This is a genomic window from Roseburia sp. AM51-8 (assembly GCF_003478275.1).
Classification (GTDB): Bacteria; Bacillota; Clostridia; order Lachnospirales; family Lachnospiraceae; genus Pararoseburia; species Pararoseburia lenta.
Window position 1 is genome coordinate 57,672 of record NZ_QUEY01000003.1, and the last position, 461,373, is coordinate 519,044.

Here is a 461,373-nt window from a genome sequence, read left to right on the forward strand (position 1 = left end):
AGATCGATCACGACCATAAGCACCGTGTCCTTGCCCTGTAAAGATTGCCGCTTCTGCTTGTCAACGGAAGCAATCTCGTAGCCATTCTTGGTCACATAATCATACAGCACCTCAATGCCGTCTGATTTATCCACTTCCAGATACAACTTAATCTTGGTGTTATGCTCATCCACATAATGGCTTAAAGCTGTCAGCACAGTCATAACGAAAGCGATGAAAAAGAAAGCCAGCAGGCTTCCTGCGATATATCCCGCGCCGATCGCTATGCCAAGACAGGCGGTCGTCCACAGACTTGCCGCCGTCGTCAATCCCTTGACGTAATTCTTTCCGGTTACAATGATCGTACCTACGCCGAGAAAACCAATGCCGCTGATGACCTGTGCCGCCAGTCGGGCAGGATCTCCCGTGCCATATGTCACAACCAGATATTCATCTGTGATCATGGCAATGGTGGCTCCCAGACAGACCAGCGCAAAGGTGCGCAGACCTGCGGGCTGCCCATGCGATCCACGCTCCAAGCCGATCAATCCCCCCAAGACCGTCGCAAGCGCCAGACGCACAAATACAGAGAGCAAATTAAACTGCTCTAAATATTGTAACATTTCCATGTCGTCCCCTTATTGTATATTGTCTTAGCCGACTACCTCTTTTGCGATATCCGGGTAGTTAGTGATGATAGCATCCACGCCGTACTGACAGCACATTTCCATATATGGTCTCTCGTTGACTGTCCATACGTTGAGTTTGAGTCCTTTTTCCTTGCACTCTTTGACAAATCCGTCATATTGCAGATTGTAAAGTGCAGGATGGAGTGCGTTGACACCGTGCTTTACGCCGTAAGACGGCATATCGATCGGACCGTCTGCATATAAAAATCCAACCTCTGCATCCGGCTTCAACTCGTGGATACGTGTCACTGTGTAATGATTGAAGGAAGAATAGCAAACGCGATCTTCCATGCCCATTTCCTTGGTCAGGGCTAAGATCTTTTCCTCGATCTTTTCATAAAATACCACACCGGTCTTGATCTCAATGTTGATGAAAAGCCCGGTTGGCTTTAAGAGTTCAAACACTTCTCGCATGGTAGGGATATCAGCATGCTTATACTCCGGTTTGGTGCGGTTGTAATTGAATGCCCGCAATTCTTCCAAAGTATAATCCTTGACCCATCCCTTGCCATCGCTGGTACGGTCGATCGTCTCATCATGGATGACGACAATCTGGTCGTCCTTTGTCAACTGGATATCCAGTTCTACTCCGTCAGCGCCTAAATCTACCGCCTTCTGAAAAGCGGCAAGTGTGTTTTCCGGTGCATATCCGCTGGCTCCTCTATGCGCCCATACAAGTGGTTTTGTGCTCATTATGTATTACTTCCTCTCTCTTAATCTTCAAAATCAAATGCATCAATCCCCTGCTTGATACCTTCTCTGCTGTCGCCGTGTTTTACAAACTGCATGGTAATAAATGCGATCACCATAAAGACTGCGGCATATGGGAACAGCGCCTTGTAGCCGACATGCTCCATCAAAAAACCTGCTACGATCGGTGTAACGATCTGTGCTGACATACTAAAGGTATAGTAATAGCCGGTGAACTTACCGATGTCACTTCCCTTACACATTTCCAGAACCATAGGCAGACTGTTGACATTGATGCCTGCCCAGCCAAATCCTACTAACAAGAAGAGAACATAGAGAACCGGGCTGAAGGTGTCACTCATAAGTGAAAATGCAAGTGCCACGATAAAACTGATCAGCATCAGGATGATACCACTCAAAATGGTCTTCTTACGCCCAATCTTGGCTGCGATAGAGCCGACCGGAACATAGGCTAAGATGGCGCCACCGGTTGCAACGGTAAGGCAAAGGGATGCCTGACCGGTCGTCATTTCCCATACGCTCTTTGCGTAAGTGGTAAACCATGTCTCCAAAGCATTGTATGCGAAGAACCAGAAAGCTACGGAAAGGAGTAAGAAGATCAGACTTCTCTTGACATCCTTTGGCAGTTCTGCATTACCGGACTCATCCTGTACTTCCAGATTCTCTTCCGGATGTGCAGCCTCATATTCGCGCATCTGCTTATTTAAGTCTACTTCATCTACCGTGATCATAACGATCATGACGGCTACGACCATGATACCTGCTACGATCAGAAAGATCGGGAAGTAGTTCTCATGCTCGCTCTTGGAATTCAAAGTCACACTGGCGATCACCAGATACATGATACCGCCCAGTGCTCCCATCAGATTGATGATGGCGTTGGCTCGGCTTCGCAGTGGCTTTGGTGTGATGTCCGGCATCAAAGCAACCGCCGGGCTGCGGTAGGTTCCCATGGCAACCAAAAGTGCTCCCAATACCCCGATAAAGAGTGCCAATTTGGCTGTCGACGGGTTCTCATAGTAAGAATTATCGATGAATGGGATCAAAAGCATCAGGATGACTGCTGCGATCGTTCCAAACAGGATAAATGGCTTACGCTTGCCCCATTTGCACTTGCACCGGTCGGAAATACCACCAAAGAGCGGCAGTAAGAACAAGGCAAGTACATTGTCCGCTGCCATGATGGCACCGGAGATCGTCTCATTCATATGGAATGTGTAGGTCAGGATGATCGGAATGATGGCATTATACATCTGCCAGAATGCACAGATGGATAAAAACGCGAATCCGACCTGGACCGTCTTTTTTACGTTTAGTTTCATTTGTAAAAAACCCCCTTATTTTTTAATAATACACAAAGATTATACCATTTCGCCCCATGTGGGTAAAGTAAAAAGAACGTTAAATAATAGCCATAGTTTCCATCCCGGAGTTGTAACTTTTTTCCCATCATGCTAGAATTTAGATAGAAATTTTCAGATGCGGGGTTTTACTATGTATATTCAACTAAACGGACAGATATTATCTTATGAAAAAGAGGGAGAAGGCAGCCCCATCATTTTTTTGCACGGCAATGGAGAAACACACGCGATCTGGGATCGCATGATCGCAGAAATGTCCATGGATCATACGGTTTATGCCATCGACAGCCGCGGACAGGGTGAAAGTGCCACCCCAAAAGAATATCATTATAAAGATATGGCAGCAGACGTCATCTGCTTTATCGAGTCCTTACATATTGAAAAGCCGGTCTTGTGCGGCTTTAGTGACGGCGCCATCATCACACTGCTCGTAGCCTTAAAACGCCAGGATCTTCTTTCCGCCATTGTTCTGTGCGGAGCCAACCTGAGCCCTAAGGGTCTGACCGGCTCTGCCAGACGCGAGATCAAATCTCTTTACAAAAAGACAAACAGTCCACTGGTGGAAATGATGCTGTTAGAGCCGGACATTGCGCCGGACAAATTGCGTTCCATCAACCTTCCTGCTCTCGTCTGTGCTGGCAGCAAGGATATGATAAAGCCCAAGGAGACCCAGACGATCGCAGATCACCTGCCACAGGCGACCCTGCATATCTTTGAGGGCGAGACACACGGCTCTTATGTCGAGCACACCGATAAACTCGCTCCGGTCTTACGCAAGTTTTTGTAGGGTTTTCATTTAAGACAAAAGGGAAAATCCCATAACGGCAATGCCCAGGACAACCAGAATGATCCCGGTTACTCGGTTTAAAGTCTTTGGCTTTGCCTTATTTGCAAAAGTGGCAGCGATCCGCGCCAGATCAGGGTAAAGACAATGCAGAGGATCCACACGGTCACGTCCGGCAAGCCACCGATCGCAAAATGTGATACTGCCCCGGTCAGTGCCGTAAATGTCATAATGAACACACTGGTGCCTACGGCGGTCTTTAATTCATAACCCAAGACAGATGTCAGGATCAGAAGCATCATCATGCCGCCTCCTGCGCCGACAAATCCACAGATAAAACCGATCAAAACGCCACAGATGATCGACTGGATCACACGTTTTTTCGGTGAAACACTCTCCATAGATTCTTTTGTCGTCATGACCGGTCGGACAATAAATTTTATTCCCAGTAAAAATGTCATAAAGACAGAGAAATTTCCCATGGTTTTCGATGGTACCAAACTGGAAATGTAACTTCCCACGACCGTAAAGAGCAGAACGCTTGCCATCATGATCAAGCCATTTTTTATGTCCAGATTCTTGTGTTTTCCGTAGGTGTAGGCAGAAATTGCACTCGCCAAGACATCAGACGATAAAGCAATGCCGACTGCCATATAGGGGTCTATCCCCAAAAATGTGATCAGCATGGGCTGATGACCGCGGCTGCACTCATCCCCGCAAATCCGGTTCCGAGCCCCGCTCCCATTCCCGCAAAAAAAGTAACTAAGATCGTAAGCAACAAATTCATCTTTACGCTTCCTCCTCAAGTATATAATCAAGATTTTCTTCCATTTTTGTCATACTGCCTAAAAGGATATCCCTTGTCTCTTCATCAATCCCCGCAAATAAAAGTGCAACAAAATCCTGCTGCAATTTTCTTCCCTGTGTGATGATCTCATCGGCTTTGGATGTGCATAAAAGTTTCGTCTTGCGACGATCCTCTGCCACTTCCTGTCGCACCAGATAGCCTTCCCTCACCAGTCGGTCTACATTGACCGATACCAGATTTGCTTTCAATTTTCGGATCTCAACAATATCACGGGCAGTTGTAAACTCCGGGTTATTTGCCAGAAACATAAGAATATCCAGGGCTGTCTGCGTCAAATGCCACTTCTTGCACAAAGGTTTGCAAAGTGCCATATAAGCAGTGTCCACTTTTCTGCTGAATTCAAGTCCTGTTTTCATATGCATTTCCTTTCAAAATTGAATTGTTCATTCTTGAAGTATTTTAAGAAAATTACCTCCTTTTGTCAAGATGCATATTTTCATTGTCTCATAAAAAAGGTACTCTGCATCCTACAGAGTACCTCAAATAAAAACCTATATTATTATGTAGGGAAGATAACTTCCCGCTCCTACTTGGCTGCAATGACATCCTTCATATCATAATGGCCTGCCAATTTGCCTGCTAAGAACTTGGCTGCCTCTACAGCACCTTTGGCAAATACGCTCTTGGAATATGCCGTATGCTTGAAGGTGATGACCTCGTCCATACCGGCAAAGATGACCTCATGCTCGCCCACAATGGAACCGCCACGCACAGCAGAAATACCGATCTCTTTCTTTTCACGCTTCTTGCGCTCCTGAGAACGGTCAAACTTGTAAACATAGGAGTTGTCCAACTCCTCGTTGATAGCATCTGCAAGTGCCAGCGCCGTACCGCTCGGTGCGTCCAGTTTCTGGTTGTGGTGCTTTTCTACGATCTCGATATCAAATCCAGCCTCCGCAAACACATCGGTTGCCTTTTTCAAAAGATCCATCAAGGTATTGATACCCAGTGACATATTAGCAGACTTTAAGACTGCTACGTTTTTCGATACTTCCTCTACACGGGCAAGCTGCTCGTCCGAAAGTCCGGTCGTGCAAAGTACCACCGGTGTCCCTGTCGTCTCACAATAATCTAAGAGTGCATCAACTGCCTTGGCATTGCAGAAATCAATGACAACATCTGCTTTGACATCACACTCTGCCAGGCTCTTATAGACCGGATAGTCGTTTGGCAGGCTATCATTTAAGTCAATGCCTGCTACGATCTCAATATTTTCATCTTCTTTGCAAATGGCTGTAATGACCTGACCCATATGACCATTACAGCCATGCATAATCGCTTTTACCATGCTTAAAATCTCCTCTTCCGTTATCTAGTCTGCCCGATTACAGCAGTCCGTATTCTACCATTGCCTGCTTTAAGACAGCCGCATTAGCATCTGACATTTCGCAAAGTGGCGCACGCAGAGAACCAACTTCCATGCCAAGCAGGTTCAGAGCACGTTTTACAGGGATCGGGTTGACCTCGCTAAAGAGTGCATCAACGAGCGGCAAAGACTTCATCTGTAATTCTAAAGCCTTTTCACGGTCGCCAGCCATATAACTTGCACACATATCATGTGTCTGCTGTGGTGCAATGTTGGCAATAACGGAGATCACACCGATACCGCCGATCGCCATCAACGGTACAACAAGTCCGTCCTCGCCGGAATAAAGGTCCAACTTGCCGTCACACAGGTACATAGTCTTGGATGCCTGTGCCATATTGCCGGTTGCTTCCTTTAAGCCTACGATATTTTCATTCTCGCGAACCAGCGTTGCCACGGTCTCCGGCTGGATATTGCATCCGGTACGTCCCGGTACATTGTAAAGAATGATCGGCAGTTTTGTCTCTGATGCGATCTGGCTGTAATGCTTGATCAAGCCTGTCTGTGTTGCTTTATTGTAATACGGTGTCACAATCAGTGCACCGTCTGCACCGTCTTCCTCTGCTTCCTGGGTAAGCTGGATCGCTGTCTTTGTGCAATTAGAACCGGTCCCTGCCACCACCGGAATACGATGTCTGGTAAACTCCACTGCCGCGCGGATCACGTTTCTGTGTTCTTCCATGGATAAGGTCGCGCCCTCGCCTGTCGTTCCGGCGATGACGATACAGTCCGTGCCACCTTTTACATGAAAGTCAATGAGTTCTTCCAGTTTATCGTAGTTTACCTCTAAATTATCCTTCATCGGTGTAACGATTGCAACTCCTGAGCCTGTAAAAATAGCCATATTCTTCTCCTCCTTTATACAGTATATGCGACCTGTTTGCCTCGTGAAACAATGCATATATGTTTTATCTCTATCTTGTCATAAGGTCTTGCACATAAAAGACCAGCTCTAAGGAGCTGGTCAATACATACGCATCCATGATAGCTCCCCATCTCTTACGAGATGACAGTCACAAGCCTATTAAACTTGCGCCCAAGAAAACATCCGCAGAAGACGTATCCTTTCGGCGTGCCTCCCTTTCCTTCACACTCCACTGTGCCTGCCACATCCTGTGAATTACTAATGAATTACGCAACCTCTACCTTTTTATATAATACTTTTAAACTATAGCATTACGCTATTACCTTGTCAATAAATATCGACGGTTCGGACTTTCTCCGGTACGATATTTAAAATGTTGTCTGCCATATCAAATACACGCGGTAATGAATCCCTGCCTGTCAGTATCACATCTGTGTATAAGGACTTTGCCTGCAAGACCTCTAAGATCTGATCTTCCGTTGCCATGCCTTCCTTTACCAGTCCTAAGACCTCATCCAGAACCAGCATATCGCACTGTCCGGTCACAAGGGCTTTTTTTGCAAAATTCAAGCCATTTTGGATGTTCTGCTTCTGCTCCTGCTTTTCTGCCTCATCCAGCGCATCAAATCCCTCGCTGCAACGTTCAAAGCGAAAGACCTTGACCTCCGGCTCCAGCCTTGTCAGATATTCCGTATCCAGTTGTCCTTTCATGAACTGCACCACATAGGCACTCTGTCCGTTACTTGCCTTGCGGATGGCATTGCCAAGTGCTGCAGATGTCTTTCCTTGTCCCTCTCCGTAATAAATCTGAATAATACCCTTATCCATAATTCCTCCTACGACGGTTGAAATTTAAAAATACATCACCAAGTGCACTCAGTTTACCACAGATTGTAAAATATGGCAATTATGTGAATTTTTAGTCCAATTCTTCAATCTTGCATACAGATACCTCATATGCAATTCTGCGTTCTGCCTCGTCCTCCGATAATTTCTTTACATATTCCCGGCTTTGGATACGACCGATCACGCTGACATGACTGCCGATCTCAAATGTCGTGGCATAACGGGCATTTCTGCCCCAACAGATGCATGGAATGTAATCTGATTTTCCATAAGAGCGGTTAACTGCCACCAGAAGATCTGCGATCTCCCGTCCCAGCGGCGTTTTACGATAAACCGGGGCTTTGCACACATAGCCATCCAGTGTGATGTAATTGCTCTTTCTTTCCTCATCCTCGTTTTCCATATATTCATCTACAAATTCAAGTTCCCTGACAAAGACAGATAAGATCAATCTGTTCTTTGTTTCTTCATGGCGATTATACGAGCGAAATTGTCCCGTCACATGGATCTTTTCACCAATATAAGACTGTGTTGTGTCAATTAATCTTTCAGATACCATGAGTGGAATGTAATCTGCATAATTGCTCAGACGGTTCACGGCTACTTCCACCACAAAAAAACCTTCCCCATACACCTCATGACTGTAAGAAAAATCCGAAACAATTTCTCCCACGATTGATACCTGATTGTTTTCTAACACTTTATCTGCCATTTGATTAGCCTCTCCCTTCTTTTGGATCTTTCAATCTTTTCTCCATTATGGTTTACCATGTGCAAGGTAAAAAGTGACAGGCATTTTGTCGATAAACTTGTAAATCCCTAAATTTGTGGTAAACTAGTACAGTATGTGTAAATTTGTATTATATTAAGGAAAGACCTTATAGAAAGAAGGATGACATGAAGCAATCAAGAGATGACATTCGTAACATTGCCATTATCGCTCACGTCGATCATGGTAAGACGACACTTGTAGATGAATTATTAAAGCAAAGCGGTGTGTTCCGTGCCAACCAGGAAGTTGCGGAACGCGTGATGGATTCTAACGATATCGAGCGTGAGCGTGGTATCACCATTTTATCCAAAAACACAGCCGTTTATTATAAGGATACCAAGATCAACATCATTGACACACCGGGACATGCAGATTTCGGTGGCGAGGTAGAACGTGTCCTTAAAATGGTAGACGGCGTTGTCCTAGTCGTTGATGCCTTTGAAGGTGCTATGCCACAGACCAAGTTCGTGCTCATGAAGGCACTGGATCTGGATCTGCCGGTTATCGTATGTATCAACAAGATCGACCGACCGGAGGCAAGACCGGACGAAGTTATTGATGAGGTATTGGAACTTTTCATGGATCTAGATGCCTCTGACGAACAACTGGACTGTCCATTCGTTTATGCTTCCGCAAAGGAAGGCTTTGCTGTCTTAAATCTGGACGACGATAGAAAAGACATGGTTCCTTTGTTTGAGACCATTTTAGATTATATCCCGGCACCAACCGGTGATCCTGACCTTGGTACACAGGTTCTGATCAGCACGATCGACTACAATGAATATGTGGGACGTATCGGTATCGGAAAGGTCGACAATGGTTCCTTGCGTATCAACCAGGAAGTTGCCGTTGTCAACCATCATGAGCCGGACAAGTTAAAGAAAGTCCGCATCAATAAGTTATATGAATTTGACGGTCTGGAAAAGGTTGACGTCGAGGAAGCCCGCATCGGTTCTATCGTTGCCGTATCCGGTATCGCGGACATTCACATCGGAGATACCATCTGCAACCCTGACGATCCAAAGCCGATCCCATTCCAGAAGATCTCTGAGCCGACGATCTCTATGAACTTTATCGTCAATGACAGCCCGCTCGCCGGACAGGAAGGTAAATACGTTACCTCCCGTCATATCCGCGATCGTCTGTTCAAGGAATTAAACACGGACGTTTCCCTGCGTGTAGAAGAGACCGATTCTCCGGATTCTTACAAGGTTTCCGGACGTGGAGAACTGCATTTGTCCGTTCTGATCGAAAATATGCGCCGTGAAGGTTTTGAATTTGCCGTATCTAAGGCAGAGGTACTTTATCACACCGATGAGAACGGCAAGAAATTAGAGCCAATGGAGCGCGCTTATGTCGATGTACCGGACGAATTTACCGGTGCCGTTATCGAAAAACTCAGCCAGCGCAAGGGTGAATTGCAGAACATGACCCCGATCACCGGCGGCTACACACGAATCGAATTTTTGATTCCTGCAAGAGGTCTGATCGGTTATCGTGGCGAGTTCATGACCGACACCAAGGGAAATGGTATCATCAATACGATCTTTGAAGGCTACGCACCATACAAGGGCGACATTGCTTACCGTAAGCAGGGATCTCTGATCGCCTTTGAGTCCGGCGAATCCGTAACTTATGGTCTGTTCTCTGCCCAGGATCGTGGAACCCTCTTTATCGGACCTGGCGAAAGAGTCTATGCCGGTATGGTCATCGGATCTTCTTCCCGTGCGGAAGACATCGAGTTGAATGTCTGCAAAAAGAAGCATCTAACCAATACCCGATCTTCTTCTGCGGATGAAGCACTGACACTGGTTCCACCAAAAGTCCTTAGTCTGGAACAGGCGCTGGACTTCATCGATACGGATGAACTGCTTGAAGTAACACCGGAAAGCCTGCGTATCCGCAAGCGTATCCTGGATCCTACTTTAAGAAAGAGAGCCAACTTTAATAGAAAATAACAGACAAAAAACGCTTATCGCTAGATTCTTCTAACGACAAGCGTTTTTTATGCTTTTCACATTACTTATGAAAAATACTTTTCTTTTATGATGTCCACCGGCATTTCCTGTCCTGTCCACAGTTCAAAAGATGCTGCTCCCTGGTACAAAAGCATATACATACCATTGGATGTTTTACATCCTGCTGCCTTTGCTTCGCGCAGAAGTCTCGTCTCCTTTGGATTGTAGATGACATCAAATACGAAAAGATCCGGTTGGAACATTGTCGTATCTGTAATAATGGTTGCATCCGTCTTTGGAGCCATGCCAACCGATGTGCCGTTGACAAGAATCGCACTGTCCGCAATGGCTGCGCGAAGCACCTCTGGGTCTTCATAATCATGCAGCGTCACTTTACACGCAGTACGCTCATTCAACTGGTTCACAATATCCTGCGCACGCTCCCAAAAAGCATCCTTAATATTAAATACCTGAATCTCAGCCACGCCATCAAGCGCAGCCTGCACCAAAATAGCAGTTGCAGCTCCGCCAGCGCCAAGAAGTGTCATCTTTTTTCCAATGATATCTACACCCTTGTCCTTAACAGCACGCATAAAACCTACGCCATCCGTCGTATATGCAGTCAGTACACCATCCTCATTAACAATGGTGTTGCATGCACCGGAAATCTCAGATGCAGGCGAAAGCTTATCTGCTAATTTGCACATAATATTCTTTCCCGGCATCGTAATATTCCAACCTCGCGCTCCCATGGTACGAAGTCCCTCTACCGCCTGCGGCATCTTCTCTTCCGGCACATCAAACGCTAAGTACGCGTAATCCAATCCCAACTGCTTACATGCTTCATTGTGCATTGCCGGCGATATACTGTGTGCCACCGGGCTTCCAAGCAAACATAAAAGCCCTGTATGTCCTGTAATCTCTTTTCCCATCTTTTTTCCTCTTTTCTATATGTTGTAGTTTATTCTCGTATCAACAACATTATGCGCTACTGATTGACCTTTGTAATGATTTCCTCACAAATATCATAGACGCTCTTACCATCGGTAGCAATGACGATATCAGCAGCTGCTTCATAAGCTTCCCGGCGCTTTTCCATCAGTTCTGCAATATAATCTACGTTCTTATTATTTTCCAGAAGTGGCCTGTCATGGCTATGCTTGACATGTTCTAAAATCGTCTCCGGGTTGGCTGTAAGAAGCACTACCTTACCACTCTTTTTCATCTCATCCACATTCACCTGGCGCATCGGTACACCACCGCCGCACGACACGATCATGTTCTTTTTTTCACGACTTTCTCGCAAAAACGCAGTCTCTTCGTTACGGAAATATTCCTCTCCGTGTAGCTCAAAAATCTCTGATATACTCATGCCATTGCGTTTTGCAATAATCTCATCCATTTCCACCACATCCATGGCGAACATACGCTGTAAAGCCTTTGAAACTGTACTTTTTCCAACGCCCATAAAGCCAATCAGAAAAATATTAAAATCTAACTTCTCCAAATCTTTCATTTTTCAAGTCCTCTGCCTTCTTTTATGTAAAATCACAGATATCTATATGACTTCACGAATTTCTTCCATCATAACGTATGGCAGGTCTGAATTCAAGTACTCTTTGACTTTAAAGTGATAAAGTCATTTTTTATCAAAAGGCAGTTGCATTTATGCAAAACAACGAGTACATTCATTATAGTTAGGTTTTACATGCATATTATAGTAGGAGAATACATTATGAATCCTGTAAAAGTAAAAAATATCGAAATCGGTACTGGAATGCCAAAGATTATCGTTCCCATCGTTGGTGTGACAAAGGAAGAAATTCTTACTACAGCACGTTCCTTTAATGCCATTCCACTTGATGTAGTAGAATGGCGTGCTGATTGGTTTGAGGGTGTCTTTGATTTTACGCAAGTAGAAGATGTATTAAAAGAACTTCGTAACATCCTTGGTGAAACACCACTGCTCATGACTTTCCGGACTTCCGCAGAAGGTGGCGAAAAATCTATTTCCGTTGATGCCTATAAAGAATTAAATATTCATGCGTCCCAAACCGGTAATGTCGATCTTATTGATGTTGAGATTTTTATTGGTGATGATACAGTATCCGAAATCATTGCCGGTGCGCACGCTGCTGGTGTAAAAGTCATTGCTTCTAATCATGATTTTTACAAAACACCTTCCAAAGAGGACATCCTCCAGCGTCTATGTAAAATGCAGGACATGGGGGCTGATATCCCCAAAATCGCTGTCATGCCACAAAGCAAAAAAGATGTTTTGACACTCCTCTCCGCAACAGAAGAAATGACACGCTGTCATGCCACAAGTCCAATTATAACCATGTCTATGGCAGATACCGGTGTCCTCAGTCGTCTCTGCGGTGAGGTATTCGGTTCCTCCATGACATTTGCCGCTGTTGGCAAAATTTCTGCCCCTGGTCAAATGAATGTGGATGACGTAAATACAGTGCTTACTCTGCTGCATAATGCTATACAATAAAAAATATCTAAGGCACATATAAGCATATAAAAAAGAAGCCTTGCGGCTTCTTTTTTTATTCTCCCGGATGACTGGAAATTACTTTTCCGGTATTCCACAAGTCTGCAGCGCGCTGTGCTGCATCTTCACGTTTTGCTTCTTCTTTGTAATCAATATTTACAGAACGGCTGCCACAATCCATACATGCCACATAAAAGCTGTTGCCATTCTCCTCTTCCAACAGTCCTGCGCCTCCGCAGATTGGGCAATCCTGTAATTCAATCTTATCAAAAATATCCATTTTGATGCTCCATTCCTTATTTATTCTCTGTGAGTTCATCAATCAGTTCGATGGACTCCTTAATCATATTATCACAATGTACCTTTTTCTCGCCACCTTTTCTGGCATTTTCCTGCAATAACGCCGCACAGTCTGTCAATCCATCATGCATACCTGCCATACGTTTGCGATATTCTCCAACAACTTTTGGCGAATCTATGCCCATAGCGCCTAACACCATCAGTCCACTTGTGATTGCTCCACAAGTACCACCGCATTTCATGCCACCGCCAAAATTGCAGCCAATGGCTGCCGCCTGTTCCTCATTCATGCCAAGTTCATCTGCGTAGACACGCATGATGGTCTGTGCACAGTTATTTACCATTGGCATCTCGTTTCTTAACTCCATTGCTTTATCTACATGTTGATTCATATTTTATCCTCCATTTAGTATAGATGCACTTTTCGATTTTATACAAGTATAACACGAGCAAAACGCTTTCCCTTGTTCAAAATCAGAAACCTCACAACACCTCTACCATGAAAGCGAAAAATGCTGAGCCACCATAAAAATGGCGGCTCAGCTATATAAGTGAGATTATGAAATTTTAGTTTTCAGCAACAATCTTCTTGTAATGTGCTGTTTCTGTATAAAGTTCATCCTTAAGTGGGTTCTTCTTATTCTTGCGAATAACGTATACCTGATAGATGAAAAGACCTGCGTTACTTGCAAGTGCAAGGAAACTTACGACAAAGAATGCTGTTGGATTGTGTGTTGTAGGTACTGGTGCTACACGATCTGCGAAGGTAGGTACTGTCATGATAAACATAATCCAAAGTGCCAATGTCTGTGCTCTGTGCTGTAACCAACATCCTCTCTTGATGAAGAATGAAGGAATAGTACAAGACAAAAGAAGCAACATTCCACAGTATACAGAATGGTCTGAAATACAGTTGTATGTATATGCAAAGTTCCACAAATCATAGGTCAAAATGTAGATCCAGTCCATATCTGGCCACATCATATCACGAGATTTTTCTTTTGATACGAAGATTCCTGACCAACCACAGATCAATAAGATATTGAAGATACCTGCAATACCATTCATTACGTTCCAAGGTCCGGAAATAGTCCATAAGTTGTCAACGTATCCGCCTTCTGTCAATCCCCATGAGAATACCTGGAAATCACGCATAACTGCTTCGCAGATATTTGCTGCCAAAATAATTGGTGGGAAGTACATAGCAAACTTGCTGTGCTCAATCTTTGGACAGAAACGAATCAACATAAAGCCGACACAACCTGCCAGTGCAGAGTAAGTCTTAACCCAGTTAAACCAGTTACCTGTTCCATATTCATTACCCGGTGCAGCTGTTGTAGGCCAGATTGCAATGGTAAGCACCAATGGTACAATAACAAATAATAAGATTCCTCCCCATTTTTTTGTTCTGCCCAGTTCATTAAAAGCAATCAGTGCTAATAAAACAAACGCCATAAAGCCCCAGGTCTTTAAATCCGGTACATTGTACAAAATACCCATACCAAACCCCTCCTTAATAATTTCTGCACACTTTGTGCATTTTTATGTTATTATTATATAGACATATGGGCGAATAAAACAATCGCCAACCATCATACAAATGAGTAGAAATGCACAGCCTGTACCATTTCTGTGCATTAACTTTGGGGGAGTTTTTATCATGGAAGGAAAAAAAGCACGAAAAACAGACAGACGCATCGAAAAAACAAAACAAGCAATGCGCCATGCTTTCGTAGAATTACTCAAAAAAAAGCCTTACAATGCAATCACAATCTCAGAATTGACACGTGAAGCAGATATTGACCGGCGGACTTTCTATTTGCATTATGAATGTATTGAAGACCTCGTTTCAGAAATGCAGCAACTTGCACGTAACATGATTGCAGAACAGTTAAAGAATTGTGAAAACGTACAGCTCGATACATTATTTGATGGGCTGACCAATGTCGTGCGGGACAAAATGGATTTTTACCGCGTGATCTTTACAGAGCCAAGCTGCTCTGCCTTTTTCGAGGATGGTGTCGCTGCCATCAAATACTGTATCCTCGCATCCAATCCGGACAGTACACTTTCGGATCAGCAAAAGGAGTATTATACCGAATACATAGCCAATGGCATCATGGGACTGTACGCCTACTGGTTCCGCCAGAACAACCCGGAATTGTCCTTAGATGCGTTTACCGAAATGGCAAAATCATCCATGGCAGAGAGCATACGCCTGATCCGCCATGGATGACTTGAGCATCCTAATTACTCTGTTACTTTATATAATTCCACATAGTCTACATTTGGCACCGAATACCCAATCACTGTCCAAGTGATCGTATTCGTCCCTGCCTGCAGATCTACCTGCAATGGGCCATAGCTAGCGAACTGATTATATTTCAAAACGCCACTGCCCAAAATCTCTATCTCCGATACATCCGTATCCACGCCGTTGACCTGCATATTGATCTGCTTACTTAACGCCACATCTTTCCCGATCAGATTTGTACTTGCCAATGCCATAGTCAAATCATAGGTTCCTGCTTCCGCTACATCAAATGTCCATGTTGCCACATTGCCTTTCTTGGACAGATTGCAGAGCACATATCCCTGACTTGCACCATCTGCTTTTTCCGTAAACCCGGCATTCTTGACAGACTTACCCTTGACCTTTGCCGTCTCACCTTCAATGTGTATGCTTTCCGATGTGCCCACCTGCCTAGAGAATGCACTGGATGCCATTTTCATATGGATAATGTCTCTTACACACGCCCGCATGGCTGTACCAAAGGCTACCGGATTTTCTTTATACTCCTGCTTCATCGCTTTTTTGATAGATAAAAACTGGACTGCATAAATACCTGTCAGATTTGCATCATTCTGCGCATATGTCGCCTGTAAAGGATTCATATAACTTCCATACAGACCATGTACGGAAAAGTCTGAGATCACATAATCGGAATAGCCCCACTCTGTACGCAAAAGATCCTTTAACAGTACATCATTTCCGCCGCACCAGGTCTTTCCCAAACGGCTGTAAGCAGACATGACACCTCTTGCTCCGCCTTCCTTGATCGCTATCTCAAAAGGCTTTAGGTATATCTCCCGTATCGTCTGTTCATCCGCCCAGGTCAAAATCCCCCAGCGGTTTTTCTCCTGCTCATTTAAGACCAGATGTTTTACTGTAACTGTCAGGTTTTGCGACTGTGCCCCCTGCACAATGGCGCTTGCCATCTTTCCGCAAACGATCGGATCTTCGGAAAAATATTCGAAATTGCGTCCACCCTTTGGGTTTCTATGAATATTTGCCGTCGGTGCATACCAGATATTTGTACCTATATTTTTTGCCTCGATACCACAGCGCACGCCATGTGCATAGGCAAGATCTACATTCCATGTGCAGGCAAGACATACCCCTGCCGGCCATGCCACACCGGAGTCCCGATACAAAAGACCGCCTGCTCCTTTTACGGAAGCCGGTCCGTCATTATCATTTGTCTTTGGAATTCCCAGACGATCTACGCCCGGTGTCTTATAGCCGCAGTTACAGATCAGATCGATCATCTCATCCAAAGTCAACTGATCTAAAAATGCCTCCTCTAATGATGGATCCACAGCCACTTCCTGCAGCATGATCTTATCCTCATAAATCGCTCCAATCGTCGGTGCCACGGCATCCGCATCCGTTTCCGGTGCTACAGCAGCATCCATATCACTGATATCAACCGGACAGGTCTCATTGACAGGTGTGGTCGGATATGTCCCCACCGGATCCATTCTTGACAGAACCGTCATCTGATCACAGAAAGCATCCGAAAATAAATTCTTGATCTCTGCACCGGATACTTCATCCGTTTTCTTTACCAGTTTTTCCCCAAGTGCATAAGAGAAATCACACTCACTATCTTTTACATCATGTGCCACACGCACCGTATAATCACCGGCATCTAAAATATATGCCTGTTCGCCGTCAGCATCATAAGAAGAACAATCCCATATGTCAAAGGTTGCCGTATAGCGTGCACTTGCTCCCGGCTCCAGAAGATCCGTTTTGACAAAAGCCACCAACTGTGTCGCCGCTTTTTCCACACCTCCTGCCTGATATGGCAGGCTGACATAGATCTGGACCACATCTTTACCGGCACGTTCTCCGCAATTCGTCACCGTCACTGCCACCTGACAGTCCCTTCCGTTTTTATCAAAGCTGATATCGCTCCATGCAAATTCTGTATAAGAAAGTCCAAAGCCAAACGGATACTGGACCGGAACCCCAAAGGTCTCAAAATAGCGATAGCCGACATAAATGCCTTCCTCATACTCCACAAAGTTGGCTTTCTGATCCGCATAAGTATAATCGCCAAAATTTGCTGTAGATGGATGATCCGATACATGATATGCGATCGTATCCTGTAGTTTTCCGGATGGATTTATTTGCCCTGCCAACATCTGTGCGACCGATTCCATGCCCGCTTCACCGGGTGTCCATATGATCGCAGCCCCCTGGATCGATGGGTAATTTTCTAAAAATCCCATCTCCATCATATTTGCAATATTAAACAATACGATCACATGATCAAAAGTCTTTGCCACTGTATCGATCAGACTGCTTTCATCCGCGCTCAACTGCAATTCTTCCAGGGTAAGGTCATTTCCTTCGCTCCCGGATCTTCCGATCATAAGGATCGCTGTATCGGCATATTCCCTTGCCTGGGTCATATCCAACTCGCTGACGGGCATTTCTTTATGATTGCCGTTCTTTCCATACCAAGTCCGGTAAGATTGATAAAGGGTATCATTATATGTAATACCTGCTGCAGAAAGCGCATCATAAAATCCGATCATGGTATCCGACTTGATCGATCCGGAACCGGAACTGCCATAATACGGATCGATCGCTGCGCTTCCAAAGACACTGACAGCCTGCTCTGCTGCAAGTGGCAGCACCCCGTCTTCATTTTTCAAAAGAACGATGCCCTCTGCTTCGACCTGCTTTGCCACCTGTAATGATTCCGCTACGATTGCGGCATCAATGTCCCCTGTAGACGCCTCGACCAAAGATGTTCCCAAAGTCGTCACTGTAAGAATAAGGGTCAATAAACCAGCCAGACATCTGCTTGCTATTCTTCTTTTCATAAAAAACCTCTTAACTTTCTTTTACATTTCCATCTGCTCCTTAATCTCTTTTTCTGTGCAAAGTTCTTGACAGGTCTTTGCCATTTTCTCTAATTCGTCTATCCTGTGCCTTGCCAATTCTGCTTTTACTGCAGCCAGCATGGCAGCATTCATACTGAGTTTTCTCGCGCCAAGTCCGACCAGAAGTGCCGCCCCCTTGGGATTTCCCGCCATCTCACCACATACAGAGATCGGCTTGTTTGCCTTCTGAAAACTTTCAAAAACAAAGCCCAAGAGCCGAACCATCGCCGGTGCATAAGTCTGATAGTAAGGCTCCATGGCAGCGTTCATGCGGTCTGCCGCACATACATACTGGGTCAGATCATTCGATCCGATACTGGCAAAATCCACCTCCTGCGCAACAAGATCTGCCTGCAAAGCCAGACTTGGGACTTCGATCATGACACCGATCTTAACCTTTGGATCATAGGCAATCCCCTCCTGCTCCAGTGCATCCATGACCTTTCTTACCGCTTCCTTTGCCTTGCGGATATCCTCCATACTGCCTACCATGGGAAACATGATCTGTAAATTTCCATAGACAGATGCCCTGAGTGCCGCACGCATTTGCGTCTCAAAGATCTCCATGTGGGAAAAACATAAACGCAGCGCCCGCTCTCCCAGAAATGGATTATCCTCTTTTGGCAGGGAAAAATACGGCAGGGTCTTATCCCCTCCGATATCCAGCGTCCGCAGGGTCACCGGCTTGCCTTTTGCACCTTCTAAGATACGACGGTAGACACTGAATTGTTCTTCTTCCGTCGGCATATGGTCGTTTTCCATATACAGAAATTCCGTCCGGAAAAGACCGATAAAATCATATGCCGCCCCTGCTGTATCGTACGCATCCGATCCTACATTGATCCCCAGCGCGATCTTTACCTCATCTTTGGTTGCTCCCGGACGAAGCAAATAGGTCTGCTCCTCCTCTATCTGTTTTTTCCACAACTGTCGCTTTTGTTCATACTGCTCTTTTTCTTCTTGGGAAAAATCCAGCCATATCTGACCGGTCAGACCATCCAGAATCAGGTCTTGTCCGTCCTGGATCTGCGTCATGGCATCTTCTGCTCCCAGTATCGCCGGAAGTGAAAAACTTCTGGCTAAGATCGCGCAGTGCGAATTGGAACCACCCACTTCCGTGATCAGACCTTTGACATGGTCGCGATCCAGATTGGCAGTGTCGCTCGGCAAAAGGTCATGCGCCACCACGATCACATCCTCGGCAAAATGATCCAGTCTTTTTTCCTCTTTTCCCAGTAAAAGGCGAAGCACTCTTGCCTTAACATCCAAAAAATCTGCCGCCCTGCCTGCGATCAGTGGATCCTCTACCTGCTTTAGGAGATCGGCATACTGGTTGAATATTGTATCAACTGCACTTTCAGCCGTCAAGCAATCCTCTTTTATGACATTCTCCGTCTCCTCGGTCATTTCTTCATCTTCCAGAACTTCCTGATGCGCCACAAAGATCTTCGCCTGATCCGGGTGTTCTTTCTCCAAAGCAGCATAAAGAACCTGCAATTCCTCCTTTGCCTGCTCCCTTGCCAACTGAAAGCGCCGACACTCGGCTTCTGTCTTCTCCTTGTCGCACTTGCTTTTGCTGACCTTCAGATCCAATGGTTCATATCTATATGCTTTTGCGATCGCAATCCCTTTGGATACGGCATTACCACATAAAAACTTCTGTCTCTCGCCCATAGTCGCTGTCCCCTTATTCTCCAAATCCGCTGGCAACCAGATCTACCAAAGCCTCGATCGCTTCTGCCTCATCCGGACCTTCTGCTGCAAGTTCCGCTTTTGTTCCCTGCCCGATTCCTTCTGCCAAAAGACGCACGACCGACTTGGCATTGACCGGCTCTCCACCTTCCTTACAGATCGTGATCTTAGACTCATATTTTTTTGCCAGCATGACAAAATCCGATGCCGGTCTTGCATGAAGTCCTGTCTTATTGATAAATTCCACTTGTTTTGTAACCATATGATCCACCCTCTTATATCTATAATTCCTCGCCATGGCTGGCAATACACTTCTGATACCAGTAAAAGGAATCCTTCTTTATACGTTTTCCGGATCCTTTGCCCTCATTATCCAGATCTACATAGATAAAACCATAACGTTTTTTCATCTCTCCTGTGCTGGCACTGACCAGATCGATACAGCCCCATGGCGTATAACCAATCAGGTCCACCCCGTCTTTCATGGCTTCCTTCATCTGTTCAATGTGTGCCTTGAGATATGCGATGCGGTAATCATCATGGATACATCCGTCCTCCGTCAACTGATCGACCGCGCCCAAGCCATTTTCTACCAGCATGACCGGAATCTGATACCTGTCATAAATCGCATTGAGCAGATAGCGCAGCCCCTTGGGGTCGATGATCCATCCCCATTCGCTGGCCTTTAAATACGGATTTTGCACGCCCAGCATCATATTGCCGGCAGTCTTTTGTACCTCGGCATTTCTTGTCACACAACGCGAAGTATAATAACTGAAACTGAAAAAATCCACACAGCCCTTTTTTAAAATGTCAGCATCCTCTGTCTTGCTGACAATGGCAATAGCATTTTCTTCAAAAAAACGCTCCATATAATAAGGATATGCCCCGCGGATGCAGACATCCCCACAGAACCAGTTGCTTTTTTTCATCTGCACTGTGCTTCTAACATATCATCCGGTGAACAGGTATATGGATAGACTCCTGCCGCCGACAACATACAGCCCACCCGGTTTTTCGGATTGATCTCATGGGCTAAGGCTACCGCCTTTGCGCTTGCCACAAACTGATGATGGAGTGCCTGAAAACGCGCCTGCATTTCTTCCTTTGTCTCCGGCGTCTGCATACGACCAAGCCCAAACATATCTGCTCCATCTTCCGGCAAAATTCCTGCTCCCAGCAGGGTTCCAAAACGACTGACTAAAGTATTCATCTCATTAAAGGTCAGCCACAGATCGACCTCATCCTGATACTCTGTAAAAACCGTCCGGCAATAACGCAGGAAAAAGTCTATAACTTTACGATTTTGCCAACCGCCATATGCCTGACACAGATGGTAAGGCATTTCATAATGTGACAGTGTCACCAGCGGACGGATGTTCCATTTTTTACACTCAGCAAATACGGCGTGGTAAAAATCCAATCCCTTTTGGTTTGGCTTTTCCTCATCCCCCATAGGAAAGATGCGTGTCCACGCAATAGACAGACGCAGTACCTGAAATCCCATCTGCCCAAACAGGGCAATATCCTCTTTATAATGATGGTAAAAGTCTATGGCATGATGGCTGGGATAGTGTTCGCCTTCCCTCACTTCTTTGGTAAATCGCCGCGGAGACATTTTTGTCCCCGCGGTGATATGGTCTGAGATCGACTCTCCCTTCCCATCATCCTTCCATGCACCTTCTACCTGGTTGGCAGCGATCGCGCCACCCCATAAAAAGTCTGCATTCATTAAGCCACCTCTTTTGCTTCCTGCTCCTTTGCGATCAGATCGCGCTCATATACCTTAAAGAATGGACGATATACCACCCATGCCACGATAAAGGCAATGACCGGAATCAGGATATTGGTCCAGGATAAGGTACACAGGTATGGTGATACGCCGACCGGTAAGGTCGCTGTAATCATGGTAAACGCCGGTTTAAAGAAGCCGACCATATAACCAAAGTAGCAAATGATCATGGTAATCAATGGGTTGATCACAAATGGAATAGCAAGTGTCGGATTATACATGATCGGATAACCGAAAGTTGCCGGTTCATTGATATTAAAGATACCCGGTACAACAGCCGCCTTGCTGACTGCTTTGATCTGCTCAGACTTGGAGAAGAGACCCATGACGCAAAGTGCCAAGGTATTTCCCGTTCCGCCACAGCAGTTCATGATACCAAACAAAGCAACCGGTACAAAGACGAGTGCTTCACCCTTGGATACATGCTCAGCATTGTTGGCTATGTACTCCATGAGCGGTGCCATAATGGCGATATAAACAACCATGGTTCCATGGATACCAAAAGTCCAGAGGACATTTGCAACCAATACGACAATGATGATACCCGGTACGCTGGTCAGTGCGCCAAGCGGTGCAGATAAGAGATAAGAGATCGCGTATGGCAGAGAGATCGTCATGACATTCAAGCAGATGCTTCCGATCGTATGCCAGATCGCGATGTTGATAACCAGTGGAATCAAAGATGCAAAGGTGTCCTGCAAAAATTTCGGCACGACATCCGGCATCTTGATCATCAGATGATGCTTTTCACAAAAATGCGCCATCTTGACGGTACAGAGCGAAATGATGATGGCTGTGAACATACCCACAGCACCCAAGCAGGAGTTGTCAATACCGGTAAAACTGCTTCCGTCCGCCAGTTCTACCGTCTTGATCGGTCCTGCAACGATCAAAAAGATCAACATGGCATTTAATGCGTTGGTCAGTGCCTGCATCTTAAGCGACTTGGCATAAGAATAGGCAATGGTAAATGCCATATAAACAGAGATCAGCCCCATAGACAGATCATATGGTACCAATAAGATGTTATAGATCGCATCGTCCGTCGTCCACGCCCCAAAGAAAGTCGGGATGATCGCGATCAACTGGAAAATAGCGCCGATCAGGATGATGCCCATTGCCATCATCATACCGGCAGATACTGCTGCGATCGCTTTGTTACCCGCACATTTTTCGCCTATGGATTTTACTTTTTGCATGAATTTGCTTTCATATAAATTACTCATATCCTTCTCCTTTTCCTTTCCCTAAAAACCCTTACCGGATATTACTGTGGATAGATCTCATCCACTTGTTTCATGATGTTGTCTACATTACCGATAGCGTAATCATAGGCTGCGATCACGGCGATCGGCATCTGCGTTACCTGTGCGATCTCCTCCTTTTTGTAAGACACCTGCGGTCCTAAAAGGATCACATCATAATTTTTGTAGGAATCTTCGTATGCGGACATCCCCACTGCGTCGATCTTGAGCTCAATGCCTTTGTCCTCTGCATACTTTTCCATTTTCTTCATCAGAATCCCGGTTGACATGCCCCCAGCGCATATCAATAACACTTTCCTTTCCATATGCCCCTCCTTATTTTTCCTTGTATAAAAGGATCATTTCCTTGATGAGATCCCCCGCTAATGCACTTCCCATCAGATGATCCTGTGCATGGCAAAGCAGAATGCTGACGCTGTCCACTTGACCTTTTGCATCCATCTGCAAGAGTTTCCGGTGCGCCTCATGGGCTGTCTGTAAACTCTTTTCCGCGCTTTCCATCAGTTGATCCGCCTGTGCAAAATCCTTCTTTTTGGCAGCCTGTAAGGCTTCAAATGCCGCCGATCTGGCTGCTCCGGAATTAGCAATGATCAACATGGAAATCTCTTCCAATGCTTCCTGTAATTCTTCGCTCATAGTAACCTCCTTTGTTTTATATCTGATATATGATCATCAGCATATTTGCCACCTCGTCGTCGCTAAAGATAATGTGAAAGGCTTTTTCCATCGGTCTTAGCATCCGAAGCAGCTGCTGAAATTCTTTGTGATATTGATGCAGAATTGCCTTGCGCTTTGGATTTTCGGGTGAAGTCTCCCCGGATGCCAAACGCTCAATACAACAGGCAGTATGAACCAATAGTCCCATCTGTGCATCCTGCGTCATATGTTTTAATTTCTGATCGACCTCCTGTAAAAATGCTTCTACCGATGACTCTACCTTTTTTATCTCCGCATGGCTAAACTGCCCGGCAAGATAATGAAAGACTTCCTGATGATCGACCTCATAATCCTTGGACTCGGTCTTTCGCAAAAGTTCCGGCAAACGTTCTTTGGGTGTCGTAAAAACCTCCGTGATCGAGCAGAAAGGAATGGAATATAACTTTGGATCAAAGGTTCCTACCACACAAAGTATGGTTCCACGCCGCATCAGGTCACGAAATGCCTCCTGCAAAGCCTTGGGATTACTCATGGATAAAGGAATGATCTGCACATCCTCCATGTGACCGTAGCGCTCAATATAGGTCTTTAATTCCTCCGCGCCACCCTTGCCCGTAGTACATAAAGTGATGAGATACTTCTCATGGCTGGTGGCAAAATCACCGACACTTTTCATGGCATCCCGATAAACGGCATCCAGGTTGGATGAGATCATTGCCTTTCTCGCCAGTTCGATCCCCAGGGTCGTCACCGGTGCCGGGAAAAGACGGATCATAATACCTGTCTCCGCAGAGATCTCCTCTGCCACTTTGGACACCAGATCACTGTCATAGACTATGAACACACCTTGTTTTTGCTCAATCTCCAAAATACATTTTTTCAAAGACTCATAGATCTGCGTCTCGCTTTGACGGTGCGATACCTCAAAGGAAAAAATATGGTTAAATCCTGTGATCTCGGTGATCGTACGCACAATGGATGCTGCAATGTCCTTGCCATAAAAGGCGTAGAGGATAACCGTCTGTCCCTTGTCCGTCTGCTTTGGCGGTTCGTAGCACAAAAACATGGTGATCAAAATAACCTCGTCTATGGTCAGTTGTCTGCCATAGACTTCCTGTATCTCCTCCGCAAAGGCAAGGCTTAGCATATATTCCTGCTTGTATTTGGTAACGACCTCAGATATTTCCAGCCGATCCATGGACTCTGTCGTCTTTGTACCATTCACTACATTTTTCATATGCAGACAAAGTCCAAAAAATACGGCATCGTCGGTCTTTTTGTTCCTTGCGTTCTCCACTTTTGCCAGAAATCTCTCCACCATGTCGATCAGTTCCTCATCTACAATGAGTTCCAATTCTTTCCGGCTGCGGACTTCATGGATCAGTTTTTGCTGATATTTGCCAAAGGCTCTTTCCACTTCGGTGCTGAGCAGCATCTTGATATCCTCATCCTCAATGCCCTCCGACTCCAGTTGCTTTGCCTTTTGCCGCAATTCCTTGTAAATATTTTTGGTCTCTGTCTCACTGACACGCATCCGACTGCCGTCAAAGGTAAAGGTGCTGTTTTCCGGGATCAGTCTTTCGATCTCCTCCCTCATCTGTCCGAAACGGGACATTCCCTGACGTATGGTCGGTTCAAAGTCGCTGACATAGAGGGTGATCCTCCGGTCATTTGCCAGTTCCCTCACATAAGCATTGGCACAACCAATCTTGATATCCCGCTTCAACTGTTGAAAATTTTCAGGACATTCATATAAGAGCAGGCAGCGCATCAATTCTTCCTTTACGACCAGTTCCCTGCCTACCCGCGAGGCTTCTGTCGAAAAAAGTGTCTGGATCATTTCCATACGTTCTTCGATCGGTCGTTCTGTGATCCTCGGCATTGTAATAACGATTGGAAATTCACTCTGAAACTCCTCCTGTGCCGGCTGTGCGTTCGGTGTGCAACTGGCGATCAAAAGCCCTTTCCTTCCGGGCTTTCCGCTGTAGGAGGCGATCTCCCGCAAGAGTCCACCGTCCAGATACTGCACATTATCCATGTATAAGATACCGCTCTCCGCATCCTTTAACATGCCACTCTGCCGCTCGCCCATGAGTTTTTCCCTGGCATCTTTGGCACTGCCCTGATAGTCCCTGCAATTCATCTGTAAGAAAGGACTCTCCGCTGAAAAAATTTGTTTTACCAGACAATATTCGTAGATCAGGTGTGCAAACTCTTTCTTTCCGGTTCCCTTTTCTCCCACGATCAGGATATTCAGGCTTCTGCCCGGATATAAGACTGCTGCTTTGGCTAACTGGATCGGATGCTGTAAACTGCCCTGCCATCCTGTCATCTTGCAAAAACATTCTTCCTCATCCCCCCGGCTGACACCGGCAATGGAATAAAGAACTGGTCTGCCATTGGATTTATGTATCCTTCCCTCTTCCACGAGAGCATTCAAAAGACTGCTGACATTGGTTCGCTGTAAAGATAGCGCCTGTGCGATATATGTCGTTGACACACCTCCCTCTTTTTCTGCCGTATCATGCATCTGAATAAAGTCATAGATCTTTTCTTTGTTTGATTTCATAAGCGGATCTCCTCTGCCGGTTTTGTTACTGTATATACAAGAAGAACTATACACTTTATACAATAAGAAATCTACCACGACCTGTTTTTATCGTCAAAACGCTTAGTGTATGGTATTTCCCATGTAATTTATATACATAAATATAGTAAATTTGCATAAGTCTTTGTACTTTTTGCATATTTTCTTTTATCTCTATGCTTAGTGTATATGTTTTATGTCAGTAGAGCATCTAGTGTATAAAAAAAACGGATACGTCTGGGTTTCCAAACGTATCCGTCGTATGAATTTATTTTTTCTGTTTATTTTCTCAATTTGATGACTTCCTTTAAGACTGTCATGGCATTCTGTTGCAATTCTGCCTTGGTCAGGGCATATGCATGCTCCTTATTGGTCAATGCGTCCAGGATGTCCGCAAGATCACTCGATCCGCCCGGCATGGTGATATTGTTGCCAGCCTTGACACAGCCTGCGGCAGATCCTGTCTCATACTTGTTATCACGGTGTTCTGCACCATTGCCCATTCCACCGGTCACAAACCAGTCTGTCATGACAATGCCCTCATGTCCCCATTCATTCCTAAGTACGTGGGTCTGGATATCCTTGCTGTTGCAGGTATGCTCGCCATTTACCAGGTTATAGGATGACATGATAGCCTCCGGCTTTGCACTTCTGACGCAGATCTCAAATCCCTTGAGATAGATCTCACGTAGGGCACGTTCACTGACAACAGAGTTGGACAAGAAGCGGTTGGTCTCCTGATTGTTGCATGCAAAATGCTTGATGGTAACCCCGCAGCCCGGATGCTTCTGCACACCGCGCGTCACGGCAGCGGAGGTACGTCCGCTGACGATCGGTTCCTCAGAATAGTACTCAAAGTTTCGTCCGCAAAGCGGGGAACGCTGGATATTCTGTGCCGGTGCCAGCCACAGATGCACACCGAACATTTCCATTTCCTGTCCGACCATATCGCCACAGATCTCCGCGACATCATCATTCCAAGCCTGTGCCAAAGCCGTGCCGATCGGGATTGCGATACAGTACTGGTAGTTTTCCGGTGCTGCAAGTTCCGCTTCCGATGGCTTTGGTGCCATAGACGCCATCATCTCGAGTTCTTCCTCGCCCATAAATTCCATAAAGTTGGCAAAAGCATTGGCATTGCCCTTGATTTCGCCATCCACGATCTTGTAGGAAGTAGCAAGACGCAGTCCTGCCGGACCATCCGCCATGTAAAGTCCGCCAACGCCAAGATCTTCCAGACGGCTGGTAGATTCGCCTGCGGCACCTGCCACATGGGATCCTGCTGCACCGATGACTGATTCTGCCCCCGCGCCTTCCGGTACATCCTTATAATTGCCAATGGCAAGATAAGCCAGTTGCTTATCCGAAAGTCCTGCGACAAATTCCTCCAAAGTCTTTTTACCGGAAAGCACTTCTGCAAAATCAAAAGTCTGTCCCTCCGGGATCTCCGCTGCCACTTCCGGGTAAGTATAAGTCGCGGTCTCAAACTTGGCTGCGGATAATGCAATATGTTTTGCAGCCTCTTTCTGTTCTTCCTCGCCATCTGGGTTGAAAGCAACTTTTTCCGGCACAAGATCATCAAAGCCCCAGCCTTCACAGATGTGCTTGGTCTTTTCCAGGACTGCCTTGTCATCTAAGGTCAGGATGCCTGCTACCATGGTATCTCTGGAATGACTTCCCAGACGGATGACATATTCACCTGCCTCCATGATATAGGCGCTGTCCTTCTCACTAAAGGAAGCAAGGGTCTGGGTTGCAAAAGTGACAGAAACTTCTGTGCTCTCTCCGGCTGCCACTTCCTTGGTCTTGGCATAGCCGACCAGTTTCTGATAAGGCTGGTCAAGGTCTCCTTCCGGCAGGCTGGCATAGACCTGTACCACTTCTTTGCCTGCGCATTTTCCTGTATTTATCACCTGGGCTGTGACTGTGACTTGCTTTTCATCTGCGACAATATCCTTTGTCTCAACAGCAAATGTCGTGTAAGAAAGTCCGTAACCAAATGGATAGGTCACTTCTTTTCCGACAGTATCAAAATAACGATAGCCCACATAGATACCCTCACGATAGTAGGTATCATCCGGATCGCCAAAGCCCTCGGTTGATGGATATTCTGCGATCGGCGCCCATGTCATAGCCAGTTTACCGGATGGGTAAGACTTGCCAAGGACAAGGTCTGCCAAAACATCGCCGGTCGGTGTTCCCAACTGTCCTAAGAGCAGGATATTTTCTACGGTATTTACCGGTGTCAGATCTACCATGCCACCAACATTTAATACCAAAAGGAACTTGTCATACTGCTTCTGTAATGCCAGAATATCGCGGATCTCGGTCTCGGTCAGATTGATATCGCCCGCTACCATGGTACGGTCAGCGCCTTCACCCGAATTTCTTGCCAGTACATAGATGGCGATGTCCGCATCGCTTTCCAATGAAAATTCATAGGCAGTTTCCGGCATGACCTTTCCCATGCAATACATAACACCATTGATGCCTGCGGCTGCCGCCTCTGCCTTCATGGCGGTGATCCATTCTTTTCTTGTCTTTGTCATATGTTCTTCGTAAGCATCCAGCCAAGCCTTGCTCACCACCTCAAAGCCAGCATTCTCCAATCCCTGCTCTACGGTCGTATAGGCTCTGACATTGACATCCCCGGATCCGGTTCCGCCCTTGATCGTCCTTCTGGCGCCACTGCCAAAGAGCGCGATCTTGCCTGCTGCATCCAAAGGAAAATCTCCATTGCTCTTTAAGAGTATCGCACATTCCGGTGCAACCTCGCGCACCTTTGCGATATGCTCTTTTTCAAATTTCTGCATACTTGCATCTGTAATATGCACCATCTTCTTGTCTCCTTTTCTTTTATTCTCATACAAGGCTGCTTGCAGTTTGAATTTTCTACACCAGATATTTTCGGAAGAATGCACATTCATCCTGATTGATCTCTTTTGCCTCTTCCAGATTCATATTGACATGGCAGACATGCGCCATATATTTTTTATCCTCTGATCCATAGCATTTCCATGCACAAGGGATGCCCTTGCCTTTTAAAAATTCATACATAGGCTGGGCGTTTTCCTTCAAAAAGTCATAATAGGATGTCATGACATAAGTCGGCGGATAATCGGCGGTGATATGCCCCAGCACATCTATTTTTTCATTGGAAAAATCAAAATCTTTGCCCAGATAATCGCCATATAATTCCTTGTTCATCTTGTTGACCTTGCCATCCTTACCCAGAATGGTCAGGGTGTACATACCACAATTCAGACCAAGGGCACGTATCTTGATTTCCTCCGGCACCGTAAAGGGGAATAATTTTGCGTAATCTGCATTGGTCGCGATGGCTGCGTACTGGCTTGTCATCTGGGATCCGGCAGAATCGCCCACCAAAATGACATTATTTAGATCCAGATGATACTCATCAGCATGATCGCACATCCACTCCATCACCATATTCGTTTCCGTCAACTGGGTCGGAAATTTGGCTTCCGGTGCCAGATGGTAATTGAAATTGACAAAAGTAAATCCCTGCTGGGCTAAATACATACCGTAATATTTGTAGATTTCTTTGGTCCCATAGACATAGCCGCCCCCATGGATGCTGACGATGACCGGCAAAAGATGATCGGTGTCCTTTGGATAATACACATCCAGTAAGTTATAAGCATCCGCATTCCCGGCGTAATTGATATCATAGACTGCGGTTACATCCTCCGGTACGACTAAGTTTGCGTCACGCTTGGCATCTGCCTTTCCGGATACCATGCGAAACATCTTTGCTGTAAATGACATAAACCTCTCCTATCTCTGCGCTTTTTATATTTCAAAAAGTACAGTCTCTGCTATTTGTTACATGCATTCTAACAGACACTGCACTTTTGACTTATTAAATTTTTACGTTTTTTTTAAAATTATTCGCTTTCTTCTTACTGTGCCTCATGCTTTTTTGCAAGGTCAGCCTTGATCTGTGGAAGTTCTTTATCCAACTTGTATGCAATACCAAGGATCAAAAGTACAACCATCAGAACCATAGGTACATAGTTAAAGAGTACCTGGATAGAGGTCAGAGCGGATGCTGACTGGGTTGCAAGACTTCCATCATATCCGGCAAGTCCCATAATCAGTCCTACCATGCCAGATGCGATACCACTTCCCAACTTAGAAGCAAAAGAGTTGACAGAAGCAAGCATACCTTCTACTCTGGTTCCGGTCTTCCACTCGCCATAGTCCATGGTATCGATCAGATAAATAGAGATCATCATGGTAACCGGTAAAATCGCAACACCACCAATAACAGAACCAAGTGTCAGAGTAACCAGATTAGTTCCACCAAGAATACGGATGCCATAACCAACAACGCCTAAAACAGCACCTGCACGCAGGATCGGAACGGTTCCGAACTTTCTGGAAAGTACCGGGAAGATCAGCAGGATGACCGGTGTCAGCATACTACCGATAGAAACCAGTGTTGCCAGACCGATATTACCCATGATGTACTTGAAATAATATGTATTTACGGCTGTACCGATATTGGTTGCCAACTGTACGACTAAGGTCATACCAGCCAGAATAAAGATGTATTTGTTAGAGAATACACACTTTAAACTCTGCTTGAGCGGGAACTTCTGTACCTCCTCTTTCTGCTGGTCGGATGGCTGATTGTCATCTACCACTTCCTTGACAAAGATGAAACGGAACATACCGATAATAGCACACGGAATGGCAAAGATCAGTGCCATGGTCGTCCAGCCTTCCTTGGTAGATCCCATGCCTGCGATCAACTGTGGCAAAAGCATGCTGATTACGATAGAAAACAGCATGATGATACCACCATTAAAGGACATAACGGATACACGATTCTTCTCGCTTCGGATACTTCTTGCCAGATATACGGCATCGCCACCATTTAAGAAAGTAGCGCAGACGGAATTGATCAGTGTATAAAGTACAAATACAAAGATTGCTTTTCCGGTCGTACTCATCTCCGGTGCAGAGAAAAGAAGTACGGTGAGTCCCCATACAAAGACGATAAAGATCTCATACGGTCTTGCCTTGCCCCATTTGGTATGCGTCGCATCGATGATAAAACCAACAAACAAATCTGTCACACCGTCAAAGATCTTGGATGCCAGAAGCAAGGTTCCGACCAGTGTTGCCCCCATGCCCAGCATGTCGGTACAATAATAGGTCAGTTGCATGATCAAGAGAACATTGAGTGCCAGAGACAGTCCTCTGGATGTCCATGCCCACTTCAGATAGCCCGGCAGGACTTCATTTTCGGCTGTTGTACTCGGATCCAGCCAATTTGCTTTTTTCTTCATAAGTAATATCCTCCTTGTAAGATCATGTGCTTTCACATGACCATTCCTTGTATTTATCATACCAATTCCTTGTGTTTTACCCTGTTAAAATTTCGATATTTCTAACAATATTTCATTAAACATTATAGAAAATTTAACAAAAACGTGCTAGGATATGGATAATACAAGATGAGAAAGAAAGGACTTAGCATGTATCAGACACAAAAACTTACTTATTTATTCGACTCTTTATATGCAGTAAATAATATCTGCTTCTGGCACTATACAAAGGATTGGGAACTCCTGGATACCAACTGTCCCTGGATCAACGAAGTCCGCAACTTCTTTTTTGACTCCAAGGATGATGCCTTAAAGACCTATGCTTCCAACTCCACCATGCCCATCCTCTACCCGGACCGCCTCTGCCTGACCTGGGCGATCCAGCCTTATATTGTAGATGACAATTTAGACTCTTTCTACGTCTTAGGTCCCTTTTTAAACTCCTCCGTATCGGAGATCAATTTCAAGCGCCTGCTGGACGACTGGCATATGTCCATATCCTCTCAGCACCGCATGATGGAAGTGCAGAAGGAGATTCCGGTCATTCCCTATAGCCTCTTTTTGCAGAGCGTGCGCATGCTCTACTACACTCTTTATGGAAAAGCACCGGGAAATCTGACCACCACCTCTTTTCCCACCCTCAATCCACTCAGTTCCAAAAATACCTTGGCTCCAACCAAGAAAAATGGCAGCACAGCACACGATATTACCATCACCGAACACAGTAGTTATGCCATGGAATGTGCTATGCTAAAACATGTCGAGACCGGCAACATCCATTATCAGGACGAACTGCAAAATACGGAATTATCTGCAGACAACTACCTGGTAGGACTTATGAGCCCGGGCGATATCGTCAGACAGGAAAAGGATGAGATCATTGTCTTTGTGGCACTCATTACCCGCGCCGCCATCCGTGGCGGTATGGATCCGGACGAAGCCTACTCTCTCAGTGACTACTATATCCAGCAGATCGAATCCCCTGACTGCACAGACCTCAACAATATCATGGATATCCATTTTCTTGCCTATGATACCTTTATCCACCGCGTGCATGAGATCCAGTTACAGGGAAAGGAATACTCTCCTTTTGTCAATGACTGCATCGCACTGATCCACCGCAACATCTATGAAAAGATCACTCTGGAGGATCTGGCAGAAGCCCTAGGCTATTCCACCTATTACCTGTCCTCCCAGTTTAAAAAACAGACCGGGCAGTCCATCGGCGATACATGACAGATCTGCGCATAGAAAAAGCCAAGGAAATGTTGACCTATAACAACATTTCCCTGACTGATCTGAGTGCCAAATTACATTTTTCCACGCCGTCTTATTTTTCTTCTGTCTTTAAGAAGCGCACCGGGCTGCCCCCATCCGCATATGTGCAGAGCCTTTCTAAGCCTGCTTCTTCATCGCAACCGTGATCTTAAAGAGATCACCGTCAATATCGATGGTCAGTTGTCCGTCCATGAGTGCGGTCAGGCTGGATGCGATGGAAAGTCCCAAGCCGTGACCTTCGGTATTTCTCGATGCATCACCTCTGACAAAACGTTCCATCAACTCGTCACTGCTGATGTTGAGCGGATACTTGGAAATATTCTTAAAGATCATGCGCACCTGGTCACCTGCATCTTCCACATTGACATAGACTCTGGTATGGTCCTGTGTATATTTGCAAATATTGCTCATGATATTATCAAATACCCGCCACAGATGTCTGCCGTCTGCCATGATGTTGGCAGGATTCTTTGCTTCATTTACCACAATCTCAATATCCTGTGCTTGCAGTTTATCCTGATACTCTCCGACCACCTGCGAGATCATCACAGCGGCATCACAGGCTTCCATATGCATCTCTACATTACCGGTGGATGCCTTGGATGCTTCTAAGAGATCTTCAATAAGTTTTTTCAAACGAGCTGACTGGCGATCCAAGACCTCGACATACTCTCTTACTTTTTCCTCAGAAATACCCTCCTTTTTGATCAGATCTACATAGTTGATAATAGAGGTCAGCGGTGTTTTGATATCATGCGACACATTCGTGATGAGTTCTGTCTTGAAGCGTTCACTCTTCATCTGTTCTGCCACTGCAATAGCGATCCCCTCGCCCACATGGTTGATATCTTCGCCGTGTTCTCTCATAGGAGCAATCATATGTGTGGTATCGATCGGCTCATTATAATTGCCACTGGCGACACGCTTTCCACCATCTTTTAATTTCTTTGCCATCAAGACCAGATAGAAGATCAAGGCTGTCTCGGCTATCTTATATAAAAAGAAAAGGAAAACGCCTGCGCCATAAATACCGGTTGCCAGTAAGGCCATCAGTTCCACCAAGGCTAAAATGGCAAGCCCTAGGCCTAAACGCGTGCTTAGTTTTGTATTTTCATGTATTGCACGATGCAGCCGTCTGATAGGATTGATCAGCCATTTTCTATAAAAGGCTGCAATATAATGCCAAAGTGTATGTTTCCAGAATTGACCTGACTTGATACGCGTTGCCGTACTCATGCAAAATGCCAGTGCAAGCAATGTCCAAAGGATTGCAAGCACAATGGACAAAGTAACGAACTCTGCCAATGCCAGAACCCCACTATAATAGGCCATCCACAATCCTATATTCCCTATCACGCCTAAGCATACACCTGTTGCAACTACAATGCCGTAAATACCATAAGGTACGCGATCCGCCCATCGTAGGTAAATCGCATCATCTTCCTTGCGATGTCCGGACATGGTCATCAGAAAAACAAAGGAAACGATAAACAAGAGCAACGATACCAGAAGGATCGGCAGATAAACCTTCTGCAGCATAGTCAGTATGGCAGTAAGTATATACGGAATCCACAGATAATCACTCATGCCATTGGCAAAGACCAGATCATCTTCATATTTTTGCAGACGATTGATGACTTCAAAGAAATTGCCTGGATCCAAAGCACTTTTTCCATAAGAAAAAGATCCCATAATGGTGATTGCCGCATCGCGGTAATTCTCTTTGACTACTTCCTGCTGTTCATCCGTCAATTGCGCTGTATCATTTGCCTCCAGAAATACATCTTCCAGATTTGGAATCATATAAATACGGTAGAATGTATACGTTCCTTCCGGCGGCAGTTCTCCTGCAAGAAGGTCTCCTGCATTATTCCCTTCATTTTCGACATCATCCGACATATTGTCTTCATCTGTCAGATTTTCTTCTATATTATCTGCATCTTCACTGTCTACGTCATAATCATAATACTCCAACCGATCTCCATTTTTGCTTTCATCCAGATAGACTTCATCATTTCCAACATATCCATAGACATTGGTCTGCATGGCTCCCAACCAGGTATCCGTGTTATAATGGTATTCATTTTTATCGAAAAATACATTTTCATACACGCCATCCATTTCCCGATGGTTTTTATCCTGCAGCCACTGGATCAGATAAGGTGATCCATAGACAAAATTGTTGTTCCGCACAACATTGAGTTTGTCGCCATCTCCTGTTACCTGAAAATCAATCTGCTCTACTGCGTAGGTCAGCAAAGAGCCATCCAAAGCATCCCAGGAGCCGCCCTCTTCGGTTGCACTCTCCTTCAAATAGGCTGCATAGTTGGAAACCATATGTTCCTGCATGAGTTCTGCGATCGTATCATTTTGATTCCCATATTCGGCACGTAAACCGATACTGAAGATCATCATGATAGCGGCAAGCAGGGTAGTTATTCCGGTTATACAAGCAATCAAAAGCGCAAAAGCCTTATACGCCGTTTGTCCTTTCCAATTTTTTTTCATATCAAATTCCTCACATTTCTTCCTGTTTTATTTCATCGTGGCAGTTTGTACGGACGGGCTCTATTTGTCTTCAACCTTGTACCCTCTTCCCCACACAACCTTAACATACCTTGGTTCTGCCGGATCATACTCCAGTTTTTCACGCAGATGACGGATATGGACAGCAACGGTATTTTCTGTGCCAAAGGCATCTTCCTTCCAGACCTGTTCATAGATTTGTGCCGGGGAAAATACTTTTCCCGGGTTTTCCATCAAAAGATGCAGGATATCATATTCTGTCCTTGTCAGATTGACCAGTTCTCCATCTAACGTCACTTCTTTCGCCCGATCATTTAATACGATCGGACCGATCGCGATGATGCCATCATCACCGGAAGCGCTTGCATGGTTTCCCCCCAGTTGCATGTAGCGGCGCAACTGTGATTTGACCCTGGCCTGCAATTCTACCGGATTGAAAGGTTTTGTCACATAATCATCTGCGCCGACATTGAGTCCTAAAACCTTATCCGTATCCTCACTCTTTGCTGTCAAAAGTATGATCGGAACATTAGATGTCTCGCGAATCTTTGCCATGGTCTGGATCCCATCCAGCCGTGGCATCATCACATCCAGGAGCACCAAATGTATTTCTTTTGTTTCCAGCACTTCCAGCGCTTCTATACCGTCATATGCCGTATAGACCTGATAGCCCTCACTTTCCAGATAAATCCGCAGTGCAGAAACAATATCTTTTTCATCATCACAAACCAGTACGTTTACCATTTTATCCTCCAGAGAATTTTGTTGTGTTTTTTAAGATGATATCTGATGCCTTGCAAAATTATGCATCCGACACACAAAAACCGCCACAACATGTATTGATTAATCATATACATATTGTAGCGGTTCATCATTTAATTTCCAAGTAGGGAAGTCTTTAAGACTTTCTTAAGTTATCCCTTATTTTCAACTTCATATTTCAGGAATTCGTAGGAATACTCTGCCTCCCCTCCTGTAATAGAGTGAAGTGTTGTCCCGATACCATAGAGTGTTGCATAGGGAATCTCTGCCTCAATCCTTTGCCTGCCATTCTCCTGCTCCGGATTCATGCCCATGATCCTGGCACGGCGCTTGCTGAGTTCTCCCATAACATCGCCAACTTTATCCTCCGGTACACGCACCTGAAGCGATGCGATTGGCTCCAAAAGGACAGGATCGGCTTTCATGAGGCATCCTTTAAAGCCATGGTGGCTGCTGTCTTAAAGGCTGCCTCTGACGAATCCACCGAATGAGATGAGCCGTCGTAAAGATTGACATGGATGCCGACCACCGGATATCCTGCGAGCGGTCCTGCCTGCGTTCCCTCGGCAATACCCTTTTCCACTGCCGGAAAGAAATTCTTCGGTATGGCTCCGCCAACAACAGTCTCTTCAAATTCATATGCGCTGGTCAGATCTTCTGACGGAGATACTTTAATTTTGACATGTCCATACTGTCCATGTCCACCGGATTGCTTCTTGTGCTTGTATTCGACATCCGCACTGCCCCGGATAGTCTCACGGTATGCTACTTTCGGTGCTTCTAATTGCATCTCGACGTTATATTTGGCTCTTAGTCGGTCTGCGACCGCCTGCAAATGTTGTTCACTGATGCCATATACAAGCGTCTGACGGTTTTCACTGTCATTTTCCACCCGAAGTGTCCGGTCTTCTTCTGCCAGTTTTAAAAGCGACTGCGTCAGTTTGTCATCCTCCTTGGCATCGGCCGCAAAATAGCGCATTGCACAATATGGCGTGGAAATTGCGGTCGCCGGATAAAGAACCGGCGTTGCCTTGGTCGAAAGTGTCGTGGAGGTCTGCAAGCCCGACACCTTGCTGAGGGCACCCACATCGCCCGCGTGCAGTTCCTCTACTTCTTCTGCCTTGCTTCCCTTCATGACATACAACTTACTGATGCGGATCTCCTGTCCTTTGACTGGGTCGTATAGGTTATCGTCTGACTTGATAACACCGGACATGACCTTAAAGAGGGAATACTTTCCAATAAAAGGATCCATGATAGTCTTAAATACATAGGCTGTCTTTGCCTTAGCAAAATTATAATTAGCCTCGAAAAGTTCCTGGGTCAGAACATTCATACCGGTTGCACTGCGCTGATCCGGTGACGGCAGATATTTGATGATGTCTGCCAATAGTGTATACATACCTCTTTCCATGGTATTGGATCCCATCATGACCGGTACGATTGTTCCCTCGGATACATTGACGCGGAGTGCCTGTCGGATCTCGTTCTCCGAGAAAGTCTCGCCTGCAAAATAGCGGTCCAGAAATTCTTCACTGGTCTCTGCTACCGCCTCCATCAGGGCTTCCCGATAGATAGAGAGATTTTCCATAGAATATTCCGGCACTTCTGACTTTACAACCGTTCCATCGGATTGCCAACGCTTTGCCCGCTCTTGGATCACATTGACATAACCCACAAATTCCTCATTTTCACGCAGTGGAAAATGAAAAGGTGCAATACACTTGCCATACAATTCCTGTAAACCCAGTACAACATTTTTAAAAGAGACATCATCAATATCCATGTCGCTTACATAAACGATACGCGGTAAATGGTATTTTTCGCACATAGCCCATGCCTTGCGCGTTCCGTTCTCCACACCATTCTTACCGGAAATAACGATGATGGCAGCATCTGCAACGCCTACGGCTTCTTCAATCTCCCCCACGAAATCGAATGCTCCCGGCACATCCAGAATGTTGATCTTGTGATCGTCCCACAAAATCGGCTGCACAAGCATCTGCGTTGTTGCCGCCGGTTCTGTCATGCGTTGCTTGGATGCGGTTGCAATACCATTCATCGCGGACACCAGACTGGTTTTGCCTGCCCCACTGTGCCCCAGAACAACCACATTACGAATTTTGTCCGTTGTAAAAACCTTCATGTCACATGTCCTCCTCGCTTCGTTTTCTCTTACTGCTATTGTAGCAAGGTGGATGGCATATTACCACTCTTTTTTCAGAATTTTCTGTTTTTTTATCGCTTGTACATTAGTTGGCAGATATTTTGTTTATTCCAAGTATTTCTTTTCTATCCACGCTCCCACACGGGGAGCGACGGCCGGAAGTGAGAGCAGGCTCCTTGGTCACTTGATTTCAATCCACGCTCCCACACGGGGAGCGACCGCTGTCTAAAGTAGGAATTTACCAATTTACGCTATTTCAATCCACGCTCCCACACGGGGAGCGACAGAACAGGCAAATGTGACGGCAGTCTTTGACCTTATTTCAATCCACGCTCCCACACGGGGAGCGACAAAGTAAAACGCCCATAGGATGACAAGTTCCAAATTTCAATCCACGCTCCCACACGGGGAGCGACAAAGATGCAGGAAAGCACGTTACAGGAAGATAAGATTTCAATCCACGCTCCCACACGGGGAGCGACACGGGTCGAAGTGCGGTTTGTCGTACTGGCATGTATTTCAATCCACGCTCCCACACGGGGAGCGACGGTTCCGTGGCAAACATACTAATCTGATATGTATATTTCAATCCACGCTCCCACACGGGGAGCGACACTGATAAACTGTGCAAATTCTGATTCACTTCTATTTCAATCCACGCTCCCACACGGGGAGCGACGTACTGCGTTATAACTTGCAATAGCGTACTTATCATTCAATCCACGCTCCCACACGGGGAGCGACGTAATCGCTGTGTATCTATCACCACTACATTCAATTTCAATCCACGCTCCCACACGGGGAGCGACACGATACTCCCTGTACTCGTCCACGGTTAATAATATTTCAATCCACGCTCCCACACGGGGAGCGACCGACATGTACCTGCAAAGGGTCAAGCCTTATGTATTTCAATCCACGCTCCCACACGGGGAGCGACGAGCGAGAGGACACAGCACTGTTGCCCTTTTATAAATTTCAATCCACGCTCCCACACGGGGAGCGACTAATCCATTTAGGCAACATACATTTCCATATAGATTTCAATCCACGCTCCCACACGGGGAGCGACAGCAATATTATACAAAAATTTCGCATATTTTCATTCATATGTGACAATTATAAATATACATTGCATTTCTATGCATCCTTTTGCGGATGCATAATACCACATAATAAAAAATATGCGGCATATATCTGGTGCGAATCACACAGGTATTTTATGTGTGCATGTCATTCGCACTCTACATGTTACAAAACCAGGGGCTGATCAACCGGTATTCCTCGTTCAACGCCAATATGTTCTACTCTGGTTTGATATTTATTTCCTAGATAATAGAAGCGCAAACTATCGACGCTTTCATCTATAATATCACTGAGTACTGCCTTTAATTTCACGCATTGCGCTTGATCAAGGATACACTCAAATACAGAATTTTGAACTCGCCTTCCGTAATTTTCGCACTGTTTTGCCACTTTCCGAAGTCGACTTTTTCCCATTGCGCTTTCTGTATTTACATCATATGTAATCAACACGAGCATTCTTTACCACCTCATTTCCACAGAAAAACCGGGTACCCATCTAAATCTCCTCGCAAATATCTTGCAAGTAGCATAGCCTGAACATAAGGAACCATCCCCCACTCAACTTTTTCCTTCAAAAAAGGATGTGTAATCATTTCTTTTTTCTTATTTTGCCATTCTGTCAAAATTTTTTTCCTGATTTCATCATCCATGATAACTGCACCATTTTCTTTTCTCTTAAAATTCTTTTTATTTACTATTTTTTTGTTAATCAATGACAAAACAAAACGATCTGCACACACAGCCCTAAACTCCTCAATCAAATCCAGCGCTAATGAAACTCTTCCCGGTCTATCTGTATGAAGGAATCCAACATATGGATCTAACCCAACAACCTCCAACGCAGAGGCTATTTGATTTGTCAATAAAGTATATACAAAAGAAAGCATTGCATTTACATTATCTAATGGCGGTCTTTTATTTCTGCCCTGAAACACAAAATCGTTTTTCTGTTGCAAAATAAGTTCATTAAAAACTCCAAAATAAATACTGGCTGCCTCCCCTTCATACCCTCTTAATTGGTCCAGCGAATTAGCATCCTGTATCAATTCCAATGAATTTTTTAACTGCTGTGATGCATGTTTTACACGTTCCTGGTCAATCTGCATTGCATGATCTCGGATTGCACGCTCCAACACCCATCTTGCATTATACACTTTTCCTAAAATACAATTCTTTGCAAGTTCCAAACTAATTGTTTCGTCTTTACAACTGATATATTGTTGTTCACGTAAAACTACATTTCCCTTCGTTTTCCTATAACACGCGCCAAAAATTTCCCCTGCGGTGTTAAATAACAAAGTGAAATATTACGCTCCATACAAGCCCCCATAAGCGCTGGACTTGTCCCCCTGTATCCGAAAGATACGATACCTTCCAGATTATGTAAGGGCACCCGTCCCACTTCTTTTTGCTCATCATATACAACAATATTTTCTCCATCTAAACTCAGATAACTACTTTCAGATGTTACATATAAAGTATTTAACAACTTCTTCACTCTGTTCCCTCCTCAAGCATCTGTTTTATATAATTTTTGACAGACGACGTTTGTTCCAACCTTGGAAGGCATATATCTTTCAGAGAACATGCATTACAAGCTTTGCTTTGTTTTACTTTTGGCGTATAGTTCCTCTTATAATACTCGTGCATTTCCTGAAACATATCTTTCACTTCTTTTCGAAGTGCATCTGAAAATTCCACTCGCTCTCTTTTTCTTGTTTCTCCGTAAAAAATAGCACCTTCTTGTATATTTGTAGAGAACATTTCTTCCAAGCACATTGCCTGAGCAACCAATTGTAATTTATCTTCATCTGTCTTTTTGGGTTTTCCCTTTTTATATTCAACTGGATACACCGAATACGTTCCACGATGACCACACAAAGTAATACCATCGTCGCATTTATGAAACTCTACAATATCACATTCTCCACTTGCTCCAAGTTGTCTTGACGCAACCGGAAGTGCCCGAACAACAAGCGTATCTTTCCGCTTCTCGTCAAAATATGGATCATGTGCTCTTTTGTGCATCAATTCTCCGACTACCGTGTGAACATTTTCCGCCCATTGCTGTTCAACATGAATCAACGCCCATTGTCTTCTACAAAATTTAAAGTGCTGTATCCCCGATATCATTAAATACTCTTCTTCTGTATACTCCATTAAATCATCCTTTTCACTTCGACAGTATTCGGAATATCTTCTTCGTGTACTTGAACAATATAATCCTGATATTTTCTTGGATATTCAACTTCCTCCTTCTTTTTCACTTCGACTGCATCAAACAACTTATATGCCGGACAATCTCCTAATTCTTTACTGTGCTTAAAAACAATCAACTCACGAACCGCCATTTTTCCTCTTGCTGCAGAATGATCGTTTTCAAACATATTGATAATTGCTTCCCACAGTAAATCAAGATCCTCCTCCGAAAAACCGGTAACTTTTCTTGCAAGATTTGCTGATACATATCCCTCTACACGATATAAACCATATGGTACAATGCTCTTTCTACCCATTTCCGTATTTTTATTTTCAGCATCTTTTTCTGTAGTAATTGCTACCCTAGTTATTGTCACTTCCTGACTAATAATTGGGTCAATACTTCTTGCAAACCCCAACTGTACCGGTCCCCTCACCTGACCACAATTTAAAGAAGCCTTTACAAATGTTGTCATGACAGCCCCAAAAGTACGAATATCATAAAAATTATCACACATGTAATCTCTTAATTTCACATCTACATCTGGATCAGTTTTTTTCAATTTTTTCAGAGAGTCCGTTATCTTTTTATCATCTTTTTCTTCAATTTCCAAACTTTCACATGCCTTACGATCGCTTCTGTTTAATGGAACATCTTCTTTTATATAAATCTGGTATCCCTTTGCATCCTCTTTCACCATTTCAACATAATTGCGAATTTTACGTTTTAAACATACGTCTGTAACTAATCCCAATCCACTTTCCGGATCAATTCTTGGCATATTACCGGCATCCGGATCTCCGTTTGGATTTCCATTCTCTACATCAAATAACACAACAAATTCGTATCTGTTTTTAATCGCCTCTCCCATTTATTTTTCCTCCTTTTTTTCATACATTTTCTGGGTTTGATGATAATAACCTAACATAAATTTTCCTTGCTCATCCAATGACAAACGCTTTGGAAATCCGCTTGCTCCCTCGGTCATTTCTATTCTTACAATAAGTTCTGTCAACAAATTTTCAAAATGTATTTTCTTACCTACCGATTCTCGCTCTAACTTCTTTATATGACTGTTTTTCAACTTCATCAAAACCGGAAAAACAGATGCTGGCGTTGCGCATGCAGAATTAAAATAACGGTCTCGAATCGTTGTATTAATTCCCGGATTTGCATCTTTTTGAATGAATTCCAGTACCGCAAATATTCTGCCCAATACATATGCAGTTTCTTGACATTCTTCGTTCAATCCCATATAACTCTCTCCTTCTCTCCATTGATAATTTTGAATTAAAAAAGCTTTTAGAATAGCAGCACGACCATAGGTGATTTTCCCCTGTTCCGCACGAATTCGAATCAACGTATCCGTATAAAGACTCTCTGGATACCTGTCGTCCTCTAATATTGCTTTTAAAACCATTGTTGCCATATTGGGAATAGGCATTTTATCTTTTGCATTCTGGTTTACTGTTGCTGACAGCATCTTACGAATTCCTAAATAATCCTGATTTTCCCAAGATGGTTTTACTATTTCCATTCGTCTATAATGTTTTTCAATATTTTTCATTATATTTCCAAATGAATTCTGATAAAAGCAACGAACCGACAATCTTGCTGCATTCGGTGCCAAACATAAAATATAAAATTTCTGCTCTGGATCTATCTTGACATCCTCAGTATCAACCCATATATTTTTTCTCAAATTTCCAAAAACTTTTTTTAACTGTTCCTGGTTATCCGGTTGTGGATCTAATGACAGGAAAAACATTTTTTGATATTCCTGCTTTGCCGATTCCGCCCAGAAGACCACCAAGGAATCCCCTAGTTGAAATGTATATTCTTTTTGATTTAATAGATAATTTAAAGCAGTTGTATAAGCAAATTCTGCATACTTTCCAACCGGAGCATTGTAACTTTGTTCTTTGCCATATGACTCGAATGCAGGCGCATTAAAGGAAACCAATGCCGCGCCACTTGACTGAGCACCCGGAACCCCTTTTATCCCTCTATGAATACGTGCAATCTCTGTTTTTTCTCCTGTTACAAGACAAATACCCTTTGTTTCTTCCTGCAGATTTTCCTTCCGATTTTCCCACGCCATTCTAATTGACGCATCATCCTGTGCGTATAACTGACTCATGGTAAAAATCAGATTACCACCTTCATTCAATTCTTCCCAACGTTCTTGCACCAATGGATCATGCAATGCATTTGATGGATTCCAAGTTTCAAAATATTTACAGATTGCCTCCGCCATTACACCATCTGTTTCCTTTAAGATTGACAAATGCCGGTTCTTCGCTGCCTGAAAGCATTCCATCGTTCTTTCACTTGTCCCATCTATATCAATCCCCAAAAAATATTTTGCATTGTCACATAAAAAATTTGCTGACACCCCAGAGGATCTAGTCACCATCTCCGGCACCTGCATATCACTTGAAATCCATACACTTTTCTTTCCACGTTCTTCTTCATGTTTCAATGATATAATCGCTTTGATGCTTCCATCTTTATTCAGATCAATTGCAAATGAAACCTTTGCGAAACACCAGCCTGGTTTTGGCACCTTATCTTCCTTGGCAAGATTTTCATAATGTTGAACCAATGCCTGCAAAATCATCGAATCACCTCACAGTCTCTCAAGTCCAGCACGCCTCTTCTCATAACTGCTCGAAAAAACATCGGCTGTATATTATCTCTGTCACTATAGTCCATATCATATAACATAAACCCAAGATCTTTTTCTGGCACTTCATCGTATATCGTATGTATCTCTTTTTCTTCGCATAAACAAAACTGAGCAGGAAATTCTCTACACCCAAAATACGGCATATGGTAGCATTCGCCTCTTTTTAGTCGTCGCATCATAATATCCTTAAACTTTCCGGGATTATCAGATGCATTTGCCTGATCTGTCATTTCAAAATGTGCCTCGATCACATAAGAGACATTACATAAAATCAAGGATGCTCTCTGTACAATCTCTTCCTTTGTGCTAATATAAATAGACTTATCTGATCCATTATATGCCTGTAAAGCATTGCTTGCAGAAACTTTGCTTTTCACCTCATTACGTCTTACACTGGTAAATCGAATTGGATTTTGAACATAAATTTTATCAATCACCCAGCGAAGTCCGGGATGCCAGTATATTGCTTCCAAAATTCCTCTCGCAGCTGACGGTGTCATCACATCATAGGAACAACGTTCCACTTTCATTTCCGGACGCGAAAACAATGCATAATCGCCCCATACTTGAACCTTTACCCCCATTGCCATTTTATAGTACCTCTCCTTTCTTATAGCAGGCCGCTATATAATCTCGTGGTTGAAAATAAAAATCTGTATTATAATTAGAAATCCATTCATCCACCCAAGAATGATATACCTCCCATATGCCCATTAAAATCTGTTCATCTGTATAACAATCTTCAATCAATCTTTCATATACCTCTCCAATATCCCAATAATCCGGTATTCGATATCTGCATTCCCCAACATTATCAAAATTCCCCTCTGGTATGTGAGATGCATCAATAAACTCATTTGAAACTTTTTCAATTGGCTCACAGTGAAACACGTCAGCATATTCATAGATTCTTTGTATTTCCTTTTTCCCTAAATATTCCGTCACATCCTGTCTGGATCTTTTTTTACGCGTCCTATATATTCAATCAAACTGCAAGTATAAAACAGTGCATTATTATTTTTTGTTCCCATATACAACCTCATTTCCTACATATTCTACTATTTGTTTGCTTCCATGGTATAAAATCATGCTCTTTCTCCTTTTTCAACCATACTTCGCTCGATTTCAAACTCTATAAATTGACTATACTACACAGTTTATTTTTTATCAAGTTTTTATTTTATTTAAAATACTATTGAAATTTATTTTGTTGTTTTAAAAATATATTGCTCTTTTTTAGAAAATCATTTATACTGACACAAGTCTGGTAATCCAGTGGATTGAAATAATAGTATTTTGAATAACTAAACTATGGCGGTGTGAAGACAACCTTCGCACCGCTATTATTTTACATATATAAAGCCATTCCATCATCTATTGAAAAATCAATTCCACAGTCTTCTGAATATTGCTCTAACGATACCAATTGGTAAAAATCCTGCATATCCTCCGAAACAGGCTGAATCATACCTGCCCCATATAATTTTTCAAAAAAATTACTGTTCACCTGGATACAAAACTGCCCCGCCTTTCGTACTCTATCTTTTGATATGCCTTTTATTTTAATCTCTTGCAATATTTCATGGGATTCCGGCTCAATTCCAATAAAAACAGTTTTTGTATCCTGCTCGATTAATTTAAATTCTTTCCCGACTTTTGCAAAATTATAGTCCTTGTTTCGGAATTCATCCATAATATGTTTTTTATCCAGATTCTCTCCTCGGAATTTATATAAACGTGCAAAATATGCCGTAATACTCTCCATATCTGCAATATTTGGGTAATCACACAAGGCTGCTTTTGCAACATCAATCTGCTGTTTCTGGCTTGGCGCCACCTTCTGACCCTCTAATTCAAAAATATAAACTTTACTCTCTTCTACTGTCCGTTTTCCTTCCCTATTACATCGCCCTGCTGCCTGAATCATAGAATCGATACCGGCAATCTCACGATATACACAAGAAAAATCCAAATCCACACCTGCTTCTACAAGACTTGTCGATATTAGAATACATTTTTTCTTCGTGGACAATCGTTCCTTAACACACTTAAGTACCCGCTTTCGATGTTTCGGATACATGCTTGTAGACAAATGATATACCCCTCCCCCTTGAAGCGAATGATAAAGTTCTTGTGCATCTTTTCTCGTATTTACAATGCACAAAACACTCTGCTCTTTTGCAAGAAGTTCTGTTATGCCCTCTTGGGAAATAGATCCAATATTCTGATATGTCACGCGCTCAAAAAAACGAAATTGTTCTCCCAGCCTTGGACATAATTCCACAATTTGTTCTTTAGAAACAAAAAAGTCATCCAATGCCGGCTGTGTTGCCGTACATAATACAACACTGGTTCCATAATTTTCTACCAATTCCTGTATCATTGATAGGCAAGGTGTCAAATAATCTATTGGAAGCATCTGTGCTTCATCAAAAATAATGACGCTGTTTGCAATATTGTGAAGTTTTCTGCACTTAGAGGATTTGTTTGAAAATAAGGATTCGAAAAATTGTACATTTGTAGTTACAACAACCGGCTTATCCCAATTTTCACTTGCAAGTTGCATTGGTCTAAATTCTTCCGTTCCTTCATAATCTACATTACAATGATTTTCTAACACATTATCATCACCGAGAATCTCACGAAAAATGTGTGCATTCTGTTCAATAATACTGGTGTATGGTATAACATAAATAACACGATCCATATTATGCTCTACCGCATGTTTTAGAGCAAACGCAAGTGATGCCACTGTTTTCCCACCCCCAGTAGGCACTGTCAAGCGGAAAACACCTTTTGGTTTCTTTCCCTCATCCAAACAGTGTTTCAGTATCTCCGTTCGCCTTCCATCAACACTATTTAAGTCATCGTTCAACAACCATGTAGAAATGTATTTTTCCAATTTATCCAAAAGGACATCCATGGACTGTCCTGGGGCGCGCTCCGTTTGTCCATTCTTCATGAATGCCTCTGTGTCTAAAAAATCAGCATCCACAAGGCATGAATAAATCATTCTTATAAAAACGCTCAAAGAAAAATCATTGTTTCGACCTTTGGCTATTTTCATTGGCAGTGTTGATATTGGAGGGATGCAGATTTCTTTTTTGTATGCTTCATAATCAGCAATTTTCTTTTCGCGTCTTCCGCATAAACTGGTCGCGATTGCTGAATTTCCATAATCGGGTATCCCTGCATGATGCCCTGCGATACAATAACTTAAGAAAGAATAATAACCTCCAAGTTTCATACAAAGTTGCGCACCTGCAGTAGAATGATCAACCATATTGTTGTTATTCTCTATAATCTTGTTTTGGAAATCATCGGAATATTTCCCTATATCATGCAACAATCCACAGCAATATCCCCAATCTTCTTTTCCAAATCTTGCCGCAAATTGTCCTGCTAGTCTGGCTGTTTCTTCCAGATGCTGTTTTAATGTCTGCTCCCGTTCTCCCTCTTTATGAGCAATGTATCCGCCATCTATCATTATCGCACACTTGCCTCTTTCCACTCTACCAACACGTCTTCACTTATTTTGCGTTCCTTAATGGCAGCATCCACCACATCCACTGCCACAGGCTCCATCACTTCCTCCGCAACATCCGCCTGTGCTATGGTCACAATCACAATTCAGAGCATCTGCGATCAGAAGACTTCCCTGCATAAAGGCTTCTATGGCATCATCAGCCAGTCCTTCCACATTCGGACATACTGCTATCCCATAAGCAGACAAGGCCTGCAGGGCGCCATCGCCGATATTCTGGCAGATAACAAGTGATACAGAATAGTCCTCCATTGTGCTTGCCACTGCTTCATGCCCCTGTCCAAATGGTGACACAACCGCAGAATCCATAATCTTTCCGTTCTCATTTTCATAGAGTTTAAAAAAATCAGCATGTCCAAAGTGCTGACCTACATTTCCTGTTTCCTTGTCATAAGTTACTGCTACTACCATAATTCCTTCTACCTCTCTTTATATTTTTGATTTATCTGAATATATGCTACCCCAAAATATGCCTGTCTTTTGTATGATTACAAACTTCCTGCTATAAGAAGAAGCACAGCGATTGGCTCACTGTGCTTCGATATGTTTCTTTTTGACACACTAATGCTTTGGAACAAGCACTGTCTTACCGCCCATGTATGGCTGTAAAGCCACTGGAATATTAACAGAACCATCTGCATTTAAGTTGTTCTCTAAGAATGCGATCAACATTCTTGGTGGTGCAACAACCGTGTTATTCAAGGTATGGGCAAAATACTTACCATCCTTACCCTTCACACGGATCTTTAAACGGCGAGCCTGTGCATCCCCAAGATTTGAGCAGGAGCCTACCTCGAAATATTTCTTCTGTCTAGGTGACCATGCCTCTACATCACATGATTTTACTTTCAGATCTGCAAGATCTCCGGAACAGCACTCCAGGGTACGAACCGGGATATCCAGACTGCGGAAGAGATCAACGGTGTTCTGCCACAACTTGTCATACCAAGCCTTGGAATCTTCCGGATTACATACAACGACCATCTCCTGCTTTTCAAACTGATGGATACGATAAACACCACGTTCCTCGATGCCATGGGCACCTTTTTCCTTACGGAAGCAAGGAGAATAAGAAGTCAGGGTATATGGTAATTTTTCTTCATCATTCAAAGTATCAATGAACTTACCGATCATAGAATGCTCGGATGTACCGATCAGATAGAGGTCTTCACCCTCGATCTTATACATCATGGCATCCATTTCTTCAAAACTCATAACACCGGTAACCACGTTAGAACGGATCATAAACGGTGGTACACAGTAGGTAAATCCACGGTCAATCATGAAGTCTCTTGCATAAGAGATCACTGCAGAATGCAGTCTTGCAATGTCTCCCATCAGATAGTAGAAGCCGTTTCCAGCAACCTTTCCAGCGCTCTCAAGATCAATGCCGTCAAAGCGTTCCATGATATCTGTATGATATGGAACCTCAAAATCAGGAACGACCGGCTCGCCAAACTTCTCGATCTCGACATTGCAGGAATCGTCCTTGCCGATCGGTACGGATGGATCAATGATGTTTGGAATGTTCATCATGATCTGTGTAACCTTTTCCTGTAATGCTTTTTCTTCCGGCTCTAACTCCGCAAGTCTCGCAGAAATACCGGCAACCTCAGCCTTGACTGCTTCTGCCTCTTCCTTCTTGCCCTGTCCCATCAAAGCACCGATCTGCTTAGCGATCTTGTTCTTCTTGGAACGGAGTTCATCTGCTTCCTGCTGTGCAGCTCTCGCCTGCGCATCTAACTCGATAACCTCATCTACCAGATGAAGTTTGTGCTCCTGAAACTTATTCTTGATGTTCTGTTTTACAATTTCAGGATTTTCTCTTAAAAACTTAATATCGATCATTTTGTTTTCCTTCCATTATCAAAAATCTATTGGTAATCCCACTGCTTCGCAGCAAAGTTATTACTTCAACGGATATTTATCTGTGAGTTCGTCCACAATCTTGCGCGCCTTTGCCACGCCATCTTCGCCTTCCCTGATCACGCTGGCGATTGCCTCTGCAACACGATCAAAGTCGTCTTCCTTCAAGCCTCTGCTTGTAGCTGCCGGTGTACCAAGACGGATACCGCTTGTAACAAATGGGCTCTTCGGATCGTTCGGAATGGTATTTTTATTGGCGGTGATGTGTGCATCATCCAGCCACTTTTCAACTGCCTTTCCTGTCAGATCATATGGGGTCAGATCGACAAGCATCAAGTGATTGTCAGTACCACCGGATACGATCTTGATATCTCTATCCTGCAAGCCTTTGGCAAGTGCCTGTGCATTGTCAGCCACCTGTTTCATGTAGACCTTAAACTCCGGCTGCAAAGCTTCCTGGAAGCAGACTGCCTTGGCTGCGATCACATGCATGAGCGGACCGCCCTGTGTTCCAGGGAATACAGCCTTATTGAAGTTATATTTTTCATTCGCCTCTGCGGTAGCCATGATCATACCACCACGCGGACCACGTAAAGTCTTATGGGTTGTTGTCGTAACAACATCCGCATAAGGAACCGGACTTTCATGCAAACCTGCTGCAACAAGACCGGCAATATGTGCCATATCAACCATGAGCACCGCATCTACCATATCGGCGATCTGACGGAAACGCTTGAAATCAATGGCTCTTGCATAAGCAGATGCACCTGCAATGATCATCTTAGGATGACATTCTTTTGCAAGGCGCTCCACCTCATCATAATCAATAAATCCCTCATCATTCACACCATAAGGAACAATATGGAAATAAGTACCTGAGAAGTTGACTGGTGATCCATGGGTCAGATGACCGCCGTGATCCAAATTCATACCCATCACAGTATCTCCCGGCTTTAGTACGGCAAACTGCACTGCCATGTTTGCCTGAGCCCCGGAATGTGGCTGTACATTGACATAGTCGCATCCAAATAATTTTTTAGCACGCTCTCTTGCCAATTCTTCTACCACATCAACACACTCACATCCGCCATAGTACCGCTTTCCGGGATAACCCTCTGCGTACTTGTTGGTCAGTACACTGCCCATTGCCGACATCACGGCCGGACTCACCCAGTTTTCCGAAGCGATCAGTTCGATATGGCTGGACTGTCTGCCAAACTCTGCCGTAATGGCATCTGCAATCTGTGGATCTACTGCTTTGATATCTTCTAATGTGTACATCCTTTCCTCCTTATGATGTGCATGTTTACAAGTAACCTATCTTAGTTTGCCTTCTTTTTTCCCTTAATATGTACCTTCATCACATACCATAATTCTGTAGCGATGCAGATAGAAGAATAAGTACCGCATACAATACCAACCAAAAGTGGCAATGCAAATTCGCGGATACTTGTTACACCAAGAATCAGAAGCATAAGTACCATAACAACTGTCGTAAAGGAGGTACTGATGGATCTGGAAAGTGTCTGCGTGATACTCTCATTTGCCAGTGTCTGCAGACTCTCCGGTGTCTCATCACGAAGTACTTTTTTATTTTCACGGATACGGTCAAAGATAACGATCGTATCATTGACAGAATAACCGATAACCGTAAGCATACATGCAATAAATGCGCTGCCCACAGAAATACGTGCAACTGCATAAAGTGCCAGTACCACAAGCACATCATGGATCAGGGCAATGATGGCACTACTTGCAAACCGGATATCTTTAAAGCGGAACCAGATGTAAAGAAGCATAAAGAATGCTGCTACGATAACAGCAATCAAAGACTGTGAACGCATCTCTCCACTGATGGTAGAACCAATATTGGAAGAAGTGATCGCGCTCTCGTCTACACCATAATCATTTTCTAACATGGTATTGAGTGCTTCTCTCTGCTCCAGATCCAGACTTCTGGTCTTAAAGATGATCTGATTGGTATTATCAACAACCTGTGTCTGGACGTCATTATTGCCGATGACCTCAGCGATCTTTGGCACGATTTCATCATCTGCCTGTGCCAAAGTGTAGGCTTCGTTAAATTCTACGGTTGTTGAAGTACCGCCCAAAAATTCCAGACTATAATTTAATGCCTTATCTCCCTTTGCACCATGTACGCCCATGCCGACAAAGCCGACACAGATCACCAGGATAGAGCAGGCAAAGAAGACTGCCTTCTTGCTCATGAAGTTGATATTCTTCATTGCCTTTGCCTTGCCATAGAACTTCTGATCACGGAGTCCTACTGCATACAGAGCGTTCATCAAAATTCTTGTGATGACCAAGGCGGTAAACATAGAAAGAACAACACCAAGCGCTAAGGTAATGGCAAATCCCTTTACCGTACCGGAACCTAAAACACCAAGAACCGCTGCTGCGATCAATGTTGTCACATTACCATCAACAATGGCAGAAAGTGCTTTCTTAAATCCAATCTCAATGGCTGCGATCACACTCTTGCCTGCCGCAATCTCTTCACGGATGCGGGCAAAAATGATAACGTTGGCATCCACCGCCATACCGATGGAAAGGATGATACCGGCGATACCCGGCAATGTAAGGGTAATATCAAATGCCCACAGGATAAATAACATAAGTCCTGTGTAAAGTGCTAAAGCAAGGGACGCTGCCACACCCGGCACACGGTACATGATCATAAGGAAGATCATGACAATGATCAGACCGATGGCTGCTGCAAGCAAACTGGTAGATAATGCGCTGCTTCCCAGTTGTGCGCCTACGACTTCTGACTGCAACTCTTCCAGTTCCAGATTCAGACCACCAATACGGATATAAGAAGCAAGGCTGTCTGCCTCATCAAAATCACTCATACCCTCGATAACACACTTGCCATCTGTGATGGCTGCATTTACCTTTGGTACACTGACAAACTGTCCGTCATAGTAGATACCGATAGATTCACCTCTTGCGTAAGCCGTTGTGGTTGCATCCGCAAATGCCTTTGTTCCGGCATCTGTCAAGCTAATAGATACCACCGGCTCTGTTGCTCCTGTTGTCTGGTTCTGCTGATTGGTAGCCGTAGCATTTTTTACATCAGACCCCTGCAAAATAACGGAACCATTTGCGATCAGATCATTCAGGTCATAATTCAACTTATAACCACCGGTCGTGCTGTCATAAGAATAGTTCTGGTTTCCATCAGCATCTGTCTGCGCGATGAAATAAATAGAGCCCGGCGTTCCCAGTTCTGCTAAAAGTGCATTAGCATCCTTAACACCTGGAATCTCAACAGTGATTCTGTCATCACCGACCGGATAAACACTCGCCTCTGTTGTAGAGGAGTCGGATCCCAGTTCATTTTCGATACGCTTCTGTAACTTGGTGACCGTATCGTTTAAGTCTTCGCTGGACGGGGTATCTCCCACAACCTGATAAGTAATGCTGACACCACCTGCAAGGTCAAGACCCAGACGGATGTCAAAATCATCTTTGCCGGAAACGGTCGCTGTCACAATATTCCATGCCAGATAACCAAATCCGACAATGCAGGCAAGCAGGACTACAAGCCACGCTACTCCCTGCCCTTTCTTTAATCGTTTCATACTTCTTCTCCTTCTTTTGCAGCCAATGCCGCTTTTATCATAATGGCACATTCAACACGTTTTTTCTGAAGTGCACATCCTATATCGTATGCATTATGGATATCGCCATGGAAGTTGTAAGAATTGGCTGCACATCCACCACTACAATAAAATCTTGCAAAACATTCCCTGCACTTGTCCTTGGCATAGACATTGCAGGACTTGAACTCGTCACGCAGGTCTGTATTGACCACGCCATCATCCACATTTCCCATCAAAAAGTCGGTATTTCCAACAAACTGATGGCAAGGATAAAGATCACCCGTCGGTGTTACTGCTAAATATTCCGTTCCTGATCCACAACCTGACAAACGTTTTGCCACACAAGGACCGCCTTCTAAATCGATCATAAAGTGGAAGAAGTTGAAGTCATTTTCTTTTCCATGACGTTTTACCATCTCCAATGCCAGATTTTCGTATTCTTCCATCAACTGTGGCAAGTCCTCCTCGCGGATCGCATAGGAATCTGTCTCCTGTGCAACGACCGGCTCTACCGAGATCTGCTTGAAACCAAGGTCTGCTAAATGCAGGACATCCTTAGAGAAATCCAGATTGTTATGGGTAAAGGTTCCACGCACATAGTATTTTTCCTGATGGCGGCTGTCCGCGAACTTCTGGAACTTCGGTACGATCAGATCATAAGATCCTGCCCCCTTGCGGAAAGGTCTCATGCGGTCATGGACTTCTTTTCTGCCGTCGATACTCAAGACCACGTTGCCCATCTCTTTGTTGGCAAATTCCATGATGTCATCATTTAAAAGCACGCCATTGGTCGTAAGCGTAAAGCGGAACTTTTTGTCATGTGTTTCCTCCAGACTCCTGCCGTATGCGACCAGATCCTTAACAACCTGAAAATTCATCAGCGGCTCTCCGCCAAAGAAATCCACCTCTAAGTTGCGGCGATTGCCAGAATTGGCAACCAGAAAATCCAATGCCTTTCTGCCGACTTCGTAAGACATGAGTTCACGTTTGCCGTGATACTCGCCCTCCTCTGCAAAGCAATACTGGCATGCCAGGTTGCAATCGTGGGCAATATGTAAACACAGTGCCTTGACAACCGTAGGCTCTTGGCAAAATCTGTGATATAAGGCTCGTATGAGTCCTTTGTAAATAATTCCTCTGCGGCGATCAGTTCTGCGATCTCGTCCCAGACTTCTGCGATCTCATCCTTGTGATCCGGGTAGCGTTTTGCCATCTCTGCAAAAATGCTGTCCTTATCGGATGACTCATACATCTCGATCATATCGTAGGTCATGTCATCCACCACATGAATGGCTCCGCTGTTGACATCGATCACGATATTGTAACCGCCCATTTTGTATTGATGAACCAAAATAGTCCTCCTTCTATAAACGCACAAATGACCGAACGCTATCAAGCGTACGGTCGCGTGTACTTTTTCTTGTTTTAACTACAGAATGGAGCCTCCCACGAAAAGTAGGACGCTCCGCATTGTACAAATATGATGATTAGCGATTGTTCTCGCAAGACTGGTTACCTACAGTACAAGATGTCTTGCATGCAGACTGGCAAGATGTCTGGCACTCGCCGCATCCACCCTTCTTTACTGTGTTCTGTAACTTCTTTGTATTTAATGTCTGTACATGTTTCATTGTAAATATCTCTCCTTTACTGCTTGATTACGCTATATTATAGCATACAAGTGCCTAAAGGAAAAGCATTTTTTCTGCTTCCTCAACTCAGCATACCGCCCAGCATTGCCGATCCGATGCAGATGGCAGATGCAGTTCCCATATAGGGGATGGGCGGCAGGCTTCCTTTCTGGATCCAGAGGGCTGCCCCAAGCAGGGTTGCCACATATAAGATCCCAACCAAAAGCCCCCACAAAAACTTCTGCCTTTTCTTCCATTTTCCCAGGACAAAGCCCCCGATACCGCAGGAAAGCACATAGATGACGATCACGCCGACCTGGGCGACTGCATCCTCTTTTTCCACACGTGACACGATAAGGGCTAAAAGTACCAACAATAATCCACTGATAATATACATGACAAGCAGGCTGCGCACAACGCATCCCCTTCGTACCTTTGTCTCTTTCATTTTTCCATCCTTTCTCCACACTGGGATCGGATCCGTCCCATCATCCACTATGAATTTATGTAAATTCCATCTACAATATGACACATCCATTGCTTTTTTAGGGGAATAATGCTACAATGGACTCCGATATTTTTAGGAGGATAACGGAATGAGTACTGGTTGGATTGTATTGATTGTTGTATTGGTCATTCTCGTTGCGCTGATCATTGGATTGTATTTCCTTGGCAAGCGTGCCGAAAAGAAACAGGAAGAGCAAAACGCACAGGTGGAGGCAACCGCCCAGAATGTGACAATGCTTATCATCGACAAGAAAAAGTTACGGATCAAAGATTCCGGTCTGCCGGAGCAAGTGATCGCACAGACACCTTTCTATGCAAAGTTGTCCAAGTTGCCGATCGTTAAGGCCAAGGTTGGTCCAAAGGTCATGTCACTGATCTGTGATGCGACGATCTTTGATGAGATTCCTGTAAAGAAGGAAGTCAAGGCAAGAGTCAGCGGACTTTACATCACAAGTGTTCGCGGATTGCACGGAAAAACAGAATCCGAAGATGGCAAAAAGAAGAAAAAGGGGCTTCGTGCTTGGGCACTGCGCAAGCAGAAAGAACTCAATGCCAGCAAATAAGACATATCAAAAAGGCTTGTCCGATACGGACAAGCCTTTTTCTTTGCTCTCTTTATGCCGGTTGCACACGGACTTCCAGCCGGTTCTCTGCCAGTGTATTTCCACCGACATAGAGATCATAGACCAGTAAGATCTGCATGTGTGGTTCTTTTTCCTTGACGACATCCAATTCATAGACATGCGTGACAATATCCATATCCATGCATCCCATAGGGGTCCGCATCTGCGTACTTGTGCGCTGCCCCGGAAGAAATTCCATGACCCGTCCCATATCTCCTGTCGTCGTCATGCGGCAGCCGCCGTCCCAGACTTCCAATTTATTGCGGGTACGCCCCATCTCATCCACCTGCATATATTGAAGGATTGCTTTTCCATCCGTTTCCTGATATCTGCCGTGGTAGGTAAGCCGATTGGTATCCGCCTGCCCATCCACGGTCTGTATACTTGTCATTTCTATAAGAATACGATTATCCATTGGTATATCCTTTGTCTTTCTGTCTTAGTCTGTCAGCCCCGGTGCTTCCCGGATGGCTCATATAGGATTATACCCTATTCCTATCTTCTCTTCCATGGCATTTTTATCTGCACATTTTACGGACATCAGAGATAACGGAAACGGATCTGCTTGTCCTCGGACTCGATGAGTTTTTTATACTGATATAAGGTAAAGACCTGGTACATCTGCTCTTTTTCATCCTCTCCCACGACCTCATATGTATTGTCCCGAAAACACATATTGGGATACATGACGCACCACCAGTTTTTGCCCTGTGCCTGACCGATCCGCACCTGTAGGGAAGTATAATTACCTGCAGGCAAATGATAAATGCCGTAAAACTTCTCCGGGAAATCCACATCCTCGATCGCCGCCGTAACCGGATAGGTATAACCTTCTTTTGCGATCTCCTGCCCCGCGACCTTCTCAATCTCTTTCAGATGCGCACGGATGATGCTCTCTGTCTCCTTTTTATCGCTTGCTGTCGCAAGCAATCCCGAAACATAAGCCCCCACCTGATCCCGCACCTGCAATTTGAGTGCCTGATCTTCCTCAGTATCACTGTTGGCGATCACATGAAAACGAAAGACTTCACTGGCGTAATCCTCCTGCAAATGCCGGCTCTGCCCTATGAGGACAAGTAGTCCTACGATCAAAAGTCCTGCCACGATCCTTATACTTTTCCTTTTTGCATACATATCTGCTTCCTGCTCTTTCTGTCTTAAGATTAGAAACACCGGACATCCATCCGATGTTTCTAACCAAAGTATGCAACCAAATTTTTCTTTTATACAATCCTTATTCCACGACACGGAATTTACAGATTGTTTCCAGATGCAGATCTTTCCGATAAGCCCCTGCCCGCCCCTGGTATTTTTCATAAAGATCCAGATCATGGCAGCGCAAATGTCCATAGGAGTTGGCAAGATCCAGCCCCTTTTGCTCGTATGCATTTTGGATCATGCCCGCCAGATAGGCAGCGGCAGCCTCCTGCAATTTCTGGGCAGAAAGATCAATGCTGTCCTTTTGTATGATGTCTCCGCGAAAGGTCAACTGACAGCCGACACCGGAGTTTGTCGCCGTATATTCATAAGAGACTTTGACATTTTCCAGATGGATCTGCCCGCCGTCCACGTCCATATCCACCATGCCAATAGCACCACTGCACAGTCCTGCCACATAGCCTTCTTCTGCGGTCACTTTTCGCAAGATCTGGTCGTCTCCACTGATGTCGGTCTGCATGAGATAGTAGCCCTCCACGACCGGCAGATCGTCCTGCACGCCAAGACTCGGCAGGATAGTACTGCTGCCCCCATTGTACCAGTCACAGATCAGGCTCTTAAAAGTCGCTCCGCTGGTATCCTCGTAATTGGGATTGCCCTCCAGCATCTCTGCCAGATAATTGCCCAGATCTTCGTCCATTTCTTCTTGCAGATTGCTGATGGCATCCACATCCTCCGCCACAAAAACGATCATGTTGCCCGGCAGATCCACACCGCTGTTTCCGATCTCCACCAGTTCCTGCATAAAATCCTTTTCTTCCAGAAATTCTGCCTCCAACAAAAGGACTTTGACATGGTTGAGGTCTAGGATCTTTCCGTTTTTCTCATCCATACGGCGGATGACGCCTCTCACGGAGGATGACCGTACAGTCAGTTCATCACTGCCCTGCTTGGTCTTTTCTTTTTCGGACACCCGGGACAGATCCATATATTTATAGGTAAGCACGCAGTCGCCGTCCTCCGCGCGCAGGGTCATGACCATAGGGAAACTCTTATTTTCCAGTTCCTGCACACTACAGCCACATCCAAACAAGACCATTTCCAGACAAAGGACCGCCAGTGCCATCCCTCTTTTTCGCTTTTTCCTTTCCATCAGGAAAAAAGGAAAACACAGGGCAAGGGCTGACAGCCAAGCCAGAAGCACCACCAGTCCGCCGCTTTTTCTACCGTAATAATACTGTCCCAGACTGATCAGAAGCATGGCAAGGGCTGACAGCCAGACAACTGCCTTTTCCCCTTTCTTGTGTGCTTTTTTTTCCAGTTCCAGCCCTCGCTTGATGCAGCAGATCCCATAATGCAGACCACTGCCGCAAAAAGCGATCAGCCCCGCGAAACACACGCCTGCCACCAGGGCTTCCTGCCGCCGCAAAAAACCGCCGGGAATGACAATGTTGCTGGTAAAGATCATGATCGGTGTCTCCGCCGCCGCCAATGCCTGGCTGCCAAAAGAGCCAAGCAGCATCTCATAAGTCAGGAAGAGGACAAGGGCTGACAGCCAGATCATCTCACAGGTTCCTTTCCACTGGGCTTTCTGATCCACGCCGTCTTCCAGACCATCCCCCATAAAAAAGACAAACTGGCAGGAGGAAAAGACCAAAAAAGCAGGATACCAGCCCAGAAAGGCAAAGCCCTTTTTGGAAAGCTGCAGTGGGAAAAGATTCATGCCACGCAGGCTGCTTGCCCCCAGTGCCAATAGGATGATCAAAAGCAGGAGCATAGGCCAGAACAAGACCTCAAAGGTCCGTCCCCGCCCTTCCAGACCGGCGCGCCTGCTATAGAGCACCAGAAGCAGGATCAGGACTGTGAGCAGGAGAAAGGACTCCTCCGGCAGCAGGAAGGTATGCACCAGGTCTGCCAGAAGGTATAGCCCAAAGGCTCCCACGAAAAGCAGATAGATCCCATAGGAAGATAGAGCCAGGACCGATCACGAACCCCGCCCCGCATACAGGCAAGCAAAAGCCCGCCATACAGGCTGGCGAGCAGGGCTCCCAGGAAAATAGAACATCCGCCTGCACGCTCTGCGTGTCTTGCCAGAAGATCCGGCAGGATGACCAGTCCCAGACCGACCATGTCAAAAAAGAGCAGTCTTTTATACTGGCGCAGGGAAATTTTTCCGTTTTGCATCTGCATGGCTATTCGTCTCCTTTCCGACGGAATTTTCTTTTCTGATCCCATTTTGCATGTACCGACCGGTAGAAGATTTTTCCCAGTGGAAAGCGGATCAGTGAGTCCTTACGTCTGGTCTCCTCATCCCCTTTGGCCCCGATAAAAGGTAACAGATAAGGCTGACCGAAACTTTTCAAAAGTGCCAGATGAATGAGGATGGCAAACATGGACCATAGGAAGCCAAAGAAGCCAGCCACGCGCTCATAAGGATGACAAAAAACTTAAGCATCCTAAAGGCTCCTGCGAATTCCTCATTGGGGATGGAGAAGGAACACAGGGCAGTAAACGCCACCACAATCACAACGATAGGACTGACAATATTGGCATCCACTGCCGCCTGCCCGATGATGAGTCCGCCCACGATACCGATGGTATTACCCATGGCTCCCGGCAAACGCACGCCCGCCTCCCGAAGAAGTTCAAAGGATAGTTCCATCAAAAGGACTTCTACGACAGCAGGAAAAGGCACGCCAAGACGAGCCGCCGCAAAGGACATCAGCAGGGTCGTCGGCAGGATGCCGGTCTGAAAATTAGTAACCGCCAGATACAGCCCCGGCATAGCGACTGCCAGAAAGGACGCCACATAGCGGAGCATCCTGCCAAAGGAAGCCACGATCGGACGCTGATAGTAGTCATCGGCGGTCTGGATAAAGGAGTTGTAGTCTGACGGCACGATCAGCGCCGCCGGAGAGTTATTGCAGAGGATGAGGACTTTTCCATCCAAGACTGCCATGACCGCCCGATCCGGGCGCAGGGTCGACTGGATCTGCGGGAATGGGGACAGCCAGGTTTCTTCCGTCAACTGCTCTGCCATCCCGCTGTCTAGGATCCCATCAATGACAAAATCAGATAGTCTTGCCTTGACATGCTCCAGTAGTCCTTTTTTCACGATCCCATCCATATACACCAGGTTGACCAGGGTGTTAGTGCGCACGCCCAGACTCATATTTTCCACTTTCAGATCTGTGGATTGCAGGCGTTTGCGTAGAAGGGCTGTGTTGATCTTGACATTTTCATTGAATCCCTCGTTAGAGCCACGCAGGACTTTCTCTGAGTCTGTGTCCCGCACGGTCGCCCCCGGATAGCCCTTGTCCGGGATCTTCATGGCATGGGCAAAGCCGTCGATCACCAAGATAGCATCCCCGGTCAAAAGACCGGCGGCTGCCTCCTCTGCCGTGTCATATAAGACCATGTCCGAAAGTCCCTGCCCATTTTCTGCCAACTGCCGCCGAATCTCATTTTCCGGCATGACAGATAACCGGGTCAAAAACTGCCCGATGGCTGTGGTTTCAAACATAACGGACGACATGGTGATCTCAATGTAAAGTAAAAAGCAGTCAATGCCGTGCTCTGCTCCCAGCGTCATATCCCGCTGTAGGATGTCGTCGCAATTTGCGAAGATCTTTTGCATTGCGCCTTTGTCTTCTGCGATCTTTCCTGTGAATTTATATCCTTGCTCCATCCTAACTACCTCTCAAACATTAAAAGAGACAGGCTCTCGCCTGTCTCTTAGTATGGTCTGATAATTTGAAATTTATTCCTGCTCACGGATAACCACGCGCACAGCCTCGATCTGATTTTCCAGATGCGTATGCATGATCGCCTTGACATACTCGCTGTCCTTTTTCTCAAAGCCCGCTATGATCTTGGCATGCTCATCGATCAACTGATTGTAAGTGCTATTGCCCTTGACATATTCATAGCGATAACGATAGGTCTGCTCACGCATATTGTTGACGATAGTCTCCAACTTTGGATTGTCCGCCATGCGATAAATGACATTGTGAAATGCCTCATCTGCCTCCACGATCTTTCGCACATCCCCGGATCTCGTTGCGATCTCAAAATCCTTCATAGACTCTTTGAGTTCCAATAACAATTCCAGTGTCATACGCTGGCATGCCATGCTGACCGCCAGTTCATCCAAAGCATCCCGGATCTCTAAGACATCCTGCAGATCCTTTTCCGTCATCTTAGCAACCTGAGCTCCCTTGCGCGGAATCGTCACGGCAAGTCCTTCCTGCTCCAGCATACGAATCGCCTCACGGATCGGTGTTCTGCTGACTCCCAATTTATTTGCCAAATGCATTTCCATCAAACGCTCGCCCGGCTTGAGATCCCCTCGCAGGATCGCATTACGCAGGGTATTGAATACCACGTCTCGCAGGGGCAAATAGGAATCCATGTCCAACTGTAATTCTTCACTCATTCTCTATTATCTCCTATTATTATATATGGTCGTGCATTGTACGCGATTGGCAAGTCCCGATGCCTCTACTGCACGCTTTGCTCTCTGTAAAGTCTCCTCATCATCAAAAAAACCAAAGACGGTCGGACCACTGCCGCTCATCATGGAAACCACGGCTCCATTCTGCCGCATCAACTCCTTGATCTGTGCGATCACCGGATATTTCTGAATAGTCACATCCTCTAAGATATTTCCCATATGGGATCCCAACGCATGCAGGTCTCCCGCTGTAATATCTGCGATCATGGCATCTATGTCCGGGTGCACCGGATCCTCGATCGCATCCAGATGCTCGTAAACATACTTGGTAGAAACAGAGATGGGCGGTTTTGCGATCAAAACCGGACAACGCATCATCTGGGGAAGTTCTGTCAACTCCTCACCGATCCCTTCTGCCAAAGCCGTCCCCCGCATCAGGCAATAAGGTACATCTGCACCGATCTTTACGCCTCGCTCCATCAGTTCTTTTTTGGTAAGTCCCAGTCCATGGATCCGGTTCATACCATATAAAACGGCTGCCGCATCTGAACTGCCTCCAGCCATGCCTGCCGCAACCGGAATCCTCTTGCTGAGTCGGATCTGTGTACCATCCGTAATGGAAAATTCATCTGCCAGCAACTTGGCAGCCTTAATACAAAGATTATCCTCATTGGTCGGCAGATACTTGGCATTGCTCGTCATGGAAATGCCTGTCTCTGCACTCTTAGACACCGTCACCAGATCATACATATGCACCGTCTGCATGATCATGCGCACCAGATGATATCCATCCTCCCGCACGCCAGTCACATCCAGACCGATATTGATCTTGGCGAGTGCCTTCACTGTCATCTCGTCCATATAAACTCCTCATCGCTTTAGCGATGTATTTATTTTAGTACAATCCCTATTGTATCATTCTCTTTCCAACAGTTCAACCTATTTTTGTATTCAAAAAACAACAATATGCAATGCTACAGACAAGAAAAATCCCAGTCAACCTTCCTTGTTGACTGGGTAAACAATTCTACTTTTCTTCTGCTTCTTTTTTCTCCTGCTCCTCTTTTGCCTTTAAGATCGCCTCATTTAACATGAGCATCTTTTCGTCAAGTTCGGATACGATCTTGGAACACTCCTGTAAGTCATGGCTGATATACGCCGGTGCATGCCCCTCGAATTTATAATAGATCTTATGCTCCAGACTCGCCCAGAAATCCATGGCGATCGTACGGATCTGGATCTCCACCTTGGTATCTACCATGCGATCGGACAAGAAGATCGGGATCGTAACGATCATATGATAACTCTTATAGCCGCTCGGCTTTGGATTTTTGATATAATCCTTGATGGATAAAACGGTGATATCACTCTGTCTACCAATCATATCCGCCAGACGATAGATATCGGATGTAAAGGAACAGACAATACGCACACCTGCGATATCGTTACAGTATTCGATCATATTCTGAATGGAATCCTCGTATCCATAGCGCTTCAATTTCTTGACAATACTCTCCGGCGATTTCAATCTGGTCTTGACGTATTCAATCGGATTGTACTGATGCACATGCTGGAATTCATCATTTAAGATCTCAATCTTGGTTCCCATTTCTTTCAGTGCTGAATTGTATAAAAGCATTGCCGTATTCCACGACAAAACCGAATCGTCCTGCATCATTATGCTTTCCATTTCTAACTACCCCCTGCTTTTCGACCCATCCTAGTCTTCCTCAATGACATCGATCTCTAAATAATCAAACGGAACTTCTTCCATAAAACAATCTTTGGTAAATCTGGCTTTTGCCTGGCGTTTAAAATCACGCACCGTAACATCCAGCCATAAAGGTCTGCCCAGATCCATATCATAACACGCCTGATCCAGTGCGCCAAATACCTTGTGCGTTCTCGTCTCATCCGAATTGTCCTCAATGACCAGATCCCGCACCATACGGCTGTCTTTCCACTGTTTGAACCATATACGCAACTTCTTACGTCCTCCTACTTTTGTCTTCTCTGCCTGTTGACCTCATACATGAGTATGCCTGCCGCCATTGCCGCATTCAGAGATTCTACCGATCCCTCCATCGGAATACGCAGATAAGCGTCCGCCATCGCTGCCGTCGCATCCGTCAGACCATTACCCTCGTTTCCGATTAGGAATCCGCAATCAGACCTATAATCAAACATATCATACATTTGCTTTCCTTGCAAATGCGCTGCATATAAAGATATGCCTGCCTCCGAGATCCTATGCAGGTCTTTTTCCCAGTCTTCTGCCACATAAAAAGGCACCCGGTAAAGGCTTCCCATGGTCGAGCGCACGGTCTTTGGATGAAAAAGATCTACCGTCGTCTTGTGCATGATCACACCGGTAACGCCTGCGCCTTCCCCGGTGCGAAACATGGTCCCCAGATTTCCCGGATCCTGAATTCCTTCCACCAAAAGCAGATGTGCCGGGCGCCTGGCAAGAATATCCTCCAGATCATAGGAAGGTCTTTTTACCACAGCAAGCACTCCCTGTGGGGTCTGTGTATCCGACATAGCTTCATCACCGCGTCACTGACGATCTCATCTACCGGTCCATCCCAGGTATCTTCAAAAGACTCTGCCACATAGATCTCTTCCAGCATTTCTTTTGGCGTCTCAATGACCATGCGCGGGCCCTCTGCGATAAAGACATTTTCCTCGCGACGAAGCCGCGCTTTTTTCTGTAATTGTATAATGTGTTTTACCTGCTTATTTGCGGTGCTTGTGATCATACTTCCTGCCTTTCTGTATGGTAGAAAACCAAAAAAGGGATGATGCACGCGGCATCACCCCTCATATCATTCCTGTTATGAATTGCAAAGCGTATTGCAGATCTCGAACTGATATTCATCAATTCCCTTTGTCATTGCAAGTGCCTCATCAATATCAAAATCAACGAACTCGCCATGACGATAACCTACAACGCGGTTAGATGCTCCCTTGCAAAGCAGGTCAACTGCCAATGCACCCATGGTAGATGCATAAACACGATCCTTACATGTCGGGCTTCCGCCACGCTGCATGTGTCCTAAGATCGTTGCTCTTGTCTCAATACCGGTAGCAGCCTCGATACGTTTTGCCATAGAAGCAGAATGTCCGATACCCTCGGCATTGATGATGATGTGATGCTGCTTGCCCTTTTTCTTGCCCTCGATGATATGGTTGACAAGTGCCTGCTCGTCATAATCATATCTCTCCGGAAGCAATACATCCTCGGCACCGTTGGCAATACCGCACCAGAGTGCTATGTAACCGGCACCACGTCCCATAACCTCGATGATAGAACATCTCTCATGGGAAGTAGAAGTATCACGTACCTTGTCAATGGCTTCCATTGCTGTATTTACGGCTGTATCAAATCCGATCGTGTACTCTGTACATGCGATATCCAGATCGATCGTGCCCGGCAGACCAATCGTATTGATCCCCAGTGCTGCCAACTTCTGCGCTCCCTTGAAGGAACCGTCACCACCGATAACGACCAATCCATCTATTCCATGCTTCTTGCAGATGTCTGCTGCTTTTTTCTGTACTTCTGGTTCAATGAACTCCAAGCATCTGGCTGTCTGCAAGATCGTACCGCCTCGCTGGATGATCTCAGATACACTATGCGCATCCATATCTATGATCTCTTCCTGCAAAAGTCCGGCATATCCACGCTTAATTCCCTTGACCTTTTTACCTCTGGCAATCGCCTGTCGCACGACTGCACGGATGGCTGCATTCATTCCCGGTGCGTCTCCACCACTTGTTAAGACGCCAATTGTCTGTACTTCTTTTGCCATCGTAACTTCCTCCTATAATTTAATCCATTCACTCGACTTATATTCTAATATCTTTTTCTTTGAAATTCAACATTCTTTTCCACAACTTTTACATTTTGTCTGCCAAAAATCTGTGATATTTTCTCCATCGCATCCTCATTTATGGAAATATTCCAATTTGTCGGCATGCGCTTCATCGCCTTGATAGCAGAAATATATACCACAATGTTATCTTCCCCATCCATATCGGCAATGGCATCGAAGAGAGTCTGCTGTTTTGCTTCAAACTCCTCCTTGGTCGCAAACTGGATCCAGAGTTCCTTGCGCACTTCGTCAAATCCATGCATTTCCGTACAGATCAGTTTTGCATTCTTTTCTTCCTCTGCCTGGGCACGTCCCTTGATCAGGACCTTGTTGTCCACTTCCAGAAGATTTCGGTATTTTTCGTATTCTCTGGCAAAGACGATCACTTCCACACTGCCCAAGAGGTCTTCTATGGTGATAAAAGCCATGGTCTGGTTGTTTCTGGTATATTTGATGGTCTTGTCCGTGATCATGCCGCCGATAATGACCATTGCCCCGTCTGCCACAGTCACCTTATGAGTCTCCTCATCCAGCATAAAATCTCGACAGCCTGCAGTCACGTTCTTTTTTAAAAGTTCTGTATATTTCTCTAAAGGATGCCCGCTGATATAGACACCCAGCACCTCTTTTTCCAATGCCAGAAATTCTTCCTTATCGTATTCTTCCAGATCCGGCATCTTGATCTCAAATTCTTCTTTGATATCATCCGATGCGATGTCAAAGAGAGTCATCTGCCCTGCCATGGAAGATTTTTTATCACTGCTAATCCGATCCATGATGGATGGGAATACCGTGATCATCTGGTGGCGGTTGCCGTCCAGTCCATCCATGGCTCCCGCCTTGATGAGGTTTTCCACCGCACGCTTGTTGACTTCCTTGCCACTGACACGCTTTAAGAAATCCTCGATAGTCTTGTAATCGCCGTTCTGCTGACGCTCTGCCACAATGAAATCCACGACCGGACGTCCAATACTCTTGATCGCATACATGCCATAGCGGATCTTTCCGTCCGATACGGCAAACTTGCCCTCTCCCACATTGATATCCGGTGGTAGGACGTCAATGCCCATCTCCCGGCAGACCATGATGTACTCAGCAACCTTGCCTGCATTATCCAGCACCGAAGTCATGAGAGCCGCCATGAATTCAACCGGATAATAATATTTCAAAAAGGCTGTCTGATATGCCACAACCGCGTATGCTGCCGCATGGGACTTGTTGAAAGCATACTTGGCAAAATCGATCATATCGTCGTAGATCTTATTTGCCACTGCCTCACTGATCCCGTTGGCAATGCAACCCTTGACGCCCTCTTCCTCATTTCCGTAAACAAAGTTCTGGCGTTCCTTTTCCATGACCTGGGTCTTTTTCTTGGACATGGCACGACGCACCAGATCGCTCCGACCCATGGAATAGCCCGCCAGATCACGCACGATCTGCATAACCTGTTCCTGATATACGATGCAGCCATAGGTCGGGGCTAAGATAGGTTCCAGTTGCGGACAGTCATAGGTGATGGATGACTTGTCGTTCTTGCCCTTGATATAGGCAGGGATAAAGTCCATTGGTCCCGGACGATACAAAGAGATTCCCGCGATGACATCCTCTAAACTCTCCGGGCGCAGTTCCTTCATGAAATTCTTCATGCCGGCACTTTCCAACTGGAAAATCCCTTCCGTCTTACCGGATGAGATCAGGTCTAAGACCTTTTTATCATCATAATCAATATGATCCATATCCAGCGATACGCCATAATTTTTCTTGACCAACTGGACAGCATCATCAATGACGGTCAAGGTACGAAGTCCCAGGAAATCCATCTTCAAAAGTCCCAGTTCCTCGATCGTCGTCATGACGAACTGGGTTGTGATCGTACCGTCTCCGCCACGCGATAACGGCACATATTCATCCATTGGTTTTTGGGAGATAACGACACCTGCCGCATGCATTCCCGTATGCCTCGGCAGACCTTCCAGACGTTTTGCCGTATCGATCAGCCGCTTGACCTCCGGGTCATCCTCGTACATCTTGCGCAGATCCGGGCTCATTTTCAAAGCCAGATCCAATGTCATGCCAAGATCATCCGGCACTGCCTTTGCGATGGAATCCACATAATTGTATGGCATATCCATGACGCGTCCAACGTCCCGGATGACGCCCTTTGCCTTGAGGGTTCCAAAGGTGACGATCTGGGTCACACAGTCCTTGCCATATTTTTCAATGACATAATCAATGACCTCACCTCGGCGGTTAAAGCAGAAGTCGATATCAATATCCGGCATGGATACACGTTCCGGGTTCAGAAATCGCTCAAACAAAAGATTGTAACGGATCGGATCGATATTGGTGATACCGGTCGTATAGGACACCAGACTTCCGGCTGCACTGCCTCGCCCCGGTCCTACCGGGATATGATGGGTTCTGGCATAATTGATAAAATCCCAGACGATCAAAAAATAATCCACATATCCCATCTTGTGGATGGTCTCTAATTCATAAGTCAGACGCGGTTTCAATTCCTCGGCCCGGTCTCCGTAGCGTTCCTGCAAGCCTTCAAAACAGAGTTTGTTGAGGTAGGTCCAGGAGTCGTAGCCCTCCGGCACCTGATAATGCGGCAGTTTTGTCACGCCAAATTCAATCTCTACATTACAGCGGTCAGCGATCTTTTGCGTATTGGCAAGCGCCTGTGTGCATAAGGAAAAAGTGCCGCCATCTGTTCTTCGGATTTGACAAAATATTGTCCACCCTCGTAACGCATACGGTCGGTGTCGGTCAGTTTCTTGCCGGTCTGGATACACAAAAGGACATCATGCGGCGCCGCATCATCTGCATAAGTGTAATGGATATCGTTGGTGCAGACCAGTTCAATGCCGGTCTCCTTGCTCATGCGCACCAACTGCTGGTTGACCAGTTCCTGCGCCTCGATCCCATGGCTCTGCAATTCCAGAAAATAATTGTTTTCTCCAAAGATGGCACGGTGCTTAAGAGCGATCTCCTTTGCCTCCTCATACATGCCACGCTGCAGATAACGGGGTACCACGCCTGCTAAGCAGGCACTCAGGGCGATGATGCCTTCATGGTATTTTTCCAGTGTCTCCATATCCACACGCGGTTTGTAGTAGTAGCCATCCACAAAACCAATGGAAACGATCTTGATCAGGTTTTGATAGCCGACATTATTTTCTGCCAAAAGCACCAGATGATAATAGCGGTCGTCCCCATGCGACAACTCACGGTCAAAGCGGGAACCCGGTGCCACATAGACCTCACAGCCTAAGATCGGCCGGATGCCCTGTTTTTTACATTCTTTATAGAAATCAATGACACCATACATGACACCATGATCCGTAATGGCAGCCGCATTCATGCCAAGTTCTTTCACGCGCGCCACATATTCAGTTATCTTGTTGGAGCCGTCCAAAAGACTGTACTCCGTATGTGTGTGTAAATGTACAAATGCCATGTCTTTCCCTTTCGTAGTTATGATAAATTACGCCATATTTTTGGCATTCTTGTTCAAGAGCAAAATGCCAAGATAAGTAGCCACCATAGAGCCAAATAAAATACAGAAGAACTGCATCGGTCCATTGCCGCCTAAGGCCAGACCACCGCTCAAAACGCCCACAGCATTAAAACTCATATGCAAGCAGATGCCCATGGAAAGATTGCCTGCCTTTTCCACAAAATATCCAAGCACTAAGCCAAATAAAAAGGTATATACTGCCTGCAACGGATTCATATGCATACCGGCAAAAAGCAGTGCCTGTACCACATTGGCTGCCCAAAACGGCATAACACGTCTGGCATAAGAAAAGGTCAGTCCGCGGAAAGTCAGTTCTTCACAGATCGGTCCGATCACGACCGTGTAGAGTACCAACGGCAGGGTCAGTGACTCTGACAAGCCCATGCCGTCCATCAAGGTCTCATACTGGGTCAGCCAGTTGGGAAAAAGAACGGAAACTACATTCATCAGATAAGTACACAGATACTGCATCCCAAAAGAAAGCAGGATCACGCCCACAATACAGGTCGCCGGATTTGCCTTTAAAAGCGCAAAGGCTCCCTTTTTTGCACTCTTATCACACACTTTTTTGTAGTACCAGAAGAAAAACAATACGGCTGCAATAGCGGCATATACCAACATAACGCCCACGTTAAAGTCCGTTGATGTCACCGCGTTATAGTAACCCTGAAAGAAGTCCGAAAAACTTCCACTGGTATAAGTGTGTGCCTTATAACAAAAGACAAAAAACATCCCCACAAAAGAAATCGCCATCTGTAAAACAAAGATACAAACGCTCGGCAGAAAGCACTTCCAAATATTTGACAATTTATTTTCCATTTAAAAATTCCTTTATCTGACTCATCTGTTTTTGGGCATCCGCGATCCCGTTATCATACAACTGCATCATTACCGCCGGGTCGGTGGTGTAGGTGCCGATCTTGATGTCTGCGGACGGACAGAAAGTCATAACCTTTCCTTCTTTTTCTAATGTGTCTACCATATCCATCTGCCGGTTATAGACTTCGTGGCGATGGTTGAGATCCTCTACGATCTTTGGGTATTTATGCTTGAGCCCAAGCGTATAGGCGATCTTGCCGCCCTGCGGCTTCATGCGAAAGCCCCGCGGCTTGGAAAAGATCACGATCAAACGGTCGCAGCCATGCTCTAGGGCATGCTCGATCGGCATGGAATCCGATACCCCGCCGTCATAATAGACATGTCCCTCATAAGAAATCGGACGGCATGCCACCGGAAGGGCACAGGTCGCCATGATCGGCTGGTATTCGTTGCGCCGGATCTCATTTTTATTAAAATAGTGAGGCAGCCCTGTCTCGGCATCCGTTGCCGGCAGATAAGCCTCCGTCGGATTGTTATGATAAGCATCATAATCCAGCGGATCGCCGCCTCCCTCATTTGTCATCGTTCCATAAATGTATTGCAATCCAAATAAGGATCCTGTTGTCAGCAGACTGCGCAGACTGATATAGCGCGGATCCTTGACATGTTTGGTGTAATAGCGCATGTTTCGCTCACGCTGCCCTGCCAGAAAAGACGCACTGTTTGCCGCGCCCGCAGATACACCGATGCAGTAATCAAACTGAATCCCCTCGTCTAAAAAGATGTCCAAAACTCCTGCGCTGTATGCGCATTTCATGCCTCCCCCTTCAACGATCAATCCCGTTTCATCTCTTTGCTCCTTGTGATAGCGTACGCCATAAGCACACGTTTATAAGACGCAATATAACAGCGAGCCGCAGGAAAGCGACCGCTGTCATATGTGCGTAAAAATATTTATTATTTGTTTACTGTGATCTTATCCAAATGCCAGATATCATCCACATAGTCCTGAATGGTGCGGTCAGATGAGAACTTACCAACATTGGCAACATTTAAAAGTGCCTTCTTTGCCCATCCGGTCTCATCCATATAGGCTTCCATGACACGCTGCTGTGCCTCTGCATAAGAACGGAAGTCTGCAAGTACAAAATAGGTGTCCGCGTACTGCGTACACTGTGTATTCAAGAGTGAATTGTAAAGGTCACGGAAGAGTTCAGAATCGCTGCCACTGTAAAATCCGTTGACTAACTGGGTCAGGACTTTACGGATATCCTGATCATTGTTGAATATATCCATTGGGTTGTAATCACGGTTCTTCTCATGTGCAATGACTTCCTCTGCACTCATACCGAAGATAAAGGCATTTTCCTCGCCCATTTCCTCAACCATTTCCACATTGGCTCCATCCATGGTACCGATGGTCAGCGCGCCGTTTAACATGAACTTCATGTTGCCGGTGCCGGATGCCTCCTTACTGGCGGTAGAGATCTGTTCAGATACATCCGCCGCTGCAAAGATCCACTCTGCGTTGGATACGCGATAGTCCTCGATAAAGACAACTTTGATCTTGCCTTCGATACTCTTATCGTTATTGATGACCTCTGCCACATTGTTGATCAGTTTGATCGTCAGTTTGGCATTCTTATAGCCTGCTGCTGCCTTTGCGCCAAAGATAAAGGTGCGTGGATAAAATTCTTTTTCCGGGTGCTCCTTGATCTGGTTGTAAAGATACATGACATGCAAAATATTGAGCAACTGTCTCTTATACTCATGCAGACGCTTTACCTGCACATCAAAGATAGATCTCGGATCGACCTCGATGCCATTGTGCTCTTTGATATATTCTGCCAGACGCAGTTTGTTCTGGTATTTGATGTTCATGAACTCATGCTGTGCCTTTTTATCATCCGCATAGAGTTCTAATTTCTTCATCTGGGACAGATTGGTAATCCATTCCTTGCCAATGTGATCTGTCACCCAGTCTGCCAAAAGGCGGTTTCCATGTAAGAGGAAACGGCGCTGTGTGATACCATTGGTCTTATTGTTGAATTTCTCCGGGTACATATCATAGAAATCTTTTAAAGACTGGGTCTTTAAGATCTCTGTATGGAGTTTTGCCACACCGTTGACAGAATAGCCTGCCGCAATGGCAAGATGCGCCATCTTGACCTGTCCGTCACGGATAATACCCATGCGGGCTACCTTACCCTCGTCTCCCGGGAAGCGGTTGCGGATCTCGATCTCAAAACGACGGTTGATCTCCTCAACGATCTGGTAAACTCTCGGCAGTAAGCGGGAGAAGATCTCGATCGGCCATTTTTCCAGAGCCTCTGACATGATGGTGTGGTTGGTATAGGCACAGGTCTTGGTCGTCACTTCCCAAGCCTGATCCCAACTCAAGCCCTCCTCATCCAAAAGCAGGCGCATGAGTTCTGCAACTGCCAAGGTCGGATGGGTATCGTTCATCTGGATTGTGACTTTTTCGTATAATTTACGAATGTCGTCATGATGCTTTTTGTAGCGGCAGAGAATACGCTGCAAACTTGCAGATACAAAGAAGTACTGCTGCTTTAGGCGGAGTTCCTTGCCATAGATATGATTGTCGTTCGGATAGAGAACCTCGACAAGATTGCGTGCCAGATTTTCTTCCTCGACTGCCTTATCATATTCCCCTTTGTCAAAGGAATCCAGACGAAAGACTTCCTTTGGCTCTGCATCCCAAATCATCAGGGTGTTGACCATATTGTTGTCGTAGCCGACGATCGGCATATCATAAGGAACTGCGATCACAGAAGAATATCCCTCGTGGATAAAGTGCAGGTTGCCGTCCTCGCCCTGCTCGGTTCTGACATAGCCGCCAAAACGGACTTCATGTGCATATTCCGGTCGCTTGATCTCAAACGGATAACCGTTCTTTAACCAGTTGTCCGGCACTTCTTTCTGGTATCCGTCCTCGATCTTCTGCTTGAACATACCATAGCGGTAGCGGATGCCACAGCCATATGCCGGATATCCCAAAGTAGAGAGGGAATCCATAAAGCAGGCTGCCAGTCTTCCCAGACCGCCATTTCCAAGTGCAGGATCCGGTTCCTGATCCTCGATCGCATTGATATCAAATCCCAATTCATCCAGACATTCTGAAATCTCATCATAGCAGCAGAGATTGAGCATATTGTTGCCCAATGCCCTGCCCATTAAGAATTCCATAGACATATAATATACGGTCTTTGGATCCTTTTTCTCCATGGTCTTCTGGGTCGCCAGCCAGTTGTCAATGACTTCGTCTTTGACTGCCAGCGCAACTGCCTGATAGACTTCCTGATCATTTGCCTCCTCAAACTCCTTGCGATATAAGAGTTTGACATTTTCCTTGATCTGTTTCTTAAACGCTTTCTTGTCAAAAGTATGAACCATCTGCTCAGGCTCCTTTCTTCTCAGCAATCTCATTATTGTTTTGAAACTCCCAGAGTAACTTTCTCGCCATTGATGTTCCATTCTTTATTGTATTCGCCCTGGTCGCCTGCTGTGATCTCTGTTGCTAAAACTTCTTTCTTGATTGTATCACAGTTCTCGGCAAAGATGTGACCGACTTTTTCGGCTCCCTGATAGAATACCTTGATCTGATCCATAACTTCAAAGTCTGCTTCCTTACGCATGGTCTGGATCTTGCTGATCAACTCTCTTACAAATCCTTCTTCCAGTAATTCTTCGGTCAGGTTGGTATCCAATACCACCGTCATATCTGCATCGTTTTCTGTCACATAGCCCTCTTTCTGGGTCATGGTGATCAAAAGGTCTTCCTCAGAAAGTTCGATCGATGCATCTACCTCCGGCAGTCTGAGCACGCCATCAGCCTTTAATCCTGCCATGGCAGCGTTGCCGTCCAGATCTGCAAGTGCCTGTTGGATGTCCTTTAAGAACTTGCCGTATTTTGGTCCTACGGTACGAAGCTGCGGCTTGAAGGTATAGGTAGTAAAGTCTGCCACGTCACCTGTAAATGTCACTTTCTTGACATTTAACTCATCTGCAATGATATCCATATAGAATGCCGGCAGATCCTTTTCTGCCTTGACATACATCTGACCGATCGGCTGACGGTTCTTGATGTTGGCTGTATTTCTGCAGGCACGTCCCATAACGACGATCTTCAAAAGTTCGTCCATGTTGCTCTCCAGTTCCTTGTCGATCCATGCCTCATTAACAACCGGATAGTCGCACAGATGGATACTTTCCGGTGCTGCTGCATCAATGCTTCTGACAAGGTTCTGATAGATTTCCTCTGTCATGAATGGGATCATTGGTGCTGCTGCCTTACAGATGGTAACCAGACAGGTGTAAAGTGTCATGTATGCATTGATCTTATCCTGCTCCATGCCCTTTGCCCAGAAACGTTCACGGCTGCGGCGTACATACCAGTTGCTCATGTCATCAACAAAAGCATCCAATCCCTTTGCTGCCTCCGGAATACGGTAGTTTGCCAGATTGTCATCCACATCCTTTACAGCCGAATTGAGGCGGGAAAGAATCCACTTATCCATAATGGATAATTTGTCATATTCCAGTGTATATTTTGTTGCATCAAATTCATCGATATTAGCATATAGTACAAAGAATGCGTAGGTGTTCCACAGGGTTCCCATGAACTTTCTCTGACCTTCCTGTACCAGTTTGCCGGAAAATCTCTTCGGGATCCATGGTGCACTTGCTGTATAGAAGTACCAGCGGATCGCATCTGCGCCGTAGGTCTCCAATGCATCAAACGGATCTACCGCATTGCCCTTGGACTTGGACATCTTCTGTCCGTTTTCGTCCTGTACGTGTCCAAGTACGATAACATTTTCATAAGGTGCCTTATTGAAAAGCAGGGTGGACTCTGCCATCAGGGAATGGAACCATCCACGGGTCTGATCCACTGCCTCAGAGATAAACTGTGCAGGGAACTGCTGTTCAAATAAGTCTTTATTTTCAAATGGATAATGGTGCTGTGCAAATGGCATTGCTCCGGAGTCGAACCAGCAGTCGATAACTTCCGGTACACGGTGCATGGTCTTTCCACAATCCGGGCAGGTGAAGGTCACGGCATCGATATATGGACGATGGAGTTCTACTTCTGCTGCCTTTGGATCACCAGCACGCTCTGCCAATTCTGCACGGCTTCCGATACATTCCTGGTGTCCGCACTCACATTCCCAGATGTTGAGTGGTGTTCCCCAATAACGGTTACGGGAGATCGCCCAGTCCTGAATGTTTTCCAGCCAGTTGCCGAAACGTCCGCTGCCGATGGATTCCGGGATCCAGTTTACGGTGTTATTGTTGCGGATCAGATCATCCTTTACGGCTGTTTCCTTGATATACCAGGATTCTCTTGCATAGTAGATCAGCGGTGTATCACAGCGCCAGCAGTGTGGATAATCATGTTCAAACTTCGGTGCGGCAAATAACTTGCCCTCTTTATCCAGATCGACCAATACATCCTTGTCTGCATCTTTGACAAACTTTCCGGCATAAGGTGTCTCTGCCGTCATCTCGCCCTTGCCGTCAACAAACTGTACGAAAGGCAGGTCGTAGTTGCGTCCGACATTGGCATCGTCCTCACCAAAAGCAGGAGCAATATGAACGATACCGGTACCATCACTCATGGTAACGTAGGTATCACAGGTCACGAAATGTCCCTTTTTGTTCTGCTTTGCAGCGGCTTCTGCTGCACATGCATAGAGGGCTTCGTATTCCTTGTACTCCAGATCCTTACCCTTCATGCTCTCAAGGATTTCATAGGCCTTCTGACCTTCTTCTGACAAAGGACCAAGCACCTTATCCAAGAGTGCTTCTGCCATGTAATAGGTATAACCGTCTGCTGCCTTGACCTTGCAGTAAGTCTCATTCGGGTTGACACAAAGTGCAACGTTGGATGGCAATGTCCAAGGGGTCGTTGTCCATGCCAGGAAATAAGCATCTTCGCCTACGACCTTGAAACGAACGATGGCAGAACGCTCCTTAACCAACTTGTAGCCCTGTGCAACTTCCTGAGAGGAAAGCGGCGTGCCGCAACGAGGGCAGTAAGGCACGATCTTGAAGCCCTTGTAAAGTAACTTTTTGTTCCAGATCTCTTTTAATGCCCACCATTCGGACTCGATAAAATTATCATCATAGGTAACATATGGGTTGTCCATGTCTGCCCAGAAACCAACCGTGCCAGAGAAATCTTCCCACATGCCCTTGTATTTCCAAACAGATTCCTTACACTGCTTTATGAAAGGCTCCATACCGTATTCTTCGATCTGCTCCTTGCCGTCCAGACCCAGTTTCTTTTCTACTTCGATCTCGACCGGAAGACCATGGGTATCCCATCCAGCCTTACGAGGAACATACTTGCCCTTCATGGTCTGATAACGAGGGATCATATCTTTGATGGTACGTGTCTCTACATGACCGATATGCGGCTTGCCGTTGGCTGTTGGCGGTCCATCATAAAAGGTGTAAGTCTCTCCCTCTTTTCTATTCTCCATGGATTTCTTGAAAATGTCATTGTCACGCCAGAATTTCTCTGTGGCTTTTTCTCTCTCAACAAAGTTGAGTTCCGTGTTGACTTTCTTGTACATAGTCGACTTCCTTTCTATCATTTCTTATTCTGAACAAATGCAGTGCATAAAAGAAAAAAACTTCCGTCCGTATAGGACGAAAGTTTCGTATACCACCTATAACGCTGTACTTAAAAGTGCCCCGCACCTTTGCATACATGTTCTCTGTAACGTAGAGACTCACGGCTTTCCTACCAGATAAACTCCTTCAGTCCGCTGCTAAGAAGTGATCTTCCACAGATAGATACTAATATCGGCTCACACCATACCCGACTCGCTCGACGTTCTCACCTCTGCGTACTGTCTTCCTCAACGCATTTGTCAAATCATATTTCGTTAAAAATTATACTTAGTGTAGATGCGTTTGTCAAGGATTGCCGGCGAATTACAGCGTATCGTCTTCTCCGTTCATATCAATGCCATACTGCTCAAAGAACTGCTGCATGTCCTCGTCATCTTCAAAATCATTCTGCATTTCTTCCTGCATCATATCCATAAATGCTGCATTACTGAACAAAAGCCCCCATGTGATAACTAAAAGTACCACTGATATGGCAGCCGTCACGATACCACCGATTGCCATGCCCTTTTTCTCACAGGTAACAATCTGGATCACACCAAAGACGATCGCCAGGATGGCTAAGATCACATTGACGCCACTGCAAAAACAAAGCAGGGATATAATACCAAGGACTAAGGATGCCACACCAAAGCCTACACCCAGTTTCTTGCCATTTGGTCCCACCTGCGGTCCGGTCTGCCCGTTGGTATATGGATTGCTATTGTAGGAATACTGGTTATTCTGTCCACTGCCTCCATAAGGGTTTCCGTTATTCTGACCGGCATTTCCGTAAGGATTTCCATATGGATTGCCATTGACACTTCCCTGATTGCTTCCGTATGGATTGCTTTGCCTATAGTCCTGCTGTCCCCCATATGGGTTACCGCTGTTTCCTGCTGTATTCTGCTCTGTCTCGTCTTCAAACATATGCTCGTTATTATCCATGATGCTCCTCCAAATCTATTTGTGTAAGTCGATGATGTTATAATATATGCCCATGGTCCCGACAAGTAAAATAAAAAATGCCAGATACACGCCTGCACATATATAAGCCGTCACGACCATACCATTTTTACCAAAATGTTTTTGCACATAAATCCCAAGAACGATCGCAGCCACTGCAAAGACCATCCCCACATACCAATAACAGACCAGACATGGTGCCAATATGCCACATATCATGCTGATGACCGATAAAATTGTAGATAATTTCTGATCTTTCATATGCTTCTTATGCCCTCTGGAATTTGCTTTTAATCTTACCACTTAATCTTTCAAAATGCCATCCCTCATTTTTTCTTCCTTATTTTTATAAATTGGATTATAATGTAAGACAATTATACCATTTGTAAAAGAAGAAAAGGGGATATTTCATGAGCACATTGAATTTGACCCTGCTGACAGATCTGTATGAAATGACCATGATGCAGGGATATTTCAAAAACAACAACAATCACACCGTTGTGTTTGACGCTTTCTACCGCACCAATCCTTCGGGTGGTGGCTATGCCATCTGCGCCGGAGTGGAACAGGTCATTGAATATATTGAGAACCTGCATTTTGATGCGGATGACATCAACTACCTGCGCGGACTGCACATCTTTGATGAGGACTTTCTCGCCTATCTGGCAGACTTTCATTTTTCCGGTGACATCTATGCCGTGCCGGAGGGTTCTGTCATTTTCCCGCGCGAGTCTTTGATCAAGGTCATCGCGCCGATCATGGAAGCGCAATTAGTTGAAACCGCCATTTTAAATATCATGAACCACCAGTGCCTGATCGCGACCAAGGCTGCCCGCGTCTGCTATGCGGCTGAGGGGGACGGCGTCATGGAATTTGGTCTGCGCCGTGCACAGGGCCCGGACAGCGGTACTTATGGTGCCAGAGCCGCCATCATCGGCGGTTGCAAGGGGACTTCCAACGTACTTGCCGGACAGATGTTTGACGTGCCGGTGCTTGGCACCCACGCCCATTCCTGGATCATGAGTTTTCCGAATGAATATACGGCATTCAAGGAATACGCAAGACTATATCCAAATGCCTGCACACTTTTGGTAGACACCTACGACACCCTTGGTTCCGGCATTCCAAATGCCATCCGCGTTTTCACGGAAATGCGCGAAGCAGGCATCAACCTGACCAATTACGGCATCCGTATGGATAGCGGCGATCTCGCCTATCTTTCAAAAAAAGTGCGCAAGATGTTAGATGATGCCGGATTTACCGATGCCATCATTTCCGCTTCCAATGACCTGGACGAGTATCTGATCCAGAGTTTGAAAAGTCAGGGGGCTACCATTACTTCCTGGGGTGTTGGGACAAACCTCATCACCTCCAAGGATTGCCCTGCTTTCGGCGGGGTCTACAAGTTAGCAGCCATTGCTGATGATCAGGGAGGCTTTATCCCTAAGATCAAATTATCTGAAAACACCGAAAAAGTGACCAATCCGGGAAATAAGACCTTCTTCCGTATCTATGATAAGGAAAGTGGCAAGATCAAAGCCGATCTGATCTGTCTTCACGATGAAACCTTTGACACCGATCAGGATATGAAACTCTTTGATCCAAACGAGCCTTGGAAAAAGACGACCCTGCCCGGTGGATCTTATACCATGAAAGAAATGCTCGTTCCTGTGATCTGCCAGGGCAAGCGTGTCTATGATACCCCGCCTGTTATGGAGATCCAGAAGATCTGCAATCAGGAAAAAGAGACCCTATGGGAAGAAAACAAGCGTTTTACCAACCCGTCCAAGATCCATGTGGATCTGTCACAGAAATTATATGATATGAAGCAGTCCCTTCTCTCTGAGATGAGCCGCTAAAAGGAGCAAAAAGCAGTAGTGAAAAATCCTTCACTACTGCTTTTTCTTAATTAAATCCCATAAAACGCTGTGAGATCTTGTATGCTTTTACAGATAAGTAACGACCAAATCTGCCCGGCAGATTCATGGCATGCCCCAGTGCACCCCAGCGCAGATGATGATAAGTGCGCGGATCCTTATCCTTGATGTATTTCCAAAGATCTTTGACCTTTTTCAAATTGACCGGATCATTGGATACATAGCCGATACAGGTAGAAACAACCGTGATCGTCTCCAGATAGGAAAGCATATACTCACGCAGATGTTCTTCCTCGATCTGCCACAGGTCATAAGCATCCACCATACGCTTGTTGACATACAACTGCTGGTCGATACGTTTGATCATGTTCTTTTCGTTGACCGACTGTCCGTCACGTCCTATGTAATAACGATAAAAATCTACATTCAGATAATACAGTGTCTTTACAAACGGCAATGGCTCATACACAAAGAGGTTATCAACATAAAAGGTATGTTTTGGCAGTTCCAAGTGACAATCACGAAGCAACTGCGTGCGATAGGTCACGGAATGCATCAAAATAGAAAATCCCTTGATGTTATGCTTCATATCATGCCAGCCCATGATCCTCTCCTGCGGGAAAAGCAGGGTGTAAAACATGGTGCGCTGATGATGATAATCGCCCTCGATCTTTTCATAGACATAATTGGTCAAGAGCATATCCACAAGCGTATCGTCTGCAACGAATTTCTTCAAAGTCTCCAAGACCCTCATGTAGGCATCCACATCCACCCAGTCATCACTGTCAACGACCTTAAAATAAATACCGCTGGCATTGGCAAGTCCGGTATTGACTGCGCAGCCGTGTCCACCGTTTTCCTGATGAATTGCTTTGATGATGGTCGGATATTTCTCGGCATAAGCATCCGCAATCTCCGCCGTGCGATCACTGGATCCGTCATCTACAATAATAATCTCAACATCTTCTCCACCCGGGAGCAATGATTCTATACATTTTGACATATAGCCTTCCGAATTATAACACGGAATGGCAAAGGAAACTATCTTCATGTTTCTTCCTCCTAACAACCGTCTCTTATTATATACACAAAACTTTTGTAAAATAAAGTATTTCTTTTAGTCCATCCGGTGCAAAGCAATAAATTCCGCATATTTATCAAAGGCTGACGGGATCGCATACTCCTTTCGGGTCTTATCGATATCAACCAGCAAGTAGTCCTGTGGCCCCTTGGAAAGATCCTCATCCTGCTGGAAACTGTCGACATCTGCCACCTGTATCAGGAAGCCCTGCATAAGCCATTCAATATGAGAAAAAATATGTTTTGCCTCCGGCAGTTTCTTGATCTGCAAGGGAGCCAGATTTTGTCCGCGCACAAAGGCAAGCGCTTCTTCCTCCGTCAAATATCCCTCGATATTAGGCAGTTCGTACAGTCCTGCCAAAAGTCCCTTGGAAGGGCGTTTCCGCAGAACGATCTTTTGCCCATCCTGTATCAGAAGGACGGTTTTCTCCTCGATCCGTCTGGGTTTTGCCTTGGTCTTGACCGGCAGACGGTCGTAAGTATCGTTTTTATATGCCAGACAAAAAGGCTGCCAGGGACAAAGATCACATTTTGGCTGTCCATTGGGTATGCAGACCAAGGCTCCGATCTCCATCAATGCCTGATTAAAGGCTCCTGCCTCCTTGGGCATAATCTGGGAAAGCTGCGCCGTCATGCGCTTTTTTGTTGCATCTTTTAAAATGTCGCTGTCATCCTGACTGACGCGCGATAAGATACGGAGTACGTTGCCATCCACCGCCGGCACCCGCTCATCAAAGGCGATGGAAGCGATTGCCCCCGCTGTATAGGGTCCGATGCCGGAAAGCGCCACGATTCCATCATAGGTCTGCGGCATCTGACCACCATATTCTGCACAAATGGTCTGCGCCGCCTTTTGCATATTGCGGACGCGATTGTAATAGCCCAAGCCTTCCCACAGTTTCAAAAGTGGGTCCTCCTGACACTTTGCCAGTGCCTCGATGGTCGGCAGGGCTGTCATAAAGCGCTCGTAATAGGGGATCACGGCTTCCACACGGGTTTGCTGTAACATGATCTCCGAAACCCAGATATGATAGGGATCTTTATCTTTTCGCCACGGAAGGTCGCGCTTATTTGCCTCATACCAGGTCAGGGTCGGCTCTACCAAAACCGACAAATCTGTATTTTCTATCATCTTCTATCCTATTATAACAGGACTGGTCTGCCTGTTATACTTTCTGTCATAAATTGCACATTCTGTCTCTTGATCTGATTTCTTGTACCTAGTATAGCATATCCCCGCCTACCTTGGTCGGACTTCCATAATTTTTCAAACAATCTTAAGAAATTTTAAGAGTTGGCGGAATAATAGACACGTCAAATAAAATGTGTAATACTATACTTATAGTTTTTAGATAGCACACGGAGGACAAACATATGAATACAGAGACCCGCAGACATTTTTCCCGCATCGGCATAGCCTACTTTATCGGTGCACTTCTTTTTGCCGGTGTCCGCACCTTGACACCGCTCGCCCTTACACATCTGGCGCCCACGCTCGCCGCAGACCAGACCCTGAGTTTTCTGATCTCTATGCTGACAACCTATATCATCGCCGTGCCGCTCATGATGCTTGTCATCAAGCGCGTTCCAAAAGAAGGCAGCATCCAGCCTTGTACCATGACCGGCAAACAGTGGATCGTCACCTTTCTCATCTGCTATGCCGGCATGTACCTGGCAAACATCGCCGGAAATATCATCACCAATATAGTCGGCAATCTCAAGGGTTCCACCGTCACGAATGAGATCGTGGAGACAGCCCTTGCAAATGCAGCCTGGGTCAATGTCCTTGTTATGGTGCTGCTTGCGCCTGTCTTAGAGGAGTTGCTTTTCCGCAAGATGCTTATTGACCGCACCATCAAATACGGCGAGGGCATTTCCGTTTTGATCTCCGCCCTCTTCTTCGGACTTTTCCACGGCAATCTCAACCAGTTTGCCTATGCCTTTGTGATCGGCGGCGTTTTTGCCTTTGTATATGTCAAGACTGGCAATGTCAAATACACCATCTATATGCATATGCTGGTCAACTTCCTCGGTTCCGCCGTCAGCATGGGACTTCTAAAACTGTCTGGTATGGATCAGTTGGCGCTTGCCGCCACAGATCCCGAAAAGATGGCTGATGTCTCTTACCTGACCAATATCTTTATGTCGCATCTGAGCGGTATGTTACTGCTCTGCCTCTATGCACTTGTGCTGATCATTCTGGTGATCGTAGGCATCGTATTATTCTTTAAAAATATCAAAAAGATCCACCTGCTGACCTCGCCGAACAGCGTTGCTCCCGGCGCACGCTTCCGGACCTATTTTCTCAATGGCGGCATGATCCTTTTTATCGTATGGTGGCTGGTCCAGATCATCTTGCAATTACTGATGTAAAAGATATGTCAGAGATATGTCAAAAAGACCATGGTACTTTACAAAGCACCATGGTCTTTTTTCATGTCATTTTATGTATCGTTTGTCAATTTGCTTTTTAGAAGTCTGTCAGATCTGCTGCGCGTCTTTCCAAAAATGCAGTCATGCCTTCTGTCTTATCATGTGTAGAACATGCCACACCAAAGAGGTTTGCCTCCATCTCTACAGCATTCTTGATGTCCATGTCATAGCCGTTGTTGATCGCAGCCTTGGCAACAGATACTGCATAACTTCCCTTGCTGCAGATCTTCTTAGCCATTGCTTTTGCGGTATCCATGAGTTCTTCCTTGGCAACAACCTTATTTACCAGACCGATGCGGTATGCTTCCTGTGCATCAACAGAGTCACAGGTAAAGATCATTTCCTTTGCACGTCCCATACCAACCAGACGAGCCAGACGCTGGGTTCCGCCAAATCCAGGAATGATACCAAGGCCTGTCTCCGGCTGACCGAAACTAGCGTTTTCAGATGCGATACGGATATCACATGCCATGGAAATCTCGCATCCACCGCCAAGAGCAAAACCATTGACAGCAGCGATCGTAACCTGACGCATATTCATCAACTTGAAGAATGGAACAGATGCTCTCATACCAAAGGCTCTTGCTTCTGCTGCGCTAAAGTTGACCATCTCTGCGATATCAGCCCCTGCTACAAAGGACTTGAACTCATTGCCCTTTTTATCAGGACCACCGGTCAGGATCAGAACCTTGACATCATCTCTAGCCTCGATCTCTGTCAGTGCTACATTTAATTCGTCCAATGTCTCACTATTTAAGGCATTGAGGGCTGCCGGACGGCTGATGGTCAGGACAGCGATTTCATCTTCTACGTCTAATTTTAAATTTTTGAATTCTCCCATGTTTCTTTCCTCCTCGATTGACGACAGATCAAATTATCTGTCAATTATCACTTATCCTCACTATACTACTTTGATAATTTTTTGTCAATCTTATTTAGAGGTTATTTGGGATATTTCTGATATGCCCATGTCAGCACCGATAAAGATGGTTTCGTGATACCAAGTTTTTCAAAGAAAGCGTGCATGCCGCCATTGAGCAAGACCAAAGGAATTGGCAAGAGGGCTATGAATTGTGTTGCTGATACTCCATGACTAGTTCATCTGCCAAATACGCATCACTCATGCAATGCATAAAAGAAGCGCGTTCTGCTGACGAACGCGCTCGTTTTGATGCTCTTTTACTCTTACAAAGTCACAAAGATTGACTCTTAATCCCCATCAATTTTGCATTTTGATTGAGTGACATTCTTGGTTCCGTAGCATTGATCGTTGCGATAGCAACGCCAGCATACTTTAGCCATCGAAAACTGCTTTCCAGTAAATCTTATTCCTTACTCATATCCCTTGACTTCTGCACGCATGCCCGCTGTGCCTCGATCACAGAGGAACGCAGTCCCGATTTTTCCAACTCTGCTACTGCTGCAATCGTCGTGCCGTCCGGTGAACAAACAGCATCTTTCAGAACTCCCGGATGCTCTCCTGTTTCCAATACCATCTTTGCTGCACCAAGGACAGACTGCGCTGCAAATTTATAAGCCTGCTTTCTTGGCATTCCATCAGCCACTGCTGCATCCGCCATTGCCTCGATAAACATATAGACATAGGCAGGGGAAGATCCGCTCACGCCAACAACGGCATCCATCATAGTCTCCGGCACAATCTCTGCTTTTCCAAAGCTTTCAAAAATTGCCATCACTTCCTGCAATTCTTCCGGGCTGATCTTTTCATTCGGTGTCACGGCACTCATTGCCTCGCCCACCAGTGCCGGTGTGTTTGGCATAGAACGCACCAGCTTGATCTGCCGTCCAAACAGATCTGTAATGGACGCCAGTGTCTGTCCGGCTGCGATCGATACGACCACCTGACCCTCTTTACAGACATCCCGGATCTGTGGAATCACCGTGGCAAATACCCCCGGCTTTACGGCAAGGAATAAAATATCTGCCTTTCTTGCCACCTCAGTATTGTCCGTCGTTGCAACAATGCCAAGTTCCTTTTCTATTTTTTCAACCGTTTCCTTGGTCTTTGCAGATGCCAGGATCTGCGACGGCGCATAAAGCCCTGCCGCGATCATGCCGCCCATGATGCTCTGCCCATGTTTCCACTACCGATCACTCCAACTGTCTTTGCCATGATCTTTCCTCCTAGAATCCCATCTTAACTACTCTATTCTACAAGCACTCACATCTGATAACAATGCCGTTTTAGTTCTCCAGTAGTTTCTCAATCGTTGCCACTTTTACACATACACAGAAGATTTCAGCAGCCTGTTTTAAGTCTTCCATCGTAGGATAAGATGGTGCAATTCTGATGACAGAATCTTTCGGATCCTTTCCATATGGGAATGGCGCACCTGCCGGTGTCAGCACAACACCAGCCTCTTTTGCCAGTGCAACGACACGCTTGGCGCAGCCCTCATTTGTCTCATATGTGATGAAATAACCGCCCATCGGCTTGATCCATGATCCTGCTCCCAGACCGGAAAGTTGGCTTTCCAAAGTTTCCAGTACCAGTTCAAATCTAGGTCTTAAAAATTCTGCATGTTTTTCCATATGTTTTGCAATGCCATCGGCATCTTTAAAGAAACGGACATGACGCAACTGGTTGACCTTGTCAAAACCGATCGTCTGAATAGTCAGTGACTTCTTGATATCCGCAAGGTTTGCCTCAGATGCTGCAATGGCTGCAATGCCACCTCCGGCAAAGGAGATCTTGGAGGTAGAGCAGAACTCAAATACCATATCCGGGTTGCCTGCCTTCTCACATTCATCCAAAATATTTAAGATCTTTCCCTTTTCTGCGCCATACAGATGATGTACGGCATAAGCGTTATCCCAAAAGATACGGAAATCTTTTGCTGCCGGCTTTAATGCTGCCATACGTCTCACCGTCTCATCAGAGTAGATCACGCCCTGTGGATTGGAGTACTTCGGTACACACCAGATACCCTTGATGGCATCATCCTCTGCTACCAATTTTTCCACCATATCCATATCCGGTCCTTCTTCTGTCATTGGCACATTGATCATTTCCACGCCGAAATGCTCGGTCACTGCAAAATGACGATCATAGCCAGGCACCGGACATAAGAATTTTACTTTATCTAATTTACACCAAGGGGTCTGGCCCAAATAACCCAAAAGCATTCCACGAGCCACCATGTCATACATGGTATTTAAACTGGAATTGCCACAAACAATGACCTGTTCCGGTCTGACTTCCATAATACCTGCCATAAGACGCTTTGCCTCAGGGATGCCGTCCAGTCCGCCGTAATTACGTGTATCCAGACCGTTTTCTGCCTGCATCAAAGACTCTGCATCCACTGCATTGAGCAGCCCCATGCCCAGATCCAACTGCCCGCTGGATGGTTTACCACGGGACATATCGAGTTTCAGACCCTTGTCCTGATACTCTTTGTAGATCTGACGTACCTTTGTCAGTTCTTCCTGCAACTGTTCCTTTGTCATGTCTGCATATGTTTGCATGCTATTTGTTCCTCCTGTTGCTTGTTCCTTTATTAAATAAACTTTGCCGACCGCTGTCATCGCCCGCAAAGGTCATTTCCTCTTACTCCGCTTCTCTGCGGATCTTTTCCAGATGATCCCGGATCTGTTTTTCGTAGCCCATATCTGTCGGCTCATAAAAACGTGTGCCTGCTAAAGCATCCGGCAGATATTGCTGTGCGACATAATGGTTTTTAAAATCATGTGCGTATTGATAACCAATGCCATGTCCCAGTTTACCGGCAGATTTGTAATGCGAATCCTGCAAATGTACCGGGATCGGTGGTGTCTGTCCGCTTGCCACCATATGCATGGCTGCATCAATGGACAGATAAGAGGCATTACTCTTGGGTGCACATGCCACATAGTTGGTAGCCTCAGCCAGGATGATCTGGCTCTCCGGCATGCCGATGCGTTCCACTGCCTGTGCTGCTGCCACGGCAACCTGCAAAGCCTGCGGGTCTGCATTTCCCACATCCTCTGCTGCACAGATCATGATGCGTCGTGCGATGAATTTGACATCCTCTCCGGCATAGAGCATCCGCGCCAGATAATAGATAGCTGCGTCCGGGTCAGATCCCCGCATACTCTTGATAAAAGCCGAGATTGTGTCGTAGTGGTTGTCCCCACTCTTATCATACTTCACAACACGCCTTTGGATACATTCACTCGCCACGGATAAAGTAATGTGGATCTTCCCATCCGCAGAAGGCTCTGTCGTAAGAACGCCAAGTTCAATGGCTGTCAGTGCACTTCTGGCATCTCCATTTGCCATATCGCTCAGAAAATCAAGCGCATCATCATCAATGACCGCTCCATAAGAGCCAAGTCCTTTTGCACTGTCGGTCAGTGCGCGCCGGATCAAAGTCTTGATGTCCTCCTGGGATAATGGCTTTAGTTCAAAGATGATGGATCTGGATAAAAGCGCGCCGTTGACCTCAAAATATGGGTTTTCCGTCGTTGCTCCGATCAGAATGACCGTTCCATCTTCCACAAAAGGCAAGAGGTAATCCTGCTGTCCCTTGTTAAAACGGTGGATCTCATCAATGAAAAGAATGGTCTTTTTGCCATACATGCCCCGCATGTTCTTGGCATTTTCCACGACCTGCTCCATGTCTTTCTTGCCTGCCGCCGTCGCATTAATGGATGTAAATTCCGCGCTGGTCGTATTGGCAATGACCTTGGCAAGGGTCGTCTTTCCGGTTCCCGGCGGTCCATAGAAAATAATGGATGATATCTTGTCCGCCATGATGGCACGATACAAGAGTTTGTCCTTTCCTATGATATGCTGCTGTCCGACGACTTCATCCAGACTCGTCGGCCGCATACGGGATGCCAAAGGAGATTCCTTTTTTCCATTTTCCTGTCGCATGTAATCAAATAAATCCATGTTTCCTCCGAAATTGCATTTTAAAATATAAAATCTTGCATATTTACTTGCATATTTCCTATTTCTTCTTGCATTTTCGTTTTAAAATGCAGGATTTCGTATCTGATTATGCATCACACCTAATAAGATACTAAATAATGGGAAAAAGTACAAGTCTTTTGTCATATATATTTTCTATCACTTGTATGTCATAAACCTATCACGGTTCCACAAGGCGGTCGACTGTCACAAAGGTATAGCCCATTTCCTGCAAAGCCGGAATGAGTTCCCGGACTGCCTCCACAGTGGACGGATAAGCGTCGTGCATTAAAATAATATCATTTTCTCCCACATTTTTCACTACCTTACAATAAACCTGCTCCGCGTTCTGTAGGCTCCAATCCAGAGTATCCACATCCCAGAAGATCCAGAACATGCCTGTCTGCTTTTCCAAGGTCTCATTTTTGCAACCAAACGGCGGGCGGAAAAATTGCGGACGTTTTCCGGTCAGACCTTCTAAAATATCATTCGTCTTTGTTATCTCCTCTGTTGTCTCATCCGCGGAGATCTGGCAGACATTGGCGTGCGTATAAGTGTGATTTCCGATCAGATGCCCGGCATCGCTTACCTTTTTTACAACATCCGGATAGAGTTCTGCTTCTTTTCCCATCATAAAAAAACTCGCCTTTATACCTGCCTGATCCAAGACATCAAGGATCTCCTCTGTATAGACCGGATGGGGACCGTCATCAAAAGTCAGGGCTACGAGTTTTTCCGCCGGGTCTGCCCAGTCTGCATTGCTTATGACTGTCGCAGTCTTTCGCACCGGGTCCGATCCTTCATAGACCGCATACTGCCAGAAAAGTCCGCCACACGTCACAAGCAGTCCAAAAAGTCCAGTCAGGATATACTTCTTTTTCATAAAAAAAGCCAGCCCTGACTTTTTGCCAAGACTGGCTCTGCTCTTATTCTTCATACTATAGTATATGAAAAATGTGCTCTTTTATGCCTGATGCTTTACGACAGCGGTCAATTCTGTACCCGCTACATCAATATAAATGGTATCGCCCATATCCACTTCATCTGCCAAAATGCATTTGGCTGCCATGGTCTCTACATACTTTTGCAGATACCGCTTGAGTGGTCTTGCACCATAGATCGGATCATAACCATGATCGACAATGTAGGTCTCTGCCTCCGGTGACAATTCCACACGGATCTCACGGTCTGCCAGACGTCCGTTCAACTCCTCCATGAGAAGCGTCACGATATGACCGATATTATCCTTGGTAAGCGGCTTGAACAAAATGGTCTCATCCAGACGGTTCAAAAATTCCGGTCTGAAATGCTGACGCAGTTCGTTCATCACGGCATCTTCGGCTTCCGGTCGGATATTGCCATTTTCATCAATGCCCTCCAACAGATAGGAAGACCCCAAATTACTGGTCATGATGATAATGGTATTTTTAAAGTCAACCGTCCTGCCCTGTGAATCTGTGATACGTCCATCGTCTAAGACCTGCAAGAGGACATTGAAGACATCCGGGTGCGCCTTTTCCACCTCGTCAAAGAGGACAACGGAATAAGGTTTTCTGCGGACTGCCTCTGTCAGTTGTCCGCCCTCATCATAGCCGACATATCCAGGAGGCGCTCCGATCAGACGGGAAACGGAATACTTCTCCATGTACTCGCTCATATCCAGACGTACCATGTTGTTCTCATCGTCAAACAGGCTTGCCGCCAATGTCTTTGCCAGTTCCGTCTTACCTACACCGGTAGGTCCTAAGAAAAGGAAGGATCCGATCGGTTTGTCCGGGTCTTTGATACCCGCTTTGGAACGGATGATGGCTTCACTGACCTTGGTCACGCCCTCATCCTGACCGATGACCCGCTTGTGGAGTTCCTCTGCTAAGTGCAGGGTCTTATTGCGCTCGCTCTCATTTAATTTTGCCACCGGAATACCGGTCCAGCGGGAGATGATACGGGCGATCTCCTCCTCGGTCACGCTCTCGTGGACAAGACTCATATCCTTATTCTTGATCAGTTCTTCTTCCTGCTCCAACTGCTTTTCCAACTGTGGCAGTTTGCCGTATTGGAGTTCTGCCGCCTTTTCCAGATCATAATTCTGCTGGGCGATCTTAATCTCATTGCGCAGGCTCTCCAGTTCCTCTCGTAACTGGGAAACCTTTTCTACTGCGTGCTTTTCATTATCCCACTGGGCTTTCTGTCCGGAGAATTTCTCCCGCAGTTCGGAAAGTTCTTTTTGCAGATTTTCCAGACGCTCCTGACTCAAATGATCGTCCTCTTTTTTCAGCGCAGTCTCCTCGATCTGAAGCTGCATGATACGACGGTTGAGTTCGTCCAACTCTGTCGGCATGGAATCCAATTCCGTCTTGATCAGGCACACGCCTCATCGACCAGATCGATCGCCTTATCCGGCAGGAAACGGTCTGAGATATAACGGTTGGATAAAGTTGCCGCAGAAACCAACGCACCATCTGTGATCTTAACGCCATGGAATACTTCATAACGTTCTTTCAGACCACGCAGGATGGAAATGGTGTCTTCGACCGATGGTTCATCCACCATAACCGGCTGAAAACGTCGCTCCAGCGCCGGATCTTTTTCAATGTATTCCCTGTATTCATCCAGAGTCGTTGCACCGATACAATGCAATTCTCCACGCGCAAGCATTGGTTTTAACATATTGCCCGCATCCATGGCACCGTCTGTCTTTCCGGCACCAACGATGGTATGCAGTTCATCGATAAAGAGGATGATCTCGCCATCGGAATTCTTAATCTCATCCAAAACAGCTTTCAGACGTTCCTCAAACTCACCACGATATTTTGCACCGGCGACCAGTGCACCCATATCCAGGGCAAACAACTTCTTGTCCTTCAGTCCTTCCGGTACATCCCCGCGGACAATTCGCTGTGCCAGACCCTCTACAGCTGCCGTTTTGCCGACACCCGGCTCACCGATCAGTACCGGGTTATTCTTGGTCTTACGGGATAGGATACGAATCACATTGCGGATCTCTGCGTCTCGTCCGATGACCGGATCAAGTTTCTGGTCTCTGGCACGTTCGACCATATCATAACCGTATTTCTCCAAGGTATCATAGGTTGCTTCCGGATTGTCCGTCATCACCCTCTGGTTGCCCCGCACGGTAGAAAGTGCCTGTAAAAAGCGGTCTCTGGTAATGCCATACTCCTTAAAGATTTCCTTGATGGCACGATTCGGGTAACGGATCATGGCAAGGAAAAGGTGCTCGACGGAGACATACTCGTCCCCCATCGCCTTTGCCTCATCCTCTGCATGGATGAGTACCTGATTTAAGTCCTTACCGACATAGACCTGCCCCCCGGAGACTTTTGTCCTTGCCTCCAGATGCCGGATGGCATTATCCTTAAAATGTTCTAACTGTATCTCCATCTTTTCGATCATCTGCGGGATCAGTCCATTTTCCTGCTGCAAAAGAGCGACCAAAAGATGTTCCTGTTCGATCTCCTGATTTCCATATTCATATGCCAATTTCTCACAGTCCTGCACTGCTTCCATTGACTTTTGTGTAAATTTCTGGATGTTCATATGCTTCACCTCCTAAATCTTATCTTATCACGCAGACGCTCTTTCTGCACCTGCATATTCTCTTAATTTTTGTTTTGCCATCGCATTCAGATGTCTCGGCACATCGACCTCCACGGTCACGTACTGATCGCCGTGGAATTGCGCATTCCGCATGGAGACGATACCCTTATTTTTCAGACGGATCTTGCTGCCGGACTGGGTGCCCTCTTTGATCTGACACTCGACATCGCCGTACAAGGTGTGGACTCTGGCAGATCCGCCCAGGGCTGCCGTTACAAATGGCACACGGATGGTCGAATAGACATCCATGCCTTCCCTACGGAAAGCCTTACTGTCAAGCACATGGACTGCCAGCATCAGATCACCATTCTTGCCACCATTTATGCCCGGCTGACCTTTTCCTGCAAGTCGTACAGTCTTCCCCTCATCGATTCCTGCCGGAATATGCACCGACAAAGTCTGCGGCTGTCTGCCGGATGGATCAGAGATCGTGATCTGCTTGTCACAGCCAAAGGCTGCATCTTCAAAGGATATGGTGATCTCTGCATGCAGATCTTTTCCTTTCATTGCACGGTTGCCAAAGCCCTGAGATCTGCCGCCAAAACCGGAGCCACCACCACCAAAAGCACCTCCAAAGATGGAATCAAAGATATCTCCCATATCATCCATATTGCCGCCTTCAAAATGAAACTCCATGCCATCACCATTGCGATAGAACTTGGTTCCCCCGAAGCCGGAGCCGCCAAAACCACTTGCCTGGTTCGGATCAAAGCCTTCTGTAAAGGCAGCGTGTCCAAACTGGTCGTACAACTTTCTTTTTTCTTTATCACTCAAGACATCATAGGCTTCTGTGATCTCTTTAAACTTTTCTTCCGCCTTTGCATCCCCCGCATTGGTATCGGGATGGTATTTCTTTGCCAATCGCCGAAACGCTTTCTTTATCGTACTCTCATCTGCTTTCTTGTCGACACCCAAGACTTCATAATAATCTCTCTTGGCAGACATCCCAACTCACCTACTTTCTTATTTAAAAGAAAACTGGCTACGGATTGTAGCCAGCCTCTTTTGTTCCTATCATCGATCACTCAATGGCGATCGTCTTTTTCTGCTCTACCTTCGGCTGGGCTTCCTTCTTTGGAATATCCAACTTCAAAGTACCGTTTTCAAATTTCGCCTTGATGTCCTCATGGGTGATATCTTCACCTACATAAAAACTTCTCTGGCAGGAACCACTGTAACGCTCCTTGCGAATGTACTTGCCATCTTCGGATTTCTCCTCGTCATTCGTGCTCGTTGTAGCACTGATGATCAGATAGCCATCCTTCAATTCCGCGTTTACATTTTCCTTACTATATCCCGGAAGATCAATCACCACTTCGTAACCTGTCTCTGTTTCTTTGACATCCGTCTGCATCAGGTTTGCCTTAGCAGTCGGTGTGGTCTTTCTCTCCTGTGGGAATACAAAGAAATCATCCATAAAATCATTTCCAAAAATACTAGGCATTAACATAAGTCATCGCTCCTTCCATATCATCAAAACTATTTGTTTTCTTATCTCATTGTTTTAATGTCTTTTCTTTTGACAATTATGTTATAGCACCTTTATTAGCACTCGTCAATAGTGAGTGCTAATAATTTTTGAAAATTCACAAAATCGTCACAAAAATCCCCAGACGGATCTTTTCCATCTGGGGATTGCTGTTTACTCTTTCTTTATTTTATGCGACTACCATATGTTCTTCGATAAAGTTCTCCACCTGATTGCGGGGGATCTCCAGCACCGCGGAAATCTCCGAGTACAACTGCATCTCCGCCATCTTCATGTAACGCTCATCTAAGGCAGTCATCTTCTTGCCCTTTTCCATGCGTCCGCGTCCACGCTCCCGTACGGTCTTTAATAGACGAACCCATTCCTTGCCGTCCAGACTACGGATGCACTCCTTGTATTCGTTCTCACGCTGCTTGTCATTGGTCACGTTTAACATATCGATCTGCGGCATCGCCTTGATCAGTGACATGACATCATCCTTGGTCATAACCCGGCGAATGGAAAGTTTGGGATTGTCCACCGGTGCATACATGATGCTGGTGCCATCTGTCGTCGGCGACAAATAATAATACTGCCGGTCTTTTGGCACATTCGGCATATCCAGGGTGTCGATCTTTACAATCTCGCATACACCATGATGACCATACACTACTCGTTCGCCCACTTCAAACATCTTGACACATCCTTTCACCAATTTCGACAACTCCATCGAGTCCACGACAATTTACACACATTTTACCTATATACATATATATTTTATCAACTTTTGGCAAAAAATGTAAGGGCGAATTTTCACAAAGTATATCTGAAACGCAAATGGATATTTTTCACAAACAAAAGGCACCTATCAAAAGGTGCCTTAAAAGATCCATATATCTAGATCTGTGTCATCACAAAGATATCGTAAATAGCCTTAATTGCATTGTCAAAATCATTGTTGCTGACACCGATGATGATGTTCAACTCGGAAGATCCCTGATCGATCATCTTAACATTGATGTTGGCATGTGCCAGTGCAGAGAAGATCCTTCCTGCTGTACCACGGGTAGACTTCATGCCACGGCCAACGACAGCGATCAGTGCCAGATCCGCTTCCAGATCAATGATGTCCGGATTTACGAGACGACGGATGGAAGAAATAACCTGCTGCTCCTTGCCCTCGAATTCTTCCTGATGAACAAAGACCGTCATGGTATCAATACCGGATGGCATATGCTCAATGGAAATACCATTCTCTTCAAATGCCTCCAGTGCTTTACGACAGAAGCCCACTTCTGAGTTCATCATATCTTTATCAATATTGACTGCTACAAAGCCCCTCTTACCGGCGATACCGGTAATGGTATAATCTGCCTTTTGACAGGTGCTTTCTACAATCATAGTTCCCGGTTCTTCCGGCGCATTGGTATTCTTAATATTGATCGGGATGCCCGCTTTGCGTACCGGGAAGATTGCATCTTCATGCAGCACGGAGGCTCCCATGTAAGAAAGCTCGCGCAATTCTCTGTAAGTAATCACTCTGATTGGCTGCGCGTCCTCTACAATTCTAGGATCTGCAACCAGACATCCGGAAACATCCGTCCAGTTCTCATATACGCTGGCATGTACGGCCTTCGATACAATCGATCCTGTAATATCAGATCCACCTCTGGAGAATGTCTTTACATTGCCATTGCTATCACTTCCGTAAAAGCCTGGAATCACGGCCTTTTCTACATGCGAGAGACGTTCTGCCATCACCTTATCTGTCTTATAATCATCAAAGTTTCCATTCTCGTCAAAGAAGATCACTTCTGCCGCATCAATAAACTCATAGCCTAAGTAGTTTGCCATAATGATACCATTTAAATATTCACCACGGCTGGCTGCATAATCTTCTCCGGCTTTATCTGCAAAGTTTTTTTCGATTATTCTGAATTCGTCTTCCAGAGAAAGTGTCAGATTCAGTCCATTGATAATGGAATTGTAACGTTCCTTAATTTTTTTCAGTGCACCCTTAAAGTCTTCCTCTGCTTCTGCTAATGCATAACAGGAATAAAGCATATCTGTTACTTTCGTATCCTTTGCATTACGTTTTCCCGGCGCACTCGGCACAACATAACGACGTGTCTCATCCGCGCGGATAATATCTCCTACCTTGGCAAACTGTGCTGCACTTGCCAGGGAACTTCCACCAAATTTTACTACTTTGACCATTGTTTTACTCCTTAACACTTGTGTATATATAAAAACCGTCCAATCAAATCAGATGCTTTCTATATCTTATACTGTTTCATCCATCGTTGCTACAATATATCCGTTCTCGATTATAGCATATTCTGTCAAGTGCACGCAATGGAAAAGCTTTTCGGTTATTCCTGTACGATACGATTGTATGTCCGGGCAGTCATCAGATACACCAGCACATAGATGATACCAAATACCACAAAGCATCCAACCATACATGCGACTAAAAGCGTTGTATTACGCATATTAAAGAGCGACAACATGCGACAGATAATCGGAAAAGCAAAACAGGTATGAATGCAGGCAGTCACAAGCGGCAGGAAAAATACAGTTAATACCTGGGAACGAATGGCAGAGGATACTTCCTCATGCGTCATACCAACCTGCTGCATAATATGAAATCGTTTCCGATCATCATAGCCTTCCGATAGCTGTTTATAATAAATGATCAAAACCGTTGCTATCAAAAAGAGTACACCGAGAAATGCACCCGTAAAGAACAAGCCACCATAAAGAGCATTTATTGCTTTCTCATTCACTTTTCGGTTTTCCACAGAAAAGCTGCTCATGTTTGCGGATGGATACGTTTGTATTTTCTTATAAAGTTCCCATTGCTGATCAGCATTTCCATCAATATCAATGCCATAATATGATCGCAACTCGTTAAAACTGTCATCATACTGATATGGTATGTGCTCTGCTATTTGCTCTACCGCTGCTTCATCCGGGAAAACAATGTAATATTCACTTGACATATAAGATGCCAATATGCCATTGCAAGGTGCCTTTTTCACTTCTTTTGCGCGATAATCCTGTCCCATAATCTCAATCGTATCTTTTCCATAGTGTTCATGAGCCGCATATACCAAAACCTCTCCCGGTTCCAACGTTTCCTTTGTATGCATGCTCTTATTATAATCCTCCAGATTTATGCAAAACAAGATTTTAGCAGACATCCCCATGGCAGTCGCATCCGCTTCAAATGCATTTCCCTGTCTTCGGGTATAAATAATACAACCGCGTGCATATATTTCATCCTTGACATCACAACCGGTTTCCTTTGCCATCTGATGAATGGCTTCTATCATCTTTTGATCGTCACTGCGACTTGTACCGGAAACATAACACATGTTCTGCATCGGATAACGCGTATATAAAATATCGTGCATACTAAATATCATGGAAGATGTCGTCGAAATCATCACAAGCACCATGGTGGAAAGTACGCAAATGTGAGCCAACCCTACGGCATTTTGCTTCATTCGGTACATCATACCGGAAACACTCACAAAATGGTTTGTCTTATAATAGAAGCTTTTCTTCTTTTTCAACAATTTTAGTAACGCAATACTCCCCGCTGTAAATAGCAGATATGTGCCAAAAATGACGCAGAGAACGGCTACGAAAAACATAGCAGTTGCAGACACCGGATCTTCTATTTTCAGCGAAATAGTATAGCCTGTCGCCAAAAGTATAAATCCAAGAATGGCAAGCAGCCATTTTGCACGTGGTTCCTTTTCTCCCATATCAGTGCCATGCAAAAGTTCGATCGGCGATGTCGCATGAATTTGCGCGATATCATAAAAATAATTTAGTGCCATTATGACAACAAATAGGAGCACCGTACGTCCAATCGCAAGTGGCGATACAAAAAAGCCAAGCGGAACCGAAAAACCTAACATGCGTATCAGAACGGCATACAAAAGTTTATCCAAAAGCATGCCAAAAAGGATTCCTGCGAAAAGTCCTATCGCAAGTACACCTAAGCTCTCCCAGAACAAGGTAATTGCCAGATGTTTTTTCTCTAAGCCAAGCATATGATAAACACCAAACTCTTTTCTTCTCTGCTTGATTAAAAAGCTGTTCGTATATAGCAAGAAAATCACAAGAAAAATCCGAACAACCCAGCAGGCAAATGTCAAAATAGAATTCATCGTATTAAAACCGAGCATGTTCTCAAATCCCGGATTGAGTGCCAGCGATTGTATAATGTAAAACATTGCCACCGCAGCGATCACGCTGAGAATATAGGGTGCATATATTTTTCCATTCTTTTTCATATTCGTTTTTGCCAGCTGGCGGTAAAATCCTTTACTCATTTTCATCACCGCCTGTCGTCAAGAGTGTCAGTGTATTGGCAATCTTTTGATACATTTCCTCATTCGTACTGTTGCCACGATACAACTGATGAAACACTTCGCCATCTTTAATAAACAAGACACGACTTGCATGCGATGCTGCTTTTGTCGAATGGGTTACCATCAAGATCGTCTGCCCTGCCGCATGCAGCTCTGAGAATACCTGTAATAATTCATCTGTTGCCTTCGAATCCAAAGCTCCTGTCGGTTCATCTGCGAGAAGCAGTTCTGGATCCATCATGAGTGCACGTGTCACTGCCGCACGCTGTTTCTGTCCACCAGACACTTCATATGGAAATTTATCTAAAACATCCTCTATGCCCAGTCTTTTTGCCAGAGGCTCTGCTTTTGCCTTCATCTCTTCTGGTTTTTTCCCTGCGAGCACCATTGGTAAATAAATGTTATCTCTCAAAGAAAAGGTATCCAACAAATTAAAATCCTGAAATACAAATCCCAAATGGTCACGACGGAATTTGGAAATTTCTTTTTCCGGTAAATCGGTAACATCACATCCATCTAAAAGAACACTGCCGCTCGTTGGTCGGTCGAGTGCTGCTAAAATATTCAAAAGTGTTGTCTTACCACTTCCGGATTCTCCCATAATTGCCACGTATTCTCCCTGCTCCACAGAAAAAGAAACATCCCATAATGCTTGCACCTGATTTCCGCCCAGACGCGTTTTATATATCTTTTCCAGACAATTTACTTCTAACATAGCCATATTTTCCTCCTGTCCTACACGCATCCCCTGCGTGCGCACTATCTTTTTTCATTACAAGCATACTTTAACAAAAGCCCTATAAGTCAACCATCGAATCGTGTGACATATAAGGCTTCTTATGTGACATTTTTGTAAGATAGCAAAAATTATTCTATTACCCGCTCTTCTCTGCGAAGATCCAGCGTAACGGTTGTCCCCTCGCCCACAGTTGATGTCAATAAAATACCATGATGCAGTCGGTCCATTGTCCGTTTACATAAATATAATCCCAGACCGGTGGATTTGTGGTCTGCTCTGCCATTATACCCCGTATATCCTTTTTCAAAAACGCGTGGCACATCTTCAGGTGCGATCCCAATTCCTGTGTCACGAATAGTAAGAAGTCCCGGCGTTTCCATGGCAATGGTTACACTTCCATGATTTGTATATTTGAGTGCATTGGAAAGCACCTGCTCTAACACAAAACAAAACCATTTTTCATCGGTAAGCACATGTGCTGCGACGGTATCATAACAGATAGCAATCTTTTTTTGCACAAAAACAGACGCGTATTTACGGATGGTCTTTCGTATCATCTCATCCAAATCATACGCATCAAAAACAAAGTCCGTTCCCGATTCCTCTAATCTTGTAAAATGAAGAATCATCTCTACATATTCTTCCATACGGAAAAGCTGCAGCTGCAGTTGTCTGCTTTCTGGCGTGTCTTCCTTTTGCAACAGCATATTCATCGCTGCCATCGGCGTCTTCACCTGATGCACCCACGTCGTATAATACTCCTGTCTTTCCTTTGTGGCGTTCTGCATTTGTTCTGCCTGTTTACAGTAGCGTTCCGTAAGCTCACTTAGCAAATCAAGATACTCTTTTTCTACCGGATTTTTTGTATCAAACAAGCATAATTCCCTGCTTCCCATATTCTGCGCAATCTGTTTTCTTTTTTCCTCTTTCTCACGAAATTGCGAAAAATCATGCACCATAAAGAGCAATACCAAAACAGTTGCCAGACCGCTTCCATACAAAACGCTCTCCAGTGCCTGACCATAAAGCATCTGAATCAAGATAGGAACAATGCAAAGAAGCAGCCATATACATATATATCCACGGCGATATTGTAAATATTTTTTCATATGACCTCCTATTCCAATGGCAAAAGATAGCCGGCGCCAACCTTTGTCACAATATAGTCATGAAGGCCAATGCCGTCTAATTTTTTACGCAGGCGATTCACATTGACGGTCAGCGTGTTTTCCTCTACATAATCATCCATCTGCCACAGACGCATCATAAGCGTATCACGACTGACGATTTCACCTTTGTGCTCCATCAATGTCTGCAAAATGCGAAATTCATTCTTTGTCAGTTTGATTTTCTGTCCATCATAGGTAATGGTAGAATCCATCAATCCCAGCATCAGACCCCGATGCTCCAACATAGGAAGCTGGTTTCCCATGTCATATGTCCGCCGAAGCATTGCTGTGATTTTTGCCATCATCACATCCAGATCGATGGGCTTTGCCAGGAAATCATCTCCCCCCATATTCATTGCCATAACAATATTCATATTATCAGAAGCTGACGATAAGAATATGACCAGCACTTGCGAAACCTGGCGGATCTGCGTACACCAGTGATATCCATTAAAAAACGGAAGCATGATATCCATCAAAACAAGATGTGGGTCGTACGCCGTAAATTCTGTCATAACATTTTGAAAATGCTCTACAATCCTGGCTTCGTTGCCCCAGGACTCTATCTTTTCTTTCATGGCGTTTGCCATGGTCGGGTCGTCTTCTACGATAAATATGCGGTACATGTGGTCTCCTTCTACATTTCAGACACTATTTCCTATCATTCTATCACTTTACGGCAAAAAGAAAAATCCCCGCAGGGAAAAGTCCCTGCGGGGTGACATAGTATTTATGTTGTATTTTAAGATATGGAAGTTCGTTCTCATTAAGTTGCTTTCGGCCTATCTCTGCACACGAGCTCCAGCACCACCCATGATTGCTTCTACTTCCTTCTTGCTAGCCATAGTAGTATCGCCAGGTGTTGTCATAGCAAGTGCACCATGTGCTGCACCGTAGTTAACTGCAAGTTCAGCATCGCCGGTTGTCATAAGACCGTAGATCAGTCCGGATGCGAAGGAATCTCCACCACCTACACGGTCCATGATCTCAAGTCCCTTGTAATCCTTAGCCTTGTGGATCTCACCATCTGCCCAGCAGATTGCGCTCCAGTCATTTACAGTTGCTGTCTTAACTTCACGAAGGGTTGTAGCAACAGCCTTGAAGTTAGGATATGTCTTAGCAGCCTCGTTGATCATCTTCTTGTATCCGTCAAGGTTGAGTTCCTTTAAGTTCTCATCATTTCCTTCGATCTCGAATCCAAGACATGCGGTAAAGTCTTCTTCGTTACCGATCATAACGTCAACATACTTAGCGATCTCCTTGTTGACTTCCTGAGCCTTAGCCTGTCCGCCAATAGCGCTCCACATAGATGGACGGTAGTTCAGATCGTAAGATACGATCGTGCCGTACTTCTTAGCAGCCTTGATCGCAGCGATAACAGTCTCGCATGACTGCTCTGAAAGTGCTGCATAGATACCGCCTGTATGCAACCAACGAGCACCAAGTTCACCAAAGATATAATCAAAGTCGAAATCTTCCGGCCTTGCCTTAGAGATTGCTGTGTTTGCTCTGTCAGAACATCCTACAGCACCACGGATACCAAATCCACGCTCCGTAAAGTTGATACCGTTACGGCAGATTCTTCCGATTCCGTCTGTATCCATCCACTTGATCAGAGAGGTATCAACGCCACCCTGAAGGATGAAATCTTCCATCAACTTACCTACTTCGTTATCAGCAAATGCTGTGATAACACCGGTATTCATGCCAAAGCATCTGCGAAGACCACGAACTACGTTGTATTCTCCGCCGCCTTCCCATGCACGGAACTGTCTTGCGGTGCGAATTCTGCCTTCGCCCGGATCCAGACGTAACATAACTTCACCCAATGAAACTGCGTCAAACTTGCACTCACTTGCTGGTCTTAAATTCAAATCCATTTCTCTTCTCCTTTTATTTAAAATATTACGATGCCCACCTAGACATCTTTTTCTACATAACTTACAAGTTGGAGTATAGCACGAAACAAATTTCTTGTTTTACTTTTTTACCAACACCACAACTTGTGCAATGTTTTCCACAAAATTTGCAATCCGCACCTCGCAAAATCTTCGATGTTTCTGGATTGCAAAATTTGTAAAAAAAGAGCTGTCCAAGTTGTGGACAGCTCTTTGAAAAATTTTATAAATTTCCTACGGATTACTCAGTAATGTCAGCGTACATGAAGTACCAGTATCCGTTAGATGCATGCCATGCACCTGTAACCTTGTCGCTCATGAGATAGAAATCATTGTAGTATGCAACTGGGATACATGCAGCATCATCCATAAGCATATCTTCTGCTTCGTGAAGTGCTGCAGAACGCTCTGCTGCGTCTGTAGTTGTTCTAGACTTCTCGATTACTGCATCGAATTCAGGGTTGCTGTATTTACCATCGTTGTTACCATTGTCTGTTGTGAACAGTTCAAGGATATTAGATGGATCAGAGTAGTCACCTACCCAACCATTACGAGATGACATGTAATCACCATTACGACGCATTGGTGTGAAGGAAGCCCATTCTACGACTTCTACATCAACATCAATACCAAGTTCGCCCCAAGCCTTCTGTAAGTACTCAGCAACTACCTTATGATATCCTGCATCATTTGTAGAATATGTGATCTTTGGAATTCCCTTTCCATCAGCATATCCAGCTTCTTTCAAGAGATCCTTTGCCTTCTGAGGTTTGCATCATAATCTGTTGTGCTGATATATTCCTTACCGCCATTAGCGTTCTCAGAGAAATCAGAACCATCTGTATCTTTCCATCCTGGTCCTACAAGATTACCAGCTGGAGAATATGTTCCCTGCATCAAAGTGTTTGCAACATAGTCACGATCGATAGCAAGTGAAAGTGCCTGACGAACCTGCTTGTTGTTAAATGGCTCTTTCTGAAGGTTCAAGCTTAAGTAGTATGTTCCGATGATTGGCTCTACATGGAAGTCATCAGAATCCTTAAGTGAAGGAATCTCTTCTGTAGGAACATCCTTGATCATCTGACATTCACCTGTCTGGTATGCGCTGTATGCAGCGTTTGCATCTTCGATCAAGTTGAACTTGATTCCGTCTAACTTAATAGAATCAGCATCCCAGTAATTAGGATTCTTCTTCATTAATACATAAGATCCTGGAACCCATTCAGTTACATAGAAAGGTCCGTTAGAAATATATGTATCTGCTGCTGTTGCCCAAGCATCACCATTTGCATCGATTGTTGCCTTCTGAACAGGATTCAATGTAGCAAATGCTGCAATAGATTCGAAGTATGGGCATGGATTTGCAAGATGTACAACAAATGTCTTGTCATCCTTTGCTTCAACGCCAAGCTTTTCGATGTCTCCAGCTGCTGCCTCATCAAATCCTTCAACCATTCCAAGAACAGTTGATGCATATGGAGCTGCTACGTTAGGATCGCAGACACGCTGCCAACTGTAAACGAAATCTTCTGCTGTCAAATCAGAACCATCTGACCACTTAAGACCATCTCTTAAATGGAATGTGTAGGTAAGTCCATCATCAGATACTTCCCACTTTTCAGCCTGTCCAGCTTCTGGATCGCCATTCTCATCGAGTTTCAAAAGACCCTCGAATGCGTGTAAGATCATCTCACCACCGTCGATTGCGGAGTTAAGTGCTGGATCAACTGTCTCTGGATCTGGACCAGTCTCAACAGATAAAATCTTTTCATCTGATGAAGCACTAGACTTCTTACCATCTCCTGAAGATGATCCACATGCTACAAGACCTACTGTCATTGCAGCAACGAGTAATAAGGAAATCACTCTCTTTTTCATATTTTTTCCTCCTTAAATATGGGCAGTTTCTTTTATACTGCCAGGTTTATATAAACACTGCGAGGGGAAAAACCTCGCAAGGTTTACCATAAATTACTGTACCTTATCCAGGTTGTGGCATGCTGCATAATGTCCCGGAGAAATCTCCCTGAATTCAGGAACTTCCTGCGCACACTGTTCTGTGGCATATGGGCATCTGGTACGGAAACGACATCCGGAAGGTGGATTTAAAGGACTTGGTACATCCCCTTCCAAAACAATACGTTTACTCTGTCTTGCAATCTTTGGATCTGCGATCGGGATCGCAGAAATCAGACTCTTTGTATATGGATGAACCGGGTGTGTTGTCAATTCATAACTGTCTGCCAGTTCTACCATTCTTCCTAAATACATAACACCGATACGATCTGAGATATGCTTTACTACAGATAAATCATGTGCAATGAAAAGATAGGTCAGACCCATTTCTTCCTGCAAGTCTTCAAACATGTTGATGACCTGTGCCTGAATGGATACATCCAGTGCGGAGATCGGCTCATCACAGACAATAAATTCTGGATTGACTGCAAGTGCTCTTGCAATACCAACACGCTGTCTCTGTCCACCGGAAAATTCATGTGGATAACGGTTCGCATGTTCAGAGTTTAATCCAACTTTACGAAGCATGTCAATAATTAATTCATATCTTTCTTGTTTATTTGCAGCAAGATTATGTGTATCGATCGCTTCACCAACGATATCTCCAACTGTCATACGTGGATCCAAACTAGCATATGGATCCTGGAACACAATCTGCATCTTCTTACGATATGGAAGCATCTGTGCCCACTGATTCTTTTCTACATCAAATACAACGTCTCCGTCATATGTAAAACGCCCGCCTGTTGGCTGATACAAACGCAACAGTGCACGACCTGTGGTAGTCTTACCGCATCCAGACTCACCTACAAGACCAAGTGTCTCGCCACGATTGATGCTAAAAGAAACATCATCTACCGCCTGAATGTACTTTTTATTCTTACCATGGCCTCCTGCTGGAAAGTACTGACGCAAATGTTCTACTTCGATAAATTTATCACTCATTTGCTTCTCCCTTCTCCATGGCTTCTTTCTGATTGAGCCAACATTGTGTATAGTGAACATCATCAAACTGGGTTACCGGTGGCATCTCGCGCAGGCAAATCTTCATACATGCTTCGCAACGAGGTGCAAAAGGACAACCTGCCGGAGGGTTCAAAAGATCCACTGGAGTTCCTTCGATCGGAACCAGTCTCTCATGTTCCTTGGTATCCAGTCTAGGGATAGAACGGATCAATCCCTTGGTATACATATGGTGTGGACGATAGAAAATATCATCTGTTGTACCATACTCGACGATTCTTCCTGCATACATAACCGCAATGCGGTCACACATGGAAGCAACAACACCCAGATCATGTGTGATCATGATGATCGCCATGCCGAGTTTGTCCTTGAGTTCCATCATCAGTTCCAGGATCTGTGCCTGAATGGTAACGTCCAATGCGGTTGTAGGCTCATCTGCGATCAATAACTTTGGTTCGCAGGCAAGTGCGATAGCGATCATAACACGCTGTCTCATACCACCGGACAACTCATGCGGATACTGCTTTAATCTCTTTTCCGGCTCGTTGATACCAACGAGTTCCAGCAATTCTTTTGCACGGGCATATGCCTGTTTTTTATCTTTGTCGGTATGCAGACGGATAACCTCCGTGATCTGATTACCGATGGTGTAAACCGGATTCAAACTGGTCATTGGATCCTGGAAAATGATAGAGATTTCTTTACCGCGGATCTTGCGCATCTCTTTTTCACCCATTTCCTCAATCTCGTGACCGTTAAACTGTAATGTACCACCTATCAATTTACCAGGATGAGCCGTCAGTCCCATCAGAGAATATGCCGTAACGGATTTACCGGAACCTGACTCTCCAACGATACCAAGGACTTCTCCCTCTTTTAAATGAATGGATACATCGTTAAGCGCTTTAACCTCTCCTGCCGGAGTAAAGAAGGAAAGACGCTCGTTCTTTATATCTACTAAGTATTCTTCTGCCATGACGCGTCCCCTTTCTAATTCTTTAACTTCGGATCGAATGCATCGCGAAGTCCATCACCTAACAGGTTAAAACTCAAAATGATCAAACTGATCGCAACAGCAGGGATGAACAAAAGGTATGGATAAGTTCCGATACCATTGATTGCATCACTTGCCAAACTTCCCAGTGAAGGAAGCGGAACTGCAACACCCATTCCCAAGAAACTCAGGAAAGACTCTGTAAAAATAGAGGATGGGATCTGCAAGGTTGTTGTAACGATCAATGTACCGATACAGTTGGTAAGCAGATGGTTCTTGATGATCTTACCATTGCTGACACCAAGTGCACGAGCTGCGGTAACATACTCGCTTTCCTTTAACATGAGGATCTGGCTTCGTACCATACGTGCCATACCTACCCAGTACAAAAGTGCGAATACGATGAAAATACTGATCAGGTTGGTTCCGACTGTCTGTACCCACTTAAATCCAGGTGCATTTGCCAGATTGTTCAGTGGATCTTTCAAAGCGAAAGATAAAAGTACGATCAAAAGCACGTCAGGAACCGTATATATGATATCTACGATTCTCATCATGATCAGATCGACCCAGCCGCCAAAGAAGGCTGCGATAGATCCGTAAATAGATCCGATCACCAGGATGATCGCTGTAGCGATCAAACCTACCAGAAGTGAGATACGGCTGCCCATCATAACACGGATGGCGTAGTCACGTCCCATCTTATCTGTACCGAAGACATGTGGGAATACGGATTCCCCGGCATCGATTCTTGCCTGCTCGTCTGCGGAATATGTAAACGGTGCAAGGTTGTTGGCACCCTTGATCTGCTCATCGTATGTATATGGATAGAACGATGGAACAATAAATGAGAAAATCATGACCAAAATGATAACAACGATAGATACCATTGCCACTTTGTTCTTTCTCAATCTGCGGAAACCGTCTTTCCAGAAACTAACGCTTTCCCGCATGATGACCTGACTCTGTTTTTCCTCCTCAGATGCAGGGAGAAAATCATCAGGATTCAAATCTAACTGAAAACTTAATGGATTCTTCTTCATCTCATTTCTCCTTACTTGAGTGTAATACGTGGGTCGATCAATTTATACACGATATCTACAACCACATTCATGACAATGATAAGGGTTGCAAGGAAGATTGTTGTTCCCATGATCAGTGTATAGTCACGTCCCTGAATGGCTCCGATAAATTCGCCGCCTAGTCCCGGGATCGTGAAGATCTTCTCAACTACGAAACTACCGGTTACTGTGTAAGCAAGCATAGGTCCTACATAGGTAACTACCGGTAAGATAGCATTACGAAGCGCATGCTTAAACAACTGTACTTTACCTGAAAGACCCTTTGCCTTTGCTGTACGCATGTAATCCTGTCCTAATACATCAAGCATAGAAGAACGCATCAGTCTCATGATATATGCTGTCGGGTAAAATGCCAATGCTGCGACCGGCATAATGTAGCTCTGCCATGAAGAAAGTCCCATGGTAGGAAGTATCTTGAACTTCACACCAAAGAAATACATCAGCACGGTACAGATAACGAAACTTGGCACCGCAATACCCATGGTCGATATGACGCTGATCAGACTATCGAGGAACTTGCCACGCTTCAAAGCAGCGATACTTCCAAGCAGTACCCCAAGTATCAGGGAAACCAATACAGAAATCCCACCAATCTTTGCAGATACCGGGAACTTCGCCTGAATGATACCTGCGACGGTACGCCCTCTCTGTTTTAAACTGTCACCAAAATCTCCGTGAGCCACCCCTGAAATATAAGTGACATACTGCTCACCTAATGGCTTGTCCAAGCCATATTTTGCCTCAAGCGCTGCCGTTGCCTGCGGGCTGATCGCTTTCTCTGAAAGGAATGGTCCACCAGGAACCATGTTCATCAGGAAGAAAGTAAGTGTGGCTACTGCCAGATCGTTACAATTGCAAGCGCTATTCTCTTTACAATGTACTTTAACATCTTGTTAATTTTCTCCTTCCAAGGTAAATCTTAATACCTAAAAAGAACGCAAAAACAGCGTTTCGCTTCCGCCCCATTGCGTTCAATCGAGAGTTATTATAGCACAGTGTTGTGCTAAAGTCTACACCAATTTTTCATGCCTATCACATTTTCAACACATTTGTTTTTTCGCGTATTTACGGCGTTTGCGGGGCTTTTTGCCCCGCAGGATTTCCATAATATTCACAAACTGTATATCTATTCATTTATTACCAGTTTCTTCTTATTAAACGGTATATTTATACACTTTTTACGATATTGCATACAATATCTGTGCAGACATCCATCCCCTCAACGGTAATGTGTTCATAAGGACCGTGAAATCCATAACCGCCGGTACCCAGATTCGGACATGGCAAGCCCATAAAGGAAAGTCTGGCGCCGTCTGTGCCTCCGCGGATGGCAACCGTCTTTGGTGTCAGACCAGCCATTCTGGTGGCCTCCTTTGCCCAGTCAATGATCTCCATACATCCTTCGATCTGGCTGCGCATGTTCCGATAAGACTCCTTAATCTCCAGTTCCACTGTTCCCTGTCCGTATTTTTCATTTAATTTTCTGGCAATACGGCGCATATTTTCTTCCTTGGCGTGAAATTTATCCAGATCATGATCACGAATGATATATAAAAGTTCCGTTTTTTCCACATCTCCCTGCATATCGGTCAGATGATAAAAACCTTCGTATCCGCTTGTCTTTTCCGGTACCTCCTCCTTCGGAAGCATACTGTGAAATTCCATGGCAAGAGTCTGGGAATTGACCATGATATCTTTCGCACTGCCCGGATGCACATTATTGCCATGCACGGTTACCTTGGCACCGGAAGCATTAAAGTTCTCATATTCAATGTTGCCTTCCAGATCACCATCCAGGGTATAGGCATAGTCTGCGCCAAAATGCGCCACATCGAAAGCATCTGCCCCTCGCCAATCTCCTCATCCGGGGTAAAGCCGATACAGATCTTGCCGTGCGGGATCTTGTCTGCCACAATGCACTCCATTGCCGTCATGATTTCTGCAATGCCCGCCTTGTCGTCTGCGCCAAGTAAAGTTGTGCCATCGGTCGTGATGAGGGTTCTGCCCACATAATTTTTCAGATGTGGAAAATCCTTGACGGACAAAGTCCTGCCGCTCTTGCCAAGCACGACATCCCCACCGTCATAATTTTCATGTAAGACAGGCTTAACTCCCTGTCCGCAGAAATCCGGTGCCGTGTCCATATGCGCAATAAAGCCGATCACCGGCTTATCCTCCATGCCCTGCGTCGCCGGAAGGGTACCATAGACATAGCACTTATCGTCTACATGGGCATCTGCAATGCCGATCTCCTTCATCTCCGCCACCAGTTTGTGCGCAAGATCAAACTCTCTTTCTGCTGACGGCACAGTCTGGCTCTTTTCGTCACTTGTCGTATATACCACGACATAGTCTAACAATCTTTCATAGGCTCTTTTCATCTTTTTATCCTCCACTCGTTTATGCTATCTGATTTTATCTATTTTTTCTATCAAAAAACTAAGCCATCCAGTTTTCTGCCAAGTGTACCTTGGCTGCCCGGACACTTCCCTGGATCATCTGCGTTCCGCCACCGCCTCTGGCATCGAAAGTCTCCCGCAGATGCGCGGCTTCCTGCCTGCAGTCTTTCGTCCGGCTTCCCACGATGAACTGATATCCCTGCTCATCACCGCCCGCAAAGATCGCACAGTAGCCCGCATGGTCTTTTACCATGTCATTGACGATGCTGCGCATTGCCTTACTATCACAGGCATCCGCAAAAAGGACCACATCCTCTGCATCCGCATCCAGACCTTTTGCCTCCTGCGCCAGGATCTTCTCCTGTGCCTGCCTGAGGGCATACGCCAGATTCTGGTTTTCTGTCTGTAAACGCTTGATATGACTTCTCAGTTCTTCTTCCGATGAACTGAGCAATCCCATCATTTCATCCACAGTCTTTGTCTTCTGCCGAAAAGCATCCAACGCACGGAAGCCACATAAGATACTGATCCGCACACCGCCCTTATAATTCTGCACATGCATGACCTTGAGTCCGCCGACCTCTCCGGTACGTCTGACATGCGGCGCACAGCAGGCACAGACATCAACTCCCGGGATCGTAACGATCCGCACCTGACCTTCCAATTCCTTTTTGCTGCGGTATTCCATGCTCTCTAGCATCTGGGGTGTCGGGAAAGCGATCTCCAAGACCAGATCATCCGCGATCACCTGGTTGACCCGCGTTTCGATCGCCGTCACATCCTCCGGGGACAAGACGCCGTCAAAGTCCATGGTCACCACAGAATCACTCAGATGAAATCCCACATTTTCATAGCCAAAGGTAGAATGCACGATACCGGAAAAAATATGTTCTCCCGTGTGCTGCTGCATGTTGGAAAAGCGATAATCCCAATCGATCTGTCCATGCACCTGATCTCCCGGCTCCAACTTCTGTTCTATGACATGCACGATCACACCGTCCCGAATCTGCACATCCTGGACCTTGCACCGGATCGCCGGGCGCAGTCCGTGTCCAACAGACAACCATCCCTGATCCGGTGTCTGTCCCCCCTGTTCCGGGAAAAAGAGGGTCTGATCCAGAATCACTTCGTAACGATCCTGTTCCTCTTTCAATGCCTTTACCGCAAGGACATTGGCATCAAACTCCGTTTCATATGGGAATTTATCATACAAACATTTTGTTTTTTCCATTCGATCACCTCACAGATATCCGGCTTTTACGCCACATAATATCCTATCATAGCACAAGCATGGGATTTATGGTATGATAAAAGACACAAAAAAGAAATGAGAACACAAAACATGAACGAAGAAAAAGATAGAGCCATTCTCGTTGGCTTACAATTAAATGACGGATCTTCTTTTGAACACAACTTAGAAGAACTGGAAAGTCTTTGTCAGGCTTGTGATATTGCGCCGGTCTTTACCATCACACAATCCCTGGATGCCCCGCACCAGGCGCTCTATATCGGTTCCGGTAAGGTGCACGAGGTCAAGGAGGCTGCTGCCAATTTGGATGCAGACCTTATCATCTTTGACAATGCCTTATCCCCATCGCAGGCACGCAACTTAAACCTCGAGATCGGACTTCCCATCTTGGATCGCACAGCACTCATCCTTGAGATCTTCCAGTCCAGAGCGCGCAGCCGCGAAGCCAAATTACAGGTAGAACTGGCAAGACTCCAATATCTTCTGCCTCGTTTATCCGGTATGGGAACCGCCATGTCAAGGCAGGGCGGCGGCAGTGGATCACGCTCCAACAAGGGTGCCGGGGAGAAGAAACTGGAACTGGATCGCAGACATATCAGCCACCGCATTACTGAGTGTAAAAAAGAACTCCAGACGATCAAAAAGCAAAGGGTGACCCAGCGCAAGAGCCGCAACGCTTCCCAGACCCCATCCGTGGCACTGGTCGGATACACCAATGCAGGCAAATCCACCCTTTTAAACGCCATGCTGTCGCACTACGGCAATGATGAGATCACAGACATCTCCCACAAAAAAGTCTTGCAGGAAGATATGCTCTTTGCCACCTTGGATACTACGGTGCGCAAGATCACCATTCCCGGCAAGCCTGCCTTTTACCTATCCGATACCGTGGGATTTATTGATAAACTTCCCCATCATCTGATCGATGCCTTCCGCTCCACCTTGGAGGAGGCGATCGGTGCCGATCTTTTGCTGCAGGTGGTGGATGTATCAGATCCTTACTACCGCGAGCATATGTGCGTGACCCAGGATACCTTAAATGATCTGGGTGCCGGCGATATTCCTATGCTCATCGTCTACAACAAGGCAGACCGCCTGCCTCAGTTTGCTCATGATCTTCCGATCGTTACCGGAAACCATATCCATATGGCAGCCGGTGCAGACCTTGGCATGGATGCCCTTGCCGACTTGATCTTATCCAACCTCTTTGGCAAGCCTGTGACCATGGAACTTTTGATCCCTTACAGCCAGGGTTCGCTTGTGCACAGGATCTCGGAAGCCGGCGAAGTCGCCAAGACGGAATACCAAAATGACGGCACTTATATGCAGGTCACCTTCACACCATCCGTCAAAGACCATGCCCTTATGCAGGAGGTCGCGTCCTACCGCATCGGATAAGCAGCATTTTCTGTCATACAAACAAAGACCCGACAACCTGTCAGCGCCATAGCGCTTAGCAGATTGTCGGGTCTTTTATTTTCATCCTATGCCGGAATGTCTACCTCATCAGACTCAATATAAATCTTGTGCCATACTAAGAATACATAGATTGCCCAGATCTTGCGGCTGTTATCAGCCTTGCCATCTCTGTGGTCAGCCAGCAACTTCGTCAAAAGGGTCTGATCGAAATACTGTGCCGCTACATCCGAAGAAAATACCTCCTCAACCCTGTGCAGATACTTCGGTTCTCTCAACCACACACGGATTGGAACCGGGAATCCCAGTTTCTTTTTATTTGCCGTCGACTCCGGCAAATGGCGTTTTGCCGCAATACGAAAGGCTCTCTTGGTTGCCTCATCTGTCACACGATAATCGATCGGCAGATTCTTTATGTATTCAAATACCTTGATGTCAAGATACGGAACACGTGCCTCCAAAGAATGTGCCATACTCATCTTGTCCGCTTTCAGAAGGATGTCCCCCTGCAGCCAGAAGTTCATGTCAATGTACTGCATCTTTGCAATGTCATTCAAGCCCTTGCACTTTTCATAGTAAGGTGCCGTCAACTCCTGTGGTGTCACATGGGTCAGTTTGGTCTGTAAGATCTCCTCACGCTCCTCCACAGAGAAAAGATTGGCATTGCCGATAAAGCGTTCTTCCACGCTCTTGCTTCCACGAATGATAAAGTTCTTGCCCTTGAAATTAGGCAGTTTCTTGACAATGGATGCCAAGCCCTTGCGGAGTCCCAATGGCAGTTTCTGATAACCAGCCAAAGACAAAGGCTCATGATAGATATTGTAGCCTCCGAAAAATTCGTCTGCGCCCTCACCGGACAAGACAACCTTGATGTCCTTTGCTGCCAGTTCATCTACAAAATAAAGTGCGATACAGGACGGATCTGCCAAAGGCTCATCCATGTAATACATAACCTTTGGAATGCTGTCAAAATACTCATCCGCACTGATGGTCTTATTGATGTTCTTTTTGCCGAGTTCTGCCGTCAGGCTCTCTGCGTAACGGATCTCGTTGTACTTACTCTCTTTATCCAAAAATCCAACGGTATAGGTCTTTTCTCCCGGGAACTCAGCCACCAGATAAGAGGAATCCACACCACTGGAAAGCGAAGCGCCGACCTCTACGTCTGCAATCATATGCGCCATAGTAGACTCGTGTACGATCTCCTCGATCTCGTTTACTGTCTTTTCCAGAGACTCCGGTTCTTTTGCCGGCTGCATGAGCGGATCGTAATACTGATGGATCTCGATCTCGCCGTTTTGCATGAGCATATAATGTCCTGCCGGCAACTTGAAAATCCCCTTGAAGAAGGTCTCCGGCAATACGGAATACTGGAAAGACATATACTGCTCTAAGGCTGCCTCATTGACCTCGCGCTTGATGTTTGGGTATGCCAGAATACTCTTGATCTCAGATGAAAATACCAGATTTCCATCCTGCTGTGTATAATAAAACGGCTTGATGCCGAAGAAATCCCTAGCGGCAAATACCAGATCCTTTTTCATATCATAGATCACAAAAGCGAACATACCACGCACCTTGGAAAGCAGGTCTACACCGTACTCCTCATAGCCGTGGATCAGGCTCTCTGTGTCTGCATTGTTAGCAAAGACATGCCCCTTGGCAATCAGATCCTCACGCAATTCCAGATGATTGTAGATCTCGCCATTAAATACGATAACGACATCCCCTGTCTCATTAAACATCGGCTGCATACCGTGATCCAGATCAATGATACTCAACCGGCGAAAGCCCAGCGCCACCTGATCATTGACATACATGCCCTCCTGATCCGGTCCACGATGGATGATCTTGTCCATCATCTTCTTTAAGACGGCTTCTCGATCCCAATCCTCTTTGCTTCTTCCAATAAATCCACTTATTCCACACATATCATAATCTTCCTTTGGTCTTGTATTTGCTGTCAATATAGTATGCACGTTTTCTGCTTGTCTATGCGCATCTATCCATACGATTATAATGGTTTCCTAAGATGAAATCAAGGATAAGAAATCCCCCTTAGCCACCGGCTTGGAATAGTAATAACCTTGATAATAGGTTGGATGATACTGCTGCAGATACAACTCCAGCGCCTGATCTTCAATACCCTCAATACAGAGATCTGCATGAATCGTCCCTGCCCCATCAGCAATTGCCGATACAATGATCTGATTCATAGGCTGATTCTGTATATTCTGCACAAAAGACCGGTCGATCTTGATCTCATCCAAAGGCAGTTCCAAGACCAGTTGCAAAGAAGCATTGCCCGTGCCGAAATCATCCATGGCAACCCGGATGCCCTGACTGCGGAAAAATTCGATCTCTCCTCGCAGGAAGTCAGTATCCAGTTCTCGGCAGCGTTCCGTCAGTTCCAGACAGAGATTTTCCGGCGGATATGCCGTATCATGCAGGGCATTTAAGACCTCCTGCCGAAATTCCTTGCGCTCCAACTGGGGAGCCGCAATATTGACATTGATAATAAAATCAGGAATGATCTGACGCATCTCTGTTGCATCCTGCAAAGCCTGCCATATAACCCAGTTACCCAGTTCAAAAATACAGGCGTTCTGCTCAATAAAAGGAATAAAACGGTCTGGCGATACAAATCCATACTTGTCATCCTGCCAGCGTATCAAAGCCTCTGCACCTATGATCCGATTATTTCTGGCATCTACGATCGGCTGGTAGTAGAGGGAAAATCCGGAAAAATCAGTCATAATCTGCTGGTAGATCGTGCCGATCATATCCCGATCGCCAAATTCATGCTTATGTTTTTCCATATTGTAAAAAACAATATCTCCATGATAGATGGTCATGGACTGTCCGATCGCATAACCCAGATTCGCTGTAATACGATCTACCTCTCCATGTGCATTGCCAAAAATAGCAGCGCTCCCCAGCACACGACAGGTTACATGCTTGTCACCGATGTCAAACCCCCGATATGCCATGGCTCGAATTGCATCATAGAGCAGTTTGGTCTGTGCCCGATCCATATCATGCATGCAGACCCCATACATGGACGTATCCATGTGATAGACCGTTCCTCGTTCACCAACAATCTTCTGCAGTTCTGCCCCGAAAAACCGCAGCACCTCGTCTCCAAAGCGGTAGCCATACAAGGTATTGATACTGCTCAATTTGTCAATGACCAGCATCATGACCGTAGTTGACCTATCTTCCTCTGTCATTTCTTCCAAGCGCTCTAAAAAGGCGGATTTGCTGGAAAGATGTGTCACATTGTCAATCTCATCCATGATACCATAATTAGTAATGGTACCGGCAAAATAATCTATCTCCCCGTCCTTGCTCTTGAAGACAGAACTCTCACATGAGCACATGACGTATTTGCCCTCAGTGTTTTTTGCACGATACATAAGGTTCTGACTCATGCTTGTACCATCAAAAATACGCTTCATGCTCTCCTGATACATGGCAAGATCGTCCGGATGTATCCGTTTTTCCCAGATAGCGCCGGCATCATACATATATTCTCCCGGCATATCAAAATCCGCCATAGCACGTCTGGACCAGCGTGACGCATTGGTTTTCATATTGCAGAGGAAGAGATATCCTCTCTTGGCCGTCGCTGCAAACACATCAAAGACACGATCGGACAGACCAGTCGTGTCTATGGCATGCATTGTATTATCTTTTACCTGCTCTGCAGATCTTCCTATATCCCCCATAGATCTTCTCCATCTACTCTTTATCAATAAACTTGTCCATGAAATCGTCGATTGGACAAGGCTTACTGTAATAATAGCCCTGAATATAATCCGGTCCCATCGCCGTAATACGGTCTAACTCGTCCTTTTCCTCGATACCCTCGACCACTTCTTTGATATTGAGGCTATGAACCATCTCAATGATCTGCTTTAGAAGTTGGTGTTCGTAATCACTATTCAGTGCCTTGCAGGTGAACTCACGGTCGATCTTTAAGATATCCGGCTGCATCTGGGATAAGTTGATCAGGTTGGAATAGCCCGTACCGAAATCATCCAGTGCCATCTGCACACCATATTCTTTTAATCTTCTCCAGAGTTTTGTCACAATAGAGTTGCGCGCCAGATATCCGCTTTCTGTCAATTCCACAATGACGCTCTCCGGCTTCAAATGATATTTTTCTATTGCGCTTGTCAGATCCTCATAAACAGAACTCTTTAAAATCTGTACATAAGAGAAATTGATGCTGACCTTAAAATCAGGCCGTATCTTCTGGCATTCCACACATGCCCGCAATGCGGTATCAATGATCCATCTGCCAACCGGCACGATCAGACCGCTTTCCTCCAATTGATCAATAAAACGGTATGGTGGAATAAGTGTTCCCTCGGCATCACGATAGCGAAGCAAGGCTTCTGCCGCGAAGATCTCCTCGGATCCCACACGCATAATCGGCTGAAAATACAACTCAAATCCCTGGTATTCCTTTGAAACCGCCTTTCGCAGATTGCGCGTCATCTGCCGGTTGGCAACAAAGGTATCATAATCCTCTCGATCAAAGAATACCAGCTGATTCTTACCACGCTCCTTGGCGCGACTGAGGGCGAACTGCGATAACTTGGTAATCTGTTCGTAGTCCAGCGTTTCTAAATCTGCGTCAGAAATCACCCCACAAGACAAGGTATATAAAGCCTCATATTCGTGCTCCTTGATATGTTGTGCCACATGATATCGGATATTGCTATACAAAGCCTTGGCATCTTCTTTGGTCTTACTGATAAGATCAAAGACCACAAACTCATCCGATGTCATCCGATAAACGGCCTGCCCCGGTTCCAGACAATCCTTGATACAGGTAGCAACATCAAAAAGAACGTGATCGCCATAACCTATGCCCAGCGTTTCATTGATATTTTTAAAATCATCAATCCCCAAACGTAAAATATAGCATCGCGGCATTTTATGGAACTGCTTTATCTGCTCCTGAAAGGTCACTTCACCCAGAAGTCCGCTGACATTGTCAGCCTTTTTCTTCTCACCGATCTCATTGATACAGCCGATCATAAGAAAGACTTTGCCATCCTCCGAACGGATCGTACGCCCCTGACAGTTGATCCAGACCGGTTCCTGATTGACACTCATCCAGCGATAACGCAGATTGTGCCAGGACTTACGCCCACTGCGCATCTCGCTCATATCTGTAAGTAGCAGATTATAATCATCTGGGTGAACCACACGTTTGTGCACCTCATCTACATTCTGGAAAATATTAGAGGGCAGGTCAAAACGTGCCACTGCCCTCTCTGTAATATAATAAACGTCATGTTCCAGATCCCAAACATATAGATAATCATTCATGCAGGTAGAAAACAATTCTGCTGCGCGCTCAAAGAAGAGGAAAACTTCCTTTTCCCCTTCATTGTCCGATGTATGCTCATGTGTGATTGCTTCTTGGGGTTCTCCCAATATCTCCAATAATTCCTGAGAAATCATCTTATCTTTCATGTAATATCCTCCTGTGCTTCATCCTTTGTTATGCCTCCTGCGCAGCACAAAGGATTTTCAGCCTCTGCTGTCCTACTCAAAGGTCTTGTAACCCATGAAAATATTACCATTTATTGTCAGATATTTCAACAAGCGTTTTTAAATTTTATGGTATAGTTTTACCCCCCCCCGAGAATTTTCACACGATTTGAGTTTTTCAGAATTTTCTTGCTTTTTCGTAAAATTCTGTTTACTTCTTTTCCCGGGATTTACGCAGTCTTGATCTTGCCTTCCTGCTGTAACCACTGTACTTCATCACGAACGGTCTCGGTATATGGGCGGGTATGGTAGCCTAATACTTTCTTCGCCTTACTGTAGTCAAACGTATTGTTTCTCTCCAAATTATATACGGCAAAGGCGGTCATAACCGGTTTCTTTCCGGATATACCGGCTGTCTTTTCTGCAATCTTCGCAATTCCCTTTGCTACCGGTAATGGCAGAAAATGCTTGATCGGTGTGCAGCCTGTCTCGGACGCGATCATGTCACTGAGCTGGCGCATGGTCACTTCCTCGTTTCCAAGGATATAACACTCGCCTGCCATCCCCTTATCTGCAGCAGCGATCACACCGTCTGCCAAGTCTCTGACGTCGCACAGGTTAAAGGATCCCTCCATACCCATCGGCATATCTCCGTTGATGATACGGATGATGGTTCCGGTCGTCTCGCTGATGGAGAAATCATTTGGTCCAAGGATTCCGCTTGGATGAACGACGCAGGCATTTAAACCTTTTTCCGTGACTGCGTCCAAAACCGCCTGTGTTGCCATTGCCTTGGTTCTGGAATACCAGCCTACGACCTGATCCGGATCGAATTTCTTTACTTCACGGATTTTTCTTCCCTTTGGTGCTTCCGGGATGGCTCCAGTGCTGCTGACATAGACAAGTTTGTCACATTCTTTATGCTCTAAGCACTTTGCAATGATATTCTTGGTGCCGCCCACATTAACGTCAACCAATTTCTTGCTGTAATCTGCATTGGTCGTTACCATGCTTGCCACATGAAGGACTACCGTGTGCACGCCCTCCTCTACGGCAAAGAATGGCTCCAAGGATTTCTTGTCACACAGATCTCCTTCTACGACTTCCACGGACTCCGGGATATATTTTGCTGCCGGATCGTTTGGCAGAACAAAGGCTCTCACGTCAGCCCCTTCTTCCACCAACTGCCTGCATACCGTGCTTCCCAAAAATCCTGCTGCTCCTGTTACTAAATATTTTCTACTCATGATCTTTCTGCTCCTTTTCTATTTTTAAATTTTTCTTTCTTTGTTTGTTACAGGTAGTATCATAGAGCGTCAGTATTGCATAAATATTTTACTTTTGTTAAGGTTTTATTAAAGAGGGAAACATGTTATAATTTCTTCATATTAAAATGATCGATATTAGTAGATAAAGCGAGGAAACTTGCCATGGTTACCTATCCACTGAACGAATTACAACCCGGCATGATCGTTGCGGCTGATGTCTTTACGCCCCGTGGACAGTTGATCGTTCTCAGAGGCTCCATTTTAAGTCAGCAGATGATCCAGCACATGAAATACTACCATGTACCGTCCGTTACGATCCTGCCAAATGAAATTGATCCAATGTCCTTTGAAAAGGCAGACCGTAGCGAACCGACTTACGCCAAACGTATCCGCCAGAGCGAATCTTTCAAAGAATTCAGGGAGCATTATACGCAGAGTGCCAGCATTTTTCAGGAACAGTTGAGTCGTTTTGTTGCCGGCGATGCGCATCTGGATACGTCTGCCCTTTTACAGGACACGCTGGAACTTTTCGACCACAATCGTGCTTCCTTTTCCTTACTGGATATGCTGCACAATATGCGTGATCTGGACGACTCCACCTATGTGCACAGCATCAATGTCGCCGTCATTTCACGCCTGATCGGTATGTGGTCAGATCTGGATGAAGCCAATCTGGATGTTTTGACCCTGTGTGGGCTTTTACATGATGTGGGAAAAGTACAGATCCCGGATGAGATCTTGGAAAAACCTGACCGGCTGACACCGGAAGAATATGAGATCATGAAGACACATACGGTTTTAGGCTACCGCATGATGGAACAGGAGCGCATCGACAAGCGGATCAAGAATGCCGCTCTCATGCACCACGAACGTTTTGACGGCAAGGGCTATCCTTTCGGTCTTACCGGGGACCGTATTGACACCTTTGCTTCCATCGTAGCCATTGCGGATGTCTACGACGCACTGACTTCGGATCGCTGCTACCGTTCGGCAGTCTGTCCTTTTGAAGTGATCGCCCTCTTTGAAAGCAATGGACTAACCGAATACAACCCCAAATTCATCCTGACCTTTTTGGAACATATCGCCCAGACCTATGTTGGCAACTCTGTCCGTCTGAGCGATGGCAGTCAGGGCAAGATCAGCATGATCGACACAAAAAAACTTCTCCGCCCTCTCATCCAATTAGAAAGCGGAGAATTTGTAGATCTGTCCAAACGTCTGGATCTCTATGTCGAAGAGATCATTTAATCAAATAATTTTGCCTTTTGGCGTTCAAAGAAAGCATCGACTTCCGCGATGATCCTTGCCGGCTCCATGGTCTTGAGCAGATAGCCTTCCGGCTTGAGTGCCATGACCTGCATCACACTTTCCCTATCATCCTTACCTGTCAAAAAAATGACCGGAACATCGGAAAATTCTGTCTCTGTACGGATCATTTCCAGCACCTGTCTGCCATCTACGACCGGCATTTCATAATCTAACAGTACCAGATCCGGGCGGTTGGTCGCTAAATACTTGATCGCCATGGCACCGGAATTTGCTAAGATGACCTGATAGCGGTCTTCCAGCCAGCCTTTGACATTGCGCAGCATTGCCCCGGAATCATCTACGACCAGAACCTTTTTCTTGTGCTGTGCGCCAAACTTTGCGATATAGGTATCGATAACTTCCACCAATTCATTGACATTGACCGGGCGCTCAAAAAACTGACGGATGAGGTGGCCTGAGATCACACGTCCGATAGCGTCATTTTCTTCCCTGCTTCCCACCGTAAAGATGGGAATGTCGCGCTCGGCTGACTGGTCTTTGAGATAGATCAGAGCCTGCTGCATATCTCCGATCCCGTCCGATCCATAGATCAGATAGGCGCCGATGGTATCACGCTCGGCTGAGATCTGTGCCACATCCGGATCGACCACGCTTACCTGATAGCCCGCCTCTTTTATCTTATCCTTGAGAGACATGATAATATATCCCTGTACCTCTGATATGATCAAAATCTTATACGTTTCCTTCATCATTTTCTCCACTTACTTTTCTTTTTTACCCCAACTTATCCACCATGGCATGACAAAGATCCATGACTTCTTCCATGGCGACATCCGCAACCGCTGCCCGCAGTGCGTCCATATCCTCTGCCAGATCTTCCGGCATACGATATCCTTCCAATTCTGCCATGGCAGCATCTACGCCGTCCAGATCAAAGTCATCCATAGCATCTGCCATCTGACCTAAGATACGGCTCAGTTCTTCCTTTGAGGTCTCCTGTAAATTTGCCTCGTCCAGACTTCCGTAAGAACGCAGGACTTCTTTATAACTTGTATATAATTCTAATACTTCCGGCAGTCTTTCTTCAAGTCCTTTTCGGTCATTGGCATTGCCCAGGTCTTCCATTTCCTTGAAGAGGGCAGACAGACGGTCTGCACCGATCATGCGGGAGGTATTCTTGAGGGCATGGACTTCGATGGTCAGATCCCGGATCATACCATCTGCCAGACACTGCTGCATCTTTTTCGTCTTGGTATCGATCAGTTTGTAGTAGTCTCCCAAGAGGCTCAAGAAAAGTTTCTTGCCTCCCGAGTAATGCACGCCTTCTTCTACATTAAGTCCTTCAATGACAGGCAGTTCTTCCTCCTCCTCCTCTGCTGCCACATCCTCTGTCTTGATGATCTTATCCTCAGGCAGATATTGTTTTAACTTGCCGCAGATCTCCTTGATCTCAATCGGCTTTGCCACAAAATCATCCATGCCTGCCGCTACAAACTCCTCCTTGGCGCCGTTCATGGCATCTGCCGTGAGGGCGATCACGATCTCATGCTCCTGACTGCCCTTTTCCCACTCACGGATCCGACGGGTGGCTTCCACACCATCCATGACCGGCATCATGTGATCCATAAAGACCAGATCATAGGTATGCGCCTCCAGCATTTCCAGCGCCTGTTTCCCGTTTTCTGCCGTGTCGATCTGCATCTGCAAAGGTGCCAGCAAACCAATCGCAACCTTTAAGTTCAGCTTATTGTCATCGACCAGAAGGATCTTTGCCTCCGGTGCCTTGAAATTCAAGACCGCAGAAGTGCCCGCGTAGGTCACCTGTCTCTCTCTGCGGATCGCCTGACAGAAGTTGAGCGAATAGAGCGGCTTGTTCATGACCATGACCTTGGCATCCCGCAAAGCCTCCTGTACCGGATTTTGCAGAACGCAGATCTGCTTATCTCCCAACAAAGAACCATGGATGGCATCCTTGTGCTCCTCGTAGACCAGGGTATCCGTAAAGAGGAAGTCTACATGCGGGCGGTCTTTTGCCATGACATCCGGCGCGATCGGTTCTATGCCGTAGGCACGCACCAGACGCTCGAAGTTCTCCTGCAAATAGGTATTGGAAAAAGCACCACCGATCTGCAGGGTCTTTTTCTCCTCCGGCAGACTGGCAACCGGACTCTCCTCTGAGATCTTCTGGCGGATGGTAAAGTAGAACTCACTGCTCTGTCCGTAAGTGCTTCTGACACCAATCTGTCCCCCCATCATTTCAACCAACTGACGGCAAATGGCAAGCCCCAGACCGGTTCCCTCTTTGGAATGATTTTTCCGGCTGTCAACCTGAGAGAAGGACTGGAAAAGTTTCTTCTGGTCTTCCTCGCGGATGCCGGATCCGCTATCCTTGATACTCACGGCAAGGACAAGATCCTGCTCCGTCTTATCCTCCACCTTGATCGAAAGTTTCACATAGCCTCTTTCTGTAAATTTGACGGCATTGTTTAAGATATTGATGATGATCTGGCGCACGCGCAGACCATCCCCATGTAAAGTCTTTGGCAGGGTCGGGTCAATATCGTAAAGGAGTTCCACATTTTTCTCACCGATTCTGGTCAAAAACATAATGCCCAGATCACTGATCATAGACATGGGTGCATAGTCTTCTTCTACCAGTCCATCTTGCCGGACTCGATCTTGGAAAAATCCAGAATGTCATTGATGATATTTAAAAGGCTTCCCCGGATACTTTGATATTGGATAGGTACTCCTCCTGCTCCTCCGTCACATCCCCACGCAGCATGATCTCGGTCATGCCGACAATGGCATTCATCGGGGTACGGATCTCATGTGACATATTGGAAAGAAAGGCAGACTTGGCTTCGTTGGCAGCCTCTGCCTCCTGCACCAGTTGTAACTGCTTTGTCACATCCACTAAGATCAGGCTATAACCCGCGATCTTTTTCTTGTGCTTTTCATTCTGATATAAGGTCGCCAGACGGCGCTCGTAAAATCTGCCATCCAGTTCCACCTCATCCTCTGTCGTCTGAAAGAGTTGCAAAACTTCCTCCGGAAGTTCCTGATTTTTGTGAAAACGGCGTAAGACCGGAAAAAGTTTCTTGGCATAACGGTTGGCATCCAGATAACCGTAGGCATCATCTGCGATCAAAAAGACATCGTTAGTATGCTCGAATACCCAGTCACGCCCCTGGTCAGTCACCGTGAAAAATTCACCCACCATGACACTCAAGGTCATGACGCAGATCACGACGGAGGATGCGATCGGCATGATATCGAAAGGAATATCTGCAAACTGGGAAAAGATGAGCATGACCAATAGGAAGCCCTGTGCCAGCATCAGATGAAAAAGGTTGTGTCGCTCGGTTTTATTCTTCATTTTGATAAAACGGCAAAGCGTATAGACAAAGAGGAATAAGAGCATGGATGCGATCAAGCCGTAACGTACATAGTAGAGAACACCGCCATCCATATTGACCTGATACATGCCAAGGCGCTCATCCAGAGAGATATGCACATTTCCCATCCACTCCTTGCCCATTTCACCGATCATACGCTGCCCGTTTTGAACTGCATCGGATGTGTTGCCATTTGCACCCGCAATATTGCCAACTGCCTCTGACACTTTCTGCGCCGCCTGGTCTAACTCCTGTCCTTCCTCATTTAAAATGATATGAGTCGAAGACCGCATCCACATCTGTGGTACCTCGATCAGTTCAAACAGAGGCCACCCGATCGAAACGACGCGGGAAAAGCGCATATGCTGGTATTCCATCATAAAGAGGATAAAGAAGAAAAAGAAAAGTGAGATGCCGACATACTCCATGCGGTACGCCGTCGTCAACGCCTGAGAATTGTCCGTTTCCAGGATCATCAGATAAGCACAGTTGACAATGGAACAGGCGGCATTGGCAAGCATGAGATAGGTTGCCCCCTTACTCTGCTCCTTTTGTAAGATCACAACGATACTGACCACCGGAATAAAGATGCCCGCCAGTTGCAAAGTCTTTAGACAGGTCATCAACTGCTCTGCTGTCAGTGTAAAAAAATAAAAGTCAAATGTCTCCATCTTCCCACCTCTTTTTGTCCCAACAAATTCTATCTCTAATATACAAAAAGCCCCCCTGCCAAGACAAGGGGGTATTTGTGAAATTTATTTGTATTTTTCCATTGCTTCTTCTAAGCTCATGCCTTCTGCGATGGCTTCCTTACGCTTGGCATTTACTTCCTGAATCTCTTTCATGCGATCTCCGGTCAGAGAATAGCCCTTCATAGCAATCAGGGTCACTGCCCACGCGATCATTGGGATCAGGCAGAAGAGAACGATAACAACCCAGTTCATGCCCGGTGCATATGGCGTATCTGCGGTCGGCAGATTGGAAAGTCCGATCACACCTACGGCGATACCTACGACCGTTGCAGCCAGGGAAGATACCAGTTTATCTACCAGCGAAAACAGAGTTCCCATGATTCCTGGGATGTATTTGCCGGAACGATATGTCTCGTAGTCGGAACAATCCGCTACCATCGGGATCGGCATATCGGCGGTTGCATAGTAAGCACCATAACCCACACCAAAGCAGATGATAAAGAGGATCGTATATACGTTGACGCTCGGGAATACCAGATTCATGCCATTTGACGGATTCCACAATAAGAGGAGTGCCAGTACGCCCACATAGCAGACAAGTGCTACGGATACATAACGGACTAAGGATGCTTTCTGTCCCTTCTTCTGGGAAGTACGGACGGTCAAAAGGAAGAATGGTACACTCGCTGCATAGCCTAAGATCATCATCGGCAGATAGAGGCTGTCATAATTGCCCATCATACAACCATAAAGCATACACAGAACCGTTGTATTTGTCGCGATAGAAAGCGCAAGTTTGCATCCGGCTCCGGCGATCATCAGACGCTGCATCGGCTTGTTGTTCTTGATGATCTCGATGTACTCGGAAACTTTGACTTTTTTCTGTTTTTCTCCACCGACACCAAAGTACTTCGGCTGATCCTTTTCCCAGATACCGATCACGGCAAGCAGGGTCAAAACGATTGAGATAACAACACCAATTGGTGTTAATACACGGTAAAAGTCTGCACTTGAGTAATCCGCAACGTTGGCACGCAGGATCGGCGCAACGAACTGCATCACACCCATACCGACTAAAGATCCCACCGTATTGAAGATGGTAAAGAGCGGACGCTGCTTTGGATCGTTAGTAAGTACGGTCTGTCCGGATCTGGTACAGGAAGTCTGGAAAGTGTATCCGATAACCCATACAAAATACAAAAGTACAAAGACTACATAACGCAGCGGCATCATATCTGCCGGAATATACGGCGTTACGATATAAAGTAAGATGATGCTGACTGCCATGATCAGATTTCCGATCACCATAAATGGACGGAACTTTCCGAACTTGCCATTAGTGCGGTCGATCAATGCACCAATGATCGGATCGGTGATAGCATCGCAAAGACGCATGGCTGTTACCATAATAGATGCAAACATCAGTCCAAGTGCAAGTACGTTAGAACCGAATGTCGCAATGTAGGAAAGTACCAATACATAGTAGACATTGGTAGCACCATTGTTCAGAGGAAACAGTACCAACTGATACGGCTTTGCGCGGTTCAGTCCACTTGCTTCCACATTTTGTTTTTCACTCATGAATAAACCTCCTTAAATAAATATCTGTTCTATACCCAGTTCGCGCTCTTAGAACGCTTCTTTGAAAGTTTGTAATTTGCCGGCGTGTCTGTGCGTACAAAAGTTGCCGTATCTTCCAGATCTCCTGCTACCACGCGGATCTCGTTTTCTCCGTCTTTCAAATCGATCTTGCAGGTAAAGACATGATCTGCCTCTTTTGTCGCAACCAGTTCTCCGTTGCAGTAGAATTGCAGACTCGGCTGGTTGGAGTAGACTTTGACCGTGATACGGTTCTTTTTACGGTCTACAAAGCGCTTGCTGCAAATGTGGACCATAGGCTCTGCATTCCAGTATGCCTTGTAAAGGTAGAAGGAATCCTTCTTGGTCTGGCGGTCAAAGGTCACCAGTCCCTTGTGGTTCATGCCCGGCTCACCGCCCTGATCTCTGGCATCTGCCGCGAAATCAAACATATTCCACACATGGGTTGCCCAAAGCCATGGAAATCTGGCAAAGCAGCGTACCATGTATTCATGATATCTTGCCTGATATTCCTCCGTGTGATCTCCTCTGTGCGGATGCTCACTGTGGAGGTTTGGCATACCCTCTGCACCATACTCAGAATAGCCCAGCACGCGCTTCGGATATCTGGTATGGAAGATGGCAAAGAAAATATCATTCAAGAACAAGCCCGGCACATACCATCCCAGATAGAGATTGTAACTTACAATATCGGAGATATGTACGACCTTGCCAAACGGATTGCACATAGCATAGCAGGCAAGTACGGTCTTTCTTGTCGCATCCATGTTATGGCAAAGATCATTCAAAACATGATGGTTGTCTAACATGTCCTTTTTATTCTTGGTAGAGATCGTGATCTCATTGGAAAGTCCCCAGGTCACAATACAGGTATGATTGTAATTCTGTAAGATCAGTTCACGCATCTGTGTGATCGTATTGGCACGGGCTGACGGGATATGCTCGGAAATATATGGGATTTCTGCCCATACAACCATACCTTCCTCATCGCACAGATCATAGAAATACTGATCATGCTGATAATGTGCCAGACGCACGGTGTTGGCTCCGATCTCCTTGATCAGTTCCATGTCACGCTTGTGCTGCTCTTTGGGAATGGCATTTCCGATGCCCTTGAAATCCTGATGGCGGGAAACGCCATGAAGCGGATATGGCTTTCCGTTCAGGTAAAATCCTTTATCCGGATATACTGCAAAAGAACGAACGCCAAAACGCTGGCTGATTTCATCTAGAACTTGCCCGTGAAATAGCAGGCTTGCCTTAGCGGTATATAAATACGGGTCAACCACGCCCTTCCACAAATGCGGCTGGTCCATGTGGAATACATGGGATGCTGCCTGCCTGGCTGTATGGGAAAGATCCACGCTGACATCCGCCACAAGGTCAGCGGCACGCCCCTTGCCCTTGAGCCAGTTTTCGTCTGTGATAGCGCCAAAGCGAGGCTGGTCAAAGGTAAAATCAGCAAGCGATACTTCTTCTTTTAAAACGACCTGTCCTTCATGGTCTAAAATGGAAAGTTCTACAGTGTAAACAGAGGCATCTGCGCCCTCCTCCAGATACACATAGGATTCCATGTTGATGTCTGCGGCATCGCCCTTTACCTCCGGCGTGATCTGCATACCAGACATACCGTAATAATCTAATTCAAAATGATTCTTGGATACCACCAGCAGATTGACATCACGATAGATACCACCATAAAAGGTGAAATCTGCTTTCTGTGGATAGACTCTCGTGTTGACTGTGTTGTCCACTGCAATGCGAAGATCATTTTCTTCCTGCAAAAGCGCTGTCACATTGGCACGAAAAGTAGAATAGCCGCCGTCATGAGAAGCGACTTTTTGACCGTTCAATAAGACTGTAGCCGTCGCATTGACACCACAGAATTCCAAATAAACATCCTGTGTATTGGCATCAAAGTCAGGCTTTGCAAAAGTCTTTTCGTAAGTGCCGATACCACGGTAATAATCGTTGCCACCATCCTGTCCATCTATGGCATTCCAAGTATGTGGAATGTTGACCTCAATAGCAGGCTGATCTTTTATAGAAAATTTCCAATTTGGGTTCAGGGAAATGCTATTTCTCATACTTCCTCCTTTATAAAACATGCTTGTATATGTGCATTTTAAACGCTCCTAAAACAAATAACAACATACTTATCGTAAGTGGTAGTCAGACTTCCCTAAGTGGTCTGCCCACCTTTTACGGCAAAGGCAGGAGCATTTTCAGTTCAAAGGTATGGTCAGATACGTTCACGCTCATCGTGCCGTCATAGCGTCCCAAACTATGCCGGATACTGCGCAGCCCATAGCCGTGATAGCCATTGTGAGGCTTGGTAGAGACCGGCAGTCCATTCTTTAATTTCACCTGACCGGTCATAGGATTGGTGATATTGATAACCAGAAAACGGTCTCTGGTAAAGATGGCAATATCAATCAGACGCATTCTGGCATCCGAGATCTTTTCCACCGCCTCCATGGCATTATCCACGGCATTGCCAAGAATACCATAGAGATCGACCGGATCAACAAATTCCAGTTTGCTACCGTCCGCGATACAATTGATCTTGATGCCCTTTGCCTGACAAGAAAGGCTCTTTTCCGTTAGAATCGTATCCAATACATCGTTTCCGGTCTTGACGATCGCACCATAGATCTCGACCGACTGCTCCAATTCTTTCAGATAACGTTCCTTGCTCTCATCATCGGCAAGTCCCCGCAAAGCTCGAACCTGATGCTTGAGGTCATGGCATTTCTGATTGATCATGTCGATGTTATCGCGCGTGATCTCATACTGTTCTTCCTGCTGCTTCATCAGCATATTCATGGTAAAAAGTTCCTTTTCCAAGGCAGACTTTTTGAAAAGTTCCGACTGGATAAAAAGCAGGGACACACAATAAAGTTGTACGACCAGCAGTACCACATAATACATGAGATTATATCTGCCAAAATGCACGATGCGCATCATCTGATCCAGCATTTCAAAAACTGCTAAGAACAAAACTGCGGATGTCATCTGGCGCGGTCCAATATGGTACTTTCCCTTTTCCGGCATACACTTCGCCGTTGTCAGCCCAACAATCGCCAGCCCCACGGCATAGAATCCAAGCACGCCCCAGAGCAAGGCAGCCAGACTGCCATTATTGCGAAAAGGAGACAACTGATAAAGAACATGCCATAAATTCATAAAAAACTGCGAAGTCACAAGGGACCAGATCGCAACATAAAAAGCCGCACTCTTTTTTATGGTGGCACAATAATAGACGACAAAAGACATAACGACCAGATCTAAGGCCACAAGCAAAAAGTTTGTTGAACCATTCTGCGGCAAGACCACCGCTGGTCCAACCATGAGGGCGCCCCCATGATGAGTCCCGATAAAAAACGAACTTCGATCGGTTCACGTTTCTGCAAGGTATAAGATAGACCAGACCGGACAGTACCACAAAGACCTGCTCTAATAGATTGGCATAGGGTAAAAAATTCATGTTAAAAGCCTCCTCCGATGTAGTCTGTCACTTCCTTCAAAAAGTGCGCCCGGTTTCGTCTGCTGATCTCCAGTTGCGCACCGGCAACATGTACCACATTATCTTCAATCTCGGTCACATATTTGAGATTGACCAGATACCAATGATTACATTTGACAAAATGATAATCCTTAAACATTTCTTCCGCACTCTGCAAAGTACCACGCTGGGCGAACTCTCCCTCTGCTGTATGATAATGTAAAAATCGATTTTCTATCTCTATATAGTAAATATCGTTAGAATTGAGTTTTTTCATACCGCCCTGCGTATTGATGGCAAACTCTAAGTTATCACGCTTGCCTTGCACACGGCCGATAGCACGTTCCAATCGAAAGGCAAAGCCATAATAGTCAATCGGTTTCAAGACAAAATCCAATGCGCCCACTTCGTAGCCTTCGATGGCGTACTGTGCCATATTCGTGATAAATACCATGACCACATCTGCATCGCGCCCACGGATCACTTTGGCTGCATCCATGCCATTTAACTGCGCCATTTCGATGTCGAAAAAGATAATGTCATAGCGCGCCTCTGTATCATCCACGATCTCCTGTCCGTCCGCATAGGTCGTGACCAAAAACTCCAGTTTATGCTCTTCTTCGTATTTTTGAATATACTGACACACTTCATCCCTGTACTGTTCTTCATCTTCGACTACTGCAATCCGATACATGTCTTTTTCCTTTCTCTCCTGATTTCATCTTTATATAATGCACGATTTTTCCTAATTTCGCAAGGCTTGGAAAAGAATGTGCCAAGGATTTCCCCATAAAAAACGGCAACCGGACAAATATGGTAAAAGATCCGAAGCCTTTTGACCTCGGATCTTTTTCTACATCATTTTATAGGATTGTATTTATTTTTGCTTGCGCGCTTTCTTTGCTTCCTGAAAGTCAGCGTAAGCCTGACTCTTTTTAAATTCCTTTTTCTTCTTGATAAAGAGTAACAAAGATACCACAAACAAGAGGATAAAGACGATCATAACAATTCTTACGATTCTTACCAGATTCAGTTCCACTGCCTTGACCAGAGTGTTCTCTCCCACGCCGTTCATGGCAACGGAATTGGCAATCGCATATAAGTCATGGTGGCAGGCCTCGCGCATAGCACTGACCACAACCGGATCATTTTCATATTCCGGCAACTGGTTGGTGATGTATGGAAGCATGGCATCAAAGGTAGAGATACCGCCTGCCATCAGACCATCCACACCATTGACATACTTAGTCAATACATTATCGGTGATGGTAAGTCCCTGGCTGCCCCACTCGTTACGCAGGATACCGGTCATCAAGCCCTTGTTGCCGCCTGACCAGATCGCACCCCAACGTGTGTAAGCAACCATGACACCACCGCCATTTCCTTCTTCGATCGGTGCCTGGAAGGCTTTCAGATAGATCTCTCTGGCTGCCTGTTCCGGAAGCCATACACCAAGTCCCAGACGATCCTGCTCACAGTCATTTAAGGCAAAGTGCTTCATAACGACATGCACGCCCTTAGACTCAATGGCTGCCACTTCATAAAGTGACATCTCACCGGACAAAAATCCATCTTCGGAATAATACTCAAAGTTACGTCCGCCATATGGGGAACGATGGATGTTGTTTCCAGGGCCGTATAAAATGGCTACATTTGCAGACAGGCAGTCGTTACCGATTACCTTCCCGATCTCCGTCATAAGGTCACGGTTAAAGGTTGCAGCCATGATATCTTCGGAGGTAAAGGCTGTTGCAGCCATCTTTGAAGAATCTGCATTAAAGAGGGAGGCTGTCAGTCCCTGCGGTCCATTCTCATCACGGGATCCCGGTGCCTGTACAGACTCTACCGGCATGGTCCAATGGAAGGAATCGCCGATCAGGGAAACCATCTCATCGAAAGTCAACTGGTCAAGCAAAGCATCCCACTGTGGATCCTCATAATCCAGACCGATCATATCGTAAAGGGTCAGTTCCTGTGCTGCCCCCATGGTAGGCATTTCCACCTCGTCATAATCTGAGGCATCATACTGTACCAGTTGCAGATCCTCGATCAACTGATCTGTCAGGGCGATCTTTACGGTATCTGTCGGCCAGGTTCCTTCCCAGTCACTACGGCTGAGGTAAGTCACATTCTGTTCTGTACCTTCATAGAGGTTAAGATCTGAATCAGACAACTGGTTGGTGATCTCTGTACCGTTGGCAGAAACCGCATAGGTCGTGGTATCCAATGTCGGATTGTTCCATGAGCCTACAAGGGCTGCATTTCCCTGTCCGTCCATACCGTTTTCTGCACTGTAGCCCTTGGCTGCCAGAATATTGTTTACGGCATTATGGGCATCGGTTGCTGCTGTAAAATAATATGTACCTGCATCTAAGATATAAGTCTCTGCGCCATAAGCATCATAAGATGCGATGTCTGCGCCGTCTACGACCATCTCAAGTTCCTGAGATTCGCCCGGCTCCAACTCCTGTGTCTTATCAAAGCCGACCAGAGATACGGATGCCTTTTCCACTTTATTCTCGACATCATAAGTGGTATATGGAGACTGCACATAAAGTTGTACGGTTTCCTTGCCAGCCACTTTACCGGTATTAGTCACGGTAACCTTGGCATGGTACTGATGATTTGCCTCATCATAAGAAAGGCTATAGTTGCTATAGTCAAAAGTCGTGTAAGAAAGACCGTAACCAAATGGGAATGCCACATTGTCACCGTAAACATAATCGCCTGCGGAACCGGTCTGCATAATCCCATCCTCATAGCGGGTCTCATAATACTTGTAACCGACATAGATACCTTCCTGATAGATCATATAGGTATCCGCACTGTCCGGGATCACGCCTTCTTCGTAGCCTTCATACTGTACCGGTGTGAAGTTTGCCATTGCCGGTGATGAATAATTGTCATAGCAGTAGGTGTCTACCAGACTACCGGATGGATTGACCTTACCTGCCAAAATTTCTGCAACAGCGTTGATACCGCTGATACCGACATCGCCGATCCAAAGTACTGCGTCAATGTCATAGGTGTTATCCTTTAAAAAATCTACCTGTAAAGCATTAGCGGAGTTGATCAAAAGAACGACCTTTTTGATCTGTCCGTCTTTTTTCATCTGTGCCAGATTGGAAAGCATATCTTTTTCATTGTCATCCAATGCCAGATAATTGCTCTTATCATAGGTTGCATCAGCGCCTTCACCACCCACACGGGAGATCATAACAAGGGCTGCATCACCATATTTTTCTACGGATTTCTTGACATCATCCGTGTATACCTTCCAAGGTACCTCCGATGTCGTTGCACCTGCGGTCGTTACCGTACCGCCACGGTCGGATGCATACTCGGCACCGTCGCCAGACTCATAGAAATCCCACAATTTCTTATTTACCGAAAATCCCGCACTCTCCAAGGCATCTTTCCAGGTATCTGCGGAAGATGCGTCAATATTTCCTGATCCGGTTCCACCATAAACGATATTTACGCTGGAATTGGAGAAAGTACTGACCTTGGCTCCCTCCTTCAGAGGAAGTGCGTCATTTTCATTCATGAGAAGGGCTGCCCCTTCTGCTTCCACACGCTGGCATAAGTCTGTGCCGTATGCCACATTGTCCTCCACCTTGTCAAAATCTGATGTGAAGTATTGTGCATCCGCATCCTCATTTTCCAGTTTCCAGAAAGTACCGCTGGTAAAGGCTGCTAAGGTATTGTCAAATGTGGAGCAAATGACAAAGACTGCGATAAAGACAACCGCAAAGATAGCAGAAAAAATGCTCATGCCTTTCCAAGGACGGATTGCACGGTGTTTTGCCTTTTTGTAGGCTTTTTTTGCCTGTTTCCATTCTTTTTTGTCCATAATGTTTCCTTTCTTAACCCAATTTAGCAGGTTTCATCTGCCTAAGTTGCTTTCGATATAGTACATAACCTGTGATCGTCGTAATTATTTCTGTCAGAGGATAGGTCAGCCAAAATGCATTTAAGCCAAAGTGTGCAAACACCCAGCCCAAAGGCACAAAGAGGACTACCGTTCTGACGATCGTAAGAACGGAACTCTTGATGGGTGCGCCGATCGCCTGAAAATAAACAGGATGTGCATGATCCCATCTTGCCCAAAATCAATGCTGTTTTTTCCTACTGTCTTTTGCACTTTAACTCCTTCTATCCTCCTCTGTTCTATATAAAGCCTACCCATTATAACAAAGAAGTCCGAACATGACTAGCATTTTCGGACTTCTTTTTTTCTTCTATATTCTACCTATCTTATATACGATCTTATTTTTCATATAAGAATTCTTCCGGGAGGGTTACCCCGAAATCTTTTGCCAGATGACGGAAATCATCCGGTGTGATAGTCTGACGTTTGTTAGGCTGCATAGACAGCATCTTGACTAAGATCTCAGCAGACTTTCAGCCGTATGCATAAGGCCAAAGGTCAGATCAAAGTCTTCGCCTGCTGCAAAAGTACCATGATGTGCCCAGATGGCAAGATCATATTTCTTCATCAGTTCACTGGTCGCCACAGCGATCTCCCTGCCGCCCGGAACCATCCAAGGTACAACGCCGATACCATCCGGAAATACGACCGGACACTCGGTTGCCATTTCCCACAACTCTCTTGTAAAGACCTTGTCCTCCAATGGAAGAACAAAGGTAAGGGCAATGATATTGGTCGTATGTGCATGATAAACAACACGATACTTCGGATCCTGTAACTTCTTTACTTCCAGGTTCATCAAATGGCTTGGAAGTTCAGAGGTTGGTCTGCCGCCATTGACAAGCCCCCAGACGATACGGTAATTCTCGCCTGCCTCGTCCAACTCGATCATGCAGATGGAATCTTCCGGCTTAATGATGACATTGCGGAAATATTTGCCGCTGCCTGTTACAAGGAAATACTCTCCTGCAAGGTTTGGCACACTTGTGCCGATCGGCTGCCACTCCTTTGGCTCAAAGTTCTCTTTGACAGACTCTACTTCTTCCGGCTTTACACGGTAAGAAAGGTTACCGCCATTTCTCTCATGCCAGCCCTGTTCCCAGCCATCGTTGGCCATACGGATAAATCCCTGTACAAATTCTGCGTCTAAAAATTTCATTTTTATTTCCTCTCTCTTCATAAATATATTTTATCTACAAACAACCTCTACCGGAATGTCTAAGATCTTTCCAACCTTTTCAATGACATCGATATGTCTGCCAATGGCTGCTGCCATATGATGTGTCGGACCAGCCTCGCTCCAGCGATTGCAGAACTCTCTGGCACCAATAGAGAAGCGGGTTCTCATATTGGTATCTCCAAACGTAAAGATCGGTCCTTTCTCATTGACACCCTCTGCCACAACAAACTTGAAATGTCCGTCCTTATCCTGTGTGATGGCAAGATAAGTGACATCGCCTGCCGGTGGATAGAACTGGGTCAGATAACCGCCGCCTGTCTTGCCATGGAATACCGGTACGATCTTCATGGTCGGCTTTCTGTCTACGGAAATATCGGCATCACCTGAGCCCGAATGTCCGATAATGCAGATGTCCTCGTTAAAGTCGATAGAGTACATCTCGGACAACTGACCGGTTCCGGCAATGGTCTTTAAGATGCTCATCGCCATAGCAACCTTGATGTCACCCTCTACAGCACATGCCGTCCCCTGCTTGATCAGCATAGAAAATGCAGGGATCAGCATAGAATCCAGTTTTCCGGCAACGCCTGTGCAAAACCGTCATAATGGGAAGCAACCAGTGCTAACTGCTCGTCCTTGACCCATTTTTCAAAAGCCACTACATATTTTGCCATTTCCCAGACCGTCTCAACTGTCGCACCGCCTTCGATGTCAAAGGTATCTAAGATGTCTTCTGCCTTGGCACGGATAGCATCTTCATCTGTGATGTCGTCGGCGATCGCCCACATTTTTTCCCAGTCAAACTGCTTGGTATATAAGCCCATACGGTTGTAAAGATTGGTCTCATCGATATAAAGATCCATCATACCCGGATATGGACGACCGATCTGGGCGATATTGGTATTGCGGAATCTACGTCTTACCTGTGCTGCGGTACACCACTCAGCAATCTGCTTTTCCACCTCAGGATCGCCGCCCTCAACAACACCTGTGATAACGGCATGTCTCTTTCCTGCACGCTCCAAGTCTGCAACCATTTCACCAACAGCGCCGCAGGCGTAAAGTTCGCCCAGCCAGGTGGCTGTATCTGTATTGGCATAGTCCGGTGCTTTTTTCTTCTGCACATTGACCAGTACGACCGGCACATTCAGATCACGAATCGCCGGAAGCATATTGTAGCTGGTCGCATAGGTAAGCATCTGTAAGATAACAAGGTCAACATCTGCTGCGCGGAACTTGTCTCCGGCTACCATGGCTGCCTCTTTTGTTGTGACAATGCCGCCGTCTACCAGTTCGACACTGTCCGGTATGGTCTTTTTAAAATCTGCAAACTGTCCTTCAAATTCAGGAACCAGTGATGGGAACTGTGGTAAATAGGCTCCCAATGCGATGGCAAATACACCAACTCTTGCTTTTGTTTCAACTAACATCCTTTTTCCTCCTTTATTTCAAATGAATGGAATACACATTTTCTTGCTTCTGCCAAGTCCTGCAGTTCGCCTGCGGCGATCATCTGCGCCATGATATTGCCGATGGCTGTCGCCTCCGTTGGACCGGCATAGACCGTTTTTCCGGTAGCCTTTGCCGTAAGTTCATTCAGATAAGCAGCATTGGCACCACCACCTACAATGTTGATGCAAGGATAGGTCACATGCTCAATCTTCTCGATTTCCCTAACCGTATCGGCATAACATTTGGCAAGACTGTTGTAGATCACGGCTGCCACCTGATAGATGCCCTCCGGTACTTTCTGTCCGGACTCCCTGCAAGCCGCCTGTACTTCTGCTGTCATATTCTGCGGTGCTAAAAAACGGTCGTCATTGGCATCCACGATCGATGTGATTGTCTCAGTTGCCGCATGTTCGCAGATAGAACCGAATCCCTCGTCCGGGGATAACTCCTTGCGTACCGACTGGATCATCCAAAGTCCCATGATATTTTTCAGATAACGATAGCGATGGTCATAGCCACCCTCGTTTGTAAAATTGCATGCCATACTGTCCGGGCTGCAATTTGCTGTCTTTAATTCCGTTCCCATCAAAGACCATGTGCCGGAACTGATATAGAGCGTATCGTCCGACAGGCTCGGCACTGCCATGACCGCCGCCCCCGTATCATGTGTTGCCGGAAGTACCACGCTGCAATCAAAGCCCACTTGATCCTGTATCGTCCGGCTCAAATGTCCGACCTCTGTACCCGGCGTTTCGATCGGCAAAAAGATGTCTCTCGGATAACCCAGTTTTGCGATCAGATCATAGTCCCAATCATTGGTCTTGGCATTGACCAGTTGAGTCGTGGATGCATTGGTATATTCCTGCTTCTTTACACCTGTGAGCAGGAAGTGGAAATAATCCGGGATCATAAGGAAAGTCTTGGCTTTTCCAAGCAGTTCTGCCTCCTGTGTCTTGTGTGCCATCAACTGATAGATGGAATTAAAGATCTGCTTCTGGATACCGGTCCTGGCATACAGATCTTCCTGCGGGATCTTTTCATAGACTAGGGCATCCATGCCATCCGTCCGACTGTCGCGGTAGGCATAGGTATTTCCCAGTACCTGATCCTTGTCATCCAAAAGCACATAGTCAACTGCCCAGGTATCGATCCCCATAGAGGTCGGGATCTTGCCGATCTTTTTACACTCTTTCATACCGGCGACAATCTCGGCAAAAAGACGTCCCACATCCCAGCAAAGATGTCCGTCCACCTGATCCATGCCATTATAAAAACGGTAGACTTCCTGCAAGCGCATCTTGCCGTCTTCTATCCAACTTAACATATGGCGTCCACTGGATGCGCCAATATCAATCGCTAAATAATACTTCATTTGCTACCCCCATTTTTGATTTCTACTTGTATTCTACTGCCTGTCAGGGCACAAAAAAAGGACACCTTTTAACTAGAAAAAGTGTCCTGTGTTGCAAATTACTGTGATAACTCCCCTACCCTTTTGTAATCCTTTCTGGATATAAGTATTCTTACGCACTTATTGCTTTCATTATTTTCGCCAAAACGTCCTACCGCTCCACCACGATTTATATCCAGAACATGATGTTCTTCCATTGCTCTTACCTCATATTTAATTTTCTTCTCATCCAATATCCGTAAGATGCTATCATATCTTTCATTTTTCAAGCCAATATATATTTCTTTTTTCCCTATCATGGTATTCCCCCTAAGATTAATAAGAATATAGTCTAAATCATTGACACTGTCAACTTCTCCCCTTATAATAAACTCCTAAAACCTACATACTCTTTGTAGGATGTGGACTTTTCAGGCATAGTCTTTTTTCGCCACAGTAGAATGTGCATTGCATTTTACTTGTGGCGATTTTTTATGCTTTAAAATATTTATTTTTGAAAGGATGCGCGAAAATGAATCAAACGTTTATGAAAGAAAAGAAAATACTTCCCTTAGTACTTTCCATGGCACTTCCCATGGTCGTTTCCATGGCAGTCAATTCTCTCTACAACATCATTGACAGCTATTTCATCGCAAAGCTGAGTGAGGATGCCATGACAGCCCTCTCTCTTGTATTTCCCGCACAAAATATCATCACCTCAGTCGCCGTTGGCTTTGGTGTCGGTATCAATGCTGCCATTGCCTTTTTCCTCGGTGCAAAGGAGCAAAAGACAGCAGATCTCGCTGCAAGTCAGGGCGTATTTTTCAACCTCATCCACGGTATTCTTTTAACCATTTTAGGGCTTCTTGGCATGAAGAGCTTTTTGTCCATGTACACAAACAATACCAATGTGCTCTCTCTTGCTTTGACGTATGCCAATCTGGTCTTTTTATTTGCGCCTGTCGTCACCGTTGGTATTACCTATGAGAAAATTTTCCAGGCAATCGGCTGGATGAAAGAAACGATGGTCTGCATGTTGGTAGGCTTTGTAACAAATATTATTTTGGATCCACTTCTCATTTTTGGCATTGGACCTTTTCCAAAATGGGGCATCTGGGGTGCTGCCTTCGCAACCGGATCCGGTCAGGTGCTGACGCTGGTTGCTTATTTCATTTTTTACTATCGCAAGCCCCGCGTTGTTCATATTACTGTTGCTGACTGCAAACCAGATGCTTCGATTCTGAAAAGGCTCTACGGCGTAGGAATCCCGGCAACACTCAACATGGCGCTGCCGTCCTTCTTAATCTCTGTGTTAAATGCTATTTTAGCCGGTTTTTCAGAGACGTATGTCATGGTACTTGGGGTGTATTACAAATTACAGACATTTATCTATCTGTCTGCCACCGGTATTGTTCAGGGTATTCGTCCTCTCGTCGGATACAATTACGGCGCAGGCGAAGGCAAACGTGTACGCAAAATCTATGCAACCGGTCTTGTACTTACCGTATTTCTCATGGTATTAGGAACAACGCTCTCCTGGATTATGCCGGAGCGCTTATTTGGACTTTTTACCACAAATGCCACAACGCTATCGCTTGGCGTAGAAGCCCTACACATCATCAGTATTGGCTTTATCATTTCTGCGATATCCGTGACCACCTGCGGCGCGCTCGAAGGTATAGGCATGGGACTTCCATCCTTAATGATTTCCTTGTTGCGCTACTCTATTGTTATCATGCCTGCTGCATTTGTTCTCAGCCGTATTTTTGGTGCCACAGGTGTATGGATGGCATTTCCGATTGCGGAGACCATCACCGGCATCGCCTCATATATTATCTGGTGTAAAAAGAGAAAATCATTTATAATGGTATCTTAGTAAATGATTGATAGATACAAGGAGGATTTTTCATGAATACAGAAGTATTGACCTTAAATGAAGAAAGAAATGTCACACTGACAACTTACATACAAGATTGCGGGGAAGGATTCGGCTGTGTTGCTAAGCGCCCGGCTGTACTGATTCTTCCGGGTGGGGCTTATCAGATGTGTTCTGACCGCGAAGCTGACCCTGTCGCCTTTGCTTATGCAAAAGCCGGATATCACGCTTTTGTTCTACGCTACTCTGTTATGGATGATTGCACATGGCCAAATCCACTCAATGATTACGAGCAGGCGATGACATTGATCCGCTCCCATGCAGATACATGGCACATCTACGAAGATAAAATTGCAGTCATCGGATTTTCTGCCGGTGGACATCTGGCAACCGCTGCCGCAACACTTGCACAGAACCGCCCAAATGCTGCTATTTTAGGCTATGCCGTAACCAGTCAGCATGTACAGGCCTGCAATCCAAATGCACCGGAGACTATCTCCGCTGTAGACCGGAAAACACCACCTTGCTTTGTCTTTGCAACACGTACAGACAGCATGGTTCCAATCAACAATTCCATTGATTTTATGCGCGCTTTATCAGACAATGGCGTTGCCTTTGAAAGTCATATTTATGCTTATGGACCACATGGTTTTTCCACATGCGAAAGCAGTATTCAGGACACACGTCCACAAACCATCTGCTCGCGTGTACCACACTGGGTGGAAGACAGTATTGGCTGGTTAAAAGACATTTTTGGTGAATGCACACTCGAAGGCATGACAGATCCACTCTGCCCTGCCCATATCAATGACAATTACCTGGATTATCTGACCGTTGACTGTACTTTTGCACACGTGATGGCTATTCCAGAAGCTGCTACACTCTTAGCACCAATGATTGATGCTTTGATTGCCGGTCTATCCGAGCAGGCAAAAGGTATGAGTGCTGCTTTCGATGACAGCAACGGAACTTCTATGGTCAGCGATATGAAACTGCGCGACTTACTTGCCTATGGTAAGATTTCAGATGATGAACTAAAAGCCTTAGACAACCAGTTACGACAGATTTCTGTAATCTAAGCAAGCGAAAAGACTACAGAGGATGTATTTTCCACATTCCCTGTAGTCTTTTCATTTGTCTTACTTTTCTTATTTATTCCAGAGATATACCTTACCGCAAAGACCGGACTTTGATGTCGGCTTGCTCTCGCCCATCATCTTGGCACGCATGCCACTGGCATTCTCACGCCAGAGCGTTGTGGCAACCTCAATGACGATCTCATGCTCACCCGCTTTCAAATATCCACTCAAGTCATACAGATACTCCGGTACGATCTGCAAGCCAAGGCTCTGACCGTCCACAAAGACTTCCAGGCCTTCTGCGGCGTCTGTGATCTCTAAGATCTTATCACCGCCATCGCTTGTGATCTTGGTCTCATAACGCACAAAACCACAGAATTTCGGCTTTTCTTCTTCCAGATGATCCGGCAGGCTGACATCTTTTGCATCCGCAAACTTTGGATGGTCTAAGGCAGAGCAGATACTGCGCTTCCATGTCTTTATTTCTGTCGGTTGCTCCTGCTTTTCTTTCTTTTCATACATGCAGTCTGACAAACGCTTGCCAACCGTCTTTTCTTCCAAAGATGGTGTATCGGCTTCCTCATCAAATACCATGATCAGACTCTTTCTTGGTTCCAAAACAAAGGACACCTGACAACCGATATCCGTCATCTGCTGATCTATATCTGCAATGGAATTATCCCACGCATCATAAACATAGCCTTTCTTTTTCATTGGAAGGCTTACCTTTCCCCGATAGGTCTGCGCCGACTCATTGATCAGCATATACATATGACAGTCGGTCTGATAATGCATGATATGAATATATGGATTTTCCGGTGCGATCACAGCATCTTTGATATCCTCTTTTTCAAGATATGCCACGAGATCACCAAGGGCTAGCACCTTGGCATCCCCGGCTAAATCATCCGCCTTTTTCGCCTTGTTTTCTGCCTCTTTTTGCATGGCATCTTCTCCCATGGTATAGGCATCCGGCAGGGCATCCACATAGATGACATTGGATAGACCGGCGGTCTCGATCGGCTGGTACTTTGCATAAGGCACGATCACATAGATAAACTTGTCTGCCTGATCCAGATGATCCAGAGGTAGGAAAGAGAAATCGATCTGTGCATCATAAAGAGGTCTTGCCACCTGATCCAGACGCATACACTGACCGGACCACTCGCCTTCGGCATTGTAAAGAACTGCCACCTTTTGTACGATCTTTCCTCCACTGATCAGGCTTGCCACACGGTTCATATATGCGCACAAGTGACCGAAATGGCGATACTGCGGATTGTGTCCGTGCGCATAGAAATGTGGCGGACAATCCGGGTCCGGGTATGCTTTCGGTGAAAAAGCATGCGGCACAAAATTGTTGACACCACGCACCAGAAAATGATCTGCCAGATATTTCATATCGGTAACGCCTGTCTTCCAACCGTAATTTCCAAATATCTCACACATAGTACGTCCCTGCTTGCTTTCTTGTAAATAGGCAGCAGACACACCGAGTTTTCCCAAAGTATAATGATAAAAGGCACCATTACGCGGTCCAAACATACCGGTCGTCGGTTCTTCTTCGCCCTGCGGCATAACCTGACCACCGATATCGTCAATGCCTGCCATATCCTGTCCGTAAAGTCCACGGAAATAATGTCCCAAACCGCTTCCGGTGCAGGCATGAGTATCATCATCCTCGATGGAATGACCGATATACATGACGCCCTTTTCCCGGCACCAGCCGCCGATCTGCTCCGAAAAATCCTTTTTCACCAAATTAGATACTGCATCCATATAAGTTCTTCTCACCTGTGCCGTAAGAAGCGGATCTCCATCATTTTTCCAAAGAAGCGGTAAATTCTTGCGATAGTCTACGCCCAAGGTTTTTTGCAGGCGTTCCTCCAATTCCTTACTCCAAGGCAGATCCTGCTCGGTTCCCAGCACATTGTGCTTTGCATACAAAATACCATTTCCCAGTTCCGGCTCATCCGAGAAAAATCCCGCGATCGTATTGCCAAAAAGATCTCCATAATGTGCAAAGTGCGGTTCGTAAACTGCCTCGATCAACTTATGACAACTGACCTCATTCATCATATTGATATAAGCACGATGTGGTCCTAAGTTTCGCGACAGACCACAGACTGCCACCTGCCAGGTGCCTGCCGGCTTTTTCCATGTGGTACTGCCGGAAAGATCGATCTCCTCACCCTTTGGTCCATAGGCGGTAATGCTATAGACCTGATCGTCATCATACTTTCTGGCATCCTTGGTAGAGCCTGACATCATCATCTTCCGGATAAAGCTCAGTTTATATTTTGGTGGCTTTGCCAGTTTCTCTGTACGGAAGGTCACCTCTCTGGCATCCCCTTCATAGGAAAGGAATTTACAGAAAATGCTCTGTCGGCACACTTCCTGCGGTGCATCCTTTAAGGCACCGTTAGCAAAACCTGTCGGGAAATGACTGTCATCTAGTATCCAGACTTTCATTCCCAATTTTTTGCCTCATCTAAAATGACATCCATATCCTGCCACCACTTTGGTCCACAGAAATCCGGGTGCGGACGGCTTTCCACGCAAAATGCCATACAGTTTGCATCATGGATGGCGTTTACATATTCCCGTAAGGTGGCTTCATCTTCCCCATGCTGCCAGAAAAATGGGAGCATATGGTTGGTGACTTGTCCTGTGAGTAACTGTTCTACTACTTTTCCCATACTTGATCTTCTCCTTTTGTTCTTCGCTTATCTTACCTGTATTATACTTACTTTTTCCAACAAATAAAATCTCATTTTTACGTCTTTCTTTACATCTCTGCCAAATTTTCCAACACGATTCAGGCATCCAAGCAGGATCGTTTTGCCCCGGTCGGCAAACACCGGCAAGACCTTTAAGCAGATCATCCAGACAGAAAAACTCTCCCGGGCAGATCATCTGCCCCAGTTTTTCGTCCAGTGACATATCCTTTAAGGTATTGTGTTTATTATTATTTTATTGTTTATTTAACTCAGAAAGAATGTACCTTTTATACAAAAACGGATGCCGTTCTTGGCATCCGTCCTTTCCTCGCAGGAGCATCCTATAAGGTTCCCAATATGTAATTGATAAACTGCTGGGCAGTTCTTCCAGAGATACCACCATGGCTCAGTTCCCACTTATTTGCCTCTGCACGCAGCTGCTCGTCGCTCATCTGTTCCTCGGTCACACCATTCTTTCTTGCCAGTTCCACAACGATATGGAAGTACTCTTTCTGGCTCGGTTTCGAGTAATTGATCGTAACACCAAAGCGGTTGACGAGAGATAATTTTTCTTCCATGGTATCAGATCTATGCATACCATTCTGCGTCTCAACATCATTACGGTCGTTCCAGGTCTCCTTGATCAGGTGTCTGCGGTTGGATGTGGCATAGATCAGGATATTGTCCGGTCTTGTCTCCACACCGCCCTCGATAACAGCCTTTAAGAATTTGTACTCTATCTCAAATTCCTCAAAGGAAAGATCATCCATATAGATGATAAATTTGTAATTGCGATTCTTGATGCTGGCAATGACATTGGACAGATCTTTGAACTGATGCTTGTAGATCTCGATCATGCGCAAGCCATCCGGGTAAAATTCGTTGACGATCGCCTTGATGCTCGTCGACTTTCCGGTACCACTATCACCAAAGAGCAGGACATTGTTGGCGGCTCTGCCTTCCACGAACGCCTTGGTATTGTCGACCAATTTCTTTTTCTGGATCTCATAACCGATCAGATCATCCAGCATAACTTTATCCATGTTGTTGATGGCAACAAACTCAACATCGCCTCCATCCTTTTCCTTGATACGGAAGGCCTTATTCAGTCCAAACATGCCAACACCATAGTCTTTATAAAATCCGGTCACGGCAGCAAAGAAAGCGTCCACATCCTCTGCGGCTTCCAACTGGGCAGAAAGTGCAATGATCTTTTCGCTCACATTTTTATTATACATGAGTTCCTTTTTCTGGATGGCATGATAATCGGATAACTGCGAAAAACAATCAATGCCAAGGTCTTCCTCAATTTTTGAAAAATCATAATCAAAGAGATTCTTAATCACAGCAAAATCGTTCTTTGCAAAGTGATTCACACTGCCATCGTTGGCTCCCACCTTTTCACAGGTGATGGAAAATGGGTTTTCATTGGTCACCAGATAAAATGCCAGATAATTGTGCCAAAGGTTATGGTCAAATCCATAATCTGTCGCAACCACCAGAAGTCTCTTGACCTGCGTGTAAATGTCCTGGATCAACTGCGCCTGATCCTTTGTCTTATTTTCATAGTGACGGAAGATCTCACCGAACTGGTATAAAATACAGTCCTTATCCATGTCACCATACATGATTAACTTTGAAATCTCACGATACATCTTCTAATACCTCACTTCTTTTATCCGGTGTTACACCTTATTGTAGCACAGACAAATTCGGAAACCAATGTTTTTACGATCATTATCCTTACTCATATCTAAGTGCGTCGATCGGGTTGAGTTTGGCTGCCTTATTTGCCGGATAATAACCGAAAAAGACACCGATTGCCATGGAAAATCCAAGCGAGATCAGGATACTCTTGACAGACGGTACCGCACTGGCTCCGATATAATTAGCGGCTGCAATACCGCCAACGCAACCGACTACAATACCGATCGCGCCCCCGATCAGGCAGATCACAATGGACTCAATGATAAACTGCAGGCGGATGGAGGAATTCGGCGCGCCGAGTGCTTTTCGGGTACCAATTTCCCTCGTTCGCTCCGTAATGGATACCAGCATGATATTCATGACCCCGATACCGCCCACGACAAGAGCAATACCACCAATCAAAGCAATCGCCGTTGTGATCGTACTCATCATGGTTTCCATGATAGATACCATAGATGCCATACTGGTCGCCGACACGATAAAATCGCGGTTATTACGGTAGAGGTTGTCAAAATAGGACTCAATATCTGCCGCCAGTTGATCCGGATTCTGATTTGGATCTACAACCACGGTCAACGTCTGATAACCACTGGCATGATTGATATCCTGTGCCGTCTTTAGCGGAATATAGAGATTGGTTGCATCACTGTTCATAAACATGGAATACATGCTCATAGTCTCATCTTCGTCCTTGGCATAAACGCCCTCTATGATGAGATTGTAATACTTATCGTTGACAGAAACTGTCATGGTAGAGCCGACAGCCGCATCCGCATCTCCATGGAAAAGATCATCCAGCGCCTCTTCCGAAAGCAGGGCTACCATAGCACCATTTTCCAACTCTTCCTCGCTAAAATAAGATCCCTGTACCAACTGCACATCATTCGCCAGAAAATAGCCAAGACTTGTTCCCATAACGGATACATTGGCTTTTCCACTCTCTGCATTCTGCTGGATAGAACCGCTTCCCACCTGTTCCGTGATGGAATAGGCAGTGATCGAATCTCCAAAGGCTTCCTTCATCTGGCGAAGCATATCCGTCGTTATATAATCCTTTTGTGTCGGCTGCTTGGCATTGTCATCCTGCGAAGATCCCCAGTTCATGCCAAACATAGCATCGGATGCCTCTTCATCATCTTTTCGCTCTTCCAGTGTTACAGTGATATTGTTAGCCCCCAGCGAACTCATGGAATCTGCGACTGTACTGGTAACGGAGTCTCCTACCGTCATAATGGCAATAACAGAACCAATACCAATAATGATGCCTAACATAGTCAGAAGCGCCCGCATCTTATTGGCTTTGAGGCTAAAAAGCGCCAGACGGATATTTTCGTAAATCATCATCATCTTGCCGTACCCTTCCTCTCTCCAAGGACATTTCCATCCTTGATCGTAATGATACGCTCGGTCTCCTCTGCCAGTTCCGGTGAATGGGTAATGAGCACGATGGTCTTGCCCTCCTCCTCATGCAGTTTGTGAAAAAGATCCATGACCATACGTCCCGTCGTAGAATCCAAGGCACCGGTCGGCTCATCCGCCAGAATGATCGCCGGATCATTTGCCATGGCACGGGCTATGGCGACACGCTGCTTTTGTCCGCCGGATAATTCCTCCGGCAAATGTTTCATACGTTCCTCCATACCGACCAGTTCCAGCAATTCCTTGGCACGGGCAATGCGCTGTTTGCCGGGAATCCCCGCATATAACATAGGCATCTCCACGTTTTTGATCGCATTGGTTTTAGAGATCAGATTGTATGTCTGGAAAACAAAACCGATCTTGCGGTTGCGGATCTTGGAAAGTTCTGCATCCTTTGCCGCAATCATGTCCACACCATCCAAAATGTATTTGCCTTCTGTCGGTCGGTCTAGCGCACCGATAATGTTCATCAGTGTTGACTTTCCGGAGCCGGATGCACCCACGATGGCAACGAATTCACCTTCCATAACCTTTAAAGATATGCCGTGCAAGACCTCGAGTTCATTTGGTGTTCCGATATAAAAACGCTTAAAGATATCTTCCAGTTCTATGATCGTGCGGCTCATTATACACCTCCCATAGAACTTGACTGGTTGATCATATCCTCTAAACTATTCTGCTTCTCTGCTGCCGGAACGATCACTTGATCCCCTTCTTCTAAACCGGAATTGATGATCTCCGTATAATAGTCACTCTCGATTCCCTTGTCTACCTTGATCTTCTTGGTCTTGTAAGTGCCGTCTTCGTTTGTACCTGTTACTTTTTGCACATAATAACTAGTTCCCTCATCATCTGTCTGCACTGCATTATATGGTACAGAAAGAACATCTGCATTTTTCTGTAAAACGATATTCAATTTTGCGGTCATACCAATACGGAGTTTATCACTCGGTGTGTTTAAAGCTATGGTAACCGTAAAGGTAACGTCATCATTGCTGCTTCCTGTGCTAAAAGATGACGAGCCACTACCGCCCATGATACTTCCTAAATCGAGTCCTCCAAGACTGCCGGAAAGATCGCCACTGGAACTTCCGGTTGCGATTGGTGATACCTTTTTGACCGTACCGGAAAGTTCTTCGTCTCCGGTTGCATTGGTCTTGATGACGACTTCCTGCCCTACCGCAATGCTGTTAATGTCGTACTCATCGATCTCGGTCGTGATATCAAAGGAATCCACATTGTCGATCACTGCGATCACACTGCCATTATAGGTGTCGCCCACCTCCACATTGACCGCCGTTACCAGTCCACTTGCCGTTGCTTTTACTACAGTTCCGTCAATCTGCTCCTGTAAGTCATCAATACGTTCCTGCTGGGTCTTGCCGGAATCCTCGGTAGAATCCATGGTATTGTTGTAAGTATCCACCTGATCCTGATAGGTGTCGTTGATCCGCTTGATCGTATCCTCACGCTGAGAGACCAGACGATCGTAGGCGGACTTTCTGCTGTCTGCCGTCCTGCGGTCCGTATCCATCTGACGCTTTAAAGTATTGACCTGTGAATTGGCATTGGTATATGCAGTGCTTGTCTTATCCATAATGCTGTTTGCCATCGCCACCGCCTCATTGTAGGCTGCTACCGATTCATTGTAATTGTTTTCCGCACTCTGCCACTCATCATAGGCATCCTGGATATTGGTATCAACATCTGCCAGATCCTCATCCCTGGTCTTTCCTGCCTGTTCCAGATTGCGTTTAGCACTATCCTTGGTGCGCTGCGTCTGCTCATTGGTATCCGCCAAACTCTCCTTGGCATCAGCGAGATTGTCCTGAAGGTCTGCACCGTCAAGAACGGCTATGACATCTCCGGCGCTAACCCTATCTCCCACCTCGACATTGACGGCTAAAACCTCCACGCCGGTCGTATCGGAAGTGATCTTTTCCTCATCTGCCGCCACAAAAGTACCTGTCGCCGAAACACTTTCCATCAGTGTACGCTTCTCGACAGTCGCCGTCTCCTCATTGCTATCCATCTGCTTCTTACCACCGGAAACAACACCGATGATGATCGCGATGACAACGACCACCACAATCGCGATAATGATGCATACTTTCTTATGCTCCTTGATCCATTTCATCTTTTTCTTTCTCCTTCTTTTCCTATGTAAAAAACTTCCATAATCAAACGAATTTGCATATGCTTAATTCTATGTGTTCAAACTAGAATATTCAAGAAGGCAATCAGAAATTTTTTATTAAAAAAGTATAAACTCCCGCATTTTCTGTAAGATCTTCTTTTCCCTGCGAGAAACCTGTACCTGGGTCATGCCCAGCCTGCCCGCGATCTCTGTCTGTGTCATATTCTCAAAAAAGCGCATTTGTATCAGATTTTTTTCCTCCGCGGATAATGCCTGCATGGCCAAGGCAAGGATCTGTTCTTCCAAGACTTCCTCCTCCATCGGCTTTTCCTTTCCCTCCAACTGGTCCACCAAAAGCACCTGACTTTCCCCCGAATCATAGGCAGTCTCATAGATGGAGGTGACCGGTCTGGCACTTGCCATGGCAAGGACAACATCTTCTCTGGTCAATCCCGTTTTTTCTACGATCTGATCCACAGAAATATCTTCCTGCCCCTGCTGCAAGGTCTGGATCTGCTTTCTGTGTTCTGCGATAGTCCGAGACACCTTGATGGGGTTGTCATCCCGCAAAAAACGGCGGATTTCCCCTAAGATCAGGGGAACCGCATAGGTGGAAAAGCGTACGTCATATGTAGTGTCAAAACGATCGATCGCCTGCATGAGTCCGATCATGCCAATTTGAAACAATTCCTCCTTATCCTTACCGGAAGATGAAAAGCGCCCCACCATGCTCCATACCAGGGGCATATTATCCACAACCAGCCTGTCTCTTTCTCCCTTATCTCCTCTTTGCGCACGTTCGATTCTTTCCGTGATTCCATCCATACTAGACCTGATCCTGCAAGCATTTCGTCATCGTAACCGTCGTACCGACTCCCAGAACCGACATCACATCCACGCTATCCATAAAGGTTTCCATGAAAGCAAAACCCATGCCCGACCGCTCCAGTTCCGGTTTGGTCGTATAAAAGGGTTCCCTTGCCTTTTTGATATCCAAGATCCCCTTACCAAAATCCTGCACACAGATGGTCAGCAGATTTTCCTTCATGCTACAACGCATCATGACATTACCTGTTTTCTTGTCATAGCCATGGATCACGGCATTCGTCACTGCCTCGGATACCGCTGTCTTTACATCATCCATCTCCCCCACAGTCGGATTTGCCCCCACCATAAAAGCAGAAACTACCATGCGTGCGAACGCCTCATTTTCTGAGATTGCATCAAAGGTTACTGTCATATGATTTTCCATGCCTACACCTCACTTTTTTGATTTTCCTGATCTGACGGCACAACAGTGATCAGCCGTTGCAGACCGGAAATGCGAAAGATCTGCTCCACACGCGGCTCAAATTGGTCGCCACCACCTGTCCACCGGAAAAACTCAGATTCCGGCTCCTGCCGATCAAAACGCCAATCCCGGAACTGTCCATAAACTCCGTATTGGTAAAATCAAAGATCAGGGTCTTCACATGATAAGTCTCGATCAAAAGGTCCGCCTCCTCTTTGAGTTGGGTTGCCAGATGATGGTCAAGTTCCTTTGGCACGACCACACGCAATTTTCCCTGCCCCATTTCAAATTTGTATTCCATCTGCTTGTCCTCCTATTTTTCCTGTTTATGAAATAGAAAAAGACGTAGGGAAATATTTTCCTTACGTCTTTTGTATGCTTTCTTATATGAAATTCTCTCTTAGTTATTGGTAGTATTGTCATCCCCGCCATTAGATTGTGCATAGGAATCTATGCGTTCCTGTGCCGTTCTTGCATGGGATGTATCCGGGTATTGCTCAATGACCTTCTGGTAATTTTCTATGGCACTGTCAAACTCCCAGGTATTCCACTGACACTCTGCCAGATAAAAAAGCGCATCACCGTTATGATAGGTCTGGTCGATAAATACCACCTGACCGAAACTATCCTTGGCAGTCTGATAATCCTGTCTCTGGTATGCCTGATAAGCCGTATTATAGGCATCTTCCAAAACCTTGGCATAGACTGCCGTATGGATCAGATCATACATCGCCTGCCCTTTTTCTTCAAGCAGATCCCGATTGACGGAAGAAAGTGCCTCCCCTGCCTGATCCAGATTGGATGCGTCGTAAGCCTCCTTTGCCTCCATGAGTTTTTCATAGGAGCCTACCGCATCTGACTTTCCGGTATATTGTTCCAGTTCTTTGTTGAGGTCTTCCACCTGCTTTTTCAGGCTGCTGACATTGGATGCACTGTTGGTCAACTGTTCATTGGTATCGACCAAAGATGCCGCCGCATTCTCAGAAGCCCGCTGGCGAATGGTCGGGATGACCAAAAAGAAACAGATCAAAAGTCCTATGACCAGTCCTACCAGAATATTGACCACACTGGCTCTGGTGCTGTCGATCATATCCCGGAAGGAATTGCTCGGCATAACGATGGTATCATTGCCATCCTGAAAAGAAACCAGATCATCCTTCTTACGCTTCTTTTTGTTCTGGTTGAGTTCTTTTAATTTCTCGCGCACCTCTCTGGAATAACGCAGTGTGATGGTATTTCGCACATCGATCTTGTTAGTTGCATTTAACTCCTTGCGCGCCTCATTATACTTGCCATCCTGAATATACAAAAGAGCCAGCAACTGATGTCCGGCAACAAATTTAGGATTTAGGTTCAATACCTTGCGCAACTGGATAGTCGCCAGATCGCGGCTGCCCTGTCTGCAATACAAAAGTGCCTGGTTGTATTTCTTGGTTGTCTGGTTTAACTTATCAAGCATGCCAGGTGTATTCTGGATCTCGTCGAGATAGCGGTCTGCCAATGGATTGTCCGGCTCTAAGTTCTTACTGATGACCCACTCGCTCAGCGCCATGACAGTCTCGCCCAACTCAAAATATACCAGTCCCAGGAGATTTCTCGCCTGGGTATTGTATTTGTTGTATTTTAAACTCTTTTTCAAAGAAACGATCGCACCGGACAGATCGCGTACCTGCGCCTGCTCCAGACCGGTATTATACAAGGTATTGGACGATGCCAGAATGGTGCGATAGATCTTCAAATCACTGCCACAATGAGGGCATACGTTTTCATGATCCACAAGGGTGCCACACATATAACATTTCATGTCTGCTTCTATCTCCCTCTCTTTTGCTCTGTCATCTGCCGAAGGATATCCGTCATATCCGTCAGATCTCGCTTCTGGATCTCTTCTTCCGCTTCTTCTACTTCCATACTTGGCTCAAACTTTTTCAGTTCTTCTTCAAAATCTATCATTTCAGCCTCCAAACTACTGCTTTCTTCTATCTATCATAATGATTCTTTGTGAACATTCCGTCAAAATCTGTCAGCAGATGCTCTATTCATCCGGAACCGGATCCAAGAGCGGATCCATGCGGATACCGGTCATGGTCTTGACAAATTCCACACGCTTCTGAAAATCCGTCAGTTGTGCATACTGATCCATGATCCGCACCGTCACGCCGGAATATACGGTATCATAGGCACGCACCGTTGCTCCTCGTCCTGCCTCCATCAAGGCTTTCAGTTCATCAAAACGCACGCGGGCTTCCGCAACCACCGCTTCATCGCGGATACGGATACGCAGCAACTGCATACGCCTCGGATCTTCCTTGTAGGAAATTCCCTTCTTTTGTGCCAGAAGTTCAAAATCCTCGATCCCCTGTTTGATCTTGGCAATATTGGCATCCAAAGACCGGATCTTGTCTGCAAGATCTGACATTTCCTTGATGCGCTCCTCGTCAATCCCAACCATAACATGGGTCACGGTCCCAAACTTATTGCCGATCACCAGGGAAGATACGCCCTGCACCGCCGTCACATAGCCGCCGATGATAGCAGAACGCTTGCCTGCGGTCGTGATGATCTTGGAATCACAATTCACCAGACAGTTGAAAAGCACATCCGCGTGCAACATTCCCTTACAGGAGACAATGGCATACTCAATAAACTCTGCCGTAATCGCACCCTCTGCATGGATCGTGGTACGTTCTCCACCCTTGACACCGCTCAAAAGATAAATATCTTGTCCGGCGCGCAGATCGCACAATTCCACCAGACCATCCACTGTGATCGATCCTGTCGCATGAATACGGATACCGTTTTTGACACCGCCATGAATCACCACATCACCCTTGAAATCAATGTTGCCAATGCTCATATCCGCATCCTGGTCGATCTCATAGACAGGAGAAATATTGATCCGATTGTTCTTTAGGACGATCTTACCATCCATATCCGCATAATAGTACAGATTGTCATCCGAACGATGAAAACCACGTCCACCGATCGGTGGCATATCACGCATCATGCGCGGCTCGATCTCTTTGCCACGCACATTCATGCCCGGCATACCCATGACCGCAGGATGGTAAGTGGCGATCAGGTCACCCTCATGCACGACCTCGATCACCTTGATACTAAGGAAATCCGCAGATCCATCCGGTCGGATGGTCGGCTTCTTGGAGAAATCCTGACTAAAATGATATTCGTAGTAGCCATTGATCCCTTCCATGGGCTCTTTTCCCACAGCAACGATGAGTTCAGTATCAAAAAGAATCTCCTGGCACAAAGAGGAAAGCATATTCCTATCAATTCCATAGACTATCCCCTCTTGTGCAAGCATGTTCTCCAGTGTATCCACATCATACTGAGGCGCACTTTCCCCCTCAGCCGGAGCCGGAAAACGGATCGTCGCAAACATAGCCTTATTGTCAACACGAATGACCGGTTTCTTGGCATATGGATTCATCGGAGTTGTCATTTACGACTCCCTTCTTTGACCGCCGCTACCACGCGGCTGGTACCAAGTCTGCTTGCTCCCAGTGCAATAAAATCTGCTGCATCCTCCAAGGATGCGATACCACCTGCCGCCTTGACCAGTGTGCCATCTGTTACATGCGATGCCATCAGAGATACAGCTTCTCTTGTTGCTCCTGCTTTTGAAAAGCCGGTAGAGGTCTTGATATATTCTGCCTTGGACTTGGACACCACCTGACACATGGAAATGATCTCCTGGTCTGTCAAAAGGCAGGTCTCGATGATGACCTTTAAGAGTCTTCCCTGGCACGCTGCCTTGACCTGATCGATCTCATCTAAGATGTCATCAAAACGTCCTTCCTTGACCCAACCGACATTGACGACCATATCAATCTCGCTTGCGCCCTTTGCCACAGCATCGGATGCCTCAAAGCACTTGGTAGCCGTCGTAGCGTAGCCATTTGGAAATCCTATGACCGTACAGATTGGAAGTCTGCCATCCACATAGGCTTCTGCTCTTTCTACAAAAGAAGGAGGTATGCAGGCGGAAGCAGTCTCATAACGCATTGCATCATCCAAAACCTCTTGTATCTCCTCCCACCTACTGTCTACACGCAGTAATGTGTGATCTACCTTTGTAAGAATCTGCTTTACTTGTGCTGCATCCATTGCATATCCTCCTTAAAATAATGTGCCTTACTTCATCTGTGCCAGACGTGCGAGCACATCATCCATCATCTGCTGGTATTTATCCATCTTCGCGCGCTCCTCAGCCACCTTTTCTGCCGGAGCCTTATTCAGGAACTTCTCATTGGAAAGCATGCCCTTGCTTCGCGCAAGTTCCTTTTCCAGTTTTTCTTTTTCCTTGGTCAGTCTTTCCTTTTCCTTCTCAAAATCTACCAAATCCTCGAGTGGAATATACATGACCGCATCCGGGATAACAACCGAAACGGCATCTTCCGGTACGCCCTCTGTACCTGCCTGTACGCATACCTCACTGGCACCGGCAAGTGTCTGATAAGACTCTGTGATCTCGGTAAAGATTCCCCGCACTGCCGCATCATCCGATGTGATGATGATCTTTGCCTTGCGACTTGGCGGTACCTCCATATCGGTACGGAGATTTCGCATACCACGAACGACATCTTTGGCTCTGTCGATCATAGCCTCTTCCTTTGGATAATGACGGTTCTCATCATATACCGGCCAGTCGGTCAGCATAATGGTCTCCTCCTCCGGATGCAAGGTGCAGAAGATCTCTTCTGTGATAAACGGCATGAACGGATGCAAAAGTTTCAGAGCATCGGTAAGGACGGTCTTTAAAGTCCAAAGTGCAGCATTTGCAGATACCATATCCTGATCCTTGCGATACATACGAGGCTTAACGATCTCAATGTACCAGTCACAGAACTCATCCCAGATAAAGTTGTAGACCTTTTGTACCGCAATACCAAGTTCGTACTTGTCCATATTCTCGGTCACATCTTTTGCCAGTGTATTGACCTGTGAAAGGATCCACTTATCTGCAACGGCAAGATCTGCTTCCTCTGGCTGGGTCAGTTCTACACCTTCTAAGTTCATCAGGATGAAACGTGATGCATTCCATACCTTATTTGCAAAATTGCGGCTCTGCTCTACACGCTCCCAATAGAAACGCATATCATTGCCCGGTGCATTACCGGTGATCAAGGTCAGACGCAGGGCGTCTGCGCCGTATTTATCAATGACTTCCAGCGGATCGATACCATTGCCCAAAGACTTGCTCATCTTGCGTCCCTGTGAGTCGCGCACGAGTCCATGGATCAATACCGTATGGAAAGGTGACTTGCCTGTGTGTGCGTAACCGGAAAATACCATGCGGACAACCCAGAAGAAGATAATGTCATATCCGGTCACAAGTACATCGGTCGGATAGAAATAATCCAGATCTTCGGTCTTATCCGGCCAGCCCAGAGTTGAAAATGGCCATAGAGCAGATGAGAACCAGGTATCCAGCGTGTCTTCGTCCTGTTTCATGTGTACGCCGCCACACTTCGGACACTTGGTCGGTGCTTCGGATGCGCGTGCAACCACAGTCTCTCCACAATCCTGGCAGTAGTATGCCGGGATACGATGTCCCCACCACAACTGTCTGGAAATACACCAGTCGCGGATATTCTCCAACCAGTGCAAATAAGTCTTATCATAATTCTTTGGCACGAACTGCAATTCGCCTGTCTTGATCGCCTCAACCGCCGGCTTTGCCAATTCTTCCATGGCAACGAACCACTGCGGCTTTACCATAGGCTCAACCGTCGTCTTACATCTGTCATGGGTACCGACATTGTGGACATGATCTTCAATACCAACCAGCAGTCCCATCTCGTCCATCTTCTGAACGATGACTTTACGTGCCTCATAGCGATCCATGCCTTCAAATTCGCCACCATTGCTATTGATGGTCGCATCATCATTTAAGATATTGATGACCGGAAGATCATGACGCTTGCCAACCTCAAAGTCATTCGGGTCGTGGGCCGGTGTGATCTTAACGACACCGGTTCCAAATTCCATATCTACATACTCGTCTGCAATAACCGGAATCTCACGGTTCATAAACGGAAGCATAACGGTCTTGCCGACGATATCCTTGTAACGATCATCTGCCGGATTGACAGCCACTGCGGTATCTCCCAGCATGGTCTCCGGACGGGTCGTAGCAAATTCTACATATCTGCCCGGCTCTCCAACGATCTCGTATTTCATATGCCAGAAATGTCCTGCCTGCTCTACGTGCTCTACCTCTGCATCAGAAATAGAGGTCTGGCAGACCGGACACCAGTTGATGATACGGTTGCCCTTATAGATATAGCCCTCATTATATAATTTAACAAAGACTTCCTCGACTGCCTTAGAACAGCCTTCATCCATGGTAAAACGTTCTCTCTGCCAGTCAGCAGAAGATCCCATACGCTTGAGCTGACGGATGATACGTCCGCCGTACTCCTCGCGCCACTTCCAACATTCGTCTAAAAATCCGTCACGTCCCAGGTCATCCTTGTTGATGCCCTGCTTTTTCAGATGCTCGATGACCTTGACCTCTGTAGCGATGGCTGCATGGTCTGTCCCCGGCTGCCAGAGGGCATTGTATCCCTGCATTCTCTTGTAACGGATCAAAATGTCCTGCATGGTATTATCTAAAGCATGTCCCATGTGGAGCTGACCTGTGATATTTGGAGGTGGCATCACGATGGTAAATGGTTTCTTGCTGCGATCTACCTCAGCGTGAAAATAGCCATTATCCTCCCATTTTTTGTAAAGTCTGTCTTCCAACCCACTCGGGTCATACGTCTTTGCTAATTCTTTACTCATTTTATCTATTATTCCTTTCCGCATAGGCGGATCTACTCCTTGCCTATGTTACCATCTTATCTATAATATCTTATAAGGAACAGGGGAAAAATCAACTGCCTTTTTCTCATTCCCGGTTAAATCCATAGGGTGTTTTGCTCCGCCATTTAAAAATCAGATTTGGCAGGAAAATATCCAGATTGCGCAGGGTAGAAAACGCCTTTGTCCCGGCGCTGCCACCTCGAAACTTATCTTTATAGGAGATCGTCCGCCGCAAAAGCCGGATATCTTTGGGATCCATGACCTTTTCTTCTTCCAGAACATGAATAAACTCATAGGTGGAGTCATCCATCTTCTTGGCGTCCGCAGACAAATTCTGTGCCGTATAACCATGCACATAAAGCGGCTGGTCTACAAAAGAAAACGGTGTCCGCTGGCAAAGCAGAAGCAACCAGAGGAAATAATCGTCCGATCCGTTCTTTTTTCCTATATGCTGTGTCCAGACAGCAGGGATCATAGCCTTTGGGATCAAGCACTGTCCCGGTGAAACGATCTGGTTGCCAATGCGAAGATAGGTCTTGTAATCACCGACCAACTTTTTATGGTAATCCGTGCGATACCATAAGACCTCTCCGTCCTTTTGCTCCATAAGAGCATTGGAGACCAGTACCGGATAATGCATGATCTGCGCGATCTTTGTCCGGGAAAATTCCTGCCCCAGCGTCGCATGCACCTTATCTGCCTCCGTCTGGTATTTTTTCATAGTCGCAATAAAGGTAGCGACTGCATCCTCCCGCAAGCGGTCGTCCTGATCCAGAAAGATCACATAGTCACCGGTGCAGAGAGAAAGCCCGCGTACGCGCGCCGCATGGATCCCGCCGTTTTGCTTCTGGTCGTAGATCCAGATATTGCAATCGCCACCGTCTTCCGGCAGGACAACGCTCTCCTCCGGACTGTCATTTATGATCACGGCTTCCAGTTCATCCGCACTCTCCAGATTTTTCTGGTTTGCGCGGATCATTTTTTTGTAATCTGCCATATAAGCATTCCCCTTATAAAAGGCAGTGATAATACTTACTTTCATCAAAAACTTGCTCCATATTTTCTGCCAAAGAACTTTGCTTTGAGAAAAGCGCCGCCCTTTTTCAGCCAGTTGACCGGTTCCATGTGCATGGTCGCCACTTCCTTGACGCGCGGTGCATCTTTGCTCTCTTGCTCTTTTAACAACCAGACATTAAAAAGGATCTCACTGACACGTCCAAAGAGTCTCGCCTCAAAGGCGCTCATGCTTTTCAGATCATCCTGCATGGCATCCTCTAAGTCTGCCAGGATCGGGAAAAGCCATTTGCAGTAGGCATCCAGATAGGTCCGCCGCATAATGCACATATTAAACATATATCCCCAGGTTGATGCGTAGACCTTTTTGCATGCTGCGTCATATTCCGGGCATTTGCTGTGAATGATCTCCTGTGCCAGATCCAGGTGCTTGGCATCCAGCGTGTGTGCATAGTGTGAATACAGGGATTCAATATAATACTTACGTTTTGTCGGCACGACGATGTCATAAGCCTCCATAAGATCCCCGGCTTCTGCTGTCGTCAATACGCAATCCATCAGGTCGTTTGCATGCGCCTTCCGATAAGAGCGGCTCTTTCCTGTAAAGTATCTACGGTAATGTACCAGACCGATGGCATCTGCATCCAGATTTTTCCAAGCCCAGTAGAGACCGGTCAGTTCGCAGTAAGTTGGATTTTTTGCTGATATATTCTCGCCTGTATTGTCACACACAAGTCCTAGGATGCTGTCCTTTCCCTCTGCGCCCACTTGTAGGGGCAGATAGACGGATTCTGCCGGTGTCTTGTATGGCTTATGCATGGCAATGATGATCTTTGTTTGCATAATTTTCTCCAAATCATAGTTTTTTACATTATAGCATACTATGCAGGTGAATTGTTCAAGGGGATATGAAATAGCCGTCATTACTGCAAATAATGACGGCTGTTCCTAAAACACTTATTTAATTTTTCCGATCTTCATGCCATCACGCATCGCCATCGTCGTCATCTGCGATCGTATTGGCAACCGCTGCGCTCGCGCCTGCCACTGCCGATACCACCACAACCACTGCAACGATAACAACAAACAAGATCAGTATGGCAAAAAAAATCAAAAACCCCATCTCTGTCATTTTACCTACCTCCAAAAACAACTAAGCACAGTATAACACACCGGGATGGAAATTACACATGTTTGTTTTATTTTCTGTAATAAATAGAATTCCAGTTCATTTCATTCTTAAACTGACGGATGTTGGTGTCCTTATCAATATAAACTGCCTCAATGCCCATATTGGCAGCCCAATCCCCCATCTGCTCTGCGCTCAGATCATAGGAGAAGGCAGTATGATGTGCACCTCCTGCCAGAATCCAGGCCTCGGTGCCAACTTTGAGATTTGGCTGCGGTGTCCAGAATGCAGTTGCAACCGGAAGTTTTGGCATTGGTTTTTCTGTCTTTTTGCAATCCACATCGTTGATGATCAGACGGAAGCGGTCGCCAAGATCAACCAGTGATGTTGCAATAGCAGGTCCGGTCTTTGATGTAAATACCAGTCTTGCCGGATCCTCACGCTCGCCCATACTCAGTGGCTGCTCCTTGATTGCGATCCTGCCGTCCGCGATCGTTGGACAAACCTCCAGCATATGTGCTTCCAGAACGCCTTCCTTACCCGGTACCAGATTGTATGTGTAGTCCTCCATAAAAGATGTTCCCTTGGCATCTTTGACTCCCTGGGTCATGATCTTCATGACACGCACCATAGCCGCGGTCTTCCAGTCACCCTCAGCACCAAATCCATAGCCTTTTTCCATCAGACGCTGGATGGCAAGTCCCGGCAACTGTTTGAGTCCGCCAGATCTCCGAAGTGTGTAACGATGGCCTGATAGTTTCTCTCCTCCAGAAAACGCTCAAAACCGATCTCTATGCCCGCCTGCACTGCTACATGCTGACGGAATTCTTTTTCGTCTCTGCCCTCAAGCAGGATGTCATACTTGCTGTAATATTCCTCTACCAAAGTATCAATATCTGCCTGTGATACGGCATTCACGGCTTCTACGATCTCATTGACCGGATAGGCATCTACTTCCCAGCCGAACTTGATCTGTGCCTCGACCTTGTCGCCCTCGGTAACAGCAACATTTCGCATATTATCAGCCACACGCATCACGCGGACATGGCTGCTCTCGATCACGCCCACTGCCGTACACATCCATGCGCCGATCTCCTTCTGGACATCCGCATCTTCCCAATAGCCGGCGATGACCTTGCGCTCCATGCCAAGACGGCTGAAGATATGACCATATTCACGATCACCGTGCGCGGATTGGTTCTCATTCATAAAGTCCATATCGATGGTGTCATATGGGATCTCCCGGTTGAACTGGGTATGTAAATGCAAAAGTGGTTTGCGCAATTCCTGTAAGCCCAGGATCCATGATTTTGCCGGAGAAAACGTATGCATCCAGGTAATGATACCTGCGCAATTCGCATCCGTATTTGCTTCGTTAAAAGTTCTGCGGATCACTTCATTTGTGATCATGGTCGGCTTCCAGATGACCTCGTATGGCAGGTTGCCGGATCTGTTCAAAGCCTCAACGATGATCTTTGAATGTTCTGCCACATGTGCCAGGCACTCCTCTCCGTACAGATCCTGTGATCCGGTGCAAAACCAAAACTGATAATTCTTCTTTTCTAACATGTCTGCTCCTTTCCTATATCTCGCTATTTTAGCGTAATCATTACTCTCTTACTGATTATCTTATGTCAAAGTCCAGATCCTGTCTTTTCATTTTTTTATGAAGATAGGGTAATATTTTCAATTTCGTTGACACTGCTTTTTTGCATGTTGTATGATGATGCCAGAAAGCCTGCCAAAGTACATATCCTTTGGCAAATACAGACAAAAGGAGCCGCCGTTTATGAAAGTAATGAATATTGAAAACCCGGAAGAATTTTTAAAAGTCATTGATGCCTGTGAAGGACAGGTAGAACTCGTCACCGCAGATGGCGACCGTTTGAACTTAAAGTCAAAATTGTGTCAACTTATTTCCCTGACGACCATTTTTTCTTCCAGTTCCGCTATCCCGGAAATGGAGATCATCGCCCATGAAGCAGATGACTCCAAGCGCATCATGGATTATCTGATGCGTGGCAAAATATAACGCAACTTTTTTTCATACTCCTTACAAAAAGAAACTGACCGGAAAGTAAGTATTCCGCGTCAGTTTCTTTCTTTTTACCGATTCTGTTTTAACTTTACATACTCCGCCATATGTTCTTTTGCCCAGGTCGATCTCCTTGGCTCTGCGATAGGCTCCGCTGATATCTCCCCGCACCAATGGGGCATAGAGGATCTTGGCCACGCGCCCATCCTCCGATAAGTGGCGGCGCAGTCTGCCATACAAAGGACCTTCCAGTTCAGCCCTTGCCCTTGCCATGACCTCGCGCTTGCTGTCGCCGTGCTGTATGCCTCTGACCATGGATGACTGGAAAGACCGGAAATATACCCCAGCCATGACTTCATGCAGGCGCATGCGCCATGCTCCAACGTCCAGATTTTCCAAACCGCCTGTCTCTCCTTTGGTCATGCCCTCGGTCACCGTCTGGATCTTTCGCATCTGCATATTAAGGAATGCCTGTACTCTGGTCTTTTGCAGGGCAAAATATTCCGGCAGATACTTGTCCGTCAGGCGGCTCTGTCCGCGATTGGCATAATGGTACAAGACATCCGGCAACGTCAAAAGACTTTGCAATGCTCCTGCTGCCTGCACATTAAATAAAATATCCTCAATATGGACGATATTCTGAAACTGCAACTTCTGTTCCTGTAAGAAAGAAAGCCGGTATGCCTTATTCCATGCATAGCCAAACATAGTCTCATGCTCCAGTTCTATGATATAAGGATAGGCATAGGCAAGCGGTCTTTTCCACCCCTGTGCGCCATCATGGATATGATCTGAAAAATAATATAATTCCGGCGTCTTCTGCACCTGATAGGACAAGGCATTTTTTTGATAGTAGTCCTCGGTGTAGCCAAAGACGACCATATCCGCCGGCTGCTCGTCCAAAGCATGATAGAGCCTTTCCAAAAGGGTCTTTTCCACGCCATCATCCGCATCCAGAAACAGGATATAGTCTCCGGCAGCATGAGAGATCCCGGTATTGCGCGCCATACTAAGCCCCTCGTTCTCCGGCTTATGGATCACGACATAGTCTGCCTGCTTGCCGCGAAATGCCTGTAAATAAGATTCCGCGACCGCTCCCGTCTGATCTGTAGCACAGTCATCTACCAGGATCACCTCAAAGTTGTTATAGGTCTGTTCCAAAAGATCCTGCAACAATCCCGGCAGATATTCTTCTACATTGTACGCCGAAACCACTACAGAAAATTTGATCTGTCCTGTCATCTTTTTGCTCCTTATCTTTGCTACTTCTTATCATAATGCATAGGATGCGCTTTCGTCTACTGCTTTCTTTCCGTTATGTACTGGGGCGAGCCGGAAGCAGGTAGAAGTGGGCAGGACCGAAGGGGCGGGGAAGAATGTATTGGAGTGTAAATTCGTCGTATTTCTGAAAGAGGCTGCTTGTTTGAAATTGAACTGTCTTTGCACAGCTTCGACAGGCGGCGGGATATGTCCATCGGTGGCAGATATTCAGGGGCGCCGCGCATAAGAGGTGCTAAGAACTTGTCATTAGACCTACAAAAAATTGTGGTAACCGGAGCAAACAAACGTCCTGTTTGGTTGCTCCTTTCGGGTACATCCGTGTACCCTCATTACCTGGTAATAACAAGTTCAAAGCACCTCTAATACGCTTTGCATTCATATCTGCCACAGACGAACACTATCCCAGAGCCTGTTTAACTTTGCAAAGACAGTTCTTATAAATAAAAACAAACAGCCTCTTTCTAGAGATACAGAATTTCACGACGCGTTCTTCCCCGCCCCTTCGGTCCTGCCCACTTCTGCTTGCTTCCGGCTCGACCCTATTTCCAACAACGAAAAATGCCAGCAGGCAAAACCCTCTGGCATTTTCACACATTTTATTTATATTTCTTTTCCGGTGGAGCACAAGAACTACAACCGCCGCACGATCCACAGTCACCGGAGCATAAGCCTTTCCCGGATTTTTTCTTTTTGATCAAACTGTGTAAGATTGCTGAAACAATAGCGATCAATACAAGTAATACAATGATTGTTCCCATATCATTCACCTCGAAACCGGCTCAAAAGAGCCACATTTTTATTTATTGATTGCTGCATATTTATCCTTGCGGAAGAGCAGATAGATAAAGCCGATCACAAAGATAAATGCTACAACGGTTCCAAATCCAAAGACACCTGCGGTAAAGAGTGTTCCGATCTGGTAGATGCACATTGCTACAATGTAAGCAAGTATACACTGATATCCGATTGCAAACCAGAACCACTTTGGATTGTTCATCTCTCTCTTGATAGCACCCATTGCTGCGAAACATGGTGCACAGAGAAGGTTGAATACCAGATAGCCGTAAGCGGCGATCGGTGTCATCACCTGCGCCAGATTGCCCCATACTTCGGAACCATCTTCTGCAACTTCTGCAAATCCATAAAGCATACCAAAGGTAGCAACAACGTTTTCTTTTGCGATCAAACCAGATACGGCTGCAACTGCCATCTTCCAGCCCTGACCTGCCTGTGTCCATCCAAGCGGTGCAAAGATCCATGCAATCGCAGTGCCGATCTTAGCAAGAATACTTGCATCCAACTGCTCTGCCTCGAGCATTCCGAAGGAACCATTTGCCCATCCGAAACTCATCAGGAACCAGAGTACGATGGTGGATAAGAGGATGATGGTACCAGCCTTCTTGATGAAGGACCAGCCACGCTCCCACATACTACGAAGTACACTGCCAACGGTTGGCCAGTGGTAAGCAGGAAGTTCCATAACGAATGGAGCAGGATCGCCGGAGAACATCTTTGTCTTCTTCAAGATGATACCGGAACAAATAATTGCTGCCATACCTACGAAATATGCACTCCATGAAACCCATCCTGCGTTATCGAAGAAAGCACCTGCGATCAAAGCGATGATCGGCAACTTTGCTCCACATGGGATAAAGGTTGTTGTCATGATAGTCATCTTACGGTCACGGTCATTTTCGATCGTTCTACTAGCCATGATTCCAGGAACACCACATCCGGTACCGATCAGCATCGGAATGAAGGACTTTCCGGAGAGACCAAACTTACGGAAGATTCTGTCCATAACGAAAGCAACACGCGCCATGTATCCACATCCCTCCAGGAATCCCAGGAAGATGAAGAGAACTAACATCTGCGGAACGAATCCAAGGACTGCACCAACACCGGCAACAATACCGTCCAAGATCAATCCCTGCAACCAGTCAGCACAATTGATAGAAACTAAGAAGTTCTCAATTGCCGGAGGAATGATCTCGCCAAAGAGTACATCATTGGTCCAGTCAGTCAGGAATCCACCAACGGTTGTGATAGATACATAATAAACAAGCCACATAACTGCTGCAAAGATCGGCAGACCAAGAATACGGTTGGTCACGATACGGTCGATCTTATCTGAAGTGGTAAGGGCGCCCGCATGTGCCTTCTTGATACAATCGTTGATAATCGTTCCGATGTAGTTGTATCTCTCACCTGTGATGATGGATTCTGCATCATCATCCAGTTCTTCTTCACAGGAAACAATATCTTTTTCGATATGTGCGATGATATCCTGTGATAATCCTAACTTTTCCTGTACCTTGGTATCACGCTCAAATAACTTGATCGCATACCAACGCTGCAGATTCTCATCATCAATGTTATGTAAGCAAAGTTCTTCGATATGAGCAAATGCATGCTCTACAGAACCATTGAAAGAATGCTTAGCCTTCTGAGACTTCTTAGAAGTAGCGGCGATGGCTCTTGCTGCTGCATCCTCTACACCGGTACCCTTTAATGCGGAGATCTCTACAACCTCAACACCCAGTTCTTCGGCAAGTCTCTTGGAATTGATCTGGTCGCCATTCTTGGCAACAACGTCGATCATGTTGATCGCAACAACAACTGGGATTCCAAGTTCTACCAACTGTGTTGTCAGGTAGAGGTTTCTTTCCAAGTTGGTACCATCAACGATATTTAAAATGGCATCCGGATGCTCGTCGATCAGATAATTTCTTGCAACGACTTCCTCCAATGTATAAGGGGACAAAGAATAAATACCCGGTAAGTCAGTGATGGTAACTTCCTTATCTCCTTTGTATTTTCCTTCTTTCTTTTCTACCGTAACGCCCGGCCAGTTTCCTACAAACTGGTTGGCTCCGGTCAGGGCATTGAACAATGTGGTCTTACCACAGTTCGGATTACCTGCTAATGCAATACGTACTCCCACCTTTTAGTCCTCCTTCACATCAATCATGGCTGCATCTTCTTTGCGAAGAGACAGTTCGTATCCTCTTACAGTAACTTCAATCGGATCACCAAGTGGTGCGACCTTGCGCACATATACTTCTACGCCCTTTGTGATACCCATATCCATAATTCTTCTCTTGGTAGCGCCCTCTCCGTTTAATTTTGTAACGACTGCGGACTGGCCTACCTTCACATCACGTAATGTTTTCATCTTGTGACTTCCTTTCCTTTGCCATTCTTTTTCCTTTATTTAAAAAGCACGTCTTACGCGTACCATTTAAACCATGATCTTAAGTGCCATTTCTTTTCCGATCGCCACACGCGAATCTTTAACATTGATGATCACATTGCCATCTGCCTCCGAAACGACGCTGACTTTGGATCCCGGCACAAATCCTAATTTTTCCAGAAACAATCTCGTTTCTTCTTTGCCACCAACCTTTTTGATCAGTTGCTCTTCTCCGTTGTTTGCCATAGCCAAAGGCATCATCTTACTCACCTTCCTCATTTTGTGCACAAATAAAACTTTTGTTAGTATCCGCTAACTCACGGTCAAAAAAGAAAATGCCTGTTCCATGTGAGCAACAATGGTTAGCACTTTCTAACTACAGTGATATGTTAGCATAATCTAACTACAGTGTCAATCGCCTCACTTTAGAAAATTTCATAAATTTTCCGGCCCAGTAAGCGGTTTCCTGTATGATTTTTCCATTTTCTATTGCACTTCTTGGAAAAATGCTTATAATTATTTATACAGTTGTTTAACTAATAGGAGGTTTTTACATGAAGAAAGAACAAAGACTCAATCCGGACATTTTTGCAAAGGAATCTATCTGGAAACTCATGGTCAAAATGTGTCTGCCAGCGGTTATCACCATTCTGATCATGGTCATCTATAACATGGCAGACATCTACTTTATCGGACAGTTAAAGGACCCCTACAAGGTCACAGGGCTTTCCCTTTGCATGCCGATCACCACACTCTTATCTGCACTTGGCAGTATGATCGGCACCGGTGCTTCTTCCTGCATTTCCGTTGCCATGGGACGCGGAGATGACTCCAAGGTAGCACACTACTCCAGTTTTTCTTTTTATTTTTCCATCTTCATCGGCGCTGTTTTTACCGCCATCGTTCTCATATTCCAGACCCCCATTCTGGATCTGATCGGCACCAGTGCTAATACCAGAGGCTACGCAGCCTCCTACCTTAGTCTGATCATGCTGGGTGCACCGCTTACCATGCTAAATACTGCGACCGGTCAGATCATCCGTTGTGAAGGTGCCTCTGTATCTGCTATGGTCGGAAACCTTTTGGGAACCATATTAAACATCATTTTGGATCCTATCTTTATTCTTGTGCTTGGCATGGGAGTTCCGGGTGCTGCCATCGCAACCTTGATCGGCACCGCCAGCAGTAGTATTTACTATATCGTTTTCATCATAAGAAAATGTAAACACGTAACCATTCATCTGCACGATTTTACACTGGGGCAAGGCGTTGCGACCGGTGTGCTTGCCATCGGTCTTCCCTCCGGTGTCAGTACGCTGCTCAACAGTATCTCCGGCATTTTTGAAAACAATCTTCTGGTCGCACACGGCGATCATTATGTAGCCGCCTTATCCGTTGCCGGACGTGCCACCATGATCATTGGCATGCTGCAAATCGGCGTTGCTATGGGTGTCCAGCCGATCATCGCCTACAGTTACGGTGCAAGAAATTGGAAACGTATGCGCGAGACGATCTTAAAAACTTCCCTTGTAACCGTTATTCTCGGTCTTGCGCTCACGCTTTTGTGCCGTGGTTTTTCCACTACTCTTGTCAAGGCATTTTTGGATGATACGACGATCATTCCGCTTGGTGTCTACGTGATCAGCATTGGCACACTTTCCGGACCTTTTATCGGTCTCTACCAACTTTGTACCACCTTTTTGCAATCAACCGAGAAGCCATCCTATGCGCTTTTTGTATCTCTTCTGCGGCAGGGCGTGATCTTTATCCCGGCACTTTACCTTCTGGATTCCCTTTACGGATTCCATGGTATCGTGTGGGCGCAGCCGCTTGCGACCTTTATTGCCCTTGGGCTGGCGCTGATTTTCGCCTTGCATCACTACAAAAAACTTCGCACACTTTCCGAAATTTAATGCCATTTTTGCAAAATCCGTGCTATGATGTCATCATAAGTTTATGGCTATCTCCTTGCGAGATAGCAGATTGATCAAATTTAAGATAAGAGGATTATAGATGAACACGAAAAACAACAGAAAATTTCAGGAAACAGATGCTCACATCTGCGCTACTTTTTTAGACTTGTTAGAAACGCATGATTTTGACAACATCTCCATTTCCCTGCTCTGTCAGAAAGCCGGCATTACACGCGCCACTTTTTATTCTCATTTTGGCGATATGAATCATTTTTTTGATGCTGTAGCCCAACGGCTTTTTCTCGAATTGCGGGATGAGGACTGTGCAAACTTCCGAAAGATGGACTCACAGGGCGAACTCCACCATGCTTCCATACTATCGCTCTTTGAACATATTTTGAAGTACCGCTCCTTTTATCAGGTCTATATCACACGGGTATCACAGTTACCATTTCTGTCTGTTGTTGCCACCTTCGAACATGCAGATGGCATTCACCAATACGCCGTCCGCCATGGTATCACCTCTGCGCGTCAGGCGAATTATTGTGCTATCTTTTACTACACCGGGCTAACTGCCATGATCCGCATGTGGCTGGAAGACGGATGTCCGGAGACACCGGAAGAGATGTATCAACTTATGCTCTTTCAAGCCAAAGCAAATAAAAATATTTTTTAACAAAACTGTTTTATTTTTCCGTCTGCTCGCTAATCTGCCTTCCCTCGTGATCCATATGGTAATTGTCGCGGTGGATGAGTTCCGAGATCGGCACGATCTCATAGCCCTGGTCGCGCAAGGAATTGATGACCGTTTCGAGTGCATCTGCAGTATAGGTCGCACCATTGTGCATCAGAATAATGGATCCATTTCCCAGATGCTTGTGCTCTGTGACTGTCTGCACGATGGAAGATACCCCGTAATTTTTCCAATCCAGACTGTCAACATCCCATTGGATGGGGTAATAGCCCATCTCACGCGCCGTCGTGATGACCTCATTGTCATAATCGCCATAAGGCGGACGGAACAAAAACATATCATAGCCGGTGATCTCTTTGACCTTGTCATGCACCTGCTGCAATTCCGATTTACATTCTTCCACAGACAGTTGTGACATATTCTTATGATTTTCACTATGGTTTCCCAGATCATGCCCCGCTTCATAGATGGCTTTTACATCATCCGGGTAGGACTCGACCCAGCCTCCGGTCATAAAAAAGGTCACATGCACATCATTCTTTTTCAAAATCTCTAGTATCCGCGCCGTATCCTCATTTCCCCATGCCGCATCAAAGGACAATGCCACCTTCTTTTCGTCCGTATCGACACAGTAGATGGGCAGTTCCCTGCCGCCAACGCTCGCCGATGTTGTCAGCGCATTGGTCTGATATTGTCCGATCAGCCCTATACTAAGACAGAGCAGACCCAGTACGACCAGGCCTGCTCTGATTTTATTGTTTTTATGTTTTTGATAATCAGCCATATGTTTCCCCAAGACCTTACTTGGTTTATCTTATGACCTGACTTTTGCTTTTATGCATCCGATCTGGAATAGGCATTTTTCATCTGATTGCTCAGTTCATAAAGAACCTTATCCAGTGTGTCTGCCGTTTCTTTCTGCAGCATATCCGCGATCGCCTGATTTGCTTCATGGCGCAACTGACGACGTTTTGCCGCATCCTGCTCTTTTTCGATCAAGGCATCGTATCTGCCAATCAACTCATGTCCCTTTGCTGCCACTTTTTCCTGATATCTTTCGATATGGAAAATAGACTTTCCATAAGAAGCATCTGCCATGGCTGCGATCATGCGGCTGTTCCAATAGAAGTTGTCGGTCGAAACCTCCTTGGTCGTATTGGACATATATGCCGGTGTTTCTGTCACATCTGCGTAGAACGGCACCAGTACATTAAAGGCATTGGAAGCAAAGGCAATCCACTGGATGACGCGCTGATCCTCCGTCGCATATGGGCGCATCTGTACGACAGATAAAAAGTCATTGCGGTTGATGCCGATAGAACGATACGCACCAGCCAGGGATTTGTCGCCGTAGGCTGCATAAGGATCATAAGGTGTCCCCTGGAAATGCGCAGAAAGCACATATTTGACATCCTCTACCGTGACCTTTTTCTCCGGTACCACGCACCATGGGATATCATCTGAAAACGGTGTAAAGTCTGCATCCGGTCCATCCCACTTGGCAGAATTTGGATTCAGATAACGCTCCATATACCATGCACGAGGCGTATTATACACATGGTCAGAATCATCATGGCTGCCAAAAGCATCTCTTGGATTAAAATCGCCGTCCAGAGAAAGATCCAGATGATTTTTCTCGATAAATTCTGCCAGATCCGCAGAACACATAAAATCTTTCTGCTGACCCAAACCATCCTCAATATCAAAATAATCAATGCCTAACTGATTTGGCATAACGACATAAGCATCATCCGGCACACGTCTGGCGATCCAATGATGTCCGCCGATCGTCTCCAGCCACCAGATCTCATCCAGATCCTGGAAAGCGATGCCGTTCATCTCATAGGTGCCGTACTGCTCCAGCAAAGAGCCAAGACGTTTGACACCTTCTCTGGCACTACGGATATAAGGAAGTACAATGTAGACGATATCTTCTTCGCCGATACCTCCGACAATCTCCTCGGTATCCTCAGTCTTTTCCTGATAAACGACCAGAGGATCTGCTCCCAGGACACGCGGGTTGGAAGTGATCGTCTCTGTTGCCGTCATGGCAACATGTGCCTCATTGACACCGCAGGCTGCCCAGATACCCTCGCCCTTCAAGGCATTTGGTACGGCAGTATAGCGCATCGGATCTTCCGGAAGTTGAATCTTTACATGGGAAAGTTCCGAAGTATATACCTTTGGCTGTTTTGCCGGATCCATGGCAATAAATTTCTTTGGAGTAAAATGACCGGAACCGGAATCGTCGTTGCGGGCGATCATGGTCGAGCCATCATATGATGCATTTTTCCAACTAAAATTGTAGTACAAGGCATAATTTTGTTCCTCCTGATAAATATAGTTTAGGTTAAAAATATGTGCAGTTGCACAAGATGCTAGTCTATGCCAACTGCACATTTTATATTAGTTACACAATATGAGCCTTTAACAGGTTCGTCGTACCTGCGATTCCCAGTGGCACACCAGCGGTAAGAACCACGGTATCTCCTTCCTGGATTAAACCAGCCTCCTTAGAGCGCTCAAGTGCATGATCGAAAAGTTCATCTGCATCCTGCTTTTCCTCGACTTTCAGAGGAATGACGCCCCAGGAAAGATTTAACTGGCGGCAGACCTTATCTGACATACAGCCACCGATGATCGGGCTCTGCGGACGATACTTGGAGATCATGCGGGCAGTTCGCCCGGACTTGGTGACCGTCACGATACTGGTCGCATTCAAGTCGCCAGCCATCAGACAAGCAGTATGCGAGATCGCATCGGTAATGCTTGGCTTTTCATTGGTCTTGCGGGCACGCAGTCTTGAAATATAATTGATGTCCGCCTCTGTACGCAGTGCGATACGCACCATAGTCTCGACTGCCTCCACCGGATAATCACCGGCAGCAGTCTCACCGGAAAGCATGATGGCACTTGTACCGTCATAGATCGCATTGGCAACATCGGTCGCCTCTGCTCTGGTTGGTCTTGGATGGCTCATCATAGAGTCAAGCATCTGTGTCGCTGTAACAACCACTTTACCGGCATGATATGCCTTTTTAATGATCATCTTCTGGATGATCGGCACTTCCTCAATCGGAATCTCAACACCCATGTCACCACGGGCAACCATGATACCATCGGCTGCTTCAATGATCTCGTCGATATTCTGGATTCCCTGATGGTTCTCGATCTTGGCAATGATCTTGATGTCGTCGCCGCCATGCTCATGTAAAATATCACGTAATTCCTTGACATCTGCTGCGGTTCTAACAAAGGAAGCAGCGATAAAATCAAAGTCTTCCTTTACTGCAAATACGATATCCTTGTAGTCCTTCGGGCTGACATAATCCATAGACAGTTCCACATTTGGTACATTGACACCCTTTTTATTGGACACCTTACCACCGTTGATGACCTTACAGATAATATCGGTATCGGTAACATCCGTAACTGTCATTTCGATCAGACCATCATCGATCAAAATATGTGTCCCCGGTGCTACATCCTTTGGCAGATCTTTGTAACTGACAGAGACACGGTTCTCATCACCCATGATCTCATCTGTCGTCAGCGTAAAGGTCTGTCCTGCCTCTAACATAACCTTGCCTTCTGCGAACTCGCGGAGACGGATCTCCGGTCCCTTGGTATCCAAAAGTGCCGCTACCGGCAAGCCTAATTTCTCTCGTGTTGCACGCAGTTGGGTCAAACGTCCCATCTGTTCCTCGTGATCTCCGTGTGAAAAGTTAAAACGGGCAACGTTCATACCTGCCAACATCAACTTTTCCAGTACGCCTTCCTTTTCTGTGGAAGGACCCATTGTACAAATAATCTTTGTCTTTCTGACCTGTTCCATTTCCTTTTCCTATCCCTATTCTCAATTCTTATTTGCCGATCATGGTGCCATTCTCGCCACCAATCGCAGCATCTTCTGCGGAGAGTTTTGTGATCAGCACCTTGCGGATCGCAGAATCTCCAATGTAATCTACTGCCGCCTGGATCTTTGGAAGCATTGTGCCTTCCTCAAACTCACCGGCTGCCATGTAGTTTTTCGCATCCTGAATGCTCATATAGTCCAGAGGTTTCTCATGATCTGTGCCAAAGCCCAGACACACCTTATCTACACCGGTCAAGATAACAAGCATATCAGCATCCAACTGATCTGCCAGTTGTCCGGCGATTGTATCTTTTTCAATGACTGCGCTTGCGCCCTTTAAGTGGTTATCTTGCTGCAATACCGGGATACCGCCACCACCGCAGGCGATCACGACCTGTCCTGCATCGCAAAGTGCCTTGATCGCATCGATCTCCACGATATCCATTGGCTTTGGTGTTGCCACGATACGTCGATAGCCGTCTTCAACAGCAACAACATGGTTGCCTTTCTTTTCTTCTTCCGCAGCCTCTGCCTCGCTCATCACACGCCCGATCACCTTGCTCGGTTTGTAAAAAGCTTCATCATAAGGATCTACCATGACCTGCGTCAGAACGGTAGAAACCGTCTTGTATATTCCATGGGTCAGAAGTTCACTACGAATCGCATTCTGTAAGTCATATCCGATATATCCCTGACTCATCGCAGAACATACCGACATCGGTGTCGCGGTGTATTCCGGGTATAATCTGCAAAACTCAGACATAGCCGTATGTATCATACTGACCTGTGGGCCATTGCTATGGGTGATAACCACCTGATAATCCTGTTTGATAAATTCAGCCACTGCCTTTGCAGTCTTGACCAATGCCTTCTGCTGCTCCGGAAGTGTTGTCCCTAAAGCATCATGACCTAATGCAATTACGATTCTTTTCTTCTCCATCTGCTAGACCTCCATCCTACTGTTCGTAAAGAAAATAACACTTCTTTACCAAGTTAAATATTATCATAATAGCCTGCCTGCAACAAGCAAAAAAAGAGCGAAAATCTCTTTATCAGAAATTTTCGCCCCTCCCATATTCTTCCTGCCTTATTTTTTCTTGGTAAGCGTGACTTCCATGGTCTTTTCTTCATAGTTGTTGGATGCCTGTGCCACAACAACGTCCACCTTGGTACCTGCCTTCAAATACTGCATCACATTGGATATCTCATCCATAGAACTTACTTCTCTGCCATTGAAAGATACGATGATGTCGCCTTTCTGGATGCCAGCCTTGCTTGCTGCGCTGTTGGCCGCTACCTTTGTGACATACACACCGGTCGGCATATCATACTGCTTTGATACATCGCTGGCAACGTCCACACCTGAAATGCCAAAGTAAGATGCTTCATCATCGGAAACTACTTCCTGGTTGATGATGGTCTCGATGATATCCTTTGCAGTAGAGATTGGAATGGCATAGCCCATGCCCTCAACCTTGGTATCTGAATATTTTGCAGAAACAATGCCGATGACCTCGCCTTTCATATTCAGAAGTGCTCCACCACTGTTACCAGGGTTTACGGCTGCGTCGGTCTGCATCAGGGTACTGGTGACCGTGTTGCCGGACTCATCCTCTAACTGAACTTCACGGCTGAGTGCACTGATAACACCGGTAGTAACAGACTGTCCATAGCCAAGTGCATTACCGATAACAACAGAGGATTCACCAACCTGTACCTGATCGGAATTGCCAAGTGTTGCCACCTTGATCGCATCCATAGTGCTGTCTTCCACATCAGAAAGCGCAACTGCTACGACTGCAAGGTCTAGAGAAGAATCTGTTCCCTTTATGGTTGCCGGGGCTGCACTGCCATCGTTGAAGGTGATCGTCAGTGATTCTGCACCGGATACTACATGATTGTTGGTTGCAATGTAAAGATAATCATTATCCTGACTGACAATGATACCGGATCCTGCGGATTCACTCTCGTAGGTCTTGGTCTGCCCAAACATGCTGCGATATTCCGTATAGGAAATATTGGTAACTGCCACAATCGCCGGCATAACATTTTCTACAATGTCGGAAACATCGGATACCGTCGTTGCCGTAGAAACTGCGGTACTGTCCACACTGTCATTGGTCGTCAGTGTCTTTGCTGTTGCCGCTGTCAGATCTACACCAGTCTTCTTGCTGACTGCGTAGGTCACACCGCTAAAGGTGCCGCCTGCTACCAAACCAAAGACAAGGGCTATTGCAACGACCTTCAGCAACTTATTGCCAAAGTTGCCCTTGGAAAAGAATTGTTTGATCTTGCCATTGCCATTTCTATGATGCTTCTCATGACCACCTGCATTCTGTCCGCCATAGGGATTGTAATTGTAGGTATTCTGGTCTTGATAAGCATTCTGCTGATAGCCGGTCCCTGCACCGCTCGTATAGGTCTGCCGGTTCTGCTGATCTGCTGTAGCATTTTCTCCCTGATTGATGTCAGAGTAGCTATAAGAATAAACGGAACTCGCCTGTTCTCCATTATTATTCTGCGTGTTCTCGCCTTGTGTATTCTGATCGAACTCGCTCATTTGTATCGTCTCCTTTCGGTTCCTTGCTTATGTCACTTAGTGTAGGGGTTAAATGTGATAACTTTGTGATGAAAGATAGGACATTTTTTGAAGTCTTGTGAAGCGGCGGATTGGATGGGCGCGTGTACAGCTGGGGCTGAACCAAGGGGGAGGCAGGGGAGGATGTGTCATAAAATTCTGTATCTCTAGAAAGAGACTATTTGTTTTTATCTTTTAGAACTGTCTTTGCAAAGTTAGACAGGCTTCGGGATAGTGTTCGCCAGTGGCAGATATGAATGCAAAGCGTATTAGAGATGCTTAGGACTTGATATCACTAGGTAATGAGGGTACATGGACGTACCCGAAAGGAGCAACCGAACAGGACGTTCGTTTGCTCCGGTTACCACAATTTTCTATAGGTTGGATCGCAAGTCCTTAGCATCTCTTATGCGCGGCGCCCCCTGAATATCTGTCACTGGCGGACACATCCCAGCGCCTGTCGAAGTTGTGCAAGAGACAGTTCATTTTCAAACAAACAGTCTCTTTCAGAGATACGACGAATTTTTACTCAAATACATCCTCCCCTGCCTCCCCCTTGGTTCAGCCCCAACTGTACACGCGCCCATCCAATCCGCATTCTTTAGGAACGCAAAAATCCGAGGGCAATTCCCTCGGATTTTTTTCTATAGATTTAGAAGCCGTAATCCAACGCATCATCCTGCGTGTAACCGGTGAAGTTTACGATATCATCACTGATCTTGACCAGTTCATCAGACAACTGTGCATCCTCATTTCCAAACAGATATGCATGCAGATATTTTACATTGGATTCCAGTGTACACGGTACGACCAGACTTCCCTGCGAACCAAAGTTACCTGTTCGCTTAGCAAATGGGAATCCTGCGGTTCCTGCCAACTGATAATCTTTCATGGATGTTGCCATGGAAATGATCTGCGTCATGGTAAAGTTGGTGCCGATATCATCAAATACGGCATCTACCAGATTGTTCAGTTCACTCAGGCTTGCGCCATCTAATTTTGCCACCATCTGCTCTAAGACGGTTCTCTGCCTCTCCGCACGACCGAAGTCACCGCCTGCGGTATAACGGATACGGCAATAGGCAACTGCCTGCACACCATTGACCGTCTGATGACCAACGGATACATTGCCGCCCTTTCGTCCGGTGATCTCAGCGGTCATTGCGATGTAGCCGCCGACACCATTCATATAAGATGCTTCTTCATCCGTAATGTCCAATTCAATGCCGCCCAAGGCATCTACCGCCTCAGCCAGTGCATAGAAGTCAACGGATACATATTTTTGAATGTTCAGATCCAGGTTGCGGTTGAGCATCTCAATGGCTTCCTGCGGTCCGCCATGATTGTATGCATAATTACATTTACGGAATGTCTCATCACCATCCACATCCAGACAGGTATCACGGTAAACAGATACCAGTTTTACTTCCTTGGTGTTGTTGTTAATGCTGCAGATCATGATGCTGTCACTGTTACCGGAATCATAATTACCGTTCGCACGGTTGTCCACACCAAACAGGGCAATCGTCGTATAGTCATCCAAAAGATCCTGTGTTTCTTCATCCAGATTATTTGTCTTTAAGTTCTTCAGATCATCCCAGTTGATCAGACCGACCTTTAACCAAAGGAAAAGACCTGCCAAGAGCAAAAGTAAAACAATTACCTCAATGATGAGGATTGTCTTTCTTCTCTTTCTCCGTTTCTGGCTGCGGGTCATTTTTTTACCCTTCTTGCCTTTGCCACGCACCTCTTCCTCATGGTCGCGGCGTGAGCCACCACGGCTGCCACTACTGCGCCTTCTGTCGGATGTCTCCTGCGGCATTTCTATATTGTATATCTCTTTTTTTGCCATTTTATTCTCCCTTGTGGAATCCTCTTTACAAAATTGCACATATCAAACTAGAATTTTATACCATAACAAGTTTGTCGTCAAGAAATACCACTCATTATTCACAGATGCTATGCCAGTCTCTCCTCTTCGGATCCGATCGCATCCAGGCGATAATTGAGTAATCCCATCGGCAGATTTGGATTATAGTAAGGATCTCCCTCTGCCAGCAGATCTGCCCATTTTTCCAGCATTGCTTCATGCGAAACCCGACTGCTCTCATCCTGTTTGCCGGGACTTTTGACAATGATCCCCGGATCTACGATCGTACGATAGCCTGCTTTTTTTGCACGCAGGCAGAAATCCAGCATCTGGTCTCTGCCGGAAAGTTTTGGATCCAGTCCTCCCAGTTTTCGATAAACCTTGGCATCGATCATGCAATAGCGGAAATCGACCATACTGACCTCCCGCGGAATGCCTGCCAGATTATCGTATGTCGTCTGATAGATCTTCGTATCGTAAAATGCAGGGTAGATATCTCCCTGCGCATCAAATAAAAAGCCACAGTTTTCCATGGCAAATCCGCCTTTTAAAAAGCGTACTCCCACAACAGCAACATCCTTCCGGCACAAATGCCCGTACATTTTCTGCAAATTCGACCGTGTCAGGGCACGCACCGATGGCTCATGCAAAAACATATAGTCCCGCTGCTGTGTCGCCACACCCTTGCCATCGTAAGGAATCTGCCACCATGCTCCACCGGCTGCCGGCGTGATCGAACCGTCCAGCAGGATACCCTGCCGTCGCAAAGATGCTTCTACCGCAAGGATGTGTTCTGCCGCAAAACGTTTCTGCCAGACTTTTTCCTCTTTCCGCAGTAGTTTTTCCCGCATTCTCTCATGATATAAAAGCATAGGAATCCGAAGACTTGCTCCCCCCATTTCCACCAGCCGGAGCAGATATTCGTAGACACAGGCATAAGACAATTGCTGGCGAAACTCGCCCAAGGCATATGCCGCCGAACAGGAAACCAGGAAATGCTGCCCAATATAATTGCAATGCCGCAAAAGTTCCATGTTCAGTTCCGGTTTAAAATGCGGTTCCATGCGATCCTGTCCTACCAGCATATCGTGATCCATATAGATCAGCTCCGGTGCTTTCTCCTGCTTTTGCATAAAGCGGTTGTATGCGCCGGCGATCTGCAAAAGAGCATCCGGCTGTAGTCTATCGTGCTGTCCTACAAAGAAAATGTAGTTACCTTCCAGGTCACGTCCTTTTTTGCCAAAGTCTGCCATCACATAATGAGAGCCTATGTTATACGCATAGGCTCTCCCCTTAGAATTCTTTAATTGTCTGTAATGTGCCCGGTCATCTTCTGGGAAAAATTCGGCTACCATGGAAGAAAAACCATAGGCCGGATTCTGATCCAACACATAAAGTTCCCATCTGTCATAGGTCTGGGAAACCAGTGATTCCAACAGATCACGAAAATATGCTTCTTTCGTTTCATGCAGCCAAACAATGACTGAAATTCCCGGCATCTCCATTATTTTGATCCCTTTCCCGTAAGTACAACACCAATGGTCTTAAATAACAACATGATATCCAGTCCCAAGGACCAGTTGGAAATATACTGGGTGTCCAATGCGACCACATCTTCAAAATCCGTAATGTCGCTTCGTCCGCTGACCTGCCACATACCGGTCAGCCCCGGTTTGATCCCCAGTCTTGCCTTGTGATGATATTCATAGTTTAAAAATTCATCCTCTGTCGGCGGACGCGTACCCACCAGACTCATATCGCCTTTTAGGACATTCCAGAACTGCGGCAGTTCATCGATGGAATACTTTCGCATAAAATGACCGATCGGTATGATACGCGGATCATTTTCCATCTTGAACATATTGCCGCTCATCTCGTTATCTTTCATCAATTCTGCCTTGCGCTCCTCTGCATCTACATACATGGAACGGAACTTGTAGAAATTGAAGCGTCTGCCATTCTTGCCGATCCTCACCTGTTTGAAAAAGACCGGTCCCGGTGACTGGATCTTGATAATAGGTGCAAAGATAACAAAAGCGATCGCCGTCAGTGCCAGACCCACAATACCGCCTGCAATATCCATCAGGCGTTTTACAAATAATTGTCTGGCATTGGCAATGTGCATGCTGGATGTCAGGACAATGAAGCTTCCATAATTTTCAATACGACGGTTTGGAACCATCTGCTTGGTATTGATCAGGCTGATGTGTGCCGTGATGCCAAGTTCCACCATCTCTGCCGCAAGTGCCTCAGACGAAGATCTGGTATTGCTGTTGATAAAGACCTCGTCCACCACATTGGTCCGCAGATACTCCATAAAAGTATCCGCACTGGCAACGACCGGGATCCCCTGTATCGTCTGCCCCCGCATATCTTTATCAATAACAACGACACCTGACACCTTAAAATCCGTGTACTTGTCGTGTGCGATCTCATTTAAGCACTGTTCTACCGTATGCATATCTGCCACAACCAGCATCCATGCCTTATTCTGATCTTCCAACTTGCGCTTGCGGATGACTCTTTTTAAGACCACCCTGCTAAAATAGGACAGGATGATAAAAAGACCCAAAAAGACAAAGAGCATCTGTCTGGAATACTCCACAGAGGTCTTTGTCGCATACATATATACCAGAACACCGCCCCAGACCACGGCGCAATGCGTCACAGTCGAGCGTAATTCCTGATACTTGTTTCGCCGCAGGATACCCGTGTATGCCTCTGAAAAAAAGACCACACACACATCAATCAAAAGCGCGATCACCGCAATACGCACATATAATTCGTGATTAAAAAGCCATGCATGCTCAAAGCGCCAGCCATACGCCAAAATGAGCGCCAACTCCATCATGAGCATATCTAAGATCGTAAAATCCAGATGCTTCATCCAACTACGTTTTTCGTCTCGGTACATTCATGCCTCCTGTACGCCCATAACTCCCTACAAGGATGCTTTCATGCTCCCTGCGTGTTTTCTCTGTCGTGTAAAAATCTCTTATGCCTTTGCCTTGCCGTGGATAAACAACCAAGACTGCGCGTAATCTTCGCGCTGTTCGTCGCTCATCTGTGAGTATTCTACAAAGGTCAGACGGGATGGCAGCATCTGCACGCCACTGCATTTGTGACATTCAACTTCTTTTCTGCGTGATACTGTGCGAATCCATCCACATTCCGGACAGATGAAAACTTTCATCATAACTCTACTCCATTCCTCTCCAATAATTCTCTTGCCGAATCCAAAGAGTCCACACCATGTAAATTCTTGATCGGTGCGAATTCCTTTTCTCTGACGACCTCATAAGGCAGATTATCATCCATCATACGGATCATATCTACAACCAGTGTTTCAAACTTGTAGCCATTTGGTGACTCCGGTTTGATCAGATTCCCCGCCTCGTCAATATATGGGATCTTTTTCTCCACCACATGTACCGGAAGATGGCGTCCCACGATCTCTTCCAACTTATCTACACGGAAAATGTAATTTAAGATCACTCCAAAAGCATAGAGCAAATCTCCCTTTTCATCGATGCTCTCTGCCATTTCCTTGCTCATTTCATAGTATTCCACAACAGATGGCTTTCCATCCTCCAGACAGAGAACTCCCATCTTCTCATAAGCGTCTACCTTGCGGACCACCTTGCTGCCGCTGACCTTGCCACTGAGAATGGTTGCTCCGACAAAAGCAGGATCACAGATGCGCTGCAAGACATTATCTACCGCGAAAATGTTGATCCATGCTACCCCACGCTTATGTACATCTTCCAGCAATCCAGCCTTTTTCAAAGATGAGAACCAGCCGCCATTACCGTTTGGTGATGTTGCCAGACGTCCCGGCTCCTCTAATAACAACTTGCCATCATAGTCGACAGCCGCTGCCATCTCCTGTACGAAGAAGGCGACATCCTCTTTCGGATAACCGAAATAGTCGTGTTCCTCGAAAAAGCGGATCGTCTCGTCATTGTTCTTCTCACTGGTCATGATGTAAAGCGGAATACTCTTACCGGCAACACTTGTCACATCCATCAGATTGTGGATGAGGCTTTCAAATAAGTACAAAGTACGGTTGATGCCCACATTTAACTCGCCCTTTGGCTTGTCCAGCCCCAGACGCGTTCCCATACCGCCTGCCAGTAAAAGCGCTGCAACCTTGCCTGCCCGGATTGCCTCATAACCTGCTTCCTCGAACTCTGCACGGCGCGCATTGATCTCATCAATATCCACGGCACTGAGCGGAGAAATCTCTCCTACCGGAACCTTTTCCTGCACACCTGCCAGTGCCAGATCGTCCCAATTCACCTCGGAGATCTGGGTCAGAAGTCCCTCCTGTGCCTCCGCGGATAAGTCATCAAAATGTCTGAGGACATGTTCTTGTCCGTGTTCTTTTAAAATCTCTTCTGCTTCATTTCTTGTCATTACGATACCTCTCCTATCTCATATCTGGTATAGATCGTATCTATTCTACCGTCCCACCATACATGACCGGCAAATGCGTAGGATCCTTTAACTTGTAGAGCGTATAGCCCAGATTCGGATACTCCGCCACCTGCGTCATAGCATCGGTTTCCTCTATGGTATAGGCATTATTTGACACCAAAATATAATCCAGCGTCTGCGGTGCCTCGTAGCCGGCATACTTGGCTACTTCGCCCTCACTCCACAAACCATACTTTTGGATATTCCCCTGCGTCAGGGCAAAATACCAGCCCCCGGCAATACCGATATTGCGCACATTATCACAATCGATCAGAAATGTGTCGAGCAATTCTTCATGGGTAACCGGCTCTATGACCCCAATACCGACATCCGCATGTTCCCGCACAAAATCACATACCTGCTCCGCCTCGGTCGTTTCCGCCTGCGTATGCGTATGTGTTTTATACTGGACATATGTGGATAATATATTATTGCCAAGTGATACGATCAAAATTCCCGACAATAATAATGTGATAAAAAACTTGCTCTTATTATAAAACAGATAGGTAAAAATTGCCACTATTACTATCAAAAGCAGCACGCAAAGCCTTGCCTTGTATGGCAAAAAAGTATGTCCGTCCTGCGAAAATACCTGAACGAAAAAGAGCATGGTATGGTCGATCGTCTGTCCGTTAAAGCCGACAAAGGAGACCAGACATAGGCCAAGGGCTGCCGCTAACGCCAAAACATGGCGAAAAGCAAAGACCGGTCTTTTTTGTTCCAGCAGATGAAAAAGAAGGATCAAAAACGGCACAAAAAGATACTCCACATAGCGGATATGCGCACGTGGGGTCAGGCTTGGATAATCCTCATAGATATAGATCGTATAGGACACAACTGCCGCTGTAACCACGATCACATAGACCAGAAAGAGACATAACTTTCTGGCATTTTTCTCCATCGTTCTGCCAAAGATGACCGGATAAAGTACCGGCAAGAACAAAAAGGCGATCAGTGTGCTCACGATAAAAAAGAGGGTTCCGTATAAAAGATACCAGAATCGTTCCTGTAAAAGCGTCAAATCAAATCCCAGTTGATAATACTGTGTTCCCGCATTGGAAAACAGGTAGATCCCGATACAGGCGACCGCCATCAAAAGCAGTGCCAGAAGAAATTTCCAGGTCTGCTTTTTGCCCGGTGCCACGTCGTCCTTTTCCATCCCTTTCCGTTGTCTCCAGCCCAGCAGGCGGTCTGTCACAAAATATAAGACCAATGCCACCGGTATCACAAGTACCAGTTCCTTGACCAGATATGCCAGCAGCCAGACCAGCACCGTCACAACCAGCATGAGTATCTTCTTTTTCCCATGCCAGGCATCTGTCAGCAACTGATAGATCAAATAGATCAAAAGTACCATGACCGGTATAAAGAGGACTTCACTGGCATAGGTCATAGAATAGGTCATGGTCGCAGACAGGGCATAAAAAAGCAGACTCCATCTGCGAAATCTTTCCTCTTTCAGAAGTTTCTTTGCCAGAGCATTAACCGGAAAAAGTCCCAAGGACATGACCAGCGCACTGATAAAGCCTATGACCAGAGTCCGCACCCTGAGATTTGAAAAGGCAAATGCCGGTGCGATCAGAAGCGAATAACCGATCTTTCCAAAGTCTGTCGGCAGATTGAATGCCAAAACCTTGTGCTGGTTCCACAGACTGGCTGCTGCCGACAAATATAAAGCCTCGTCCGGATAACAATTAACGGTACGGGGATAGTAACATCCCAGCACCGTTCGAACGATCACGCTGATCCAAAAGACCGCCCATACAAAGCGGTTCTCCTTTTTGTGTATCAATGTCATATCTGACTCTCCTACTTTTTCCCACGGAATACGATCAACTTGCTGAACACATAATTGAGTGCGATCACAATGATCTGCGCCAACATCTTGATCAACATGTTTGGCAAATGATAAACCTCGATGCAGAAATATAGCATCATCTCCTCGATGCCAAGTGTCAGCAGACGTCCTAAGCAAAATCCGCCCAACTGCACAAAAAAGGCATACACGCCCTTGGGGTGAAAAATAAATACCCAGCGGCGGTTCGTATAAAACGCAAACAAAGTGGCAAAGATCCAAGCGATCGCATTTGCCACTAATACACCAAGATCTATCGTCTCAGTAAATAAGGAATATACAAATAAATTGATGAGTACTGTACCTAATCCAAATAAGGCATAAAGCCACATCTCCCGATATTTGTAATAAATCGGACGAAACCAGCCAAGCCATGATACGGATACAACCCGATCAAATATATCTTCTTTTCTCATCCATTCCCTCCTACAGGGAGTATTTATCTACAGAATGAATGCATTTTACCACTTTTGTAAGAGAGTGTCAAAAACCTTGCCTGACCTCTTATGCCGACTTGCAATAGCCCATGCGGATGTGATCCGCCAGCATGGCAATAAACTCCGAATTGGTTGGTTTCCCCTTGCAGTCATCCACCGTATAACCGAAAATGTAATCGATCATCTCCACACTTCCGCGCGCCCAGGATGTCTCGATCGCATGACGGATCGCACGCTCGACGCTAGCAGCCGTCACACCGAACTGGTCTGCCAGACTCGGATACAAGCGCTTTGTGACAGATGATATATACTCAACACTCTGCAAAGTCATAAAAATGGCTTCGCGCAGATACTGATAACCATTCAACTGTGCCGGAACACCGACTGCCAGCAGGAGTCTGGTGATCTCCCTGCGGATACATGCCGCCTCATCCGTCTGCGGATTACTGTAGACACGCGTTAAGACATTCTGTTTTTGCCCCTGCATCCGGTCTTCGACACTCCGCTTGATCTCGCGCAGAATCAGATCCGCGTGGAAAGGTTTGACAATATAATATTCTGCCCCTTTGGCAAAAGCATCAGCCGCCACACGCTCGTCCCCAAGTGCGCTGACCATAATGAACTTGGTCGGAATATCTTCCTCCTCTTTTACCTGACTCAAAACCTCTAAACCATCCCCTAAGGGCATGACAACATCCAATAACATGACATCCGGCTTCTGGCTCTTTACCAAAGCCAGGGCTTCCACACCGCTCATCGCTTCGCCAACGATCTCCAGATCTGTGTCCATTTCTGCGATCGCACGAAGCATCTGCCGCGAAAGTTCGTTATCGTCTGCTATACCAACCCTGATCTTCTTCATTTTTCATGTTCTCCTTTTTCCCACCGTTTACGAAAAAGCAGACCTATATCCACAGATACATCCATCCGGTTCCCTGATTTCTCGTAAAACCATATTTTTTGTAGAATTTTATACGCTGCCATTTGGACAATTTTCCGATCTCGGAAAATTCTTCCAATATTTTCTTTTGTTTTTCCGGAAGGACATCAACCAAATACATCTGCCCTGCCAGATCCCTTCCCTTTTGCAAAAAGCACGCTTCTGCTGCATAAAACGACCGCTGCATAAATCTATCAGATTGCGCTTGATCTTATCTGCCTTGCTCTCCGTCCTGGCTCCCATCTCATTGTTGGCATGCTGCCTGTAATATGCACAGGCCTCATCCACTACTCCGACATGTTCTGTGCCATATGCCGCCGCCAAAGCCAAGATCCATACATCATGCATCTCAATCTTGGTCGGGTCCTGCAACTCTAACGCCGCATCACGCAGCGGGCGGTTAAACAGCATGGTACATCCTGCCGCCGGGTTATCCATGATGATCTCTGCCATAGACGTACGGTAAGGATCCCGTCCGATATAGCGGATGAAAGACGGGGCAATCTCATGCAAATTCTCATCGACCACCTGCATATCCGTGAAAACACAGAATGCCTGGTATTTGTCCTGACAAAGCATCTCTGTCTGTTTCATCTTTTTGAAACTTTTCTCGACCTTGTCCGGCATCCATACATCATCCTGATCAGCGAACATATAGTAGTCGGATTCCACCTGCGCAAGCATCCAAAAAAAATTATCCTTTGCAGATCCCTGTGCTTGACCCTCAAGGATCATAAAGTGATACGGATGATCTTCCACCCACTTTTTGAGAATATGCATCGTCTGATCTGTCGAACCGTCGTCATGGATATAACAGATAAAATCATCTTCTGTCTGTTTTTCCAGCGACCGTAACATCTCTTCTACATATTTTTCACCATTGTAGGTTGCCATTAAGATTGCAATCGTTTTTGCATTATTTTTTATCATTTATGCCACCTCGTCTTTTCGTGCTACCATTTTAACACCCTATCCATACTGACTCAAGTAACATTCCATGATTCCATCTTCCCTATGGACTTTTTCACATCTGTGTATTATATCAGACCCAAAAGTCGAAAATCTCACCTAGATTTTTGTACTTTACTCAATTATAATGGTAACGTAAGTAGAAATTTTAGACTTCGGGGAGATAAAAGTCGATGACAAATATTGAAATTACACAAAATTTTATCGAAAATCTGGAAAAAGCAAGAGAAGAACTCGGATGGACACAAGCACAGATGGCGGAAAAGTTACAGATGTCCCTTTCTTCTTATAAGTATATGATATCCGGCAAATCTGCCAAAATCCCTATTTATGTTGCCTATCTGGTCTATCAGACGACAGGGAAATTTTTCTTTGAACTCTGTGGCGACATTGTACCCGAGATGAGTCTTCTCATGGATTACCGTCAACTGTCCAAAGAGCGTCAGCAGGCGATTCGTACCTCTATTGCAATGGAACGCGCGATCGCTGCCCAGTCACCAGAGGCCATCGCCCAAGCAAAGGACACGCCGGAGGAACTCCTGCCTCTTTACACCATCCTTGGCAATATGGAAGATGGCATGTATTACGATACCTCCAATGTGGAATATTTTAATGTAGCACCTTACCGCGCCTTTTATGGGGATGAGATTACCTGTGGTGTGCGCGTCACGACCAACCATTTGCATCCTGCATATCATGCAGGCGATATTTTGTTGGTCTGCCAGCGTCCTCCAAGAGATGGTGACACCGGACTTTTTCTCAACAAGAAAAATCGCCGTTTGTATATCCGGCGATTTCGTCAAACAGAACCCTGCCGTCTGGAACCGATCACCGCGTATGGTGAGACGATCACAGTCGACAGTTATGATTACAATGATATGTACCAGTGGGTCAAATTCGGTTATGTGGTTGCCAAGATCAGATAATCCGCAACGGCAGCAATGTACTCCGTATTGGTCGGTCTTCCTTTGGATGCCTGTACGGTATAGCCGAAGATCCGATCCATGGTATCCATATCCCCCCTGCTCCAGGCTATCTCAATAGCATGACGTATCGCCCGTTCTACTGTGTAGTTCGACACGTCATGCTTTTTTGCTATCTGTCCATAGACGATCTTTGCCATCTGATGCCTGGTATCCGGTCTGGTCGCCACCATAAAGATGGCCTCTCGTAAATATTGGTATCCACGCAAATGCGCCGGCACCCCCAAGAGGAGCATCAATTCCGTAATGCGATGCTCCAAGGGCTTGCCCGGTGTGTTTTCTTTCGTGCCTGCATTTTCCGAACTCTCCAAGATCAATTCCCGACCCAATGCCGCACGAATGCTTTGAATGATCGTCTCCGAATCAAAAGGCTTGATAATATAATAAAGAGCCCCCAGCGCAAACATTTCTTCTGCTAATGCCCGCCTGTCTGCCGCGGTAACGACGATCACTTTGGTGTCTGGTGATATAGTTTCATCCGATTGCAATTGCCGCATTACTTCTTTTCCGTCCACCAGCGGCATGATCATATCTAGCAATAAGATCTGCGGTTTGCACCGGCGCACCAAGACCAATGCTTCCTCTCCATTTCCGGCAGTTCCTGCCAAAACGAAATCATCCTGCGATGCCACGATATTGGATAGCATCTCCACTGTGATCTCTTGGTCATCCGCGATAGCAATCGTAATTTTGTCCATAACGCCCAGTCTCCTTATATCAACTTCATAACCCACGGAAACCTTATCATTTTTTCTCGTTTCCCTCCAGTCTGCATGCGCGAAACCTGTCGTTTTCTGCGTCAATCTCTGCAATCACATCTTATCCGTTTGCCATTTCAAATTTGCGTGCCAACAGTTTTTCTTTAAATTCGGATTGTTTATCCTTGCTCAGATATGCCTTGGTTCCATCACTCATGATGATATTCATACCCTCGTAATTGATGGTCTCATCTAAATTGATCAGATAGGAACGGTGACTCCGGTAAAAGCCGCAGCCCTTTACCAGATCCTCCATCTCGTGCATGGTACAAGAACTGATGAAGTCCCCTTTTCGCGTGTGGATCAGGATATTTCTGCGGTTCATATTGACATAGATAATGTCCTTTATCAGAATCGGCATGGTTCCGAGTCCTACGATATTAACCTCAATACACCGCTCCTTTTCTTTGGCTTTGCGCACTGCACTCAGCGCCTCCGTGATCTCCGCCTCCATGCAGGCTTTGTCAATGTATCGAAAAGCATTGACCACATAGCCTCTGCGGCTCAACTCGGTATGGGATGTCAGCATGGCTATCTTTGCATATTCATATTGCTTCTGGTAACGTTTTGCTGTCTCAAAACCATCCAGCCCCTCCATTTCGATATCCATAAACAGAATATCGTAATAGGTGTTCCGGTCTAAAAGTTCCCTGCCGCTGGAATAGCGGTCGATATGTGGTGCATCCAGACCATATTTCTTCTCGATCACATCTACTGTCTTCTGTTGCCATAGTGGTTCATCGTCCACTACCGCAATCTTTAAGAATTCTGCTTCATATTGCATAAACTTAACCGAACGACGAACCGGGCATCTGCCGTATCATAAAAGATGTGTCCGTTATTCTTACGGACCACCTCATTGATATTGGCAATCCCAAACCCTTGATGTCGTAAATCTCCTTTCGTTGATACAAACCGATTGTCAGTCCTTTTGATCGGATTGACATAATCATTCTTCACTACAATTAAAATCTGTGTCTCATCATAACGTACGCCGCAGTATATGGTCTTACCGCCCGCTTCTTTCTCTGCATCTATAGCATTGCTCAAAAGATTGGATAAGACGGTACAAAGATCGTAAGCAGACACATAACATTCTCCCGGGAAGTGACCTTCCACCTCCATGGTAATGCCTGCCAGTGCCGCTTCATCATAGTAGCGGTTGATGATGGCGTCCGCTATATCGTTGTTGACGGTCACACGATTGCCAATGGCGGCGATCTGCTCTGTCATCTTGTGGAAATAGGCTTCAAACTCTTCCCGCTTGCCTTCCTCATATAACTGTTTCGCCATAGCCATATGCGACTTGAAGTCATGACGGAAGCGCTTGGTATTCTGCTCGCGCTCACTCAGATACTGATAATGTGCCACTTGTTCTTCCAGATACTTTGTCGCCAGCGCCTGCTGGGTACGGTAGGCGTTGCGCGAAAAATAGAGAGCGATGAGAAGTCCGAGTTGGACGAAGACACCGAGACTCATGAGGATATATGCCACTTCCGCTATCCAACCATGTTCTAAACGAATGTCATCCAGAATATACTCCCCAAAGAAGGTTATACTGATACAATCTGCCATCAAGACAACCATAAAAATAATCATATATTTCAAGGGTATATTTTTCAGTTCTGCTGGATAATTATTCACTATATATAAATAGACTACGATAACAAATACCCACAGAATAAGGCGAGCAAGCAGTTTTTCGCTCTGCGATGAAATTTGTAGATTTAATCCTGCTACTCCTACTGACACCATATTGCGTAATAATTGTGAAGAGATACTAATCAACAATGCTGCTAAAACCACACTCAAAAAGAGATTTTTATTCCTTTTAAGCAATAACAATTTTATCATAATGATAATGAGCACTATATATAACGCAAGTTGTATATTTGCATTTTTAATATCATATGACATCAGTGTAAATAGCAATAAAAGTGTTCCTGCTATACCCCAATTTCTTCTAATTGTTTGAATTTGTGCATCTGAAATCAACGCAATTAAAACAACTAGCAGTCCTATATATTCTACATTACTTACAAATAAGAAAAATATACCCATAAATCATCCACCCTTTTTTCATATTTAACTATATTATAGCAACTGACTGAAAAAAGGGGTACCTTTATTCGCCTAGTGTCTTCCCAGGCTTTTAATCCAATTTTCGATAACTTCAAATAAATCCATAAGTCACTGTCCTCCTTTCAAAAATTTCAAGAGGACAATAACCCGTCTTATTCAGTTACCAATATTTTCCGCGTCAATGCCTTAATTTTTCGCGCAAAAAAAGCCAGCCCCATCGGGCTGGCTTATCATCTCATCATATTCACGATGCTTTTATTTACCTACAACATAATCCTTATATGAGGAATTTACCTTATCCTTATCAGACAGGATCAGATCATCTGCTGTCATACCTTCCGGCATCGGCCATTCTACACCAATATCCGGATCATTCCACATCAGACCACCTTCATCATTTGGATGATAGAAATCGGTTACTTTGTAGCAGAACTCTGCGTGATCGGAGAGAACGATAAATCCATGTGCAAATCCCTTTGGAATGAAGAACTGCTTTTTGTTCTCAGCTGTCAAAGTCACGCCAAACCACTTGCCAAATGTCTCGGAACCCTCGCGGAGATCCACTGCAACATCAAATACTTCTCCGCTGATCACACGCACCAACTTATCCTGTGGATAATTGATCTGAAAATGAAGTCCGCGAAGAACGCCTTTTTTGGATGCTGACTGATTATCCTGCACAAACTGACAATCGATCCCTGCTGCTGCGAAATCATTGTAGTTGTAAGTCTCCATGAAATATCCTCTGTCATCACCGAAAACGGTCGGTTCAATGACCTTCAATCCTTTGATTCCATTGCAATCATCTGTTACTGTTATTTTTCCCATGATTAACACCTTCCTGTGATTCTAGTCTTATCTGCTATCTATTATACAGACACATAAAACGTTCGTCTAGTCTACTTTTCCAAATGTTCGTACTCATAATGCACATGTTGCAGTTCCATCTCAAAATCCTGCCGGTTCTTTCGCGTGATCGTCTGGAGTTGCAGTCCCGCAAAAAAGGAAACCATCGCCGCTAAAATAACAAAGCAGCATACGATCAAAGTCGGAAAACGTTCCACCAGACCTGTATGATTGAACTCAACCAAAACAGGTATCATAAACCCAACGCCTAATACCGCCAAAATCAATGCAATCACGCCAAAGAATGCCATTGGTTTATACGTACGAAACAGGCTTGCAATGGTACGAAGCACTTTAAATCCGTCACTGTATGTATTTAGCTTTGACTCACTGCCTTCAGGTCTGTCTCGATATTCAATAATCACATTCTCTACAAACATATTCTTATCTGCTGCATGAATGCTCATTTCCGTCTCGATCTCAAAGCCCTGGGAGAGAACCGGAAAGGTCTTTACAAATTGATAACTGAATGCCCGATAGCCTGTCATAATATCCTTGATATTGGTGTGGAAAAGGCTATTGATGGAAGATCGCACAATGGAATTCCCAAAATTGTGGAAAGGTCTCTTATTTTCCTCAAAATATGTGGAAGAAAGACGGTCTCCCACCACCATATCTGCATGATGATTTAACACACAGTCCACCATCTCTCTGGCACTCTCTGCCGGATAGGTGTCATCCCCATCGGTCATCACATAACATTCTGCATCAATCTCGCGGAACATACGGCGGATAACATTACCTTTGCCCTGCTGGTATTCATACTTAACAACCGCCCCTGCCTTTCTGGCAATCTCATCCGTACCATCAGAGGAATTGTTGTCAAATACATAAATGGTTGCCTCCGGTAAGGCTTTCTTAAAATCTGTAACAACCTTTTCGATCGTCTTGCTTTCATTGTAGCAAGGTATTAAAACTGCAATTTTGTCCATTTTGGTGTTCTCCTTCTCGTAGAAATATCATTACTATAAATAATGGTAACAGTAATTGTTGGGCAAGTCCATAGCGCGGCCAGTAAGATATTGGCGAAGCTAATATAAGTGTAGCCATAAGTCCAAGCGCCGGTGCAAGCACAGTAAGCCGGCGAAAATCCAAGCGCAACAAGGCAAAAAGAGCCACTCCAATCAATAACCAATGAATATATCCAATTGGTATACATCGTGCTGTATATGGGAACATTTTTGTCAAGAATGAATTATTATCTACCAATTTAGTTTCAATTCCCTCTACCCCCATTCCATACTCAGGATAGATATTTCTTGGCACACCATTCAAGATATTTCCTGTAAATCCATTGACCCACTTCTGATTCACCGACCAAAATCCAAAGGTCTGTAATTCCCACGCTTCAAAACAAATACGCGGATTCTTTCTCAGAATGGATAGATATGTACGAAAAAATCCATCCTCCAGCACTTCTTTTTGAAAATTGGGGTTCCACTTCAGATTATCTACCAAACATGGTGTATAAGCTGACTGATATTCCTCCATAGGTAACAAACGCCCCATATAATCACTGTCTTCTGCAGAAAGTTCTCCGTTCTCAACAACAACGCGTGCCATCTGTGCCAGAAAGATTCCATAACTTTCCGCTTTTTCATCATCCTTTACAATACCATATGCATCATAAACCGGTCCAGTAATAAACTTGGAAGCAATCATTACTATCAAGCATATTACCAATATCTGTATGCCTTTTTGCCTGGTCATTTTTCTAAACAGCAAGAACACTGACAAACATACTATCGCTATTGCAATATAAAAGCCATTATTCCGGCTAAAGATCATAGCCAATACCGAAATTAGTAATAAGATATTTCTTATAATATTTTGTTTTTTGTCTGTTTCTACATATAGTATATCAAATAACAAGATTGTGACGCAAACAATTGTAACTGAGAAAATCGGGTCTTTCCAGATAGCAATCGAATACTGAGCAATATATGGCGAACATCCAAAGACTACAAGCATCAGCCAAGTAAGCCATCGGTTCAATCGAAATCGCGTCCGTATCCATTGAACCATCAATCCAATTCCCAGAGCCATAATTCCCATCTGTATCACAGAATAAATTGCAAGGCCCATTGTCAATCCGCCTAGATGTTGCCCCAAACGAAGGCATACTCGAATGAACAACACATATGCAACCGGATGATGATTGGTAAGCGGTTGCTGTCCCAAGGCTTGCGCAATATTTGCTGTACTGTCGCCAAAGATAAATCCAGGATAATAAACATATAAATATGGTGACCATAGAAGCATCAGGACGATACTACTTACTGTGATTTTCCCCAGTGGAATGCGCTCTCCCGAAACTCCTTTTATTTCAATAGGTCTTTTCTTAATCATTCGTTCACACAATAAGATACCAATGTAAATACAACATGCAAATAATAATCCTTCTGCCAGATCATATCTATGATAACTATCAATTGTGTTCCCTGTACCCTGGTAAACCTGATCAGTAAGATGTATGTGTTTTCCAAGTATAATCACAGCCGACAAGCCAATGGAGAATAGTATTGTTGCAAATTTATCTCGTAATCCAACTACTGATTTTTTGAAATCCATGTATGATTTGTCCCCTCTCTATTTATTTTAGTTGTTGCTTCTTTGTATGTCTGTATGCATCTGATTCTATTAAATAGTATACATATTTATAACCAATTTCTCATAGACAACATTCATCTCATCATGTAAACTACCCTTATACAATATATGAATAGAGGTATTATCATGAACATTCTAATTGCTGGTGCCGCTGGTTTTATAGGAACAAACCTTACATTAGCACTGATGAAAAATCCTGCAAATCACATTACAATTACCGACACAGACACTTCATATTTCACTAATGAGACAATTATTGCTGCCAATAATGTCTCTTGCCTTGCGCTCCACACACAGACACACAACTTCGAGAATATTCTGGAAAATATAGATCTTGTATTTCATCTCGTCAGTACGACAAATCCGTCTTCTTCTAATAATGATATTGAAGCCGAATTAAACGAAAATATTACTTTTTCCACTCGCTTACTAGAAGCCAGTGTAAAGCATCATGTTTCCAAAATTATTTTTATTTCCTCTGGTGGAACCGTATATGGAAATGTCGCATGTCCAATCACAGAAAATGCCCCTACAAATCCCATTACCGCATATGGCATCCAGAAATTGACAATCGAGAAGATATGTCATCTCTACCATTGTATGCATGGGATTGACTATAGTATTTTGCGTCTAGCAAACCCATACGGACCATATCAGCGTCCAAACGGAAAACTTGGTGCCCTCACCACCTTCACTTACAAGGCTCTTCACCAAGAGACACTTCATGTCTATGGAGATGGATCTGTTGTTCGCGATTATATCTATATTGATGATGCCATTGACGCAATGTTAAAAATCGCCTTTGGATCCCCCCAATATCATATCTATAATATTGGTAGTGGCACCGGAACAAGTCTCAACGACTTAATTGATCATCTTCGTTCTGTGCTTGATATCAGAATAGACGTAAATTATGAAAAAAAGCGCAGTGTCGATCTCCCCGCAAATTATCTGGACATCACACGATACGAAACGGAATTTGGTACACTAGTTCACACTCCAATCGATGATGGCATCCGGCGTACTGCTGATTTTCTTAAGGCTCATTCCTAATTTATAAGATTCCTTATACTGCCCAGTAGTTTTCCAATGCCCCAGAAAAGCCACCTACGAGCCATATCAATCAATAAACATCCAAAGAAAACTACTAACATCTTCTCTGCAAACTGACCATATGGTTCAACTGTCTGCAATGCATTCGGTTTCCATATGGTCCAGACCACAGGTCGCAAGAAGTCATTCTCATGTATCATATAAATACCAAAAACTGAGCCCGCAATATATGTCACAAGTTTCGAATAGAAATTGACATTGGCAAAAAAGGCAAACCAGGATAGTGCCCAAATCACGCCAACAAAAGAATACAAAGGCATCAGATACTGTGCGCATCCCAAAATTGAATTATTCTGCCACTTAATCCCCACATAATTGCAAAGTGCTACAGAACCTATGGCTATGCCAAAACAGATCATTCCCACAAGGGCATTCCATACGTTTGCATACTTTTTCTTTCCATATATATGTAAACGATAGTAACCTCCAAACGCATACATGACAAAGAAAAAGTCCACATTGCTAAATTCCCATGATTTATCCAACTGTGTCAGCGTTGGTACAACAGACCAACAAAGGAATAAGATGAGCAGGAGCCTTCTATACTCCTTTTGCGACAACTGATTTAATAAAGGATTGATGTATGGCACCAAAAGATAGAACAGCAAATATGCTATGATATACCAATTTCCCCACAAGGTCGGGAAAACGACCCGCAGCATATTGAAAAAAGAAAATGCCGCCAATCCCTTGTAGGCTAATATTGCAAAGATTACAATCGCATAGAAATATATTTCCACTACTAATTGTAAGATCTTTTTCAAACGTTTCTTTCCGTCATTCCGAGATCCGATCATATAAAAGCCCGTGATCAGCGCAAAAAGATCACAACTCCATGATCCGTACATAGAGACTTGTTCCAAAAAGATGCGTCCCTTGTTGATATTATCCACGCTGACCGGTGCAAATCCTCCATGCACATAATAATGATGTGCAATGATAAGGAACATACCAATGATCTTTAACAAGTCCAAACTGGAATTTCGTTTTTCCCCTTTACTTATCATACTTAACCCCTTTATCTCTTAAGATATTGTTTTGCCATAGAAGCCAATGCCATGAACTCCTCGTTGCGCGTTATCACGGAGAGCAGAACATAAATAACAATACCCACCAGAATTTCTACAAACAGTAATGCTATCGTCCCAAGTCCCAATGGTAAATGGGCTACCAACAGCACGCCTGCTCCCATAAAGACTGACATAATGGTTGCCGGCAGGCAATCCCATAACTGCTCTCTGATCGAATAATCGACGGTCTTATGCGCCATTACACCATTGATCACAAATTCCAACAAGGTATTTAAAGGAAGCGTCAACGCAATCGCCATCACGCCATATTGCATGGCAATGATGATCGAAAGGATCAGAATTGGCTTCTTGAAGATCTCTGCCTTCAGCATTTTATCACTGTAGCCCATTGCCTTAACTGACTGTAGGGTAATCGTTCCGGGCACTGAAAAAATTGCCTCAATACATACGACCCAGACAAACGGAACCATAGCGATCCATTTCTCCGTATACAAAAAGATCGTCAATGGCTCTGCCACTACTAACAGCCCTGTCATCAAGGGATAAATGATATAGGTCAAAACACGGATGCTCTTTCGTGATAAAGCCTTCACTTTTTCGCCCTCGTCATTAATCTTTGACATTCCCGGAAACAGAACACTGATCAAGGAGGTGTAAATATTACTCTTGATCAATGTTGGCAGCTGTTTTCCCTTCGTATAATACGCCAGATCCGCTGACGTGTATTTGGCTCCGATGATGAAATCTCCCAAATTGTTGCATACCGTCCCAAGCAGGTCTGTCATCATAACCTTTCCGCCGTAGCGGATCATAGGCTTTGCCGCTTTCCATGAGAACATCAGGCGCGGATGCCAGCGAACCGTAACTGCTAAAAACAGGGTGTCAATGATCGTGTTTGTCAGATACTGCGCGATCAATGCCCATACCCCATATCCTTGCAGCGCCATAGCAATGCCAACGACAGCAGACACCAAAGTACCTATGATCGTAGAAAAGAAAAAGCGTTTAAAATCCATACGTCTGGAAATGTATGCCGTCTGTATGGATTGATAGGCGGAAATCGGTAGGCGCAATGCAAATACACGCACGGCAGATGTCAATATCGGCATATGGTATGCTTTTGCCATCCAAGGTGCCGCCACAAACAAAATGGCATATAATAAAATTCCCAGACCTAAATTACAATAAAAGATTGTTGAAAAATCCAGTTCATCCGCATCCTGTTTTTGGATCAGGCTGTATTTAAGCCACTCGTCAAGAAAACATCTGCCACTGTAATAAAGACATTAATGATAGACACAACACCATAATCATCCGGCATCAATATGCGCGCCAATACCAGCGATACGATAAAGGAAACTCCCTGTGCGATAAAACGCTCTGCAAATTTCCATACCATACCTGACATGATCTGTTTTTTCAATGATGGTTCTGCCATACTCTCTTAGATCTCCTGCTCATCTTCTGCTGACACCGGCTGCTGCCCTTGTGCCATTGCATGTTTTAGTTTAACCAAATATCTGTACGCAGCATAATCTGTCGCTTCACACCATTTTTCATGGTTATAAAAGTATTCTTCGTCATGAGGATTTACTTTAAAATATACATCCCCCTTTGCCCTTTTCCATGCATACTCCTGATATGATTTTGTAAAATAGTGATTGATCTGTATCGGAAACTCCGCTGTCGGGATCACATTGACATCCCCAAAACATACTTTGCCAAAAATATTGACCGGAGGAAGATTACGTCTGCCATTGTTGGTCCATAAATTGTGATGCAAATAATCATTCTTCGGCGATTTTTCGTCAAATCCGAATGCCGTATTATAAAAACATTTTCCTACGTCATAATACTTGGACCAGCACACCGTAAAATCTTCTGTGACAAGCCCCTTCACATCACGCGCCATATGCCTGATGTCCCATACATACGCCAGTATAATTTGACCGCGCCATATTTATTTTCAAATGCCTGTAAGAAATCGTAAATATTATCTGTCTTTCGTGGCACGACAAACTCATCAATATCCACAAATCCCATCCAGCGCGTTTCTTTTGCATACTTATGGATGCAGTCTTTGTATGCCTCTATCTGCGCCTGGTTTTTCGGCCAGTCTACCAGAGTCACGATATTTCTTTTGATATACGGCTCTAAGACTTCGCGGTAGTTATCATCAGAATTGTTATTGTAAAGATAAAAATGCTCCACCCCCACAATGCGGTGAAACTCAATCCATTCCTTGAGATAAAGGGCTTCATTCTTAAAAATTGCCCCTATAGAGACCTTGTATTGTCTCTCCGCCATATCGCGCTTCTTAGGACTGATCCTCCACGCCCATTGATACAGCATTGCCATCCCCTTATATGCCAGATGCATCCATCTGCCTTGTTTTCCATCCGCCGGCTGATCTAACATCAAATACCGTGTCTGCTTCATTTCTTTTTGCATGATATTCTCCTAAAGCCTGCTCACTTGATGATATGCAATATCCGTCCCGCAGCTTTGAAACATTCTTTTACAATATAGCGCACAGCACTCCAAAATGCTGCACCCTTTTTATAATAAACAACAATAGAATCACTAAAATTACTAAGATCATAAGAACATGGTCGTTTTATCATAACAAACGAAACATAGAATGACATCACCAGATCCAGATTTTCTTTTTTGACCTTTTCAAAAGTCTCCAGTGTAATATCGCCATCCTTATATAATCTTTCAATGATCTTGACATACTCTACTGCAAAAGTATCAAACAGATCGTACTTTCCTTTTTGTGACGCGTTCGGCTCCAGATCCGTAAGCAGTGCTGTATTATCAATAATATACATATCTTTCTTTCTTGCCGAAAAGATCACATCTGTATGCGGAAACATCTTATTGAATGTCTGTGTAAAGTCCAATTCCTCTAAGTCTTTTTTCCAGATCGTCGTACCCGCCGACCAGGAGGACCAATACGATAATGCCCCCACATACGCGTCAAAATTTTCATAAACCGCCTGCGTCTCTTTTCGTTTTTCCGCCTGATTTAAAAAATAAATGCCCGGACATTTGTCTGTATATTTCTCTGAGAAATCAATAAGATATTGCAAAGCACCTTCTTTTAACGCATACCTGTGATTGATAAATTTGATCATGTTGCCACGCGCTAATTTGAATGCCTCGATCTGGTTCAAAAACTGAACTGCATCTGTTTTTTTATAGATCAGATTCTGATATCTTGCCGCATATTGTTCCATCATGGACTGAAATTCCGGATCGTTGCCATTATCCGTAACGATCACTTCATATTCCGATTCCCGACACCGGCTGGCGTAGATACTATCCAAAACAGGTCTGACCCACTTTACGATACCATTGGTCGGTATACATAAGGAAACTTTGATTTGCTCTGTCATTTAATCTTCTCCATCCTTACCAACTTGTTTTAATACCCGCGCCGGCACACCGCCCACGATAGCATATGCCGGAACATCTTTTGTCACGATCGCTCCTGCTGCGACAAGGGCATTATGACCGATCGTCACGCCATCCATGATAACCGCATTATCTCCAATCCACACCTTATCGCCAATGATCACCGGTCCCTTGCTTGACAGTTCCCGCGCCTCCGGTGCCAGAGACATATCCTCATAAGAAGTGCTTCCATGCTGATGATCGGTAATATAGATCTTGGAACCAAGTAAAACATCGTCACCGATCTCTACCCGGTTCATGGCTCCGATATGCACATAATTTCCCGCCGAGAAATTCTTTCCTATGATGATCTGTGGCTCGTAATGATGGCCTAAATGCTGTTCTACTGCTTCTATACGAAAGCCATCTCCCACAAAAAAGTTTCCATAGGCAGTAATATGCCTGCCGCCAATGATCGAAACCCTGCCATTCGTCCAAAACCTGCCATGCAGTTGACCTATTTTCTTTGCCTGTATAGCGCTATACAGCACATTACGCACACTACTCAGTAATGACATCTCATCCATTTCCTTTCAGGAGACTATCCAGTTTTATCATCATTTTGCTCTTTAGCACTTTGTCCAATGCAAAAACTAATATCCGCGCGACAAAATAACTCCGATATGTATGATGCTTTGCCAGCGAATGTAGGATATACCGCTGCATAGGAAACTTTTTCTGCGCATAACCTGCCACCTGCATTGCATCCTCAAAATCATAGCAATAGATATTCTGTGCATAATATTGAGGGATATCGGAAAATGTTTCCCTGCGGTAAGGGCTGCACAGATTGAGTATGGCATCTACAAACACCTTGCAGTTGGTAACCTGACGGGTGTAATTTTTTATCTCCGGTGACGCATCTGTCAGTGCGACAGACGCACAGATATCATCTACCCACTTTCGCTGCTTTTGTCCCATATCGTCAATATATTTTCTGGCATGAGACTCCGATGCCATATTGATATACCAAAGATATCCTCTATACTTTACCGTACATACTTTTTTTGCGACGGATAACAGGTGAACGATCATGAGGAGATCATCTTCATAACTCACATATGCATGAAAACGTAAGTGATACTGCTCATAAAAAGATCTCCGTATCAGGGCTTTCCAAATACTCGGATGACGGTTTACACTACTCATTGCAACCGGTATATCATAGCCTTCAAAAATAACCGGATATAAAAGTTGCGTTCGGATCTCATCCTCTGTAAATGTCGCATCCTCAAAACTTTCAAATGGAACTACACTGCCATTGACCATCTGTCCTGTACTGCAAAAACACAGATCCGCCTTTTCTGCATCCAGACGATCTACCATCTGTTCATACATCTCCGGTTGCACCATATCATCTTGATCGCAGACACAGATGTACTCACCACCGGCTCTTTCTATCCCATAATTACGTGCATCGGGAATTCCGCCATTTTCCTTATAAAAAGTCTTTACCCTGGCATCTTCCTGACTCAGTTTCTGGCAGACCGCCAGACTATTATCCGGGCTTCCATCAACAACCGCTATGATCTCAAGATCCTGATATGTGCTATTTAAAATTGTATGAATCGTTTTTTCTATATACTTTGCCCCATTATAAACAGGGATCACTACACTAACCATATTCCACCTATATCAATGAAACCAGCCAACACAAGGCACCATCCAGATGCAATCTGATACTTCCCATAAATACTGCAACACCTATCTTGTTCATCAGGCTTGGTCCTTCCAATCCCCGGATCCTAAAATATGGATTGCTCTTTATATCCGGGAATTTTTCGTACATATCCCGTAAAACAAAGGCATGCATTTTCTTCATCAATGCCGGCTTTGCCCCACGTCCATAATGAAAGAGTGCATCCGTCATCGTGGACACATAGGCGTACTGTACCAGATAGCCTTGTTCTTGTTCCAACGACTCCATAGGATATCTGTCCAGCAAGCGGGCGAACATATCCGCAGCCACTCTCTCAAAATGTCTGTTATAACTCAATGCTCCCGTTGTAGACTTTGGATTATACAGATAATTGTATCCAAAATAATGAATAAATTTTGTCCTTGCCTTGCAGCAATAAAAAGACAGGGTAAAGAATATATCCTCACCTATACGTTGATCCGTAAAATCTATCCGGTGCTGTAATATAAAGTCTTTTCGGTACATCTTACAACAGGCTACCGTGTAGCACACGCGCGTAAATTCACTCTCTATAATATCGTGGTCTACCGTTTTATCCGGCATAATACGTTTAAAGCCGGCAACCACCACATCGTAGTCTTCCTCCTGCACCTCGCGCATAAAAGTTTCCAGATAATCCTGATCCAGATAATCATCACTATCAAGGAAAAAGATATACTCGCCCTTTGCCATAGCGATGGCACGCATCCGGCTCTGGCCCTGTCCAATATTTTCTTCATTGCAGATGTAATGCAGTTTTTCCGAGTATTTCTTCCCGTATTCTTCCAAAATACGCTGACTGTCATCCGGGCTTTGATCATTCACGCATATGATCTCATAATTGTCATAGGTCTGCTGTAAGGCACTGTCTAAACACTTTTCCAGATACGCCTGTGCATTATAAACAGGAATGATAATGGTTGCCATCGGCTTACGATCCATTATACTTTTCTCCTCTCGCATAAAACTTGTTGATCAAATGTGCGATCCCACTTGGCCAGAACTTCAAGAACATTTCCAGATCTTCTCCACCACGTTTATGCTCATTGATCAACTGCGAAGTCGTCGATTCTTCATGCAGTCTGTGCAACATCAGCGGCTCCGGAATGTATAAGAACTCACCGCGTTCCCGCGATATGCGCTCCCAGGTCTCCCAGTCCAGATTGCTTTTCAAGCCCACTTGAAATACCGGCATTTGCAAATTATCCATCGCATAAGTGACTGCCGGACAGCAAATAGAATTGCCCAATGACATACAACGCCGCCGGATAAACTTACTGCCGGAAAATTCTTTGATCCGCATTGGTAATAACATGGTCTTCTTTATGTTGATCAAGGGTGACGCCCATATTTTCTGACCATTTCGCAATTCGCCATATCCCGAAAAAGCGATCAAGGGACGCTCTGCCTGCTCCAACCGATCTATGATCTTCTCTGCATATGCCGGTTCATAAATATCATCCTGATGTGCGATCGTTACATATTTCGCATTGCACTGGGACATAGCAAAATTCCAATCCTGTGCAATTCCTCCCTCGCCCTCATTCACATATAAAGGGATCTTGTATTTTTCCGCCATCGTTTTGATATACTCACACGGTGTTGATGTCACCATCCTGATCGGCGATTGTATCGTCTGGTTTTTCAAAGACCGGATACATTCTTCTAAATACGGGCTTTCCTGATAGGCACAAATCACAAAATTATGTTTGTCCATTACTTTTCCTCATCCTCTTCCTGATGCGTTCGAATCGCAATTTCCCCGGCTAATGTCGTGCACTTGTCCTCAAGCATGGAAACACGGAGTGCCAAAGAAAAAATGCACAATAACAAAATAGCGATAAAGATCAAAAATACCATATTGGCTGCGGAGTCAATACCTAAGATGCCCGCGATCCACATCGGAACGCTCGGGAAAATCCCAAATATCGCGATCAAGAGTGCGATCAGCATCCATACCAGAGCATCTTTCATTTGAATACGCGACTTGCGGATAGACTTCACAACGAACAGGAGCATTGCAAGCGCGCCAATAAGCAATAAAATTCTAAGAGCAACTGACATTACAAGACCTCCTTTTTACGAACCCATTGCAATACGATAATATTCATTACAACTGTCGCCATATATTTGATGGAATTCCACAAATTGAGATAACTTGTACCAAACATACGCTCGTCCATCTCCACCTGGACTTCCTCTACCTTTGCCCCACATCCGATCAGGTATGCCAAAGTATCCGGTTCCGGTGTATATGCCACATCATATCCCACCAACTTGATCATGCGCTTATTGTACATACGAAGACCTGATGTCGGATCTGTGATCGTCTGATGCGTACGCATTCGGATTAAGGACGTGATCAGACGGCTTCCCATCATACGCGCACTGTGATCCTTTCTCTGCTCGCAAAAGCGCGAACCTATGACAATGTCTGCATCCGTTTCCTGCATTTTAGCCAGCATTTTGTCAACAGATTCCGGTCTATGCTGACCATCGCCGTCAAACTGCACGACATAATCGTATCCTTTCGCATTCGCATAGCGGACACCACACCGAAAGGCTCCTGCGAGTCCGGTATTGACCGGAAGATCCAGATAATTGTAACCTCTGTTATACAAGATCTTACGCGTATCATCACGACTGCCGTCATTGATAACCACATAGTCAAACTGCGGATAATTCTCTATTAAATTGTCCACGACACGTTCAATATTCTCTGCCTCGTTATAGGCAGGAATAATCAGCAATGTGCTGTTCATCTTTAACACTTGTCTCCTTTTCCACACTTCTTACTTTACTAATAAAGAGCAACACTTAATGTATTCAAATTCCATATCATTGGCAGGCTCATCAATAGCACAAGTGCAACCATCCAATTTTCTTTCTTGCCTGTAATCCGTACCTTATCTGGGGCGATTGCATACAATAACGGGGCCAATAATGGATAGGCATATCTGGACTGCACGCCCAAAATGGTATCACTTCCTACTTCTGTAAATGCCAGATACATCGCCGTTGCCGCCAATGCATAAGCCCCGATTGCACCAACGATCACCGCAATACGTGCTCCTACTGTCATTTTATGTTCTTCGTCTCGATCCAAAAAGGCTGCCATAACGAGAATCACCAATGAAATCCCCCAGCATTTGCCCTGACCGACATAATAGAAGAATTGCAATTTTGTCCCCAGAACAGATGCAGAAAAATACTCAAAGCCAAAAATAAACAGTAACTTAATATACCGCAATGGATCCGACATAATATAACTGATCTGTGCGCTGGTACTGATCACACCCTCGCCTCGCGTATCTGCATATGCCTGCGAATTCGTAACAATCGGTGCCAGCAAGGCTGCACATATGCCCAAAACTACCACGATCGCACATACGCGGATCACAGCCTTCTGCCGCTTATTTAAACGCTCTTTGGGCAAGAACAATAGCGGAAACAGCAATGGAAAATAGACAATCTTTGGCAATATTCCTATGATGATCGTAACAATAATATCCGCCAACTGCCTTGTGGTGATCGGCTCATCGTTTTCATACAAAGCAAGGTATTTTGCAAATCCCAGCAAAGTCCATCCTACGATCCAATAATCGTAGTTATAGGCGCTCGCCAAAAAGACCATGGATGGAATCATGCCAACCGCCGCAAATACTGCCTTTCCCCTTCTTACCCTTCGCATTGCCGCCCCGACTAAGAGAGCATAGCATAGGCAGGTAAACCATTTGCCCATCATAAAGGTATATGCATAAGGTAAGCCCAGGGCTCGTCCCAGCATAATTCCGCACGCCGGAACAATATAAGCAATGTGATAGTAGGATAATCTGGTGACACCGTATGGAATCACTTCGCCCTTCTTATAAGAGTCGTTGAGGCTTTTCAGATACGCTCCTGACGATGCCTCATCATAATATAAATGCCCCTGCACGTTTCCCACATATTCGCGTAAGGTCTGCTCTTCTGCCTCATAAATACTTCCGGTAAAAAAGCCGATCACTTCCGTCGTACGGCGATAATGGGTCTCATCGTCCGGTACAGTTCCAGGAATACGCGGTGTCACGAAAATGGAACAAGTCCCCATGATCATAATCGCCAAAAAAACCAAGAGATCAGCACGTGCATAAGCAATACGATGCATCGCAAAACAAATAAGAAGCGTGCCATATATGGCAAGCGCGATCAAATAGCGGTGGTTATTCATTGCCGCCCCTGACATATGGCATATAGCATAAGTGAGCGGATATAGAAGAATGGCGCCAAGCAAGGTACCCACCATTCCCCAAAGAACCGTCTTTTTATTCTGCCGCACCTTGGATCCTAATGCGCAAAAGCGACCTATCACATGTGTAAGCCACCGGTTCAGACCTGTTATCCTGATCATCAAAACCGGCACCAAGACCACAAGAACTACCAAACCTACATATAATGCGATGCGACGCTTGACGAACATATTCTCAGGAAAATAAAACGCCCGATAGCACAGTATCGCCATAACCACCATGCTTACTAATGCAACACAGTAGTTTCTTTTTGTCTCTTTCATTCCGAAACTCCATTTCTGATTTCTTACTGTGTCTCATTATAACAAAAGCCGTCTCATAATACAATGAGACGCTTTTGCCACGTTAACCCCAATTTTTCTCACTCTCCCATGACTACCTTGCAATCTTTTTTGTAGCAGGCAATCCCATAATTGTTCAGACCAGTAAACACACTTTCCTTAGATATTCGCAAACACCCTGTCAGTATAATAAAAGCCACTCTCTCGAATTTCTGCGAAATTCTCAATGTGTTGTTTACCACTATTCTGTATTTGCAATTGATGTGGCAGTCTGTCACTTCTTGCCTTTCCAGATTCTCGTCAGCCATCCTTCATATCCCGGATTCACCAAAGTACCACTAACATTTTTATACACCGCATCGTCTCTACCGATTGCCTTATTATCTCTTGCGATTTCACAGAAATGATGTGCCGCATCTTTGCCTTCAAAGCCTTTTATCTTCCGGAAATATGCCACTTGTGTAGCATTATCATAACTTGTCACATAATCCATCAGTGCCACCGTTTGTTTGGCATCAGCGTACATAGCAATGTCCTCTTCATCCAGGAACTCATACTCCTTTTGTTCTACCAGACGATGCAGAAACTCTTGATTTTCCCGCATATAGATCTTAGTTTGTGACCAACCGTCCCTTGTGTGAAAGATTTCAACATAAACCTTCCAGAGAAGTTCCAGTTTATCCCTCTCCATTGTAAACTGTTTCTCACGCATCGTTTTCGACACCACATACAATTTATAGTATCTGTTATTCCAAAGCCGACTGATAATGACATTGCTATAAATATAAACTGTATTCAGTTTCACAATATTAGTCAAAGTATAACCCGGAATCTGATGCAGGCAGTTGACATATTCCACATATAATTTTCTTAGATTTTCATTCTGATTCAGATCCTGCCATAGATTTTTCTCAATATATTCTATCGGTGTTTCCGTGAAATGCAAAAACTGTACTTTTTCCTCTGCATTATCCTCCATCTCAAAGATCTCATATAACTTCCGGTTCATCGCTTTTCGTCGATCCCGCCTCATTTTCTTATATGCTACCTTCTCCAGATGCAATTGATAAAACATTTCATGTGCGATCTCTGCCGTTTGTCCCACAATAAACTGCATAATATCATAGGCGATTGCAGGATTTCTATATTTGGCATTAAAGTACTCTGACACATATTTTGCCTGTACTTCCGTTAAGATGCGGTTTTGTAACAGTTTCAATGCATCTGCCATATCATCAACTAATGCCAGTTCATCCTTATCCGGCATTGCATATGGGGCTTCATATAAGAAAATATATTTTTCCAACAGTTCAGGCTCACACAGGACTTCTTTTCGGATGCGCATAAAAACAGTGTTGGCATGCGCCTGTATCCACTCTGCATTCCACTGTATCGTGCCATAGACATTTTGATCCTCGTAATCTATTTTTGCATCCTCTTGCAGCAAATAATTGCAGACATATTCCAAATAAAATCCATTCTCATATAAAAGTTGACATAAACGTTCGGATAGTCCGTTCACCCACAGGTAATCCCGCAAAAGCAGCAACTGCGTTTTTCCCAATTCCTTCACTTGTTCCATGCAGGATACATAATCTGCAATTCCCAATTTTCCCGATGCAATCTGCTGTTTATACACAGCAACCATCTGCTCGGGTATGCAGCCAAAACATTGACATGCTTGAGCAAGTGCTTCAAACCACTGCTCTATTCCCTGACGCGCAATCACCTGCTGATAAAATTCTATATATTCCGGTTTCCAATCTTTCTGCTTTATGATTCTCCTATGTATGCTTTCCGGGCTTTCGTCATCCTGATCCAGTGCATCTAAATTAGTGACCGCAAAAACATCCGAAATGTTATCTATCGCCTCCACTTCTTCCTTACTCCAGAATGGATTATCTCCCACGAAAAGGCAACGGTACAATCTCACTTTGTCCGGGATCGTCTGACACATTCTTTTGCGGATCGTCCACAATATATTCTTATCCTCAACGTTTTCATTTAACTGGTTAGATATTTCATAGATCAAGCCATCCCGGTCATAATCACCTTTTCTTGGTCTGATACATTTTTCAATCGTCTCACATGCTCGTGCTTCATTCTGCTCGTCAAAGTGTAGTGATGCTATCATTTCATAGATCTTATCCTTTGCATTTTCACACAAAAGAACAAACAATTTGTCATAATCCAGTATAAATGAAGGTATTCGAACACCTAGAGAACCGACTTTTTTATAGGCATCCTGTATAACTTTCTCAGAAGCCCGCTCCAGATATTCCTCATATTCTTCGCTGTTCTTGGGTGCTTCCTGATAAACAATGCTGTTATATACGCGCATCTCTGCCAGTGAAAACAATATACTGTTTGCAGGATAGTTATAGAAGTATAGCCGATAGTTTGCATCAACCAATTTGCTCTTTATGAGTTTTTCTATTTCATATTTAAAACGCTCGCTGAACTGCTCCCATTGTTCTGGCTGATTTTCTTCTTCCATTACTTCCATGCCACGCATACCGTATTGTGAAACCAACACATCTAAGGTATTATCTTCTAGCAGATAGAAATCGTTCTCATATTCTCTTCTCAAATAGGTAGCAACTGCACATTTTTCAAAGGTGATCACCTCATCACCTGCACGCCCTGGAAATCTATTCAGAAGACTTTCATACAAAGTCAGGGATTCATTGAGCCGGCTCTTAATTTCCCGGATATCAATATTCCGCCCATGCATCATCCAATCCATACCAGGGGTTTCAATCTCCGCCTGCAGATCTAATGAGGCTAACCAGTCCTTCTTTTCAGACAATAAACCTTTTAGGATTGTATCGTAATTCTCTATATTAATTTTTTGGAGATTTATCACATAATCAAAGATCTTCTTGTACTCCGGAATCTGCTCCTCTCTGCCATCTACCAACATGACCTCCGGTTTGATACACACAACAAAGGTAATCTTGTGCCTGCCACCATCCGTAAGATAGTACTTTCTCAATTCGCGTAAGAACTGTAGTACACTTTGCTTGTCATCAATGCGATCCAAATCCTCGATCACAACAATATAATGTTGTCTTCCTCTATGATTCAACACTTCCTGCTTGAACAGATCAATCAAAATGTTCTCATCCAGCGTCCGCTTTCCTTCCGATTTTGTTGAACTAAAAATAATTTCAGAATCTGTAACTGCCAATACGAAGCACGCTAAAGAAACGATAAACACTACAATAGTCAGCATAAAGAAAGTCTCATTCTTTAACTGCCAAAATGCCTGTATATACTTTTGAAATTTATATAGAAGCCCAGATAAAAAGAAGCCAACAAGAGAACACATTGCCAAAAATGACCACATTGCGTTCTTCCCGTTGACTGCCCATATGCCAAAATCCTTGCTTAATCTACGGCTGATATAATGACTTTTTCTTCTATCGTGCGGATTGATCCTGCTGACCAATTGATAAATAAATGCCTTATGCAATTCTGTTGGCATAACTTCTTTTTCATGTCCCCAATCTCCCTGTTTATCTGCAGGGATCTCCTCCTGTTGCGCATAAGTCCCCCACATATTGATACTGAGTACCTTTTTCCCAAATCCGAAACAGGCACACAGCGGATGCTCCACACGTTTTTTATACAGGGATATCAAACTGGATTTCCCTGTACCAAAATCAGATGTCACGGCAACGATTCTTGCATCTGCATCCACCGCCGCATCCAACTTATCCACATATGTAGATATACCGATCCAGTCCTCGTCTTCGTTCTGGATCGGGCGATTCAGATAGATAGTGTTATTGCTATTTTTCTTCTGTTTCCCCATGCGTAGGCTCCTTCTGATCTCCATCAATTATTCGCTTCAAAACATCAGTACATCACCCGATTATACTCCACCAACTCCATCTTTCCGTGTGTAACCTTTATTACGGTCACACCCAAGTTAGTTATTTCCTGACCTTCCAATTCCGGGAATTGCTTTTCCAGCCAAAACTGCATCGAGGAATGTGCCACAACCAAGACATTCTCCCCGGGATTGATATCGTCTATGATCTGCTGCATTCCTTTATCAAAACGCTGATAGAAATGATACTTGGTTTCCGCGTGGATTGGAGAAACATAATCCGCATCGTCTACCGAGCCAAACGCATCCGGGAAGATGTCTAATTGTTTTTTCTCCATAAACTCCTGCTTGGTATATCCTTCTGCATCTCCCCAAGAAATATCGTCCAAGGCTTCCATCTGTTGCCGGTCTACATTTTCCTGCCCTGCCCCCTCCAACAGATAACTAGCCGTATCAATGGTTCTCCCCAAGGTGCTGGTATAAACTTTTCCAAAGGAAACATCTGATAAAGCCTGTCCCACTGCCTTGGCTTGGTCAACAGCCTCCTGTGTCAGCTCCGCATTTCCTTCTCCACCCATAAGCAACCCCTGCTCGTTTGCATAGGTTCTCCCATGGCGTACCATATAAATATAACTTGGTCGCTGCAACATGCCAAAGAGTGACACGGCAATCCCCAACACGCAGACCGCTCCTACCAGTCCGATCCAGAATTTCTTTTTCAATCTATTCTCCTCAAATATCCCTTTAGTGTACCAGTTCCAGACACAATGGTATGATACCCCATAGCACAAAAGACAACATGCCTGCACCGACGATCAATGTCTGCGAAACAAGATATGTCTTTTTACTCCATACATGGCTATCTGACAAAATATAAACCTCACCTAAAATACAAGGCAACATGTATCTTCCCTGTGCCTGATAATCCTGCGTCCACATCTGGTATACGGTTCCTACACACAAGAAAGAGATTGTTACCACGATGGCGACAATGTGTTTTCTTTCTTTGCAGGCTCTCCATGTCGATACTATATTCACAATATATAAAACCAACATGATATACACATAGATATTTGCGCTATACAAAGACATCCAACCATAGCGTCCCACGAAAGAGTTAAACATGGTCGGGAACAATCCATCATCAATTGCCGTCAAAGTCTGCAAATAAGTGTAGCCCTGCTGCTTCAAGGATTGCATTTCGACGATTTCCTGTGACTGATGTTTTAGGTGTTCTGCTCGATACAAATAGCCCTTTCCCTCCGGATATCTCCACAGGTCAATTCCCGCTCGTATCGCATAAAAGCCAAAGACCATTCCCAAAATCATCATATACTTTAAGAATAACTGCTTCTTGTTCTCCGCATCCCACAATTTAAACAATAAAACCACAAAGGCAAACAGAAGGATGATCAGATAATTTTTCTTTCCCATTAAGGTTTGCGCACAGAGGAAGGCATACAAAAACATCCCGCCAAATTGTCTCCACGAAAAACCTTCTTTCCACACACCGGCGATCAGACCGTCTTCGCGAATGGCTTCTGTCACAACAAAAAATCCGATAAAAATATCCCAGGCATCCGACGTGGCATAGGAAAACAGATACCATAACTGCGGCGTTGCAAACAAGAATGCAAACATCCATTTGTCTTTGCGCCCTTTTATAAGAATCCAGGCAACCAAAAGAACCAGCAGCAACACATTAAACATCCGATAGTAGGCTGAAATATGAAAAATATTTTTACCAATCCATCCAAACTTCCCGGCTAAAATATAATAAAAACTCCGTTCCGCCAATCGGATTGTGCCATAATTGGAATAAGCATTTTGTAGAGATATATCATCAAAATCCGGTAATCCCCAATGGGTCAGATAGTAGTCAATACTACCTCTCGTCTCATCTTCATCCGGATGTCCATAGGTGATGCTAAATAAGGACATGACAAAAACAGCAATAACAATAGCAATGCTAAGCCAAGAAAAGAGTTTATAGACACGGTCACTCTTTTCTGGCTTTAACCAAATCTCCAGACCTGCCAATAAGAAAAGACTAACAATAAATAGTGCCAACAGACCTATTTTACACCAGCGGTCAGATTGTAAACGTGCCATAAAATCAGGTGCATTATTCTGATCCAACACCAGATAAGGATCACCCGAGGTCGGTGTGATCCAGACATGATCGTCCTCTACCTGTAGGCTACAATTCTGCCAGAGGGCACTTCTTGCCAAATCTGCCCCAGAGATTGTATAAGTCGCAAACATCCCACTGCGCACCTGGATCCTTGCAATGCCAATCTCTTCATCGCTGGCTGAAAAATCCACGCGCACGCTCTGCAATCCTTGTCCTTCATTTTTGTAAGGGAACACCGCTAAACGTTTGAATACAGAATAAAAGGAGGATTTTTCCTCGCTGTAACCACTCCCGGTGTCCCAAAAGGTCTGCGCCATCTCACCCTGATAACTGCTACTATTGTTGCCATAATAATAGACTTCCAATTGGTTTGAAAAATCCATGCACTTTAGAAAGCCAGCAAAAATAAGAATCAGCATAAGCAAAATGCATATGTTTTTTGCCAATATTCGGTTTTGTATTTTCTTATCTGTTACATTACATGCATCCATATCATGAAATCGTCTCCTATATTGACATTGTCTATCGGCTGATCAACGTTCCAGCCCGCCGGCAGGTACATATATTGTAAAGCGGTATCAACGTATACGCACCATCGATCACAACTAAATTCTTATCTGCGATCAAGCCTTCATCATAACGGCAGAAAGCAGAATAGGATTTCAAATACTCATTCAAGCAAACAGCATGCCACGGTTGTCCTAATCCTTCCACTGTCCGTGTCAAATCTTCGTTGATATTTTCCTTATTTGTTACTGTTATAATACTGCTTCCCATACCCTGATATAAAACGATTGTTCCCAGTACCAGATAGATCAAGGCGCTGCGTCTTTCTTCCTTGGTCGCCTGCATATCATTGCCATTCATCAATGCGCATATTCCCACCGGTAATAAAATCAGGAAATGAACCATGGATGTACTGCAAGATGCTAAAATAAACATAATGAGATAGCCTAAACCTGTGACAATAACGGTTGCTGCCAACATGACCTTCTCTCTATCCATATGTGAAAAAAAGAGCAACAACCACAATACGAACATCCCATAGAACATACTGACCTGAATCAAACTCACCGGAACGGTTCGCATAAAACGCAAAATATTCTTTCCTGACAGATCATGCCCCGCTTGGGTCAACTCTTCCAATTTTTCAAAGGCGCTCCATTCAGAAGTAATATAATGACCATCTACCAGTATATTATATTGATATTCCTGTAATTCTAATTTTTCCCCCAGATCTGCCCGATAGGTCGGTGCTCTAAACATTCCCACCTGTTCCACAGCACTTCTGTACTGGTTTACCTGCGCCCAATCATCCGTTTTCTGATATTCCCTATAGTCCAGTGCCTGCAAAATGACAAGCAGAACCAATGCACTGACAAATGGCATCCATAATTCTTTGCCCAGTTCTTTATCAATTTTCACCTTTCTAACAAGCATATACAGAATAATATATACGATCGTCAGGCTTCCGCTTAATAACAAGGCTTTCCAACTGATTAAGCCTGCCAACAATAATGCCACCCCAATATAAAAATGCTGCAGCCAGCGTTTCTGAGTAAATTCTCCTACAAGTATTCCCCAGCACACATATAAAGCACTCACACTTAATATTGCAGCCGTTTTCATGTAACTTGGGCAAATATAACATTCATACCCTATAAACAAAGCAAAGATCAGAAAGGTCAGGTTTGCAATTCGTGAAAAATTCCTTTTCAAAAATAGTTGCCCTATTTTCCAGAGTGCCATGAATGTCAGCACATACTGAAATACGGTATACCAATTTACACCTGTCATAAACTCGCAAAGCAACTTCAAGAAACGCCCCACATATATATTGCTAAATACGATCATTCCCGTAGACCAAGCCCCACTAATATTAAATAGTTGTGCCTGCATCATCACATCCATATCATATTCATAATGTGGTGCCCCAATCAATAACACGACAACAAGGGCAAGCACATTTAGTAACAATGATCTTGCCTGCGGCTTGCTGTATAATTGTTTTGCTTTATTTATTATTAACTCTTTTTTCATAATATTTCTCACAATATCCCGTATCGTGTTATTCAACACGTACTATTTCCGATTTTATAGAACTACAGTCTTGATGTAATAAACCTGATTATGATATTTATAGTAATAATTTACAGTCATACCATTTATATAGTCTGCATCTAAAAGGTATTTTGAGTATCTATATTTTGAATTTTTATCATATTCATCGTTTGTATACTGCGTCATCTGATATATCCGGCTTGTCCCATCAGCATATTGTATCTCTGCATATCCTTCGCCCAAATAGGAATTTTCTCCTTGTAAGTATGCCTCTAACACCAGTTTACAGGTCTGATTGTTTATCTCATATGACTCCTTACTTTTCAATTCTTCTGAGTTATAAATCATATTCTCGATATTTAAATCAAATTGGTCTGTCCTAATTTTATAAACTGCCCGTCCATCTATTTTTTTTACCAAACAAGCGTATGCCCCCATATTATAATGCCTTTGTATGTATGCTACTGTTGCATCTATCATATTTTCTCCAACAATATACACTTGTTCATTATCTATACATTGCTCATACGGATTTACAATAGAAAAATTGTTCATTGCTTCCGCATCCCACGGAATATAGGTTGTCGTTCCTCCCATCGCCATCGTATGCTTTTTCTTTGCTAATTTTCCTGAACGATACCATATGTCGTTTATGATTTCATCTTTTGATCCATTAACCAAGTTGCAATATAAATGTTCATCATCCTCCATCATCCCTGCGGAATAATCACTGTCTTCATTGTCATATTGAATATATTCATACGAATTCGCGATATAAGTTGTAATAAGCACACTGCAGATTGTTATGAGACCAATACATTTCTCTTTTGAACAATTTCCACAATTTTTTATAATCACCCAAAGATTGACACATACTATTGCAAATGCAACTGATATATCCACCCTCTGTTGCAAGTAGCGATTCAAAATAGCATAAAGATACCACTGGATGAGAATAAAATTTAATATTTGTGCTCCCAGAAAATACTTTTCTTTTCCTTTAATAAAGGCCAGCATCAAAAAAGAAATTAGGAACAATGGCATCCATCCATATTTGGTATATCCTGTAGTAAGTACTCGGACAAAATCTTTTTTGTCTACCATTTGCTCTTTGGTATCCTGCTGCAAAGCAACCAACTTACTTATAGATTCCACATTGAAGATCTGCGGGTCTGCAAAATTCCAGTTACTATAGTATTGCACATCCTCCTTTTGCATGCCTAACTGCTTATATACCTCTTGATTTTCTTCATAGTCAGGAAATCCATGATCCAACAACTGCCCTCGCACAGAATTATATTCTGTATAATCTTGCCATTCCGGAGTTGAATAACTATGAGTGTCTATCTGCTTTAATCCCCAAAACAAAAAAAGTGCTGTTATACCCAAACAACAAGCGCCAATAATTTTTTTGATATTTTTTTGTGTCAGCAGATAAATGAAACATATACAGATCAAAGGTAGCATCGCCCAAATAATCATAAAAAAACATGATCTTCTATACATAATGCCCATAGTCAATTGCATGAATGCAACTGCAATCTCTATTATGTTGATTTCATTGCTCATCAGGTTATCCACAACCAGTAAAATTCCCGCTACCAAAAGTATGCCAGCTACTTTTGTAAATTGTAGTTGTGTATAGAAAAAGTAGGAAAAACCTGCACCAACAAAAAGAACTATGATTTTTTTAATGACGTTCTTATTTATGTTTCGTAATAATACATACTCGATAAAAACATTGGCAAAAAAAATGCTCACGACTTCTAAAAGTGGATACCACGGAATTACCGCAGATATGTTCCATAAAAATTTCAACAAATAACCTATAACAATATTGATATAAATTAAATGTTCCTCTCCCATATTAGCAATGGTTGCCATTGACAAATCATCATTTGTTTCATATCGAATCTGAAGACACAAGAGGATAATACTTAGAAAGCAGACATTATATAGTAACGACACAATGAGATTTTTTCTATTTTCTTCTGGGCAATTCTTTCTTCCTTGTTTCTCCCAAACAGAATTATTGATGGTGAAACCACTTGCTATTATCTTTCTATTTAAACATTTTCCCATATACTTAAGACCTTTTTATTGCACTGCACCGATTTGTCAATACACCTGCATATCTTTGATAAAAGTTTTATCGTCCCACATCATATATCTCTGTAATCAGTTTTTCCCATATACCAGCCTCATTTAAAAAGTGTTCAATAATATCTCGTACTGCACCTTCCCCACCTTTAACAGGGCTAACATAATCCGCTATATTTTTAATCTCCTGGCAACTATTACATGGACAAGCAATAAATCCACACAATTGCATTGGTGCCAGATCATTTAAATCATCCCCTATATATCCAATATTTTCTCCGTTAAGATGATGTTTTTCTATAAATTCTGTTAGAAACTCCTTTTTGTTTCTAACATTCTGATACAGATAATCAACCTTCAACTCCTCCATTCGCCGCTGGGTTGCCGCACACTCTCTCCCCGTCAAAACCATTATTTCTATTCCCGATTTTTTGCTGCAAAAAATCCAGCTGCATCCTTGGTGCAGAACTTTTTCAGTTCATTTCCGTTTTGATCATAATAAATCCCCGCATCAGTCATCGTTCCATCAACATCTATGACTAATAATTGGATTTTTCCTCCTTTACTCATAAAGCGACCTCGTTATAAAATTAACTTTCATTCCAATTCGGTGAATGGCATTGTGTACTGCCACGTTATAATTTCCTGATCTCTCTGCTGTACTTCTCAAAGATGTCTTGTAGTAATTGCGTTCTCCTTCTACATAGCCATCTGCTCCCGCTACGGCAATTTCTGATACTCCTATATCCTTTAACAATTTGATTAACATAACCATACTATTACATCCTTGATCAAACGAACTCGAAAGGACATTATAATTTAATTTAATCGCCTTTTTATCCGTTTCAATATTAGATGTTATGATAAGGTTTGCCGCAGTATCTGCTGCCTGTGAAAAACGTTTTGAATTACTAAAGAAAATATAATCCGCTTCAAAATCTTCCGGCACAAAGTTGACTGCTATCGTTACCACTTGTTCCTTTGCAATATAATCGCTTATATAATTCTTTTCAGAACGAATAGAACTTCCCGGTGCCAATACCAAAATCTTTTTTTCCCTCAAAATATGCTGTAAATATTGGAAATCCTCTTTATCATCAATTACTTGATTTTTATATTCATTATATTTTAACTCAGCATACTCTTCATCAAATGCGGTTGCCTTACTTCTATCATAGCCAGCAAGAATGTGATCCATATCTCTATGCGTCAAGTCTCCCTTTTGTAAGTAGTATTCTGCATAATTACGATGAACATTAAATCTCGCTGACAAAAAATAGGCCGGTGTATAGCCCCACTCTGTCTTACCTTTTATCGGTGCAATATACTCTTGTATGGCATCTAGTAAAAAGTCAATATCATATACCTTATCCATATACTCATTACAATAATCTGCAATCAGTTCTATCGGCAGATTTCCCGGTATTCTTCCCATCCCCATCAAACTTCCATCAATGGCAACCGGTCTTGCCAAATGCTTATCAACAAATTTTTGCGCCAAACTACAACTAAGTGCCATATTTTCATGTAAATGAAGTGCTACACGAATATTTTTGTTCAGATTATTATCGACCAAACTTACTATTCTATCTAAGTCTCTTCTTTTCATGCTTCCAAACGTATCAACGATTGAAAACTGATAAGGCTGGATTTTATTAACCTGTTCAATAATCCATAATATCTTTTCATCTGTATATCCCATAATATTAATTGGATTGATTGACAGTTTATACCCCTTGTCTTTGACCGTTTGTGCAAATCCCATGCCTTCTACGATATCATAATCATGAGCCGTCACACGAATCATTTCAATTCCCGTTCCAGAATATTCACTCAGTTTATTAATGTCGTAATTACTTTGCATCGCCATGGCTGTATATACAGTATTACCCGGATTTTTAGGCAACAGCCTATTTAATTCTTCAATAGTATTGCACACTGTAACATCTTCATCATAATTGTCCACATTTCGTAAGAAGCCAACCTCCACGAAGTCCATCTTCGCCTTTGTCAAAAAACGAATGATTGCCCTTGCCTGATGATATCCCCAGTGCCAATCATTAATATACCCTCCATCCCGGAGCGTACAATCTAATAACTTTAAATCATTATGCATCATATGCTTCTCTCTCACTAATTATTGTTCTAACTAATTCCAAATCTTTCGGGGTGTCTACTGATACAGTTTTATATGTTGATTGTATTGCCTTTACTGTGATTCCATTTTCTACAAACCGCATCAGATCATTTTCTTCTGCAATTTCCAAAACCGATTTGGCAGTTTCGTCATAAAATTGTAATGCTTTCTTTGAAAAAAGTTGTATACCAGTCACTTTTTCATAATCAAAATCTAATGTTCCCTTTGGATATGGGATTGGACTACGAGAGATCATTAAAACTTCTCGCTTAGCATTTGTAACACATTTTTGGTTACTAAAATCAATGACTTCAGATGGTTTATCAATTATGTTAGTCAATACCGCCACATAATACTCCTTTAACTTCTCAGGAATAATTAATGAGAAACTTTCATAATTGATCAATGGCTCATCCCCCATCAACATCAAATATAGATCCGCATCAATCATCGTTGATACTTCATATAAACGTGATGTCGGTGTATCATGATCATTTCTCGTCATGACTACATTGATATGCCACTTTTCGCATTCTTTATATATCCTCTCGTCATCTGTAGCAACAACAACGTCGTAAAGATCCTTACTCTTGATGGCAGCCTGATATACCCACCAAATCATTGGTTTTCCGCAAATATCAGCCAATGGTTTCCCCGGCATTCTTCCTGATGCATATCGTGCCGGAATTACTCCTAATACTTTCATATTTATCCTCCTTACCTCTATAAATTAATGACCTCATAGAAATTTTGTGCAAACGTCTCTCCAAATTCCACTACTTCGTTATCAGTAAGTGGTTTATAATTTGAATTGCTACTCAAACTGTCCTCATATAACCCTGCAAACGTAATAATCTTGCATTTCAAATTATACGCTTTCATATACATGATAATCGCACTTGGCGTTACCATTAAAATATCTTTCCCCTTCAAATACGATAATAATGCCTCCGCCGGGATTGCATTATCAATTTCCTGCACATTGATCTTTTCTGAGAATTCATATTTGCCGCACTCGCGTGGATGCTTCTTTAAGATAATATTGCTATATTTCTTGTTAATATAATCCTCTAATTTTTTTTGATATTTGTCCGTCTCCGGCACATAATCTTCTAATGGTCGGGTAAATAACACAGCATCAGCCGCATCTAAATCATAATTTTCAAGCGCCGGATACATCCTTCTTAAGATTTCTTGAAACAGTTCCCAATCTGTTCCCTGTTCTGCATATAATTGCCGCATTTCTTTATATTTTCTATATTTCATTTTATCTGGCTGGCTGCAATATTTAGTGCAGAACCTATCTGCATCAAAAGCAAACCATCCCGGACTACAATATCCCATCCTAGCCAAAATGAAGCCCTGCCACATATATGTCGAAAATAATTTTGTTTTAGGTATCCATCTAGGACGGATGCTATAGTCATTTATACCATCTTCCAATATAACGACTTCCTTCTCCTCGCCCAGTACAACACACGCCCCAGATATGATGCCCACATCTGCAATGACAACAATTTCATCATATTCCGACAAATCCACGTATTGGTTTAGCATTTTTTTACAAAAATCCTTTTGTTTTCCCAATATACAATTCACAAACATCTGAGCAACGATTACACATTTTTTCTTTGCTTCCATGACCGAAAAATCATTATCGCTCCGATAAACATGTTCAAAGATTCCAGTGTCTTCACAGAATGAATGCATATATTCCCCTCTTCCTCCATTGGGTAAACTTAATGCATCCCACTTTTTCTGTTTTCCATGATTACAATAATACCACACAAATTGATATAAATTATGCGGGTCATATATTACCGCCAAGCCCTTACTCATTTTATGCCTCTCTATTGCCCAAAAAACTTTTCCACTCTCTTTTGTAGCGCAACATATATATTACGAACATAACAAATAATACGATTAAAACAACATAACGTCCCAGTATATGATTTACCAACAATGAATAAATCGTTGCAATAACAATCAAGTACGCTATAAAACTAGCAAAAAATCTGTTCGCATACAATCTTTTTGCCTGCATATTTGCAATCATTTTCGTTATAGCAAAAATCACTCCATATGCAACAACGGTTGTATAACATGCCGCCACTGCACCAAATCGCGGGATTAACAGTACATTTAATATAATATTAATGATCGCCCCACCCAACACACTTGCTGACAACCATAGATTTTTTTTATAAAATAACAATATTTCTGTGTAAAATCGATACAGCACCATCATACAGGCGCTTAATACAAACGGAACAATATATTCATATTTCCAATAGTCTCTCGGGGCAATGATTCTTACTATTTCTGGTCCTGCCAAAATCAAGACACTTGCCAGAATAGCAATTATGACCAAATACCATTTTTGCAAAATGTACGTCTCAGATGTATCTTTCTTGTCTAATTTTCTAAATATCCATGCCTGACGCACTGGTGCTACCGCTTGGTCAACAGCCATCAAAGCGTACCCCAAATAGTAAATAACCGAATAAACCGCCGTTTCCTCTGCACCACAAAGATTGGTAATCATTACCTTATCACATTGTTGCATCAACATATATGATATTGACATGATAATTGTGGGCAATGCAATTCCTAAAGCATACTTCCAATAATCTAGGACTATAAGTTTGCCTTCACACTTCATGATTTCGATATATGCTATGGCTGCTATTACTCCAACGCCCAACACACTTCCAATAATCCTTGCTTCATATGACATATCAGGAAACACTAAAACAAAAATTAAGGCTACTAAAAATTGCAATGCATACGGTAATGCCAAAAGCCATTTTTTAGTCTTATAGTCGTTTTCCATATTGGCAGAATACATCCGATAATTAATCAGGAAAAAACCATAAGAATGCAACGCCCCCATGATGACCGTAAAACTTGAGAATTGGTGCGTTACTGCACAGCCAACTATCAAGGCGATCAGCAACATAATAACCATAATAATGGTAGATAAAATCAATACCGATTTTCGAAATTCCTTAATTTCATTCTTTTTATCTATATACGCATTATTTAAGGCATAGAAAAGGTTTGCTCCTATCAGCACCGTAAAAATTGAAACATATGCATAATAGGTACTGTAATTCCCGTAATCAGCCTGACTCATCAAGCGAGTAAAAACAATAATCCCCAGAAATGTCATGCCTTGACCAATAACAGTCGCTATAAAATACACCACAGATGCCTTTACGAATGGATTGATCTTTTTTTCTCTCAATATCTAAACCTTTCTATTACTTCAAACACTGTATTAGTCGATGTATCGACTCGAAAAATACTCTCTAAACGTATATGGGTTATCCTCTAAATCCTCTGGCAATTTTTCAGCAATATCGCACAGTTTCTTATAATCCATATCTCGTTGATCCACCTCACTATATGCTAAAATAAGTCGCAGTGGGTCTACATTCTTCTCATTACAACACTTGTAAATATCCTTAATATAACTGGAATGAAAGCCTGCGTATCCACAAATCAAATCCAGCGGATTTTGTACCTTGCCATCCGTAATATCTCGCAGTGAAACATAACCATATTCCAATAAGCGCGGGATATCTACGTCAAGATCATATCCTTTTTTCTTCAATGCCATTATCGTCATTTCTGTAGATGCATTTCCCAAACTCCGTCCCAGTCCCTGCATAGACGTATCGATCATATCGAATCCAAGATCTGCACAATATATACTATTTGAGACAGCAAGCCCTAAATTATTATGCCCGTGAAATCCCAATTTCACATTTGTTAATTTTCTTGTTTCCTCATAATAGCGTCTCAATTCATCCGGCAGCATACTGCCCGCCGAATCTACGATATACACACATTCAGCCCCTTGCTCGTGTGCCCACAATGCATTTTTTGCAAATTCTTCCGGCGATACAATATATGTCTTCATATAATTGACCATTATTATCAAGCCCAGGTTTTTTGCATGCTTGATAAATTCGCCTGCTTGTTCCGGCATATTTGCATTAACACCGATACGTACGAAATCGCACCCACCTTGCCTTGCCATATCCAAATCTTCCAGACGCGCTATACCCGGAATACAGAAAAATCCTATTTTTGATTGTCCTACAACTGACTTTGCTGCTTTTAAATACTCTTCATCCGAATGCAAAGCATAGCCATGTTCCTGAGAACTTGCATTCAGTCCCTGTCCATGCCCTATTTCTATATATTCAATATTTAATTTTTCTAATCTTGAACAAATATGCTCAACATCTTTACACGTAAATCGAAAATCAACTGCATAACTGCCATCGCGGATTGTTGTATCAAGTATTTTCATAATTTCTAAATTAATGACTCCACTACAGAAATAATATAGCGGATATCCTCCTCATCATATCTTTGATCTACAGGAAGAAATATTGTATTCTTCGTCAGATCATACTCCCATGTTTCTTTATATTTTTCATCGCCGCATTGATCCCATAAAGTTGGCACAAAAATTTTATTCTCAATCAATTCCTTTTTTATGTTTTTTCCTATGTTTAATGGATAAATATAGGGTATACTCTCTGGCTCAACGGAAATACGATTGATTTTTCTAAATCTCTCCTCATATACCTGTGCATTCATTCGCCGTCGTTGCTTTACACTTTCATAATCAATACTCTGCATGATTGCATCCGCCAAAAGAGACATTCCTTCATATCGTTCTGCAATATATTGATCCATCTTCTTTTTTCCCTGATAACAGGCATTGGTTCCTTCTTCCAGACAAGTCAATAAATATCCCGCTTGCTTGGCATTACACACAAGGCGTGGCTGACTAGCAATAACAGCGTTTGTTATAAGATAAGCCCCATCCGGAACACCAAAAAACTTTCTACATGAATATATATAATTGCCTCCTACATTGGGTTTGTGATAAAAGGAATGACAATTATCAACAATATAATGCTGCTCTGGATGCTCACTGATATACTTATCTACCTTGGTATCCATTACTCCAAAATAATCAACAATGTAAATCCAGTCTTCTTCCTCGGCTCGTTCTATGATCGGAAGTAGATTATCATCTATTGAGTAATACTCAACCTCCAAGTCATGCCTTTCAATTTCCCTACATACATTTGGGCATAAGTAAAAAGGAACGAATATTTTCTGTATATGTTCCTTTTCTATCAATATATCGATTCCTACTTTTGCCGAGTTATATTTCAGCAAATTATATTTATCTTCCGAATAATACGCTTGTCCTTGTTTTAATTCTAATGGTTGAAATCCACCATATGAACTATGCTTTCTTTTCACCATCTACTTCCTCTTCGAAATTAATCTTATCTCTGATAACATATTGTGGTGCCTGATTAAGCGCTATATATGTCTGCCCTATATACTCGCCAAATATTCCCAGCATGACAAACAAAATACCAAATAGTATTAAAATCACAGCCATCATTGAACTATAACCAGCACTTATCGCCGGATCAATTACTTTGCGAACAATCGTCACTATGCCGCAAATCAGCCCCATAAATCCTACAAATAAACCCAAAAACATCGTAACTCGTAATGGTTTCGCCGAAAAAGTTGTAAAGCCATTTAAGAAAAGTTCTACCATCTTTTTTAGGTTATATCCTGATTTGCCTCGAAGGCGTTCATTTTTCTTCACATCAACATTGCATACATTTCTTGTACTTCTCAGGATTAAACCGCCCAAATAAGGATGTGAGTTAGGATACTTGCACATCTCATCAACTACAAATCTCTTTACCAGCCAAAAGGTTGTTAAAACAACCCCCTTCGGTTTATCAATAAGCCAGGATTGCATACTTTCATTCATGAACGTTCCAAATTTTCTGAACCAAGAACGCTTTTCATGTTCAATAAACCTTGCTTCGACCGCATCATATCCTTCATCAATTTTTTCAAACAAACGCGGTAATTCTGAAAATGGCGTCTGCCCATCATCATCACCGCACACCACGTAGTCACCTTTAGCGTGATTTAATGCTGCCATTACAGCCGACGGTTGTCCAAAATTGCGTGCAAGATTGATGCCTTTAACATGTGTATTTCCAGTAGCAATCTCACATATTTTTTGGTAGGTTGTCCCATTCGGCGAGCAATCATTTACCAGAATAATCTCATATTCATATTGTGATAATTTCTGGCACATAACATCTTCTATTTGAGATACAACATCCTCTAAGGTATTTGTAGAATTGTAACACGGGATCACAAAACTCACTAATTCTCTTTTCACCCTTTTTGCTCCTCAAAAGTCACATATACATTATTCAAAATGTCTTGTGCTAATTTCTGTGCTTCATCATAGGAATCTGCCCCTACAATGAAATGCCCCGGTCTCAATCGTCCATACTTTGGATTCTCTAATCGATCTCCTTCATGGATCTCCAACTGATAATCAAGGACGTTCGCATGTTGTGCTAAATATTCTTTCCCATGTACTTTCTGTACAATTCCCTCTCCAAAATCAAAGAAACGCATAACAACACATCGCTGTTCTGGCAAATGTAACTGATCCAGTGCCTTCTGATCAACACTCTGTCCCAATGCTTCTTTTATCAGATACTCATAATTATCAACGCCTGACATATATGGTACGATTTTCCCTGAAAGGTTGCTTCCGCCTCCCCTTGCGCCAGCCTCTATCAAATAAAACTTACCTTTATAAAATTTGTATTCTGAATGAGTCAATCCCATCGGCAGACCAGTGCTTTCAACCAGTGCCTTATTCGTGTTCCGTAATAATTCATAATCATATACCGGATGACTATATGTATATGTCTGTACTTTAGAAACATTAGGATTTTCTTTATACATTTCCTTTATTGAAATACATAAAGGATAATGTGTTCCATTCACTACAAGTCCATCAATGGTAAACTCATCTCCGCCAATATATTCCTCAGCAAGAATTTCTTTTCGTCGATTTGAATATGACATTGTATCATCAAATTTATCTCTCAATTTTTTTTCGTCTGTAATTGTATAGACACCTCGACTAGATTGGCTATCAATTGGCTTTATGATAATTTTCTTGTGTTTGTTCAGCATTTCTAATGCATCATCCAGCGTTTTACAAATTTTAAAATCCGGCACTGGCAGACCTGCTTCTTTGCATCTCTGACGCATCAGTGTTTTATCTGTAAAAATATCTGCCTTGTCTGTACCGATGCCTTGTAAGCCCATTTTTTCATTTACATAAGCAACGGTTGGTACTGCTATATCACTCTGATCAGAGATCACCGCATCCGGCTGATATTTCTGCGCAATTTGAAGATTTTTTTCCTTATCTAACACATTTGCCACTTCACATGCATCCGCATAAGGAAAGGCTGGTGAATCCTCGTATAAATTAGAGCAAATAACATAATGCCCCATCTGTTTTGCCTTTTTGATAAGTTCAATTTGCCAATCTCCACCGGCTATAACCATAATTTTACTCATATAATTCCTCTCAGTTCTGATAAAATGCAGATATTAACTCAATCACTTTATCTATTTCATTCTCTTTCAAGCCATAATACATTGGTAACCTCATAAGTCTTTCACTTTCCTTGGTCGTGTACTTATCTTGTCCCACAAATTGACCAAACTTTCTGCCTGCCGGTGCACTGTGCAGCGGAATATAATGGAACACTGCTCCAACGCCATGGTTTTTTAAATACTCGATCAGTTTTGTTCTCTCTTCCAAGTCCTTCGCCTTAATATAAAACATATGTGCATTATGTATACATTCCTCCGGAACATATGGTAACTCAATATATCCCGCCTCTGCCAACGGCTTCAGCATTTCATAATACTGATTCCAACTGTTCATGCGATCATCATAAATTTCCTGCGCCTTCTCCAACTGCGCCCAGAGATATGCTGCATTGAGTTCACTTGGCAGATAAGACGAGCCTGCATCTACCCATGTATATTTATCAATCTGTCCACGGAAGAACTTGCTTCGGTTCGTTCCTTTTTCACGGACAATTTCTGCTCGGTCTATATAATCTGGATTTTTGATTAATAAAAGTCCACCTTCACCCATGCTATAATTCTTTGTTTCATGGAAACTATAACATCCAAAATCACCAATCGTCCCAAGAGCTTTCCCTTTATATGTACTCATGACACCTTGCGCTGCATCTTCTATAACCAACAAATTATGTCTACGCGCGATATCCATGATCGTATCCATCTCACAGGAAACTCCCGCATAATGAACCGGCACAATTGCCCTTGTCTTTTTGGTAATCGCATCCTCGATCAATTTTTCATCTATATTCATTGTATCCGGTCGGATATCTACAAATTTCACTCTAGCGCCACGCAAAACAAAGGCGTCTGCTGTCGATACAAAAGTATACGACGGCATGATGACTTCATCCCCCGGCTGAATATCTGCCAGAATCGCTGCCATCTCCGTCGCATGTGTACAAGAAGTCGTCAGTAACGCCTTTTCTGTTCCTGTAGTATCTTCAAACCACTTTGCACATCTTTTGCAAAAAGGTCCATCACCGCATATTTTATGATTGCCAATCGCCTCGGCAATATATTTTTCTTCGTCTCCCACATGAGGCGGTACATTAAAATTAATCATAATTTTCTCTCTTTCAGGGTAAACTGACCTCATTGAAAACCAATAAGGTCATATCTACTATACTATTATTGTCGTATTTTGTCTAGTTTGAAAAAATCAGCTAACAATGGAGTTTCCATGATGTCTGATTTCCCTTTTCTAATGTAATATTCACAAAAAATAAGGAGTGCCATATCATTATGGACACACCCTATAAAAACTATCGCTTTTCAATTGTGCTTATATTATAGCATTCTCTTTCAAATTATCAACAATTTTTCGTATAAAATCATATTGTTTGTGAATTACATAGCATTTCCACAATTTCTCTTTTCTGCTCCATTCTGGGATGTACGTAGCGATCCATGGTGATTTTGATAGAACTATGCCCAAGTATTTCACTGACGCATTTATAATCACCGCCATTTTCAACACACCTTGTAGCAAATGTGTGTCTGAGGCAGTGGAAATTACGGTAGGGAATTTCTAGCCTATTCAAAATCTTTTCATATATAGAAGGTACTCTTATCTACACAGACCCAATTGATGAACTGTTTCATTGTGATATTAGGGAACTACCATACCGTTCCTTACGTTTCAAATGGCTACTTTCGCTATCTTGCATCACACTTCTTTTTCTCATAATTTATCACCAATATATTTTTGGTGATAAATTATTTATGTTTACAGACATAGGATTTGATACGATTTCCATTATTCATCCCTTTGCATCCGCAGCCGCAGATAGCCATATCGGAAGCCTGAATGACTATTCCTTTCAATCGGGACTGGGTGGTGGTTTATACACTCTGCTGATTTCCTATCTCAATCCAGCGCAAATATTGACCTATATTGTGCCATCAGCCCTGCTTCCCTATACATATATACTGAGTATGTATATTTCCACTATGCTTGCAGGTATTTACGGTTATCGCATTGGTAACGATTATACTGGGGCATACAATTACTATGAAGGTACAATCCTCTGGTGCTCCCTTCTGTCGATCATGATGCTGATTTTCTGTCTGTTCTTTCGGGGGACCCCTAAAAAACGCATCATTTTTTGCTATGCACTTTAACGCTGCTCTTTCCGATCGTCACAAAACTCTTTACGTTTGATGCAACCAAGCAGCGCTGGACTTTTGTCTATATCATAGTGCTAATCTGCCTATGTATTTATACATTAGATGATATTACAGAACATACCGACCATATTCCTCTCAAGCGCTGGCTGCTCATCAGCGATGTGATTATTTTACTTTTACTTACACTTGTATTTGGATTTGCCGTGACCGGACAGATAGAGATTAGCAAACATGCCTTTGTAAAGGTAATCTTTATCCTGTTTTTATACAATATGGTTTTTATCGCAATGGTCAAGAAAAGCCGGCAATTTGCAGCCCTCAGTTTATTGCTCGTGGTCTGCCTTGATATTGCACTAGAGACTTATCCGATTGCTAATACCAGAACCGCCATTATCAAGGAGAACTATGAAACATCTCTGTATAATGACGGGACAAAAGAGGCTGCTGCTGACATCCAAAGTAAAGACCTCGGGCTCTACCGTATCACCATGCACTTTCCCATGACGGTTACGATAAGCTGGGTCCTGAGCAGAAAGCATATGCTATGACTTCCGGCTTTTATCTGACAAAGTCTGAAAATGAGTCTGAGTTGCTCTCACAATATGCTACCATTGACACGTCTTCCCTTTGTGTAGAACAAGCTAATCTCGCATTGGAACAACTGCAAAAAGAATCCTTATATGATATATCCTATGTCGACCATGAACTAAGCGGAAAGATTAATAATACCGAGATAGCCGATGTCATGTTATGCCTCCCTATCTTTTATGATAATCGTTGGTCTACCTATATCGATGGGCAAAAAGTCACAGCATACAATATTAACGGTGGTTTGACAGGCATAAGCATCAGCCCCGGTGAGCATGATGTACGTTTGGCCTACAGTGACCCTATGATATATGTCAGCATCTGCATCAGCGAGCTTGCGCTCATGGGCATGGCTCTTTATCTTCTGCTATACCGCAAACGCAATTTTTCACGCAACGAACGCCAAAAACAGTACCGCTGCACAGCCGTTATTCTTATCCCTTGTATGATACTGGTGATTCTGCTTTATGAGCGACATACCGGGGAAGATAACAGTATTCGAAAGCGTCTTGCTTCCGGAGAAACGATCATCACACAATATGGCTATGACAGCACCACTGCAACGCAATTTAGTTTTTGGACGGTTGAAACAGCAGACTCCTTTTCCATCATTGACGGCGGTATACCAGCTATGGCTGACCTTGTTCGCACAGTTATAAAGGAACATAATAACCATGTGGATAATTGGATGATAATTGGATTATTACGCACCCACACACAGATCATATGGGAGCCTTTAATCGTATCATGCAGGATGACGCCGTCTCGATCACAATCGACCATCTGTATACAGTGGAATTTCCATTAGAAGTTTATGAACAGATTGCACGTGATGTTGACGATATTGACACCTACTATACTTTTTTAGATACCACGCAAACACTGGAGGATAAGAATATATTATCTGTCGAATATCTACACGAGGGAGACACCCTGCATCTGGGAGACAGCCAGTTGAAGGTATATAGCGAATACACGCCTGAGATTATAGAACGAAATCTTGATTTGCCGAACAGTAGTTCTCTCATTTTCAAAATATCCGGAAAAAAACAAAGTATGTTATTTTTTGCTGATTTTGAAGATGCCGAATTGGCTGACAAACTGTATGAAAAATACGGACACGAACTGGACGCCACCTATATTCAATTAGGACATCGCGGTAACAATGCACTTGCCCCATCCTACTATTTGAATTTGCATCCATCCGCCGTTTACGCAGATGCGCCTTATTTTTTATACACTGGGGAACAATATAAATGTAAGAATACATTAGCATATCTGAAAGATCACGATGTTGCTTGTTATACCTTCCACGGAGCACCACACCGGGTGTATGTGAGGTAACAGTATTCTTCACAAGAAGGGAAATAAAAAGTAAACTTGTTATTTCCCTTCTGTTATAATCACTATACAAATTTTCGTATTACGGGTATTCTTTTTAAAACAAATACTGTAATCCAACTCAGTGTCAATACAATTATTGAAATTACGGGCACAGATATTACTGCATTAAATGAAAACGTTGTAAAATTATGTTTCCATAATTCCAAAATCCAAAACATATGTACTAAATATATTCCCATAGAGCAATTTGCCATATTTTTAATCAGACGTGATGGTTCGGTAACCTCGAGATTGCGGAAACATGCATAAACAGCTACTGCATTCGCTGCTACAAAAATTGATGTATAGCGCATCCAATTTTCATTTGGTATCATATTAACCCTCGATAGAGTAACCGTAATATATATTTCTAATCCTAAAGCAATAACCCCTACTATATTCAAAATACGACAAGGTCTTTTAGGGAGATATATTTATCAATATAATGTCCCACAAGAAAATAAAAGACATATTTTCCAGATGACAACGTCATTTTTGAAATGTTATTACTCACAATTACAGGTATTGTGCCGGTAAGCATTGACAATGTGTCTATCCCTATTGTTATCATACCTATTATCAATAGTGTGTATACCATACTATTTTTCGAAGCAGAATTGGTATACACTTTTATAATTGGAACCAACAAATAAAAACCTATCGTCACATATAAAAACCACAAATGTGTCTGTGTTTCCCCTAGTAAAACATTTTTTATAGCAACTCTAATTGTAAATACATTGATATTTCCATCCAATGCATATACTTGATAAAACATAGCCCATACAAACAACACAATTATCATTTTGATAATATGGTTTTTAGCAAACTTCATGTACTCTAATTTTTTACTATCGTCTAAAAATAATGCTCCTGAGATCATAAAGAAACAAGGCACTGCCACACGACAAATTGCACTATATATTGTAAAAACTATCCAGCGGTTCGTTTCCACATAGCCATACCAATTATTGGCTGACACATGCAGAATAATAACTCCTATCATTAAAACCACTCTTAAATAATCAATATAATATTTTCTCATTTATACTCCTCTTCGTCCCTCTCGCACACCGTAATTGATATAATGCATATAATACGCTTTCCAGTCATTTCCATAAGCTCTCTGCAAATCTGCATAATTCGTGCAATAAGTCTGCACGGAAAATCCTGCGCAGGCTCTTCGTCCTTCCTGCATTCCATGGTTTACAAAATGCTGTAATACTGCTACATCATCATTGCCGTATGCTCTATATACATCCGGATTGTTAGCAACATAATAAGAAAAATCATAGACCGCGGCATAATTGACACTTCTATAGACGGTTGTCCCTCCCTGTAAAGTCGTACAGCCAGTAGCCACACGCCCTTCTTTTCTTCCATAATTGATGTAGTGCGTATAGTAGGATTTCAAATCGTTTCCATAAGCTCCTCGCAGATCCGCATATTGCAAACGGTAAGAATTTACGTCAAAACTGCTTTTCGCCTGTCGTCCCTCTTTCATCCCATAGTTTACAAAATGCTGCAAGACAGCCAGATCGTCATAGCCGTATGCCGTCTTGATGTCTGCATACTTGTTCACATAATACTGATAATCATAGACCGCACTATAATCTACACCGCCCAAGACCGTCACGGCACCTTGCAAAGTCGTGCATCCGATGCCGCTTCGTCCTTCTTTTGCTCCATAATTGACATAATGCATATAATAAGATTTCAGATCCGCTCCATAGGCTCTGCGCAGATCTGCATACTGCAAACGATATGATGTCACATTAAAACCACTCTTTGCCTGTCGTCCCTCTGCCATGCCATAATTGATAAAATGCTGCAACAGGCTATTACAGTCATAACCATATGCCTGCTTCAGATCGCCATAAGTATCTGCATAGTAATATGGATCAAAGATTCTACTATAATCAGTGCCATTATGCACCGCCGTATAGGCGCGATTTTGTGCGCCACTATTACTTGTGCCGCCCGATGATGAACCACCGCTCGTTGTTCCATTATCTGACGAGGTATCTTCCTTACCATAGTCATACTTACACTCCGGACGATTGACCGTACTCCAGAAAGTCTCCGGTACATGTGACCGGTTATTTTTCCGCAAAGTCTCATCACTTACATTGTAATATGCCAAAGTGCCGGATGTATCCGCCCACGTCGGATCTACAGCATACCAATAATTTCCTATATGGATCTGATTCCATTCGTGCGTTGCGCTTGTCACAATGATCGTTTCAATTCCTGCTCCATTGCACAATAATTCAAATGCTTCTGCATAGCCGGCGCATACACTCTGTCCTCTCATAAAAACGCTATAACAAGACTGATTATAGGATGCACCATCCTTATATATCGTATTGGTTATCACCAATTCATGTGCCTTATACTCCTTGTCCAAAACGCTTGCCTGCGCATTGACCTGACTCATCCAGTTACCGATCACACTCTGAAACTGGTCGGTATAATTCTGGCGCGTTGCACCATCTACAAATTCGTCATAGACATCAACATAGATCGTTCCTGCATTCTCCACACCGGCATAATATTCCCTGACATAATCCTCACCATCCAGGAAATAAAATTGCGGATTAGAATTAACAAAGGCAATCGTTGTATTGATTGCCTCTGTGTCTGTCAAGCCGCTATATGACACCCCTTGTGTATATTCACGGCTTGCGTTCATGACAGCAGTCTTTCCATTGATATCCCCTGTCCCTGTCAGATATGCCATACACATCTGATAGAGACCATCATAAAGTTTCTTCTGACTCGCTGTCATTTGGTTGTAATAATAATCTGAGCCATACTTTGCCCAGTAACTGCTGCCTGCATTTCTGGTATAACTCGGCTCATATACATCGGTGTACTCTGAAACGATCTGTTCTGTGACTTGCGGTGCATGGTATCCCTCTGCATTTGCTATTTCATTCGCCGCATAAACCGGCAATGTCTCCAGCGCTGACACGGTCACAAATACCGCACTACATAATACCAGTAACAGTTTCTTCATTCGTTTCATAGGTTTTCTCCTCACTTACTATCGCACACCGCTTCTTCCTTCATTCTGTCCATAAGATATGTAATGCATATAATATGCCGGTAAATTATCACCGTACGCAGACTGCAAGTCCGCATATCTGCTTCGATAAGACTGCACTGCAAACGTTTCCTTTGCGCATCTGCCTTCTTTCATTCCATAATTAAGAAAATGCTGCAAAACTGCCACATCGTCATTGCCAAAGGCTTTTTTCACATCCGCATTATTTGCCACATAATAGTAATAATCATACACCGCGGAATAATCTACACCATTATGTATTGTTGTGGCTCCCTGTACCGTCGTGCAGCCCGTTGCAACACGACCTTCCTTTTTGCCGTATCTCATATAATGCTCATAATAGGACTTCAACTGTCCGCCATAAGCATTGCGCAGGTCCACATATTGCAGGCGATAGGATGTCGCGTTAAAGTTGCTGCTTGCCTGCCGTCCCTCATTCATGCCATAGTTGACAAAATGTTGCAGAACTGCAATATCATCATTTGATCCATAGGCATTTTTCACATCTGCATTATTTGCAAGGTAATAATCACAATTATAAACGGATGCATAATCCACGCCATTGTACTGTGTCACATATCCCTGTCGGGAAGTACAGCCGGTTCCTTTTCTATTTTCACGATATCCATATTTCAGATAATGTTCATAGTATTTCGATAGGTCATTGCCATACGCCTGACGCAAATCTGCATATTGCAGTTTATAAGAGTTGACATTAAACGTTGCACAGCCCTGCCGTCCTTCATTCATACCATAAACCGCAAAATGCGTACAATACTTCTTTAAATCATCGCCATATACCGCAGCCAGATCCGGATTGTTCTTCTTATAATATGTAATATCAAAGATCGGGCTTGCGATACGCCCCTCTGCCAGACCATAATTCAGGAAATGGTCAAGCAATGCCTTTTCATCATATCCATAGACCGCTTGCAGATCGGCATAATTATTGTAGTAATATGACGCATCAAAAGCCGCAGAATAATCCTCCTTGGACAAGCCATAATAATTCGCAATACCTGCGGCATCTGCCAGACCAAGTTGCTGCAATCCACTTTCATTTCCCAGGAAACGCTGGATATCTCCGGCATTTGTCAGATAAGCATGCTCTACGATGATACCCAGAAATCCCAACAATTTACTGTTGTGGTTCACACTATAATAGTCCGTCACACTTCCATCCGGATAGGTGCTTCCATCGTTTGAATTGCGGATCTTGACTCCCGCGTTTGACAGACCGATCCACTGTAATACATTGGCTATGCTCTGTGACAGTGAATGGCTCTCCGCACTCAGATCCGGTCGGTAGCCGCTATTTTGTGCATACACTTCCACACCGGATGTCGCCGCTGACTGTGAGACATTCAGATGCAGGCTGATATAAACATCTGCCCCCATATTAGAAGCCCACACCATACGATAGTAATTATCCATGGTAGATGAAGTTCCGGGATTCGGACATGCATTTGATGATCTGGTCAAATACACATCCACGCCTTGATATTGCTCCAACTCCGCTTTACAATACTGGGCAATCTTTAATGTCAGTTCTTCCTCTTTCAAACCGGAACGGGATGCCCCATGATGTGTACTATCATGTCCCGCATCCAAGACAACTGTCAGTCGTCCCGTATTTGCATATTTTTTGATAGCTGCCTTTTGCAACGCCCAGTCAGCATCACCAAATGCTTCTTCCAACTCCTTGCGCATCTGCGCTGTCGTAGAGTCATCACCCTCTTTTGCATAGACCACGCTTCCTGTCGGCACATACAAGCAAGTGCACATAACAAGAGCAAGCAGTATCGTTATTAGTCTTTTTAAGAATTTATCTTTCATTGTCTCTTCTTTTCTAGTCCTTAAATTCCGCTTCTGCCTTCTTTTTTACCGAAGTTCATATAATGCAGATAGTAACTTTTCAGATCATTTCCATATGCGCTTTGTAAATCCGCATAGTTTCCACGATATGCCCCTACATTGAAATCTGCTTTCGCCTGACGCCCCTCTTTCATTCCATAATTAACAAAATGAGCAAGTACTGCCTGGTCATCATTTCCATAAGCATTCTTTATATCGCTGCTATTTGATACATAGTAGTAGTAATCATACACAGCAGAATAATCTACGCCATTATAGACGGTCGTAGCTCCCTGCACAGTGGTACAACCGGTCCCTTTTCGTCCCTCTTTTGCTCCATAATTCATATAATGCAAATAGTAGTTCTTAAGGTTGCTGCCATATGCATTTCGTAGATCCACATACTGTAAGCGATAAGAGCTTGCATTGAAAGTGGATTTTGCCTGTCTGCCTTCTTTCATACCATAATTGACAAAGTGTGCAAGCACTGCGTTTTCATCATCTCCATAGGCTTTTTTTACATCGACATTATTATTTACATAATAGTTGTAATCATAAACACTGGCGTAATTAATGCCATTATAGACCGTTGTTGCATTTTGCAGCGCCGTACAACCGGTTCCCTTTCGTCCCTCTTTCTGCCCATATTTGACGTAATGCAAATAGTAATTCTTCCAGTTCTTACCATATGCACTACGAAGATCCGCATACTGTAAGCGATAAGACGATACATTGAATGAGGCAATCGCCTGACGTCCTTCGGCCATACCATAATTCACAAAATGCTTCAAAATTGTTGCATCATCCGTACCTAATGCATTTTTCACGTCGACATTGTGCTCCAAGTAGTAGTAATAGTTATATACGCCGGAATAATCAATGCCATTATAGACCGTTGTCGGTCCCTGCATCGTAGTACAACCGGTTCCCTTACGTCCTTCTGCCTTTCCATAAAGCATGTAGTGCTGATAATATAGTGGCCAGTTCGTACCATAAGCATATCGAAGATCTCCATATTGCAGATAATAAGATTTTGGATCAAAGGTTGCGCAACCCTGTCTACCCTCTGCCATGCCATAATTTTTAAAGTGACTCAAAAGAGCCCCTGCATCACTTCCTACTGCACTTACGACATCTGCATTGTGTTCTGCATAATATGTAGCATCAAAGACAGCCGAATAGTCCTGCCCGCTGATGGTTCCATCATCATACCAATAGTCTAAATCTACATAGCCAGTGATGCCTGGTACCGTTCCTTGTGAAGAGAATTGGAAGAAATCATATGGCTGTGCATAAGAAGAAGAAACCCACCATGCATAGTCTGTAACCTGCGGTCTCATATAGTTTGCTAACCAGACACGTCCGTTCACTGCTAGTGATGCTCCATCAAAATAATTTTCTAAAGTTGATTTATTGGCATATAAAGCTCCGGTATAACCATTCACTGCGCATTGATTCATAAATGCATTTGCTACAGCGGTTCTTTGTGCTGCATTCTGTCCTGAATTATATAGGCGACATTCACCTCGATATCGTGACGGGCACCATTCATAATCCATGCAGATTGGAAGTGTAATATTATACATATAGATCAGTCCGGCTACATAGTTAGCCTCTTCTCTCGCCTCAGCCTCTGTAACAGCCTCCGACCAGAAATAAACGCCTACACGAAGTCCTGCCGCAAGCGCTCCCTCGATATTCTTCTTGTAACATTTGTCTGTATAAAAAGAGCCATCGTTATAACGTCCACCAACTTTAACAATAACAAATTCGACCCCGGAATTCTTTACTGCACTCCAGTCAATCGTACCCCGATCGTTCTGCCAATGTGACACATCAATTCCTTTACGAATGGCAGTATATCCTTCACGAGGATTCCCTTTTGTATAACCCATGACACTTGAGGACTCATCATCATAAAATCCCTCATCTACCTGTCCTGACATACGGTAGTCGTTACCGTCAAAATGTGCCACGGCTGCCTTGGTTTCCAAAGTGCCAGCCTGTCCCAGGAGTGTTGTCATAACCATTGCGCATAACAATACTGCTGCCATGATCCTTTTTCTTATTGCTTTTTTCATTTCTTCCTCTTTTCTATGCATTGTTTAACAAAGTATCTAATGCTGCCTCTGCTGATATTTCCGGAATTATAATTCCCTTATCATACTTCTTCAATCTTTCCGCAGGTGCTCCCAGATCAAACGCCGCTACTTTCATCCCCATCTTGATAGCCTCCTCTGTAGTATAGGAGAATGTTTCCGGCCATATCGACGCAATGAAAACAATATCCACTTGATATTCTTTCATCAGTTCTGGTAATTCATCTCGGGAATATTTTCCATGGATAAGCAAATGCTCATTAGCAGAAGTACTCAAATTCGGACCTATCACAACAATTCTTGCATTTAATCCCTGTTCTTCTATCAGTTCCGCCATCCGAATAAGTATCTCAGAGCCCTTGCTAGGCATCATATTCCCAACATATCCTATCGTAATGAGATCTGATGTCTTATCTATCTTCTCCACAGGTTCTATATAGTCCACTTGATGCGGAACCACTTCATAATGTATATCCGGATAACATTGTTCATAGTAAGATTTTGTATTTTCTGAGAAAGTGATCACATGATCACACTGGGATAAAAATTCCGCCCAGATACTTCTCCAAGAAGCAATGGAATCGTATTCCAAATTCATTTTATTCGTGTTGTTGTGATAACACTTCTCACATTCTTCCAAATTGGCTGGTAGGAAACAATGTTTTTGTTGGTCATTTAACAAATAAATACTCGGGCACACCGGATAGAAATCATGGCACAACATGGTAATTTCTGTTTTAAAATTCTTCTTTAAACCAATAATAAATTGCTGAACTTGAGCAATATGCTCATATGCCACTAATTCATTTATCATTACCTGTTGGACTTGATGTCCCGTCAAAATGGAACATGTATCCTCCAACTGATCTACACGGAATGTTGCCTCATATTCATCATAATAAACAACCATTTGCAAACCTACATCTGCATTATCCACAATGCGCATAACAGCAGTGTTATGATCCAACATTGACTGGATGCGATTTTCCATATACTTGCCTGCGCCACCGCCCCAATCATGGTCTAGCACAACAATGAACTGTTCAACGTTATCTTGAATCATACGCATTTTAACATATTCTCGCACCTGACAATTCGGATCCATCGCACAATAAATATCTACATCCTTTTTGTATGTAGGATAACGTTTTTCCAAAATAGCTGAGTTTCTTTCAATATAACGTTTCTTATCCTCACTCAGAAAACTTCCTCCGTGTTTATGCCACACGAATAAGTTTTCCACTTGAACATTATGATACCCTGCACGGATTGCTCTCTGGCACCAATCGTTTTCCTCCCCATATCCCTTATAAAAAGTATCCGCATCTAAGTTGCCAATTTCATCAATCACTTTACGGTTCATTCCCATGCAAAATCCTACACCTGTTGGCATTTCAACATAGTGCGGCTGAACCATCCGAAAATATCGATCTATCTCGCTCTCACTTTTGTCCATAAAAATATGGTTATTTTCACAGAAATTTGGAAATGAACAAATTGTTCCACTATTGGTAAAAGGTGTTGTAGATGCCACTTCATCACTATTCCAAATTGGCAGCATCAATCTTTCCAACCATTGATCCGGCAGCATCACATCTGTATTTACAAGAACAACATGATGGGATGTCTGTGCCAAGGCACGATTAACACTTTGCACGAATCCCAGATTTTCCTCATTTTCCAGCAATACGACATTTTCTCTGCTCTTGGCATACTCACTTAAATACGGCAATACACGTTCATCCGGACTACAATCGTTGACCACATATAATTTGTATGGCACCGCCGTCTTCTCAATTCCGGCAAACATATTTTCCAAAAACTCATATCCGTTATAAACAGGAACAATCAAGTCAACAAACGCATCCTGTGGTATACATATATTTTCTGTATATGTCTCCACAAATTTCTCTACAAATTTATTGTAAGAATAATCTTTTCTCTTTTGTATACAAATTCCTGCTTCTTTTGTATTAGCATTGACATCCGTTATAAATACGCGATTTTTCTGTTCTCCCTGTGTATACTCCAAGAACACGCAGGCATACTCGTTCGTAGAAAATTCTACCTCCTGTGAAAATCCACAATAAGGATCCGACAGATTATGCGAATTAGCAACATCTGTTCGCTGTACTAACTTTAATCCCACACTATCTTCATAATGGAGGGAATTCACTACCAATCGGACTTTATCTATTGACTGTTTATGCGAAAAAATCCAGCCACGAATATAAAGTCTATTCCCCACTTGGGAAATAGTATCCACATTATACTCTACTCCATCCTCCTCATAGGATTGCCCTACCCGAGGATAAAACCAGGTTTCTTTACATTGTTCCTGTTTTGATAAGGTACAAAGTAACTTTCTTTCCTTGCCTGCCTCCTTAGCATATTGTAAAAATACATCCGTTGTGTCCGCAGATTCATATGCTAGGGTAAATTCAAAGGCTGTCTTTGTTCCTACAGATAACGAAAAAACATCTACAATATCTTTTCGAAACGTTAGTGGCACTTCAATCACTTGTTCCCTCTGCGGCTGACTCAGTATAATCTGGATCTGCTTTAAATCCATCTGCGTAGAAAAGATCCATCCCTTTACCGACATTTTTCCGTCATCATTCACCAATGAATCAATATGATATATCACCGCATCTTGTTTTTCTGTTGTATTGAATTTGCTTTTGATGTTTGTCCAAAAACTCATTTTACCTTCTCCACTTTAACCTGTGAATTCATGTCATAAAAACCAACTGTATTTTTTTCGGAAATGACCGTAATATTGATCAAATCGTACAATCGATGATATACCACAAACTCTCCCTCTCGATACCCGGTACAACTGATGGATAATAAATATTCTCCTCCTTGTAAATTCATCTCCTGCGTAAAGGTACAAGTATATATATCCCCCGGATAAACTACATCTACATTCTTGTTTTCGTACATGGTATTAGTTCCCGTAATGGCTGTTCCATGCACATTTTTGAATGTAAATGTAAAAATCGGATTCTGTATCTTTTCCTCAAATTTCACTTTTGAAGTAATAGAAAAAGTCGTACCTTTTTCTATCGCGTCCGTTATGAGACCACTCTCATCTCGCACTGCAAAGTCAATAATATGTGCCATGCCATTACCATATTCATCCAATGACGGATTGATTTCATAATGGCTTTTCCATGAGGCACTATTATCCGTTTGTTCATTTGTAATACTATAATCCTGCGATTCCGAAACAGATTCTGTAATCGTCTCATTGACAGTCTGCTGTACTTGCTCATCCAGTTGATTCACCAACAATTTTTTATACAGACCTATCATTTCTTTCGGACTACCTTCAGCCTGCTTCTGCCCATGGTTTAATAAGATAACACGATCACAATACTTTGCCACACTTCCCAAATCATGACTTACAAATAAAATCGTCTTACCCATCTTTTTAAACTCCTCAAACTTGTGATAACATTTTGCCTGAAAGAAAACATCACCGACAGATAATGCCTCATCTACTATAAGGATTTCCGGCTCAATATTGATTGCTACCGCAAATGCTAATCTGACAAACATACCACTGGAATATGTCTTAACTGGCTGATATACAAAATCACCAATGTCTGCAAATGCCAAAATATCATCCATTTTCTTATCGATTTCTTCTCGCGAGAACCCAATCATAGTTCCATTGAGATATATGTTTTCTATGCCGGTGTACTCCATGTTAAAACCTGCACCCAGTTCAAGAAGGGCAGAGATACGCCCATTGATCTCCACTTCACCTTCTGTTGGATTTAATACACCTGTGATAATCTTTAATATGGTTGATTTTCCTGCACCATTCGTACCAATAATGCCGACACATTCTCCCGTCTTTACATCGATATTCAGATTATGAAGGCATAATGCTCATGGTATCTAGGCGTTTTTGATAAGCCAAATGCATCAATCAATCGATCCTTGTTGCGATCATATAGTTTATACATTTTGCTTACATTCTTTACTCGAATTGCATACTCTTCCATTTTTTCAACCTCATCTATTCGACTCTTATAAAACATCTGCAAAGTGAACTTGCAGTTTTTTAAATATCACGGATCCAATCATAAATAGTACAACTGTCACACCCCAAAAATACAATGTTGTCTCCGGTCTGGTCCAAAACCAAATATGATTGATAACCGAATCTCTATACCCGGAAACAATATAGTACATTGGGTTCATCTTTAAAATCGTTAGGACAACCGGCGAAATTCTATTCTGCATAGCATCCATATTCCACATGATCGGAGTCATCCACATCAAAACCTGCAAAAGAATATTGATCAACTGTGTTAAATCTCGGAAAAATACAGTCATTGCACTGGTGGCATATACAATACCAATACACAAACACATCATCGCAAATGAGTAGTAGATTACCTGTAATGTATATACAGACGGATAAAATCCATAGCATGCAGATAGAATAATCATAAACACTACAAAGAATACATGAACAAAAATACTTGATAAAACCTTTACAAACGGCAAAGCACTAATCTTAAAAACAACCTTTTTGACCAAGTAGTTATACTCAACCAAAGCATTACTTCCTGCACTAAGCACCTCTGAAAAATAAAACCAAGGAACCATACCCGCGGTAAGCCATAATGCAAATGGAGCTTCTATTCCCTCTTTTGTAATCTGCGTCCCAGAATTTAGCGCTTTATCAAAAACAAACCAATACACAACGATCGTCACAACCGGCTGTACAAAAGCCCAAATAATTCCAAAATATGATCCTGCAAACTTCGCCTTAAAATCGTTTTTTGCCAAAGATATGATCAATTTCCTATTTTCTACGATTTCCTTCGGAATGGCAAATAAAATCCTGCGTTTCCACCAGATTACCATGAGTAATAAATCAATGATAATACATAAAAGAATCTCCACTGCCAACATTTTAGGTGCCATAACCTTTGCTACATCAGCCAACACCTGCTCTGTCGGAATTGACCATACAATGTAAGGGTCAGAATCTCCCTTACATGTCTGATACAAGCCTGCTTTTTGTTTCATATTGTTCAATTTTGTCATCTGCATTTCATCTGTCGAAAGCAATACTTGTTTTTTATATGAAACAGATACTTCGGATATAGAAACATCGGCTGTACCCTCGCCCGGATCAATACGTATGGATTGAACCGCTGCAGGTAGTACAACAGAACTTGTCTTCTCACCTGATCCCTTGTAATTTATAGTAACACTCTTTGTCTCGCTGAAGTCTTCTTTAGATGCCTGTCCCTTTTCTGTGTAATATACCTTAATATCAACCGCATCCTTCGAGTCTACAGAGAATTCTACATTTATTTTTTCACCTGTTGGTTTTTTTTCATATGTTGCGATTGCAAAATTACTTATGATCATTAATGCTAAAATCAAGCATAATGACAACATCTTTTTTTTCTTCATGCATAGTACCTCTTATTTTTTTACCAATTTTTTTAATTTTTGAATGCCTTGATACCCCCGAGAACTTTTGCTCTCACTCAACTTTTTCTGCCATTCTCGATCTTCCTGTTCCATTTGATTGTGCATTGACAATTCATTTCTTAACCGGTCGCACTCCTCACGGACACGCTGATTTTCGTTCGTGACCGTCTGCAATTGATTTATTAAATAATTTCTTGTTTCGTGTTCACAGTCTATAAGTTCATATTCTACATATATCTCATCTGCATCCTCATCCATTTCTATCATGTATGATGAATCTGTAGATAAGAAATATGCGAATTCTCCCTCTCGTTTATATACATTTTGTGGAAATATACCTTTTATTCCCTTTGTGGATATAATTCTACATTTACAAAACGTTCCTTTCTGGACATCCAATCGTACTTCCGCTCTGCCCTTGAGTTCTTGTTTATAAAATGTTATCGCGTAATGATAATCTCCTTGATCTTCCGCTTCGCGATAAACAGCATTTTCCTCACAAAATTCATCTTCCTTATTTATTTTCCAATACGCAGTAACTAGGATGCGTCTTCCCGGTTGCTGCTTCCACCGTATCTCATTGAGTGACAACAGGTCTGTTTTTTTCTGATTTTGGTTGGCCTGCCCTGCCCCAACATAATCTAATGTAAAATATTGGTTCCACTGCTGGAACTTGTTGCATTTTGCCTCATCCAGTCCATATTTTTCACATATCATCTTGAAGGGTATTACCCCCTCCATCATAGGATGTTTTCCATAGAACTCGTTTAAGGCTCTCCAAAATATCAAGTCTACCGGCACAGCACAATCAAAAATCCATTCTCCATCGATAACACGAATATTTGTCATCTTGTGTGTATCATCCAAAAAATAAATATTATCAAAGATGAGATCTATATTAGCCGGTTGCACACATAATACTTCGGGTTCACTTTGCTTCTCTCCAAAAATCTTTGTGAACAATTCTGAACGATATGACATTACCTGTGCATTTTCAGTCAATAAGGTATAATACTCATGCAACAACATAAATAACCGTTCTGTATCTCTTTTATTAAGCGCTTTCAGCATGACCGATTCGTAATTTTCGCCCTGTAAAAAATCATAACAGACTGTGTTCTCGCCTTTCAACTTTGCGGACAACAAATGCAAGTTCGTCTGTTTTGTATTCTGCCACATATGATAAATATGACTATTAGCACTGTCATCTGTAGCACTTTTTTCTACCCATTTCTCATTTCCATCTGATATTATGCATGTTTTAATACTATATTGTTTCTTCCTGTCCGTCGAGAATTTTGTATATTCTATATATTCTTTCTTTGCATTTAACTCGATAAGAAACGCATGTGCAAACTCCTGCATGATACGCGCATCTGAGAAAGCCTGTGCTACCTTCTGCTCATTATATAACTCATATCGCCGACCAACCAGATTCGGATATGTCTCCCATATCCATATTGATTGATCGACATATCGCTAAAGATTTCCTCCGGATAATGATGTTCCGGATATGGATAATAAAACCGATAGGAATAGTGTGTGCCCTCCAGCACATCAACCCATTCCTGACGACCAAAGGTATTATAAGTATTCGATGCATTATAATTTGATATGCCCAGAAAATACTCTCCGGTAAAAGGTTCCGGTGCTCCATTAAAAAAACGAAGTCCCAACCTATTATATGTTGCTATCAAAATATTTCCATCATCAGTCATGACCTGTTGCAACGCTTCTAAAATCCTTATCACTTGCTGTGGGTCATTGGGGAAAATGATATCTTCTAAAACAATAACATCATAAATTTTCTTTTCCGATGCCAGGAGATCGTTCAATTCATCCATATTATGGACGGTAACCATCTGTCCTTTATTTGCATACCACTTTTCCAACCATTTCATGCCTACAATCCTCTATCTAAGAATCCATCTCTCCGTCCACTGCACGAACCAATCCTGGCGCTTATCTCCGGAGATCATAACACCTATCTGATACTTCTGATCTTTCGGATCCAATTTATTCTTGTCTATCAAGATCTCAAATCCTACATTACCGTATCTGCTGTCATAAGTCCGTCTGGATTCCTCGGAAACAAAGCGTTCCACATCCACCCGGTAACACTTACCCGACTCACCTCGCAAGACCAGATACAGATCACGTTTGCCATCCACCTTCAGACTACCTGTATAGAACCAACCAACAACACGCACAAGTGAATTCAGATATTCCACACTATTAATGCGCGCCATAAAATTGATAGACTCTGTATCAAAATCAATGACAAAATCTTCCATGCTACTCTCTGTCTGTAGCGGCTCATGATCGCCAGCCCCCTGCATCTGGATACTAAAGGAGATATTATATCCCCCCAGATTGCGATTATAGAAGGGATCATAACCCTCAAATGCAGGATGATTTTTATACAATTTGCTGCGTTCCATCGCAAGTCGAAGCATCTTTTCATCATCCTGATTGTCAAGCCCACGGCTCACAGACTCATAATGATACAAGGTGACGTCATTACGACATACATTATAATAACCAGCCTCTGCCAGTTTAAAACACAGGTCAATATCATTGTAGGCAACCGGAAATTCTTCATCAAAGCCGCCAACCTCATAGAACTTTGCCCTATCAACCATCAAACAGGCGCCGGTCACTGCCAGCCAGTCATATTCCACACGATTTCTCGCGAAATAATAAGACTGTGCATCATCCATATGACTAAATGCATGAGACGGTCCGCAAGTCAGGTTTAACACACCATCATGCTGGATATCTGTCGAATCCGGATATAAAAGTTTTGCACCAACAGCACCCACATGCTCTTGTGCGGCATGTCCTGCCAAGCGGTCAAGCCATCCCTGATGCAGGATTCCAATATCATCATTCAAGAACAAGAAATATTTTCCGGATGCATGCTCTGCTCCAAGATTACACATATGCGAAAAGTTAAAAGACTGCTTCTCGTAAATGTAGTGTATATTTTTGCCGTCAATATAAGCATTAATCTTATCCTGTACATCCTGCGCACTGCCATTATCCACAACAATGACCTCATAGTTCGGATAATCCGTAAATTCTATAATGGTATCCAGACAATGCTTTAAAATATCAAAATTGTCTTTAGACGGAATGATGATACTTACCTTCTCACCGGTGTCATTGTGATAGACCAAGCGATATTGATACTCGCCTTCTACATATTCCACATCCGCATGCAGTCCGCGTCGTTCGATCATTTCTTCCTTTAATTTCTTTGCCACTTCCAGTGCATATGGCTTGGAATTCGGATCATACGCCACCGATTCTTTGCGTTCGCGCCAATGGTAAAGAATTTTGTCTACATGTCCCACGCGCCGATTTGTTGTATGTTCCATGAAACGCAAAGCAAAATCGTAATCCTGACTGCCATTGTACTTTGTGCGCAGACCGCCTACTTCTTTGACGATCTCGGTTCGATACACAGACAGATGATTGGTATAGTTCAGACACATAAAGGCATCCGGTGACCAATCCGGTTTAAAGAAAGGTGTATGACGATCTTTTACAGGTATTGCAAACGTGCCTTCCCTGTTTGCCTGACACTCCTCGGTAATTTTATCCTCATCACTATAGACAAAGTCCAATTCCTGGTTTTCATTCAAAAGATATGCCACCTCATATAATGCCTGCGGAGCCAGAACGTCATCACAATCCATAAAGGCAATGAACTCCCCTTGCACTTGTGCAAGTCCTGTATTGGTCGCCTCTGAAATATTGCCGTTTTCTTCCCGATAGATCACACGGATCTTCGGCATGTCACTGTACTCAGACAGCACCTGTCGGACATTCTCCCATGAAGAATGATCGTCCACCAGGATGATTTCCCAGTTTTCATAGGTCTGTTCCCTGACAGAATCGATGCAGTCGCGCAGCATCTGGCTTGAAACATTATAAACCGGTACTACAACAGAAATCAGAGGGGCATATGACAAGACCCCCTGATTCCAGACCGTCGGCTCTACTTCTTCTATCCACTGTCGGAATACATCAATATTCTGATAGTTACCAATGCGCAATATTCGTTTTATAATACGTTTTGCTTTTCTCGCTGCTCGTCTAACCATGCCGTAAAACTATAACCCTTCTGCAATCTCCATCAGATACTTTCCGTAATCTGTTTTTAAAAGCGGCTGTGCCAGTTTTACCAGCTGCTCCTTATCAATAAATCCTCTCTTGTATGCAATCTCTTCAATACAAGAAATGTAAAGTCCCTGTCGCTTCTGAAAAGCAGATACAAAGTCTGCTGCTGCAAGAAGCATGTCATGGTTTCCTGTATCAAGCCATGCAAATCCACGTCCCAATGTCTCTACGTGCAAATCTCCACGCTCTAAATAAGCGTTGTTTACTGCTGTGATCTCAAGTTCTCCTCTGGCAGACGGCTTGATTGTCTTTGCAATCTCAACGACCGAATTATCATAGAAATACAGACCCGGAACCGCGTAATTTGACTTTGGATTTTCCGGCTTTTCCTCGATCGAAATAGCCTTACCATTTTCGTCAAACTCAACCACGCCATACTCTCTCGGATCTCTGACATAGTAGCCGAAGATGGTAGCCCCAGGTTCGTTCTCAGTTCTATCTGCTGCACGTCTTAATACCTGTGAAAAACTCTGACCATAGAAGATATTATCGCCAAGTACCAACGCCACTGCATCTTTTCCTATAAAGTCTGCACCGATAATAAACGCTTCTGCAAGTCCATTCGGCTGCTCCTGAATGGCATACTGGATATCCATGCCTAACTGACTACCATCTCCAAGAAGATCCTCAAAGACAACCACATCCCTTGGTGTAGAGATAATTAACACTTCACGAATACCTGCCAACATCAGTGTTGACAGCGGATAGTAAATCATCGGCTTATCATATACCGGCATGATCTGCTTGCTGATCGCCTTGGTCAATGGATATAATCTGGTTCCTGAACCACCTGCTAAAATGATACCTTTCATCTTAAAATTCCTCCTTTACACACTCCAGCGCTGCCATGAGCACCTTGTCCATATCGTAATACTTGTACTGTCCCAAACGTCCGCCAAAGATCACATTGCCTTCCTTGGCAGCAAGTTCTGCATATTTCTCATACAAAGCATTGTTCTTCTCGTTGTTGACCGGATAGTATGGCTCTACGCCCGGCTTCCACTCAGAAGAATATTCTCTTGAAATGATGGTTGTCGGCTGCTTGCCAAACTCAAAATGCTTGTGCTCAATGATACGGGTATATGGAACTTCGCGCTCTGTGTAGTTGACTACAGCGTTGCCCTGGTAGTTTTCCATATCCAGTTTCTCTGTCTCAAAGCGGACAGAACGATACTCCAGTGGTCCAAACTTAGAATCAAAGTATTCATCGATCTGACCGGTAAAGAGTATCCGATCATAAGAGACTTCAGTGCCGTCAGATAACTTTCCGGACTTTTTCAGATCAAAGAAATCCTCTCCGGTAACGACATCGATGCCATCCAGCATCTTCTCAACGATCTGTGTATAACCGCCCATTGGGATACCCTGAAAACGGTCGTTAAAGTAGTTGTTGTCATAAGTAAAGCGCATCGGCAGTCTCTTGATGATAAATGCCGGAAGTTCCGTACAATCTCTTCCCCACTGCTTCTCGGTATAACCCTTGACCAGTTTGTCATAGACATCTTTACCGGCAAGAGACAATGCCTGCTCCTCCAAATTCTTTGGCTCGTCTATATCATACTCTGCCTTCTGCTTCTCGATAATATCCTTAGCCTCCTGCGGTGTACGGATGCCCCACATCTTGCTAAAGGTATTCATGTTGAATGGCAGGTTATAAAGTTCGTCCTTGTAAACTGCGATCGGAGAGTTGATATAATTGTTAAATTCTGCAAACTGATTGATGTATTCCCAGATAGCCTTGTCCGAGGTATGGAAGATATGCGCACCGTAAACATGTACGTTGATACCGTCTACTTCCTTGGTATAAATGTTACCCGCGATGTGATCGCGCTTATCGATAACAAGTACTTCCTTTCCTCTCTTTTTTGCTTCGTATGCAAATGTGGCTCCGAAAAGTCCAGCACCTACTACGAGATAGTCATAATGCTTCATGATCTCTGTCTTCCTTTCTTATTTAAATCCGAACATAGTTAATTGTATTGTAGCAATTTTGTAACATTTTGACAACCTTATGCTAGCAATTAGACAGGATAAAGCCTCCTCACCCATATAGAAAAGGCAGAAGTCATCCTTTGACTTCTGCCCTCTGTAAGTTAGTTTCCTTTGCGTCCTTCCTTGTATCCCCAGTTTATATAGTGATTATAATACATGGCTGTATTGTTCCCATATGCCTGGCGTAAATCCGCGTAGCGCGCTTTATAATTATTTACAACGAAAGATGCTTTCGCGATACGACCTTCTTTCATACCATAATTTACAAAATGAGCCAGTACTGCCTGATCATCATAGCCATATGCACGGAATACATCCGGGTTTTTATCTATATAGTATTGATAATCATAAACCTTTCCGTAATCAGTACCATTAAGTGTTGTTATCGCCCCCTGCAGGCGTATGCAGCCACTGCCCTTGCGTCCTTCCTGTCTTCCCCACTGCAGATAGTGCAAATAATAAGATTTCAGATTGTTCCCGTAAGCACGACGCAGATCGCTATACTGCAGGCGATATGAGGTCACATCAAAAGACGCTTTCGCAATGCGTCCCTCATTCATTCCATAATGGATGAAATGAAGAAGTACCTCCTGATCATCGTAGCCATATGCCCGAAATACATCCGAATACCGGCTCACATAAGTATTATAATCATAAACTGCTGCATAATCGATGCCATCATACCTTGTCAGTCCGTTTTGCAGCACATTACATCCTGTTCCCTGACGCCCTTCGCTTCTTCCCCACTGAAGATAATGCATATAATAAGGCTTCAGATCATTTCCATAAGCGCGACGCAGATCACTGTACTGCAGACGATATGAGGTCGCATTAAAACTTGCCTTGGCCTGACGTCCTTCACTCATGCCATAATTGATAAAGTGCTGTAACAGTTGACTGCAATCATAACCATATGCCTGTTTCAAGTCAGCATACTGATCCGCATAATAGTATGGATCAAAAACACTACTGTAATCCACTCCATTATATACCGCATTGTAGGTTCGCTCCACCGGTGTTGGTGTCGGCTCAGGATTTGGCTTCGGTGTCGGTTCCGGCTCTGGCTCTGGCTCAGGCGTTGGTTCCGGTGTAGATGGTATCTCATCATCCAGAGCCTGATAACGCCTTACATCCATCGTCCCATCACTCTGTGGTGTCGATGCACAGTATAGAATTCCATCCATTCTTCCCAGCGCAGTTCCAAACGCCGGAGAATAAACCGTACTTCCCAGCATTGTCGTGTCGGTCGGATCTGCCACAGTAGAACTATATACATTTACTTTCCCATCTGCAGTTACAATGGCATAGTAAAGATTGTGTTTTCCTGCTGTCAGACCGATATCCAGAAGGTTACTGCCCAGTGAAGACATAACCGTTTCTGTAACGCCTCCTGACATATCCATTGTGGTTAATTTGGCACTACCTGTGCTTTCATTACTCAAAAGATATACATGATCCCCTGTTGTTTTGACCACGATCTTCTTCGCATACGCATCGGTATTCTTATGCGTAGAAGTCCATTGATCATTTTTATATACCATCACACTCGTTGTCCGCTCTGTAAAATCACCATATGCCAGAGCAGGAAATCCATTATACGAAAACAATACCGGACTTACCAGATAAGAAACATTTAGCTGCGGTCCCACAGCCTTCCAGGAATCATTCTCTAAAAGATATAACTGTGGATTTTTATTGTCCTTAGCGACGATCGTAGCCAGTTTATCTCCGATCACCCCCAGCACGGGATGATTAGTAGCATATGCATTCATAGTCGTTATTTCCTTCCAGGCATTCCCGCTATATTTTTTCAAGACGCTGCAGTTATTGCGATAATCAGAAATCAACGCATACAAACTACCATTGCAACTCTCTATGCTCACAGATGATGACACATTATCTATAGGCTTGCCTAGATTCGTCCAATTCGCTCCATCATACTGTAAAACAGTCGAAGAATTTGTATTCTGTGCCAAAACATAAATAGCGTTTCCATCTGTAGCCAACTGTGTAGCACTGGCATTCATCGTGGACAATGGTGTCGTCCCATCCTGACTCGTCACCGTCTCCCACAGATTCATATTTGCATAATCTGGAAATGTCACATCGAATGTGATTGAGTCATCCGTCTGCGCAGTCACACTGATTGTCATGCCGGAATTGCGCCCGTCACTGTAACAGATGGCATTATCAACAATCGTTTTTGACAAATCCTCCGATCCGATAGACTGTCTGCCGGATATGTAGGTCGGCATCCCTGCCGCAGCCTTTGTAATATCGCCCGCGGATGCATTCCCCCCGGTATCATCCGGTCGAAATACATAGATATAGTCATTACCACGCAGATTTCCATCCGTAGCATATGCCGGATTCACACGATATACGATAAGCCCGGCTCCTGACATGTTCTGATCCAAGTCCGCTGAATACTTTTTGCCCGGTCTACGGTATTCCACCACAAAATATTCACTGGATGAAAATGGTGTATAAAACTTATAAGCCTGACTCTTTCCGCCATTCGCATATGCACTATCCATATCATACAATGTGTAGGTTGAGCTTGTCGCTGTCTTTTGGGCAATCTTTGCCCAGCCTATATTCTCTCTTGTCGTTGCCAAAAGTGATGGTCTGCCCAGTGATCCTGCCATAAGATCCCACATTCCAACCGGTGTTCCATTCATTCCCGATGTACGGTAATAATCCGGCACACCAAATGTGTGCACATACTCATGCGCTGCAGTTGCAATATCAAAAGAATCCCAAAATGTGCCCGACGAAAGTGTCGTTGTACAAGTTTCAAGTATATTATAATAACCTATGGTCTTGCCGGCAAAAGTATAGTTATTTCCGGCATTGGTTGTGTGCGGTGTAAACTGCCCTGTCTTTGGTACAGATGCCAGAATCATCAGGTTGTCGATTGCCCCATCACCGTCCCGATCCAGAAGTGTCCCATCATAAGTTGGATACTTTTCCGTCAGTTTTTGAGCGACCTCAGCAACCAGAGAAATCTCATTTGATCCCTGGTATTCCGCCAGTGTCTTGTCCAACGTGATATATTCCACTCTTTCACCTGACACAGTCTGCGGGAAAAGTGACTCCACCTGATGTGCCCCACCGGAAAGCCTCGACAGATATTCCCGAAATGATCCGATCGCAAAGGTGTCATTCTCTCCATTGAAACGCCTTTGCAACAAGCCCCAATAAGTTGTCGGGGCTCCCGAAATCTGTGAGGTATATGGTGTATTATAACCCGTATCGTCGTCTCCCACAGTATCTCCCTGATAACGTACAATGACAACCAGGTTCGCTGCCCGGCCTGTCGATGGTGCTGCCTGAATCGTCATCATCCCTGCATCCCCCAATAGCATGATCGCACACAGCAGAAAAACTGACATTACACGACCCGATCTTATTTTTTTCCTTCGTCTTACCATATACATCTCCCTTCGTTTATCAAATTCATGTTCACTTTTCTTCGCTTTAACCTATGCAACCAGGCTTTTATAACATCAATCAAAGAAATATATACACACTATAGTCACAACCCCAGATACTTCTCCCAGTATCCAAGGCTCGTGATCTCTTTTTTCGCCTCTGCCCACTGCTGCATCATGACATCGTGGTTCTTTCTGATTTTCTTTGTCATCTTCAGATAGTCACAAAAATCTTTCCAGCCTCTTGCATAACTCTTCTCTGTCATATAGCCTTTGCGCTTTTCTTCATCATAGTGGAAGATCTTCTTAGCACCAAAAGCAATGCCACTATCGCGCAGTCCGGCGACCTTGAGTGCCCTTGTGCTCGGAAGAATCCAGCGTATGATCGCCCAGACACTCCATGCCAGATAATGGCTGTGGAATCCATTTTCTTCTACCATATCCTCGGTCAGATCATAGGCAGACAATTCCTCGTATTTATAATTATACTTGGTCAGTGCTGCGTGCTTCTCAAGCGGATCCAATGTCTTAAAGAAGTCCGGTCCCTTGTAAAAATCATCGATAGCCTCATAGATGATCTCTGCATCTTCATAACGATAACGGTTCAAGGCACCGACAATACGGTTTGATAAATGATGGATCACATCGCCTGCTGTTGCACAGGTTTCGGACCCTGCCATGCCGATCAGCATATTGCGGATATCGTAATAGGTCATACGCGTTGCCGCCTTGTTGATCCCCTGTGGATGCCATACACAGATACCGTTCAGAAGAATTGTGCCATTTTTCTCATTTCGCACCCCATATTCCATATCATCATAATGGATAAACAAAGGTATCGGCAGATTATCTTCCGTAATAATAGAGGTCGGGATAACACTGTACCACCAGCCACTGTAATTGATCGGATTTTCACATTCATTGGTGGCAACACATTCCTGTCTGCGCAGATCCCACATCTTATTGTAAAAAGTCACCTGCGTGCCACGCCATCTTGCCCCAGCCTCAAACTGCTTATAGCGAAGATTTAACATGAACATTTCACCGCCAACCATCATATCATGATGCTCTTCATCAACGAATTGCAGGAAATGATAGGTTCTCTCCAACACATCTGTAGAAAGAATAATATCGTCATCCATCAATATGATATGGGTAAATGGCGAGTCCTGGCGATGGAAAAGAGACTCGATCATGGTTCTTGTAAAACCGCCTGCTCCACCGGCATTTTTATTCGGGAAAAGATGCACCTTGTCACTCTGGAAGGTATCCTGCGGCACCGTCTGTCCGTTATCTGATATATAAATTTCTACATGATCGCACAATGGCGACATGGCATTATTGATGACCTTATCCAGTACCAGATTCACATTTTTCTTTAAAAATTCTTCTCTCTGGAAAGTGCAGATGCCAAGTACCAGTTCCACCGGATTGACATCCTCTTTCTCTACGTCTGTGGTATATGCTCCCGACAAAAGAGAAACTGCATCCTCGCACGGCGCCATCGTAATATAGTAAATGCCCTCATCGGCTAATTCGGAGAATGAATGATCGTCCTGATCGCCTGCTGTCCCTGGTCCGTTACAAATGCTTCTGCTTCCTGTGGGCAGTCCATTTCCCGTCTTTTGTTGTGCAAGAAACTGTACATGGTCTCCTCATCCGGGAACTCATGCCACATATGCTCTGTTTCTACCATGCCAACCGTCTGATAGGCTCTGACCTCTACCGGACCACTGGTCACGATCTCCAATGCCAGATTCGACAACTTGGTGTATTTCTTCCATTTTCCAATGGAAAAAGCATTGAAATACGTATCCAGGGATAATATCTCTCCCTGCTTGATCTCAAGTGGGAAAGATTCTGCTGCCACTTCCGATGCTTTCACGCCATCGATCAGTTTATGGAACATGACATTCCCATCATCATATGGATAGGTCGTAATATCATTTCCCTCTTTATCCACTTTTCTAAAATACATCCCCCACTCATTGCATACTTCCTTGCTTGGTCCGATCAATTTTTGAATAATCACTGTTTCCATCCTCCTATCTCCGGTGCAAAACGCATCCCAGCCGTCATTCCTTTCCACATCGTAGCAATGCGCATTTTCTTTCCATCCCTACTCTTAAACAGGATGCGCAGCATATTTAGGAAAAATGCCGCAAAGTAAATACAGACTTCTTTTGTCCCATGCCTTTTTGCCGTGCACAGATCATTACGAAATGCATAAAAATATCTTGGCACACGTTCTATATCATCAATCACAATATTACTTCCGGCATTGGTCTTCATTTTGTGGATAGCCACGCTTTCTTTGACATGATAGCATGGATAAGTCTCCGAAATCCGAAGCGTGTATTCCTTATCATCGCCCCAGATGAAATACTCTTTGACCGGCAGCCCTTTGTTTTCCACTGCCACTCTTGTAAAGAGAAGTGAAACAAAGGTTGCACTATCCACCGCCTGCAGGGTCAAGGCACTTTCTTCTGCACCCTTGCCGGACACAGTCACTTCCTGTCCCACATAATGCTGACGGTTCATCTGGCAAGGACTTCCATCTGTCCAAAGGACCGTTGATGAGACAAAACCAATCTCGTCCTGCGGTGCGACCTCATTTCCAGCGCACATCATGCCATCCAATAATTTTTGCAAGGCATCTGCCTGCGGTATCGTATCATCATCCATGATCCAGATCGCATCTGCCCCATGTTCATACGCCCATTTCATACCGGTATAAAATCCACCGGCTCCACCCGTATTCTCTGCCAGATGGGTCGCATAGATCCGCCTGTCTTCGGCATCGCCTGCCGATACCATGCCATCTATCCACTCTTTTGTGCCATCCGTACTGGCATTATCCACGAGAAAAATATCTAATTGTGTATCCCGGTCTACTTTCTGCTCTCGAAGAGCCTGTAGACACTCTTTCAACAAATCTATCCGATTGTATGTGACTACCACTGCTGTTACATGTTGCATCCTGCTCTCACACTCTTACCTTTCCATCCATTTTCTGCCCTTTTACAAATATGAAATATATAGCGTGTAATAATCCAGCAAAAACACAAGAGATATCAAACCCAGGGCAGCCATGACCATATGGTTTTTATCAAACTTAATGCTTATGCCATCAATTCCCAGAGAGTAAGCCAATGGGAACAACACCGGCAATAAATACCTTCCCTGACACCCTTGTAAGACTTGTCCTCCTACCGGTGTATAAACAAGATAAAACACGGTTACAATCACCGCCACCAGGATAAGGAACGTTGCCCACTGACTGATCCTAAGCCATGTAACTTTTCGCTTTTCCTCACCACGATCCAGATACAGAATCACCGCAATAAGGATCAGGAGAAGAATTCCATAATCTCCCTGCCCTAAGTATCCCATATTCGTTGTGTAAAGCGGTGCTACATTAAATCCCAGATAACCTGCCATAAAACCGATCAACTTTTGCAGATAACTGCCCGGAAGTTGTAAGATCCACCATAATTGTTCGCTGGCATTGATCCCCTCCCCGCCTCTTGTGTCTCCCATTCCGAGCCCATGATGCAGAACCGGAAGTACAAACAGGAAAAATATGATTGCCATACCGCCGATCAGAAAAGCGTACCATACCCCTCTCTGCCGCTTATCTTTAAATTTTTCCTTTGGGAAGAAAAACAGTGGCAATAGCATCACACAGTAAACCCACTTGGGCATGATGCCAAGCGCAAAACAGGCGACCATCATAAAGAGATCCCGATATTGCAAGGTCTCCTCCGGTCTTTGCAGATTTCCGATATAGTAGGAGGTTCCCGCCAATGTCAACGCAATCACCCACCAATCATAACTATAGGATGATGCAAGTACCATGGAAGTCGGTAAAAGAGCGATCACAGACATTAGGATCTTCCCATAACGCAAGCGCTTGATCGCATAATAAATGATCATTGTATATGCCAGTAAGATACTTATTTTCCCTAGTAAAAAAACATGGGCGAAACTCAGATGCAGGCCTTTTCCAATAATGATCGCGATCGCCGGCACAATATATGCAATGGAATAAATTCCACCCAGACTTTTATAGCCAATCGTTGCTTCATCATAGGGACGTAAGACTTCCTGATTGTCTGCATGTGCTCTGTCATAAAGCCCATCCAATGTCTGACTGTATTCCCGCAATGACTCATAGGAATATGTTTTATCCGTAATCTGCTGGTTCAACTGCGGAAAATCCTCAACCAACTTGTTCTCTGCTTCATACTTTACAGAATCAAACATACTGACAATAGAGATTGTCCGTACAAAATGTGTTTCGTCATCCCAACACACACCCACAATCCTTGGCGACGACAGGATAAAAGTCAGCCCCAGGATCAGTGCCGTTACAGCAAATGCCCCTTCCGTCTTTTCCGCCATCTGCCTGCGCATGAGCCAGAATGTCAGGATCAGACTGGCACACCCTGCAAAAAAATAGTATTTCCACCATGGGAAAACTGTCCCATGCGTTGCGATCCGGACAATAACTCCCAGCCCAAGCCACAAACCAACATAATAGGCTGCATATTTGATAATCTTTTGATGATCCTTCCTGATCTTCTGCCAGCCTTGTTCCAAATCTGCCAAGCTTTTTCCACGGCATCGCGTGTCCATGCAAAATGCAGCAAAAGCCATGGAAAGATTATGATCCCCACAACATTAACCAGCACTACCAACACCTTATGGTATGCCAGCATACCGTCCATCCAACACAGGGACAGATCCAATAACCCCACTAAGACAATACAGCATACCTCAACGATCAGTGCTGTACGATCCCATTTTACTTCCTTCTTCAAAACGTTCTTCCCAATCTTACTTTATTTATCTAATAGTGATACTCCGGATGTTTCCCCAGTTTTCCCGCTTTGCAATCCTTTATCACATCATGCAGGATCTTTTGGTTGCTCCTGCCCTGTTCTCTCGTCTCTTTCTTCCAGGTCATAAAAAAACTGAGAAGCCAAAAGACCCGATACTGCCACAAGATCACCCAGGCAGACAGGCTTCCCAAATGCCGTTTTGCCGTATCATAACGATTGCGATAACCATAATACTGCCGCCAGCCGATCCGATGTAAGACCCCTTTGGTCACCATGCCCTCCTTGGAAAGCACTGTTTTATGATGAAGCACCGCTGCCGGCACCACCGTCACACCACCGCACTCCTGCAAGCGCAGGCAATATTCAATATCATCGTACCAAAGAAAATATCCCTTTTGGGGCAGACCAATCTCCCGCATCTTCTGTCCCTGTAGCAAAAGTCCGCAAAAAGTCGCAGCATCGCAGGAGAAACTCTCCTTTTGATATTCCTCGCTAGCAACATTGCTCTCCACATAAAGCAAGCGATTGATAATTCGCCTTCTATGGCTGACATCAATATGTCCCTCGGTCACAACCTTTCCCGCAAGACCATAAATACCTGTATGCGCATTTGCATAGTCCAGAAGTTTTTCCATGTAGTCCGGTGCGATCATTGCATCATCATCAATGATCAGCACCCAGTCATATTCCACCTGACTTGCACGCTGCAGACCATCATAAAATCCACCTGCGCCACCAAGATTCTCCGGCTCCCATATCACGTCCAGATCCTCCCGGGCAGCAAGGAATTCTGCTGTTCCATCCGTACTGTGATTATCCACCACAATAACACGCGAAAAAGGAATGGTTTGCCCACATACGCAGGCAAGACATTCCTTTAATAATTCTACGCGATTATAAGTTACAATAACGACTGCATTATTCATTCTTATACATTTCCTGATAATACTTCTGATAATCACCGGAAGTAACGTTCTTCATCCAATCTTCATGCTCAAAGAACCAGGCGATCGTCTTTTTTATGCCATCCTTAAACATAGTCTCCGGTTCCCAGCCTACTTCCTTCTTGATCTTGTCAGGAGCAATGGCATATCTTCTGTCATGTCCCTTACGATCTTCCACATATGTGATCAGGTCTGTGCTGACATTGGCACGTCTCGGATCATCTGCCGGAAGCATTTCCTGCAACGTCTCGATAATGATATTGATGATCTCAATGTTCTGCTTTTCATTGTGGCCACCGATATTGTAAGTCTCGAAAAGTTTACCTTTTTCCTGGACCATATCGATCCCCTTTGCATGATCATCTACATACAACCAGTCACGTACATTTTTGCCATCCCCATATACCGGCAACTTCTTGCCCTGTAATGCATTGTTGATGATAAGCGGAATCAACTTCTCCGGGAACTGATAAGGACCATAGTTGTTGGAGCAGTTTGTAATATTTGCAGGGAACTTGTAGGTATCCATATAAGCCTTTACAAGCATATCAGAAGATGCCTTACTTGCTGAGTATGGGCTATGTGGGTCGTATGGTGTTGTCTCGTAGAAATATGCGTTTGGATCATCATCCAAAGAGCCATATACTTCATCTGTAGACACATGTAAGAATTTCTTACCTTCCTTGAAAGTGCCATCCGGCAACTCCCAAGCAGCCTTAGCACAATTTAACATAACGGCTGTACCAAGGACATTCGTCTGTACAAAAACCTCTGGATTCTTGATGGAACGGTCTACGTGAGACTCGGCTGCGAAATGAACCACACGGTCAATATCATTTTCTGCAAAGATCTTGCTGATCGCTTCCTTATCGCAGATATCAGCCTTGACGAAGGTGTAATTGTCCCTGTCCTCAATATCTTTTAAATTTTCCAGATTTCCTGCGTAGGTCAACTTGTCCACGTTGATAATACGGATCTCATTGTCATATTTGCGGAACATATAATGAATATAATTGCTTCCAATAAATCCTGCTCCACCTGTTACTAAGTATGTTCTCATAATCTTCTCCTTTTTACGAACCTTATTTTATCTCAACCGGATTTTGCGTTTTCCCCGGCTTTTTGCACTCTCTGTCTGAAACTGCCCTTTCTTCGTGTGCCGTTTCTTCCAAAACCTCTACTTTCTTATACAACAAGCCTACCTCTTGTGTCAAGCGTTTACACTTTCTGGTCAGATTGGAAATGACGATTGTCTGACTGAAAATGATCATCAGTACAAACAAAAGTCCCAAAAATGTCAGCATGTTGATTGGAAGTGTGATCCCCAGTGTCTGCGACATGATCGTCAAAAGTCCCGGAAACAGATCAAAGATCAAAAGCAAAAGACCGACAAAAAACCAGATCAGAGCGTACTTTAATTCCAGCCGCCGGATGCGAACCAGATTTCCAATATATAAAATAGCGATCAGCGCACCAATAGCAATGACCACTTGTAATCTCAGACTCATATAGCCTCCTCTTAATCACCTATGGCAGCCATAATACACGCCAATGGCACCTTAATCATATAGTAAATCGACTTTTTAAAGGATATGGATGACTTGCCGGACTCTCTAGCCTTCATCTCGACCGGGATCTCCTTTACCACAAAGCCTCGCTTCAACACAGTCACAGCAGTCTCCGGCTCCGGATAGTCCTTAGGATAATCGTTGGCAAACATATGCATGACTTCCTTATCCACCATGCGCATACCGCTGGTCGGATCTGTAATGGTCTTCCCCGTCAAAAGGCGGATCAGCCATGTAAAAAAATGGATGCCTACGCGACGAAGTCCTGTCGACTGGAAACCTTCTCCCTCAATAAAACGGGAACCGATCAGCATATTGATCTCCTCAGCCTCCATGACATCTGCCATCTTTTCCAGGAACTTGGCATCGTGCTGCCCATCTCCATCAATCTGGATCGCATAATCATAGCCAAACCGGTGTCCGTACAAGTATCCTGTCTGTACGGCGGCACCAATACCGGAATTGATACTGAGAGTTACCATATTATAGCCCAGCCGATCGCATAGTTCCTTGGTACCATCCATGGAATGATCGTTGATGATGACATAATCAAAACTCGGCGCATTTTTTTTGATATCTTCTACTGTCCTCTCGATCGAACCGACCTCATTAAATGCCGGTATGATCACCAGTCGTTTCTTCATTGTTACCTCACAAAAATCTTTAGATAAATGCCTCCGAGAAAACTCATCAGCCGGCGTATCATAACACTCAGATTCACCTGCCATCTAGACAGGTGTAGTTCCTTGGCATATCGCTCTACCAATCTTTTATGTTCTTCCAGATAGACATCTTTTTTGTCGCCATTCATAACCTGACTGGTATTCGAATCGTTTCGGATACGGAAGGAATTGAGCGGCTCATGTAATATATAGATCTTTCCCTTACAGCAAATGCGCATAAAGAAATCATAATCAATGATATAGACAAAGGAGGGATCAAAGCCGCCCCATGCCTCATAGGCGCTTCTACGGATCAGATTGGCAAGCGGCGCCCCCAGATAATCTCTGGTAAAAGCGGAGAAGCGACAGGCTTTCCTGCCCTCCACAAGACCACTTGCGTGATAGCGCTTATAATAGCCGGTGGTCTTGCCATGCATGTCCACAAAGCGCGTATCCGTCTGCACCAGATTTGCCTCCGGATACCTCTCCATGATCTCCACTTCTCTTGCCAGCAGAGTTTCATGGATCAGATCATCCGCGCATAAGAGTTTGATAAAGTCCCCCTTGCAAAGTTCCATGCAATGGTTCCAGTTGCCTGCCATACCAAGATTTTTTTCATTCTGATAAAGATGCAGGCGATCGTCCCCTGCCTGCTTTGCAAAAGTCTTCACCACCTGATAGGTATCGTCCGTTGACCGATCATCCACAACGATCAATTCGAGATTCTGATAAGTCTGTGTCAGAACGGATTGTATGGTTTCCAGGATCGTATCCGCATTGTTATATGCCGGGATACAAACACTGACGAGTGGCGATTCCATTAGCAATTCTCCATGTCAAAATCTTTTAAATAGACATCTAATGCATCTTCCCAATTTGCCATGGCAAACTGATCTGTTGTCAGACGCAGCATGTAGTTATCCAGATTTGAATATGCCGGACGTTTTGCTGCATCCGGGTTCATATTGGCATACTCCTGACTGGTAATGTGATTGACCTTAGTCTTGATTCCCAGTTTCTTATAGAATGCCTCGGTGAAATCTGCCCAGTTTGTCTCACCTTCACAGGTCGCATGGAAGATACCATAGTTGTCTGTTCCTTCCAGGAAATGGATCATCTTGGCAAGTTCTACTGCTGAAGTCGGAGAACCAAACTGATCGCATACCACAGACACCTCGTCATGTGTCTTAGATGCACGTACCATAGTCTTAACAAAATTCTTGCCATCGCCATACAGCCATGCGGTACGAAGAATAAAGAACTTCTCTGCAAACTGACGTACAAAATGCTCGCCCTCTAACTTGGTCTTGCCATAGGCACTGATCGGATTCGGCTCATCAAACTCTGTACGTGGCGCACGCTCTGTTCCGGCAAAGACATAGTCGGTAGAAACATGTACCAGTTTTGCCCCTACTGTCGTTGCAGCGATCGCAAGATTACGCGGTCCGATCGCATTAATCTTGTAAGCAAGATCCCACATTTTTTCACAGCCGTCTACATTGGTCAGAGCTGCGCAGTTGATGATGACATCCGGCTTTTTATCCAAAGCCAAGGTCATGACTGCATCAATATCTGTAATATCCAAAGAAGTGATATTCTCTCCCTCTGCTACGTCTGTCAGGATAAATTCCACCTGACCTGCATATTCCTTTTGAATTGCTCGTCCAAGCTGTCCGTTACAGCCCGTCACAAGTACCTTTTTCATATCATCTACCCTTTCTGTCTATACATAATCATTTGCCTTTTTTGCAAGCCGGTTCATGGCAGAGAACATACCGCGAATGGATGCTCTCGTAATGTTTGAACTAACGCCCACGCCAAAGGTGATATTTCCGCTGCGGTTGTCACGCATCTCAATGTAGGCTGCTGCCTTTGCACCTGAGCCCTTGCCCAGAGAATGTTCGCTATAATCCAGCACAGAGAAATCAACCTGCGGTACACACTGCTTGACTGCAAGTTTTACCGCATCGATCGGTCCGTTACCATCTGCCTCGGAATGGATTGCCTTGCCATTGTACTTAAAATCGAGAGATACATGTGTCTCATCATTTGCCATATTGTCATCGATATCCACAAAGACGAGTTCAAACGGCATCTTGTTCTCAAAGTATTCTTTTTTGAAGGCTTCCATCATCTTCTGCGGCTCAACCTCGCCGCCTTCCTGCTCGGAAATATACTGGATGACATCTGCAAATTCTCTCTGCATCTTCTTTGGCAGTTTGTAGCCATAGACGGTATCCATCACAAAGGCAACGCCGCCCTTGCCGGACTGGCTGTTGATACGGACCACCGGCTCATATTTTCTGCCAATGTCTGCCGGATCGATCGGAAGATACGGGACTTCCCAATATTCATTTCCGCGCTCCTGCATCGCATGTACGCCCTTATTGATGGCATCCTGATGGGATCCGGAAAAAGCGGTAAATACCAGTTTGCCGGCATAAGGATGACGCATATCTACATGCATCTTGCAGCATCTCTCATAGATCTCAACGATCTCCTTGACATCCTCGATCTCCAATTCCGGATTGATACCCTGGGAGAACATATTGTAAGCAACCGTCAGAATATCCACATTACCGGTACGCTCGCCATTGCCGAGCAAAGTACCCTCAACACGGTCTGCACCGGCAAGCAGTGCTAATTCCGTGATGGCAACACCGGTACCACGGTCGTTGTGCGGATGCACACTTAAGATGATATTATCACGATCCTCAAAATGGGTACTCATCCATTCGATCTGATCGGCATATACGTTCGGTGTATTCATTTCCACTGTTGCAGGCAGGTTAAAGATGATCGGTGCATCCGTCGCATGATCCCATTCTTTCTGCACAGCCGTACAGATGCGAAGGGCAAAATCTACCTCTGTACCGGTAAAACTCTCAGGTGAGTATTCCAGTTGCACATTACCGTCAAAATCTGCCAGATGCTCTTTGACCATACGTGTTCCTGCGATGGCAATGTCAATGATCTCATCCTGACTCTTGTTGAATACCACATCTCTTTGCAGAGTAGATGTGGAGTTGTAGATATGAACCACAACATTCTTGATTCCCTGGATAGCTTCAAAGGTTCGGTCCACCAGTTCCTGACGGCACTGGGTCAGCACCTGTACTTTGACATCATCCGGGATCTTATTCTCTGCTACTAACTTGCGTAAGAAATCATATTCGATCTGTGATGCAGCCGGGAAACCGATCTCGATCTCCTTAAAACCTAAACGAAGCAAAAGATCGAACATTTCCATCTTTTCATCTACATTCATCGGCTCGATCAGCGCCTGGTTACCGTCACGCAGATCAACGCTACACCAGATCGGTGCCTTTTCAATCTGCTTATCCGGCCAGGTACGCTCCGGGAAATTTAAAACCGGGTTTCTCTTATATCTCTTATAATTTAACATTTCTAAATTCCTTCTTTCTTATACTTGCGGCAAGAAATCAGCCTTTTTACCCTTATTCTCCAAATCCGTTTTCTACCAATGCCACCAATGCCTTCAGGGCTTCTTCTTCATCTTCGCCCTCACAGACGATCTCGATCTCATCACCGGATTTGATGCAGGCGCCAAGCACGCTCAAGACACTCTTAGCGTTGGCGGTGCCACTTGCTCCATAATGAAATGTGATACTGGATGTGTATTTCATTGCCTCCTGGCAAAAGATTCCCGCTGGTCTTAAATGAAGGCCTGTGGGATTGATAATCTGTACCTTCTGCGTAACCATGACAACCTCCTATAACATTGTATTCATGATCAGTTCTGCTAATTTCTTGGCTTCTTCTTCAATCTGCTTTTGATCCTTGCCCTCGATCATAACGCGGACAAGCGGTTCGGTTCCGGATGGACGGATCAAGACGCGTCCCTCTCTGGCAAACTTATCCTCCAGTTCTTTCACGGCACTGGCAATCTCCGGATACTCCATAAAACTTTCTTTCTTATGGTTAGGCACCTTGGCGTTCACCAGTGCCTGTGGTAGGACTTCCATCACCTTGGCAAGTTCCGATAATGGCTTGCCGGTATCCACCATGACCTGCAACAGATGAAGTGCACTCAAGAGCCCGTCACCTGTTGTATTGTCATCCAGAAAAATCACATGACCGGATTGCTCGCCACCTAAATTATAACCGTTTGCAAGCATATTTTCCAAAACATAGCGATCGCCTACTTTTGTCTTTTCGATGTGAAGATTCTTCTCCTGCCCCATCAGGGTAAATCCCAGATTTGACATGACCGTAACAACGACCGTATCCTGTTTTAAACTTCCTTTTTCCTTCATATAGTTGGCACAGATCGCCATAATCTCATCGCCATCTACCATCTTGCCATTTTCATCTACGGCAAGCATACGATCTGCGTCCCCGTCAAAAGCCAGACCCAGAGCTGCCTTTTCATAGACAACTCTCGCCTGCAATTCTTCCATATGGGTCGATCCGCAATTGGAATTGATGTTGGTTCCATCCGGGTTTGTATGGATGGCTACCAGATCCGCTCCCAGTTCACGCAGGGTCTCCACGGAGGTCTTATAAGACGCGCCCTCTGCACAGTCGATCACGATCTTCATGCCGGAAAGATCGACCGGAACTGTCTTTTTCATAAAGTCCACATACTCGCGAATCATATCGAAGCGGTATTCGATCTTGCCAATACCGGATCCGGTCGGCAGATTGATATCCTTCATATCGTTGGCGATCAGAGCCTCGATCTCATCCTCCAGAGCGTCGGACAACTTATAGCCCTCGCCATTGAAAAATTTGATACCGTTAAATTCCATTGGATTATGAGACGCAGAGATAACAACACCTGCATCCACCTTGTGTTTTCTTGTCAGATACGCGATCGCAGGTGTCGGCATAACACCGGCGAAAATCGCATCTGCACCGACAGAACAGATGCCTGCCATCAGAGCACTTGCCAGCATACCACCGGATATTCTCGTATCACAGCCTACGATGATCGTTGGCTTGTGTGCCTGCTCCTTGGTAAGGACATATGCTCCCGCCTGCCCCAGTTTCGTAGCCAGTCCGATCGTAAGTTCTGAACCGGCAACTCCTCTTACGCCATCGGTTCCAAATAATCTTCCCATGTTTAACTCCTTCTTACTCCGTTGTGATTGTTATATTCGTCGTTGCTGCCGTCGCTGAAATCCCGCTGTCCAGATCCAACGTGACAGACACCGTATGCTTACCGGCTCCCAGACCACTGACATCCACCGACCCTGTGATATTCTCTGCGACAAGGTCTGCCAGATCCGATGCCTTTCCGGTAATCTTTACTTCTACTGTTGTAGCATCAAATACTGCCTTGCTGCCATCTTCCAGATTTTTGATCGTCAGATTGGCAGTCGGCACACGATAAGTCTTTGTCTCATCCCCGGATACGTTGACCTTGACCGTCGCCTGCGCAGCATTACTGTCTGCGACCTTGGCTCCGCTCGGCAGATAAGTATTCAGATCCACGGTAGTCGTCAGACTCGATGTGAGTTTGGACAGATCCAGTGCACTGCCACTGATCGTGATCTCCGTGATCTCATTAAGCACATCTGCCTCTCCGGTGATCTCGATTGTGTCCGGATCCACACTGACAGACTCCAGATACAATCCCTGTGGCAGACTTCCTGTCGTCTGCACCTGTACCGCTACTGTCTTGATATGGGAGATCGTAAGACTGACCTTAACCGTCTCATGGTTTACATTCAGTCGGCTCTGATCGATCTCATTACCGTTTTTATCCAGAAAATGCAAGGATGCATCCGTATCAAAATCTTCATTGACACCGTCAACATCAACATATGCAACCACTTTCGCAATGGTGCTGACCACATCTTCCGGTCCCGATACGGTCACGCTGGATGGATCCACTTCCGTCTTGTCGATCACGCAGCCCTCCGCCGGATTGCCGTTGGTCTCGACTTCCACATCATGCTTAGTCGTCATTTTATTACCGATGATGACTTGCAGATACAGTCTCTTGGCTGAGACCGTAATACTGCTGTTGTTATTGTTGACCGTGATCGTCACAGGAACACGGGAATCATCCTCTAAATAGTTCATGTCAGCCGTTGCCGTAAAATCAGATCCCGACAACCGTTCCATCACAGAACGTTTTGCCGTCACACGGAAACTGACGGTATTGCCACCCTCCGGGATCTCATAGTAGCGTCCGGCATCGGTCAGAACATCCGCATTGACCACATTTACACTCGTCGTAAAAGTCTTGGTCTGGGTCGGATCGTCCACATTGACAACGATCAGCCACAATAGGATGGAAAAGAAAAGTGCTAACAGTTTCAGTCCCCAGTTATTTAAAAACATTCGTTTGATCTTAGGAGTTATGCTCTGCTTCATCTTTTACCCTCCTTCCCAAACGCGGTTTGTTATTCTCGTCTACATCTTTTACCGGATTCTGCAACTCGATCAATTTTTCTTTTAACTGATCGTCAGTCACTTTCTCCGTCAGATGTCCGTTCTGCGCTATGGATACCCTGCCAGTCTCCTCGGAAACCACGATCGTCAGCGCATCACAGACCTCGCTGATGCCCAGCGCCGCACGATGCCTTGTACCGAGTGCCTTGCTTAAATTCATATTCTCGGACAACGGCAGATAACAGGTCGCAGCCACGATACGATCGCCTCGTACAATGATCGCGCCGTCATGCAGGGGTGTATTTTTCTCGAAGATATTGATCAGAAGCTGCCTGGTCAGAACGGCATCCAGTGTGATACCGGTTCTTTCCACCTCATCCAGACGCATCTGGTTTTCTACCACGATCAAGGCTCCCGTCTTGACGGCTCCCATCTCAAAGCATGCCATGACCGTGTCATTGATGGTCTTATCCTCAAAACGCTTGGAAATACTCTTGCCAACACCCAGATTGGCAAGGAAAGTAAACAGCCGTCGTCGCCCCAGGTCTTCCAGAGCCTTACGGAGTTCCGGCTGGAACACAACGATCACCATGATCAGTGCCACATTCAGGAGTTTTTCGCCCAGCCAGAGGATCGTACTCATCTGGAACAGGGCTGCCAAAATAAAGAATGCTACAACAACCAGCAGACCTCGAAAGAGCATCCAAGTCCTTGTGTTCTGCACCCAGATCAAAAGTTGATAAATGAAAAAAGCAATGATGATAATTTCCACGATATCCGTGATCTGCACATTCGGAAAATTGATTCCAAAATAATCTCCAAAGAATGCATCCAGACTATTTATGATGTTGTCCATATCATCTCACCCCTTTCTTAATTGTCCTGCGTCTCTTCTGTTTCTTCCAGATCATCCACCGGGAGCGGTAATGTCTCGGAAGTAATACGCTTGATCTCTTTTTCCTGCTCCGGTATGTGCATCTTTGGCACTGCCGTCACATAGTAATAATATTCATCATCTTCAAACTGTACATGCTCGGTACGTGTATAATCAAATCCTCTGGCAAAAAATACCATGCCAAGTCCCACGATCAGGGTCACAACATTGCCGATCACCAGAAGCGGAATGTTTTCCTTTTCTCCGGTAAAGAGGATGCCTGCCAGCATCAGCACAAATTCAACGACTACACCGGAAAGTACGCCCACCAGCCATGCATGCTCTATGCCCTTAGTCCGCACGGTGTAGACCACCAGAAACATTGCCGTCATCGCCACCAAATAGATGTAAAACATGCTGTTGTTTAGGATCTGTCCCTGTAATAACTCTGCCGCGCTCAGATCCGTATTGGGATCCAGAAAAGATGAGGCATTTTCCACGACCGTCTTCAGATAGTATGATAATACACTTCCGCATATGATCGTAGGCAGTTCATGTATGCTGCGCATCAGACCCGCTTCCATGGGTACGACAAAGGGGATATTGAGATAACGGCAAGCCGGTATGACCATCATATTATAAGTATCATCTGACCGAAAATATGCAGATACCGCATAACTGATCGCCAGCAGAACCAAGGCTATGACCGCTGCATCTGTCGACAAGGTCATCAGATGCATGAGTCCCACAAAAATCACAATAAAAGTAGACCCTGCCAGCGGAAGCAGCATACTGATACCCGCGATCACCACAGAGACCCACCAATGATTCAATATCTTTTGATAACCAAAGCACCGATTCATGACCAAGAGCACAGCCAGCACGATCGCAAAGCGGAGCAAGCGTACCACCCATTCTTCTCTTGTTATGATAAAATGCCTGATCTTCGTTCGTATCTGTATTAAAAATGTCATATTAGTCCCATCCCTCAGGTATTTTCGACAGGTCCTCTTCCTGATACATCTCGCGCAGTTCCCGATAGTCCTTGCGCAAGTGGCGCAAAAGCGTCACACCCTCGTCATATCGCTTGGCTGCGTGTCTGCGCACCATACGAAGATAATAGTACATATATAATATATAGAGAACCAATCCCAATAAAATGCCAAGTATCAATCCGACCAGATGGATATTGACTACCAAAGTGCTGGCCAGCAGGACAATAAGACCTGCATAAAGTGCCGCATAGATCAAAGTACCCAGAAAGACACCGCCCAAGGTACAAAGAGAAAGATAATCACGTTTGCGATAATGTATTGCCGGACCAAGTTTGCGGCCTTGTTTGTCTTCGATCATCGCCATCTTTGTCATATGCATGACACGCTGTTCGCTTAGCATCTGGCTTCCTCCTGCATTTTCCTTGCTCGTGCGCATACAAACACTACTCACCACTACATCACATTATAACATAATCAAATCTCGGCGCAACCTCGCAGGGGGAATACACAAGAAAAACACAAAAATACCCCTTATCCAACCGAGTGAAAAGGGGTATGATCCTGCTCATATTTATTTTTTTAAGAAACGCATCTTGTCTGCATCACGCAGAGCCTTGTTCTTGGATAGATCTTCTTTTGGCTCCGGTTTCTGGATCGCGTTGCTAAAATCCCCACGCATACGGCTCTTGCACGCCTCACAAAAACGTCCAGTACGAATAGAAGCACCACAGCCCTCACATTCGATTCCCACCTGTGAGTCTGCTGAAAACTCCAGGCGTTCTTCACGGATCCACTGACGGATCTGCTGTACCGTGACATCATTATCCTCGGCTACCATCTGGATGTTGGAACCCGGATTATTGCGCACATATTCCTTGACCTGCTGGAACTTCTCCTCTACAGCCTCTCTGCATGCCTGACAAATTGGCGGTCCTCCCAGATAGTTAAATAATCTGCCACATTGTCTGCAATTTCGTACGTCCATATTTTCCTCCTCCCGGTCACACATGTTTTTCCCTGCCGGCGCAGACCGTCAGGCAATAGACCTGACGCACGCCCGATGCCAAAAGAGCCTCGGTCACGCCATCCAATGTGCTCCCTGTCGTATAGATATCATCAATTAACAGAATTTTGTTTAATTTTACACCATTTTTTCTGATTTTAAAAGCATTTTCCAAATTCTTTTTTCTTCTCTGATCATTCAGGTTCTTAAGGGGTGCCGTATTCTTGGTCCGCACAGCCAGTGACCTTTCCATCCTGCAATCCATCAGAGTTGCGATCTCCCCTGCAAAAACCTCTGCCTGATTGTAGCCGCGCCGCCGCTCTTTTCCCGCATACATAGGCACCGGAACGACCGCATCCACCTCCAAATTTCTGAGCCAGTCACCGTAGATACGCCAGGCATCCTTTGCAAAAATACGCCGATATGCACGGCAATTACTATATTTAAAGCGATACATAGCCTCTTTCATAGGACCGTCATAGGCATAGACCGCCCTGTTCTGCACAAATGCATGCGCTTTTTTCCCGCAATCCCCGCACAGATCCTGCGTAAGATCTGTCAGGGCTTTCCCGCATTTGACGCAGCCCCCGTCTCCTATATAAATGATTTTCCCGGCACATGCCTGGCAAAATCCCTTTTCTTTCTCCTTGGCAAACAGGATCTCATTGCATCCCGGACAGCGTTCCGGGAAGATTTCCTGTCGGATCCCCTCCAGCAATTTGCCTGGCAGTGTGTATTTTCTATGACCCCTCATTGACTTTTTTCTCCCCTCTCTTTAAAATGTAATTTCAGAGTTATTTAAAAATGCTGTATAACAGTTTCATATGGAGGTTTTTCTAACTATGCTAAATATAAAACGTTTTGCCTGCACCGGCTCGCCGCCATTCTGGTAGTATCACTTCCGGCTTGCGGCAAGGACAAGTCCTCCGGCTATACCCCCCTGCCGGAAGAAGATGACACAGTATATAATATCAGTCTCTGTCAGGATGAAGACAGCGACTATTACAACAATATCTCACAGGGCTTTAACGATGCCCTGACAGATCTTTTCGGATCTGCTCATGTCAATGTCACGACCATGGTCGCCAACGATACGATCGGCACGGACAGCATCTGCGCAGATTATGTCACCGGCGGCACAGATCTGATCTTTGCCAATGGCAAAAAGAGCCTGTCTTCCGCTGCCACGGCAACCGAGGACATTCCGATCGTCGGCGCTGCTGTTATGGACTACCAGAGTGTCCTTCACTTAGCCACCGCCTCTGATTCCTCCTGGAACAAAAAAACAGGTACCAATGTGACCGGTATTTCATCCAAGCCAAATCTGGAGGAGCAATTATCACTCCTGATCGAGGCAACACCGGATCTGCAGTCTGTCGGGCTTTTGTATAACCCGGAAGATACGGACGGCATTTACCAGAATGTTCTTTTAGAAAAATATCTGGATCAGGCAGGTATCCCTTGGAAAGAATACGCACTTCCTTCGGATGATATCGACAGCAGCATCAGTGATGAACTGACCGATGCGACCGCCATTGCTCCAACCAAGCAGATCGCTTCTTCTGTCACAGAAGGCAGCAATAATGACGTAGTTTCCTTCGCAGGGAATGATCTTTTGAGTGGTATCTTTTCTCCAAGCAGTGCTCACGTTGCCAGCACTTCTGCTACCTGGACGCCGGACTTATCCATAGCCAACGCAGAACCGCTTGCAGCGGATGCTTCCTTAGAAGACATAGTACAATACGCCTGCAACGAGTGCAGCGTTCTCTTCCTTCCTGCCGAAAGCCAGTTGACCAGCGAAGTCCAGACGATCGTTGATATCGCCACGGCATCCGGTACCAGAACCGTCGGTGGTGATGCCTCACTCGGACAAGAGACGCTGGTATCTATGTATAAAGACCCTTATGCTATGGGCTATGCCGCAGGCAAGATGGTCTACCGCATTTTAGTCGACGGGGCAGATCCGGGTGATATCAAGATCACCAATTCTCCTGCCGAGAACGTCAAACTCTACAACGCATCTCGTGCCGAAAGTCTTGGAATGACATTTCCAAAATCTTTCCACGAGATCAATGATTATTTTGCAAATTACGAAATTGGATCCACCACTACAAGAATCAGTAGTGATGATACAGCAGAATAAAAGATATTTTTCAGAGGCTTCGCTTATATGAGCGAGGCCTCTTTTAATCTTTCTTTCAAGCCAGAATACCGACGCTGTTGCGTCGTATTATCGATCATCCGGTAAAATACATTTTCATCCCCCACAATGGTAATACACTTGCGTGCCCTGGTCACAGCCGTATATAAAAGATTCCGGTTCATAAGCATACGCGGTCCCGGCAGCAAAGGCATGACCACCGCCGGATACTCGCTTCCCTGCGATTTATGAATGGTGATCGCATAGGCTAATTCCAGTTCGTCCAATCCCTTAAAAGGATATATCACCAATTTATTTTCATCATAGAGTACACTGACCGTGCTGCTGTAGTCATTGATCTCCTGAATGATCCCAACATCCCCATTGAATACGCCCAGTCCTTTGTCGATTGCCAGTCCATAACGGCTGCGGATCTCCCATTCTAACTGGTAATTGTTGCGGATCTGCATGACCTTGTCACCCTCACGGAAGATCCGCTCACCCACCTGATGCTCTTTCTTTCCCTTTCCCGGTGGATTTAAATATTGCTGCAAAATGCCATTGAGACGTTCTACCCCCAGTAACCCCTTGCGGGTCGGTGTCAGCACCTGAACATCATACGGTGTCGCGTCTACGTATTTTGGCATTTTTTGTTTGACCAACTGTAGCATAACACTGATGATGACATCTGCATCATAACGTTTCAGCAGAAAGAAGTCCCGGCTCTTATTATCCAGTACGATATGCTGGCCGTCGTTGATCTTATGCGCATTGACAACAATATCGCTCTGACTCGCCTGACGAAAGATCTTTTGCAGGGTCACGACCGGAAAGCACTCTGACGCTATGATGTCCCGCAGAACATTGCCCGGTCCAACACTCGGCAACTGGTTGATGTCCCCCACCAGAATCAGACGCGTTCCATGCCCGATCGCCTTTAACAGAGCATACAGGAGAGTGATATCCACCATAGACATCTCATCAATGATTATGACATCCGCCTCCAGAGGATTGGACTCGTTGCGTTCAAACAAACCGCCGACCGCCTTGGCATCATCTTTCGCCTCGCTCATCGCCCCATTGACTTCCAGTAAACGGTGGATGGTCTTTGCCTCATATCCGGTAGTCTCACTCATCCGCTTTGCCGCGCGCCCTGTCGGTGCTGCCAGAAAAATATCATAGCCCTCGCCCACGAAATAAGAGATCATGGCTCGGATCGTCGTCGTCTTTCCCGTTCCCGGTCCACCGGTCAGGATAAAGAGACCATGCGTCGCCGCCTGTCTGACCGCCTCTGCCTGCCACTCATCCAATTCCATATCTTCTTCTTTCTGGATCCTCGCGATCGCCTGGGTCAGTTTGGCAGGTGTCACATCATAGGTCTCATTCAAAGCGTGTAAAAGTCCTGCCGACACCTGTTCCATACGGTAAAAGTTCTTGGCATACACGCCCTCATCCTTTAATTCCACCTTCCATCCATGGCAAGATTCATAACATGTTCCTCAATGTGCTCCGGTGCAACACCCAGTAACTGATTGGCATAACGGAGCAATTCTTCCCGCGGCAGATAGGTATGCCCTAGCGTCGATGCCCCTGTCAGGCAATAGAGGATCCCGCACCGGATACGAAAATCCGAATCGGTACGAATACCCACACGCTCAGCGATCTCATCTGCTATCTTAAAGCCGATCCCCGGCACTTCCTCTGCCATGCGGTAGGGGTTTTCACGAATAACACTGTAAATTTCCTGTCCATATGCCTGATAGATCCTGACCGCCAGATTGCTCGTGATGCCATATTTTTCTAAAAAGATCATAGCATCCCGCAGGTCTTTCTTTTCTACCATCTGACTGGAAATCTCCATCGCCATACGCTCGCTGATCCCCTTGATCTCCGCAAGCCGTTCCGGTTCTTCTTCCATGATGCGGAAGGTGTCCTTTTTGAAACGTCGCACGATACGGGATGCCAGTGCCACACCGATTCCCTTGATGGCACCGGATGCCAGGTAACGCTCCATAGAAAGGACATCTTCCGGCGCCTTTGTTTCATAGGATTTCATCTGAAACTGTTCGCCATAGGTCGGATGTGATGTATATTCCCCATGTAATAAAAGAATCTCCCCCTCCGTGACGACAGGGAAGATTCCTACACATGTAATTTCATCTTCTTCGCTTATTAAATTGAGAACGGTATAACCGTTATCCGCATTGCGGAACACGATGTGTTCCACATAGCCTTGTAAATCTTCCATCGATTATGTAGTCCTATCCTACTCTATTCCGTAATTGCGCTTCATCTGATCGACCAGTTGGTCTGTCAGACTACCGCCATATTCTGATACCATCTCGCCTGCAAGCTGCTGGATCGTCGCATCCATATACATATCGGTATACTGGCTCATGGTCGAATCCTGATCATCATCCGAAGTCACACTGTCCTTCATCTGCTTGATGACCTGTTCTAACATATAGGATTCAAAAGACTCTACGGCATTTACCAGATCCTCCTCTGAGGAATCAGAAGAAAGCCCGGAAAGTGCGCTGGTTGCCTTGTCCGACCTGCTGGACGACTGTGCATTTGAAGAAACCGTATCGTAATAAAAAGATAAACCATCTACCGAAAAACTCATACCCTATCTCCTCCTATCGCTTGAGATTGTTTGCCTGTTCCAACATGGTATCGGAGGTCGTGATCGCCTTGGAGTTCATCTCATAGGCTCTCTGTGCCACGATCAGATTGACCATCTCATCTGCCACATTGACATTGGATGCTTCCAAATATCCCTGTGCGATCGTACTTCTGGTCACGCCGGCGGTCGCAATCTCACTCAGCGGTACACCCGAAGCCTGGGTTGCCTCAAAAAGGCTGTCCCCGGTCTTTTCCAATCCTTTTGGATTGTTGACTGGTACAATGCCACCTGCTGCCCGGTCGGTATATAGGTGCCGTCTGCTGCCTTATATGCCACAGAACCATCCGTTCCAAAGGAAACCGCATCGCCCGAAGCGCCATCCGGCAACATGATCGGATTGCCCTGATAATCCAAGACTTCCTGTCCCTTAGATGTAGCCAGAACACGATTGCCCATATTATCCAGTGCCCATGTAAAATCACCGCTTCTGGTATAATAGGTTCCATTGTCTGCACCACGCACTGCGAAAAAGCCGGAACCGGAAATGCACAATGCCGTCTTGCTGGCATTCGCCTGCATGGTTCCCTGTGTATAGTCTGTATTGGTAGATGCCACTCTTGCACCCAAACCCACCTGTGCTGTCGTAGGTTTATTTTCTCCGTTTGCTGTTGTCGTCTCTGTACGAAGGGTTTGGTATAAAAGTGACTTGAACTGCGTAGATTGGGACTTATATCCCACGGTATTGACATTGGCGAGATTGTTGGCGATCGTGTCAACGTTCGTCTGCTGCGCCTTCATCCCCGACGCACCTGTCCATAATGCTCTCATCATAATGAATGCATCTCCTTTCCAAATTCTCTGTCAGCATGACCGGATATTGTCATGCAGTCTCATCGGCATTGTCAATTTAGGACTTTTACACCTGTCCTACGCTATTGACTGCCTTGTCCAGTGTAGAATCCTCGGTCTGAATCACCTTTTGCCCAGCCTCATAGGCTCTGGCAACCGTGATCATGTCGACCATTTCATCTATCACATTGACATTGGAAGCTTCGAGGCATCCTTGCTCAACGGAAGCATCGCTGGCGATGACCTGTCCGCCCGGAACCAGATCATATAGATTCTCGCCATATTTTGAAACAAAATTATTATCTGCAAACTGCACCACACCGATACGGTCTACAACCTGACCATTTTGATAAATAAATCCCTGTTCATCAATCTCGTAAGACTGATCCGGGTCAATCCGTACATAATTGGCAAGTGCATCATCGGAATTCAGCGCACCGATCCGATTCAGGACATAATCTCCGTCTGATGTGCGCAGATATCCTTGATTATCTACAGAAAAAGCACCATCCCTGGTATATTTGATAGAAGTCTCTCCGTCCTTGGATGTAAAAGCGATGGCAAAAAATCCCTCACCGGAAAGTGCCAGATCAGACATATTGTCTGTGATCTGAAAACTGCCCTGATCCCAGTTTGTAAAGGTCTCTCCCACTTTCACACCCAGACTAATCGAACCGATACGCTGCGGCATATCATAATTCGATGTATCCTTGATCTTGATCGCCAGTTGATGATCAAAAGACTGATTTACCATACCTTCTTTTTTGTACCCGGTCGTCGCGGAATTTGCCAGATTATTGGCAATCACATCCAAGCGTTTCTGTTCGTTGACCATGCCGGTATATCCGGTGTACAGCCCTTTTACCATAATTCCTCCTAAGCAAGCAAAACTAGATATTGACTTCTATCTATATATCGGATAGATCTGTCGTATTTTTTATATAAGATCTGAAATTTAATCTTCAGAACGATCGCTGGAAAGGAACTCAACGAACTTACCGGTTCCGATAGCAACACAAGTCATTGCCTCTTCTGCCGTCATCGTATTGATGCCGGTACGCTCTTCGATCAATTCCTCCAAGCCGCGAAGCAATGCTCCACCACCGGTCAGAACGATACCACGGTCAGCAACATCCGCCGCCAACTCAGGTGGTGTCTTTTCCAGTACAGAGTGGATGGCTTCTACGATCTGTAAGGTTGGCTCACGCAGTGCCTCCTCGGTCTCCTCAGAAGAAACCTCGATGGTCTTTGGCAAACCTGTGACCAGATTACGTCCTCTGACATCCATGGTCTCCGGTGTCGGGAGTGGATAACAGGTACCGATCTTGATCTTGATGTCTTCTGCGGTACGCTCACCGATCAGAAGATTGTGTTTCTTACGCATATAACGGACAATGGCTTCATCAAAGTCATCCCCTGCGATCTTGATGGAAGTGCTGACAACAGAACCACCCAAAGAGATCACAGCGATATCTGCCGTACCACCACCGATATCTACTATCATATTTCCGCATGGTCTGGAAATATCGATTCCGGCTCCGATTGCTGCTGCGATCGGCTCCTCAATGATGGAAACCTCTCTGGCACCTGCTGCATAGGTTGCATCCTCTACCGCTCTCTTTTCTACCTCGGTAGCACCACTCGGGATGCAGACACTGATACGAGGCTTGCGATAACTCTTCTTGCCCATTGCCTTCTGAATGAAGTATTTGATCATTTTTTCTGTTACTGTATAATCTGAAATAACTCCCTGACGCAGTGGTCGAACGGCTACGATATTGCCCGGTGTTCTACCTAACATCAGACGTGCTTCTTCACCGATCGCCTTGATCTTGTTGGTATCTCTATCGAAAGCCACCACGGACGGCTCCTTTAATACGACACCTTTTCCTCTAACGTAAACCAGGATGCTTGCTGTACCCAAATCAATTCCGATATCACTTGAAACCATACTGTTTCTCCTTTCAGTTTGTATATGAAACGTGAACCTAGTCCACCTAATGATAGTTTTGCATTCTAATTTCAATTATATACAAATGTTACCATTTTTCAATGAATTTTTTCTGAAGATAACCTTAAACAAATCTTTATATTTATTTTTTATTTTTTTATTCTTTTTTCACATAATGGACACATTTCTTGGATATTATAATAATCGTACTAGCAAATAGTGCTAATATATTTTTCATAACTCAGCTCCGGAGGCTTTGCTTCCGGAGCACTCCCCAAAAATAACGGAATCGCTTTTGCGGTTCCTTTTTTATTGCATCTTGCAGAAAGAACATGGGCAATCCCGGAGTATTTCTTAGGGATTGCCCTTGTTTTGCCCTTATAAGCGCTTCTTATCTGCTTCCAGATAACGTTTTACATATTGTCCTGTATATGAAGTCGGATGCTGTGCCACCTCCTCAGGTGTGCCGCAGGCTACGACCCTGCCTCCGCGGTCTCCGCCATCCGGTCCCATATCAATAATATAATCTGCCGTCTTGATCACATCCAGATTGTGCTCGATCACGACCACCGTATTGCCACCCTCGGATAATTTCCGCAGAATGGTAACGAGTTTATTTACATCATCAAAATGGAGCCCCGTGGTCGGCTCATCTAATACATAGATGGTACGTCCTGTACTCCTGCGGCTGAGTTCGGTCGCCAGTTTGATACGCTGCGCCTCTCCGCCGGAAAGTGTCGTAGACGGCTGTCCCAATTTTACATAGGATAAACCTACATCATAAAGGGTCTGGATCTTACGATGGATAGATGGCACATGTTCAAAGAAATGTAAGGCTTCTTCCACCGTCATATCCAAAACATCATAGATAGACTTGCCCTTGTACTTGACCTCCAGGGTTTCGCGATTGTAGCGCTTGCCACCGCATACCTCGCACGGCACATAGACATCCGGCAGGAAATGCATTTCGATCTTGATAATACCGTCTCCGGAACATGCCTCACAGCGTCCGCCCTTGACATTAAAACTGAAACGTCCCTTGCTGTAACCGCGTGCCTTGGCATCTGCTGTCGCCGCAAAAAGATCACGGATCATATCAAACACACCGGTATAAGTTGCCGGATTGGATCGTGGGGTACGCCCGATCGGCGACTGGTCAATATCAATGATCTTATCCAACTGGTCGATCCCCTCGATATCATCATGCTTGCCCGGCACCTTATGGGCACGGTTTAGTTCTTTTGCCAGACGCTTATATAGGATCTCATTGGTCAGCGAACTCTTTCCCGAACCGGACACACCGGTAATACAGGTCATCGCGCCAAGCGGTATCTGCACATCAATATTCTTGAGGTTGTTTTCTTTTGCCCCACGGATGGTCAGATATCCTGTCGGCTGCCGCCTCTCCTTTGGCACCGGAATTGTCTTTTTGCCACTCAGATATGCCCCGGTGATTGAATTCGGATTTGCCATGACTTCCTCCGGCGTACCGATCGCTACGACCTCGCCGCCATGCTTGCCTGCCCCCGGTCCGATATCCACCAGACAGTCTGCCGCCAGCATGGTATCCTCGTCATGTTCGACCACGATCAGGGTATTGCCCAAATCACGCAGACCTTTCAAAGATGCCAGAAGTTTGTCATTATCCTTTTGATGCAGACCGATACTCGGTTCGTCCAAAATATAGGCAACACCTACCAGACCGGAACCGATCTGGGTCGCCAGACGGATACGCTGTGCCTCTCCTCCGGAAAGTGTCCCGGTCGCTCTGGACAAGGACAGGTAATCCAGACCTACGTCCACCAAAAAACCAACGCGTCCCCGGATCTCCTTTAAGATCTGGTGCCCGATCTTTTCCTGCTGATCACTCAACTGCATGTCCTGCAAAAATACCTGCAGGTCGCGGATCGGCAGCTCCGTCATTTCAAAGATATTCTTATCTGCTACAGTGACCGCCAGAGAGGACTTTTTCAGACGTTGTCCCTTACACAGCGGGCACTTACAGATATACATGAATTCCTCATATTCCTTTTTCATGGTCTCCGAATGAGTCTCACGATAGCGGCGGTTCACATTGGCGATCAATCCCTCAAAACAGATATCATAAACGCCTTCACCGCGCTGCCCCTTATAATGCACCGGCACAGTGCGGTCAAATCCATAGATGAACTGATGGCGTATCTCCTCCGGCAGGTCCTTGTAAGGCGTATCCAAAGAAAATCCGTATTCCTTTGCCAGTGCAACCAGGATCGCATGCGTGAAACTCTTTTTGTCGGATGCTGACTGCCATCCCATGACCGTGACACAGCCCTCATTAAAACTCAGGCGCTTGTCCGGGATCATCAGATCCTCATCAAACTCCATCTTAAAGCCAAGTCCGAAGCATTCCGGGCAGGCTCCAAAAGGATTGTTGAAAGAGAAACTACGCGGCTCCACCTCATCTACACTGATACCGCAATCCGGGCAGGCAAAGCCTCGGACATCATGAAGTTCTCACCGTCGATGACATCCACCTCGACTAATCCCGAGGTCACGTGCAGGATATTTTCGATCGAATCGGTCAGACGCTTCTCAATGCCCTCTTTGACAACCAGACGGTCGACAACGATCTGGATATTGTGCTTGATATTCTTTTCCAGAACGATATCCTCAGACAGATCATATAAATCGCCATCCACGATCACACGCACATAGCCACTCTTTTTTGCCTTGGTAAAGAGTTTTTCATGGGTTCCCTTTCGCCCGCGCACAACCGGTGCCAATAACTGAATCTTGGTACGTTCCGGCAGTGCCATGATACGATCGACCATCTGATCAACGGTCTGCTTGCGGATCTCCCGTCCACACTTCGGGCAGTGAGGAATACCGATACGCGCATAGAGCAGACGGAAATAATCATAGATCTCCGTCACCGTCCCTACCGTAGAACGCGGGTTGTGGTTTGTCGATTTCTGGTCGATGGATATCGCCGGCGGCAATCCCTCGATCTTCTCCACATCCGGCTTTTCCATCTGTCCCAGAAACTGTCTGGAGTAAGAAGACAAAGACTCCATATATCGTCTCTGTCCTTCTGCAAAGATGGTATCAAAAGCCAAAGATGACTTTCCCGATCCGCTGAGCCCGGTCAATACCGTAAAGGAATCTCTGGGAATATCCAGACTGATATTTTTGAGATTATGCACATTGGCTCCTCTGATCTTGATGTATTTTCTTGTGTCCTTCATGATTCTAAACCTCTATCTTATCTCTATCTTAATATTTATCTGCTACATATCCCGCAGCATATTTTTCAGTTCGATCAGGCGGTCACGATATTCTGCCGCAGCCTCAAAGTTAAGTTCTGCCGCAGCCTTTTCCATCTTCTTCTTGATCTGACCGATATGTTTTTCCAGTTCCCCGCGATCCATCTCTTCCGCATCACGCTCAAACTGCATCTCTTCCTTGGCAACTTCTTTGGAAATACTGATCAGATCACGTACCGATTTCTGGATGGTCTGCGGTGTGATGCCATGCTCCTCATTGTATGCCTGCTGGATCTGCCTACGTCTGGCGGTCTCATCCAATGCCAGCCGCATAGAGTCTGTGATCTTGTCCGCATACATGATAACATGGCCGGATGCATTTCGCGCTGCACGACCGATGGTCTGGATCAGAGAACGTTCGGAACGTAAGAAGCCTTCCTTGTCCGCATCCAGGATCGCCACAAGCGTGATCTCCGGGATATCCAGTCCCTCACGGAGCAGATTGATGCCAACCAGAACATCAAAGACATCCAGTCGCAGATCTCGTATGATCTCCGCGCGCTCCATGGTATCAATGTCGGAATGCATATATTTGACACGGATACCGAGTTCTGCCATATAATCGGTCAGATCCTCCGCCATCCGCTTGGTCAGCGTAGTAATGAGCACCTTGTTGCGCTGTGCCGTTTCCTTGCGGATCTCGCCGATCAGGTCATCGATCTGTCCCTCGATCGGACGCACCTCTACCTCCGGATCCAAAAGACCGGTCGGACGGATAACCTGCTCCGCACGCAACATCTCATGTTCTTCCTCATACTCTGCCGGTGTTGCCGACACAAATAAGATCTGGTCGATCTTGGACTCAAACTCCGAAAAATTCAGAGGGCGGTTGTCCAGCGCCGACGGCAGACGGAAGCCATAATCTACCAGGGTCGTCTTCCGCGCCCGGTCTCCGGCATACATACCGCGCACCTGTGGCAGGGTGATATGGGACTCATCCACAATGATCAGAAAATCATCCTTAAAATAGTCCAAAAGGCACTGTGGCGGCTCTCCCGGCTTCTGATTGGTCAGATGACGGGAATAATTCTCAATGCCACTACAAAAGCCTGTCTCACGCAGCATTTCCACATCAAAATTGGTACGCTCCGCGATACGCTGCGCTTCGATCAATTTGTCCTCTCCCTTGAAAAAGCGCACGCGCTCCTCCAACTCTTCCTCAATCTCGACACAGGCTTTGTTGATCTTGTCCTGTGGTACGACGTAATGGGAGGCAGGAAAAATAGCGACATGATTCATCTCACACCGTACTTCCATCGTAAGAGCATCCAGTTCCGTGATACGATCGATCTCATCCCCGAAAAATTCCACACGATAGGCATAATCCGAGGTATCCGCCGGAATGATCTCCAGCACATCACCACGCACCCGAAAAGTACCACGGGTAAAATCCATGTCGTTGCGCATATACTGCATATCTACCAGTTGTCGGATCACCTCATCCCGATCCTTCTCATCCCCCGGCCGCAGGGAAACCATCATATTCTGGTAGTCATCCGGGCTACCAATACCATAGATGCAGGATACCGAAGATATGATAATGACATCGCGCCGCTCTGTCAGGGCTGCCGTAGCCGACAGACGCAACTTGTCGATCTCATCATTGATGGAGGAATCCTTGGCAATATAGGTATCGGTCGAAGGAACATATGCCTCCGGCTGATAGTAATCATAATAGGATACAAAATATTCCACCGCATTATTGGGAAAAAATTCTTTAAACTCTCCATATAACTGCGTTGCCAGCGTCTTATTATGCGCAATGATCAGTGTCGGTTTATTCAATTCCTGTATGACATTCGCCATGGTGAAGGTCTTTCCTGAGCCAGTCACACCAAGCAGGGTCTGACACTGGTTGCCCTCACGAAAGCCCGCGACCAGTTCTGCGATCGCCTGCGGCTGATCTCCGGTCGGTTCAAATTGGGAATGCAGTTCAAAATGATCCATATCCTTCATACTCCTGACTATCTAGTTTGCACATATTCTTCCTATAATATAACATCAAGACTGGCAAAAGTACAGGAAAAATCGAATGTTTGTTCTACTATTGTTATTTTGTACCCATTTGTCATATAATAGCAAACGTGTGGGAAACCATAGCATTCTTTCACATATAGTATAGAAAGGGACGTAACATGAATAGGAAATCTAAAGAATTGCTTCGATTACTCATGATCCTGATAGGAAATATCTTAGACGCAGCCGGCTTTGTTTTGTTTGTTTCCGGTTCCGGTCTAATCACCGGCGGCACTTCCGGTATCGGACTGTTTTTGAGCCGGCAGACCGGCATACCGACTTCCGTCTATGTCTTTATCATCAACGCTGTCATGCTGGTTGTAGGGCTCATTTTTCTGGGCAAACGCTTTGCCCTCTCAACGATCCTCAGCACCTTCTGCTATCCGCTGGCAATGGCAATTATGGAACAGGCGCTGCACGGGCATGCAGTTACCAATGATATTTTCTTATGCACCATCATGGGCGGTATCCTGATCGGCGCCGGTGTCGGTCTTGTCCTGCGTGCGGGAGCATCTTCCGGTGGTATGGATATCCCCTCTCTTTTGATGAACAAATACCTGCGCATTCCACTCTCGGTCGGCGTCTATATCGTCGATGTCATCATCCTCGCCTTACAGGCTTTGCAGACCCCGGGTGACAATGTCCTATATGGTGTCGTACTGGTTATCGTATATTCCGTTCTCATTGATAAGATCAGTCTGATCGGAAAGAACCGTGTGGAAGTCCAGATCGTTTCCGACAAGAGCGACGAGATCCGCCAGTTCATCTTACAAGATCTTGACCGCGGTGTTACCATGATGAAAGGCCGCTCCGGCTATCTGGGCAAGGATGTGGAAGTTGTCATGTCCGTTATTTCCAGCCGTCAGTTGAGCCGCGTTGAGCGTATCGTGCATCAAATGGACCCAACCGCTTTTATGGTCGTCAACCGTGTCAGTGCTGTTGTGGGCGAAGGCTTCACCTATCCGCCAAAGCCGGATCCAGTCGTCGAGGAGACCAGTGCTCCGTAAACATGCAAACATTCCTGCATCTTGCGGATGACCTGCATGCAAAATATCTTGGCTTATGTCAAAAAAGGAACTACACCCCACAGTGGAAATGTAGTTCCTCTTTTTTTGACTCCAATCGTCATTTTCTTCATTCATGGGCTTCACGACTTGCAGGAAGCCCTGCATCTATCCTATGCCTTGCGTCCGCAGCACTGCTTGTACTTCAGACCACTGCCACAAGGACACGGATCATTCGGATATACCTTGACATTTGCCCGCTTCTTTGGTGCCTTTGTTGCTGATTCATCCTTATTGGTACCGGTAACCTTGGCAACTTCCTCGCGCTCTACCTTTTTCTCAATGCGGATGCGGTACAGCATCTGTACCGTCTCGGTACGGATAGCATCATTCATGGCATCCAGCATATCATAACTTGCCATCTTATATTCATCGATCGGATTACGCTGGGCAAAAGCCTGCATACCGATACCCTGGCGCAACTGCTCCATATCGTCAATCTCTTCCATCCACTTGCGGTCGATCACACGCAAAAGAATGACACGCTCGATCTCACGGAAGGCATCCGGCTCCGGGAACTCCGCTTCTTTGGCTGCATATAAGGCATTTGCCTCATCCGTCAGTTTCTCGATCAACTGCCTGGTATTCTTAATACCCTCTAAGGTCTCAGAAGTGATCGGCTGTAATGGGATGATCTGACGGATCACACGGTTTAATTCTGTAAGATCCCAATCCTCGGTTGCAACCTCATCTGTGCAGCACATATTAACACTCTCGCTGACCTTGTCTGCGATCATGGAAAGGATCTGATCCTTCATATTCTCGCCTTCCAGCACACGACGGCGCTGTGCGTAGATCAGTTCTCTCTGCTCGTTCATGACCTGATCGTATTCCAAGAGGTTCTTACGGATACCAAAGTTGTTGCTCTCGATCTTCTTTTGTGCCTTTTCGATGGCATCGCTGAGCATCTTGTGCTGGATCTGTTCGTTCTCAGGAACACCCAGAGAATTGAACATATTTATCAACTTCTCAGATCCAAACAGACGCATCAGATCATCTTCCAGAGAGATAAAGAACTGAGACTGTCCCGGATCTCCCTGTCGACCGGCACGACCGCGCAACTGGTTGTCAATACGGCGAGATTCATGACGCTCTGTTCCGACGATCTTCAGACCACCGGCTGCCTTCGCCTCATCATCCAACTTGATATCCGTACCACGACCCGCCATATTGGTTGCAATGGTAACTGCCCCGTGACGACCTGCCTCTGCGACGATCTGGGCTTCTTTTTCATGGAACTTGGCATTCAATACATTGTGCGGAATGCCCTCTTTGCTGAGGAGCCGGCTGATCTCCTCTGAAATATCAATGGTAATGGTACCAACCAGTACCGGCTGCCCCTTGGCATAAGCCTCTTTGACTTCCTCTACGACTGCATGGTACTTTTCTTTCTTGGTCTTATAAACGGCATCATCCAGATCCTTACGCGCGATCGGCTTGTTGGTCGGGATCTCCACAACGTCCATGCCGTAAATATCACGGAACTCCTGCTCCTCGGTAAGCGCCGTACCGGTCATACCGCTCTTTTTATCATATTTATTAAAGAAATTCTGGAAGGTAATGTTGGCAAGAGTCATACTCTCTCTCTTGACCTGCACATGTTCCTTTGCCTCGATCGCCTGATGCAGACCATCAGAATAACGACGCCCCGGCATGATACGTCCGGTAAAACTGTCTACGATCAAAACCTGATCGTCGGATACGACATAATCCTGATCGCGGAACATAAGGTTGTTGGCGCGCAGTGCCAAAATGACGTTGTGCTGCAATTCCAGATTTTCCGGGTCAGATAAGTTGTCAATATGGAAGAACTCCTCGACCTTCTTGGTTCCTTCCTGGGTCAGGCTGACAACCTTGTCCTTTTCATTGACAATAAAGTCTCCGGTCTCTTCCTGCTCGATTCCCATGATGGCATCCATCTTGGAAAATTCCGGCAGGTCTTCGCCACGCTGTAACTGCTTGGCAAGCATATCGCACAGTTCATATAACTTGGTGGACTTGTTGCTCTGTCCGGAAATGATAAGCGGTGTTCGCGCTTCATCAATCAATACGGAATCGACCTCATCGATGATGGCATAATGCAGACCGCGCTGTACCAGTTGGTTCTCGCGGACTACCATATTGTCACGCAGGTAATCAAATCCCAGTTCATTATTGGTAATGTAGGTAATGTCGCAGTTGTAGGCAGCCTGTCTTTCTTCTCTTGACATATCATTCAAGACAACGCCGACCGTCAATCCTAAAAACTCATGTACCTTTCCCATCCACTCCGCATCACGCTTTGCCAGATAGTCGTTGACCGTGACGATATGCACGCCCTTTCCTTCCAAGGCATTCAGATATGCAGGCAGGGTAGAAACCAAAGTCTTTCCTTCACCTGTCTTCATCTCAGCAATACGTCCCTGGTGCAGGATGACACCACCGATCAACTGCACACGGAAATGTTCCATGCCAAGCACACGGCGCGCTGCTTCACGCACGGTCGCAAAAGCCTCCGGCAAAAGATCATCCAGTGTCTCGCCATCTGCCAGACGCTTTTTGTATTCATCTGTCTTGGCACGCAATTCCTCGTCGCTCAATGCGACCATATCCTCTCGCATCCCCTCGATCTTGTCCACGATCGGATAGATGCGCTTTAACTCATGTTCGCTATGTGTTCCAAATATCTTGTCAAACAGTCCCATGTTCTTCTCCTTAAACACTCATTACTTGCTTGGGGCAGGATTGCACCCATATGGCGTTATTGTAACACTCTTTTTCTATGGAAACAATAAAAAGCCTTGATTTTTACATCTTGCCAATCTCATTCGTCGGCCGTATAATCAGATACATGTATTAAGAAAGAGAGGAAGATCATATGAGTTACTTATATAAGACCAAGGGCACCTGCTCTTCTCAGATCGAAGTCACATTAGATGGCGACATTGTAAAAGATGTCAAATTTACCGGCGGCTGCAACGGCAATCTGCAAGCCATTCCAAAATTGGTAGAGGGCATGACCGTTGACGAAGTCGTACGACGCATCAGCGGAATTTCCTGCAATGGGCGTGGCACTTCCTGCGGCGATCAGTTAGCCAAAGCCGTAACAGAAGCCTACGCTGCATCACAGCAGGCATAATCCTGCATTTTTTCCGGCAATCTCTCATATATTATTCCAGTAATTTTTTATTGGAGGAACTATGAGTAGTATTGCCGGATTTTTTCGCCTGAATTCAGGCAGGGGCAGCGTCTGGGCGCACTGGAACAGACCGCTGAGAAGATACTAAAGAGCCTGTCCCACCGTGGACCGGATCAGGCATATCGCATGACCACCAGCGATGGCGTGCTCATGTATAATGCCCTATACACCAATCAAATGAGCCGGAAAAATGTCCCAACACAGGGCAAGGGAGGGCTTGGACATCTGCATATCGTCTGCGATGACGGCATCTACAATTATGATGAACTGGCATCCCAGTTGGAGAGTCAGAATATTTCCGCTAGAAATATGAGCCGGCCGGATATCCTGCTTACGCTCTATCATCTTTACGGCGAACGCTTTGCAACACTCTTGCGGGGCGGCTATGCCATTGCCATCGCGGATGTACGGCTCCACAAGGTCGTCCTCTTCCGAGACCCCATGGGGGTAAAACCTTTATTTTATCACCAGCAGAAAGATCTCTTTTTGTTTGCATCCGAGATCAAGGGCATCTTTGCCCATCCGAGCGTGCATGCCAGCATGGATCTGCGCGGTATGCATCAGGTATTTTCTCTGGGACCTGCACACCTTCCGGGTGCAACCGTCTATCAGGATATCCATGAAGTCCGCCCCGGAAAGACCATCATCTACAGCCAGGGGCGGATCATCGAAAATACCTTCTGGCATTTGCAGGCAAGCCGCCATGAGGAATCCTATGAGGAAACCGTAGACCATGCTTCCCATCTCTTATCCGAAGCCCTGCATCGTCAGTGGAACGAAGATGCTTCCCAATGCTGCCTGCTCTCCGGCGGTCTGGACTCCTCGGTAGTCACCGCCCTTGCCAATCGAGAAAATATGAACAGCGGCGTGCCACTGACCACCTATTCCTTTGACTTTACGGACAGCAGCAAATATTTTTCTGCCAATGACTTCCAGCCAAGTCTGGATCGTCCTTATGTCATTGCCATGGCAGAGCACTTCCATACCAACCACACCTTTTTAGAATGTAACGCCAAGGGGCAGGCATCCCTTCTGGGACAGTCAGTATTGGCGCACGATGGTCCCTGCATGGCTGATATTTCTTCTTCCCTGCTCTATTTCTGCAAGCAGATCGCCCCGCGCTCCAAAGTGGCTTTCACCGGGGAATGCGCGGACGAGATCTTCTGTGGCTACCCTTGGTACCATAAGGAGCCCATGCGGTCTGCTAACACATTTCCCTGGACCATGGATCTGCAGCCAAGACAGATGCTTTTGCGCGACCACTTCTTAGAACATCTGGGCATGGAGGAATACGTTGCCCAGGTCTATGACGCCTCCTGTTCCCAGGTCTCTTACCTGCCGGATGATACGCCGGAGAACCGCCGCCACCGCCGTCTCTTTGCCCTGACGACACAATATTTCATGCAGACACTCCTAGACCGCATGGATCGTGTTGCTGCGCTGGCGGGCATGGAAGCCATCTGCCCATTTGCAGACATCCGTCTGGCAGAATATCTCTACAATGTGCCGTGGGAAATGAAGGCAAAGGACGGCGAGGTCAAGCACCTCTTGCGTCAGATCGCCGCCCCACTTTTGCCGAAGGAGGTCGCCGAGCGGAAAAAGAGTCCATATCCTAAGAATTATCACCCGGAATATGAACAGATGCTGTGTAAGGAAATGAAAAAACTGATCGCACAGGGCAATCATCCGATCCTGGATTTCATTGACCCGGATAAGGTCCTGGTCTTCTGCAATGCGCCAAAAGATTACGGCAAGCCTTGGTTCGGTCAACTTATGGCAGGACCGCAACTGCTCGCCTACTATCTGCAGATCGACTTCTGGCTGCGGGAATATCAGGTTTCCTATCAATTACCTTCATAATTTTAAAACAGACAAATCCCATCAGGTCAATCTTTCCTGATGGGATTTTTTCATCGCAGTACCGGCTGGATCTGCCTTCCCCGCAGTGCCTCCTCGATCGTCTCCGGCAGCCATTTGGTCTTTGCCACCATGGAGGACGGCTTCTTGGCATAATCATCCTGTCCGAAAGGCACAAAATATATATTTTTCATGTACATGAGTTTTCCGATATTTTTAAAGTTCATCCCCAAGGCATCATTTGTCGAGATGGAAATGACAAGCGGACGGTTGTTCCGCAAATGCGCCTTTGCCGCCATGAGCACCGGCGTATCCGTGATCCCCGCCTCCAGTTTTGCCAAGGAATTTCCCGTGCATGGCGCAATGACCATGACATCCAAAAGTCCTTTGGGTCCGATGGGTTCTGCCTCCGTAATGGTACGCAGCCCCTTGTTTCCGGTCAGCTCGGCGACCTCCTGCATAAAATCAGCCGCCTTTCCGAAACGGGTATCCAAGGACTGTGTCTGATAGGAAAAGACAGGAATGACCGTCGCCCCCAGATCCACCAGCCTCTGTATTTCTTTTTTGATCTTCTCATGCGTACAAAAAGAACCTGTAATACCAAATCCAATGGTGTATTTTGAAAAATCCATTTCTCTTCCTCTCATTTATGACTTCCATTTCTCCCGGTCCGGCTTATAGCCAAAAGGCATGGCTTCTAACAGTATCATGGCGCTGGTCTTAGGGCAATACAGTCCCGGCAGTCCCAATGCCAGTTTGTAAGGCACATGCTTTTCCTTGCAATAGGCACTGTCACATCCTCCCGGCGCTGATGCAATGTCTAACACGACCGCATCCTCATGTAAAAGATCGATCTCCTTTTTTGTGATAACAAGTGCCGGGATCGTATTGATGATGGCATCTGCCTCTGTGTATGGAATGGCTGCATCCATGGGATAATCCATAAAGCCAAAGTAATGCGCCATGGATAAGGCTTTTTCACTCCGTGCCACCACAGAAACATGCGCCCCCATGCAATAAAGTTTCTCCGCGATCGGTTTGCCGCAATTTCCAAAGCCCATGACAATAATGTTGGCATCTTCAATATTGACCGGCATGAGACGGCTGAGTTCAGCAATGCATCCTTCCGCCGTAGCGATCGCATTCTTCATCGCCACCCCAGAATCCGTCAGAACATCCATCCATGGGATCTCATATTGATCCAAAAGTTCTTTCAACTCCTGCGGAAATGCCCCGCCAATACACATTTTTATGTCGTATCTGTGCATGATCAGGCATTGTTCCAGACGCGCCAAATCCTGCACACGACTGACCGGGACCGGCAGGATCAGGACTCCCGCGCACCAGATAGGATCTTTGCCCCGCGGCATCTGACCTTCGCGCAGATCCCATGTGATCAGACGATAGCCTCTTTCTTCCAGTAATTTTGCCATGTAGACCTGCCTTTGGTCCACGATCAGGATACCTACTCCTGTACTTTTGTCGATGACCTTTTCTTCTGCCACAATCTCCTTTTGCTCCATATGCCACCTCCGTAATCTATCATATGCAATCCCCTTCTTATGGTTCACTCGTAGTTTTCTGAATATTGCGACATCTTAATATTTATTTTAATATTTTCTAATTTATTATTGACAATATGATAATTATGAGATATTATATAGTCACAAACAAAGAACGAGCACAACGAATAGAACGTTTCTCGTATCAGCGATAAAATTTAAGCAAAGGAGGTACAGACCACCAGAATTTTCATCCTTATCTTAACCACTCTGATTGGTATAGATCAGAATCTTATTTAACAAGGTAGTAGCACTTTCAGGCGCGGACAGTCTTAGTCCTTAATAAAATTATTAGAAATTGAGAAGCATATGCAATTACAGGGCTTGTTAGATAGGAGATACATATTAACGAGTGCAATAGATAATTGAAAAGAAAGAGAGGTATCGTCCATTGGACAATACGACAACAGAACATTACTAAAGGCGGGTGCCCATCACAGATGTATGGTTGCCCGCCTTTTGTATGTTTTCCTTTATGGTCTGATCTGCATCAGGTCTAAAAGTTTCTTTGCATGTGCCTGCCAAGAATAATGGTCTACGGCATAGGTCTTTGCCCGCCCAGCCATTTCTTCCTGCTGCCCCAGTGGCATTCCGGTCAGGGCATAACCCAGCGGATCCAGATTCCAGTTACTGTAATGACAGAAATGTCTGCCGTCCCCCATGGCGGGATCCGCAGTCACGGACATGTCGCTGCAGCACAGACAGCCGTTTATCATGGCAGAGGTCACACGATCGTGCACGCCGTCGGCAAAAAGCGGATTGACATCCAGCACCTGTCTGGCATCTGCCAGCAGATCATAGGTCTCCTCGATCCGCTTCGCCCCTAGAAGCCTTACCTGTGCCTGCCCTGCCAGCGGCACTTTTTCCCAGCCCTCCCCGACAAGAGTCAGCGGCACTTTCAGGTCTGCCACATAAGAAAGTACCTTGTGTCTTCTGGCATTGCGCACATATTTATCGATCAGGTAAAGATAATTCATAAGAACCGCAAAATCCCTGGTGCCATAAGCCCCTGCCTGCAATTTTTCCTGATCCACAATGCCCGCCAGGGCTTCTTCCATTGGTATCTCTACCCGCTCTCCATTTGCCGATTCCTTGCCCGCCAGCATGACTTCCAAAAGCGCCATGCCAAGATCATAAAATTCCTGCCGGATCTTTGGGTCTGCAAAGGTCTTCCTGCACAAAGCCCTGAACTTTTCCAGCATGCCATCTTTCGATTCATAAGTTCCCAGAAATAAAAGGGGAATCTGCCGTTTTTCGTAAGGGATGACATCTGCAAGTCTGCTCTGCGTCGCCCCGATCGGTAAAAAAGCCACCTGCTGCAAATGCGGATAATACTTTTCCATGTAAGACTTGTGGCAATGATCAATAGCAATGGCATGATAATCTTTCAAAGGAAAAATCAGCCCCGGATGATGATAGAGGGGATGATCCACAATATAATTATAAAAAGGTGCATCCAGAACGTCCAAAAAACGCCGGTCATCCTCCAATACAAAATAGGGTAGTTTGGAATTGATATCCACTACCCCATCATAATGCCTGCCCAGAATCCCCTCCAAAGAGGAAGGATCCTGTCCCAGGCTAAAATATTGGCTTTCTATGCCGAGTTTTGCGACCTCTTTCTGCATCTGCTGCAAAAAGTAAGACCCGGAATAATAACAGAGTTCTCTGGTATGCACAAACAAAATACGCTTGTTCATCTAGTAAGAAAGCACCTCCACGCCGTCTTCTGTCACAGCAACCTGATATTCCCATTGTGCAGACGGCTCTCCGTCTAAAGTGTAGACTTCCCAGCCGTTCTCCTGATCCGTATAAATACGCTCTGTTCCGGCATTAACCATAGGCTCAATGGTAAAGGTCATACCCGGTACGATCAGCATTTCCGTTCCCGGCTTGGTATGATAGCCAATCCATGGTTCCTCATGGAATTCCAGACCACAACCATGTCCACCGATCTCACGCACAACGGTATAACCGTTTTCTGCTGCATGCTGACAAACAACGGCTCCGACATCTCCCATAAATGACCATGGTTTGATCTCTTTTAGCCCCAGTTCCACACACTCCTTTGTAACCTCGACCAGTTTGCGTTTCTCCGGGCTGACATCGCCGATCATAAACATACGGGAAGAATCTGAAAAATAGCCGTTCAAAATAGTAGAACAATCTACATTGATGATATCCCCATCCTGTAAGATCACATCCTCCGACGGAATGCCATGGCATACCTGATCATTGATGGATGTGCAGACACTCTTTGGAAATCCTTCATAGTTCAAAGGTGCCGGGATGCCTCCCATCTCTGTCGTCACGCGATAGACAATATCATCGATTTCCTGTGTACTCATACCGGCATGGATCTGCTTTGCCACCTCATCCAAGCAGGCAATATTGATCTTGGCACTCTCCTTGATCCCCGCGATCTGCTCCGGTGTCTTGATAATCTCATGCGGTGGCACGATATGTCCCGCTCTCTCAAAGGACGCGATCTTATGATCGAACGCCTCATGACACTGTTTGTACTTTCTTCCGCTTCCACACCAGCATGGATCATTTCTTCCGATTTTCATTTTCATCACTATCCTTTTCATCCTGACCGTTTACATAATTTACTTTGTCGTGTTTTAAGGTGATATTCCCAACCGACACACGGTCCCATATCTTATCATTGATCTCTACATCCTGCTTTGCCAGCCATTTCTTATAGTAGCCGCCATTCCAGGAATAAGAGGTGTATGACCTGTCTTTTTTTGCAGCCAGGGCTGCCTGATATTTTTCTGCCAGCGCAATCCTTTGCATAGTCTCGACGATATACTCATCTGTCACCGGAAGGTTGTCCACCTGATCATCTAAAAGATCCATCCAGAAATCCGAGATCGTATTCTCCAGACTGCGTTGTTCGGAGGCATCCAACGTCATCCCTTCTTCCTGTGCCTTCTGATAATAAATATAATCATGGATCGCCATCTGCATGATCGTGTCCTTGGCATCCTGCCGGATAAAATGACCATCCACATGGAGATTCCAGTAATCGGCTGTATTGTCGGCATGATAGATCTGCGCCTGCTTTTCTACCTCGCGCTCCTCATAGACAACATAAAATCCCAGCCATTTCATCTGCACCGCCTGACCATCTACCGTAAATGCCGTTTCTTCCAGACAATCCCGATAGTCCAACTGCTGACGGCTCTGCCAGGAATATACCAGACCGCAGATGACAGCCACTATAATGATCGCAATGATAATATTTCTCGCCATCCGTTTCATCTTATGCGCCTTTCTCCCCATATCCTGCCTTTGTATTATAACACACGTCGAACGGTAATGATATTATGGCAATAGACAGACCGGTTATTGGTGATACCGGCAGAGGTACTCTGTGCCTCAACGATACGACCGCCGCCGGCATAGATCGCCACATGTCCTGCATAACATACAATGTCTCCCGGCTGCATATTGTTGACACTGACTTCTTGTCCGACACTACGCCATCCGTAAGAGGTCAGACGTCCGTAATTGATACCGAAATTTTTGAGAACATAATATACAAATCCACTACAGTCTGCCCCTGTATTCGGGTCTGTTCCGCCCCATACATAAGGATAACCGACATACTGATTGGCAAAGGCTACCACAGCGCTTCCGCTGACACCCGTTGTATTTGACGGATTCAGATTGCCGCCGCTGTTGGTGCTGCCCCCTGTATTGCCTCCCGTATTTCCACTGCCTCCATTATTGGAGTTGTTGGTATTGTTGGTCAGTGCCGCCAACTGACGCTGGCGTTCCAGTTCTGCCTGTCTGGCTGCCAGAGCCTTGGCATCGGCAAGTTCTGACTTGATGTCTGCCATCTCTCCCTGCTTCTCTGAGATCATGGCATTTAACTGTGCCTGCTGGTTGGCAAGTTGTGTCTTATTTGCCTCTAAGGAAGCCTTTTCTTCCTCCAGAGAAGCCTTAAGATCTTCCACCTCATCCTTTGCCGCCTGATAGTTTCCAAGGACCGTACGGTCATAGGTATAGACCGCATTGATATTTTCCAGACGGTTCAAAAAGTCCGAAATACTGCCGGACTCCAGAAGAACCGTCATGATATTTTCGTCACTGTTCTCATACATATACTGGATACGGACTTTCATGGAAGCATATTGCTGATCTACGGCTGCCTGCGCCTCGGCAAGGGTAGCCTCGGCATCTGCGATCTCCTGTGTTTTGCTGGAGATCTGGGATTCCAGATCGGTCATGTCTGTAACCAGGGAAACCATGTCTGCATCCAGTCCGTTCAATTCTGACTGGATACTGCTTTGCTCTTCCTCGATCTCGGAGATACTGCGGACAGCGCTCACCTGCATTGGACGTGTGAAAAGCATGGATCCTGCCAGACATACCGCCAGCACTCCCCGTCCCCCTTTATGTAAAGTAATTTTTTTCATATGCACCTCATTTGTTCTTATGCTTGCGCCTCTTTCCCTTCTTTTACAGACGCAGTGTTCCTTATATTATAATAGAAAAAAGCGCAAGCATTTGCAACCGGAAAATACTAGAAAACCATCTTAAGACATCAGATAAATATGTTTCATCACCAGCAGTTTTTGTCCTTTCTGCAAGGTCTCCTGCGTCAGATCGTTGGTTTCCATCAATTCCTGTCTGGTCGTGTGAAAATGTTTGGCAATCGACCACAGATCATCCCCCTCCTGCACGACATAACCGATCATGCCCGGCTCTTTCTGTAATTTTTCCAGATCCAGAGGTTCTTCCACCAGATCATCCGGGATCTGCAAGCGGTTGCGCTCAAACGCCATGATGGTCACCTGGATCTCCACCCGGCATTGCAGTGCCATGGCATCAGCCATGGAAGACTGGGTGCGGTAAACCCGGGCCTCGGCATCTATATAATCTCCCTCACGGACATTTCCGGCTTCGATCTCTCCGGCAAAAGGGATCGTCATGCGCTCATTGGCAAAAGGCTGGGTCTCACCTGCTGTCGCATATAGGACTTCCACCTCACAGACTCCCTTGATTGCAATGTTGCCTCCTTGCAGATGCACTTCCTGCAAATGCACCTGGCTCTGCGTATCACACAGATAAAGAACTTCCTTTCCGGCGCTGATCGTCTGCCGCCCCTCGGCTGTGAAAAGTGCCTCATTTTTCATTGCCACCTGCCAGAGTTCTTCCTCATGCCGGTGCACATGTAACTCTCTCGCCATACAATAGGCATCCTGTAAAAGGGCGATCTCCTCCTCCTGCCAGATAAAGAGTTCCACCTCCATACTGCACTCTGCCGCCAGATTGCGCAGTTCACCGTCCAGATCCTCTCTCGGTTCCAGCATGGTCTGGGTCCGCACCTGTTTTACCAGAAAGAAGCCATCCGTCAGCGGAATGTCACACTCCATCTGCGCAGAGACCGGCAGGCTGGTCTCATACCAGGCATACTTTTCCTCCTGCCCTGTCTCATACAGGGCAAAAAGATATAACATACCGGCGATCTCCACCCCCTCATTATTCTGTCGTATGCTCATCTGCTCCAAACGGACATCCTGCCACAAAAGCATATGGATATCCGGTTTTTCCTTGGGCAGGGTCACTTCCTGTTTAAAGCGCAGACGATCGCCCCGTCCTTCCACGTATTTTAAGATACGTCTTTCTTCTTTTTGCACCTGGTACTCTGCCGGACACTCACAATAAAGCGGTAGTTCCAGTTCCACGCCCTCGCAGATGCAGACAGTCACATTTGCCAGTCCCCGCAGAGACAACTTGCGTGAATTGATCACAACCACGCCCAGATCTTCCATCTGTGTTCTCACGGTCACGTTTTCCGACCGCATAGCCCCCTCGACATGCAGGCGCTCCGTAAAAGAGATGGATCCGTTTACCTGGTCTACCAGGCTCTCCCCACCTTCTCCCTGATACAAAATGGCAAACTGCATCTTGCCTTTGACGCTGACGTATTCCTCCTCCGGCACGACCTCCTCTACCACGATATTTCCATGGCTCTTGATCACATACTTGATGTCCGGCTTATACTCCGGCAGATTGTAATCCTCCTCTGCGATCAACTGCGACATGACCTCGATTGGCATTTTATTTTTATGTATTACCTTTGTCTCTAACTCCATACCATTCCCACCATTTTTCGTATTTGTATATAAGATATGAGACAAAACAGACGGATATGATTATTTTCTTATTGATAAAAAAGAACCGGACAGATCTGCCCGGTTCCCTGCTCTTATGAAATTAACATAGCTTCATGCGAATCTCTTTTGTAATGATGTCCGTATAACTGAAAGATAACAACTGAGAAGGCTTCTCCTCGGTATCATCTGTCAGGATCGTAAACACGCTTGGATAGGCTTCCTGAATAATGCCTTCCTGAATGTCTACCTTGTTGCGTCCCTTATCCAGCTGAATCACGACCTTGTTGCCACACTGCTGCTTAACAGAAGCGCGTACTTTATCAAAATCTGAATGTTCCATGAACAATGTACCTCCTAACATGGTCTCGTCTTGCGAAACGCATCTGTGGTATTATATCACTTCTCAGCGTAAAAGTCAAAGACTTCCTCGTAATACGGTAACATGATGTCATAGGTCGCCGTAAAAAGTTCATGCTTGGAGTCCGGAAAACGCACGATCCGGGTATTTCCGCTATTTTTTGCAAAATACTCCTGTCCTTCCGCTCTTACCATGGTGTCCCTGCCTGCCTGACAGAGTAATACCGGGATCTGTACCTTTCCTGCATCCCGTGCGATCTGCTTGGTCGCCTTGATGGACGCCCTGGTCCAGGCATAGGTACCGCCATAACTCGTATATTGCGGCACTTGCTCACGCTGGTTGAAAATATAGGCATAGCGCGGTTCCGAAGTCGAACTGCTGGTTGCGAACACATATACATGGTCAAAGCCCTTTTGGCCCGGCACATATTTTAAGTCCCAGCGCAGGATCTTGGAAAGCACCATCAGCACCTTGACCAGCCAGGTCGGGTTTTTGCCAAAATTCACCTGTAACATTGGGCTGGACAATACTGCCCTCTCAAAGACCTCCGGGTATTTTTCCAAAAACAGGGTTCCAATGGCACCGCCCATGGAATGTGCATACAGATAATACTTATGTGTCAGGCTGTGCTTTTTTACCACCTGTTCCATAAATTCATGCATGTCCTGCACATATTCCCCATAGTCCTTGACATAGACGCGATCCCACTCATGGATGCAGTCCGCACGGTCTGAAAATCCATGTCCCCGGTGCTCGATGAAAAAGACGGAATAGCCCATTTCATACATATAATACATGACCTCGTGAAATTTCCCTGCGAATTCACAAAATCCATGTGAGATCACGATGGATGCCTTTTCCTTTGGATGGATGGCATAATGCGTATGTATGCGCGTACCATCAAAACTGGTAAAGTATTCCTCTTGCAGATGTTCTGCCACCCATGGCTTGATCGTATCTTCCAGTCTTGCTGCAAAATCCTCATCCGAGATCAGCAACGCCTTCACGGCTGCTTTTGTTTCTTCTCTTGTCATCCCTTATCCTCCCTTGTACGTCTCCCTCTATTGCCCTTATCTTATCACGAACGATTTATCTTTACAAATAACTTTACCCTCTTATGGAAAGACCACCTGACCGTCTAAGATCTCCGTCTTTACCACGATATACGGCGTTGTTTCCCTCCGGCTGACATCCTCCCCTTCCGTCGGGCCGCTGATCTGCGTTTCAAAGACAATGGTATGTTCCGTCAGATATAAATCTTTTACGCTGATATTATAACCGCTGCTCTCGCGCGTACCATACCCCTTCGCCAGATACAGATACTGTCCGTCATCATAGGTCAGTTGAAATTCCTCCGTCTTGACCTGATCGATCTTTTCCCGCAATTCCTGTGGGATATGGTCGGTTCCCAGAACCGTATATTCCACATCCCGCAGTTTCTTTTCCTTGGTCTGTAAACTGCATCCGCTTGCCATCAGCAAGAGACAAAGGCAGCAAAAAATGAGTAAGCATCTTCGCTTCATAAATTACCCCATGGTTTTTTTCAAATTATATGCGGTGACTTTTTGAATATGAAGATTGTAATTTTGGAATATATGATTTATGATTAAGAAAAAGTTTTTGACACGGAGGGTGGTTACTATGTTACGAGCCATTATGGCATTATTATTTGCCTTTCTCTTTTTAGTCGTTGGCATTCCTGTGCTTGGCATCGAATGGCTTTATGGCAAGATCAATAAAAAAGGAGCCGAGTTGAGCAGTCTGCGCATTGTGCAGTGGGCCTTTTCCACGATCATCGGCATCTGCGGCACTGATGTCATCGTCAAGGGCGCAGAAAATATCCCTGCCGAGGAAGCCGTCGTCTATGTTGGCAACCACCGTAGCATCTTTGATGTCGTGATCGGTTATACACACTGTCCGGGGCTGACCGGATTTATCGCCAAGGATAATCTTGAGAAAATCCCACTCCTGCGCGTATGGATGCGCAGGCTTCACTGCCTTTTTCTGGATCGTACCAATCCCAGAGACGGTCTGCGTGTGATCCTCGCAGCCATCGATGATATCAAGCGTGGTATCTCCATCTTTGTATTCCCGGAGGAACGCGTACCAAAACCGGTCAGATGGCACCTTTCAAGGAGGGTACTTTCAAGATCTCCACCAAGACCGGTTGTGCCATTATCCCGGTTGCCATCACAGGCACCGATGAGATCCTGCGCAACCATATGCCATTTGTCAAAAAGACGACCGTTGTCTTTCACTATGGCAAGCCGATCTATCCGGATCAGTTAGAAGCGGATCAAAAAAAGCACATCGGCGCTTACACACAAAGTGTTATCGCAGATATGCTTTCTGAAGATAAAGATCTTATTCTGTAATTACTTTTACGATTTCCGTAAAGTTCATAAAGTGAGACGCCTTGATCAAAATGGTGTCTCCTTTTTTTATGTGCTGATCCAGGTCTGCCAAGAGGGCTTCCTTGTCAGCATAGGCGATCGCCTGCGTTTTGTCTCCATGTTCCTGCACATAGCGTACAATCTGTCCGGCAAGTTTTCCTGCTGTCAAAAGCAGGTCAATGCCATTTTCCACAACAACCTGCCCTACCTGATAATGGAGCATCTCTTGGTTCTCACCGAGTTCTCCCATGTCGCCTAAGATAGCGACCTTGCGTCCTGCCGCATGTCCCAGCACCTCTAAGGAAGCGCGCATGGACACCGGGTTGGCATTGTAGCAGTCATCGATCACAGTCATGCCATGTGCCTCGATAAAGTGGTTGCGTCCGGCTATGGTCTCCACCTGCTCTATCCCCGCAAGGATCTCCTGCTCGGACAAGCCCAGAAGTGTGCCTGCTGCGGTCGCCGCCAGTGCATTATAGACATTGTGCTCTCCCGGGATCGGAATGCTGACAGCATGTTCCCACTGCGGTGTATGAAGCAAGGCATCCACATGATCCACATGTCCTGCGATCGCAGATCCAAAAAACTCCTGCCCCTGCAAACCAAAGAAATGCTTCTCCATGCCCAAGGTATCTGCCTGCTGCAATTTGTCGTCATCCCCATTTAAAATGACTCGCCCGCTTGCCGGCATATGGGCAAAAACTTCTGTCTTTGCCTTGAGGATACCATCCCTGGTTTTCAGATTTTCCAGATGGCACTGTCCGATATTGGTCATAATGACCATATCCGGTCTTGCCATGGCACCCAATCGATCCATCTCGCCAAAATCGGAAATTCCCATCTCAACGACTGCAACCTGATGGGATGGGCGGATACAAAAGAGGGTCAGCGGTAGACCGATCTCGTTATTAAAATTGCCTTGGGTCTTTAAGACCGAAAAGTGCTGTCCTAAGACGGAAGCAACCATTTCCTTGGTACTGGTCTTGCCCACACTGCCGATAATGCCAATGACATAGGTATCGATCTGTTCCCGGTAATATGCCGCCAGATCTTTCAGTGCCTGCTCGGTATCTTTTACTACAATATAAGGTCCTGCTGCATCTTCTAAGACATGGTCTGATAAGACGCCAAGCACCCCCTTGGCAAAGGCATCCCCAATAAAGGAATGTCCATCCACACGCGCCCCACGGATCGGTATAAAGAGATAATCTTTCTCGACCTGACGGTTATCAATGACAACGCCTTGCACCTCTCGATCGGATAGATCAGATCCTTCTGCGCCGTAAAGCCTGCCGCCCAATGCCTGTGCAATCTTTTCTAATGTCATATTTCTCATGCTATGTCTACCTCTACTTTTCAAATCTCTTGAGCGAGATATCAATGATCTGCTGACAGAGTGCCGGGAAGTCTACGCCTATAACGGCTGCCTCCTGCGGTAAAAGGCTGGTCGGTGTCATGCCTGGCAGTGTATTTGCCTCCAGACAGAAGATCTGATCCTTCTCATTGAGTAAAAAGTCCATACGGGAATAGGTCTCCAAGCCCAGTGCTTCCACGACCATTTCGGCATAGCGCTGCATCTGTGCCGTAATATCCGCCGGTAAATCTGCCGGACAGGTTTCTACCGCACTGCCTGCTGCATACTTGTTCTTATAATCATAAAATCCCTGGATCGGTGCAATCTCAATGACCGGGAGTGCCTTACCCTCGATAACACCGACAGAGAACTCGCGCCCCTGGATATAATCCTCTATGACAACCTGATCTTCCCAGACAAAAGCATCCGCTAATGCCTTTTTGTACTCCGTCTCATTGTGCACGATAGAAACACCGATGGAAGATCCGCCACAAGCCGGCTTTACCACACACGGATAAGCCAGTGGCTGTCTCGGTGCGTCTGCCTCCTCCACGCTCAGGGAAAATCCCTGTGGACAAGGAACACCGTAAGACTTAAAAAATTCTTTGGAAATTCCCTTATCCATAGCGATCGCACTGCTCAAATAGCCATTTCCCGTATAACGGATGCCAAACAGGTCAAAGGCTGCCTGCACCTTACCATTTTCACCGTTCTCGCCGTGCAATGCCATAAAGACCACATCCGCTTTACGGCAGATCGCGATCACATTCGGTCCAAAGAAGCAGTCTGACTGGTCTGCTCTGGAAGCCTTGACCGCCGCGATGTCCGGTGCCGTATCCGGAATATCTGACACCTCCACACTTGCTTCCTCTGTATGTTCAAAAATATCACTAATATCTTCCTCTGTATCATGGTAACCCAGAAATACATCCAACAGCAAAACCTTGTGTCCCAGACTCCGCAAAGCCTTGCAAACCATATCTCCTGATTTAAAGGATACATCTCTCTCAGTACTCAGTCCGCCTGCCAAAACTACGATATTCATATCTTAACTCCTTGCTTTCTTAAAATGATGCCCTTATTATAGCATTTCAAAAAATCACAAACAAGGTTCTTCTATCCCATAGTCTTTTTTCGATCTGTGCCCGGCTTCCCTTTTCCTTGACCAGATGACAGTTCAGGTGATGCAGCAAGGTCTGCGCCCGATAATAAGCATCCATATCCTGCAACATCCGGTAGGCTTCCATCTGCAGGCGGAGCACATATAATACGGAAGAAAGTCCGCCTTCCTTTTGCAGGATGGCAATCGCCTGGTCGCAAAAATACAGAGCCTCCTTGGGCTTTTCCATCTCCAGCAGACAGACCGCCATATTATGGCAGAGCGCTGCCCGCACACTCCAGGACAAGCGCACATCCCCTGCAGACTTCTGCCCATAGCGGCAAAGACGCAGCAAGATGGATGCACTTTCCCGGTATTCCCCACGCCACATATGTCCGATGGCAAGATTGTTGAGGATCCAGAGCTGCACTTCCGACATTTCCGCAAATTCTATCTTATCCATCCCCTGTCGCCTTCTGGCCTTTCCCTGCGCATCACTCTCCCAGATGGTGCGGCAGCAGCCAGGTAATCTTCCTGTGGGATCGCTTCATTCATATAAAGCCAGATCACATGTGCCATGCCATAGAACTGGCGCTCCCGGATGTCCTGTGCCCCTTTCATTTTTTGTAATTTCAGAAGTTTCTCATCCACATGCTCTTTCTGCCATGTCTGTAAAGCGTGCAAAAGTTCGCGGCAGGTCTGCTCTTTTTCCTCCTCTTCCTGCCAATAGGCATAAGAATAGCCAGACTCCCCCAGACGCTCCATCAATAACTGATAGATCTGTCTGGACGGAATCTGGCTTCCATTTTCTACGCGTGATAAATAACCGGCGGTACAAATACCCTCCACCAATGCTTCCTGTGTCATCCCCTGTTCTATGCGGATCCTGCGTAGAATCCGTCCCATAGACTGTTCTTTCATATGCTCATCCTCCCCCTGATGGGGATATTATAGCATCCCGGGAATCTGCAGACCTAATGGCATTTTGCAAAAGCAGACGGCTATCCGCAAGATTTTAAAATTCCGGTTCGATCAAGCCGTATGTATTGCCCTTTCTCTTATAAACAACATTTACTTCCTCTGTCTCTGCGTTCAAGAATACAAAGAAGTCGTGTCCCAATAATTCCATCTGCACGCAGGCATCTTCCGGATACATTGGCTTAATACCAAATCTTTTGGTTCTGATGATACGGATCTCATCATCGTCATCCGTATCTTTTTCCAGATATTCCTGTGCAAAGAACTTCTCAGCACTCTGCTGCTTTGTCACGATCTTGTTACGGTATTTCTTTAACTGGCGTTCGATCGTCTCCACAACAACCTCAATGGAAACGTACATATCATTGCTAACCTGCTCTGCACGGATAACGCTGCCCTTGACCGGTATGGTTACCTCTATCTTCTGGCGTTCCTTCTCTACGCTCAATGTCACATGCGCCTCAGTCTCCGGTGCAAAATATTTCTCCAGTTTGGAGAGTCTCTCTGTCACTGCCTCCTTCAGTCCATCGGTAAGTTCAATGTTTTTCCCTGTGATTGTAATTCTCATGATGTCCATCCCCTTTTCACATTATATTTGATACCGTGTGAATATCATGGTTCAATTATAACATATTACGTTTTTAGGACAAGTAGTTTTCAGAAAAATAAAATTTATTTTATAAATTGTTCATACAGTTAGTTGCAACATATCCCCATATTTGCGCTTTATTCCGCTCTTTGTTATAGTGAAAATAAATTTAGATAGTATCAAAAGGAGAACGATCATGTATAAAGTTGCATTTGTATCCGGTGCCTCCCGCGGGATCGGACGCGCCATAGCCACAAGCCTTGCCAAAGAGGGCTATCATCTGGACTGGTCTGCCGGAAAAATCAAAAGATGCTGGAAGATCTGGCGGAGGATCTGCGCTCCGTCTATCATATCGAAGTCCTGACCTTTACCGGGGATGTCGGTGATCCCTCTTTTGTAAAGGCTCTTGCTGAAGAAATGCTTGCTCATTTTTCGCAGATCGATGTGCTTGTCAATAATGCAGGTATCTCCCATATCGGACTCCTGACCGATATGTCGGTCGAGGAATGGGATCAGATCCTATCCGTCAATCTGTCCTCCTGCTTCTACACTGCCAAGGCATTTGTGCCCACCATGGTGCAGAAGCAGAGCGGTCGGATCATAAATATTTCTTCCATGTGGGGCAATGTCGGGGCTTCCTGTGAAATCGCTTACTCCGCTTCCAAGGGTGGTATCCATGCTTTTACAAAGGCTCTGGCAAAAGAACTGGCGCCATCCCGGATCGCCGTCAATGCCATTGCCTGCGGTGTCATCGATACCGACATGAACAGTTTCCTAAGCGTAGAAGAACGTACCGACCTGGAGGCAGAAATTCCAGCCGGCCGCTTTGCCCAGCCGGAAGAAGTCGCCGAGGCTGTACTGCAAGTGATAAAGATGCCGACCTATCTGACCGGGCAGGTCATTTCCATGGATGGAGGATATATCTAAATCGCTCGTGGCGTTTTGCGTTCCCCTTATGCGTTATGTGAAATCCGGGCAAATTCAAATTCTCCTGTTCTATCATTTATTTAGTTACTAATGATAAATGATAGGAGAGGCACTTATGTCATCAATGCTTTTAGGGGAACGTATCACCAATCTCATGGAACTGCAAAATACCAGTAAAAAACAGGTTTGTGAATCGCTACATATCCATCCGTCAACTTTCAGCGGATATCTTTCGGGCAAACGTCAGCCAAGTTACGATATTCTTATGCGTATGGCAGCCTATTTCAACACGACCTGCGACTATCTGCTCGGTTACACACCACCACAAAATTCTATGCCGGACCTGTCTGATGATGCCGTTGCCATCTTGCAGGCTTGCGGCAATCTTTCACCGGAGGGACAGGACATCCTAAAGGATGAGATCAAACTGATCCTGCATCACTACCAAAAGCAGCCCAAGTAGTTTGATCCAGAGGCGCATATATAAGGTTGGAACAAGTAATTCAGGCTGCATCCGGTTGTGATGCAGCCTGTTTGTTTTGCCCTATTATGATAGATCGTGATATTTTCCCAAAAATTCCCTCGTCCTTTGATTTTCCGATTTAAAGAGTAATTCCGGTGTCGTTTCCTCAACGATAAGTCCCTTATCCATAAAGATCATCCGGTCAGAGACATCTTTGGCGAAATTCATCTCATGTGTCACAATGACCATAGTCATCTTCTCCGCCGCCAATTCCTTGATGACTTTTAAGATCTCCAGCGTCAGTTCCAGATCCAGTGCACTGGTCGGTTCATCAAAAAAGAGGATCGCCGGTTTGAGTGCCAGCGCACGCGCAATGGAAACGCGCTGTTGCTGCCCGCCGGACAACTGGCAGGGATATGCATCTGCGCGATCCGCAAGCCCCATCTTTTTCAGCAGTTCCCGTGCCTCTGCCTCCACCTGCTCTTTTGGACGCTTTTGCACACGGATCGGTGCATCCGTGATATTTTTTAAGACCGAAAAATGCGGAAAAAGGTTGAAATTCTGGAAAACCAACCCAAAACTTCCCATTGCCTGTTTGATCTGTGCCTTGTTCCCATAGACCGCCCTGCCATTTTCTGAGTGCACGACTTCCTGCCCCTGATAAGACAGACTACCGTCGTCCAGCGTCTCCAGAAAAGTCACACAGCGAAGCAGGGTGGATTTGCCGGAACCGGAAGGTCCTATGATAGAAACCACCTGTCCCTCGGATACCGACAGATCAATGTCTTTTAAAACTTCCACGCCGTCAAAAGACTTTTTTGCGTGTTTTAATTCTAATATATTCATCCAGATATCCTTCCTATCCTATTGGTAATATGCCATCTTCTTCTCGAAGAATTCCATGATCGCCGCCACAACAAAATTGAAAATGTAATAAAAAACGGCTGCAGCCACAAACGGCACCATGCTCTTTTGCGATGCCGCCAGTGCCTTTGCCTGCGTAAACATTTCCGCATAGGCAATGGAAAATGCCAGTGACGTATCCTTTACCAAGGTGATCACTTCATTGGTCACAGATGGCAGGATGCGCTTGATCACCTGTGGCAGGATGATGGTAAAAAAGGTCTGCGTCCTGCTATAGCCCAGCACCTTGGCTGCCTCGTACTGACCTTTTGGCATAGAGGCAATGCCACTGCGGTAGATCTCCGCAAAATAGGCTGCATAATTTAGGGCAAATGCAATGATGACCGCATACGCCCGGTAGGAGGACGAAATACTGATGCCAAAGATATAGTAGGGTCCAAAATAGACCACCAGAAGTTGCAGCATCAGCGGTGTCCCTCGCATGATCGATATGTAGATCCTTGTAATATTGCGCAGGATGACATTGCGTGACATCCGTCCAAACGCGATCACAAGCCCCAAAGGAAGGGAAAAAAGCAGTGTCAGCACGAAGATCCAGATGGTCGATAACATGCCCTCTGACAACTGCAATAGTATCAACTGTAAACTCATTTCATCACCTGATTATTTCAAAATACAAACATCGGAGTCAAACCATTTCTTGGAGATCTCGGCAAAAGTGCCGTCTGCGACCATTTCTTCCAGAGTCTTTTGCACCTGGTCGCGCAACTCTGTATTGCCCTTCAAAAATCCAACCGCATATTTTTCAGATGAGATCTGCTCATCCAGGATCACAAGTTCGTCTCCTTTGTCTGCCAACTGATCCTTGGCAACAAAAATATCCATGGCGATCGCATCCACTGCCCCACTTTCCAGATCCATAATGGCTGTATTATACTCGCCACTGTCAAAAGTTGTGCAAAGGAACCGGACAAGTCTGTATTTTCTTCCAGGGCTGACTGTGCGCTGGACTCTTTTTGCACTTCCACGATCTTGCCTGCCAGATCATCCAGACCGGAAATACCGGAGTCCTTGCGGACAACGACAACCTGTGAATTATCCATATAAGGATCTGTCCATGTGTATTTGTCCTCACGTCCATCCATGGTAAAGCCATTCCAGATGCAGTCGATCGTTCCCGACTCCAGTTCCATATCCTTGGCGTCCCAATCGATCGGCTGGTAAACGATCTCCTGTCCCATACGCTTTGCGCACTCCGCTGCCAGTTCCAGATCAAAACCTGTATATTCGCCGTCATCGCCTACATATCCAAAAGGCGGGAAATCCTGATCAAAACCGACAACAAACTTTCCATCATTGTTGGTGTCCTTTGCATCTGTTTTTTCTGCACTTGCAGACTTATTGCCACATGCCACCATAGAAAATGCCATCAAACCTGCCAAAAGTCCTGCCATAACCTTTTTCATCTTCATACCTGCGTCCTCTTTCTTCCTATACTTATTCCTAGCAGCCTATATACTTTAGCGTGCTAATATGTTAAAAGAGTATCATAAGCAAGTATTGATGTAAAGGATAACTTATTTATAAGCAGAAAGAATTTGTTCCAGATGCTCCTGATAAGACCTGCGCACTGTCTCCGGTCCCAGAATCTGAACCCCCGGTCCCAGACCTGTGATCCAGCCGAAAAACTGCGGACTGACCTCCACCTCGGTACGCACCAGGATATCCTCGTCCTCTCTGCGCATCCTTACCTCTGTGCCAAAGCGGTCGATCATAACGCCTGCCATGTATTTTGGCGCACGCAGGGTCACGATCTCCGCTGCTCCGGCAAACATACTAAAACGCTTCTTGGCATAGTCTGCTTTCTGGTCTTCGATCGCCAGGACTTCTTTGCTGCGTTTATCTTCCATCTCTTTTGCGCCCAGGATCTTGTCTGCACGGTAATGACGTACCGCAGATGCCTCCTCATCCCATGCCACAAGATAATAATATTCATTGTCCCACAGCAAAAAAGCCGGGCTGACCTCATACCATTTTCCTCCATGGCGCAGAGTCTGTTCTTTTTTATCATTCCATTCCAGATACTGAAAGGTCATTTTATGGTTGTTATCAATACACTGATAGATCTCGTCGATCGTGTAGTAGATACGCTCGTTTGCCATTTTGACACGATCCGACACAACGACCTGACGGTGAAGGTGTCTGCCCTGATAGGCGCTTCCCAGATGTTCGATCTTTTGCACCAGTTCGCGCGACTTTTTCTCTGTGATGAACTTTGACGCCGCCACCGCATCTACCAGCAGTTTTAATTCTGCCAGTTCAAAGGTCCGCTCCGCCAGATAAAAGCCATTCTGCTCCGGGGCTTTTTCAATATCCATCCCATAATCCTGTAAGGCACGGATATCGCGATAAATACTTTTCCGCTCTGCCACGATCTCCCTTGCCTCTAATTTCTCAATGATCTGCGCCGCCGTGATCGGATGTTCCTCATCCGTCTCCCGCAGAAAAATCTCCATTATATAAAGAAGTTTTTGCTTCTGATTTCCTACATTTGCCATCTGACACCTCGTTAAAAAAATAACTTTTAGATATGACCCATTTTTTTCCATTTGGGTATTGTAGCCGCCATTTTTACGTGCTATAATCATATCACAAAATAAATAAATTACCAGAGATGAGAGCAAGGTAGATAGGCGAATAGAATTCGCTTTATTTATCTTGCTTTTTTTATGCAAAGAAAGGAGTCGTTACATATGTATGATGTAGCAATTGTTGGTGCTGGCGTAGTCGGCAGTGCCATCGCAAGAGAATTATCCAAGTACAAAGTAAACGCATGTGTCATTGAAAGAGACGAAGACGTTTGCAACGGAACATCAAAAGCCAATAGTGCTATCGTTCACGCAGGTTTTGATGCTACCCCGGGAACCTTAAAGGCAAAACTCAATGTCAGAGGAAACGAGATGATGGATCAGTTGTCCAAGGATCTGGATTTCCCATTTAAGAGAAACGGTTCTCTCGTTGTTTGTACCAAGGATCAGGATCCAGCTCTTCTTGACGAATTATTAGAAAAAGGAAAGAAAAACGGTGTTCCGGATCTTCGCATCTTAGACCGTGACGAACTCATCCAGATGGAGCCAAATCTTGCTGATGATGTTGTCAAAGCACTTTTCGCTCCTACCGGTGCCATTGTTTGTCCGTTCCATCTGACCATGGCATTTGCAGAAAATGCAGCCGACAACGGCGTAGAATTTTTCCTAAATACAGAAGTAACAGACATCACAAAGTCTGATGATCATTACCTGATCAAGACCGACAAAGACACGATCGAGGCTAAGGTCGTTGTCAACGCAGCCGGTGTTTACGCTGACAAATTCAACAATATGGTAAGCGAACACAAGTTACAGATCATCGCCCGCCGCGGTCAGTACATGCTGCTTGACAAGAGCGCAGGCAACCATGTCAGCCACACCATCTTCCAGTTGCCTAGCAAGATGGGCAAGGGTGTCCTGGTTACACCTACCGTACACGGCAACCTTTTAGTCGGACCTACCGCAGAAGATGTAGACAATAAAGAAGGTATCAACACGACAGCAGAAGGACTTGGTTCTTTGGGAGCAACCAGTGCACAGTCTGTCAAGAACGTCCCTCTCCGTCAGGTCATCACATCCTTTGCCGGACTTCGTGCTCATGAAATTGGCGGTGATTTCGTTATTGGCGAAGCAGAAGATGCAGAAGGCTTCTTCAACGCAGCCGGTATTGAGTCTCCTGGTCTTTCTTCCGCACCAGCCATCGGCGAAATGGTAGCCACACAGGTTGCAGAAAAGTTGGGATTAGAAAAGAATCCTTCTTTCAACGGACACCGCAAGGGCATCCTCAATCCGGCAACCCTTTCTATCGAAGAAAGAAATGAACTCATCAAAAAGCAGCCGGCATACGGAAACATCATCTGCCGCTGCGAAATGATCACAGAAGGTGAGATCTTAGATGCGATCCACAGAACCTTAGGTGCCAGATCCTTAGACGCTGTAAAGCGTAGAACAAGAGCCGGCATGGGACGTTGTCAGGCAGGCTTCTGCTCACCGAAAACAATGGAGATTTTGGAGCGCGAAGTTCCAATGAGCATGTTTGATGTAACTAAGAATGGTAAAGATGCCAAGATCGTATTTGGTTACAACAAGAAGATATAAGGAGGAGCACGAAAATGAAATATGATTTAGTCATTGTTGGTGGTGGTCCTGCAGGTCTTGCTGCTGCTATCGCTGCAAAAGATAATGGAATTGACAGTATTTTAATTATTGAAAGAGATCGTGAATTAGGTGGTATCTTAAACCAGTGTATCCATAATGGTTTCGGTCTTCACACTTTTAAAGAAGAATTGACCGGTCCGGAGTACGCATCACGTTTCATTGCCCAGGTAGAGGAACGTGGCATCGAGTACAAGTTGAACACCATGGTCATGGATATCTCAAATGACAAGGTTGTTACCGCCATGAATTCTACCGATGGTATGTTTACCGTAGAGGCAAAGGCTGTTGTACTTGCTATGGGATGCCGCGAGCGTTCCCGTGGTGCGCTCAATATCCCGGGCTATCGTCCGGCAGGTATTTTCTCAGCAGGTACCGCTCAGCGTCTTGTTAATATCGAGGCTATATGCCTGGCCGCCGCGTTGTCATCTTAGGCTCCGGTGATATCGGTCTGATCATGGCACGTCGTATGACTTTAGAGGGAGCAAAGGTTCTCGCTGTTGCCGAACTGATGCCTTATTCCGGTGGTCTGAAGAGAAATATCGTACAGTGCTTAAATGACTTCGATATTCCACTTTACTTATCTCACACCGTTGTTGACATTCAGGGTAAAGAACGTGTAGAAGGCATTACCATCGCCGAGGTCGGACCGGACCGCAAGCCGATCCCTGGCACAGAGATCCACTACGATTGCGATACCCTGCTTCTGTCTTGTGGACTTTTACCGGAAAACGAACTTTCCAAGACCGCAGGTGTAGACCTCAGTCCTATCACTTCCGGTCCTGTTGTAAATGACAGTTTAGAGACCAACATTCCGGGCGTATTCGCCTGTGGTAACGTACTTCATGTACATGATCTGGTTGACTTTGTTTCACAGGAAGCAACCAATGCCGGAAAGAATGCTGCAAAATACATCAAGGAAGGCGAAGTTACTTCTGCAAAGCAGATCGAGATCCTGCCGGTTGACGGTGTCCGCTATACCGTTCCAAAATATGTACGTCCGGAAGTAATGGATGACACTTTGACGGTTCGTTTCCGTGTAGGTCAGGTCTTCAAGGGCTGCGCGATCGCTACCTACTTTGGAGATACCTTGATCTCCAAGAGAAAACGTCCGGTTATGGCACCGGGTGAAATGGAGCAGGTTGTTCTGAAGAAATCACAGTTGGCAGAGTACCCTGACATTGAGAACATTACAATCAAGATTGAGGAGGCATAAGGATGGAAACAAGAGAATTGATTTGTATCGGCTGTCCTATGGGATGCAGCCTTAAGGTTACATTAGAAAATGGTCAAGTTACAGAAGTGACCGGAAACACTTGTCCAAACGGCGATAAATATGCCAGAAAAGAATGTACGAATCCTACCAGAATCGTAACATCTTCTGTCCGCGTCAAAGGTGGTAAGATCAACATGGTTTCCTGCAAGACCAAAGAAGATATTCCAAAAGGCATGATCTTTGATATCTGCAAGGCTCTGGAAAATGTAGTTGTTCCTGCACCGGTTGCCATTGGTGATGTTGTTCTTGCCAATGTCTGTGACACAGGTGTTGATGTCGTAGCAACAAAGAATGTAGACGTAAAGTAAGAAGTCTTTTTTGAGAAGATACGGAGTAAAATGTAAGGGGTTTTAATAAGGGAGATAAAAGAGAAGCCGTTGGGGGACGGCTTCTCCTTTTTTTATCTAAATACTGTCCAAATCCGGTAAAAAATGTAGGTGTCGTCCTGTGTATCTATGCTATAATAAGATTTATGCGTTTATGGATTTATACAGGAAAGGATAAACACTATGAATCAGGATAAAGAATTTTTAGGAACCCAGCCTATCGGTAAATTGTTATTTAAACTGGCTATCCCAACCGTCATTGCCCAGTTGGTAAATATGCTCTACAACATCGTTGACCGCATTTATATCGGTCACATCCCGGGTGAAGGCAGTCTTGCCCTGACCGGCGTAGGTGTCTGCATGCCTATCATCATGATCGTATCTGCCTTTGCATGCCTTGTCTCTGCCGGCGCTGCACCGCGTGCATCCATCGCCATGGGAAAAGGCGATCACGAATCTGCAGAAAAGATCCTCGGCGGTTGTGTTACACTACAGATCATGATCTCACTGGCACTTACCATCGTCATCCTCATCTGGAACCGTGATCTTCTCCTACTCTTTGGAGCCAGCGAGAACACAATTTCTTATGCGACTTCTTATATGAGCCTTTATGCGCTCGGCACTATCTTTGTCCAGATGACTCTGGGCTTAAATGCCTTTATCACAGCACAGGGCTTTGCCAAAGACGGCATGATGACTGTCCTGATCGGTGCCGTCATCAATATCATATTGGATCCGATCTTTATTTTTGCCCTGCATATGGGTGTTCGCGGTGCTGCCCTTGCTACCATTCTTTCCCAGGCATGCTCCTGTATCTGGTGCATTTATTTTCTGCTCGGTAAAAAGACCTTACTGCGTATCCGCAAGGCAAACTTGCGCAGCGGACTTCCCCTCATGCCGGCTTGTGTTGCCTTAGGGCTTTCTGCCTTTATCATGCAGTCTACAGAGAGTATCATATCCATGTGCTTTAACTCTTCTCTGCTCAAATACGGCGGTGACGTTGCAGTCGGTGCCATGACCATCCTGACCAGTGTCATGCAGTTTGCCATGCTGCCATTGCAGGGTGTCGCACAGGGTGCCCAGCCGATCACCAGTTACAATTTCGGTGCCAAGAACAGTGCCCGTGTCAAAAAGAGTTTCCAACTCCTGCTGATCACCAGCCTGACCTACTCTGTCATCCTCTGGATCTGCGTGCAGGCATTTCCGCAGATTTTTGCCGGTATGTTTACAAACGATGCCAGCCTTTTAGCCTTCTCCGCTAAGGCTCTGCGCATTTACTGTGGTGCACTCTTTATGATGGGTATCCAGATCGCCTGCCAGATGACCTTTGTTTCCACCGGCAATGCAGTCTGCTCCATCATTGTTGCTATCATGCGTAAATTTGTGCTCCTGATCCCGCTCATTTACATTCTGCCACATTTTCTTGCCGACAAGACCAGGGCTGTTTACACTGCGGAACCGATTGCTGACATCTTAGCCGTCACCTTTACGATCATCCTCTTTACCGTCCAATTCAAAAAGGCATTGAAAAATTTAGGGCAGGCATAGATACATGAAACGAACGATTGACTATCAGATCACAAGAGCAGATGAAGGTATACGCATCGAGCAATTTTTAAGGCGGCAGGGCTTCTCCGGTCAGAATCTGACACTCATCAAGCGCATGCCTCAAAACATCCTGCTCAACGGTCAATTTGTCTATATGAAGGACAATGTCCATGCCGGCGACCACTTGCGCGTCCAGATCAATGAGGAGGCTTCTTCTGAAAAGATCCCTCCCGTAGACCTGCCACTGGATATTATCTATGAGGATGAGGATATCATTGTTCTCAACAAGGCAGCCGGCATGCCCATTCATCCTTCCATGGCAAATTACGAGAATTCACTTGCAAACGCTTTGGCATATTACTATGAGAAACAGGGCAAGCCTTTTATTTTCCGATGTACCAACCGTCTGGATCGCGACACATCCGGTCTTACCATCGTTGCAAAGCATTTAGTAGCATCCAGTATCCTGTCCGATGCTGTGGCAAAAAAGGAGGTGCGACGGGAATATCTTGCCATTTGCAGTGGCATCCCGGATCCCACCACCGGCACCATTGATGCTCCCCTTGCCCGGGTAGACGGAACCATCCTTGCAAGAGAGGTCGATTTTTCGTGTGGCGATCGTGCCATCACCCATTATAAAGTCGAAAAGGCACTAAACGATCACGCCCTTGTCTCCCTGCAACTGGAAACCGGTCGCACACACCAGATCCGCGTACATATGAAATACATCGGGTATCCTCTGATCGGCGATTATCTCTACAATCCCGATATGCGCTATATGAAGCGGCAGGCACTCCATTCCTATCGCATGTCCTTTATTCATCCGATCACAAAGGAACCTATGACCTTTACCGCAGCTCTGCCACAGGATATGGAGGATGCACTTATTTGTCTTTGTCCAGACAGGTTATAACGCTTTTCTACTTGTTTTGTGCTACAATCATGACAATAGTAGGTTGATTTTACAAGGAGTATTCACATGAAAAAAGAATTTAAAGAGGCATTGGAGGACTCTCCCATCATTGCAGCCATCAAAGATGATGCAGGACTTACCCGCTGTCTGGACTGTGACAGCCAGATCATCTTCATTCTTTACGGCGATATCATTACCATCCCTTCCATCGTAGAAAAGGTAAAAGGCAGTGGCAAACTGGCATTTGTACACATGGATCTGATTCAGGGGCTGAGTTCCAAAGAAGCAGCCGTTGACTATATCTCCAAATTTACCAAAGCTGACGGCATCATTTCCACGAAAGCCCCCCTGATTTCCAGAGCCAAGGATTTGGGCTTGTGTACCATTATGCGTTTCTTTTTTATCGATTCCATGGCATATGACAGCATTGAGAAACAATTAAAAAACACAAAGCCTGACGTTATAGAGGTCTTGCCCGGGCCAATGCCAAGTGTCGTCCGCCGCATCCGCAAAATGAACCACCAGCCGCTGATCTCCAGCGGTCTGATCAGTGAAAAGGAAGACGTCTACGCACTTATCGATGCCGGTGCAACTGCTATTTCAACCACCAATCAAGATGTATGGTTTTATAGATATAAGATAGGAGAATCATATGAAAAGAATCAAACAATTTGAGCGCACCGACCGGGATATTACCAATGCTCTCTTACTTCTGCTGGAAAAGAACCGTTTTGAAAAAATCACTGTGGCTCAGATTATTGAAGAAGCCGGGATCAACCGCTCTACCTTTTATCAGCACTTCAGCGATAAATACGAGATCGTTGAGCGTCTGCAGACCAAGTACCTGGATGAATTTGTCGCTGTGGCACAGTCTGTCGGCGCCATGGATAATCCGGATCTCAATGATTATGCTATCGCACTGCAGGCCTATTTTCAAAAAAACCGCTCCATTTTGAAAAAGATTTTTTCCATACAGTCTAGTTCTCTTCCGCTCAAAGACCGGATCCGTCAATATCTGGAAGAGATGTTGGGGAAAAATCTTCATCAGATTTCACCTTTAGAAGCCAGTCTCTTCGCCGGAATGACCATAGATTATATGCTCTACTATCTGAATCTGGATTCCTGCCTTGACACAGATTTTATCAATCTCTTTTTCCAGACTTTTTATAATATGGCAAAAAACTTCTTCCGCCTGGAGTCACCCGAGTCAGAAGAAGCCTTTCAAAATCTTTTACAGAACTATTCATCCCGTCACTTTTCTGTAGCTGACAAACCTGTCTAAGCCTGTGTTTTGTATTTTTCAAAAAAAGCTATGGTATCGCGCAGAACTTCACGGCTTTCTTCCGTGCCACGTCCTGCTGTTGCAAAGGCATGAAAGCAGTCCGGATAAGACTTATACTGACAAGGGCTGCCCTGTTTTTCCAACTTGTCCACAATTATCTTCTGATCCACTGCCAAAGACTCCGATTCATCCCAGGCTAAGAGCACCGGACAAAAGCCATGCAAATCATCCAGATACGGGTTGGCATACACATTATCCAGATCCTTTTCTTCCAAAAGCATATCTTTCAGTGTTTCCAAGCCGTCCGGCGTCACTGTAAAGTCTTTATTGCCCTCAAAATGACGATCAATGCGCCCAGCGAAATCAATCGGTGCAGAATATGGTACAATGCCTGCCGGTTTCTTAACCTCCTCATCACGACACTTCATCATGGTTGTAATACATAGGTAGGCACCTCCTGATTCCCCGATCAGGAAAATCGGTGTATTCTTGTGTTCCTCCAAAACTCCCTGATAAAAAGCAAAGGCATCATCCACAGCCGCCGGGAATCTATTTTCCGGAGCCAGCCGGTAATCCAGTGTATAGACATCCCGCTTCGTTTCTGCCGCCAGCATAGAGGCATAACCTCTGGACGAAAAGGCATTACCACAGATCAACCCGCCGCCATGGATATAGATAATGATATAGTCATCTTTCTTTTGCTCCGGTCGATTGATCTCTCCGGTCACTCCACCGTAGGTAACCGGAAGGAACTCTATGCCTGGTTCTGCCGGCATGCGTTTTTGCGCTGCGAAGACCACTTCACGCAAATTCAAAGGATCCATCTTTCCGTCAAATTTTGGTGCAAAGCCTTTCTCCATCATCATCTTCATTCCTGTTTTTAATGTTTCCATTTCTTGACTTGCCATCATTGACCTCCTAAAAATTATTTTTTCTAGGATTAATATAATAGGTTCTATGACATCTTCTCACCATTAAAAAAGCATTTATGTGTGTTTATCATACACTTTGTTGTTTTTGTATGTTTAAATACATAGAAAAAATGTGCCTTTTATACAAAAAATCCGACAGCCGGGCAATATCACATGCCACATCTGTCGGATTCCATTTCATATTTATTTCCCAGACTTATGCTTTCTCTACTGCACTTTCTGCCGGCTCATCACCCTTGAACACTACCTTCAAAAGGATTGGGGTGATCAGCGTGGTGACAATAACGACCAGAATGATCGGTGCAAACAGATCTTCGCTGATCAGTCCGACCTGACGTCCTTTTTCTGCAACGATCAGGCAACCTCACCTCGGGAAATCATACCAACACCTGTCTGCAAAGACTCTTTCCATGTAAACTTGCAGACCTTTGCGCCAAGTCCGCATCCTACCATCTTGGAAATGATAGCGATAAGTGTCAGGATCACTGCAAACAGCCATATCTTTAAGGTCATACCACCAAGGGTAACCTTTAAACCTACACTGGCAAAGAAGATACATGAGAAGAATACAGTTGATACATCGTGGATCTTGACATCAACATAATCTCTGATCTTTGACTGGCATAACATAACACCGGCAAAGTATGCACCGGTAATATCCGCGATACCAAAACCGATCTCTGATACATAGGCTAAGATAAAGCAGAATGCAATGGCAAAGATCGCCACACGTCTCTTGTGGTCATTTTTTTCGATCGCAAACTCCAGACGGCTGGTAACCATAAAGAGGATCAGGATCAATACAAAGTATAATACAATCTTGATCAATACGGTTGTTGGCTTTACGGAAGTATCCTTCATGCTGGAAACAACAGCCAGAACGACCATACCCAGGATATCATCGATAATGGCTGCACCCAAGATCGTCATACCGACCTTGCCGGACAATCTGCCCATTTCTCGCAGAGTTTCTACCGTGATACTAACGGAAGTCGCCGTCAGTACAACACCGACAAACAGACTCTGTAACATCTGATCGTAATTGCTCAGATCCTCGCCAAAGTAAAGTGCATAACCGATCATACCACCGATCAGAGGTACAATAACACCGATCAATGCCGTAACAAAAGAGGCTCCGATATTGGCCTTTAATTCCTTTAAGTCTGTATCCAGACCTGCGGAGAACATAAGGAAAATAACGCCCATCTCTGCCACATATGTAAGCAGTGTACCGGTATCGCCCTCCATAGACATAAGTCCCAGTGCAGAAGGTCCTAAGATCACACCTGCCAAGAGTGCTCCTACAACCTCCGGCAAATGTACTGCCTTACACAGCAGTCCCAATACTTTTGTCGAAATTAAAATCAAAGCAATCCAAAGTAAAAATTCGTAATTCATAACGCTCACCTTTTCTTTCTTTCATTTTATATATTTGTAAAACCATATGGTTTCCTTTGAACCGCAATTATTTTACTCCTATCATATTCCTAATGCAAGCGTTTATGGGTTTTTCCACACCTTGATGAATTCGCCTCTTATTCCCATAATCTTACTGCCTAGTAGTGCAATAATTTTTCAAATAAATCTTCTCTTTCTTTGGTAAGATCACTGTTGTGAAATTCGATTTTTCCTTGTCTTCCGGTCGCTTCCCGCAAAAGGCCGTCCACAGCAAGCCGTCTGCGCATTTCCCGCGCTGTCCCGGCACCGCCGTCAAAGATCTCCACCTGATCGCCAACGATCCGTTCGATGACCTTGCGCACAAAAGGATAGTGGGTGCATCCCAAAACGACCGCATCCAGATTCTTTTGATAGGGTTCCAACAGATCGCGCAGGAAACCATAGAGTTCCGGGCTGTCAATATTGCCCGCTTCCACAAAATCCATAAGTCCCGGACAGGCAAGCGGCATCACGTTAGCATGACCGCCAAATTTTTCAATCAAATGATGCAGTTTTTCTTCCCGGATCGTGATCGGTGTCGCCATCACAAGGATATTGCCCTGAGGATACTTTTCTGCTGCCGGTTTGACTGCCGGCTCGATCCCTACCAGCGGCAGTTCCGGGTACATGAGGCGCAAGACGCGCACCGCCGCACTGGTAGCCGTATTGCAGGCGATCACAACGCCCTTGGCTCCCATTTTCATAAAATCTTCTGTATGTGCAATGGTGAGTTCGCGCACTTTTTCTGTACTCTTTGTCCCATACGGTGCATTCTTAGAATCACCAAAATAATAAAAATCTTCTTCCGGCATCGTTTTGATCAGTTCACGCAAAACACTGACTCCACCCATGCCAGAGTCAAACACCGCGATCGGTGCTTCTCTTTTATCCATCATCTGCCCCTTTTCTGTCTGCTTTTCCCAGACTACAAGATATAAATGTAAAAAGCCTTGATCCATATCGAATCAAGGCTTTTCTTAAGAGCGGGTGATGGGAATCGAACCCACGTATTCAGCTTGGAAGGCTGATGTTCTACCATTGAACTACACCCGCAGATGCCCAGTTCCGGAATCGAACCAGAGACACGAGGATTTTCAGTCCTCTGCTCTACCAACTGAGCTAACTGGGCTCGTCGTTTCACAACAACAAGTTGATTTTATCGAAAATCCCCCTGCCTGTCAAGAACTTTTTCGATATCTGACAGGCGGGAAAATCATCATCCCAGACTAAGATGGCATGCGGCTTTCGTGACAGGTAAAGTAAACGATCTGCCGCTCCTTTGCTATGTCAGCAAGAAGTTTTAAGGCATGCGTAATCTTTTGCTGGTCTAAATTGGTAAAAGGATCATCCAGTACGATCACCGGCTGTTCCTTATGATACAAGACATCCACCAGGGCAAATCTGGCACAAAGCCTACCAGATCCTGATAGCCATGGCTCAAATAATCACTGGAATGGGTGCTTCCCTGACTCAGCACCTGCACGGACAGATCCATGGTAATATCAAAATCCATATCCTTGACGGAGTCCTTATATTTATCATCCAGAATCGCCATATAGTGTTCCATGCCCTGACGCAAAGGCCGCATATAAGTAGACAGGAATTGCTCCTTGGCGATCTTTAAATATTCTTCGGTCTTGGTAAGCAGGTCTACCTTGCGGTCGCACTCTGCCTTTTCCTCCAGAAGTACATCACGACGGTTCTCCGCATCTTCAATGCCGTCCAACTCGACTGACAACTGGTGCAGCGACTCTCGATCCTGTGTGATGCCCTTTTGCATATCCTTGATCTCCTCATCGATCTGTACCTGTTTCTCCTGTAACTGCTCGACAGAAAGCGCGATCTCCTCTACCTGATTATCCTCGGCAAATGCCTGGATCTTTTCCTGCAAACTAGCGATCTCTTCCTGTAACTGACCATAACGCTGCCGTTTGCTCCAGATCAGATGCAGTTGTTCCTGCAGGGAAGTTCCTTCTTCCAACGGAAATCTGCCCAGATATTTTTCCAAAAGCCGCTTCTGTTCCTCCATGGTCAGACGGATCAATTCCAACTGCTTACGGCAGTGAATGTATTCCTCATAGGCATTTTTATCTTTCTTCAACTGTTCTAAAAGGTCTGCCTCATTGCCCTCATGGTAAAGATCCATGTGATATACCTGGGCATATCGGTCTAATATAGTATAAAGTTCCATGCGCAGATCAGCCATTTCCTCTACGGCATCTGTTGTCTGCGCTGTCGCCTGATGCTCCTCATCCCGCAGGCGCACATAATGATCCAGATTAACACGTATCTCATAAACCATCTGCTGCATGCTGTCTGCCGGTGTCAGTTTAAAATCGGCCAAAAATGCTTTACAACGGATTGCTAAGACTTCTCTTGTTTCCCGGCTCTGTGCCAGTGCCTCCGCAGCCTCTGCGAGTTGTCCCTGCAAGTCTTCCTGCTTGTTGCGATGTAAAGATCGTATTCTGCCGATCTGCATAATAGCGGCTACTCCTGTCGCTGCTGCGCCGACAAAGCAAAGAATCTGATAGATCGTACTGCCGTCTGCTTCCGGGGCAAGGATCCGGAAAGAAAATCCTCCCAGGAGTAAGGCTGCAAATAAAATAAAAAGCACTAGAACCCCTGCCGTCTTGCCCGCTGTCCTGCCGGTCTTTTGTGCCATATCCACACGTGCCTTGATGTTTCGATAATTCTCATCCTGCTCCACGATACGACCATCCAGACGCGACAGTTCCACAACGTCCTTTTCTATCTGGGATAATTCTTCCTCCGTCGGAACCTTATTGGCAAAGAAGTATTTTAACTGATCTAACTGTGCCGTTGCCTCCTCAGACAACTTGGAGTGTTCTCCCTGCATCCGCAATTCCTGCACGCGGACAGACATATCCTTCCACTTGGAAAGATCCTCCTCATCCGGTACTTGGTCCCCAAAGAGGTCTTCCCACTTCTTGATCTGCTGCTCCGGCGGCAATTTGATCGCTAGGTCTTTCTCTGTCCGCCGGCTCATGTCATACTGACGCTCCACATCTTCCAGTTTTGCGTGTTCTTCCTCACTTGGCAATCCGGTCGCAAAGAAATCATCCAGGACATTCATTTCTTCCTGCTGTTTTTCCAAAAATTCTTTTTGCTGGCGATATGCCCCCATATCCTGCTCGCGCTTGCTCTGCGTGCGGATGGCTTCCGTGATACGGTTCTTTTCTGCCTCCATCCAATTTAAGGACTTTTTCTTTTCCTCTAACTTGTCAAACTGCTTGCGGTAGCCGTCTAAGATCGCCGCCTTCTTATCGATCACTTCACTGCATCTGCTGATCTCTTCCTTGATGACATTGATCTTGCCGTTGTTGACCTTGCTCCGCCTGGTATAATTTTTACGCACTTCACTGACACGGTTCAAAGCCTCATCAAAATTGTTGATATCGTCCTTTGCCGATGCCAGATTTCCCATCTTGGCATTCAGACTGTCCGTCATCGCCGTCGATACCGATGCCTGCGGGATAAAGATACTTTTTTCAAAAGAATCCCGATCTACCTGAAAGAGTTCCTCACCCAAATTCTGTGAAAAATCGTCACAGGCTGCCCCGGTATTGGTATCGATCAGAGTAAAGGTGTCATCCTTATCCGTCTTGCCAAAACTACGCTCGACCCGATAGCGCTTGCCTTCTGCCTCAAAGATCAGATAACCGCCACAGACACCGCCATCCCAAGGCATATAATGCTTGCGCTCGGTCAGCATCTTGGTGCGTGCCGAATAGTCCATGCCGTAGAACATGGCTTTCAAAAACACACTAAAGGTCGTCTTTCCCCAGCCATTTTCCTGACACAGGGCATTCATGCCGTCAGAAAAATCGTAAGACCATTCTTTGATTGTCCCAAATCCGGTAATATAACAGGAAATTAACTTCATACTTCTATGTCCTCGCCCATAATTGCTTTCATGCCCAACTCAATAATGGCTGCTCTCTCATCTTCCGACATATGCTGTCTTTCCATCAGACGGACAAACTCTCCTTTGAGAGACTTGTCATTACGGAAACTTTCATAATCGATCTGTACCGATGTGCGATCATATACCTTGATAAAAAAGAAGTCCTGATCCAGACTGCGGCGCAGGCGCTCGCAATCAATATCCGTATCTATATTTGTCTCACCGGTCACGATGATCTTGATCAGATCCTCCGATGAGATATCTTTCACACATTCCTTGGCAGCACGGATGATCGCCGCCATATCCATCGTCGGATCGACCTCTACTTTGACTTCATGCAGCATCCTTTTTGCGATCGGCACAAATTCCGTATGGATCTTGCCCTCGGTGATATCCAAAAGGACAAAGCCCTTCTCTCCGCACTCATCAAAGCCGCGCCCTTCCAGACAACCACTGTAACAATAAACGCCGCGGTCATCCAGCCTTTCCTTTTTGTAGGAATGGATATGTCCCAAAGCAAGATAATCGATATACTTGCCCCGCAGCATGGATAGGTTTACGACCTCTGTCCGGTCATTGCCTGATAGTCCGATTCCTGCCCATGCAAAGCGACAATATTGACACGGTTCTGGTCCAGCACCAGATTCATGCCCAAGGTCTGACTGTTTTCCTTGACCAGTTCCATGCCGGTAATGACCACATCCCCATAATCATAGGATGTCCATTCGTCCGTACCAAAGAGTTTTAAGTTGGTGATATCCTCCTGCTCGGATAATTCTTCCACAAAATCCAATTGATCGTGGTTGCCCCTGATATAGCAAAAATCGATCTGCGGATGCCCCTTGATCTGCTCGATCACACGGGTCTTTGCCGTCTTTCGTACATTGGGCTTATCAAACAGATCTCCGGCGATCAGGATCACACGCACGTCCTGCTCTGCTGCATACGCCACCATACGCTCAAAAGTATCCAGCAATTCATCCCGTCGCATGCCGGCGGCTTCCCGATCCAGATTGCTTTCCATCTTGGAATCCAGATGCAGATCTGCACAATGAATTATTTTCATATTGCTACCTCATTTATAAACGTCTCATACCATGTAGATTAGTATACCACATACTCCTATGGCTTGTCTGTCAAAAATTGTCTCATTCCAGCGGTTTGAATGCTTCCATAGCCTCCCGATTGACGCGTTCTACTTCCTTTTCCAGATCCCTTGCCGAAAATCGCCTTGCCCCTTCGCCAATGACGATCATCTGCTCTCGGCGATCCGATGTTGCCACCGTCACCTCGTATTTATCCGCCATATCATGGGTCGTGCGCTCAATATAGGCATCTGCCGTCTCCGCCTCCCTGGTGTAGACTACATGGATATTATGATAATCCACCACTTCTTCCACATGACCACGCACCCGATAGGCATCGAAAACAACGATCACTTCCTGTCCCACATGTCCCTGATAATTGCACATGATATCCAGCAGTCTGCCTCTGGCTCCGTCAATGCTGGTCTTGGCGATCTCATCCAACTCTTTCCATGCAAAAATGACATTATATCCATCGACCAGAAGATATTTCTTTCTGATCGCAACCTTCTTGTCCCTGGCGTGTGCCTTTTGATAGGCTTCGCGTGCTTCCTGCATCCGGTCTTTTTTGTCTGCATCGATCACACGCTTCTCTGCGCCCGGCAATCGCCGCTTGATCTCCCCAAATTCACGGACAAAGATCTCTTCCAGATCCGACTCCAGTCCGCCGTAACCGTCATAGCCCTGGGGCTGTCCCTGCCGCATGGCTTCCGCCCTCGCCTTGGCTGCCGCAATGACCTGATCCATGCTCGCTTCCTGCTTTTTCTCATACAGATAGGACGCCATCGGCATATGCATCTTGTCCTCGACCTCGTACCAAGGCACCAGATAGCCTGCCCCGTGACCACAAAATACCGAATCACAGGTATTGCGCAGATCCTTATCCGGGTCATAGGCAATCTCTGCTACCACCTCATCCTGATTGTGGCACGGAAAATAGCCTTCCAAAGCAAGTGTCATCTGCCCTAGACCACCGGTTACCTGCGCCAGCACTGCACCGTAGTCCCGCATGAGGGCTACCGGCGCGATTCCCTGCAAGACGGCTGTCTCATTTTCTAAGATTGGTGCGTCGAACTTGCCATACATCCTGCTCATATCCGTCATAACACGTCCCAGCGCCTGCTGCGGCATCTCGATCCGCACCCGGTAATATGGCTCTAAGAGCACGCTCTGCGCCTTGCGCAGTCCCTGTCGAACTGCCCGATAGGTTGCCTGTCTAAAATCTCCGCCCTCCGTGTGTTTTTTGTGTGCCTTGCCACTCACAACAGTCAGGCGCACATCTGTAAGAGGAGATCCGGTCAAAACGCCCCGGTGTGTTCGCTCCGCAAGGTGTGTATAGATCAGGCGCTGCCAGTTCAGATCCAGGACATCCGGTGGGCAGTCCATGGCGTATTCCATGCCGCTTCCCTGCGGCAGTTCCTCGATCAGTATATGCGCCTCCGCATAATGACGCAGGGGTTCAAAATGCCCCACACCCTCTACCGCACCGCGTATCGTCTCCTTATAACGCACTTTTCCTGCACCAAAGGTAACCAGAATACCGTATCTCTTTTTCAACTGCTGCTGCAGGACTTCCGTCTGAACCGGTCCCATAAGATGCACATGCACCTGTCTTGCCCTCTCCTGCCAGGTCACACGAAGGGTCGGATCTTCCTCCTCCAACTGCCGCATATAAGATAGCAGGACATGAGGCGCACAACCTTCCGGCGGAATCACTTCATAGGAAAGTACCGGTTCTATGATCGCATGTTCTTCCCGCGCGCAGTCACCCAGTGTCATACCTGCATAAGACCGGCTCAAGCCTAAAATAACGCAAACCTCGCCTGCCTCCACCCGATCTACACACTCGTAACATTCCCCGGAATACAGGCGGATCTGGTTTACCTTTTCCAAACAGTTCTCCTCTGCTCCTTCTTCCTCGGTATCTCCGTCTGTCCCCGCAAAAGGATGGTATATGACAGGTTATCTTTGATATGCATTGCCCCGCCCAGGATCTTGAGATAAGTCAGACGGTTGCCCTTTTCGTCCCGTCCAATCTTAAAGCATCTGGCAGCAAAATCCTGCCCCCAGGACGGCTGACGCATATAGTCCTGCATGAGGCGCAAAAGTTCCTTTACTCCCTGCACTTTGAGGGCAGACCCAAATAAAACCGGAAAGATCTGTCTTTTTGCGATCGCCTCCACCAGGAGTTTCTGATCTAGGTCACCGGTATTTAAAAAAGCATCCAAGAGCGGTTCACTGCACAGGGCGATAGGTTCCTTGTCTCGATCGCTCATAGGCGCATTCCCATAAAAAGCCCCAAAGTCCATGCAGGCATCCGCTAATTTTTCCTGCAAATGAGAAAGTAATTCTTCCTTGCCTCTGTGACTCACATCCATTTTATTGATAAAAAGGATGCATGGAACATTATAATTTTGCAAAAGTTTCCACAGGGTACGCGTATGTCCCTGCACACCATCAATCCCACTGATCACGAGAATGGCATAGTCCAGTACCGACAGGGTACGCTCCATCTCCGCTGTAAAATCCGCATGTCCCGGTGTATCTAAAAGTACATATTCCGCATCTCCATACGCAAAGCGTGCCATTTTTGAAAAATGGTGATTCCACGCGCTTTCTCCATGGCATCGGTATCCAGATGGGCATCCCCATGATCTACCCGTCCCATGCTACGGATCGCCCCCGTCTCATACAAAAGGGCTTCCGATAAGGTTGTCTTTCCGGCATCCACATGTGCCAGAATACCTATGGTCAATCGTTTCATTCGCTACATTTCCTTTTCAAAATGTTGATAATCTTTTGTTCCCTTCCAATCGCCGCCCCAGGTAAAACCATGCCTTGTAAAAATCTGATAGCAGATATCCTCATGCGTGATCATGTGCGGACGAAGATTGCTTCGATCCTTATAAAGATCATACTGCAAGTAAGGGCTGGCTCCCGCCGCCGTCACATCATTTGCAGGCACATAAGGATTTTCCAGAGGGTTGATATCGATCGCCATGCCATATGCATGCTCAGATGTGACATTTGTCCCTGCGATCTTACGATAATGAAAAGCGGAGGTATTATCCTGATTGATAGAGTCGATATCAGCCTGCTCGGCATCACGCGTCGTATCGTCTCCGTAAAACCGATCGATCCGATACATGGAATGGATCTCATATCCCTCCTGAAAAAGTTCTAAAAAGATCTGTCGGCAATCCTCTGCGACCTTTGTATTCACAACGATCTCTCCCACCTGTATCTCATGCTCATAATTATAATGTAAGACCTTAAGGCAAGACAGGTCGTCGTAAGAAATATCCGGGTTATCTATATAAGATTTTCCCTTCATATCTTCTTTTTGTTCCTCAGTAAGCTGACTTGAAGTAAAATATTTGTCCGGATCATTCAGATCAAGGCTTGCCGCATCTAGAATCTGCCCTGCTTTCAGATCCTCGATGCTCTCTAAGATGGTCGTCTCCTGCCCCGCTCCGGGCGTTTCACTCTGACTTGCCGGTGCTTTTTCTTCCGACCTTTGCACCATTCCGTGCAGATATACGATGCCCAAAATCAGTACCGCCAGCATGACGATAAGGCTTCCGTAGCGTATCCGATGGGAAGTTTTTTCTTTCCGATTGTCTGCGCCTTTTTCTGCCATGCGCCGATCCCTCCTATTGCTATAAATTGCCTATTATACAAAAGAGGACCTCTTTCTATTCAGAAAGAAGTCCTCCTTACAGAAACTGCCGCAGACCGGAATCGAACCGGTACGATGTCACCACCACAGGATTTTAAGTCCTGCGCGTCTGCCAGTTCCGCCACTGCGGCCTGTTAGAGCACTTAGATGACAACAAGTGAAACGCCGTTGGCATCTTACGTGCGATACGTACTTGACCCTTAGTGAGAACGAACGCAAGTGAAGTTCGAACTTAGTAGTCAAGTGTTGTTACGAGCACTTAGATGACAACAAGTGAAACGCCGTTGGCATCTTATGTGCAATGGGTGGTGGTGGATTCGAACCACCGAAGCAAGATGCAGCAGATTTACAGTCTGTCCCCTTTGGCCACTCGGGAAACCACCCATTTCAAAACAAATTCATGTCCTGACAAAATAAGATTATAGCACAGGCTTTTTACGCACGCAAGAATTTTTTTATTCGTCGTGTGGGTCTTTCATACCATATTTTTCCAGATCGACTCTGCCATTTTCTACCACAATACCATCCGCCCGAAGTCTCCTTGCCTGCTCCTCTGGTCCATCAAAAGCAAATGCACCGGAGAGTTGTCCTTTGGCATTGACAACACGAAAACAGGGAATATGGTCCGGATCCGGGTTCTTGTGCAGGGCATTTCCGACCGCCCGGCACATTTTCTCATTGCCAGCCATCTTTGCCACCTGTGCATAAGTTGCCACATGCCCCTTTGGGATCCGCTTGACGGCTTCATATATACGCTTGGTCGGACTGTCCGTCACCAGATCATAACTTTCAGCGATCATTCGCTTGATATCGTCATCTGGTATGGTTCCATCCAGCCGTATGGTATTCCAGTGCTCTTTATTCTGATGATAGCCGGGCAGGACAGCCTCGTAAGCATCCCGCCAGAAATCCCGCCACTGGGGATCCACCTTGACATTCAAATGGATGAGTCCATCCATTTCATAAGTCCATAGAAACGCCTTTTTACTGCCCTGCACCCGCACCAACTGCCAATTCGGATCATGGAAGGGTGCTTCCTGATAAGTTCCCGGAAATGACAGCCCATAGGCTAAGGCTTCTTCTCTTGTCCTCACTTCGCCACCTGCACTTTCTTCTCTATACTTCCTGCTTAAAGACCATACCGCTATTTGCCGTTAGACTAACATGCATCATACCGTCCTTGACGGCATACTTGGTTGGCATGATCGAATATCCTTTTTCGTTGGTGAGCATCGCCTGTACCATAAAACCATCTGCCACCTCAGCCAGATAGACCGGTACATCTGCCTCTAGGGTCTCCGCGCCTACATTGACAGCCACCACATAGCGCTCCTGCTCGTTAAAACGTCCATAGGAGATAAAGTTCTTCATCCGCTTTAGGAATTTAAAGGAGCCGCGCCGCAAGGCACTGCTGCACTTATGCACCATGATCATATCCCGATGATAATCAACCAGAGGATAATCCGCCTTTCCCCACGGATAGGTACGACGGTTATCCGGGTCGGTGAAACCACACACGCCCGCCTCATCCCCATAGTATAAGGTCGGTGCTCCAGGCCAGGTCATCTGCATCAGGACTGCCACCTTATAAAGCGGTATATTGATGCCCTCGGATGCTGCCGCCACCCCCAGCGCAGAGGCTCTGCCCACCTTATGATTGGTTCTGGTCAAAAAGCGAGAATGGTCGTGATTTGACAACTGGTTCATGGCTGTATAAAGAGAGGAACCTGTAAATTTGGTCATATAATAACGCATGGCATTTTCAAACCGCTCACTGTCGCCCTGTGCTCCCGGCTCATAGGCATCACTGTGTTTCTCCATTCCAGTCACAAAATAAGAGATCGGCTCCATAAAAGCATCATAATTCATGACCGTATCCCAGGCATCGCCCCGTAACCAGGAAGACGCATCCCCATAATGCTCTGCCAAGATGATGGCATCCGGGTTTGCACTCTTGACTGCTTTACGGAAATCCCGCCAGAACTGATGGTTAAATTCCGGACTGTGCCCTAAGTCTGCCGCCACATCCAGACGCCAGCCATCCGCATTATAAGGCGGAGAAACCCATTTTTTCCCGATCTCCAAGATATAGCGGTAGAGATCCTCCGAGCCCTCGTAATTGAGTTTCGGCAGGGTATCATGCCCCCACCAGCCTCATACGTGCCATTGTCCGGCCACTGGTTTTCATCATAAAAATGAAAATAATCGTGATATGGGCTGTCTGCTGCTTCATAGGCTCCCGATGCATAGCCCTTGTCAGGGCGATAGATCTTTTCCCGGTTGAGCCATTTGTTAAAGGAACCACAATGATTAAAGACACCATCCAGAATCACACGGATGCCTCTGGCGTGTGCCTCTGCGATAAAATCCGCAAAGAACTGATTGGAGGCCTCCAGATTTTCCTTTGCCGTCACACGATTGATAAAACGACTTGCCCCGGCATTGTCCCTTGCACCTTCCGGCAGGGTCTGCCCTTGGTCTAAGACAATCTTGCCATAATGGGGATCGATATGGTCATAATCTGCAATATCATATTTGTGGTTGGAAGGAGAGACAAACAACGGGTTGAAGTAGATAACCTCTACTCCCAGACTTTTCAGATAGTATAATTTCTGCCGCACCCCTTCCAGATCTCCGCCATAGAACTCAGCCACACCAAAATCGGCATTTGGCAGCTGGTTCCAATCCCTGATCTGTCGGCTCATAGTCTTAATGTAATGGTACTCATTGTCCAGCACATCATTGGTCGGATCTCCGTTGGCAAAACGGTCGACCAGAATCTGATACATGATAGCGCCCTTTGCCCAATCCGGCGTCGCAAAGCCCGGCAGGATGCGAAAGGCATACTCCGGTCGGATCTCCTGACTCACGCCGTATTTATCAAAATAGCATTGCTCCTGCTCATTCTCCCGAATTGAAAAACAATAGGAAAACGACTGGTCTCCCAACTGCACCTGTGTCTCATAGTAATCAAAACGCTCGCCTGCCTGTGCCGGGCGCATCAGGTAATGCGTATCCTGCGCCAGCAGATAGATCTCCCTTGCATGCCCATGTGCGACACGCAGACGAATGGTGACCCGGTCGCCCGGATTTGCCTCCATAGGGATCACATACTGTCCTGTCTCATCGCTGTAAATTGCTTCTGTATTCATACTCTTATCCTCTTATCTCGCATGTTATCTTCTTTTATCATACTCAGTTTATCTTGTCTTTTCTAGGGATTTTTGTAGATTTTTCTCAAATACAGAAAAAATAAAATAGAAAGTAAAAAAGACAGCTATCAAACGCTGTCTTTTTAGGAGAAGGTATTTTTACTATGGGGTTAGCAAAAATATTTATATAATGTATTGGGGGGTTTTTACGATTGTTATTATATAATGCGTCCACCCATAAGTGTTCACAAAGTTACTAATTTTGCATAGATGTTTTTATGCAACATGTACAAAAATGTCTTTCAAATAACAATCATAAGCCCTTTTCCCAACTTAAATTCCTTCCACAACCACGCCTTCTTCTTCCGGCTGCGGGATCGGATCACCGCCAAAGAGAGCCTCAAACTCTGCACGTCCGATCTTTTCTTTTTCCAGAAGGAGTTCTGCACACTTGTGTAAAACATCCTCATGCTCTTTGATCAGTCCAGTTGCCTTGGCATAACATTCCTGAATGATGCGCTTGACTTCGCCATCAATGGTCGATGCAACCTGCTCACCATAGCCTCTGGTATGTGCCAAGTCCCTGCCGATAAAAACTTCATCCTCATCATTATCGTAGTTGATCGGTCCGACTTCTGCGGAGAAACCATACTTGGTGACCATATCCTTGGCTGTCTGGGTCGCCTTCTTGATATCCGAAGATGCCCCTGTCGTGATGTCGTCAAAAATGATCTCCTCCGCCACACGACCGCCCAGAGAAACGATGATATCCTGTAACATCTTACCCTTGGTGTTGAACATTTCATCCTTTTCCGGCAGCGGCATAGTATAACCCGCTGCTCCCTGTCCGGTCGGAATGATGGATACCGAATAGACCGGTCCGACATCCGGGAGGACATGGAAGAGAATGGCATGTCCAGCCTCGTGGTATGCCGTGATCTTCTTCTCTTTTTCGGAAATGATACGGCTCTTTTTCTCCGTACCCAGACCTACTTTGACAAAAGATCTCTTGATATCATTCTGGCAGATATAAACTCTGCCCTCTTTTGCCGCTAAGATTGCCGCCTCATTTAAGAGATTTTCCAGATCGGCTCCGGTAAAGCCTGCGGTCGTCTGTGCAATCTGCTTGAGATCCACATCATCCCCCAAAGGCTTATTCTTGGCATGCACATGCAGGATCTCCTCACGTCCGCCAACATCCGGTCGTCCAACAAAGACTTTGCGGTCAAATCGTCCCGGACGCATGATCGCCGGATCCAGAATATCAACACGGTTGGTCGCTGCCATCACGATAATACCCTCGTTGACACCAAAACCATCCATCTCGACCAGCATCTGGTTCAAGGTCTGCTCACGCTCGTCATGTCCGCCGCCCATACCGGTTCCGCGTCGTCTTGCCACGGCATCGATCTCGTCGATAAAGACGATACAAGGCGCATTCTTCTTTGCCTCTGCAAAAAGGTCACGCACACGGGATGCACCGACACCTACAAACATTTCAACAAAATCAGATCCCGAAATACTGAAAAACGGCACGCCTGCCTCTCCGGCAACTGCCTTGGCAAGCAAAGTCTTACCGGTTCCCGGAGGTCCGACTAAGATCAATCCCTTAGGAATACGGGCACCCACCTTGGTGTATTTTGCCGGATCTTTCAGAAAATCTACAATCTCTTCTAACTCTTCTTTTTCTTCTCTCAGACCTGCTACCTGTGCAAAACGCACCGGCATCTTGTCCTGCGTTGTCATCGTAGCACGGCTCTTGCCAAAATTCATCATCTTGGTATTGGCTCCGCCACCCACCTGTGCCTGTGCATTCATCATCATCATAAAGAGGATGAATACGACCGCAACAACGATCAGCATTGGGAGCAGGCTCTCCATGAAGCCGCTGTTGGGAACATCATTTAAACTGTAGTCAACGCCTGCCTCATCCAGGGTATCCTGCAACTCGCCTACATCAGACACATAGACGGTAAATTTCCCACCGGCAGTCGTCGTGATCGTCACCGATCCGGTCGGCACCTGTTCATTCTGGTGAATGACTGCGGATGCCACTTCGCCCTTTGCCAATGCCTTGTCAAACTAGCTGGAAGTATAAGTTGCCGTCTGTGGATTGGAAATGGAATACCAGATAAATACCACGATCAGGATCAGCACAACATATAAGCCCAGACCCACTCTATTCTTTTTCAATGATTGCCTCCTTTATAACTCTACAACCCCGATGTATGGCAGATTACGATACTTCTGGTCATAATCCAGACCATAGCCTACAACAAACTCATCCGGAATCGTGAATCCGACATAATCAACGTCCACATCTACCTCACGGCGATCCGGCTTATCTAACATGGTGCACAGACGAACGCTCTTGGCATTGCGCTCCTTAAATACATCCTGTAAAAAGTGCAGAGTGTTGCCGCTGTCGATGATATCCTCCACGATCAGGACATTGCGTCCATCTACCGGAATCTCGACATCATTCTTGATCTTGACCTCACCGGTAGATACGGTACCGGAACCATAACTGGAAGTTGTCATAAAATCGATCGTTACCGGAACGGTGATCCTTTTTGCCAGTTCGCAGGCAAAGAAAGATGCGCCGCGCAGAATACAGATCACATATACGCTCTCTCCTTCATAGTCTTTGCTGATCTGTGCTCCTAACTCTGCAATTCTTGCTGCCAGATCCGCCTCAGGGATCATCTCTCTGATTGTCTCACTCATTTTCATTTTCCTCCAAAATCTGTATTTTTAATATTCTTTTTGTATGATCGTCTACTTTATAATACGTACTGATCCGATAACCAACCGCCCAGATCACATGGTCGCCATCGCATAAAAGCGGAACCCGATCACGTTCCCACCTGGATACCTTTTCGTTGACAAAATAATCCTGTAATGACTTGCGACCACCGGACGCCGTCACGGTCAGATAGTCTCCCTTACGCCTATAGCGTAATTGAATAGCATTCTTTATCTTATCATAATCGAACCATTTCGTATAGAATTTTCTAGGAATTTCCATCTTGGGATCATAGGAAAAACTCGATACCTCTATATATTTTCCTGTCTCCGGCAAAGGGATACGGATTCCTTCTTGGATCTCCTCCGCCGAAAAAGTATGGCAAAGATCCTCTTTTTCAAGGCCACTGTCCCCACATCGCATTTCCAAGCCTTCGTATGTGCGGGCAACGCTCAAGCCATAAGGCAGTTCCACTCTGCGCCCCGTCTGCGCCGAAAAGAGTTGATCCAAGGCTTCCAAATGTGCCGTGCTGATGTCCCGCAGACCGGCTACATAAGCCGCCAGCCACAGGTATAGGACCTGACACCGCAAAAAGGAAGGCTGGTCTTTCAAAGGTTCTGCCAAGAGCAGATCTCCCTGCCTAGACTGGGCAAGCAGGTCTTTTGCCACCTGTCGGATATAATCTGCCACCTGCCCCAGATATAAGGCTTCCCTGCCCAGATGATCGCCTGCCTGAGCATTGATCTTTTGCAGTTCCGGCATGACCTGATGACGCAGGCGGTTCCTGTCATAATGGATATCCGTATTCGTGCTGTCCTGGCAGTAGGTCTGCCCCAGACCCGCCAGATAGGCTTCCACTTGTGCCCGGCTTGAGGATAGGAAAGGACGGATGATACGTCCCCTTTTGACCGGCATGCCCCGCATGCCCTCCAGTCCCGTACCCCGCACCAGATGAAAAAGCATGGTCTCTCCGTTGTCTCCGGCATGATGGGCTAAGGCAATGCGCACCGGGTGCCCCAGTTCTTTTTCCCAAGCCTCGGCTTCCTGCGTAAGAACCGCATAACGCGCCTCCCGCGCTGCTTCCTCCACAGCCGTCTGCGCTAAAACCGCATCCTGCAGGCGGTCTTTGACCGATATGGTCCGCTCCTCTATTCCCAGATCCCGGCACAGTTCTTCTACGAAATATTGATCCCGCAGGCTCTCCTGTCCCCGGATGCCATGTTCTACATGAATACAGCGCAGACAGATCCCCAGACGGTCACGCATCTGCCATAGAAAGCGTAAGAGCGCCACAGAATCTGCCCCACCCGACACGCCGACCAAGACACCGTCACCCGGATGTATGAGGTCTTCCTGCTCTATGAATCTGCAAACACTTTCTTCCCATTTTGCCTGCTGCATTTCTTACCTTTCCAACGCCTTCAAGACCAGCACGGTCATATCATCCGCCGCTGTCCCTCCGGTAAAGAGCAGGACACGCTCTATGATCTTTCGTGCAAATGTCACGGCATCTGTATCTGCCAGTTCTTCGATCAACTGACGCAGCATCTCTACCGCGTCCTCAACCTGCAAATATTCTAACACACCATCCGTAACGAGTACAAGATAGTCCCCTGCTTCCAGATAGGACCGAAAAGGCAGTGCCTCCAGGGAAGCACTGGCTCCCATAGGCAGGCTGTCCGCCTCGATCACTTCCGTCCGCCTTTTATGGCGCACAAAGGAGACATGTGCCCCCACCTTATAACAATCCACGATCCCGGTATATTCGTCCACCAGACAGGCATCCAGCGTCGAAAATCGTTCTGCCTCCGCGCCAAAGATCATTGCCGCATTCATCAGGCGCAATGCCATATCTATGGTAAAACCGGCTTCGGCAAACTGCAAAAAAAGGCTGACGACCGTATCACTCTCCTCGTGTGCCTGTCTTCCGCTGCCCATCCCATCGGATAGTGCCATAACAAAGACTCCCTGCTCCAAGCGTCTGGTGCCGAAACTGTCCCCGGAGATCGTCTGCCCCCGCTGTAACATCTTGGCAACGCCATAGGTGCACTCCAGTTTCGGTCTTGTCACAAAGACATAGTCTGCCCGCTCGCGCCCCACAATACTGCGGTTCTGTTCAACCATCATAAGAGTTTGTCCGGTACAGGTCTCTATGATCGCCAGCACCTCCTTGCTGGTCATGCAGACACCGGCGCGCGCCGCCAGTTCCATAAGGATCCGACAGGTTCCGTTTTTCCGCCGGTAAAAATGCAGATTCCATACCCTAAGCCCGACCTCGCGCAAATGGAAACGGATCTTTGCCAAAAGCCAGCGTTCTTTGTCATCGCAAAGCCTGTCCGCCTCCATACAGTCTTCCATCACATATGCCATGGCATCGATCTGTCCGGCAATCATTTCCCTATGCTCACACAGGCGGCGATACCATGCCAGATTTAACTCGGTACGCTCAAAGATTCCCAGTGCTTCCCGGATCAAAAGTTCCGCCCGCTCGCACTGCCGCCCGATCTTCTCCTGTAAGACCGGATCGATCTTTTGTCCTTTTTCTGCCTGGGCAAACAACTGCTCCATGGCAAGTGACATGGCACTCCCCTGTGCCAGACATGTCTCGTAGCGTCCACAATCTCCGCAGATCCGTCCCCGCAACTCCTGCTGCATGGCGACAAATCCCATGCCTGCTTCCCCTTCTTTCGGTCTTACCAGCGCCTCCATGCTCTGTGCCAGCCCACTCATGGCTCTGGAATATTCTCTTGCCTGGAGGGGAAGGACACGGGTACCGGTCTTTTTTTGCATACTGTGCCAGACCTCCTCCAAAAGATCCATCCCCCGACAGGTAAAATAGGCTCCACCAGCCACCAAAAGCCCCTCCAGCACTGGCAGGATCCCATAGGGAAAGGTCATGGTCTGTGTCGCCGTCATCACGCGTCCGCCATAGGTGATCGCCACCAGAATCATGCCCAAAAGGCTTGTCTGCCCCATGCGACGCACCAATATATGCATATGCCAGAAGATCGCAAGTACCACCATCCAGACTAAAAATGTCACGCCGTAGCGAAAGAGGGATGCGATCGGCAAAAAGAGTACCATCCACAAATAGGAAAACGGCACACACAATCGCCTGTTCTCCTCGTTCAGATAACACGCCCCAAATATGACTGCCACAAAAGGATAGCATCCCAGCATCTTAATATGGCAGGCCAACAGCCCCAGAAGCAGATAAATCAAAGTTCTTGCAATCTTGTCTTTCATAATGTGCCTCCTATTTCACTTGCAGAGGCTATTATAAAAGGACTTCCCTGCATTATTTGTCAAAGGAAGTCCTGCTTATCTTTTTTCTATCATCTTTATGTTCTATTTTTCGCGAAAAATCGTCTCATTATCATAAACCAAGCCCAATTTATCCTTGGCAACTTTTTCTTTGTATTCATCCGACTGGATATACTGTTCCTGTTCCTCCAGTTCCTTTTGCTTGTCCTCTTGCTCGCTCAGTTCATTCTGCTTGGTCTGCTCCGTCTGCACCAAGGCCTCATTCTTCTGGTATAGGCGCACCATCTGCACGGAGAGCACCAGCACTAAGAATATACCAATGCAGAGAAAAGAGATCCTTCCTGCGCTATTTCTATTTTTCTTTTTCTTTCTCGGTCTTCTACTCATATATCGTCCCTTTTTTCTTTTTGTTCTGTCCATTTTGCCAGAAAGGCAAACAGACGATCACAGCCTTTCCCCATATAGCGGTAAAGGCTTGAAAAAAATTTACAGATGACAGCAAGTGGGACATACAATATCCGTCTTACCAACTTACTACCTATAGCATAATACAAAATCATCCCGGCTGCACCTATAAATAATTGACAAAAACGTAAAATCCCCTCCGTTTCTGCATTTTGTACCTGCCAAATAACAAGACCTGCAACGATCCAATAGAAAAAATCGCCCAGAGCCGCCCCCTCTTTGGTAATTTTGCTGATGCGTCGCAGGGTGCGGATCAGATCGTATCCCAATCCCAGACCTATGCCCAGAAGAAACATGACCCAGAGGATATGTCCCTGTTCCGTCACAAAAGAATACAAATGCATTATTTAAACATCCGTCCTAAAAAGCTCTCGCCCATCGCCTTAGCGGAGACAACTTCGGAATAGAGCAAGGCGTCTACCCTGCCTTCTACTTCCAGATCGCCTTTTTCCACAGACAGGCGGTTGATATGGAGATCATTGCCCTTGATGGTAAGCATCCCCTCCGAGGTTTCCAATAAGATCTCCCGCAGATCAAAGGAGATCACATCTAAAATCCCGGTAAGGCTGATTCCTTTCCGGTTCGTCATCAATAATTTGTGGTTGGTCATGACCTGTTTTTCTTCCATAGGATCTCCTCCTGATACATTCTTATATCTCTATCCTATGTCAGAAATCCAACTTTATGACAGCAATTCCTATAGGTAACGGAACATGTCCTTTGCCTCTTCCTTTTTGGTCGTATCTAAGAGTGCCAGCACCTCGACCTTGACCGGCTTGTTGCCAAAGGCGATCTCAATGATGTCTCCTACCTTGACCTTGACCGAAGCCTTTGCCTCTTTGCCATTGACCATGACACGCCCTGCATCACACGCCTCGTTTGCCACAGTGCGGCGTTTGATCAGACGGGACACCTTCAAAAACTTATCTAAGCGCATTGTCCTTACTTCCTTCCTGCTTATACAAAAAAGGCTCAAAACCGAAGTTTTGAGCCAGATGTTCATAAAACAATATGAATTAGTTCATCATATCCTTTAAAGCCTTACCAGCCTTGAACTTAGGAGCCTTAGAAGCCGGGATCTTCATCTCAGCGCCAGTCTGAGGATTTCTTCCTGTTCTAGCAGCTCTCTCAGATACTTCAAAAGTACCGAATCCAACTAACTGGATCTTCTCACCCTTCTTGAGTTCTTCTGCAACAACATCTGTAAATGCCTTTAATGCTGCTTCTGCATCCTTTTTTGAAAGATCTGCCTTGCTAGCCATAGCTGCAACTAATTCTGTTTTGTTCATATTAACTTCCTCCTATGGAATATAAAATAAAATATTATGTCAGAGGTCTGCCTCCAAAATAACTACAAAAATATTTATAAAGGTTTTACCTATTTTTGTCAAGGCAAAGCCCTTATATTTTCAAGGTTTCCCGACGTTTTGCCATATTATACAAAATAATAAATAATCTTTGTGTAAGAATACTACAACATCTTTTCTACCAAGGCATTGACAGCCGCTTTCATAGCCTCTGCCTTAGCATCTGCATCCGCCAGGGAACTTCCCTTGATACCAAAATAGAATTTAACCTTTGGCTCTGTACCGGAAGGACGGACGCATACCCATGCATCATCCGTCAGTTCATAATAAAGCACATTGGAACTTGGAAGTCCGGTCGGGCGTACGGCACCGGTAGCAATATCAGTGATCGTATCGTTCTTATAATCGCGGACGGCTGTCACCTGATAAGCACCGATCTCCTTTGGTGCCTCTGCACGCAGGGTATTCATGATCTGTCCGATCTTTTCCAAGCCCTCGATGCCCTTTAAGGTAATGGCTGTAATGCCATCCTGATAATAACCATAACGCTCATACATAGCGATCATAGCATCCCAGAGGGTCATATTCTTGGTCTTGTAATATGCGGCAGCCTCACAAAGAGCCATAGAAGCCACAACCGCATCCTTATCTCTTGCATAGGTGCCTGTCAGACAGCCGTAACTTTCTTCCATACCAAAGAGGTAAGTTCCCTTGCCTGTCTTTTCCATTTCTAAGATCTTCTGACCGATGAACTTAAATCCGGTCAAAACTTCAACCAATTCGATGCCGTAGTAGTCTGCGATCGCATCTGCCATGTTGGTAGAGACGATTGAACGCACAAAGACACCATCTTCCGGCAGTCCCTGTAACTCTTTCTTTTGTCCGATCAGATAATCGCCGATCAGACAGCCTGACATATTACCGGTCAGAGGATGATACTCGCCGGTCTTGGCATCCTTGACATATACGCCAAGTCGGTCAGCATCCGGGTCTGTCGCAAGAACAAGATCAGCATCCACTTTCTTTGCCAATGCCAGTCCCAAAGTGAAGGCTTCCTTTGCCTCCGGGTTCGGATAGGAAACGGTAGGGAAATCTCCATCCGGCAATTCCTGCTCCGGTACCACATAGACATTGGTAAAGCCAAGTTCTTTTAAGACACGTCGCACCGGGATGTTTCCGGTACCATGCAGTGGTGTGTAAACGACCTTGATCTGAGATCCCACTGCATCAATGGCATCCTGATGTACGACTAATTTCTTTAACTCTTCGATATAAGGATCGTCGATATCCGCACCGATCGTCTGATACAGACCTGCTGCAATGGCTGCATCCTTGTCCATCTTCTTGCATACAGCGTAGTCTGAGATCGCCTTAACCTCGTTCATGATGCCGCTGTCATGTGGCGGTGTGATCTGCGCACCATCTTCCCAATATACTTTGTAGCCATTGTACTCTGGTGGATTATGACTTGCAGTAATATTAATACCAGCAATTGTATGTAATTTACGTACAGCATAAGATAATTCCGGTGTTGGACGAAGGGATTCAAACACATATGCCTTAATGCCGTTTGCTGCTAAGCAAAGTGCTGCTACATCTGCGAATTCCGGTGACATATGTCTGGAATCGTAGGCGATCGCTACGCCGCGGTCCTGACCGCCGACCTTTAAGATGTAGTTGGCAAGCCCCTGTGTTGCCTTGCGCACGGTATATTCATTCATACGATTACAGCCTGCACCGATAATACCACGGAGACCCGCGGTGCCAAATTCCAATTCCGTGTAGAATCTCTCCTCGATCTCCTTCTCATCTCCTGCGATCTGACGCAGTTCTTCCTTTGTAGCCTCATCCATGTAGTCGCTTTCCAGCCACTGCATATACTGCTCTTTGTAACCCATAGTATCCTCCTTATATGTGTTCTGTTTTTATGATAATTGCCAGACTAATTTTCGTCAAGCAATGTAGATAACATCTTTGAAATGGTCGTCAGGTAGTCCGTATCCGTAAGACTGGAAGAACTGCTGTCCGAAGTCTTGGACGAACTGCTCTTACTTGATGAACTCTTGCTGGTCGATCCGGTAGACTTGTTACTATTGGTACTGCTGTTTGATGAACCGCTGCTCTTACCGGTATCGGAAGATGTTGATGTATCTTCTTCACTCTGCTTATCCCCTGTCGTGCTCTCACTTTCTTCCAGATCCAGTGAGATCGTCGCACTTTCGGAATTGACGATCAGTGTCTTTTGCCAGTCATCATATCCCTCTGCCACAACCTTTAGGGTATGAGATCCATAGGTAACCGGCACTGCCTGTCCGACCGTGATCTGCTGTCCGTCAATGTAGACCGATGCACCTGCCACTTCAGATGTAACCGTCAACTGACATACTTTTGGTCCACTGCCTTTTAACTGATCAAGATCAACTAACGTTGTCTCTCCGCGTGCCACGGTATATGTCCCGGTTCCGCCATAGCCCTTGTTGGCAACCGTGATGGCATAGGTTCCTTCCGGCACCTCCAGAAGCATATCCCCAGTGATCTTAGTAAAGATCCGGTTGCCGATACAGATCATACTATCCACAAAGATGGAAGAATTCTGCAATTGGATATACCCATGCCCAGTCGTCACAATGACGGACCAGACCTCTTTGTCCTTGCCGATAACCTGCAAGGTGTCATCCGTCCCGATCATATCCAAACTAATGCTTGCATCCTGAGAAAAAGCCATAGTATTGGAAGTGATCCGGTACTGGGTCTGCCCGATCGTAAAGATCCCTTTTTCCATGTCGATCTTGTAATTGGTGACATCTGTCTGATTCCAGACCTGATCAGACATCTTCACGCTGCTCAGGCAGATGCCGCCGTAATGTCCCCGATTTGTACAACCTGCCCTGGTGTAAAATGGATCGAACTATAAGAATCCCCATACTTATCCATAAAACGGGTTCCCAGCGTATAAGCATAGCGCACCTGACGTTCAGACTCCGGCGCATACAGGGTCATCGTCTCTCCCACCATATCCATTTGTTCAATAACAAAATCCTGCGTATCTTCTTCCGTGTCTGCCTTCTCCTCCTCTTGCTTTGCGGCAGGCGCACGATAGGTAAAAGGTTCGTTCGATTCCTCTTTCCCACAGGCACTCAGAGCGCCAAGACAAGCAAGCAGACACAGCAGAATACCGCTTGTTTTTCTTATGTTTTTCATAGGTCGATTATAAACTATTCCGCCAGATTATACAATAAGACCAGAAATTCCTGACGTGCCTTCTCCTGCGCCAGGATCTGCCGCAATTTGTCACCGTCACGCTTGGACGACCATGTCTTTTTGTTGTTATTGTAATGATTGGCGATCTTCCAGAATTTTTCCGGATACAAAAGGCGCAGATAGAGTTGCTGCAATTCCCCCGTGCGGAAAGGGCGGACTCTCTGGTAGGTCATGAGCATCTGCCTGCCCAGTTCCGCGTTCCAGCGGTTCTTTTCCAGGGCTTTTCTCGTATATTTTGCCAGATCGCTCATGGCGCTGTCCATGCGCATGCTCTCAAAATGCTGTATGTGCGAAGTTCCGCTGCAATCCAAGACATTGTGATGGTGATAATCGCCATGGCATAACTGTAATTCTTCCTTTAGGGAAAGTATCTCTTCTTCCACTTGCTCCCCCTGTCCGTAAAAAGTCCCGTATGCCTGCTCGTACAAGTCTTCAAATCCCGTCTTCTTTTTCTTCTTGCGGATATAATTCCGCAGGTTCTTAAGTTCCCGGTTATGCCGTCTGACTTCCTCCGCCAGCAGATGCTGCGGCGCAAAAAAGACCTCCTTTTTGTCTGTCTCTATCGTTTCCAACTGCAAGTGCAGGTCTGCCAGTTTTCTTGCCCCCTCCAAGACCTCAAAGGCATTTTTGACGTCACACTCCCGCCCGGGCTGGTAAGACTTTAAAACATAGGTCGGTCCGCCTTCTTCCCGGACCGCATATGCCCCCTCCTGTGTCGGCAGGATCTGCTCCACCGCAGGATCCCAGGCCTTTAGTTCTGCCAGCACCTGCGCCAGTCCTTGTGCTTTTTCCATGGATCCGGTAAAAGACTTTAACATATAGACCGCCCCTGCCGTATGTATAAAAAGACTCCCCCTTCCTTTTGTCACGCCCGTAACTTCCAGAGCATAGGCTCCCAGCAAATTTTCTCCCTGTCCCAGACGCGGAATAACAACCTGTGTTTTCTCTATATTTTCACACATAAAAAAATCCTCCATAAGACGAACATGATGCTTCGATATCTGTTCATCTTATGAAGGAATCCTTCAGATTATACCTATCTATCCCTGCTGTTCCAACTCTTTTCTTGCCTCTGCAAGCAGGATCTCTTTGGTATTACATGCCGGGTCTTCGACCACCTTGGCAAAAAGTTTATCCAGGACCTGACCGATCTGTTTTCCCTGTGGCAGACCCAATGCCAAAAGTTCCTTGCCGTTGATAGCTAGATCCTTTTTCTGTATGCAGGCATGGTCTGCTAAGATCTCCTCGTAGAGTTCTTCAAAACGGTCGATCGCCTCTAATTTTTCCGCCCGCATATAGGTACTCTGCGCCAGAGCGTCTGCACGCTTGACCGTAAAAATCTGTGGGAAACATTCCAGCCCCATCTTTACCATACTGCGCCGGATGCTCTTTTTGGTCAGCGCCGGACGCAGATCATGAAAACGGACCAGGCGCTTGACCGCGCGGATCGTATCATTATCAAACTTGAGTCGGTGCAAAATCTGCCCTGTCATCTCCGCCCCCACTTCCGGGTGTCCGTGGAAATGATCGATGCCATCCGCATCGGTCGTACGGCACTGGGGCTTTCCGATATCATGAAAAAGCATGGTCAGTCGTAAGATACGGTCTGGCGGAACCCCCATGATGGCATGTATGGTATGTTCTCCCACCGAATACTGATGGTGGATGGTATGCTGGGGTGTCTGCATCATTGCATCAAACTCCGGCAGAAATACGCGGCTGAGTCCACTCTCATAGACAGCCCGCATCTCCTCCGGGTGGTCTGATGTTAATAGTTTGACCAGTTCTACCATAATGCGCTCTGTACTCACCTTGGCAATGGTCGATGCCAGAGTGCAGATCGCTTCGTAGGTCTGTCGCTCGATCGTAAATCCCAACTGTGCTGCAAAACGCACGGCACGGAGCATCCGCAGGGCATCCTCAGAAAATCGCTCACTCGCACATCCCACACAGCGTATAAGACCACGTTTCAGATCGCCCACGCCGTCAAAGAGATCTACCAAGCCCTGACTGTCATTGTAAGCCATGGCATTGATGGTAAAATCGCGCCGCTTGAGATCTTCGGATAAGAGATTGGTAAAGGCGACACTCTCTGGGTGTCTGCCGTCCTTGTATTCGCCGTCAATGCGATAGGTCGTCACCTCATAGCCGGTCTTTCCACACATGATCGTCACAGTCCCGTGTGCAATACCGGTATCGATGGTATGGGAAAACAAGTCCTTGACTTCCTGGGGGGATGCCGAGGTCGTGATATCCCAATCCGCCGGTTCTTTCCCTAAAATGCTGTCGCGGACACAGCCACCTACCGCGTAGGCTTCGTGTCCGCAACTTTCCAAACGATCTATAATTGTGATTACGTCCTGTGGTAATACGATCTTCATTAATATGCTTTGCCCCAATAAACTAACTTCTTAGCCGGTTTTCCACAACATACACAGACATCTGAAATCTTTTCCTGTGTAAATGGCATACATCTGCTGGTCGCTGTTGTCTCTTCTTTGATCTTGTCTTCACAAGCCTGCTCACCACACCACATTCCGCGGATAAATCCCGGCTTGTTGGCTACGATGTCCTTGAACTCCTCGTAGTTGTGTGCGTCGTAGGTATGCGCATCTCTGTGTGCTCTTGCACGCTCTAACATCTCTGTTTGCATGGTATCCAAGATCTCTGTGATCTTTTCTGCCAATGTATCCAGAGATACCGTAATCTTTTCTCTGGTATCACGCCGAACAAGGATCGCCTGATTTGCCTCGATATCACGAGGTCCCATCTCTACTCTTACCGGAATACCGCGCATCTCCTGCTCAGAGAACTTCCATCCCGGAGACTTGTCCGTATCATCTAACTTGGCACGGAGTCCTGCTGCACGCAAGGTATCCAATACTTCGTGTGCCTTATCCAGCACGCCTTCTTTATTCTGCATGATTGGAATGACATCCACCTGAACCGGAGCAATCCTTGGTGGCAGTACCAGACCGGAATCATCCCCATGTACCATGATGATAGCACCGATCAGACGGGTGGTCATACCCCAGGAAGTCTGATGTACATACTTTAACTGGTTGTCCTTATCGGTATATTGGATCTCAAATGCCTTGGCAAAACCATCCCCAAAGTTGTGGCTGGTACCGGACTGTAAAGCCTTGCCGTCATGCATGAGTGCCTCGATCGTATAAGTTGCCTCTGCACCTGCGAACTTTTCCTTGTCTGTCTTACGTCCGCGGATGACCGGCATAGCCAGAACTTCTTCACAGAAGTCTGCATAGAGGTTCAGCATCTGCTGTGTACGCTCCTCAGCCTCCTCTGCTGTTGCATGTGCTGTGTGACCTTCCTGCCACAAGAACTCTCTGGAACGAAGGAAAGGTCTGGTCTCCTTTTCCCAACGGACAACAGAGCACCACTGGTTATATACCTTTGGCAGGTCTCTGTATGACTGGATCTCATCCTTATAGAAATCGCAGAACAAAGTCTCTGAGGTCGGTCTGACACAAAGTCTTTCCTGTAATGGATTGAGTCCTCCATAGGTGACCCATGCAACTTCCGGTGCAAATCCCTCGACATGATCCTTTTCTCTCTCTAACAGACTCTCCGGGATGAACATTGGCATGTAGACATTCTCTACACCCGTCTCCTTAAATCTACGATCCAGTTCATGCTGGATATTCTCCCAGATCGCATAACCGGCAGGTTTGAAGATCATACATCCCTTGACACTGGAATAGCCCATCAATTCTGCTTTTTTTACAACATCCGTATACCACTGTGCGAAGTCAACATCCATAGATGTAATGGCTTCTACTAATTTTTTATCCTTTGCCATCATGGCCTCCTTCATCTTTCATCAATACCATTTATTCTAAAAAAATCCACAAGTCTTGTCAAGGCTTGACATCAGCGGACTTTGCCTTATTTTTTAGGTAAAACGGTAAATCTCCCAGATCAAAAATGCACTTGCCGGTCCTAAGATCACACCCCAGATCCCATAGATCTCCAGTCCCAGATAAATACATGCCAGAACAATGAGAGGATCAGCACCGACGCTCCTGCCGATGAGTTTTGGTTCCAGATACTGACGGAGCAGGCTGGTGCCCCCTGCCAAAAAAAGATAATAGATGCCAAGCCCGATCTTCTTTTGCAGGAACATGACGACCGCCCAGGGCAAAAAGATCAGTGATGTTCCGATAAAAGGCAGGGCATCACAAAAACCGATAAAAACGCCCACCAAAACCGCATAGGGGTTGCCCGTCAAGAGCAGGGCAACAATACAGATCGCCGTGATGATCAGCATGATGATCCCCTGGGCGCGCAGATAATCGCCGCCTACCACGGACAGATCTTTTGCCAGAGACACAACCACCTGCCCGAAGGTATTCTTTTTAATCTGCTCCTGTAAAAGGGCATAATCCTTGGTCATAAGGATGGTCGCCACCAAGGTCACCGCCAGAGCCACCATGCCGCCCAAGGTATCCTGCATGCCGCCGAAAGGTGACGCCACGTTGTCTACAAAATGGTCAAGCATCTGTTCTGTGTTAAATTTTGCCATGAGTTTTTCGTAGGCTTCCCCGAACAGACCGGACTCCTTTGCCCCCTCCCAATACAAGAGTTCTTCCCGCCGCCCCCACAGATCCATAAATTCCTTTACCAGATACCAGAGCAGCAGGCAGACACCGCCCACGATCAAGAGATTGCGCAGGATCAGAAGAGTCTTATGCTCTTTTTTCCTGCATGCCGACCGCCGAAAAGCGCCCGCCAGATAAAAGGCTACAAAAAAGGGAAGCACCATCGGCAGCAGCCACTTCATAAAGGCATATACCAAGAGGGTGATTCCCAGTAGTTTAATTGTATTTCTGATAAAATGATAATTCTGCTCCATAGGATCAGTATGTAGCAAATTCTTCCTTTTTATGCAAAAAAGTCACCGAACTCTCTGCCACGAGGCTTGATGGAAAAATCCATGCCCTCCTCGCTGACCGGATGCGTAAACTGCAGGCGGTAGGAGCAGAGACAAAGCGGTTCTCCGGTACGGCTGCCACCGTATTTGACATCGCCTAAGATCGGTGCCGTACGGCTTGCCAGTTGTACGCGGATCTGGTGGAAACGACCGGTATCCAGATGGATATCCAAGAGGCTGCGATCATCCAGACGCTTGACCACTTCATAGGAAAGGCGCGCTTTCTTTGCCCTTGGGTTACTTTCCGTAACCACCATGGCACGGTTCTTTCTCCCATCTTTTACAACATAATCTTCCAAAACGCCTGTCTCCGGTATATTCTCTCTGGTCACGATGGCGTAATAATATTTGGCAAACTGCCTTGCCTTTAATTCTTTGCCAAGAATGGCTGCCGCCGCCGCATTTTTTGCAAAGACCAATACTCCCTCGACCGGCTGATCCAGACGGTGGATCACCCCTACATAGTCGCTCTCGCCCTTTGCCACACGATAATTGCGGATCATGCTGACCATATCCGGCTCTGTCATCTTGGCGGTCTGCGTTGCGACCCCTGCCGGCTTATAGCAGACCAGCACATCCTCATCCTCAAATAATACCTCTAACTCCATACTTTCTCCTTCCGCGCCAAGCCGCTATGCCCCCATAGGCGGCTGCGCTTTCTTTATACCTTGAACCGATATCCCACGCCCCAGATCGTCTCGATGTATTGTGGTTTATTGGTATTCAATTCTATCTTTTCACGGATCTTCTTGATATGAACGGTGACCGTCGCGATGTCTCCGACCGAATCCATATCCCAGATCTCCTTGAACAATTCCTGCTTGCTAAAGACATGATTTGGATGCTCTGCCAGAAATGCCAGAAGTTCGAACTCCTTGGTCGTAAACTGTGTTTCCTCGCCCCGGATCCATACACGTCTTGCCGACTTGTCGATCTTGATATCACGGATCTGGAAGGTATCGCCCTGGGTCTGCTGATTGCTGCCCACCAGACGGTCATAGCGTGCCAGATGAGCCTTTACCCTTGCAACTAATTCGCTCGGTGAAAACGGCTTGGTGATATAGTCATCCGCTCCAAGTCCCAATCCACGGATCTTGTCGATATCCTCTTTCTTGGCAGAAACCATAAGGATCGGCGTATTCTTGACCTGACGGATCCTGCGGCAGATCTCAAAGCCATCCATATCCGGCAGCATGAGATCCAGCACAAAGATATCAAAATCTTCTGCTAGGGCACGCTCGCATCCCTTGACGCCATTCTCCTCGATCACGACCTCAAAATCCGATAACTCCAGATAGTCCTTTTCCAGTTCCGCGATCGCTAGTTCATCCTCGATAATAAGTACTCTACTCATTTGGTACCTCCTGATATTTTCGTAAAACAAAGTACATGACTGTACCTACATTCTCTTTGCTGGTTGCCCAGATTTTTCCACCATGATCCTCAATGATCTTTTTGACAATGGAAAGTCCGATACCGCTTCCGCCTGCCGCAGAATTGCGCGAAGCATCTGCCCGGTAAAAGCGGTCAAAAATATATGGCAGGTCTTTGTTGGAAATACCCTTGCCGTTGTCCTCGATCTCGACCTGGATAAAGTCGCCCACATCCTTGATCCGCATACTGATAAAGGACGGCTCCTCTGCCCGCATATACTTGATGGCATTGCCGATGATATTGTGGATGACCCTGCCAAGCTGCTCCGGGTCAGCGATCATCAGGGTATCTTCATCTACATAATTAAAGAAAGTCAGCTGCATGTGCTGATTTTCCAGATCCATTTCCAACTCTTCCATACAGTCGGTGAAGTAGTCCTTGACGTTTAGTTTGTGGAAATTGTATGGGATCTTATTGGTATCGATATTGCTGTATAAGGTCAGTTCATTGATGAGGGTGTTCATCTCATTTGCCTTGTTGTAGATGGTCTTTAGATAGCGTTCCTGCTTCTCCGGTGTGTCCGCCACCCCATCTAAAATCCCCTCCGAATAACCCTTGATCGCCGTGATCGGCGTCTTTAGGTCATGGGCGATATTTGAGATCAGCATACGGTGTTCCTGCTCCGCATCCAGTTTCTCCTGCGCATTCATCTGCAAGCGCTTGCGCATGGCCTCAAAACTCTCACTGAGTTCACTGATCTCATCATGTCCCTTGGTATCAATGGAAAAATCCAGATTGCCGTCCCGGATATTCTCTGCCGCCTTATTGAGTTGGCGCAGACGGGAAATGATACCGCTGTATGTCCAGATCACTAAGATCGCCGCTGTAAAAAAGAGGATCAGGATCACAGAGATCATAACATCGACCACCAGATTCTTAAAATCCGGCAAATGGGCGATATACTCATAACTGGTACTGGACCATTGGATGTTCAGCGTTGGCAAGATCGTGTTGATGGCATATAGCCCTATGGCTGCCATGATAATCGGTACAAATATGATAATGCAAAAGGATATGACAAGTCGCGTCCGTAACTTCATAAACCATTCCATCCTTTATATAGAAAAAAGTCGTGGGATGTCTCATTCATCCCACGACTTCATTATATCACTTCATCCCCTCAAAAAAAGCATTCCATCAAAGTTTTATACTTTTTTTAGAATCTTAAAGATATTTTTTCAAATCCTCAACTTTGTCTAAAGCTTCCCAAGGAAGGTTCAGATCATTACGTCCAAAGTGACCGTATGCTGCTGTCTGCTTGTAGATCGGTCTTCTCAGATCCAGCATCTTGATGATACCAGCCGGACGAAGATCGAAATGATTACGAACGATCTCAACTAACTTCTCATCAGATAACTTGCCTGTACCGAAAGTATCTACCATGATAGATGTAGGCTGTGCAACACCGATCGCATAAGACAACTGGATCTCGCACCTGTCAGCCAGACCTGCTGCAACGATGTTCTTTGCAACGTAACGTGCTGCATATGCTGCGGAACGGTCAACCTTTGTGCAGTCCTTTCCGGAGAAAGCACCGCCGCCGTGACGAGCCATTCCACCGTAGGTATCTACGATGATCTTACGTCCGGTAAGACCTGCATCACCGTGAGGTCCACCGATAACGAAACGTCCGGTCGGGTTGATAAAGAACTTTGTCTCATCATCTACCAGTTCAGCCGGCAGGATCGGGTCAAAGACATATTTCTTGATGTCTTCATGGATCTGTTCTTGTGTTACATCTTCGTCATGCTGTGTAGAAAGAACAACAGCCTCAAGTCTCTTTGGCTTACCTGCCTCATCATATTCTACAGAAACCTGTGTCTTTCCGTCTGGTCTTAAGTAAGAAAGTGTACCATCTTTACGTACCTTAGTAAGTTGAAGTGCCAACTTATGAGCCAAAGAAATCGGATAAGGCATGTAATCTTCTGTCTCGTTGGTAGCATAACCAAACATCATACCCTGATCTCCGGCACCGGTATCCAGATCATCTGTCAAAGAACCCTTCTTTGCCTCTAAAGCCTTATCAACACCCATAGCAATATCTGCTGACTGCTGGTCTAATGCAACCATAACAGCACAGGAATTGCCATCGATACCCTTCTTACCATCATCATAACCGATATCAAGAACCGTCTTACGAACGATTGCAGGAATATCAAGTTGTGCCTTTGTGGTTATCTCGCCTGTTACAAGTACAAATCCGGTACATGCTGCTGTCTCGCAGGCAACACGGCTCATCGGATCCTGTTCCATACAAGCATCTAAGATTGCATCTGATACAGCATCACAGACCTTGTCCGGATGTCCTTCTGTAACAGACTCTGAAGTAAATAATAATTTTTCCATTTTCTTCTTCCTTTCTGTATTACCCTTTGGTTCCTTTTTAACGCCTTAAAAGAAGCATTAAAAAAATCCGCCATAAGCGGATTTAATTGTCTAAGATAATCAAATCCCTTATTGTTCGAGTTACTCGCTCAGGTAGGCACCTTCCATCTTCCGGGGTTGCCGTGGTTTCATCGATCCTATGTATCTCCGCCACTCTGAATAAGAGAAAATACGATATGGAATTTTCAAATCTGTGACTTTCATCAGTGATGACTTTACACCCCATATGGGTATTTGTCAAGAAATCCCCCTATACAATTCCTGCATTTTGTAGTCGTCCCCTAGTCTTACCCCGCAATCTGTATATATTTGCCCATTTTGGCATTTTTCTTTGGCTTTCGACGCAAATCGTCAGAAAACTATTGCCAGATGGGAGATATTACATATATAATATTTCTGTGTGTATAATTTTCTTTCATTTACGAAGCAATTACACACCTTTGGGGGAAGAACATAATATGATAAAAGTAAGCGTAAACCGATTACAAGCCGGCATGGTCGTTGCCAAGCCGATCGTTACAAAAAGAGGACAGACCATCGCATCTGCCGGGGCCAGTCTGACATCACAGTTGATCGCCAAGTTATCCTTTTACCGGATCCAGACCGTTATGATCGATGAAAATTCGATCCCACAGGAGATCCGCGAACAGGCAGTCACACTGGAAGTTGCCGAGCCAAAGCCGGAGGCTCCTGCCCAAAAGCCGGTCGCAAAACCGGTCACAGAGCAAAAGACAGAGACTCCGCACCCGCAGGTCCATCCGCTCGAGACAACGTCGCATAGACAGCGCATACAGTCTACGCCGCAGTTTCAGGCATTTCAGACCTCTTATACACGCAATATGATCTCTCTGAAAGAGGATTTTGATCTCATCATTGCAGGACAGGTTGACGGTGCATGTGACCATCTTCTGTCCGAGGCAGCATCCTTATTTGCTTCCAAGACTTCCTTGGAACTTTTTGACATGATACATACCATGCGTTCTGTCGATGATTCCGTCTACGCCCATTCTTTGAATGTCGCTTTGATCTCCAGAGCCATCGGTAAATGGATGCAGTTCTCCAAGGAAGATTTGAACACCCTGACCTTGGCAGGGCTTTTACATGATATCGGCAAGACCCAGATCCCTTCTGAGATCTTAAATAAACAGGGCAAACTGACCGATGAGGAATTTGACATCATCCGTTCCCATGCCAAACTGGGACACAAGATCTTAAAGGACACCGACCTGGATCTTCGTATCAAGTTGGCAGCCTTACAACATCACGAACGTTATGACGGATCCGGTTATCCACGCGGTCTGGAATCCGATGAAATCGATACTTTTGCTTCCATCGTTGCCATCGCTGATGTATATGATGCCATGACGGCAGCACGCTCTTACCGTGCTCCCAAATGTGCTTTTCAGGTCATTGCCGCTTTTGAAGATGACGGTTTCCAGAAGTACAACCCAAAAGTCATCTTTACCTTTTTGCAGCGTGTGGCAGCCTGCTACAACAACAGCCGTGTCCTTCTAAGTGACGGCACCGCCGGACAGATCGTGTATCTCAACAAAAATACCTTATCCCGTCCGATCGTCGACACTGTCGAGCATGGCTTGATTGACTTATCCCAGTCTGCCAACAAGGATCTGTTCATCAAGGCAATCCTTTAACATTTCTTATAAAATCAAAAACGGCTATCTTTATCACATACATGACAAAGATAGCCGTCTTTTTATCTTTTGATCTAGGAAACCCGAAGCATAAACTTCTGGATCTCTTTTTCGCAATTTGTCCGTTCGATCTGTGCGCCCAGACTGCGCAACTTGATCTCGAAATCCTCATAACCGCGCTGGATGAAATGAATATCTTCCACGATGGTAATGCCATCTGCTGCAAGCCCGGCGATCACAAGGGCTGCACCTGCACGCAGATCCGGTGCACTCACGCGCGCACCTGTGTATTCCTTAATGCCACGGATAATGGCAATATTGCTCTCCACCTTGATATCTGCTCCCATGCGGGAAAGTTCATCCACGTACTTGAAGCGGTTCTCAAAAATGCTCTCGGTAACGGTAGACGTACCATCCGCCATACCAAGCACAACCGTCATCTGCGGCTGCATATCTGTCGGAAATCCCGGATACGGAAGCGTCGTGATCTGGGTATGAGTCAAGCCCTTGTTGGCAACAATACGAACAGCATCATCAAATTCCTCGATCATACAGCCTGCCTCGATCAACTTGGCAGATGTAGCTTCCAAATGCTTTGGAATAACATTTTTGATCAGGACATCACCCTTGGTCGCTGCTGCCGCGCACATAAAGGTTCCCGCCTCGATCTGATCCGGAATGACAGAATAAGATGTCTTGTGTAACTTTTCCACACCTACGATACGGATCACATCCGTACCTGCACCACGTATATTGGCACCCATGCTGTTTAAGAAGTTGGCAACATCTACGACATGCGGCTCCTTAGCGGCATTTTCGATCACGGTCTTGCCCTCGGCAAGTGCCGCTGCCATAAGTACATTGATCGTAGCACCGACAGATACCTTATCCATGTAGATATGGCTGCCTACCAGATGGTCTGCCTTTGCAGAGATCAAGCCATAACTGATGTCCACATCAGCGCCCAGTGCCTTGAATCCTTTGACATGCAGGTCGATCGGTCGGCTGCCGATCACGCAGCCACCCGGCAATGCTACTTCTGCTCTTTTGTATTTTCCAAGTAAGGCTCCCAGAAGATAATAGGAAGCACGGATCTTTTTGATGTATTCATAATCTACGTTCAACTGTCCGATGGTTGATCCGTTGATGCGCGCTGTGTGTCGGTCTACGCGCTCTACCACTGCGCCGATATCGCTCAAAGCATCCAGCATGATGTTGATATCCCGCACATCCGGCAGATTATCTATGGTCACTGTCTCATCCGTCATAATGGACGCTGCAAGAATTGCGAGCGCTGCATTCTTGGCACCACCGATCTCTACTTCCCCTACGATCGGATTTCCCCCCTTGATTACGAATTGTTCCATATAACACCTCGTTACTCATTTATTCCAAAGGCTCTCGCCTATATTTACCCATTGATAAAAGACATTATAGCACATACTACATCATATGCACCAGTAAATCTTGCGTCACTTGAAAAAGTCAATCTATTTGCCACATACAAACTGACTGCGATACAATTTCGCATAATATCCGTTCTTCTCCAACAATTCCTGATGATTTCCCTGTTCTAAGACCTTACCGTCCTGCATATAGAGGATCACATCTGCTTCGCGGATCGTGGAAAGTCTGTGTGCTACGACAAAGGTTGTTCTGCCTTCCATCATGGTCTGGAAAGCCTCCTGTATCTTCATCTCCGTACGCGTATCAATGGAAGATGTCGCCTCATCCAAGATCAGCATAGGCGGCAATGCCAGCATCAGGCGGGCAATACAAAGAAGTTGCTTTTCTCCCTGCGAAAGACTGCCGTCATCGCCCTTGATATAAGTATCATACCCATTTGGCAAACGTTTGATAAATTCATGCGCATGGGAAGTTCTGGCTGCCTGCACCATCTCTTCTTCTGTCGCATCCGGGTTGGCAAACAAAAGGTTTTCCCGGATAGTGCCCTCTTTCAGCCAGGTCTCCTGTAAAACCATGCCGAATTTTTCACGCAGGTTGGCACGCGAGATAGACCGGATATCGACACCATCAATGGTGATCTTGCCATGTGTCGTATCATAGAAGCGCATAAGCAGGTTGATAAGCGTCGTCTTACCGCTTCCGGTCGGTCCGACAATGGCAATACGCTGTCCCGGCTCTACGGTCAGATTTAAGTGCTCAATGAGCGGTTTGCTCGGATCATAGGAAAACGCCACATCCTCAAATACGATCTTTCCTTCCACATCCGACAGATGATTTTCCCGGCTCTCCTCCACTGCCGGTGCATCAATGATCTCAAAAATACGCGCTGCGCAGGCAATGGCGTTCTGTAATTCCGTGACAACGCCGGAGATTTCATTGAAAGGCTTGGCATACTGGCTTGCATAGCCTAAGAAACTGGTCAGTCCACCGACCGTGATGCCGCCGAAGATCGCAAGAATGGCACCTGCGACACCCACACCACTGTAGATCAGACTGTTGACAAAACGTGTTGTCGGGTTGGTGATGGAAGAATAAAAAGTCGCCTTTAAGGAACTGTCTGCCAGGCGGTCATTCAAGACATCAAATTCCTCTTTTGCCTTCTCATTATAAGAAAAAGCAGATACAACCGACTGGTTTTCGATCATTTCATCTGCATATGCAGTCTGTTCGCCGCGGTGCTTCGCCTGCAACTGGAACATAGCATAAGTCCTGCTTGCGACAAACTTTGCCACCAGAAGGGATACCGGAGTCAGGACAATAACTACCAATGCGATCGGCAGGCTGACACGCACCATAAAAAAGATCGTTCCCAGAATGGTCAGTACACCGGTAAACAACTGGGTAAATCCCATCAAAAGACCATCGGAAAAGACATCCGCATCCGTAGCGATACGACTCATATAATCACCATGGGAATGGGAATCAATATTTTTGATCGGCATGACTAACATCTTCTCGAAAGCCTTTTGCCGCATGTTTTTCGTAATGTCATAGGTAATGTAATTATTGATACGGTTCATAAGCCACTGGAAAAAGCAAGTACCCACGATCGCCAGTGCCATCTTTTCTAAAATCTGATACAGTCCATCCCATTGGATCTGCCCGCTGCCGATCATACAATCGACCGCCTTTCCCGTAAGTACCGGAACCAGCAGGGTGAAGATGACTGTCAGTATCGCACAGATCAGGCTGAGAACGATCTGTAAACGGTAGGTCTTTAATTCCACCAGAACACGTTTGATTACTTGAGATTGTTTGATTTCATTTTTTGTACTCATGATTGCTGACCCTTCCTCTTACGAGTTTTGCTCTTTTTCGTCTTTTGGAAACTGTGAATAGTATATTTCCTGATAAATGGCATTGTCCCGCAACAGGTCTTCGTGTTTGCCCTTGCCTACGATACAGCCATCTTCCATGACTAAGATCTGATCCGCTTCCATCACAGAGGAAGCACGCTGCGATACGATAAAGGTCGTCGGATGCCAAGGCAGCCCGCGGATCGCCTTGCGCAGTGCTGCGTCCGTTGCCACATCCAGTGCAGAAGCCGAATCGTCCAGGACCAGGATCTTCGGCTGTCCCGCCAGGGCTCTGGCAATCGTCAGTCTCTGTCTCTGTCCGCCGGAAAGATTTCTGGCATCCTGTAGGATCTCCTCATCCAGACCATGCTCTTTGCTTTCGATGACGTTGTCTGCCTGGGCTGCATGGACGGCTGTCGCGATCATATCATCTGTAATATCCTCCCGTCCGAAACGGATATTGTCCCGGATGCTTCCATGGAAAAGCACACCGCGCTGCGGTACCAAACCTACGATCTTTGTCAGTTCTTTTTCCTTGTAACTGCGTACATCCTTGCCGTAGATCAATACTTTTCCCTTGCTGGCATCATACATATGGTTGAGCAGGTGCAAAACGGTAGACTTACCGGAGCCGGTGCCGCCGATGATACCAACGGTTCCATGATCCGGCACCTTAAAATCAATATCCCGGATCGCCATCTCGCCCGCCTGTGGATAAGCAAAGGATACCTGCTCATAAGATACTGCATCCGCCTCTGATGCCTTTTGTGTCTCTGTCACATAAGTCCGCTCATCATATGGCATTTCCATGATCTGCTCCACTCTGGTAACCGAAGCGTAGGCACGCATAAGTACCACGATCAGGTTTGCCAGTTTGATCAGTTCTACCAAAATCTGTGACATGTAGTTGACAAGTGCTACGACCTGTCCCTTGGCAAGGATCCCCATATCGACCTGGGTAGAGCCAAACCAGATGACTGCCACAACACCAAGATTGACGATCACATAGGTGATCGGGTTCAGAAGTGCAGAAACCTTGCTGGCACGCATCTGGTCGGCATACAGGTCTTCTGTCTGCGTCCCAAATGCCTGCTTCTGCTGTTCCTGATTACCAAAGGCACGGATCACACGGGCTCCCTCTAAGTTTTCACCGACTGCCAAAAAGACGCGTTCCATCTTCTTTTGGATCCGGCTAAAGATCGGCAGGGTCGACTTGGTGATACCATAGACGACCAGCCTAAGAGGGCGATCACGATCACAAAGATCAGGGTCGACTTGACATCAACGATCAGTGCCATGATCATCGCACCAAACACGATAAACGGAGAGCGCAGGAAAAGACGCAGGAACATATTGATACCACTCTGTATCTGGTTGATATCCGATGTGATACGTGTTGTAAGTGCCGATGTTCCCACACGGCCATGGCTTGCCGCTGACATATCCATGATGCGGTGAAAAAGATCTGCACGCATCTTAGAAGCCGTGTAGATGGCTGCTTTTGCCGCAAAATACTGTGCCGTGATGGCAAATGCCAGGCCCAAGATGGCAAACAAGATCAAAAGCAGGCACATATGGATCACATAGTCCCTATCCCGGTTTGCGATTCCTACGTCGATAATGGATGCCATTACCAGCGGAACCAGGAGTTCAAAAATTGCCTCCAGCATCTTAAAGAGCGGTGCAAATATACTTTCTTTTTTATAATCTTTTAAATATTTTCCCAAGAACTTCATTTTCTATCCCTTACTTCAAAAAAAGCAAAAAGCAAGGACTGCGCCTTGCTTTTGCCTGTCATTATTCTGCCGTTGTGTCTGCTGCCGTTACCTTTTCAAAGAAAGTATCGAACTGTACTTTCTTCCATTGCTTCTTATCGGTCGTCCAGGTAATTTCCTTTTTCCAGCCCTTCAAGACAGACTCTAAATAGTCACTGCGCTTTTTCTCCTCAAGCGTTGTCATCGCTTTTTGGGTTGCTTCTTCATCATACGCGCTATCTAAGCGGATGACATAGTAACCATCGTTTCCTACATCTACAACAGATGAGATCTGTCCCTCGGAAAGAGCATCTGCGGCTGCGATCACGGCTTCATCCAAAGAAGTGTCATCCTTTCCGTAGGATGCTGTCTTGATGGTCGCGCCCGCTGCCTCACCGTCTGTCTCCAGATCGGTTGAAGTCGTAAGGGCTTCTGCCTTTGCCTTTAATTCCTTTTTCTGGTCATCGGTATAATATCCGGTATTGCCAGAGGAATCTTTATAAGTCACGGATCCGAAATAAGCATAAGTGATCGTGCGCTGTGCAGCCTCCTCCTCGGTCACTGTCACATCTGCCGACTCCTTGATGGCTTCGGATACCTTGGATGCGATCGTCTGATTAGTCAGATACTTTTCTACGATCTCCTCGGTCGCCGTCATAGCGTCCAGTGTATCTTCCGAATTGTTCTTGATAAATGCCTTAGCTGCCTTTTTGATGGACTTTTTCTCATCATCGGAAAGGGTCACATCATAATCAGAGGCATGCTGTTCCAAGAGGTAATCTTCCTTCATGGACTTCATGACATTTTTCTTGACGTTATCCTCAAGCGTCGTGCCATCATCTTCCTTTGTCCACATATCCGTACCCATATACTGTAAATATGTGGCATCATACAAGGACTGTGTATATCTGGCAACGAAATTGCCGTAACCCAGTGATATGCTGTCCTCTCCTTTATTGATATTTACAAGTGTTGCATCTGCATTCAGACCGCATCCGGAAAGCAGGGTCGCTCCCGCAAGCGTCAACGTCATTGCAGCAACAAGAATATTTCTTTTTTTCATACTGACTTTATCTCCTTGTTTTCGGCTTACCTTGCTATTATAGCCATTTTGCAGGTAAGGGGCAACCTCTAAACCTTTGAATATTTTGTGTCGCCTAATTCTCCGATTTTTGATTTAATGCCAAGCCCTGCAATTCTTTTACAAATGTCATGACCAGATCCGGCAGATCCTTGGGCTTGATCCTTGAATTTTTCTTGTAAAAATAATGGAAAGCCGGATGTTTGGCATCCGCCGTAAAGGTCACATAAGGTTTATTCTTCTCAATGACTGCCGGGATCCCGCTGGCATCGATCGCCGCGCGTTCAAAGAGGGTAAAAACAATCTCCTCCGGTCTTTGTACAATGTCTGTGACAAATGCCTTGTGAGCCTCCATACGGAGCATGGCAATAAACAAAAGGTTTTGCACAGACCGGGATGGTTCTCCGAAACGGTCGATCAACTCATCTAACATCTCATCGCGTCCTTCCTCGGAATCGATGAGTGCGATCCTCTTATAAAGATCCAGGCGCTGTTCCTCACTGACAACATAAGTCTCCGGCAGATAGGCATCGATATCCAGATCGATCGTCGTGTCAAAGTGCTCCTCCACCATGCCGCCTTTTTCTTTTTTCACAGCCTCGCCCAGCATCTTACAGTAGAGGTCATAGCCGACCGCCGCCATGTGTCCGTGCTGTTCCTGTCCCAGAAGGTTGCCTGCCCCGCGGATCTCCAGATCCCGCATAGCGATCTTGAAGCCGCTTCCCAGATCCGTAAATTCCTTGATGGCAGCCAGACGTTTCTCTGCCACTTCTTTTAACATTTTGTCCCTTTTATACATCAAAAATGCATAGGCACTGCGATTACTTCTTCCCACACGACCGCGCAGCTGATACAACTGGGACAGTCCCAACTGGTCTGCATCATGGATGATAATAGTATTGACATTGGAAATATCCAACCCGATCTCTATGATAGTCGTTGATACCAGAACATCGATCTCCTGATTGATAAAGCCATACATGATCTTTTCCAGACGGCTCTCCGTCATCTTGCCATGCGCATATGCCACATTGGCTTCCGGCACCAGTTCTTCGATCTTTGCCGCAACATCCGCGATCTGCTTTACCCGGTTAAAGACATAGTAGACCTGCCCGCCACGCGCCATTTCACGGACGATGGCTTCCCGGATCATTTCTTCATTGTATTCAAAAACAAAAGTCTGGATGGGCTGGCGCTCCATAGGTGCCTCTTCCAAGACACTCATATCCCGGATGCCGATCAGGCTCATATGCAAGGTTCGCGGTATCGGTGTCGCTGATAAGGAGAGCACGTCGACCGTCTTTTTCATCTGCTTGATCTGCTCTTTGTGGTTGACACCAAAACGCTGTTCCTCGTCAATGATCAAAAGTCCCAGATCCTTATAGGAAACATCTTTGGAGAGCAGGCGGTGGGTTCCGATGACAATATCGATCTGTCCGGTCTTTAGACCTTCGATCGTCTTTTTCTGTTCTGCTGCACCGACAAAACGGCAAAGCAGTCCAATATTGACCGGATAGTGGGACATACGCTTTAAAAAGGTATTGTAATGCTGCTGCGCCAGGATGGTCGTCGGCACCAGATAAACGACCTGCTTGCCGTCCTGCACTGCCTTAAAGGCTGCACGGATAGCGATCTCCGTCTTGCCATAGCCGACGTCCCCACAGATCAGGCGGTCCATGATCTTGCTGCTCATCATGTCCTGCTTGACTGCCGCGATCGCCTCCAACTGTCCGTCAGTCTCCTCGTAAGGGAAAGTTTCCTCAAATTCCTGCTGCCAGACGGTATCCGGTCCATAGACATAGCCCTGATTCTGCTCGCGCAGGGCATAAAGATCCACCAATTCCTTGGCAACCACGCCGACTGCGGCACGCACACGATTTTTGGTGTTGACCCAGTCCTGGGTTCCCAGTGTATTTAATTTTGGCTTTTTGCCATCCTGGCTGCCGTATTTTTGAATAGCATCCAACTGGGTCGCCGGAATATAGAGATTGCCGCCCTTGGCATAAGAAATCTTGATATAATCCTTGACGACCTTATCCACTTCGATCTTTTCAAATCCCTGATAGATACCCAAGCCATGATTTTCATGAACAACATAGTCCCCAATCGTCAGACTGACAGACCGGCGATCTGTTCACCCTCATATTTGCGGGTTTTCTTCTTTTTCCGCCGTGCCCTGCTGCCAAAAATGTCCTGCTCCGACAAAATGACAAAAGATGACTCCGGGAACTCATAGCCCCGCGCCAGATTTCCCACAGATACCATAATCTCACCCGGATAGATTTCATGGTCGTAGTCTTCCGAGAAAAAGGCATTCAGATCCTGATCCATGAGGTTTTCTGCCAGATGATTACCACGGGTCCGCGATGGGCTGAGCAAAAGGATACGGTATTTGCGGTCTTTAAATCTTTTCAGGTCTTTGACCAGAAGTTCAAACTGATTGTTGTAGGCGCCCACAGAGACCGCACGCACGCCGGTGTGCCCTGCAATGGAAAGCAGTCCCTCGCGGCTATCCAAAGTTGACAAGACCACACCCGGATGTTTTTGCAGCATAGCAAAGACGCTCTTGGTAGTCAGCAGCATTTCCAGTTGTCCCGGCAGGCAGTAGCCCTTTTCCAGACGGCTGGTCATACTGTCCGAAAACTCCTGTTCAATAACCTTTCCCTTTTCGTCCAGATGCACCAGTTCATCTAAAAAGACCAGAGTCTCCGGCGGAAAATAGGAAAGCAGACTTTCCGTCTGGCTGACAAAGTAATTCAGATGTGTCTCCAGACCAAGCCCCAGTCCCCATTCTCTGGTCTCGGTCGCCAGTTGTTCCACACCGGTCTTGATCCGGTGTGCTTCTTCCGTGCGCATCAGACTGCGATACTTCTGATACAGTTCTTCCGCATCCGCCTCCATATGCTTTAGACCGGTCTCGATCTCCTCCTGGGTCAGCACAAGTTCCATCGCCGGATAGACCGTCACATGTTCTACAGAGTCGATGGACTTTTGCGTTGCGACATCAAAATAACGGAGCGAATCGATCTCATCGCCCCACAACTCCATACGGATGGGATGTTCTTCTGTCAAAGGAAAGATATCCACGATCCCTCCACGCACGGCAAACTCTCCCGGATGTTCCACCTGGGTCACATTTTCATAGCCCAGCATGACCAGTTTCTTTCGCATTTCATCCAGATCCACCGTCTCTTCCAGATCAATGGTAAAAATGCCCCGTTCATAAGAGGAAAGGGGCGGCACACGGTTCATCAGGGCATCCATAGTCGTTACGACCGTGACCGGTCTATGCTCAATGAGTGCCTGTACGACAGAAAGACGCTCTCTGGTAAGAGCGTTGCTGTGAATGTCCGACTGATAAAAGAGCAGATCTCTTGCCGGATAATACAGAGTGTTTTCATCAAAAAACTGATAACCCTCATAGATCTGCTTTGCCCGCATCTCGTCAAAGGTAACGATCAGTTTGATCGGCACATCATAACCGATGCCATAGATCAGATGCGGTTTCAGACTGTCGATCAGCCCCGATACCTCGTAGATGCGTTTATCTTTTTTTAGATGTTCCCGCAGTTCCTCGATCTGCGGCATCTCCTCAAAAGGTTTTAAAAATGTTTTCATGATACTTCCACTTTTCCATTATAGCGGCTCATCGCCTTATCCACGTCTTCCGACAAGATACAGTCGATCGCCTGCGCCGCGCGCTCATAGGACAATTCCACCAGACGTCTGTCCTCCGGTGCAAAACGTCCCAGCACATGTGCGATCATATCTCCGTTTGGCGGCAATTTGCCTACACCGATGCGCACGCGCATAAATTCCTCGGTATGACAGTGGGCGATGATATTCTTCAAACCGTTGTGACCGCCCGCACTTCCTTTTTTGCGGATACGCAAGGTTCCCGGATCCAGTGCCACATCATCTGAGATCACGATCAGATCCTGTGCCGGATCCAACTTGTAAAAATGCAGGATATCGCCCACACTCTCGCCACTTAAATTCATAAAGGTCTGCGGTTTGACCAGAATGACCGCCTGTCCTGCGATCCTGCCCTTTCCGATCAGGGCTTTGTGTTTTCGTTCCGTCACAGAAATACCATTCTGTTCTGCCAATAAGTCTATGACATCAAAGCCGACATTATGTCTGGTTCTTGCATATTTATCTCCCGGATTTCCCAATCCAACTATTACATACATACGATCATCCTCATTTCCTGCCTGATAACGTGATTTCTACTGATATACAATTTAGCCGACCGTGCCAAAAATTGCAAGATGACAAAAATACAAAAACGCAGGTCAAGGCTGCCCTCGACCTGCGTTCATCCCCATATACATTCCTATGCGGATCTTCTATACTGCTTCGCTATGTAACAACTCCTCGTTGTACTTTTGCAAGATCAGATTCTGGATCAGTTCTCTCGTAGAGGACTTGATCGGATGGGCAATGTCTTTGTACTCGCCCTCAGCTGTCTTGCGGCTTGGCATAGCGATAAACATGCCTTTTTCGCCCTCAATGATCTTGATATCATGGATCACAAATTCCTCGTCGATCGTAATGGATACCACAGCCTTCATCTTGCCTTCTTTTTCAATCTTACGAATTCGTACATCTGTAATCTGCATATCTTACCCCTCCCCATTTGCCTGGTGTGCTTCGTAACGTTTTTTCTTTTCGGAAACGATCCTGATCTGACCTTCACCGACATACTTGCTGCCACTCAGCAGGGTCTCCGAACTCTCCACAATACAATTCTCAATATATACATTGTCACCGATATAGGCTCCATTCATAATGATGGAGTTCTTGATGACACTGTTGTTGCCCACAAAGACTTTCTTGAACAGTACGGAATCCTCCACTGTACTGTTAATGATACAGCCACTCGCGATCAGACTGTTGCTGACCTTGGAGCCTGCATTGTATTTGGCTGGCGGCAGATCATATGCCTTAGAGTAGATCTGCGGTTCCTGATGGAAGAAGTAATCGCGGATATCCTTTTTCAAAAAGTCCATATTGGTGCGATAGTAACTCTCCACAGATGCGATATTGCTCCAATAACCGTCCAGCATGTATCCATAGATCTTTTTCAAGCCCTTCTGGCGGATCAAGACATCGGTAACGAAATTGTAACGTCCCTCCTCATTGCTCTGCTCTAACAACTCGATCAGGGTTCTACGACGGATCACATAAACACCGGTAGATACGATATCGGAGTCTGCAACCATAGGCTTTTCGTCAAACTCCATGATCCTGCCTTCCATATCCAGCTTGACCAGGCCGAAACGCTTTGGATCTTCCCACTCCGGCAGTTTTGCACAGACAACGGTAATGTCTGACTGCTTTGCGATGTGATATTCCAGGATCTCATTGAAATCCATCTTGGATACACAATCACCGCTGGCGATGACTACATATGGCTCATGGCGTTTCTTGAGGAAATCAATATTCTGCCACATAGCATCTGCCGTGCCGCGATACCACCAAGAGTTGTCTGAGGTGACGGTCGGTGTAAAGAGGAAAAGCCCTCCCTGTTTTCTACCAAAATTCCACCACTTAGAGGAATTGAGATGCTCATTCAAAGACTGGGCATTATACTGGCTCAGGACTGCCACCGTCTGAATGTTGGAATTGGTCATGTTACTGAGTACAAAATCAATACAGCGATAACTGCATGCTACCGACATTGCAGAAATGGCTCTCTTTTCTGAAAGGTTCTGCATTCTGCTGCTATTGCCGCCCGCTAAAATAATTCCTAATGCTTTCATGATGTTTCACCTGCCTTAATGATGTATCCGCCGCTTGGAAGTGTTGCGTCCGGATAATCGTCCATTGTTGTCTTACCCTTGAGGGCTGTATTCTTTCCGATCTTTACATGCGGCGGAATCACAGAATGCTCCCCGATCGTCGCCAGTCCAAAGGCATAGATCTTTGCATTTAACTTGCTCTCGGCTTCTTCTCCCACACCGATCTCATCGCCCTCACCGATCGTACAGTTCTCTGCGATGATCGCCTTTTCCACATAGGCGTCCTTACCGATATAGGTATTTTTCATGATGATGGAATCCTTTAACACGGCTCCCTCTTCTACGGTAACGCCGGCACCAAGCACACAGTTGGATACCTGTCCGTAAATCTGCGCTCCTGCACCGATGATCGAGCGTTCCACCACTGCATCCTTTGCAATGTACTGTGGCTCGATGATGTCCTGCTTGGTGTAGATTTTCCAATATTCTTCATATAAGTTGAACTCCGGGATCAGATCGATCAATTCCATATTGGCTTCCCAATAAGATCCAAGTGTTCCGACATCTTTCCAATAATCATTAAATTCATATGCAAACAGTCGCTTGCCGCCCTCATGACAATAAGGAATGATGTGCTTGCCAAAATCACAGTTGCACTGATCTTTCATGGCGATCAAAGAATCCCGTAAGACCGGCCAACTAAATATGTAGATACCCATAGATGCCAGATTGCTTCTCGGATGCTCCGGCTTTTCCTCAAACTCTGTGATCTGCTTATCCTCGTCCGTCAAGACAACACCAAAGCGGCTTGCCTCCTCCATAGGAACCGGTATGGCTGCGATCGTCACATCCGCATTCTTTTGCTTGTGGAAATCCAGCATAGCCTCATAATCCATCTTGTAAATATGATCGCCGGATAAGATCAGAACATATTCCGGATTGTAACGCTCCATGTATTTGAGGTTCTGGTAAATGGCGTTTGCCGTTCCTGTGTACCATTCACTCGTATCGCTCCTCTCATATGGCGGCAGCACTGCCACGCCACCATTGTTACGATCCAGATCCCACGGAATACCGATACCGATATGTGAATTCAGCACCAACGGCTGGTACTGGGTCAAAACACCAACGGTATCAATCCCCGAATTGATACAATTACTCAGCGGAAAATCAATTATGCGGTACTTCCCCCCAAAGGACACCGCAGGTTTTGCCACGTCAGAAGTCAGCACTCCTAATCTGCTTCCTTGTCCACCTGCCAGAAGCATGGCAATCATCTCTTTGCGAATCATAGTCTGTCACCTCACGTCTTTCCTCATGTCTGTCAGCTCACTTTATAGCCTTCCCTAAACTACAGGTGTAATTTGTATATAAAGTATAGCATATTGACTATTTTTTCTGCAACAATATTCCTAAATTCTTGTAATTTTCTGAAATTTTTTGGATAATTTATACAATTACAGGAACATCATTCCATATATCTCTCCTAAAATATGTTGATCCTGTCAAAAAAATGATAGGTTGTTGCAAATTAAAGAGAGAAAGTTATAATATAAGAGCAATATAAATAAGAAATCAAAGAAAACGGACGGTCAAAATTATGTATACAATAGATTTTTCAAAACCAACTTCAGTACACTTTATCGGTATCGGCGGTATCAGCATGAGCGGACTTGCAGAGATCCTTTTAAAAGAGGGCTTTCGTGTATCCGGTTCTGACAGCAAGGAGTCTCCTCTAACTCAGCATCTGACAGAACTGGGCGCACAGATCGCTTATCCGCAGGCGGCTGCCAATATCCCGGACGATACCAAGATCATCGTCTACACGGCTGCCATCCATCCGGACAATCCGGAGTTTATCCGCGCCAAGGAATTAGACGTGCCTATGCTGACACGCGCGCAGTTACTCGGACAGATCATGGCTCACTATGCCCGCTCGATCGCGGTTGCCGGAACCCATGGCAAGACAACAACGACCTCTATGATCAGTCAGGTACTCCTGTGTGGACAGGAAGATCCTACGATCTCTGTCGGCGGTATCCTAAAGGCGATCGGCAGCAACATCCATGTTGGCAACTCTGACCTCTTTATCACAGAGGCATGCGAGTACACCAACAGTTACCACTCTTTCTTCCCGAAATACAGCATTATTTTAAATATAGAAGCAGAACATCTGGATTTCTTCAAAGATCTGGCAGATGTGCGTTCCTCTTTCCACAAGTTTGCAGGCAATACCAAGGCAGACGGTGCTTTGATCATCAACGGTGAGATCCCGGACTATCAGGAGATCACAGAAGGTCTTTCCTGCCAGGTCATCACCTTTGGCTTTACCGATGCCTGTGATTATTATCCAAAGGACATTACTTATAATGAACTGGGTTGTGCCACTTTTACACCGGTACACAAGGGCGAGGATCTTCCTCGCGTGGTCCTTTCCGTTCCGGGTCTGCACAATGTCGGCAATGCCCTTTCCTGCATCGCGCTTTGTCAGGATATGGATCTTCCTTGGGAGCAGATTGCAGAAGGACTGCATCGTTTCGGTGGTGCTGACCGTCGTTTCCAGTACAAAGGCAAATTCCATGGAGCGACCGTCATTGACGACTATGCACATCATCCGACAGAGATCCGCGCATCTTTGAGTGCAGCGCAGAACTATCCGCACGAGCGTATCATCTGCGTATTCCAGCCGCATACCTATACACGTACCAAGCATTCTTATCTGATTTTGCAGATGCACTTTCCCTTGCAGATGTAGTCGTACTGGCTGATATCTATGCTGCAAGAGAGCAGGACATTTACGGCGTAAGTTCCAAGGATATCCTGCGCCTGCTGGAAGAAAAACAGGTAGAAGCCTATTACTTCCCTTCTTTTGCGGAGATCGAGGACTTTTTAAGAGAAAAATGTATGAACGGCGATTTGTTGATAACTATGGGTGCCGGAAACGTTGTAAATATTGGAGAAGACCTCTTAAAATAAGAGTTATCCACATAATCCACAATTTTTGTGGGTAAGTTATCCCCACAGAATTGTGGATTATTTATGCCCTTAAGCCCGCTCTTTTTTGTACTTATCCACAAAAGTCAAGTTCCCGCCAACCCTTGATTTTACTGGATTTGTGGATTACTTTTTTCTTCTCAACCCATATTTTATATGCTATAATTCTGATTGCTAATGAAGAGAGGTTATGATATGACAGACATACAGATACATGTTGCCACAAGTCATCAATCCACTTGTGTGTCAAATACATTTATAGATTGTTTTATGCCGGATGCCAGCGGCGAGTTCGTAAAGATCTATCTTTACCTGCTTCGGGTACTTTCCTCAGGTGACAGACACTTTAATCCTTCTGCCATGGCGGACAAGTTCCACTACACGGAAAATGACATCCGCCGCGGACTTTCCTATTGGGAACAGATGCATTTATTGCAATTAGAATACAACGATGCCAATCAACTGACAGGCATCTGTCTTTTAGAACCGGGACAGGATGAGCATAAGGCTCCTGCGCCTACAGAGTCCTCTGCCACCATCAAGATGATGCTGCTTCCTTCTGACAGACAGGACAAGTCTGCGGCAGACCTAAATGTGCATCAGCCTAAGACAGAGGAAAAGGCTTTGCAGATCCCACCGGACGAGCCACGCCACTATTCGCCACGTCAGATCGCCGCTTTCAAAAAGCAGGATGATGTTGCCGAACTCCTCTATATCTCAGAGCGTTATGTCGGACATCCGCTCAACCTGACCGAAGTAGAAAAAATCCTCTTTTGGGCAGAAGAATTGCATTTTCCGGTTGATATGATCGAGTATCTTGTGGAATGCTGTGTAGAGAAGGGACACCCAAACTTCCATTATATGAACAAGGTTGCCCTGAATTGGAAGGAAAGTGGGATCTCCTCTTTGCAGGAAGCCAAGGATTCCACCAATATCCATTCACAGTCTTACTATGCGATCATGAAAGCTTTTGGTATTTCCGGTCGTAATCTGACCGAGCGCGAGACTGCTTTTATCAACAAATGGACAAGTTCTTACGGCTTTTCGCTGGATATCATCCGCGAAGCCTGTGAGCGCACGATCCGCAACACCGGCAAAGTCAATTTTGAATACGCCGACTCCATTCTGGGCAGTTGGAGCAAAAAGGGCATCCGCCAGTTGGATGACATCGCCCGCTTAGACGAGGCATTCGCTTCCGCCAAGCAGGCAAAGGTGCTCCCGCTCCGGTCGCACGCACCAAGACCAACCGCTTCCACAATTTTGAACAGCGTCAATATGATGACGACTATTACGAAGCATTAGAACAACAATTACTGCGAAAGTAGAAGGATGATCCATGGCACTGACCAATGCACAATACGACTCGCTCATGCGGGAATACAACAATAAACAAATGCGCAATCACCAGATCGTGATACAGCGTGAAGAAGAACTCTACCGGGCAGTTCCGGAATTGTCCCGATTGGATGATGATGTCAGCCGCTTATCGGTTGAGAGCATAGACAGGCTTTTAAATGGCGATGCTGCCGGCTCTGCCGCCCTCAAAGAGAAGTTAGGCGATATCCGCAAGCAGCGTGAAACTCTTATCCAAGAGCATGGATATCCTCTGGATTATCTGACACCGCCATATGATTGTCCGCTTTGTCAGGATACCGGCTTTGTGGATGGCAAACGCTGTCGCTGTTTTGTGCAGGCATCCATTGATCTGGTCTACTCCCAGTCTCATTTAGACGACATTTTAGACCAGGAGAACTTCGACGTTTTCTCTTTCGACTACTACTCCAAAGACATCGTAGATGCCAAGTCCGGGCGGTCTTCTTTGGATTTTGCTAAGGATGCCTATGAAACAGCACAAAATTTTGTGCAGAATTTTTCTACAGAAGGTGGTAGTCTACTTCTGTATGGCGATACGGGGACAGGCAAGACCTTTCTTTCCAACTGTATCGCTAAGTCTCTGTTAGATCAGGGACATTCTGTGATTTATTTTACAGCCTTCCAGTTTTTCGATATCTTTGAAAAAGATGTCTTCCAGAAAGATGAAGACGCAATGGAGGCTCATGAGCAAATATTCCAATGTGACTTGCTGATCATTGACGATCTGGGTACGGAATTTTCCAATTCCTTTACGACATCCCAGTTATTCCTATGTTTAAATGAGAGACTATTGCGTGGCAAATCTACTGTGATCTCCACCAATCTTTCCATGAAACAACTGCGTGAGATCTACTCAGAACGTACATCTTCCCGCATTTTCAGCAATTATCAACCTTGTAAACTTTTTGGTGACGATATTCGCATCAAGAAAAAATTATCCAATAAATCATAACAAACAAAGGAGTAAAAGATTCATGCCAAACGAAGAAATCTGCTTAAAAGAAAGCACACCTGTAGGTACTTTGGGTATCATCCCACTGGAGAGTTGTAAGGAACTCGGTGCCAAAGTCAACAATTACCTGGTGAATTGGAGACAGGATCGCGATGCTGAGCATTACGATCACATCACACTTGCCGGATACAAGAGTGATTCTTACATTGTAAAGGCTGCTGTTCCGAGATTCGGTTCCGGCGAAGCCAAGGGTTCCATCTTACAGTCTGTCCGTGGACTGGACATCTTTTTGATCGTTGATGTAACCAACTACAGCCTGACCTATTCTCTCTGTGGTCAGACCAATCACATGTCACCGGATGATCACTATTCTGACTTAAAGCGTATCATCGCTGCTATCGAAGGAAAGGCAAAGAGAATTACCGTTATCATGCCATTCCTCTATGAGAGCCGTCAGCATAAGCGTTCTTCCCGTGAGTCCCTCGACTGTGCTATCGCATTGCAGGAACTGATCAACATGGGTGTTGACAATATCATTACCTTTGATGCACATGATCCTCGTGTGCAGAACGCTATCCCGCTTCATGGATTTGAGACAGTACAGCCTGCATACCAGTTTATCAAGAACATCTTAAAGAACGTCAAGGATATCCAGATCGACAACGACCACCTAATGATCATCAGCCCGGATGAAGGTGGTACCAACCGTGCCGTTTACATGGCTGGCGTGCTTGGTGTGGATATGGGCATGTTCTACAAGAGACGTGATTACAGCATGATCGTAGACGGACGTAACCCAATCGTTGCTCATGAATTCCTGGGATCTTCCGTAGAAGGAAAGGACGTCATCATCGTTGATGATATGATCTCTTCCGGCGAGAGTATGATCGATGTAGCAACCGAATTAAAGAAGCGTAAAGCAAAGAGAATCTTCGTTGTGGCAACCTTTGGTCTTTTCACCAATGGTCTGGAGAAATTCGATGAAGCCGTAGAAAAAGGCATCATCTATCGTGTTGTAACTACAAACCTGACCTATCAGACACCGGAACTTTTGAGCCGTCCTTACTATATCAACTGCGATATGAGCAAGTACATCGCTTATATCATTGATACTTTGAACCATGACTGCTCTATCTCCGGATTGTTAGATCCATACGAGCGTATCCACAAGGTCGTAAACAAATACAACAATGGCGAACTGTAAGATTCGTCCTTATAAGGCAAATAAAGAAGGCATCCCGGATATGGGATGCCTTCTTTTTGTCTGCATTTATATTCTTTAATTCTGTGAAGATTCATCGTCTGCTTCCAGATCATCCTCATCCGGCTGCTCTGCGCTTCCCGGCGTATCGGATACATAATTCGGATCTACGACCGTGAACTCATTGGATTCACGGAAGATTGTATTGCTGGATCCTACCTGGCATACCGTGATGGTATCGCCATTTTGTACCGCAGATGCCTTGATCGTCAGGCACTGCCCACTCTCGTAATTGGTCGTAACCTTTTCTCCATTGACATAGACTTTACTCCACTTGGTAAAGTTGGAACCATAAATGTGCAACTTGCCGTCAAAGAAGTATGCACGGTCGATCACAACATCAGATACACCCATTTCCAGATCGGTGGCAGGATATTTATCCTCGCCGTTATAAGCGTAGCGCTTTCCGTATAAGATATCATACTGCAGGGCTTCCAGATCTGTCATATATTCCGGTGTTCCGGCTTTGACACCTGCTGCTATCTTGCTCTGATGATAATTGGTCATGGTACCTTCATGGATACCCAGACGATTGAGATATTCAGAAACCAACTGATAAGCAGTCAGATCCTGATCCTCTTTTGACATGCCAAAGTTGTTCCAGGTGAAATATTTGGTCTGGAAAAGATCTCCGGTAGCCACTTCACTCTCAGTCAATCCCATGGTCGGCAGATGATCGCCAAACATGATGACCAATGTATCTTCATCACGTTTACTCAGTTCCTCGATATAGGACTGGATAAATTCATCTACGTTGTGAATCTGGTTGATGTAATATTCCCAAGCATAGGTCTGTTCCTGGGTTTTACCCTCGCAGGTAACACCGATGGCAGGATTTTCAATGACCTTGTAGGTCGGATAATCACCATGCGCCTCTACGGTAATGGTATAGACGAAATCCGGTCCCTCGGTAGAGTCCATTGCCTCTGTGGTGGCAGGTGTTAAGATATCATCGGTCGGCCAGGAGCCCAGCGGTGTATAATCGGTAATATCCAACATTTCCTTACTCTGGAAAGTGTCAAAGCCCATCATGGAAAAGGCATTGGCACGGCTGTAGAAATTACCACCGTTATTGTGTACGACATGGCTGCTGTAACCAAGGTTGCGCAGATCGCCTGCAAAACTTTCACAGTCTGTCTTCTTTAAGATCGTCTTTTGCGGATATTCACCAGGTCCAAAGAAGCGGCAGGACATACCGGTCAGAACTTCAAACTCGGAATTGCAGGTGCCGGCACCGACAACTGGCACTGTCAGATGCCCGGTCGAGAAATTCTGTTCCAGATAATGCACATATGGGATCGGGTCCTCGGAAGTCTCGATAAAGTTTGCCTCACTGACATCAAAGAAAGACTCCAGAAGGATAACGACGATATTCGGTCGGTCTTCTTCCTTGATCGTGGATGCGCCCTGATTGGTCTCGTCTACGATCGCAGAAATGGACTCCTGATCATAATTCTTAGGCTCGGACATACCACGATTGAAGATACTGGTAGAAAATCCATACAGATATCCATAATCCAGATAGCCCTGTGCTAAGTTACCAAAATAACAGGAAAGTACGCCCTGTCCCTGCAAAGTAGAAGTCGTCACCGGAACACTGGCAAAACATCCCACGATAAAGAGCAATTTGACCCAATACGGAAAACGCGGCTTTAACTTTTTGCCTTTGATAAAGATGCGGACCATCCAAAGTGTATATAATAAAAGTGCTACTACCGAAATGGCTGCCTGCTGCGAGGTAAAATAATTGGTATTCTGCATGGTAAGCAGATCACCGATCATGGAAATATCCGTAAATCCAAATGGTGTTACACGGTTGAGCAGGATAATGCAGTTGGTGATACCCAGTGCAACAAATACGGCACTGATACACATACGCATAAAGGTCTGTCTGCTGATAAGGTAACATAGAGAATAACACACAAAGATCAGATAGGAGTTATACAGATAGGCTCCGGTATGATTGGTGACAAATCCCCACGCTTCTATAAAAGAGTGACGAGACAACCATTCCATGACAAAACACATGATCAAAGATAATGGGATGTGCTCGATCAGAGAATAGCGGTTCAACCAATCGTTTATCTTTTGCAACCGCTCGTTTTCACGGATCTTTTGTACGAATTTCGGTGTCGGTATCCTGGACTTGACTGCCGACCACTTATTGCCAAGAGATTTAAAGAAACCTCCGATTTTTGAAAATACTGCTTTCATATTGCCTCCAAACAAAAATACTCTTTTGCGTCACATCTTTTAAGTATAGTTAAAAATGTGACAAAAATGTGAAAGTCCAAAATCGAACAAGACACATTTCGCAAAGAGTGATAAAATTATAGCATGTTGGCTTGTCATTTGCAAGGAAGCCAGCGAAACTAGAACATTGGCCCCCGGGTCATAGAGCATAAATAGGGATAAGGAATTATGAAATTAAATTTTAGAGAAAAAGGTATACCAAAATGGATTCGTCATAGATTGTTGGTATTATTTCTTATATTTACAGGAGCACTGGTCGTTTTCCAGATCCTCCTGAATTTGGGCGAGGAAGAAAAAAAGGTCACGATGGCAGAAGCTACACTTCCTCTTGTTGGTGTGCAGACTTACGATCACACCATGGGGGAACTGCATGGCTACCGTACCCAGATGGACGCCTGCTATATGCGTGATGCCCTGATTCCGCTTGACTCCAAGCGAAAAATGGATCTGACCATCAACACCTATGGCTATGATGTGGACAGCGTCTCCTATGAAGTGCGCAGTCTGGATACCCAGCGCAAGATCGCAGACACCAAGGTTTCCGATTGGAACAAGGATGGCAATACCTGGACCAAATCTTTACGGATTGAAAATCTGGTGGATGAGGGGCAGGAATACCTCTTTATCCTAAAATTACACTGTAAGAGTGATGATCTTTACTATTATACCCGTATCACGCTGCCTGAGGAGACCTACGCCAAGAAGTGTCTGGAATTTACCGATAGTTTCCATAACGTGTCCATGAGCGACCAATACGAACTCCTGGCATCTTATATAGAGCCAGCAGACTATACAGACAAAAACGATCTGGGTAACGTCAATATCAATTCTTCCATCGATCAGATCGGCTGGCGTGGATTTGCAGGCAAACAGGTGGGCGATCCGCTGGTATCCTTTACCGACATCAACGACACCTACGCTTCCCTTGTCTATACCTACCAGATGGCTGAGGAGGCTGACGGCGCGACCAATTATTATAATGTAGAAGAATATTATAAAGTCCGCTATACCGACCAGCAGATCTACCTGCTGGATTATCAGCGCAGCATGGAGCAGATCATCGATACGGCATCTGTGAACGTGAGCGGCAATATCTTATCGGTCGGCGTGACCAGTGATACTACCGGGTACCTGTCCAATGAGACCGGCACGATCGTTAGTTTTGTGCAGTCCGGTCAACTCTTTGAATACAACCAGAACAAGCAGACCTTTACCAAAGTCTATGGCTTTATTGATGATCCGACAGATGCCAGACAAAGTTACGGACAGCACAATATCCGCATCTTAAATATTGATGAGACCGGAAATATGGACTTTGTTGTTTACGGCTATATGAACCGCGGTCAACACGAAGGCGAAAGCGGCATTGATCTCTACCATTATGACAGCATCAAGCAGGAAGCCATTGAACAGGTATTTATTGCGACCACACATTCTTATCAGATCTTAAACGCAGATTTCAGTGATCTGCTTTACGAAAATGCTGATGGTGACTTTTATATCATGATGGGCGGCACCCTTGCCAAAGTCGGTCTGGATGACCTGTCCACCAAGGAACTGATCACAAACCTGAAATCCGACCAGTATGCCGTGTCTTCCTCCGGCCGTTATGTAGCATGGATGACAGAAGATGATGTAGCAGACCAGATCTCCATCATGGATCTGGAAACAGAAAAAGTACGCACGATCGATGCTGCCAAGGGAACCAAGATCAAGCCACTGGCATTTATGACAGAAGACTTTGTATACGGGATTGCAAACGAAAGCGATATTTCAACAGATGCAGCCGGAAGTGCCGTCTATCCAATGGAAAAAGTCGAGATCATCGATACGTCCAGTGACAATTTCACACAGTTAAAAGAATATGCCAAGGACGGTATCTATGTGACCGGTGCGACCAAGTCCTCCTATACCCTTTATCTGGATCGCGTAACAAAACAGGATGGCACATATGTGACAACCACCCAGGATACTATAAAAGATACTGCAGGCGAGCAGAATAAGACGGTATCCCTGGTAAAGACTGCCAGCGATACGCAGGGGCTGGCTACAACCTATGTCATGGCAGATCTGGAAGATGGACAGTCTATCCATAGTCTGGCAGCCGGGGATGCAAGCCTGGCGACCATCAACGACACCAAGAGCATTTCTATTTCTACGACCGAGGAACAGGAAACCTACTTTGTGTATGTCGGCAACCGTGTTACTCTGACAACGCAGAACCTGAACAAAGCCATTATGGCTGCAGATGCGGATATGGGACTGGTCGTTGACAACCAGCAGCGCTATATCTGGAACCGTGGCAAGAAATCCTACGTCAACGCTTTCAACGACATTGAAGCCAGCGCATCCGACCGAAAGGCAAGCACATCCGCCGGCTGTATCAGCGCCATCCTGCAAAGCGAAGGCATCAGCGGCGAAGTACACGCTCTTTTAGACCGAGGCGAAACACCAATGTCCGTATTGCAGACTTCCCTCAAGGATAAACTGGTCTTAGACCTGACCGGATGTACCTTGAGCCAAGCATTGTATTATGTCAGTCAGGGAACGCCGGTCTATGCGAGAACCGGGGATGACGCCGCCCTGCTGATCATTGGCTATGATGCCGCCAATATCATCGTTTATCATTCCGATACCGATCAATACACCAAGATGTCGACAGACAATGCATCTCAGGTCTTTGAAAGCGCAGGAAATGTATTTATTAGTTATGTAGATTAAAAGAGAAGGTTTGGCAAATAAAAACTTTGTCAAACCTTCTTTGTATTTTATATATATTTACGATCGATATTGATTGCTATAAAGTACTCTTTGCCGATTTGCTCCGAGACTCTCTTTTGCAGTTGCACTGTGATCTCATGTTCTGTCATCTTGACCTGATAAGGCACGACCACATCAAAGACCAGATTCGTATGCGTATGTCCGAAAACAACTCGAAAATCGTGAATAGAAGCCTTTTCATTCCAGTCCTCCACGATCTTTTTTACCGACTCGCGTAACTGATCCAAACGAGGATCATCGGTCACTACCGGATCCATATGGATAACTGCCTCGCAATGCAATTCTTCTTTCAAAATGTGTTCTGTCCGATCGATCACATCATGCGAGATCATAACATCTACGCTTGCCGGAACTTCTGCATGTAGAGAGATCATAAGGCGTCCCGGTCCGTAATCATGTACCACAAGGTCATGCACACCTATGATTCCATCTTGCGCCATTACAATCTCCTCTATGCGATCAACAAAGCCTGCTTCCGGCGCCTGCCCTAAAAGTGGGTCTACGGTCTCCTTCCCGGCAGATAAACCTGCCCAGATAACGATCAGGCAACAATCAAGCCGCAATAACCATCAATATGTAAGGAACTGAATTCACAAAAGATCGTAGATACCAGGACAATAAAAGTTGCCAGAGTATCACTCATACTGTCAGTTGCCGTTGCTCTCATGGCAGCAGAATCCAATTTATCTGCCAAGGATCGATTATAATACGCCATATAGAGTTTTACAGCAATGGACACAAGCAGGATAATGATCACCAGCGGTGAAAAATCCATGTCTTGTGGATGGATAATCTTCTCTACAGAATCCCTCAAAAGTTCAAAGCCCATGATCACAATAATGGCTGATACCAATAGGCCTGACAGATATTCGAGTCTGCCATGTCCAAAAGGATGCTCGGGATCCGGATCCGCAGACGATAATTTAAAGCCAAGCAGAGTGATCACGGAAGACCCGGCATCAGATAAGTTATTAAAGGCATCTGCTGTGATCGCAATCGAATGGCTCATCAATCCTGCAAAAAATTTAATCCCAAAGAGCATGGCATTGAGCAGGATACCTACACAGCCACTCAGTATGCCATAACGTTCCCGCACATTTATATCTTCGTAGTTTTTATAATCTTTGATAAACATCTTTGCCAATAGTCTGACCATATATTTTCCTCTTTTCTATAGGATATGCCTGTTTATCCATCCTGCATCTCCTATTGCGTCGGTTGACTTTCTAATGAACTACTGCTATACTAACAAACGACAAAAAACAAATCAATACAAACTCTATGCTAGGGGTGCCTTTGGGGCTGAGAGATGTCTTGACATCGACCCTTATTACTTGAACCGGGTAATACCGGCGTAAGGAAGCTTAGTTCTTAACTGATCTCCTAGCATGTACAAATGAAGGGAGATTTTTTTATGAGTTTTTTTGTAACAGCAAACGCAGATGGTGCTTATGATCTCACCACTGCCGGCTACACCGCACTGATCTTAGTATTCATCGCACTTCTTCTTGTAGGTGCTGCTGTCTTTGGCACCAAGAAGAAGATGAGCACCAAGCAGTTGGTATTTTCCGCTATGGCGATCGCACTTGCCGTAGTTACCTCTATGATCAAATTATTTGACCTGCCTATGGGCGGCTCTGTCACACTCTTTTCCATGCTCTTTATCGTCCTGATCGGTTACTGGTATGGATTTGGCGGCGGTCTTACAGCAGCCCTGGCTTACGGTGTATTACAACTTCTGATCGATCCCTATATCCTGAGTTTCCCACAGATGCTGGTTGATTACATCTTAGCCTTTGGTGCTCTTGGTCTTGCAGGTCTTTTCCACAATTCCAAGCACGGGCTCATCAAGGGTTATATCGTCGCCGTATTAGGACGTTACTTCTTCGCTTTCCTGTCCGGCTGGATCTTCTTTGGCATGTATGCACCGGATACCTTCCCAAATGCCGTTGTTTACTCACTGGTTTACAATGGTTCTTATCTGGGAGCAGAGGCAATCATCACTTTGATCGTGATCGCTATCCCACCGGTTGCAAAGGCATTGGAAACCGTGAAAAAACAAGCCATTTCCTAATATGTTTTCTATAAAGACTCTGAAAAAAGAACTTCCCACAATATGGGAAGTTCTTTTGCTTGTGTTCTATTCTCTTAAAAGGCTGCAAAATATAAAATGCTGATATCAAATGCCAAAATACCATAATAATAAGTTGCCAGATTTAAATAGTGGATCTTGCCACGATTTTCCGGCTTACGGAACTTGTAAAAGTACAAAAAGATGATCGTAAAATCGGAGATAAAAAAGGCGATACCTCCAAAGCCGATCCAGCCGGAAGCAAGTCCCGGGCAGAGTGCCATATATTGTGTGCTCTTGGATAGCATGAGCGACAGAAAGACGCAATATATCGCTGCCGGAATCGCCAGTCTTCCCATGTGCAGATGCATCAGACGCTTCACAAAGAAGAAGGCTGCCAGCGATACGACCGGCAGGAAGATGTTCCACCATGTGAGCCTTGCATCTATACGGAAGAAGCAGATCAAAAATCCCATATGTGCCAGAAGAAAGACAATCATGCCTGCTAGCATATGCTTGCGCCTGCTCCTGATCTGGTATAGCCCCATAAAGAGATCTCCGACCGCACACAGAACCAATGGCACCAGCATCATATAAAAATACTGCATATGGTCGCTGACAAAGGCAAACATGACTGCGATCACAACAAAGGATACACTACACAACATCTTGACCGGTACATAGTATTTCTGCTTGTAGCGCGGCAAAGCCGCTACCAAAAGCCCGGCAAATTCCAGCGTATAGATTATTGTCACAATCCCTTGTGCCATCATTCTTGTAAACATGTTTATGATCTATCCTTATGATTCTGGCTTAAATATTTCATCTTGTTGAAACGGCTGTAAAGAATAACCCCAATACCACCGGCAAAGATTGCAATGCAAAGGAAGTATCTCGGATCAATACCATCTGCGGTCGTTGGTGTCGCATCTTTTGTATGGGATGCAGTGCCCCCGTTTGTCGCGCTCTTGATCACTCTGCCGTCTGCGGTTGTCACAGAACCGTCTGCGTGGGTAATGGATCCGTCCGGGTTCACAACATCGCCGTCGGAAGTACCATTATTGCTGCCGTTGTCTCCATTATTGGCACCATTGTTGTTGCCATTATTATCGCCGTTGGTGTTACCACCGTTATTATTGTTATTATTATCGTCATTATTGTCATCGTTGTTATCATCATCCTGGTTATCTCCCAAGACAACAAAGACAATATTGTTATCCTTAGCATACTTTTCTGCTGCGGAACCGGAAACACCATAAATAGTAGATGGTGTCCACGAACTCTGCGCCGCGATCGATGTCACGGATGCAGGGATGGTGATAGTCTCAACACCACTGTCAGTAAAAGCATTGGCTTCGATCGTGGTCACACTATTTGGAAGGGACACGGTAGAAATACCGGTGCAGTCCTGAAGCGCGCCTGTGCCGATCGTTGTCGTGCCTGCTGCTATCGCCAAAGAAGTCTTGCCTTCCGGAACTAACAAAAGGCGGGTCTTTGACGCATTGTATAAACATCCATCCGAAGATGCATAAGCACCATTGCCGGATGCCACTGAGATATTGGAAAGATTGCCGCATCCGCTGAAAGCATCCGTAGAAATACTGCTGACACTTGCCGGAATGCTGACAGAACTAAGCGATGCACATCCGTAAAAAGCATTGCTGCCGATCGAGGTTGCACTATCCGGGATCGTAACAGATCCAAGGGATAAGCACTCACGGAAGGTCTCTTCCGGGATCCCATTCAAAGAAGAACTGAGGGATACTGACGCAAGAGAAGTACATCCGCTAAATACACCTGTTCCCATACTGGTCACCGAACTCGGCATAACAACCGATGTAATGTCTTTTGATGCAAAGACTCCGGCATTGATTGTAGTCACACCATCCGGGATCGTAACGGCTCCGCCATTTCCCGTGTAATCTTCCAGAACTGTGCCATCATCACTCAGCACCAATCCGGATTCTGTCGCCTGGCTTGCATCTGAACTCTGACTGACGATCACCCAAACGGATAAGATCACAGACAGTGCGATCAGAAACCATCCAATTTTTGTACCTCTTTTCATTCTCTTATCTCCGTATAACTCTATTTCGAAATAAAAATCTACAACATCTAGTATATTATACACCTATTGTACTTGTTTGGCTACTACAAATAATCGTCCATCCTCGGTATAACTGTTACAGGTCGACAAGGTCAAAAGTTTATCCTGTAGTGTCAGACCATCCGCATTTCCATATACGGCAAGGGAATCTACATTTTGGATAAAATCTTCCAGATCCTGTGCGGAAGTCGAGGTGATGAAATCATAATAACGGTAAGCATCTTCATCCTGGTACTGGACTTTGGACAGCCCTACCGCAACGATCTCATAGGTTCTTTTCTCGTAGATGGTATTAAAATTGATGTATTTATGAGCATCCAGATAACCCTCTTGCAGATAATTTTTCAGCCCACCAAACATCATCCCGCTTTTCATGTTATGCCCATAGATAATGGTATTGATCGTCGGTTTTAAGATACTGCACCGCTCGTCCATGAAAATACTGCCGTTGGAGTTGGTCGCCTGGTCAAATCCATGGGTCAGATAGTAGGTGTTATCCTTCTGTACGACCGGATAATTGATCTCGGTATCGTCAATGGAGAGCCAGCCTACCATTTCCGGGTTCTGCTGTAAGAGTTCCGCATATTCTGGCAAAACACTTAAATTCTGCGTCTGATCTTCCTGATCGGATGACGTATCTCCATTTTCTATAGAAGTATCTTCCTTCTTGGCATCGTCATTTTTGGAAGCATTATCCTGACTCTTTGGTGTTTCCACCTGATCTGCCAGTTTCTGCATCTGCCTTGTCGTCACAATGTCCCGGATCTCAGCAATTCCAAACACAGCAAAAGAGACAAGTGCCAAGATAATAAATGCAACACCAAGTATCTTCTGGTATTTTACCTTGCCCTCTGCCTCTTCTACAACGGCTTTGTCCTCCAACAGATCTACGGACTTATCCGCAACGATATCTGCCAAATGCGCAAAAAACTGATCGCCGATCGGTGACTTGAATACGATCTTGCCGCTTCGAATGTCATTGTAAAGACGCACTGCCACCTCGGGATCCTGTATATTTAATTCTTTGTTGATACATTCGATCTTGCGAACATCTTCCTGACCATCACGATATTCGTGAAAGGTCTGGAAGGTGTATTCGCCGATCTTATATTTTCCTTGTTCCTGCATGAAATATTCCTACTTTATAGTGATCGCTATTGTCTTTGAGTAATCTCCATAAACATAAGAACCATCCACCGGCTTGTATGCACGTACCTTGTAATAGTAAGTCCTGTTGCTGCCTACCTTGGTATCGGTATAGGCACCCTTGCCATTTGGTACAACGGCGATCTTCTTGTAAGTACCGTCTGCACTTGAACTACGATAGATCTCATAACCTGCTACCGTGTTGCTGCGGTTCCATGTAAGCGTCGCACTTCTCTTTGCCGTTGATGTGCCGACAAGATCATTGGTAGACGCCACCTTGGTATAAGCCGTTACCGACTGCATTTCGCCATAGGTCGTATTTCCACCTGCGGTCACATAAGATCTCACATGGAAGGTATAGGTTGTTGAGTTCTTCAAGCCATTTGCCACAAAGGATGTAGCCGATGTTGAGCCGTACTTGGTACGATTGTCCTCACTGTAGATCTCATAACCGGTAGCCTTTCCGTTTTTCAACCATGAGATCTGAATACCTGTCTCACTGGCTGCCTGAGCCTTTAATCCTACCATGACCGGGGCGATGATATTGAATTTCAATACGCTGGTTCCTGTGTAGTTGCCAAGTCCCTGTACGGTTGCTGTAGCAACGCCAGGATTTACATTGTTGTTGTAAGTAACACTGTATTCTTTTCCCTGGATCAACTCTTTACCATCATACAACAAGGTTGCTTTTGGTTCAATGGCTTTTCCGGTGTAGGTATTCTTGTTCAACTGAATGATATTGCATGCGTTGATATTCTTTGGAATGATCTCATAAGTTGCCTGTAAGACTTCTTTATTGCCGGCAAGTTCTACCGGAATAAAGGCTGTGATCGTTCCGACCGCAATGCAATCATCATTTGTAACATCCGCAATATCGGTCGTCTCCGCCTCTTCTGCACTCATACGTCCATAGACGATCTGGTCTGCATCATAAGCCACCTGGTTGCCGCTCGGATCCTCGATGACAAAGTCCGGTCGGATCGCTTTTCCGGTGTAGGTGTACTGGTTTGCATAACCTTTGACACGAAGCAGTGACATATCTGCGCTGATGGTGTAAGCACATCTTGCACTATCACTATAGTAAGATACCAGCGGTGTGATAATGACATAACCGCCTGTCGTGTAATTGTCATCAGAATAGTAGTCTACCTTGTAATCTACATCCTGCTCCAATACGTTGCCGCCACATTCTACGGTAACCGGTGGCTCTACTGCCTTTCCGGTGTAAAACTGCGGTTCAATGGTGACAATGGCATCTTTTAAGGATGCTACAATGTCAAATTCCTCGGTCACCTGACCTGTGTAATTGCCCTTTGCTACGGCTGTTACCGTCGCATGACCAGCCTTGGTATTATCTGTCAGTTTCAGATCATAATCGACGCCTGCCACCAAGGTCCATACCGGATCCACACCATTGTCATAGATCACGGATACGTCCGGTGTGATAGCACTTCCGGTGTAGGTAACGCGTTTATCATTTAATACCAGTTTAAAGTCTGAAATATCTTTTGCCCCAATGATGAATGCCTGGCTCTTGGTCTCAGATCCCAATGCATAGTTGCCTTTCAGAGAAACCACAACAAATGCCGGACTGTTGATATTTCCGATATTCTCATTGTTGACATAAGTAATACTATAGTTGACCGGATCAATCTCTGTCTTTGTGGAGATCGCGGTATCATATACCTTTACGCCCGGTGTGATGGCACTACCGGTGTAAGTCGTCACATAATTGCCATCCTCGTCCTGTGGCAGGTCTAATACCACATTGATCTCGGATGCCTTTGCAACCTTTTGGTTGATGCGGTAATAAGTAAACGGCTTGCCATAGTAATTGCCAATTCCCTTGACCGCCAAGGTCTTTGTACCGGCGTTGACACTATCCTCAATGTCGATCATTTCATAATCGGTACCTTCCTGTAATAAAGTGCCGTCTGAAAGATAGACTGCATAGGTCGGTACGTGAGACTTACCGTCATAGGTAAATTCCTGCTGATCCTGTGCAATACGCACCTGTGCATCTGCGAGAGATTTTCCTATATTAAAGGTTGCTTCTCGGCTTTCTCCATAATTACCTTTACCAGTAATTTTCACAGTTGGTGCCGCATCTGCATCATCCTTTGACGCAGAGTTTGTATTATTTTTAAAGGTCACATCATAATCTGTTCCCTTCGTAAGTTCAACACCTCTTGTTGTATCTGTAACAACTAACTTCGGTTCTACTGCAGATCCGGTATAATCCATATCCGGAACGGATACCGTAATATCCTCTGCAGCAATGGATTTTGGTTCTACCGTAAAGGTAGGGTTCAAAGAGCCATAGAAGTTATCTTTTCCAACAATTGAAATATTGTACTTTCCTGCATCTCTGATGCCGTTGCCATAATTGATTGTATAGTCGATATCTTTCTGCAGGATATAAGTGGTACCATCACCAATTGGACAACTCACTTCTACTTCCGGTGTGATTACTTCACCTGTATAAATGACAGATGTCTTATCTAATTTTACGGTTCCACCGGCAAGATTTACCTTTGTTACTTCAAATTCGGCACTTCTTGTTCCCATGTAATTGCCCATACCGGTAAATGTCGCAGATGCTTTGCTGTCAACAGAAACCTGCTCATTGTTGGAAAGTGTATAAGTGTAATCCACGCCTTCCTGCAAGGTATGTCCGTTATAAGTCAGGCTCATCTGCGGAACTACCGGATGTCCCCCGGCATAACCGGTGTCTGAAACCTTAACATTAATGTCACTTGCAGAAAGATCTTTCTGTGTGATCGTAAAGTATTTTGTCACGGCACCATAATAACTTCCTGCACCACTGATGGTCACAGATGCGGTTCCTACATTGAGGTTCTCTGCATAACTTACATTATAGTCCTTGGTCAGTGTCAGTGTCTTGCCACCATAGGTCACAACTACATTTGGCTGGATGTAATCTCCGGTGTAAGTCGTAGTCAGACCGGACAACTGACCGTCTAAGGTAATGTTCATGCCCGGATCTGCCAGATTGATACCCTTGATCTCGAAGTTTACAACCTGATTGCCGATAGATGCGCCATCCATGCTATTGATAACCACGGATGCTGTACCCGCGTCGATATTATTGGTATAGGTAAGACTATAGTCAACGCCTTCCTGCAAGACTTTTCCTGCACATGTTACCTGTGGTATCGGCTTGACCTCGCTGCCGGTATAAGAATAGGTATCATTCAAACCGGTAACCGTCGCCTTGGACAGATTATAATAAATATTAAAACGTGCTGTCTTGGAGCCGGTATAGTAAGTATCTGTACCGGAAACCTGGCGGATCACAATACTACCACTATTCGTACCAACATCTACATTGTTGCCGTACTCTATGGTATAATCTTCGCCCTCTTCCAATACCTGTGAACCAAACTGGACGATCGGTGTCGGCTTGATCTGCTTTCCGGTATAGTCATACTGATCATTGACATTGATCACTTCCACATTTTTCAGATCTCCAACAACCCTGATCGGGATCGTCTGACTTCCGATGCAGTAGTTCTTTCCGACAAAGATCAGTTGTCCCTCACCCGGTCTGTCACAGTTATACTGCTGGATCTCATAATTGGAAGAATCCAGATACATGGTATTCATATTTCCCGAACTGTCTACATTAGACTGGTTCTGATAGGTAATGCTGATACCGGCATCGGAGAACTGTAAGGTTCCGTTTGCCTGTAAACTATAGGTGGTCTGATATCCGCCAATGGTAAACTGACTGGTATTGCTCAAATTACCAATGATATTAAATCGCGCCGTCAGGGTTCCGCTGTAAGCACCTATTCCTTCAATCGCAATGGTCGCTCTACCCGGATTGACATTGTTACTATAAGTCAATGTATAATCTGTATTTTCTTTTAATACCACATCCCCATACATAAGGGAAAGGCTTGGCGTGATCTTATCTCCGGTATACATCTGATCCGGGATCGCCTCTACTGTCACATTATCAGAAATACTCTTGGTAACAATAGAGAACTTCAAGTTGATCGTTCCGCTGTAGTTACCAATACCCACAATCATAACGGTAGGTGCATCTGCATCGCTCTTATCTGCAATGTTGATATTGTTCTTGTAGCCCTGTACCTTGTAATCCACATCCTGTTTCAAGACAGTTCCTGCGGTATTTGTGATTGTAATGCCACTGATATCCGGCTTGATCTCTTTTCCGGTGTATGTATAATCCGGCAGGGTGGTTGCGGACGGTGTACATGCGCTCAGGTCACTTGCCACGATCGTATAGGTCTGGCTCAGGGTTCCGCTGTAATGTCCGATACCCTTTGCCTGTACGGTATATGTACCAACATTTGGTCCTACCTCCGTCGCCGTGAACTGATAATCGGTCCCCTCAACCAACTGAATGGTCTTGCCGGATGCATTGTAGGTCACCTGGATCTGTGGTGTGATCTTATTTCCATCATAGACATACTCAAAGCCTGCCTCCGGATGGTTCGGATCAATGTTTGTAACGGTTACGGAAGACTCATTATCCAAAACAACCATGGTCACATAGTAGCGCTTGGTAATGGTTCCATAGTAATCGCCCTTACCTGTATAAGTAATAACAACGCATTCGGTAGATCCCATACCACCGGCCTCGGTCGTATAGGTGACGGTGTAATCGGTATCTTCTTCCAGATCTGTTTCCTTGCCGTCTGCATCCGTGTAGGTCAGTTTCGATACCGGTTTGATGCTGTTGCCATCTGTATCTCTGCCCCAATATGGTACATAGTAGTCCCCGGAAGATGCCGGTTTTAGGGTAGAGTCATCATAAGGGTTATGCAGTTCTACTGCTCCGTCCAGTGCCAGATTGCTTCCGATCGTATAGGTGATATTTCTGCTTCCGGTATAATTGCCAATACCTGTGATGGTTGCAATCTTTCCCTCGCCGGAAGTCTTACTGTCCTCACCTACGGATACAGTGTAATCGGTATCCTGTGTCAGAACCTTATTATTTAAGTTGGTGTTTACTACATTTACAACCGGCAGGCGATAGTCACCATTCTTAACCAGTTTCTGTGTATCTGTGATCGTAACACCGCTTGCTTCGGATGTAATGTCCTTTGGTGCGATCGTGTAGTAAATGGTCACGGTAGAGCCACCATAATTTCCTTTTCCGGTCACCACGATTGCCGGTGTCTTGGATGTGTTATTCTCATCATAACCTGCCGCGTTGATCGCATTCACGGAACTTGTCTTATAGTTTCCGCTCTTAGCGACTGTAGCGTCCCCATCCTTAACGGTCAGACTTGGCGAGATCGTTCTTCCTGTATATTCTGCAACATAGGTTGCCAGATAAGTATTCTCTGCAATCTGCTTGACCTCCTGTCCGCCCAGGATAAAGGTCAGATTTGAAAGCGACTTGGCAACAATGGAGAAATACTCGTCTCGTTCCTCCGTCAGGTTCTTCTCACCTGTGATGGTGATGGTTGCCTGACCAATGTTCTTATTATTACTGTAAGACAAGGAATAGTTTGCGTTTGAAATTTCACGCTTCGTTCCATCATCATCCTGATAATATAAGGTAATATCCGGTTTGATCTGATTTCCGGTATAAATCTGATCTGCGATCTTTTCCGGTTCTACAACCACATGACTATCTGTCAGACTCAGTTTTTGGATGGTAAAGGTAGCCTTTACACTACCGGTATAATTGCCAATACCATTTGCATAAACAGTTGCTGTTCCGGCATTGGTGTTATCCTCGTAGGAAAGTTCAAAATCCTGTCCTTCGACATAGGTCTTACCTATCTTGGTCAGAGTATATTCACCGGAAGATAAGGTAATCTCTTTTCCTGTATAGGTCTTCTTTGTAGAAACATTCAAAGTACCACTGATAGTCTGTGGCTTGATGGTAAAGGTCACGCGGATCTCTTTACCACTGTAATTGCCTGCACCCTTAATGACGGCAACCGCCTTCTGGTCATCTGTGCTTGCATTGATATTATTCTCATAGGAAACGGTATAGTCTGTTTTTGCTTTTAGCCAACTGCTGCCCATTTTTACGGAGACCGTTGGCTGGATCTCAGAACCTGTGTAGGTTGCTGTATAATCACTGGCATAACCATCATCATATGTGACGCTGTTATTTCCAATGCTGACAACCGCAGCCGTCTCAAAATCACCAAGGATCTGATACTGCTTTGTCACAGTACCCTGGAAGTTATTTCCGGCACCTGAGATTTCCACACTCATGGTACCAATGGCTGTATTCTTGCTATAGGTTACTGTATAATCCTGATCCTGAACCAGGGTATAAACAGAGTTGTCACGTGTTAAAGTAACTGTCATGACCGGCTCGATCTTCTTACCGGTATAGGCAAATGTAGTAGCAGCCACGCCATCGATGCTTGCCGTAATATCCAGTTTATCATCATCCTGTGCCTGCTCCAGATCACAACGGTTGATGTCAAAGCCTAAAACGATCGTTCCGGTATAGCCGTTTGCTTCCTTACCGGTGATGGTCACAGTTGCCCTGCCAACTTCTACATTGTTGGTATATTCAATATTACAATTATCGCCAAAGCCTTCGATCGCTTCGTTTGTTGTGGCATTCTTAAAGGTAACCGCCGGTTCCTTTGTCAAGCCGTCATAAGTATAAGAAGTCTGTGACAACTCAGCGCTTACGATCTGGCTGATATCAAACTTATTGTCAGATCCTGCCTTAATCTCATAATTATTGTAAATCTGTGCTCCTGTATAATTGCCAATACCGGTTACGGTAATATCGTACAGATAAACCAGTTGTCCGCTTTCTACCTGATTTCCTTTTAATACTGCTTCTGCTGTATAGTCCGTTCCAAAAGTAAGAGTCTTGCCCTCATCGGAATAGATACCGTTAGTGACCGTGTTGGATGCAATATCTACACTAAACTGTGCACCCGCATCCTTGGGCAGAGCCTTTGTACCGATCGTATAGGTCAGTTCCTTGCTATAGCCTGCATAATCACCAATACCTGTGATCTTTGCGACTGCTTCCCCTGCGCTGGTACTGCCATTATAGGTCACATTATACTGACTTCCCTGTGTTAAAACTGTACTACCGCATTTTACAGTAACTGCCGGTTCTACCGCTTCTCCTGTATAAGTATAAGTTCCTTCTGCGATGGATGCCTCTAAGATATTAACTTTGATACTTGCAGTACTGCTTGTTCCGACTGCTGATACTGTCACATTTCCGCTGCCACTGGTCACATCGGCATTAAGAGAAATCGTTCCATCTGCATTTACCGTAAATGGCGCACCTGCATCTACCGTATAGATAAGTGTACGTTTCAAGGCTGGTGAAAGGCTTGCCTGAACCGCTGTCTGTGTGTCCGTTGCGTCTATGGCGATGGTAGATTGACCGGCAGTGACAGTGGTGTTATCTGAAACTGCATCCGCGCCTACATCAGAAAGCCCGGTCTCTATCATACCGTCACGTCCATCCCAGGCGCTTTCATAATAATAGCCGCTACCGGATGCCGTATAGTAATAGATAGCATCGCTGACACTGGTGAAGTTAAAGACAACCGCATAGGTCTCACCGGAAGATAAATAAATTCCCGCTCCGCTCAGATCCAGAGAAAGTTCTCTTGCAGATGCGCTCTCCGATGTTCCATCCATATGCTGCTGGGCACTGGTATAGCGTAAGACTCCACTGGTCGGATCACTGGCATCTGCCAGATTTTGATAGACCGAAACGGTATAATCTACGCTCTGCGCCACATCCATGTCCACTTTCATGGCTGCACGATCCAGCCTCTGATAATCTTTTGTCGCGCTGCCAATCTGTGCATATTGTCCTTCTTCCAGCAATGTTTCGCCAATATTTGACGTGTAGTCCGCGAACAGATTGCTTCCGATCGACAGTGTCGAGACAACCATCAGCGCCGCCAGCACTCCTGCTAAAATTCTTTTCTTTACATCCTTGTACATACTCATAGAGCCCCTTTCACCAAGTTCTTCTCTATTTTTCACGCCCATCCAAGGGCATAGTTAGACTTATTCTATTTCCATATCGACCTATCCTATTCAAAACTTTACCTTTTTCTGTAAAATTATCTTCCACAGCAAATAAAAACCATGCCGGGAGCACAAAGCCCCTGACATGGTTCCTATGGTCATTTCTATTATGCGTTCACGATCTTTCCGGTATATAACTGGTAGTATTTACCGCCCTCGGCGATCAATTCGTCGTGGTTGCCGCGCTCAATGATACGTCCCTGGTCTAAGACCATGATACAATCACTGTTTCGGATCGTTGACAGACGATGGGCAATGACAAAGGTCGTTCTGCCTGCCATCAATTTATCCATACCATCCTGTACGATCTTCTCTGTTCTCGTATCGATCGAACTTGTCGCCTCATCAAGGATCAGTACCGGCGGATCTGCAATGGCTGCTCTAGCGATCGCCAAAAGCTGTCTCTGCCCCTGACTCAAGTTAGCACCGTCACCGGTCAGTACCGTATCATAGCCATTCGGCAGTTTGCGAATAAAACTGTCTGCATTGGCAAGTTTTGCTGCTGCATGCACTTCCTCATCCGTTGCATCCAGTTTACCGTAGCGGATATTATCCGCCACCGTACCGGTAAAGAGGTGGGTATCCTGCAATACGATACCAAGTGAATGACGCAGATCATCTTTTTTGATCTTATTGATATTGATACCATCGTAGCGAATCTTGCCGTCTGCAATATCGTAGAAACGGTTGATCAGATTGGTGATCGTCGTCTTTCCGGCACCGGTCGCACCGACAAAGGCGATCTTCTGTCCCGGTGTCGCAAACATCTTGATATTGTGCAATACCGTCTTGCCCGGTTCATAGGCAAAATCAACATCATCAAAGACCACATCGCCTTCCAATTTTACATAAGATGTCGTGCCGTCTGCCTGATGGTAATGTTTCCAAGCCCACATACCGGTACGCTCGCTTGTCTCAACGATCTGTCCGTTTTCTTCCTTGGCATTGACCAGAGTAACATAACCTTCGTCATCTTCCGGCTTTTCATCCAAAAGTCCAAAGACACGTTCTGCACCCGCCATAGCCATAACGATAAAGTTCAACTGCTGGCTGACCTGCATGATCGGCATATTCAGACTCTTATTAAAGGTAAGGAAACTTGCCAGACCACCCAGGGTAAAGCCGCCAAATCCACCGATAGCAAGGATACCGCCGACAACGGCAACGATCACATAACTGACATTACCAATCTGTGCATTGGCAGGTCCCAACATATTAGAATACATATTTGCCTGATAAGCACTGTCAAAAAGTTCATCATTCAAGGCATTAAATTCTTCGATTGCTTCTTCCTCGTGGCAGAATACCTTGACAACCTTCTGGCCGTTCATCATTTCCTCGATGTTACCATTGACACGTCCCAGGTTTCTCTGCTGCTTGCCAAAATATTTGCCGGAATTTCCTGCCAAGAACTTTGTCACCAAAAGCATGATGGCTACCATACCAAGTGTGACCAGGGTCAGCGGGATACTCAGTCTGATCATGCAGACGATAACACCGATAATGGTGACGCCGGAGTTGACCATCTGCGGAATACTCTGGCTGATCATCTGACGCAGGGCATCAATATCGTTGGTATAGATGGACATGATATCACCGTGCTGATGGGTATCAAAATAGCGAATCGGTAATTCTTCCATATGAACGAACATCTCATCGCGCAGGGCGCGCAGTGTACCCTGTGTCACCTGTGCCATGACAAAGTTGTAAAGGAAGGCACATACCACGCCCAGTGCGTAAAAGCCTGCCACGCGTCCGATTGCTGCCAAAAGTGGTCCAAAGTCCACACTGTGTGCTTCGACCATCGGTGTAATGTAATCATCGATCAAATTCTGCATGAACATGGTTCCCTGCAAAGAACAGAGCACACTTGCCAGAATACATACTAAAACAATGATCAAATGGATGCCGTACATCTTAAAGATGTAGCGTGCCAGTCTGCCCATAATATGTTTGTTTACCTTGAGGCTTCCCTTGCCTCTCGGAGCCGCCTGTTGTCTTGGCATATTACTCACCCTCCTTCTCATCAAAATCGCCCGAACCGCCGCCGGTCTGGGATTCATATACATCACGATAGATCGCATTGCTTTCCAGTAATTCCTCATGGGTGCCAATGCCATCAATGCGGCCATTATCCATCACAACGATACGGTCTGCATCCTGTACGGAGGAGATACGCTGTGCGATGATCAGTTTGGTCGTACCCGGGATCTCCTCACGGAAAGCCTTACGAATCTTGGCATCTGTCGCCGTATCGACCGCACTGGTACTGTCATCCAAGATCAATACCTTGGGCTGCTTCAACAAGGCTCTGGCAATACAAAGTCTCTGACGCTGTCCACCGGAAACATTGCTGCCTCCCTGCTCGATATATGTATCATAGCCGTCCGGGAAACGCTCGATAAACTCGTCTGCACAGGCAAGTTTACAAGCCTTTTGGCACTCCTCGTCCGTCGCATTTTCACTTCCCCAGCGCAGGTTCTCATAGATGGTTCCTGAGAAAAGGACATTGTTCTGTAAAACAACAGATACCTGATTACGGATGACTTCCAGATCGTAGTCGCGCACATCAATATCGCCGACCCGGACTTTTCCTTCCGTCACATCATACAGACGCGAGATCAGGTTGACCAGTGTAGATTTGGCACTACCGGTTCCACCCAAAACGCCGATGGTCTCACCACGTTTAATATGAAGGTCGATATCTTCCAACACAAATTCTTCTGCATCCTTTTTGTATGCAAAATTGACATGATCGAAATCAATATCTCCGTTTGGCACTTCCATGACCGGATTTTCCGGATTCACGATCGTTGCTTTTTCATTTAAGACTTCTGCCACACGGTTGGCATTTGCCACACTCATGGTGATCATAACAAATACCATAGAGAGCATCATCAGACTGCCCAGGATATTCATACAATAGGTAAGCATACTCATGAGTTCACCTGTGGTAAAGGTAGAGGTCACGATCATCTTTGCTCCCAGCCAACTGATAAGCAGGATACAGGTATAAACCGTTGTCATCATGACCGGTGCATTGCAGGCAAGGATACGTTCTGCTTTTAATAAGAACTTGTAGATATTTCCACTTGCCTTCTGAAATTTTTCTTTTTCAAAATCTTCTCGCACATATGCCTTAACAACACGGATACCGGAAATATTTTCCTGCACGCTGGCATTCAAGTCATCATATTTCTTAAATACATAATCGAAGATCTTGGTCACGCGTGAAATGATCAAAAAGAGGACACAAGCAAGAATCAAAACTGCGATCAGATATACACTTGCCAGACGCGGGCTGATGTAAAAGGACATGATCATGGCAACGATCAGACTTGCAGGTGCACGCATACCCATACGCAGGATCATCTGATAAGAGTTCTGTAAGTTTGTCACATCGGTTGTCAGTCTGGTGACCAGACCCGCCGTAGAATATTTATCGATATTCTCAAAGGAGAAGGTCTGGATATTGGCAAACATGGATTTACGCAGGTTTCTGGCAAATCCGGCAGACGCCCTTGCTCCGTATTTTCCTCCCATCATACCAGCCCAGAGTCCAACGAGGGCCGCTAAGATCATGTAAGCACCGATGACAAAGATATGGTGCATATCTCCCTTGTTGACACCTTCATCAATGATGGATGCCATCAATAGCGGGACGACCATTTCCATTGCCACTTCCACAAGCATAAAGATCGGTGTCAGTATCGAATCTCTGGTAAATTCTTTTACCTGTGCAAGTAATGTTTTTAATACATGCATTATTTTTCCCTTTCCTTTCCTATTTTTTCTCCATCGGAAGCGATCTCCACCTCCAGTTGTTTCTTAATCTGGCTCAACATGGCAAAGAGATCTTTCTTTTGTTGTTTGCTCAGCCCGACCACCAGTCTTTCTTCCATGCTGTCAATACTGATCTCAATATTGTCATGGAACTTAATCCCGGCCTCGGTCAGTTCAATCTTTTTCAGACGGGCATCCCGCTCCACAGAAACACGCTTGATGTAACCGTTCTTCTCAAGACTCTGTAAGGCTGCTGTCACAGAGGACTTTGCCATATGAAAATCAGCCTCCATATCCTTTTGAAAAATCTCCCGATCCCTGTGATGATAAAGATAACCGATCATCCAGCCATGTGTGGCTGTGACCGTATCCACACCGGCATTCAGGATGCTTTTCTGCCAGATATTCTTATCCAAAAGACGACTTAATTCTTTGATCTGATAGCCTATCTGTTCTTCATTTCTCACTTTCTCCTCCTTGATGCCAAGCACCCGTTTCTTAATCTTTGTTAATAGTTCAATGCCAAACTGTTCGTTTCTGAACTGTTCGGTTTCGAACTATTATAGAGCGATTGCCTTTTCTTTGCAAGAGGATAATTTCTACAAAAACTTATTTTTTCTCCCTTATCTCTTGGTCAAATTGCCATAAGCCCCTGTCGGATTCTATACATTTCTTTTTCTTATGATACTTTCTACTCACTTGTTGTATATTTGGGCAAAATAATGTATAATGCCTATATTATTATTTGCAAAATGCAGGAGGGGTACCAATGGAACACACAAGCAAGGACTTACGTGTCCGCAGAACACTGAAAGCCATTCGTAGTGCATTTTACGAGTTGGTATTGACCAAGAACTATTCTGACATTTCCATTACCGAGTTGACAGATCTGGCTGAGATCAACCGCAAGACATTTTATTTACACTATTCTTCTTTGGACGATCTGGTCAAAGAAGTAGAGCAGGAGATCGTAGACCACATTTTACAAAATGTCCGCATGAGTGCAGAGCAGATGGATGTTGCAGGCTGTGTCGACAATTTTTATCACTATCTGGATGAATGTGATGAGGTACAGCAGAAACTCCTCTGTGATTCCCATTATTATTTCTTCTATGAGGATGTCACAGATGCTGTGTTAAAGAGCAATGCCTTTTCCAGGTTCTTTGAGATGACAAAGCACCCGGATATCGTTCGTTCTTATTCAATCTGTATTACCTTTATCTACCGTAACTGGTTAAAGAACGGCAGACCGATTCCGCTCGACGAACTCATCGAATACGCCAGCATGATCATTGCCAAAGGCTACAGCGGCATCATTGAAAAAGAAGCCTAAAATTCTTACATAGACAAACGAAACCCCACAGATCTGATACAATCTGTGGGGTTTTTAAAATCGGCGCGACAGGATTTGAACCTGCGACCTCTGCGTCCCGAACGCAGCGCTCTACCAAACTGAGCCACGCGCCGTCTTGTATATGCAAGACAGTCCTTATCGCGAACTGCCTTGCTATTATAATACATCTAAAAATAAATTTCCAGCCTTTTTCCTAATTTTTTTCATTAAGATAAAAGCATACGAACGGCTCCATAGATACCGGCGTCATTTCCAAGCGTTGCAAGTACGATCGGTGTGTCCTTGCAGGCATGGAAGACCTGTGCCTTAAACGGCTCCTGCAAAGCGTCGATCAGAATCTGTCCTGCGCGGGATACACCGCCTCCGATGATAAAGGCATCCGGGTTGACAACGCAACCGATCTTTGCCAGCGTTGCGCCAAGCATACCGCAGACCTGGTCAACCACGTCGCAAGCCACCTTATCTCCTGCTCTTGCACAGTCAAAAACATCCTTTGCGGAAACAGCTTCCCCAAAAGTGCGAAGTTTACTGTCTTCTGACGTTCCGGCAAGGGCACGCTTTGCCATACGTACGATACCGGTTGCAGATGCATACTGCTCAATACAACCGTAATGACCGCAGTTGCACGCCTCGATCTCCTGCTCATTGACAACGATATGACCGATCTCTCCTGCGGCTCCGTTTGCTCCGGTAAGGATATTGCCGTCGATGATGATACCACCGCCAATACCGGTTCCCAGTGTTACCATAACAATGCTGTTGTAGCCTTTTCCACTGCCCATCCAGTTTTCACCCAGGGCTGCCACATTGGCATCATTTCCAACTTTTACTTTCATACCGGACAACTTGCCCAGTTCCTCAGCCAGCGGTACGATATCCCAGCCAAGATTGACGGCACGGTTGACCACGCCATCCTTGTCTACGGCTCCCGGTACACCGATACCGATACCCTCAACCATATCCTTTGTCAGATCATTTTCTACCATCTTGCCATGTACTGTGGCTGCGATATCCTGTAAGATGTGTGCGCCTTTTTCTGTCGTATCTGTCGGGATCTCCCACTTTTCCACTAAGGTGCCATCCATCTCGAAAAGTCCCATTTTGATCGTAGTTCCGCCTACGTCTGCGCCAAATCCGTATTTTTTCATGCTATCTTCCTCCGTCTTTCTCACTCATGCCTTTCATTGTATGTCATTCGCCCGTCTCTGGCAAGGCATTTTCTGTTGTATCCGTCTGTCCCATATCGGTCAGGGTCTGATCCAGCGGATGCACAAAGTCGATCGGCTCCAATCCCTCATGCAGCCAGGACATAAAGGCATACCAGATCTTGCCCGGATAGGTGCCGCCGCCCAGTCCCGGCACTTCTTTTGGGATGTCATAGCCCACCCAAACACTGGTCGTATAGTATGGCGTGTAGCCGACGAACCAGCCATCCTTGTTATCGTTGGTCGTTCCCGTCTTACCGGCGCATGGCATATTGCCAAGTGAATAGCCCCGTCCGGTGCCGGAAGTGATAACCGTCTGCAGCATATCCGTCATCTGACGGCAGGCGTTTTCTTTATAAACGACACTGGCGGTCTGGTCTGCCTGATAGAGCACCTGTCCATCCGCATCCGTGATCTTGATGATACAGGTCGGATTGCGGTAGCCGCCATCATTTTTGATCGTTGCATATCCCTTTGCCATTTCCAGCGCGGATACCCCATTGGTAAAACCGCCCACAGATGCCGGCAGACGCTTGTCATTGGCATCCAGATTGGAAAACTGCATGGATTCCAGATAGGAGATCCCCACTTCCGGTGTGATCTCTTCAAAGACCTTCCAGGCAATCGTATTCTTGGAAAGGGCAACCGCCTGCCGGAGGGTCATTGCTCCGGAATAAGTACCATCGCCATTGACCGGTCCATTCTCGATCGGTTCGTCGACCACAATGGTATCCGGTGTATAGCCCCGCTCCAATGCCGGCGTATAAACAATCAAAGGCTTGATCGCACTTCCCGGCTGTCGGAAACTCTGAAAAGCGCGGTTTAAGGTATAGCCCTCGACATCATCCTGACTGCGCCCGCCCACAATGGCACGCACCATGCCGGTCGTATTGTCAATGCAGACCGATGCCCCCTGCAAGGTATAGATACCCTCATCATTTTTTTCATCAAAGCCACCTAAAATATAGTCGATCGATGCCTGCAACCGGCTCTGCGCCTCCAGATCCAGTGAGGTATAAATGCGGTAGCCTCCGGTAAATAATTTGGCATTACATTCATCATAGAGCGTCTGATACTCGCGGTCGTAGGCTTCTTTTTCCGCATCATCCGAAAATACCGTCTGAAACTCAAAGCCCTCCAGTTCCATCAGCGCGCGGGTCGCACAATAATAGGTAAAGGTCTCCGCGTAGTTATTCTTGATCTCATCCTTTTGCACCGTCTCGATCTTTTCCGCCTTTGCCGTCTCGTAGGAATTTTCCGAGATGACCTTGTCTTCCAGCATGGATTTTAAGATACGATCCCGTCTTGCTTCCGTCTTATCCGGGTTGGTCAAAGGATTGTATAAGGTCGGATTGTTGGGAATGGCGCACAGATAGATCATCTGTGAAAGGGACAGATGGCTGACATCTGTGCCAAAATAGCCCTGCGCCGCCGCCTCGATCCCATAGTAACCATTGGCAAAATACACATTATTGAGGTAGAACTCCAAAATATCCTCTTTGGTATATTTCTTTTCCAGTTCTACCGCAATATACATTTCCTCGATCTTTCGTTCCCAGGTCTTTTCGTTGGAAAGAAAGACCGTACGCGCCAACTGCTGGGTAATGGTACTTCCGCCCTGGGTCACCTCACCGTCCTGGATCATGGCGATCATGGCACGCATAATGCCCCGGTAATCAATTCCCTTGTGCTTGTAAAAGCGCTTATCCTCGGTACTGATGATTGCCTGCTTGATGTAGACAGGAATGTCTTCGTATTCTATGTAGTAGACATCCTTTTCCCCTTTGAGCACCGACAGGGTAGTACCATTGACATCGTAGGCAATACTGGTCTGGTTCTTGCGGAAAGTATCCTTGGAGGAATGGGAAACCAGGCTGACCGCCTCCGTTTTCATGGCACTGACCTTGGCAGCATAGCCTCCCGCATAATAATAAGCCACTGCCGCTACCACCAGCAGCATCAATATCATTTGAAATTTTAAAAAGCCCCATATCTTTTGGGAACGTGTTTTTTTCCTGCGTTTTTTCATGCTCTTATTTTACACGTTAGCCCCAAACGACACAAGGCATTAAAATTAGTCTTTTTTACAGATGATCTTTGTCTTTGATGGGTCGACCTTATCTCTTTCCAGAATCAGTTCGTCGATGGATTCTGCTGTGATCTGCCTGATGTCGGGTTGATCACACTGTCGATCTTGCTGGTGATCTCTGCGTCCACCGTAGAATATTCAAAAGCAAGCGTCGTATGCAGAAGTTTGCAGTTCTTCATGACCAGATTGTCAATATAACACATACCCTGTAAGCTCTCGATCATACAGTTGATCAGTGTCAGATTTTTGGCATTCCAGCCCAGATATTCTCCTGAGATAAAGGAGTCATAGACCGTGATATTTTCACTGTTCCAAAAAGCATCCTTAGACAGGATATTAGAATTACGGATAGTCACATTGTGACAGCCGTCAAAACTATAATTTCCGACCAGATGCAAGCCATCGATCTCCATATTGTCGGTTCCCATGGCAAAATAATCGCCTTTGGCGCTGACCTGGTTCATGACAACATGATCGCAGTTCCAAAGTGTCTCCTCCGCATGTGGGAAAAATACATTATTTAAGGTCACGTCATTGGCGCGGCGCAAATTCTTCGGTGCCTCAATGGTCGTATTGGTCATGCTGATATGATCGGTATACCAGATGCCTGCTCTTGCCATGTCATACCAGGTACAGTCCTTGACTTCGACATTTTTACAATACCAGAGCGGGTATTTCCACTGGAACAATACATGCTCTAAATACAGGTCGGAACTCTCCTTGAGCGGCGATTCACCTTCACCGAATACCGTATCGTATATGTTGACATGATGGGAACCGAATAAAGAACGTTCGCCCTCATAATATGCCTGTCTGATCTCTTTTACATCACTCATTCTTTCTACCTCTTTTGTCTTTTCTATCTTCTTATTTCTATCTTTCTTATCTTTGCTCTTTATAGGATAGGACACCTGCTTTTAAACGTGCCAGTCCATCCAGAAGCGTCGCTTTCGGGCAGGCGATATTAAGACGCAGGAAGGATCTTCCGTCCCCGCGGTACTGGACACCGTGGGAAACAAAAAGTCCGGTCTCCTCGCGCAGATAATCTGCAAATTCCTGACTGTCTGCCGCGATCTTACTGCAATCCAGCCACAAAAGATAGGTTGCCTCCGATGGCAGCAGATACAGATCCGGTATCTGATTTTCCACAAATTCTGCGACTGTTTTCTTATTTTCATAAATGTAATTCCGCAACTGATCCAACCAGTCTGCCCCCTGGTCAAATGCTGCTACAGCCCCTGTCACCGCAAATACATTTGGCTCAGCGACTTCATCCGTATTGATGCCACGCCATACCTTATGACGGATCCAAGGATTTGGCACGACGATAGCAGATGTCTGCAAGCCTGCCAGATTGAAGGTCTTGGTCGGTGCGATACAGGTAATGCTATTATCCCGCATGTCTCATTTACGGACGCAAAAGGAATGTATTCCTTGCCCGGATCGGTCAGATCGCAGTGGATCTCATCGGAAACCACAAGCACACCGTGCTTGGTACAAAGTTCTCCGATACGCGCCAAGGTCGCACGATCCCAGATGATGCCTGCCGGATTTTGCGGATTGCAAAGGATCATCATGGACGTCTGCGGATCTGCAAGTTTTGCCTCCAGATCTGCAAAGTCAATATGATAGGCTCCATCTTCATAAACCAGAAGGCTCTCCAGTGCATTTCTTCCATTATTTAATATAGAAGAAAAGAAATGATTATAAACCGGTGTCATGACGAGAACATTCTCCGCCGGTGTCGTCAATTTGCGCACAATGGACGAAAGGGATGGCAGGACTCCTGTAGAAAAAAGCAGCCAGTCCTTTTCGATCGTAAAGCCATGGCGTCTGCCCCACCAGTTGATATAAGCATCATACCACTCCTCCGGCAGATCGGCATAGCCAAACACTCCATGATCCAGGCGTTCCTGCAAAGCCTTGCGGATCTCCGGTGCTGCCGGAAAGTCCATATCTGCGACCCACATCGGCAGTTCATTTTCTTTTACATTCCATTTATAACTATTGGTATTTCGTCTGTCTACCACTTGATCAAAATCGTACTTCATCGTAAACCTCCTCTGTTCCTTACCTATATAGGTTTGCCTGCTATTTTATCAGCACTTTATACTATACCACAACTATAGGATAACAAGGCTACGAATTTTTCTATATGTCCGTCCTAATCTTCCATAATACTGCCCAAAAATTCGGCAGTCGTGCGTACCAAAGTGATCTCCAGGGAAGAAATCTCATCCTGCCCCAAAAGGACAACGGCACCCATGATATCCCCGTGCACATTGACAACGGCAATCGCCTGCTCGGCATATTCCGTCTGGGCTTTGTCAACCAGTGGAATGACATCCTCTGCTTTTTTTGCATGATAATCCTGCCGTCCTGCGATCAGGCTTTCCAACTCTCCCGTGATGGCTGGTTCTCATATGCCTTCTTGCCATTGCCAGCAGCCGCGATCACATGATCCATGTCTGTGATACAGACCAGTTTACCAGTCGTCTCCGCCAGCACCTTTGCATACTGGGCTGCAAAATTTGCCAGTTCTCCCACCGGAGAATACTTTTTCAAAATGATCTCACCCTCACGGTCCGTATAAACTTCCAGCGGGTCGCCCTCCCGGATCCGCAGCGTTCTTCTGATCTCTTTTGGCACAACAATTCTCCCCAGTTCATCTATACGCCGAACAATACCTGTGGCTTTCATCAACATCTTCCTCCAACATCCAAATTTTCTGTGTTATCACTTTTGCGTTAGTATGTGGAAAAAATGAGAATATATGCTATGATATGAATAGAAAATAACAGAAAGGTTATAACCTTATGAATTTTAAATTACAATATGGCGAAGATTTTGACGAAAATTACCTGAAACGCATCATGGAGATCGACGAGATCGTCTATGCAGAAGATGGTTATGTCGGCGAACTGAAAAACATGGTTGCCCGTTATCTGGTCGATCCCCGACAGTTTGTATGTATCGAAGATACCGAGAGCGGACGTCTGGCGGGATATATCAATTTTATCCCCTGTACCAAGGCGCTCTACGAAGATATCCGCTACCAAAGCGAGCATATCCGCGATGACGATATCAGACCGCAGGAGTTAGAACCCCTGAAACAGACCGGCAATGATCTTTTTATCATATCCATTGCCCTGCACCCGGATTTCAAGGATACCGATGCCATCAAGGATCTGTCCAACGGCTGGATCGACTATCTGAACCGCTTGGAAACTTCCGGCTATCCGATCACAAGCATCACCGCAACCGCCGTATCGCCCGATGGGCGCAAGGCGCTGCACCGCATGCAGTTTGAACAGGAGCGCATCTTAAGAGAGGATGGCAACATTGTTTACGTCTGTGAGGAACAAAACCTCCAAAAACTAAAGAAAAAGGAATTACGATTACATGGCCAATTACGAAAATGATATTTATCTGATGCTCCCGCTGGCGGACAATCAGAAAAACTGGCGTTTGGACGAACTCGGGGTCTTAAAACAGGCATCCTTAGATAAGCAGACAGCATATGCAAGCGTGGCTGATGACTTCTCCCGAAGCCTTTTAAACAATTTACAATCTTATCTGGAATATGAATGCAACAACGTGGTTGTGGATGAGTTGCGAATGGCATATCTGGGACAGTACGAATTTTTACATTCTACGGATGACTATCCCAAGCACGGGGAAGATCCAGATGTGGTCGGGACATCTACTTGCCAGTTGATACTGACGGCACACCAGCCAACCCATATGTATATTCTTACTGTGGTTCTGCCAAAAGATACTGTCAAAGATTTTTCCACCACACAGGTGCTGGATCAGTTGAGCCACGAAAGCCTGTGGATCGCCTGTCCCAAGGATGCCGGGCAATATTTAGGCATCAACACAAAAAAATATACAGCCATCCCGGACTACGTCGATCTATACGACTACCTCAAGTATAAATACGGACTGCTCAAATGCGGTTCCGGCAAGGCTTTTCTCCTGCTTTCCGATCGCCCGGAAAAGGAAGACGAATTTCGCTGTATGATGGCGGGCGAAACCTACGACAGCCAGCATCAGGATTTCCATATCGCCAGCGACAATATTTCCCAGATCTGTCAGACCAATCATGCACAGTATGACTATTATCAGGTCTATATGTCAGAAATGGTCGTCGCATGTATCATGGAAAACTTTTCTGAAAATATGGAAGAAAGAATTGATATCACGGCAACTTATGCCTTTATCGTAATCCTCGCCATGTTCCAGAATACTTCGATCGAAAAGGTCAATATGCAGATCTCCAATGCTCTGGCCAATGACGGCGACATTTCCCACCAGGAGATCCTGGGACTCTACCGCAATTTCGGAAAGACTGTCCGTTTCTGGGAAAAGAACAACTATAAGTATTGGGGGACACAACAGGAAGCCCAGTGTATCGTGGAAGCCTTTGGCAATAAAGAACTAAAAGAAACCTACTACGAACATCAGGAATTTTTGGAACATATCGTTGAGTTAAAGGGCGCGCAGACAGAAGAACGTAACGGCACCATCTTAAACATCGTTGCCACCATCCTTGCCGTAATCCAGGTACAGGATTTTGCTGTAGAACTCTTGGAAGGTTTTTACAAAAAAGCCGGAATTGACGTTACATACGCCGGCAGCACCTTTTCTACCCTGATCATCTGCGGTACCTTTTCCTTTGTTCTGGTACTCATCATCATCAACCGTATGCGCAGCAAGATGCGTAAAGGCAGCATGCATATAAAGGAGTTAAAAGACTATGACATCTAAAGAAAAAGGGATTTGGAACAATAAGCCCTTCTGGTGCATCCTTTTATTCGGACTGGCTGTCCTTTGTTCCAGTATCAAAGTTTTGGTCCTGCCACAGGGCGGAAGTCTGACCTATTTCAGCCTCATGATCCTTTGGCTTATGACCTTTATCTACGGACCACGCTATGGTCTGATCGCCTCCGTTTTATTTGGCTTTGTCCGCTTGGGCATCACCCATCTGACCGGAGAATATATCAATCCCAACATCTGGTCTATCCTATTAGAATACCCGATCGCACATGGTGTTTTCTGTCTGGGTGGATTTCTACAGGAACGAGGGCAAAAGAACGATTATACGATTGACGATCACGAACGGATCCAGGCGGAACCATATAAATTACGCATGGGATATGTCATCGGCGTAGCGCCATGCTCGCCTGCTATGTCATTTCCGCAGAACTTTTCTATCCGCCTTACCGCGATGGATTTTTCAGCAACTTATTTTACAATATCGTCTATGATAGCAGTTATCTTTTGATCGAGGGCAGTTTTTCCCTGCTCCTCTTATGTGTCCCAAAAGTAGCAGATGCCATCTACTACATCAAACATGTGGCGACGCACATTGATGAGGATGACACCTTAGAATGTTTCTAAAGCAGAACATCTGCCATCACTTTTCAGTCCAGATTATAAGACCATAACCAGTGTGCCCACGCCGATCAGGATACAACCGATCAAAGATTTGGCCGTAAATTCCTCGTGCAGAAATACAAATGCCAGTACCAAGGTGATAACGACGCTCAACTTATCGATCGGTACAACCTTAGATGCCTCTCCCATCTGCAAAGCCCTGTAATAGCACAGCCAGGATGCACCGGTTGCCAGACCGGATAAGACCAAAAACAGCCAGGACTTCTTGCTGATCTCCGTGATCCCACTCTGTGTATGGGTCAAAAATACCATCCCCCATGCCATAGCAACGACCACCATGGTACGGATTGCCGTCGCCAGATTGGAATTGACTCCATCAATACCGATCTTTGCCAAAATAGACGTCAAAGCTGCGAACATTGCCGAAAGAACTGCAAATACTGCCCACACAAAAATCATCTCCTCTTACTTACATTTAACTTTTCCTTTTATCTGTAAATAATTATATGCCTATTTTTCCAAATGAACAGCGTTTATATAAAATGCTTTTCTTTGCAATAGTGATAGATCTCCTGCTTCTGCACTTCCGCAAAATCTTGGGCAACCTCCACTTCCATATTGGCAATGGCATAATAATCTACCAGATCCCGGTCTTTTGTTGCCAGAGAAACCGGTCGTCCCATCAATATCAAAAAAGATAATCTTCGCCATATCCACTTTCTCCTATGCTTCGTTTAAGCAACCACAGCAAGCAGGCGATCCAAAAGTCCGGTTGACTGTAGGAAGAGAATTACCATGATGACCGGTGCCACATACTTGATCATAATGTTGTATAAATGCTTTCTGGAAAACTTGCCGTTCGGGTGCTCCATCTCCTCTGCGATCCATTTTGGACCGACGATCCAGCCGACCAATATGGTAGAAAATACCGAAATGAGCGGCATTAGGAAACTGTTGCTGATGTAATCCATAATATCAAGTAACTGTCCGGTCGAGCCATTCGGCAATTTGACTTCGACATAAAATACACTGTAGCCCAGTGCGATCACTGCTGTTGCAATCAGGTAAATGATGGTAAGGACGCCTGTCGTTTTCTTTCTCTCAGTGTGAAATACTTCCATGCAGTTTGCCGTGATGGCTTCCAAAACGGAAATGCAGGAAGTCAGCGCCGCAAATGCTGTCAAAAGGAAAAATACCAATCCGATCACATAGCCCGCTTTTCCCATGGTGTAAAAGGTCTTTGGCAGTGCCACGAACATAAGGCTAGGTCCGGCAGACATGCCATCAATACCGGAAAATACAAAGATGGCAGGAATGATCATCATACCGGCAAGAATAGCAACGCCGGTATCCACGATCTCGATCTGTGCAACCGATTTATTGAGATCCACTTCCTTTTTTACATAGGAACCATAGGTGATCATGATGCCCATGGAAACGCTAAGGGAAAAGAACAACTGGCTCATAGCATCCAAGGTAATCTGCAGGAAACGCGATAGCGTCAACCCAGACATATCCGGCATCAGATAGACTTTGAGTCCATCCAGACCTGTCCGCACGGCTCCACTCTCATCCCCTGATCTTAAAGTCAGGGAGAAGATGGCAATACCAATGACCAGCACAAGCAAGATCGGCATAACAAATTTGGAGCATCGTTCAATGCCGCCCTCAACACCATTATAAACGATAAAGCCGGTAAGCAGCATGAAGATCAAGCCAAACCAGACCGATGATGGGTCTGTGATAAAATCTGTAAAATAATCATCCTTTGCTGCAGCCACAAAATCGCCTGTCAGATAGACCGTAAAATATTTGAGGATCCATCCTCCGATCACGGCATAATAAGTCATAATGAGTATTGGGACGCAGAAAGTCAGAATACCCAGTTTTTTCCATCCCAGCCGCATAGTCTCATAAGCCGCTATGGCGGACTGTCCTGTCTTTCGTCCGATCGCAATATCTGTCGTCAGCAGGGTAAATCCAAAGGTCAGCACCAAAACGATATAGATGATCAGAAACAGACCGCCACCGTCTTTTGCCACTAAATAAGGAAAGCGCCATAAGTTTCCTACGCCTACGGCACTTCCTGCTGCTGCCAGAACAAACCCGATCTGACCGCTAAAATTACTTTTCTTCTTCATGGCAGGTCTCTTAACCGTGCAATCCTGCGGACTGACGGATCATATCCTCGACTACGATATCGTAGATTTCCCCGATACTATTACAGTATTCCAAAACCTTCCACGGCTCATTTGTGTGAAAATGTATCTTGATCAGATCTTCGTCTCCTGCTGCGATCAAACAATTTCCTTCAAAATGATCAGTTATATAATCTGCGATCTCATCTTCATCAAGATCTTCATCTCTACGATCGATCAGAAGCTGCGTATCATACCGATAAGCAAACTGATCATCCTCTACATCAACACTATGAATCTCTCCCATGTCGTCCTCCTTCATTATCTTTCATTCTTCTGAATAGGAAGATACCACAAAATCATCCTGAGTGCAATTTTTTCCGCTATTGCCCTGTGTTTATGATCCATACGCTTTAACAAAACTTTAACATCAGAAAAATATTTGCGAAACAGAAACTGTGTATTCTTTCATCATCAAACAACCGTGTAATCACACACAAAAATTGTTGAAATATGGAAAGGAAGGTTTATGATAATGAAAAAAAGTACATTTATAACTATGCTGTTGGGAACACTCGGAGGCCTGCTTTTTGCACTCGGCATGTGTATGACCCTGATCAAAGAATGGAATACCTTTGCACCGGGACTTGTTTTTGGTATACTCGGTATTATCATTTTAGTAATCACATTGTTTGTATGGCGGAAAATGGAAGGTAAGCCAAAGATGGCCGTTGACCAGCGTACCATGGGTGCCATTTTGATTGGTGTCATTGGTGCCATGCTTCTTGGTCTTGGCATGAGTCTGGTTATGGTCTGGGGACACTTCATCATCGGCATCGTCCTTGGCATTATCGGTATCCTGATACTCATGTGCATGCTTCCGGTATTAAAAGGATTCAAATAATAATGAACAAAGGAGACAAACAAAGATGCAGAAATTCAAACACATTTTGAAATCCATCTTCTGTCTGTCTCCTTTTTTAACGGTCATCATCGCCCTGCCGTCTTTTGCGCTTGTTATTTATGCACTCGCTTTCCAGCCGGACAATGATGTCATCTCATATCTTGCCTATTTTCTGTCTGCCTATGCACTCATTCTATGTATTTCCGGTATCATCCGCATGATACGTCTGGGGAAAGAAGGCATCTGCGAGTTGCCTCATATCCATCGCCTTCTATCCAACTCCTTTATTTCCCGTTACCTGAAAGATGTCTCCTTTCGCACAGGTGCCAATCTGGGGCAGGGATTTTTGATGAATATCCTCTATGCCGCCATGAAAATGGGCTTGGGACTGTATTACCAATCCATCTGGTTTCTTGCTCTCTCCATCTACTATTTTCTGCTCGCCTTTATGCGCGTCTTTCTCTTTCATTACATGAAAAAAGAGAATCCTGCTGCTAACTATACAAAAGAGTTGCGACGCTACCGTGCCTGTGGTGGTATGCTGCTGGTCATGAATGAGGCACTGGTTGCCATTATTGTCTTGATCGTACAGGACGATGGTGGCTTTGTCTATCCGGGTGTGCTGGTCTATGCCATGGCCGCTTATTCCTTTTATGCCGTTATTCTGGCTATCGTCAGCATCATCAACTTCCGCAAACTCGGCAGTCCGGTCATGTCAGCATCCAAGGTCATCAATCTGACTGCCGCTCTTGTCTCTATGCTTTCCTTAGAGACTGCTCTCTTGACCCAGTTCGGTCAGATGGATTCTGCTTCCTTTCTCGCTTTTCGCCATCTTATGCTTTCTCTTAGTGGTAGCGTTATCAGTCTTATCGTACTTGGCATGGCATTTTATATGATCCTCCATGCATCGCGCATACTAAAAAATACAGATCTGATCATTCCAGCATCTGCTTCCAGATAGAAACCAAGCGTTCCACGGAGTATGCCGCATTTGCCGGGCTGGTGGAGGGAAGCGTAACCGCCTCCATACCAAGCACATTCTGCTGGTACTTCTTAAAATATTTTCCCGAGATTGCACCATTACAGTAAACCCTTTTGATCTGCGATCGCTCAATGATGGGCTGCAAGTCTGTCGGCGTGACATTGCGGATACTGCTGTCGCTCGATCCAATGATATCGCAACTATAGATGGTATCCCAAAGTGCAATATGATTTTCATGCAGCATTTTCTTTTTTTCGTCTATGCTGATTGGGACTTCCACCTGTAATACCGCAGCCATCACTTTCCAGAAACGGTTCTGCGGATGCCCATAGAAAAACATCTGCTCTCTGGATTTCACTGAGGGAAGACTTCCCAAAATCAAAATCTTTGATGCTTCGTCATATAAGGGCGGAAAGGGATGTACGATGTGTTCATAATTTGTATTCATGAGTGTTCCCCCAATCCATGCAAATCCAAACGATATATGGTCTGTTCCAGTGTTTCCTCTTCCAGAAACATAATCATATAGATAGGCAAATACACCTTTTTCCCTGCTTTTTGCTATTAAAGTAATGCTCCTGAAATCCTTTTGCCAACAACTCCTGCGCCACCACATTCTCAAACAAAGCGCCATTGTTGATGGCTTTATCCTTATTTAAAATGGACATTTTCACCCTAATAATACATTGTTTTTTCAACTTTTCCAACCAGATTTTACGATTTTTTCAACTTTTCCAACTTTTCACATGCCAATCAGATCAAATGCTTCAAAGGAAACTACAACCTGATAATCCCTGTGGATATTCGGATACTTGATCTGGACAGATTTTAAGGTCTGGCTATAGTACCAGCCACTCTCTGCTGCCTCATAGTCCGAACGATTGAGAAAATGTGGCACTTCCATACCATCAACCCTAACCCAGTAAGGCGACTTTTCACGATGCACCATATCAATATGTATACGCTCGACCGGACTTTCATAACTTCCTGTCTTTACAAAGTTAAGTATGGTCTGCTCTCCCGCTTTCATCTCAATATGTATATTAGCGTAGACGCCCTGCTCATAGTCCATGCTTGCGCCGTCATCATCATAAAGATCAAAGGCTGCATCCTCATCCGGTACGCAAAGAATCTTTAACTCCCTGACTTTCTCCGTCGCAAGATTAAAAAGCTGGTTTTCCGCAATTGACACAATAGAGCCACTCTTTAAAAACATAGGAATGCTTTCCAGTGTGACCGGAATCGCAATGGTTTGTCCACCCTCATAAGCTTCTCTGGTATAAAAATCATAAAATATCGTTCCTTCTGGCAAATAAATTTCTCGCTCGCGCGCACCTTTCTCGACCACATTTGCCACCAGAATCGAATCACCTAACATAAACTCGATTCCTTCATTATAGCAATGCGCATCCTCCTGAAAAGCATACACAAGCGGTTCCATAATCGGTGCACCCGTCTTTGCCGCTCTTGCCATGAGCGCATACATATAAGGAGACAGGCGATAGCGGAACTGGATAGCATCGCGGATCAGATGCTTGGTGCCGCTATACATCCAAGGCTCCGTTACCGTGTTGTCCGTATTGGTCGAATGGATGGAAAAACGCGGCTGAAAAATGCCATTTTGTACCCAGCGCACAAAAAGTTCTTCCTCCGGTGCCGTGCCGTAAAATCCGCCAATGTCACAGCCCTGATTTGCCACACCGGAAAGTCCCATGCCAAGAATGGTCGCGATGTTGTATTTCAGGCTTTCCCAGCAGGTCAGATTGTCCCCTGCCCAGGTCTGCGCATAGCGCTGGATGCCTGCATGACCGGAACGGCACACAGCAAAGGCTCTGGTATTAGGAAATTCTTCATGTACTGCCTCCTGCGTCAACTGACACATGAGGTTGCTCATGACCGGCTTGACCTGCCCGATCGTAGCCCCTTTTCCCTCAAAGAACACGCGGGCATCCTTATCCACAAGCCCTTCGTATTCGCAGTTGTCATTCCAGACGGAAGTCACACCGTAAGACAAGAGATTTTCCTTTAAATATTGCTTCCAATCCTGACGCACGCTCTCCTTGGTATAGTCGATATAATTTCCCATACCGCCCCACCAGAGTCCGACTGCCGGCTTATCTTCCTGAGAGTCTTTGACAAACATGCCCTTTTCTTCCATATCCTTTTTATAAGGATGGGATAAAAGCATGCCTGGTTTCACATTCGGAGAAACTGTAATTCCACGCTCTGTCATCTGTTTAAAATGATCTGCAGGATCTTTGAATTTATCATGATTCCAGGTAAATGTATAACGTTTCATACCCTCGCCTGCATCAATTTCACAATATCCGGAAGATAACTGGAAACCATCCATCGGAATCTGCTCTTTTTTTGCTGTATCAACAAAACCTACAATGGCATCATCCGCATCCTTCGGCAATTCCGGATAATACATAGAGGAACCCAGATAGCCTAAGGCCGTCTTTGGAAGCATAACAGACTTTCCGGTCAGATCGGTATAGCGTGATACGATCTCCTTCATAGATGGTCCTGCAATAAAGAAAAGATCAATGTCACCGCCATCCATGCGGACGGTGCTGTGGTGCTTGGTATAATTGCTGTGGGATCTTCCCATGTTAAAATCACATTCCCAGGTTGTGTGATAAAAATATCCCACTGCTTTTTTGGTGCTTTCATTCAATTTCAGATAAAACGGAATGTGCTTATATAAAGCATCTGTTTTTTCCGGATTATAGCCCATGCAATCTCCCGGTGCTGTCTGCATAAATGATTCACGTTTATTGAGTTCGCCCGTGCGCTCACCAAATCCATAATAATTGTCTGCGCTTTCCATAACACATGTATGAATCCGACGTCCATTGCTGTCACAGAGCCATCCACGATATGGGATATCCTCGTGCAAAAGACTGCCTCTGCATCAAAGATCTGTAAGATAAAAGGATTTTTCTGTACGACGATCCTTAATTTTTTGCCCTGCAAAATAACTTTATCTCCATCCTCTGACATGGCAGCGTCTGCCGGTGTGATCCTGTGGCGATAGTCCTTTAAGACGCCATCCATGCGGTCCTCCCAAGCCGTCATGACAAGTGAATAGGATTCCTCCGTGAAATCCCCGTCGAAGCCTGCGCGGATACGCACAATATCATCTGTCAAAAAGAGGATGCGCATTTCCACTGCATTGGTAGACAGGATAAAAGCCTCTCCCCTTTTTTCTATTCCCAATAATTTCTCGATAATCTTCATGGTAAATCCCCTTTCCCATAGTTTTTCTATATTCTCATACTAGCAAAGAAAAGACAGCAAATCCACACGAATTCTGCTGTCTTTTCAAATATTTCTTTACATATCTTGCTATCTCATTGATTTATGGTAGTTTTTAGTTTTCATTGCGTGCCGCAAGCGCATCTACATTATTTTTGCTCATCTTCCTTTTCCTCCCAATTACTGTAAAAGCCAGTCTAAAATATCCTGAATGTACTTATCCCAGAAATTCCAATCATGACCGCCCTTGTCCTCTTTGTAGATCAAATCTGCGTGTTTTGCCTCCAAGACTTCTTTTACATGCAGATTGGACTGGTATAAAAAGTCCTCCGTGCCGACTGCCTGATACAACTTTGGCACACAGCCACCTTTCACATCCTGATCATAAAGGGCAAAGAGATCGTATTTGCTTCCGGACAATTTCTTCGGATCTCCGAAAGAATCCTCCCAGGAAAAAGGATTGTTCTCATTTTCCTGAACAGTCGCACTCTCATAAAGTCCTGCGATGTCTAAGGCTCCCGACATGCTCGCCGCCTTGGCATAAAGATCCGGGCGGCTGAGTCCCAGATACCATGCCCCATAACCTCCCATGGAAAATCCGGCAATATAGGTCTTTTCACGATCCTTTGTGACCGGGAATACACTCTGTATGAAAACCGGTAATTCCTCTGTAAAGAATGTCTTATACTTTTTACCGCTCTTTAGATCCTGATAAAAAGAATTTTCTGCGGATGCCATGACGACAACCATGCCACGCTCCTGCGCGTAGCGATCGATATTACTGTAACGCACCCAGGAAAACGCATCCCCATAGGCACCATGCAACAGATAGAGTACCGGAAGTCCCGCCTCATAATCATACTTTTGGGTATGGTTGATCTGGGTGATCTCCTCACTGCTTCCCGGCGTTGGCACGAACACATTTAAAGTGATGTTGCTTCCCAGAGAGAAACTGTAATAATGTGTCTCCATCAATGCCATCTCATCTTCACCTCCTCGTTTTGAACAAGTTCCATTCGGAATTTGTCTCTTGCGTTTCTGGGAAAATGGTAGCAAAATGGCAATAGCAAAACTACACCATTTTTGTTTTGTGCGTGACATTTTTTTACAAATCTTGTTGTTTCGCGACAGATCTGTAGATAAAACTAACAATTTTTCTTATGATGTCGCCAAGTTTTTGGTAAAAAGGAGGTCAAAGATGATCGATCGTGCTGCTATCTTAATGGAACAGGGCGCTTCCATTGCCTGTCATCGCGTGGAGGGCATGAATGACAATATGTCACATTCCCATTACCATACTTACTTTGAACTCTATTTTTTAGAGGGAGGCGAGCGTCATCACGTCATGCAGGATCAACAGTATGAGACCAAGGTCGGCTCTTTTATGATCTTTGCACCTTATATCATGCACTATTCTTTTTCCGATCATGATGTATCTTTCAAGCGGACAGTCCTCTATTTTAAAGATGAGGCAGTCGCATCCCCGGTGCTTCTGGATCTTTTAAAAAACGGAAGCGGCTTGTATGAACCGGAGCAGAAGATCTCCTCCTCCATTCATTTTTTATTAATTGAACTGCAAAAAGAGCAGGAACAGGAAAGGGATGATCCTTTGCATGAAACAGTTATGGAAAATCTGCTCAATACTCTGCTGCTTACCATCATGCGCAGCACCCAGGCATCGCCAAAGCCGGAGACCCAGAGCCGTATGGCAAAGGTGATCTCTTATATTGAGAAAAACTATCAACACGAATTGCGTTTACAAGATATCGCGGCTGAATTTTATGTGAGCGAGTACTATCTCTGCCATGAATTCAAGAAGTACACCAACCGCACCATCGTCCAGTACACCAATGCCCTGCGCATCCTGCACGCCCAGCGCCTGATCACAGAAAGTGACCTGAATTTTACCAAGATTGCCGAGCAGACCGGATTTTCTTCCCTGACACATTTTAACCGGACCTTTAAATCCGTCGTGGGAACCTCACCATCTGCCTACCGCAAGGCAAACCCAAAACATGAATAGATCATAAGAAAAAGGAGTGACGCACAAATGCAGATTTGGAAAAGCAGGCGGACACAGTTTCGGACTGGGAAAGGGACTTGCCGTAGAAGGATGGCTGGAAGATGCTCTGGCATTCTGGCAGTCTCTGCCCTCATAAATCTATGGCAAAATAGCAAGTCAGGTATTGCATCCATTTCATATATTCATTAAAATATACATAAGTATAAGTTGATCCAGAGACCGTGCCAACTCCACGTTTTTGGTCCACAAAGGAGAATAAATATATGGAATACGACGAAAACCTTTTTAAAGCAAAAGCGAATCGACGAGCGCGCAACATCTGGCTTGTTTTTTCTCTCTTGCTGACTGCCAACTATGGTGCTGATGTTGCTAACGGTCTGAACACACCGATCTATTATCTGATGTTCTTACTTCTCTGCTGGGTGCCATTTTTATCCGGTCAGATCCTTATGAAAGTAAAGGGTGCCGACACTGACCTCTATCGCTATGATCTTGCGATCGGTTATGGCATTTTTTATCTCTTTGTTATCTGTACTACAGAGTCACCGATTGCCTTTACCTATGCCCTTCCGGTGACCAGCCTTTTAGTACTCTATAAAGACAAAAAATTTATGAAATACTGCGGTATCATCAATACCGGCATGGTCATCTTCAGTTGCGCATATCATTATCTGCACGGTTTTAACTCCGCAGCAGACACCAAGAACTACCAATTGCAGATTGCCTGCATCATCCTCTGCTATATATGCTATGTCCGTTCTATCCAGCATCTGAATGAGTCAGACGGAGCTATGACCGACAGCATCAAGTCAGATCTGCACCGCGTTGTTACCACAGTGGACAAGGTAAAGTCTGCCAGCAACTCTATCTTGGACGGCGTGACGGTTGTCCGCGAACTTGCTTCCGAGAATAAGCACGGCGCTGATGTCGTTATGCTGGGCATGAACGAATTAACCGGCAACAACACACAGTTGCAGGATCGCACGACTTCCTCTATGGATATGACGACCGACATCAATGCACAGGTACAACATGTTGCCGCCATGATCGAGGAAATGGTGGAACTGACCCGCGAGTCCGGTGTCCATGCACAGAGCAGTTCTTCCGACCTGGATAGTTTGATCGAGACAACGCAAGTCATGTCCAACTTATCAAACGAAGTAGACCATATATTACATGATTTCAAAAGTGAATTTGAGATGGTAAAGGAAGAGACCGGTACCATTGACAATATTTCCAGCCAGACCAACCTGTTGGCTCTCAACGCTTCCATCGAAGCAGCCAGAGCCGGAGAAGCAGGCAAAGGTTTTGCCGTTGTTGCCGAGGAGATCCGCAAGTTGAGTTCCGAAACCAGCGCATCTTCCGGTCAGATCCAGAATGCTCTGGTCCGTCTGGAAGAGACCTCCGCCAAGATGATGACCTCCATGGAAAAGACACTGGAACTCATCCAGCAGACCATGGAAAAGGTGACACAGACCGGCGAGAATGTCAAAAAGATCAACGAAGATTCTTCCCAGTTGGGCGATCATATCCAGGATATCGATTCTGCTATGCGTGAGGTCGAGACATCCAACTCACAACTGGTAGAGAATATGGAGCAGGTTTCTGACATCATGAGCCATATGACCAACTGCATCAATGACTCTGATGAGACCAGCAAGCGTATGCTCAGTAAATACGAAGAAAGTGCCAACAATATCAATTCCATCGAGTCCGTCATTGAAAGCCTCATGTGTGAACTCGGTTTTGGCGGATTTATGGGAATCGAGGATGTGGAAGCCGGCATGAAAGTTCTCTTTACCTTAGAGGGAGAGACTGAGCCGCATCACGGCGAATTGGTAGAGCAGACGCAGGACGGACTCCTTATTAAGACAAGCGAGATCCTTAGCCTGCATAAGGTTACCGGTTGCGAAGTTCAGGTCGTTGTCGGCAATGTCCTCTATTGCTGGAACAAGGCAAGTCTGGATCCAAATACCGACCACAACCGCAATTACAGCATCCGCATTACCGGTCGCCCACGCATCAACAATCGCCGTAAATATCCGCGTATTGATGCCAGCAACACCTGTACGATCACCATGGCTGACAGCGGAAAGACCTATTCCGGCAAACTGGACAACATCAGTGCCAATGGCTTTGCTTTCCTGTCCAGCGATCCGGTCTTTACCGATGCCAAGGGACAATCCCTTACCATCACGATCAATGACTTTGCACTGGCATCTCACAACGTGTTGGATGGACGGATCATTCGCTGTTCCGATCACGATGGTACCTACATCGTTGGCTGTCAGATGCCAGATGATAATGTTTATATTATGGAATATATCGAAAGCCGCCTGCGTGATGGGGCTACGAGTTTTCAGTAAGTCTTCAGACTTCCTAAATATCAAAAATGTGCTAAAAAGTCCGGGATAACCTTTTTCTTACGGTCATCCCGGACTTTCTTACAGCCACAACTTCTTAACAACGCGTTTCAAACGGAATAGCAGGAATTCCTGCTGCATTAAACAAATTCACCTGATACCAGGCATCTCTTGCAAAACGAATCTGTAAAGAACCCTCTGTCATTTCTTCCAATCTCAAAACCAGACTGTCTCCGTCTACCAAAGCCTGATAAGAAATTTCTCTGCCATTCTCAAGCACTGACAAGCATTGATGGAATCTCCTGCGATCTCAAGCCCTTCTTTTGCATATGCCATCTTTATACGGATCGTATCACCCTCACGTTTTATCCCTTCCGGTCTCGGTGCCTCGCAGAGGATATCCTCTCCATATAGATATTTTCTTGCCAAAAGCGCCAAGCGATGTCCCACCGTGCGCTTATCTTTCGGATGAATATCATGTTCTTCGCCGACATCAGCAATAGATGCCATATATAGGCCATCGACTGTTTTTGCTGCTTCTTCCTGACAGCGACGGATTGTCGCATAATCCAGATTGGTCTGCATCATCCAGTCTCTCCAGCCCGGCAACTGCACCTCAAAAAACGGAAGTGCTTCGTCCTTCCATAATTTGCGCCAATCACTGACCAGTCCCTTCATCATATCGGTATAAAGCGACTGCAAGCCCGGCACATCATCGCTCTCGCCCTGATACCAAAGTACCCCACGTGCAGAAAATGGGGCAATCTGCTTTACCATATGCTCATATAAAATTCCCGGCATAGTTCTGGCGTCTACATATTCTATACGATAGGCTTCCATTGTTTTTGCCATCATCTCCTGCAGCGATGCATTCTCATCGAGTCCCAATGCCTTTTTCTGCTCTGCCAGTGCCTCAGGTGACATACTTTCCAGCCCCTTTTGTGCCATATCCATCATGGCTTTTCCGATTTCTTCCATGGATGGTGTTCTCGGAAGAACCACCTGATCAAAAGGACTCAGGCAAGGCTTTCCTGCATCGCTCTGCGGATCTGCCTTCCTCTCCGCCCAGAACTGCTCCATATCCTTGCCTTCCACTGACTTTTCCCACTTTTCCATCCATGGTTTTCCTACACGTTCCACAGTATCCTGGTCCATCCATGCACAACTGTAGGTACCGCCCCAGTTGCATCCTATAATACCGACCGGAACGCCGACCTTTTCTCTGATCTCCTTGGCAAAGTAAAAAGCAACCGCAGAAAAATATCCCAGATTCTCCTCTGATGTGGCTCTGCGCCATCTGCCTACTGCACTGTAATCAAAGTCGCTATCCTGTTCCTCATAAAACTTCTTTGGTACATCAAAAAAGCGCAACTCATCATCATCCAGCCCCATGACCTGCTCATGATATTTTTCATAGCGCAGAGGGAATTCCATATTAGACTGTCCGCCGGCAATGTAAACCTCACCGATTGCTATATCTTCCAGAGTCATTGTCTCTATCCCATCACTCACCTGCAGCATCTCTGACGCAGAAGCCTCGAGGGGCTCGATTTTCAGGCAAAAATGACCTGTTTCATCTGCCATTACCTCAGCGCTCTTTCCCTGAATCTCAGCCCTTACCATCTGATTTGGCTGACTCTCTCCCCAGATATATACTGGTTTTTGTCTCTGTAAAACCATCCCATTTGAAAATACTTTTGCAAGTTTCATTTCCTACCTCCATCTGACTCTATTTTCGTGGCATCTCCACCTTAATCACACAATCCTGATCATTACTTGTTCGGAATCTGACGCAATTGCTCATCCACCTGATCGATCAGATCTCGCGACATTCCCGCATAAGTAACAGCATAGGATAACAAATGTCGCAGGGTCATAAGTTTTAACGCCTCCATCATGGCTGCTCCATCTACCTGGGCTGCCTGCTCCTGACCTTGTCCTGCACTCATATGCATAATTGGCTCAATGATCTTCATCGCTTCCGGCTTTCCGGACAAATATGCCATGGTACAGTCAACATTTAAGAATGGCTCACGATTTCCATTGATACTTTTTGAAAAACGTGGCTGCTTCATCTGCCCATTCGCAAAATCTCCCATGATATCCTTAAGCCACTCGATAGAATCTGCCACCCAATGCGGCACACGATTGCTGTATGCTTCCGGATCCGCTGTCACAGATGTATTGCAGACGCTAAATCCATGCGCTCCATGGGAATAAATATGACTTTCAAACATGATCTCATGCTTCTCCAGCGCATCAAGCAAATGAATAGTATTCTTAACCGGTACCACATTGTCTGTTCTCGTTGCAAACACAAAGCAAGGACAGGTATTATCATCCACGGCTGCAATAACATCCGGTGCTGTCTTCTCATAAATCTTGGCACAATCTCCTTCAATAACAGGATAACCCAGAATCGCCGCATATGGACGATGCTGACTCATCGTTGCCGCACTGGCTGCCAGATGTCCACCGGCGGAGAACCCGATTACCACGATCTTATCCGTCAGGACTTTCCACTCATCTGCTCGCTCCTCAATCAAAGCCATGGCCTGCTCATAATCATCTAATGGATTCGGCCAAACAGAATCCTCTCCCACCGAATAGCGCAGGATAAAAGCCTGATAGCCTGCCTCAAGATAAGGAAAGGCTACCGGATCTGCCTCTCTGTCAGAACACATAGAATAGCCCCCGCCCGGCAAAATCAACACAGCAGGCCGCTTACTGATATGATTAAATTCTCCTTCCACCGGCTGTGTGTATGCTGTCAGCGTCACATTTCTTTCCCCATTCAATACGATTTTCTCTACGTCCATTATCTTCTCCTTTTCGTTTTATAAAATGAATTAACATTATATTAACTCGTTTTACACTGTGTTGCAAGATATATTTGTTTTTTTCACAAGTAACGTGTTATACTAATGTAGCATTGTAGTAATTTTATACAAAATCAAACATTTTCCAAAAGTTAAAAGGGGATATTATATATGGATCAAACTGCTTATTTTGAACAGATGCGCCAGAAACGGCGCAGTGAAATCTTAGAAACGGCACGCCGGATGATACTGGATCAGGGACTTTTTTCATTCTCTATGCAGGGATTGGCACAGACGCTGGATGTATCTACGGTCACATTGTATAAATATTATAAGAATAGTATTGCGATCATTGAAGACCTTTACCAGACAACCACCGGCACCTTATTCCGGTTCCCGGATCTTTTTCCCACACAAAAAAAGCCAGAAGATCTGGCTTTGGAGTATATTTCCCTGATTCTTGACGACATGATCTGCCGCCGGGAGGATTTTCGTCTGGTCATGACCCTTGGGCTCTACATCTATCCTGCCGATCCGGTAACAGAGATCCTGCCGGCAGAGCCTTTCTTGCAATATCTGCAAGAGACTCTGCCGCCGGAAGTCTGCGCTCTTTCGCGTGATAATTCGGACTTTCTCTCCTTTGCCACAGATGCCTGCCTATCTTTTATGCAGTCTGTTGCCACCCAGAGCAAGCCGGATCTCAGACAGATGAAAAGTCAATTATTATTGTCTTTGTCACTGTGGTTTTAGCGCACAAAGGCATAACTACTTTACTGCTCTTTCATTTCTGCAATATTCTTCTGTACCTGAACCATACGGTCTTTGTCCAGTTCATAGAACTTCATGGCAACGATATTACACAACCAACCGATAATCGGAAGTCCAAAACTTAGAAACATTGCCATCCAGAAAACACCACTTGTAGCCTTATCGCCCATCTGCGGCATGGTATTCTTATAACCGATGGCTGCCACACAAAGGGTCGCAATGGTCGTAGCAAGTGCTGCCATCAACTTATCAATAAAAGAATAGACACCACCTACCACTGCCGGCATATACTTTCCGGAACGCTCCAACTCATAGTCAACAACATCCGAACGCATGGCACCTGCTGTGGTCGTCAAAATCATACGCGTTGCAGTCGTTGCCAACATAAAGATACAATAAATAACTGTTGGAACAACAGCCACAGAAATCTGACTCATACCATCTTTTCCTAAAATAATACAGAAACCACAAGTCATAGCAGCAACGCCAATGGAAACCCATGACCAGAAAGTAGTTGACTTCTTAACACCATGCTTGGATACATACATACCGCCCAGGAAGGCAAATGCAATACCTACAATCATAGTAAAATTATTGATCATGGTCGTTGTCTTGTAACTGCCGATCAGAATACCATTTAACAAAGTAAGAATGATAGACTGACTTGCTGCGGTCTGCGCCAGTTTGTCCGTTGCACAGGAAACAATATACATCTGCGCCGGTCGATTGTCACGAAGTACATGCCACATGTCGCTCCACTTGATCTTGTCGTCCTTTTTCTTGCTGCCAATAGATTCATAAGATTCCTTTACATCCGCATGACGCAGACCAATGATAGCAAGAAGGGTCAAAACTCCTGCAAAAGCCACAAAGAAGAAACAAGAATTTTTGAGCATTGCTGCGTTGTACTGGTTATCATATTTTGGCAAAATTGCAAATGCAATTACCGTATTGAATACCATCGGTGTAATATAACTGTAAACAGTACCAATAAAACCCATCATTGGCCGCTGATGTGGATCGTTTGTAAGGATGGTCGGTCCGACTGCTGCAGCTGTAGAACACAAAGTATAGCCCAGCGTGTACATCACATAGGTAATCGTAAACACGACAATTCCGGCAATACCGCTAAATTTACCTACACACCAGTTGTACAGGCAAAGCACGGCAAGCGATTCAATGATAAATCCTGCGGCAACACAGATCCTTATCTTTCCATGCGTGCCCGGCATCTTCTCTATCAGTGCTGCCGCCAATGCATCTGTAACTCCATCAAAGACCTTAGTGATGGATAGGATGACTCCGACAGTTGCGACAGCAATCCCATACCCTTCCGTTCCTATATAACTTGCATACATGATCAGGATGTAAAAACACATCTGACCTCCATTTGTTGCCACACTGGCAATCATGTCAAATAAAGATGCCTTACGGTATTGGACCCCATCCGTCACACTGGCATCCTGCATTTTCATTTTCTCTTTTAACCCTCTCATACTTTTCCTCCTACTCTTCGTTCATTTCTTGAAATAAGTTTTCCCAACGTTCCTCGGGAAGCATTGGCAACATTCGTTTTATCGTCTGTAATGGTTCCGACAAAAGTCCTAATTCTTTTGGCATTTCCTCTGCATACGGCATCTGCGCTGACGCTTTTCCCATATCCATTCTGGCGATAACAGCATCGATCATCGGCTGAACTTCTTCCATAAATTCCTTGCCCAGCGGATGTTTCTGCACATCCACGATCGGTGTCATCAGATCATACTTTTGTCCACTTGCTATGTACTCATCTTCTACCGTGATCTCCTGCTGCAACAAGACTGTCGCTGCATCCTGACAGATCTCGATCGTATAATCTCCGCCCGGAACACGGAAAGCATGCGCGCCCTCATCCCAATAAGAAAAACATCTCTGATCCAAGGTAAATATCACGGTCTTACTCTCACCCGGCTGTAAACTAACCTTTTCAAAGCGACGAAGTTCACGCACAGGCCGGTTGATAGCCGTCGCGCCCTTTTTACAACCGACATACAGCTGCACCAAAGCCTTTCCGGCACGTTTTCCAGTATTTTCCACTGTAACCCTAGCCTCCAGCGTTTGTCCGGCTACATAACGATTCCTTTCCACAAACAGATCACGATAGGAAAATGTCGTGTATGACAATCCGTGTCCAAATGGGAATCTCACTCTCTGCTTCCGGCTGCTGTAATTGCGATACCCAACAAAGATGTCCTCACCATAGGTCACCTCATTTCCCTCGCCCGGCCAGGTCAGATATGCAGAAGAGTCTTCATAACACAGTGGGAAAGATTCTGCCAGATGCCCTGACGGATTGGTCTGACCGGTAAGGACTGACCAGATAGCCTCATTTACTCCTTCTCCCGCCAAATAGGCTTCTACGATAGCCAGGACTTCATCTGCCCATGGCATCTCCACGACACCGCCGTTTTCCAATACCACCGTTATGTTTTTCTGCACAGATGCAAGTTCTGTAATCAGACGATTCTGACATCTTGGGAGTTTCATGGTATAACGGTCAAACCCCTCGGACTCCATGATCGGCGGCAATCCCGCCATAACCACAACAACATCCGCCTTCTTTGCTGCATTTACGGCTTCCTGCGCCTTTTTTTCATCGTAGGAATCTTCCATACCAAAACCTTCCACAAAAGAAACATTTGGACAATTTCCAACGACTTCCTGTAAAGTTGGCACTTTATAGGCATTTACATGGGACGACCCTGCCCCTTGATATCTTGCTTTCTCTGCAAAGGCACCAACTACAAGCACTTTCTTATCCGCATCCAACGGAAGAAGATCTCCTTCGTTTTTCAAAAGGACAAGAGACTCCTTTGCCAGTTCTACTGCAAGTCTGTGTCCTTCTTCCATGTCATAGGAAGTTTTTTTACGGTTTGCCTGCGCTTTCAGTGACAGCGCAACGATCTGCTCACAGGCCTCGTCCAAAAGTCTTTCCTCTAATGCCCCGCTTTTGACCGCATCCACAATGACATGATCGTGCAGAGAATCTCCCGGCATAGTCAGCGCGCAGCCCCCTTTGACAGCAGCAATCCGGTCATGCACAGCCGCCCAGTCACTGACCACCATACCATCAAATCCCCACTCTTTGCGCAAGATATCGACAAGATATTTTCGGTTTTCTGTCAGATAGGTGCCCTCTACCTTGTTATAGGAAGCCATGACCGTCCAAGGCTTTGCCTCTTTGACAACCTTTTCAAAAGCGGACAGATAAATCTCACGCATGGCGCGCTCAGATACCTTGCTATTGCTGGTTCTTCTTCGTGTCTCCTGATTGTTCGCCACATAATGCTTAAGGGATGCGCCGATTCCTTCTGCCTGTAAGGCTTTGACATAGGCAGATCCCATACTGCCAGCCAGATAAGGGTCTTCTGAAAAATATTCAAAATTTCGACCACACAAAGGACTTCTCTTGATATTGATGCCCGGTCCTAAGAGCACATCAACAGACTCTGCCTGACAATTTTTTGCAAGTCCCCGCCCCAGTTTCTCTGCTACTTCCACATCAAAAGAACTCGCCACACAGCAGGCTGCCGGAAAACAGGTCGCCGTCACACTCTCGTTTTTCCCCATGAAATCCTGCTTTCCTTCCTGCTTACGCAGTCCGTGCGGTCCATCCGACATGAAAACGGACGCAATCCCCTTTTCCTCTAAACAGCTAGTTGCAAACATCTCTGCCCCGGATGTCAGTGACGCTTTTTCTTCCAGAGTCAACGTTTTTACTATCTCTTTTGCCTTTGTCTCATACAATTTTTGCCTACCTCCTCCTTTTTTCTTTGGTCATATTGTTGCATGCTCTGCGCCAAAAACAAATGTACACTATCGCGATGCTGTCCCATCACCATACATACATGATATATCATCCCACAACTATACATTATGTTCGGTTCGTGTTATAATATACGAAAAATTCGGCACTGAATGAACAACACGGTTTGAGAAGAAATCCATGTAATTTTAGGAGGGATAAAATGGAAAAAGGCCTACAATACCGGCGTACAGATCGCGCCATCATGAATGCATTTATCAAATTGGTCAATCAAGGTTCTTTTGAAAAACTGACAGTACAGGAGATTTTGGATGAGGCACTTGTCAGCCGCAATACCTTTTACGCGCATTATCGTGATAAATACGACATTGCAGAGCAATTATTTAAAAAATATAAAGAAGATTTTCTGAAACTTCTAAAAGAATCTTATACAGATATCGGAAAGGAATGGGCAGGCACCAGTCAGTTCCAAGAATTTTCCGATCTTCCTGCCCGCTTGTTTTTTCAGTTCTATCAGGAACATAAGGATCTCATTTATGCACTCAATAAGATCAAAACAGATAAAGTAGATATGGATCAGTTTGTTTCCCAACTTTTCCGGGAACGCTATCTTTGCGCCCCAAGCAACCAGACCAGACAAAATCCGGAGCGCAACCTGGAACTGGAAGCTGAGATCTATGCTTCCGTCTACAATGCCATTGCCCATTATTACTCTTTTTCCGGTTCAAACGTCACGCTCCCCATCCCTCACATGGAGGAAGCACTTTGTCACGTTTTTTTGTACTCCATAGGAATTATCGAAAAACACTGCGAAGAGGATGCTTTTTCCTATGTCATGGATACTGCAAAACAAGCGAAAGAAAGAAAAGAAAACTACCAATAAAAAGATCGCTTAGGCTTGTTTTTACAGGCTTAAGCGATCTTCTTTATGCTATGTAGGATATGCTAATCTATTCTGCTTGCCAGAACTGCGATACCTTCTTTGCCCGGCATTTTAACGTCAAATCTTCCACTGACGCCGGTCATAGTTACATCGCGCGTCATATTCCACATATCAATGATCTCTATCTTATACTGATGGTCTTCCGGCAGTTTCCATGGGGCAATACCATTACAATGTCTGCCATAGTAACCGATGTAATAATCCTCACCCACGTGACCGAAGGCATTGTAGTCTTTCATCTTAGAAACAATGTCATCAACCTCATTCGGATTCATAAATCGACTTATCAGGGGACTATTCTGTAATTCTTCCATGCTCTCCAGATGATGTTTTTCCATGTATGCCTGAATATCAAAATCATGATATTCCTGCCACGGCTCGATCGCTCCCGGAATGGCATCTACGATCTCCTTCAGATAGGCAATACGCTTTGGGCTTTCTCCCTTGAGGACACCACCCTTTGCCCACCAGAGCACTTCATCATCGGATAAGAATACTTCACCATGTGTTGCATATGCCCCTTGACAGACAGCCATCCAAAAACGGTTTGCCATTTCCCAGCCGGAAATATTGCCCCAGGTCAAAGGCAGGTTTCCTTCATAACAGCACTCGTCATAGCAGAGCGGTTTTTCAAATTCCTTCATCCAATCAGCGCCTTTTGTACCAGGATGGTCTGCACGCACTGGTGGGTAATATTCTCTCTGGAGAAATCATAGAATCCAAAACAGTTATGGTTGCTGAGTAAATGATGGTATGGATCATTTTCCACAATAAAGGACTCTATATCGTACCAGTCTTCCATCGTCCGATCCATAACAAGATCATACTCATTTGCCATAGACCACCAGATCTGCGGAATGGCTGCAAAACGACGGAGCAGGTAATCCAGATAGATGAGATTTTCCTCCATGGTCATATGAGAGAAGCCCCATTTATCATATGGATGAAAAAGGATCAGGTCTGACTGGATCCCCATGTCTGCCAGCGCAAAGATCTGTTTTTCCAGATGCTCCCAGAAAGCAAAACAAGGACGGTTGACATCCCACTTGCCATCGGCATCCTTTTCAAATGCATATAATTCCGGATCATTGTGGTTGTAATCATAATGTTTCGGGAATACGCAGTGGCGCACCTTGTTAAATGGTGCAGTCGATAAAGTTTCCATGGTCTGTGCGATTCTTTCTTCTTCCTGATGACTCAAAGCATAAATGGTCGTTCCAAATGGTTTGAACAGCCCACCGCCATCATAGACAAAATGTGTCCCCTCGGCACGCACGATACCGGCCTTTTTATCCTCATTCGGCAGACATACCAGACTGCCCTCTGCCTGCATCAGACCGCTCACACGATAGGTATAAGTGCCTGCCAGACTTGGGTAAAAGCGCACCTTGTAGTTTCCATCCCCGGCATAAAAGCCCTTGACCTTGGTAGTCTGACCGCCGCAGGTAAATTCTGCCGTCACATCTACCAGAGCCTGCGAGCCCTGTGGCTCCTCTCCTTTGATGGTCAGTTCATACATTTCAAATTGTTTCATTGTCTCGTCCTCCTTTTTGAAATTCATTCATATACACATTTATCACATTACTTTTTAACGCAAGACTTTCTCCATGGCATTGCGCCAGCCCTGCCATTTTTCCTGTCGCTTGCTTTCCGGCATTTTAGGCTCATAAACCTGGCACGCTCTTAAATCAGAAAGCACCTTGTCATCATAAATTTCGGCTTTTTCTCCTGACAAAAGTGCTGCTCCATAAGCCGATGCCTCCTGACAAGCAGATACTTCTACCTTTTTCTGCAAGATATCGCTCTGAAACTGCATGAGATAGGCATTCTCTGTGGCTCCTCCATCGACCCGAAGCACTGACTTTGATATACCTTTATCATACTGCATTCCTTCCACAATGTCTGCAATCTGATAAGCGATGGATTCCAATGCCGCACACACGATCTCATTTTTTCCGGTTGTACGGCTCATGCCATATAGCATCGCCTTAGCATCTACTTTCCAATAAGGTGCGCCCAGACCGCTGAACGCCGGGATGAGATATGTCTCATCGGTCGGATTTGCAGCAAATGCCATCGCCTCTGTATCACCTGCACTTGTGATTATCCCCAGATTGTCCTTTAACCAACTGACCGTTGCCCCGGCATAATTGATATTGCCTTCCAAAACATAAGATACCTTTCCATCCATGCCCCAGGCGATCGATGTTACCATACCATTATCCAGGACGACCGGCTTATCTCCCGCATGCATCATGACAGAAGAACCCGTCCCATATGTCGCTTTTACCAGTCCCTTTTCCCGACAATTCTGCCCATATAAGGCTCCCTGCGAATCACCGATCACTCCCAGAATCGGGATCGGCTCCGCAAAAAATCCTTCAAAGTCCGTCTTGCCATAAAAAGCATTGCTGTCTCTTACTTCCGGAAGTGTTTTGGCATCCACGGAAAACCAACCGCATAGTTCTTCATCCCACTTTAAATCCGTGATGTTAAAAAGTTGTGTGCGTGATGCATTTGATACATCGGTTGCGAAGGTTTCTCCTTTTGTCAGTTTATATACCAGCCAAGAGTCGATCGTACCCAGACAAAGACGATTTTCCTGTTTGGCACGCGCTACCTCCGGCTCATTTTCCTGTAGCCATGCATATTTTGCCGCCGGAAAATAAGGAGATAACTGCATGCCGGTCTTTTGTCGAATGGCTTCGCCGACACCACCGGATGCCTTCTGCTCCTGCTTGGTATCCAGAATAACGTTATTTTCTATTCGTTTACAAATATCCTCCGCACGCGAACATTGCCAGACGATTGCTTTCGCCAGCGGCTCTTTTGTCTTGCGATCCCACGCAGCTGATGTTTCACGCTGGTTGCTGATGCCAAGACAGGCTATTTCTTCTTTTGCAATGCCAGCCTCTGTTACCACATCATGTACGACCTGAAGCGTATTCCGATAAATCTCATCGAGATCATGGGAAACCCAGCCTTTTTCATTTACGATCTGCTCATGCGCAACATCACGCCGACAGATCAATTGCCCTTCTGCATCAAACAGAATACCTTTGGTTCCCTGTGTACTCTGATCGATTGCCAATACATACTTTTTTCCTGCCATGCTATTCCCTCTTTACTCAGCAAAAAGTGCCTGTCTTGCTGTCTTTGCAATACCTTCGCCATCCATGCCATAGTAGGCAAATACCTCTTGGGAGTTACCAGTAATGACAGGTGCATCCGGCAAGGCAATGTTGATGACTTTCTTTGAGCATTCCGCGGCAACCACCTGGCTCACCATAGATCCAAGACCGCCAAATGGCGCATGTTCTTCCACGGTAACTACAAGTTTTGTATTCTGTGCCGCCTCAACGACTGCCTTTTTATCCAGCGGTTTCACACAGTACATATCAATGACACTTGCACTGATACCCTCTTTTGCAAGGATTTCTGCTGCATCCACTGCTTTTTTTACCATTTCACCACAGGCGATCAGGGTCACATCGCTTCCCTTTTGTAAAATCACAGCCTGATCCATGGTAAAGGGGCAATTTTTCTCATTGTAAATATCCCCGACCGGATTTCTCCCTACACGAACATAAGCCGGTTCTTTATCCTGTAACAGATGCTCCATAAGTTTTTTTGTCTGGAAACGGTCGCTCGGCAGATAGACGCGCATCCCCGGGATAGCACTCATAGCGGCAATGTCCTGCACAGAATGATGACTCATGCCAAGCGCGCCATAGGAAATGCCTCCACTGATCCCAATGAGTTTTACGTTGGTATGGGAATATGCCACATCAATCTTGCACTGCTCATAGGATCTGGTAGAAAGAAAGCAGGCAGGCGAAAAAGCGTAAGGCTTCTTTCCACAGTGCGCCATGCCGGCTGCCACCGAAACCAGATCCTGCTCCGCGATCCCCATCTCCACAAACTGGTCCGGGTAGGCATCCGCAAAAGGTGTCATGGAAGCAGAGCCTCTGGAATCACTGCAAAGCACCGTGATCTGCTTATCCATTTTTGCATGTTCTAACAATACATCGCAAATGACCTTTCGATTTGCCACAGTATTCTTATCTGCTGTCATTTAAATCGCCTCCTCTCTCTTTTTTAGATCTGCCATGATCGTCGCATATTCTTCCTGACTCGGCACATGATGATGCCAGGATGCCTTATTTTCCATGACCGGCGCCCCCTTGCCCTTAATGGTATTGGCAATGATGACCGTCGGCTGGTTCTTGGTATTTTTTGCTTCTATAAATGCCTTTTGCAAAGCATCAATATCATTTCCATCGGAAACATCTATGACATGCCAGCCGAAACTTGCGAAACGGTCATGCAGGTTTTCATGACCCATGACATCTTCCGTATTACCGGAGATCTGCAAGTGATTACGGTCGATGACTGCACAAAGATTGTCCAGATGATACTGGTGTGCCGCCATGGCTGCTTCCCAGATGGAGCCCTCTGCCAGTTCTCCGTCACCCATGACCGTGTAAACGCGGTAGTCTCTGTCATCACGTTTCCCTGCCAAAGCCATGCCGACACAGACCGGAAGCCCATGTCCCAGAGAACCGGAATTCATCTCAATTCCCGGCAATTTGTTGTTGGGATGTCCGATATATGGGGAGCCGAATTTAGAAAACTGATCTTTTACCTCCTGTAAAGGGAAAAATCCCTTTTTTGCCAGAACACTGTAATAGGCTTCCACCGAATGTCCTTTGCTAAGGACAAAGAGATCCCGATCCGGGTCGTTCTGGTTTTCCGGAGAAATATGCATCTGGTCAAAGTAAAGTTCCACCAGAATTTCCATAATAGACATATCGCCGCCGATATGACCGCCGCCCCCTGCCATAATGATATCCACAGTATCCTGACGCAGTTCATAGGCGAGTTTTTTTAATTCTTTATTTTTCATTTTCCTGCCCTTCTTTCATTCCCCACGCAAGTAGGCTTTGACTTCTTCCTCGATTGGATCGTACAGATCCGGTTTGACGCCAATGTATTTGCATGCTTCATAAAGCACCGGAACAACATCCTTATGAATACCCACGCAGTGATGGATATATGGTCCTTCCACCAGTTTTGCTTCCAGACGCTTGATGTTATCCACCTCTACCCAAAGATAGGTACCCATACCCTTTGGTCCGTCAATGCCCTTGGCATGTCCAAGTAACAAAGAATACTGCCCCAGATCTCCGTCAAAACGCACCAGTGAGACATCTCCGTGTTTTGCCTCCGCGGTAATACTTCCCGGATAGTCAAATGCCAAAGGATAGGTAATGGTCGGCTTTTCGCCTGCCACAGAGATCGGCCATGGTCCACAGTGCTGCAAGAGTTCTCCGTTCGGACAATCCGGATGACGGATGGTCCAATCCGCAAAGAAAGACCGCACCTGCCCCATGCCTGCTGCCTCTACCAGAAGTGCTGTAATGGCTCCGTGAATGTCCGTCTCACAGACCGTCGGAATACCCTCTTCGTTTAAAAGCGCATTTGCCGCACATGGCATGATCCCAAGTTCCGTCTGCAACTGATTCCAACACTGGATAGCAATGGCATTGCAGCCATATTTTTCTGCAAGATGTTTCATGGCTACCTTCATGGCTGCCACTTTTTCCAGTTCATCGTCCTTGATGGCAATATTCATATTGGCTCTGCAATAAGTCATGACTTCTTGTGTCTCGGCGACATTTCCCAGATTTTTCCTGACTTCGTCCACCAATTCGCCCATAGGAATAGGTGCCAGTTGGATATTGAATTTTTCCAGAAGTTCGCCTTCATTACACATGGTCGACCAGAAATCAAAAGGTCTGGTCGAAATCTGTAAGATACGGATATGGCAGAAGGTCTTGACTACGTTGCAGACCGCCATAAAGTCACGAAGTCCGCGCTCAAATACCGGATCTTCCAGACGGCAATTTGTCATGTAGGTAAATGGCACGCCAAAGCGTCTTAATACCTTTCCGGTTGCAAATAGCCCGCACTGGGTATCCCGAAGTCGTGTACCATCCGGCTCCGGGCGCTCATCCAATGGTCCCCATAAAAGAACCGGCACCCCCAGTTCCTTTGCCAGCCTTGCGCATTCGTATTCCGTCCCAAAATTGCAGTGTGGTAAAAACAGACCATCTATTTTTTCTGCCTTAAACTTTTCAGCGATCTTAAGCATATCGGCATCATTATAAAGAAGCCCCTCCTCATTGATGTCCGTAATATCTACAAAATCTACGCCAAGTTCTGTCAGCCTCTGTGCGGTCAGTCCCCGGTACTTGATCGCGTCCGGTGCACTGAAAATACTGCGTCTGGTCGGCGCGTAACCCAATTTAATATGATCCATAAAAATGCTCCTTTCCTCCGATTTACGACTTTTTCTATAAAATACCTTGTCTCTTTCTTTATTGAAATGTAAAATAAAGTAAATATAACTTTATTTTTACTTTATTTATGAAATCGATCAAAGAAGGTAAAATATATGGGGATCACAGGAAAAGAACTGGCTGAAAAATTAAATATCTCGGCTACCGCCGTTTCAATGGCTTTGAATGGAAAACCAGGCGTTTCTACCGAGATGCGCAAACGCATTATCGCAGAGGCAGAAAAAGCCGGCTATGACTTTAGCCGACTGCAATTAAAGAAAAATCATTCGGGGGATATCTACTGCATCATTTACCGCGCCCACAACGCCATCCTAAATTACACGCCTATCTTTTCCGAACTGACGGAAGGGATCGAAGCAGAGTGCCGCCATAAGGGCTATGGTCTGAAAACTTTGCAGGTCTATGAAAATACGGATGACCTGACACAGGTTGTGGAGGAACTGCGCATTTGCGGTTGTGTCGGCATAATCCTGCTCGGCACCGAACTCTCAGCAGGCATCTGCCGTCGCTTCTCGAAGCATCCCTGCCTATGGTGCTTTTGGACGCCAGTTTCGATGCCATCGACTGTAGCAGCGTCCTTATCAACAACGTGCAGGGGACTTACCTTGCCACCGGCTATCTGATCGACCGTTGCAACGAACAGCCCGGTCACCTTTGCTCCTCCTATTCGATTGCCAATTTTTCCGAACGCAAGACCGGTTTTCAAAAGGCAGTGCGCGAACACGGCATGTCCGTCAGCAAGTCCCTTTCCCATGAATTAGCCCCATCCATCGAGGGTGCCTTTTCGGATATGCTGGAGATCATTGACAGTGGCACACCGCTTGCCAAATGCTATTTTGCGGACAATGATCTGATCGCCATCGGCGCCATCAAGGCTCTCAAACTGCGTGGATACAAGATCCCGGATGATATTGCCATTATCGGATTTGACAATATTTCCGAGGGACGTATTTTAGATCCTTCACTGACGACCATTGATATTCCAAGACGTTTCATGGGTCAGACCGCCGTCGACCAGTTGATCCGCCAGATGGAAGATCCTGCCAGTCATACCGTCAAATTGCAGATCTCCACATCGCTCATTAAGCGTTTTTCGGTGTAGGCCGCTATCGTTTCTGCTTTTTCCTATCAATTTAAACAAATTTCTTATGTAAAATTTATGTAAAGTTTCCAAGGATCAATGGTTCTATTGCCTCTCTTTTTATGCTAAAATAGAGCAAGGTCGAGATGCTCTGGGGAGGGCATCTTCTTACATTTATCAATAGGGGGTATTTTACATGAACAAAACACTCAAAAAGGTTCTTAAGACCATCCTCATCATTCTTTTGGTCTTGGTAGCCGCAGTCATTCTTTTTATCGGGTATCTGACCATCACGGAGTACAAGCCGAAGGATACCGAGTCTCTGGACATTGACGGATCTTCTTCCGAGACACTCGCCGCAGGTGATGACTTTACCATTATGACATGGAATATGGGCTACGCCGGACTTGGCGAAAACGCTGATTTCTTTATGGATGGCGGTGAACACGTCCGCTCCTGCACCGAGTCACAGGTCAATAACAATATCGATGCTGTTGTGGCACAGATCCAGAAGGAGGATGCCGATGTTGTCTTTTTACAGGAGGTCGATCGTGATTCCAAGAGGTCTTACGGCATTGATGAATTAGAAAAGATCACTTCTTCTCTGGATGGTTACAATTCTACCTTTGCCAGAAACTACAAGGTAGCCTACGTTCCTTATCCGCTTCCTACCATTGGCAAGGTCGATTGTGGTATCTCCACTTTATCTGCTTTTAGCGTAGATGATTCCCAGCGTATCTCTCTGCCATGTCCGTTCAAGTACCCGATCCGCCTCGGCAACCTCAAGCGTTGTCTCATGGTCGATCGCGTTGCCATTGAGGGCAGTGACAAAGAACTGGTGCTGGTCAACCTGCACCTGGAGGCCTATGACGATGGCGAAGGCAAGGCTGCACAGACCAAGCAGTTGCGCGAACTCTTACAGGAAGAAGCAGAAAAGGGCAACTATGTCATTGCCGGTGGTGATTTCAACCAGGCATTCTCAAACTATGACAACAGCGCTTATCCGCTTGTCAGCGAAGATATGTGGACACCGGGTGTCATTGATGTCGATGAATTTGGCGACAATCTGACTTTTGTAACCGACAACTCCACACCGTCCTGCCGCTCTCTGGATCGTCCACTTGCCGGCAACGACAGTGATCCAAGCGTATTCCAGTATTACATGATCGATGGATTTATCGTTTCTGATAATCTTACCATCAACACAGTTGAGACAAGAGATCTTGGATTTAAGAACTCTGATCATAATCCAATCGTTATGAACGTAACCGTAACCAAATAAGAAATGACAAAAAGGCGAGAGCACATTTGCTCCCGCCTTTTTACTATGGTAACATTTCATCTTCTATATTAGTTTCAACCTTCAACATGCGATATCCAATCCCTACGTGGGTCTGAATATAAGAATTTGAATCATTTCCCAGTTTTTTTCTCAAAGTTGCCATGAATACTCTAAGAGACGCAACATTACTATCCCATGCACTTCCCCAAATTTTCTGCGTTATATATTTGTGTGTAAGTACTTTCCCTGTATTTTTTGCAAGAATACATAACAATTTATATTCTATCGGCGTAAGCTTTAATTCTTCATCATCTTTGTATGCACATCCTGCCACATAATCAATTTTAAGCTTTCCATTCGTATATATTGAACTTTTGTTTACATTATTGTCTACTTGAAGTAACGCAATTCTGCGTTGCATAACTCTTAGTCTTGCCAACAACTCTTCGACAGAAAATGGTTTTGTAAGATAGTCATCTGCCCCTGCATCTAAAGCCTCTATTTTATCTTCATCTTCACTCCTTGCGCTAATAACAATAATAGGCATATTTGACCATTCCCGAATCTTTTTTATAATTTCAACTCCATCCATATCAGGGAGCCCCAAATCCAAAAAGACAACATCAGGATCATGCGTTGATGCCTGTATAATAGCTTCTTCTCCATTTTGCGCCAGCAAATATTTATAATTATGTGTTTTCAAGGTAGTTGCAATTAAATTTCTAATAGGGGAATCATCTTCAACTACAAGTATCTGAAACTTATTCATTTATTATTACCTCTCCTTTTTTTAAGTAAAAAGTAAATATACAGCCAAATGGAATATTATCTTTTACTTCTATACTTCCACCATGTGCCTCTACTACAGATTTACACAATGCAAGTCCCAGGCCCATGCTTCTCTTACTATCAGCAATTTTATTTTGTCCCGTATAGAACATATCAAATACATGTTCCTTTATTGTATCATCCATTCCTGGTCCATTATCTGATATATTAACATAAACCATGTCATTTTTATTTCCATATGCAATCTTAATAATCGAACCTGCTTGTGTATATTTTATTGCATTATTCACAATATTTATAACAACCTGCATAATCAACTTCGCATCGATATTGGCGATAATCAACTCCTCTGGACGACAAACTTCTATATCATGCTCCACCTTATTTCTATCAATGTGTTTTAGCGCCTCGTCTATGACATCATCCATAATCTCTATTGATTGATTCAATTTCATTTCACCATTTTCAATACGAGTGACAGACAAAAGATTTTCTACAAGTTGTATCAACCATTCCGAATCGTCATATATATCCGAAAATATTTGTTTCCTGGTTTCATTATCTAACATTTCATAATGGTTACACAAGTTACATGCATTACCTGATATAGATGTAAGAGGCGTTCTTAAATCATGTGATATCGTACGCAAAAGATTTGCTCTGAGCTTTTCCTTACGGGCAATCATTGATGCCTCTTCCTTAGCTTTCTCATTATCAAGATTTACGAAAGCCAATGCACATTCACCTAAAATTGATAACAACACGCTATATTCAAAAGAACTCAGCGATTCATGTTCCACTAAAATCCCTAGGATTCCATATACAATGTCATTGTTCCGAACTGCCAGATATAAATGTTTGGCTTCTGAAAATTTTTCTGTTGTAGCACCTGCTCTCTTTTTATTTTTCAACACCCACTGCACCACTTCATCTTCTGAATCATCCATATATATCTCACTATTTCCATATACTTCTTTTGCATAAATATAACCATTGTCTATCCTTCCATTTTTAACTGGATAAATGACGATATCTTTGTCCAATAACAGAATCACCTGATTTGCCATTACTTGTAATACATCATCATACGTTCTACTTTTCTGTAGAAGTTGATTTGTGTCAAATAATACTTTTGTCCGATAAGCAGCGCGAGCAGACTCTCTTGCGCTGTCTTTCAGGCGATATGCCAATGAGCCTGTGAGTAATGCGGCAAGTAACATGATAATAAACGTCACATAATATCCTGGTTCATATGCATGAAAGGTATATCTCGGCTCCGTAAAAATATAATTAAAAAGAAGTACACTACACAACGAACTAATTAAGCTGCAAAAATGACTTTTTGTTAAGACAGCATTAAGCAAAACCCCAAAGATATACACCGTAATAATGTTAGCCTCTGTAAATCCGCTACGACTAAAACACAATCCCAACACTGTCGTAACCAGCAACAGTGTTACGGTAATCAAAATATCCTTTTTGGTTGGTATAATATACTCCGTCAGTCTTATCTTTCGGTTTTCCTTTATGTCCATTTTTGAATCCGGGATAATATAGATGTCTACATTAGGAGCAGTCATAATGAGTTGCTCGGTTAAAGTCTGCTTCTCCCAAAAATAAAATTTTTTTGTGTTGCTTCTACCAATCACAATTTTTGTGACACCAGAGATTCTGGCAAATTCCGCTATCTGAAATGAGATATTTTCCCCAATAACAGTCGTAATTTCCGCTCCTTTATCCTCTGCATATCTTATGTTATTTTGTAATCTCTCCCGATCCACCTCATTGAGTGAATTCTGCCTTACATTTGATACATATAAAGCTGTAAATTCTGCATGAAATGCATTTGCAAGATTTGCCGCTTCATCAATAATCCTTTTGTTAGAAGGTGACGATGACAGACATACCAAGATATGTTGCTGTTTTTCTCTTACTATACTATCATTTTGACTCATTCAGTTTATGCTCCAATTTTTTCTTACATCATACCACTTTTTTCTATTAAGATAATCTCAAAATTTATATGATCCTTTCTAAACTTGTCAATTTCCTTGTCAATCTCCTCAAGTGACATATTTCCAGATAAACGAACGACCAATGGCTTCTTTTTTTCCATTTCTTTTGTCATTCTTCTCTCATTTTCTAATAGAAAACGATCTACAGCCCTCATCACATAATATCCAAAAACAAAAACTGCCGTAATTACCAATACTACTATGATATTTTCCAATCAAATCGCCTCATTTCATATGTGAAAACATTTTTGAATTGCTTTATGTTCGCCAACCACAAGAAGTGTTTGTCCCTCGTTCAAAATATCATCTGGAGATATAGCCAATTTCATACTCCCCTTCTCCTTAATTGCCATAATATTAATCCCATATCTCTGTCTGAGATTGACTTCTCGTATATTCTTTCCAATCCAGGCATCTGGCAGTTCCACTTCGAAAATCGCATAATTATCATCTAGCTTTACATAGTCCAAAATGTAATTTGATGTATACCTTATTGCTGTCCACTTTGCAATTTGTTTCTCTGGATTCACTACTTCATCCGCGCCATTTCGTAAGAGAAATTTTTCCTGAACTTCACGATTTGCCCTTGAAACAACCATCTTTCCACCAAGTTCTTTTAATAGCGATGTTGTTTCAAGAGAACTTTGAAAATCATTTCCAATAGTTTCAATGCATACATCGTAGTTATTAATTCCTAAAGATTCCAAAAAGTTAGCATTCGTACTATCTCCTATCAACGCATTTGTTACATATGGCAAAGCCTCATTTACTCTGCTCTCGTTCTTATCTATAGCCATTACCTGATGTCCCAATTCATGAATTTGTTTCACAATCAACATCCCAAAATTACCAAGGCCTATTACCAATACTGATTTCATTTTTTCTCTCCTTATCCTACTGTAATATTTTCTATTGGATACTTTAATGTACTTGTATCCTTATGTGAAAAAGCTGCATATATAATTGTCAAACCTCCCACACGTCCAAAAAACATAAGCAAAATCAATATGATATGCGAGGTTTGTGAAAGGCTTGTCGTGATTCCAAGAGTAAGCCCTACTGTACCAATAGCTGAAAAACTTTCAAACATACAATCCAATATCGGCAAGCTTTCAACCATACTGATGATAACAGCAGCTGACACTGCAAAAAACTGATACATAAACATAATGGTTGCTGCGCTTTTTACAATGGAATCATCTATTCTTCTTCCATAAAAATTTGCATTCTGCCTTCTCCGAAATACTGCAACAGCATTTGCAAATAAAACAGCAACCGTTGTTGTTTTCATTCCTCCTGCTGTAGAACCCGGAGAACCACCTATTAACATTAGAATCATTGTAAGCGTTTTTCCTGCATCAGACATTTTTGATAAATCTGCTGTATTAAATCCCGCCGTTCTTGGCGTTACAGCCTGAAAGATAGACATACAAACACGTTTTTCCAAAGGATTGTCATAAAATTCTACAAAAAAGAATAAAATCGCGGGTACGAAAATCAATATTATTGTCGTTACCAGAATTACTTTCGTCTGTATTTTATATTCCTTAAGGCGTGTTTTCTTCGTTACAATATCCCTCCATGTAAGGAATCCCAGCCCTCCCAGAATAATCAAAATACATACCACCATATTTAGATATACATTTCCTGAAAATGAGGTTAAAGAACTAAACTTTCCTGTCTTATCTCCCATAAGATCAAATCCTGCATTGCAGAACGCAGATATAGAATGAAAGACAGATAGCCATATTCCTTTTACCCCATATTGCGGCACGAATACTGGAAGTAACAATAATGCGCCAATCCCCTCAATTGCAAATGACGTCAAAAAAAGGAATCGTGTCAGCTTGACAACACCACCAACCTGTGGTGCGGAGAGTGCATTTTGCATGGTCTGACGTTGCATTAAACTGATTTTTCTTCCTGCAATCATAGAAAGAAACGAGGCTACAGAGATAACTCCTAGTCCACCAACTTGTATCAGTATTAAAATCACTGTTTGACCAAAATATGACCAATATGTAGCCGTATCATATACCACTAATCCTGTAACACAAACCGCAGATGTGGCTGTAAATAAAGCGTTTCCAAAGGTAGTAATCTCACCTCTTTGTGACGAAATAGGCAACATCAATAACATTGCTCCTAACAAAATCACCCCAACAAATCCTAATGTTATAATTTGAAAAGATGTTAACTTTTCTTTTATTCTTACAAGGTCTGACACCTATACTTCCTCCGTTCTTTCTTTTTCTACAAATATTTTACGTCATAAAAAATAAGGTGCCATAAATTGTTTTTTTCTGATATAAAGATTGTATAAAGATGAAAAAAGCCATCCGGTTTAACCCAGATGACTCTTTTTACATCTTAATATATCCACTGTGTGCGCCCCGGCGCCAAGCAGCTCCGGACGTTCACATGTTGACAAGTGATACTCGATAAATTTCGCAAACATCTCTTCCGACATAGCATTTAATTCCCTGCGCATATAGTCTGCAGGTCCATCCGCAGAGATTGTCTGCACATGTTCCAGTCCTGCTGCATGACGCAATGCCTCCATATCCTCCAGACGCACATAATCGTACAGGTCTTTTTCCGTGGAATGACAATGGAAGTTATCGTCCAATCGTCCGTCTTCGATACACGCAATTGCATTCCCTTCTTTAAAACCATAGGTAAGCACACCATATTCGTTCATCAGATATGCCACCAAAATATAACCATCTGGCTTTGTCACACGTTTTGCTTCCATCAACGCCTGCAGCTTGTCCTCAAAGGAATACAGATGATACATAGGTCCAAACAAAAGCGTCAGATCAAAGGTATCCTCGGCAAAGCGTTTTAGCTTTCTTGCATCGCCCTGATAAGCCTGCAGCAAAAATTCCTTGCCAGCCTCCTGACATTCTTTTTTCGCCACGTTCGCATTCTGCTTTAAACGTCCTAGATTATATTTCACATACTCCACAGCCGTCACATCATAGCCCTCTTTTGCCAGTTCCACCGCATAGCGTCCGGTTCCGGCACCAATATCCAGAATCTGTAATGTTGTATCCTTTGCGTTTTCGCCTTGCAGAATCTCCAGATACTTATGGATATATTTCATGGAAGTAATATACTCCACCTGCCCGTGCCTGCGCATCAGGCGCTTATCCTCATTAAATTTATTATAGTGAGCCGTCAACTCATCCATACTCAGTTCATCTCCAATAGTTTATCTGTCAGTTTGCGCAGTGGCACAAGAGGATCCCATTTCTTCTTAAAGAGCAGGATCCATAGGAAGATCGTTGCAAAAATGCCAATAAGTGTGACGATCATGCCCTCTTTAAAATATGCGTAAACGTAATGGATCCGTGTTGTTCCAGCCTTAACCGTGATCAGTTCATTCTTTACACCGAATTTCCTGTCAGACACAAAATTGTCCTGGTATGCTACATTGGTGCATACATCCTGGTCCGTCTTGATCGTCATGCCATTTGCATCATAAGTGATCGTCAGCGGAACGATCTCATAAGAAACATTAGTATCTGCCTCTTTCATGGCAAACATCTTTTCCACCAGGGTCCGCAGGTCTGCCTGTGGGTCCTCTGCCAGCATATAAGGCAGGCTCATGCCCACGACATGAATATTCTTGTCGTAGGTCGCAAAATATCCCAGTTCCAAGCCATCTGTCACAAAATTTTCCATCGTCACGTCATCATTGCTGCTCGTCAGATATTGGGAAACCCACTTATATGGCAGATCAAATGTATAAGTATCATCCCCATACCGCCACTCGGAAACCTTTGTCAAAGTGATATCCTGAACCTCAATACCAAAGAGATTTCCTATACCATAACGATTCTTCGGAATACTTCTGGCATCAATATACACCTCTGTCCCGGCATCTGCCAAAGATGTCAACAATTCCTCGAACTTTTGTTGATCACTATAGGTAAATCCGGACAGATAGATCTTTTTGTACTGTTTGAGATCATCCAGAGAATAGTCATCCAGATCCTCACTTGCACCAGCCACAAAGGACGGATACATGTAGGAAACATACAAGGCAGACGATCCGATCGCCAGATTGTCAGCCGATATATTCACACCGAACTGTCCGTCTACCCCCTCCAGATCAAAGAGGATCACATCTGCATTTTCGTCCACAAAGGTATAGCCATATCTCTTTGCCGCCGCTACAATGTCCTCTGTCGAAAATCCCTTTGGCAGGATAGATTTTTTCAAAAGCGCACTGTCACAGCCCAATTCCAGCAATTCCTGGAAAGTATAATCATAATATCCATAGCGCGCTGCCTCCGTCATATGCACGATCCGAACATTGGTCGTCGCGCCCTGAATATCCCAGCCCTGCACATAATCCACATTCTTTTCCAGTACAAAATAGGAAACATAGGATTTCAGCGTACTTTCATCCACAAGACCCATACGGTTTGAAGTCAGGTCTGCCGCCTCGTCCAAGAGGTTTTCCCCGGATACCGGCTCCTCGATCTGGGTAAAATAGAAATAGGACGGCGCCGTATCTAAAAGCACCGCAACCAGTGTCAGCCAGATCAGCCCCTTCTTCTTAAATTCCAGAAAGCCCCACTCATAGCAGATCAAAACATAGCACATCTGCACATAACGCAGCATCCACCATGCCTGCGGCAAAGGCATATGACTCACCAATGGCAAAAATGCATCTGCCGATAAGACAAAGAAGATCAGACCGATAATCGCGCCCGCCTTTCGCTTACCAAAGATGATAATGACAATGGCGATCGCAAACATCGCCAGCCCAAAGGTACAGGATGTCTCGCCCTGCTGTCTGGTTGTCACACTTAAAGACAAGAGCAGGTTCTGGCTCCAATCCGACATACGGTTTGCCGTCGAAGAAGAGGATCCCGTCACAACGTCACCCAAAAGCGCTGGCAGGAGAACGATCCCGGAAGTCAGGATTCCCAGTACAAAAGCTAAAGGTCCTAAATACCATGTTCCTTTTTTTGCTCCGGCAAAAATACTATACAGTGAAAAAATAATGGCACACATAGCAGTCAACATGATATGAGTCGCAACAAACAAAAATACCATGATCACTGTCGGAATCAAAGATTTTTTCTTTTCGATCAGATTCGTATAAAAATAAAAGAAAAGCGGCAGCATACCCGACATAAAGGCACGGGCAAGATTTCCCTCACCAAACATCAGACGCACGTTATCCGGCAAAAAGAAATAACAAATGCCGATCACGATAAAGAAAAACCGTTGCTCACGATTGGCGATCAGACAAAATCCGATATAACCAACCGCAAAAATGGTCACAAAGAGCAGATAGTAAGATAAGAGCAGACTACCTGTCAGCAGATAGCCGATCGCCATCACATAATAAGCAAAGATCGGCCAATAGCGGAACATCTGAAATCCATTGTACCAGTCCTCTGTATAGAGGGGAAAAAGCACACCTTTTTTGATGTTTTCTCCTAAGAATTCCACCTTATACAAGTGTCCATAGACATCTTCTCCTGCCGGCTGATAACCTCTCAGATACAAGAACAAAAAGATCCCGAGAGAAACCAGTATGCCGACCAAAATTTCAATGGCAATATATTTTTTATTGTGGTTCTGTTCTTTGTTTTTTTGTTTCATAAGCCTCTAAACTCGTTCTAATTGCTTTTTTCCGTGCTTTCTTACACCGATCAATAACAGTATCGCTGCCACAAGTGCTCCCGCAGACAAGAGCATACCCTGCGTAAAATATGGATAATACAGGATGATCGTCGTCGTACCTTTGTTGACATAAACCTGATGCCCATTGATGTCATAATCATCAGATGCAAGCATATTATCCGTGTCGGCAAGTGTCGTGTTGACATTGTCATATTGGGATGTGATCGTCACTTCCTTATTCTGCACATCTACGGTCAGCGGCACGATCTTATGATCCGGCTCCTTGGTCACATAAGAACCGATCAGATCGTCTATGATCTTTTTGCTGCCATCCTCATCCAGTGTCCGGTAATAATGATATGCCAGACTGATACCGATAAAAGTAATATTTTCATTCTTGGCTGTTCCGGCAAACGCCATCTGTACGCCGTTTTCATACAAATAACCCTTGACGTTGGTCAGACCGTTCATACAGACGGTCTTCCACTCTGTCTCGTCTTTCGGGAAGAGTTCGCACAGAACTTCCTGATCGTTGTAATAAAGGATAGGATAACCATTTTCAAACTTGACACTCTGACAATCCACACCTAAAAATTCCTGGATACCCGTGTAGGTATCGGTTGGAATACTGCTGGCATCGACCACGACTTTAACCCCTGCCTTTGCCAGTTTCATGACCAGATTTTCCGCGCTGGTCTGATCGTCATAGGTAAAACCGGACAGATAGACCAGTTTATAGTCCTTTAAATCAGCAAAAGAATACTCGTTTAAATTATTTGATTTCCCTTGGATCATATCCGCATAGGAATAGGTCAAAAGTTTCCCCGACGTGCCGATACTGATAGCATCATACCGGCTGACAACACCAAAGGTTTCCGGTGTGTCCTGATGGAAAAGATAATATTTGCCCTTGCTGGCAACCAGATCATAGCCACAACTTTTCGCCGCCGCGATCACATCCTCCAAATCTTTTGCGAGATACTTGGTCGCATCCGTATAGATCAACACCGTATCATTTCCAAGTAAAAGGAGCCGGTCAAATAAATAGGTGTAGTGTCTGGCTCCAACCGCTTCGTTCACATCCATGATATTCTCGGATGTTGCCGCATACTGCCAGCCATTGCCTCCGCTCTGTGCCACTATGCCCTGTCCGTCATCCGCTACCGTTGCCACATAGGCTGCACTTGCGCCATAAATATCACCATCCAGGAAATACATGCGCTGCTTTGTGATCTGTCGTGCCTGATCCAGCAAAGTCGTCTTTTCAAAAACATCCAACTGGTCTGTCGCATCATAGTATGCCTGCCCCTGATTTACCTTGATCGATGGATAGGCATCTATGACAAGCACCGCCACACAGGCAAGATAAAAGATCTTTTTCAAAGATTTCCAATAAACAAAACTAAGCAGGATCATACACAGGGCTATGGAGATATACTCTGTCATCCAGAAATATCGTTTGCCCGGCATATTGGATAAAACAATATAGGCACTGCTGGTCGTTCCCAGAAAGAGGATAATGCCTGCCACATAGCCAACACGTGACTTTTTGGAACCTGCAAGCACGCCAAAGACTGTCAGTAAAAAGGCAGCCAGCCCAAAATAATAATGCTGGTCATTTCCCTGCAAACGATAGACCGGATTTAAAGACTGCAAGGCGCTCTGGAAGTAATTTTTCATGACTGTGACATTGTAGGTATCCGATCCGTCCCCCTGCAAGGATGGATAAAGCCATACGCCCAGAAGCAGGATGCCAAGCACCATGGCTGCAACTGCAGGTAGGATACCCGGCTTCTTTTTATACATAAAATGTACCAAAATGCCAAACAGCAGGACCGTGATCGCCACAAAAATACTGTAGCGCACACTGCATGCCACGATCAAAAACTGGCTGACGATCATACCAACTAAAGTTCTGCTCTTTTTGACCTCCGTAAAAAACCACTCATAGGTAAAGCCGATCAATACCGGCAAAAAGATCATGGCACATGCTTCTGCCAAATTTCCCAATAAAAAGAGGGTATGCATATTATTGGGCATAAAGAACCAAAGCGTGCCGACCAGAAATCCGGTCTTCAGGCGTCCGATCTTCTTTCCGATAAAGATCCAGCCGACCGCGCCTGCAAAATAGAGCAATCCCACAAAAAGGAGATAGCCTGTATTGGCATCGCCGCCCACAAGAGCCTGACACGCTGCTATAAGATAGATCGGCAGAGGCTCCACATAACGGAGTAACTGCTCCCCATTAAACCAATAAGGATCATAGAGAGGAAACCCGTTTCCCTCACCTATGCCTTTGAGAAGCATCTTTGCACGATAGATATATTGTAATGTATTTGTTCCTGCGGGATAGTTTCCACCGCGATAAAGCATATATACAAGGCCAACTGCGATCAGGACATAAAGCACCAGCATAACAGCGATCGTGCATATCGTCTTACCTCTTTTTTCATGGTCAGTCTTCCTTTTTCTGCGCGATCCGGTCAACGACTGCATCAATTTCCGCATCCATGCTTTCCTTGCGTCTGTTTCTGATCGTTTCCTTGAAATCCTCGTCTTCCGCGAAACTGATGATGTAACTTCTGGTCGGCGTTTCGCTGCTCTCCATCTTGATCAGTTTGGCATCGCCAGCCTCTACAATATCGCGGATATCCAGGATAAACTTTTCGGACATGTTTTCCAGGGTTGGAATCACAGTGTCAAAAGGTTCAAAATTGTTCATGATTCCGTTTTGATACTTGGCAAAATACTCGCTGATAGATTTCTCGTAAGTATTAAATTCCACGAACTCATCATTTTTGATCATGATGTCAATGGTAAATTCCCAAGTGTGGGGATGTGTCTCGCCCTCCACACCGTTGATGATGATATAATGATTCGCATTGAGATAAAATTTAAAACGATAGGTACGGTTCAACTGTAATGCCATGAATTACCACTCCTTTTCTTCCGCTTCCGCGCATGCCTCTGTAATGGTCTTTTTGCTTTCCTTAATATCTTCCATGTGGCGGATCTGATCGACCGCTCCCACATTATGGATCACGCGCCACGCCATTTCATAGGTATAGTGACACATGAGGAGAATGATCCCTGTGTCATCTTTCTTAAATCGCAGGATCTCATCATCTAATTTGGTCATAGAATCTGCCAAAAACTGTTTGGTGTCCGCCTCCGTTGCAAAACGCAGCACCGCAAGCACTGCCTGATCCACATTTTTCTCATCCAATTTGCGGGCAAATGCAGGAAGCACTGCCTCCTGATAAAGATTTAATCTCGTATCGTAGGCATCCCTCTCCTTTGCTTCGCGCTCCAAGCGCTCGATGTGCTGGTTCTGGATCTCCAGACGGCTATGCAAAAGATTGTTATCAAGTTCCCGCTTCTTTACCGTCATTTCTGCTCCCATGGCTACCAAAAGCATGAGTACCATAATGATGATGACATAAATATACATACTGATACGTGTTGACAAAAATTCGTTGTTATCTAAGATAACGGTCTCATCGGTCAAAAGACACAGGGTATATTGTGTGTCATTGTAGGAAAAGATCACACCGGATGCCACATAACGGGATCCGTCCATCTTGATCAGTTCATGGGTCACATGGTTCAAGCGCAGGGATTTTACAAATTCATCTGCCGAACTTGTGTCATAAAACTTATCCAGTGAAGTCCCCTGATATTTGTCTGTCTCTGTAACATTTTTGACAAAAAGGATATTCTCCTCTTTTGACAGGGTCCAGTAATGTGTATTTCCACTATCCAGAGTCTCTATAATATCAGAAATGATGCTTTCCTCGGTTCCATTTTCCTGTAAATTAATCTGATCCAGCACCAACTGCACATAGTTATCCTGCTGGGTCGCATAAACATTCATAATTGTAGTCGTATAGCGCTTCATCAGATAATGTCCCATCGCCGACATGGCTGCCACCACGACCAGGGTAAGGATCAGTATATTCCGGAATTTTCTTTCCAGTTTCCTGATATCTGTCTTTTTATTCTGCCATTCTGCTGTCTGTCGCAGTTCTTTCTTTTTCAAAATCCTGCCTCCGTTTATCATCATATCTTACGGTCATTCGTCTTCCATCCCCGGCACATTGACAAATGCACGGAACTTCTGGATGGCTCCCCGAATACCGGATGTATTGCCTAAAAACTCATCTTTAAATGCCTGCTTTTCTTCGGTAAAATTACGTGTTTTCCATGCACTGCTGGTATTGATACTGTTGATGATCCCTGCAAAGCGGATGAAAAATACCAAAAGGTTAAAGAATGGCAAAAGGAACACCACATACCACTGCTTCTTATAATACTTCTGCAATTCCTTAAATGGCTTTAGGAATACCACTGTCGAAAAGAAATAGAAAAATCCCACGACAAAGTAGCCCAAAAACAGGATCGCTACCGAAAACAAAACCATCTCCATGGAGTAATTCATAAACAGCAGGCAGATCAATGCCAGATACCAGATCATACGCGGAAAAGCAAAGGTATGATCGTAGACCAGGGTGCGCACGGTCGGGTCAGAAAACATGCGGTTGACCTTCAATTTGTCCTTTAAGAACATGGAAGAAACTTCCAGACTTCCGCGCTGCCAGCGCTGTCTCTGCGTATATAACTTGTTCATATCATCGATCGGATCAACAAAAAAGATGGCATTCTCACAGATCTGCACCTTTTCTTTTTTATTGTAGCGCATCTGGAAAGTCAGTTCCGTATCTTCACAAATGGTGTCCGTATTATACATATGCGAGTTTAACACGGCCGACTTACGAAAGGCAGAAAAAGCCCCCGATAAGGTATAGACCGAATTTGTCTCGGATGCATAGTTTCGCCCTGCCAAAAATGCCTGCGCATATTCCATGAACTCTGTCTTGCGCAATAACTTTGGAAATACCCAAGGATACTCCTCGATCAAGCGCGGCTCGATCAAAATAGCCCCGGTCATGACCTGGATCTCCGGGTCTGCCTCAAACTTGGCGATCAGATTTTTCAATGCCGACCTTTCCAAAATACCGTCACTGTCAATATTTATGATGTATTTGCCCTTGCTGTTAAAAAGCGCCATGTTCAGCGCCTTGGACTTACCTTGTTCTGCATTGAGCCACTGCATGATCAGTTCCGGATACTTGGACTGACACCGGCAAAATACCTGAAAACTGTTATCCTTGCCCTGATTATTGATCAGATAGACATTGATGCGGTCATTTGGATAATCGCTCTCATAGATCGATCGGATGCAGGCTTCCAGTGTGCCCGCAGAATTATACACAGGGATCATCAGAGTGATCTCAGGATAAAATCCCAAGTTCTGCTCCTCTGACTCCTTTGTTTTTTGTTTGATACGTTTGTGTTTGCGAAATAATATAAAGATGTTACCAATCGCCGGGACCATTTCCATGATAAATGGAATGATGATCCACGCAGCCCAGAAAAGAAAGGAATTTAACACGCTATTTATCGTGGCCATACGCAAATCCTCCCACTTTTTGCCGGATAATCTGTGCCTTGGTAAATACAAAGAAATACAATATTACAGTCAGCGCATAGAACACCAATCTGCCCACAATGGTATGTGCTATATGATAGGCACCGATACCATTGAAATAGATAATGGTACAAATGACGGCAATACGCAGTGCATTGGCAAGGATAATGTAAAAAATGCCAACTACACTTACAATGATACGTTCAAAAATGTTGTATGCCTCAAAAAAGACAAGCAATGCCAGATATGCCATGATCTCCAGAATACCGGAACATTCAAAGTCGATCTGGAGCGTGATGGCTCCGTCGGCGGCATTGACAAATAATACGCCATACTTGAAGAATGCCGTATACATACCTGTGATATCACCAAAAACACCAGCCACTGCAGCAACTACTTCTGCCAGTGGCTGGGTCATAATAGGTCTTACCCATACCATCATGATGATAAAAAGTCCGCAGGCTCCCCAGAAATACTTCCAGGCTTTGAGCTGCGCTTTATGCATCAGATAGTAAATATAAATCCAAACTCCGATTAAAACGAATCCAATGATATTTTTCATGCTAACCTTCCGGTGCGTTTTTTACGATATACCTGTGCGATCACAACAACTGCCAGACACAGGAGAATACCTAAGATCGGTCCTGTAGATGTACCGCCACAGGATATCCACTGCGGTCCGATACGAACATAGTTCACATGGAATGTCTTCATGTCGGACTGCTTGAGATTCCAATGATATGCACCCCATTGATCTGTATTCACAACCTCTACCAAAGTTGGAATATCAATGTAGTATTCCATCTGTGCCCTGCCGGTCTTATCGACATGGATATAGGCTCTGCCATATGTATAAGTCCATGGATCATTGATGTTGCTAGCAGATCCTACATATGCTGTATCAAAAAGATAAAATTCATAATCTCCGGGTCCAAGATTGGTTGCATCCTTCCACTGCTGCACATTGCCATTGGCATCTACGCCACGCAGGGTGAAATACATGGTATTTCTGCTGTTTTGACCGTTTACACTCAAAGTAATGAAATTAAATGCATCGCGGTAGTAAGCACCATAATAATCTACATAGCCAAAGAGAATATCACCGTCCGAATACAAAGCCCCGGAAGCATCTGCCTTGGTATTGTAACCGATGGATGTCTTCTGATAGCCTTCCCAATCAGAAAAATCATAGTCATAGGAAATCTTTTTGAGCGTTCCTGTCGTCGTATCATCTGTATCAATGCTTGGTGACTGGTTGACACAGCCCTGTGTGATATAGATCGGTGTCGTATCCGTCATAATACCGAAATTGAGGGATGTGATCTTGTCATTAAAACCTTGCAGGCTGGATACCGGCACGGCAATCTCATACTCATGATTGCTATAGCGGAAGTCCAACTCACGCAACTCTTTGCCGGATCTGACATAGGCAGCTGCATTGCTGATCATGATATTGGTCTTGGTACCATCACTCAGTTCAATGCAGTAAGTACCATTATTCCATGGGCCTACCTGTGTTGCACAGCCATCCCACCAGTCCTGCTCACGCAAATAGAGGTAAACGTAATCGCCGATCCATACAGCCGCACCTTCCTTCAAGGCGCTTGCCGGGTTCTGCGTTTTTTGCACATTATTCCAATCCGAGAAATTTCCATCGATCGTAATGCCGTTTGCTGTAGTCACTGCCAGGTCAGCATTTGCGTCCTCTGTAGTATCTTCTTCATTCTCATCAATGGCTTCCACGGTCTCCTCTGTGGATGCTTCGGAAGAATTACCATTGCCGTAGCCCGTCTCATCCTTCTGCTTTTCCAGTACAGACGCACCGTCGATCGTTGCAATATCACTGCCGGAAACGGAAACACCGGCATAGGTTAAAGTAAAGTCCTCAGATGGGAACCAGGATCTTGGAATAGCAACTTCAGCGAAGGCAGAATCTACATTGTAATCTGTATTGCCGCCCTCAAAGACCAACTGCGCCCCGGATATATTGTTGTTCCAGCCATCCTTGACAACATAAGATCCACTGCCGTCTGACCAGTCTTGTACAAATTGAATGGTGCTGTAATTGGCATTGTAAAGTTGACTGTCATTGTATGTAAGGCTCACCTTGGTATTGCCGATCGCCTCGCCATATGCCCCGGTCGGATTCTGCGCTGCATATAAATACAGATAACTGCCCGATACACAGGTCTTCCAATCGCTGACAGAGCCATCTGCGGAACCACGGCTGGCGATACTGCCCCAATCCGCGCTATTGCCATCGCATACGACACTGTCCGATGCCAGTACATCCCTTGCCTGATCCGGCAACAGACAGACTGCCGATGCAACAGCCATACTTCCTGCTAATAATAATGAAATTATTTTCTTGCCCTTCATGCACCTCATCCTCTTATCATAAAAAACTACACTAACATCTTTTATAGTAAAACATTATACCCTCTATATGCCCATATTTCAAGAATTCTGCCCTTGAAATATATGTCAATCCTGTGCGTTTTATACTGAATTTATCGGCATTTTCCTCTCAGATTTCAACCATTATCCCAGCTTCTTCCAGGTATTTTTGGAAAGCAGGATCATGATCGGGAAAATTTCCAGTCTGCCCGCCAACATATCAAAGATCAGGATGATCTTTGACAGAATGCTGAAATCATGGTAATTGCAAGTCGGTCCGACGCCATCCAAGCCCGGTCCGATATTGTTAAAGCAGGCAATGACCGATGTCATGGTTGTTGTCAAACTCTTACCATCCAGACAAATCACAAGGAAACTGACGATGGTGATCATCACATAGGCGATCAGATAAGTGTTCAGATTATCCAGCACCTTCTCGCTGACGACCTGACCATTATTTCTTACAACTAAGACCTTTTGCGGATTTAGGGTCTTTTGCAGATTGCGGTGCAGGTTCTTGAACAAAAGCAGGATACGACCGCACTTAAAACCACCGCCGGTACTGCCCGCACTCGCTCCACAGAACATGAGGATAATCAGGATCGCCTTGGAAAAGGTCGGCCAGAGGTCAAAGTCCGTGGTTGCAAAACCGGTCGTCGTGATGATGGTCGCCACCTGGAAAAATACCTGCTGAACAGTCTCTCCCAGACTGTGGAACATAGATCTGGTATTGATGGAGATCAGGACCACGCTGGCAAAAATAAGCCCAAGATACAGTTTCAGTTCTTCGTCCTTTAAGACATCCTTCACCTTGCCTAAAAGGAGCATATAGTAACAGGTAAAATTGACCCCAAAGAGGATCATAAATACCGTACAGACATTCTGGATGTAGACGCTGTAACCTGCCATACTGTCATTTTTTATACCGAATCCACCCGTGCCGGCGGTTCCGTATGCAGTACAGATCGCCTCAAAGGGTGACATACCGCCGAAAAGCAGAAACACAAAACATAAGATCGTCAAGGCCACATACAGGGTATATAAGATCGTCGCTGTCTGGCGCATACGTGGCACCAGTTTGCCGACATTTGGTCCCGGACTTTCTGCTCGAAGCAAATGCATGGTAAAGCCGTTGCCCTTGCCACTGGCAGGAATGACCGCCAGAAGAAAGACCATAACCCCCATACCGCCCAGCCAATGGGTGAAACTACGCCAGTAGAGCATGCCATAGGACATTGCCTCCACATTGGTAAGAATGGATGCTCCCGTTGTGGTAAAGCCGGAAACCGTCTCAAAATATGCATCAATAAATGCCGGGATCTCACCGGAAATAAAAAACGGCATACAGCCAACCAGACTCATGATCGCCCAGCCCAGACCCGCACTGACCAATCCTTCTCTGGCATAAAAACGCATCTCTGCCCTACGACAGAGCATAAACATAAGCAGTCCTACAAGGATCGATCCTATGATCGTTGTTGCAAATGCCGTAATGGAAGTCGCCTCGCCGTGGATCAGACTAATGATCCATGCCGGCACCATAAAGACCGCTTCCGTAATGATCACGAGGGACATGAAACGTCCCACCATCTTATAGTTCATACCAAACCTCGTTACTCTAATTTATATTATGCAAACATATCATTTAATGTGTGAAGAACCACATCGCCGTTCGTTACAACCACTAAGGTATCGCCAACGTCAAAGGTCGATTCTCCATCCGGGATGACCGGCATCTTTCCACGCGTGATACACGCGATCAGCACATTTTTGCGCAACTGCAGTTCCTTTAACGGCTTGCCACAGTTTCTCGTCTTTTCATCCACGCGAAATTCCAAGGCTTCCATCTGTCCCTCTGCAAAAGAATGTACGGATAACGCCGCACCTGTGGTATTTTCCATAGCACGCACATAACGCACGATCTGGTTACAGCACAACTCCTTCGGACAGACAACGCTTCCCAGGTTCAAGATATCCTGGATCATGGAATTCTCGGTATGATCCACCTTGGTAATCACCTGTTCCACGTTACAATTTTGTGCATAAAGCGAAATGATCATGTTCATCTCATCATAACTTGTCATGGTAACCAGAGCGTCACACTGCTCTAAGCCTTCGCTCTCCAAGAATGTCTGATTGCTGGCATCGCCCCAGATCACGGATACGTCCGGCAGATATTTTGCCAGTTCCACGCAACGGTCTCTGTCCTTCTCGATCAAATGTACATCAATACCGGCGCGCGACAACATCTGTGCCAGATAAAAACTGACTTTTCCGCCGCCACACAGGATCACACGTTTTGCCTTATGGGTGATGATGCCAAGATTTTTCAAAAGGCTTGTCAGTTCCTTAGCTGCCGCCGTTACATAGATACGGTCGCCCTCTTTTAAGACGAAATTACCATCCGGTGCACTGACCACGCCGTTTCTTCGCACAGCACACACCAAGACCTTACTCTTTACGATCGAGTTCAGGTCATTCAGTGCAATGTTGCAAAGTTTGGAATTTTCTTTTATCTTCAATTCTACGATCTCTGCTCTGCCACGCGCAAAGGTGTCTCTTCGCAGGAAACCCGGATAATTCAAGAGACGGTCAATCTCAAGTGCAGCCTGTCTCTCCGGATTTACCGTCATAGAAAGCGCAAAAGTATCTCTCATTTTATAGATCTGATCTCCATACTCTGGGTTACGAATACGGGCGATCGTATGAATATCAGGATTCATGCCATGTGCAGTCATGCAACATAAGAGGTTGAACTCATCCTTTCCCGCAACAGCGATCAAAAGATCCGCCTTTCGTATATTTGCCTGCTCTAAGACCTCCATAGAAGCACAGTTTCCCTGTACACTCATAACATCAAAACGGTCAGAACATACTTCCATCACCTGTTGATTATTATCAATCAGCGTAACCTCATAACCTTCTGCCAGCAGTTTTTTGGTCAGCATACAGCCAACTTTTCCGGCACCAGCAATGATAACTTTCACTTTTAACTCCTCCTAGCAAATCAAATTCGCTCATACTCCAATATAGTTGTATATCACTTGTTCCAAAAAGGCAACTGTTTTATCATGTATTCCTCTGTAAATTCTTTAAAAAGTGTATCAAAATCTGTCTCCACCCTTGTTAATGCAATGTCACTGATTTTATGGATTTGTGATATCAAGCTGATCTTTTTAACTGAAAAAAATTAAATACTTATATATGTAACAAAACTCCTGCTATCTCACGTAATTCAGAGACAGCAGGAGTTTTCTTATTTATAAAGTTTTTGCAGGTATTATGATAAAGCAATAACCTGACCTTCCGTAATGCCATTTTCATTGAAAGCATCCACGCGGACAAAGTAATTCTGTGTGGTAACAAGTGCCTTAATCTCTTTCTCGGTCACGCCAAATACCATATAACTATGATATAACTTGTCTGCCTTATGTCCCCAGAGGATGTTGTAACCTACGACATCATCACTAGGACTCTCGATCGTAACTTTCATGTATCTGCGGTCAGCCTCACGTTTTGCTGCAAATGTAGGAGTCTTTGGCGCCTGTCCATTCCCCCTACCAAAGACACGAAGTCCGCTGACGCATGCTTTCTGGTCGTATGGCACTTCGAGAACTGTCAATTTCAGGTAACGTATCTGTAAGCCATCCTCTCTTACCACAAGATCATGTGGCAGGTTTGTTGTAACTTCTGACTTATCCTCAATCATAAAGTAATCTTTGCCATCCACGGATCCTTCCAATGTCCAGCGTGTGATCAGATCGCGCTCCTCAATATAACGCTTTCCGGTCTGATTTCCACGAAGTTCTCCCGGTGTTGGGATTTCGATCTTGTCGTCTGCAAAGTTGACCTGGATCGCATGTACGTCCATAGTCTCGCCCAGGTCTACTTGTACCCATTCACCCGGCTTTTCGCTTGCAGCACGCCACCATGTACGGACATTTTCCTCTGTAACCTTATCCGCACCTTTTCCTTCTTCTGCAGAAGATGCGGTCGCGTTCTTTCCATAACTTAAGAGCATCCACTCCGGATTCTTCCATGGGTCCTGCTTATCACCGCTGACAGCCTGTGGCCAGTCACCATATCTCTGATTACAGAATAATTCGCCGTCTGCATCAAAGCCCGCCGGCCATACACCGACACGACGTTCAAAATTATGATTGATGCTGATACGCATGGTAGAAGTATGCCAAAGGTTATCCTTCTGATCGCGCATGGTAGAACCGTGTCCTGCTCCCGGAATAAATCCGCCTGGCTTGTAAGAATATGGGTTGTTCTCGGCAAGTTTAAATGGTCCAAGCGGTGAATCAGATACATAGACACCATCCGCATATACGTTAAACTGCGCTCCCGGACAAGCATACTGGAGATAATATTTGCCATCATGCTTATCCATCCAGGCACCCTCGATGTATGGGCGACCGCTGACATAACCCTTTAACATAATAGCCATGCCCTGCATCTGCGGTGGCAGATTATCCGGATCCATTCCTTGCATCTGCATGAATCCACGATATTTTGCTTCCAAAGCATCGTCTTCCAAAGGCAGGTCGCAATGGTCTTCTCCACAGACTTCATAACCATTTTCACTCCAATTACCATGCACAAGTTCGATTCGCTCCGTCTTTGGCTGCATGGTCTCAGGATCCATCTCAACACCCCAGATTGGTGTCATATTGGCACATCCCCAGTAGAAATATACTTTTCCGTCATCATCTACAAAAAGGTTTGGATCCCAGAAATCAAACGTTCCTTTGATTTCCTCATAAGGACCTTCCTCAATATTCTTTGTACGATAAAAATTGCAAGGTTCTCCTCTTTTGGATGCTGAAAAATATACATAATCCCCGATGACTCTGACATCTGGTGCATAATCATAAAATGGCAGATTATCCGGCAGACGCTTAGCCTCCCAATTTGCCATATCTTCAGATACCCAGACACCCAGTGTCATAGATGCAAAGATATAATACTTTCCTTTAAAATAAATCATAGATGGATCTGCCGCTTCACGCGATACTTCGATCGCACCCTCACCCAATCCCGGCATAACCTGCTGGTTGAACTGGTAACGGTAATCCACATTTAACGGATTACAAAAATACTTCATATTCCTTTTCCTCCTTCTTATATGCACATTCCAGCGCGAAATTATCTATTCTTATTTTGTATCATAAGGCAGCCTTTCTTTTTTCGATATCAAAATTTTGCTTTTTTTACAAATTTTTATATATCTTTTTGCATCTGATCTTTCTTGGCAAAAAACTGATACAAAAAAATCAACTACTTTACATGGTAATGCAGGTATCTTTTGCTATAATAAATCTAACTTGGCAGAATACTGCCAAAAACCGATTTGACAGGAGGTATTTACTTTGGAAAAACATGTATGGGGACAGACACCCGATGGAGAAGATGTTGTAGTTTACGAACTGACCGGAACCAATGGCATGCGGGCAAGCGTGATGAATTACGGTGCCAATCTTTTGACACTCTTTGTTCCTGATAAAAATAGGGATTGCAAGGACATTGTACTTGGCTATGAACATTTAGAAGACTATTTTACCAACGATGCTTTCTTTGGATGCAGCGTCGTTCCATGCGGCAACCGCATCGGTGATGCCAAATTTACCTTGAATGGCAAGACCTACGAACTGGATAAAAATGACGGTGTCAACAATTTACATAGCGGCTTCCATCCTCTTTGTCGCCGTATCTGGGATGTCGATGCCGTATCCGAAAACAGCATCACTTTTTCTTATAAGAAGAAGGATATGGATATGGGATTTCCGGGAAACGCAACCTATACCGTGACTTATACACTGACAGAAGATAGGGAACTGCGTCTGGACTACACCGGACTTTCTGATGCAGACACAATCTTCAATCCTACCAACCACTCTTACTTTAACCTTGCCGGACACGATGCCGGACTTTCCGCTATGGAGCAGAAGATCTGGATCAACGCCAGCCGTTTTACCCAGACAGACGACGCTTCTATCCCAGACGGCGTACTTCTCGATGTTGCAGGCACACCAATGGACTTTACAACACCTAAGCCTATGGCACCGGAGATGGATGATGCTTACGAGCAGCTTGCATGGGCAGGCGGATACGATCACAACTTCGTACTCGACAAACCATTGGGTCAAATGGGAATTGCTGCTTCCTTCTATGATCCGGCATCCGGTCGCAAGATGGAAGTCTACACAGATCTGCCGGGCATGCAGTTATATGGCGGCAATTATATCAATGAGGGACTAGTCGGCAAGGGCGGCTGTACTTATGGCAAACGCTATGGCGTAGCCTTTGAGACACAGTATTTCCCAAATGCCATCAACATCCCATCTTTCCCGCAGCCGCTAGAAAAGGCAGGAGAGACGGTCAAGACTTCTACCGTTTACAAATTTACGACAGTATAATTATCTAAAAATCCCCGGGACGACTCGATAATCAGACTTCTGACTATCATGCATCCCGGGGATTTTTCTTTTTACACGATTAATTTTTCAGATATTTTCGCATGGCTGCCCCCTGCGCATACTTAGAAAGCGGTGCACGATAGACCAGTTTTGCGATCAGATATTCCAGTCCCACACCAACCAGCGCACTTACATAGGCAAAGAGGATGACTAGCCCGGGAGATGCCGGAACAAAAGACAAGACAAAACTGCTCTCCCCTACAGATTGATAGCCCATAACATAGGATATCGGCCAGATGATCGCGAATAACAATATGATCGATAAAGCATAATACTTATACACCAAAGCCGTGTAGAGATGCACTATAATCATGATCAGACATAAGATGACAAAAGCACTTAAGATAACTCTTGCATGGTCCGGATATACCTTTACCTCCACACTCTTCAAGACAACCAGAATACTCATGGATACCAGGGTGGTCACAAGGTCGCCGAGACACGCCAGTGAAGTCTGGATCTGCTTTCCACGTGGGCTTGCCGCAACCAGCCCCGACATACAGGTGCTATAGAGGGTCTGCGTCACAAAAAGCGGTGTCATCATCATAAAAAACATGCCCAGCCAATAGGTTCCATGCGAAACTACTTCCATGACAAGACCGATCACATACATGATGAGCATGCTGACCAGTTGTGTTTTCCTCTGAAAACCATATTTTTGAAGTTCATATATATATTTAATCTTCTCGATCATAATAACTCCTTTCCATCCTTCTAACTGCCAATCTGGCTTCTAGGATCGTTGCAATAATCGCCAGCAGCAGGCTACGCCCCATTGCAGGATCAGATTACCCTCATAAAGACAAAAGACAAGGATAACCGCCAGAACCGGTGCCAGATAAGAAAACAGCAAGTTGCTGACATAGCCTGCAAAAAACCGGCTTCCTATGATGACAAAAGTCGCAACGGCTCCCATGATCACGCCCGATGCCACCGAACGCATACAAATGCCTGCCAGGATACCAAAGTAGAGACACCTGCGAACGCCGTCTACGATCAGCATCTGCCCATACAATTTCATGCCGTTTGTCGATGCCTTCACTAACTCAATCCCGCGAAATTCTTTGCCATATATACCGCTAAAGTTCCAGCCATCTGTAAAGACTTCCAGCAAGATATATCCGATAAGTATACCAAAACCGATCACACTAAACTCCGGATCAGAGCCATCAGATACAGATAATACCGGAATCCTGCTGGTAAAGATAACAACAAGTGGGATGAGCAAAAGCGCTGTGATCTTGTATATGAGTGTTGTATTATTCCAATACATTTTTATCGCTTTCATCATAAGCCCCCTTACTGTAGATGCACCTTGCTGGATTTTTTCATGATCGCCACACTGATCTGGGACAAGGTCGGTGTCTGAACGGTAACATCTAATCCTGCCAGTTTATCCATATCCTCTGCCAGACAAATACCTTCGTAGCCGTAATTATTTTTTGTCATGCTGTACATAAATTTCTCTGCCGTACAGACATCTTTCAATTCGCCTTTGACATAGACATATTTTTCTTTTAAGTCTTCCACAAAGCCTTTTTCCACCACCTGTCCATGCTCTACAATCACCGCATAATCTGTTACGTTTTCCATATCTGCAATATTGTGTGTGGAAAAAAGAACCGTCTTTTCTCCAGCACCTTCCTCCAAATAGCCACGGATCATATCACATAAAACATCACGCATCAAAGGATCCAGCGGGGATGCCGGTTCGTCCAGAATCAGCATCTGTGTCTCTCTGGCAAAAACACCAGAAAGCATGAGTTTCATGCGGTTTCCATCTGATAAGTCATTGACCTTTTTTCCTTTGCCCTTGTTATCTTTCGTTGCAACCTGCAACTGTTGGATGTAGTTTTCAAATTTGTTGCAGTCAAAATTCTGATAAAGCAGGTCGGTGATCTCCTCTACCTGTTTGACCGTCCACTGCGGAAGATAATAATTGTTTGGTCCAACGTAGCCGATCATCTCCTTGACAGGGCAATCGGCATTTTCACGCTCCTTATCATCCCACTGTCCGAAAAACTCCATGTTGCCCTTATAATCGAGCCGCACACCTGCCAATGCATTTAAAAGTGTTGTCTTACCGGCGCCGTTCTCTCCGATCAGGGCTGTCGCAAAGCCCTGCGGGATCTTTAAGCACGGCACATCCAGTGTAAAGCCCTTAAACTTTTTGCTGAAATTATTTATTGAAACTGCTGTTTTTACCTCTTCCATTGCCTCTCTCCTATTCCTGCATATTCCATAGCAAATCAAATGTCTTCATTACTTCGTCTCTGGAAATCCCTGCCATCCGCGCAGCCTTGATCGCGTCCGTAAGACTGTCCTCGATCCTGCGCATGTGCTGTTCCTGCAGCATCTGTGAATCCTGTGCGTTGACACAGAAGCCTTTGCCCTGAATGGCGGTCACCAGCCCCTCCTCTTCGAGGAGTTCATATGCCTTCATCGTTGTAATGACACTGATCTTTAGTTCTTTTGCCAGACCGCGGATCGATGGCAGGTACTCCCCCTGCTGCATCTTTCCCGAAAGAATGTCACTGCGGAAAGCATCTGCGATCTGTTGATAAATCGGTATTCCCGAATTTTGTATCAATTTCATAGACATCACCTACCTGTTTTTTAACTGTTATATAACTGTTTATATGTTATATATACAGTATATGCAGTTATATGTCAAGGGTTTATGGAAAATTTCTTCTTTCAACGACAAAACAGACTGTGCGAGATCTTTTCAATCTACACACAGTCTGTTCTCTAGTGGAAGTTTCCTACTTGCGTTTTATGTAATATTTCTTGGCAAATGCCAGAGGTATCAAGGTCAGAAGCACCAGCACAGCTCCTACGATGAGCAGGGTATGGGTCGGCAGATACTCCGTAAATCCATAGGAATCTACGAACTTTCCGCTGCGCATGATAATCGGATTGGAGATCATCGGTGCAACGATCATCGGGATTAGGACAAAGAATACGATACGAATGCCCTCAAATTGACCTCTGGCATCCTCCGGATACAACTGTTTGCCCCAGACGGTAATCGCCTGTAAAAAGAGCATATAACCAAGTCCCAAAACAAAGATACCTAAGAGAAGAACCGGATTCCAAAGCGTCTGCGTATTTACATTTTCCGGTCGTACCAAAAGCCCCAACATACCAACGCCAATGCAATTTAAAAAGACTGCTACCTGACACAAGCCCGGAATTTTTCCCTGATTGATGATCTTCGTTGACGGGATAACGGCTAACATGGCAAGCACCAGTCCGATACCTTCCATATAGCCCATCATATCGGCAGTAAATCCAAGATAATAAATCATATAATTTCCCAGATGGGTAAAATACATGTTAAAAGCGATAAAATAGACCGCCAGTGACCAGTTTACCCAGACCAGTTCTTTTAACTTTACATACTCTTTTACATTAAAGATGGAAAAGAACTGCTGTCCGAAACTGCCACGTTTACTCTCTTTGAGTCCCGGTGCATCTTTCATGGCAAAGAGACAATAAATGCCAAACAGGATCACAAGGATCCCCATAACAAGAAAGAGCCGCATATAATTGTCATCTGCACCGACAAGCATACCCCCGAGCACTGTTCCCGCGATCGTTCCTATGACCGGCTGCGTTGCAAGCGCTCCGCCTAATTGCCCTCTGTTATCATCATTCATGTGATCGTTGATCCAGGTATTGAATCCGACATCATTTCCCATGGATCCAAAGAAACTCATGATTGCATCCGCGATCACGACAGCCGTTCCTGCCACGATAAGGACGCTTCCCGTGCTATTTCCACTGCCATCCGTCATGTACTGGGTCAGTCCAAACACAATGGTAAAAATCCCCCACAAAATATAGCCCAGAGCGATAAAGATCTTTCGCTTTCCCTTACGATCCGACACACATCCAAACAAAAATGTCGATATGGTCGTTGCGATCGCCGATATGGCGACCATCCACGAAATGATTGTCGGGTCTTTCGCGATCTTTGCATAGACAAAGGTGTTGAACCATTGATTTTCCATGTTCCAACAGATCTGTCCTGCAATTCCCAGCCCCCAGACTAAAAACCAAAATTTTGCCCCCTGTTTCTTTTCTTTCATGCCTTCCCCTTTCCGATGTCTTTTACACCTCAAAGTCCATGCAAGAACGCGTCGCCGTGTATGGACGCACCTTGCCGTCTGCAACTGCTACATGCGCCGGATGCACACTATACCCCTGCAATGCCTCCGCGCTTTCAAATGTCGTATCCAACATGATATCCACATTAGAACTTGGCAGACTCTCTGTCTGCACATGAATCTCAAGCAAGCCCGGGATCTGCCCCGCCAGACCTTTCAAGCCTTCCTTGATCCCTGCCTTGATCTGCTGCTTTTCTTCCTCTGAAAACTCTTCCTTCAGTGTCCACAAAATCACATGTTTTACCATTTTCCCTCACCTTTCTTTTTATCATTTTCTTTATCATTTTTAACTAAAATATATTTCATGTGCCAAAAGATAGCAAGCGTTTCACACTACTTTTTCTATCGTAACTCCTGCTCATGAAATAGTGCATCTACAGCTGCCTGATACGCAACCAGCCGCTCCGATTTTTTGATCTTTTTCAGGTATTTATCCGCATTCGTAAAACAATCCCCAAGATAAAACCACAATTCTTTCATACGGAATAATACATTGCGATCACCCGACATGATCTGTATATAACCTTCTAAGATCTCTTGATGAAAGGCATAGAGGCGGTCTTTTTTCTCCTGCATATGGTCGTGCGCCGCATCATCCGCCGTTTTCCTCCCTACATCATCCGCCGTCTTACTCATTTCGATCAAAAAAGGATTACACAAAAGTCCCCGTCCCAGCATGACGCGATCCAAGTCCGGGAAACGCTCCTTCCTATCTTGTAAATCCTCTGCCGAGCAGATGTCCCCATTATAGCAAAGCCTGTGCCCGCTCTCTTCCATCGCATAAGAAAAGGCATCGAGCCGCGGCTTTCCCTTATAAAAATCCCTGCGCACTCTGGGATGGATGATGAGTTCCTCCAATGGGTATTTCTCATAGACTGCCAGAATATCCTTCCACTCCTCCTCATCTTCCATGCCGATCCGCGTCTTGACCGAGATCCTGCCATCATAACCCGCAAAAATCTCATATAAAAAACGATCCAAGGTCTCCGGGTCTTCTAAAAGACCCGCGCCTCGTCCTTTGGCAACGACTGTCCCCGACGGACATCCCACATTGAGATTTACCGTGTCGTATCCATATTGTGTGAGTTCTCCAGCGACAGCAAGAAAATGCTCACTTCGATTTGTCAAAATCTGCGGTATCACACACTTGCCCTCGTTATTCTCCGGCAAAATATCTCTACGTTCGCCACTACTCATCTTTTTATTTGCAAGAAAAGGGGTAAAATATCGATCCATCGGATAAAAAAACTTGTGATAGGCATTACGATACACATAACCCGTCAGTCCTTCCATGGGTGCCATATAATATTTCATGTTTCCTCCCAAAATCTTAGGACAACAACATCCTAGTCTTATCATCTTTGTTCATATTATTATACACAATGTGCAGATAATTTTGCTCCCAAATTTATCTTCTGTGCTATAATTTTTCTATTGCATAATCATACTACGAAAGAAACACTATAATTAAAACAAAATAAGATATGAGGTATTTTTATTATGAAACTAGAACATGTAAATGAAGAGCGTTTTGCCAAAAACCTAAGTCGCGCTATCCAGATAGCTACCATTTCCCACGAAGACGAAGCAGACACGGATTGGACCAAATTCAAAGAATTTCATGACTTCCTAAAAGAAGCATACCCAAAGACCTTCTCTACCTTAGATGTCGAAGAAGTCGGTCGTGCCGGACTGATCCTGCACTGGAAAGGCAGCGATGACACTTTGGATCCCATCGGATTTTTAGCACACCAGGATGTTGTTCCGGTTGCACCAGGAACAGAGGACGACTGGACAAACCCACCATTTTCCGGCGCTAATGATGGAACCTTTATCTGGGGCAGAGGCGCACTCGATATGAAAAGTCACCTGCTTTGCATTATAGAAGGTATTGAAACATTGCTTGAGGAAGGCTATACAACAACACGTGATGTCTATGTCTGCCTGGATTACAACGAAGAAATTGTAGCGGGAAAAGACAACGGTGCAAAAAAGATTGCCACCCTCTTAAACGAGCGCGGCATTCATTTTGACAGTATTTTAGATGAAGGTGGCGGTTCTACGGATGTTCACGCGAAAAACATTTTAGATGCACATATCACCATGGTTGGCATTGCCGAAAAAGGATATGCAGATTACGAAATCACCGTAAAAGGATTAGGTGGTCACTCATCCTTTCCACCAAAGCATACCGCACTCGGGCAATTATCGGAGCTGATTACCAAGATTGAAAACCACCCATTTGAGGCACATTTCACAACACCGGTGCTCGCTATGTTTTCTACCATCGGAAATCATATGTCATCTCCGCTTGGTGGGCTACTCAAACACCCTGGCGTATTAAAGCCTGTGCTTAAAAATGTTATGGGTAAAAATCCATTTACCGCAGCAATGGTTCGTACATCCACCGCAGTGACAATGGCATCCGCTTCCCCTGCACCAAACGTATTGCCGGAGGCTGCAACATGCGTGATTAATTTCCGCCTTTTACAGGGAGATACGCTTGCTTCCGTCAAAAAACATCTGGAAGTTCTGGCCAGAGATTATGATGCAACCATCACACTGTTAAAAGGCAAGGAGGCAAGTGCCGTATCTCCAACAGATACCAGATCCTTTCACACAATTGAAGATATTTTCGCAGATGGAAACGAAACTTCTTTTACGACACCTTACCTGTTAACAGCTTGCACCGATTCTTATCATTATGAGTGTATTTGTGAAAATCTTTATCGTTTTTCACCATTTTCTTTGCCATCAGAATTGATGCATACACCACACTCTACCAATGAGCGCTTTCCTGTGGATCAGATTACCCCAGGTGTTTCTTTCTTTATGCAGTACATTCGCCACATGAATGTGTAACACCAGATAATTCTTCTTCTATACGAAGCAGACGATTATACTTTGCTACGCGTTCACTTCTACTTGGCGCACCTGTCTTTATCTGACCGGTATTCATGGCTACCGCCAGATCAGCGATTGTCGTATCCTCCGTCTCACCGGAGCGATGCGATGCGATTGCTGTATAACCTGCTTCCTGCGCCAGACGAATGGCATCTAACGTTTCTGAAACTGTCCCAATCTGATTTAGTTTAATGAGAATCGAATTTCCACAACCCTGTGCAATTCCTCTTTGCAGGCGATTTGTATTTGTCACAAACAAATCATCTCCCACCAGTTGTACCTGGTCTCCCAACTCCATGGTGAGTTTCTGCCACCCCTGCCAATCTTCCTCATCCAAGGGATCTTCAATGGATGCAATCGGATATTTTTTTACCAGACAAATCCAATGTTTGATCAACTCATCTGTTGTATAATCAACACCTGTCTTTGGTAAATGATATAACATCTGTCCACTGCTAGTTGCCATCGTATCCTCATGAAAACAGTCTGCCGTACATTTCCATTCCGATGATGCCGCATCCAACGCTATCATAAAATGCTTTTCCATCGTATAGCCCGCGCGTTCTACTGCTTCTATAATCATTGCAATTGCTTCTTCATCCGATGATAACTCCGGCGCAAAACCACCTTCGTCTCCAACCGATGTCGTCAGGCCCTTTTCATGCAAAAGAGACGCTAACGCATGAAATACTTCTGCACACCAGCGCAATCCTTCCCGAAAGCAAGATGCCCCCACCGGCATGATCATAAATTCCTGTACATCTAAACCAGAGGTTGCTGCATGAACGCCTCCATTGATAATATTCATCATAGGAACCGGCATTCGCCTTCCGGAAACACCACCTAAAAATCGATACAATGGAATATCAAGAGACGTTGCTGCTGCACGACAGCAGGCAATGGATGTTGCCAAAATCGCATTTGCTCCAAAATGTGATTTGTCATCCGTGCCGTCTGCCTGCATCATAGCACGATCAATCGCATAAATATCAGATGCGTCCATCCCCTTTAAGGCTTTATTGATTTCATCGTTGACATGCCCTGCTGCCTGTAAAACACCTTTTCCACCATATCGCTTTTCATCACCATCCCGCAGTTCTAATGCTTCAAATTCTCCGGTGGACGCGCCACTCGGTGCTGCCCCACGTGCTACCGTTCCGTCCATAAGATGCACTTCCGCCTCTACGGTCGGATTTCCTCTGGAATCTAAGATTTCCCTTCCTACCACTTTTTCAATTTCTAAATAATCCATATCGTTCCTCTTCTTTCCTCATTTTTTATGGATTATTTTTCCACAAATTTATTGTTTTTATACAGCGATAAAATAAACTCGTTTCCCCGCCTCCACAACAAAAAGCGGCTGCAAATGGCTTTGAGGAATCCCCTCACATCAAGCCATCTGTAGCCGCTTTTAATATCCCTATTTTATATTTTATAAAAATGCCTTAACCTTCTTGTAGATACCTGCTGCATCCAGTTCATACTTCTCAAGGAGTTTTAACGCTGGACCAGACTCGCCAAAGCGATCTTCTACACCAATACGAAGTAATTTAGCAGGCTGCTTTTCTGCAAGTACTTCTGCAACTGCACTTCCAAGACCACCAATGATTGAATGCTCTTCTACCGTAACAACCTTGCCTGTCTTTGCTGCAGAACGTACAACTAAATCTACGTCAAGTGGCTTAATGGTATGCATATTGATTACTTCAACACTGATACCCTCTGCTTCTAATTTCTCTGCTGCTGCAAGAGACTCTGCTACTTCAAGACCGGTTGCGATTAATGTAAGGTCTGTACCTTCTTTTAACACAACACCCTTACCGATTTCAAATTTGTAATCGTCTCTGTCATTGATGACCGGCACTGCCAAACGTCCAAAGCGAAGATATACCGGACCTTCCATTTCATAAGCTGCCTTGACTGCTGCCTTTGCCTCAATATCATCGGATGGATTGATGATGGTCATACCCGGAATGGTACGCATTAAAGCGATATCCTCGTTACACTGGTGGGTTGCGCCATCTTCTCCAACGGAGATACCGGCGTGTGTTGCACCGATCTTTACATTCAGGTGTGGGTATCCAACAGAGTTGCGGATCTGCTCAAAAGTACGTCCTGCTGCAAACATAGCAAAACTAGAGCAGAATGGCACCTTGCCTGTGCTGGCAAGACCTGCTGCAATACCGATCATATTTGCTTCCGCGATACCACAATCAATGTGGCGTTCCGGGAATTCTTTCTTAAAAATACCTGTCTTCGTAGCGGCTGCAAGGTCTGCATCCAGAACTACCAGATTCTCATGTTCTCTACCAAGACTTGCTAGCGCATTACCATAACTATCTCTTGTCGCGATCTTCTTTACTTCTGACATAATGCTTCCTCCGCCTTCTTTAATTCTTCCACTGCAATCGCATACTCCTCGTCATTTGGAGCCTTTCCATGCCAGCCTACGGCATTCTCCATATAAGAAACGCCCTTGCCCTTGACTGTCTTCATAACGATTGCTGTTGGCATACCTTTTGTCTCTCTTGCTTCCGCAAATGCTGCACGAAGTTGGTCAAAATCATTGCCATCCTCGACTGCAATCACATGAAAATTGAATGCTGCAAACTTGTCTGTGATCGGATATGGCGAATTGACTTCCTCAATCGTTCCGTCGATCTGCAGGTTATTGTTATCTACAATGACACAAAGGTTGTCCAGGTGATGTGATCCGGCAAACATGGATGCCTCCCATACCTGTCCTTCCTGAATCTCGCCATCACCCAGAAGCGTGTACACACGATAATCCTCATTTGAAAGTTTTGCGGAAAGTGCCATACCTACAGCAACAGAAATTCCCTGTCCGAGTGATCCGCTGGAAGCGTCAACTCCCGGCGTGTGCTGAATACATGGGTGTCCCTGTAAATGGGATCCGATATGGCGCAGTGTCAGAAGGTCTTCTACTGGGAAATATCCTCTGTTCGCAAGTGCGGCATAAAGCCAGGTGCGGTGTGTCCCTTAGATAAAACGAAACGATCACGATCCGGCTTCTTTGGATCCTTTGGGTCGATGTTCATCTCTTCAAAGTACAGATACGTAAATACTTCTGCTGCAGATAAAGATCCGCCCGGATGTCCTGCTTTTGCAGCATGCACACCATCAATGATGCCCTTGCGGACTTTCACTGCTTCTTTTTGTAATTCAAGATTTGTCATTGCAATTATCCTCTCTATTTTTTGATATGCCGCAGTCTCCCACGGCAGTTAATAAAGTTCTCATACCAAAAAGGTCATAGAAAAACCTTACAGATAAAATTTTACTATGACCCCATTTTATTATCAATAGCAGAATTTATACAATTTTACGCAAATTTTTGAGTTTTCATGGGAGATACGCTCACTATGCCAGCCTGCACTCCTCATCCAGTGTCACTAAGATAATATTCTTGATCGTGGAGGCAACTGTCTCTACATTCTCATGGAAACGATCCTTGGCACAGACCACGTAAAAGGCATCCCCCTCACGATGCATCTGCTTAGTCTTTTCAATCATTGACTTAACTTCCGCAACCTCGATCTCGCGCTGTTCGTAGAAACACAGGGTAAAAATCGTCGCACTCTTGCCCTCGGTCTTACCCAGCGATACCACGTCAAATCCATCTGTTGTGCCTGCCTCATCATCATTGGTCCACCAGTTACCGGAACGCTCGATCGTAAACGGCATCTGCCCTCTGCGGCTGCGTTCTTCCAGATGTTCTCTGCTCATAGCAATGAATACCTGCTGCATAAAATTGTCAAGATCCGGCACAATATATGTATTCCACAAAAGATCCCACTCTCCCGCTACATAAAGATCCATATGCGGCACGATAAAGCGATACCAAAATACCGTGTTGCTATTGACGATAGAATAGCGCGTTTTTTTGCGATTGGTCTCCTCCGTGATCGCCGTCTGCTTTGTGACAACACCGATCGACATCAGCGCATTCAGATAAGGAACAACAACATCCTTTGGCTTGCCAACCTCAGCGGATAACTGATTGACACGGTTCATGCCCTGCGCCATCGCCGATAAAATGCAATTATAATAGGACAACTCCCTGAGTTCCATCCCCATGACCTGTTCCGGCAGAAGTGCCGCCTGTCCCGGATTTCCGGCGAAGATTACCTCAGCCGCATCCTTTACGGACTTTCCCTGCATACGCAGGATCTGCGCCGGGATACCACCGCTGATACCATAGTAAAGTGCAGATCTTCCCCTGCTGCCTCCGGGAAAAATTGCTTTGTCTCCAGAAAATCCATCCCTGTCAGATGCAGATGCAGATCGATCGTATCTTTCCATCTGGCTTTCTTTCCATAGAGATATTTCTCCATCAAAAGGAAGGCATCTCCGCAAAGGATAAGCTTGATCGGAAGATCCCGCCAAACTCTCGTCACATAGGAAAACAAGATTTCATCAAAATCGGCATCCGCCTTAACAAAATTCGGATATTGATCGATCACGAGCAAAAGTTTTTCCTGCTTTGCTATTTCTGTGATCGCATCTAAGAGGTTTTCTAATGATGCCTCACTTCTTTTTCCAGTATCCTCTCCCGCTGCCACGCCTGCTATATCTGCCTTTGCCAATACCTGCGTAAACATGGAAAGTTCCTGCTTTCCTGTTGTCTCATAAGCATGAAAATAGATTGCCTTTTTCCCATCTGCAAAATGACGCAAAAGTGTCGTCTTACCCATACCAAGCGCACCACTCACACAGGCAAGGGCTTCTTTATCTCCTTCATAAAATGCGTTTAACGCTTCCAGTTCTTTCTTTCGTCCAATAAACATCTGTCTGCTTTCGTCTCCCCGAAATTCTTCTATAAGTAATAAAACCTGCGCTTCTGTCTATAATCTGTCAAGAAGCGACAGGTTTTATTGTAATACGTTTCAACTAAACTTTCAATGCATTTGAAGCAAATAAAAAAACTAGTAGTTTACGCCATCTTTCACCTACAAGATATGGTGGGCGACAGATCGCTCCATGCTAATACTTCATCGTCACTTGCCGTCACATGCCTTTCCTTC

General features: G+C 45.2%; 365 protein-coding genes, 5 tRNA genes, 34 pseudogenes, 1 CRISPR repeat array and 3 riboswitches (2 of these 408 running past the window's edge). Of the genes and pseudogenes, 59 read left to right on the forward strand and 345 right to left on the reverse strand.

Going from position 1 to position 461,373, the window contains the following annotated elements; translation table 11 throughout:
- The 3 genes in view from DW996_RS07205 to DW996_RS07215 are tightly spaced (at most 24 nt apart) and all read right to left on the reverse strand, a layout consistent with a single transcriptional unit that may run on beyond the window.
- Positions 1 to 608, reverse strand: the 5' portion of a protein-coding gene (locus DW996_RS07205) for an MgtC/SapB family protein (protein ID WP_118281743.1). It extends 82 nt beyond the left edge of the window; only the first 608 of its 690 coding nucleotides appear in the window; it begins with the start codon at positions 606 to 608; its stop codon lies beyond the left edge, outside the window.
- Positions 609 to 632: 24 nt separating this feature from the next.
- Positions 633 to 1,361 (reverse strand): glycerophosphodiester phosphodiesterase, encoded by a 729-nt coding sequence (locus tag DW996_RS07210; protein WP_118535286.1) that lies wholly within the window; start codon positions 1,359 to 1,361, stop codon positions 633 to 635.
- Between the two features lie 20 nt (positions 1,362 to 1,381).
- Complete coding sequence (locus DW996_RS07215) at positions 1,382 to 2,701, reverse strand: MFS transporter (protein ID WP_118535287.1); 1,320 nt, start codon at positions 2,699 to 2,701, stop codon at positions 1,382 to 1,384.
- Between the two features lie 172 nt (positions 2,702 to 2,873).
- Here DW996_RS07215 and DW996_RS07220 point away from each other — a divergent pair, with 172 nt between their 5' ends.
- The gene (locus tag DW996_RS07220) at positions 2,874 to 3,527 is read left to right on the forward strand and encodes an alpha/beta fold hydrolase (RefSeq protein ID WP_118535288.1); all 654 of its coding nucleotides are present in this window, start codon (positions 2,874 to 2,876) and stop codon (positions 3,525 to 3,527) included.
- Between the two features lie 24 nt (positions 3,528 to 3,551).
- Here DW996_RS07220 and DW996_RS15020 read toward each other — a convergent pair.
- The 7 genes and pseudogenes from DW996_RS15020 to DW996_RS07250 all read right to left on the reverse strand — a co-directional run.
- Positions 3,552 to 3,659 (reverse strand): annotated as a pseudogene (locus tag DW996_RS15020) (sulfite exporter TauE/SafE family protein); the annotation flags it as partial.
- Between the two features lie 56 nt (positions 3,660 to 3,715).
- Positions 3,716 to 4,210: pseudogene (locus tag DW996_RS15025) on the reverse strand (sulfite exporter TauE/SafE family protein); the annotation flags it as partial.
- A 103-nt stretch (positions 4,211 to 4,313) separates the two neighbouring features.
- Complete coding sequence (locus DW996_RS07230; protein ID WP_118535289.1) at positions 4,314 to 4,748, reverse strand: MarR family winged helix-turn-helix transcriptional regulator; 435 nt, start codon at positions 4,746 to 4,748, stop codon at positions 4,314 to 4,316.
- A 170-nt stretch (positions 4,749 to 4,918) separates the two neighbouring features.
- Positions 4,919 to 5,680 carry a 4-hydroxy-tetrahydrodipicolinate reductase gene (gene dapB, locus DW996_RS07235; RefSeq protein ID WP_118281737.1) on the reverse strand — a complete coding sequence of 254 codons (762 nt, stop codon included), beginning with the start codon at positions 5,678 to 5,680 and terminating at the stop codon, positions 4,919 to 4,921.
- A 37-nt stretch (positions 5,681 to 5,717) separates the two neighbouring features.
- Complete coding sequence (dapA, locus tag DW996_RS07240) at positions 5,718 to 6,602, reverse strand: 4-hydroxy-tetrahydrodipicolinate synthase (protein WP_118281736.1); 885 nt, start codon at positions 6,600 to 6,602, stop codon at positions 5,718 to 5,720.
- A gap of 133 nt (positions 6,603 to 6,735) precedes the next feature.
- Positions 6,736 to 6,911: riboswitch (Lysine riboswitch) on the reverse strand.
- A gap of 39 nt (positions 6,912 to 6,950) precedes the next feature.
- Positions 6,951 to 7,451: a cob(I)yrinic acid a,c-diamide adenosyltransferase gene (locus DW996_RS07245; RefSeq protein WP_118535290.1), complete on the reverse strand. Its 501-nt coding sequence runs from the start codon at positions 7,449 to 7,451 to the stop codon at positions 6,951 to 6,953.
- Positions 7,452 to 7,542: 91 nt separating this feature from the next.
- On the reverse strand, positions 7,543 to 8,181 hold the full coding sequence (locus DW996_RS07250) for a single-stranded DNA-binding protein (protein ID WP_118281734.1): 639 nt from the start codon (positions 8,179 to 8,181) through the stop codon (positions 7,543 to 7,545).
- Between the two features lie 185 nt (positions 8,182 to 8,366).
- Here DW996_RS07250 and typA point away from each other — a divergent pair, with 185 nt between their 5' ends.
- Positions 8,367 to 10,199, forward strand: coding sequence for a translational GTPase TypA (typA, locus tag DW996_RS07255; RefSeq protein WP_118535291.1), 1,833 nt, complete (start codon positions 8,367 to 8,369; stop codon positions 10,197 to 10,199).
- Positions 10,200 to 10,264: 65 nt separating this feature from the next.
- Here typA and DW996_RS07260 read toward each other — a convergent pair whose 3' ends face one another.
- Together DW996_RS07260 and DW996_RS07265 are read right to left on the reverse strand one after the other, a co-directional pair.
- Entirely contained in the window at positions 10,265 to 11,131 is an 867-nt protein-coding gene (locus DW996_RS07260; protein WP_118535292.1) for a shikimate dehydrogenase, read from the reverse strand.
- 56 nt (positions 11,132 to 11,187) lie between these two features.
- Positions 11,188 to 11,715, reverse strand: a complete 528-nt coding sequence (locus DW996_RS07265; protein WP_118281727.1) for a shikimate kinase — start codon at positions 11,713 to 11,715, stop codon at positions 11,188 to 11,190.
- 219 nt (positions 11,716 to 11,934) lie between these two features.
- Between DW996_RS07265 and aroD the strand changes: the two genes are divergently transcribed.
- Positions 11,935 to 12,699, forward strand: coding sequence for a type I 3-dehydroquinate dehydratase (gene aroD / locus DW996_RS07270; RefSeq protein ID WP_118535293.1), 765 nt, complete (start codon positions 11,935 to 11,937; stop codon positions 12,697 to 12,699).
- 55 nt (positions 12,700 to 12,754) lie between these two features.
- Here aroD and DW996_RS07275 read toward each other — a convergent pair whose 3' ends face one another.
- From DW996_RS07275 to DW996_RS07285, 3 genes are all read right to left on the reverse strand, one after another.
- Positions 12,755 to 12,979, reverse strand: coding sequence for a Lar family restriction alleviation protein (locus DW996_RS07275; protein ID WP_118281725.1), 225 nt, complete (start codon positions 12,977 to 12,979; stop codon positions 12,755 to 12,757).
- Positions 12,980 to 12,995: 16 nt separating this feature from the next.
- Positions 12,996 to 13,391: a C-GCAxxG-C-C family protein gene (locus DW996_RS07280; protein ID WP_118281724.1), complete on the reverse strand. Its 396-nt coding sequence runs from the start codon at positions 13,389 to 13,391 to the stop codon at positions 12,996 to 12,998.
- Between the two features lie 175 nt (positions 13,392 to 13,566).
- Entirely contained in the window at positions 13,567 to 14,499 is a 933-nt protein-coding gene (locus DW996_RS07285) for a DUF5692 family protein (protein ID WP_118535294.1), read from the reverse strand.
- Between the two features lie 160 nt (positions 14,500 to 14,659).
- On the opposite strand from DW996_RS07285, the gene DW996_RS07290 reads away from it, so the two are divergent.
- Positions 14,660 to 15,235, forward strand: a complete 576-nt coding sequence (locus DW996_RS07290; protein WP_158575259.1) for a TetR/AcrR family transcriptional regulator — start codon at positions 14,660 to 14,662, stop codon at positions 15,233 to 15,235.
- Between the two features lie 14 nt (positions 15,236 to 15,249).
- On the opposite strand, the gene DW996_RS07295 is transcribed toward DW996_RS07290, so the two are convergent.
- The 11 genes and pseudogenes from DW996_RS07295 to DW996_RS07345 form a co-directional block, all read right to left on the reverse strand.
- Entirely contained in the window at positions 15,250 to 18,117 is a 2,868-nt protein-coding gene (locus tag DW996_RS07295) for a glycoside hydrolase family 3 C-terminal domain-containing protein (protein ID WP_118535296.1), read from the reverse strand.
- A 21-nt stretch (positions 18,118 to 18,138) separates the two neighbouring features.
- Positions 18,139 to 19,851, reverse strand: coding sequence for a phosphoenolpyruvate--protein phosphotransferase (ptsP, locus tag DW996_RS07300; RefSeq protein WP_118535297.1), 1,713 nt, complete (start codon positions 19,849 to 19,851; stop codon positions 18,139 to 18,141).
- 13 nt (positions 19,852 to 19,864) lie between these two features.
- Entirely contained in the window at positions 19,865 to 20,131 is a 267-nt protein-coding gene (locus tag DW996_RS07305; protein ID WP_118535298.1) for an HPr family phosphocarrier protein, read from the reverse strand.
- 19 nt (positions 20,132 to 20,150) lie between these two features.
- Positions 20,151 to 21,601: pseudogene (locus tag DW996_RS14820) on the reverse strand (glycoside hydrolase family 1 protein).
- Entirely contained in the window at positions 21,601 to 22,887 is a 1,287-nt protein-coding gene (locus tag DW996_RS07315) for a PTS sugar transporter subunit IIC (protein ID WP_118281717.1), read from the reverse strand. The pseudogene DW996_RS14820 and the gene DW996_RS07315 overlap by 1 nt, the downstream one beginning before the upstream one ends.
- Before the next feature lie 41 nt (positions 22,888 to 22,928).
- Positions 22,929 to 23,231 carry a PTS sugar transporter subunit IIB gene (locus tag DW996_RS07320; RefSeq protein WP_118281716.1) on the reverse strand — a complete coding sequence of 101 codons (303 nt, stop codon included), beginning with the start codon at positions 23,229 to 23,231 and terminating at the stop codon, positions 22,929 to 22,931.
- Between the two features lie 10 nt (positions 23,232 to 23,241).
- A complete protein-coding gene (locus tag DW996_RS07325; RefSeq protein WP_118281715.1) occupies positions 23,242 to 23,562 on the reverse strand; it encodes a PTS lactose/cellobiose transporter subunit IIA in 321 nt (106 codons plus the stop codon).
- Between the two features lie 16 nt (positions 23,563 to 23,578).
- Complete coding sequence (locus tag DW996_RS07330; protein WP_118535299.1) at positions 23,579 to 26,152, reverse strand: PRD domain-containing protein; 2,574 nt, start codon at positions 26,150 to 26,152, stop codon at positions 23,579 to 23,581.
- 299 nt (positions 26,153 to 26,451) lie between these two features.
- Positions 26,452 to 29,007 carry a glycoside hydrolase family 3 C-terminal domain-containing protein gene (locus DW996_RS07335; RefSeq protein ID WP_118535516.1) on the reverse strand — a complete coding sequence of 852 codons (2,556 nt, stop codon included), beginning with the start codon at positions 29,005 to 29,007 and terminating at the stop codon, positions 26,452 to 26,454.
- Between the two features lie 55 nt (positions 29,008 to 29,062).
- Positions 29,063 to 29,959, reverse strand: coding sequence for an alpha/beta hydrolase (locus DW996_RS07340; RefSeq protein WP_118281713.1), 897 nt, complete (start codon positions 29,957 to 29,959; stop codon positions 29,063 to 29,065).
- Between the two features lie 134 nt (positions 29,960 to 30,093).
- Positions 30,094 to 31,488, reverse strand: coding sequence for an MFS transporter (locus DW996_RS07345; RefSeq protein ID WP_158575261.1), 1,395 nt, complete (start codon positions 31,486 to 31,488; stop codon positions 30,094 to 30,096).
- Between the two features lie 168 nt (positions 31,489 to 31,656).
- Here DW996_RS07345 and DW996_RS07350 point away from each other — a divergent pair, with 168 nt between their 5' ends.
- Positions 31,657 to 32,763: an AraC family transcriptional regulator gene (locus DW996_RS07350; RefSeq protein ID WP_118535301.1), complete on the forward strand. Its 1,107-nt coding sequence runs from the start codon at positions 31,657 to 31,659 to the stop codon at positions 32,761 to 32,763.
- 29 nt (positions 32,764 to 32,792) lie between these two features.
- Entirely contained in the window at positions 32,793 to 32,951 is a 159-nt protein-coding gene (locus DW996_RS15030) for a helix-turn-helix domain-containing protein (RefSeq protein WP_442969954.1), read from the forward strand.
- On the opposite strand, the gene DW996_RS07360 is transcribed toward DW996_RS15030, so the two are convergent.
- From DW996_RS07360 to DW996_RS07445, 18 genes and pseudogenes are all read right to left on the reverse strand, one after another.
- Complete coding sequence (locus tag DW996_RS07360) at positions 32,923 to 35,313, reverse strand: sensor histidine kinase (RefSeq protein ID WP_118535303.1); 2,391 nt, start codon at positions 35,311 to 35,313, stop codon at positions 32,923 to 32,925. The genes DW996_RS15030 and DW996_RS07360 overlap by 29 nt on opposite strands.
- A gap of 60 nt (positions 35,314 to 35,373) precedes the next feature.
- On the reverse strand, positions 35,374 to 36,075 hold the full coding sequence (locus tag DW996_RS07365; RefSeq protein ID WP_118281709.1) for a response regulator transcription factor: 702 nt from the start codon (positions 36,073 to 36,075) through the stop codon (positions 35,374 to 35,376).
- A 170-nt stretch (positions 36,076 to 36,245) separates the two neighbouring features.
- Positions 36,246 to 38,239 (reverse strand): annotated as a pseudogene (locus DW996_RS07370) (elongation factor G).
- Positions 38,240 to 38,381: 142 nt separating this feature from the next.
- Positions 38,382 to 39,332: direct repeats of the CRISPR family, unit length 32 nt; unit sequence ATTTCAATCCACGCTCCCACACGGGGAGCGAC.
- 179 nt (positions 39,333 to 39,511) lie between these two features.
- A complete protein-coding gene (gene cas2 / locus DW996_RS07375) occupies positions 39,512 to 39,802 on the reverse strand; it encodes a CRISPR-associated endonuclease Cas2 (RefSeq protein WP_118535304.1) in 291 nt (96 codons plus the stop codon).
- A gap of 11 nt (positions 39,803 to 39,813) precedes the next feature.
- Positions 39,814 to 40,844: pseudogene (gene cas1c, locus DW996_RS07380) on the reverse strand (type I-C CRISPR-associated endonuclease Cas1c).
- Positions 40,841 to 41,506, reverse strand: a complete 666-nt coding sequence (gene cas4, locus DW996_RS07385; protein WP_118535305.1) for a CRISPR-associated protein Cas4 — start codon at positions 41,504 to 41,506, stop codon at positions 40,841 to 40,843. Before cas4 ends, cas1c begins: the two are co-directional and overlap by 4 nt.
- Entirely contained in the window at positions 41,506 to 42,417 is a 912-nt protein-coding gene (gene cas7c / locus DW996_RS07390) for a type I-C CRISPR-associated protein Cas7/Csd2 (RefSeq protein ID WP_118535306.1), read from the reverse strand. The genes cas4 and cas7c overlap by 1 nt, the downstream gene beginning before the upstream one ends.
- Entirely contained in the window at positions 42,418 to 44,166 is a 1,749-nt protein-coding gene (cas8c, locus tag DW996_RS07395) for a type I-C CRISPR-associated protein Cas8c/Csd1 (RefSeq protein ID WP_118535307.1), read from the reverse strand.
- Positions 44,163 to 44,825 (reverse strand): type I-C CRISPR-associated protein Cas5c, encoded by a 663-nt coding sequence (gene cas5c / locus DW996_RS07400; protein WP_118535308.1) that lies wholly within the window; start codon positions 44,823 to 44,825, stop codon positions 44,163 to 44,165. The genes cas8c and cas5c overlap by 4 nt, the downstream gene beginning before the upstream one ends.
- Before the next feature lies 1 nt (position 44,826).
- A pseudogene (locus tag DW996_RS07405) lies at positions 44,827 to 45,266 on the reverse strand (hypothetical protein).
- A 317-nt stretch (positions 45,267 to 45,583) separates the two neighbouring features.
- A complete protein-coding gene (gene cas3, locus DW996_RS07410; protein WP_118535309.1) occupies positions 45,584 to 47,722 on the reverse strand; it encodes a CRISPR-associated helicase Cas3' in 2,139 nt (712 codons plus the stop codon).
- A gap of 57 nt (positions 47,723 to 47,779) precedes the next feature.
- The gene (locus tag DW996_RS07415) at positions 47,780 to 48,190 is read right to left on the reverse strand and encodes a NifB/NifX family molybdenum-iron cluster-binding protein (RefSeq protein ID WP_118535310.1); all 411 of its coding nucleotides are present in this window, start codon (positions 48,188 to 48,190) and stop codon (positions 47,780 to 47,782) included.
- A 150-nt stretch (positions 48,191 to 48,340) separates the two neighbouring features.
- On the reverse strand, positions 48,341 to 49,627 hold the full coding sequence (gene serS, locus DW996_RS07420; protein WP_118535311.1) for a serine--tRNA ligase: 1,287 nt from the start codon (positions 49,625 to 49,627) through the stop codon (positions 48,341 to 48,343).
- 60 nt (positions 49,628 to 49,687) lie between these two features.
- On the reverse strand, positions 49,688 to 50,926 hold the full coding sequence (gene glyA, locus DW996_RS07425; RefSeq protein WP_118281706.1) for a serine hydroxymethyltransferase: 1,239 nt from the start codon (positions 50,924 to 50,926) through the stop codon (positions 49,688 to 49,690).
- Positions 50,927 to 50,967: 41 nt separating this feature from the next.
- The gene (gene secD, locus DW996_RS07430; protein ID WP_118281705.1) at positions 50,968 to 53,250 is read right to left on the reverse strand and encodes a protein translocase subunit SecD; all 2,283 of its coding nucleotides are present in this window, start codon (positions 53,248 to 53,250) and stop codon (positions 50,968 to 50,970) included.
- Positions 53,247 to 54,622: pseudogene (scfB, locus tag DW996_RS07435) on the reverse strand (thioether cross-link-forming SCIFF peptide maturase). The gene secD and the pseudogene scfB overlap by 4 nt, the downstream one beginning before the upstream one ends.
- Before the next feature lie 136 nt (positions 54,623 to 54,758).
- On the reverse strand, positions 54,759 to 54,902 hold the full coding sequence (gene scfA, locus DW996_RS07440; RefSeq protein ID WP_118281703.1) for a six-cysteine ranthipeptide SCIFF: 144 nt from the start codon (positions 54,900 to 54,902) through the stop codon (positions 54,759 to 54,761).
- A gap of 82 nt (positions 54,903 to 54,984) precedes the next feature.
- Positions 54,985 to 55,350: a TIGR04086 family membrane protein gene (locus DW996_RS07445; RefSeq protein ID WP_158573058.1), complete on the reverse strand. Its 366-nt coding sequence runs from the start codon at positions 55,348 to 55,350 to the stop codon at positions 54,985 to 54,987.
- Positions 55,351 to 55,498: 148 nt separating this feature from the next.
- Here DW996_RS07445 and DW996_RS07450 point away from each other — a divergent pair, with 148 nt between their 5' ends.
- On the forward strand, positions 55,499 to 55,972 hold the full coding sequence (locus DW996_RS07450) for a hypothetical protein (protein WP_118281701.1): 474 nt from the start codon (positions 55,499 to 55,501) through the stop codon (positions 55,970 to 55,972).
- A gap of 52 nt (positions 55,973 to 56,024) precedes the next feature.
- On the opposite strand, the gene DW996_RS07455 is transcribed toward DW996_RS07450, so the two are convergent.
- The 18 genes and pseudogenes from DW996_RS07455 to DW996_RS07535 all read right to left on the reverse strand — a co-directional run bounded on the left by DW996_RS07455 (position 56,025) and on the right by DW996_RS07535 (position 77,723).
- Positions 56,025 to 56,447 carry a DUF1934 domain-containing protein gene (locus DW996_RS07455; protein ID WP_118281700.1) on the reverse strand — a complete coding sequence of 141 codons (423 nt, stop codon included), beginning with the start codon at positions 56,445 to 56,447 and terminating at the stop codon, positions 56,025 to 56,027.
- 125 nt (positions 56,448 to 56,572) lie between these two features.
- Entirely contained in the window at positions 56,573 to 57,166 is a 594-nt protein-coding gene (spoIIR, locus tag DW996_RS07460) for a stage II sporulation protein R (protein ID WP_158575263.1), read from the reverse strand.
- A gap of 100 nt (positions 57,167 to 57,266) precedes the next feature.
- Entirely contained in the window at positions 57,267 to 59,096 is a 1,830-nt protein-coding gene (locus DW996_RS07465) for a Ger(x)C family spore germination protein (protein ID WP_243098709.1), read from the reverse strand.
- Entirely contained in the window at positions 59,045 to 59,380 is a 336-nt protein-coding gene (locus DW996_RS13000; RefSeq protein WP_158575267.1) for a hypothetical protein, read from the reverse strand. Before DW996_RS13000 ends, DW996_RS07465 begins: the two co-directional genes overlap by 52 nt.
- Before the next feature lie 2 nt (positions 59,381 to 59,382).
- Positions 59,383 to 60,878 (reverse strand): annotated as a pseudogene (locus tag DW996_RS07470) (spore germination protein).
- 72 nt (positions 60,879 to 60,950) lie between these two features.
- Positions 60,951 to 61,625, reverse strand: coding sequence for a GntR family transcriptional regulator (locus DW996_RS07475; RefSeq protein ID WP_118281696.1), 675 nt, complete (start codon positions 61,623 to 61,625; stop codon positions 60,951 to 60,953).
- Positions 61,626 to 61,631: 6 nt separating this feature from the next.
- Positions 61,632 to 62,504 carry a 4-(cytidine 5'-diphospho)-2-C-methyl-D-erythritol kinase gene (gene ispE / locus DW996_RS07480; RefSeq protein WP_118281695.1) on the reverse strand — a complete coding sequence of 291 codons (873 nt, stop codon included), beginning with the start codon at positions 62,502 to 62,504 and terminating at the stop codon, positions 61,632 to 61,634.
- Positions 62,505 to 62,670: 166 nt separating this feature from the next.
- Positions 62,671 to 63,333: a GTP pyrophosphokinase gene (locus DW996_RS07485; RefSeq protein ID WP_118281694.1), complete on the reverse strand. Its 663-nt coding sequence runs from the start codon at positions 63,331 to 63,333 to the stop codon at positions 62,671 to 62,673.
- A 30-nt stretch (positions 63,334 to 63,363) separates the two neighbouring features.
- Positions 63,364 to 63,627 (reverse strand): hypothetical protein, encoded by a 264-nt coding sequence (locus tag DW996_RS07490; protein ID WP_118281693.1) that lies wholly within the window; start codon positions 63,625 to 63,627, stop codon positions 63,364 to 63,366.
- 14 nt (positions 63,628 to 63,641) lie between these two features.
- Positions 63,642 to 64,402 (reverse strand): annotated as a pseudogene (locus DW996_RS07495) (TrmH family RNA methyltransferase).
- Positions 64,403 to 64,477: 75 nt separating this feature from the next.
- Positions 64,478 to 65,455, reverse strand: a complete 978-nt coding sequence (gene pfkA / locus DW996_RS07500; RefSeq protein WP_118535314.1) for a 6-phosphofructokinase — start codon at positions 65,453 to 65,455, stop codon at positions 64,478 to 64,480.
- A 44-nt stretch (positions 65,456 to 65,499) separates the two neighbouring features.
- Positions 65,500 to 68,981 (reverse strand): annotated as a pseudogene (locus DW996_RS07505) (DNA polymerase III subunit alpha).
- A gap of 27 nt (positions 68,982 to 69,008) precedes the next feature.
- The gene (locus tag DW996_RS07510; RefSeq protein ID WP_118281689.1) at positions 69,009 to 69,860 is read right to left on the reverse strand and encodes a type II CAAX endopeptidase family protein; all 852 of its coding nucleotides are present in this window, start codon (positions 69,858 to 69,860) and stop codon (positions 69,009 to 69,011) included.
- Complete coding sequence (locus DW996_RS07515; protein WP_279220150.1) at positions 69,850 to 70,698, reverse strand: patatin-like phospholipase family protein; 849 nt, start codon at positions 70,696 to 70,698, stop codon at positions 69,850 to 69,852. The genes DW996_RS07510 and DW996_RS07515 overlap by 11 nt, the downstream gene beginning before the upstream one ends.
- 119 nt (positions 70,699 to 70,817) lie before the next feature.
- Positions 70,818 to 73,274 (reverse strand): glycogen/starch/alpha-glucan phosphorylase, encoded by a 2,457-nt coding sequence (locus DW996_RS07520; protein ID WP_118281882.1) that lies wholly within the window; start codon positions 73,272 to 73,274, stop codon positions 70,818 to 70,820.
- 32 nt (positions 73,275 to 73,306) lie between these two features.
- The gene (gene ileS, locus DW996_RS07525; RefSeq protein ID WP_118535316.1) at positions 73,307 to 76,459 is read right to left on the reverse strand and encodes an isoleucine--tRNA ligase; all 3,153 of its coding nucleotides are present in this window, start codon (positions 76,457 to 76,459) and stop codon (positions 73,307 to 73,309) included.
- Between the two features lie 364 nt (positions 76,460 to 76,823).
- Positions 76,824 to 77,444, reverse strand: a complete 621-nt coding sequence (locus DW996_RS07530; protein WP_118535317.1) for a DUF4190 domain-containing protein — start codon at positions 77,442 to 77,444, stop codon at positions 76,824 to 76,826.
- Between the two features lie 15 nt (positions 77,445 to 77,459).
- On the reverse strand, positions 77,460 to 77,723 hold the full coding sequence (locus DW996_RS07535) for a hypothetical protein (protein WP_158575269.1): 264 nt from the start codon (positions 77,721 to 77,723) through the stop codon (positions 77,460 to 77,462).
- Between the two features lie 149 nt (positions 77,724 to 77,872).
- Here DW996_RS07535 and DW996_RS07540 point away from each other — a divergent pair, with 149 nt between their 5' ends.
- Positions 77,873 to 79,321 (forward strand): nicotinate phosphoribosyltransferase, encoded by a 1,449-nt coding sequence (locus tag DW996_RS07540; RefSeq protein ID WP_118535319.1) that lies wholly within the window; start codon positions 77,873 to 77,875, stop codon positions 79,319 to 79,321.
- 46 nt (positions 79,322 to 79,367) lie between these two features.
- Here the strand turns inward: DW996_RS07540 and DW996_RS07545 are convergent, their stop codons facing one another.
- Positions 79,368 to 80,390: a glycosyltransferase gene (locus tag DW996_RS07545; RefSeq protein ID WP_118281683.1), complete on the reverse strand. Its 1,023-nt coding sequence runs from the start codon at positions 80,388 to 80,390 to the stop codon at positions 79,368 to 79,370.
- Between the two features lie 66 nt (positions 80,391 to 80,456).
- The gene (gene mutY, locus DW996_RS07550) at positions 80,457 to 81,551 is read right to left on the reverse strand and encodes an A/G-specific adenine glycosylase (protein WP_118281682.1); all 1,095 of its coding nucleotides are present in this window, start codon (positions 81,549 to 81,551) and stop codon (positions 80,457 to 80,459) included.
- Between the two features lie 242 nt (positions 81,552 to 81,793).
- On the opposite strand from mutY, the gene DW996_RS07555 reads away from it, so the two are divergent.
- Complete coding sequence (locus tag DW996_RS07555; protein WP_118535320.1) at positions 81,794 to 82,792, forward strand: CPBP family intramembrane glutamic endopeptidase; 999 nt, start codon at positions 81,794 to 81,796, stop codon at positions 82,790 to 82,792.
- 97 nt (positions 82,793 to 82,889) lie between these two features.
- On the opposite strand, the gene DW996_RS07560 is transcribed toward DW996_RS07555, so the two are convergent.
- The 22 genes and pseudogenes from DW996_RS07560 to DW996_RS07665 form a co-directional block, all read right to left on the reverse strand.
- Positions 82,890 to 83,693 (reverse strand): enoyl-CoA hydratase-related protein, encoded by an 804-nt coding sequence (locus DW996_RS07560; protein WP_118281680.1) that lies wholly within the window; start codon positions 83,691 to 83,693, stop codon positions 82,890 to 82,892.
- Between the two features lie 484 nt (positions 83,694 to 84,177).
- Entirely contained in the window at positions 84,178 to 84,936 is a 759-nt protein-coding gene (gene proC / locus DW996_RS07565) for a pyrroline-5-carboxylate reductase (RefSeq protein WP_330428836.1), read from the reverse strand.
- Positions 84,937 to 85,057: 121 nt separating this feature from the next.
- Positions 85,058 to 86,341: an aminotransferase class I/II-fold pyridoxal phosphate-dependent enzyme gene (locus tag DW996_RS07570; protein ID WP_118535321.1), complete on the reverse strand. Its 1,284-nt coding sequence runs from the start codon at positions 86,339 to 86,341 to the stop codon at positions 85,058 to 85,060.
- An 82-nt stretch (positions 86,342 to 86,423) separates the two neighbouring features.
- A complete protein-coding gene (locus tag DW996_RS07575; protein ID WP_118535322.1) occupies positions 86,424 to 87,749 on the reverse strand; it encodes a replication-associated recombination protein A in 1,326 nt (441 codons plus the stop codon).
- A gap of 199 nt (positions 87,750 to 87,948) precedes the next feature.
- On the reverse strand, positions 87,949 to 88,650 hold the full coding sequence (locus DW996_RS07580) for a polysaccharide deacetylase family protein (RefSeq protein WP_158573055.1): 702 nt from the start codon (positions 88,648 to 88,650) through the stop codon (positions 87,949 to 87,951).
- 81 nt (positions 88,651 to 88,731) lie between these two features.
- Positions 88,732 to 91,322: pseudogene (gene clpB, locus DW996_RS14830) on the reverse strand (ATP-dependent chaperone ClpB).
- 27 nt (positions 91,323 to 91,349) lie between these two features.
- The gene (locus DW996_RS07590) at positions 91,350 to 92,327 is read right to left on the reverse strand and encodes a DnaJ C-terminal domain-containing protein (protein ID WP_118281674.1); all 978 of its coding nucleotides are present in this window, start codon (positions 92,325 to 92,327) and stop codon (positions 91,350 to 91,352) included.
- Between the two features lie 76 nt (positions 92,328 to 92,403).
- A complete protein-coding gene (locus DW996_RS07595) occupies positions 92,404 to 92,832 on the reverse strand; it encodes an Hsp20/alpha crystallin family protein (RefSeq protein ID WP_118281673.1) in 429 nt (142 codons plus the stop codon).
- 208 nt (positions 92,833 to 93,040) lie between these two features.
- Positions 93,041 to 93,562: a CarD family transcriptional regulator gene (locus DW996_RS07600; RefSeq protein ID WP_243098737.1), complete on the reverse strand. Its 522-nt coding sequence runs from the start codon at positions 93,560 to 93,562 to the stop codon at positions 93,041 to 93,043.
- Positions 93,563 to 93,747: 185 nt separating this feature from the next.
- Complete coding sequence (locus DW996_RS07605) at positions 93,748 to 95,067, reverse strand: aspartate kinase (RefSeq protein WP_118535324.1); 1,320 nt, start codon at positions 95,065 to 95,067, stop codon at positions 93,748 to 93,750.
- Between the two features lie 155 nt (positions 95,068 to 95,222).
- Positions 95,223 to 97,196: an ABC transporter permease gene (locus DW996_RS07610; RefSeq protein WP_158575273.1), complete on the reverse strand. Its 1,974-nt coding sequence runs from the start codon at positions 97,194 to 97,196 to the stop codon at positions 95,223 to 95,225.
- Entirely contained in the window at positions 97,189 to 97,956 is a 768-nt protein-coding gene (locus tag DW996_RS07615; protein WP_118535326.1) for an ABC transporter ATP-binding protein, read from the reverse strand. Before DW996_RS07615 ends, DW996_RS07610 begins: the two co-directional genes overlap by 8 nt.
- A 146-nt stretch (positions 97,957 to 98,102) precedes the next feature.
- On the reverse strand, positions 98,103 to 99,083 hold the full coding sequence (locus tag DW996_RS07620) for a sensor histidine kinase (protein ID WP_118535327.1): 981 nt from the start codon (positions 99,081 to 99,083) through the stop codon (positions 98,103 to 98,105).
- 8 nt (positions 99,084 to 99,091) lie between these two features.
- The gene (locus DW996_RS07625) at positions 99,092 to 99,769 is read right to left on the reverse strand and encodes a response regulator transcription factor (protein ID WP_118535328.1); all 678 of its coding nucleotides are present in this window, start codon (positions 99,767 to 99,769) and stop codon (positions 99,092 to 99,094) included.
- Between the two features lie 156 nt (positions 99,770 to 99,925).
- On the reverse strand, positions 99,926 to 101,023 hold the full coding sequence (locus DW996_RS07630) for a sugar kinase (protein WP_118281666.1): 1,098 nt from the start codon (positions 101,021 to 101,023) through the stop codon (positions 99,926 to 99,928).
- 259 nt (positions 101,024 to 101,282) lie between these two features.
- Positions 101,283 to 102,919, reverse strand: a pseudogene (locus tag DW996_RS07635) (peptide ABC transporter substrate-binding protein).
- Positions 102,920 to 103,012: 93 nt separating this feature from the next.
- Positions 103,013 to 104,002: an ABC transporter ATP-binding protein gene (locus DW996_RS07640; RefSeq protein ID WP_118535329.1), complete on the reverse strand. Its 990-nt coding sequence runs from the start codon at positions 104,000 to 104,002 to the stop codon at positions 103,013 to 103,015.
- The gene (locus tag DW996_RS07645; RefSeq protein WP_118535330.1) at positions 103,995 to 104,999 is read right to left on the reverse strand and encodes an ABC transporter ATP-binding protein; all 1,005 of its coding nucleotides are present in this window, start codon (positions 104,997 to 104,999) and stop codon (positions 103,995 to 103,997) included. The genes DW996_RS07640 and DW996_RS07645 overlap by 8 nt, the downstream gene beginning before the upstream one ends.
- 14 nt (positions 105,000 to 105,013) lie before the next feature.
- On the reverse strand, positions 105,014 to 106,060 hold the full coding sequence (locus DW996_RS07650; protein ID WP_118535331.1) for an ABC transporter permease: 1,047 nt from the start codon (positions 106,058 to 106,060) through the stop codon (positions 105,014 to 105,016).
- Between the two features lie 11 nt (positions 106,061 to 106,071).
- A pseudogene (locus DW996_RS07655) lies at positions 106,072 to 106,988 on the reverse strand (ABC transporter permease).
- A gap of 278 nt (positions 106,989 to 107,266) precedes the next feature.
- Positions 107,267 to 108,480, reverse strand: a pseudogene (gene pepT / locus DW996_RS14835) (peptidase T).
- Positions 108,481 to 108,538: 58 nt separating this feature from the next.
- A complete protein-coding gene (locus tag DW996_RS07665) occupies positions 108,539 to 109,729 on the reverse strand; it encodes an alanyl-tRNA editing protein (protein WP_118535332.1) in 1,191 nt (396 codons plus the stop codon).
- Between the two features lie 111 nt (positions 109,730 to 109,840).
- Between DW996_RS07665 and hflX the strand changes: the two genes are divergently transcribed.
- Positions 109,841 to 111,145 (forward strand): GTPase HflX, encoded by a 1,305-nt coding sequence (gene hflX, locus DW996_RS07670; RefSeq protein ID WP_243098710.1) that lies wholly within the window; start codon positions 109,841 to 109,843, stop codon positions 111,143 to 111,145.
- Positions 111,146 to 111,231: 86 nt separating this feature from the next.
- Here hflX and asnB (DW996_RS07675) read toward each other — a convergent pair whose 3' ends face one another.
- The 4 genes from asnB (DW996_RS07675) to DW996_RS07690 form a co-directional block, all read right to left on the reverse strand.
- Complete coding sequence (gene asnB, locus DW996_RS07675; RefSeq protein WP_118535334.1) at positions 111,232 to 113,094, reverse strand: asparagine synthase (glutamine-hydrolyzing); 1,863 nt, start codon at positions 113,092 to 113,094, stop codon at positions 111,232 to 111,234.
- Between the two features lie 96 nt (positions 113,095 to 113,190).
- Positions 113,191 to 114,891, reverse strand: a complete 1,701-nt coding sequence (locus tag DW996_RS07680) for an EAL domain-containing protein (RefSeq protein WP_118535335.1) — start codon at positions 114,889 to 114,891, stop codon at positions 113,191 to 113,193.
- A gap of 13 nt (positions 114,892 to 114,904) precedes the next feature.
- Complete coding sequence (locus tag DW996_RS07685) at positions 114,905 to 116,653, reverse strand: bifunctional diguanylate cyclase/phosphodiesterase (protein WP_243098711.1); 1,749 nt, start codon at positions 116,651 to 116,653, stop codon at positions 114,905 to 114,907.
- A gap of 248 nt (positions 116,654 to 116,901) precedes the next feature.
- The gene (locus tag DW996_RS07690; protein WP_118535336.1) at positions 116,902 to 117,918 is read right to left on the reverse strand and encodes an NAD-dependent epimerase/dehydratase family protein; all 1,017 of its coding nucleotides are present in this window, start codon (positions 117,916 to 117,918) and stop codon (positions 116,902 to 116,904) included.
- A 183-nt stretch (positions 117,919 to 118,101) separates the two neighbouring features.
- On the opposite strand from DW996_RS07690, the gene DW996_RS07695 reads away from it, so the two are divergent.
- The gene (locus DW996_RS07695) at positions 118,102 to 119,187 is read left to right on the forward strand and encodes an HD-GYP domain-containing protein (protein WP_118535337.1); all 1,086 of its coding nucleotides are present in this window, start codon (positions 118,102 to 118,104) and stop codon (positions 119,185 to 119,187) included.
- On the opposite strand, the gene DW996_RS07700 is transcribed toward DW996_RS07695, so the two are convergent.
- The 13 genes and pseudogenes from DW996_RS07700 to DW996_RS07755 all read right to left on the reverse strand — a co-directional run bounded on the left by DW996_RS07700 (position 119,184) and on the right by DW996_RS07755 (position 136,675).
- Positions 119,184 to 119,957, reverse strand: a complete 774-nt coding sequence (locus DW996_RS07700; protein WP_243098712.1) for a response regulator — start codon at positions 119,955 to 119,957, stop codon at positions 119,184 to 119,186. The genes DW996_RS07695 and DW996_RS07700 overlap by 4 nt on opposite strands.
- Positions 119,958 to 119,982: 25 nt before the next feature.
- Entirely contained in the window at positions 119,983 to 121,842 is a 1,860-nt protein-coding gene (locus tag DW996_RS07705; RefSeq protein ID WP_118535339.1) for a hybrid sensor histidine kinase/response regulator, read from the reverse strand.
- A gap of 76 nt (positions 121,843 to 121,918) precedes the next feature.
- Positions 121,919 to 123,277, reverse strand: a complete 1,359-nt coding sequence (locus DW996_RS07710) for a sensor histidine kinase (RefSeq protein WP_118535340.1) — start codon at positions 123,275 to 123,277, stop codon at positions 121,919 to 121,921.
- Between the two features lie 84 nt (positions 123,278 to 123,361).
- Positions 123,362 to 124,879 (reverse strand): MFS transporter, encoded by a 1,518-nt coding sequence (locus DW996_RS07715; RefSeq protein ID WP_118535341.1) that lies wholly within the window; start codon positions 124,877 to 124,879, stop codon positions 123,362 to 123,364.
- 29 nt (positions 124,880 to 124,908) lie between these two features.
- Complete coding sequence (locus tag DW996_RS07720; RefSeq protein ID WP_118535342.1) at positions 124,909 to 126,984, reverse strand: glycoside hydrolase family 2 protein; 2,076 nt, start codon at positions 126,982 to 126,984, stop codon at positions 124,909 to 124,911.
- Between the two features lie 115 nt (positions 126,985 to 127,099).
- Positions 127,100 to 128,248 carry an ATP-binding protein gene (locus tag DW996_RS07725; RefSeq protein WP_118535343.1) on the reverse strand — a complete coding sequence of 383 codons (1,149 nt, stop codon included), beginning with the start codon at positions 128,246 to 128,248 and terminating at the stop codon, positions 127,100 to 127,102.
- A gap of 137 nt (positions 128,249 to 128,385) precedes the next feature.
- The gene (locus tag DW996_RS07730; RefSeq protein ID WP_118535344.1) at positions 128,386 to 129,096 is read right to left on the reverse strand and encodes a LytR/AlgR family response regulator transcription factor; all 711 of its coding nucleotides are present in this window, start codon (positions 129,094 to 129,096) and stop codon (positions 128,386 to 128,388) included.
- Between the two features lie 183 nt (positions 129,097 to 129,279).
- Positions 129,280 to 132,255: a beta-glucosidase gene (locus DW996_RS07735; protein WP_118535345.1), complete on the reverse strand. Its 2,976-nt coding sequence runs from the start codon at positions 132,253 to 132,255 to the stop codon at positions 129,280 to 129,282.
- A 416-nt stretch (positions 132,256 to 132,671) separates the two neighbouring features.
- Positions 132,672 to 133,492 (reverse strand): annotated as a pseudogene (gene rhaD, locus DW996_RS07740) (rhamnulose-1-phosphate aldolase).
- A gap of 30 nt (positions 133,493 to 133,522) precedes the next feature.
- Positions 133,523 to 134,077, reverse strand: coding sequence for a hypothetical protein (locus DW996_RS13340; RefSeq protein ID WP_243098713.1), 555 nt, complete (start codon positions 134,075 to 134,077; stop codon positions 133,523 to 133,525).
- Positions 134,071 to 134,943, reverse strand: a complete 873-nt coding sequence (locus tag DW996_RS13345; protein WP_243098714.1) for a hypothetical protein — start codon at positions 134,941 to 134,943, stop codon at positions 134,071 to 134,073. Before DW996_RS13345 ends, DW996_RS13340 begins: the two co-directional genes overlap by 7 nt.
- Complete coding sequence (gene rhaB / locus DW996_RS07750) at positions 134,937 to 136,337, reverse strand: rhamnulokinase (RefSeq protein WP_118535346.1); 1,401 nt, start codon at positions 136,335 to 136,337, stop codon at positions 134,937 to 134,939. The genes DW996_RS13345 and rhaB overlap by 7 nt, the downstream gene beginning before the upstream one ends.
- 98 nt (positions 136,338 to 136,435) lie before the next feature.
- Positions 136,436 to 136,675, reverse strand: coding sequence for a hypothetical protein (locus tag DW996_RS07755; protein ID WP_118281643.1), 240 nt, complete (start codon positions 136,673 to 136,675; stop codon positions 136,436 to 136,438).
- Positions 136,676 to 136,887: 212 nt separating this feature from the next.
- Here DW996_RS07755 and DW996_RS07760 point away from each other — a divergent pair, with 212 nt between their 5' ends.
- Both DW996_RS07760 and DW996_RS07765 read left to right on the forward strand, forming a co-directional pair.
- A complete protein-coding gene (locus DW996_RS07760; RefSeq protein WP_118535347.1) occupies positions 136,888 to 138,231 on the forward strand; it encodes an MATE family efflux transporter in 1,344 nt (447 codons plus the stop codon).
- 32 nt (positions 138,232 to 138,263) lie between these two features.
- Positions 138,264 to 139,310 (forward strand): alpha/beta hydrolase, encoded by a 1,047-nt coding sequence (locus tag DW996_RS07765; protein WP_118535348.1) that lies wholly within the window; start codon positions 138,264 to 138,266, stop codon positions 139,308 to 139,310.
- Positions 139,311 to 139,379: 69 nt separating this feature from the next.
- Here the strand turns inward: DW996_RS07765 and DW996_RS07770 are convergent, their stop codons facing one another.
- The 18 genes and pseudogenes from DW996_RS07770 to araA form a co-directional block, all read right to left on the reverse strand.
- Positions 139,380 to 141,782 carry a hypothetical protein gene (locus DW996_RS07770; protein WP_243098715.1) on the reverse strand — a complete coding sequence of 801 codons (2,403 nt, stop codon included), beginning with the start codon at positions 141,780 to 141,782 and terminating at the stop codon, positions 139,380 to 139,382.
- The gene (locus tag DW996_RS13350) at positions 141,779 to 142,009 is read right to left on the reverse strand and encodes a hypothetical protein (RefSeq protein WP_243098716.1); all 231 of its coding nucleotides are present in this window, start codon (positions 142,007 to 142,009) and stop codon (positions 141,779 to 141,781) included. The genes DW996_RS07770 and DW996_RS13350 overlap by 4 nt, the downstream gene beginning before the upstream one ends.
- A gap of 362 nt (positions 142,010 to 142,371) precedes the next feature.
- On the reverse strand, positions 142,372 to 143,685 hold the full coding sequence (locus DW996_RS07775) for an ATP-binding protein (protein WP_118535349.1): 1,314 nt from the start codon (positions 143,683 to 143,685) through the stop codon (positions 142,372 to 142,374).
- Positions 143,686 to 143,773: 88 nt separating this feature from the next.
- Positions 143,774 to 145,084, reverse strand: a complete 1,311-nt coding sequence (locus DW996_RS07780; RefSeq protein WP_243069551.1) for an ABC transporter permease — start codon at positions 145,082 to 145,084, stop codon at positions 143,774 to 143,776.
- Complete coding sequence (locus tag DW996_RS07785; protein ID WP_118281638.1) at positions 145,081 to 145,782, reverse strand: ABC transporter ATP-binding protein; 702 nt, start codon at positions 145,780 to 145,782, stop codon at positions 145,081 to 145,083. Before DW996_RS07785 ends, DW996_RS07780 begins: the two co-directional genes overlap by 4 nt.
- Entirely contained in the window at positions 145,782 to 147,293 is a 1,512-nt protein-coding gene (locus DW996_RS07790) for an efflux RND transporter periplasmic adaptor subunit (RefSeq protein WP_118535350.1), read from the reverse strand. The genes DW996_RS07785 and DW996_RS07790 overlap by 1 nt, the downstream gene beginning before the upstream one ends.
- 117 nt (positions 147,294 to 147,410) lie before the next feature.
- Complete coding sequence (locus DW996_RS07795; RefSeq protein ID WP_118535351.1) at positions 147,411 to 148,118, reverse strand: sigma-70 family RNA polymerase sigma factor; 708 nt, start codon at positions 148,116 to 148,118, stop codon at positions 147,411 to 147,413.
- Between the two features lies 1 nt (position 148,119).
- The gene (gene spoIIAB, locus DW996_RS07800; RefSeq protein ID WP_118281635.1) at positions 148,120 to 148,545 is read right to left on the reverse strand and encodes an anti-sigma F factor; all 426 of its coding nucleotides are present in this window, start codon (positions 148,543 to 148,545) and stop codon (positions 148,120 to 148,122) included.
- A gap of 49 nt (positions 148,546 to 148,594) precedes the next feature.
- Positions 148,595 to 148,885, reverse strand: a complete 291-nt coding sequence (locus DW996_RS07805) for an STAS domain-containing protein (RefSeq protein ID WP_243098717.1) — start codon at positions 148,883 to 148,885, stop codon at positions 148,595 to 148,597.
- Between the two features lie 99 nt (positions 148,886 to 148,984).
- On the reverse strand, positions 148,985 to 150,388 hold the full coding sequence (locus DW996_RS07810) for a tetratricopeptide repeat protein (RefSeq protein ID WP_118281633.1): 1,404 nt from the start codon (positions 150,386 to 150,388) through the stop codon (positions 148,985 to 148,987).
- An 8-nt stretch (positions 150,389 to 150,396) separates the two neighbouring features.
- Positions 150,397 to 150,537 (reverse strand): hypothetical protein, encoded by a 141-nt coding sequence (locus tag DW996_RS13090; RefSeq protein WP_178011201.1) that lies wholly within the window; start codon positions 150,535 to 150,537, stop codon positions 150,397 to 150,399.
- Between the two features lie 82 nt (positions 150,538 to 150,619).
- Positions 150,620 to 152,044, reverse strand: a complete 1,425-nt coding sequence (locus DW996_RS07815; RefSeq protein WP_118535352.1) for a DUF342 domain-containing protein — start codon at positions 152,042 to 152,044, stop codon at positions 150,620 to 150,622.
- Positions 152,041 to 152,709 carry a deoxyribose-phosphate aldolase gene (deoC, locus tag DW996_RS07820; RefSeq protein WP_118535353.1) on the reverse strand — a complete coding sequence of 223 codons (669 nt, stop codon included), beginning with the start codon at positions 152,707 to 152,709 and terminating at the stop codon, positions 152,041 to 152,043. Before deoC ends, DW996_RS07815 begins: the two co-directional genes overlap by 4 nt.
- Positions 152,710 to 152,736: 27 nt before the next feature.
- Positions 152,737 to 155,391, reverse strand: a complete 2,655-nt coding sequence (locus tag DW996_RS07825) for a valine--tRNA ligase (protein WP_118535354.1) — start codon at positions 155,389 to 155,391, stop codon at positions 152,737 to 152,739.
- Between the two features lie 106 nt (positions 155,392 to 155,497).
- Positions 155,498 to 156,454, reverse strand: coding sequence for a glycosyltransferase family 2 protein (locus DW996_RS07830; RefSeq protein ID WP_118535355.1), 957 nt, complete (start codon positions 156,452 to 156,454; stop codon positions 155,498 to 155,500).
- Entirely contained in the window at positions 156,454 to 157,269 is an 816-nt protein-coding gene (locus tag DW996_RS07835; protein ID WP_118281628.1) for a DUF4422 domain-containing protein, read from the reverse strand. Before DW996_RS07835 ends, DW996_RS07830 begins: the two co-directional genes overlap by 1 nt.
- Positions 157,270 to 157,411: 142 nt before the next feature.
- Positions 157,412 to 157,558: a hypothetical protein gene (locus DW996_RS13095; protein WP_178011194.1), complete on the reverse strand. Its 147-nt coding sequence runs from the start codon at positions 157,556 to 157,558 to the stop codon at positions 157,412 to 157,414.
- Between the two features lie 67 nt (positions 157,559 to 157,625).
- Positions 157,626 to 159,124: pseudogene (gene araA / locus DW996_RS14840) on the reverse strand (L-arabinose isomerase).
- A 220-nt stretch (positions 159,125 to 159,344) separates the two neighbouring features.
- Between araA and DW996_RS07845 the strand changes: the two are divergent.
- On the forward strand, positions 159,345 to 159,587 hold the full coding sequence (locus DW996_RS07845; RefSeq protein ID WP_118281626.1) for a polya polymerase: 243 nt from the start codon (positions 159,345 to 159,347) through the stop codon (positions 159,585 to 159,587).
- A 21-nt stretch (positions 159,588 to 159,608) separates the two neighbouring features.
- Here DW996_RS07845 and DW996_RS07850 read toward each other — a convergent pair whose 3' ends face one another.
- From DW996_RS07850 to DW996_RS07875, 5 genes are all read right to left on the reverse strand, one after another.
- The gene (locus DW996_RS07850) at positions 159,609 to 160,832 is read right to left on the reverse strand and encodes a glycosyltransferase family 2 protein (protein WP_118535356.1); all 1,224 of its coding nucleotides are present in this window, start codon (positions 160,830 to 160,832) and stop codon (positions 159,609 to 159,611) included.
- 635 nt (positions 160,833 to 161,467) lie between these two features.
- The gene (locus tag DW996_RS07860) at positions 161,468 to 161,629 is read right to left on the reverse strand and encodes a FeoB-associated Cys-rich membrane protein (RefSeq protein ID WP_118281624.1); all 162 of its coding nucleotides are present in this window, start codon (positions 161,627 to 161,629) and stop codon (positions 161,468 to 161,470) included.
- Positions 161,630 to 161,667: 38 nt separating this feature from the next.
- The gene (feoB, locus tag DW996_RS07865; protein ID WP_118535358.1) at positions 161,668 to 163,815 is read right to left on the reverse strand and encodes a ferrous iron transport protein B; all 2,148 of its coding nucleotides are present in this window, start codon (positions 163,813 to 163,815) and stop codon (positions 161,668 to 161,670) included.
- A gap of 3 nt (positions 163,816 to 163,818) precedes the next feature.
- A complete protein-coding gene (locus DW996_RS07870; protein ID WP_118281622.1) occupies positions 163,819 to 164,046 on the reverse strand; it encodes a FeoA family protein in 228 nt (75 codons plus the stop codon).
- A 66-nt stretch (positions 164,047 to 164,112) separates the two neighbouring features.
- Positions 164,113 to 164,325 (reverse strand): FeoA family protein, encoded by a 213-nt coding sequence (locus DW996_RS07875; RefSeq protein ID WP_118281621.1) that lies wholly within the window; start codon positions 164,323 to 164,325, stop codon positions 164,113 to 164,115.
- 293 nt (positions 164,326 to 164,618) lie between these two features.
- On the opposite strand from DW996_RS07875, the gene DW996_RS07880 reads away from it, so the two are divergent.
- Positions 164,619 to 165,977 carry an MATE family efflux transporter gene (locus DW996_RS07880; RefSeq protein ID WP_118535359.1) on the forward strand — a complete coding sequence of 453 codons (1,359 nt, stop codon included), beginning with the start codon at positions 164,619 to 164,621 and terminating at the stop codon, positions 165,975 to 165,977.
- 100 nt (positions 165,978 to 166,077) lie between these two features.
- On the forward strand, positions 166,078 to 166,653 hold the full coding sequence (locus DW996_RS07885; protein WP_118535360.1) for a TetR/AcrR family transcriptional regulator: 576 nt from the start codon (positions 166,078 to 166,080) through the stop codon (positions 166,651 to 166,653).
- 10 nt (positions 166,654 to 166,663) lie between these two features.
- On the opposite strand, the gene DW996_RS07890 is transcribed toward DW996_RS07885, so the two are convergent.
- From DW996_RS07890 to DW996_RS07955, 14 genes and pseudogenes are all read right to left on the reverse strand, one after another.
- A complete protein-coding gene (locus DW996_RS07890) occupies positions 166,664 to 167,455 on the reverse strand; it encodes a polysaccharide deacetylase family protein (protein ID WP_118535361.1) in 792 nt (263 codons plus the stop codon).
- Between the two features lie 50 nt (positions 167,456 to 167,505).
- Positions 167,506 to 168,989, reverse strand: a pseudogene (locus DW996_RS07895) (C69 family dipeptidase).
- A 92-nt stretch (positions 168,990 to 169,081) separates the two neighbouring features.
- Entirely contained in the window at positions 169,082 to 170,506 is a 1,425-nt protein-coding gene (gene pyk, locus DW996_RS07900; RefSeq protein WP_118535362.1) for a pyruvate kinase, read from the reverse strand.
- A gap of 28 nt (positions 170,507 to 170,534) precedes the next feature.
- Positions 170,535 to 171,467 carry a carbamate kinase gene (arcC, locus tag DW996_RS07905; RefSeq protein ID WP_118281615.1) on the reverse strand — a complete coding sequence of 311 codons (933 nt, stop codon included), beginning with the start codon at positions 171,465 to 171,467 and terminating at the stop codon, positions 170,535 to 170,537.
- 147 nt (positions 171,468 to 171,614) lie between these two features.
- Entirely contained in the window at positions 171,615 to 173,087 is a 1,473-nt protein-coding gene (locus DW996_RS07910; RefSeq protein ID WP_118535363.1) for a S1C family serine protease, read from the reverse strand.
- Positions 173,088 to 173,757: 670 nt separating this feature from the next.
- Positions 173,758 to 174,957 (reverse strand): LCP family protein, encoded by a 1,200-nt coding sequence (locus DW996_RS07915; RefSeq protein ID WP_243098718.1) that lies wholly within the window; start codon positions 174,955 to 174,957, stop codon positions 173,758 to 173,760.
- 107 nt (positions 174,958 to 175,064) lie between these two features.
- Positions 175,065 to 176,480 carry a glycosyltransferase family 2 protein gene (locus DW996_RS07920; protein ID WP_118535364.1) on the reverse strand — a complete coding sequence of 472 codons (1,416 nt, stop codon included), beginning with the start codon at positions 176,478 to 176,480 and terminating at the stop codon, positions 175,065 to 175,067.
- The gene (locus tag DW996_RS07925) at positions 176,480 to 177,889 is read right to left on the reverse strand and encodes a sugar transferase (RefSeq protein WP_118535365.1); all 1,410 of its coding nucleotides are present in this window, start codon (positions 177,887 to 177,889) and stop codon (positions 176,480 to 176,482) included. The genes DW996_RS07920 and DW996_RS07925 overlap by 1 nt, the downstream gene beginning before the upstream one ends.
- Positions 177,890 to 177,970: 81 nt before the next feature.
- A complete protein-coding gene (locus DW996_RS07930; protein ID WP_118281611.1) occupies positions 177,971 to 178,171 on the reverse strand; it encodes a DNA-directed RNA polymerase subunit M in 201 nt (66 codons plus the stop codon).
- Positions 178,168 to 179,391 carry a UTP--glucose-1-phosphate uridylyltransferase gene (locus DW996_RS07935; RefSeq protein ID WP_118535366.1) on the reverse strand — a complete coding sequence of 408 codons (1,224 nt, stop codon included), beginning with the start codon at positions 179,389 to 179,391 and terminating at the stop codon, positions 178,168 to 178,170. Before DW996_RS07935 ends, DW996_RS07930 begins: the two co-directional genes overlap by 4 nt.
- Before the next feature lie 40 nt (positions 179,392 to 179,431).
- Positions 179,432 to 181,249 (reverse strand): glycosyltransferase family 39 protein, encoded by a 1,818-nt coding sequence (locus tag DW996_RS07940; RefSeq protein ID WP_118535367.1) that lies wholly within the window; start codon positions 181,247 to 181,249, stop codon positions 179,432 to 179,434.
- Between the two features lie 11 nt (positions 181,250 to 181,260).
- Positions 181,261 to 181,722, reverse strand: a complete 462-nt coding sequence (locus DW996_RS07945; protein ID WP_118281608.1) for a GtrA family protein — start codon at positions 181,720 to 181,722, stop codon at positions 181,261 to 181,263.
- 88 nt (positions 181,723 to 181,810) lie between these two features.
- Positions 181,811 to 182,605, reverse strand: coding sequence for a sporulation transcription factor Spo0A (spo0A, locus tag DW996_RS07950; protein ID WP_118281607.1), 795 nt, complete (start codon positions 182,603 to 182,605; stop codon positions 181,811 to 181,813).
- Positions 182,606 to 182,713: 108 nt separating this feature from the next.
- Positions 182,714 to 183,613, reverse strand: coding sequence for a glycosyltransferase family 2 protein (locus DW996_RS07955; protein WP_118535368.1), 900 nt, complete (start codon positions 183,611 to 183,613; stop codon positions 182,714 to 182,716).
- A 212-nt stretch (positions 183,614 to 183,825) separates the two neighbouring features.
- On the opposite strand from DW996_RS07955, the gene DW996_RS07960 reads away from it, so the two are divergent.
- The gene (locus DW996_RS07960; RefSeq protein ID WP_118281605.1) at positions 183,826 to 184,578 is read left to right on the forward strand and encodes a helix-turn-helix domain-containing protein; all 753 of its coding nucleotides are present in this window, start codon (positions 183,826 to 183,828) and stop codon (positions 184,576 to 184,578) included.
- Here DW996_RS07960 and spo0A (DW996_RS07965) read toward each other — a convergent pair.
- The 6 genes from spo0A (DW996_RS07965) to DW996_RS07990 form a co-directional block, all read right to left on the reverse strand.
- Complete coding sequence (gene spo0A / locus DW996_RS07965) at positions 184,554 to 185,333, reverse strand: sporulation transcription factor Spo0A (protein WP_118535369.1); 780 nt, start codon at positions 185,331 to 185,333, stop codon at positions 184,554 to 184,556. The two genes, DW996_RS07960 and spo0A (DW996_RS07965), sit on opposite strands and share 25 nt — an antisense overlap.
- A 121-nt stretch (positions 185,334 to 185,454) precedes the next feature.
- A complete protein-coding gene (locus tag DW996_RS07970) occupies positions 185,455 to 186,177 on the reverse strand; it encodes a LytR/AlgR family response regulator transcription factor (protein WP_118535370.1) in 723 nt (240 codons plus the stop codon).
- Complete coding sequence (locus DW996_RS07975; RefSeq protein WP_243098738.1) at positions 186,153 to 186,992, reverse strand: sensor histidine kinase; 840 nt, start codon at positions 186,990 to 186,992, stop codon at positions 186,153 to 186,155. Before DW996_RS07975 ends, DW996_RS07970 begins: the two co-directional genes overlap by 25 nt.
- Positions 186,993 to 187,730: 738 nt before the next feature.
- Positions 187,731 to 188,303, reverse strand: coding sequence for a dTDP-4-dehydrorhamnose 3,5-epimerase (gene rfbC / locus DW996_RS07980; protein ID WP_118281601.1), 573 nt, complete (start codon positions 188,301 to 188,303; stop codon positions 187,731 to 187,733).
- A gap of 71 nt (positions 188,304 to 188,374) precedes the next feature.
- Complete coding sequence (locus DW996_RS07985) at positions 188,375 to 189,313, reverse strand: glycosyltransferase family 2 protein (protein WP_118281600.1); 939 nt, start codon at positions 189,311 to 189,313, stop codon at positions 188,375 to 188,377.
- On the reverse strand, positions 189,276 to 190,952 hold the full coding sequence (locus DW996_RS07990; protein WP_118535372.1) for a DUF6020 family protein: 1,677 nt from the start codon (positions 190,950 to 190,952) through the stop codon (positions 189,276 to 189,278). Before DW996_RS07990 ends, DW996_RS07985 begins: the two co-directional genes overlap by 38 nt.
- 165 nt (positions 190,953 to 191,117) lie before the next feature.
- Between DW996_RS07990 and DW996_RS07995 the strand changes: the two genes are divergently transcribed.
- Entirely contained in the window at positions 191,118 to 192,044 is a 927-nt protein-coding gene (locus DW996_RS07995; protein ID WP_118281598.1) for an NAD-dependent epimerase/dehydratase family protein, read from the forward strand.
- Here DW996_RS07995 and DW996_RS08000 read toward each other — a convergent pair.
- The 29 genes and pseudogenes from DW996_RS08000 to DW996_RS08140 all read right to left on the reverse strand — a co-directional run bounded on the left by DW996_RS08000 (position 192,041) and on the right by DW996_RS08140 (position 224,213).
- Positions 192,041 to 193,111: an acyltransferase family protein gene (locus tag DW996_RS08000; RefSeq protein WP_118535373.1), complete on the reverse strand. Its 1,071-nt coding sequence runs from the start codon at positions 193,109 to 193,111 to the stop codon at positions 192,041 to 192,043. The genes DW996_RS07995 and DW996_RS08000 overlap by 4 nt on opposite strands.
- An 11-nt stretch (positions 193,112 to 193,122) precedes the next feature.
- Positions 193,123 to 194,573 (reverse strand): annotated as a pseudogene (locus tag DW996_RS15035) (lipopolysaccharide biosynthesis protein).
- 6 nt (positions 194,574 to 194,579) lie between these two features.
- The gene (locus tag DW996_RS08015) at positions 194,580 to 195,047 is read right to left on the reverse strand and encodes a hypothetical protein (RefSeq protein WP_118535376.1); all 468 of its coding nucleotides are present in this window, start codon (positions 195,045 to 195,047) and stop codon (positions 194,580 to 194,582) included.
- On the reverse strand, positions 195,032 to 195,586 hold the full coding sequence (locus DW996_RS08020; RefSeq protein ID WP_118535377.1) for a glycosyltransferase family 92 protein: 555 nt from the start codon (positions 195,584 to 195,586) through the stop codon (positions 195,032 to 195,034). The genes DW996_RS08015 and DW996_RS08020 overlap by 16 nt, the downstream gene beginning before the upstream one ends.
- Before the next feature lie 20 nt (positions 195,587 to 195,606).
- Positions 195,607 to 196,536 (reverse strand): glycosyltransferase, encoded by a 930-nt coding sequence (locus tag DW996_RS08025; RefSeq protein WP_118535378.1) that lies wholly within the window; start codon positions 196,534 to 196,536, stop codon positions 195,607 to 195,609.
- A complete protein-coding gene (locus tag DW996_RS13620) occupies positions 196,537 to 197,112 on the reverse strand; it encodes an acyltransferase (protein ID WP_147403544.1) in 576 nt (191 codons plus the stop codon).
- Between the two features lies 1 nt (position 197,113).
- Positions 197,114 to 198,217, reverse strand: a complete 1,104-nt coding sequence (locus DW996_RS08035; protein WP_118535380.1) for a glycosyltransferase family A protein — start codon at positions 198,215 to 198,217, stop codon at positions 197,114 to 197,116.
- A 7-nt stretch (positions 198,218 to 198,224) separates the two neighbouring features.
- Positions 198,225 to 199,214, reverse strand: coding sequence for a glycosyltransferase family 2 protein (locus tag DW996_RS08040; protein WP_158575278.1), 990 nt, complete (start codon positions 199,212 to 199,214; stop codon positions 198,225 to 198,227).
- Positions 199,204 to 199,989 (reverse strand): glycosyltransferase family 2 protein, encoded by a 786-nt coding sequence (locus DW996_RS08045; RefSeq protein ID WP_118281590.1) that lies wholly within the window; start codon positions 199,987 to 199,989, stop codon positions 199,204 to 199,206. Before DW996_RS08045 ends, DW996_RS08040 begins: the two co-directional genes overlap by 11 nt.
- A complete protein-coding gene (locus DW996_RS08050; RefSeq protein WP_118281589.1) occupies positions 199,989 to 200,336 on the reverse strand; it encodes a DUF2304 domain-containing protein in 348 nt (115 codons plus the stop codon). Before DW996_RS08050 ends, DW996_RS08045 begins: the two co-directional genes overlap by 1 nt.
- Positions 200,336 to 201,034 (reverse strand): glycosyltransferase family 2 protein, encoded by a 699-nt coding sequence (locus DW996_RS08055; protein WP_118281588.1) that lies wholly within the window; start codon positions 201,032 to 201,034, stop codon positions 200,336 to 200,338. Before DW996_RS08055 ends, DW996_RS08050 begins: the two co-directional genes overlap by 1 nt.
- A gap of 38 nt (positions 201,035 to 201,072) precedes the next feature.
- Positions 201,073 to 202,824 carry a DUF2142 domain-containing protein gene (locus DW996_RS08060; RefSeq protein WP_118281587.1) on the reverse strand — a complete coding sequence of 584 codons (1,752 nt, stop codon included), beginning with the start codon at positions 202,822 to 202,824 and terminating at the stop codon, positions 201,073 to 201,075.
- Positions 202,825 to 203,116: 292 nt separating this feature from the next.
- Positions 203,117 to 206,659: a YobI family P-loop NTPase gene (locus tag DW996_RS08065; RefSeq protein ID WP_118281586.1), complete on the reverse strand. Its 3,543-nt coding sequence runs from the start codon at positions 206,657 to 206,659 to the stop codon at positions 203,117 to 203,119.
- 44 nt (positions 206,660 to 206,703) lie between these two features.
- Positions 206,704 to 207,399 (reverse strand): histidine phosphatase family protein, encoded by a 696-nt coding sequence (locus DW996_RS08070; protein WP_118281585.1) that lies wholly within the window; start codon positions 207,397 to 207,399, stop codon positions 206,704 to 206,706.
- A 22-nt stretch (positions 207,400 to 207,421) separates the two neighbouring features.
- Complete coding sequence (locus DW996_RS08075) at positions 207,422 to 209,194, reverse strand: DUF2142 domain-containing protein (protein WP_158573049.1); 1,773 nt, start codon at positions 209,192 to 209,194, stop codon at positions 207,422 to 207,424.
- Positions 209,195 to 209,333: 139 nt separating this feature from the next.
- Positions 209,334 to 210,851, reverse strand: a complete 1,518-nt coding sequence (locus tag DW996_RS08080) for a hypothetical protein (protein ID WP_118535382.1) — start codon at positions 210,849 to 210,851, stop codon at positions 209,334 to 209,336.
- A 54-nt stretch (positions 210,852 to 210,905) separates the two neighbouring features.
- The gene (locus DW996_RS08085; RefSeq protein WP_118281582.1) at positions 210,906 to 212,954 is read right to left on the reverse strand and encodes a hypothetical protein; all 2,049 of its coding nucleotides are present in this window, start codon (positions 212,952 to 212,954) and stop codon (positions 210,906 to 210,908) included.
- A 67-nt stretch (positions 212,955 to 213,021) separates the two neighbouring features.
- Positions 213,022 to 213,384 carry a KdsC family phosphatase gene (locus DW996_RS08090; protein WP_243098719.1) on the reverse strand — a complete coding sequence of 121 codons (363 nt, stop codon included), beginning with the start codon at positions 213,382 to 213,384 and terminating at the stop codon, positions 213,022 to 213,024.
- A gap of 5 nt (positions 213,385 to 213,389) precedes the next feature.
- On the reverse strand, positions 213,390 to 213,542 hold the full coding sequence (locus DW996_RS13360) for a hypothetical protein (protein WP_243098720.1): 153 nt from the start codon (positions 213,540 to 213,542) through the stop codon (positions 213,390 to 213,392).
- Positions 213,535 to 215,091 carry an aldolase catalytic domain-containing protein gene (locus DW996_RS08095; RefSeq protein WP_243098721.1) on the reverse strand — a complete coding sequence of 519 codons (1,557 nt, stop codon included), beginning with the start codon at positions 215,089 to 215,091 and terminating at the stop codon, positions 213,535 to 213,537. Before DW996_RS08095 ends, DW996_RS13360 begins: the two co-directional genes overlap by 8 nt.
- Positions 215,081 to 215,815 carry a 3-deoxy-manno-octulosonate cytidylyltransferase gene (locus DW996_RS08100; RefSeq protein ID WP_118535383.1) on the reverse strand — a complete coding sequence of 245 codons (735 nt, stop codon included), beginning with the start codon at positions 215,813 to 215,815 and terminating at the stop codon, positions 215,081 to 215,083. The genes DW996_RS08095 and DW996_RS08100 overlap by 11 nt, the downstream gene beginning before the upstream one ends.
- Positions 215,816 to 215,832: 17 nt before the next feature.
- Positions 215,833 to 216,948, reverse strand: a complete 1,116-nt coding sequence (locus tag DW996_RS08105) for a polysialyltransferase family glycosyltransferase (RefSeq protein ID WP_118535384.1) — start codon at positions 216,946 to 216,948, stop codon at positions 215,833 to 215,835.
- A 1-nt stretch (position 216,949) separates the two neighbouring features.
- On the reverse strand, positions 216,950 to 218,356 hold the full coding sequence (locus tag DW996_RS08110; RefSeq protein ID WP_118281578.1) for a lipopolysaccharide biosynthesis protein: 1,407 nt from the start codon (positions 218,354 to 218,356) through the stop codon (positions 216,950 to 216,952).
- Positions 218,357 to 218,389: 33 nt separating this feature from the next.
- Positions 218,390 to 219,430 carry a 4-hydroxy-2-oxovalerate aldolase gene (locus tag DW996_RS08115; RefSeq protein WP_118535385.1) on the reverse strand — a complete coding sequence of 347 codons (1,041 nt, stop codon included), beginning with the start codon at positions 219,428 to 219,430 and terminating at the stop codon, positions 218,390 to 218,392.
- Between the two features lie 5 nt (positions 219,431 to 219,435).
- Positions 219,436 to 220,404 (reverse strand): hypothetical protein, encoded by a 969-nt coding sequence (locus tag DW996_RS08120; RefSeq protein ID WP_118535386.1) that lies wholly within the window; start codon positions 220,402 to 220,404, stop codon positions 219,436 to 219,438.
- Positions 220,385 to 221,356, reverse strand: coding sequence for a glycosyltransferase family 2 protein (locus DW996_RS08125; protein ID WP_243098722.1), 972 nt, complete (start codon positions 221,354 to 221,356; stop codon positions 220,385 to 220,387). The genes DW996_RS08120 and DW996_RS08125 overlap by 20 nt, the downstream gene beginning before the upstream one ends.
- Positions 221,353 to 222,564, reverse strand: coding sequence for an ATP-grasp domain-containing protein (locus DW996_RS08130; RefSeq protein ID WP_118535387.1), 1,212 nt, complete (start codon positions 222,562 to 222,564; stop codon positions 221,353 to 221,355). Before DW996_RS08130 ends, DW996_RS08125 begins: the two co-directional genes overlap by 4 nt.
- Positions 222,565 to 222,574: 10 nt before the next feature.
- Positions 222,575 to 223,705, reverse strand: a complete 1,131-nt coding sequence (gene rffA / locus DW996_RS08135; RefSeq protein ID WP_118535388.1) for a dTDP-4-amino-4,6-dideoxygalactose transaminase — start codon at positions 223,703 to 223,705, stop codon at positions 222,575 to 222,577.
- A 268-nt stretch (positions 223,706 to 223,973) separates the two neighbouring features.
- The gene (locus DW996_RS08140; RefSeq protein ID WP_118535389.1) at positions 223,974 to 224,213 is read right to left on the reverse strand and encodes a tyrosine-type recombinase/integrase; all 240 of its coding nucleotides are present in this window, start codon (positions 224,211 to 224,213) and stop codon (positions 223,974 to 223,976) included.
- Between the two features lie 151 nt (positions 224,214 to 224,364).
- On the opposite strand from DW996_RS08140, the gene DW996_RS08145 reads away from it, so the two are divergent.
- Genes DW996_RS08145 through DW996_RS08160 form a run of 4 tightly spaced genes read left to right on the forward strand, consistent with a single transcriptional unit; the run spans position 224,365 to position 226,701 of the window.
- A complete protein-coding gene (locus DW996_RS08145; RefSeq protein WP_118535390.1) occupies positions 224,365 to 224,763 on the forward strand; it encodes a hypothetical protein in 399 nt (132 codons plus the stop codon).
- Complete coding sequence (locus DW996_RS08150) at positions 224,748 to 225,317, forward strand: YfhO family protein (protein WP_118535391.1); 570 nt, start codon at positions 224,748 to 224,750, stop codon at positions 225,315 to 225,317. The genes DW996_RS08145 and DW996_RS08150 overlap by 16 nt, the downstream gene beginning before the upstream one ends.
- Positions 225,314 to 226,165, forward strand: coding sequence for a YfhO family protein (locus tag DW996_RS08155; RefSeq protein ID WP_118535392.1), 852 nt, complete (start codon positions 225,314 to 225,316; stop codon positions 226,163 to 226,165). Before DW996_RS08150 ends, DW996_RS08155 begins: the two co-directional genes overlap by 4 nt.
- Entirely contained in the window at positions 226,150 to 226,701 is a 552-nt protein-coding gene (locus DW996_RS08160) for a hypothetical protein (RefSeq protein WP_147403545.1), read from the forward strand. The genes DW996_RS08155 and DW996_RS08160 overlap by 16 nt, the downstream gene beginning before the upstream one ends.
- A gap of 62 nt (positions 226,702 to 226,763) precedes the next feature.
- Here the strand turns inward: DW996_RS08160 and DW996_RS15040 are convergent, their stop codons facing one another.
- From DW996_RS15040 to DW996_RS08320, 34 genes and pseudogenes are all read right to left on the reverse strand, one after another.
- A complete protein-coding gene (locus tag DW996_RS15040; protein ID WP_442969952.1) occupies positions 226,764 to 227,144 on the reverse strand; it encodes a hypothetical protein in 381 nt (126 codons plus the stop codon).
- Positions 227,141 to 227,785, reverse strand: coding sequence for an acyltransferase (locus DW996_RS08165; protein ID WP_118535394.1), 645 nt, complete (start codon positions 227,783 to 227,785; stop codon positions 227,141 to 227,143). The genes DW996_RS15040 and DW996_RS08165 overlap by 4 nt, the downstream gene beginning before the upstream one ends.
- The gene (locus tag DW996_RS08170) at positions 227,786 to 229,768 is read right to left on the reverse strand and encodes a transglutaminase domain-containing protein (protein ID WP_147403546.1); all 1,983 of its coding nucleotides are present in this window, start codon (positions 229,766 to 229,768) and stop codon (positions 227,786 to 227,788) included. It lies immediately after the preceding gene.
- A gap of 18 nt (positions 229,769 to 229,786) precedes the next feature.
- Positions 229,787 to 231,643, reverse strand: a complete 1,857-nt coding sequence (locus DW996_RS08175; RefSeq protein WP_118535396.1) for an N-acetylmuramoyl-L-alanine amidase — start codon at positions 231,641 to 231,643, stop codon at positions 229,787 to 229,789.
- Positions 231,644 to 231,663: 20 nt separating this feature from the next.
- Positions 231,664 to 233,742, reverse strand: coding sequence for a GH25 family lysozyme (locus tag DW996_RS08180; RefSeq protein ID WP_158575279.1), 2,079 nt, complete (start codon positions 233,740 to 233,742; stop codon positions 231,664 to 231,666).
- 13 nt (positions 233,743 to 233,755) lie between these two features.
- Entirely contained in the window at positions 233,756 to 236,464 is a 2,709-nt protein-coding gene (locus tag DW996_RS08185; RefSeq protein ID WP_118535398.1) for a glycosyltransferase, read from the reverse strand.
- A pseudogene (locus DW996_RS08190) lies at positions 236,461 to 237,776 on the reverse strand (ABC transporter ATP-binding protein). The gene DW996_RS08185 and the pseudogene DW996_RS08190 overlap by 4 nt, the downstream one beginning before the upstream one ends.
- A 25-nt stretch (positions 237,777 to 237,801) precedes the next feature.
- Complete coding sequence (locus tag DW996_RS13365) at positions 237,802 to 239,205, reverse strand: ABC transporter permease (protein WP_243098724.1); 1,404 nt, start codon at positions 239,203 to 239,205, stop codon at positions 237,802 to 237,804.
- A 12-nt stretch (positions 239,206 to 239,217) separates the two neighbouring features.
- Positions 239,218 to 240,591, reverse strand: a complete 1,374-nt coding sequence (locus tag DW996_RS08200) for a hypothetical protein (protein WP_118535399.1) — start codon at positions 240,589 to 240,591, stop codon at positions 239,218 to 239,220.
- Between the two features lie 26 nt (positions 240,592 to 240,617).
- On the reverse strand, positions 240,618 to 241,127 hold the full coding sequence (locus DW996_RS08205; RefSeq protein ID WP_118535400.1) for a hypothetical protein: 510 nt from the start codon (positions 241,125 to 241,127) through the stop codon (positions 240,618 to 240,620).
- 12 nt (positions 241,128 to 241,139) lie between these two features.
- Positions 241,140 to 243,335, reverse strand: a complete 2,196-nt coding sequence (locus DW996_RS08210; protein WP_118535401.1) for a glycosyltransferase family 2 protein — start codon at positions 243,333 to 243,335, stop codon at positions 241,140 to 241,142.
- 9 nt (positions 243,336 to 243,344) lie between these two features.
- Positions 243,345 to 244,223, reverse strand: a complete 879-nt coding sequence (gene rfbA / locus DW996_RS08215) for a glucose-1-phosphate thymidylyltransferase RfbA (protein WP_118281561.1) — start codon at positions 244,221 to 244,223, stop codon at positions 243,345 to 243,347.
- A gap of 1 nt (position 244,224) precedes the next feature.
- On the reverse strand, positions 244,225 to 245,343 hold the full coding sequence (gene glf, locus DW996_RS08220; protein ID WP_118535402.1) for a UDP-galactopyranose mutase: 1,119 nt from the start codon (positions 245,341 to 245,343) through the stop codon (positions 244,225 to 244,227).
- A 161-nt stretch (positions 245,344 to 245,504) separates the two neighbouring features.
- Positions 245,505 to 248,750, reverse strand: a complete 3,246-nt coding sequence (locus DW996_RS13005; RefSeq protein WP_158575281.1) for a hypothetical protein — start codon at positions 248,748 to 248,750, stop codon at positions 245,505 to 245,507.
- 191 nt (positions 248,751 to 248,941) lie between these two features.
- Positions 248,942 to 250,312 carry a glycosyltransferase gene (locus DW996_RS08230; protein ID WP_158575283.1) on the reverse strand — a complete coding sequence of 457 codons (1,371 nt, stop codon included), beginning with the start codon at positions 250,310 to 250,312 and terminating at the stop codon, positions 248,942 to 248,944.
- A gap of 56 nt (positions 250,313 to 250,368) precedes the next feature.
- Complete coding sequence (locus DW996_RS08235) at positions 250,369 to 250,878, reverse strand: hypothetical protein (RefSeq protein ID WP_118535404.1); 510 nt, start codon at positions 250,876 to 250,878, stop codon at positions 250,369 to 250,371.
- Positions 250,866 to 251,816: a glycosyltransferase family 2 protein gene (locus tag DW996_RS08240; protein ID WP_118535405.1), complete on the reverse strand. Its 951-nt coding sequence runs from the start codon at positions 251,814 to 251,816 to the stop codon at positions 250,866 to 250,868. Before DW996_RS08240 ends, DW996_RS08235 begins: the two co-directional genes overlap by 13 nt.
- A gap of 42 nt (positions 251,817 to 251,858) precedes the next feature.
- Positions 251,859 to 253,241, reverse strand: a complete 1,383-nt coding sequence (locus DW996_RS08245; protein WP_158575286.1) for a DUF2142 domain-containing protein — start codon at positions 253,239 to 253,241, stop codon at positions 251,859 to 251,861.
- Between the two features lie 29 nt (positions 253,242 to 253,270).
- Entirely contained in the window at positions 253,271 to 253,660 is a 390-nt protein-coding gene (locus DW996_RS13010) for a hypothetical protein (protein ID WP_158575288.1), read from the reverse strand.
- A gap of 29 nt (positions 253,661 to 253,689) precedes the next feature.
- On the reverse strand, positions 253,690 to 254,607 hold the full coding sequence (locus tag DW996_RS08250) for a glycosyltransferase (RefSeq protein WP_118535407.1): 918 nt from the start codon (positions 254,605 to 254,607) through the stop codon (positions 253,690 to 253,692).
- Positions 254,600 to 255,685, reverse strand: coding sequence for a dTDP-glucose 4,6-dehydratase (gene rfbB, locus DW996_RS08255; protein ID WP_118535408.1), 1,086 nt, complete (start codon positions 255,683 to 255,685; stop codon positions 254,600 to 254,602). Before rfbB ends, DW996_RS08250 begins: the two co-directional genes overlap by 8 nt.
- Before the next feature lie 22 nt (positions 255,686 to 255,707).
- Positions 255,708 to 256,133, reverse strand: a complete 426-nt coding sequence (locus tag DW996_RS08260) for a DUF2304 domain-containing protein (RefSeq protein WP_118535409.1) — start codon at positions 256,131 to 256,133, stop codon at positions 255,708 to 255,710.
- A gap of 11 nt (positions 256,134 to 256,144) precedes the next feature.
- A complete protein-coding gene (locus DW996_RS08265; protein ID WP_118281552.1) occupies positions 256,145 to 256,837 on the reverse strand; it encodes a glycosyltransferase family 2 protein in 693 nt (230 codons plus the stop codon).
- Positions 256,838 to 256,839: 2 nt separating this feature from the next.
- Positions 256,840 to 257,676 carry a glycosyltransferase family 2 protein gene (locus DW996_RS08270; protein WP_118281551.1) on the reverse strand — a complete coding sequence of 279 codons (837 nt, stop codon included), beginning with the start codon at positions 257,674 to 257,676 and terminating at the stop codon, positions 256,840 to 256,842.
- On the reverse strand, positions 257,676 to 258,560 hold the full coding sequence (gene rfbD / locus DW996_RS08275; RefSeq protein WP_118281550.1) for a dTDP-4-dehydrorhamnose reductase: 885 nt from the start codon (positions 258,558 to 258,560) through the stop codon (positions 257,676 to 257,678). The genes DW996_RS08270 and rfbD overlap by 1 nt, the downstream gene beginning before the upstream one ends.
- Positions 258,561 to 258,578: 18 nt before the next feature.
- Positions 258,579 to 260,261, reverse strand: a complete 1,683-nt coding sequence (leuA, locus tag DW996_RS08280) for a 2-isopropylmalate synthase (protein WP_118281549.1) — start codon at positions 260,259 to 260,261, stop codon at positions 258,579 to 258,581.
- 52 nt (positions 260,262 to 260,313) lie between these two features.
- Positions 260,314 to 260,580 carry an HPr family phosphocarrier protein gene (locus DW996_RS08285; RefSeq protein WP_118281548.1) on the reverse strand — a complete coding sequence of 89 codons (267 nt, stop codon included), beginning with the start codon at positions 260,578 to 260,580 and terminating at the stop codon, positions 260,314 to 260,316.
- A 9-nt stretch (positions 260,581 to 260,589) separates the two neighbouring features.
- Positions 260,590 to 261,939, reverse strand: a complete 1,350-nt coding sequence (gene glmM, locus DW996_RS08290; RefSeq protein ID WP_118535410.1) for a phosphoglucosamine mutase — start codon at positions 261,937 to 261,939, stop codon at positions 260,590 to 260,592.
- Positions 261,940 to 261,952: 13 nt separating this feature from the next.
- The gene (locus DW996_RS08295; RefSeq protein WP_118281546.1) at positions 261,953 to 263,200 is read right to left on the reverse strand and encodes a CdaR family protein; all 1,248 of its coding nucleotides are present in this window, start codon (positions 263,198 to 263,200) and stop codon (positions 261,953 to 261,955) included.
- Positions 263,178 to 264,074, reverse strand: a complete 897-nt coding sequence (gene cdaA, locus DW996_RS08300; protein ID WP_118535411.1) for a diadenylate cyclase CdaA — start codon at positions 264,072 to 264,074, stop codon at positions 263,178 to 263,180. Before cdaA ends, DW996_RS08295 begins: the two co-directional genes overlap by 23 nt.
- Before the next feature lie 17 nt (positions 264,075 to 264,091).
- The gene (locus DW996_RS08305; RefSeq protein ID WP_118281544.1) at positions 264,092 to 265,066 is read right to left on the reverse strand and encodes a hypothetical protein; all 975 of its coding nucleotides are present in this window, start codon (positions 265,064 to 265,066) and stop codon (positions 264,092 to 264,094) included.
- A 1-nt stretch (position 265,067) separates the two neighbouring features.
- Positions 265,068 to 265,487, reverse strand: coding sequence for a hypothetical protein (locus DW996_RS08310; RefSeq protein ID WP_118281543.1), 420 nt, complete (start codon positions 265,485 to 265,487; stop codon positions 265,068 to 265,070).
- Positions 265,488 to 265,658: 171 nt separating this feature from the next.
- Positions 265,659 to 266,072, reverse strand: coding sequence for a flagellar protein (locus tag DW996_RS08315; protein WP_199642635.1), 414 nt, complete (start codon positions 266,070 to 266,072; stop codon positions 265,659 to 265,661).
- Positions 266,073 to 266,088: 16 nt separating this feature from the next.
- Positions 266,089 to 266,844 carry a ComF family protein gene (locus DW996_RS08320; RefSeq protein WP_118281541.1) on the reverse strand — a complete coding sequence of 252 codons (756 nt, stop codon included), beginning with the start codon at positions 266,842 to 266,844 and terminating at the stop codon, positions 266,089 to 266,091.
- Between the two features lie 258 nt (positions 266,845 to 267,102).
- Here DW996_RS08320 and DW996_RS08325 point away from each other — a divergent pair, with 258 nt between their 5' ends.
- Entirely contained in the window at positions 267,103 to 268,233 is a 1,131-nt protein-coding gene (locus DW996_RS08325; protein ID WP_279220156.1) for an ABC transporter substrate-binding protein, read from the forward strand.
- A gap of 23 nt (positions 268,234 to 268,256) precedes the next feature.
- Here DW996_RS08325 and recD2 read toward each other — a convergent pair.
- From recD2 to uvrB, 7 genes and pseudogenes are all read right to left on the reverse strand, one after another.
- Positions 268,257 to 270,478, reverse strand: a pseudogene (recD2, locus tag DW996_RS14845) (SF1B family DNA helicase RecD2).
- An 18-nt stretch (positions 270,479 to 270,496) separates the two neighbouring features.
- The gene (locus DW996_RS08335) at positions 270,497 to 270,856 is read right to left on the reverse strand and encodes a hypothetical protein (RefSeq protein WP_118535413.1); all 360 of its coding nucleotides are present in this window, start codon (positions 270,854 to 270,856) and stop codon (positions 270,497 to 270,499) included.
- A gap of 13 nt (positions 270,857 to 270,869) precedes the next feature.
- Positions 270,870 to 271,687: pseudogene (locus tag DW996_RS08340) on the reverse strand (flagellar hook-basal body protein).
- Positions 271,688 to 271,772: 85 nt separating this feature from the next.
- Positions 271,773 to 272,573, reverse strand: coding sequence for a flagellar hook-basal body protein (locus tag DW996_RS08345; RefSeq protein ID WP_118535414.1), 801 nt, complete (start codon positions 272,571 to 272,573; stop codon positions 271,773 to 271,775).
- An 87-nt stretch (positions 272,574 to 272,660) separates the two neighbouring features.
- Positions 272,661 to 273,656, reverse strand: a complete 996-nt coding sequence (locus DW996_RS08350; RefSeq protein WP_118535415.1) for a rod shape-determining protein — start codon at positions 273,654 to 273,656, stop codon at positions 272,661 to 272,663.
- A 378-nt stretch (positions 273,657 to 274,034) separates the two neighbouring features.
- A pseudogene (gene uvrA, locus DW996_RS08355) lies at positions 274,035 to 276,880 on the reverse strand (excinuclease ABC subunit UvrA).
- Between the two features lie 42 nt (positions 276,881 to 276,922).
- Positions 276,923 to 278,905 carry an excinuclease ABC subunit UvrB gene (uvrB, locus tag DW996_RS08360; RefSeq protein ID WP_118281875.1) on the reverse strand — a complete coding sequence of 661 codons (1,983 nt, stop codon included), beginning with the start codon at positions 278,903 to 278,905 and terminating at the stop codon, positions 276,923 to 276,925.
- A gap of 188 nt (positions 278,906 to 279,093) precedes the next feature.
- Here uvrB and DW996_RS08365 point away from each other — a divergent pair, with 188 nt between their 5' ends.
- Positions 279,094 to 279,981, forward strand: coding sequence for a YitT family protein (locus DW996_RS08365; RefSeq protein ID WP_118281533.1), 888 nt, complete (start codon positions 279,094 to 279,096; stop codon positions 279,979 to 279,981).
- 170 nt (positions 279,982 to 280,151) lie between these two features.
- Here the strand turns inward: DW996_RS08365 and secA are convergent, their stop codons facing one another.
- A complete protein-coding gene (secA, locus tag DW996_RS08370; RefSeq protein ID WP_118535416.1) occupies positions 280,152 to 282,722 on the reverse strand; it encodes a preprotein translocase subunit SecA in 2,571 nt (856 codons plus the stop codon).
- Between the two features lie 173 nt (positions 282,723 to 282,895).
- On the opposite strand from secA, the gene DW996_RS08375 reads away from it, so the two are divergent.
- Positions 282,896 to 283,156, forward strand: coding sequence for a TIGR03905 family TSCPD domain-containing protein (locus tag DW996_RS08375; RefSeq protein ID WP_118281531.1), 261 nt, complete (start codon positions 282,896 to 282,898; stop codon positions 283,154 to 283,156).
- A gap of 120 nt (positions 283,157 to 283,276) precedes the next feature.
- A complete protein-coding gene (asnB, locus tag DW996_RS08380) occupies positions 283,277 to 285,076 on the forward strand; it encodes an asparagine synthase (glutamine-hydrolyzing) (protein WP_279220157.1) in 1,800 nt (599 codons plus the stop codon).
- A 50-nt stretch (positions 285,077 to 285,126) separates the two neighbouring features.
- On the opposite strand, the gene DW996_RS08385 is transcribed toward asnB (DW996_RS08380), so the two are convergent.
- The 10 genes from DW996_RS08385 to DW996_RS08430 form a co-directional block, all read right to left on the reverse strand.
- Positions 285,127 to 285,705, reverse strand: coding sequence for a dipicolinate synthase subunit B (locus DW996_RS08385; protein ID WP_118535522.1), 579 nt, complete (start codon positions 285,703 to 285,705; stop codon positions 285,127 to 285,129).
- A 15-nt stretch (positions 285,706 to 285,720) separates the two neighbouring features.
- Positions 285,721 to 286,596 carry a dipicolinate synthase gene (locus DW996_RS08390; RefSeq protein ID WP_118535418.1) on the reverse strand — a complete coding sequence of 292 codons (876 nt, stop codon included), beginning with the start codon at positions 286,594 to 286,596 and terminating at the stop codon, positions 285,721 to 285,723.
- Between the two features lie 512 nt (positions 286,597 to 287,108).
- Positions 287,109 to 288,335 carry a hypothetical protein gene (locus tag DW996_RS08395; protein WP_118535419.1) on the reverse strand — a complete coding sequence of 409 codons (1,227 nt, stop codon included), beginning with the start codon at positions 288,333 to 288,335 and terminating at the stop codon, positions 287,109 to 287,111.
- Positions 288,336 to 289,211, reverse strand: coding sequence for a methionyl aminopeptidase (locus DW996_RS08400; protein WP_118535420.1), 876 nt, complete (start codon positions 289,209 to 289,211; stop codon positions 288,336 to 288,338). It abuts the gene before it with no gap.
- Positions 289,186 to 289,893: a hypothetical protein gene (locus DW996_RS08405; protein WP_147403547.1), complete on the reverse strand. Its 708-nt coding sequence runs from the start codon at positions 289,891 to 289,893 to the stop codon at positions 289,186 to 289,188. The genes DW996_RS08400 and DW996_RS08405 overlap by 26 nt, the downstream gene beginning before the upstream one ends.
- 44 nt (positions 289,894 to 289,937) lie before the next feature.
- Positions 289,938 to 291,062, reverse strand: a complete 1,125-nt coding sequence (locus tag DW996_RS08410) for a C40 family peptidase (RefSeq protein ID WP_118535422.1) — start codon at positions 291,060 to 291,062, stop codon at positions 289,938 to 289,940.
- 120 nt (positions 291,063 to 291,182) lie between these two features.
- Positions 291,183 to 292,745 carry a DUF3794 and LysM peptidoglycan-binding domain-containing protein gene (locus DW996_RS08415; protein ID WP_118535423.1) on the reverse strand — a complete coding sequence of 521 codons (1,563 nt, stop codon included), beginning with the start codon at positions 292,743 to 292,745 and terminating at the stop codon, positions 291,183 to 291,185.
- A 121-nt stretch (positions 292,746 to 292,866) separates the two neighbouring features.
- Positions 292,867 to 293,106, reverse strand: coding sequence for a Veg family protein (locus tag DW996_RS08420; RefSeq protein WP_118281523.1), 240 nt, complete (start codon positions 293,104 to 293,106; stop codon positions 292,867 to 292,869).
- Between the two features lie 56 nt (positions 293,107 to 293,162).
- Positions 293,163 to 294,158, reverse strand: a complete 996-nt coding sequence (locus DW996_RS08425; protein WP_118281522.1) for an alpha/beta fold hydrolase — start codon at positions 294,156 to 294,158, stop codon at positions 293,163 to 293,165.
- 81 nt (positions 294,159 to 294,239) lie between these two features.
- Positions 294,240 to 294,647 carry a protease complex subunit PrcB family protein gene (locus tag DW996_RS08430; RefSeq protein ID WP_118281521.1) on the reverse strand — a complete coding sequence of 136 codons (408 nt, stop codon included), beginning with the start codon at positions 294,645 to 294,647 and terminating at the stop codon, positions 294,240 to 294,242.
- A gap of 133 nt (positions 294,648 to 294,780) precedes the next feature.
- Between DW996_RS08430 and DW996_RS08435 the strand changes: the two are divergent.
- A pseudogene (locus tag DW996_RS08435) lies at positions 294,781 to 295,499 on the forward strand (lysophospholipid acyltransferase family protein).
- Here the strand turns inward: DW996_RS08435 and DW996_RS08440 are convergent.
- The 5 genes from DW996_RS08440 to hpf form a co-directional block, all read right to left on the reverse strand.
- On the reverse strand, positions 295,489 to 296,853 hold the full coding sequence (locus DW996_RS08440) for a UDP-N-acetylmuramoyl-tripeptide--D-alanyl-D-alanine ligase (protein WP_118535424.1): 1,365 nt from the start codon (positions 296,851 to 296,853) through the stop codon (positions 295,489 to 295,491). The pseudogene DW996_RS08435 and the gene DW996_RS08440 overlap by 11 nt on opposite strands.
- Before the next feature lie 13 nt (positions 296,854 to 296,866).
- Complete coding sequence (locus DW996_RS08445) at positions 296,867 to 297,916, reverse strand: D-alanine--D-alanine ligase family protein (protein ID WP_118281518.1); 1,050 nt, start codon at positions 297,914 to 297,916, stop codon at positions 296,867 to 296,869.
- A 46-nt stretch (positions 297,917 to 297,962) separates the two neighbouring features.
- Positions 297,963 to 298,433, reverse strand: a complete 471-nt coding sequence (locus tag DW996_RS08450) for a tetratricopeptide repeat protein (RefSeq protein WP_118535425.1) — start codon at positions 298,431 to 298,433, stop codon at positions 297,963 to 297,965.
- Positions 298,421 to 298,891 (reverse strand): helix-turn-helix domain-containing protein, encoded by a 471-nt coding sequence (locus DW996_RS08455; RefSeq protein WP_118535426.1) that lies wholly within the window; start codon positions 298,889 to 298,891, stop codon positions 298,421 to 298,423. The genes DW996_RS08450 and DW996_RS08455 overlap by 13 nt, the downstream gene beginning before the upstream one ends.
- Before the next feature lie 94 nt (positions 298,892 to 298,985).
- Positions 298,986 to 299,516, reverse strand: a complete 531-nt coding sequence (hpf, locus tag DW996_RS08460) for a ribosome hibernation-promoting factor, HPF/YfiA family (protein ID WP_118281516.1) — start codon at positions 299,514 to 299,516, stop codon at positions 298,986 to 298,988.
- A gap of 217 nt (positions 299,517 to 299,733) precedes the next feature.
- On the opposite strand from hpf, the gene DW996_RS14285 reads away from it, so the two are divergent.
- The 3 genes from DW996_RS14285 to DW996_RS08470 all read left to right on the forward strand — a co-directional run bounded on the left by DW996_RS14285 (position 299,734) and on the right by DW996_RS08470 (position 300,927).
- A complete protein-coding gene (locus DW996_RS14285) occupies positions 299,734 to 299,901 on the forward strand; it encodes a hypothetical protein (RefSeq protein WP_330428856.1) in 168 nt (55 codons plus the stop codon).
- Positions 299,847 to 300,464, forward strand: a complete 618-nt coding sequence (locus tag DW996_RS08465) for an SDR family oxidoreductase (RefSeq protein ID WP_330428857.1) — start codon at positions 299,847 to 299,849, stop codon at positions 300,462 to 300,464. Before DW996_RS14285 ends, DW996_RS08465 begins: the two co-directional genes overlap by 55 nt.
- A gap of 115 nt (positions 300,465 to 300,579) precedes the next feature.
- Positions 300,580 to 300,927: a helix-turn-helix domain-containing protein gene (locus tag DW996_RS08470; RefSeq protein ID WP_158573045.1), complete on the forward strand. Its 348-nt coding sequence runs from the start codon at positions 300,580 to 300,582 to the stop codon at positions 300,925 to 300,927.
- Positions 300,928 to 301,011: 84 nt separating this feature from the next.
- On the opposite strand, the gene DW996_RS08475 is transcribed toward DW996_RS08470, so the two are convergent.
- The 4 genes and pseudogenes from DW996_RS08475 to DW996_RS08490 all read right to left on the reverse strand — a co-directional run bounded on the left by DW996_RS08475 (position 301,012) and on the right by DW996_RS08490 (position 304,349).
- Positions 301,012 to 301,773 carry an amino acid ABC transporter ATP-binding protein gene (locus tag DW996_RS08475; RefSeq protein WP_118535427.1) on the reverse strand — a complete coding sequence of 254 codons (762 nt, stop codon included), beginning with the start codon at positions 301,771 to 301,773 and terminating at the stop codon, positions 301,012 to 301,014.
- An 18-nt stretch (positions 301,774 to 301,791) separates the two neighbouring features.
- Positions 301,792 to 302,442 (reverse strand): amino acid ABC transporter permease, encoded by a 651-nt coding sequence (locus DW996_RS08480; RefSeq protein ID WP_118281512.1) that lies wholly within the window; start codon positions 302,440 to 302,442, stop codon positions 301,792 to 301,794.
- 12 nt (positions 302,443 to 302,454) lie between these two features.
- Positions 302,455 to 303,245, reverse strand: a pseudogene (locus DW996_RS08485) (amino acid ABC transporter substrate-binding protein).
- A gap of 123 nt (positions 303,246 to 303,368) precedes the next feature.
- Positions 303,369 to 304,349: a helix-turn-helix transcriptional regulator gene (locus tag DW996_RS08490; protein WP_118281511.1), complete on the reverse strand. Its 981-nt coding sequence runs from the start codon at positions 304,347 to 304,349 to the stop codon at positions 303,369 to 303,371.
- 195 nt (positions 304,350 to 304,544) lie between these two features.
- Here DW996_RS08490 and DW996_RS08495 point away from each other — a divergent pair, with 195 nt between their 5' ends.
- The 7 genes and pseudogenes from DW996_RS08495 (at position 304,545) to DW996_RS08525 (ending at position 311,380) form a co-directional block, all read left to right on the forward strand.
- Positions 304,545 to 305,978 carry an NAD(P)/FAD-dependent oxidoreductase gene (locus DW996_RS08495; RefSeq protein WP_118535428.1) on the forward strand — a complete coding sequence of 478 codons (1,434 nt, stop codon included), beginning with the start codon at positions 304,545 to 304,547 and terminating at the stop codon, positions 305,976 to 305,978.
- Between the two features lie 14 nt (positions 305,979 to 305,992).
- Positions 305,993 to 307,251: pseudogene (locus DW996_RS14850) on the forward strand (NAD(P)/FAD-dependent oxidoreductase).
- A 2-nt stretch (positions 307,252 to 307,253) separates the two neighbouring features.
- A complete protein-coding gene (locus DW996_RS08505) occupies positions 307,254 to 307,619 on the forward strand; it encodes a DUF1667 domain-containing protein (RefSeq protein ID WP_118281508.1) in 366 nt (121 codons plus the stop codon).
- A 201-nt stretch (positions 307,620 to 307,820) separates the two neighbouring features.
- Complete coding sequence (locus DW996_RS08510; RefSeq protein WP_118535429.1) at positions 307,821 to 309,185, forward strand: MATE family efflux transporter; 1,365 nt, start codon at positions 307,821 to 307,823, stop codon at positions 309,183 to 309,185.
- Positions 309,186 to 309,189: 4 nt separating this feature from the next.
- Positions 309,190 to 310,098, forward strand: coding sequence for an RluA family pseudouridine synthase (locus DW996_RS08515; protein ID WP_118535430.1), 909 nt, complete (start codon positions 309,190 to 309,192; stop codon positions 310,096 to 310,098).
- Between the two features lie 66 nt (positions 310,099 to 310,164).
- Positions 310,165 to 310,773, forward strand: coding sequence for a glycerol-3-phosphate responsive antiterminator (locus DW996_RS08520; RefSeq protein ID WP_118535431.1), 609 nt, complete (start codon positions 310,165 to 310,167; stop codon positions 310,771 to 310,773).
- On the forward strand, positions 310,751 to 311,380 hold the full coding sequence (locus tag DW996_RS08525; RefSeq protein ID WP_118535432.1) for a TetR/AcrR family transcriptional regulator: 630 nt from the start codon (positions 310,751 to 310,753) through the stop codon (positions 311,378 to 311,380). The genes DW996_RS08520 and DW996_RS08525 overlap by 23 nt, the downstream gene beginning before the upstream one ends.
- On the opposite strand, the gene DW996_RS08530 is transcribed toward DW996_RS08525, so the two are convergent.
- From DW996_RS08530 to metK, 37 genes and pseudogenes are all read right to left on the reverse strand, one after another.
- Complete coding sequence (locus tag DW996_RS08530) at positions 311,377 to 312,288, reverse strand: alpha/beta hydrolase fold domain-containing protein (RefSeq protein WP_158573044.1); 912 nt, start codon at positions 312,286 to 312,288, stop codon at positions 311,377 to 311,379. The genes DW996_RS08525 and DW996_RS08530 overlap by 4 nt on opposite strands.
- 378 nt (positions 312,289 to 312,666) lie before the next feature.
- Positions 312,667 to 313,710, reverse strand: a complete 1,044-nt coding sequence (locus tag DW996_RS08535; RefSeq protein WP_243098725.1) for a cation:proton antiporter — start codon at positions 313,708 to 313,710, stop codon at positions 312,667 to 312,669.
- Between the two features lie 158 nt (positions 313,711 to 313,868).
- Complete coding sequence (gene murI, locus DW996_RS08540) at positions 313,869 to 314,708, reverse strand: glutamate racemase (RefSeq protein WP_243098726.1); 840 nt, start codon at positions 314,706 to 314,708, stop codon at positions 313,869 to 313,871.
- A 23-nt stretch (positions 314,709 to 314,731) separates the two neighbouring features.
- Positions 314,732 to 314,802: transfer RNA gene (locus DW996_RS08545), tRNA-Gly, on the reverse strand.
- A 3-nt stretch (positions 314,803 to 314,805) separates the two neighbouring features.
- Positions 314,806 to 314,878: transfer RNA gene (locus DW996_RS08550), tRNA-Phe, on the reverse strand.
- A gap of 97 nt (positions 314,879 to 314,975) precedes the next feature.
- Entirely contained in the window at positions 314,976 to 315,131 is a 156-nt protein-coding gene (locus DW996_RS13015; RefSeq protein ID WP_158575290.1) for a hypothetical protein, read from the reverse strand.
- Positions 315,107 to 317,653 carry an AAA family ATPase gene (locus DW996_RS08555; protein ID WP_118535433.1) on the reverse strand — a complete coding sequence of 849 codons (2,547 nt, stop codon included), beginning with the start codon at positions 317,651 to 317,653 and terminating at the stop codon, positions 315,107 to 315,109. The genes DW996_RS13015 and DW996_RS08555 overlap by 25 nt, the downstream gene beginning before the upstream one ends.
- On the reverse strand, positions 317,650 to 318,222 hold the full coding sequence (locus DW996_RS13370; protein WP_243098727.1) for a metallophosphoesterase family protein: 573 nt from the start codon (positions 318,220 to 318,222) through the stop codon (positions 317,650 to 317,652). The genes DW996_RS08555 and DW996_RS13370 overlap by 4 nt, the downstream gene beginning before the upstream one ends.
- Positions 318,223 to 318,230: 8 nt before the next feature.
- Positions 318,231 to 318,740: a metallophosphoesterase family protein gene (locus DW996_RS13375; RefSeq protein ID WP_243098728.1), complete on the reverse strand. Its 510-nt coding sequence runs from the start codon at positions 318,738 to 318,740 to the stop codon at positions 318,231 to 318,233.
- 82 nt (positions 318,741 to 318,822) lie between these two features.
- Entirely contained in the window at positions 318,823 to 320,652 is a 1,830-nt protein-coding gene (locus DW996_RS08565) for an NYN domain-containing protein (protein ID WP_243098729.1), read from the reverse strand.
- Positions 320,640 to 321,523, reverse strand: a pseudogene (locus DW996_RS13380) (GTP-binding protein). Before DW996_RS13380 ends, DW996_RS08565 begins: the two are co-directional and overlap by 13 nt.
- 3 nt (positions 321,524 to 321,526) lie before the next feature.
- Complete coding sequence (locus DW996_RS08570) at positions 321,527 to 322,399, reverse strand: M15 family metallopeptidase (RefSeq protein ID WP_118281498.1); 873 nt, start codon at positions 322,397 to 322,399, stop codon at positions 321,527 to 321,529.
- 86 nt (positions 322,400 to 322,485) lie between these two features.
- Positions 322,486 to 322,569: transfer RNA gene (locus tag DW996_RS08575), tRNA-Leu, on the reverse strand.
- Between the two features lie 171 nt (positions 322,570 to 322,740).
- Positions 322,741 to 322,822 (reverse strand) — tRNA-Tyr (locus DW996_RS08580).
- Positions 322,823 to 322,893: 71 nt separating this feature from the next.
- Complete coding sequence (locus tag DW996_RS08585) at positions 322,894 to 323,532, reverse strand: methylated-DNA--[protein]-cysteine S-methyltransferase (RefSeq protein ID WP_118535434.1); 639 nt, start codon at positions 323,530 to 323,532, stop codon at positions 322,894 to 322,896.
- Positions 323,533 to 323,554: 22 nt separating this feature from the next.
- Complete coding sequence (locus tag DW996_RS14305) at positions 323,555 to 324,523, reverse strand: alpha-amylase family glycosyl hydrolase (protein ID WP_330428862.1); 969 nt, start codon at positions 324,521 to 324,523, stop codon at positions 323,555 to 323,557.
- On the reverse strand, positions 324,448 to 325,590 hold the full coding sequence (locus DW996_RS14310; protein WP_330428863.1) for an alpha amylase N-terminal ig-like domain-containing protein: 1,143 nt from the start codon (positions 325,588 to 325,590) through the stop codon (positions 324,448 to 324,450). Before DW996_RS14310 ends, DW996_RS14305 begins: the two co-directional genes overlap by 76 nt.
- Before the next feature lie 333 nt (positions 325,591 to 325,923).
- The gene (gene ftsH / locus DW996_RS08595) at positions 325,924 to 327,660 is read right to left on the reverse strand and encodes an ATP-dependent zinc metalloprotease FtsH (protein ID WP_118535435.1); all 1,737 of its coding nucleotides are present in this window, start codon (positions 327,658 to 327,660) and stop codon (positions 325,924 to 325,926) included.
- 135 nt (positions 327,661 to 327,795) lie between these two features.
- On the reverse strand, positions 327,796 to 328,317 hold the full coding sequence (gene hpt / locus DW996_RS08600; protein ID WP_118281495.1) for a hypoxanthine phosphoribosyltransferase: 522 nt from the start codon (positions 328,315 to 328,317) through the stop codon (positions 327,796 to 327,798).
- Positions 328,310 to 329,737: a tRNA lysidine(34) synthetase TilS gene (tilS, locus tag DW996_RS08605; RefSeq protein ID WP_118535436.1), complete on the reverse strand. Its 1,428-nt coding sequence runs from the start codon at positions 329,735 to 329,737 to the stop codon at positions 328,310 to 328,312. Before tilS ends, hpt begins: the two co-directional genes overlap by 8 nt.
- A gap of 3 nt (positions 329,738 to 329,740) precedes the next feature.
- A complete protein-coding gene (locus DW996_RS08610; protein ID WP_118535437.1) occupies positions 329,741 to 331,582 on the reverse strand; it encodes a SpoIIE family protein phosphatase in 1,842 nt (613 codons plus the stop codon).
- Positions 331,583 to 331,684: 102 nt separating this feature from the next.
- Positions 331,685 to 331,987, reverse strand: a complete 303-nt coding sequence (locus DW996_RS08615) for a septum formation initiator family protein (protein ID WP_158575292.1) — start codon at positions 331,985 to 331,987, stop codon at positions 331,685 to 331,687.
- Complete coding sequence (gene yabQ / locus DW996_RS08620) at positions 331,984 to 332,409, reverse strand: spore cortex biosynthesis protein YabQ (RefSeq protein WP_118535439.1); 426 nt, start codon at positions 332,407 to 332,409, stop codon at positions 331,984 to 331,986. The genes DW996_RS08615 and yabQ overlap by 4 nt, the downstream gene beginning before the upstream one ends.
- Entirely contained in the window at positions 332,409 to 332,693 is a 285-nt protein-coding gene (gene yabP / locus DW996_RS08625; RefSeq protein WP_118281490.1) for a sporulation protein YabP, read from the reverse strand. The genes yabQ and yabP overlap by 1 nt, the downstream gene beginning before the upstream one ends.
- Before the next feature lie 69 nt (positions 332,694 to 332,762).
- Positions 332,763 to 333,002, reverse strand: a complete 240-nt coding sequence (locus tag DW996_RS08630; RefSeq protein WP_118281489.1) for an RNA-binding S4 domain-containing protein — start codon at positions 333,000 to 333,002, stop codon at positions 332,763 to 332,765.
- A 79-nt stretch (positions 333,003 to 333,081) separates the two neighbouring features.
- Positions 333,082 to 333,354, reverse strand: coding sequence for an HU family DNA-binding protein (locus DW996_RS08635; protein ID WP_118281488.1), 273 nt, complete (start codon positions 333,352 to 333,354; stop codon positions 333,082 to 333,084).
- Between the two features lie 182 nt (positions 333,355 to 333,536).
- On the reverse strand, positions 333,537 to 335,270 hold the full coding sequence (locus DW996_RS08640) for a phospho-sugar mutase (protein WP_118281487.1): 1,734 nt from the start codon (positions 335,268 to 335,270) through the stop codon (positions 333,537 to 333,539).
- Positions 335,271 to 335,314: 44 nt separating this feature from the next.
- The gene (locus DW996_RS08645; RefSeq protein WP_118535440.1) at positions 335,315 to 336,205 is read right to left on the reverse strand and encodes a PEGA domain-containing protein; all 891 of its coding nucleotides are present in this window, start codon (positions 336,203 to 336,205) and stop codon (positions 335,315 to 335,317) included.
- Positions 336,206 to 336,216: 11 nt separating this feature from the next.
- Complete coding sequence (locus DW996_RS08650) at positions 336,217 to 336,573, reverse strand: hypothetical protein (protein ID WP_118535441.1); 357 nt, start codon at positions 336,571 to 336,573, stop codon at positions 336,217 to 336,219.
- 14 nt (positions 336,574 to 336,587) lie between these two features.
- Positions 336,588 to 337,595, reverse strand: coding sequence for a phosphotransferase (locus tag DW996_RS08655; RefSeq protein ID WP_158573042.1), 1,008 nt, complete (start codon positions 337,593 to 337,595; stop codon positions 336,588 to 336,590).
- A 78-nt stretch (positions 337,596 to 337,673) separates the two neighbouring features.
- Positions 337,674 to 339,014 (reverse strand): CCA tRNA nucleotidyltransferase, encoded by a 1,341-nt coding sequence (locus tag DW996_RS08660; protein WP_118535442.1) that lies wholly within the window; start codon positions 339,012 to 339,014, stop codon positions 337,674 to 337,676.
- Positions 339,014 to 340,453 carry a proline--tRNA ligase gene (gene proS, locus DW996_RS08665; RefSeq protein WP_118535443.1) on the reverse strand — a complete coding sequence of 480 codons (1,440 nt, stop codon included), beginning with the start codon at positions 340,451 to 340,453 and terminating at the stop codon, positions 339,014 to 339,016. The genes DW996_RS08660 and proS overlap by 1 nt, the downstream gene beginning before the upstream one ends.
- A gap of 93 nt (positions 340,454 to 340,546) precedes the next feature.
- The gene (locus DW996_RS08670) at positions 340,547 to 341,524 is read right to left on the reverse strand and encodes an AI-2E family transporter (protein ID WP_147403372.1); all 978 of its coding nucleotides are present in this window, start codon (positions 341,522 to 341,524) and stop codon (positions 340,547 to 340,549) included.
- An 11-nt stretch (positions 341,525 to 341,535) separates the two neighbouring features.
- Positions 341,536 to 342,192, reverse strand: coding sequence for an RluA family pseudouridine synthase (locus DW996_RS08675; RefSeq protein ID WP_118281481.1), 657 nt, complete (start codon positions 342,190 to 342,192; stop codon positions 341,536 to 341,538).
- 53 nt (positions 342,193 to 342,245) lie between these two features.
- On the reverse strand, positions 342,246 to 342,938 hold the full coding sequence (locus DW996_RS08680) for a response regulator transcription factor (RefSeq protein WP_118281480.1): 693 nt from the start codon (positions 342,936 to 342,938) through the stop codon (positions 342,246 to 342,248).
- Complete coding sequence (locus tag DW996_RS08685) at positions 342,931 to 344,058, reverse strand: sensor histidine kinase (protein WP_118281479.1); 1,128 nt, start codon at positions 344,056 to 344,058, stop codon at positions 342,931 to 342,933. The genes DW996_RS08680 and DW996_RS08685 overlap by 8 nt, the downstream gene beginning before the upstream one ends.
- Before the next feature lie 124 nt (positions 344,059 to 344,182).
- Complete coding sequence (gene metK / locus DW996_RS08690) at positions 344,183 to 345,364, reverse strand: methionine adenosyltransferase (RefSeq protein WP_118281478.1); 1,182 nt, start codon at positions 345,362 to 345,364, stop codon at positions 344,183 to 344,185.
- Positions 345,365 to 345,469: 105 nt separating this feature from the next.
- Positions 345,470 to 345,569: riboswitch (SAM riboswitch) on the reverse strand.
- A 292-nt stretch (positions 345,570 to 345,861) separates the two neighbouring features.
- Here metK and DW996_RS08695 point away from each other — a divergent pair.
- Positions 345,862 to 347,055, forward strand: a complete 1,194-nt coding sequence (locus DW996_RS08695; protein WP_118535444.1) for an HD-GYP domain-containing protein — start codon at positions 345,862 to 345,864, stop codon at positions 347,053 to 347,055.
- 74 nt (positions 347,056 to 347,129) lie between these two features.
- Here DW996_RS08695 and DW996_RS08700 read toward each other — a convergent pair whose 3' ends face one another.
- The 9 genes and pseudogenes from DW996_RS08700 to DW996_RS08740 form a co-directional block, all read right to left on the reverse strand.
- Entirely contained in the window at positions 347,130 to 348,422 is a 1,293-nt protein-coding gene (locus tag DW996_RS08700; RefSeq protein ID WP_118281476.1) for a UDP-N-acetylglucosamine 1-carboxyvinyltransferase, read from the reverse strand.
- Between the two features lie 123 nt (positions 348,423 to 348,545).
- A complete protein-coding gene (locus tag DW996_RS08705) occupies positions 348,546 to 350,300 on the reverse strand; it encodes an ABC transporter ATP-binding protein (protein WP_118535445.1) in 1,755 nt (584 codons plus the stop codon).
- Positions 350,301 to 350,318: 18 nt separating this feature from the next.
- Positions 350,319 to 352,054: pseudogene (locus DW996_RS08710) on the reverse strand (ABC transporter ATP-binding protein).
- Between the two features lie 61 nt (positions 352,055 to 352,115).
- Positions 352,116 to 353,135, reverse strand: coding sequence for a peptidyl-prolyl cis-trans isomerase (locus tag DW996_RS08715; RefSeq protein ID WP_118281473.1), 1,020 nt, complete (start codon positions 353,133 to 353,135; stop codon positions 352,116 to 352,118).
- A gap of 94 nt (positions 353,136 to 353,229) precedes the next feature.
- Positions 353,230 to 356,771 (reverse strand): annotated as a pseudogene (mfd, locus tag DW996_RS14855) (transcription-repair coupling factor).
- Positions 356,768 to 357,346, reverse strand: coding sequence for an aminoacyl-tRNA hydrolase (gene pth / locus DW996_RS08725; RefSeq protein ID WP_118535446.1), 579 nt, complete (start codon positions 357,344 to 357,346; stop codon positions 356,768 to 356,770). Before pth ends, mfd begins: the two are co-directional and overlap by 4 nt.
- Before the next feature lie 156 nt (positions 357,347 to 357,502).
- Entirely contained in the window at positions 357,503 to 357,775 is a 273-nt protein-coding gene (gene spoVG / locus DW996_RS08730) for a septation regulator SpoVG (RefSeq protein ID WP_118281470.1), read from the reverse strand.
- Positions 357,776 to 357,778: 3 nt separating this feature from the next.
- Positions 357,779 to 358,918 (reverse strand): glucose-1-phosphate adenylyltransferase subunit GlgD, encoded by a 1,140-nt coding sequence (glgD, locus tag DW996_RS08735; RefSeq protein WP_118535447.1) that lies wholly within the window; start codon positions 358,916 to 358,918, stop codon positions 357,779 to 357,781.
- On the reverse strand, positions 358,915 to 360,189 hold the full coding sequence (locus tag DW996_RS08740; RefSeq protein WP_118535448.1) for a glucose-1-phosphate adenylyltransferase: 1,275 nt from the start codon (positions 360,187 to 360,189) through the stop codon (positions 358,915 to 358,917). Before DW996_RS08740 ends, glgD begins: the two co-directional genes overlap by 4 nt.
- Positions 360,190 to 360,497: 308 nt before the next feature.
- On the opposite strand from DW996_RS08740, the pseudogene murC reads away from it, so the two are divergent.
- The 4 genes and pseudogenes from murC to DW996_RS08760 all read left to right on the forward strand — a co-directional run bounded on the left by murC (position 360,498) and on the right by DW996_RS08760 (position 365,421).
- Positions 360,498 to 361,873: pseudogene (gene murC / locus DW996_RS08745) on the forward strand (UDP-N-acetylmuramate--L-alanine ligase).
- Positions 361,874 to 362,086: 213 nt separating this feature from the next.
- Positions 362,087 to 363,193, forward strand: a complete 1,107-nt coding sequence (locus DW996_RS08750) for a DnaD domain protein (protein ID WP_158575294.1) — start codon at positions 362,087 to 362,089, stop codon at positions 363,191 to 363,193.
- A gap of 34 nt (positions 363,194 to 363,227) precedes the next feature.
- Positions 363,228 to 364,217: an ATP-binding protein gene (locus DW996_RS08755; protein ID WP_118281465.1), complete on the forward strand. Its 990-nt coding sequence runs from the start codon at positions 363,228 to 363,230 to the stop codon at positions 364,215 to 364,217.
- Positions 364,218 to 364,239: 22 nt separating this feature from the next.
- Positions 364,240 to 365,421 carry a ribose-phosphate pyrophosphokinase gene (locus DW996_RS08760; protein ID WP_118281464.1) on the forward strand — a complete coding sequence of 394 codons (1,182 nt, stop codon included), beginning with the start codon at positions 364,240 to 364,242 and terminating at the stop codon, positions 365,419 to 365,421.
- Between the two features lie 75 nt (positions 365,422 to 365,496).
- Here the strand turns inward: DW996_RS08760 and DW996_RS08765 are convergent, their stop codons facing one another.
- Positions 365,497 to 367,692 carry an LTA synthase family protein gene (locus DW996_RS08765; RefSeq protein ID WP_118535450.1) on the reverse strand — a complete coding sequence of 732 codons (2,196 nt, stop codon included), beginning with the start codon at positions 367,690 to 367,692 and terminating at the stop codon, positions 365,497 to 365,499.
- A gap of 207 nt (positions 367,693 to 367,899) precedes the next feature.
- On the opposite strand from DW996_RS08765, the gene DW996_RS08770 reads away from it, so the two are divergent.
- Positions 367,900 to 370,452, forward strand: a complete 2,553-nt coding sequence (locus DW996_RS08770; RefSeq protein ID WP_147403548.1) for a hypothetical protein — start codon at positions 367,900 to 367,902, stop codon at positions 370,450 to 370,452.
- 47 nt (positions 370,453 to 370,499) lie between these two features.
- Here DW996_RS08770 and DW996_RS14330 read toward each other — a convergent pair whose 3' ends face one another.
- Both DW996_RS14330 and DW996_RS14335 read right to left on the reverse strand, forming a co-directional pair.
- Positions 370,500 to 370,952, reverse strand: a complete 453-nt coding sequence (locus tag DW996_RS14330) for a cation transporter dimerization domain-containing protein (RefSeq protein ID WP_334294520.1) — start codon at positions 370,950 to 370,952, stop codon at positions 370,500 to 370,502.
- Between the two features lie 101 nt (positions 370,953 to 371,053).
- The gene (locus DW996_RS14335; RefSeq protein ID WP_330428870.1) at positions 371,054 to 371,668 is read right to left on the reverse strand and encodes a cation diffusion facilitator family transporter; all 615 of its coding nucleotides are present in this window, start codon (positions 371,666 to 371,668) and stop codon (positions 371,054 to 371,056) included.
- A 120-nt stretch (positions 371,669 to 371,788) separates the two neighbouring features.
- Positions 371,789 to 371,890: riboswitch (TPP riboswitch) on the forward strand.
- A 36-nt stretch (positions 371,891 to 371,926) separates the two neighbouring features.
- Here DW996_RS14335 and thiT point away from each other — a divergent pair.
- Entirely contained in the window at positions 371,927 to 372,586 is a 660-nt protein-coding gene (gene thiT, locus DW996_RS08780; protein WP_118535452.1) for an energy-coupled thiamine transporter ThiT, read from the forward strand.
- Positions 372,587 to 372,660: 74 nt separating this feature from the next.
- On the opposite strand, the gene DW996_RS08785 is transcribed toward thiT, so the two are convergent.
- The 7 genes from DW996_RS08785 to DW996_RS08815 all read right to left on the reverse strand — a co-directional run bounded on the left by DW996_RS08785 (position 372,661) and on the right by DW996_RS08815 (position 388,123).
- Positions 372,661 to 373,368 carry a lysoplasmalogenase family protein gene (locus DW996_RS08785; RefSeq protein ID WP_118535453.1) on the reverse strand — a complete coding sequence of 236 codons (708 nt, stop codon included), beginning with the start codon at positions 373,366 to 373,368 and terminating at the stop codon, positions 372,661 to 372,663.
- A gap of 2 nt (positions 373,369 to 373,370) precedes the next feature.
- Complete coding sequence (locus DW996_RS08790; protein ID WP_118281458.1) at positions 373,371 to 374,651, reverse strand: leucine-rich repeat domain-containing protein; 1,281 nt, start codon at positions 374,649 to 374,651, stop codon at positions 373,371 to 373,373.
- A gap of 63 nt (positions 374,652 to 374,714) precedes the next feature.
- Positions 374,715 to 375,818 carry a class B sortase gene (locus DW996_RS08795; protein ID WP_118535454.1) on the reverse strand — a complete coding sequence of 368 codons (1,104 nt, stop codon included), beginning with the start codon at positions 375,816 to 375,818 and terminating at the stop codon, positions 374,715 to 374,717.
- Positions 375,819 to 375,827: 9 nt separating this feature from the next.
- Positions 375,828 to 383,792, reverse strand: coding sequence for a fibronectin type III domain-containing protein (locus tag DW996_RS08800; RefSeq protein ID WP_147403549.1), 7,965 nt, complete (start codon positions 383,790 to 383,792; stop codon positions 375,828 to 375,830).
- Between the two features lie 188 nt (positions 383,793 to 383,980).
- Entirely contained in the window at positions 383,981 to 385,879 is a 1,899-nt protein-coding gene (locus DW996_RS08805) for an ABC transporter ATP-binding protein (protein WP_118535456.1), read from the reverse strand.
- Between the two features lies 1 nt (position 385,880).
- The gene (locus DW996_RS08810; RefSeq protein ID WP_118535457.1) at positions 385,881 to 387,638 is read right to left on the reverse strand and encodes an ABC transporter ATP-binding protein; all 1,758 of its coding nucleotides are present in this window, start codon (positions 387,636 to 387,638) and stop codon (positions 385,881 to 385,883) included.
- Complete coding sequence (locus tag DW996_RS08815) at positions 387,638 to 388,123, reverse strand: MarR family winged helix-turn-helix transcriptional regulator (protein ID WP_118281453.1); 486 nt, start codon at positions 388,121 to 388,123, stop codon at positions 387,638 to 387,640. The genes DW996_RS08810 and DW996_RS08815 overlap by 1 nt, the downstream gene beginning before the upstream one ends.
- Positions 388,124 to 388,425: 302 nt before the next feature.
- Between DW996_RS08815 and DW996_RS08820 the strand changes: the two genes are divergently transcribed.
- Complete coding sequence (locus DW996_RS08820) at positions 388,426 to 388,989, forward strand: TetR/AcrR family transcriptional regulator (RefSeq protein WP_118281452.1); 564 nt, start codon at positions 388,426 to 388,428, stop codon at positions 388,987 to 388,989.
- Between the two features lie 60 nt (positions 388,990 to 389,049).
- Here DW996_RS08820 and DW996_RS08825 read toward each other — a convergent pair.
- From DW996_RS08825 to DW996_RS14860, 6 genes and pseudogenes are all read right to left on the reverse strand, one after another.
- A tRNA-Pro gene (locus tag DW996_RS08825) sits at positions 389,050 to 389,123 on the reverse strand.
- A gap of 93 nt (positions 389,124 to 389,216) precedes the next feature.
- Entirely contained in the window at positions 389,217 to 390,158 is a 942-nt protein-coding gene (locus DW996_RS08830) for an ROK family glucokinase (RefSeq protein ID WP_118281451.1), read from the reverse strand.
- Positions 390,159 to 390,201: 43 nt separating this feature from the next.
- Complete coding sequence (locus tag DW996_RS08835; RefSeq protein ID WP_243098732.1) at positions 390,202 to 392,184, reverse strand: transglycosylase domain-containing protein; 1,983 nt, start codon at positions 392,182 to 392,184, stop codon at positions 390,202 to 390,204.
- Between the two features lie 105 nt (positions 392,185 to 392,289).
- Positions 392,290 to 393,140: pseudogene (locus DW996_RS08840) on the reverse strand (DUF3737 family protein).
- Between the two features lie 46 nt (positions 393,141 to 393,186).
- Positions 393,187 to 394,355: pseudogene (locus DW996_RS08845) on the reverse strand (MalY/PatB family protein).
- A 113-nt stretch (positions 394,356 to 394,468) separates the two neighbouring features.
- A pseudogene (locus DW996_RS14860) lies at positions 394,469 to 395,010 on the reverse strand (stage V sporulation T C-terminal domain-containing protein).
- 110 nt (positions 395,011 to 395,120) lie between these two features.
- Between DW996_RS14860 and DW996_RS08860 the strand changes: the two are divergent.
- From DW996_RS08860 to DW996_RS08870, 3 genes are read left to right on the forward strand one after another with little or no spacing between them, the layout of a single operon-like run.
- Positions 395,121 to 395,726 carry a hypothetical protein gene (locus tag DW996_RS08860; RefSeq protein ID WP_118535461.1) on the forward strand — a complete coding sequence of 202 codons (606 nt, stop codon included), beginning with the start codon at positions 395,121 to 395,123 and terminating at the stop codon, positions 395,724 to 395,726.
- Positions 395,707 to 397,074, forward strand: a complete 1,368-nt coding sequence (locus DW996_RS08865) for a hypothetical protein (protein ID WP_118535462.1) — start codon at positions 395,707 to 395,709, stop codon at positions 397,072 to 397,074. The genes DW996_RS08860 and DW996_RS08865 overlap by 20 nt, the downstream gene beginning before the upstream one ends.
- A complete protein-coding gene (locus DW996_RS08870; protein ID WP_118535463.1) occupies positions 397,064 to 397,591 on the forward strand; it encodes an energy-coupled thiamine transporter ThiT in 528 nt (175 codons plus the stop codon). Before DW996_RS08865 ends, DW996_RS08870 begins: the two co-directional genes overlap by 11 nt.
- A gap of 149 nt (positions 397,592 to 397,740) precedes the next feature.
- Here the strand turns inward: DW996_RS08870 and DW996_RS08875 are convergent, their stop codons facing one another.
- From DW996_RS08875 to DW996_RS08885, 4 genes are all read right to left on the reverse strand, one after another.
- A complete protein-coding gene (locus DW996_RS08875; RefSeq protein ID WP_118535464.1) occupies positions 397,741 to 398,154 on the reverse strand; it encodes an EamA family transporter in 414 nt (137 codons plus the stop codon).
- A gap of 83 nt (positions 398,155 to 398,237) precedes the next feature.
- On the reverse strand, positions 398,238 to 398,396 hold the full coding sequence (locus DW996_RS13020) for a hypothetical protein (protein WP_158573040.1): 159 nt from the start codon (positions 398,394 to 398,396) through the stop codon (positions 398,238 to 398,240).
- Between the two features lie 42 nt (positions 398,397 to 398,438).
- A complete protein-coding gene (locus tag DW996_RS08880) occupies positions 398,439 to 399,845 on the reverse strand; it encodes a sodium-dependent transporter (protein WP_118535465.1) in 1,407 nt (468 codons plus the stop codon).
- Positions 399,846 to 399,855: 10 nt separating this feature from the next.
- A complete protein-coding gene (locus DW996_RS08885; protein ID WP_118281440.1) occupies positions 399,856 to 400,149 on the reverse strand; it encodes a hypothetical protein in 294 nt (97 codons plus the stop codon).
- A 228-nt stretch (positions 400,150 to 400,377) separates the two neighbouring features.
- Here DW996_RS08885 and DW996_RS08890 point away from each other — a divergent pair, with 228 nt between their 5' ends.
- Positions 400,378 to 400,746 (forward strand): hypothetical protein, encoded by a 369-nt coding sequence (locus DW996_RS08890; RefSeq protein ID WP_118535466.1) that lies wholly within the window; start codon positions 400,378 to 400,380, stop codon positions 400,744 to 400,746.
- A 25-nt stretch (positions 400,747 to 400,771) separates the two neighbouring features.
- The gene (locus tag DW996_RS08895) at positions 400,772 to 401,707 is read left to right on the forward strand and encodes a hypothetical protein (RefSeq protein WP_118535467.1); all 936 of its coding nucleotides are present in this window, start codon (positions 400,772 to 400,774) and stop codon (positions 401,705 to 401,707) included.
- On the opposite strand, the gene DW996_RS08900 is transcribed toward DW996_RS08895, so the two are convergent.
- The 3 genes and pseudogenes from DW996_RS08900 to DW996_RS08915 form a co-directional block, all read right to left on the reverse strand.
- On the reverse strand, positions 401,682 to 402,176 hold the full coding sequence (locus DW996_RS08900; protein ID WP_118535468.1) for a DNA-deoxyinosine glycosylase: 495 nt from the start codon (positions 402,174 to 402,176) through the stop codon (positions 401,682 to 401,684). The genes DW996_RS08895 and DW996_RS08900 overlap by 26 nt on opposite strands.
- A 294-nt stretch (positions 402,177 to 402,470) precedes the next feature.
- Positions 402,471 to 404,971 (reverse strand): annotated as a pseudogene (locus DW996_RS08910) (glycoside hydrolase family 31 protein).
- Positions 404,972 to 405,169: 198 nt separating this feature from the next.
- Entirely contained in the window at positions 405,170 to 405,970 is an 801-nt protein-coding gene (locus tag DW996_RS08915; RefSeq protein WP_118535469.1) for an alpha/beta hydrolase, read from the reverse strand.
- Between the two features lie 217 nt (positions 405,971 to 406,187).
- Between DW996_RS08915 and DW996_RS08920 the strand changes: the two genes are divergently transcribed.
- Complete coding sequence (locus DW996_RS08920) at positions 406,188 to 407,012, forward strand: helix-turn-helix transcriptional regulator (RefSeq protein WP_118535470.1); 825 nt, start codon at positions 406,188 to 406,190, stop codon at positions 407,010 to 407,012.
- Positions 407,013 to 407,275: 263 nt separating this feature from the next.
- Complete coding sequence (locus DW996_RS08925) at positions 407,276 to 409,378, forward strand: methyl-accepting chemotaxis protein (protein ID WP_118535471.1); 2,103 nt, start codon at positions 407,276 to 407,278, stop codon at positions 409,376 to 409,378.
- A 94-nt stretch (positions 409,379 to 409,472) separates the two neighbouring features.
- Here the strand turns inward: DW996_RS08925 and DW996_RS08930 are convergent, their stop codons facing one another.
- The 3 genes from DW996_RS08930 to DW996_RS08940 all read right to left on the reverse strand — a co-directional run bounded on the left by DW996_RS08930 (position 409,473) and on the right by DW996_RS08940 (position 412,194).
- Entirely contained in the window at positions 409,473 to 409,661 is a 189-nt protein-coding gene (locus DW996_RS08930) for a hypothetical protein (RefSeq protein ID WP_147403550.1), read from the reverse strand.
- On the reverse strand, positions 409,613 to 411,085 hold the full coding sequence (locus tag DW996_RS08935; RefSeq protein ID WP_118535473.1) for a sialate O-acetylesterase: 1,473 nt from the start codon (positions 411,083 to 411,085) through the stop codon (positions 409,613 to 409,615). The genes DW996_RS08930 and DW996_RS08935 overlap by 49 nt, the downstream gene beginning before the upstream one ends.
- 62 nt (positions 411,086 to 411,147) lie before the next feature.
- Positions 411,148 to 412,194 (reverse strand): alpha/beta hydrolase, encoded by a 1,047-nt coding sequence (locus DW996_RS08940; protein WP_118535474.1) that lies wholly within the window; start codon positions 412,192 to 412,194, stop codon positions 411,148 to 411,150.
- A 171-nt stretch (positions 412,195 to 412,365) separates the two neighbouring features.
- Between DW996_RS08940 and DW996_RS08945 the strand changes: the two genes are divergently transcribed.
- Positions 412,366 to 412,944, forward strand: a complete 579-nt coding sequence (locus DW996_RS08945) for a TetR/AcrR family transcriptional regulator (RefSeq protein WP_118535475.1) — start codon at positions 412,366 to 412,368, stop codon at positions 412,942 to 412,944.
- A 20-nt stretch (positions 412,945 to 412,964) separates the two neighbouring features.
- Here DW996_RS08945 and DW996_RS08950 read toward each other — a convergent pair whose 3' ends face one another.
- Positions 412,965 to 414,458: an MFS transporter gene (locus tag DW996_RS08950; RefSeq protein ID WP_118281430.1), complete on the reverse strand. Its 1,494-nt coding sequence runs from the start codon at positions 414,456 to 414,458 to the stop codon at positions 412,965 to 412,967.
- 10 nt (positions 414,459 to 414,468) lie between these two features.
- On the reverse strand, positions 414,469 to 416,748 hold the full coding sequence (locus tag DW996_RS08955; protein ID WP_118535476.1) for a glycoside hydrolase family 3 C-terminal domain-containing protein: 2,280 nt from the start codon (positions 416,746 to 416,748) through the stop codon (positions 414,469 to 414,471).
- A 221-nt stretch (positions 416,749 to 416,969) separates the two neighbouring features.
- Between DW996_RS08955 and DW996_RS08960 the strand changes: the two genes are divergently transcribed.
- Positions 416,970 to 417,650, forward strand: coding sequence for a TetR/AcrR family transcriptional regulator (locus DW996_RS08960; protein ID WP_118281428.1), 681 nt, complete (start codon positions 416,970 to 416,972; stop codon positions 417,648 to 417,650).
- Between the two features lie 62 nt (positions 417,651 to 417,712).
- On the opposite strand, the gene DW996_RS08965 is transcribed toward DW996_RS08960, so the two are convergent.
- From DW996_RS08965 to DW996_RS08990, 6 genes are read right to left on the reverse strand one after another with little or no spacing between them, the layout of a single operon-like run.
- On the reverse strand, positions 417,713 to 418,354 hold the full coding sequence (locus DW996_RS08965) for a DUF5605 domain-containing protein (RefSeq protein WP_118535477.1): 642 nt from the start codon (positions 418,352 to 418,354) through the stop codon (positions 417,713 to 417,715).
- Positions 418,351 to 419,244, reverse strand: coding sequence for a DUF5060 domain-containing protein (locus DW996_RS08970; protein WP_158575298.1), 894 nt, complete (start codon positions 419,242 to 419,244; stop codon positions 418,351 to 418,353). Before DW996_RS08970 ends, DW996_RS08965 begins: the two co-directional genes overlap by 4 nt.
- Before the next feature lie 54 nt (positions 419,245 to 419,298).
- A complete protein-coding gene (locus DW996_RS08975; RefSeq protein WP_118535479.1) occupies positions 419,299 to 420,822 on the reverse strand; it encodes an FGGY-family carbohydrate kinase in 1,524 nt (507 codons plus the stop codon).
- Positions 420,823 to 420,834: 12 nt separating this feature from the next.
- The gene (locus DW996_RS08980) at positions 420,835 to 421,785 is read right to left on the reverse strand and encodes a transketolase family protein (RefSeq protein WP_118535480.1); all 951 of its coding nucleotides are present in this window, start codon (positions 421,783 to 421,785) and stop codon (positions 420,835 to 420,837) included.
- On the reverse strand, positions 421,786 to 422,616 hold the full coding sequence (locus tag DW996_RS08985) for a transketolase (RefSeq protein WP_118535481.1): 831 nt from the start codon (positions 422,614 to 422,616) through the stop codon (positions 421,786 to 421,788).
- A gap of 15 nt (positions 422,617 to 422,631) precedes the next feature.
- Positions 422,632 to 424,032 carry an L-fucose/L-arabinose isomerase family protein gene (locus tag DW996_RS08990; RefSeq protein WP_118535482.1) on the reverse strand — a complete coding sequence of 467 codons (1,401 nt, stop codon included), beginning with the start codon at positions 424,030 to 424,032 and terminating at the stop codon, positions 422,632 to 422,634.
- A gap of 135 nt (positions 424,033 to 424,167) precedes the next feature.
- Here DW996_RS08990 and DW996_RS13400 point away from each other — a divergent pair, with 135 nt between their 5' ends.
- From DW996_RS13400 to DW996_RS09000, 3 genes are all read left to right on the forward strand, one after another.
- On the forward strand, positions 424,168 to 424,695 hold the full coding sequence (locus DW996_RS13400) for a LacI family DNA-binding transcriptional regulator (protein ID WP_243098733.1): 528 nt from the start codon (positions 424,168 to 424,170) through the stop codon (positions 424,693 to 424,695).
- Positions 424,602 to 425,174, forward strand: a complete 573-nt coding sequence (locus tag DW996_RS13405) for a substrate-binding domain-containing protein (protein ID WP_243098734.1) — start codon at positions 424,602 to 424,604, stop codon at positions 425,172 to 425,174. The genes DW996_RS13400 and DW996_RS13405 overlap by 94 nt, the downstream gene beginning before the upstream one ends.
- Before the next feature lie 175 nt (positions 425,175 to 425,349).
- Positions 425,350 to 426,435, forward strand: coding sequence for an endonuclease/exonuclease/phosphatase family protein (locus DW996_RS09000; protein WP_118535483.1), 1,086 nt, complete (start codon positions 425,350 to 425,352; stop codon positions 426,433 to 426,435).
- A 43-nt stretch (positions 426,436 to 426,478) separates the two neighbouring features.
- Here the strand turns inward: DW996_RS09000 and DW996_RS09005 are convergent, their stop codons facing one another.
- The 16 genes from DW996_RS09005 to DW996_RS09080 all read right to left on the reverse strand — a co-directional run bounded on the left by DW996_RS09005 (position 426,479) and on the right by DW996_RS09080 (position 447,880).
- Positions 426,479 to 427,204, reverse strand: coding sequence for a response regulator transcription factor (locus DW996_RS09005; RefSeq protein WP_118281420.1), 726 nt, complete (start codon positions 427,202 to 427,204; stop codon positions 426,479 to 426,481).
- The gene (locus tag DW996_RS09010; protein WP_118535484.1) at positions 427,197 to 429,179 is read right to left on the reverse strand and encodes a DUF4118 domain-containing protein; all 1,983 of its coding nucleotides are present in this window, start codon (positions 429,177 to 429,179) and stop codon (positions 427,197 to 427,199) included. Before DW996_RS09010 ends, DW996_RS09005 begins: the two co-directional genes overlap by 8 nt.
- Positions 429,180 to 429,202: 23 nt before the next feature.
- Positions 429,203 to 429,454 (reverse strand): hypothetical protein, encoded by a 252-nt coding sequence (locus tag DW996_RS09015; RefSeq protein WP_118535485.1) that lies wholly within the window; start codon positions 429,452 to 429,454, stop codon positions 429,203 to 429,205.
- Between the two features lie 15 nt (positions 429,455 to 429,469).
- Positions 429,470 to 430,117, reverse strand: coding sequence for a potassium channel family protein (locus DW996_RS09020; RefSeq protein WP_118535486.1), 648 nt, complete (start codon positions 430,115 to 430,117; stop codon positions 429,470 to 429,472).
- A gap of 11 nt (positions 430,118 to 430,128) precedes the next feature.
- Positions 430,129 to 431,466: a TrkH family potassium uptake protein gene (locus DW996_RS09025; RefSeq protein ID WP_118535487.1), complete on the reverse strand. Its 1,338-nt coding sequence runs from the start codon at positions 431,464 to 431,466 to the stop codon at positions 430,129 to 430,131.
- Between the two features lie 117 nt (positions 431,467 to 431,583).
- The gene (locus tag DW996_RS09030; RefSeq protein WP_118535488.1) at positions 431,584 to 432,432 is read right to left on the reverse strand and encodes a class I SAM-dependent methyltransferase; all 849 of its coding nucleotides are present in this window, start codon (positions 432,430 to 432,432) and stop codon (positions 431,584 to 431,586) included.
- A gap of 2 nt (positions 432,433 to 432,434) precedes the next feature.
- Positions 432,435 to 434,864, reverse strand: a complete 2,430-nt coding sequence (locus DW996_RS09035) for a 6-pyruvoyl-tetrahydropterin synthase-related protein (protein WP_118535489.1) — start codon at positions 434,862 to 434,864, stop codon at positions 432,435 to 432,437.
- A 6-nt stretch (positions 434,865 to 434,870) separates the two neighbouring features.
- Positions 434,871 to 437,393: a 6-pyruvoyl-tetrahydropterin synthase-related protein gene (locus tag DW996_RS09040; RefSeq protein ID WP_118535490.1), complete on the reverse strand. Its 2,523-nt coding sequence runs from the start codon at positions 437,391 to 437,393 to the stop codon at positions 434,871 to 434,873.
- Positions 437,341 to 437,814 carry a 6-carboxytetrahydropterin synthase gene (locus tag DW996_RS09045; RefSeq protein WP_118535491.1) on the reverse strand — a complete coding sequence of 158 codons (474 nt, stop codon included), beginning with the start codon at positions 437,812 to 437,814 and terminating at the stop codon, positions 437,341 to 437,343. Before DW996_RS09045 ends, DW996_RS09040 begins: the two co-directional genes overlap by 53 nt.
- Positions 437,815 to 437,817: 3 nt before the next feature.
- The gene (locus tag DW996_RS09050) at positions 437,818 to 438,924 is read right to left on the reverse strand and encodes a hypothetical protein (protein WP_118535492.1); all 1,107 of its coding nucleotides are present in this window, start codon (positions 438,922 to 438,924) and stop codon (positions 437,818 to 437,820) included.
- A gap of 33 nt (positions 438,925 to 438,957) precedes the next feature.
- Positions 438,958 to 440,355 carry a TIGR03111 family XrtG-associated glycosyltransferase gene (locus tag DW996_RS09055; protein ID WP_118535493.1) on the reverse strand — a complete coding sequence of 466 codons (1,398 nt, stop codon included), beginning with the start codon at positions 440,353 to 440,355 and terminating at the stop codon, positions 438,958 to 438,960.
- Positions 440,339 to 440,935 (reverse strand): exosortase family protein XrtG, encoded by a 597-nt coding sequence (gene xrtG, locus DW996_RS09060; RefSeq protein ID WP_118281409.1) that lies wholly within the window; start codon positions 440,933 to 440,935, stop codon positions 440,339 to 440,341. The genes DW996_RS09055 and xrtG overlap by 17 nt, the downstream gene beginning before the upstream one ends.
- A complete protein-coding gene (locus tag DW996_RS09065; RefSeq protein ID WP_118535494.1) occupies positions 440,932 to 442,752 on the reverse strand; it encodes a Firmicu-CTERM sorting domain-containing protein in 1,821 nt (606 codons plus the stop codon). The genes xrtG and DW996_RS09065 overlap by 4 nt, the downstream gene beginning before the upstream one ends.
- A 162-nt stretch (positions 442,753 to 442,914) precedes the next feature.
- Entirely contained in the window at positions 442,915 to 444,372 is a 1,458-nt protein-coding gene (locus DW996_RS09070; RefSeq protein ID WP_118281407.1) for a TrkH family potassium uptake protein, read from the reverse strand.
- A 26-nt stretch (positions 444,373 to 444,398) separates the two neighbouring features.
- The gene (gene trkA, locus DW996_RS09075; RefSeq protein WP_118535495.1) at positions 444,399 to 445,757 is read right to left on the reverse strand and encodes a Trk system potassium transporter TrkA; all 1,359 of its coding nucleotides are present in this window, start codon (positions 445,755 to 445,757) and stop codon (positions 444,399 to 444,401) included.
- Positions 445,758 to 446,050: 293 nt separating this feature from the next.
- Complete coding sequence (locus tag DW996_RS09080) at positions 446,051 to 447,880, reverse strand: family 43 glycosylhydrolase (RefSeq protein WP_118535496.1); 1,830 nt, start codon at positions 447,878 to 447,880, stop codon at positions 446,051 to 446,053.
- Between the two features lie 265 nt (positions 447,881 to 448,145).
- Between DW996_RS09080 and DW996_RS09085 the strand changes: the two genes are divergently transcribed.
- Positions 448,146 to 449,192 carry an aldose epimerase family protein gene (locus DW996_RS09085; protein ID WP_118281404.1) on the forward strand — a complete coding sequence of 349 codons (1,047 nt, stop codon included), beginning with the start codon at positions 448,146 to 448,148 and terminating at the stop codon, positions 449,190 to 449,192.
- Between the two features lie 79 nt (positions 449,193 to 449,271).
- On the opposite strand, the gene DW996_RS09090 is transcribed toward DW996_RS09085, so the two are convergent.
- The 7 genes from DW996_RS09090 to DW996_RS09120 all read right to left on the reverse strand — a co-directional run bounded on the left by DW996_RS09090 (position 449,272) and on the right by DW996_RS09120 (position 454,738).
- Positions 449,272 to 449,946, reverse strand: coding sequence for a hypothetical protein (locus DW996_RS09090; protein ID WP_118535497.1), 675 nt, complete (start codon positions 449,944 to 449,946; stop codon positions 449,272 to 449,274).
- Between the two features lie 39 nt (positions 449,947 to 449,985).
- Positions 449,986 to 450,540 (reverse strand): hypothetical protein, encoded by a 555-nt coding sequence (locus DW996_RS09095; RefSeq protein ID WP_118535498.1) that lies wholly within the window; start codon positions 450,538 to 450,540, stop codon positions 449,986 to 449,988.
- Between the two features lie 11 nt (positions 450,541 to 450,551).
- Positions 450,552 to 451,466, reverse strand: coding sequence for an ATP-binding cassette domain-containing protein (locus DW996_RS09100; RefSeq protein ID WP_118535499.1), 915 nt, complete (start codon positions 451,464 to 451,466; stop codon positions 450,552 to 450,554).
- Positions 451,467 to 451,476: 10 nt separating this feature from the next.
- The gene (locus DW996_RS09105; protein ID WP_118535500.1) at positions 451,477 to 451,848 is read right to left on the reverse strand and encodes a GntR family transcriptional regulator; all 372 of its coding nucleotides are present in this window, start codon (positions 451,846 to 451,848) and stop codon (positions 451,477 to 451,479) included.
- 169 nt (positions 451,849 to 452,017) lie between these two features.
- Positions 452,018 to 453,346 carry an MFS transporter gene (locus DW996_RS09110; protein ID WP_118535501.1) on the reverse strand — a complete coding sequence of 443 codons (1,329 nt, stop codon included), beginning with the start codon at positions 453,344 to 453,346 and terminating at the stop codon, positions 452,018 to 452,020.
- Positions 453,347 to 453,368: 22 nt separating this feature from the next.
- Positions 453,369 to 453,671, reverse strand: coding sequence for a Dabb family protein (locus DW996_RS09115; RefSeq protein WP_118535502.1), 303 nt, complete (start codon positions 453,669 to 453,671; stop codon positions 453,369 to 453,371).
- A gap of 95 nt (positions 453,672 to 453,766) precedes the next feature.
- Complete coding sequence (locus DW996_RS09120; protein ID WP_118535503.1) at positions 453,767 to 454,738, reverse strand: tRNA dihydrouridine synthase; 972 nt, start codon at positions 454,736 to 454,738, stop codon at positions 453,767 to 453,769.
- Positions 454,739 to 454,924: 186 nt separating this feature from the next.
- Here DW996_RS09120 and DW996_RS09125 point away from each other — a divergent pair, with 186 nt between their 5' ends.
- A complete protein-coding gene (locus DW996_RS09125) occupies positions 454,925 to 456,286 on the forward strand; it encodes a M20/M25/M40 family metallo-hydrolase (RefSeq protein WP_118535504.1) in 1,362 nt (453 codons plus the stop codon).
- Here DW996_RS09125 and eno read toward each other — a convergent pair.
- The 6 genes and pseudogenes from eno to DW996_RS09155 all read right to left on the reverse strand — a co-directional run.
- A complete protein-coding gene (eno, locus tag DW996_RS09130) occupies positions 456,255 to 457,580 on the reverse strand; it encodes a phosphopyruvate hydratase (protein ID WP_118535505.1) in 1,326 nt (441 codons plus the stop codon). The two genes, DW996_RS09125 and eno, sit on opposite strands and share 32 nt — an antisense overlap.
- Positions 457,581 to 457,760: 180 nt before the next feature.
- Complete coding sequence (locus tag DW996_RS09135; RefSeq protein ID WP_118535506.1) at positions 457,761 to 458,699, reverse strand: transketolase family protein; 939 nt, start codon at positions 458,697 to 458,699, stop codon at positions 457,761 to 457,763.
- Positions 458,687 to 459,525: pseudogene (locus tag DW996_RS09140) on the reverse strand (transketolase). The gene DW996_RS09135 and the pseudogene DW996_RS09140 overlap by 13 nt, the downstream one beginning before the upstream one ends.
- Positions 459,526 to 459,709: 184 nt before the next feature.
- Positions 459,710 to 460,510, reverse strand: a complete 801-nt coding sequence (locus tag DW996_RS13410; RefSeq protein WP_330428883.1) for a DUF234 domain-containing protein — start codon at positions 460,508 to 460,510, stop codon at positions 459,710 to 459,712.
- Entirely contained in the window at positions 460,492 to 461,136 is a 645-nt protein-coding gene (locus tag DW996_RS13415) for an AAA family ATPase (RefSeq protein ID WP_118535508.1), read from the reverse strand. Before DW996_RS13415 ends, DW996_RS13410 begins: the two co-directional genes overlap by 19 nt.
- Positions 461,137 to 461,294: 158 nt before the next feature.
- A protein-coding gene (locus DW996_RS09155; RefSeq protein ID WP_118535509.1) for a hypothetical protein crosses the window boundary here: on the reverse strand, positions 461,295 to 461,373 show its end. The gene runs 110 nt beyond the window's last position; only the last 79 of its 189 coding nucleotides appear in the window; its start codon lies off the right edge, out of view — the gene reads right to left on this strand; the stop codon is at positions 461,295 to 461,297.

Excerpts from the sequence above, each read along its gene's own strand:
- DW996_RS07290 (WP_158575259.1), top strand. The coding sequence starts at position 14,660 with ATGGAAGGAAAAAAAGCACGAAAAACAGACAGACGCATCGAAAAAACA.
- rfbC (WP_118281601.1), bottom strand. The coding sequence starts at position 188,303 with ATGGGAAAAATAACAGTAACAGATGATTGCAATGGAATCAAAGGATTG.
- pth (WP_118535446.1), bottom strand. The coding sequence starts at position 357,346 with ATGTATGTAATAGTTGGATTGGGAAATCCGGGAGATAAATATGCAAGA.
- DW996_RS08050 (WP_118281589.1), bottom strand. The coding sequence starts at position 200,336 with ATGTCAGTTGCTCTTAGAATTTTATTGCTTATTGGCGCGCTTGCAATG.
- DW996_RS08055 (WP_118281588.1), bottom strand. The coding sequence starts at position 201,034 with ATGAACAGCACATTGCTGATTATTCCTGCCTATAACGAGGCAGAGAAT.
- DW996_RS08795 (WP_118535454.1), bottom strand. The coding sequence starts at position 375,818 with ATGCAGGAACAAGGAAAATATAAGATCGGCGAATACACCTTCCAGACC.
- DW996_RS08445 (WP_118281518.1), bottom strand. The coding sequence starts at position 297,916 with ATGAATATCGTAGTTTTGGCAGGCGGACTGAGTACTGAGAGAGATGTA.
- DW996_RS09115 (WP_118535502.1), bottom strand. The coding sequence starts at position 453,671 with ATGGTAAAACATGTGATTTTGTGGACACTGAAGGAAGAGTTTTCAGAG.
- DW996_RS07870 (WP_118281622.1), bottom strand. The coding sequence starts at position 164,046 with ATGAAAACATTACGTGATGTGAAGGTAGGCCAGTCCGCAGTCGTTACA.
- DW996_RS07365 (WP_118281709.1), bottom strand. The coding sequence starts at position 36,075 with ATGGTAAACGTACTGGTTTGTGATGATGAAAAAGATATTGTTTCTGCA.
- DW996_RS07685 (WP_243098711.1), bottom strand. The coding sequence starts at position 116,653 with ATGAAAGATAAGATGATTTCTCAGGAATTATTGGAGATATTGGGAGAA.
- DW996_RS08655 (WP_158573042.1), bottom strand. The coding sequence starts at position 337,595 with ATGTGTGAAAATATAGAGAAAACACAGGTTGTTATTCCGCGTCTGGGA.
- DW996_RS08535 (WP_243098725.1), bottom strand. The coding sequence starts at position 313,710 with ATGAATTACGAATTTTTACTTTGGATTGCTTTGATTTTAATTTCGACA.
- DW996_RS08105 (WP_118535384.1), bottom strand. The coding sequence starts at position 216,948 with ATGAGTAAGGGCTTGGCGGTAATATATGACCCGCATAATTTATATCAA.
- DW996_RS08350 (WP_118535415.1), bottom strand. The coding sequence starts at position 273,656 with ATGGTTTCAAGTGATATCGGAATTGATTTGGGTACAGCAAGCATCCTG.
- DW996_RS09110 (WP_118535501.1), bottom strand. The coding sequence starts at position 453,346 with ATGAAAGAAAAGAAACAGGGGGCAAAATTTTGGTTTTTAGTCTGGGGG.
- DW996_RS13090 (WP_178011201.1), bottom strand. The coding sequence starts at position 150,537 with ATGATAGATTTTGAAGAAGAACTGAAAAAGTTTGAGCCAAGTATGGAA.
- DW996_RS08880 (WP_118535465.1), bottom strand. The coding sequence starts at position 399,845 with ATGAAGAAGAAAAGTAATTTTAGCGGTCAGATCGGGTTTGTTCTGGCA.
- DW996_RS13005 (WP_158575281.1), bottom strand. The coding sequence starts at position 248,750 with ATGATGACGATTCAGGCAGCACCATCGACAGGCCGGGCAGCGAACCTG.
- aroD (WP_118535293.1), top strand. The coding sequence starts at position 11,935 with ATGAATCCTGTAAAAGTAAAAAATATCGAAATCGGTACTGGAATGCCA.
- DW996_RS08315 (WP_199642635.1), bottom strand. The coding sequence starts at position 266,072 with ATGGACGTACGAAATTGCAGACAATGTGGCAGATTATTTAACTATCTG.
- DW996_RS07230 (WP_118535289.1), bottom strand. The coding sequence starts at position 4,748 with ATGAAAACAGGACTTGAATTCAGCAGAAAAGTGGACACTGCTTATATG.
- DW996_RS07265 (WP_118281727.1), bottom strand. The coding sequence starts at position 11,715 with ATGAAAGATTTGGAGAAGTTAGATTTTAATATTTTTCTGATTGGCTTT.
- DW996_RS08650 (WP_118535441.1), bottom strand. The coding sequence starts at position 336,573 with ATGAAAAACATAAGAAAAACAAGCGGTATTCTGCTGTGTCTGCTTGCT.
- leuA (WP_118281549.1), bottom strand. The coding sequence starts at position 260,261 with ATGTTAAATTATAAGAGATATAAGAGAAACCCGGTTTTAAATTTCCCG.
- proC (WP_330428836.1), bottom strand. The coding sequence starts at position 84,936 with ATGGGCGGCATGATCGCGGCAGGGCTTTATGCGCCGTCGCAGATCCTG.
- DW996_RS07570 (WP_118535321.1), bottom strand. The coding sequence starts at position 86,341 with ATGCAAACATATGCAGACATGACAAAGGAACAGTTGCAGGAAGAACTG.
- DW996_RS07625 (WP_118535328.1), bottom strand. The coding sequence starts at position 99,769 with ATGTACCGCATATTTATCGTAGAAGACGACCCGACCATGGCAAACGCC.
- DW996_RS08700 (WP_118281476.1), bottom strand. The coding sequence starts at position 348,422 with ATGGAACAATTCGTAATCAAGGGGGGAAATCCGATCGTAGGGGAAGTA.
- DW996_RS07640 (WP_118535329.1), bottom strand. The coding sequence starts at position 104,002 with ATGAGTGATAAATTTATCGAAGTAGAACATTTGCGTCAGTACTTTCCA.
- DW996_RS09010 (WP_118535484.1), bottom strand. The coding sequence starts at position 429,179 with ATGAGTCAAAATGATAGTATAGTAAGAGAAAAACAGCAACATATCTTG.
- cdaA (WP_118535411.1), bottom strand. The coding sequence starts at position 264,074 with ATGGACAACATCATAAATAGTCTGGATGCATTCTTTGGAGATTATTTT.
- DW996_RS07345 (WP_158575261.1), bottom strand. The coding sequence starts at position 31,488 with ATGAAGAAAAAAGCAAATTGGCTGGATCCGAGTACAACAGCCGAAAAT.
- DW996_RS13345 (WP_243098714.1), bottom strand. The coding sequence starts at position 134,943 with ATGTTAGTTGAAACAAAAGCAAGAGTTGGTGTATTTGCCATCGCATTG.
- DW996_RS07860 (WP_118281624.1), bottom strand. The coding sequence starts at position 161,629 with ATGGGAACAATCATTGTATTACTTGTATTGATCGCTATTGTTTCAGCA.
- DW996_RS08760 (WP_118281464.1), top strand. The coding sequence starts at position 364,240 with ATGCCAAACGAAGAAATCTGCTTAAAAGAAAGCACACCTGTAGGTACT.
- yabQ (WP_118535439.1), bottom strand. The coding sequence starts at position 332,409 with ATGCATTTGTATTCTTTTGTGACGGAACAGGGACATATCCTCTGGGTC.
- DW996_RS07985 (WP_118281600.1), bottom strand. The coding sequence starts at position 189,313 with ATGGACAAAATTGCAGTTTTAATACCTTGCTACAATGAAAGCAAGACG.
- DW996_RS07485 (WP_118281694.1), bottom strand. The coding sequence starts at position 63,333 with ATGGAAAGCATAATGATGCAGGACGATTCGGTTTTGTCGTGGAATACG.
- DW996_RS07955 (WP_118535368.1), bottom strand. The coding sequence starts at position 183,613 with ATGATAAAAAATAATGCAAAAACGATTGCAATCTTAATGGCAACCTAC.
- DW996_RS08940 (WP_118535474.1), bottom strand. The coding sequence starts at position 412,194 with ATGGACGTAGAGAAAATCGTATTGAATGGGGAAAGAAATGTGACGCTG.
- DW996_RS08950 (WP_118281430.1), bottom strand. The coding sequence starts at position 414,458 with ATGAGAGGGTTAAAAGAGAAAATGAAAATGCAGGATGCCAGTGTGACG.
- DW996_RS08890 (WP_118535466.1), top strand. The coding sequence starts at position 400,378 with ATGAAAAAAAGTACATTTATAACTATGCTGTTGGGAACACTCGGAGGC.
- DW996_RS08475 (WP_118535427.1), bottom strand. The coding sequence starts at position 301,773 with ATGAATATATTAGAATTAAAACACGCAAAAAAGTCTTTTGACGGCGTG.
- DW996_RS14335 (WP_330428870.1), bottom strand. The coding sequence starts at position 371,668 with ATGGTCAGACTATTGGCAAAGATGTTTATCAAAGATTATAAAAACTAC.
- DW996_RS08530 (WP_158573044.1), bottom strand. The coding sequence starts at position 312,288 with ATGGCAAGTCAAGAAATGGAAACATTAAAAACAGGAATGAAGATGATG.
- DW996_RS08165 (WP_118535394.1), bottom strand. The coding sequence starts at position 227,785 with ATGAGAAAATATTATATTGATTATTTAAGAGTGGTTTTAATGATAGGA.
- spo0A (WP_118535369.1), bottom strand. The coding sequence starts at position 185,333 with ATGGACAAAATTACGATTGCTATCGCGGATGACCAAGAGATCACAGTG.
- thiT (WP_118535452.1), top strand. The coding sequence starts at position 371,927 with ATGAGTTTTTTTGTAACAGCAAACGCAGATGGTGCTTATGATCTCACC.
- DW996_RS08755 (WP_118281465.1), top strand. The coding sequence starts at position 363,228 with ATGGCACTGACCAATGCACAATACGACTCGCTCATGCGGGAATACAAC.
- DW996_RS08425 (WP_118281522.1), bottom strand. The coding sequence starts at position 294,158 with ATGACAAGAGAAGAAACAAAAGCAGCCGTGAAGGCGTTGCTGATCTCG.
- DW996_RS08365 (WP_118281533.1), top strand. The coding sequence starts at position 279,094 with ATGAATAGGAAATCTAAAGAATTGCTTCGATTACTCATGATCCTGATA.
- DW996_RS09120 (WP_118535503.1), bottom strand. The coding sequence starts at position 454,738 with ATGAAATATTATATGGCACCCATGGAAGGACTGACGGGTTATGTGTAT.
- DW996_RS08630 (WP_118281489.1), bottom strand. The coding sequence starts at position 333,002 with ATGCGCTTAGATAAGTTTTTGAAGGTGTCCCGTCTGATCAAACGCCGC.
- DW996_RS07935 (WP_118535366.1), bottom strand. The coding sequence starts at position 179,391 with ATGACAAGAAATGAAGCAGAAGAGATTTTAAAAGAACACGGACAAGAA.
- DW996_RS08925 (WP_118535471.1), top strand. The coding sequence starts at position 407,276 with ATGGAATACGACGAAAACCTTTTTAAAGCAAAAGCGAATCGACGAGCG.
- DW996_RS07555 (WP_118535320.1), top strand. The coding sequence starts at position 81,794 with ATGAATACAGAGACCCGCAGACATTTTTCCCGCATCGGCATAGCCTAC.
- dapA (WP_118281736.1), bottom strand. The coding sequence starts at position 6,602 with ATGGCTATTTTTACAGGCTCAGGAGTTGCAATCGTTACACCGATGAAG.
- DW996_RS07360 (WP_118535303.1), bottom strand. The coding sequence starts at position 35,313 with ATGAAAAAAAATTGGAAAGGACAAACGGCGTATAAGGCTTTTGCGCTT.
- DW996_RS08885 (WP_118281440.1), bottom strand. The coding sequence starts at position 400,149 with ATGGGAGAGATTCATAGTGTTGATGTAGAGGATGATCAGTTTGCTTAT.
- DW996_RS08515 (WP_118535430.1), top strand. The coding sequence starts at position 309,190 with ATGAAACGAACGATTGACTATCAGATCACAAGAGCAGATGAAGGTATA.
- DW996_RS07630 (WP_118281666.1), bottom strand. The coding sequence starts at position 101,023 with ATGGATTTGAATTTAAGACCAGCAAGTGAGTGCAAGTTTGACGCAGTT.
- DW996_RS07945 (WP_118281608.1), bottom strand. The coding sequence starts at position 181,722 with ATGAGAAAAGAAGATATATTTGATCGGGTTGTATCCGTATCATGGCTT.
- DW996_RS08085 (WP_118281582.1), bottom strand. The coding sequence starts at position 212,954 with ATGGGAAAATGTTTAAATAGAAAGATAATAGCAAGTGGTTTCACCATC.
- DW996_RS07790 (WP_118535350.1), bottom strand. The coding sequence starts at position 147,293 with ATGAAATGGATCAAGGAGCATAAGAAAGTATGCATCATTATCGCGATT.
- cas2 (WP_118535304.1), bottom strand. The coding sequence starts at position 39,802 with ATGCTCGTGTTGATTACATATGATGTAAATACAGAAAGCGCAATGGGA.
- secA (WP_118535416.1), bottom strand. The coding sequence starts at position 282,722 with ATGGGACTGTTTGACAAGATATTTGGAACACATAGCGAACATGAGTTA.
- DW996_RS07970 (WP_118535370.1), bottom strand. The coding sequence starts at position 186,177 with ATGCAATATGAAGCAGAATTCTTAAAGATTGCGGTAGTGGACGATGAA.
- DW996_RS07770 (WP_243098715.1), bottom strand. The coding sequence starts at position 141,782 with ATGAAAGTCTGGATACTAGATGACAGTCATTTCCCGACAGGTTTTGCT.
- DW996_RS09040 (WP_118535490.1), bottom strand. The coding sequence starts at position 437,393 with ATGCGGAAATTGATGCAGTCGTTGACCGGATCGCGCAGAAAAAGGAAG.
- DW996_RS08345 (WP_118535414.1), bottom strand. The coding sequence starts at position 272,573 with ATGGTAAAAGGGCTGTACACCGGATATACCGGCATGGTCAACGAACAG.
- DW996_RS07765 (WP_118535348.1), top strand. The coding sequence starts at position 138,264 with ATGAATACAGAAGTATTGACCTTAAATGAAGAAAGAAATGTCACACTG.
- hflX (WP_243098710.1), top strand. The coding sequence starts at position 109,841 with ATGAACGAAGAAAAAGATAGAGCCATTCTCGTTGGCTTACAATTAAAT.
- DW996_RS08895 (WP_118535467.1), top strand. The coding sequence starts at position 400,772 with ATGCAGAAATTCAAACACATTTTGAAATCCATCTTCTGTCTGTCTCCT.
- DW996_RS07475 (WP_118281696.1), bottom strand. The coding sequence starts at position 61,625 with ATGAGTGAAGAATTACAGTTGGACATGGATTCCTATTTGCCCCTGCGA.
- DW996_RS07940 (WP_118535367.1), bottom strand. The coding sequence starts at position 181,249 with ATGACATTGATACACAAAAAGGAGAACCGCTTTGTATGGGCGGTCTTT.
- DW996_RS13400 (WP_243098733.1), top strand. The coding sequence starts at position 424,168 with ATGGGGATCACAGGAAAAGAACTGGCTGAAAAATTAAATATCTCGGCT.
- DW996_RS07545 (WP_118281683.1), bottom strand. The coding sequence starts at position 80,390 with ATGAAGATAGTTTCCTTTGCCATTCCGTGTTATAATTCGGAAGGCTAT.
- DW996_RS08525 (WP_118535432.1), top strand. The coding sequence starts at position 310,751 with ATGAAAAGAATCAAACAATTTGAGCGCACCGACCGGGATATTACCAAT.
- spoVG (WP_118281470.1), bottom strand. The coding sequence starts at position 357,775 with ATGCAGATTACAGATGTACGAATTCGTAAGATTGAAAAAGAAGGCAAG.
- DW996_RS08335 (WP_118535413.1), bottom strand. The coding sequence starts at position 270,856 with ATGAGTTTTTCGGTAGATGGTTTATCTTTTTATTACGATACGGTTTCT.
- DW996_RS07845 (WP_118281626.1), top strand. The coding sequence starts at position 159,345 with ATGAAAGTAATGAATATTGAAAACCCGGAAGAATTTTTAAAAGTCATT.
- DW996_RS08080 (WP_118535382.1), bottom strand. The coding sequence starts at position 210,851 with ATGAAAAAAGAGTTAATAATAAATAAAGCAAAACAATTATACAGCAAG.
- DW996_RS07960 (WP_118281605.1), top strand. The coding sequence starts at position 183,826 with ATGACAAATATTGAAATTACACAAAATTTTATCGAAAATCTGGAAAAA.
- DW996_RS07510 (WP_118281689.1), bottom strand. The coding sequence starts at position 69,860 with ATGGAAAATAAATTGTCAAATATTTGGAAGTGCTTTCTGCCGAGCGTT.
- DW996_RS08305 (WP_118281544.1), bottom strand. The coding sequence starts at position 265,066 with ATGACATTTTTAATACAGATACGAACGAAGATCAGGCATTTTATCATA.
- DW996_RS07710 (WP_118535340.1), bottom strand. The coding sequence starts at position 123,277 with ATGGAGACATTTGACTTTTATTTTTTTACACTGACAGCAGAGCAGTTG.
- DW996_RS07315 (WP_118281717.1), bottom strand. The coding sequence starts at position 22,887 with ATGAGTAATTTATATGAAAGCAAATTCATGCAAAAAGTAAAATCCATA.
- DW996_RS08270 (WP_118281551.1), bottom strand. The coding sequence starts at position 257,676 with ATGGAATCGCCACTCGTCAGTGTTTGTATCCCGGCATATAACAATGCG.
- DW996_RS07245 (WP_118535290.1), bottom strand. The coding sequence starts at position 7,451 with ATGGATAAGGGTATTATTCAGATTTATTACGGAGAGGGACAAGGAAAG.
- DW996_RS09055 (WP_118535493.1), bottom strand. The coding sequence starts at position 440,355 with ATGGCCACGATAAATAGCGTGTTAAATTCCTTTCTTTTCTGGGCTGCG.
- DW996_RS08200 (WP_118535399.1), bottom strand. The coding sequence starts at position 240,591 with ATGCAGGAGTTTGCACATGCGTTTCTTATCGAGTTAAATGCAAAGAAA.
- DW996_RS07680 (WP_118535335.1), bottom strand. The coding sequence starts at position 114,891 with ATGGGGGATATAGGAAGATCTGCAGAGCAGGTAAAAGATAATACAATG.
- DW996_RS08240 (WP_118535405.1), bottom strand. The coding sequence starts at position 251,816 with ATGCAACATGTAACAGCAGTGGTAGTCACATACAATCGGATAGATTTG.
- DW996_RS08060 (WP_118281587.1), bottom strand. The coding sequence starts at position 202,824 with ATGAAAGAGACAAAAAGAAACTACTGTGTTGCATTAGTAAGCATGGTG.
- rffA (WP_118535388.1), bottom strand. The coding sequence starts at position 223,705 with ATGATTAATTTTAATGTACCGCCTCATGTGGGAGACGAAGAAAAATAT.
- xrtG (WP_118281409.1), bottom strand. The coding sequence starts at position 440,935 with ATGAAAAATATCATTGGATTCGTTTTAATCGGAGTTTGGATTTATATT.
- DW996_RS08245 (WP_158575286.1), bottom strand. The coding sequence starts at position 253,241 with ATGGCGGAAAAGACGGAAGGGGCATTTGCTGTAACGGCACTGATCCTG.
- DW996_RS09070 (WP_118281407.1), bottom strand. The coding sequence starts at position 444,372 with ATGAACTATAAGATGGTGGGACGTTTCATGTCCCTCGTGATCATTACG.
- DW996_RS07275 (WP_118281725.1), bottom strand. The coding sequence starts at position 12,979 with ATGGATATTTTTGATAAGATTGAATTACAGGATTGCCCAATCTGCGGA.
- rfbA (WP_118281561.1), bottom strand. The coding sequence starts at position 244,223 with ATGAAAGGTATCATTTTAGCAGGTGGTTCAGGAACCAGATTATATCCA.
- DW996_RS08180 (WP_158575279.1), bottom strand. The coding sequence starts at position 233,742 with ATGAAAAAAGCAATAAGAAAAAGGATCATGGCAGCAGTATTGTTATGC.
- DW996_RS08480 (WP_118281512.1), bottom strand. The coding sequence starts at position 302,442 with ATGAGTTTACAGTTGATACTATTGCAGTTGTCAGAGGGCATGTTATCG.
- DW996_RS07535 (WP_158575269.1), bottom strand. The coding sequence starts at position 77,723 with ATGAAAGATCAGAAATTATCTACAATTTTATCGGTCATCAGCATGATA.
- DW996_RS07445 (WP_158573058.1), bottom strand. The coding sequence starts at position 55,350 with ATGAAAGAGACAAAGGTACGAAGGGGATGCGTTGTGCGCAGCCTGCTT.
- arcC (WP_118281615.1), bottom strand. The coding sequence starts at position 171,467 with ATGGAGAAGAAAAGAATCGTAATTGCATTAGGTCATGATGCTTTAGGG.
- DW996_RS07780 (WP_243069551.1), bottom strand. The coding sequence starts at position 145,084 with ATGATGATGATTTACGAAAATATCCGTCTGGCGCTTTTTAGCCTCAAA.
- DW996_RS07730 (WP_118535344.1), bottom strand. The coding sequence starts at position 129,096 with ATGTATCGGATTGCAGTAGTCGAAGATGAAGAACAGTACAGGGATGAA.
- proS (WP_118535443.1), bottom strand. The coding sequence starts at position 340,453 with ATGGCAAAGGATAAAAAATTAGTAGAAGCCATTACATCTATGGATGTT.
- glf (WP_118535402.1), bottom strand. The coding sequence starts at position 245,343 with ATGAAGCATTATGACTATCTCGTAGTAGGTGCTGGACTTTTCGGAGCC.
- DW996_RS08610 (WP_118535437.1), bottom strand. The coding sequence starts at position 331,582 with ATGAAAGACAAGATTGCAAGAACTTTGATTTATCTGCTTCTGGGGCTG.
- DW996_RS08705 (WP_118535445.1), bottom strand. The coding sequence starts at position 350,300 with ATGAGTACAAAAAATGAAATCAAACAATCTCAAGTAATCAAACGTGTT.
- cas3 (WP_118535309.1), bottom strand. The coding sequence starts at position 47,722 with ATGATAGATGGCGGATACATTGCTCATAAAGAGGGAGAACGGGAGCAG.
- DW996_RS07890 (WP_118535361.1), bottom strand. The coding sequence starts at position 167,455 with ATGGCTGATTATCAAAAACATAAAAACAATAAAATCAGAGCAGGCCTG.
- DW996_RS07645 (WP_118535330.1), bottom strand. The coding sequence starts at position 104,999 with ATGGCAGAAGAATACTTAGTAGATATAAAGAACGAGCGTCTTTCCTTC.
- DW996_RS07785 (WP_118281638.1), bottom strand. The coding sequence starts at position 145,782 with ATGAGCCGCACGATCATAGAACTGGAAGATATCTTTAAGCGTTTTTAT.
- uvrB (WP_118281875.1), bottom strand. The coding sequence starts at position 278,905 with ATGGATCATTTTGAACTGCATTCCCAATTTGAACCGACCGGAGATCAG.
- DW996_RS07305 (WP_118535298.1), bottom strand. The coding sequence starts at position 20,131 with ATGGTTACAAAACAAGTGGAATTTATCAATAAGACAGGACTTCATGCA.
- DW996_RS09090 (WP_118535497.1), bottom strand. The coding sequence starts at position 449,946 with ATGATCGAGAAGATTAAATATATATATGAACTTCAAAAATATGGTTTT.
- DW996_RS08805 (WP_118535456.1), bottom strand. The coding sequence starts at position 385,879 with ATGCCAAGACAACAGGCGGCTCCGAGAGGCAAGGGAAGCCTCAAGGTA.
- pyk (WP_118535362.1), bottom strand. The coding sequence starts at position 170,506 with ATGGAACAGGTCAGAAAGACAAAGATTATTTGTACAATGGGTCCTTCC.
- DW996_RS07920 (WP_118535364.1), bottom strand. The coding sequence starts at position 176,480 with ATGGAGATGCCGGGAATTTCAGTCATTGTTTGGCTGCATGAAACGAAA.
- DW996_RS07620 (WP_118535327.1), bottom strand. The coding sequence starts at position 99,083 with ATGAAAAAATATTTACAATATCGCCGTGGATATATATGTATATGGCTG.
- secD (WP_118281705.1), bottom strand. The coding sequence starts at position 53,250 with ATGAAACGATTAAAGAAAGGGCAGGGAGTAGCGTGGCTTGTAGTCCTG.
- DW996_RS08260 (WP_118535409.1), bottom strand. The coding sequence starts at position 256,133 with ATGAGTCTGAGATTACAAGTGGTCATTGCTATTGGTGCGCTGATCGCT.
- DW996_RS09000 (WP_118535483.1), top strand. The coding sequence starts at position 425,350 with ATGAACAAAACACTCAAAAAGGTTCTTAAGACCATCCTCATCATTCTT.
- DW996_RS07595 (WP_118281673.1), bottom strand. The coding sequence starts at position 92,832 with ATGTTAATGCCTAGTATTTTTGGAAATGATTTTATGGATGATTTCTTT.
- glmM (WP_118535410.1), bottom strand. The coding sequence starts at position 261,939 with ATGGGAAGATTATTTGGAACCGATGGCGTAAGAGGAGTTGCCGGTTCA.
- DW996_RS08785 (WP_118535453.1), bottom strand. The coding sequence starts at position 373,368 with ATGTTTACAAGAATGATGGCACAAGGGATTGTGACAATAATCTATACG.
- DW996_RS09135 (WP_118535506.1), bottom strand. The coding sequence starts at position 458,699 with ATGTCAGAAGTAAAGAAGATCGCGACAAGAGATAGTTATGGTAATGCG.
- DW996_RS08715 (WP_118281473.1), bottom strand. The coding sequence starts at position 353,135 with ATGAAAAAAAGAAATATTCTTGTTGCTGCAATGACGTTGACGCTTGCG.
- dapB (WP_118281737.1), bottom strand. The coding sequence starts at position 5,680 with ATGGTAAAAGCGATTATGCATGGCTGTAATGGTCATATGGGTCAGGTC.
- typA (WP_118535291.1), top strand. The coding sequence starts at position 8,367 with ATGAAGCAATCAAGAGATGACATTCGTAACATTGCCATTATCGCTCAC.
- glyA (WP_118281706.1), bottom strand. The coding sequence starts at position 50,926 with ATGTACACATTAGAAGATATCAAAGCAGTAGATCCACAGATTGCAGAT.
- DW996_RS08175 (WP_118535396.1), bottom strand. The coding sequence starts at position 231,643 with ATGAAAGATAAATTCTTAAAAAGACTAATAACGATACTGCTTGCTCTT.
- DW996_RS08490 (WP_118281511.1), bottom strand. The coding sequence starts at position 304,349 with ATGGCAAATGTAGGAAATCAGAAGCAAAAACTTCTTTATATAATGGAG.
- DW996_RS08870 (WP_118535463.1), top strand. The coding sequence starts at position 397,064 with ATGACATCTAAAGAAAAAGGGATTTGGAACAATAAGCCCTTCTGGTGC.
- DW996_RS08970 (WP_158575298.1), bottom strand. The coding sequence starts at position 419,244 with ATGAAACAATTTGAAATGTATGAACTGACCATCAAAGGAGAGGAGCCA.
- spoIIR (WP_158575263.1), bottom strand. The coding sequence starts at position 57,166 with ATGTATGCAAAAAGGAAAAGTATAAGGATCGTGGCAGGACTTTTGATC.
- DW996_RS07990 (WP_118535372.1), bottom strand. The coding sequence starts at position 190,952 with ATGGATTTCAAAAAATCAGTAGTTGGATTACGAGATAAATTTGCAACA.
- DW996_RS08075 (WP_158573049.1), bottom strand. The coding sequence starts at position 209,194 with ATGGATTTTTCAAACCAATTGGAAGTCTATTATTATGGCAACAATAGT.
- DW996_RS07885 (WP_118535360.1), top strand. The coding sequence starts at position 166,078 with ATGAACACGAAAAACAACAGAAAATTTCAGGAAACAGATGCTCACATC.
- DW996_RS08750 (WP_158575294.1), top strand. The coding sequence starts at position 362,087 with ATGACAGACATACAGATACATGTTGCCACAAGTCATCAATCCACTTGT.
- DW996_RS08935 (WP_118535473.1), bottom strand. The coding sequence starts at position 411,085 with ATGAAACTTGCAAAAGTATTTTCAAATGGGATGGTTTTACAGAGACAA.
- DW996_RS08250 (WP_118535407.1), bottom strand. The coding sequence starts at position 254,607 with ATGAATAATGCAGTCGTTATTGTAACTTATAATCGCGTAGAATTATTA.
- DW996_RS13370 (WP_243098727.1), bottom strand. The coding sequence starts at position 318,222 with ATGCTGCGGGGCAAGTATATCGATTATCTTGCTTTGGGACATATCCAT.
- DW996_RS09125 (WP_118535504.1), top strand. The coding sequence starts at position 454,925 with ATGAAACTAGAACATGTAAATGAAGAGCGTTTTGCCAAAAACCTAAGT.
- DW996_RS07520 (WP_118281882.1), bottom strand. The coding sequence starts at position 73,274 with ATGGTTCATACTTTTGACAAGAAAGCGTTTAAGAAACAGATCAAGGAA.
- DW996_RS08900 (WP_118535468.1), bottom strand. The coding sequence starts at position 402,176 with ATGAATACAAATTATGAACACATCGTACATCCCTTTCCGCCCTTATAT.
- DW996_RS09005 (WP_118281420.1), bottom strand. The coding sequence starts at position 427,204 with ATGAATAAGTTTCAGATACTTGTAGTTGAAGATGATTCCCCTATTAGA.
- DW996_RS08455 (WP_118535426.1), bottom strand. The coding sequence starts at position 298,891 with ATGAAAGAACAGTCTATGGGACGGATTCTACGCAGGATCCGCATAGAA.
- DW996_RS09065 (WP_118535494.1), bottom strand. The coding sequence starts at position 442,752 with ATGAAGGGCAAGAAAATAATTTCATTATTATTAGCAGGAAGTATGGCT.
- DW996_RS08800 (WP_147403549.1), bottom strand. The coding sequence starts at position 383,792 with ATGAGTATGTACAAGGATGTAAAGAAAAGAATTTTAGCAGGAGTGCTG.
- DW996_RS08635 (WP_118281488.1), bottom strand. The coding sequence starts at position 333,354 with ATGAACAAAACAGAATTAGTTGCAGCTATGGCTAGCAAGGCAGATCTT.
- deoC (WP_118535353.1), bottom strand. The coding sequence starts at position 152,709 with ATGGATGCAGCACAAGTAAAGCAGATTCTTACAAAGGTAGATCACACA.
- DW996_RS08975 (WP_118535479.1), bottom strand. The coding sequence starts at position 420,822 with ATGGCAGGAAAAAAGTATGTATTGGCAATCGATCAGAGTACACAGGGA.
- DW996_RS13375 (WP_243098728.1), bottom strand. The coding sequence starts at position 318,740 with ATGAAAATAATTCATTGTGCAGATCTGCATCTGGATTCCAAGATGGAA.
- metK (WP_118281478.1), bottom strand. The coding sequence starts at position 345,364 with ATGGAAAAATTATTATTTACTTCAGAGTCTGTTACAGAAGGACATCCG.
- DW996_RS08285 (WP_118281548.1), bottom strand. The coding sequence starts at position 260,580 with ATGGTTACGCAGAAGGTACAGATTATCAATCCCACAGGCCTTCATTTA.
- pfkA (WP_118535314.1), bottom strand. The coding sequence starts at position 65,455 with ATGGCAAAAGAAGTACAGACAATTGGCGTCTTAACAAGTGGTGGAGAC.
- asnB (WP_118535334.1), bottom strand. The coding sequence starts at position 113,094 with ATGTGTGGAATAAGTGGATTTATTGGAAGAAGCAAAGAGGATTGGGAT.
- DW996_RS07250 (WP_118281734.1), bottom strand. The coding sequence starts at position 8,181 with ATGGCAGATAAAGTGTTAGAAAACAATCAGGTATCAATCGTGGGAGAA.
- DW996_RS07975 (WP_243098738.1), bottom strand. The coding sequence starts at position 186,992 with ATGATTATTTTTATGGTTGTCTTGATGGCAGATTGTATCAGTATAACC.
- DW996_RS08035 (WP_118535380.1), bottom strand. The coding sequence starts at position 198,217 with ATGGTTAGTGTAGTGATCCCTGTTTATAATGGGGCAAAGTATATAGAA.
- DW996_RS13360 (WP_243098720.1), bottom strand. The coding sequence starts at position 213,542 with ATGAGTAAAGGAGGAAAAATCCAATTATTAGTCATAGATGTTGATGGA.
- DW996_RS07995 (WP_118281598.1), top strand. The coding sequence starts at position 191,118 with ATGAACATTCTAATTGCTGGTGCCGCTGGTTTTATAGGAACAAACCTT.
- DW996_RS08420 (WP_118281523.1), bottom strand. The coding sequence starts at position 293,106 with ATGGAACATTCAGATTTTGATAAAGTACGCGCTTCTGTTAAGCAGCAG.
- DW996_RS08015 (WP_118535376.1), bottom strand. The coding sequence starts at position 195,047 with ATGGCGCGTGATGTGAAGGGGCTTGTCACAGAAGATTTTACGGTGTGC.
- DW996_RS13000 (WP_158575267.1), bottom strand. The coding sequence starts at position 59,380 with ATGCAGATGCAAAACGGAAAAATTTCCCTGCGCCAGTATAAAAGACTG.
- hpt (WP_118281495.1), bottom strand. The coding sequence starts at position 328,317 with ATGAGTGAGACAATCAGAGAGATGATCCCTGAGGCGGATCTGGCAGCA.
- DW996_RS07805 (WP_243098717.1), bottom strand. The coding sequence starts at position 148,885 with ATGGAATACAAATTTGAAATGGGGCAGGGAAAATTGCGTGTGGTCGTG.
- DW996_RS08685 (WP_118281479.1), bottom strand. The coding sequence starts at position 344,058 with ATGAAGTTACGGACGCGACTTGTCATATCCTTTTGCATTATCATATTT.
- DW996_RS08770 (WP_147403548.1), top strand. The coding sequence starts at position 367,900 with ATGAAATTAAATTTTAGAGAAAAAGGTATACCAAAATGGATTCGTCAT.
- DW996_RS13350 (WP_243098716.1), bottom strand. The coding sequence starts at position 142,009 with ATGGGAAAAGTAGTAGAACAGTTACTCACAGGACAAGTCACCAACCAT.
- DW996_RS07330 (WP_118535299.1), bottom strand. The coding sequence starts at position 26,152 with ATGAAATCAAACAAAGAAAAGATCTATGACTTTATTCAGATGCATGAT.
- DW996_RS08235 (WP_118535404.1), bottom strand. The coding sequence starts at position 250,878 with ATGGAAACAGTGATTATTCAAAAATTGATCGGACCAAGCAAGGAAGTA.
- DW996_RS13340 (WP_243098713.1), bottom strand. The coding sequence starts at position 134,077 with ATGCTGATCCCTGCATTTTCTATGCTGATCAAGCAGGGGACGGCATGT.
- DW996_RS13410 (WP_330428883.1), bottom strand. The coding sequence starts at position 460,510 with ATGCAGGGAAAGTCCGTAAAGGATGCGGCTGAGGTAATCTTCGCCGGA.
- serS (WP_118535311.1), bottom strand. The coding sequence starts at position 49,627 with ATGATCGATATTAAGTTTTTAAGAGAAAATCCTGAAATTGTAAAACAG.
- DW996_RS08790 (WP_118281458.1), bottom strand. The coding sequence starts at position 374,651 with ATGAAAAGAGGTACAAAAATTGGATGGTTTCTGATCGCACTGTCTGTG.
- DW996_RS07755 (WP_118281643.1), bottom strand. The coding sequence starts at position 136,675 with ATGATAGGGAAAAAAGAAATATATATTGGCTTGAAAAATGAAAGATAT.
- DW996_RS08660 (WP_118535442.1), bottom strand. The coding sequence starts at position 339,014 with ATGAAGATCGTATTACCACAGGACGTAATCACAATTATAGATCGTTTG.
- DW996_RS08765 (WP_118535450.1), bottom strand. The coding sequence starts at position 367,692 with ATGAAAGCAGTATTTTCAAAAATCGGAGGTTTCTTTAAATCTCTTGGC.
- DW996_RS07325 (WP_118281715.1), bottom strand. The coding sequence starts at position 23,562 with ATGAGCGAAGAATTACAGGAAGCATTGGAAGAGATTTCCATGTTGATC.
- DW996_RS08615 (WP_158575292.1), bottom strand. The coding sequence starts at position 331,987 with ATGAGTAGAAGACCGAGAAAGAAAAAGAAAAATAGAAATAGCGCAGGA.
- DW996_RS08915 (WP_118535469.1), bottom strand. The coding sequence starts at position 405,970 with ATGGCATTGATGGAGACACATTATTACAGTTTCTCTCTGGGAAGCAAC.
- DW996_RS09105 (WP_118535500.1), bottom strand. The coding sequence starts at position 451,848 with ATGAAATTGATACAAAATTCGGGAATACCGATTTATCAACAGATCGCA.
- DW996_RS07335 (WP_118535516.1), bottom strand. The coding sequence starts at position 29,007 with ATGGTGCATATTACAGATGCAAGTATGCAGAAATTTGAAAAAGAGCAT.
- DW996_RS14330 (WP_334294520.1), bottom strand. The coding sequence starts at position 370,952 with ATGGCGCAAGATGGAATCATAGGTGTGCATGACCTTGTGGTACATGAT.
- DW996_RS08510 (WP_118535429.1), top strand. The coding sequence starts at position 307,821 with ATGAATCAGGATAAAGAATTTTTAGGAACCCAGCCTATCGGTAAATTG.
- DW996_RS07450 (WP_118281701.1), top strand. The coding sequence starts at position 55,499 with ATGAGTACTGGTTGGATTGTATTGATTGTTGTATTGGTCATTCTCGTT.
- DW996_RS09035 (WP_118535489.1), bottom strand. The coding sequence starts at position 434,864 with ATGAAACAAAAAAACAAAGAACAGAACCACAATAAAAAATATATTGCC.
- DW996_RS07455 (WP_118281700.1), bottom strand. The coding sequence starts at position 56,447 with ATGGATAATCGTATTCTTATAGAAATGACAAGTATACAGACCGTGGAT.
- DW996_RS08210 (WP_118535401.1), bottom strand. The coding sequence starts at position 243,335 with ATGGTTAGACGAGCAGCGAGAAAAGCAAAACGTATTATAAAACGAATA.
- DW996_RS08020 (WP_118535377.1), bottom strand. The coding sequence starts at position 195,586 with ATGCAAAAAGAAATGAAGCAGACACGGTATTTGATGTTAGATCAGCCG.
- rfbD (WP_118281550.1), bottom strand. The coding sequence starts at position 258,560 with ATGAAAAAGGTACTTGTGACGGGCTGTAACGGACAGCTTGGACGAGCA.
- DW996_RS07350 (WP_118535301.1), top strand. The coding sequence starts at position 31,657 with ATGAGAAAGAAAGGACTTAGCATGTATCAGACACAAAAACTTACTTAT.
- DW996_RS08865 (WP_118535462.1), top strand. The coding sequence starts at position 395,707 with ATGGCCAATTACGAAAATGATATTTATCTGATGCTCCCGCTGGCGGAC.
- DW996_RS08265 (WP_118281552.1), bottom strand. The coding sequence starts at position 256,837 with ATGAAGAAACGACTGGTGATCATACCGGCATTTAATGAGGTCGGTTCG.
- DW996_RS08090 (WP_243098719.1), bottom strand. The coding sequence starts at position 213,384 with ATGGTTTTGACGGGGAGAGAGTGTGCGGCAACCCAGCGGCGAATGGAG.
- DW996_RS08155 (WP_118535392.1), top strand. The coding sequence starts at position 225,314 with ATGACTTCCGGCTTTTATCTGACAAAGTCTGAAAATGAGTCTGAGTTG.
- DW996_RS07650 (WP_118535331.1), bottom strand. The coding sequence starts at position 106,060 with ATGAAGAAGAATCCATTAAGTTTTCAGTTAGATTTGAATCCTGATGAT.
- DW996_RS08100 (WP_118535383.1), bottom strand. The coding sequence starts at position 215,815 with ATGAAAGTATTAGGAGTAATTCCGGCACGATATGCATCAGGAAGAATG.
- hpf (WP_118281516.1), bottom strand. The coding sequence starts at position 299,516 with ATGAGAATTACAATCACAGGGAAAAACATTGAACTTACCGATGGACTG.
- DW996_RS08415 (WP_118535423.1), bottom strand. The coding sequence starts at position 292,745 with ATGGAGTTAGAGACAAAGGTAATACATAAAAATAAAATGCCAATCGAG.
- DW996_RS07910 (WP_118535363.1), bottom strand. The coding sequence starts at position 173,087 with ATGAGCGAGTTCGATCAGAATACACAAGGCGAGAACACGCAGAATAAT.
- rfbB (WP_118535408.1), bottom strand. The coding sequence starts at position 255,685 with ATGAGAACATACTTAGTAACAGGTGGAGCAGGATTTATTGGAAGCAAT.
- DW996_RS08505 (WP_118281508.1), top strand. The coding sequence starts at position 307,254 with ATGGAAACAAGAGAATTGATTTGTATCGGCTGTCCTATGGGATGCAGC.
- DW996_RS08860 (WP_118535461.1), top strand. The coding sequence starts at position 395,121 with ATGAATTTTAAATTACAATATGGCGAAGATTTTGACGAAAATTACCTG.
- DW996_RS08980 (WP_118535480.1), bottom strand. The coding sequence starts at position 421,785 with ATGACAGCAGATAAGAATACTGTGGCAAATCGAAAGGTCATTTGCGAT.
- DW996_RS08465 (WP_330428857.1), top strand. The coding sequence starts at position 299,847 with ATGCTGGAAGATCTGGCGGAGGATCTGCGCTCCGTCTATCATATCGAA.
- DW996_RS07775 (WP_118535349.1), bottom strand. The coding sequence starts at position 143,685 with ATGTATCGTGAGATTTCAAAGTTAATCATGTATGGTGACATGGATAAG.
- DW996_RS09095 (WP_118535498.1), bottom strand. The coding sequence starts at position 450,540 with ATGAAAGCGATAAAAATGTATTGGAATAATACAACACTCATATACAAG.
- cas7c (WP_118535306.1), bottom strand. The coding sequence starts at position 42,417 with ATGGGAGAGGCGATTAAAAACAGATACGAATTTGTTGTGTTATTTGAT.
- DW996_RS08495 (WP_118535428.1), top strand. The coding sequence starts at position 304,545 with ATGTATGATGTAGCAATTGTTGGTGCTGGCGTAGTCGGCAGTGCCATC.
- DW996_RS07575 (WP_118535322.1), bottom strand. The coding sequence starts at position 87,749 with ATGGATTTATTTGATTACATGCGACAGGAAAATGGAAAAAAGGAATCT.
- scfA (WP_118281703.1), bottom strand. The coding sequence starts at position 54,902 with ATGAAACATGTACAGACATTAAATACAAAGAAGTTACAGAACACAGTA.
- DW996_RS09080 (WP_118535496.1), bottom strand. The coding sequence starts at position 447,880 with ATGAAGTATTTTTGTAATCCGTTAAATGTGGATTACCGTTACCAGTTC.
- DW996_RS08295 (WP_118281546.1), bottom strand. The coding sequence starts at position 263,200 with ATGAAGCAGAGCATAACTCCTAAGATCAAACGAATGTTTTTAAATAAC.
- DW996_RS13415 (WP_118535508.1), bottom strand. The coding sequence starts at position 461,136 with ATGTTTATTGGACGAAAGAAAGAACTGGAAGCGTTAAACGCATTTTAT.
- DW996_RS08680 (WP_118281480.1), bottom strand. The coding sequence starts at position 342,938 with ATGAGTAGAGTACTTATTATCGAGGATGAACTAGCGATCGCGGAACTG.
- DW996_RS08120 (WP_118535386.1), bottom strand. The coding sequence starts at position 220,404 with ATGGTGAAAAGAAAGCATAGTTCATATGGTGGATTTCAACCATTAGAA.
- DW996_RS08170 (WP_147403546.1), bottom strand. The coding sequence starts at position 229,768 with ATGAAACGAATGAAGAAACTGTTACTGGTATTATGTAGTGCGGTATTT.
- DW996_RS07220 (WP_118535288.1), top strand. The coding sequence starts at position 2,874 with ATGTATATTCAACTAAACGGACAGATATTATCTTATGAAAAAGAGGGA.
- rhaB (WP_118535346.1), bottom strand. The coding sequence starts at position 136,337 with ATGAAGTATTATTTAGCGATTGATATTGGCGCATCCAGTGGACGCCAT.
- spo0A (WP_118281607.1), bottom strand. The coding sequence starts at position 182,605 with ATGAAGAAGATCAGGGTTGGTATAGCAGACGATAACGAACTTTCGCGG.
- DW996_RS07340 (WP_118281713.1), bottom strand. The coding sequence starts at position 29,959 with ATGTCATTTACAGCAAAGATGTTTCGCATGGTATCCGGAAAGGCAGAT.
- DW996_RS08820 (WP_118281452.1), top strand. The coding sequence starts at position 388,426 with ATGGAACACACAAGCAAGGACTTACGTGTCCGCAGAACACTGAAAGCC.
- DW996_RS14310 (WP_330428863.1), bottom strand. The coding sequence starts at position 325,590 with ATGAATACAGAAGCAATTTACAGCGATGAGACAGGACAGTATGTGATC.
- DW996_RS09100 (WP_118535499.1), bottom strand. The coding sequence starts at position 451,466 with ATGGAAGAGGTAAAAACAGCAGTTTCAATAAATAATTTCAGCAAAAAG.
- DW996_RS07720 (WP_118535342.1), bottom strand. The coding sequence starts at position 126,984 with ATGAGAAATAGCATTTCCCTGAACCCAAATTGGAAATTTTCTATAAAA.
- DW996_RS08115 (WP_118535385.1), bottom strand. The coding sequence starts at position 219,430 with ATGAAAATACTTGATACAACAATCCGCGATGGCAGTTATGCAGTTGAT.
- DW996_RS13095 (WP_178011194.1), bottom strand. The coding sequence starts at position 157,558 with ATGACAGAGATGGGGTTTTTGATTTTTTTTGCCATACTGATCTTGTTT.
- DW996_RS08065 (WP_118281586.1), bottom strand. The coding sequence starts at position 206,659 with ATGGGGAAACAGAAGAAAAATAGCAATAACACTATCTATCTGAATCGC.
- cas5c (WP_118535308.1), bottom strand. The coding sequence starts at position 44,825 with ATGGCAATGGGGGTAAAGGTTCAAGTATGGGGCGATTATGCATTGTTT.
- DW996_RS08470 (WP_158573045.1), top strand. The coding sequence starts at position 300,580 with ATGTCATCAATGCTTTTAGGGGAACGTATCACCAATCTCATGGAACTG.
- DW996_RS09045 (WP_118535491.1), bottom strand. The coding sequence starts at position 437,814 with ATGGCATTACAGTTGAACCGTACCTATCGTTTTAAATTTTATCTCAAT.
- DW996_RS08945 (WP_118535475.1), top strand. The coding sequence starts at position 412,366 with ATGGATCAAACTGCTTATTTTGAACAGATGCGCCAGAAACGGCGCAGT.
- DW996_RS07925 (WP_118535365.1), bottom strand. The coding sequence starts at position 177,889 with ATGTACCGAGACGAAAAACGTAGTTGGATGAAGCATCTGGATTTTACG.
- DW996_RS08640 (WP_118281487.1), bottom strand. The coding sequence starts at position 335,270 with ATGGGTTACAAAGAGCAGTATATGCAGTGGCTGGAAAGCGACTACATG.
- DW996_RS08430 (WP_118281521.1), bottom strand. The coding sequence starts at position 294,647 with ATGAAGCGAAGATGCTTACTCATTTTTTGCTGCCTTTGTCTCTTGCTG.
- DW996_RS07835 (WP_118281628.1), bottom strand. The coding sequence starts at position 157,269 with ATGCAAACAAAGATCATCATTGCCATGCATAAGCCATACAAGACACCG.
- DW996_RS07320 (WP_118281716.1), bottom strand. The coding sequence starts at position 23,231 with ATGGAAAGGAAAGTGTTATTGATATGCGCTGGGGGCATGTCAACCGGG.
- tilS (WP_118535436.1), bottom strand. The coding sequence starts at position 329,737 with ATGCAGCAGGCAAAATGGGAAGAAAGTGTTTGCAGATTCATAGAGCAG.
- DW996_RS07285 (WP_118535294.1), bottom strand. The coding sequence starts at position 14,499 with ATGGGTATTTTGTACAATGTACCGGATTTAAAGACCTGGGGCTTTATG.
- DW996_RS07735 (WP_118535345.1), bottom strand. The coding sequence starts at position 132,255 with ATGGACAAAAAAGAATGGAAACAGGCAAAAAAAGCCTACAAAAAGGCA.
- DW996_RS08385 (WP_118535522.1), bottom strand. The coding sequence starts at position 285,705 with ATGGATTTTTCAAAATACACCATTGGATTTGGTATTACAGGTTCTTTT.
- DW996_RS07295 (WP_118535296.1), bottom strand. The coding sequence starts at position 18,117 with ATGAAAAGAAGAATAGCAAGCAGATGTCTGGCTGGTTTATTGACCCTT.
- DW996_RS08130 (WP_118535387.1), bottom strand. The coding sequence starts at position 222,564 with ATGAGTAAAATTATGGTTATAGCCGGTGGAGATTGGCAAATTGAACTT.
- DW996_RS07210 (WP_118535286.1), bottom strand. The coding sequence starts at position 1,361 with ATGAGCACAAAACCACTTGTATGGGCGCATAGAGGAGCCAGCGGATAT.
- DW996_RS08555 (WP_118535433.1), bottom strand. The coding sequence starts at position 317,653 with ATGAAGTTAATTTCCTGTTATATTACCGGATTTGGGACAATCAAAGAA.
- DW996_RS07815 (WP_118535352.1), bottom strand. The coding sequence starts at position 152,044 with ATGACAACTCCGATGAATCCATATGCCAAGAAACCGGTCATTCGTGTT.
- DW996_RS08025 (WP_118535378.1), bottom strand. The coding sequence starts at position 196,536 with ATGACAGAGCAAATCAAAGTTTCCTTATGTATACCGACCAATGGTATC.
- DW996_RS08440 (WP_118535424.1), bottom strand. The coding sequence starts at position 296,853 with ATGAGAAATATGACATTAGAAAAGATTGCACAGGCATTGGGCGGCAGG.
- DW996_RS08965 (WP_118535477.1), bottom strand. The coding sequence starts at position 418,354 with ATGAAGGAATTTGAAAAACCGCTCTGCTATGACGAGTGCTGTTATGAA.
- DW996_RS08985 (WP_118535481.1), bottom strand. The coding sequence starts at position 422,616 with ATGAAAAATAAAGAATTAAAAAAACTCGCCTATGAACTGCGTCAGGAT.
- DW996_RS07415 (WP_118535310.1), bottom strand. The coding sequence starts at position 48,190 with ATGGTAGTAGCAGTAACTTATGACAAGGAAACAGGAAATGTAGGTCAG.
- ispE (WP_118281695.1), bottom strand. The coding sequence starts at position 62,504 with ATGGACGAGATGACAGTGAAGGCACTCGCCAAGATCAATATCGGTCTG.
- ptsP (WP_118535297.1), bottom strand. The coding sequence starts at position 19,851 with ATGGGCGAGAGACAGAAGTTTTTATGTGGTAATGCCGTATCCAAAGGG.
- DW996_RS08570 (WP_118281498.1), bottom strand. The coding sequence starts at position 322,399 with ATGGCAGAAAAAGGCGCAGACAATCGGAAAGAAAAAACTTCCCATCGG.
- glgD (WP_118535447.1), bottom strand. The coding sequence starts at position 358,918 with ATGAAAGCATTAGGAATTATTTTAGCGGGCGGCAATAGCAGCAGAATG.
- DW996_RS07715 (WP_118535341.1), bottom strand. The coding sequence starts at position 124,879 with ATGAGTGAAAAACAAAATGTGGAAGCAAGTGGACTGAACCGCGCAAAG.
- DW996_RS07705 (WP_118535339.1), bottom strand. The coding sequence starts at position 121,842 with ATGTCTATGATCAGTGATCTGGGCATTATGTTTTTGACCAGAATCGGT.
- DW996_RS08095 (WP_243098721.1), bottom strand. The coding sequence starts at position 215,091 with ATGATGCATAATGATTTAAAGTTATTAGATTGTACGCTCCGGGATGGA.
- DW996_RS08645 (WP_118535440.1), bottom strand. The coding sequence starts at position 336,205 with ATGTCTGATCAGGTCTGGAATCAGACAGATGTCACCAATTACAAGATC.
- eno (WP_118535505.1), bottom strand. The coding sequence starts at position 457,580 with ATGGATTATTTAGAAATTGAAAAAGTGGTAGGAAGGGAAATCTTAGAT.
- DW996_RS07880 (WP_118535359.1), top strand. The coding sequence starts at position 164,619 with ATGAAGAAAGAACAAAGACTCAATCCGGACATTTTTGCAAAGGAATCT.
- DW996_RS07590 (WP_118281674.1), bottom strand. The coding sequence starts at position 92,327 with ATGTCTGCCAAGAGAGATTATTATGAAGTCTTGGGTGTCGACAAGAAA.
- DW996_RS08000 (WP_118535373.1), bottom strand. The coding sequence starts at position 193,111 with ATGATAAGTAAAGGGGAAAAACGAAATTCCAGTTTGGACTTGTTAAAG.
- DW996_RS08400 (WP_118535420.1), bottom strand. The coding sequence starts at position 289,211 with ATGAAAATGAAAATCGGAAGAAATGATCCATGCTGGTGTGGAAGCGGA.
- DW996_RS07560 (WP_118281680.1), bottom strand. The coding sequence starts at position 83,693 with ATGGGAGAATTCAAAAATTTAAAATTAGACGTAGAAGATGAAATCGCT.
- DW996_RS08810 (WP_118535457.1), bottom strand. The coding sequence starts at position 387,638 with ATGCATGTATTAAAAACATTACTTGCACAGGTAAAAGAATTTACCAGA.
- DW996_RS08045 (WP_118281590.1), bottom strand. The coding sequence starts at position 199,989 with ATGGACAAACATAATTTTGTGATTTGTGCCTATCAGGAAAGCCCGTAT.
- DW996_RS08320 (WP_118281541.1), bottom strand. The coding sequence starts at position 266,844 with ATGAGGGGTCATAGAAAATACACACTGCCAGGCAAATTGCTGGAGGGG.
- DW996_RS07280 (WP_118281724.1), bottom strand. The coding sequence starts at position 13,391 with ATGAATCAACATGTAGATAAAGCAATGGAGTTAAGAAACGAGATGCCA.
- DW996_RS15030 (WP_442969954.1), top strand. The coding sequence starts at position 32,793 with ATGTTGACCTATAACAACATTTCCCTGACTGATCTGAGTGCCAAATTA.
- ileS (WP_118535316.1), bottom strand. The coding sequence starts at position 76,459 with ATGTACAAGAAAGTCAACACGGAACTCAACTTTGTTGAGAGAGAAAAA.
- DW996_RS13405 (WP_243098734.1), top strand. The coding sequence starts at position 424,602 with ATGGTGCTTTTGGACGCCAGTTTCGATGCCATCGACTGTAGCAGCGTC.
- DW996_RS07725 (WP_118535343.1), bottom strand. The coding sequence starts at position 128,248 with ATGGTTGGACCAGCGGTGGTCTTGCCGCAGAATGGTTCAACAAACTTT.
- yabP (WP_118281490.1), bottom strand. The coding sequence starts at position 332,693 with ATGGAAGAAAAACAGGTCATGACCAACCACAAATTATTGATGACGAAC.
- DW996_RS07215 (WP_118535287.1), bottom strand. The coding sequence starts at position 2,701 with ATGAAACTAAACGTAAAAAAGACGGTCCAGGTCGGATTCGCGTTTTTA.
- DW996_RS08960 (WP_118281428.1), top strand. The coding sequence starts at position 416,970 with ATGGAAAAAGGCCTACAATACCGGCGTACAGATCGCGCCATCATGAAT.
- DW996_RS08920 (WP_118535470.1), top strand. The coding sequence starts at position 406,188 with ATGATCGATCGTGCTGCTATCTTAATGGAACAGGGCGCTTCCATTGCC.
- DW996_RS08395 (WP_118535419.1), bottom strand. The coding sequence starts at position 288,335 with ATGAACAAGCGTATTTTGTTTGTGCATACCAGAGAACTCTGTTATTAT.
- DW996_RS08205 (WP_118535400.1), bottom strand. The coding sequence starts at position 241,127 with ATGAAATGGTTGGAAAAGTGGTATGCAAATAAAGGACAGATGGTTACC.
- DW996_RS07610 (WP_158575273.1), bottom strand. The coding sequence starts at position 97,196 with ATGAGTAAAGGATTTTACCGCCAGCTGGCAAAAACGAATATGAAAAAG.
- DW996_RS13365 (WP_243098724.1), bottom strand. The coding sequence starts at position 239,205 with ATGAAGAAAAAAAAGATGTTGTCATTATGCTTGATTTTAGCATTAATG.
- DW996_RS07530 (WP_118535317.1), bottom strand. The coding sequence starts at position 77,444 with ATGGATAATAACGAGCATATGTTTGAAGACGAGACAGAGCAGAATACA.
- DW996_RS08410 (WP_118535422.1), bottom strand. The coding sequence starts at position 291,062 with ATGAAAAAAATTACTTTACATAAAGGGGGACGGGGAGTGCTGGCGGTA.
- murI (WP_243098726.1), bottom strand. The coding sequence starts at position 314,708 with ATGGATCAAGGCTTTTTACATTTATATCTTGTAGTCTGGGAAAAGCAG.
- DW996_RS08450 (WP_118535425.1), bottom strand. The coding sequence starts at position 298,433 with ATGGATAAGATAGAATTTGCGGAAATGTCGGAAGTGCAGCTCTGGATC.
- DW996_RS08375 (WP_118281531.1), top strand. The coding sequence starts at position 282,896 with ATGAGTTACTTATATAAGACCAAGGGCACCTGCTCTTCTCAGATCGAA.
- DW996_RS08390 (WP_118535418.1), bottom strand. The coding sequence starts at position 286,596 with ATGGAGCAAAAGGAGATTGTGGCAGAAGAAAAGGTCATCGACAAAAGT.
- DW996_RS07915 (WP_243098718.1), bottom strand. The coding sequence starts at position 174,957 with ATGGCAAAAAAAGAGATATACAATATAGAAATGCCGCAGGAGACATCC.
- DW996_RS08040 (WP_158575278.1), bottom strand. The coding sequence starts at position 199,214 with ATGGATCGTAAGCCGATGGCAACCATTATCATTCCTGTTTATAATGCA.
- DW996_RS07760 (WP_118535347.1), top strand. The coding sequence starts at position 136,888 with ATGAATCAAACGTTTATGAAAGAAAAGAAAATACTTCCCTTAGTACTT.
- DW996_RS08185 (WP_118535398.1), bottom strand. The coding sequence starts at position 236,464 with ATGAGTTTTTGGACAAACATCAAAAGCAAATTCAATACAACAGAAAAA.
- DW996_RS08990 (WP_118535482.1), bottom strand. The coding sequence starts at position 424,032 with ATGGATCATATTAAATTGGGTTACGCGCCGACCAGACGCAGTATTTTC.
- spoIIAB (WP_118281635.1), bottom strand. The coding sequence starts at position 148,545 with ATGGAAAATCATATGACAGTAACCTTTGATGCAATCTCAGAAAATGAG.
- DW996_RS07875 (WP_118281621.1), bottom strand. The coding sequence starts at position 164,325 with ATGATGCCTTTGGCTATGGCAAACAACGGAGAAGAGCAACTGATCAAA.
- cas8c (WP_118535307.1), bottom strand. The coding sequence starts at position 44,166 with ATGATTTTGCAGGCATTGGTTCAACATTATGAAAATCTTGCCAAGGAA.
- DW996_RS07690 (WP_118535336.1), bottom strand. The coding sequence starts at position 117,918 with ATGAGTAGAAAATATTTAGTAACAGGAGCAGCAGGATTTTTGGGAAGC.
- DW996_RS09020 (WP_118535486.1), bottom strand. The coding sequence starts at position 430,117 with ATGAAATCAGTATTGGTAATAGGCCTTGGTAATTTTGGGATGTTGATT.
- DW996_RS08310 (WP_118281543.1), bottom strand. The coding sequence starts at position 265,487 with ATGCTAAGCGAACAGCGTGTCATGCATATGACAAAGATGGCGATGATC.
- DW996_RS07830 (WP_118535355.1), bottom strand. The coding sequence starts at position 156,454 with ATGAAAGTAAGTATTATCACTGCCTTTTATAAGGGGAATGCTTATATG.
- mutY (WP_118281682.1), bottom strand. The coding sequence starts at position 81,551 with ATGATAGAAAATACAGATTTGTCGGTTTTGGTAGAGCCGACCCTGACC.
- DW996_RS07850 (WP_118535356.1), bottom strand. The coding sequence starts at position 160,832 with ATGACAGGACAGATCAAATTTTCTGTAGTGGTTTCGGCGTACAATGTA.
- DW996_RS08835 (WP_243098732.1), bottom strand. The coding sequence starts at position 392,184 with ATGATATTGATGCTGCTGGTGGTAGCGGCAGTGGCTTATTATTATGCG.
- DW996_RS08675 (WP_118281481.1), bottom strand. The coding sequence starts at position 342,192 with ATGGAGTTAGAGGTATTATTTGAGGATGAGGATGTGCTGGTCTGCTAT.
- DW996_RS07615 (WP_118535326.1), bottom strand. The coding sequence starts at position 97,956 with ATGGCTATGTTAGAAGTAAATTGTCTGGAAAAGATATATAAAACGCGT.
- DW996_RS13620 (WP_147403544.1), bottom strand. The coding sequence starts at position 197,112 with ATGTCATTACTGAGTAGTGTGCGTAATGTGCTGTATAGCGCTATACAG.
- DW996_RS07795 (WP_118535351.1), bottom strand. The coding sequence starts at position 148,118 with ATGGATGGAATCACGGAAAGAATCGAACGTGCGCAAAGAGGAGATAAG.
- DW996_RS08520 (WP_118535431.1), top strand. The coding sequence starts at position 310,165 with ATGAAAAAAGAATTTAAAGAGGCATTGGAGGACTCTCCCATCATTGCA.
- DW996_RS07700 (WP_243098712.1), bottom strand. The coding sequence starts at position 119,957 with ATGAAGGAAACGTATAAGATTTTGATCATATCAGAGGTACAGGGATAT.
- cas4 (WP_118535305.1), bottom strand. The coding sequence starts at position 41,506 with ATGGAGTATACAGAAGAAGAGTATTTAATGATATCGGGGATACAGCAC.
- DW996_RS07605 (WP_118535324.1), bottom strand. The coding sequence starts at position 95,067 with ATGGTCAAAGTAGTAAAATTTGGTGGAAGTTCCCTGGCAAGTGCAGCA.
- DW996_RS09030 (WP_118535488.1), bottom strand. The coding sequence starts at position 432,432 with ATGGATGAGTTGACGGCTCACTATAATAAATTTAATGAGGATAAGCGC.
- DW996_RS08740 (WP_118535448.1), bottom strand. The coding sequence starts at position 360,189 with ATGATTCGCAAAGAGATGATTGCCATGCTTCTGGCAGGTGGACAAGGA.
- DW996_RS08830 (WP_118281451.1), bottom strand. The coding sequence starts at position 390,158 with ATGAAAAAATACGGATTTGGCGCAGACGTAGGCGGAACTACGATCAAA.
- DW996_RS07260 (WP_118535292.1), bottom strand. The coding sequence starts at position 11,131 with ATGGGAAAAGAGATTACAGGACATACAGGGCTTTTATGTTTGCTTGGA.
- DW996_RS08145 (WP_118535390.1), top strand. The coding sequence starts at position 224,365 with ATGTTTACAGACATAGGATTTGATACGATTTCCATTATTCATCCCTTT.
- DW996_RS07930 (WP_118281611.1), bottom strand. The coding sequence starts at position 178,171 with ATGATGAAAGTTTTCATCTGTCCGGAATGTGGATGGATTCGCACAGTA.
- DW996_RS07665 (WP_118535332.1), bottom strand. The coding sequence starts at position 109,729 with ATGGAAAAAACAAAATGTTTGTATGATAAATTCCCATATGAAACGGAG.
- DW996_RS14285 (WP_330428856.1), top strand. The coding sequence starts at position 299,734 with ATGTATAAAGTTGCATTTGTATCCGGTGCCTCCCGCGGGATCGGACGC.
- DW996_RS07825 (WP_118535354.1), bottom strand. The coding sequence starts at position 155,391 with ATGAGTAAAGAATTAGCAAAGACGTATGACCCGAGTGGGTTGGAAGAC.
- DW996_RS08405 (WP_147403547.1), bottom strand. The coding sequence starts at position 289,893 with ATGGCGAGAAATATTATCATTGCGATCATTATAGTGGCTGTCATCTGC.
- DW996_RS07580 (WP_158573055.1), bottom strand. The coding sequence starts at position 88,650 with ATGAAAAAGAAGTATATCCTGACTGGACTTTTTGGACTGCTTGTGACG.
- DW996_RS07810 (WP_118281633.1), bottom strand. The coding sequence starts at position 150,388 with ATGAAATGTTATATGTGTGGCACCCTTGTGGATCATGAAAACGTATGC.
- DW996_RS07695 (WP_118535337.1), top strand. The coding sequence starts at position 118,102 with ATGGTTACCTATCCACTGAACGAATTACAACCCGGCATGATCGTTGCG.
- DW996_RS08695 (WP_118535444.1), top strand. The coding sequence starts at position 345,862 with ATGATAAAAGTAAGCGTAAACCGATTACAAGCCGGCATGGTCGTTGCC.
- DW996_RS07540 (WP_118535319.1), top strand. The coding sequence starts at position 77,873 with ATGAGCACATTGAATTTGACCCTGCTGACAGATCTGTATGAAATGACC.